This window comes from Aliiroseovarius sp. CAU 1755 (genome assembly GCF_054482655.1).
Genome location: NZ_JBTLRH010000001.1, coordinates 109389 through 567347 on the forward strand (window position 1 = coordinate 109389; position 457959 = coordinate 567347).

At 57.9% G+C, this 457959-nt stretch carries 422 protein-coding genes, 7 tRNA genes, 2 pseudogenes and 1 riboswitch (2 of these 432 running past the window's edge); of the genes and pseudogenes, 231 read left to right on the forward strand and 200 right to left on the reverse strand.

Going from position 1 to position 457959, the window contains the following annotated elements:
- Positions 1-1043: the 5' portion of a sugar transporter gene (locus tag ACXYMP_RS00600; protein ID WP_458903679.1), read on the reverse strand. Its footprint begins 286 nt before the window's first position; the window shows 1043 of its 1329 coding nt (coding positions 1-1043); it begins with the start codon at positions 1041-1043; the stop codon falls past the left edge of the window.
- A 155-nt stretch (positions 1044-1198) separates the two neighbouring features.
- Here ACXYMP_RS00600 and ACXYMP_RS00605 point away from each other — a divergent pair, with 155 nt between their 5' ends.
- The gene (locus ACXYMP_RS00605; RefSeq protein WP_298570855.1) at positions 1199-1927 is read left to right on the forward strand and encodes an ABC transporter permease; all 729 of its coding nucleotides are present in this window, start codon (positions 1199-1201) and stop codon (positions 1925-1927) included.
- Between the two features lies 1 nt (position 1928).
- Positions 1929-2864, forward strand: coding sequence for a glycosyltransferase family 2 protein (locus ACXYMP_RS00610; RefSeq protein ID WP_458903681.1), 936 nt, complete (start codon positions 1929-1931; stop codon positions 2862-2864).
- A 33-nt stretch (positions 2865-2897) separates the two neighbouring features.
- Here the strand turns inward: ACXYMP_RS00610 and ACXYMP_RS00615 are convergent, their stop codons facing one another.
- A complete protein-coding gene (locus ACXYMP_RS00615; RefSeq protein ID WP_298570638.1) occupies positions 2898-4541 on the reverse strand; it encodes a M10 family metallopeptidase in 1644 nt (547 codons plus the stop codon).
- A 219-nt stretch (positions 4542-4760) separates the two neighbouring features.
- Here ACXYMP_RS00615 and ACXYMP_RS00620 point away from each other — a divergent pair, with 219 nt between their 5' ends.
- Both ACXYMP_RS00620 and ACXYMP_RS00625 read left to right on the forward strand, forming a co-directional pair.
- The gene (locus ACXYMP_RS00620; RefSeq protein WP_458903683.1) at positions 4761-8384 is read left to right on the forward strand and encodes a calcium-binding protein; all 3624 of its coding nucleotides are present in this window, start codon (positions 4761-4763) and stop codon (positions 8382-8384) included.
- A 100-nt stretch (positions 8385-8484) separates the two neighbouring features.
- Positions 8485-9309 (forward strand): DUF2793 domain-containing protein, encoded by an 825-nt coding sequence (locus tag ACXYMP_RS00625; protein WP_298570634.1) that lies wholly within the window; start codon positions 8485-8487, stop codon positions 9307-9309.
- Between the two features lie 7 nt (positions 9310-9316).
- Here the strand turns inward: ACXYMP_RS00625 and ACXYMP_RS00630 are convergent, their stop codons facing one another.
- The 7 genes from ACXYMP_RS00630 to ACXYMP_RS00660 form a co-directional block, all read right to left on the reverse strand.
- A complete protein-coding gene (locus ACXYMP_RS00630) occupies positions 9317-11746 on the reverse strand; it encodes a glycosyltransferase (RefSeq protein WP_458903685.1) in 2430 nt (809 codons plus the stop codon).
- A 10-nt stretch (positions 11747-11756) separates the two neighbouring features.
- Complete coding sequence (gene rfbA, locus ACXYMP_RS00635) at positions 11757-12659, reverse strand: glucose-1-phosphate thymidylyltransferase RfbA (RefSeq protein WP_458903687.1); 903 nt, start codon at positions 12657-12659, stop codon at positions 11757-11759.
- Positions 12643-13509 (reverse strand): dTDP-4-dehydrorhamnose reductase, encoded by an 867-nt coding sequence (gene rfbD / locus ACXYMP_RS00640; RefSeq protein WP_458903689.1) that lies wholly within the window; start codon positions 13507-13509, stop codon positions 12643-12645. The genes rfbA and rfbD overlap by 17 nt, the downstream gene beginning before the upstream one ends.
- A complete protein-coding gene (gene rfbB, locus ACXYMP_RS00645) occupies positions 13506-14546 on the reverse strand; it encodes a dTDP-glucose 4,6-dehydratase (RefSeq protein ID WP_458903691.1) in 1041 nt (346 codons plus the stop codon). Before rfbB ends, rfbD begins: the two co-directional genes overlap by 4 nt.
- Entirely contained in the window at positions 14543-15118 is a 576-nt protein-coding gene (rfbC, locus tag ACXYMP_RS00650; RefSeq protein ID WP_458903693.1) for a dTDP-4-dehydrorhamnose 3,5-epimerase, read from the reverse strand. Before rfbC ends, rfbB begins: the two co-directional genes overlap by 4 nt.
- A gap of 87 nt (positions 15119-15205) precedes the next feature.
- Entirely contained in the window at positions 15206-15841 is a 636-nt protein-coding gene (locus ACXYMP_RS00655; protein ID WP_298570622.1) for a sugar transferase, read from the reverse strand.
- 42 nt (positions 15842-15883) lie between these two features.
- The gene (locus tag ACXYMP_RS00660; RefSeq protein WP_458903695.1) at positions 15884-17218 is read right to left on the reverse strand and encodes a UDP-glucose dehydrogenase family protein; all 1335 of its coding nucleotides are present in this window, start codon (positions 17216-17218) and stop codon (positions 15884-15886) included.
- Between the two features lie 170 nt (positions 17219-17388).
- On the opposite strand from ACXYMP_RS00660, the gene ACXYMP_RS00665 reads away from it, so the two are divergent.
- From ACXYMP_RS00665 to ACXYMP_RS00675, 3 genes are all read left to right on the forward strand, one after another.
- Entirely contained in the window at positions 17389-18027 is a 639-nt protein-coding gene (locus ACXYMP_RS00665) for a CAP domain-containing protein (protein ID WP_298570618.1), read from the forward strand.
- Between the two features lie 158 nt (positions 18028-18185).
- The gene (locus ACXYMP_RS00670) at positions 18186-18404 is read left to right on the forward strand and encodes a hypothetical protein (protein WP_298570616.1); all 219 of its coding nucleotides are present in this window, start codon (positions 18186-18188) and stop codon (positions 18402-18404) included.
- Positions 18405-18533: 129 nt separating this feature from the next.
- A complete protein-coding gene (locus ACXYMP_RS00675) occupies positions 18534-19964 on the forward strand; it encodes a mannose-1-phosphate guanylyltransferase/mannose-6-phosphate isomerase (protein ID WP_298570614.1) in 1431 nt (476 codons plus the stop codon).
- Between the two features lie 18 nt (positions 19965-19982).
- On the opposite strand, the gene ACXYMP_RS00680 is transcribed toward ACXYMP_RS00675, so the two are convergent.
- Together ACXYMP_RS00680 and ACXYMP_RS00685 are read right to left on the reverse strand one after the other, a co-directional pair.
- Positions 19983-20720 (reverse strand): YjbF family lipoprotein, encoded by a 738-nt coding sequence (locus ACXYMP_RS00680; protein ID WP_298570611.1) that lies wholly within the window; start codon positions 20718-20720, stop codon positions 19983-19985.
- Positions 20721-20722: 2 nt separating this feature from the next.
- On the reverse strand, positions 20723-22834 hold the full coding sequence (locus ACXYMP_RS00685) for a YjbH domain-containing protein (RefSeq protein WP_298570609.1): 2112 nt from the start codon (positions 22832-22834) through the stop codon (positions 20723-20725).
- Between the two features lie 212 nt (positions 22835-23046).
- Here ACXYMP_RS00685 and ACXYMP_RS00690 point away from each other — a divergent pair, with 212 nt between their 5' ends.
- The 3 genes from ACXYMP_RS00690 to ACXYMP_RS00700 all read left to right on the forward strand — a co-directional run bounded on the left by ACXYMP_RS00690 (position 23047) and on the right by ACXYMP_RS00700 (position 25507).
- Positions 23047-24204 (forward strand): acyl-CoA dehydrogenase family protein, encoded by a 1158-nt coding sequence (locus tag ACXYMP_RS00690; protein WP_298570607.1) that lies wholly within the window; start codon positions 23047-23049, stop codon positions 24202-24204.
- Positions 24197-25294, forward strand: coding sequence for a CaiB/BaiF CoA transferase family protein (locus tag ACXYMP_RS00695; RefSeq protein ID WP_298570605.1), 1098 nt, complete (start codon positions 24197-24199; stop codon positions 25292-25294). The genes ACXYMP_RS00690 and ACXYMP_RS00695 overlap by 8 nt, the downstream gene beginning before the upstream one ends.
- A gap of 136 nt (positions 25295-25430) precedes the next feature.
- A tRNA-Arg gene (locus tag ACXYMP_RS00700) sits at positions 25431-25507 on the forward strand.
- Between the two features lie 679 nt (positions 25508-26186).
- Here the strand turns inward: ACXYMP_RS00700 and ACXYMP_RS00705 are convergent.
- Entirely contained in the window at positions 26187-26906 is a 720-nt protein-coding gene (locus ACXYMP_RS00705; protein ID WP_298570603.1) for a helix-turn-helix transcriptional regulator, read from the reverse strand.
- A gap of 88 nt (positions 26907-26994) precedes the next feature.
- On the opposite strand from ACXYMP_RS00705, the gene ACXYMP_RS00710 reads away from it, so the two are divergent.
- Positions 26995-27390 carry a RidA family protein gene (locus ACXYMP_RS00710; protein WP_458903700.1) on the forward strand — a complete coding sequence of 132 codons (396 nt, stop codon included), beginning with the start codon at positions 26995-26997 and terminating at the stop codon, positions 27388-27390.
- Positions 27391-27527: 137 nt separating this feature from the next.
- Here ACXYMP_RS00710 and ACXYMP_RS00715 read toward each other — a convergent pair whose 3' ends face one another.
- From ACXYMP_RS00715 to ACXYMP_RS00725, 3 genes are all read right to left on the reverse strand, one after another.
- Positions 27528-28793, reverse strand: a complete 1266-nt coding sequence (locus ACXYMP_RS00715) for an ABC transporter permease (protein ID WP_298570852.1) — start codon at positions 28791-28793, stop codon at positions 27528-27530.
- A gap of 5 nt (positions 28794-28798) precedes the next feature.
- Positions 28799-29605: an ATP-binding cassette domain-containing protein gene (locus ACXYMP_RS00720; protein WP_298570599.1), complete on the reverse strand. Its 807-nt coding sequence runs from the start codon at positions 29603-29605 to the stop codon at positions 28799-28801.
- 74 nt (positions 29606-29679) lie between these two features.
- Positions 29680-30684, reverse strand: a complete 1005-nt coding sequence (locus ACXYMP_RS00725) for a taurine ABC transporter substrate-binding protein (protein WP_298570597.1) — start codon at positions 30682-30684, stop codon at positions 29680-29682.
- Positions 30685-31015: 331 nt separating this feature from the next.
- On the opposite strand from ACXYMP_RS00725, the gene ACXYMP_RS00730 reads away from it, so the two are divergent.
- From ACXYMP_RS00730 to ACXYMP_RS00765, 8 genes are all read left to right on the forward strand, one after another.
- Positions 31016-31990, forward strand: coding sequence for a LysR family transcriptional regulator (locus tag ACXYMP_RS00730; RefSeq protein ID WP_298570595.1), 975 nt, complete (start codon positions 31016-31018; stop codon positions 31988-31990).
- Positions 31991-32117: 127 nt separating this feature from the next.
- Entirely contained in the window at positions 32118-34553 is a 2436-nt protein-coding gene (locus ACXYMP_RS00735; RefSeq protein ID WP_458903703.1) for a GcvT family protein, read from the forward strand.
- Between the two features lie 7 nt (positions 34554-34560).
- Positions 34561-34956 (forward strand): hypothetical protein, encoded by a 396-nt coding sequence (locus ACXYMP_RS00740; RefSeq protein WP_298570591.1) that lies wholly within the window; start codon positions 34561-34563, stop codon positions 34954-34956.
- Positions 34957-34959: 3 nt separating this feature from the next.
- A complete protein-coding gene (gene hisD / locus ACXYMP_RS00745) occupies positions 34960-36228 on the forward strand; it encodes a histidinol dehydrogenase (RefSeq protein ID WP_298570589.1) in 1269 nt (422 codons plus the stop codon).
- Between the two features lie 481 nt (positions 36229-36709).
- Positions 36710-37453, forward strand: coding sequence for an amino acid ABC transporter ATP-binding protein (locus ACXYMP_RS00750; RefSeq protein WP_458905275.1), 744 nt, complete (start codon positions 36710-36712; stop codon positions 37451-37453).
- Between the two features lie 9 nt (positions 37454-37462).
- On the forward strand, positions 37463-38266 hold the full coding sequence (locus ACXYMP_RS00755; protein ID WP_458903706.1) for an amino acid ABC transporter permease: 804 nt from the start codon (positions 37463-37465) through the stop codon (positions 38264-38266).
- A gap of 21 nt (positions 38267-38287) precedes the next feature.
- A complete protein-coding gene (locus ACXYMP_RS00760) occupies positions 38288-39136 on the forward strand; it encodes a transporter substrate-binding domain-containing protein (protein WP_458903708.1) in 849 nt (282 codons plus the stop codon).
- 12 nt (positions 39137-39148) lie between these two features.
- Positions 39149-40018 carry an amino acid ABC transporter permease gene (locus ACXYMP_RS00765; RefSeq protein WP_458903710.1) on the forward strand — a complete coding sequence of 290 codons (870 nt, stop codon included), beginning with the start codon at positions 39149-39151 and terminating at the stop codon, positions 40016-40018.
- 85 nt (positions 40019-40103) lie between these two features.
- Here ACXYMP_RS00765 and arsB read toward each other — a convergent pair whose 3' ends face one another.
- Both arsB and ACXYMP_RS00775 read right to left on the reverse strand, forming a co-directional pair.
- Positions 40104-41171 carry an ACR3 family arsenite efflux transporter gene (gene arsB, locus ACXYMP_RS00770; RefSeq protein ID WP_458903712.1) on the reverse strand — a complete coding sequence of 356 codons (1068 nt, stop codon included), beginning with the start codon at positions 41169-41171 and terminating at the stop codon, positions 40104-40106.
- 9 nt (positions 41172-41180) lie between these two features.
- Complete coding sequence (locus ACXYMP_RS00775; protein WP_458903714.1) at positions 41181-41513, reverse strand: ArsR/SmtB family transcription factor; 333 nt, start codon at positions 41511-41513, stop codon at positions 41181-41183.
- A 318-nt stretch (positions 41514-41831) separates the two neighbouring features.
- Here ACXYMP_RS00775 and ACXYMP_RS00780 point away from each other — a divergent pair, with 318 nt between their 5' ends.
- The gene (locus tag ACXYMP_RS00780) at positions 41832-42008 is read left to right on the forward strand and encodes a class II D-tagatose-bisphosphate aldolase non-catalytic subunit (RefSeq protein WP_458905277.1); all 177 of its coding nucleotides are present in this window, start codon (positions 41832-41834) and stop codon (positions 42006-42008) included.
- 173 nt (positions 42009-42181) lie between these two features.
- On the opposite strand, the gene ACXYMP_RS00785 is transcribed toward ACXYMP_RS00780, so the two are convergent.
- Positions 42182-42892 carry a VIT1/CCC1 transporter family protein gene (locus ACXYMP_RS00785; protein ID WP_458903716.1) on the reverse strand — a complete coding sequence of 237 codons (711 nt, stop codon included), beginning with the start codon at positions 42890-42892 and terminating at the stop codon, positions 42182-42184.
- 233 nt (positions 42893-43125) lie between these two features.
- Between ACXYMP_RS00785 and ACXYMP_RS00790 the strand changes: the two genes are divergently transcribed.
- Positions 43126-44703 carry an oleate hydratase gene (locus ACXYMP_RS00790; RefSeq protein WP_458903718.1) on the forward strand — a complete coding sequence of 526 codons (1578 nt, stop codon included), beginning with the start codon at positions 43126-43128 and terminating at the stop codon, positions 44701-44703.
- Between the two features lie 55 nt (positions 44704-44758).
- Here the strand turns inward: ACXYMP_RS00790 and ACXYMP_RS00795 are convergent, their stop codons facing one another.
- Genes ACXYMP_RS00795 through acsA form a run of 4 tightly spaced genes read right to left on the reverse strand, consistent with a single transcriptional unit; the run spans position 44759 to position 49965 of the window.
- The gene (locus ACXYMP_RS00795) at positions 44759-45004 is read right to left on the reverse strand and encodes an acyl carrier protein (RefSeq protein WP_298570572.1); all 246 of its coding nucleotides are present in this window, start codon (positions 45002-45004) and stop codon (positions 44759-44761) included.
- The gene (locus ACXYMP_RS00800; protein WP_458903720.1) at positions 45001-46230 is read right to left on the reverse strand and encodes a dihydrolipoamide acetyltransferase family protein; all 1230 of its coding nucleotides are present in this window, start codon (positions 46228-46230) and stop codon (positions 45001-45003) included. Before ACXYMP_RS00800 ends, ACXYMP_RS00795 begins: the two co-directional genes overlap by 4 nt.
- Position 46231: 1 nt before the next feature.
- Positions 46232-48226, reverse strand: a complete 1995-nt coding sequence (pdhA, locus tag ACXYMP_RS00805) for a pyruvate dehydrogenase (acetyl-transferring) E1 component subunit alpha (protein ID WP_458903722.1) — start codon at positions 48224-48226, stop codon at positions 46232-46234.
- Positions 48223-49965, reverse strand: coding sequence for an acetate--CoA ligase (acsA, locus tag ACXYMP_RS00810; RefSeq protein ID WP_458903724.1), 1743 nt, complete (start codon positions 49963-49965; stop codon positions 48223-48225). Before acsA ends, pdhA begins: the two co-directional genes overlap by 4 nt.
- Before the next feature lie 336 nt (positions 49966-50301).
- On the opposite strand from acsA, the gene ACXYMP_RS00815 reads away from it, so the two are divergent.
- Entirely contained in the window at positions 50302-52935 is a 2634-nt protein-coding gene (locus tag ACXYMP_RS00815; protein WP_458903726.1) for a CARDB domain-containing protein, read from the forward strand.
- Positions 52932-53540, forward strand: a complete 609-nt coding sequence (locus tag ACXYMP_RS00820) for a hypothetical protein (protein ID WP_298570563.1) — start codon at positions 52932-52934, stop codon at positions 53538-53540. Before ACXYMP_RS00815 ends, ACXYMP_RS00820 begins: the two co-directional genes overlap by 4 nt.
- Positions 53541-53600: 60 nt before the next feature.
- Here ACXYMP_RS00820 and ACXYMP_RS00825 read toward each other — a convergent pair whose 3' ends face one another.
- Entirely contained in the window at positions 53601-55040 is a 1440-nt protein-coding gene (locus ACXYMP_RS00825) for an aldehyde dehydrogenase family protein (RefSeq protein ID WP_298570561.1), read from the reverse strand.
- 190 nt (positions 55041-55230) lie between these two features.
- On the opposite strand from ACXYMP_RS00825, the gene ACXYMP_RS00830 reads away from it, so the two are divergent.
- Positions 55231-55884: a peroxiredoxin gene (locus tag ACXYMP_RS00830; RefSeq protein ID WP_248366882.1), complete on the forward strand. Its 654-nt coding sequence runs from the start codon at positions 55231-55233 to the stop codon at positions 55882-55884.
- 78 nt (positions 55885-55962) lie between these two features.
- Here ACXYMP_RS00830 and ACXYMP_RS00835 read toward each other — a convergent pair whose 3' ends face one another.
- The 3 genes from ACXYMP_RS00835 to ACXYMP_RS00845 all read right to left on the reverse strand — a co-directional run bounded on the left by ACXYMP_RS00835 (position 55963) and on the right by ACXYMP_RS00845 (position 58835).
- A complete protein-coding gene (locus ACXYMP_RS00835; RefSeq protein WP_248366879.1) occupies positions 55963-56157 on the reverse strand; it encodes a DUF2783 domain-containing protein in 195 nt (64 codons plus the stop codon).
- A gap of 5 nt (positions 56158-56162) precedes the next feature.
- A complete protein-coding gene (locus ACXYMP_RS00840) occupies positions 56163-57773 on the reverse strand; it encodes an FAD-dependent oxidoreductase (protein WP_458903729.1) in 1611 nt (536 codons plus the stop codon).
- 111 nt (positions 57774-57884) lie between these two features.
- Complete coding sequence (locus tag ACXYMP_RS00845) at positions 57885-58835, reverse strand: MBL fold metallo-hydrolase (RefSeq protein ID WP_458903731.1); 951 nt, start codon at positions 58833-58835, stop codon at positions 57885-57887.
- Positions 58836-58887: 52 nt separating this feature from the next.
- Between ACXYMP_RS00845 and ACXYMP_RS00850 the strand changes: the two genes are divergently transcribed.
- Positions 58888-59454 carry a DUF2585 family protein gene (locus ACXYMP_RS00850; protein WP_298570550.1) on the forward strand — a complete coding sequence of 189 codons (567 nt, stop codon included), beginning with the start codon at positions 58888-58890 and terminating at the stop codon, positions 59452-59454.
- A gap of 15 nt (positions 59455-59469) precedes the next feature.
- Here ACXYMP_RS00850 and fahA read toward each other — a convergent pair whose 3' ends face one another.
- The 3 genes from fahA to hmgA are packed head-to-tail and all read right to left on the reverse strand — an operon-like array spanning position 59470 to position 62727.
- On the reverse strand, positions 59470-60729 hold the full coding sequence (gene fahA / locus ACXYMP_RS00855; RefSeq protein WP_458903733.1) for a fumarylacetoacetase: 1260 nt from the start codon (positions 60727-60729) through the stop codon (positions 59470-59472).
- Between the two features lie 7 nt (positions 60730-60736).
- Positions 60737-61375, reverse strand: coding sequence for a maleylacetoacetate isomerase (gene maiA / locus ACXYMP_RS00860; protein ID WP_458903735.1), 639 nt, complete (start codon positions 61373-61375; stop codon positions 60737-60739).
- Complete coding sequence (gene hmgA, locus ACXYMP_RS00865) at positions 61375-62727, reverse strand: homogentisate 1,2-dioxygenase (RefSeq protein WP_458903737.1); 1353 nt, start codon at positions 62725-62727, stop codon at positions 61375-61377. The genes maiA and hmgA overlap by 1 nt, the downstream gene beginning before the upstream one ends.
- A 190-nt stretch (positions 62728-62917) precedes the next feature.
- Here hmgA and ACXYMP_RS00870 point away from each other — a divergent pair, with 190 nt between their 5' ends.
- The 5 genes from ACXYMP_RS00870 (at position 62918) to ACXYMP_RS00890 (ending at position 68762) form a co-directional block, all read left to right on the forward strand.
- Positions 62918-63730: a flagellar motor protein MotB gene (locus ACXYMP_RS00870; RefSeq protein ID WP_458903739.1), complete on the forward strand. Its 813-nt coding sequence runs from the start codon at positions 62918-62920 to the stop codon at positions 63728-63730.
- Positions 63731-63850: 120 nt separating this feature from the next.
- On the forward strand, positions 63851-65158 hold the full coding sequence (locus tag ACXYMP_RS00875) for a flagellar hook protein FlgE (RefSeq protein WP_298570541.1): 1308 nt from the start codon (positions 63851-63853) through the stop codon (positions 65156-65158).
- 26 nt (positions 65159-65184) lie between these two features.
- Complete coding sequence (gene flgK / locus ACXYMP_RS00880; protein WP_458903741.1) at positions 65185-66642, forward strand: flagellar hook-associated protein FlgK; 1458 nt, start codon at positions 65185-65187, stop codon at positions 66640-66642.
- 9 nt (positions 66643-66651) lie between these two features.
- Positions 66652-67662 carry a flagellin gene (locus ACXYMP_RS00885; protein ID WP_458903743.1) on the forward strand — a complete coding sequence of 337 codons (1011 nt, stop codon included), beginning with the start codon at positions 66652-66654 and terminating at the stop codon, positions 67660-67662.
- Positions 67659-68762 (forward strand): flagellar basal body P-ring protein FlgI, encoded by a 1104-nt coding sequence (locus ACXYMP_RS00890; RefSeq protein ID WP_298570535.1) that lies wholly within the window; start codon positions 67659-67661, stop codon positions 68760-68762. The genes ACXYMP_RS00885 and ACXYMP_RS00890 overlap by 4 nt, the downstream gene beginning before the upstream one ends.
- A 169-nt stretch (positions 68763-68931) precedes the next feature.
- Here the strand turns inward: ACXYMP_RS00890 and gyrB are convergent, their stop codons facing one another.
- From gyrB to mutM, 9 genes are all read right to left on the reverse strand, one after another.
- Entirely contained in the window at positions 68932-71349 is a 2418-nt protein-coding gene (gene gyrB / locus ACXYMP_RS00895; protein WP_298570533.1) for a DNA topoisomerase (ATP-hydrolyzing) subunit B, read from the reverse strand.
- A 100-nt stretch (positions 71350-71449) separates the two neighbouring features.
- A complete protein-coding gene (locus tag ACXYMP_RS00900; protein WP_298570531.1) occupies positions 71450-72070 on the reverse strand; it encodes a LysE family translocator in 621 nt (206 codons plus the stop codon).
- Positions 72067-72549: a VOC family protein gene (locus ACXYMP_RS00905; protein ID WP_458903746.1), complete on the reverse strand. Its 483-nt coding sequence runs from the start codon at positions 72547-72549 to the stop codon at positions 72067-72069. The genes ACXYMP_RS00900 and ACXYMP_RS00905 overlap by 4 nt, the downstream gene beginning before the upstream one ends.
- A gap of 30 nt (positions 72550-72579) precedes the next feature.
- Positions 72580-73698, reverse strand: coding sequence for a DNA replication/repair protein RecF (gene recF, locus ACXYMP_RS00910; protein ID WP_458903748.1), 1119 nt, complete (start codon positions 73696-73698; stop codon positions 72580-72582).
- A gap of 40 nt (positions 73699-73738) precedes the next feature.
- Positions 73739-74857 (reverse strand): DNA polymerase III subunit beta, encoded by a 1119-nt coding sequence (gene dnaN, locus ACXYMP_RS00915; RefSeq protein WP_298570525.1) that lies wholly within the window; start codon positions 74855-74857, stop codon positions 73739-73741.
- Between the two features lie 137 nt (positions 74858-74994).
- The gene (gene dnaA / locus ACXYMP_RS00920) at positions 74995-76350 is read right to left on the reverse strand and encodes a chromosomal replication initiator protein DnaA (protein WP_458903751.1); all 1356 of its coding nucleotides are present in this window, start codon (positions 76348-76350) and stop codon (positions 74995-74997) included.
- A 608-nt stretch (positions 76351-76958) separates the two neighbouring features.
- Positions 76959-77222 (reverse strand): 30S ribosomal protein S20, encoded by a 264-nt coding sequence (rpsT, locus tag ACXYMP_RS00925; RefSeq protein ID WP_298570521.1) that lies wholly within the window; start codon positions 77220-77222, stop codon positions 76959-76961.
- Positions 77223-77383: 161 nt separating this feature from the next.
- Positions 77384-78160, reverse strand: a complete 777-nt coding sequence (locus tag ACXYMP_RS00930; RefSeq protein WP_298570520.1) for an enoyl-CoA hydratase — start codon at positions 78158-78160, stop codon at positions 77384-77386.
- Between the two features lie 67 nt (positions 78161-78227).
- Positions 78228-79079: a bifunctional DNA-formamidopyrimidine glycosylase/DNA-(apurinic or apyrimidinic site) lyase gene (gene mutM, locus ACXYMP_RS00935; RefSeq protein WP_298570519.1), complete on the reverse strand. Its 852-nt coding sequence runs from the start codon at positions 79077-79079 to the stop codon at positions 78228-78230.
- A gap of 74 nt (positions 79080-79153) precedes the next feature.
- On the opposite strand from mutM, the gene ubiE reads away from it, so the two are divergent.
- Both ubiE and ubiB read left to right on the forward strand, forming a co-directional pair.
- On the forward strand, positions 79154-79906 hold the full coding sequence (gene ubiE, locus ACXYMP_RS00940) for a bifunctional demethylmenaquinone methyltransferase/2-methoxy-6-polyprenyl-1,4-benzoquinol methylase UbiE (protein ID WP_458903754.1): 753 nt from the start codon (positions 79154-79156) through the stop codon (positions 79904-79906).
- A 1-nt stretch (position 79907) separates the two neighbouring features.
- Positions 79908-81437, forward strand: a complete 1530-nt coding sequence (gene ubiB, locus ACXYMP_RS00945; RefSeq protein ID WP_458903756.1) for a 2-polyprenylphenol 6-hydroxylase — start codon at positions 79908-79910, stop codon at positions 81435-81437.
- Here the strand turns inward: ubiB and ACXYMP_RS00950 are convergent.
- The 3 genes from ACXYMP_RS00950 to fliK all read right to left on the reverse strand — a co-directional run bounded on the left by ACXYMP_RS00950 (position 81423) and on the right by fliK (position 84589).
- A complete protein-coding gene (locus ACXYMP_RS00950) occupies positions 81423-82304 on the reverse strand; it encodes a phosphotransferase family protein (protein ID WP_458903758.1) in 882 nt (293 codons plus the stop codon). The two genes, ubiB and ACXYMP_RS00950, sit on opposite strands and share 15 nt — an antisense overlap.
- 63 nt (positions 82305-82367) lie before the next feature.
- Positions 82368-83039: a flagellar hook capping FlgD N-terminal domain-containing protein gene (locus ACXYMP_RS00955; protein WP_458903760.1), complete on the reverse strand. Its 672-nt coding sequence runs from the start codon at positions 83037-83039 to the stop codon at positions 82368-82370.
- 11 nt (positions 83040-83050) lie between these two features.
- Positions 83051-84589: a flagellar hook-length control protein FliK gene (fliK, locus tag ACXYMP_RS00960; RefSeq protein ID WP_458903762.1), complete on the reverse strand. Its 1539-nt coding sequence runs from the start codon at positions 84587-84589 to the stop codon at positions 83051-83053.
- 115 nt (positions 84590-84704) lie between these two features.
- On the opposite strand from fliK, the gene ACXYMP_RS00965 reads away from it, so the two are divergent.
- The 6 genes from ACXYMP_RS00965 to ACXYMP_RS00990 all read left to right on the forward strand — a co-directional run bounded on the left by ACXYMP_RS00965 (position 84705) and on the right by ACXYMP_RS00990 (position 88495).
- Complete coding sequence (locus ACXYMP_RS00965; protein WP_458903764.1) at positions 84705-85007, forward strand: rod-binding protein; 303 nt, start codon at positions 84705-84707, stop codon at positions 85005-85007.
- Positions 84994-85344 carry a flagellar biosynthesis protein FlgN gene (locus ACXYMP_RS00970; protein ID WP_298570511.1) on the forward strand — a complete coding sequence of 117 codons (351 nt, stop codon included), beginning with the start codon at positions 84994-84996 and terminating at the stop codon, positions 85342-85344. The genes ACXYMP_RS00965 and ACXYMP_RS00970 overlap by 14 nt, the downstream gene beginning before the upstream one ends.
- A 208-nt stretch (positions 85345-85552) precedes the next feature.
- Positions 85553-86845: a flagellin gene (locus ACXYMP_RS00975; RefSeq protein WP_298570510.1), complete on the forward strand. Its 1293-nt coding sequence runs from the start codon at positions 85553-85555 to the stop codon at positions 86843-86845.
- 77 nt (positions 86846-86922) lie between these two features.
- Positions 86923-87303, forward strand: coding sequence for a flagellar biosynthesis regulator FlaF (flaF, locus tag ACXYMP_RS00980; RefSeq protein WP_458903767.1), 381 nt, complete (start codon positions 86923-86925; stop codon positions 87301-87303).
- On the forward strand, positions 87300-87704 hold the full coding sequence (flbT, locus tag ACXYMP_RS00985; protein ID WP_298570508.1) for a flagellar biosynthesis repressor FlbT: 405 nt from the start codon (positions 87300-87302) through the stop codon (positions 87702-87704). Before flaF ends, flbT begins: the two co-directional genes overlap by 4 nt.
- Entirely contained in the window at positions 87701-88495 is a 795-nt protein-coding gene (locus ACXYMP_RS00990; RefSeq protein WP_458903769.1) for a DUF1217 domain-containing protein, read from the forward strand. The genes flbT and ACXYMP_RS00990 overlap by 4 nt, the downstream gene beginning before the upstream one ends.
- Before the next feature lie 21 nt (positions 88496-88516).
- Here the strand turns inward: ACXYMP_RS00990 and ACXYMP_RS00995 are convergent, their stop codons facing one another.
- Positions 88517-89833, reverse strand: a complete 1317-nt coding sequence (locus ACXYMP_RS00995; protein ID WP_458903771.1) for a FliI/YscN family ATPase — start codon at positions 89831-89833, stop codon at positions 88517-88519.
- Between the two features lie 84 nt (positions 89834-89917).
- On the opposite strand from ACXYMP_RS00995, the gene ACXYMP_RS01000 reads away from it, so the two are divergent.
- From ACXYMP_RS01000 to ACXYMP_RS01040, 9 genes are read left to right on the forward strand one after another with little or no spacing between them, the layout of a single operon-like run.
- On the forward strand, positions 89918-90310 hold the full coding sequence (locus ACXYMP_RS01000) for a FlgB family protein (RefSeq protein ID WP_298570504.1): 393 nt from the start codon (positions 89918-89920) through the stop codon (positions 90308-90310).
- An 11-nt stretch (positions 90311-90321) separates the two neighbouring features.
- Positions 90322-90714 carry a flagellar basal body rod protein FlgC gene (gene flgC / locus ACXYMP_RS01005; protein WP_298570503.1) on the forward strand — a complete coding sequence of 131 codons (393 nt, stop codon included), beginning with the start codon at positions 90322-90324 and terminating at the stop codon, positions 90712-90714.
- An 11-nt stretch (positions 90715-90725) separates the two neighbouring features.
- Positions 90726-91016: a flagellar hook-basal body complex protein FliE gene (gene fliE / locus ACXYMP_RS01010; RefSeq protein WP_458903774.1), complete on the forward strand. Its 291-nt coding sequence runs from the start codon at positions 90726-90728 to the stop codon at positions 91014-91016.
- The gene (locus ACXYMP_RS01015) at positions 91016-91285 is read left to right on the forward strand and encodes a flagellar biosynthetic protein FliQ (RefSeq protein WP_298570501.1); all 270 of its coding nucleotides are present in this window, start codon (positions 91016-91018) and stop codon (positions 91283-91285) included. Before fliE ends, ACXYMP_RS01015 begins: the two co-directional genes overlap by 1 nt.
- Positions 91286-91288: 3 nt before the next feature.
- Positions 91289-92008 (forward strand): flagellar hook-basal body complex protein, encoded by a 720-nt coding sequence (locus ACXYMP_RS01020; protein WP_298570500.1) that lies wholly within the window; start codon positions 91289-91291, stop codon positions 92006-92008.
- Between the two features lie 12 nt (positions 92009-92020).
- Positions 92021-92806: a flagellar basal-body rod protein FlgG gene (gene flgG / locus ACXYMP_RS01025; RefSeq protein ID WP_298570499.1), complete on the forward strand. Its 786-nt coding sequence runs from the start codon at positions 92021-92023 to the stop codon at positions 92804-92806.
- Positions 92806-93246: a flagellar basal body P-ring formation chaperone FlgA gene (flgA, locus tag ACXYMP_RS01030; RefSeq protein ID WP_298570497.1), complete on the forward strand. Its 441-nt coding sequence runs from the start codon at positions 92806-92808 to the stop codon at positions 93244-93246. Before flgG ends, flgA begins: the two co-directional genes overlap by 1 nt.
- A 9-nt stretch (positions 93247-93255) precedes the next feature.
- Entirely contained in the window at positions 93256-93984 is a 729-nt protein-coding gene (flgH, locus tag ACXYMP_RS01035) for a flagellar basal body L-ring protein FlgH (protein ID WP_298570496.1), read from the forward strand.
- Between the two features lie 11 nt (positions 93985-93995).
- Positions 93996-94493: a flagellar basal body-associated FliL family protein gene (locus ACXYMP_RS01040; protein WP_458903777.1), complete on the forward strand. Its 498-nt coding sequence runs from the start codon at positions 93996-93998 to the stop codon at positions 94491-94493.
- Between the two features lie 20 nt (positions 94494-94513).
- On the opposite strand, the gene ACXYMP_RS01045 is transcribed toward ACXYMP_RS01040, so the two are convergent.
- The 3 genes from ACXYMP_RS01045 to ACXYMP_RS01055 are packed head-to-tail and all read right to left on the reverse strand — an operon-like array spanning position 94514 to position 97692.
- Complete coding sequence (locus ACXYMP_RS01045) at positions 94514-95761, reverse strand: NAD(P)/FAD-dependent oxidoreductase (protein WP_458903779.1); 1248 nt, start codon at positions 95759-95761, stop codon at positions 94514-94516.
- 45 nt (positions 95762-95806) lie between these two features.
- Complete coding sequence (locus ACXYMP_RS01050) at positions 95807-96742, reverse strand: 4-hydroxyproline epimerase (protein WP_458903781.1); 936 nt, start codon at positions 96740-96742, stop codon at positions 95807-95809.
- Complete coding sequence (locus ACXYMP_RS01055) at positions 96733-97692, reverse strand: dihydrodipicolinate synthase family protein (RefSeq protein ID WP_458903783.1); 960 nt, start codon at positions 97690-97692, stop codon at positions 96733-96735. The genes ACXYMP_RS01050 and ACXYMP_RS01055 overlap by 10 nt, the downstream gene beginning before the upstream one ends.
- A 163-nt stretch (positions 97693-97855) precedes the next feature.
- On the opposite strand from ACXYMP_RS01055, the gene ACXYMP_RS01060 reads away from it, so the two are divergent.
- Entirely contained in the window at positions 97856-98521 is a 666-nt protein-coding gene (locus tag ACXYMP_RS01060; protein WP_298570491.1) for a GntR family transcriptional regulator, read from the forward strand.
- Here the strand turns inward: ACXYMP_RS01060 and ACXYMP_RS01065 are convergent.
- The 9 genes from ACXYMP_RS01065 to ACXYMP_RS01105 form a co-directional block, all read right to left on the reverse strand.
- Positions 98518-99216: a fumarylacetoacetate hydrolase family protein gene (locus ACXYMP_RS01065; RefSeq protein ID WP_458903785.1), complete on the reverse strand. Its 699-nt coding sequence runs from the start codon at positions 99214-99216 to the stop codon at positions 98518-98520. The genes ACXYMP_RS01060 and ACXYMP_RS01065 overlap by 4 nt on opposite strands.
- Positions 99213-100049, reverse strand: a complete 837-nt coding sequence (locus ACXYMP_RS01070; RefSeq protein ID WP_248364701.1) for an alkaline phosphatase family protein — start codon at positions 100047-100049, stop codon at positions 99213-99215. Before ACXYMP_RS01070 ends, ACXYMP_RS01065 begins: the two co-directional genes overlap by 4 nt.
- Positions 100050-100078: 29 nt before the next feature.
- Positions 100079-101716 carry an ABC transporter ATP-binding protein gene (locus ACXYMP_RS01075; protein WP_458903788.1) on the reverse strand — a complete coding sequence of 546 codons (1638 nt, stop codon included), beginning with the start codon at positions 101714-101716 and terminating at the stop codon, positions 100079-100081.
- Entirely contained in the window at positions 101713-102528 is an 816-nt protein-coding gene (locus tag ACXYMP_RS01080) for an ABC transporter permease (RefSeq protein ID WP_298570486.1), read from the reverse strand. The genes ACXYMP_RS01075 and ACXYMP_RS01080 overlap by 4 nt, the downstream gene beginning before the upstream one ends.
- Positions 102525-103481, reverse strand: a complete 957-nt coding sequence (locus tag ACXYMP_RS01085; protein WP_298570485.1) for an ABC transporter permease — start codon at positions 103479-103481, stop codon at positions 102525-102527. The genes ACXYMP_RS01080 and ACXYMP_RS01085 overlap by 4 nt, the downstream gene beginning before the upstream one ends.
- Position 103482: 1 nt before the next feature.
- Positions 103483-105066, reverse strand: coding sequence for an ABC transporter substrate-binding protein (locus ACXYMP_RS01090; protein ID WP_458903790.1), 1584 nt, complete (start codon positions 105064-105066; stop codon positions 103483-103485).
- A gap of 222 nt (positions 105067-105288) precedes the next feature.
- Positions 105289-107946 (reverse strand): TRAP transporter large permease, encoded by a 2658-nt coding sequence (locus ACXYMP_RS01095; RefSeq protein ID WP_458903792.1) that lies wholly within the window; start codon positions 107944-107946, stop codon positions 105289-105291.
- A 12-nt stretch (positions 107947-107958) separates the two neighbouring features.
- Positions 107959-108957, reverse strand: a complete 999-nt coding sequence (locus ACXYMP_RS01100) for a TRAP transporter small permease subunit (RefSeq protein ID WP_458903794.1) — start codon at positions 108955-108957, stop codon at positions 107959-107961.
- A gap of 110 nt (positions 108958-109067) precedes the next feature.
- Positions 109068-110150 carry a TRAP transporter substrate-binding protein gene (locus ACXYMP_RS01105; protein ID WP_298570481.1) on the reverse strand — a complete coding sequence of 361 codons (1083 nt, stop codon included), beginning with the start codon at positions 110148-110150 and terminating at the stop codon, positions 109068-109070.
- 396 nt (positions 110151-110546) lie between these two features.
- Here ACXYMP_RS01105 and ACXYMP_RS01110 point away from each other — a divergent pair, with 396 nt between their 5' ends.
- The 3 genes from ACXYMP_RS01110 to ACXYMP_RS01120 are packed head-to-tail and all read left to right on the forward strand — an operon-like array spanning position 110547 to position 115135.
- Complete coding sequence (locus ACXYMP_RS01110; RefSeq protein WP_298570480.1) at positions 110547-111014, forward strand: MarR family winged helix-turn-helix transcriptional regulator; 468 nt, start codon at positions 110547-110549, stop codon at positions 111012-111014.
- Positions 111015-111024: 10 nt separating this feature from the next.
- Positions 111025-112074: an efflux RND transporter periplasmic adaptor subunit gene (locus ACXYMP_RS01115; RefSeq protein ID WP_458903797.1), complete on the forward strand. Its 1050-nt coding sequence runs from the start codon at positions 111025-111027 to the stop codon at positions 112072-112074.
- Between the two features lie 13 nt (positions 112075-112087).
- Positions 112088-115135 (forward strand): efflux RND transporter permease subunit, encoded by a 3048-nt coding sequence (locus ACXYMP_RS01120; RefSeq protein ID WP_458905279.1) that lies wholly within the window; start codon positions 112088-112090, stop codon positions 115133-115135.
- 81 nt (positions 115136-115216) lie between these two features.
- On the opposite strand, the gene ACXYMP_RS01125 is transcribed toward ACXYMP_RS01120, so the two are convergent.
- The 15 genes from ACXYMP_RS01125 to ACXYMP_RS01195 all read right to left on the reverse strand — a co-directional run bounded on the left by ACXYMP_RS01125 (position 115217) and on the right by ACXYMP_RS01195 (position 135024).
- Positions 115217-115290 (reverse strand) — tRNA-Gly (locus ACXYMP_RS01125).
- Positions 115291-115445: 155 nt separating this feature from the next.
- A complete protein-coding gene (locus ACXYMP_RS01130) occupies positions 115446-116420 on the reverse strand; it encodes a sensor histidine kinase (RefSeq protein WP_458903799.1) in 975 nt (324 codons plus the stop codon).
- Entirely contained in the window at positions 116410-117093 is a 684-nt protein-coding gene (locus ACXYMP_RS01135) for a response regulator transcription factor (protein WP_298566806.1), read from the reverse strand. Before ACXYMP_RS01135 ends, ACXYMP_RS01130 begins: the two co-directional genes overlap by 11 nt.
- Positions 117071-118663 (reverse strand): DUF4153 domain-containing protein, encoded by a 1593-nt coding sequence (locus ACXYMP_RS01140; RefSeq protein WP_458903802.1) that lies wholly within the window; start codon positions 118661-118663, stop codon positions 117071-117073. Before ACXYMP_RS01140 ends, ACXYMP_RS01135 begins: the two co-directional genes overlap by 23 nt.
- Before the next feature lie 100 nt (positions 118664-118763).
- Positions 118764-119804, reverse strand: a complete 1041-nt coding sequence (locus ACXYMP_RS01145) for a lipocalin-like domain-containing protein (protein ID WP_458903804.1) — start codon at positions 119802-119804, stop codon at positions 118764-118766.
- On the reverse strand, positions 119794-122172 hold the full coding sequence (locus tag ACXYMP_RS01150) for an ABC transporter permease (RefSeq protein WP_458903806.1): 2379 nt from the start codon (positions 122170-122172) through the stop codon (positions 119794-119796). The genes ACXYMP_RS01145 and ACXYMP_RS01150 overlap by 11 nt, the downstream gene beginning before the upstream one ends.
- Entirely contained in the window at positions 122169-122825 is a 657-nt protein-coding gene (locus ACXYMP_RS01155) for an ABC transporter ATP-binding protein (RefSeq protein WP_298566810.1), read from the reverse strand. Before ACXYMP_RS01155 ends, ACXYMP_RS01150 begins: the two co-directional genes overlap by 4 nt.
- 235 nt (positions 122826-123060) lie before the next feature.
- On the reverse strand, positions 123061-124104 hold the full coding sequence (locus tag ACXYMP_RS01160; protein WP_458903808.1) for a hypothetical protein: 1044 nt from the start codon (positions 124102-124104) through the stop codon (positions 123061-123063).
- Between the two features lie 57 nt (positions 124105-124161).
- The gene (locus ACXYMP_RS01165) at positions 124162-127563 is read right to left on the reverse strand and encodes a D-Ala-D-Ala carboxypeptidase family metallohydrolase (protein ID WP_458903810.1); all 3402 of its coding nucleotides are present in this window, start codon (positions 127561-127563) and stop codon (positions 124162-124164) included.
- Positions 127564-127585: 22 nt separating this feature from the next.
- On the reverse strand, positions 127586-129802 hold the full coding sequence (locus ACXYMP_RS01170) for a hypothetical protein (protein ID WP_458903812.1): 2217 nt from the start codon (positions 129800-129802) through the stop codon (positions 127586-127588).
- A gap of 154 nt (positions 129803-129956) precedes the next feature.
- A complete protein-coding gene (locus ACXYMP_RS01175; protein WP_458903814.1) occupies positions 129957-131096 on the reverse strand; it encodes a PQQ-dependent sugar dehydrogenase in 1140 nt (379 codons plus the stop codon).
- Positions 131097-131216: 120 nt separating this feature from the next.
- Complete coding sequence (locus ACXYMP_RS01180) at positions 131217-131942, reverse strand: SDR family NAD(P)-dependent oxidoreductase (protein WP_458903816.1); 726 nt, start codon at positions 131940-131942, stop codon at positions 131217-131219.
- Positions 131943-131970: 28 nt separating this feature from the next.
- A complete protein-coding gene (locus ACXYMP_RS01185) occupies positions 131971-132807 on the reverse strand; it encodes an alpha/beta fold hydrolase (RefSeq protein ID WP_298566817.1) in 837 nt (278 codons plus the stop codon).
- Between the two features lie 3 nt (positions 132808-132810).
- Complete coding sequence (locus ACXYMP_RS01190; RefSeq protein ID WP_458903818.1) at positions 132811-134433, reverse strand: PHA/PHB synthase family protein; 1623 nt, start codon at positions 134431-134433, stop codon at positions 132811-132813.
- Between the two features lie 135 nt (positions 134434-134568).
- The gene (locus tag ACXYMP_RS01195) at positions 134569-135024 is read right to left on the reverse strand and encodes a MarR family winged helix-turn-helix transcriptional regulator (RefSeq protein ID WP_298566820.1); all 456 of its coding nucleotides are present in this window, start codon (positions 135022-135024) and stop codon (positions 134569-134571) included.
- 121 nt (positions 135025-135145) lie between these two features.
- Here ACXYMP_RS01195 and ACXYMP_RS01200 point away from each other — a divergent pair, with 121 nt between their 5' ends.
- Together ACXYMP_RS01200 and ACXYMP_RS01205 are read left to right on the forward strand one after the other, a co-directional pair.
- Positions 135146-135751 (forward strand): YceI family protein, encoded by a 606-nt coding sequence (locus ACXYMP_RS01200; RefSeq protein ID WP_298566821.1) that lies wholly within the window; start codon positions 135146-135148, stop codon positions 135749-135751.
- A 1-nt stretch (position 135752) separates the two neighbouring features.
- Positions 135753-136325: a cytochrome b gene (locus ACXYMP_RS01205; protein WP_458903821.1), complete on the forward strand. Its 573-nt coding sequence runs from the start codon at positions 135753-135755 to the stop codon at positions 136323-136325.
- 6 nt (positions 136326-136331) lie between these two features.
- Here ACXYMP_RS01205 and ACXYMP_RS01210 read toward each other — a convergent pair whose 3' ends face one another.
- The gene (locus ACXYMP_RS01210; protein ID WP_458903823.1) at positions 136332-137387 is read right to left on the reverse strand and encodes an NAD(P)H-dependent flavin oxidoreductase; all 1056 of its coding nucleotides are present in this window, start codon (positions 137385-137387) and stop codon (positions 136332-136334) included.
- Positions 137388-137570: 183 nt separating this feature from the next.
- Here ACXYMP_RS01210 and ACXYMP_RS01215 point away from each other — a divergent pair, with 183 nt between their 5' ends.
- The 3 genes from ACXYMP_RS01215 to ACXYMP_RS01225 all read left to right on the forward strand — a co-directional run bounded on the left by ACXYMP_RS01215 (position 137571) and on the right by ACXYMP_RS01225 (position 139541).
- Positions 137571-138206, forward strand: a complete 636-nt coding sequence (locus ACXYMP_RS01215) for a sigma-70 family RNA polymerase sigma factor (protein WP_298566824.1) — start codon at positions 137571-137573, stop codon at positions 138204-138206.
- Positions 138203-138838 carry a ChrR family anti-sigma-E factor gene (locus ACXYMP_RS01220; RefSeq protein WP_298566825.1) on the forward strand — a complete coding sequence of 212 codons (636 nt, stop codon included), beginning with the start codon at positions 138203-138205 and terminating at the stop codon, positions 138836-138838. Before ACXYMP_RS01215 ends, ACXYMP_RS01220 begins: the two co-directional genes overlap by 4 nt.
- Before the next feature lie 187 nt (positions 138839-139025).
- Positions 139026-139541 carry a fasciclin domain-containing protein gene (locus tag ACXYMP_RS01225; RefSeq protein WP_298566827.1) on the forward strand — a complete coding sequence of 172 codons (516 nt, stop codon included), beginning with the start codon at positions 139026-139028 and terminating at the stop codon, positions 139539-139541.
- 115 nt (positions 139542-139656) lie between these two features.
- Here the strand turns inward: ACXYMP_RS01225 and ACXYMP_RS01230 are convergent, their stop codons facing one another.
- Both ACXYMP_RS01230 and ACXYMP_RS01235 read right to left on the reverse strand, forming a co-directional pair.
- Positions 139657-140382 (reverse strand): SDR family NAD(P)-dependent oxidoreductase, encoded by a 726-nt coding sequence (locus ACXYMP_RS01230; protein WP_458903826.1) that lies wholly within the window; start codon positions 140380-140382, stop codon positions 139657-139659.
- Positions 140379-141170, reverse strand: coding sequence for a DUF1365 domain-containing protein (locus ACXYMP_RS01235; RefSeq protein ID WP_458903828.1), 792 nt, complete (start codon positions 141168-141170; stop codon positions 140379-140381). The genes ACXYMP_RS01230 and ACXYMP_RS01235 overlap by 4 nt, the downstream gene beginning before the upstream one ends.
- A 154-nt stretch (positions 141171-141324) precedes the next feature.
- On the opposite strand from ACXYMP_RS01235, the gene ACXYMP_RS01240 reads away from it, so the two are divergent.
- The 7 genes from ACXYMP_RS01240 (at position 141325) to ACXYMP_RS01270 (ending at position 147429) form a co-directional block, all read left to right on the forward strand.
- Entirely contained in the window at positions 141325-142656 is a 1332-nt protein-coding gene (locus ACXYMP_RS01240) for an NAD(P)/FAD-dependent oxidoreductase (RefSeq protein WP_298566829.1), read from the forward strand.
- A complete protein-coding gene (locus ACXYMP_RS01245; RefSeq protein ID WP_298566830.1) occupies positions 142607-143770 on the forward strand; it encodes an SAM-dependent methyltransferase in 1164 nt (387 codons plus the stop codon). The genes ACXYMP_RS01240 and ACXYMP_RS01245 overlap by 50 nt, the downstream gene beginning before the upstream one ends.
- Entirely contained in the window at positions 143757-144266 is a 510-nt protein-coding gene (locus ACXYMP_RS01250; protein WP_458903831.1) for a hypothetical protein, read from the forward strand. The genes ACXYMP_RS01245 and ACXYMP_RS01250 overlap by 14 nt, the downstream gene beginning before the upstream one ends.
- Positions 144266-145492 (forward strand): MFS transporter, encoded by a 1227-nt coding sequence (locus ACXYMP_RS01255; RefSeq protein ID WP_458903833.1) that lies wholly within the window; start codon positions 144266-144268, stop codon positions 145490-145492. Before ACXYMP_RS01250 ends, ACXYMP_RS01255 begins: the two co-directional genes overlap by 1 nt.
- A complete protein-coding gene (locus ACXYMP_RS01260) occupies positions 145489-146049 on the forward strand; it encodes a DUF3833 domain-containing protein (RefSeq protein WP_298566833.1) in 561 nt (186 codons plus the stop codon). Before ACXYMP_RS01255 ends, ACXYMP_RS01260 begins: the two co-directional genes overlap by 4 nt.
- 51 nt (positions 146050-146100) lie before the next feature.
- On the forward strand, positions 146101-146814 hold the full coding sequence (locus ACXYMP_RS01265) for a hypothetical protein (protein WP_298566835.1): 714 nt from the start codon (positions 146101-146103) through the stop codon (positions 146812-146814).
- A 90-nt stretch (positions 146815-146904) separates the two neighbouring features.
- Positions 146905-147429 (forward strand): DUF3833 domain-containing protein, encoded by a 525-nt coding sequence (locus ACXYMP_RS01270; RefSeq protein ID WP_298566836.1) that lies wholly within the window; start codon positions 146905-146907, stop codon positions 147427-147429.
- Between the two features lie 118 nt (positions 147430-147547).
- Here ACXYMP_RS01270 and ACXYMP_RS01275 read toward each other — a convergent pair.
- The 4 genes from ACXYMP_RS01275 to ACXYMP_RS01290 form a co-directional block, all read right to left on the reverse strand.
- Positions 147548-147623: transfer RNA gene (locus ACXYMP_RS01275), tRNA-Thr, on the reverse strand.
- A 169-nt stretch (positions 147624-147792) separates the two neighbouring features.
- Complete coding sequence (locus ACXYMP_RS01280; RefSeq protein ID WP_298566837.1) at positions 147793-149295, reverse strand: heme biosynthesis protein HemY; 1503 nt, start codon at positions 149293-149295, stop codon at positions 147793-147795.
- 10 nt (positions 149296-149305) lie between these two features.
- Entirely contained in the window at positions 149306-150568 is a 1263-nt protein-coding gene (locus ACXYMP_RS01285; protein ID WP_458903836.1) for a COG4223 family protein, read from the reverse strand.
- Positions 150569-150652: 84 nt separating this feature from the next.
- A complete protein-coding gene (locus ACXYMP_RS01290; RefSeq protein WP_298566839.1) occupies positions 150653-151345 on the reverse strand; it encodes a uroporphyrinogen-III synthase in 693 nt (230 codons plus the stop codon).
- Between the two features lie 92 nt (positions 151346-151437).
- Between ACXYMP_RS01290 and tsaD the strand changes: the two genes are divergently transcribed.
- The 5 genes from tsaD to ACXYMP_RS01315 are packed head-to-tail and all read left to right on the forward strand — an operon-like array spanning position 151438 to position 154619.
- The gene (gene tsaD, locus ACXYMP_RS01295; protein ID WP_458903838.1) at positions 151438-152535 is read left to right on the forward strand and encodes a tRNA (adenosine(37)-N6)-threonylcarbamoyltransferase complex transferase subunit TsaD; all 1098 of its coding nucleotides are present in this window, start codon (positions 151438-151440) and stop codon (positions 152533-152535) included.
- Positions 152532-153479, forward strand: coding sequence for an NAD(P)H-dependent glycerol-3-phosphate dehydrogenase (locus ACXYMP_RS01300; RefSeq protein ID WP_298566841.1), 948 nt, complete (start codon positions 152532-152534; stop codon positions 153477-153479). The genes tsaD and ACXYMP_RS01300 overlap by 4 nt, the downstream gene beginning before the upstream one ends.
- 1 nt (position 153480) lies before the next feature.
- Positions 153481-153753 carry a YciI family protein gene (locus ACXYMP_RS01305; protein WP_458903841.1) on the forward strand — a complete coding sequence of 91 codons (273 nt, stop codon included), beginning with the start codon at positions 153481-153483 and terminating at the stop codon, positions 153751-153753.
- Positions 153753-154184 carry an EVE domain-containing protein gene (locus tag ACXYMP_RS01310; protein WP_298566843.1) on the forward strand — a complete coding sequence of 144 codons (432 nt, stop codon included), beginning with the start codon at positions 153753-153755 and terminating at the stop codon, positions 154182-154184. Before ACXYMP_RS01305 ends, ACXYMP_RS01310 begins: the two co-directional genes overlap by 1 nt.
- Before the next feature lie 48 nt (positions 154185-154232).
- Complete coding sequence (locus ACXYMP_RS01315) at positions 154233-154619, forward strand: DUF1761 domain-containing protein (RefSeq protein WP_298566845.1); 387 nt, start codon at positions 154233-154235, stop codon at positions 154617-154619.
- A gap of 248 nt (positions 154620-154867) precedes the next feature.
- Here the strand turns inward: ACXYMP_RS01315 and ACXYMP_RS01320 are convergent, their stop codons facing one another.
- On the reverse strand, positions 154868-155209 hold the full coding sequence (locus ACXYMP_RS01320; RefSeq protein ID WP_458903843.1) for a DUF2853 family protein: 342 nt from the start codon (positions 155207-155209) through the stop codon (positions 154868-154870).
- A gap of 166 nt (positions 155210-155375) precedes the next feature.
- Here ACXYMP_RS01320 and lysM point away from each other — a divergent pair, with 166 nt between their 5' ends.
- Together lysM and trpB are read left to right on the forward strand one after the other, a co-directional pair.
- Positions 155376-155795, forward strand: a complete 420-nt coding sequence (lysM, locus tag ACXYMP_RS01325) for a peptidoglycan-binding protein LysM (protein WP_298566847.1) — start codon at positions 155376-155378, stop codon at positions 155793-155795.
- Positions 155796-155941: 146 nt separating this feature from the next.
- Positions 155942-157144 (forward strand): tryptophan synthase subunit beta, encoded by a 1203-nt coding sequence (gene trpB / locus ACXYMP_RS01330; protein WP_298566848.1) that lies wholly within the window; start codon positions 155942-155944, stop codon positions 157142-157144.
- Between the two features lie 39 nt (positions 157145-157183).
- Here the strand turns inward: trpB and ACXYMP_RS01335 are convergent, their stop codons facing one another.
- Together ACXYMP_RS01335 and ahcY are read right to left on the reverse strand one after the other, a co-directional pair.
- Positions 157184-157933, reverse strand: a complete 750-nt coding sequence (locus ACXYMP_RS01335; RefSeq protein WP_458903845.1) for an extensin-like domain-containing protein — start codon at positions 157931-157933, stop codon at positions 157184-157186.
- Positions 157934-157942: 9 nt separating this feature from the next.
- Positions 157943-159334, reverse strand: a complete 1392-nt coding sequence (gene ahcY / locus ACXYMP_RS01340) for an adenosylhomocysteinase (protein ID WP_458903847.1) — start codon at positions 159332-159334, stop codon at positions 157943-157945.
- 137 nt (positions 159335-159471) lie between these two features.
- Here ahcY and ACXYMP_RS01345 point away from each other — a divergent pair, with 137 nt between their 5' ends.
- Both ACXYMP_RS01345 and ACXYMP_RS01350 read left to right on the forward strand, forming a co-directional pair.
- A complete protein-coding gene (locus tag ACXYMP_RS01345; protein ID WP_458903849.1) occupies positions 159472-160068 on the forward strand; it encodes an HD domain-containing protein in 597 nt (198 codons plus the stop codon).
- Positions 160065-160571: a GNAT family N-acetyltransferase gene (locus ACXYMP_RS01350; RefSeq protein WP_458903851.1), complete on the forward strand. Its 507-nt coding sequence runs from the start codon at positions 160065-160067 to the stop codon at positions 160569-160571. Before ACXYMP_RS01345 ends, ACXYMP_RS01350 begins: the two co-directional genes overlap by 4 nt.
- Here the strand turns inward: ACXYMP_RS01350 and ACXYMP_RS01355 are convergent.
- The 3 genes from ACXYMP_RS01355 to ACXYMP_RS01365 form a co-directional block, all read right to left on the reverse strand.
- Positions 160568-160909, reverse strand: coding sequence for a hypothetical protein (locus ACXYMP_RS01355; RefSeq protein WP_298566853.1), 342 nt, complete (start codon positions 160907-160909; stop codon positions 160568-160570). The genes ACXYMP_RS01350 and ACXYMP_RS01355 overlap by 4 nt on opposite strands.
- Positions 160909-161463, reverse strand: coding sequence for an ActR/PrrA/RegA family redox response regulator transcription factor (locus ACXYMP_RS01360; protein WP_298566854.1), 555 nt, complete (start codon positions 161461-161463; stop codon positions 160909-160911). The genes ACXYMP_RS01355 and ACXYMP_RS01360 overlap by 1 nt, the downstream gene beginning before the upstream one ends.
- Positions 161464-161547: 84 nt before the next feature.
- On the reverse strand, positions 161548-162177 hold the full coding sequence (locus tag ACXYMP_RS01365; protein ID WP_458903854.1) for an SCO family protein: 630 nt from the start codon (positions 162175-162177) through the stop codon (positions 161548-161550).
- A gap of 102 nt (positions 162178-162279) precedes the next feature.
- On the opposite strand from ACXYMP_RS01365, the gene regB reads away from it, so the two are divergent.
- From regB to trxA (ACXYMP_RS01405), 8 genes are all read left to right on the forward strand, one after another.
- Positions 162280-163701, forward strand: coding sequence for a sensor histidine kinase RegB (gene regB, locus ACXYMP_RS01370; protein WP_458905281.1), 1422 nt, complete (start codon positions 162280-162282; stop codon positions 163699-163701).
- A gap of 119 nt (positions 163702-163820) precedes the next feature.
- Complete coding sequence (locus ACXYMP_RS01375; RefSeq protein ID WP_458903856.1) at positions 163821-165404, forward strand: PAS-domain containing protein; 1584 nt, start codon at positions 163821-163823, stop codon at positions 165402-165404.
- 41 nt (positions 165405-165445) lie between these two features.
- Complete coding sequence (tsaE, locus tag ACXYMP_RS01380; RefSeq protein ID WP_298566858.1) at positions 165446-165943, forward strand: tRNA (adenosine(37)-N6)-threonylcarbamoyltransferase complex ATPase subunit type 1 TsaE; 498 nt, start codon at positions 165446-165448, stop codon at positions 165941-165943.
- Between the two features lie 32 nt (positions 165944-165975).
- Positions 165976-166953 (forward strand): aminoglycoside phosphotransferase family protein, encoded by a 978-nt coding sequence (locus ACXYMP_RS01385; RefSeq protein ID WP_458903859.1) that lies wholly within the window; start codon positions 165976-165978, stop codon positions 166951-166953.
- Positions 166950-167618, forward strand: coding sequence for a nucleotidyltransferase family protein (locus ACXYMP_RS01390; RefSeq protein ID WP_458903861.1), 669 nt, complete (start codon positions 166950-166952; stop codon positions 167616-167618). Before ACXYMP_RS01385 ends, ACXYMP_RS01390 begins: the two co-directional genes overlap by 4 nt.
- Entirely contained in the window at positions 167611-170556 is a 2946-nt protein-coding gene (addB, locus tag ACXYMP_RS01395; RefSeq protein WP_458903863.1) for a double-strand break repair protein AddB, read from the forward strand. The genes ACXYMP_RS01390 and addB overlap by 8 nt, the downstream gene beginning before the upstream one ends.
- On the forward strand, positions 170553-173921 hold the full coding sequence (gene addA, locus ACXYMP_RS01400) for a double-strand break repair helicase AddA (protein ID WP_458903865.1): 3369 nt from the start codon (positions 170553-170555) through the stop codon (positions 173919-173921). Before addB ends, addA begins: the two co-directional genes overlap by 4 nt.
- Positions 173922-173957: 36 nt before the next feature.
- Entirely contained in the window at positions 173958-174278 is a 321-nt protein-coding gene (gene trxA, locus ACXYMP_RS01405) for a thioredoxin (RefSeq protein ID WP_298566863.1), read from the forward strand.
- Between the two features lie 67 nt (positions 174279-174345).
- Here the strand turns inward: trxA (ACXYMP_RS01405) and ACXYMP_RS01410 are convergent, their stop codons facing one another.
- Positions 174346-174948, reverse strand: coding sequence for a L,D-transpeptidase (locus ACXYMP_RS01410; RefSeq protein ID WP_458903867.1), 603 nt, complete (start codon positions 174946-174948; stop codon positions 174346-174348).
- A gap of 171 nt (positions 174949-175119) precedes the next feature.
- Here ACXYMP_RS01410 and dalA point away from each other — a divergent pair, with 171 nt between their 5' ends.
- Positions 175120-175614, forward strand: a complete 495-nt coding sequence (gene dalA, locus ACXYMP_RS01415; RefSeq protein WP_298566865.1) for a divisome-associated lipoprotein DalA — start codon at positions 175120-175122, stop codon at positions 175612-175614.
- A gap of 21 nt (positions 175615-175635) precedes the next feature.
- On the opposite strand, the gene ACXYMP_RS01420 is transcribed toward dalA, so the two are convergent.
- The 5 genes from ACXYMP_RS01420 to hslO form a co-directional block, all read right to left on the reverse strand.
- Positions 175636-176130 (reverse strand): L,D-transpeptidase family protein, encoded by a 495-nt coding sequence (locus ACXYMP_RS01420; RefSeq protein ID WP_298566866.1) that lies wholly within the window; start codon positions 176128-176130, stop codon positions 175636-175638.
- A 99-nt stretch (positions 176131-176229) separates the two neighbouring features.
- A complete protein-coding gene (locus ACXYMP_RS01425; RefSeq protein WP_458903870.1) occupies positions 176230-177465 on the reverse strand; it encodes a class I SAM-dependent RNA methyltransferase in 1236 nt (411 codons plus the stop codon).
- Positions 177462-178607, reverse strand: coding sequence for a CCA tRNA nucleotidyltransferase (locus tag ACXYMP_RS01430; protein WP_458903872.1), 1146 nt, complete (start codon positions 178605-178607; stop codon positions 177462-177464). The genes ACXYMP_RS01425 and ACXYMP_RS01430 overlap by 4 nt, the downstream gene beginning before the upstream one ends.
- On the reverse strand, positions 178607-179224 hold the full coding sequence (locus ACXYMP_RS01435; protein WP_458903874.1) for a CoA pyrophosphatase: 618 nt from the start codon (positions 179222-179224) through the stop codon (positions 178607-178609). The genes ACXYMP_RS01430 and ACXYMP_RS01435 overlap by 1 nt, the downstream gene beginning before the upstream one ends.
- Positions 179193-180194, reverse strand: a complete 1002-nt coding sequence (gene hslO, locus ACXYMP_RS01440) for an Hsp33 family molecular chaperone HslO (RefSeq protein ID WP_298566871.1) — start codon at positions 180192-180194, stop codon at positions 179193-179195. The genes ACXYMP_RS01435 and hslO overlap by 32 nt, the downstream gene beginning before the upstream one ends.
- Positions 180195-180263: 69 nt before the next feature.
- On the opposite strand from hslO, the gene ACXYMP_RS01445 reads away from it, so the two are divergent.
- Positions 180264-180710, forward strand: a complete 447-nt coding sequence (locus ACXYMP_RS01445; protein ID WP_458903876.1) for an NUDIX hydrolase — start codon at positions 180264-180266, stop codon at positions 180708-180710.
- Here ACXYMP_RS01445 and ACXYMP_RS01450 read toward each other — a convergent pair.
- Positions 180689-181987 (reverse strand): PP2C family protein-serine/threonine phosphatase, encoded by a 1299-nt coding sequence (locus tag ACXYMP_RS01450; protein ID WP_458903878.1) that lies wholly within the window; start codon positions 181985-181987, stop codon positions 180689-180691. The two genes, ACXYMP_RS01445 and ACXYMP_RS01450, sit on opposite strands and share 22 nt — an antisense overlap.
- Before the next feature lie 149 nt (positions 181988-182136).
- Here ACXYMP_RS01450 and ACXYMP_RS01455 point away from each other — a divergent pair, with 149 nt between their 5' ends.
- Positions 182137-182451: an Hpt domain-containing protein gene (locus ACXYMP_RS01455; protein ID WP_298566875.1), complete on the forward strand. Its 315-nt coding sequence runs from the start codon at positions 182137-182139 to the stop codon at positions 182449-182451.
- Here the strand turns inward: ACXYMP_RS01455 and ilvA are convergent.
- Positions 182448-183695: a threonine ammonia-lyase IlvA gene (gene ilvA, locus ACXYMP_RS01460; RefSeq protein WP_458903881.1), complete on the reverse strand. Its 1248-nt coding sequence runs from the start codon at positions 183693-183695 to the stop codon at positions 182448-182450. The two genes, ACXYMP_RS01455 and ilvA, sit on opposite strands and share 4 nt — an antisense overlap.
- 140 nt (positions 183696-183835) lie before the next feature.
- On the opposite strand from ilvA, the gene ACXYMP_RS01465 reads away from it, so the two are divergent.
- The 3 genes from ACXYMP_RS01465 to ACXYMP_RS01475 all read left to right on the forward strand — a co-directional run bounded on the left by ACXYMP_RS01465 (position 183836) and on the right by ACXYMP_RS01475 (position 185861).
- Entirely contained in the window at positions 183836-185062 is a 1227-nt protein-coding gene (locus tag ACXYMP_RS01465; RefSeq protein ID WP_298566877.1) for an argininosuccinate synthase, read from the forward strand.
- A gap of 32 nt (positions 185063-185094) precedes the next feature.
- Entirely contained in the window at positions 185095-185499 is a 405-nt protein-coding gene (locus ACXYMP_RS01470) for a DUF1810 domain-containing protein (RefSeq protein ID WP_298567560.1), read from the forward strand.
- Positions 185500-185573: 74 nt separating this feature from the next.
- Complete coding sequence (locus ACXYMP_RS01475) at positions 185574-185861, forward strand: SCP2 sterol-binding domain-containing protein (protein ID WP_458903883.1); 288 nt, start codon at positions 185574-185576, stop codon at positions 185859-185861.
- Here ACXYMP_RS01475 and ACXYMP_RS01480 read toward each other — a convergent pair.
- The gene (locus ACXYMP_RS01480; protein WP_458903885.1) at positions 185858-186745 is read right to left on the reverse strand and encodes a ribokinase; all 888 of its coding nucleotides are present in this window, start codon (positions 186743-186745) and stop codon (positions 185858-185860) included. The genes ACXYMP_RS01475 and ACXYMP_RS01480 overlap by 4 nt on opposite strands.
- Before the next feature lie 176 nt (positions 186746-186921).
- Here ACXYMP_RS01480 and ACXYMP_RS01485 point away from each other — a divergent pair, with 176 nt between their 5' ends.
- The 3 genes from ACXYMP_RS01485 (at position 186922) to ACXYMP_RS01495 (ending at position 191111) form a co-directional block, all read left to right on the forward strand.
- Positions 186922-187941, forward strand: a complete 1020-nt coding sequence (locus ACXYMP_RS01485; protein WP_458903887.1) for an isocitrate/isopropylmalate dehydrogenase family protein — start codon at positions 186922-186924, stop codon at positions 187939-187941.
- Positions 187942-188008: 67 nt separating this feature from the next.
- Positions 188009-188761, forward strand: coding sequence for a GNAT family N-acetyltransferase (locus ACXYMP_RS01490; protein ID WP_458903889.1), 753 nt, complete (start codon positions 188009-188011; stop codon positions 188759-188761).
- A gap of 136 nt (positions 188762-188897) precedes the next feature.
- Complete coding sequence (locus ACXYMP_RS01495; RefSeq protein WP_458903891.1) at positions 188898-191111, forward strand: NADP-dependent isocitrate dehydrogenase; 2214 nt, start codon at positions 188898-188900, stop codon at positions 191109-191111.
- A gap of 75 nt (positions 191112-191186) precedes the next feature.
- Here the strand turns inward: ACXYMP_RS01495 and ACXYMP_RS01500 are convergent, their stop codons facing one another.
- The gene (locus ACXYMP_RS01500; RefSeq protein WP_458903893.1) at positions 191187-192008 is read right to left on the reverse strand and encodes a COG3904 family protein; all 822 of its coding nucleotides are present in this window, start codon (positions 192006-192008) and stop codon (positions 191187-191189) included.
- Between the two features lie 92 nt (positions 192009-192100).
- Entirely contained in the window at positions 192101-194362 is a 2262-nt protein-coding gene (locus ACXYMP_RS01505) for an NADP-dependent malic enzyme (protein WP_298566885.1), read from the reverse strand.
- A gap of 252 nt (positions 194363-194614) precedes the next feature.
- Here ACXYMP_RS01505 and galE point away from each other — a divergent pair, with 252 nt between their 5' ends.
- The gene (galE, locus tag ACXYMP_RS01510; RefSeq protein WP_298566886.1) at positions 194615-195625 is read left to right on the forward strand and encodes a UDP-glucose 4-epimerase GalE; all 1011 of its coding nucleotides are present in this window, start codon (positions 194615-194617) and stop codon (positions 195623-195625) included.
- A gap of 93 nt (positions 195626-195718) precedes the next feature.
- The gene (gene mutS / locus ACXYMP_RS01515; RefSeq protein ID WP_458905284.1) at positions 195719-198340 is read left to right on the forward strand and encodes a DNA mismatch repair protein MutS; all 2622 of its coding nucleotides are present in this window, start codon (positions 195719-195721) and stop codon (positions 198338-198340) included.
- A 45-nt stretch (positions 198341-198385) separates the two neighbouring features.
- On the opposite strand, the gene ACXYMP_RS01520 is transcribed toward mutS, so the two are convergent.
- Complete coding sequence (locus ACXYMP_RS01520; protein ID WP_298566887.1) at positions 198386-198949, reverse strand: nucleotide exchange factor GrpE; 564 nt, start codon at positions 198947-198949, stop codon at positions 198386-198388.
- A 10-nt stretch (positions 198950-198959) separates the two neighbouring features.
- On the reverse strand, positions 198960-200024 hold the full coding sequence (hrcA, locus tag ACXYMP_RS01525; RefSeq protein ID WP_298566888.1) for a heat-inducible transcriptional repressor HrcA: 1065 nt from the start codon (positions 200022-200024) through the stop codon (positions 198960-198962).
- Between the two features lie 72 nt (positions 200025-200096).
- Between hrcA and rph the strand changes: the two genes are divergently transcribed.
- The 3 genes from rph to hemW are packed head-to-tail and all read left to right on the forward strand — an operon-like array spanning position 200097 to position 202565.
- On the forward strand, positions 200097-200807 hold the full coding sequence (gene rph / locus ACXYMP_RS01530; RefSeq protein ID WP_298566889.1) for a ribonuclease PH: 711 nt from the start codon (positions 200097-200099) through the stop codon (positions 200805-200807).
- Positions 200807-201415 (forward strand): RdgB/HAM1 family non-canonical purine NTP pyrophosphatase, encoded by a 609-nt coding sequence (rdgB, locus tag ACXYMP_RS01535; protein ID WP_458903897.1) that lies wholly within the window; start codon positions 200807-200809, stop codon positions 201413-201415. The genes rph and rdgB overlap by 1 nt, the downstream gene beginning before the upstream one ends.
- Positions 201408-202565 carry a radical SAM family heme chaperone HemW gene (gene hemW, locus ACXYMP_RS01540; protein ID WP_458905286.1) on the forward strand — a complete coding sequence of 386 codons (1158 nt, stop codon included), beginning with the start codon at positions 201408-201410 and terminating at the stop codon, positions 202563-202565. The genes rdgB and hemW overlap by 8 nt, the downstream gene beginning before the upstream one ends.
- Here hemW and ACXYMP_RS01545 read toward each other — a convergent pair.
- From ACXYMP_RS01545 to ACXYMP_RS01575, 7 genes are all read right to left on the reverse strand, one after another.
- Positions 202562-203449 (reverse strand): ParB/RepB/Spo0J family partition protein, encoded by an 888-nt coding sequence (locus ACXYMP_RS01545; RefSeq protein WP_458903899.1) that lies wholly within the window; start codon positions 203447-203449, stop codon positions 202562-202564. The two genes, hemW and ACXYMP_RS01545, sit on opposite strands and share 4 nt — an antisense overlap.
- 1 nt (position 203450) lies before the next feature.
- A complete protein-coding gene (locus ACXYMP_RS01550; RefSeq protein WP_298566893.1) occupies positions 203451-204254 on the reverse strand; it encodes a ParA family protein in 804 nt (267 codons plus the stop codon).
- A complete protein-coding gene (rsmG, locus tag ACXYMP_RS01555; RefSeq protein WP_458903901.1) occupies positions 204247-204864 on the reverse strand; it encodes a 16S rRNA (guanine(527)-N(7))-methyltransferase RsmG in 618 nt (205 codons plus the stop codon). Before rsmG ends, ACXYMP_RS01550 begins: the two co-directional genes overlap by 8 nt.
- Positions 204864-206732, reverse strand: coding sequence for a tRNA uridine-5-carboxymethylaminomethyl(34) synthesis enzyme MnmG (gene mnmG / locus ACXYMP_RS01560; protein WP_458903903.1), 1869 nt, complete (start codon positions 206730-206732; stop codon positions 204864-204866). The genes rsmG and mnmG overlap by 1 nt, the downstream gene beginning before the upstream one ends.
- Before the next feature lie 31 nt (positions 206733-206763).
- The gene (gene mnmE, locus ACXYMP_RS01565; protein ID WP_458903905.1) at positions 206764-208053 is read right to left on the reverse strand and encodes a tRNA uridine-5-carboxymethylaminomethyl(34) synthesis GTPase MnmE; all 1290 of its coding nucleotides are present in this window, start codon (positions 208051-208053) and stop codon (positions 206764-206766) included.
- Positions 208054-208083: 30 nt separating this feature from the next.
- Entirely contained in the window at positions 208084-209355 is a 1272-nt protein-coding gene (rho, locus tag ACXYMP_RS01570) for a transcription termination factor Rho (RefSeq protein WP_298566898.1), read from the reverse strand.
- A gap of 132 nt (positions 209356-209487) precedes the next feature.
- Positions 209488-209937, reverse strand: a complete 450-nt coding sequence (locus tag ACXYMP_RS01575; protein ID WP_298566899.1) for a CopD family protein — start codon at positions 209935-209937, stop codon at positions 209488-209490.
- A 396-nt stretch (positions 209938-210333) separates the two neighbouring features.
- On the opposite strand from ACXYMP_RS01575, the gene ACXYMP_RS01580 reads away from it, so the two are divergent.
- The 4 genes from ACXYMP_RS01580 to dnaQ are packed head-to-tail and all read left to right on the forward strand — an operon-like array spanning position 210334 to position 213086.
- The gene (locus tag ACXYMP_RS01580; protein WP_458903908.1) at positions 210334-210933 is read left to right on the forward strand and encodes a Maf family protein; all 600 of its coding nucleotides are present in this window, start codon (positions 210334-210336) and stop codon (positions 210931-210933) included.
- Positions 210930-211766, forward strand: a complete 837-nt coding sequence (locus ACXYMP_RS01585) for a shikimate dehydrogenase (protein ID WP_298566901.1) — start codon at positions 210930-210932, stop codon at positions 211764-211766. The genes ACXYMP_RS01580 and ACXYMP_RS01585 overlap by 4 nt, the downstream gene beginning before the upstream one ends.
- Positions 211763-212362 carry a dephospho-CoA kinase gene (gene coaE / locus ACXYMP_RS01590; protein WP_298566902.1) on the forward strand — a complete coding sequence of 200 codons (600 nt, stop codon included), beginning with the start codon at positions 211763-211765 and terminating at the stop codon, positions 212360-212362. Before ACXYMP_RS01585 ends, coaE begins: the two co-directional genes overlap by 4 nt.
- Positions 212355-213086 (forward strand): DNA polymerase III subunit epsilon, encoded by a 732-nt coding sequence (gene dnaQ / locus ACXYMP_RS01595; RefSeq protein ID WP_298566903.1) that lies wholly within the window; start codon positions 212355-212357, stop codon positions 213084-213086. The genes coaE and dnaQ overlap by 8 nt, the downstream gene beginning before the upstream one ends.
- A 15-nt stretch (positions 213087-213101) precedes the next feature.
- Here the strand turns inward: dnaQ and secB are convergent, their stop codons facing one another.
- Positions 213102-213593, reverse strand: a complete 492-nt coding sequence (gene secB / locus ACXYMP_RS01600) for a protein-export chaperone SecB (protein ID WP_298566905.1) — start codon at positions 213591-213593, stop codon at positions 213102-213104.
- Positions 213594-213697: 104 nt separating this feature from the next.
- Between secB and idi the strand changes: the two genes are divergently transcribed.
- Positions 213698-214219, forward strand: coding sequence for an isopentenyl-diphosphate delta-isomerase (idi, locus tag ACXYMP_RS01605; RefSeq protein ID WP_298566906.1), 522 nt, complete (start codon positions 213698-213700; stop codon positions 214217-214219).
- Here the strand turns inward: idi and ACXYMP_RS01610 are convergent.
- A complete protein-coding gene (locus ACXYMP_RS01610; RefSeq protein ID WP_298566907.1) occupies positions 214199-214693 on the reverse strand; it encodes an FxsA family protein in 495 nt (164 codons plus the stop codon). The genes idi and ACXYMP_RS01610 overlap by 21 nt on opposite strands.
- A gap of 105 nt (positions 214694-214798) precedes the next feature.
- On the opposite strand from ACXYMP_RS01610, the gene ACXYMP_RS01615 reads away from it, so the two are divergent.
- Genes ACXYMP_RS01615 through ACXYMP_RS01625 form a run of 3 tightly spaced genes read left to right on the forward strand, consistent with a single transcriptional unit; the run spans position 214799 to position 217081 of the window.
- Positions 214799-215458: a Tim44/TimA family putative adaptor protein gene (locus tag ACXYMP_RS01615; protein ID WP_298566908.1), complete on the forward strand. Its 660-nt coding sequence runs from the start codon at positions 214799-214801 to the stop codon at positions 215456-215458.
- Positions 215458-216486: a murein transglycosylase A gene (mltA, locus tag ACXYMP_RS01620; protein WP_298566909.1), complete on the forward strand. Its 1029-nt coding sequence runs from the start codon at positions 215458-215460 to the stop codon at positions 216484-216486. The genes ACXYMP_RS01615 and mltA overlap by 1 nt, the downstream gene beginning before the upstream one ends.
- A 4-nt stretch (positions 216487-216490) precedes the next feature.
- Entirely contained in the window at positions 216491-217081 is a 591-nt protein-coding gene (locus ACXYMP_RS01625) for a Smr/MutS family protein (RefSeq protein WP_298566910.1), read from the forward strand.
- 3 nt (positions 217082-217084) lie between these two features.
- On the opposite strand, the gene ACXYMP_RS01630 is transcribed toward ACXYMP_RS01625, so the two are convergent.
- From ACXYMP_RS01630 to hslV, 3 genes are read right to left on the reverse strand one after another with little or no spacing between them, the layout of a single operon-like run.
- A complete protein-coding gene (locus ACXYMP_RS01630; RefSeq protein ID WP_298566911.1) occupies positions 217085-218179 on the reverse strand; it encodes an alpha/beta hydrolase in 1095 nt (364 codons plus the stop codon).
- Between the two features lie 57 nt (positions 218180-218236).
- Complete coding sequence (hslU, locus tag ACXYMP_RS01635; protein ID WP_458903914.1) at positions 218237-219544, reverse strand: ATP-dependent protease ATPase subunit HslU; 1308 nt, start codon at positions 219542-219544, stop codon at positions 218237-218239.
- Entirely contained in the window at positions 219541-220098 is a 558-nt protein-coding gene (hslV, locus tag ACXYMP_RS01640; protein ID WP_298566914.1) for an ATP-dependent protease subunit HslV, read from the reverse strand. Before hslV ends, hslU begins: the two co-directional genes overlap by 4 nt.
- A 97-nt stretch (positions 220099-220195) precedes the next feature.
- Here hslV and ACXYMP_RS01645 point away from each other — a divergent pair, with 97 nt between their 5' ends.
- A complete protein-coding gene (locus tag ACXYMP_RS01645; protein ID WP_298566915.1) occupies positions 220196-221116 on the forward strand; it encodes a hypothetical protein in 921 nt (306 codons plus the stop codon).
- 3 nt (positions 221117-221119) lie between these two features.
- On the opposite strand, the gene hemH is transcribed toward ACXYMP_RS01645, so the two are convergent.
- On the reverse strand, positions 221120-222154 hold the full coding sequence (gene hemH, locus ACXYMP_RS01650; RefSeq protein ID WP_458903916.1) for a ferrochelatase: 1035 nt from the start codon (positions 222152-222154) through the stop codon (positions 221120-221122).
- Between the two features lie 51 nt (positions 222155-222205).
- A complete protein-coding gene (locus ACXYMP_RS01655) occupies positions 222206-223039 on the reverse strand; it encodes a methyltransferase domain-containing protein (protein ID WP_458903918.1) in 834 nt (277 codons plus the stop codon).
- 30 nt (positions 223040-223069) lie between these two features.
- On the opposite strand from ACXYMP_RS01655, the gene ACXYMP_RS01660 reads away from it, so the two are divergent.
- Genes ACXYMP_RS01660 through ACXYMP_RS01680 form a run of 5 tightly spaced genes read left to right on the forward strand, consistent with a single transcriptional unit; the run spans position 223070 to position 226145 of the window.
- Positions 223070-223786 (forward strand): double zinc ribbon domain-containing protein, encoded by a 717-nt coding sequence (locus ACXYMP_RS01660; RefSeq protein ID WP_458903920.1) that lies wholly within the window; start codon positions 223070-223072, stop codon positions 223784-223786.
- 48 nt (positions 223787-223834) lie between these two features.
- A complete protein-coding gene (grxC, locus tag ACXYMP_RS01665; protein WP_298566919.1) occupies positions 223835-224092 on the forward strand; it encodes a glutaredoxin 3 in 258 nt (85 codons plus the stop codon).
- 3 nt (positions 224093-224095) lie between these two features.
- Positions 224096-224914: a carbon-nitrogen hydrolase family protein gene (locus ACXYMP_RS01670; protein WP_298566920.1), complete on the forward strand. Its 819-nt coding sequence runs from the start codon at positions 224096-224098 to the stop codon at positions 224912-224914.
- Positions 224914-225360: a MarR family winged helix-turn-helix transcriptional regulator gene (locus tag ACXYMP_RS01675; RefSeq protein ID WP_458903923.1), complete on the forward strand. Its 447-nt coding sequence runs from the start codon at positions 224914-224916 to the stop codon at positions 225358-225360. Before ACXYMP_RS01670 ends, ACXYMP_RS01675 begins: the two co-directional genes overlap by 1 nt.
- Entirely contained in the window at positions 225357-226145 is a 789-nt protein-coding gene (locus ACXYMP_RS01680; protein ID WP_458903925.1) for a GNAT family N-acetyltransferase, read from the forward strand. The genes ACXYMP_RS01675 and ACXYMP_RS01680 overlap by 4 nt, the downstream gene beginning before the upstream one ends.
- A 15-nt stretch (positions 226146-226160) precedes the next feature.
- Here the strand turns inward: ACXYMP_RS01680 and ubiG are convergent, their stop codons facing one another.
- Positions 226161-226913 (reverse strand): bifunctional 2-polyprenyl-6-hydroxyphenol methylase/3-demethylubiquinol 3-O-methyltransferase UbiG, encoded by a 753-nt coding sequence (gene ubiG, locus ACXYMP_RS01685; RefSeq protein ID WP_298566924.1) that lies wholly within the window; start codon positions 226911-226913, stop codon positions 226161-226163.
- Positions 226914-226967: 54 nt separating this feature from the next.
- Between ubiG and pip the strand changes: the two genes are divergently transcribed.
- From pip to infB, 5 genes are all read left to right on the forward strand, one after another.
- Positions 226968-227957 carry a prolyl aminopeptidase gene (gene pip, locus ACXYMP_RS01690; RefSeq protein WP_298566925.1) on the forward strand — a complete coding sequence of 330 codons (990 nt, stop codon included), beginning with the start codon at positions 226968-226970 and terminating at the stop codon, positions 227955-227957.
- Between the two features lie 132 nt (positions 227958-228089).
- Entirely contained in the window at positions 228090-228674 is a 585-nt protein-coding gene (rimP, locus tag ACXYMP_RS01695; RefSeq protein WP_298566926.1) for a ribosome maturation factor RimP, read from the forward strand.
- A gap of 4 nt (positions 228675-228678) precedes the next feature.
- Positions 228679-230298, forward strand: a complete 1620-nt coding sequence (gene nusA / locus ACXYMP_RS01700) for a transcription termination factor NusA (RefSeq protein ID WP_458903928.1) — start codon at positions 228679-228681, stop codon at positions 230296-230298.
- A 23-nt stretch (positions 230299-230321) separates the two neighbouring features.
- The gene (locus ACXYMP_RS01705) at positions 230322-230960 is read left to right on the forward strand and encodes an RNA-binding protein (RefSeq protein WP_458903930.1); all 639 of its coding nucleotides are present in this window, start codon (positions 230322-230324) and stop codon (positions 230958-230960) included.
- A complete protein-coding gene (gene infB, locus ACXYMP_RS01710; protein ID WP_298566929.1) occupies positions 230957-233461 on the forward strand; it encodes a translation initiation factor IF-2 in 2505 nt (834 codons plus the stop codon). Before ACXYMP_RS01705 ends, infB begins: the two co-directional genes overlap by 4 nt.
- Before the next feature lie 100 nt (positions 233462-233561).
- Here the strand turns inward: infB and ACXYMP_RS01715 are convergent, their stop codons facing one another.
- From ACXYMP_RS01715 to ACXYMP_RS01730, 4 genes are all read right to left on the reverse strand, one after another.
- Complete coding sequence (locus ACXYMP_RS01715) at positions 233562-233702, reverse strand: hypothetical protein (RefSeq protein ID WP_298566931.1); 141 nt, start codon at positions 233700-233702, stop codon at positions 233562-233564.
- Positions 233703-233790: 88 nt separating this feature from the next.
- Entirely contained in the window at positions 233791-234189 is a 399-nt protein-coding gene (gene mutT / locus ACXYMP_RS01720) for an 8-oxo-dGTP diphosphatase MutT (protein WP_298566932.1), read from the reverse strand.
- A gap of 21 nt (positions 234190-234210) precedes the next feature.
- Entirely contained in the window at positions 234211-235512 is a 1302-nt protein-coding gene (argJ, locus tag ACXYMP_RS01725; RefSeq protein ID WP_458903933.1) for a bifunctional glutamate N-acetyltransferase/amino-acid acetyltransferase ArgJ, read from the reverse strand.
- A gap of 18 nt (positions 235513-235530) precedes the next feature.
- The gene (locus tag ACXYMP_RS01730) at positions 235531-236415 is read right to left on the reverse strand and encodes a peptidylprolyl isomerase (RefSeq protein ID WP_298566934.1); all 885 of its coding nucleotides are present in this window, start codon (positions 236413-236415) and stop codon (positions 235531-235533) included.
- A 181-nt stretch (positions 236416-236596) separates the two neighbouring features.
- Here ACXYMP_RS01730 and secA point away from each other — a divergent pair, with 181 nt between their 5' ends.
- Entirely contained in the window at positions 236597-239269 is a 2673-nt protein-coding gene (gene secA / locus ACXYMP_RS01735; RefSeq protein ID WP_458903938.1) for a preprotein translocase subunit SecA, read from the forward strand.
- 87 nt (positions 239270-239356) lie between these two features.
- Positions 239357-240916, forward strand: a complete 1560-nt coding sequence (locus ACXYMP_RS01740; RefSeq protein ID WP_458903940.1) for a phosphate ABC transporter substrate-binding/OmpA family protein — start codon at positions 239357-239359, stop codon at positions 240914-240916.
- A 3-nt stretch (positions 240917-240919) separates the two neighbouring features.
- On the opposite strand, the gene radC is transcribed toward ACXYMP_RS01740, so the two are convergent.
- The 3 genes from radC to dnaK all read right to left on the reverse strand — a co-directional run bounded on the left by radC (position 240920) and on the right by dnaK (position 244867).
- The gene (gene radC, locus ACXYMP_RS01745) at positions 240920-241693 is read right to left on the reverse strand and encodes a RadC family protein (protein WP_458903942.1); all 774 of its coding nucleotides are present in this window, start codon (positions 241691-241693) and stop codon (positions 240920-240922) included.
- Positions 241694-241745: 52 nt separating this feature from the next.
- Positions 241746-242888, reverse strand: coding sequence for a molecular chaperone DnaJ (gene dnaJ, locus ACXYMP_RS01750; protein ID WP_458903945.1), 1143 nt, complete (start codon positions 242886-242888; stop codon positions 241746-241748).
- Positions 242889-242953: 65 nt separating this feature from the next.
- Positions 242954-244867, reverse strand: coding sequence for a molecular chaperone DnaK (gene dnaK, locus ACXYMP_RS01755; RefSeq protein WP_298566938.1), 1914 nt, complete (start codon positions 244865-244867; stop codon positions 242954-242956).
- A gap of 194 nt (positions 244868-245061) precedes the next feature.
- Between dnaK and ACXYMP_RS01760 the strand changes: the two genes are divergently transcribed.
- Entirely contained in the window at positions 245062-245682 is a 621-nt protein-coding gene (locus ACXYMP_RS01760) for an alpha-ketoglutarate-dependent dioxygenase AlkB family protein (RefSeq protein ID WP_298566940.1), read from the forward strand.
- A gap of 19 nt (positions 245683-245701) precedes the next feature.
- Here ACXYMP_RS01760 and ACXYMP_RS01765 read toward each other — a convergent pair whose 3' ends face one another.
- On the reverse strand, positions 245702-246523 hold the full coding sequence (locus ACXYMP_RS01765; protein ID WP_298566941.1) for an ABC transporter permease: 822 nt from the start codon (positions 246521-246523) through the stop codon (positions 245702-245704).
- Positions 246524-246683: 160 nt separating this feature from the next.
- Between ACXYMP_RS01765 and cysQ the strand changes: the two genes are divergently transcribed.
- From cysQ to ACXYMP_RS01805, 8 genes are all read left to right on the forward strand, one after another.
- Positions 246684-247454 (forward strand): 3'(2'),5'-bisphosphate nucleotidase CysQ, encoded by a 771-nt coding sequence (cysQ, locus tag ACXYMP_RS01770; RefSeq protein ID WP_458905288.1) that lies wholly within the window; start codon positions 246684-246686, stop codon positions 247452-247454.
- Positions 247455-247458: 4 nt separating this feature from the next.
- A complete protein-coding gene (locus ACXYMP_RS01775) occupies positions 247459-248262 on the forward strand; it encodes a 3-deoxy-manno-octulosonate cytidylyltransferase (RefSeq protein ID WP_458903948.1) in 804 nt (267 codons plus the stop codon).
- Complete coding sequence (locus ACXYMP_RS01780; RefSeq protein ID WP_458903950.1) at positions 248259-249497, forward strand: glycosyltransferase family 2 protein; 1239 nt, start codon at positions 248259-248261, stop codon at positions 249495-249497. Before ACXYMP_RS01775 ends, ACXYMP_RS01780 begins: the two co-directional genes overlap by 4 nt.
- 113 nt (positions 249498-249610) lie before the next feature.
- The gene (galU, locus tag ACXYMP_RS01785; protein WP_298566945.1) at positions 249611-250504 is read left to right on the forward strand and encodes a UTP--glucose-1-phosphate uridylyltransferase GalU; all 894 of its coding nucleotides are present in this window, start codon (positions 249611-249613) and stop codon (positions 250502-250504) included.
- A gap of 51 nt (positions 250505-250555) precedes the next feature.
- Positions 250556-251779, forward strand: a complete 1224-nt coding sequence (locus tag ACXYMP_RS01790) for a glycosyltransferase family 4 protein (protein WP_458903953.1) — start codon at positions 250556-250558, stop codon at positions 251777-251779.
- 69 nt (positions 251780-251848) lie between these two features.
- A complete protein-coding gene (locus tag ACXYMP_RS01795; protein ID WP_458905290.1) occupies positions 251849-252835 on the forward strand; it encodes a glycosyltransferase family 2 protein in 987 nt (328 codons plus the stop codon).
- A complete protein-coding gene (locus tag ACXYMP_RS01800; RefSeq protein ID WP_458903955.1) occupies positions 252832-254529 on the forward strand; it encodes a DUF5927 domain-containing protein in 1698 nt (565 codons plus the stop codon). The genes ACXYMP_RS01795 and ACXYMP_RS01800 overlap by 4 nt, the downstream gene beginning before the upstream one ends.
- Before the next feature lie 3 nt (positions 254530-254532).
- The gene (locus ACXYMP_RS01805; RefSeq protein ID WP_458903957.1) at positions 254533-255954 is read left to right on the forward strand and encodes a sulfotransferase family 2 domain-containing protein; all 1422 of its coding nucleotides are present in this window, start codon (positions 254533-254535) and stop codon (positions 255952-255954) included.
- Between the two features lie 7 nt (positions 255955-255961).
- Here the strand turns inward: ACXYMP_RS01805 and ACXYMP_RS01810 are convergent, their stop codons facing one another.
- The 9 genes from ACXYMP_RS01810 to ACXYMP_RS01850 all read right to left on the reverse strand — a co-directional run bounded on the left by ACXYMP_RS01810 (position 255962) and on the right by ACXYMP_RS01850 (position 264374).
- Positions 255962-256426 carry a PTS sugar transporter subunit IIA gene (locus ACXYMP_RS01810; RefSeq protein ID WP_298567568.1) on the reverse strand — a complete coding sequence of 155 codons (465 nt, stop codon included), beginning with the start codon at positions 256424-256426 and terminating at the stop codon, positions 255962-255964.
- Positions 256427-256463: 37 nt separating this feature from the next.
- Entirely contained in the window at positions 256464-257039 is a 576-nt protein-coding gene (hpf, locus tag ACXYMP_RS01815) for a ribosome hibernation-promoting factor, HPF/YfiA family (RefSeq protein ID WP_298566951.1), read from the reverse strand.
- A gap of 244 nt (positions 257040-257283) precedes the next feature.
- Entirely contained in the window at positions 257284-258045 is a 762-nt protein-coding gene (gene lptB / locus ACXYMP_RS01820) for an LPS export ABC transporter ATP-binding protein (protein WP_298566952.1), read from the reverse strand.
- Positions 258045-258488 carry an LptA/OstA family protein gene (locus tag ACXYMP_RS01825; protein ID WP_458905292.1) on the reverse strand — a complete coding sequence of 148 codons (444 nt, stop codon included), beginning with the start codon at positions 258486-258488 and terminating at the stop codon, positions 258045-258047. Before ACXYMP_RS01825 ends, lptB begins: the two co-directional genes overlap by 1 nt.
- A gap of 50 nt (positions 258489-258538) precedes the next feature.
- On the reverse strand, positions 258539-259162 hold the full coding sequence (locus ACXYMP_RS01830) for a hypothetical protein (protein WP_458903960.1): 624 nt from the start codon (positions 259160-259162) through the stop codon (positions 258539-258541).
- 96 nt (positions 259163-259258) lie between these two features.
- A complete protein-coding gene (locus ACXYMP_RS01835; RefSeq protein WP_248364431.1) occupies positions 259259-259870 on the reverse strand; it encodes a ribonuclease D in 612 nt (203 codons plus the stop codon).
- 65 nt (positions 259871-259935) lie between these two features.
- On the reverse strand, positions 259936-260805 hold the full coding sequence (locus tag ACXYMP_RS01840; protein ID WP_458903963.1) for a dimethyl sulfoxide reductase anchor subunit family protein: 870 nt from the start codon (positions 260803-260805) through the stop codon (positions 259936-259938).
- 12 nt (positions 260806-260817) lie between these two features.
- The gene (locus ACXYMP_RS01845; protein WP_458903965.1) at positions 260818-261549 is read right to left on the reverse strand and encodes a 4Fe-4S dicluster domain-containing protein; all 732 of its coding nucleotides are present in this window, start codon (positions 261547-261549) and stop codon (positions 260818-260820) included.
- On the reverse strand, positions 261549-264374 hold the full coding sequence (locus ACXYMP_RS01850) for a molybdopterin oxidoreductase family protein (protein WP_458903967.1): 2826 nt from the start codon (positions 264372-264374) through the stop codon (positions 261549-261551). The genes ACXYMP_RS01845 and ACXYMP_RS01850 overlap by 1 nt, the downstream gene beginning before the upstream one ends.
- Before the next feature lie 225 nt (positions 264375-264599).
- On the opposite strand from ACXYMP_RS01850, the gene ACXYMP_RS01855 reads away from it, so the two are divergent.
- The 3 genes from ACXYMP_RS01855 (at position 264600) to lpxK (ending at position 267889) form a co-directional block, all read left to right on the forward strand.
- Positions 264600-265517, forward strand: coding sequence for an alpha/beta hydrolase (locus ACXYMP_RS01855; RefSeq protein WP_458903969.1), 918 nt, complete (start codon positions 264600-264602; stop codon positions 265515-265517).
- Positions 265518-265607: 90 nt separating this feature from the next.
- On the forward strand, positions 265608-266882 hold the full coding sequence (locus tag ACXYMP_RS01860) for a 3-deoxy-D-manno-octulosonic acid transferase (RefSeq protein ID WP_458903971.1): 1275 nt from the start codon (positions 265608-265610) through the stop codon (positions 266880-266882).
- Positions 266883-266893: 11 nt separating this feature from the next.
- Complete coding sequence (gene lpxK / locus ACXYMP_RS01865; protein ID WP_458903973.1) at positions 266894-267889, forward strand: tetraacyldisaccharide 4'-kinase; 996 nt, start codon at positions 266894-266896, stop codon at positions 267887-267889.
- Positions 267890-267918: 29 nt separating this feature from the next.
- Here the strand turns inward: lpxK and ACXYMP_RS01870 are convergent, their stop codons facing one another.
- Positions 267919-268578 (reverse strand): DsbA family protein, encoded by a 660-nt coding sequence (locus tag ACXYMP_RS01870; RefSeq protein ID WP_298566962.1) that lies wholly within the window; start codon positions 268576-268578, stop codon positions 267919-267921.
- A gap of 15 nt (positions 268579-268593) precedes the next feature.
- Entirely contained in the window at positions 268594-269109 is a 516-nt protein-coding gene (locus ACXYMP_RS01875; RefSeq protein ID WP_298566963.1) for a DUF721 domain-containing protein, read from the reverse strand.
- 80 nt (positions 269110-269189) lie between these two features.
- Here ACXYMP_RS01875 and ACXYMP_RS01880 point away from each other — a divergent pair, with 80 nt between their 5' ends.
- Together ACXYMP_RS01880 and ACXYMP_RS01885 are read left to right on the forward strand one after the other, a co-directional pair.
- Entirely contained in the window at positions 269190-270230 is a 1041-nt protein-coding gene (locus tag ACXYMP_RS01880) for an A/G-specific adenine glycosylase (RefSeq protein WP_458903976.1), read from the forward strand.
- Positions 270231-270283: 53 nt separating this feature from the next.
- A complete protein-coding gene (locus tag ACXYMP_RS01885) occupies positions 270284-271423 on the forward strand; it encodes an alkane 1-monooxygenase (RefSeq protein ID WP_458903978.1) in 1140 nt (379 codons plus the stop codon).
- On the opposite strand, the gene ACXYMP_RS01890 is transcribed toward ACXYMP_RS01885, so the two are convergent.
- From ACXYMP_RS01890 to ACXYMP_RS01905, 4 genes are all read right to left on the reverse strand, one after another.
- Positions 271420-272043: a glutathione S-transferase gene (locus ACXYMP_RS01890; protein ID WP_298566967.1), complete on the reverse strand. Its 624-nt coding sequence runs from the start codon at positions 272041-272043 to the stop codon at positions 271420-271422. The genes ACXYMP_RS01885 and ACXYMP_RS01890 overlap by 4 nt on opposite strands.
- 181 nt (positions 272044-272224) lie before the next feature.
- The gene (locus ACXYMP_RS01895) at positions 272225-273325 is read right to left on the reverse strand and encodes a site-specific DNA-methyltransferase (protein ID WP_298566968.1); all 1101 of its coding nucleotides are present in this window, start codon (positions 273323-273325) and stop codon (positions 272225-272227) included.
- A gap of 112 nt (positions 273326-273437) precedes the next feature.
- A complete protein-coding gene (locus ACXYMP_RS01900) occupies positions 273438-274076 on the reverse strand; it encodes a ribonuclease HII (RefSeq protein ID WP_298566969.1) in 639 nt (212 codons plus the stop codon).
- A gap of 119 nt (positions 274077-274195) precedes the next feature.
- Positions 274196-274759 carry a hypothetical protein gene (locus ACXYMP_RS01905; RefSeq protein WP_458903981.1) on the reverse strand — a complete coding sequence of 188 codons (564 nt, stop codon included), beginning with the start codon at positions 274757-274759 and terminating at the stop codon, positions 274196-274198.
- A gap of 156 nt (positions 274760-274915) precedes the next feature.
- Here ACXYMP_RS01905 and ACXYMP_RS01910 point away from each other — a divergent pair, with 156 nt between their 5' ends.
- Together ACXYMP_RS01910 and ACXYMP_RS01915 are read left to right on the forward strand one after the other, a co-directional pair.
- Complete coding sequence (locus tag ACXYMP_RS01910; RefSeq protein ID WP_298566971.1) at positions 274916-275200, forward strand: hypothetical protein; 285 nt, start codon at positions 274916-274918, stop codon at positions 275198-275200.
- 10 nt (positions 275201-275210) lie between these two features.
- Positions 275211-275876, forward strand: coding sequence for a winged helix-turn-helix domain-containing protein (locus ACXYMP_RS01915; RefSeq protein WP_298566972.1), 666 nt, complete (start codon positions 275211-275213; stop codon positions 275874-275876).
- Between the two features lie 10 nt (positions 275877-275886).
- Here ACXYMP_RS01915 and ACXYMP_RS01920 read toward each other — a convergent pair.
- The 4 genes from ACXYMP_RS01920 to ACXYMP_RS01935 form a co-directional block, all read right to left on the reverse strand.
- Positions 275887-275963, reverse strand: a tRNA-Arg gene (locus ACXYMP_RS01920).
- A gap of 45 nt (positions 275964-276008) precedes the next feature.
- A complete protein-coding gene (locus ACXYMP_RS01925) occupies positions 276009-277049 on the reverse strand; it encodes a LacI family DNA-binding transcriptional regulator (protein WP_458903984.1) in 1041 nt (346 codons plus the stop codon).
- A gap of 95 nt (positions 277050-277144) precedes the next feature.
- Complete coding sequence (locus ACXYMP_RS01930; protein WP_458903986.1) at positions 277145-277918, reverse strand: inositol monophosphatase family protein; 774 nt, start codon at positions 277916-277918, stop codon at positions 277145-277147.
- Positions 277911-279257 (reverse strand): TldD/PmbA family protein, encoded by a 1347-nt coding sequence (locus ACXYMP_RS01935; RefSeq protein WP_458903988.1) that lies wholly within the window; start codon positions 279255-279257, stop codon positions 277911-277913. Before ACXYMP_RS01935 ends, ACXYMP_RS01930 begins: the two co-directional genes overlap by 8 nt.
- A 112-nt stretch (positions 279258-279369) precedes the next feature.
- Here ACXYMP_RS01935 and ACXYMP_RS01940 point away from each other — a divergent pair, with 112 nt between their 5' ends.
- The 4 genes from ACXYMP_RS01940 to ACXYMP_RS01955 all read left to right on the forward strand — a co-directional run bounded on the left by ACXYMP_RS01940 (position 279370) and on the right by ACXYMP_RS01955 (position 283433).
- The gene (locus tag ACXYMP_RS01940; RefSeq protein WP_298566977.1) at positions 279370-280125 is read left to right on the forward strand and encodes an SDR family oxidoreductase; all 756 of its coding nucleotides are present in this window, start codon (positions 279370-279372) and stop codon (positions 280123-280125) included.
- A complete protein-coding gene (locus tag ACXYMP_RS01945) occupies positions 280122-280733 on the forward strand; it encodes an enoyl-CoA hydratase/isomerase family protein (RefSeq protein WP_458903991.1) in 612 nt (203 codons plus the stop codon). Before ACXYMP_RS01940 ends, ACXYMP_RS01945 begins: the two co-directional genes overlap by 4 nt.
- A 196-nt stretch (positions 280734-280929) precedes the next feature.
- Positions 280930-282255: a mechanosensitive ion channel family protein gene (locus ACXYMP_RS01950; protein ID WP_298566979.1), complete on the forward strand. Its 1326-nt coding sequence runs from the start codon at positions 280930-280932 to the stop codon at positions 282253-282255.
- Positions 282252-283433 carry a TIGR03862 family flavoprotein gene (locus tag ACXYMP_RS01955; protein ID WP_458903993.1) on the forward strand — a complete coding sequence of 394 codons (1182 nt, stop codon included), beginning with the start codon at positions 282252-282254 and terminating at the stop codon, positions 283431-283433. Before ACXYMP_RS01950 ends, ACXYMP_RS01955 begins: the two co-directional genes overlap by 4 nt.
- Here ACXYMP_RS01955 and ACXYMP_RS01960 read toward each other — a convergent pair.
- The 5 genes from ACXYMP_RS01960 to ACXYMP_RS01980 all read right to left on the reverse strand — a co-directional run bounded on the left by ACXYMP_RS01960 (position 283424) and on the right by ACXYMP_RS01980 (position 288650).
- The gene (locus ACXYMP_RS01960) at positions 283424-284014 is read right to left on the reverse strand and encodes a glutathione S-transferase family protein (RefSeq protein WP_458903995.1); all 591 of its coding nucleotides are present in this window, start codon (positions 284012-284014) and stop codon (positions 283424-283426) included. The two genes, ACXYMP_RS01955 and ACXYMP_RS01960, sit on opposite strands and share 10 nt — an antisense overlap.
- Positions 284011-285036 carry a DNA polymerase III subunit delta gene (gene holA, locus ACXYMP_RS01965; RefSeq protein ID WP_458903997.1) on the reverse strand — a complete coding sequence of 342 codons (1026 nt, stop codon included), beginning with the start codon at positions 285034-285036 and terminating at the stop codon, positions 284011-284013. Before holA ends, ACXYMP_RS01960 begins: the two co-directional genes overlap by 4 nt.
- On the reverse strand, positions 285033-285530 hold the full coding sequence (locus ACXYMP_RS01970; RefSeq protein ID WP_298566984.1) for an LPS assembly lipoprotein LptE: 498 nt from the start codon (positions 285528-285530) through the stop codon (positions 285033-285035). Before ACXYMP_RS01970 ends, holA begins: the two co-directional genes overlap by 4 nt.
- Positions 285517-288060, reverse strand: a complete 2544-nt coding sequence (leuS, locus tag ACXYMP_RS01975) for a leucine--tRNA ligase (protein ID WP_458903999.1) — start codon at positions 288058-288060, stop codon at positions 285517-285519. The genes ACXYMP_RS01970 and leuS overlap by 14 nt, the downstream gene beginning before the upstream one ends.
- A 74-nt stretch (positions 288061-288134) precedes the next feature.
- Positions 288135-288650: a DUF3576 domain-containing protein gene (locus ACXYMP_RS01980; protein WP_298566986.1), complete on the reverse strand. Its 516-nt coding sequence runs from the start codon at positions 288648-288650 to the stop codon at positions 288135-288137.
- Positions 288651-288946: 296 nt separating this feature from the next.
- On the opposite strand from ACXYMP_RS01980, the gene ACXYMP_RS01985 reads away from it, so the two are divergent.
- Positions 288947-289783 carry a porin gene (locus tag ACXYMP_RS01985; RefSeq protein WP_458904002.1) on the forward strand — a complete coding sequence of 279 codons (837 nt, stop codon included), beginning with the start codon at positions 288947-288949 and terminating at the stop codon, positions 289781-289783.
- 96 nt (positions 289784-289879) lie between these two features.
- The gene (locus ACXYMP_RS01990; protein WP_458904004.1) at positions 289880-290533 is read left to right on the forward strand and encodes a YggS family pyridoxal phosphate-dependent enzyme; all 654 of its coding nucleotides are present in this window, start codon (positions 289880-289882) and stop codon (positions 290531-290533) included.
- On the opposite strand, the gene ACXYMP_RS01995 is transcribed toward ACXYMP_RS01990, so the two are convergent.
- Positions 290530-291021: a L,D-transpeptidase family protein gene (locus tag ACXYMP_RS01995; protein WP_458905296.1), complete on the reverse strand. Its 492-nt coding sequence runs from the start codon at positions 291019-291021 to the stop codon at positions 290530-290532. The two genes, ACXYMP_RS01990 and ACXYMP_RS01995, sit on opposite strands and share 4 nt — an antisense overlap.
- Before the next feature lie 17 nt (positions 291022-291038).
- Entirely contained in the window at positions 291039-292118 is a 1080-nt protein-coding gene (gene ribA, locus ACXYMP_RS02000; RefSeq protein WP_458904006.1) for a GTP cyclohydrolase II, read from the reverse strand.
- A gap of 153 nt (positions 292119-292271) precedes the next feature.
- On the opposite strand from ribA, the gene ACXYMP_RS02005 reads away from it, so the two are divergent.
- Positions 292272-292958, forward strand: coding sequence for a response regulator transcription factor (locus tag ACXYMP_RS02005; RefSeq protein WP_458904008.1), 687 nt, complete (start codon positions 292272-292274; stop codon positions 292956-292958).
- Between the two features lie 201 nt (positions 292959-293159).
- On the opposite strand, the gene ACXYMP_RS02010 is transcribed toward ACXYMP_RS02005, so the two are convergent.
- Complete coding sequence (locus ACXYMP_RS02010) at positions 293160-293972, reverse strand: endonuclease NucS domain-containing protein (RefSeq protein WP_298566992.1); 813 nt, start codon at positions 293970-293972, stop codon at positions 293160-293162.
- Positions 293973-294190: 218 nt separating this feature from the next.
- Positions 294191-294655: a redox-sensitive transcriptional activator SoxR gene (gene soxR / locus ACXYMP_RS02015; RefSeq protein ID WP_458904011.1), complete on the reverse strand. Its 465-nt coding sequence runs from the start codon at positions 294653-294655 to the stop codon at positions 294191-294193.
- A gap of 81 nt (positions 294656-294736) precedes the next feature.
- Between soxR and ACXYMP_RS02020 the strand changes: the two are divergent.
- From ACXYMP_RS02020 to ACXYMP_RS02040, 5 genes and pseudogenes are all read left to right on the forward strand, one after another.
- Positions 294737-295114 (forward strand): annotated as a pseudogene (locus tag ACXYMP_RS02020) (VOC family protein).
- 87 nt (positions 295115-295201) lie between these two features.
- Positions 295202-295990: an exodeoxyribonuclease III gene (locus ACXYMP_RS02025; protein WP_458904013.1), complete on the forward strand. Its 789-nt coding sequence runs from the start codon at positions 295202-295204 to the stop codon at positions 295988-295990.
- 54 nt (positions 295991-296044) lie between these two features.
- Positions 296045-296953 carry a thioredoxin gene (trxA, locus tag ACXYMP_RS02030; protein ID WP_458904015.1) on the forward strand — a complete coding sequence of 303 codons (909 nt, stop codon included), beginning with the start codon at positions 296045-296047 and terminating at the stop codon, positions 296951-296953.
- A gap of 27 nt (positions 296954-296980) precedes the next feature.
- Entirely contained in the window at positions 296981-297625 is a 645-nt protein-coding gene (locus ACXYMP_RS02035) for an LON peptidase substrate-binding domain-containing protein (RefSeq protein ID WP_298566999.1), read from the forward strand.
- The gene (locus ACXYMP_RS02040) at positions 297622-297813 is read left to right on the forward strand and encodes a Trm112 family protein (protein ID WP_298567001.1); all 192 of its coding nucleotides are present in this window, start codon (positions 297622-297624) and stop codon (positions 297811-297813) included. Before ACXYMP_RS02035 ends, ACXYMP_RS02040 begins: the two co-directional genes overlap by 4 nt.
- A 4-nt stretch (positions 297814-297817) precedes the next feature.
- Here ACXYMP_RS02040 and ACXYMP_RS02045 read toward each other — a convergent pair whose 3' ends face one another.
- The gene (locus ACXYMP_RS02045; protein WP_298567002.1) at positions 297818-299044 is read right to left on the reverse strand and encodes an FAD-dependent monooxygenase; all 1227 of its coding nucleotides are present in this window, start codon (positions 299042-299044) and stop codon (positions 297818-297820) included.
- 84 nt (positions 299045-299128) lie between these two features.
- Between ACXYMP_RS02045 and ACXYMP_RS02050 the strand changes: the two genes are divergently transcribed.
- From ACXYMP_RS02050 to ACXYMP_RS02070, 5 genes are all read left to right on the forward strand, one after another.
- Complete coding sequence (locus ACXYMP_RS02050) at positions 299129-300457, forward strand: amidase (RefSeq protein ID WP_458904018.1); 1329 nt, start codon at positions 299129-299131, stop codon at positions 300455-300457.
- 128 nt (positions 300458-300585) lie between these two features.
- Complete coding sequence (locus ACXYMP_RS02055; protein ID WP_458904020.1) at positions 300586-301770, forward strand: aminotransferase class I/II-fold pyridoxal phosphate-dependent enzyme; 1185 nt, start codon at positions 300586-300588, stop codon at positions 301768-301770.
- A 12-nt stretch (positions 301771-301782) separates the two neighbouring features.
- Entirely contained in the window at positions 301783-304695 is a 2913-nt protein-coding gene (locus ACXYMP_RS02060; protein ID WP_458904022.1) for a DNA translocase FtsK, read from the forward strand.
- A gap of 102 nt (positions 304696-304797) precedes the next feature.
- Positions 304798-305145 (forward strand): RidA family protein, encoded by a 348-nt coding sequence (locus tag ACXYMP_RS02065; RefSeq protein ID WP_298567010.1) that lies wholly within the window; start codon positions 304798-304800, stop codon positions 305143-305145.
- A 103-nt stretch (positions 305146-305248) separates the two neighbouring features.
- A complete protein-coding gene (locus ACXYMP_RS02070; RefSeq protein WP_298567012.1) occupies positions 305249-305851 on the forward strand; it encodes a LolA family protein in 603 nt (200 codons plus the stop codon).
- A gap of 27 nt (positions 305852-305878) precedes the next feature.
- Here the strand turns inward: ACXYMP_RS02070 and ACXYMP_RS02075 are convergent, their stop codons facing one another.
- A complete protein-coding gene (locus tag ACXYMP_RS02075; RefSeq protein WP_298567014.1) occupies positions 305879-306457 on the reverse strand; it encodes a transglycosylase SLT domain-containing protein in 579 nt (192 codons plus the stop codon).
- A gap of 222 nt (positions 306458-306679) precedes the next feature.
- Between ACXYMP_RS02075 and hspQ the strand changes: the two genes are divergently transcribed.
- On the forward strand, positions 306680-307006 hold the full coding sequence (gene hspQ, locus ACXYMP_RS02080; protein WP_298567016.1) for a heat shock protein HspQ: 327 nt from the start codon (positions 306680-306682) through the stop codon (positions 307004-307006).
- Positions 307007-307013: 7 nt separating this feature from the next.
- Here the strand turns inward: hspQ and ACXYMP_RS02085 are convergent, their stop codons facing one another.
- The 3 genes from ACXYMP_RS02085 to ACXYMP_RS02095 form a co-directional block, all read right to left on the reverse strand.
- Entirely contained in the window at positions 307014-308600 is a 1587-nt protein-coding gene (locus ACXYMP_RS02085) for a gamma-glutamyltransferase family protein (protein WP_458904026.1), read from the reverse strand.
- 117 nt (positions 308601-308717) lie between these two features.
- Positions 308718-309146 (reverse strand): ATP-binding protein, encoded by a 429-nt coding sequence (locus ACXYMP_RS02090; RefSeq protein WP_458904028.1) that lies wholly within the window; start codon positions 309144-309146, stop codon positions 308718-308720.
- Positions 309147-309213: 67 nt separating this feature from the next.
- Positions 309214-309561 (reverse strand): STAS domain-containing protein, encoded by a 348-nt coding sequence (locus tag ACXYMP_RS02095; protein ID WP_298567021.1) that lies wholly within the window; start codon positions 309559-309561, stop codon positions 309214-309216.
- A gap of 100 nt (positions 309562-309661) precedes the next feature.
- On the opposite strand from ACXYMP_RS02095, the gene ACXYMP_RS02100 reads away from it, so the two are divergent.
- The 11 genes and pseudogenes from ACXYMP_RS02100 (at position 309662) to ACXYMP_RS02150 (ending at position 321814) form a co-directional block, all read left to right on the forward strand.
- A complete protein-coding gene (locus ACXYMP_RS02100; protein ID WP_298567023.1) occupies positions 309662-310840 on the forward strand; it encodes a thiolase family protein in 1179 nt (392 codons plus the stop codon).
- Between the two features lie 59 nt (positions 310841-310899).
- Positions 310900-311355 (forward strand): GAF domain-containing protein, encoded by a 456-nt coding sequence (locus ACXYMP_RS02105; RefSeq protein WP_458904031.1) that lies wholly within the window; start codon positions 310900-310902, stop codon positions 311353-311355.
- Positions 311356-311459: 104 nt separating this feature from the next.
- Entirely contained in the window at positions 311460-312032 is a 573-nt protein-coding gene (locus tag ACXYMP_RS02110) for a helix-turn-helix domain-containing protein (RefSeq protein WP_298567027.1), read from the forward strand.
- Positions 312033-312042: 10 nt separating this feature from the next.
- Complete coding sequence (locus tag ACXYMP_RS02115; protein ID WP_298567029.1) at positions 312043-312417, forward strand: GFA family protein; 375 nt, start codon at positions 312043-312045, stop codon at positions 312415-312417.
- A gap of 24 nt (positions 312418-312441) precedes the next feature.
- Positions 312442-314892 (forward strand): GcvT family protein, encoded by a 2451-nt coding sequence (locus ACXYMP_RS02120; RefSeq protein WP_458904034.1) that lies wholly within the window; start codon positions 312442-312444, stop codon positions 314890-314892.
- 8 nt (positions 314893-314900) lie between these two features.
- Positions 314901-315851 (forward strand): GlxA family transcriptional regulator, encoded by a 951-nt coding sequence (locus ACXYMP_RS02125; RefSeq protein WP_458904036.1) that lies wholly within the window; start codon positions 314901-314903, stop codon positions 315849-315851.
- A 39-nt stretch (positions 315852-315890) separates the two neighbouring features.
- Positions 315891-318386: pseudogene (locus ACXYMP_RS02130) on the forward strand (GcvT family protein); the annotation flags it as partial.
- Entirely contained in the window at positions 318383-318934 is a 552-nt protein-coding gene (locus tag ACXYMP_RS02135) for a GNAT family N-acetyltransferase (RefSeq protein WP_298567035.1), read from the forward strand. The pseudogene ACXYMP_RS02130 and the gene ACXYMP_RS02135, both read left to right, overlap by 4 nt.
- A gap of 90 nt (positions 318935-319024) precedes the next feature.
- Positions 319025-319921: an EamA family transporter RarD gene (rarD, locus tag ACXYMP_RS02140; protein WP_458904039.1), complete on the forward strand. Its 897-nt coding sequence runs from the start codon at positions 319025-319027 to the stop codon at positions 319919-319921.
- Between the two features lie 38 nt (positions 319922-319959).
- Complete coding sequence (locus ACXYMP_RS02145; protein ID WP_458904041.1) at positions 319960-320607, forward strand: RluA family pseudouridine synthase; 648 nt, start codon at positions 319960-319962, stop codon at positions 320605-320607.
- 79 nt (positions 320608-320686) lie between these two features.
- Positions 320687-321814, forward strand: a complete 1128-nt coding sequence (locus ACXYMP_RS02150) for a beta-ketoacyl-ACP synthase III (protein WP_458904043.1) — start codon at positions 320687-320689, stop codon at positions 321812-321814.
- A gap of 48 nt (positions 321815-321862) precedes the next feature.
- Here ACXYMP_RS02150 and ACXYMP_RS02155 read toward each other — a convergent pair.
- Positions 321863-321949: transfer RNA gene (locus ACXYMP_RS02155), tRNA-Leu, on the reverse strand.
- 140 nt (positions 321950-322089) lie between these two features.
- On the opposite strand from ACXYMP_RS02155, the gene ACXYMP_RS02160 reads away from it, so the two are divergent.
- On the forward strand, positions 322090-323076 hold the full coding sequence (locus tag ACXYMP_RS02160) for a complex I NDUFA9 subunit family protein (RefSeq protein ID WP_298567043.1): 987 nt from the start codon (positions 322090-322092) through the stop codon (positions 323074-323076).
- A 60-nt stretch (positions 323077-323136) separates the two neighbouring features.
- On the opposite strand, the gene ACXYMP_RS02165 is transcribed toward ACXYMP_RS02160, so the two are convergent.
- The gene (locus ACXYMP_RS02165; protein WP_298567045.1) at positions 323137-323940 is read right to left on the reverse strand and encodes an undecaprenyl-diphosphate phosphatase; all 804 of its coding nucleotides are present in this window, start codon (positions 323938-323940) and stop codon (positions 323137-323139) included.
- A 219-nt stretch (positions 323941-324159) separates the two neighbouring features.
- Here ACXYMP_RS02165 and ACXYMP_RS02170 point away from each other — a divergent pair, with 219 nt between their 5' ends.
- The gene (locus tag ACXYMP_RS02170; protein WP_298567048.1) at positions 324160-325593 is read left to right on the forward strand and encodes an NAD(P)-dependent oxidoreductase; all 1434 of its coding nucleotides are present in this window, start codon (positions 324160-324162) and stop codon (positions 325591-325593) included.
- A gap of 60 nt (positions 325594-325653) precedes the next feature.
- Positions 325654-330192 carry a glutamate synthase large subunit gene (gene gltB, locus ACXYMP_RS02175; RefSeq protein ID WP_458904046.1) on the forward strand — a complete coding sequence of 1513 codons (4539 nt, stop codon included), beginning with the start codon at positions 325654-325656 and terminating at the stop codon, positions 330190-330192.
- A 48-nt stretch (positions 330193-330240) separates the two neighbouring features.
- Here gltB and ACXYMP_RS02180 read toward each other — a convergent pair whose 3' ends face one another.
- Positions 330241-330747, reverse strand: coding sequence for a hydrolase (locus ACXYMP_RS02180; RefSeq protein WP_298567053.1), 507 nt, complete (start codon positions 330745-330747; stop codon positions 330241-330243).
- A gap of 98 nt (positions 330748-330845) precedes the next feature.
- Here ACXYMP_RS02180 and mtgA point away from each other — a divergent pair, with 98 nt between their 5' ends.
- The 3 genes from mtgA to queG are packed head-to-tail and all read left to right on the forward strand — an operon-like array spanning position 330846 to position 333337.
- Positions 330846-331586: a monofunctional biosynthetic peptidoglycan transglycosylase gene (gene mtgA, locus ACXYMP_RS02185; RefSeq protein WP_298567055.1), complete on the forward strand. Its 741-nt coding sequence runs from the start codon at positions 330846-330848 to the stop codon at positions 331584-331586.
- Positions 331587-331640: 54 nt separating this feature from the next.
- Positions 331641-332306, forward strand: coding sequence for an FtsZ-binding protein FzlA (gene fzlA, locus ACXYMP_RS02190; protein ID WP_458904049.1), 666 nt, complete (start codon positions 331641-331643; stop codon positions 332304-332306).
- Positions 332303-333337, forward strand: coding sequence for a tRNA epoxyqueuosine(34) reductase QueG (gene queG, locus ACXYMP_RS02195; RefSeq protein ID WP_298567059.1), 1035 nt, complete (start codon positions 332303-332305; stop codon positions 333335-333337). The genes fzlA and queG overlap by 4 nt, the downstream gene beginning before the upstream one ends.
- Positions 333338-333361: 24 nt before the next feature.
- Here the strand turns inward: queG and ACXYMP_RS02200 are convergent, their stop codons facing one another.
- Together ACXYMP_RS02200 and ACXYMP_RS02205 are read right to left on the reverse strand one after the other, a co-directional pair.
- Positions 333362-333793, reverse strand: coding sequence for a hypothetical protein (locus ACXYMP_RS02200; RefSeq protein WP_458904051.1), 432 nt, complete (start codon positions 333791-333793; stop codon positions 333362-333364).
- A 63-nt stretch (positions 333794-333856) separates the two neighbouring features.
- Entirely contained in the window at positions 333857-334723 is an 867-nt protein-coding gene (locus ACXYMP_RS02205; protein WP_458904053.1) for a branched-chain amino acid aminotransferase, read from the reverse strand.
- Between the two features lie 175 nt (positions 334724-334898).
- On the opposite strand from ACXYMP_RS02205, the gene ACXYMP_RS02210 reads away from it, so the two are divergent.
- From ACXYMP_RS02210 to dxs, 6 genes are all read left to right on the forward strand, one after another.
- On the forward strand, positions 334899-335405 hold the full coding sequence (locus tag ACXYMP_RS02210) for a MarR family winged helix-turn-helix transcriptional regulator (RefSeq protein WP_298567062.1): 507 nt from the start codon (positions 334899-334901) through the stop codon (positions 335403-335405).
- On the forward strand, positions 335398-336099 hold the full coding sequence (locus ACXYMP_RS02215) for a response regulator (protein ID WP_298567064.1): 702 nt from the start codon (positions 335398-335400) through the stop codon (positions 336097-336099). Before ACXYMP_RS02210 ends, ACXYMP_RS02215 begins: the two co-directional genes overlap by 8 nt.
- A gap of 101 nt (positions 336100-336200) precedes the next feature.
- Complete coding sequence (locus ACXYMP_RS02220) at positions 336201-337136, forward strand: histone deacetylase family protein (protein ID WP_298567066.1); 936 nt, start codon at positions 336201-336203, stop codon at positions 337134-337136.
- Complete coding sequence (locus ACXYMP_RS02225) at positions 337133-337375, forward strand: exodeoxyribonuclease VII small subunit (RefSeq protein ID WP_298567068.1); 243 nt, start codon at positions 337133-337135, stop codon at positions 337373-337375. Before ACXYMP_RS02220 ends, ACXYMP_RS02225 begins: the two co-directional genes overlap by 4 nt.
- On the forward strand, positions 337376-338230 hold the full coding sequence (locus ACXYMP_RS02230; RefSeq protein WP_458904057.1) for a polyprenyl synthetase family protein: 855 nt from the start codon (positions 337376-337378) through the stop codon (positions 338228-338230).
- A gap of 14 nt (positions 338231-338244) precedes the next feature.
- A complete protein-coding gene (gene dxs, locus ACXYMP_RS02235; protein WP_298567072.1) occupies positions 338245-340173 on the forward strand; it encodes a 1-deoxy-D-xylulose-5-phosphate synthase in 1929 nt (642 codons plus the stop codon).
- Here dxs and ACXYMP_RS02240 read toward each other — a convergent pair.
- Positions 340170-341003 (reverse strand): SDR family oxidoreductase, encoded by an 834-nt coding sequence (locus ACXYMP_RS02240; protein WP_458904060.1) that lies wholly within the window; start codon positions 341001-341003, stop codon positions 340170-340172. The two genes, dxs and ACXYMP_RS02240, sit on opposite strands and share 4 nt — an antisense overlap.
- Positions 341004-341098: 95 nt before the next feature.
- On the opposite strand from ACXYMP_RS02240, the gene ade reads away from it, so the two are divergent.
- From ade to ACXYMP_RS02270, 6 genes are all read left to right on the forward strand, one after another.
- Entirely contained in the window at positions 341099-342904 is a 1806-nt protein-coding gene (ade, locus tag ACXYMP_RS02245; RefSeq protein WP_458904062.1) for an adenine deaminase, read from the forward strand.
- Complete coding sequence (locus tag ACXYMP_RS02250; protein WP_298567078.1) at positions 342904-344388, forward strand: AMP nucleosidase; 1485 nt, start codon at positions 342904-342906, stop codon at positions 344386-344388. Before ade ends, ACXYMP_RS02250 begins: the two co-directional genes overlap by 1 nt.
- Before the next feature lie 139 nt (positions 344389-344527).
- Entirely contained in the window at positions 344528-344815 is a 288-nt protein-coding gene (locus tag ACXYMP_RS02255) for an HU family DNA-binding protein (RefSeq protein WP_091427903.1), read from the forward strand.
- Positions 344816-344900: 85 nt separating this feature from the next.
- Positions 344901-345776, forward strand: coding sequence for a DMT family transporter (locus ACXYMP_RS02260; protein ID WP_248364776.1), 876 nt, complete (start codon positions 344901-344903; stop codon positions 345774-345776).
- A gap of 57 nt (positions 345777-345833) precedes the next feature.
- Positions 345834-346547: a cytochrome c biogenesis CcdA family protein gene (locus ACXYMP_RS02265; RefSeq protein WP_248364778.1), complete on the forward strand. Its 714-nt coding sequence runs from the start codon at positions 345834-345836 to the stop codon at positions 346545-346547.
- 11 nt (positions 346548-346558) lie between these two features.
- Complete coding sequence (locus ACXYMP_RS02270; RefSeq protein WP_458904066.1) at positions 346559-346969, forward strand: thioredoxin family protein; 411 nt, start codon at positions 346559-346561, stop codon at positions 346967-346969.
- Between the two features lie 3 nt (positions 346970-346972).
- Here ACXYMP_RS02270 and aroC read toward each other — a convergent pair whose 3' ends face one another.
- Entirely contained in the window at positions 346973-348079 is a 1107-nt protein-coding gene (gene aroC / locus ACXYMP_RS02275) for a chorismate synthase (protein ID WP_458904068.1), read from the reverse strand.
- 63 nt (positions 348080-348142) lie between these two features.
- On the reverse strand, positions 348143-349099 hold the full coding sequence (locus ACXYMP_RS02280) for a DMT family transporter (RefSeq protein ID WP_298567093.1): 957 nt from the start codon (positions 349097-349099) through the stop codon (positions 348143-348145).
- A gap of 97 nt (positions 349100-349196) precedes the next feature.
- Positions 349197-349300: riboswitch (TPP riboswitch) on the forward strand.
- A gap of 35 nt (positions 349301-349335) precedes the next feature.
- Here ACXYMP_RS02280 and thiB point away from each other — a divergent pair.
- From thiB to ACXYMP_RS02295, 3 genes are read left to right on the forward strand one after another with little or no spacing between them, the layout of a single operon-like run.
- The gene (gene thiB / locus ACXYMP_RS02285; protein ID WP_458904070.1) at positions 349336-350322 is read left to right on the forward strand and encodes a thiamine ABC transporter substrate binding subunit; all 987 of its coding nucleotides are present in this window, start codon (positions 349336-349338) and stop codon (positions 350320-350322) included.
- Complete coding sequence (locus ACXYMP_RS02290; protein ID WP_458904072.1) at positions 350319-351857, forward strand: thiamine/thiamine pyrophosphate ABC transporter permease ThiP; 1539 nt, start codon at positions 350319-350321, stop codon at positions 351855-351857. Before thiB ends, ACXYMP_RS02290 begins: the two co-directional genes overlap by 4 nt.
- Positions 351844-352536: a thiamine ABC transporter ATP-binding protein gene (locus ACXYMP_RS02295; RefSeq protein ID WP_458904074.1), complete on the forward strand. Its 693-nt coding sequence runs from the start codon at positions 351844-351846 to the stop codon at positions 352534-352536. The genes ACXYMP_RS02290 and ACXYMP_RS02295 overlap by 14 nt, the downstream gene beginning before the upstream one ends.
- A gap of 62 nt (positions 352537-352598) precedes the next feature.
- On the opposite strand, the gene ACXYMP_RS02300 is transcribed toward ACXYMP_RS02295, so the two are convergent.
- The 7 genes from ACXYMP_RS02300 to dapF all read right to left on the reverse strand — a co-directional run bounded on the left by ACXYMP_RS02300 (position 352599) and on the right by dapF (position 358603).
- Entirely contained in the window at positions 352599-353396 is a 798-nt protein-coding gene (locus tag ACXYMP_RS02300; RefSeq protein ID WP_298567104.1) for a cytochrome c1, read from the reverse strand.
- A gap of 17 nt (positions 353397-353413) precedes the next feature.
- Positions 353414-354739, reverse strand: coding sequence for a cytochrome b (gene petB, locus ACXYMP_RS02305; protein ID WP_298567107.1), 1326 nt, complete (start codon positions 354737-354739; stop codon positions 353414-353416).
- An 11-nt stretch (positions 354740-354750) separates the two neighbouring features.
- A complete protein-coding gene (petA, locus tag ACXYMP_RS02310) occupies positions 354751-355314 on the reverse strand; it encodes a ubiquinol-cytochrome c reductase iron-sulfur subunit (protein WP_298567110.1) in 564 nt (187 codons plus the stop codon).
- 219 nt (positions 355315-355533) lie between these two features.
- Positions 355534-356136, reverse strand: a complete 603-nt coding sequence (locus ACXYMP_RS02315) for a glutathione S-transferase (protein ID WP_458904078.1) — start codon at positions 356134-356136, stop codon at positions 355534-355536.
- 3 nt (positions 356137-356139) lie between these two features.
- Complete coding sequence (locus ACXYMP_RS02320; protein WP_298567115.1) at positions 356140-356418, reverse strand: hypothetical protein; 279 nt, start codon at positions 356416-356418, stop codon at positions 356140-356142.
- Positions 356419-356502: 84 nt separating this feature from the next.
- Complete coding sequence (gene mtaB, locus ACXYMP_RS02325) at positions 356503-357765, reverse strand: tRNA (N(6)-L-threonylcarbamoyladenosine(37)-C(2))-methylthiotransferase MtaB (RefSeq protein WP_458904080.1); 1263 nt, start codon at positions 357763-357765, stop codon at positions 356503-356505.
- Between the two features lies 1 nt (position 357766).
- On the reverse strand, positions 357767-358603 hold the full coding sequence (dapF, locus tag ACXYMP_RS02330) for a diaminopimelate epimerase (protein ID WP_458904082.1): 837 nt from the start codon (positions 358601-358603) through the stop codon (positions 357767-357769).
- Positions 358604-358713: 110 nt separating this feature from the next.
- Between dapF and ACXYMP_RS02335 the strand changes: the two genes are divergently transcribed.
- Together ACXYMP_RS02335 and ACXYMP_RS02340 are read left to right on the forward strand one after the other, a co-directional pair.
- A tRNA-Lys gene (locus ACXYMP_RS02335) sits at positions 358714-358789 on the forward strand.
- Between the two features lie 282 nt (positions 358790-359071).
- Complete coding sequence (locus ACXYMP_RS02340; protein ID WP_458904084.1) at positions 359072-359539, forward strand: metallophosphoesterase; 468 nt, start codon at positions 359072-359074, stop codon at positions 359537-359539.
- Between the two features lie 265 nt (positions 359540-359804).
- On the opposite strand, the gene drmB is transcribed toward ACXYMP_RS02340, so the two are convergent.
- The 4 genes from drmB to ACXYMP_RS02360 are packed head-to-tail and all read right to left on the reverse strand — an operon-like array spanning position 359805 to position 369961.
- Positions 359805-361664, reverse strand: a complete 1860-nt coding sequence (gene drmB / locus ACXYMP_RS02345) for a DUF1998 domain-containing protein (RefSeq protein ID WP_260517522.1) — start codon at positions 361662-361664, stop codon at positions 359805-359807.
- Between the two features lies 1 nt (position 361665).
- The gene (locus ACXYMP_RS02350) at positions 361666-364941 is read right to left on the reverse strand and encodes a helicase-related protein (RefSeq protein WP_458904087.1); all 3276 of its coding nucleotides are present in this window, start codon (positions 364939-364941) and stop codon (positions 361666-361668) included.
- A gap of 2 nt (positions 364942-364943) precedes the next feature.
- Complete coding sequence (locus tag ACXYMP_RS02355) at positions 364944-366689, reverse strand: nuclease-related domain-containing DEAD/DEAH box helicase (RefSeq protein WP_458904089.1); 1746 nt, start codon at positions 366687-366689, stop codon at positions 364944-364946.
- Positions 366686-369961: a hypothetical protein gene (locus ACXYMP_RS02360; protein WP_458904091.1), complete on the reverse strand. Its 3276-nt coding sequence runs from the start codon at positions 369959-369961 to the stop codon at positions 366686-366688. The genes ACXYMP_RS02355 and ACXYMP_RS02360 overlap by 4 nt, the downstream gene beginning before the upstream one ends.
- Positions 369962-370364: 403 nt before the next feature.
- Here ACXYMP_RS02360 and ACXYMP_RS02365 point away from each other — a divergent pair, with 403 nt between their 5' ends.
- From ACXYMP_RS02365 to ACXYMP_RS02455, 19 genes are all read left to right on the forward strand, one after another.
- Entirely contained in the window at positions 370365-371516 is a 1152-nt protein-coding gene (locus ACXYMP_RS02365; protein WP_458904093.1) for a DNA cytosine methyltransferase, read from the forward strand.
- Positions 371517-371601: 85 nt separating this feature from the next.
- Entirely contained in the window at positions 371602-371979 is a 378-nt protein-coding gene (locus ACXYMP_RS02370; RefSeq protein ID WP_458905299.1) for a very short patch repair endonuclease, read from the forward strand.
- 142 nt (positions 371980-372121) lie between these two features.
- Positions 372122-372952, forward strand: a complete 831-nt coding sequence (locus ACXYMP_RS02375) for a protein NO VEIN domain-containing protein (RefSeq protein WP_458904095.1) — start codon at positions 372122-372124, stop codon at positions 372950-372952.
- A gap of 570 nt (positions 372953-373522) precedes the next feature.
- On the forward strand, positions 373523-373771 hold the full coding sequence (locus tag ACXYMP_RS02380) for a helix-turn-helix domain-containing protein (protein WP_458904097.1): 249 nt from the start codon (positions 373523-373525) through the stop codon (positions 373769-373771).
- A gap of 260 nt (positions 373772-374031) precedes the next feature.
- Positions 374032-374715 carry a hypothetical protein gene (locus tag ACXYMP_RS02385; RefSeq protein WP_458904099.1) on the forward strand — a complete coding sequence of 228 codons (684 nt, stop codon included), beginning with the start codon at positions 374032-374034 and terminating at the stop codon, positions 374713-374715.
- Positions 374712-376835, forward strand: coding sequence for a Mu transposase C-terminal domain-containing protein (locus tag ACXYMP_RS02390; protein ID WP_458904101.1), 2124 nt, complete (start codon positions 374712-374714; stop codon positions 376833-376835). Before ACXYMP_RS02385 ends, ACXYMP_RS02390 begins: the two co-directional genes overlap by 4 nt.
- A gap of 2 nt (positions 376836-376837) precedes the next feature.
- Complete coding sequence (locus ACXYMP_RS02395; RefSeq protein ID WP_458904103.1) at positions 376838-377842, forward strand: TniB family NTP-binding protein; 1005 nt, start codon at positions 376838-376840, stop codon at positions 377840-377842.
- Positions 377842-379665 (forward strand): TniQ family protein, encoded by a 1824-nt coding sequence (locus tag ACXYMP_RS02400; protein WP_458904105.1) that lies wholly within the window; start codon positions 377842-377844, stop codon positions 379663-379665. The genes ACXYMP_RS02395 and ACXYMP_RS02400 overlap by 1 nt, the downstream gene beginning before the upstream one ends.
- Positions 379666-380315: 650 nt before the next feature.
- The gene (locus ACXYMP_RS02405) at positions 380316-381872 is read left to right on the forward strand and encodes an ABC transporter substrate-binding protein (protein WP_298567123.1); all 1557 of its coding nucleotides are present in this window, start codon (positions 380316-380318) and stop codon (positions 381870-381872) included.
- Between the two features lie 139 nt (positions 381873-382011).
- The gene (locus tag ACXYMP_RS02410) at positions 382012-382992 is read left to right on the forward strand and encodes an ABC transporter permease (RefSeq protein ID WP_298567126.1); all 981 of its coding nucleotides are present in this window, start codon (positions 382012-382014) and stop codon (positions 382990-382992) included.
- Positions 382989-383939 carry an ABC transporter permease gene (locus tag ACXYMP_RS02415; RefSeq protein ID WP_298567128.1) on the forward strand — a complete coding sequence of 317 codons (951 nt, stop codon included), beginning with the start codon at positions 382989-382991 and terminating at the stop codon, positions 383937-383939. The genes ACXYMP_RS02410 and ACXYMP_RS02415 overlap by 4 nt, the downstream gene beginning before the upstream one ends.
- 4 nt (positions 383940-383943) lie before the next feature.
- Entirely contained in the window at positions 383944-384939 is a 996-nt protein-coding gene (locus ACXYMP_RS02420; RefSeq protein ID WP_298567132.1) for an ABC transporter ATP-binding protein, read from the forward strand.
- The gene (locus ACXYMP_RS02425; RefSeq protein ID WP_298567134.1) at positions 384936-385973 is read left to right on the forward strand and encodes an ABC transporter ATP-binding protein; all 1038 of its coding nucleotides are present in this window, start codon (positions 384936-384938) and stop codon (positions 385971-385973) included. Before ACXYMP_RS02420 ends, ACXYMP_RS02425 begins: the two co-directional genes overlap by 4 nt.
- Before the next feature lie 26 nt (positions 385974-385999).
- Entirely contained in the window at positions 386000-386923 is a 924-nt protein-coding gene (locus ACXYMP_RS02430) for a LysR family transcriptional regulator (RefSeq protein WP_458904109.1), read from the forward strand.
- Positions 386924-387096: 173 nt separating this feature from the next.
- Positions 387097-387363: a spike base protein, RCAP_Rcc01079 family gene (locus tag ACXYMP_RS02435; protein ID WP_298567139.1), complete on the forward strand. Its 267-nt coding sequence runs from the start codon at positions 387097-387099 to the stop codon at positions 387361-387363.
- On the forward strand, positions 387363-388175 hold the full coding sequence (locus ACXYMP_RS02440) for a hypothetical protein (protein WP_458904112.1): 813 nt from the start codon (positions 387363-387365) through the stop codon (positions 388173-388175). Before ACXYMP_RS02435 ends, ACXYMP_RS02440 begins: the two co-directional genes overlap by 1 nt.
- Complete coding sequence (locus ACXYMP_RS02445; RefSeq protein WP_298567145.1) at positions 388172-388564, forward strand: hypothetical protein; 393 nt, start codon at positions 388172-388174, stop codon at positions 388562-388564. The genes ACXYMP_RS02440 and ACXYMP_RS02445 overlap by 4 nt, the downstream gene beginning before the upstream one ends.
- Positions 388565-388729: 165 nt before the next feature.
- Positions 388730-389359 (forward strand): sugar transferase, encoded by a 630-nt coding sequence (locus tag ACXYMP_RS02450; RefSeq protein WP_298567576.1) that lies wholly within the window; start codon positions 388730-388732, stop codon positions 389357-389359.
- Between the two features lie 54 nt (positions 389360-389413).
- Entirely contained in the window at positions 389414-391561 is a 2148-nt protein-coding gene (locus ACXYMP_RS02455) for a GumC family protein (RefSeq protein ID WP_458904114.1), read from the forward strand.
- Here ACXYMP_RS02455 and ACXYMP_RS02460 read toward each other — a convergent pair.
- From ACXYMP_RS02460 to ACXYMP_RS02520, 13 genes are all read right to left on the reverse strand, one after another.
- The gene (locus ACXYMP_RS02460; protein WP_458904116.1) at positions 391558-392937 is read right to left on the reverse strand and encodes a polysaccharide biosynthesis/export family protein; all 1380 of its coding nucleotides are present in this window, start codon (positions 392935-392937) and stop codon (positions 391558-391560) included. The genes ACXYMP_RS02455 and ACXYMP_RS02460 overlap by 4 nt on opposite strands.
- Before the next feature lie 9 nt (positions 392938-392946).
- Entirely contained in the window at positions 392947-393477 is a 531-nt protein-coding gene (locus ACXYMP_RS02465) for a YjbF family lipoprotein (protein WP_458904118.1), read from the reverse strand.
- Between the two features lie 65 nt (positions 393478-393542).
- The gene (locus tag ACXYMP_RS02470; RefSeq protein ID WP_458904120.1) at positions 393543-395681 is read right to left on the reverse strand and encodes a YjbH domain-containing protein; all 2139 of its coding nucleotides are present in this window, start codon (positions 395679-395681) and stop codon (positions 393543-393545) included.
- 43 nt (positions 395682-395724) lie between these two features.
- Entirely contained in the window at positions 395725-396492 is a 768-nt protein-coding gene (locus tag ACXYMP_RS02475; protein WP_298567161.1) for a metallophosphoesterase, read from the reverse strand.
- Positions 396489-397631 (reverse strand): glycosyltransferase family 4 protein, encoded by a 1143-nt coding sequence (locus ACXYMP_RS02480; RefSeq protein ID WP_458904123.1) that lies wholly within the window; start codon positions 397629-397631, stop codon positions 396489-396491. The genes ACXYMP_RS02475 and ACXYMP_RS02480 overlap by 4 nt, the downstream gene beginning before the upstream one ends.
- 10 nt (positions 397632-397641) lie before the next feature.
- Positions 397642-398712 carry an EpsG family protein gene (locus ACXYMP_RS02485; RefSeq protein ID WP_458904125.1) on the reverse strand — a complete coding sequence of 357 codons (1071 nt, stop codon included), beginning with the start codon at positions 398710-398712 and terminating at the stop codon, positions 397642-397644.
- Positions 398709-399530, reverse strand: a complete 822-nt coding sequence (locus tag ACXYMP_RS02490) for a hypothetical protein (protein ID WP_458904127.1) — start codon at positions 399528-399530, stop codon at positions 398709-398711. Before ACXYMP_RS02490 ends, ACXYMP_RS02485 begins: the two co-directional genes overlap by 4 nt.
- Positions 399508-400176 (reverse strand): HAD family hydrolase, encoded by a 669-nt coding sequence (locus ACXYMP_RS02495; RefSeq protein ID WP_458904129.1) that lies wholly within the window; start codon positions 400174-400176, stop codon positions 399508-399510. The genes ACXYMP_RS02490 and ACXYMP_RS02495 overlap by 23 nt, the downstream gene beginning before the upstream one ends.
- Positions 400173-401414 carry a glycosyltransferase gene (locus ACXYMP_RS02500; RefSeq protein ID WP_458904131.1) on the reverse strand — a complete coding sequence of 414 codons (1242 nt, stop codon included), beginning with the start codon at positions 401412-401414 and terminating at the stop codon, positions 400173-400175. The genes ACXYMP_RS02495 and ACXYMP_RS02500 overlap by 4 nt, the downstream gene beginning before the upstream one ends.
- Positions 401411-402559: a glycosyltransferase gene (locus ACXYMP_RS02505; protein ID WP_458904133.1), complete on the reverse strand. Its 1149-nt coding sequence runs from the start codon at positions 402557-402559 to the stop codon at positions 401411-401413. The genes ACXYMP_RS02500 and ACXYMP_RS02505 overlap by 4 nt, the downstream gene beginning before the upstream one ends.
- Positions 402556-404352, reverse strand: a complete 1797-nt coding sequence (locus ACXYMP_RS02510) for an ABC transporter ATP-binding protein (protein WP_458904135.1) — start codon at positions 404350-404352, stop codon at positions 402556-402558. Before ACXYMP_RS02510 ends, ACXYMP_RS02505 begins: the two co-directional genes overlap by 4 nt.
- A 2-nt stretch (positions 404353-404354) precedes the next feature.
- On the reverse strand, positions 404355-405635 hold the full coding sequence (locus ACXYMP_RS02515; RefSeq protein WP_458904137.1) for a nucleotide sugar dehydrogenase: 1281 nt from the start codon (positions 405633-405635) through the stop codon (positions 404355-404357).
- A 142-nt stretch (positions 405636-405777) separates the two neighbouring features.
- Complete coding sequence (locus ACXYMP_RS02520) at positions 405778-406797, reverse strand: GDP-mannose 4,6-dehydratase (protein ID WP_458904139.1); 1020 nt, start codon at positions 406795-406797, stop codon at positions 405778-405780.
- A gap of 187 nt (positions 406798-406984) precedes the next feature.
- Between ACXYMP_RS02520 and ACXYMP_RS02525 the strand changes: the two genes are divergently transcribed.
- Positions 406985-407458 carry a hypothetical protein gene (locus ACXYMP_RS02525; RefSeq protein ID WP_298567189.1) on the forward strand — a complete coding sequence of 158 codons (474 nt, stop codon included), beginning with the start codon at positions 406985-406987 and terminating at the stop codon, positions 407456-407458.
- A gap of 10 nt (positions 407459-407468) precedes the next feature.
- Here the strand turns inward: ACXYMP_RS02525 and ACXYMP_RS02530 are convergent, their stop codons facing one another.
- Positions 407469-407810, reverse strand: a complete 342-nt coding sequence (locus ACXYMP_RS02530; protein WP_298567193.1) for a hypothetical protein — start codon at positions 407808-407810, stop codon at positions 407469-407471.
- Positions 407811-407985: 175 nt separating this feature from the next.
- Between ACXYMP_RS02530 and ilvD the strand changes: the two genes are divergently transcribed.
- On the forward strand, positions 407986-409821 hold the full coding sequence (ilvD, locus tag ACXYMP_RS02535) for a dihydroxy-acid dehydratase (RefSeq protein ID WP_458904142.1): 1836 nt from the start codon (positions 407986-407988) through the stop codon (positions 409819-409821).
- Between the two features lie 49 nt (positions 409822-409870).
- On the opposite strand, the gene ACXYMP_RS02540 is transcribed toward ilvD, so the two are convergent.
- From ACXYMP_RS02540 to ACXYMP_RS02550, 3 genes are read right to left on the reverse strand one after another with little or no spacing between them, the layout of a single operon-like run.
- Positions 409871-410920 (reverse strand): ABC transporter substrate-binding protein, encoded by a 1050-nt coding sequence (locus ACXYMP_RS02540; RefSeq protein WP_458904144.1) that lies wholly within the window; start codon positions 410918-410920, stop codon positions 409871-409873.
- Positions 410890-412263, reverse strand: coding sequence for a sensor histidine kinase (locus tag ACXYMP_RS02545; protein WP_298567200.1), 1374 nt, complete (start codon positions 412261-412263; stop codon positions 410890-410892). The genes ACXYMP_RS02540 and ACXYMP_RS02545 overlap by 31 nt, the downstream gene beginning before the upstream one ends.
- Positions 412260-412925 carry a response regulator transcription factor gene (locus ACXYMP_RS02550; protein ID WP_248364832.1) on the reverse strand — a complete coding sequence of 222 codons (666 nt, stop codon included), beginning with the start codon at positions 412923-412925 and terminating at the stop codon, positions 412260-412262. Before ACXYMP_RS02550 ends, ACXYMP_RS02545 begins: the two co-directional genes overlap by 4 nt.
- A gap of 102 nt (positions 412926-413027) precedes the next feature.
- Here ACXYMP_RS02550 and ACXYMP_RS02555 point away from each other — a divergent pair, with 102 nt between their 5' ends.
- From ACXYMP_RS02555 to ACXYMP_RS02580, 6 genes are all read left to right on the forward strand, one after another.
- A complete protein-coding gene (locus tag ACXYMP_RS02555; protein ID WP_248364833.1) occupies positions 413028-413996 on the forward strand; it encodes a Bug family tripartite tricarboxylate transporter substrate binding protein in 969 nt (322 codons plus the stop codon).
- Positions 413996-414436, forward strand: coding sequence for a tripartite tricarboxylate transporter TctB family protein (locus ACXYMP_RS02560; RefSeq protein ID WP_248364834.1), 441 nt, complete (start codon positions 413996-413998; stop codon positions 414434-414436). The genes ACXYMP_RS02555 and ACXYMP_RS02560 overlap by 1 nt, the downstream gene beginning before the upstream one ends.
- 10 nt (positions 414437-414446) lie before the next feature.
- The gene (locus tag ACXYMP_RS02565; protein WP_248364835.1) at positions 414447-415952 is read left to right on the forward strand and encodes a tripartite tricarboxylate transporter permease; all 1506 of its coding nucleotides are present in this window, start codon (positions 414447-414449) and stop codon (positions 415950-415952) included.
- Positions 415952-417301: an acyclic terpene utilization AtuA family protein gene (locus ACXYMP_RS02570; protein ID WP_458904148.1), complete on the forward strand. Its 1350-nt coding sequence runs from the start codon at positions 415952-415954 to the stop codon at positions 417299-417301. The genes ACXYMP_RS02565 and ACXYMP_RS02570 overlap by 1 nt, the downstream gene beginning before the upstream one ends.
- Positions 417298-417600 carry a DUF4387 family protein gene (locus ACXYMP_RS02575; RefSeq protein WP_458904150.1) on the forward strand — a complete coding sequence of 101 codons (303 nt, stop codon included), beginning with the start codon at positions 417298-417300 and terminating at the stop codon, positions 417598-417600. The genes ACXYMP_RS02570 and ACXYMP_RS02575 overlap by 4 nt, the downstream gene beginning before the upstream one ends.
- Positions 417601-417680: 80 nt before the next feature.
- Positions 417681-418352, forward strand: a complete 672-nt coding sequence (locus ACXYMP_RS02580) for a haloacid dehalogenase type II (RefSeq protein ID WP_298567210.1) — start codon at positions 417681-417683, stop codon at positions 418350-418352.
- Here the strand turns inward: ACXYMP_RS02580 and ACXYMP_RS02585 are convergent.
- Positions 418337-419866 carry an alkaline phosphatase family protein gene (locus tag ACXYMP_RS02585; RefSeq protein WP_458904153.1) on the reverse strand — a complete coding sequence of 510 codons (1530 nt, stop codon included), beginning with the start codon at positions 419864-419866 and terminating at the stop codon, positions 418337-418339. The genes ACXYMP_RS02580 and ACXYMP_RS02585 overlap by 16 nt on opposite strands.
- A gap of 179 nt (positions 419867-420045) precedes the next feature.
- Here ACXYMP_RS02585 and ACXYMP_RS02590 point away from each other — a divergent pair, with 179 nt between their 5' ends.
- From ACXYMP_RS02590 to ACXYMP_RS02635, 10 genes are all read left to right on the forward strand, one after another.
- Positions 420046-420828, forward strand: a complete 783-nt coding sequence (locus ACXYMP_RS02590) for a DeoR/GlpR family DNA-binding transcription regulator (RefSeq protein WP_458904155.1) — start codon at positions 420046-420048, stop codon at positions 420826-420828.
- Positions 420828-421616, forward strand: a complete 789-nt coding sequence (locus ACXYMP_RS02595) for an inositol monophosphatase family protein (protein ID WP_458904157.1) — start codon at positions 420828-420830, stop codon at positions 421614-421616. The genes ACXYMP_RS02590 and ACXYMP_RS02595 overlap by 1 nt, the downstream gene beginning before the upstream one ends.
- A gap of 3 nt (positions 421617-421619) precedes the next feature.
- Positions 421620-423299, forward strand: coding sequence for a Na/Pi cotransporter family protein (locus ACXYMP_RS02600; protein WP_298567219.1), 1680 nt, complete (start codon positions 421620-421622; stop codon positions 423297-423299).
- Positions 423300-423330: 31 nt separating this feature from the next.
- Positions 423331-424692 (forward strand): glutamine synthetase family protein, encoded by a 1362-nt coding sequence (locus ACXYMP_RS02605; protein ID WP_458904159.1) that lies wholly within the window; start codon positions 423331-423333, stop codon positions 424690-424692.
- A gap of 77 nt (positions 424693-424769) precedes the next feature.
- Positions 424770-426152 carry an aldehyde dehydrogenase family protein gene (locus tag ACXYMP_RS02610; RefSeq protein ID WP_458904161.1) on the forward strand — a complete coding sequence of 461 codons (1383 nt, stop codon included), beginning with the start codon at positions 424770-424772 and terminating at the stop codon, positions 426150-426152.
- On the forward strand, positions 426149-427294 hold the full coding sequence (locus ACXYMP_RS02615) for an iron-containing alcohol dehydrogenase (RefSeq protein ID WP_458904163.1): 1146 nt from the start codon (positions 426149-426151) through the stop codon (positions 427292-427294). Before ACXYMP_RS02610 ends, ACXYMP_RS02615 begins: the two co-directional genes overlap by 4 nt.
- 347 nt (positions 427295-427641) lie before the next feature.
- Positions 427642-428775, forward strand: coding sequence for an ABC transporter substrate-binding protein (locus ACXYMP_RS02620; RefSeq protein WP_298567232.1), 1134 nt, complete (start codon positions 427642-427644; stop codon positions 428773-428775).
- A gap of 124 nt (positions 428776-428899) precedes the next feature.
- Complete coding sequence (locus ACXYMP_RS02625) at positions 428900-430012, forward strand: ABC transporter ATP-binding protein (protein WP_298567234.1); 1113 nt, start codon at positions 428900-428902, stop codon at positions 430010-430012.
- Positions 430013-430024: 12 nt separating this feature from the next.
- Entirely contained in the window at positions 430025-430945 is a 921-nt protein-coding gene (locus tag ACXYMP_RS02630) for an ABC transporter permease (RefSeq protein ID WP_248364846.1), read from the forward strand.
- Positions 430942-432198, forward strand: coding sequence for an ABC transporter permease (locus ACXYMP_RS02635; RefSeq protein WP_298567240.1), 1257 nt, complete (start codon positions 430942-430944; stop codon positions 432196-432198). Before ACXYMP_RS02630 ends, ACXYMP_RS02635 begins: the two co-directional genes overlap by 4 nt.
- A 69-nt stretch (positions 432199-432267) precedes the next feature.
- On the opposite strand, the gene ACXYMP_RS02640 is transcribed toward ACXYMP_RS02635, so the two are convergent.
- Both ACXYMP_RS02640 and ACXYMP_RS02645 read right to left on the reverse strand, forming a co-directional pair.
- Positions 432268-433194: a carbohydrate kinase family protein gene (locus ACXYMP_RS02640; protein ID WP_458904167.1), complete on the reverse strand. Its 927-nt coding sequence runs from the start codon at positions 433192-433194 to the stop codon at positions 432268-432270.
- Between the two features lie 3 nt (positions 433195-433197).
- A complete protein-coding gene (locus tag ACXYMP_RS02645; RefSeq protein ID WP_458904169.1) occupies positions 433198-435420 on the reverse strand; it encodes a thiamine pyrophosphate-dependent enzyme in 2223 nt (740 codons plus the stop codon).
- A 508-nt stretch (positions 435421-435928) separates the two neighbouring features.
- Here ACXYMP_RS02645 and ACXYMP_RS02650 point away from each other — a divergent pair.
- The 3 genes from ACXYMP_RS02650 (at position 435929) to ACXYMP_RS02660 (ending at position 440217) form a co-directional block, all read left to right on the forward strand.
- Positions 435929-436951: a putative 2-aminoethylphosphonate ABC transporter substrate-binding protein gene (locus ACXYMP_RS02650; RefSeq protein ID WP_298567249.1), complete on the forward strand. Its 1023-nt coding sequence runs from the start codon at positions 435929-435931 to the stop codon at positions 436949-436951.
- Positions 436952-437086: 135 nt separating this feature from the next.
- Entirely contained in the window at positions 437087-438199 is a 1113-nt protein-coding gene (locus ACXYMP_RS02655) for a putative 2-aminoethylphosphonate ABC transporter ATP-binding protein (RefSeq protein ID WP_458904171.1), read from the forward strand.
- Positions 438199-440217, forward strand: coding sequence for a putative 2-aminoethylphosphonate ABC transporter permease subunit (locus ACXYMP_RS02660; RefSeq protein WP_458904173.1), 2019 nt, complete (start codon positions 438199-438201; stop codon positions 440215-440217). Before ACXYMP_RS02655 ends, ACXYMP_RS02660 begins: the two co-directional genes overlap by 1 nt.
- A 35-nt stretch (positions 440218-440252) precedes the next feature.
- Here ACXYMP_RS02660 and ACXYMP_RS02665 read toward each other — a convergent pair whose 3' ends face one another.
- A complete protein-coding gene (locus tag ACXYMP_RS02665) occupies positions 440253-441143 on the reverse strand; it encodes a LysR substrate-binding domain-containing protein (protein WP_298567258.1) in 891 nt (296 codons plus the stop codon).
- Positions 441144-441261: 118 nt separating this feature from the next.
- Between ACXYMP_RS02665 and ACXYMP_RS02670 the strand changes: the two genes are divergently transcribed.
- The 5 genes from ACXYMP_RS02670 (at position 441262) to ACXYMP_RS02690 (ending at position 447443) form a co-directional block, all read left to right on the forward strand.
- Entirely contained in the window at positions 441262-442449 is a 1188-nt protein-coding gene (locus ACXYMP_RS02670) for a 2-aminoethylphosphonate--pyruvate transaminase (RefSeq protein WP_458904175.1), read from the forward strand.
- Between the two features lie 18 nt (positions 442450-442467).
- On the forward strand, positions 442468-443712 hold the full coding sequence (gene phnA / locus ACXYMP_RS02675) for a phosphonoacetate hydrolase (protein WP_248366796.1): 1245 nt from the start codon (positions 442468-442470) through the stop codon (positions 443710-443712).
- Positions 443713-443728: 16 nt separating this feature from the next.
- Positions 443729-445177 (forward strand): phosphonoacetaldehyde dehydrogenase, encoded by a 1449-nt coding sequence (gene phnY, locus ACXYMP_RS02680; RefSeq protein WP_298567267.1) that lies wholly within the window; start codon positions 443729-443731, stop codon positions 445175-445177.
- 74 nt (positions 445178-445251) lie between these two features.
- Positions 445252-446607 (forward strand): (R)-1-hydroxy-2-aminoethylphosphonate ammonia-lyase, encoded by a 1356-nt coding sequence (gene pbfA, locus ACXYMP_RS02685; RefSeq protein WP_458904178.1) that lies wholly within the window; start codon positions 445252-445254, stop codon positions 446605-446607.
- Positions 446604-447443 carry an EamA family transporter gene (locus ACXYMP_RS02690; protein ID WP_458904180.1) on the forward strand — a complete coding sequence of 280 codons (840 nt, stop codon included), beginning with the start codon at positions 446604-446606 and terminating at the stop codon, positions 447441-447443. The genes pbfA and ACXYMP_RS02690 overlap by 4 nt, the downstream gene beginning before the upstream one ends.
- 8 nt (positions 447444-447451) lie before the next feature.
- On the opposite strand, the gene ACXYMP_RS02695 is transcribed toward ACXYMP_RS02690, so the two are convergent.
- Positions 447452-448465 carry a C-terminal binding protein gene (locus ACXYMP_RS02695; protein ID WP_458904182.1) on the reverse strand — a complete coding sequence of 338 codons (1014 nt, stop codon included), beginning with the start codon at positions 448463-448465 and terminating at the stop codon, positions 447452-447454.
- 232 nt (positions 448466-448697) lie between these two features.
- Positions 448698-449378 (reverse strand): hypothetical protein, encoded by a 681-nt coding sequence (locus tag ACXYMP_RS02700; protein WP_458904184.1) that lies wholly within the window; start codon positions 449376-449378, stop codon positions 448698-448700.
- Here ACXYMP_RS02700 and ACXYMP_RS02705 point away from each other — a divergent pair.
- Positions 449377-450240 (forward strand): helix-turn-helix domain-containing protein, encoded by an 864-nt coding sequence (locus tag ACXYMP_RS02705; RefSeq protein ID WP_298567280.1) that lies wholly within the window; start codon positions 449377-449379, stop codon positions 450238-450240. The genes ACXYMP_RS02700 and ACXYMP_RS02705 overlap by 2 nt on opposite strands.
- A 29-nt stretch (positions 450241-450269) precedes the next feature.
- On the opposite strand, the gene doeB is transcribed toward ACXYMP_RS02705, so the two are convergent.
- Together doeB and doeA are read right to left on the reverse strand one after the other, a co-directional pair.
- Positions 450270-451259, reverse strand: a complete 990-nt coding sequence (doeB, locus tag ACXYMP_RS02710) for a N(2)-acetyl-L-2,4-diaminobutanoate deacetylase DoeB (RefSeq protein ID WP_458904187.1) — start codon at positions 451257-451259, stop codon at positions 450270-450272.
- Positions 451256-452440 carry an ectoine hydrolase DoeA gene (gene doeA, locus ACXYMP_RS02715; RefSeq protein ID WP_458904189.1) on the reverse strand — a complete coding sequence of 395 codons (1185 nt, stop codon included), beginning with the start codon at positions 452438-452440 and terminating at the stop codon, positions 451256-451258. Before doeA ends, doeB begins: the two co-directional genes overlap by 4 nt.
- Positions 452441-452552: 112 nt before the next feature.
- On the opposite strand from doeA, the gene ACXYMP_RS02720 reads away from it, so the two are divergent.
- On the forward strand, positions 452553-453035 hold the full coding sequence (locus ACXYMP_RS02720) for an Lrp/AsnC family transcriptional regulator (RefSeq protein ID WP_458904191.1): 483 nt from the start codon (positions 452553-452555) through the stop codon (positions 453033-453035).
- A gap of 119 nt (positions 453036-453154) precedes the next feature.
- Complete coding sequence (locus ACXYMP_RS02725; RefSeq protein ID WP_458904193.1) at positions 453155-454534, forward strand: aminotransferase class III-fold pyridoxal phosphate-dependent enzyme; 1380 nt, start codon at positions 453155-453157, stop codon at positions 454532-454534.
- 68 nt (positions 454535-454602) lie between these two features.
- On the opposite strand, the gene ACXYMP_RS02730 is transcribed toward ACXYMP_RS02725, so the two are convergent.
- The 5 genes from ACXYMP_RS02730 to ACXYMP_RS02750 form a co-directional block, all read right to left on the reverse strand.
- Positions 454603-454679: transfer RNA gene (locus ACXYMP_RS02730), tRNA-Pro, on the reverse strand.
- Positions 454680-454737: 58 nt separating this feature from the next.
- A complete protein-coding gene (locus ACXYMP_RS02735; protein ID WP_458904195.1) occupies positions 454738-455322 on the reverse strand; it encodes a GNAT family N-acetyltransferase in 585 nt (194 codons plus the stop codon).
- An 82-nt stretch (positions 455323-455404) separates the two neighbouring features.
- Complete coding sequence (leuB, locus tag ACXYMP_RS02740; protein ID WP_458904197.1) at positions 455405-456508, reverse strand: 3-isopropylmalate dehydrogenase; 1104 nt, start codon at positions 456506-456508, stop codon at positions 455405-455407.
- A 74-nt stretch (positions 456509-456582) separates the two neighbouring features.
- Positions 456583-457671 (reverse strand): endonuclease/exonuclease/phosphatase family protein, encoded by a 1089-nt coding sequence (locus ACXYMP_RS02745; protein ID WP_458904200.1) that lies wholly within the window; start codon positions 457669-457671, stop codon positions 456583-456585.
- A 29-nt stretch (positions 457672-457700) separates the two neighbouring features.
- Positions 457701-457959, reverse strand: partial view of a hypothetical protein gene (locus tag ACXYMP_RS02750; protein ID WP_458904202.1) — the 3' end only. 629 nt of this gene lie beyond the right edge of the window; the window shows 259 of its 888 coding nt (coding positions 630-888); its start codon lies beyond the right edge, outside the window; it ends in the stop codon at positions 457701-457703.

The following is a 457959-nucleotide window of genomic DNA, read 5'->3' on the forward strand; positions in this document are numbered from 1 at the left end:
CCCTCTTCCGAGCTGAAGCGCTGCCGTTCTTCATGCAATCGTTCCGTAATGACATCGACGCGCCGCTGCGCCTGAGACAACCGCGGATCATCCGCACGAGAGCCTTGCATGAGCAAATCCAGATCAATCTGCGCACTGGCCAGCTGGGATTGTAGCGAATTCAACAGACCCATCCGGCCAACGATGTCGGCCTGAGGGTCAATAATCTGGGTTTTCAGCCTGAACTTCTGAATGGCCGTGCGGGTCTCGCGCAGTCGCTCCACCGCAAGGCTGAGCTCCTCACGCGCATAGCGCGTCGCATCAGCGCGCGCGATTGCCGTGAGATCGTTGATCATCTTGGAGCTCTCATCATAGATAGCGTCCGCGACGGCTTTCGCATCTTCGGGTCTGAACGCCGTCACACGCACTTCGATCAGCCCGGATCCGCTGTCGTAAAACACTTTGACAATCCGCGACCAGAACGATTGGAGCGTTTCGATCTTGGCGTCTTGGTCCACGCCGAAAATCGGGTCCGAAGGCATGTAGTACATGCTCTTAAGATCAAGGCGATCATCGATCAGCCGGACAATCCGCTGGCTTTGAATGAACTCAAACAAAACATCCGTATCTGTCCCGCTGGAGGCGCCAGACAGGTTGGTGATACCGCCAAGGATCTCGACCGGGGATGCCGTTTCCTCTGCACGCACCAAGAACCCAAGATGAGAGGCATACTGATCCTTGGCTACAAAATACAGATAGGCACCAGCAAGAATCATCGGAAGCAGAACAACGATGTAGAAGGACTTCAGAAGCATCCCATGCCTGCGGCGGAATTTTGCCTTACCTGCGGGTTTTGGAGTCGGCTGAACCACTGGCTGCGCAGGCGTCTCTGTTTTGGGCGTCTTCTTCTTTTTCTTCGGTTCTATTGGGCCTTCGTCCCATGAATCATCGGCAAGGTCGTCAATATCGTCCTTGGACAGCGCTTTGGCAGTCGAAGGGGATGCCTTGCTTTTGGGCTTATTAGAGCCTGCATCTTTCATTGCGCCGCCTTTTGCGTTAGTCATCCGGGAACACACGCCAGAAGCGTGATTTTGTCTATAATCTATGCGGGTTGTTATCGGACACCCGCCCCCATGATTCAACTCGATTTTACACAATGTCCCAGCCACTAACAGCCGATACCACTTCTTTTAAGTCAGGGCGCACGATTGTGGCCCTGATGTTGCGCGAGATGTCGTCAACATACGGCAAGTCCTCGCTTGGGTATCTCTGGGCATTGGCCGAGCCGGTTGGCGGGATTGCCTTTCTATCAATAGTTTTCGCCTTGGCGCTGCGTTCGCCATCGCTGGGCGACAGCTTTCCCCTGTATTACTCGACCGGTTTGCTGCCCCTGTCGCTGTTTCGCGAGGTTAGCTCGAAGACCGCCGTCGCGATCCGGTATTCCAAGCCGCTTTTGGGGTATCCGCGGGTAACCTATATCGATGCGATCATCGCGCGCGCGCTGTTGAACGGACTGACCGGAGCAATGATCGGTGCTGTCCTGATCGGTGGCATGGTAATCCTGAACCCCTCTTTTGTGTTTCTGAACATTCCCGAAATGGCGCTGGCCTATACGATGGCGTTGGGCCTTGCACTTGGCTTTGGCACCTTGAACTGTTTTCTATTCTGGAAATTCACCTTCTGGCAGCAGATTTGGGGCATTCTCATGCGGCCGCTGTTTTTGATTTCGGGTGTCTTGTTCAACTTCGAAGACCTTCCAAAGGTCGCGCAGGATATTCTTTGGTACAACCCGATTGTTCACGTCATCGGCCAGATGCGCATGGGGGTCTATGCGACTTACGAACCGACGTATATTTCCTACATTTATATCTTCGCGATCATTCTTGCGACCCTGTCAGCCGGGCTGATTTTGCTGACGCGCTACAATCAAGACATCATGTACAACTGACATGAGCTTCTCTGATCACGTTCACATTTTGATGTGCACCTATAACGGTGCAGACTTCATCGCAGATCAGTTGGAAAGCTTTGCACGTCAGGACCACCAAAACTGGTCTCTTTGGGTCCGCGACGACGGCTCGTCCGATGACACTCTGGCGATCGTTCAGGCGTTCCGTGACACGCACGCACAACACGAGGTGCACATCCGCCAAGGCGCTCAGGATGGTGTGGCGATGAACTTCCTGACCCTTCTGTGCGACGCAGAGCTGGCCCAACGACCCGGATTTGTCGCACTGTCCGATCAGGATGATGTCTGGTTGCCGCACCGGCTGTCGCGCGGGCTTGAGGCCTTAGGGCGTCTGCCCAGCGACGAACCGGCACTGTATGGCAGTCGCACGATCCTTGTGGATGAAGACCTGACGCATCGGCGCGAGTCGCGCCCGTTCCGGCGCCCACCTGGTTTTGCCAATGCGCTTGTGCAGAACATACTTGCCGGCAACACAATGCTGCTGAACGAACCCGCCTTGCGCCTGTTGCGCGAAGCCGGCCCGCAAAGCGACATCCCGTTTCACGATTGGTGGATTTATCAACTGCTTGCCGGCGCTGACGCCACCATCGTCGCCGATCCCGAACCCGCGTTGCTGTATCGCCAGCACGGATCGAATACCTTGGGGGCCAACTTGGGTCGTGGTGCCTTGCAACGGCGCCTCAGCTTGTTGCGAAACAGGCATTTCAAAAGCTGGGTGGACGGAAACAACGCCGCACTGACCCGCAATGCCAAACTGCTAACCAGCGAGAATGCGCAAAAGCTGGAAACGTTCATCCACCGTCACGACCGCAACAGGTTCAGTTCTGTCTTTACCCTTGGTCGCCACGGTATCCGGCGACAAAGCACGCGTCAGACTCTGGTGCTGTATACTGCCTTCCTGATGGGCCGGTTTTAAGGCACCAACATCGCTTGAGGGAGCCTTTGAAGCTCAGAAAAAAGCGATGTCGTCGACAAGGGAGCTTGGGTCTGCCACGCCGCGGACGATCAGGGTATCCCCGTTGTCGAAGGTAATTGTGGTGTCGGTTCCATCGGACTGGGCGCTATTTGCGATCAGATCGGCCGCATCCGTCACGACAACCAGATCAGCGTCGATGCTGATCGAATCCCCCCCGATGTCCGAGAAATCAGCGATGACATCATTGCCGCTTTCAAAGATAAACTCGTCTGCGCCAGAGCCGCCATGCAACAGGTCATCCCCCGCGCCGCCCGCCAACACATCATTCCCGGCACCGCCATAAAGCCTATCTGCCCCGCCCATACCTTGCAAAACATCATCGCCAGAACGGCCGGAAACCCAGTTGGCGGCTGCGTTGCCGATCAGGTTATCAGCGTGAACGGACCCTTCCACCCCTTCGATGGAGAGGAAGGTATCGCCTGACGCTCCGCGTCCAGACTGACCAGTTGTCAGATTGACATCCACGCCCGTAGCTTCGTAGCGATAAGACACACTGTCGAAGCCTGACCCGCCATTCAACACATCGGCGCCTTTGCCGCCCCGCAGTAAGTCATTGCCCAGGCCACCGATAAGCTTGTCTTTGCCATCGTTCCCATACAGGCGATCGTTCCCACCATTGCCGACAAGAATATCAGCCCCGGAATACCCGATCAGCTTGTTGACCAGCTTGTTGCCAATCAGCACGTCCGCTCCCTGCCCACCAATGGCGTTTTCAATCCAGGTTCCCTTTTCGATCTGCAGGTTTTTGGATTTCCCAAGGACATTCGAAAAGCTACCCGGATTCAGGTCAATCCGCTGGGATTTGCTGGTTTTGGACATGTTGATCGCGTCCGTGCCGCCTTGGTCAAAGATGGTGAAAGCGCCAACTGATTTCTGTTTGGTCAGATGCTTCACCGGCCCCTTCGCCTTTGAGCCAAACCCGTAGGTTGTCGAACCGGTGTTCACTTTTTTCGATCCGGACGGCCGACCATACAGATCGTGAATCGCCTCCAGGTCCGCGGGCATCGGGGTCAGGATGAACGCTTTCGACCCGCTGACCTTGGTGTTCTCGGTCTGCGAGAAATACGACATGACGCTCATTTGCCAGCTGTCGTTGGCAAACTTCGCGTCTTTAGGAAATCGGGCATTGCCGTTGTAATTTCCCGCGTGGCCAAGCCCCAGCGCGTGACCGGTTTCATGCAAGAAGGTCTGATAGCTATAGCTGGCAAGTTTGTAGGCCTCGCCTTTGTGCCACCACTTCGGAATATTCACCTTCGCCTTGGTGATATCGCCCTTCGAATTATAGTTCGTCACGGTGTAGGCGCCATCCTGATCACCTTGGACGTACTTGATGTCAGCCTTTGCAAACGGCACTTTCTTGAACTTGATACCCGTCGCCGCAGACCACGCCTGCAAGGACTTGTGCGCGAACCATTTCCCAGCCTTGGACAATTTATCGTGGTTGTAAGTAAGAACGCGACCAGGCCGCAGCTTGAACGACGCATCGACCGGCTCTCCGACATACCGCGAGAACCCGGTGGTCAATTGATGGGCAAACTGGTCAACGGACCCATAGGAACGGGCGTATTGGACCGATTGAGATCCAGAACCAAAAAAGTCTAGCGTATGTGCCGTCATTTGATTTTCCCTGCCCGGTTTGCGTTAGGCGCTATGAGTTCAAGCTCTCCGCTATAGAGCAACCAACTCTGGCTATATTAGGGAATATTGTTGTCAGCCGCGGTGTCACGGCTTTTTGACAATTGCGCTTAACAGACATTAACAACAAGTTGTCACCAAACTCCCAATTCAGGACGCATTTCCCAAAGTAGCCGTTAAGCCTTCTGAAGCACCTTAGTCATGCAAGTTTTTGCGTGGGTGAAAATCGGGGTGGTTGGGGTGACCAGTTTCGTGTTTTCCGGAACCCTTGTCGGGTCCGGGTTAGATTATGTATCAGGGGTGACCGATCTTGAAATCGTGTGGACGGGTGGCGCTGCCTACCTGTATTCCACCACCGGTTTCGGAGGCGGCGCCACTGCATTTTCCATCGCCTTGGATGGAACCACACAGGTCGTTCACCAGACCGCGTTCGACTATTCCCTTATGTCATCGTCCACGGCCCAGATTGAAATCGTGGAACATGACGGGCTGACCAAATTCGTGGCTTTTGGCCACCACGATTGGCTTCTGGATGGCTATACGGTCAACGCCAACGGCACGCTGACAACGCCCACGCAGTTTGATTGGGGCACCGGAGGGGAGGGCAACCTGTCAGGCTTCCACTCCCTTTCAATTGACGGCACAACGCATGTCTTTGGTGCAAGCGCGTGGGGTAGCGGTTTCAAACATTACGAGATCACGGGCGATTCCGTGTTCACGTTGCAAACCGACTTAACGACCAGCTCGGGCCAGAACAAAGCCGATATCGTTGCGTTCGAAAGCTTGGTGATCGACGGCGCTACGGTGTTGCTTGCGGCCTCAACGCATATCGACGGCTTGAAAAGCTACACGCTTGGCACCGATGGCAAACCTGTCGAGGCAAATGCGCTTAGCTCGGCCCAGGCGTTGCCAATTTCGTCACCGACAGCGATGGCAACCGGGTTTGTCGGCGACAAGGCCTTTGTTGTTGTTGCCGGCGCCGGCAGTTCATCGTTAACCGTGCTGGAGGTTGACGGGTTGGGCAACCTCGACCCCGTAGACCACGTGATCGACAACAAATGGACGCGCTTTTCAAAGGTGACCGAAGTCGAAACCTTGCAGGTTGGCGACCAGCTTTTTGTGATCGCAGGGGGGGCGGATGACGGGCTGTCGTTGTTCACCCTCATGCCGGACGGCTCTTTGGTTCATTTGGACACAATTGCCGATACGAACAACACCGCGTTGCAGAATATTGCATCACTTGAAGCGACCTATCTGAACGGCAAAATCCAGATTTATGCGACCAGTGAAACCGAAGCCGGGATCACTCAATTCGAGGTCGATCCGGGGTCGATCGGTCAGAACATAGTGGGCACCAATACCGCCGACACCCTGACCGGTGGGACGGCAAACGACCTGATCGAAGGCGGCATGGGCAACGACACCCTGATCGGTGGGGCCGGCGACGACATCTTGCGCGACGGAACCGGGCAAGACCAATTGACCGGTGGCGCGGGCGCTGATGTCTTTGCGCTGGTCGCCGACAACGCGGCGGACACGATCACCGACTTTCAAGCGGGCGTCGATACGTTGGATCTGTCGGGCTACTACATGCTCTATGACGCCCGTCAGATGACCGTTCAGACGCGGTCCTGGGGCGCAGAGGTCACCTATCGAAACGAGGTCATCTATGTCCACAGCGCTGGCGGTGGTCCACTGACCGCCTCTCATTTCTCGACCGAGGGCACATTGTCCTTGGACCGTCCGCCAAATGGTTTCCAATTCATTCCCGAGGTGGTGAATGGCACCAATGGCAATGATGTTCTGGTCGGTGACGAAGGCACGGATACGCTGAACGGGCTGGACGGCGACGACATCATGTCGTGGTCCGAGGGGGCAGATATCTTCAACGGTGGCGCTGGCACCGATTGCGTATCCTACGCAGGTGCCTCGCTGGGCGCCGTCGTCAATCTGGAAAGCGGTCACGCCGATGGTGCTGCAGTTGGCGATCAGTTTGACGATATCGAAAACCTGGTCGGGTCCGATCACAAAGACGTCCTGATCGGGGACGCTGGTGCAAACGTTATTGAGGGCGGTCTTGACAAGGACCGTCTAGAGGGCGGCGACGGAGACGATCACCTGCTGGGCGGCGACGGAAACGACACCTTGGTCGGCGGAGCTGGGGCGGACATACTGGATGGCGGCGAGAACCGCGACACCGTCGGCTATTTCGACGCCACGCAGGGTGTCGAGGTTTCGCTTCTCACCGGCATGACGGCCGGCGGGGCAGCAGGCGATACGCTGATTGGGATCGAAATGCTTGAGGGCAGCAATCACGACGACACTCTGGAAGGCGACAATTCGAACAACAAGCTGTCCGGCAACAGCGGAGACGACACTCTGCACGGGCTGAATGGCCACGACGACTTGTTTGGGGGCGACGGCGATGACCACCTTGATGGTGGCACCGGGAATGATACCTTGTTTGGCGGGGGCGGGAACGATGTCCTGATCGCTGGCGATGGAAGCGACTATCTAGACGGCGGCGACGGGTTTGACTGGGTCGATTATCGCGCAAGCACGGCACAGGTCACTGTAAACCTCTTAACCGGACAAGGCAGCGACGCCGCCGCGGGTGACACCTTTGTTTCGATCGAAAACATATACGGAAGCCAATATTCCGACACGCTCCAGGGTGACGCGTCAGACAACCGGATCATCGGCATGGAAGGGGATGATCTTCTGTTCGGGGGCGCGGGCAATGACACGCTGGAGGGCGGCGCGGGTGGCGATACGCTGGACGGCGGCGAGGGTTGGGACTGGGTGGACTATCGCAACAGCGGCGGCCCAATCATCCTTGACCTGCAGTCAGGACGGTCAGACGGCGCGGCGTTGGGCGACACGCTGATCTCGGTTGAAAACCTGGTAGGGAGTTTAGGCAGCGATTTCATCTTGGCGGATGAGGCCAACAACCGGATCCTTGGCCAAAGTGGCAATGACGTGATCGCTGGCAGGCATGGGCATGACCGTGTGGAAGGCGGCTCCGGGAATGATCGCCTGTATGGCAACGACGGCAATGATATTCTGATCGGTGGCAGCGGACGCGATAAGCTTAGCGGTGGGGCAGGATTTGATATCGCCAGCTATGAAGATATGTCGCGAAGCGTAGGGGTGAACCTTGCCAGAAACAAACACTGGGCCGGCGCTGCTGGTGACCGCCTTTATTCAATCGAAGGCGTCAAAGGCGGAAGCGGAAGTGATGCGCTTTTGGGCAACCGCAGGGCCAACTGGCTGTCCGGCGAGGCTGGCAATGACCGGCTGAAAGGGCAAAGCGGTCACGACAAGCTTTATGGTGGGTCAGGAAGCGACAGGCTTTATGGTGGCAATGGTAACGACCGACTTTATGGTGGGTCGGGGAGTGACCGGCTGGATGGCGGTAAAGGCAGCGACCGGCTGTATGGTGGCACAGCAAGCGACAGGCTGAACGGTGGCAACGGCAACGATCGGCTGTATGGTGGGTCAGGAAACGAAGTTATCCGTGGGGGCAGGGGCCGCGACGTGCTTAGCGGCGACGCCGGCAACGATCTTATGATTGGCGGTCAGGGTGCAGATACGTTCCTGTTCAGCGACGGTCGTGATCGCATCAAGGATTTCAACACCAGATCAGACACGCTTTTGTTTTCTTCCGACCTATGGGGCGGCGGTGCGATGTCAGTGCGCAAAATCATGTCCTACGCCAAAATTCAAAAGGGCAATGCTGTTTTCGACTTTGGACACGGAGACAAGATCATCGTCGAAAATGTCTCTAGCTTGTCCGACATACGTGACGATATCGGCTGGTATTGACCTGTTGCGTCGTGCGCTATGGGCGAACGCAGCCCCGACGGCAAATTAACCTATTCAACGGATCACTCAACCGGGAGTCCTAACACTGCGGAGACCCTTGATGACCGACACCTCTACTGTGCTGTCCCTGCCCCTGATCCAGCCCGCGCAGGCCCAGAAACACGTCACCCACAATGAAGCCATTCGCCTGCTGGATATACTCGTCCAGCTGGTCGTCAACAGCGCCGACGACACAACCCCGCCGCCCGGTGCCACCGATGGTGATCGCCATATCGTGCCTGTCGGGGCAACAGGGGACTGGTCAGGCAAAGATCATGACATTGCCTTTCTGGAAGCGGGCACTTGGCAGTTCGTTACCCCCCAGCCTGGTTGGCGGGCTGATGTGATCGCGACTGCGGGCCAAATGCGGTTCGATGGAAGCCAATGGTTGGCCGTCGTGCCACCCACCAACAACCTGAACATGGTGGGCATCAACACCTCGGCTGACCTGACAAACCGGCTGGCAGTTGCCGCGGATGCAAGTTTGCTGTCGCATGATGGTGCCTCGCATCAGCTAAAGATCAACAAGGCCAGCGCAGGCGACACCTCGACCTTGTTGTTTCAATCCAACTGGTCAGGACGGGCGGAAATGGGTTTGGCCGGTGGGGACGATTTTTCCATCAAGACCAGCGCGGATGGCAGCACATGGCAAGACACACTGGTCGCCACGGGTGATGGCGATGTTGGCATCGGCAAGTCACCTGCCGCGAAACTTGATATCGATGGTGTGATGCGACTGACACCCGTTGTCACCGCAAACCTTCCGGCAGCAGGCACCATCGGTGCGGGGGGGATCGCTTTTGTCTCAGACGCGACGGGTGGCGCTCAACTGGCCTATTGCGATGGCACCTCATGGCTGAAAGTCGCAGACGGCACCGCCATCTGACAAAAGCCTACTGGCGCGGGCCTTGGCGCAAAGCGTCAATCACGGCCTGCGCCAGATTACCTTCCATCTTGATGACATTCCCATTGTGCGCGGTTCGCACCGCATCGCCCTGCGCCCCAATGTCGAAAGCAAAGACGGGCAGACCCGTCGCCAGACATTCATGCGTTGAGTAGCTGAATGTCTCGGGCCAGATCGAAGGGATCAGCCAATCCGTGACCCCATAGCGACCGGCAAGTTCGGCGATTTCAGCGATCTGATAGGGACCATGGACGGTCAGACCGCGCGGCTTTGCAACCGCGGGGTCAAGCGTGCCGATAATGACAAACTTGATGTCGTCTCCAGAAGATGCAAGCCGTGCGGCTTTCGCCACTACCTCGGCCCCTTTGTGCAGGTTGATGCTGCCCAGAACCCCCACGACGCGGGTCTTCCCCTTCGGTCTGTCCAACGCGGGAAGCGGTTCCAGAATGCTGTGGGGTCGCACGTTGATGCGCGCGTCAGGAAAAGCCGCAGCCACCAATTTTGCACTGTTGTCTGAAAACACCGTGACCGCGTCTGCGCGCGCGATCAATGCGCCCCACGCCGCGCGCCATTCGGCCAGATTGACCCACGTCCCATCCGGACGGATGGCGATATGCGCTTTGTCCGTGTGGTCTGCTTCAAACGGGCCACGATAGATATTGTCGTGATCAAGCAGCGTTTGCGATGGGGAAAGGGGTAGGAAATCGTGGATCAACACCTCGACCCGATCCGACGACCCGGCCCAGTTTGACAAGATTGAGGGCAGCTCAACCGGATCAGAATCACCGACACCGCAAGAATAGACAACATGCCGGAGGGTCAGGGGGCGCAGAATGTCGTCAACAATCGCAAGATCATCAGTTTCACCCAGTGTGGTCCCAAAGGGGGTCACAAGTTCGATCTGCCACCGCTTTGCACCACCAACGCGCACGACGATCGCGCCTCCGGTGTCGTGCAGGTCGGTCGCGAGCTTGCTTTGCAGCCACATCTCGGCCCCGCCACCCAGCGAGTGCGCCAGATAGACCGGAACAGCTTTCTTCGCGACAGTCGCCAACCAGCCAATGCCAAGGGTCAGACGGGGGGTGATCAGGGGGTCATTGCGCAAAAACGCCTGAACCTCACGATCGTAGGTGGGATAACGGGTCGAAATGACCGCGCCATTGGCCTGAATCAATCGCTGTTTTTCTGCTGACCCGAAGCTCTCTCCGCCCCGGTGTTCGACGAACAGCCACGGGCAGGCGACGTGACGCCCGCCCAGCGCGCGGGCTCTCTGGCACCAATCAACCTCTTCGCCATACCCGCGCCCGAAAACGGTATCCAACGCGGGGATCTTGTCGATGAAGGACGCGTTCATAGCCATGCAAAAGCCAACGCCTGTCGGGGCCTCGACCAGATCCGCGTTTTGGTCAAACGTGCAGGCGATCCGGTCAAGCGCATCCCCATGGCCGGGCGCAATCGTATGGCGTTGGCAAATCACCGGCGCGGTGAAGATCTCGGCATCGTTGGACAGGGGCGTGACGGTCGCCACATCGGCGTGCCGTGTGATTGGCAGAAGAAGGCGTGACGCCCAGTTTGCGGGAACCAAGGCATCCGAGTTCAAAAGCACGACATGGTCGCCATAGATTTGCGCGCGCTCCAGCGCCCGGTTCACGCTGCCGATGAAACCGCGATTGGTTTCGTTCTCAAGCAGTTCTACTTCCGCCCCACCATCAACCACATTTGCCACCCAGTCGCGCAACCATGGGCGCACGCTTTGATCGGTCGAACAATCTTCGACAATGATCAGGCGCCAAGGCAGTTCGGTATGGGCTGCAACACGGGACAAACAGTCCTTCACCAGATCGAAAGCGTTGTAGACCGGAAGGATGATCGTGATGGGCGCTGTGGGCGCGTCTTGCGGTTTCCCAGCAGCCCCATAGGGCGAGCTGCGTAACAAGTGATGTTCAGAGCGTTGTCCGAACCCCAATGCAGGCCCGATCTGCGACCGCAATACCGGGTCTTTGGTTCTGGAATACCGCCAAAGCAGCGGGAAAGATTTCAACAAGGCCGCCGCAAAGCCCATAGCGATACGCGCTTTGGCGAAGTTCAACGACGGGCCTGACCAACTGGGAACAGCAAAACGCGATGTCGTGCCATCCGCAAAAGTTAGCTCGATCGTGGGGCTAGAACGACCAGCGGTCCGGGACAGGTGAAACTGCCGTGGCGCATCGGCCGAACCGGCAAGAACGGCGGGCACCGTGCGTGTTTCATCCACAAGGGCGATCTGCTCTGCCGTTGTCCAGCCTTCAAGGTCCAGCCGCCCCGATCTCAGCTGTGCCTGTTCAACACGCCCGTCCGCACCTAAATCGAACGCACCGAAATCATGTTCAAGATGTTCGTCGAGATACCGAAGGAAGACACCCCTTATTCTGCTCAGCACAGCCGCCCCCTTAATGGCCAGAGCCAGGCCGGTTCGTCGTATCAAGCAGGCTGGTCAGATAACGACCATAGTCGTTCTTGTGAAACAGCTTGGCACGGGCGCGCAACTCATCCCGCGTGATCCAGCCTTTGCTGAACGCGGCTTCTTCCGGGCAACCGGTTTGCATTCCCTGGCGTTTTTGCAGGGTGCGCACGAAGTTTCCTGCATCCAGCAGGTTTCCATGCGTCCCGGTGTCCAGCCACGCGAAACCGCGGCCCATATGTTCGACCGTCAGTTCGTCTGACTCAAGATACATCTGAAGCAGCGCGGTGATCTCAAGCTCGCCACGCTTGGAGGGCATGACGCGACGTGCACGCTCTGGCGCTTTACCGTCCAACAGATACAGCCCCGTCACCGCGTAGTGCGACGGCGGAACTTTGGGTTTCTCGATAATCGCGATGGCTTTGCCATGGTCGTCGAAATCCACAACGCCATAGTTTTCAGGGTCTGCCACGTGATACCCAAAGACGGTGCCACCGGTGTCTTTGGCCGAGGCCCGGATCAGCATTTCGGGCAGCCCATGCCCGAAGAAAATGTTATCCCCAAGCACCATCGCCGAGGCAGCGCCATCCAGAAATTCTTCTGTGATAATATAGGCTTGCGCTAAACCTTCAGGCTTGGGCTGCACAAGGAAGGTCAGCGAAATACCCCATTGGCGGCCATCACCCAGAAGACGCTGGAACTGTTCTTGGTCTTCCGGCGTGGTAATCACGGCGATTTCACGAATGCCCGCCAGCATCAGCACCGACAAGGGATAGAAGATCATCGGCTTGTCATAAATCGGCATCAACTGCTTCGACACGCCTTGTGTGATCGGATACAGCCGTGTGCCCGAACCACCCGCCAGAATGATGCCCTTACGGTGTTTTGTCATGACTTCCCTCTTCCATCGCAAGCAGCACCTCGTCAAGCCCAACCCGCCAATCTGGTCGTTCAATACCGAACGCTTCAGTCGTGGTCGCGCACGCCATTCGCGAATTCAAAGGCCGCTTTGCTGGCGTGGGATACGCACTGGACGGAATGCGCGTCACTTTGACATCAAGGCCCGCACGGTCAAAGATATGGGTCGCAAAATCTGCCCAACTGCAATCAGGCGCACCTGCATAGTGATAGGTCCCCGACAGGCTGGGATCGTCCAGCAACGCGCGCACCATACGCAATGCCGTCGCCGCAATATCCCGCGCCGGTGTCGGCCCGCCATGCTGATCATCAACAATGGACAAGGCCGCCCGCTCGGCCCCCAACTTTAGCATCGTTTTCACGAAATTCGTGCCGGTTTCCGAAAACACCCAGCTTGTTCGCAATACGACATGCGCGCTGCCCACCTCGCGCACCGCGCGCTCGCCAGCCTCTTTGCTGCGCCCATATGCACCAAGTGGCGCAACCGGGTCAGAGGGGTTGAACGGCGTGTCACCGTCGCCCGCAAACACATAATCGGTCGAGATGTGGACCAGCGGAATGCCCAGCGCAGCACAAGCCCGCGCCATTTCACCGGGCGCATCGCCGTTGATCGCAGTCGCCAAAGCCTCGTCGCTTTCAGCCTGATCAACCGCGGTATAGGCGGCTGCATTGATCACCGCGACCGGCTTGAATTCGTCGATTGCCTGCGCGCATTTCCCCGGGATCGACAGATCGGCCTCTGCCCGCGACAGCACCGTCACTCCCTCAAGCCTCGCAAGCGCGGTGCCGACCTGACCGTTGGCACCGAAGGCCAGGACCGTCATGCGCCTGTCCCCAAACGTTTGCCGCCACCCGCGCGCCTTTGCGCGTCTTCGACCCATTCAGGGTTGTCGAAATACCAGTCCAAGGTGGCTTTCAAGCCCTCTTCAAGCGTGACGGATGGTTCCCAACCCAGTTCGTCCTTGATACGGCTGGCATCAATCGCATACCGGAAATCATGGCCCGGTCGATCGGTGACAAAACGGATCAGATCCGCATGCGGCGCAGCCTTGGGCGCGCGAGCATCCATATAGGCGCAGATCAGGTGGACAATTTCGATATTCGATCGTTCCTCGTTGCCACCCACGTTATAGCTGCGGCCCAACGTCCCTTGGTCCAGAATACGCAAGAGCGCGGATGCATGGTCTTCCACGAAAAGCCAGTCGCGCACGTTTTCACCCGCGCCATAGACCGGCATTTCTTTACCAGCCATCGCTTTTAGCAGCATCAAGGGGATCAGCTTTTCAGTCAGTTGGTAGGGGCCATAATTGTTCGAGCAATTCGACAACACGACCGGCAGTCCATATGTCTCGCCCCACGCGCGCACCAGATGGTCAGACGCAGCCTTGGACGAAGAATAGGGCGAATTTGGCGCATAGGGGGTTGTCTCGTGAAACGCCCCGTCCTTGCCCAGCGTTCCGAACACTTCGTCGGTCGAGATATGGTGGAACCTGAACACGTCAGGTTGACCGCGGCGCTGCCAATAGGCCCGCGCAGCTTCAAGCAAATTATAGGTGCCGACAATGTTGGTCTGGATGAAGTCGCCAGGTCCATCAATGGACCGGTCGACATGGCTTTCGGCCGCCAGATGCATGATGGCATCGGGCGCATGATCCGCCAGCGCCGCATCTACGGCATGGCGGTCGCGGATGTCCGCCTTAACAAGCACGTGGCGCGGGTTGTTGGCCACGTCCATCAAATTCATCTCGCTGCCCGCATAGGTCAGCGCATCCAACGTCACCACCTCGTCGCCCCGAGCGATGGCTTGGCGCACCACGGCTGACCCGATAAACCCTGCCCCACCTGTGACCAGTATCTTCATGTCGCCAGCCCTTCGTTCATGTCAAAGGGGGTTTCGAACGCCGCAAGCGATCCAGCTTGCGCGTCCTTTTCGCTAAGCGTTACCGTTGCCGGATCTACGCCCCAATCGATGGCAAGATCGGGATCGTCAAAGCGCACCGACATCTCGGTGTCGGGCGCATAATGGTCCGAGCATTTATAGAAAACGTCCACATCATCTGTCAGCGTTGCAAAACCATGCAGAAATCCCTGAGGCACCAAAAGTGCCGCACCATTGTCGTCGGACAACTCGACCCCAACCCATTCACCATAGGTCTCTGAGCCCGCGCGCACATCGACCGCAACATCCATGATCGCCCCTTTCAGGCATCGCACAAGTTTGGCCTGTGCGTGCGGTGGCGCCTGACAATGCAACCCGCGCACCGTGCCTTTAACGGCCGAGCGCGACAGGTTGTCCTGAACGAAAAGCGAGGGCAGACCAGCGGCCTCCATCGCGCGGGTCGAGAAGGTTTCGCTGAAAAACCCGCGATTGTCACCGAACCGCTGAGGGGTCACGATGACCACGCCTTGAAGCTTGGTTTCTTCTACCTTCACGCCTTGCATCCGCCTGTCTGCTCGCCCGTTTCGGGCGCATTGTCCATTGGTTTACTGGTTAAAGCGGATGGGCTGTGAAGGAAAGGCTTATCCCCGGATGCGCGCGGCGCGGCGCCCCGGCAAGGGAACGATTTTCGCTGCCGTCAGGTAGAGAATATAGATGTCCAGACGGATCGATTTGTTGTCGTGATAAATCCGATCAAGCCGCGCCTTGCGTGGAATGCAGCGGCGAATATAGACCGCCTCGGCCTGCGCCTGCGTTTTGCATTTGGCCAGCATCCGCTCTTCGTGCTTGTGAAAGATGATCGAGGCAAGCCCGGTAATCCCCGGCCGATCCTCCAGCACCACGCGATAGACCTCTGGGCAAGCTTTCACATAGCGCGGTTCAGGTGGGCGAGGTCCGACAAAGCTGATCTCGCCTTTGAGGACGTTCCAGACCTGTGGCAGCTCATCCAGACGGCGCGCGCGAAGCCAGTGCCCCACAGGGGTGATTCGATTCTTCTTGTGACCGCCAGTGATGCCAATGTTTTCGTGGGCAGGCACCGTCCGCATCGTGCGGATCTTGATCAGATCAAATTCCTTGTCCATCGTCGAATTGCGACGGGACCGGAACATAAAGGGCCTGCCATCCTTGGTGATGACAACGACATACAAAACTCCCAACGCTGGCAGGACCAACACGCACAAGGCAAGCGCCAGGACAATGTCGAATAGACGTTTCATCGTCGGTCGTTTCCGCTCGTTGGTCCCGTCGTTGCGGGGGTCTTAGCTGTCCCAGCCGTCGGGCCCGAAACCACGCCGGCCAACGGCACAATAGGCCTCGAATCCCGCACGTTTCGCATCCTTGGGCGAATATATATTGCGCAGATCGGCCATCCTTGGGGTTTCCATCCGTTTGGCCAGACGTTTCAGGTCCAGCGCACGGAATTCATTCCATTCGGTCAAGAGAACAACCGCATCTGCGTTCTGAGCCGCCTTATACGCATCTTCAAGCCAATGTGCACCCGGCAAAAGCGCCTCACCTTCAGCAAGCCCTTGCGGGTCAACCACCCGCACCTTGGCGCCCTGGCCAATCAGCGCGGGCACAATGGTCAGGCTGGGGGCATCGCGCATGTCATCTGTGTTGGGCTTGAAGGTGACGCCTAGAACCGCAATGGTTTTGCCCGAAACAGAGCCACCACAAAGATCAAGGATCTTGTCCACCATGCGTCGCTTGGCTTCCTCATTAACGGTGATGACGGCTTCGGTGATTTGCATCGGCATACCGTGTTCCTGACCGATCCGCGCCAAAGCACGGGTGTCTTTCGGGAAGCAACTGCCGCCATAGCCGGGGCCTGCATGCAAGAACTTGTTGCCGATACGCCCGTCCAGCCCGATGCCTTTCGACACTTGTTTCACATCCGCGCCGACACGTTCGCAAAGGGCTGCGATTTCGTTCACGAAAGTGATCTTTGTCGCCAAAAACGCGTTGGCCGCGTACTTGATCATCTCGGCGCTTTCCAGATCGGTTGTGACGATGGGAAAATCGCGCAGAAACAGCGGGCGATAAATGTCAGCCATCACATCCGAGGCCCGGTCGGATTGCACCCCAACAATAACGCGGTCTGGGCGCATGAAATCGTCGATTGCCGCCCCTTCACGAAGAAATTCGGGGTTCGAGGCGACATCGAATTCCAGTTCCGGATGCGATTTCTGGATCAGTTGCTTGATCTTGCGGTTCGTGCCCACCGGCACCGTCGATTTGGTGACGACGACGGTATATTCCTCGACCGAATCACCAATCTCTTCGGCTGCTGCAAAGACGTAAGTCAGGTCAGCATGGCCATCGCCGCGCCGTGTCGGCGTGCCAACCGCAATAAAAACGGCGCCAGCGCCACGCACAGCCTCTTTTAGGTTCTGAGTGAAGGACAAACGACCGGCGGCGACGTTCTTGGCCATCAGATCTTCCAGGCCAGGCTCATAGATCGGCACCTGCCCAGCTTCAAGCATCGCAATCTTTGCGGGATCTTTGTCAACACACACCACTTCGTGGCCGAAATCCGAGAAACAGACACCGGACACCAAACCGACATACCCCGTTCCGATCATTGCAATCTTCATGTGCTCAAAACCTCACCTTAAAAAACTTTCCAAGGGGATGGGACATACCAGACAGCCTGTCAACGGAAAGCGAAAGCCCGCTTATCCAACGATGGCCCCATTTCCGCCATGCCTGCGTCATGGCATTACGGCACAAGGGTAGGGTTGATAAGTTCTGGAGAGTTATAACGATGCCCCTGAATGCGCTCAAATCCCTTTCGGTCTTTGTCCTTGTTGCCTTCGCAGGGCTAACTGGCACGGCTGAGGCTGGATGCACCATCAAAAAAGTCGCTGGTGCAGAAAAATCCATTCCTGTCAAAGGCTTGAACCAAAGCTTGCTGGACCGCGTTATCGTCGAACGCGTCAACGCGGAACGATGCCGCCGCGGCTTGCCCGCACTTACCCCGACAAGCGGATTGCGCAAGCAAGCCACCCGGCATTCAGCCTGGATGGCTCGTAGCCAAAAGCTGTCTCACAAAGCCAACGGAACGAACCGGCGCAGCTTGACCGACCGCTTGCGCGCTTCTGGTGTGCGGTTCCGCACGGGTGCCGAGAACATTGGGATGGTTCACCTCTATGGAATAGATGGGCGCAACTTCATGATTCGGTCGTCAGAGCAATGCAGCTTCACAACCCGTGATGGCCGTCAAATCGGGCGCCACAGCTATAACAGTCTGGCAAAGCTGGTTGTGCGAAAATGGATGGAATCACCCGGGCATAGAAAGAATATACTGGCGCGCAAGATGCGCTATAGTGGCGTTGGCGCAGGCGTGCAGCCGCGGTCGGGCTATTGTGGTGCGGTTTTCCTTACCCACATCTTTGCCGGGTGACGTAGGGTATTGCATCGGTGCCACAGAGTGGAAATCTTCCGCCGAACAAGGGGTTCCAAAACAAAAACACACTTCCCATAGCGTCCGGTGTGTGCAAAACAAACATGGACGGCTCGCTAAATCGGCGGTGCCCGCGAATTAATTATGGAGTATGAAACATGAAAAAAGTGATGACCCTTGCCGCTGCTGGCATGATCGCCCTGTCCGCACCCGCTTTCGCTGGCGCATATGGTGACGCAGTTGTAGAAGAAGAAATCGTTGTTGTTGAAGAAGCTGGTAGCTCGCTGGGCAACACCGGTCTGGCTCTGCTGGGTCTGGCTGTCGTTGCTGGCATCATCGCTGCAAGCGATGACGACACCACGTCGACCACCAACTAATTCTGATCGCCTCTTCAGAGGCTTTCAAACGGAAACGGCAAGCCCAAGGGCTTGCCGTTTTTGCTTTCAGGGGTCATGATTCCAGCTAAGGCAAATCTGTCTGGCTTGAAGCGTGAAGGAAGCTCTGCGTTGCAAAAGATCGTCCCGATCATTCTGGCAGGTGGCGTTGGCACGCGGCTCTGGCCCTTGTCGCGCAAAAGCTACCCCAAACAGTTTCGCAAAATCAGCGACGCACCCAGCCTGTTCCAACAAACCGCGCACCGCTTTCAGGGTCCGCTGTTCCAGCGCCCTGTAGTGGTCACGCATGACGACTATCGGTTTCATGTGGTCGAACAGATGGGGGAAATCGGGGGCCTACCCGAGCTGATATTGCTTGAGCCTTTTTCCCGAAATACAGCACCCGCCGTTCTGGCCGCCGTTCTGGCCTTGGCCAAAAAAGACCCTGACGCGATTTGTCTGGTCACCCCATCAGATCATTTCCTTCCCGACACCGACGCGTTTGCTAAGGCGGTAGAAAGAGGTCTTGAGGCCGTGCGTGCCGGTCGCATGATCACGTTTGGCATCACGCCTGACCGGGCCGAGACCGGATACGGATATCTTGAGCTTGAGGGCTCGCATTCTGGTGACAACGCCGTTCCACTGAGGTCGTTCAAGGAAAAACCCGGGTTGGAAGCCGCCGCCCAAATGCTGGCCTCGGGTCGCCATCTGTGGAACGCAGGGATTTTCCTGTTTCGGTGCGCCGACATACTTGCCGCTTTCCAGGCGCACGCGCCAGAGATGTTAGAGCCAGCCAGAACGGCGCTTGAACAGCATAAACGCGACCTTGGCTTTACGCGCCTGTCTGAACAGGCATGGGCCACGCTGCCGGATATCTCGATCGACTATGCTGTCATGGAACACGCGAATAACCTTTCGGTCGTGCCCTATGCTGGGCGCTGGTCTGATCTGGGCAGTTGGCAGGGGGTTTGGCGTGAAGAAAGCAAGACAAGCCCCACCGGGGATGGCGTCGTCACCATCGGCAATGCCCATGCCGTGGATTGCGCGGGCAGTTTGCTGTTTGCCGATGACACAGGCCAGGCGCTGGTCGGCCTTGGGCTTCAAAACCTCGTTGCCGTTGCCATGAAAGACGCCGTTCTGGTCGCGGACAGATCGCGCGCCGACCAAGTCGGTGCTTTGGTTGAACACCTGAAATCGAACGGCATTTCACAAGCCGCCACCCTGCCCCGCGACAATCGCCCTTGGGGGTGGTTTGAAAGCCTTGTGTCTGGAACAGGGTTTCAAGTGAAGCTGATCACCGTGCACCCCGGCGGCGTGCTGTCGCTGCAATCCCACGAACACCGGGCCGAACACTGGATCGTTGTTGAAGGCTCTGCCAGCGTCACGATCGGCAGTGACACATTCACCTTGGCCGCGAACCAGTCAGCCTATGTGCCGCAGGGCGAGGTTCACCGCCTTGAAAACACCGGACACACCGACGCGGTTCTGGTCGAGGTGCAGACCGGCCCATATCTGGGCGAAGATGACATCACGCGATATGAAGACGCCTACGCGCGCGGTTAAACAGGCGCACCCGGTCGGTCAGAGGCGCAGGTTCTGAATGGCAAGGCTGCCGATCCGCTGACTTACCCACTGGCTGGATTTCAGGACGCGGCCACGCCCGTCGACCCAATACAGGTTGTCAAAACTGATCGCGTCTTTCCGGCACTGTTCTTTCAACACAACGGCATCTGCATTGATGTCACCAATGGCGACCCGCTCGGATTTCAGCCGGGACAACGAGCATTCAAGCACCAACCGTGTGCTTTGCCCCAGGTCTCCGAGGTAGTAATGCTCACGCTGATAGCTTGCCGCGCGACGCGATGTGATCGCAGCCACAGCGGCATCGATACGCGATGCCATCAGGTCTTCGCCCAGTCCGCGCGAATTTGAAAGAACGCCGCGCTTGAAGGTCAAACCTTGCCCGGCAGCACTGCCCCAAGTGACGTAGCCCGCGTTGCGTCCAACGGGGTTCATCGCAAGCACGGCATTGGTGTCGATGCGCACAACAAGCGCGATCGGCCCAGACGTTGCGGCAAGCGCTTTCGCGACAATGGCATTGGGGTCCGGTGCTTTTGCGCCGCCACCGGGGGCCGGTTTCGCTGACCCTGCGCCGCTGGCTTTCGTCGAAATCTTTTTGCCGGCCTCTTTCAGGAACTTGGCTGCAGCGCCCGATAGCTCGGTTTCACTGTCGTCCGAACCGCACGCGGTCAGACCGATTGCGACGCAAAGGCCAAGCAGAACCGTCCGCAGCGACGGTTTGGAAAACTGGTCCACCACGATTACCTCCAGAACTTACCCCAACGGGATGACAAGGCATCGCCGTGACCGTCTTCAACCCATTCAAACAGTCGCCCATCGACATTCAGACGGGCGCCTCCGTCGCGGGCAAGTGAACGAATTGTTGCATCTGACGAATTGCGCGATGGCACGCCAAGCGCCCATTCCAACGGCAGCGAAATCCGAATGCCTTTGTCGAATGAGCCTTCACCAAAATCTTCGGCAGACACATTGGTCTTGGTCACATAACCACCGACTTTCCAGCCGTTGGCGAATGTTCGGTCCACGGCCAGCGTGGCGCCATAGTCGCCGGCCAGATAACGGCCCGCATCCACACGGGTCGAGAAACCGTTGCCAAAATCGTAATAGGCCGAAACATGTCCGGTCACGATGCTGTAGTCGCGGAAGCTGAACAACTGATCATAGTCGCGCTTCTTCACCCAGTTCAGCTCTGCGCCGATCGCCAGCGGGCTATCCACGGGTTTCCAAAGCACCTCGCCCGAGACACCACCATACATCTTTTCAAGATAACCAACGGTTACGCGGCTATAGAGGTTTTCGGCCGGGCGCCCATACCAAGCCGCTGTCAGATGATCGATCGCCGGGTCGCCCTGCGCTGCATACAGCGCGCTTTGCGTGCGCACCGGTGGCAGCTTCGAAGTGTTGGTATAGGTTGCGTCGTCCAGATTTCCCCAAATGCTTTTGGAAATGGCCCCGGACAAAACGATATTCGGGGCAAGTTCGTATTGCGCGCTCAGCTTCAGGCCGACTTCGCCACGGATGGGGCTTTGTGGATCAAAGAAGCTGACGGCCATATAGGGCGCAAGCGCCCAACGGAACCGGTTTTCGGTGTTGATCAGCTCGGAATTGCGCACCGCTCGCGGGGTCGCTTCGTCGATCGTCACGCGTTTGAACATGTCAGTCGAGGGCGCGTGCTCCAACCTTTCGATATCGCTGCGACGCATGGTTATGGTCGACAATGGAATCCCATTTTCAACCAGCGTGATGACGAAGGTTTCCACCGACGGCGGCATCGCATGGGTCAGGACACGCGCGGTGCGGCCAACGGCCTGCGCTTGGGAATTGTAGCGGTTGTTTTCGACCTTCAATTCGGCGCGTGTCGTGCCAAGCGCCATGCCTTCCAGCGCGATCCCTTCTTTGCTCAACGCATCGGAAACAGCTTTGCGGATACCCGTTTCATTAGAGGGGTCTGCGATCCAGTCCGTGCTCCACGCAGCCGCATTGCCACGCGCGGGGCGCGGTTTGACCGGCAGCGGGGCGCGTTCATTGCCCGACCGGGACTGCGGTTGGCGCGGGTTCAGGCGGATGGTGAGGCTTGCGCCAATCGTATCGCCCGCAAGGTAGAAGGCATTCAGGTGAAACGCTGGTGACACCTGATAATCGACGCCGAAGTTGAAAGGTGATTTGTGCGACATGACACCAGCCGCGACCTCTTGCACGAACGCATCTGAGGAATATTCTGCCTTGACCGTCAGCTTGTCGTTGATCTTGTAGGACACGCCAGCGAACGGGGCAAAATCCCCCTTGAACCACTGGCTTGCATTCAGTGTGCCGCCCTTGCCAAAGTCCCATGCCGGACGCGTGCCGCCGATCGAGCCAATTGGCTCGTAACTGCCCAAACGTCCCCAGCCCAGACCCCCGGTAACCCGCAAGCGATCACCGATGGATTTGGTGGCGACAATGTATTCGCCTGCGTAGATGCCTGTGCCAATAAAATCTCGAATGCCGACCGAAACAGCGGGCAGGTATTTCGTTTCATCCAGAACGCGATAGCGAAGATCAAAACTGCGGTCGAAATAGTCCCCGACCCGCGGATGAAAGTCTGCAATCTTCGTATAGCGAAAACTGCCCGAAAGCCGTGGCGTGATCTGGAAGGTCAGAGTCCCGCTGGCGTTGGGGCCATACTGCGAATAGGTGAAGGCAAGTTCGCTGTCCGCCGCCACTTCGGCCGTCGGCATCGAAATCAAACCGGGTGTTCCATAGAACGTATAGCTTGTGGATTGCGTTCCAACATCCGCCAACGCCGGCGTGGTCGCCGCGCAGGTCAAGCCCAACGCAGCAAGTTTACAGAAATCCACCCGTGAAATGCGCACCGCCATCTCCGTTCAACGTCTTTTTTGTTCCAATACGTGATCCAAGCCCACAAAGCACGTAAAACCGTCACTAGGCCGTTGTTTGTGGTGGATTGTCGCGCAATTGCACAACACGTGTAGCGACCCGTTTAGCGCCTGTAACGCCACGTTACCAGCCCAACTGCAGCGTGCTGGGATATAGTTGGGAAAAGTCCTTCAAATCGGAGCGCACAATGAGCCTTTTCACCCCCTCTGCCGCGTGGGTCAGCGACGAACACCGCATGTTTGCTGATATGACCAACCGCTTCTTCGCCGATGAGCTGACGCCCAATATCGAACGCTGGGTCGACCAGGGCATCGTGGACCGCGACTTCTGGCGCACTGCCGGGCAAGCCGGGATCATGGGCGGCGCCATTCCCGAAGAACATGGCGGCGCGGGCGGCGACATGGGGTTTGAAAGCGTCGTGATCTATGAACAAACGCGCACCGGCGATTGCGGTTGGGGCTATGGTATCCAGTCCATCGTGGTGCACTACATCACGGCCTATGGCACGGACGAGCAGAAGGCACGCTGGCTGCCCGGACTGGCCTCGGGCGAGATTGTCGGAGCCATTGCGATGACCGAACCAGGCACCGGGTCAGACCTTCAGGCGGTGCGCACGCGGGCGGAAAAGGACGGCAATCAATACAAGATCAACGGATCAAAGATCTTCATCACCAACGGGCAGGCGGCCGACCTGATCATCACCGTCTGCAAAACCGACCCAGAGGCAGGATCGAAAGGCGTGTCCCTGATCGTGGTGGAACCGGACCAGTGCGAGGGCTTCAAGCGCGGCCAGAACCTGAAAAAACTGGGCATGAAGGCCAATGATACGTCCGAGCTGTTCTATGAAGATGTGAAAGTCCCCCAGACCAACCTGTTGGGCACCGAAGAAGGGCAAGGCTTCTACCAACTAATGAAACAACTGCCGTGGGAGCGGCTGCTGATCGCCATTCAAGCCCTTGGTGCGATTGATTTCGCTCTGGAGCAGACCATCGCTTATACGCAAGACCGCAAGGCTTTCGGACAACGTGTGATGGATTTTCAGAACACGCGCTTCAAGCTGGCCGAATGTAAGACCAAAGCCGAGGTTCTGCGCAGTTTCGTCAATGACGGCATCGCCCGGCTGATCGACGGGACACTGGACGCGCCCACCGCCTCGATGGCGAAATACTGGGGCAGCGAGGTGCAGAACGAGGTGATGCACGAATGCCTGCAACTGTTCGGCGGCTATGGCTACATGATGGAATACCCCATTGCGCGGCTCTATGCAGATGCCCGGGTGCAGATGATCTATGGCGGCACGAACGAGATCATGAAAGAGCTGATCGCGCGGTCGATTGATGTCTGAGGTCGCTGCAAACGGCCCGCTTCGCGGCGTCAAGGTCGTTGAAATTCAAGGGCTTGGCCCAACGCCCTTTGCCGCGATGTGGCTGGCCGACATGGGCGCGGACGTGGTGCGCATTCAACGCCCGAACCTCAAACCTCTGATCCCTCAGAAGGTTGATGTTCTGAACCGGGGGCGTGGGTTTGTCGAGCTGGACCTGAAAAGCCCTGCCGACCGCGACCACGCCCGCACGCTTGTCGGTCGGGCTGACATGTTGATCGAAGGGATGCGCCCAGGCGTGATGGAACGACTGGGACTTGGGCCAGAGCACGTTGCCGCAATCAACCCGAAACTGGTCTATGGGCGCATGACAGGCTGGGGCCAGTCCGGACCTCTGGCACAGGCGGCGGGGCACGACATCAATTACATTGCGATCACCGGTGCGCTTCATGCCATTGGGGGTGAACATCCGGTCCCGCCCTTGAACCTGCTGGGCGACTTCGGCGGCGGCGGAATGTATCTGGTCGCCGGAATGCTGGCCGCCTTACACGCCGCGCGTGAAACAGGACAGGGTGCGGTCGTGGACGCAGCGATCACCGACGGCACGGCCCACCTGATGGCGATGATCTATTCAATGCATGGGTCTGGGCTGTGGGTGGACACCCGCGAGGCCAATCTGCTGGATGGCGGCGCACCATTCTATACGGTCTATGAATGTGCATGCGGTGGACATATGTCGGTGGGTGCGTTGGAGGCAAAGTTCTATGCCGAATTGCTGGACCGTATCGGTTTGGCTGACGCTGGCTTGCCCGCCCAGATGGATATCGAGGGGTGGCCAAAGCTCCGCACAGCATTCGCGGACCGCTTCATGACGAAGACCCGCGACGAATGGGCCGCACTGCTGGAGGGAACGGATGCTTGCTGTGCACCGGTCCTGTCGTTGAAGGAGGCGCCGCACCACCCGCACAATCGGGCGCGTGGCAGCTTCACGGACATTTCAGACGTCACCCAACCAGCCGTCGCCCCACAGCTTTCGCATTACCCTGGCCATGCGACTGCCGGAGAAGACAATGACGCCTGCGCCTTCGAAGATGTGCTAAAGCGCTGGTCATAACCAATGGACGCTGCCCTTGGGGCAATACCGAAAGTGCAGGTGTCAGACAAACGCTGGTGACGCAGGAAAGAGTCTGGATTTATCCAATTTCGCCCTTGCAAACCCAGCGCCGGGTCGGTAAATCCCCGCCTACCGCGCTCTGGTAGCTCAGCTGGATAGAGTACCTGACTACGAATCAGGGGGTCGGGGGTTCGAATCCTCCCCAGAGCGCCATTTCCTCTTTGTCAGACGTCACACGACTTTGACCTTTACGTCATTAACTGACCCAATCCCCACCTTTCATCCATCTGGTCGTTTCGTTTGATCCCGTTTCTCAATTGGAAAATCAGGGGCTATTTGAAGGTCAGACGGCGAAGCCGCCTGTTCCTGCAAATCTGCCACGTGGCGAACGCGGGTGGGGGCGAGGCAATGCAGTCTCATATCTGGGAACGCTTTCTTCTGAACAGCGTAGATCTTAAGTCAGCCTTAGACCCAGCCCTATCTCGGTTGCATAACAATCGTAGCGGTACACTCTGCGGGCGCGCCATTCAACGCTGCGCCATCGCCATAAGAGGGGGCAATGGACTCGTTCCGGACCTTCGCGGCAACCTTTGCGAATGGCCGCTTTTCAATTTTGGGTCAGAATTGCTCGACGTTTGGCTTAGAATTGAATGACGTGGGTCGCTGATTTGATTCAGAAAATCCGTCGCATTGAGTCAAAAGTTCGCGACGTTCCATACTCTTTGTAGAACGTCAGATGAATTTGACCTTTGCGTCAAAAATCTGGTCCAATCTCATCCTGTTGACCCTTAGGCAGTTTCATATGATCTGATCAGCCACGAAGCGGACGCGGACGGGAACGAGCCCAGACAGACTGATGCCGCAGCATGACTGGATGACTGTTTTGGCAATCTCAGTGTGCCAGCTGGCTATAGGGGCATACATCTTCGTCGAACGGAACATGGCGACGACGAAAACTTGTGCCTTCGGCGGCGGCTGGGTTGCTGATCCGATCCATCCGAAAGTGCCGAAAGGCCGCTCGCGTTGGATCCCAAGCAACCAGATACCAAAGCGGCGGTAGGATGAGCATTGCTTGCGGCTCGACCTCTCGCTTGGTCTTGCGATCTTTTGCGTCACGGTAGTCGAAGCGGATGAATTGGCGGTTCAGGAATGTGGTCTCGAACACAGGCAAAAGTTGGGGGTCCATACTGCCCATTTCTGACAGGTCCTGAAGCGGAGAGAGCTTTCCGATATGCAGACAGTCAAGAAAAGCGCGCAGGTCGCGGACTTTGTCGCCGGGGAGTGCTTTCTCGATCTTGGCGAGGCCAGCGTCGGCCAGATCCGAGAAAGGCAGATTGCCAGCAGCCCGCATCGCCGCGACACTGATCAGAAGGGCAAACACCTCGGGGACCGAAAGCCTGGCCGTGGTTTGCATGGACTGTGGATCAAGCTGCAGGCCACCACCCCGCCCGACATCAGAATGAATGACAAAGCCCGCGTCGCGCAACGCACTGATGTCACGAAGGACGGTGCGGCGTGACGCACGAACCTCATCGGCAAGGTCATCAACTGTCGTCGTTCCGTTGCGGCGAAGGCTACGCACGATGGCGTCATGTCTGAGTCGAATGTTCATGGCTGGATCATAGCATAAATGGTGACATATTTTGGCACCTTTTAGTTCTAGACCGACTTGAGAAACATCAAACAAGGAGAATCATGCGATGAAACGTACTGCTGTGAACCCCTGGGACTGGTCGTTGAAGCTGGGCTACAATCAGGCTGAAATAATCGAAGGTGCTACGCGACAGGTTGTCTGTGCTGGTCAGACCGCCGTGGACGACCAAGGCCATCCGCAGCATCCGGGCGATATGCGTGCCCAGATCAGTCTGGCACTGGACAATTTGGAGGCTGTTCTCGAACAGGCCGGCTTCGATTTGAGCGATGTGACAAAGCTTGGCGTCTATGCAACGGATGTGGATGAAGCGTTGAAGAATTTTGACGTGATGGGGATGCGCTTTGGACCGCATCAGGTCGCCCCGCCCATGACGCTTCTGGGTGTCACGCGCCTCGCAATCCCCGGACTGCTGTTCGAAATTGAGGCAACGGCAGCGGCCTGAGTGAAAACCGTGAAGCGGTCATTCGAGCGCTTCACGATCAACCGCGCGGCGGCTGCCAGGTTGCCACGGGAGCGAATACATGTGGTGACCGTCGGCTGAAGCAACGAAACCAGCCTTGGTCGCCCAACTGACTGCAGCTAGCTTCGACCCTTCCACGGCACCAGAAGATTTTCGGCTTTGCTCATCAAGATATCGATGGCAAAGCCGATGACGCCAATCAGGATGATCCCCATGAGCACGATATCGGTCAGCTGGAACTTCGACGCGACCATGATCATCATGCCCGCCCCCTCGGACGCGGCGACAAGTTCGGCGGCGACAACAGTGCCCCAACAGACACCCATTGCCACCCGCGCGCCCGTGAATATCTCGGGCAGAGAGTTGGGCATGATGACATAGCGCATGATCTGAAATTTGCTTGCGCCCAACGAATAGGCTGCATGAACCTTCGAGATATTCACGCCAGAGACGCCCGCCCGCGCCGCGATCGCCATGATCCAGAGCGAGGCAAGGAACAACAGGATGATCTTCCCGGTTTCACCGATGCCGAACCAGATGATCACCAAGGGGATCAGGGCCAGCGGTGGCACCGGGCGCATGAATTCGACGATCGGTTCGAACCAACCGCGGAACCAGTCGGACAAACCCATCGCATAGCCCAGCGGGATCCCCAAAAGTGCGCCAAAGAAGAAACCAAGGATCACGCGAAACAGGGAATAGCCCAAGTGCTTCCAAAGCGTGCTATCGCGGTAACCTTCATTGGAAATCTCGACTGCACGGCTCACCACTGCTTCAGGCGGTGGTAGCCAAATCGGTTCCATTTGCAATCCGCGCGGCGGCGCAAAGCTGATGGCGCCCTTGTCAGTCAGAGAGAAGCTGCCAGCCGGCGATTTAACCCTGCGACTTCCGTTGAATTCCACGCCATCAATTGCCACGACGCGTGCGCCGTCACTTCGTTTGACCTCGTCGTTCTTGTCAAACAAGATCGTCGTCGAGCGCGAGGCACTCATCGCAACAGCATCGTCCTTCGCGATACCATCGCCTTCATCAACGTCGAATTTCTGCGCTGTTTCACCAAAATCGAAGACACGGACATGGACTGTCGCATCGTCGCGTGTGCCGTCTTCGGTCTCAAGCGTGTAGGTGAAGGATGTCTCGCCTACAAAAGGCCCGGGCGCGTGAAGAAAACCTGGCACCCAATTGGAACCAGTGAAGGACCCCCAGATCAGGAAGATCGTCACCACGGAGACAATTGAGGCAACGCGGTTGGACGTCACAGCGCTTTCGTCACCAAACGTCACTGTTTTCAATGACGTGTAGTCTTGCGTCGTCCGTCGCACAAGGAACCTGACCACCAGAAACGAAACGAAAAAGATCGCGACATAAACGGCGAGGATGAGCAAACCAATCATTTTGTGTCCTCCGAACGTCCCATGATTTCTTCTTCCATGTCCCAGATCATTTCGAGGATTTCTTCGCGGGTTTCGGCATAGCCTTCGGCCTGCTTTACCTCGCGCAGATCCGCGCCAACACCCATGTCAGCGAATGGCAAATTGTATTCCTTGTGGATACGCCCCGGACGCGGTGCCATCACCAATAGACGCTCGCCCAAAAGGATCGCCTCCTCGACCGAGTGGGTGATCAGGATGATGGTCTTGCCGGTCTCTTTCCACAGCTTCAGAACAAGCCCCTGCATCTTTTCGCGCGTCAACGCGTCGAGCGCGCCAAGCGGCTCGTCCATCAAAATCACATCCGGGTCATTGGCAAGACAGCGGGCCAAAGCCACACGCTGTTGCATACCACCGGACAGTTCGTAGATCGCCTTGTCCTTGAAGTCGCCTAAACCAGTGACATCAAGCAAGTGGTCCACATGTGCGCCCCATTGCGCCTCGTTCTGGCCCTTCATACGGGGACCGAAGCTGACATTTTCGCGGACATCCATCCATTCGAACAACGCACCTTGCTGGAACACCATGCCACGCTCGGCGTCTGGGCCGGTAACAGTGTGCCCATTCAGGATAATCTGACCCTCGGTCGGCGCAAGAAAACCGGCGACGATGTTCAACAGCGTTGTCTTGCCACAACCGGATGGACCCAAAACACTCAGCAGTTCGCCGGTATTTAGTTCCAACGAAACGTCTTTAAGCGCCTGTACGTGGGTGCCGTTCGGAAGGTCAAACCGCATGGAAATATTTTCAATTGAAAGCGTGGACATGGGGTCTCCGGAGCTGCTCGCAGAAAAAGATGGCGCAAGAAAAAACAATCTTGCGCCATCGAGGGTAGGCTCGCTTACATGCCGCCGACAGCGGCCAGCGGCCCCGTATTCACCGCGTTCTCGTACGTATCAAGCGCACTATCAATCGACCCGGCTTCAACAAAAACGTCAGCGACGCCTTTCATGAACTCCTGCGCACTGCCACCAAGCCAAGTGGCGCTCAGTTGCTCTTCAACTGTCGGGAAGCTGAAGGTCGCCATGGTTTCCATGGTCGCTGCTTCGTCCATGCCAGCATCCTTGGCGATCAGCGGCAGCATTTCGGCATGGTTGGCTGGATCAGCCCACATCGCGTTCGCGTCAGCTGTCACCGCAAGGAACTTGGTAACCATGTCGCCGTTCTCGGCCACCCAATCAGCCGGACCCGAGGTCACATCAAACACAAGAATACCAAGTTCGGTCTTCTCTGCGCCGGTGATGAGCACGTTGCCATGTTCCAGCGCACGGCGCAGTGAGCCGCCCCAACCGCAGAACATATCGACAGCACCCTGCGCGATCGCGGCGGCACCATCGGGGGGATCCATGTCGACCACGTCCATGCTGGCAACATCAACGCCAAAATGGCTCATTTGCTTGAGGAACCCATAATGCGCTGCCGTGCCAAGCGGAACGGCGACCTTTTTGCCCGCAAGTTCCCCGGCGTTGGATTTGTCGATCTCAAGCTCGGACCGCACAACGCAGTTGTCGTTGTCGGCATAGGACACGGCCACATCAAGGATCTGCAGATCCTGACCGGCGGACGTTGCCACAACGAACGGCGGCACGCCTTGGCTGACTGATAGATGAACGTCGCCGGACGCCATCGCAGCCGACATTTTTACACCGCTTTCAAAGCTGACCCAATTGATGTCGACGCCCAGCGCTTCTTCATAGGTGCCCATTTGCTTTGCATATTCAAACGGCATCGGCCATTCGAGGAAATACGCGACCGTAATTTCTTCCGCCGAAGCTTGCGCTGCGCTTAGCACTGCAACACTGGCTGACAACGCCGCAACGATGTTGTTTCTGATCTTTGCTTTCATAGTTTTCTCCCTGTGGATTTGGTGACCGTTCCACCTTGCTGGCGGTTTGGTCGATTTATCAAAAGTTTCCAGCATCGTCAGTATGCTGGGTGCCCGAAAGAGCCACCACTCTTGTGCAACCTTCAGGCCATGTTTGAATTAATACCATATCTCGGCCTATCGTGGCGTCCTTTCATCACAGTGCGATCACGAACTAAATGCGCCACGGGCCGAAGGCTTCCACATATTCCCGTAACGATAGACGCAAATCTTTCAATTTCGAATTCTTGATACTAATATTCTCACGTAGCGCTATTAATACGGCTCTTCCAAAGACATTGGAACCACCGACATGCCACAAAAAAACGTTCGCAAAGAACTGAGTCTTAAGTGGCTGGAACTGTTCCAGATATGTGCGCAAAAGGGGTCTCTGCAGACTGCCGCCAAAGAGGCCGGTCTGACGGTCAGCACCGTTTCCCACCATCTCAGAAGTCTCGAAGACCATTTGGGGGTTGAGCTGTTCAATCATTCCCGAAGACCCATGGTGCTTACACAGAAAGGTCAGATTTTTCTGCGGAACATAGATGATGCCTTATACGCAATTCGCAAAGCCGCGGCGGAGGCATCGACCAGCAGCATATCCGGGGCAAGTTACCTGAGGTTGGGCACGGTAGAAGACTTCGATAGCGATATTATTCCCGAACTGGCCGCCTATTTACTCGAGAGCATGCCGCATTGCGATTTTCTCTACCACACGGCTTCCAGCCATACGCTCATTGAAATGATGCGCAATCGTCAACTGGACCTTGGTATCGCGAGCAACCCGACCGAGCAGTTTCGCGACCTGCAAGAACGCCAGCTGCTGCAAGATCCCTATGTCTTGGTCCTTCCGTTGGACATCGAGCAATCAATATCCGACATTTTCGAAGGCCAAACGAAGCTGCCCTTCTTACGGTTCTCCAGCGACCTGATCATCGCGCGCCAGATTGAATCACAGCTCAGGCGCTTGGGCGTTTCTTCACCGCCAAAGTTTGAATGCAGCAACAACCAGACACTGATGGCGATGGTGGCGGCTGGGGCTGGTTGGACCATTTCAACCCCGCTTCTGTTTTCACGTGCCAAGCGGTTTCACCCGAAACTGCGAATGCACCGCTTTCCAAGCAAAGGTTTTGGTCGGACTTTGGCGCTCATGAAAACACCTGACTGCTCTCAATCGTTGTTTGAGCTCGTTGACGACAAGGTGCGGACCCTGATGAGCACGCACGCGATCGCGCCCATTCATAAGAGCTATCCATGGCTTGCGGACAGCTTCAAGCTCATCTCATAACGCCGCCGCGCGCTATTATGAGATATTGATAAGTAATATTTTATTTTCTCTGATAACTGTCTGTAGCGTTGCGATCTAAGGCAAGGCGCGACCCTATCATTGGAGTTGCTTGTTGGAGGCACGCTCTATGAAATCGCGCACCAAGGTTGTGGTCATCGGAGGCGGCATCGCCGGTTGCTCGACGCTTTATCACCTGACCCAGGAAGGCTGGAGCGATGTTGTGCTCGTGGAACGCAACGAACTGACATCTGGCACCACCTGGCATTCTGCCGCGCAGGTTACGAACTTCGGGGCGAACCAGACGATGGTCGGGCTGAAGTCCCATTCGATCAACCTGTATAAAGAGCTCGCGGAAGATCCTGACTATCCCATAAATTACCACCACGGCGATGGCGGCATCCGGCTGGCCAACACCGAGGAACAGATGCAGGGCTATCGCCATTTTGCGTCAATGGCGCGCGGGATGGACGTGCATTTCGAGGTGATCGACGCCGCGGAATGCGCGCGTCGTCATCCGTTGATTTCCACGGACAATTTGATTGGGGGGCTGTGGGACCCACTGGACGGCGACATTGATCCGGCGCAATTGTGCCAATCGCTTGCGCGGCGGGCGCGCAAGGCCGGGGCTGAGGTTTATCGCAATACACCCGTCACCGGGTTGACGCAGCACAAGGACGACACTTGGACGGTGCACACCGAACACGGTGACATTGACTGCGACATCGTGGTGAATGCCGGTGGCTATCGGGTCAATGAGGTGGGCGCGATGATGGGGGTTCATCACCCCGTCGCATCGATGGAGCATCAGTATTTTCTAACCGAGGAGATCCCCGCGATCAAAGAGGCTGACCACCGAATGCCCCTTCTGCGCTGCCCGATCTCGGACTATTACTGTCGGCAGGAAAAGAACGGATTGCTGGTCGGGTTTTACGAACAAGACTGCAAGACATGGGGCATGGACGGGATTGATCCGAAATTCGTCAATGCGCTTTGCCCGGATGATCTGGACCGCGTAACGGACGTTCTGGAAGGCGCGTTTGAACGGATGCCCGCGTTGATGGAGGTGGGCATCCATACGGTTGTGAATGGTCCGATCACCTACACGATTGACGGCGCGCCATTGGTCGGGCCGATACCGGGCAAACGCAATGCGTTTTGCATCATCGGCCTGCGCGCAGGACTTGGCGAAGGCGGTGGACACGGGTGGCTTTTGGCCCAGCAAATTGTCCATGGCGAGGCGTGTTATGACACGTGGTGTAACGACCCGCGCCGCTTTACAGGGCACGCCAATGTCGAACTGACGGCGCTGAAAGCGATTGAAGATTACCAAAACGAGTTTCGGTTTCACTTTCCGCACGAGCATCGCCCGGCAGGCCGCCCGGCCAAGACCACCCCGCTGACACCCGTCTTTGCCGCCGAAGGCGCGGCGTTCACCGTCGTAAACGGATGGGAGCGCGTCGACTACATCAAACCCAATCCCGAGTTTCACCCGACACTCAGCTTCAACTTCGACGAGACCTTTGACGTGATCGCTGCCGAGGTCAAAAACGTACAGGAAAACGTTGGCTTGTGCGAGGTCAACGGCTTCAATCGCTTCGAAATCACCGGGGCGGACCGGCACAGGTTTCTTGACCGGATGTTCTGCGGCACCGTGACCAGACGCGAGGGCCGCGTCGGGCTGGGCTATCTGCTGAACCATCACGGAATGGTCAAGGCCGAGGCCACGGTGGCCAATCTGCCCGCCAGCGACCGGGGGGCAGAGCGCGTCTGGTATGGCTCGGCGGCGGCAAGTGAAGTCCACGATATGGATTGGCTGCAAATGCATCTGGAACACGGCGAAGACGTCACGATCCGCAGCCTGACAAATGATCAAACGATCCTCGTTCTGGCGGGCCCCAAGGCGCGTGACGTTCTGTCAGCCTGTTCACGCGGAGACTGGTCGCGTGAGGCTTTTCCATGGCTCAGCGTGCGCGAATGTTTCATCGGTTTCGCCCCGGCGACTGTGCTCGGCGTCAGCTTTTCAGGAGAATTGGCATACGAAATTCATGTGCCGAATGCCTCGCTCTATGCTGCCTATCTGGCACTGCGCAAGGCTGGCGAAGCGTATGGGCTGACGCTTTTCGGCGCACGCGCGGTCGACTCGATGCGGATGGAGAAAGGTTTCATGCACTGGAAGTCCGATCTAATCACCGAGTTCGACCCGTTTGAAACGTCACTCGACCGCTTCGTGAAGCCCAACAAGGGCGACTTCATTGGCAAACAGGCGCTGCTGAAGCGTCGCGAACAGGGTCCGCGCAGAAAGCTGGTGACGCTCAAGATCGACGCCACACATGCGCCCGCCCATAGCGGTGCTTCGTTGATGCAGGGAAATGCTGTGATTGGCACCGTGACGGCGGGCGATTGGGGTCACCGGGTCAATCTGAACCTCGCCTATGCCTTCGTCGATCCGGCGCTCGCAGGGCCAGGCAGCACCATGCTTCTGGACCTATGTGGTGATTTGGTCGGGGCCGAAGTGATAGAAGACTCGCCTTACGATCCGGATTTCGTCCGGATACGTGGATGAGCGCGCCATGACCCGCAAACTTGTCGAAAGACCGGAGGGCATTGGCCACGGGGCCGCCACCACCAATCCACCGCTGCATAGGATCGACCCCGCAGTGGCCCGCACACTGCAAAGCTTGGATAGCGTTTCGAGCCTTGGGGTATCGGCTTCGCCTGCGGTCCGTTCGGCTGGTGCCTTTGACACGGTCCGTGGCATCAAGGCAAACGGTCTCACGCCCAAGGCGCGCCGCATTCTGTCGCAAGCCGCATACGACCTGACGGGCCGAGACGCGGCGCTTCTTTGGATCGCTTGCTCTGAATTCTCGATGCGCGCGCCCAAACTGGGTTCGACCGCGCCAGTTTTCGACACCATCAACGTGTTGACGGACGCGATACAAACCCAATCTCTGACGAAACCGAGGTAACCAATGGCCATCACTTACCTGAAATCAGCCGATCCTCGTCCGGAAGTCGAAAACAACGACATCCGCGATATCGTCGCCATCATGCTGGCCAATATCGAACGTGGTGGCGAAGCGGCGGTGCGCGATTATGCCATGAAGCTCGATGGCTGGACCGGCGAAATCGTGCTGTCAGAGGATGAACGCAAGGCCGCCTGCACCCGCGTGCCCGAAGACCTCAAGGCAGACATCCGCTTTGCCCACGCCAATATCCGCCGCTTCGCAGAGGCGCAAAAAGCGACGATGGGCGAATGCGAAATCGAAGTGATGCCGGGCCTGATTGCCGGCCAGAAACAAATCCCGGTGTCGAGCGCCGGGTGCTATGTTCCCGGCGGCCGCTACAGCCATGTCGCCAGCGCGTTGATGACAATCACCACGGCCAAGGTCGCGGGTGTCCCCCATATCACTGCAGTGTCCCCGACGCGCCCTGAGGTTGGCATCCCCGATGCTATCGTCTTTGCGATGGACCTTTCCGGCGCGGACCTGATCCTGAACCTTGGTGGCGTGCAAGGTATCGCTGCCATGGCAAAGGGAATGTTCGGTGGAAAACCTGCGGATATCCTTGTTGGTCCGGGAAACAGCTATGTCGCCGAGGCCAAACGGATGCTTTTTGGCAGCGTCGGGATCGACATGTTCGCAGGCCCTACGGATTCGCTTGTCGTTGCCGACCATACTGCCTCTGTCGAAACGGTCGCCTGGGATTTGGTCAGCCAAGCCGAACACGGTAAGGACAGCCCGGTGTGGCTGGTGGCAACCGACAGGGCGCTGGCCGAGGGCGTCATCAACCGCGTCTCGGCACTAATCGACAGCCTGCCGGAAACCAACGCCGCCGCGGCCCGCATCGCATGGGACGAACGAGCCGAAGTGATCCTCTGCGACAGCCGTGAGGAAGCCGCCGAGGTCGCGGACCGATACGCCCCCGAACATTTGCAGGTGCAAGCGGCTGATCTGGATTGGTGGCTGGACCGGCTTACGGCCTATGGCTCGTTGTTTCTGGGGAAGGAAACGACCGTGGCCTTTGGGGACAAGACCTCGGGCCCGAACCATGTGCTGCCAACCAGTGGCGCGGCGCGCTATACCGGTGGTCTGTCGGTGCACAAATTCACCAAGACCGTGACCTGGCAGCGCTGCAATGACGTCGCCTCGCACGAGTTGGCCCTGCGCACCGCAAGGATCAGTCGGGTCGAAGGGATGGAGGGCCATGCCCGAGCGGCAGAGTTGCGCAAGCGGCCTTAACTTGCCAAAGACCGCAGCCGTCAATCGCACCCCGATCCGTCGCTCGAATACGGTAGACCGCGCCACCGTTGACCTCATCTGACGTGGTCCCGAAGGGTGTGTATGCTCGCGCATAAGAGCGGACATTGCCGTCAATGACGGATGCTTTGATGAGATTGACGATCTCACCCGTATGCCGTGGCAGCAATTGAAGTGTCTCACGAACGCCTTGCAGACCCGAAAGACCTGCAATCGGTGATCAGCATCGGGTTTGCTGCCTTTGGTCGCGACTATTCTGCGGATCTGTCCGTGGCATCCCCTTACAAAAACCGGCGCCCGCATCGGCGCTTTTTTGAAGAATTTCTTGAAAAACCTCACGCACACCGTCTCGTTGCTTGTGTTCCTGCTGCTCGTATGCGGAGGTGGGTCGGCAATCGGCGTGTCGACGTGGCCGGGGGTGTCGTTCTATAGTTCTTGGGACAGCGCGGAGTTACGAAGTTACATGGTGCAAACACCGATAATCATAGCAGTAGGCGTTGGAAAATCTTTTGGTGATTTCAAAGCACTGACAGATGTAGACCTAATCGTGAACCAAGGCGAACGCGTCGTGATCTGTGGCCCGTCGGGGTCAGGAAAATCAACTCTTATTCGGTGTTTCAACGGGCTCGAGAACCACGATACAGGGCGGCTTTGCGTGGACGGCATGGAATTGCGCGAAGATGCGCCGGGTATGCGGCAGCTGCGGCAGGATGTCGGCATGGTGTTTCAACAGTTCAACCTGTTCCCGCACCTGACCATTCTTGAAAACCTGATCATCGGGCCGATGAAAGTCCGCAAGCAATCCCGCGCTGCGGCAGAAGCAACGGCGCGCAAGTATCTTGAGCGGGTCCGCATTCCAGAACAGGCCGATAAACGCCCCGCGCAATTGTCTGGTGGACAGCAACAGCGGGTGGCCATCGCGCGCGCGCTGTGCATGCAGCCGCGGGTGATGCTGTTTGACGAGCCGACCTCCGCCCTGGACCCGGAGATGATCGGCGAAGTGCTGGATGTGATGGTAGAGTTGGCAGAGACGGGCATGACGATGGTTGTCGTGACCCATGAGATGGGATTTGCCCGCAAAGTCGCCGACACGATGGTGTTCATGGAGGCGGGGCGCATCGTCGAGGTTTCCCCGCCCGAAACATTCTTTACCGCGCCCAAAAGTCAACGCGCGCGCGTCTTTCTTGACCAGATACTGGAGCACTGAAGCGTGCGCATGGCGGCTCTGTTCACCCTCAAACGCGTCTTGAACGCCCCGGCGGTCGCCGTTTCACTCTATGCGGTCATCGTTGCCGCGATCGCGTGGGCGTCCTATACGGGCGCCCAGCAGATGGGTTATAATTGGCAGTGGTATCAGGTTCCCGGCTATATCTATACATTCACCGATGACGGGTTCCAGGCGGGTGAGATTCTGACCGGCCTTTGGGCAACAATTCTGTTGTCGCTGACCTGTTTTCTCCTCGCAACCTTGCTTGGCCTTGGCGTGGCATTGCTGCGCTTGTCGGGGTTGATTGTGGGGCGGGCGGTTGCGATCGGGTATCTGGAGTTTGTGCGCAACATCCCCCTGCTGGTGCTGCTTTATCTGTTCTACTACGTGCTTGGCCCTATATTCGGCTTTGACCGCTGGACGGCTGCGGTGCTCACGCTCAGCGTCTACCACTCGGCCCTGATTTCCGAGATTTTTCGCGCAGGCATCAACTCCGTCGCTGTCGGGCAATGGGAGGCCGCAGCCTCGATCGGGATGAGCAAAGGGCAGGCCTATCGCTATATCATCCTGCCCCAATCGGTCCGCTTCATGTTGCCACCGCTGACCGGTGAGATCGTCAATCTAATCAAGTCATCCGCAATCGTCAGCGTGATCGCGGTGGCGGAGTTGACCACCGTGGGCCGCAATATCATCTCGGACACATATATGAGTTTTGAGATCTGGTTCACCGTTGCCGCCGTATATTTAGCACTAACCCTCGTGTTGTCTTTTGGCGTCTCGGCGCTTGAGCGACGTTTTGCAACTGAAACCTGAACCCCACCCAAGGAGAGATCTATGTCATTTACACGAAGAAAAATCATGACAAACGCGCTGGGATTGGCATTCGCCGCCCTGACAAGCACAGTCCTGACGCTTCCCGCCCTTGCCCAGAGCGCGACACAGGACCTTAGTTCTGAATCCGTGATCGAGACCATCAAGAAAGACGGCGTCATCCGTATCGGCCTGTCGATCTTCACACCGTGGTCCATGCGCGATGTGAACGGTGAATTGATCGGCTTTGAATTGGACGTTGGCCGCGAGTTGGCCAAGGATATGGGCGTGGACGTAGAGTTCGTGCCCACTGCATGGGACGGCATCATCCCCCAGCTTGTGTCGGGCAACTTTGACGTGATCATCTCTGGCATGTCGATTACGCCTGCGCGCAACCTGACCGTCAATTTCACCGACCCTTACGCCTATTCCGGCCTGACCATATTGGCCAACACGGCGATGACCGAAGGCTTCACACTTGATGATTACAACAGCCCGGAGGTTACGTTTTCCGCGCGCCGGGGGGCCACGCCAGCGACCGTCATCGCACAGCTTTTCCCAGAAGCGACGCTGTTGCTTTTCGACGAAGACGGTGCCGCGACGCAAGAAGTGCTGAACGGCAACGCCCACGCCACCATGCACGCAGAGCCGACACCTTCGATCGAGGCGCGCCGCTATGCCGATACGCTGTCGGTGCCGTTTGACCAGACCTTCCTTGCGTCCGGTGAAGGGTTTGCGCTTCGCAAAGGGGACGCAGACGCGCTGAACTTCTTCAACAATTGGATCGCGGTGAAACATGCCAGCGGTTGGCTCAAGGAACGCAACGACTATTGGTTCAAGGGCAATGATTGGGAAGATCAGGTCACCCAGTAAGGACCTGGAAGCGTGCCCTCGTTCCTCAAACGCCTGATATGGGCCGACTGGCTGATCCTCATCGTTCTGGTGGGGGCCTTCGGTTATGTCGGCCTGCGTCTGGAGGGCACGCTTAACTACACCTGGCGGTGGGAGCTGATCCCCGATTACTTCATCCGCTACCGCGAAGACCGGCAGGAATGGTTCGCCAACCTATTGCTACAGGGGCTGTTCGCGACACTTCGCATTTGCATCTACGCGGGGATACTGGCCGCCATTTTTGGCACAATTCTCGGTGTGGCACGCTGCGCCGAGAACCTGACGATCCGTCTGCTGGCGCGCACCTATCTTGAATTGCTGCGCAACATCCCGCCAGTCGTCATCATCTTCATCTTTTTCTTCTTTCTATCGCAGCAACTCATCGACGTGCTCAACATGAACGCATGGGCACGCGGCATCGCCCGCAGCGACAGCGCAGCCGCATGGGAATTCTTCTTTGGCGACATGCGCCGTTTCCCGTCGCTTGTCTCGGGCGTGCTGGTCTTGGGGCTGTTTCAGGCGGCTTTTGTCGGGGAAATCGTGCGCGCGGGCATCCAATCAATTCCAAAAGGCCAATTCGAGGCCGCCCGTGCCATCGGGATGAGCCGCTCTCAGGAAATGCGCTATATCGTGATGCCGCAGGCGCTGCGCAAGGTCGTCCCCCCGATGGCAAACCAGTTTATCAGCCTTATCAAGGACAGCTCGATCATCTCGCTGATCTCTGTTCAAGAACTGACCTACAAAACCGTAGAGCTGGTCGCGTCGACGCGGCTGATTTTCGAGGCATGGCTGACGACGGCCGCGTGCTATTTCATCCTCTGCTTTGGACTGTCGCTTCTGTTTCGACGGCTGGAAAAGCATTAGAGCCGGTGCGTCCACCGGGTCTGCATTTTTGTATCATCGCATTCAAAGAACCGCTCGTTCTACTTTTCAAAAAATGGCGACGACGTCACGGCGCACCCGCCTCGTTTGGAAACCAATGTTTCGTCCGGTTGGCGAAGGCGACGAGGGACAGCATCACCGGCACTTCTACCAACACACCGACCACCGTCGCCAGGGCGGCGCCCGAACCAAGCCCGAACAGGCTGATAGCGACGGCCACGGCCAGTTCGAAGAAGTTGGACGTTCCGATCAGCGCGCAGGGGGCTGCAACGTTGAACGGGATGCCCCATGCGCGCGCCGCGCCGTAGGCCACAAAGAAGATGCCGTAGGACTGGAGCAACAGGGGGACCGCGATCAACGCGATGACAAGCGGGCGGTCAAGTATGACCTCGCCCTGAAAGCCGAACAGCAAAACCACGGTCACCAGAAGGCCGAAGATGGAAAAGGGTTGAACACGGGACTTGAAGTTATCCACCGCCGCTTCGCCGCCCTTTGCAATGAGGTTTCGGCGGGTGAGATATCCGGCAACCAGCGGCAACATGACGTATAAGCCCACCGACAGCAGCAACGTGTCCCAAGGCACAACGATATCCGTGACACCCAACAAGAAAGCCACGATAGGTGCGAAGGCGAAGACCATGATCACGTCATTCACGCTAACCTGCACCAGCGTGTAGGTGGGATCGCCTCGTGTCAGGTTTGACCAAACGAAGACCATCGCGGTGCACGGGGCGGCACCCAACAGAATGACGCCCGCCAAATAGGCCTGCGCTTCGTCCGGCGGGATCAATCCTGCGAAGACGTATTCAAAGAACAGCACGCCAAGGGCGGCCATCGTGAAGGGCTTGATCAGCCAGTTCACCACAAGCGTTACGACCAACCCTTTCGGCTTGTCCCCGACCTGTCGCAACGCGCCGAAATCGACACCAACCATCATTGGGTAGACCATCGCCCAGATCAGCACCGCCACGGGCAGGTTGACAGACGCGACCTCTAACGACGCCAAGACGGAAAAGAGGCCGGGAAGCAGATTGCCAAGCACCAGCCCCGTGCCGATGGCAAGCGCCACCCACACAGACAGCCAGCGTTCAAAGGTTCCCAAGCCTGCCGCAGCGGGAAGCGGTGTATCGGTCATATCAGTCTCCTAGCAGGCACAGGCAAGTTCGTTGATGACGGGTTGGCACAGGTCGGGATTGCCGCCGCAGCAGTCCTCCATCAGAAAGGCAAGCAGACCGCGCATCCCGTCCATGTCAGCGAAGTAGCGGATGCTACGGCCTTCCCGCTCGTTTCGGATCAGACCAGAACGCGCAAGGATCGAAAGATTGGCTGACATTGTATTCTGGCGAACATCCAACGTGTCGCTAATGTCCCCGGCCAACATCCCCGCGTCACCGGCCTTGATCAGCAGCCGGAACACTTCAAGCCGCGTGGACTGACTGAGTGCGGCGAACGCACCGAGAGCATGATTCTTATCCATATATCGTGAATTATTGATATTAACACGGGCGGTCAAGCCTGCTGAGTTCGCCCAATGGGTGTTGGGGTGATACAGTCGCCCTTAACCCGTCACCGCCTGGATTTTCATACTCCCTTCTGGTGGCCGGGATTTGAAAATCCGTGACGCGTCTTCCAGCAATATCTGATGCGAAACAAGACGGCCGATGTCGGGGCCATAAGCAATGATCGACGCCAGTTCGGTTGGACCGGTGGTTCGCACGCTGCAGTCGACCATAGAATTTGGGAACGCGACGTTCTGTTCGGTCCATCACGCAAGGGTCGGGTCTGACACGAGGCCATATGGGCTCTTGCCCAAATCGAAGCCGAAATGGCTGTCAGACATCCCTCGAAGTTGCGCGAAATCGTTGAACAGCGGATGAGCGATCAGCCCGCATATTGGAAAGACCACGACAATGGCTCAATAGCCGCGGTGTCGTGGCTGCGGGTCAATAGCTACAGCGACCGCATCCGTTAGTACTGGAGAGATCCCGACCAACGCCGCTAACCTGCTTGCCCACCACATCAACAGATGTGTCGCGAGGTATTTCAAAGCTGCGGGCATGCCCCAGCCGTGAAGCGACATTGGTGGCACCAATGCAAAATTCAGGCGGCGAGTCACATACTCGCATCGGTATGAAACCCATCGGCTCAGACGTGAAACAGATTGCCGACACCATAGGCCAACGCCGCCGCCGCGCCACCGATCAGCATCGTTTCCCCGGCCGACCGCCACCACGGCGTAAGCGACCAGTGGCTTTTCAGGGCGCCAATACCAAAGAAGGTCGCCATCGTCATTCCTGCGGACAGACCGAAGGCATCCTCCATGCCAAACAGGAACGGCAGCACCGGGATCATCCCGGCAATCAGGAATGACAGGAATGTCGTGATGGCAGATCGCAACGGGCGGGGATCAATGCCACCCAACCCATACTCGCCCTCCATCATGAGAGCGATCCAGCTTTCCCGATCCTGTGTTATCGCGTCGGTCGCCTGATCCAGGACACGACCTTGCAGACCCTTTCGCGACAGGATTTCGCGCACTTCCAGCCATTCACCGCGCGGATGTTCGTCAATGTGCTTCTCCTCAATCTTGCGGATGCGCAAAAAGTTGTCCTGCTCTGCTTTGATCCCCGAGTAGTTTGCCGCCGCCATTGAAAAGCCGTCTGCCAGCACATTGGCCAAGCCCAAAACGACGACAACAAACGGAGAAAGCCCAGCCCCCGCCACGCCTGCGACGATGGCGAAAGTCGTAACCGTGCCGTCGATGGCACCGTAGACCGCATCGCGAAGCACACCTCTGCCTTGCGGCGCGCCGATACGCTCTGAAATTCCCTGACGCGTGTGAGAATGCTCAGCCATTCTGTTGTTCCTTCCAGTTTCAGTAACGATCAGCGCAGCAGCCGACTTGGCCCGTGGGGTCGAATTGGCGGACAATAGCAATTGGTGGCGCTCTACCAGCTTCGCAGCTGAAAAAACGCCCCAAACGAAGCGTATTTTACGCCCTTTCTGGGACGTTTGCCATGATCCGGGGCAACGCGAACGTGTCCGCTCAGTGCTAGACTTAGGGGTCTTCAAAGCGAAGGGAGAAAGCCATGCCTACCAATGCTCCAGAAGTTCAGCATCACATCATTGGCGGTGGAATTGCCGGTCTGGCAACAGCCGTTTTTCTAGTGCGAGACGCGGGCGTTGAAGGGGGCGCCATCCAAATCTATGAACAGCTCGATGTGGCGGGTGGGTCGCTTGATGGGGCTGGCAATTCAGACGACGGTTATCTGATCCGTGGTGGTCGCATGTTTGAAGAGCACTTTGCCTGCACCTTCGACCTTCTGGACTCCATTCCGTCAGCGGACGACCCCAACATTTCTGTTTCCGAGGATATCATGGCGTTTAACCGCATGGTGCCTGGGTCTTCAAATTGCCGCCTTGTGCGTGACGGAAAACCCGCCGAAGATCGCTATGATCTGACGCTGAGCGCCCGTGACATCGTCGATATCAACCGGCTGATATTGCATTCGGAAAGCGGGCTTGGTCCGCAGCGGATAGACGAATGGTTCAAGCCATCATTCTTTGACAGCAATTTCTGGATGATGTGGTCCACAATGTTCTCGTTTCAGCCTTGGCATGCATTGGTCGAGATGCGTCGCTACCTAAGGCGTTTCATCCACCTGTTCCCCGGTTTTTCTCGGATCGCCGGGATCTTGCGCACGCGTTACAATCAGTATGATACGTTGATCGCCCCGATCATGATCTGGCTGCGCGACAGGGGCGTCAAGATCACCACTGGCGCGCAAGTCACTGATGTCACCATCGAGGGGTCGCGGCAGGACCGCTGTGTCACTGGCTTTGCGCTGGCCGACGGCCGCACAGTTGCGGTTTCCAAATCCGACCGCGTCTATCTGACGCTCGGCTCTATGACCGATGGATCTGTTTTGGGTTCGAATGACCGCGCGCCGACCCTAGAGGATCGCGAAGGCGGTGCTTGGGCACTGTGGCGTGGTCTCGCAGCCCAACATGAAGGTTTCGGTCGCCCCGAAACCTTCTGCGGCGACCCTGCCAAAACGGCTTGGCATTCCTTCACGGTCACGCTTGATACACCCGATTTCTTCGAATTCATGGAGGATTTCACCAACAACCGGACCGGAACCGGGGGGCTGGTCACCTTTGCTGACTCGGGCTGGACCCTTTCTATCGTCCTGTTCCACCAGCCCCATTTTCGCGGTCAAAAGCATGGCACCTATACGCTTTGGGGCTATGGGCTGCGCGGGGAGCGGACCGGAGATTTTGTGACCAAACCGATGTGGGAGGCGACGGGGGACGAAATCATTTCGGAGCTTTGCGGACACCTGAAACTGAGCGAAGCTCAAAAGGCATGGTTCAAAGGCGCGCGCGTCATACCCTGCCGAATGCCGTTCGTCACCAGCCAGTTCATGCCACGCCACCCCGCAGACCGCCCGGATGTGCGCCCAAGTGGCGCGCAAAACTTCGCTGTGATCGGGCAGTTTTGCGAACAACCGCGCGACTGTGTGTTTACGGTTGAATATTCGGTGCGGTCCGCACGCACGGCGGTTTCAAGCTTGACGGGCAGGACAGACCCGCCACCCCCAGTGGCGGCCACTGACCATGATCCAAGGGTTCTGGCCAAGGCTGCGCGTGTCTTGATCGGGATGTGATCATTCTGGGCGCCGTCGGACATCACGAACCGTCCTTCGGCGCCGCGCCTGCTGACTACTTCATCGCGTCCGTCAGATACGCAACGGCCAAAGCAACGGTCGCGATCTGCGGATAATCTTTTTCGGGAATATCCACACCCGTGCGCTTGTGCAATGCGGTCACAAGATTAAGGACATCCATCGAATCCAGCTCAAGGTCATCCTGAATATGATCATCATCGCTGACGGTATCGGTGTCGATGTCGGGCGCAATACTGGCAAGTTCTTCCAGATAGGCCGCGCGGATTTCTGCTTCTGTCATAGGCTCTCCGGTTCGTTCAAGAGGGTCTCAAATTCAGTAATGAAGCGGGCGACCTGACGGCCGTCACTTACGCGATGGTCTGCAGATATGGAAAGTGTCACAACGCTGCGCGGTATGACCTGATCGTTCAACACCCACGGCCTGACCTGCGGTGATCCAAGCCCGACAAGGGCGACTTGCGGCGGGAATATGACGCCGGTCATGACGTCGGCGCTCGTATCACCCAGACTAGAGATCGTAATGGTGCCTTGCGTCATTTCCGAGCCCTTCAACCGTCCAGCCCGGGCCCGTGAGACAAGATCCCGCATACCTGCCATCGTCTGATCAAGGTCAAGCGCCACGGCGTCCATCAGGGCAGGCGCGACCAAACCACCACCGCGAAGGGCAACGGCAACGCCGGGGTTCACGGCCTTTGCAGCGTGGAATGCGCCATCTGTGAAATGTCCGTTCATGGTCTTCACCCTGGCAGCAGCCAGCGCTGCGGCACGAACAAACAAGGCGCCCAGCAATATCCGTTCAGCGGGCGGACGACCGGCATTCAGCTTGGCAAGGAAATCGCTCGCGGGTTGAACGTCGATCGTCTGGGACAGATAGAAATGGGGAATTGTCTGCTTCGAGCGTGTCATCGCCGCAGCAATTGCCTTGCGCATCTCTTCAATTGGCGATCCCGGTTTTGCAGCGGCTTGTGGCGACTTACTTGGCGCGCCGTCGACATCACCCAGAACGATGACCCCGCCGGGTCCGCTGCCGCGGATCGTGCTGAGGTCAAGGCCAAGCTCGTGTGCCCTGACCCGTGCTGCGGGCGACGCTGCGTTCGGGCTTTGCGGTACAGAAGTCGGCGCGACTGTTGGCGGTGCTGGTGCCGTGGCAGGTGCTTTCACTGCTTCCCTTTCCGGAGCGTGTGGTTCGGCAGGCGGTCGCTCGGCCGCAGGCGCTGCTTTGGCAGGTGGGGGTTCAACCGATGGCTCCGCTTTCGCGGGCGGTGCCTCTCCTTCCGCCAGCAAAACAGCAAGCGGCGCACCGACCGGTAATTCGGTTCCGAGCTGCGCCACTAATTCGTGAACTGTGCCGTTTTCGAAGACTTCGATCTCGATGGCGCCTTTCTGGGTTTCGACCACAGCGACCACATCACCCCGAGCGACCGTGTCGCCGGGTTGAACCAGCCATTCGACCAAGGTGGCGGCCTCCATATCGGCGCCAAGCGAGGGCATGTTGAAAATACCCATCTCAGCGCCCCAACAGTGCGCGCGCCGCCGCGACGATACCGGGCGTTTGCGGGATGGAGGCATCCTCCAGATGTTTCGGATAAGGGATCGGCACTTCCTCGGCGCAGACACGCCCGACCGGTGCATCCAGCGACCAAAGCGCCTGCTCCATGATCCGCGCCGAGATTTCGGCCGAGATGGATCCGGTGCGCCAGCCTTCGTCGATGATGATCGCGCGGCGGGTCTTGTTAACCGACGCCATGATCGTCGCGTCATCAAGCGGGCGCAAAGTCCGAAGGTCGATGACCTCTGCGCTGATCCCGGCCTCTGCCAATTCTTCGGCGGCCGCAAGCACCTTGAAGAGCGACCCGCCATAGGTGATCAGACTGATGTCGGTGCCTTCGCGCCTGACCGCGGCCTTTGATATGTCGACCGGCCCGGCAGCTTCGTCGATTTGACCCGTGTTGTTGTAAAGCATGACATTCTCGAAGATCAGGACGGGGTCCGGGTCTTCCAGCGCGGTCCAGAGCATCCCGCGAGCGTCTTCCAGCGTTGCAGGCGTCAGCACTTTCAGCCCCGGAATATGTCCATACCAACCTTCAAGGCTGTGGGAATGCTGCGCGGCAAGTTGCTTGCCCGCGCCGGTGGCCATGCGGATAACGACCGGCACGCCGAATTGACCGCCCGACATATGCCGGATCGTGGCCGCAGTGTTCATGATCTGGTCAAGCGCCAACAGCGAAAAGTTGACTGTCATCAATTCGACGATCGGTCGCATCCCGACAGCAGCAGCCCCGATCCCTGCCCCGGTGAAGCCGCTTTCAGACAGCGGTGTGTCGCGGATACGGTCTTGGCCAAATTCGTCCATCAATCCCTTCGAAACGGCATAACACCCGCCGTAAGCTCCCACATCCTCGCCCATCAGGAATACGCGGTCATCGCGGATCATCGCGTCGCGGATCGCCTGTTTCACGGCTTCGCGGTAGGTTATTTCGACCGTCTTACCAGACAGAGCGGGGGTGGTCGGCGGGTCAGGCTGCGGGCCAAGGACGTGTTTGGTCAAGTCCTCGACAGGTTCCCAGGTCCCGGCCTCGGCAAAGGCGACGGCCTCAGCAATTTCTGCGTCCACCGCGCGTTCAATCTCGGACACGTCGCTGTCATGGATCAGGCCGTTTTCAAGCAGCCAGCCCTGAAAGCGGACAATCGGCCCTTTCTTGCGCCATTGCTCGATCTCAGCTTTCTCGCGATACAGTTGAGCGTCGAACATGGAATGGGCGCGAAACCGGTAGGTCCGGCATTCCAGAAACACTGGCCGTCCCGTTTCGCGGATCTGCGCAATCGCTTCGCGCGACGCGGCTTCCACTGCGACGACATCCATGCCGTCCACAACGCGTGACGTGATGCCATAGCTTTCGGCCTTTTGCTGGATATCTGTCTGCGCCTCGGTCCGGGCCAAGGCCGATCCCATCGCATACCCATTGTTTTCGCAGACGAAGAGCACCGGCAAATCCCAAAGCTCGGCCAGATTCATCGACTCGTGGAATTCGCCCTCGGCCACGGCACCTTCACCGAAGAAACAGGCGGTCACATTGGCCTCACCTCGCATCCGGTCGGCCAGCGCAAGCCCGGCAGCCAAGGGCAAACCGCCCCCAACGATGGCATTGCCACCGAAAAAGTTGGTGGCCGCATCAAACAGATGCATCGATCCGCCCCGCCCGCCGGAACACCCTTCGGCTTTGCCATACATCTCGGCCAGGACTGTTGTCATCGGCACGCCCCGCACAAGCGCGTGGCCGTGCTCGCGGTAAGTTGCGACGATACGGTCCTGCGGCCCCAGCACAGGGATCACACCAGCGGCGATCGCTTCCTCTCCGTCATAAAGGTGCAGGAAGCCGCGAATTTTTTGCTGCGTATAGAGCTCGGCACATTTTTCTTCGAACATCCGGACACGGATCATGTCGCGTAGCAGGGCCAGAACGTGCGCTCTATCAAGGTGGGGTTTGTCGATCAAACTCATGTCTCGTCTGTCTCCAAAGTGGAAATGTCGCCTTCAGGCAGGCCCAGTTCACGGGCCTTGAGAAGCCGTCGCATGATCTTGCCCGACCGGGTTTTGGGCAACGTTTTGCGAAAGATGATTTCGCGTGGGGCAACCGCTGCGCCCAACTTCTTGCGGGCATGGCCGCGAATGTCGCGCTCCAGATCGTCGGACGGGTCTATGCCGGGGTTCAGCGTGACATAGGCCTTGATGATCTCACCCGCTGTTTCATCGGGGACGCCGATCACACCGGCCTCGGCGATGGCCTCGTGTTCGATCAGCGCGCTTTCAACTTCGAACGGCCCAATCAAATGACCGGACGTCTTGATCAGATCGTCGGCGCGACCAACGAACCAGAAATACCCGTCCCCGTCGCGCATCGCGAGATCGCCAGAAAGATACCAGCCATCGACGAAGCACTTCTGAAACCGGGCCTCTTCATTCAGGTAGGCGCGCATCATTGACGGCCAGCCGGGGCGCAGTGCCAGCTCTCCTATCTCGTTATCCGCGACTTCGCGGACCGTCCCGTTTTCATGCTCTACGATCCCCGCTTCAATTCCCGGCATCGGCTTGCCCATCGAGCCGGGCTTCACCTTCATTCCGGGCTGATTGGCGATCATGATCCCGCCGGTTTCGGTCTGCCACCAATTGTCGTGGAAGGGCTGGCCAAAGACTTGTTCCGACCAGATCACGGCCTCTGGATTCAGCGGCTCGCCGACGCTTGCCAGAAACCGCAACGAAGAAAAATCAAAAGGTGCTGCGGTCTTGGCCCCCGCGCGCATCATCATACGAATTGCCGTCGGGGCCGAATACCAGACCTCAACCTTCTCTCGCTGAATGGTTTCATACCACCGTTCAAGGTCGAACTCAGCCTCATCCACTATCATCGTCGCGCGGTTCACCAGTGGCGAGATGATGCCGTAAGACGTGCCGGTGACCCAACCGGGGTCTGCGGTGCACCAATAGATCGTGCCGGGCTGCAAATCCAAGGCCCGGTTGCCCGAAAACGCGTGATAGACAACCGCGTTATGGACATGCACCGCCCCCTTGGGCTTGCCAGTCGTGCCCGAGGTGAAATGGATCAACGCGGGGTCTTCAGGTGCTGTTCGCACCGGCTCAAACTCAGACGACGCCGCTGCAAGCGCGGGGCCAAGTGCGACGCAGTCGTCAGGCGCGTCGTCGCCAACAATAAGCACCAGTTTCAGTGTATCTATCTGATCGCGCCAAGCGGCGATCTTGCGTTTGTAGATTGACGCGGTGGTCACCAGCACATTGGCGCTTCCGATTTCCATACGCGTGCGAATTGGTTCCGGGCCAAAAGCCGAAAAGAGTGGCGTGAAAACCATACCCGCCCTGAGTGTTCCCAGCGCGCAGGCATACAGTTCGGGAACGCGCCCCATCAAGACGAAGACACTGTCGCCTTGGTGAAGCCCATGGTCGTGCAACACCGACGCAAACCGGGATGAAAGGTCTTTCAGATCACTGTATGTCAGCTCTTGGCGGGACCCATCTTTGCCAAGCCACAACAGCGCGACCTGATCGGCATGCCCGCCGATCACATGTTGATCAACGGCTGCGTAGGCTATGTTTATGGACCTATCCCGCTTGCCAACTGATCCGCCCATTTCGAAACGAGAATTGGCTTCACCTGATTGACCGTCAACATACCCTTTCTTGGATACATCGCGTCCCGATAGCTCTGGCTTGCGACGCTGTGGCATTGTTTCTTCCTCCACAACAATTATGAACGATGCGTCAAATAGTTGTATGAGTTAGATCAATTCTCGTGCGGATTTGTGCCCTGCAAGCGTGACCGTTGCGTGAGGTTGGACCCAATTTCCCACGGCCCTTCAACGCAAACGCGCATTCTGCCTGCGGTCGCGGCAAGGATGGGCTTTGGCACAGCGCGACACATGGCATCCGCGAAAGACCGCCTACTCATATTGCGACTCGCGTAAATGGTGTATTCTGAGTGTGACGGCATTGCCCGTCCACCACTGGTGGTAGGTATCGCATCTTACCTGCAAACTGCAATTTGGCCGCAAGGCGCTCTCAAAATGCCTGTTCATCGACAGACGATCCGTCCGTTTCCAGCTTTCCTCCATGTCGTTCGCTCCACGATATGGGGCGGGTTGTTTTTGCTGTTTCTTCCCGTCTTCGGGCTGGCGCAGACGCTTACCCTAGAGATGTCGCGCGGCCCCTTGGAAGACGGGCGGTTGCGCGAAGCTATCGCGCTTTCGACTGACTGGATGCGGGCAGCGGAACGCACCGGCCTAAATATCCGTGGCGTCATCATTCGACACGCAGACGAGATGGAAACCAAGCGGAGAACGCCGCAGGATATCAGGAAGGCCAAAAGTCTTCTGGCTGAAATGGGGGGCGTATCGCGTAACACCCAGCTGATCGTTTTCTTTGATCCGCAACGAACGCAAAAGCTGGCCCAGTTGGCGGCGGCGAACATGCGGTCACTGGGGCTTGCGCCACGACTGGTGCCGTTGCCAAACGAAGCGCGCGCCGAGATGCAAAGGATGATGCGGACACGCTCTGACATTTCGGATTTGGAGCCTGGGTTCATCATGCTCACGTGGAGCTTCGCCGAGATGCTCACCCCTTTTCCACGTGTGCCAGAGATCGTGCCGCCGGACCGCGTGCGGCCTGACAATCTGACCCCGGTGACGCTGCCTGATCTTGTCGTTTCTGAGTTCCGCGTGGATTTCGATCCTCGCACCAAAATTCTATCCGCGAAGGCTTTGGTAAGAAATGCCGGGCAGAAAGAGGTGCCAGTTCGCTTTGCCGTGACTTTTCCCGACAGCGCTGGCGTGATCAGAGACCAGCTTGGCCGTTCCGTCGCGGGACCATTGGGTCCGGGTCAGGCGCAATGGGTGGAAGCCGCGGTTCGCGTCAACGATTCCGCGCTCGGGCAAACGGTGCGCCTGCACGCGGTTGCGGATGCCGCCCTGACGATCCACGAGACAAACGAGCGTAACAACAATAGCGTTGAACGAAGCGTATATTTGGTACGTCCGACTCCACCCCCGCTGGATTTGGCTGTTGCGAGGTTTGACCCGACCTATGACCCACTCTCGCGCCGCCTGACGCTTCAGGTCACCGTGCGGAACGTTGGCGGCTCACCCGCCGGACCGTCCTCGCTGCAGGTGTTCGAGACGCAAAGGCTTTTCCCTATTCCCGCGATCTCAATTTCCGCAATCGCGCCGGGCGATCATGCGATTGGCGTGGCCAAAATCATTGTCCCCGAAACCGCATTGGGCAAGGTGGCGCAGTTGGAAGCCGTCGCGAACGCGGACAAAAAGCTGCGAGAGGTCAATTTCAACAACAACAGCTTTGGACCCGTTCGTATCAGGCTGGAGCCACCACCTGAACCAGAGCGTGCCGATCTGGCGCTGGTGGCGTTCAAGGCCCGCTACGATCCGGCATCACAGGAGATCGCCGTGAGCCTCGCAGTCCGCAACGAGGGTCGTGGAAATTCTGGCCCGTTCGAGGTCGGCGTTTTTGACCACACCGGCTTTATCAACGCCACCACATTGCGCTCGGAAGGGTTGGCGTCAGGGCAAAGCACAAGCCGGTCCTTGCGCATCCCGGTGCAAGCCGTGACCACAGCGCGCACGATCGTGCTGCAGGCCGAAGCAGATCCGGGCGATCGGGTGCGCGAAAGCAATACTGACAACAATTTCTCGCCCCAAATCAGGCTGCTTTTGGAAGCTCCTCCCAAGCCGGAACAGCCGGACTTGCAGATCGCGCGGTTGTTTGCGGAATATGACCCGGTGCGGAACCATATCGTGTTGCGCGCCGGTGTGGTGAATTCCGGGCTGGCCCCATCAGAGGCAACGCGCGTCCGATTTTCCGAATTGGACGGTCAGGTGCCGGCGACAAACATAGCCCTGCAAGCGTTAGTTCCCGGGCGGTCCATCATTGTGCAGTCCGAGGCGCCGCTGGCGCCTTCGCCTGAAAGCCGTCTTATGAATTTCGTGGCATGGGTCGATGTCGATCGGCGCGTCGATGAAAGCCGCGAAGACAATAATGAAAGCCATGTAGCGACGCTGCGCATTCCGGCATCAGCTGCGCAATTGCCCGACCTGGTGGTAAGGTCGCTTGCCATTGCTCAGACGCAGGCGGGCGCTCCGGTGAGCGTGACGGCAGAGATCGTGAACACGGGCGGATCCGGCAGCGCTGCGACCGATTTGGAACTGATCGTTGCCGGTGCAGGTCCGATCATCAGGCCGCTGCCTGCCCTTGGTCCAAACGAAAGCTACACGCTCCGACTGGAGGTGCCGGTTCGGGTGACGCTGTTCGACGATACAGTAGAGGTGTCACTTGAAGCCGATCCGGCGGGGCGCAACACCGAGGTCACAAAAGCAAACAATCTGCGCCGCGCACAAGGGGCGCTTCACGCGGCGCGTTGGCCCTGGATTGCGCTTTTTGGCGGCGGCTTGGCAGGGCTGCTTATGATATCACGCCTGTTGTCGCGGCTCGGTCGCGGCCGACCTGACCCGAAATCGAAGATCCCCCCCCATCTCGTCCGGCTGCAACCAAGTGTTCATGCCGGTCAACAAGTCGTAACACCCGAACCCGGCAAACCCGGGATCGAGTTTGAGCTATCGCTGCGCCCTAAAATCGATTCCGGCAACGTGGCAGTGGAGCCCCTTGCAGACACGGGAGACCCAGATTCATGACCGAAACCATGACCACCGAACCGGCTGCGACGCTGACGCTCGCCAAGCTTTACGCTTCCGATAGCGCCGCGTTCTCCAAGCTCGAACCCGATCAATCATCAAAAGCGGCCATGCAGAAAGATGTGGAGCAAATGGGGTCTGGGTTGATCGAGGCGTTCACCTTCGCCGCGGCGCTCGCCGTGCTCTACGAAGCGCTTGATGTGGCCTTTTTGGATATCTTGAAGTCCGGCTGGAAAACCATGGCCGAACTACAGGCCTATCGTGATCTGGAAAAGCATCCGCCAGAAGAAAAGAGCTGGGTTAAGCTAGGGCGGCACAAGTTGACCTCGGCCCATGAACCCAAGGTAGAGGTTTTGTTCAACGGCAAACATCTGGGCCAGTTGGACTTTGACGCCAAGCTGACCCTGAACGTGACAGACGCCAAACTGAAGGTGCAAAATGGGCGCATTTGGGAGGTGACAGGACCCGTGTTCGAAGGCGAGGCGACCCTGTCTTACAAGGGCTTTCTGCTGCTGAAGAAGAACTTGGCGCGGTTTACCCTTCCCAGCGGCGTCACCTTCGAGAAGGGCGTTCCAATCATCCCGATGCCGGTTTCCATCGGTTGAACGCGTGCGTTGAAAAAGCCCACACTGGGCGGGCATTTTCAGCGATTTGTTAAGGTCGGATCAGTCGTTCGACCAACCGGACACGGCTTTGACCTCAAGGAAATCCTCGATCCCAAGGATACCACCTTCGCGTCCATTGCCAGATTGCTTGTAGCCGCCGAAGGGCGACCCTGCCGCGCGCGATGTGCCGTTCATCTCGACCATACCCGACCTCAGGTGGCGGGCCACGCGGTTGGCGCGGGTGCCGTCTTGGGTCTGCACATAGTTTGTCAGGCCATAGACGGTGTCATTGGCGATCTCGACCGCGTCATCCTCGGTGTCGAAGGGGATCATCGCCATCACCGGTCCAAAGATTTCTTCGCGCGCGATGGTCATTTGGTTGTTCACATCCGCAAAGATGGTCGGCTTGACGAAATAGCCTTTGTTCAGACCTTCGGGTCGCCCTGTGCCACCGGCAATCAGGCGCGCGCCTTCATCAATCCCGACTTGGATCAGATCCTGGATCTTGTTCCACTGAAGCTCGCTGACCACGGGGCCAATGTGGCGACCTTCCTTGCTGGCCGGTCCAACCTGCACTTTCTCGGCCGCTTCGCGCGCGGCTTCGACCGCTTGATCATAAACGCCGCGTTGCACCAGCATTCGCGACGGCGCGTTACAGCTTTGCCCGGTGTTCTGCATCATATGCATCACGCCACGCTTCACGGCCTTTTCGTCGGCGTCGTCAAAGATGATGTTGGCGCCTTTGCCGCCCAGCTCAAGGCTGACGCGTTTCAAGGTGTCGGCGGCGGCCTTCGAAATGGCGATGCCCGCACGGGTCGAGCCGGTGAAGCTGACCATGTCCACATCGGGATGGGTGGACAGTTGCGTGCCGACGCCCATACCGTCGCCGTTCACCATGTTGTAGACACCGTCCGGGAAGCCGACCTCGTCAACAATCTCGCTCCAGACGATCGATGATAACGGGGCGATTTCGGATGGTTTCAGTACCATTGTGCAGCCCGCAGCCATCGCGGCCACAACCTTCAGCGACACCTGATTCATCGGCCAGTTCCACGGCGTGATCAGCGCACAAACCCCGATGGGTTCATACAGCAGCCGGTCATTCGGCGCATGAGCACCCAACATCTTGTCGAATTCGAAATCCTTGAACGCCGTGATGAAGTTCTGGATGTGGAACGTGCCCGACCCCACCTGCGACGTGCGGGCCAGATCAATGGGCGCGCCCATCTCGATGCTCATCGCTTCGGCCAGATCGTCCGAGCGTTTCTGATAGACCGCCAGTAGCTTCTCGATCAGAGCCAGCCTGTCTTCCTTTTTCGAGAAACCCCAGTCGGCAAAGGCGGCCTTCGCAGCAGCGACGGCGGCGTCAGTGTCCGCCTGATCACCCAGCGAAATGACCGCGCAAACCTCTTCGGTCGACGGGTCGATGACGTTCAAGTCTTTGGCCGCCGCCGGGGCGACCCATTGACCATTAATATAGAAATCGCGCTTCTCGATCATTCCAGTCTCCTTGGTCGGATTTGCGTGCACTCTGGCATTGCGATTTGTCCGACGCAACCCACGGAAACAAAATTTGATCAAATTTTTAGGTGCGACGATTGGGTTGCGTTTGAACCCAGTCAGGGTCTTTAAATGCGCATAAGAGATCGTAACTTAAGATCAACCGAAATGCTTGGACAGGAGAGACCAAATGGGACTTCGCATTAACGACATCGTGCCAAATTTCACAGCCGAAACAGATCAGGGCAAAATCACCTTCCACGACTGGATCGGGGATAGCTGGGCGATTCTTTTCTCGCACCCCAAAGATTACACGCCTGTCTGCACGACAGAGTTCGGCGCGGTTGCGCAGCTTGCCGACGAATGGGCCAAGCGCGGCACCAAGGTGATCGGGCTGTCCGTCGATAGCGCGGAGGAACATGTCAGCTGGAAAAAAGACATCGAGGGCTATTCGGGCGCCAAAGCGGGCTTCCCGATTATTGCCGACGAAGATCTTGCCGTGTCGAAAGCCTTCGACATGCTGCCCGCCGAAGCTTACCTGCCCGACGGTCGCACGGCCGCTGATTCCGCCTCGGTGCGGTCGGTGTTCATCATCTCGCCGGATAAGAAGGTTCAGTTGATCATGACATACCCAATGTCCGTCGGCCGGAACTTCGCCGAGGTTCTGCGCGCCCTTGATGGCCTGCAGGCCACTTACGGCACACCGATTGCCACCCCTGCGAACTGGATCAAAGGCGAAGACGTGATTGTCGCCCTGACGCTTTCGGACGACGAAGCGAAAGCAAAATTTGGCGACGTGGATATCAAGCTGCCCTACCTGCGGACCACTGCAGACCCAAGCTAAATCCAAGCTGGTTTACCAATGGAAAAGCCCGCAACTTCGGTTGCGGGCTTTGTCTTTTCTGCGAACTGTCCACCACGGCTATCCGGCGTCTTGCGCAGCCTTTATCGCCTGAGACAACACGGCTCGATCACCGATATGGTTGGCCAGAATCAAGACTAGGCGCGCATTCAGAGCATCGCTTTCTTCTTTCGACAAGTTTTCATGCGCCGCCAGAAGCTCGGCATAGAAATCGTCGGCACGATTGATGTTCGGCGTCAGGATAAGGTCGGTCATCGGCGTTACTCCTTGCCAGTTGCACGGCGGATGGCCGCGCGGAACAAGTTTTCGTCAAAGCTGGGGCGGCGTGCGGCCACATGCTGATCTGGCCTGATCAGATAGACGGCACTTGGCGCATCGCCCAGATACCGCTCTTGCAGCGCTCCCGTCTTGTCATCTTTTACGGACAACGCCAACCGCGTGACCTCGACCCCTGCTTCTTCGATCACGTCCGGCGCCTCTGCGTCAATGGTCAGAAGAGTGAACTTGTTGCCCAGCTTGGGCAGCAGGAATTCGTCGCCTAACGGCGCATCGGGGCAAGACGATCCTGGGCGGGTCTTTATCGGCCCATCCAGAGCGTCGGCTGAGTTCAGCGGCGATCCGTCGTAGGTGCAGGGCACGGACAAGCGGCCCGAATTCACAAGCGGCCGGGCAAATTCATACTTTTCGGATAGGTCCAGAACCGCATCGCGCAAAAGGCGGCTGGTCGTGGATTTGGGTGTGATGAAATCAGTCGAGCGCGTCGAATTCAGGATGTTTTCATCGGCGCCGTGAATACGTTCCACGTCATAGCTGTCAAGCAGCGCTTCATCGGCCGTGCCATCAATGACCAACTTCAGCTTCCAGCCCAAGTTGTCAGTGTCTTGCAGGCCCGAGTTCGCACCGCGTGCGCCAAAAGGTGACACTTGGTGGGCTGCGTCGCCCGCAAACAAAACGCGACCGTGGCGGAATTTCTCCATCCGGCGGCATTGGAACGTGTAGATCGAGACCCATTCAAGCTCGAACTCCACATCGTCGCCAAGCATCGCCTTAAGGCGCGGGATCACATTCTCGGGCTTCTTCTCTTCTTCCTTGTCGATGTCCCAGCCAAGTTGCAGGTCAATGCGCCACACGCCATCGGGTTGCTTGTGCAACAGGGCAGATTGGCCGCGGTTGAAGGGCGGATCGAACCAGAACCAGCGTTCGGTTGGAAAATCAGCGTCCATGATCACATCGGCAATCAGGAAGTTGTCTTCGAACACACGCCCTACGAAATCCAGCCCCAGCATTTGACGCGTCGGTGATCCAGCGCCGTCACAAGCGATCAGCCAATCGGCCTCGATGTTATACGGTCCATCGGCCGTGTCGATTTCCAGCGTGGCGTGATCCGGGTGGGTGCCAATTGCTGTGACCTTGTTGCCGCCCCGAATTTCAATCGGCGCGCCCTGGGCTTCCAGCTCGCGCACGCGGTTCACCAGATACTCTTCGAAATAGTATTGCTGAAGATTGATGAAGGCCGGGCGTTGGTGGCCTTCTTCTGGCAGCAGGTTGAACGTATAGACCTCGCGTTCATCAAAGAAGACTTTACCAACGTCCCATTTTACGCCTTTGTCGACCATCGGCTGACCGCAGCCCAGACGGTCAAGAATCTCAAGCGGCCGTTTGGCAAAGCAGATCGCCCGAGATCCGCTGCTGACCTTGTCGTTGTCGTCAACAATGACGACCTTGACCCCCTGCTGTGCCAGATCAATCCCCATGGCCAGCCCGATAGGACCGGCCCCGATGATCACGACCGGGTGGCGCACGGGCGCCGATGCATCCTGATCGGAGCTGTGTTGATAGGGATACAGCGGGACTTCAAAAATCTTGTTCATAGGTTTTCCTCCGGCTGGCGGCGCGCTTGTGCCAATTGTAGCGCATTTCGTTGCGAAAACAACGAAGCTGGTCGGGATGCGCTGATATGCGCGTCAACGCACCCCTTGCGCTTAGCCCTGCAGGGCGTCCCACATCTCCAGATCGCGCTGGGCGGTCCAGATACGGGGCGTATCAATGCCGCGCGCCTCGTCATAGGCACGGGCGACGTTGAAAGGCAGGCAGTGCTCGTAAATCGCGTAGTCGGCAAATTTGGGGTCACATTCGGCGCGACACGCGTCCCATGCCTCTTTCAACGATCCACCCCGCGCGGCAACCTTGGCCACCGGGCGATAGGTGCTTTCCACGAAGTCGCGGGTGTTTTCGATAGCGGCGTTCACCATATCTTTGCCGACCAAAGCGTCACCACGCCCCGGCGCAATCGCGTCCACGTCGAAAGCAGCGATGCTGTCCAATGTATCGCCCCAGTCGCTGAAATGCCCGTCACCGCAATAGCAGGCCGAGTGGTATTCGACGATGTCGCCGGTGAACATCACGTTCTGGTCCGGCACATGGATCACGATATCACCCGCCGTGTGCGCACGCCCCAGATGCATCAGATCAACGCGGCGATTGCCCAGATAGACGGTCATGTCATCGGAAAAGGTGGTGGTTGGATAGGTCAGGCCGGGGATGCTTTCGTGCCCTTCAAACAAGCGCGGGAAGCGTTGGAATTCGCTGTCCCAGTCTTCCTGCCCGCGCTCAACGACCATCGCGCGGGCGGCGTCACCCATGATGATCTGATCCGCGCCATAAGCGGACGCGCCCAACACGCGCACCGCGTGATAATGGGTCAGGACAACATGGCTGATTGGTTTGTCGGTGACCGTGCGCACGCATTCGATGACCTTGTTGGCCAGCCGGGGCGTCGCCTGAGCTTCCACAATCATCACGCTGTCATCGCCAATGATGACGCCGGAATTCGGGTCACCCTCGGCGGTGAACGCATAAAGCCCCTCGCCGATCTCATCAAAGGTGATTTTCTTTTCCGTCATGTCGCCTTGCGACGCGAATGCCTTTGCCATGGTCCGGTTTTCCTTTCTGGACAGGGGTGGGGGATCGTGATTCCCTCACCTCATGTTTGATCGTCGATATCTGCCCTATTGGGGCGTTGCTTTTGTCACCATCGCCACGCTTATCACGCTGCTGGCGATGGGTCGGAATATCTCATGCCCCTGCGGTTACACATTGCTTTGGTATGCAGGTGATGACACCGGGCAAGGGTCGCAGCATTTGATGGACTGGTATACACCAAGCCATCTGATCCACGGTTTCCTGTTCTACGGCGCAACCTTCCTGCTGATGCGCCGTTTTGCCCTTGGTTGGCGGCTGCTGGTCGCCACCATCGTCGAAGGGGCGTGGGAGGTGGCCGAGAACACCGAGGCCGTTATCAACCGCTACCGCGAATTTACCGTATCCGGTGAATACTGGGGCGATAGCGTGGTAAATTCCGCTGTCGATCTTGGCGCCATGTTCTTGGGCTTCTGGCTGGCGTTGCGCCTGCCAATCTGGGCGAGCATCTTGATCGTCGTGGGCTTCGAGGTGCTGACAACCTTTCTGATCCGCGACGGGTTGGCGTTGAACATCATCATGCTGCTGGTGCCATCCGAGGCGATCCTCGAATGGCAGTCTGCAGGGGGATGATGCCCAAACACGCATTTACTTGGGCCACTTCACGGCGGGCAGGATTTTCCCAACACAATCGCCGAACCCTATCAGAAACCCGTCACCCTTGGCGGCCCCGCGCAGGGTCAGGGTGTCGCCATCTTCGATGAAGGTGCGCGTCTCGCCGGTGTCCAGCGTGAAGGGCTCGCGACCTGCCCAGCTCATCTCCATCAGTGAACCATATTCCGTCTTGGTCGGGCCAGAGATCGTGCCAGACCCCAAAAGGTCACCCACATTCATTCCGCAGCCGCCAATCGCGTGGTGGCACAGTTGCTCAGCGGCCGAATAATACATGCGGGTGTAGTTGGTTTCGCCAACAACGCTGGCTTTGTTTGCGCCTTCGGGCTGCATCAGCACTTGCAGCGAGATGTCGTAAAGCCCGTCCTTCGACCCATCGAGATAGGGCAGAAGTTCCTTTTCTCGCTTGGGTGTCGGCGCGCGAAACTCCTCCAGCGCGGCCGCGGTCACGATCCATGGGCTGATCGAGGTGCCAAACGCCTTGCCCTGGAACGGGCCGAGTGGCTGGTATTCCCAACCCTGAATGTCGCGGGCGGACCAGTCGTTCAGAAGGACATAGCCGAAGATCATTTCGTCGGCCTCGTCCACCGTTATGGGTTGACCAAACTCGCAAGACTTGCCGACGATGGCCCCCATCTCAAGTTCAATGTCCAGACGCATCGAGGGGCCGAAGCTTGGCATCTCGGCGTCGGGCGCTTTGCGTTGGCCGTTCGGGCGGTGGATCGGTGTGCCGGAGATCACAACCGAAGATGCGCGCCCATTATATCCAATCGGGATGTGCAGCCAGTTGGCGGGCAGATCGGGTGAGCCGCGCAGGATCGCGCCCATATTGGCCGCGTGCTGACGACCGGCATAGAAGTCGGTGTATTCCGAAACGAGGAACGGCATGTGCAGGTCCGCGTCGGCTTGTTTGACCAGCAGCGGTTCAACCGCCGCGCGCTCTGATGAGCCTTCGCGCAGCAATTGCTCCATACGGGTGCGGAGGGCAGACCATGCATCCGATCCCTGCTCCATCAACTCGTTCCAGAACGGGACGTCGAAGACGGGGTCGTCGCTAATTTCGATCAGGCCAGCCTCTTCTGCTGCGGCCACATCAAAGATCATATCCCCGATAGCGACGCCACAGCGCGGCTCATCATCCCCGACCGAGAAGACACCATAGGGCAGGTTGTTCAGCGGAAAGGGTGTGTCGGCGGAGTTCGCGCTTTCCACCCAGGATTTTTTCAGTTTGCTCATGTGATCCTCACTCGGCGTCCGGCTGTGCCTCGGGTCGCGCATCGGCGAAGGCGGGTAGGGCCAGACAGGTTTCTTCAATCTCGGTCAGACGCGGATAGGGGGTCAGGTCCACCCCCCAGCGCCGCGCATTGTAGTATTGCGCGACAAGGCAGATGTCCGCCAGTGTCGGCGTGTCGCCAAAGGAAAAGCGCGTATCTTTGCGCACCATCTGTTCCAGCGCCGCAAAGCCCCTGTCCATCCAATGGCACATCCACGCTTTCTTGTCTTTAGGTCCAGCGCCGAAAGTGTCGCCCAGATGGGCCACGACACGCAAGTTGTTCACCGGGTGAATATCCATCGCGACAACATGAGCGGCAGCAAGCACATGCGCGCGCTCAACCGGGTCAGGCGGAAGCAATGCGGGGTCGGGCTGTAGCGCCTCCAGATAATCGATGATCGCCAAGGACTGCGTTAGAACCGTTCCGTCATACAGCACCAGTGTCGGCACCAGATGGGCGGGGTTCATTTCAACATACGCTGGCGAATGTTGCTGCCCGCCATCCTTCACCAGATGAACCGATTCCAGTTCCGCGTTGATCCCTTTCAGGTTCAACGCAATGCGCACGCGGTAAGCCGCGGTGGACCGCCAATAGGTATAAAGCTTCATTATTTCTTACCGGGCGTGCCGTCGAACTTCTTCTCAAGGCTCTCCCAGCAGTCGATGTAGTCGTCCTGCAGAGGTGCCTCGTTCGCGGCGAAGGCAGTCAGGTGTTGGGGGAAGCGGGTTTCAAACATGAAGGACATGGTGTTTTCCAACTTATCAGGTCCAAGGTTCGAATTCGAGGCACCCTCGAACGCATCACGGTCTGGCCCGTGCGGAAGCATCATGTTGTGCAAGCTCACGCCGCCGGGGACAAAGCCCTGCGGCTTTGCGTCATACTGACCATAGATGTTGCCCATCAGCTCGGACATGATGTTCTTATGATACCATGGGGGGCGGAAGGTGTTTTCCGCCACCATCCAGCGGTCGCGGAACAGAACGAAGTCGATATTCGCCGTGCCGGGTTGACCCGAAGGCGCGGTGAGGACGGTGAAGATCGAGGGGTCCGGGTGATCGAACAAGATCGCGCCGACCGGGCAATAGGTGGTCAGGTCATATTTGTAAGGCGCATAGTTGCCGTGCCATGCGACCACGTCCAAAGGCGACTGGCCGATTTCGGTCTTATGGAACTGGCCGCACCATTTGATGGTGATGGTAGAGGGCACTTCGCGGTCTTCAAATGCTGCGACGGGAGCTTTGAAGTCACGCGGATTGGCCATGCAGTTCGCGCCGATCGGGCCACGCCCCGGCATCTCGAACTTCTGGCCGTAGTTTTCGCAAACGAAGCCGCGCGCGGGGCCTTCCAGCAGTTCGACGCGGTAAACAAGGCCACGCGGGATGATGCCGATTTCCTGCGGGGCAAGGTCGATGATTCCAAGCTCGGTATAGAAGCGCAGCTTGCCTTCCTGCGGCACGACCAGAAGCTCGCTGTCTGCCGAGAAGAAATAATCGTCCACCATCGATTCCGTCACCAGATAGATGTGCGATGCCATGCCGACCTGCGTGTTCACGTCGCCCGCCGTTGTCATGGTGCGCATTCCAGTGATCCAGTTCAGACCCTCGGTCGTAGGAACCGGATCCCAGCGATACTGACCCAGACTGATCACCTCCGGGTCCACACAGGGCGCGGACTTCCAGTAAGGCATATCAACCTTGGTATAGCGCGCGGAATGTTTCACCGATGGGCGAATGCGGTAACACCACGTCCGTTCAGGCGGGTTGGCCGTGAACGCCGTGCCGGACAGCTGTTCGCCATACAGCCCATATTCGCATTTCTGCGGGCTGTTCATGCCTTGCGGAAGCGCACCGGGCAGAGCCTCGGTTTCGAAATCATTTGCCCAACCGGGCATGTAATGGGTTTCGGTGCCGACCGACGACACCGCGCGCGTCATGTCGCGCCCAGAGCTTTGCTGGTTCATCTGAAGCCTCGTTTCAATGCCCGCGAAGGGCGATCCTGTTTGCAGGGCAATGGTATCGTTGCGCTTGCAATGAAGTCAAGGCGGACGGAGGCAGGGATCGACCAGCTGAAAATCCGAACAATTTGAAAGGTTAAACGCCCGTCAACACACCTTTGCTATCCATGTCCTTGGGTGAAAATGAGGTGGTGGGATGAGCGCGAAAACAAATGCGCCTATAATCATCAAGAAAGTGAAGAAAGTCAGTGGCGGTGGCCACCATGGCGGCGCTTGGAAAGTCGCTTATGCAGACTTCGTGACAGCCATGATGGCGTTCTTCCTTCTGATGTGGCTTTTGAATGCAACAACGGAAAAACAACGCAAAGGTATCGCGGATTATTTCAGCCCCACGATCCCGGTCAACCGTGTTTCCGGGGGCGGTGATGGGTCGTTTGGGGGTGACAGCATCTTCACGGATGAGACGCTGTCGCAGACCGGGACTGGCGGTGTGCCGCTGAACACACCGGGTGGCCAAAACGGCGAACCGGACGCCGAAGAATCAGCTAAGCTGGAGAAGCTAGAGGATATGTTGCTGGGGCGCAGCGGTGAAAGTATGGCAAGTGATGGGGTGGAGCGCCACATCGTCACCCGTGTCACCGACGAGGGCTTGTTGATCGAACTGTTCGATCTGGAAAACGAACGTTTGTTTGAACCACAAAGCAGCGTTCCAACTGCGGTGATGAAAGATCTGATCGCGATGGTGGCCCGCGTCTTCGACCTTGTCGAAAATGGGGTCGCGATCGAAGGTCATGTTGCGACGATGCCGATCGTGATTGCCAACAACACCGCCTGGGATCTTTCCTCGGACCGCGCTAGCGTCGTGCGCAAGCTGTTTGGCGCGCAGGGCTTTGAGCCAGAACGAATCCGACGCGTCACGGGCCATGCCGATCGTCAGCCAGTTGCAGGAAACACGATGGCAGTGCGCAACAATCGCATAGAACTGATCCTTCTCAGGTCTGACAAATAGTGACCCCGTGCGGGTCGAGCACTGACATTTCAGAAGATTTTCTTCCGTTAGCCGCCTGTTAAGGTCGCACCGGTAATGATGTGCCTCAAGACGAAGAATGATGCAGCAGAAAGGCGCACCATGACAATCTCCTCTTCCTTGAGCGCCGGCGTAGCCGGTTTGAACGCACATGCAACGAAATTGGCCACGATTTCGGACAACATCGCGAACTCCTCCACATTCGGATACAAACGGGCGACAGCAGATTTCCAAAGTCTCGTCATTGGCGGCTTGGCGGGATCCGGCACCTATTCAGCCGGCGGGGTCCGAACCACAACGCAACGCCTGATCGATGAACATGGGCCACTGATTTCGACTTCAAACCCGATGGACATCGCGGTCGGTGGGCGCGGTATGCTGCCAGTCACGCAGGAGGTCTTTGCCGACGCAAATCCTGGCGAACGACCGATGATGATGACCACGACCGGCTCGTTTCGAACGGATTCCGAAGGCGTGCTGAAAACCGAAACTGGTCTTGTCCTGTTGGGTTGGCCAGCGGACGCAGATGGAAACATTGCGACCTACCCGCGCGATACGGGAGTCGGGCTGGAGCCGGTTGTCATCAACGCCAACCAGACAGCAGGCGACCCGACAACTGAAATGAAGCTGGGCGTCAACCTTCCGGCAATTGAAACTCAGGCAGGGGCTGACGGAACTGCTCTACCGCTTTCGGTCGAGTATTTCGGAAACTTGGGCACCTCCGAGACTCTGGATTTCTCATTTACCCCGACCGTACCTGGCACCGGGTCGTCAAACGAATGGACAATGGTCATCACGGATAGCGCGTCAGGCGGTGCCTCGATCGGGGAATACACGCTGACGTTTGACAATAGCCGTACAGATGGCGGCACCCTTGCGTCGGTCTCGGTCGTTTCGGGCGGAACATACAATGCGGCGAATGGGACTTTGGACCTGACGGTCCTGGGTGGCCCCATGTCACTGACAATCGGTAAAATTGGCGATCCAAACGGGTTGACCCAACTGTCTGACAGTTTCGCTCCTGTTTCGATCACCAAGGACGGATCACCTGTCGGCAACCTAACGGCCGTCGAGGTTGACGAACACGGCTACATCAAGGCGACCTATGACACCGGCTTCATCCGGACGATCTATCAGGTGCCGCTTGTCGATGTGCCAAATCCGAATGGTCTGATTTCGATGTCGAATCAGGCCTACCAAGTCTCTCCCGAAAGCGGTTCTTTCTTCATGTGGGACGCCGGTGACGGCCCAACCGGAGAGGTTGTGGGTTTCGCCCGTGAAGGGTCGACAACCGACGTAGCCGGCGAACTGACAAACCTGATCCAGACGCAGCGCGCCTACAGCTCGAATGCGAAGGTGATCCAGACCGTGGACGAGATGCTTCAGGAAACAACCAACATCAAACGGTAATGACGCGCGCCACCGGGAGCTAATTCATGAGCATCGCAGGAGCCCTCTCCAACGCCCTTTCAGGCCTGAACGCAAACGCCAGAGCCGCAGAACTTGTGTCTTCAAACGTGGCCAATGCGATGACGGAGGGCTATGCACCCAGATCGTTGGAGCTGTCGACCAGATCGCTCGGTGGCGCGGGTTCGGGCGTGCGCGTCGAAGGTGTCATCCGGCATACGGACAACGTGCTGATTGGCGACCGTCGCCTTGCCGACGCAGCTATAGGGCACACCGGAACACATGCTCAATTCCTCTCGGATCTGGAGCGTGTGATCGGAAGCCCCGACAGCGCGGGGTCCCTTTCGGGACGCATCGCTCAATTCGAAGCGTCTCTGGTCGAAGCTGCAGCACGTCCCGACAGCGAAGCACGCCTGTCCGCAGTTCTGGACGCAGCCAAAGGTTTGACCTCCCATTTGAAGACGACCACCGACAACATTCAAAATGCGCGCCTTGAAGCTGACCGGGGCATCGCGCTTCAGGTCGACCAGCTGAACGCTGGCCTGAAAGATGTTCAGTTCCTCAACACCAAAATTCAAGAAGCCATGATGCGTGGCGTCGACCCGTCCGGCATGATGGACCTTCGCCAATTGAAGATTGATGAAATTTCGTCAATTGTCCCACTCAAGGAAATACCCCGCGACCACGGCCAAGTTGCGCTGATCACCACGGGTGGGGCTTTACTTCTGGATGGCAAAGCTGCCGAGCTGGAATTCTCCACCGTAAACATGATTGTTCCAGAAATGACACAAGCAGGCGGGGCACTATCCGGCTTGACGATCAATGGGCGGGCAATTGTCACCTCGGCTGAGCGAGGCCCGATTGCCGGCGGCTCACTGGCCGGTCTGTTCGATGTCCGCGACGATCTTGCGGTTTCTGCCCAAAGCCGCGTTGACGCTGTTGCCCGCGATCTGGTTGAACGGTTCCAGGACCCTTCACTTGACCCGACACGTGCACCCGGTGGTGCCGGTCTTTTCACGGATAACGGCGCGCCGTTTGACCCACTCGATGAAGTCGCGCTTTCAACGCGCCTTACGGTTAACGCTGCTGTCGATCCTGACCAAAGCGGCGCGATTTGGCGCTTGCGCGATGGGCTTGGCGCGGCCGTTCCGGGCGATGTTGGAAATGCCTCGTTGCTAGGAGACCTTGCCGATGCCTTGTCTGAAAACCGCGTGCCCGCATCGGGCGGGTTTCTTGGCGCGGCCCGGTCGTCCGCTGGCCTTGCGGCTGATCTTTTAACAGTCATTGGCGCAGAACGAAATCAGACCGAAACGCGCCTGACCTTCTCAACAGCACAACACAACAGTTTGCGGCAAATGGAGTATTCGAAGGGTGTCGATACTGATGCGGAAATGCAAAAGCTCATGATGATCGAACAGGCCTACGCGGCGAACGCACAAGTCATTTCGACCGTCGATGAGATGCTTCAAACGATCCTTGGGCTGTAGGAGGCGACCATGTCATTTGCCACATATGGTGATCTCGCAAGCACCTTTCAGACACGACATTTGAATGCCCGCATGAAGCAGGATCTTTCACGACTTGGGATGGAGCTTGCCACAGGTCGCAAATCCGACATGACCTCTGCGACGTCAGGGGATTACGGTCCGATTGCCGGAATTGAACATAGCCTGAAACTCCTGACCGCCCACAAACAGGCAACCAACGAGGCGGCGACATTGACCGCAACAGCGCAGCTTGTTCTTGGGAATATCCAAGAACAAGCGCAAGATGTATCCAGCGGATTGATTGGCGCCATCAGCTCGCACAACACGACGCTAATTGGCGTCACAGCTGTCGATGCACGCGAGAAGTTCGCTTCGATCATTTCCTCTCTGAACACCAACGTCGGCGGTCGATCTCTGTTCGCAGGGGCCGCGACAGATGGTCAAGCACTGGCCGACACAGACACAATCATCAGCGCCCTTCTAAGCGCCGCCTCAGGGCAAACCACAGCATCTGGTGTCGCGATGCAAATCGACGCTTGGTTTGATGACGTCGGCGGCGGATTTGAAACCACCGGTTACATTGGCGCCGACGCAGATATGGGACCTATCCAGCTGGGCAATGGTGAAACCGTGTCGTTGTCAACGAAAGCAGATAGCACCGAAATCCGTGATTTGCTTAGCGCCCTCGCAAAGTCGGTGGTGATTTCGGAAGGCGTCCTTTCTGGGGACGCCACCGCACAAAGAGAGCTAAGCGCGTTGGCCTCGTCCGAGCTGCTTGGCGCCATTGATGGGCTTACGATGACACGCGCCCGGGTCGGAGCGGTCGAAGCGCGGATCGAAAATGCCACTGTTCAAAACGCTGCTGAACGCGCCGCTCTTGAGCTTGCACGAAACGAACTGACGGCCGTTGACCCTTATGAAACCGCAACGGCACTTAAAGCGCTCTATGGACAAATGGAGTCGCTCTACACAGTCACCGCGCGGCTCTCGAAACTCTCATTTACGGACTACATGCGATGATCCGACTTTTCGTTCTTCTCGCTGCTTTTTGCTTGATCGCCAGTTCTTCGACCGCGAATTCCGTTCGCATCAAAGACCTTGTTGAATTCGATGGCGTGCGCGGCAATGACCTTGTTGGCTACGGCCTTGTCGTCGGCTTGAATGGTTCAGGGGATGGCATCCGGAACGCGCCATTCACTGAAGATATTATGTCAAACATACTAGAGCGGCTCGGTGTTAACATCACCGGTGAACAGTTCAGGCCAAAGAATGTCGCGGCCGTTTTCGTCACCGCAACCCTGCCGCCTTTTGCGCGTGCTGGTTCGCGAATTGATGTCACGGTTTCTGCAATCGGTGACGCCAAAAGCCTTCTGGGCGGAACGCTGATCATGACCCCCCTGAATGCAGCCGACGGAGAAATCTACGCGGTTGGTCAAGGTACCGTAATCGCAGGGGGGGCGACTGCAGAAGGCGATGCAGCAACAGTTACGCAAGGTGTTCCAACAAGCGGCGTGATCCCGAATGGTGCACGTGTAGAGCGAGAGATTGACTTTGACTTTACAAAGTTGAAATCAATTCGCCTTGCGCTCAGAACACCCGACTTCACCACAGCCGAACGTATTGAAACCGCAATTAATGGCAAATATGGGCGCATCGTTTCGCGCATGCTGGACAGCGGCACAGTTGTTGTCGACATCAGCGCAACACGGGCTATTTCACCGGCTCATGCAATTGGCACGATCGAAAACCTCGGTGTCCAACCAGAACGGAAAGCAAAAGTTGTCGTTGACCAAAGATCCGGCACGATTGTGATGGGTGCCGATGTCAGGATTAGTCGGGTGGCAGTTTCTCAAGGAAACCTGACACTACGCATCCAGGAGCAACCAGTCGTTGTTCAACCCAACCCATTCTCGGCCGGAGAGGCTATCGTCGTCCCCCGCACCAACGCTAGCATCGAAGAAGAGCCGGGGACAGGCCTTGCCGAGGTTGAAGGCGGCACATCGCTTTCAGAAGTGATCGCTGGGTTGAATGCTTTGGGGGTCGCGCCACGTGACATGATCGACATATTGAAAAGCATAAAGGCTGCCGGCGCGCTGCACGCTGACTTCATTGTCAGATGACCACTAAGATTTGGCGCTTTGCGCAACGCAAAGGGCGACCACCTTTCATTGAAAAAGGCCAACTCAGACCTCGGCGGGCTGGTCCGCTCAGCTAGGGGTCCGCATCTTCGATTGCTTATCAGCAAAAATCATGGAGGCGGCAGTGTTGGCTAGTCCCGTCCTTCGTTGATTAGAAATCCAGATTCTCAACTGACAACGCATTTTGTTGAATGAACTCTCGACGCGGCTCAACCACATCCCCCATCAGCTTTGTGAAGATGTCGTCAGCTTCGGCAAGATCATCTACTTTCACCTGCAAAAAGGTGCGCGCTTCTGGATCAAGTGTGGTTTCCCAAAGTTGGTCGGGGTTCATTTCACCCAAGCCCTTGTATCGCTGGAGGGTCAAACCCTTTTCGCCCTCGGTCAGAATGGCTTTCAACAGATCGATCGGCCCCTGCACCAGTATCTCGCGATCCTTGCGAACAAGTTTGGAGTTGTCGTGGTAAAGGTCACGGGTTTCCTTTGAAATCTCGGAAAGGCGTCGTGCCTCACCGGATCTCAACACCGCGCCATCAAGGGTCCGGATTTCTTCGACGCCGCGAAGCACTCGTGCCAGACGAATCCCATGGTCTTGCGTAATCCGGCCCTGCCAACCCTTTTCATACTCGACTGCGACCTTGTCCAACCGCGCCGCAACACTTTCTGCGACGGCCTGCAGGTCTGCGTCTGCGCGTCCGGCATCAAAGGCCCCTGAGAGCGCCGCTTGTTCAACAATATTGCGTGGATAGTGCGTCGGAAAAGCGTCCAGTATTCGCTTGAAATTGCGCGCGGCCTCCACCACGCGTGCCAGATCTGCGCCAGCGATTTCTTCGCCATTTGTCAGGCGCAAAACCGTGCCGTCAATGCCCTGCTCGATCAGATAGTCCTCTAGCGCGACTTGGTCCTTCACATAGACCTCGGACTTGCCGCGGCTCACTTTGTAAAGCGGCGGTTGCGCAATATAGAGATAGCCCCCCTCAATCAGCTCGGGCATCTGGCGGAAGAAAAACGTTAAAAGCAGTGTGCGGATGTGCGCACCATCGACATCTGCATCGGTCATAATGACGATCTTGTGGTAGCGCAGCTTCGATATGTCGAATTCGTCACGGCCAATCCCGGTGCCCAGCGCGGTGATGATCGTGCCGATTTCCTGGCTCGACAGCATTCGATCAAACCTTGCCCGTTCCACGTTCAGGATCTTACCTCGAAGGGGAAGAACGGCCTGATTATGGCGCGAACGGCCTTGCTTGGCAGAACCACCGGCCGAGTCCCCCTCGACCATGAACAGTTCACGCTTGGCTGGATCACGCTCTTGGCAATCAGCGAGTTTGCCGGGAAGGGACGCCACATCAAGAGAGGATTTTTTGCGCGTCATCTCACGGGCTTTGCGCGCCGCCTCGCGGGCGAGCGCGGCATCAATGATTTTTCCGACAATCATCTTGGCGACGGTCGGGTTTTCCTCGAACCATTCTTGCAGCTTTTCGTTCATCAAGCCCTCGACAGCGGGTCGCACTTCCGAGCTGACCAGTTTGTCTTTGGTCTGGGACGAGAATTTGGGGTCGGGAACTTTAACAGACAGCACGCAGGTCAGCCCCTCACGAGCATCATCGCCCGTGAAATTCACCTTTTCTTTCTTCGCTAGTCCTGTTGAATTTGCGTATAGGTTCAGCGTTCGCGTCAACGCGCCGCGAAAGCCCGCCAAGTGTGCGCCACCGTCACGCTGTGGAATGTTGTTGGTGAACGGCAACACGTTTTCATGGTAGCTATCATTCCACCACATCGCCACTTCGACGCCAATTCCGTCCTTTTCGCCGGTTACAAAAATCGGCTCTTCCATCAAGGCCGTTTTGGATCGATCAAGGTATCGCACGAATTCCTTGACGCCCCCGTCATAGTGCATTTCCGAACGCAGTTTTTCTGCAGGACGCTCGTCTTCGATGATGATCCGCACGCCCGAATTCAGGAAAGACAGTTCGCGAAGGCGGTTCTCTAGCGTCTTGAATTGATATTCCAGGTTCGAGAACGTGGTGGTTGAAGCAAGAAACCGCACTTCGGTTCCGGTGCGATCCCCGCAATCACCGACAACTTTCAGATGCTCGACGGTCTCGCCCCGCTCAAACTTGGCATAGTGTTCCTTGCCATTGCGCCAAATACGCAATTCAAGCCAGTCGGACAGTGCATTCACAACCGAAACCCCAACGCCGTGCAGGCCGCCTGAAACTTTGTAGGAGTTTGAGTCGAACTTACCGCCTGCATGCAGTTGGGTCATAATGACTTCGGCAGCCGAAACACCTTCTTCGGAGTGAATATCAACCGGAATTCCGCGCCCATTGTCTGAAACCGAAACCGAACTGTCGGCGTGAATTGTCACGTTCACTGCGTCGGCATGGCCAGCCAATGCTTCGTCGATCCCGTTATCGACAACCTCATAGACCATATGGTGCAGGCCTGACCCATCATCGGTGTCACCGATATACATGCCCGGACGCTTGCGGACAGCATCTAAACCTTTGAGAACTTTAATAGATTCGGCGCCGTATTCGGTGCCGTTCTGCGCGTCATCAGCCATGTGGGCATTCCTGTTTATTGTTCCGGAAAATATAGGGTTTTCCGGGGGTGTTGTCACCTATCTGACACAAGATTTAGTGTCAAACCGCCCAGATTTCCGCTTATGCGAAAGGAATGACCAGACCGACCAGAATTAGCAGGCTTCCGGCGGCCAAATTCATGCGCTTAAGCGACTGTGGTGAGGACAAAAGGCTGCGGGCGCGGTCGATGAAGAACGCTAGTCCCAAATTGCCGACAAGCGGGACCACAAACGAGGCGACGCCAATCGCTACGACATCCGGAAGCGTCAACCGCGTCAGGTCGAAAAATCCTGGCAATACACCCATGTAGAATAGGATCGCCTTGGGGTTGGACAGTATGACAATCAATCCTGCCACGAACCCCGCCCAGACGCCGGGGCGGGTCAGTCTGCGGTCTCCCGATATGCCCGCATCTGCTGACCGGATAATGGTGACCCCGAGCCAGATGAAGAAAAGGGCAGCGATGGCCCTTAACACCAGCATTGCACCGCCAATGCTGGAGGCGACCCAGCCCATTCCCAGCGCGGCCAGCACAGCCCAGAAGATATCCCCAATTGCGACACCCATCGCCAGCGGCCACGCCTGCGCAAAGCCGCCCGCCAAGACGCGCGCGACCAAGGCAACCCATACCGGACCAGGGGTGAGAAACAGGATAAACAAACCGAGGATGTAGAACCCCAGCTCGGCGACGGTAAGCGTCAAACCAAATGACCTTCTTCATCCAGCGGCCAGAACGGGTTGAATGCATATTCCCAGATATGCCCATCAGGATCGGCAATATAGCCCGAATACCCACCCCATTCCGTCTTCACTGGCGCAGTGACTTCGCGCGCACCAGCTTTCAGTGCGCGTTCATACGCCGCGTCCACTTCGGCTTCCGAAACAAAGCACTGCGAAAGCGTCATTGCACCGGTCGACAGGTCTTCCATGGGACGACCCTGTTCACGCGCAAGCCCTTCGAGCGTGAAGAAACCAAACTTCATCCCGTTCATGTTGTAGAAAACGACAAGGTCCAACACGGTATCAGGCACCCACCCGATCGCTTCGTAGAAGGCACGCGCGCGGTCTATGCTGGCCACACCAAGAGTGATCAGGCTGACACGGTTCATGTTCATTTGTTTCGCCTCGCTTTCATGACGCCCCACACGGAAGGTCGTGATCAGGCGCGTGAACTCTGGCAAATCAACTGCCTTTCGGCAATGGGCTAGTTGTCAAATCGCGCCGTCGTGCAGAACCTCTATGAACGATGTTCCATCAACTTCGCCCACGCTCATATGCTGGGCACGAGCCCCAAGCGTGCTGAACAACTCGGGCCCGGTTCCCGTCATGAACGCTTGCGCCCCCAAGGCGCAGATCTCGTCATACAGGGCGGCGCGTCGACCGGCGTCAAGATGGGCCGCCACTTCGTCAAGAAGCAGGATCGGAGGGGCGCCAAATGTCTGGGCCAGCGCGCGACCATTGGCCAAGATTAGTGAAACCAAAAGCGCCTTCTGCTCGCCTGTTGAACAATCGCGCGCGGCCATGCCTTTGGTTGCATAGCTCGCGGCCAGATCAACACGGTGCGGCCCGACAAGCGTGCGGCCTGCCAGCACATCGCGCGCGCGGCTTTCGGCAAACGCAACTGCAAGTCCTGCCTCATCTGTCGGCGCGTCAGATTCTTGCGCATGAACAAGTGACAGATCGGCGACGGGAAACGCGGTTTCTGCCTCGGCTTGCGCCGCCCTCAGTTGGATCAGCGTCGCCGCCCGGTTCGCCGAAATTGCCGCACCCGCCTTGGCCATCTGCGCCTCGAGCGCGCGATACCAATGGGCATCGCGCTGGCCGTCCTTCAAAAGGCGGTTCCTTTCGCGCATCGCTTTTTCATAGGTCAGAACCGCATCTGCATGTGAGGGCTCGAAACTCATGGTCATGCGGTCCAGAAACCGCCGGCGACCGTCTGCGCCTTCGACCCATAGCCGGTCCATCACCGGCACCAACCAGATCACGCGCGCAATGCGACTAAGCGCAATCTGTGGCGCGGTCTTTCCGTCAATTCGAACTTGCCGGGTTGCGCCGGCCTCAACCCAGGTTTCGACCTCGTGCATCTGGTGCAGGCTTTGCAAGATCGCAGCGACCTTCCAACCGACGCCCTCGGGTCGCCGGATCATTTCTTCAACCGTCGCACGGCGAAGCCCCCTGCCCGGCGACAGCATGGATACCGCTTCAAGAATGTTCGTCTTGCCCGCCCCGTTGACCCCGTGGATCGCCACGGGGCGTCCATCAAGATCCAGCTTGGCGGCTTTATGACTGCGAAAATGGCTCAATCGCAGTTCGCGAAGGGCAAGTGTCATGGCGCCCACCCCTCTGGTTCGTCAGGGCTGATGCACCGGTTCACACACGCATCGGCATCACGACATAAACAGCGCTGGTGTCGTTGCCTTCGCGCATAAGCGTCGGGTCGCCGGACGAATTGAACATGAACACGGCATTCTCGCGGTCCACTTGGCTGGCGATCTCAAGCAGGTATTTGGCGTTAAAGCCGATTTCGAGCCGCTCATCACCATAGGCCACGGCAAGTTCTTCTTCCGCGGCGCCTGCGTCGGGCGCATTGACTGACAGGATCAAGCGATCTTCGTCAAGTTGCAGCTTCACAGCGCGCGATCGTTCGCTGGACACGGTCGCCACGCGGTCGACTGCCTGCGCGAATTCGGCAGCGTCCACCTCTAACTTCCGTGTGTTTCCGCTTGGGATCACGCGGGTGTAGTCCGGGAAAGTGCCATCAATCACCTTCGACGTCAGTGTGATCGCAGGCGTCGCAAACCGGATCTTCGTTTCCGAGACAGACACCGCGATGGTCGCGTCGTCGTCATCCAGAAGTTTGCGCATTTCGCCAACCGTCTTGCGCGGCACGATCACACCCGGCATGTCTTCGGCACCTGCGGGCAAGTCAGCATCGATGCGGGCCAGACGGTGGCCGTCGGTGGCCACACAGCGCAAGACTTTGCCCCCTTCCGCCTCAGAGACATGCATGTAGACGCCATTCAGATAATACCGCGTTTCTTCGGTGGAGATGGCGAATTTCGACTTGTCAAACAGGCGCCGCAGAACCGGCGCAGGGGCCGAGAAGTTCGCCGAATACTCAGACGAGGCCATAACCGGGAAATCTTCCTTGGGCAGCGTCGCCAACGAGAAATTCGACCGCCCGGCTTCGACCGTCAAGCGCCCAGTTGCGCCATCGTCGGTCAGTTGAATCAATGCGCCATCGGGTAATTTGCGCACGATTTCATGCAGGGTTACAGCGGATACAGTCGTGGCACCTGCGCGTTCTACAACCGCATCCGCTTTGTCGACCACTTCGATATCCAGATCAGTGGCACGGAAGGTGACACTGTTTCCGTCCGCTTCGATCAACACGTTTGCCAAAATTGGGATCGTGTTGCGGCGTTCTACAACTGATTGCGCTTGGGCCACGGCCTTAAGAAGCGCGCCGCGTTCGATACTGATCTTCATGTCCCACTCCTGACAGATACCGGGGCGGGGAACATATCACGTTCACCGCCCGGCTCAATTGATTATTCGGAATGTCTGATTCTTTCGCGGGCGGGTCAAGGCTTTAGCACCCTAAAACCCGCCAAATCCAAGCCTGTTCAGGCTTCAAGCGCCCTTCGCAGAAGCTCCAGGTCTTCGGCGATCTGATCGTCGACGCCCTTCAGTTCGTCAATTCGCTTTACCCCATGCATCACCGTCGTGTGGTCGCGACCGCCGAAGCGGCGCCCAATTTCAGGCAGCGACCGCGACGTCATATGCTTGGCAAGATACATCGCCACCTGACGTGGCCGCGCGATGGTGCGCACCCGTTTGGGGCCGATCAGGTCAGACAGTCGGATATTGTAATGCTCGCTGACCTTGCGCTGAATCTCTTCGACCGTGACCTTGCGATCGGATGCGCGAAGGATGTCGCCAAGGCAATCTTGTGCCAGCTCAAGTGTGATTTCGCGGCCCACCAGCGACGCAAACGCGAAAAGACGCATCAAGGCGCCTTCCAGCACACGCACATTGGTCGAAATACGGTGCGCAAGGAAATCCAGAACACCATCTGCAATCACAAGACCATTATATTGCGCCCGGTAAGAATCGACCTTCTTTTGCAGGACACCAAGGCGCAGTTCAAAGTCGGTCGGGTGCAAATCCACCACAAGACCGCATTGCAGGCGGCTTTTGATGCGATCCTCAAGATCCTTGATTTCACCCGGCGCGCGGTCACCCGAGATGATGATTTGCTTGTTCTGGTCTACCAACGCATTGAACGTGTGGAAGAACTCCTCTTGCGTTGAATCCTTGCCAGCGATGAATTGAACGTCATCCACCATCAGCACATCCACGGACCGGAAAAGCTGTTTGAAATCCATCATCTGCTTTTCGCGAATGGCCTGCACAAAGCGATACATGAATTGTTCGGCCGACAGATAAACGACGCGCAGTTCTGGATTGCGGGTCTTCATTTCATGCGCAATGGCGTGCATCAGGTGGGTCTTGCCAAGCCCTACGCCGCCATAAAGGAAAAGAGGGTTAAAGGTGACAGGACCACCTTCGGCGACCCGGCGCGCGGCAGCGTGCGCCAGTTCATTCGGTTTACCGACTACGAAGCTGTCAAAGGTAAATCGGGCGTCAAGCGGAGCGCCCGGCAGCTCTTCCTGATCTGTTCTGGCGGGTATCGCGCTGACCGTGTCGACAGCAGGGGCCGCTTGGGTGGCAACCGTCCTGGCAGGGACGGAAAATTCCAAACGCGAGACTTTCAGGCCTTCGCCGATCATGTGACGCAGAATCTTGTCACCAAAGTTGCGATCGACCCAATTGCCCATGAAATTCGTCGGGACCAGAAACGTCGCGACCCCGTTTGCGAGGTCGGCAAACTCAAGCGGTTCGATCCAGTTTGTATAGTTGTTTTGTCCCACTGCTTTTTGCAGCTTGCTTCGGACCTGTCCCCATTCTTCGTTCGTCATGTCACCTCGACCCGAGTTTCTTGTAACAAGGCCGTTCGACGGCAGCCTTTTACCAATACTATCCAACGCTCAAATTGCGCTTGCGCACCGCAATTCACGTCGGTTTCGTCGCCTCTGCCCCAACAGAGGAAACCGAAACGCCGAGCCAAGACATGCACCTGACGCAAACAGAAAGTTCGCAACTCAGATGCCCTCACAGGCAAAGAGACATGACAATAGCTTGTCCGCCGGGCCAAAAACGGCCCCACAGACATCAGCACGATCAATACTGGAAACCCACCCCCAAGCAGGCACAGAATTCTCATGCAGCTGGGCCAGGTAAGAATCTGGTCCAACCAATAAGCTAAGGATAGAAACCCTTAAGTTTCGCGGGTTTAGCCCGCATTTTTATCATAGTCCCAAGTCGGCGATGTGAATCGCTGAGGGCAAGCTAGCAATCTGTCCGCAGCGCGCGCAATAGAACTTCGCGCTTGACTCTGACTTTCCGAAAGCGAATCCCAAGCCGCTTGCACATTTGCAATTTTTGCCGCCAAAAACGGAAACAGAGCGTGCCATTCCGGACACGCTCTGCTTGTTTTTCATCAGTGACCTTTGGGTCGAAGCGACGCTTAACCCAGGGCCTTCACGCGAGACGACAGGCGCGACATTTTGCGCGCCACGGTGTTCTTGTGATAGACGCCTTTGGTCACGCCGCGCATCAGTTCGGGCTGGGCTGCCTTGAGGGCGGCCGAAGCTGCGTCTTTGTCGCCGGACTCGATCGCTTCTTCAACTTTACGCAGGTAGGTGCGGATGCGCGAACGGCGGGCTTTGTTTACAGCAAAACGAGCTTCGTTCTGACGCGCGCGTTTTTTAGCTTGGGGCGAATTTGCCATGTGTCTGATCCCTTCATCGGGTGTGTATTACGTTTCAATAGCTGCGCGTCAGCACCCGACCGGGTTCAGAACCGGTGATTCTGGCCAGAGCGGGCCTCACGCGCATGTATGACGGCACCCTTTACGGAAAAACTTCCGCAAAGGGAACCCAAAAAACGGCGTTACTTGTCGCGGAACTGCGGTTCGCGCTTCTCGGTGAAGGCGGCCATGCCTTCCTTTTGATCTTCCGTCGCAAACAGCGAATGGAAAACGCGGCGTTCGAACAGGATGCCTTCGGTCAGCGGAAGCTGCTCTGCGCGGTTGACCGTTTCCTTGATCGCCATGACGGTGATCATCGACTTCTCGGCAATCTTCGCGGCTGCAGACATGGCTTCGTCCATCAGCTTTTTGGCCGGCACCACGCGGCTGACAAGCCCGGAGCGTTCAGCCTCTTCCGCGTCCATGAAACGACCGGTCAGATTCATATCCATTGACTTGGCGCGGCCAACCAGCTTGGTCAGACGTTGAGTGCCGCCCATACCGGCCATCACGCCCAGATTTACCTCGGGCTGGCCAAACTTAGCGGTGTCAGATGCGATAATGAAATCACACATCATGGCCAATTCGCACCCGCCGCCCAGCGCATAGCCAGACACGGCTGCGATGATCGGCTTGCGAATGCGCATGATGGCATCTTCTTCCGGGGTGAACAGATCGCCCGCAAAAACATCAACGAAGCTTTTTTCCGCCATCATCTTGATGTCGGCGCCAGCCGCGAAAGCTTTTTCAGATCCGGTGACGACGATGCAGCGCACCTTGTCGTTCTTCTGGGCGTCTGCCAGCGCATCGCCAAGTTCACCCAACAGCTGAAGGTTCAAAGCGTTTAGCGCGTCGGGTCGGTTGAGCTTGATCAGGCAGATATGATCTTCGGTCTCAACGATAATATTCTTATAGGCCATGGTTCCCCTTGCCTTTGTCCGTGGTGGTCGAAGCGGAGTCGTAAGCATGCCCGCCTCTGTGATCAAGCTATCTTTGGCATTGCGCGCAATAGAAAGTTGAGCGACCGGATTGCGTGATTCGCCTTATTTTTCCAGTGCAACCTTGCGTCACGCAGGGTTCACCCTCGCGGCCATAGACCCGAAAATTGTGTTGGAAATAGCCCAGATCGCCGTCTGTCTGGCGATAGTCTTTCAACGACGAACCGCCACTTTCGATCGCTTCAGACAGCACGTCACGGATGATCGGAACAAGCCCCGCGATCCGTGCCGGTGCAATGCGCGCGGCCTTGCGGGTTGGGTGAATGCCTGTGCGAAACAGCACTTCGCACACATATATATTGCCCAGCCCCGCGATGATTCCCTGATCCAGCAGGGCAGTTTTGATGGGTGAATTGCGGTGACTTAGGGCGGCTTGCAGATATGGCTCGTCAAAGGTGTTGCCCAGCGGCTCTGGCCCAAGCACGCGGATCAACTTGTGGTCGCCCAATGTCGCAGTCTCGCATAAATCCATTGCCCCGAACCGGCGAGGATCGTTGAACGTCACCCGCGCGCCGTTGTCCATGTCCAACACCACATGGTCATGTTTTTCGGGCGCCGGGTGGTCGTGCTGAAACTCCCCCAACTGATGACCCGAGATCAGCATCCGCCCTGACATGCCAAGATGGGTAATCAACGTCTCACCCGTATCAAGGTCAGCCAGCAGGTATTTCGACCGCCGCCCAAGCCGCAGCACGCGCGCACCCGTCAGGCGCTCTGCCATCCGGTCGGGAAACGGCCAACGCAGCCCGTCACGCCGGGTTTCGGCGCGCGCAATCCGCGCACCTTCCATCACGGGGGACAAGCCGCGGCGAACCGTCTCGACCTCAGGTAATTCGGGCATCTCGTCCGCCTCTCCATTGTGTGCCACCATTCGTCACGATATGAGGGATCAATCGCAAGGAATGGGCAAGCCTGATGAGCACCTCCGAGACAAAAACAACCCATTTTGGGTTCAAGACCGTGGCCGAGGACGAGAAGGCCGGGATGGTTCACGGCGTTTTCACCAACGTCGCGTCGAAATATGACATCATGAATGACGTCATGTCGGTCGGCATTCACCGTGTCTGGAAAGACGCGATGATGGATTGGTTGGCGCCGCGAAACAGTCAGCGGCTGTTGGACGTAGCAGGTGGCACCGGCGATATCTCGTTCCGGTTTCTTGACCGCGCGTCCGAGGCTTCCGCCGTCGTGCTGGACATGACAGAGTCGATGCTGGTCGAAGGGCGCAAGCGCGCGGACGCGGCCAACAAGGCCGACCACCTTGACTGGGTGGTGGGCGACGCAATGGCGCTGCCCTTCGAAGACAACAGCTTCGATCGCTACACGATCAGCTTCGGCATTCGTAACGTGACGCGCATTCCTGATGCTTTGGCCGAGGCCTATCGCGTTCTGAAACCCGGTGGCCGCCTGATGGTTCTGGAGTTCAGCCAGCTTCCCAATGACGGGATGCAGAAGCTCTATGATCTCTATTCATTCAACGTCATTCCCCGCATGGGCAAGTTGATCGCGAACGACGCGGACAGCTATCAGTATCTGGTCGAATCCATTCGCAAATTCCCCGATCAGGACAGTTTCGCTCAGATGATCCGCGAAGCAGGCTTCGAGAACGTCAAGTATCGCAACCTGTCCCTGGGCATCGCGGCGCTGCATTCCGGGTGGAAAATCTAACATGCGCGGACCCCACAACATCTGGCGGCTGATCCGCACCGGTGCGACCTTTCAACGGACGGGCGCAATGGGCGTTGTGCTGGACGCGATGAATGCGCCTCCGGTTATCCGACTTGCGGCCCGCGTCATTGGCTTTCCGTTCGCATGGCTGGGCAAGAAGGGCGACACGTCCCTGCCGCCCCTGACCCGCGCGATCACGGCGCTGGGCCCGGCGTATATTAAGTTCGGTCAAATCCTTTCAACCCGACCTGATGTTGTCGGCGCTGAACTGTCTGACCAATTGCAGTATCTGCAGGACAAGCTGCCGCCGTTCCCGTCCTCTGTTGCCCGGCGGATGATCGAGAAAGAACTTGGCGTGAAAGTGGACGACGTGTTTTCGGAGTTTTCCGAACCTGTCGCCGCCGCCTCCATTGCGCAGGTGCACCGTGCGCGGGTCGCCGCGACTGGCGAGGATGTCGCGGTCAAAGTGCTGCGCCCGCATATCGAACGCGCGTTTCGCACCGATATCGACGCGTTCCATTTTTCGGCCAGCTTCATCGAATGGCTGCTGCCCTCCACACGCCGCCTGCGCCCCACCGATGTGGTCGAACATTTCGAAGGCGTGGTGATGGGCGAGCTTGATTTGCGTCTGGAAAGCGCCTCGGCCAGCGAGTTTGCAGAGAATACGGCGCAGGACGCGGGCTTCGTGGTGCCCAAGGTGAACTGGGGCCTGTCTGGCCGAACCGTGATGACATTGGGCTGGGGCGAAGGCATTCCGGCAAACGATCTTCCCGCCATTCGCGCCTCGGGGTTGGACATGGACGCGCTGGGCGAACGGGTGTTGCAACTGTTCTTGTCGCATGCGCTGCGCGATGGGCTGTTTCATGGCGACATGCATCAGGGCAACCTGAAATTCGCCGCAAATGGCGATATCATCGCCATCGACTTCGGCATCATGGGGCGGATCGACGAATACACCCGTCGCGTCTATGCCGAGATCTTGTTTGGTTTCATCACCCGCGACTATCGACGCGTGGCCGAGGTGCATTTTGAAGCGGGCTATGTCCCGGCAGACCAAAATGTTGAGGAATTCGCCCGCGCCCTGCGCGCCGTCGGCGAGCCGATTTTCGGCATGGATGCCACGCAGATTTCGATGGGGCGTCTATTGTCATATCTGTTCGAAGTGACCGAGAAATTCGGAATGGAAACTCGCACCGAGTTGATTTTGCTCCAAAGAACCATGGTAGTTGTCGAAGGCGTTGCCAGATCCCTGAACCCACATATCAACATCTGGCAAGTCGCCAAGCCCGTGGTGGAAAGCTACATCTCTAACTCGATCGGTCCCAAAGCATTGATCCGCGATCTGGTGCGAACCTTGCGCGTTCTGGCACGCTTCGGTCCGCGCCTTCCCGAATTGGCCGAGGCAGCGTTGATCCAACAATCGACACCTGAACCTGCGCCAGATCGTGCCCGCCCCTTGCGCGCGATGAGCTATGTGACTTTAGGCGGCGGTCTTGCCCTTGCGGCGGTCTGGGTATCAAGGCTGCTCTAACCGGTCCAACGCCGCCAGTTCCAACCCGATCCCCTGCGCGTAAGCGTCGTCGCCATGCGCCACCTTCCATTGACAATACGCCGCCATGCGCCAGTGAAAAAGGGGCGCAAGGGCACGGTATCTATCGACTGTCAAACAGTCGTGACTGGCGTCGGCATATGTGGCCAGGAAAGTACTGACTTCCTCGGCGCTTAGTGCGCGGCGACCATAGGCCACCTGCATTGCGGGCGACAAAAACACCGCTAGGTCAAGGCTTGGATCACCGATCGCCGGGCATTGCCAATCGATCAACCGAACACCTTTTGGCGTGACAAGAATGTTTCCCGGGACGATGTCGCCGTGCAAAAAAGCTTGGCGTGGGGCAGGCAAATCCGGTGCGGACGGTGGGGCTGGCAAGCCTGACTCAGTCTCCTTCAACATGCGTTGTGCGGTGGCAATCAAGGACTTAGGCGCCGAGCTAAGCGACGGAAGCGCAGCGGGTGGCTGCAACTGATGCAGTTGCGCCATGAGCACTGCTATTTCTTTCAAATCGCCCTGCCAAGTGTTGCCCTCGATGTGTCGGTAGACAAGGCTTTCGCCAATCGCACTTGTCCGAAACGCCACGAATCGCGGCGCGATCGAAACGCCCTCCAGGGTTTGCAACGCTAAGGCCTCGCGGTTTCCATCATTGGCAAACAAGGGTGTCGCGCTGCTTGGGTCATAGAGCTTGCACACAAGGCTCGGCCCGTCAGCAAGGTCTACACGCCAAATGGGGTTCGATCGCCCCCCATCCATGGCGGTCCAGACAGCATCATCCGCAATGACCTTGGCGGCGGACCACATGCGTCTAAGATGTTCCTGTTCGCTCTGAACATTCCGAATTGCCATCTGGCGCACCTCTGAAACCAAACTGGTTCATATCAGAGGCACCTGCCGCGGCAAGCGTCTTCACTACGACTCGCGGATGGCCGAAATACTATCGGCCGAGATTTTTGCACCGCTTTCGGTGATCAGCCACAGCGTCCCACCTTCATTTTGCGTTTCGGTGATGCGGCTGTAGGCTTCGACCGGATCTGACGACAGCACCTGTTCATTCCCGAAGCTGATCAGCTCGAACGAGTAGGTGCCAGATGGCAGAGGATTCCCTGTGTCGTCGACACCTGCCCATTCGATCGGGTCCGATGACACCGGAATGATGGCGTTGTCGACGATATCCCCGACGACATTGCGAACCACAAGCCGCGTCTCATCCGCGCCGACCGCAGGGTTTGGCACAATCGTAACCGGGCTTTGGTCAAAATAGACAGGCGCTGCCACGCGCGCCTCCATTCCGACCCAGCCAGCGATATCAGACATACCCATAAGGCCAAGCTTTGCACCCAACCCCTCAAGAATATCATTGGTTCGCACCTGCTGCTCGACACCAGAAAAGGTCGCCAGTTGCACAGCATAATCCGTCGATTCAACCGGATTGAGCGGGTCTTGGTTTTCCATTTGTGCCGTAAGCATCTTCAAAAAGGTTTCAAAATCAGACGAGATGACGGCTGCTTCGCCATCCTGTGCTTGAGTGTATTGTGCAGGTGATGCCGTCAGTGCGGCTGGCATTGGCTGTCCGATCTCCATGACCGTTCCTTTCAAATTCTGATATCGATCCCAGCGCCGTCACTTAGGGTGACGCGAATTGGGTTCATAGCCGCCCTTTCGGCCGTTGAGTTGAATTGCGGCTGCTCAGGGGCAGCATGTTTTTGTTTCTTTTCCTCGCCTGTGTCGTTGCCGCCTTGATCGTGAAACGCGAAATTCACGCTTTCATATCCAAGGTCGCGCATTTCCTGTCCGAGCATGTCGATATGGCGCCGCATCAGGTCCAACGTTTCCGGTCGTTCGAACTGCAAAACAACGTTCATGGTAGTCGCCTCAGTGTGAAAGGTCACCCGAAGGCGCCCCAGCTCTTCCGGGTTAAGCACCAACTCCGTCGGCTTGTCAGGCGTCAAACGCGCAATATCTGCAACCTGAAGCGCGATCTGTCGGGGGTATTCGTTGGGTCGTAGCCCGGCAATCGGTGCTTTCAAATCCGCCCCACCTTGCACATTCTTCAGTTCCAGCGGTGAAACTTCGACTTCGCTAAGGGGCACCTCATCCGTGGTAATCGTATCTGTTACGAACAGATCTCCCTGAGGTCGATCTTGGTTTGGGATGGGGACAAGCGTCGATCCTGCGCTCGCTTTTGTAACCTCGGCATTGCTTGTCGTGCTGCGCCGCTCAGTTGGCGATTTACGCTCGTGGGTCGGCGCGTCGGCCTGGGTGATCTCTAATGGCGCGGCCGCGCCTGGCGACAACGGCGTTGGCTGTGGGGCGGAGGATACGAACTGTCCGCCGTCCACCAGCCCGGCGCCTGCTTGCGTTGCTGTGGCGTTGGTGGATGCCTTGTTGTTGTCTGCGGCCACCACTGAAGCTTTCGACGCTTGCCAGGTGTTTGGTGCAATCCCATCGGTCTCGATTGTTGGATCAGCGACCGGTGTCGGGTCTAAAACGCGACCCGTTTCTTTGACAGTTTCTGCTTCGACTGAAGGCTCTGCCAAAGCAACTGCCGCTGGCAGTTGAACCTTCCCGGCGGCCATGATTTGTGCAGCCATTGGCCCAACGACCTGGCGCCGCTCTGGCTCTATTCGACGAACCTCATTGCCTTGATGGGGCGGAACAATTTCGCCCGGTTCGAATTGCGCCTTCGGCAAAGCAGTCCGGTCCGTGGTTTCTGCGGAGGGCAGAATTGCCATTGCGTCCGGCAAAGTCTTCGTTTCGAGGGCACGATCAAGCGTAACTATAGCATCCACCGCTTCGCCACTTGCGGCACTTTCCAGTGGTGACTTCGCTTCAGATTTTGCAGCTACTTGCGCAGATGCAGGCTCCAGCTTGATGGCTGAGGTCAACACATTCGGCAAGAAAACCTTGGGACTGACAGATAGGTCGGGTTGCAGCGCGGCCTGCTGCACTGGAAAAGGCAGAGAATCACCCTCCATCTCCGCGCTCAAATCCGTGCCAGCAACTGTCACATCAATCAGCAACGCCTCGAAATCAGGCACTTCGCCCTGCGGTGCGGTGGCGTCTGCACCGGCGGTTCCCGCACCAGCTGGCTCACTAAAACCGCCACCAAGTAGCGCCTGTATTATCTGCATATCAACATCCGGGTCTTCTGCCTCCGATGCATGAACCATCGCAGACGCGAGTTACCAGTTCTTTACCGCTTGATGAGATAACAAAAAAAATTGTCATCAAATACGAGGGGCGATCATGGAGCCGATTTCTACAGGAATGACATTTGGCAAAGTGCCAGCAGCAACCCTAAATGCGTCGAAAGAGGACGCGCAGTTGATGGAGGTCGCGCGCGATCTGGAAGCCAGTTTCCTTTCAGAAATGCTCAAGACCGCAGGGCTTGGAAAACCGCGCGAAAGCTTTGGTGGAGGTGCGGGCGAAGATCAGTTTTCGTCGTTCCTGAGGCAAGCGCAGGCTCAGGAAATGGTCAAAGCGGGCGGGATTGGCCTGGCACAGACTCTGTTTGAAGCATTGAAGGAGCACAGCGTTGACGCTTTTTAACCAACCCGCAGCCAGAGCATTGGAGACTTTGCTGGACCGCGAGCGCGCTTTAATCATCAGCGGCGACATTCAAAAACTCGCCCGCCTGTTGCCTGAAAAGGAACGACTGCTCGAACGCGTTAAAACCATGGGTGATAGCGCAGGTAGGTTGGAGCATATCCAGGGAAAGGCCGATCGCAACCAGTCCCTGCTTGATGCCGTTGCCTGCGGAATCAAGTCGGTTCAGAGCCGGCTGGAAGCCATGCGCGAGGGGCAAAAAGTGCTGCGCACATACACTCAAAAAGGGGAAAGCCAGTCCATTTCTCGCAAGACGACAAAGTTTGAGCGTCGGGCCTGACGGTCTAGATTTACTTCAAATTGCGGGCATTGCGGATGGCGCGATTCAGTTTTCCTTCAGATTTTCGCGCCAAATTTCAAGGGCATCCAAAGCGGGTGGCGCGTGTCAACGATATGACGTCGCAGAAGACAGAATGGCTTTTAACCCTGCCCGGACAGGCAGATACGAAATCCAGGTGCAAAGCACCTAAGACCGAAGGAACTATTCCATGTCCAGCATTCTGACGAACAACAGCGCAATGGTAGCGCTTCAAACCCTGAAATCTATCAATTCCAATCTTGCCAGCACGCAGGCCGAAATCTCGACCGGTAAGGCTGTCGGATCGGCAAAAGACAACGCCGCTGTGTGGGCGATTTCCAAGGTGATGGAAGCTGATGTAAAGGGCTTCAAAGGTATCTCTGAAAGCCTCTCGCTTGGTGAAAGCACGGTCGCCGTCGCGCGGCAAGCCTCGGAAACAGTCACTGATCTTCTGACCGAGATCAAAGGCAAGATCGTTGCAGCGCAGGAAGACAATGTAGATCGGGCAAAAATCCAGACAGACATCGTTGCTCTGCGGGACCAGATCAGCTCTGTTGTCGGCGCTGCTCAGTTCAATGGCCTAAACCTTGTTGACGGCACTCAATCCGGCACAAACGCCAATGGCGCGGCTGGAATTGATGTCTTGTCGTCGCTTGATCGCAAGTCTGATGGCACAGTCGTCACCAGCTCAATCGGGGTCGATGCGCAGAACCTGTCTTTGACCGCCGGCACCACACTGGCCGCTGCGGCCGCATCGGTCGGCACTGACACCGGCACGGCTGGTGTGATCGACGCCAATGATGGCGGGACAAACGATTCGATTACTTTGGATACGTTTGCCTTCCTTGATGCTTCGGGTGGCGCCACGGCAACCGCCGCTGTCATGCCCGATGCGGCAGGTGTGGATACGGCGGTGAATACCGGTCTGGTCGTTGGCGACGCACTTGCGCTGACTATCGGTTCAGTTCAAGGCAACTATGTCGTGAAAGAAGGCGATACCGCTGAATCCGTCGTCGCAGGCATGAAGAACGCGATGATCTCCGCCGGTCTTGATGGCAACAGCTTCAGCATGGATATCGACACCAATGCCGGTCAGCTTGTTGTCACCAACGAAACCAACGGTGACGCAGCATTCTCGTTCAGCGCCTCACGTGGGTCGGGTGGCCTTGCGGGCCTTACGACCATGGATGTTTCGACTTCGTCAGGGGCCGATGCCGCATTGGGCGCAGTGGAAAACATGATCCAGACTTCGATTGATGCATCCGCCTCGTTCGGTTCGGTCGAAGGTCGTATCGAAATTCAGTCGAACTTCGTCGGCAAACTTTCGGACTCGTTGAAATCTGGTATTGGCGCTCTGGTTGACGCCGATATGGAAGCTGCTTCTGCAAAGCTGCAAGCACTTCAGGTTCAGCAACAGCTTGGAACACAAGCACTTTCGATTGCCAACCAGGCTCCGCAGAACATCCTTTCGTTGTTCCGCTAAGCCATTGACCGGGGCGCCAAAAGGCGCCCCGTCTAGCATCATACCTTGAGCGAATTCGTCACCGGAAGGAAAACCCCGTGAACGCAGTAACCCTGGCCAAAACGGCCTACGCTTCGTCGTCCAGAGCACCGCTACAAACATCTAGAGGCACCGAATACGAGGCTTTCGCGAAAATCACGCACCAACTCCAATCAGCATTGAAGAAAGGACGTTCAGGTTTCGCGCAACTCGCCAGCGCCCTGCATGAGAACAGGAGGTTGTGGACCTTGCTGGCGATTGACGTCGCAGAAGACGAAAACGGCCTTCCAGATGACCTACGTGCAAGGGTCTTTTATCTGTCCGAATTTACAGCTGACCACAGCCGCAAGGTTCTGTCCGACGGCGCAGATGCGTCGGTTCTTGTCGAAATCAACGCCGCAATCATGCGTGGTTTGCGCCAAAAGGGGGATGCAGCATGACAGGACTTGTTCTCAAGCTCAGCCCAAAAGAACGTGTTTTGATCAATGGCGCGGTCATTGAAAATGGGGATCGCAGGTCGCGGCTTTCAATTGTCACACCAAACGCCAATATTCTAAGGCTGCGCGACGCGATTCACCCAGAAGAGGCAAATACCCCAGTAAAAAGGGTATGCTACATCGCCCAACTTGTCCTGTCAGGCGATGTCGAGAAGGATGAAGCGCGTTTACAATTGCTCCGCGGTATCGAGCAGTTAAGCCAAGTTCTGACGGATGAAGACAGTCGAGATCTTCTCGGAAAGGCGACAGCAGCGGTCGCGGCAAGCGACTATTATTATGCGATGAAGCAGTTGCGCGCACTGATGCCACGCGAAAATCGCCTTCTTGCGGCTCAATACTCATGACGTTCCAGCCGGTCATACCATACGGCGGTGCGGCCGGTTGGGCATTCCTGCAGCGAACGCAAGAAAATCAAAAGCAGGCGTTTGAAAGCTCTGCAGAGATTCAACGCGATGTCCAATACTTCAAAGAGAAGATCGGAAAAGTCGAGACCAGCGATGATCTGGTCAGTGACCGCAGACTGCTTTCAGTGGCGCTTGGCGCCTATGGATTAGATGACGATATCAACAACAAATACTTCATCAAAAAAATTCTCGACGACGGAACGTTGGACACAGATGATTTGGCCAACAAGCTTTCGGATAAGCGCTATTTGCAGTTCGCAAAAGATTTTGGTTTTGGCGACTATTCGATCCCAAGGACGCAAATATCTGACTTTGGCGATAAAACCGTCGCAGCCTATAAAGAGCGGCAGTTTGAAATCGCTGTCGGCGCACAGAATCAAGATATGCGGTTGGCGATGAGCTTGGAGCGCGAGCTGTCTGAGATCACGCGAAAGAACGCCTCAGACGATACAAAATGGTTCACCATCATGGGCAATCCACCTTTGCGAAAGATATTTGAGACCGCATTTGGCCTGCCGAGCGCGTTTGGAACTCTCGATCTGGATCAGCAGCTTGAAACCTTTCGCGACAAATCCACACAGTATTTTGGCGCAGCAAACGTGAGCCAGTTTGCAGAGCCCGAGAAGCTGGACGAATTGAACAGGCTATTTCTTGTTCGGTCCCAAATTGCCGCTGGCAATGCCGCGATGTCCGGTGGCGCCATCGCTTTGACGCTTCTTCAAAACTTCTAGAGGCAGCTCACCCTAAGCTACTTACGCTGTGACACAATTCGCCAGGCGTCCGAAGCTTGCGACACTCGTATCGACTTCGGGCTCTGTCAAGAAAGCGTCCAGTTTCGGCCAAGCCGCAATTGCTTCATCAAGGGCTTGATCATTCCCGGCAGTGTAAAGACCCGCCTGGATCATCATCTCCGACCGATCGTAAAGCCCAAGCAACCTGCGCCCCTTCGAGATGAGCGCGTTTTCTTCATCCGTCGCCGCATCTGGCAACGCCCTGGACACGGACCGCAACAAATCGATGGCCGGAAAACGACCCCGCTCGGCGATCTTGCGATCCAGAACCACGTGCCCATCCAGCACACCACGCAGGATATCCGCGACAGGTTCCTCCATATCCGACCCAGCAACCAGAACAGAGAAAACTGCTGTAATATCGCCACCCGCTCCGGCACCCGGACCTGCTCGCTCACACAGGGTCGTAATCTGCTGCGCGGTTGAGGGTGGAAATCCACGCAAATTTCCACCTTCGCCCGAGGCCAGGGCGATTTCCCGGTGCGCCTCGGCGAATCTAGTAACGCTGTCAGCAAGAAACAAAACGTGGTTGCCCTGATCCCGAAAATGCTCGGCCACCGTCATCGCGGCCCACCCGCAGCGTCTGCGCACCATCGGGGATTGGTCCGAGGTCGCCGCTACGACCACAGCGCGTTTCATTCCTTCAGCGCCAAGCACACGCTCGACAAACTCGCGAACTTCGCGCCCCCGTTCACCGATCAACGCGATCACAACGACATCGGCATGAACACCGCGCGCCAGATTCGCAAGCAAGGTGGATTTTCCGACTCCAGAGCCTGCAAACAGTCCAATACGCTGACCTTTGACGATTGGCAGAAAGGTGTTGAACGCTGCAAGCCCTGTTTCCAACCGTCCACCAAGCGGTCGTCGATTGGTCGGGTTGCTGACCTTTCCCCTTAGAGATCGACCCTTTTGCCCGCGCATGATTGGTCGGCCGTCCAAGGCTTCCCCCATCGGGTCAATAACCCGTCCAATCCAACTGTCGTCCGGGGCAATTTCGGCATGCCCGTGCAAGACCACTTCGCCACCGATCTGAAGGCCTTCGATATCGCCGTCCGGCAGAACGGTTATCATATCCTGACTCAGGTTCAGGACTTCGCCCATGCGCAGGCGACCCGATTTGGACTTGAATTCGACCAGATCAGACTGCGCGGCCACCTTTGACAGACCGGAAACCTGCAATGTGCCGCTTCCAATCGCTGCCACCCGGCCAATATCGACGACCGCACGCACTGAGGAAATTTCGGCGCAGAGTTGTTCGAATCCTATTTGGGTCATGTCGGCCTCCGTTTGAGCGTTGAAACTGTTTATAAAGGAATCAGGGTTAAGCCTTGGTTGAAGCCAATCGAGGGAGAAGCCCCGATGATCGAAAAAATGGATATCTTTGCCAAGGCAAGCGGACTGGCCAAACATGCCGCCGCACGCCAATCGGTAATCGCGCAGAACGTTGCGAACGCAGACACGCCTGGATACAGAGCGCGTGACATCGCGTCGTTTGCGGACGCGTTTCAACCCAATGACAGCGCCGGAATGCGTGCGACGCGTGCGAGCCACAGATCGACAGCCGATGCCACCCAGACTTCAGCCACTCCACACGCGGTCTATCGCGAAGGGGCGCTTTCGCCCAATGGCAACTCGGTCGCGCTAGAGACCGAGATGATGGCCGCAGCAGAAGCGAAGCGCGACCATGATCTGGCGCTTGCGGTCTATCAAACCTCACTTGGCATCATGCGCAGCGCGCTGGGCCGCAGGTAGGGGGATAGACAATGAACGACCTTCGAAATTCAGTTGCCGCAGCGGCCTCGGGTATGAAAAGCCAGGCAGCTCGCTTGCGACATGTCTCTGAAAATATCGCGAACGCCGACACTCCGGGGTATCGCCGCAAGATCGCGACCTTCCAGGCTGCCTTGGAAAGCGGTCAGGCCACGGGCCGTGTTGAAGTTGGAAAAGTGACGCTGGACCGAACCGCATTGCCTTCGATCTATGATCCGTCGCACCCGATGGCCGACCAGACCGGGCACTATGAAGGCTCGAACGTCGATCTGGTCATTGAGATCGCGGACGCCCGGGAAGCCCAGCGCAGCTACGAAGCAAACCTGAAAATGTTCGACCAGTCGCGGCAAATGTCGCGCGGACTGCTTGAACTTCTGCGCCGATAGGAGCGTTCGACATGGATATCAAATCAGCCCTCGCCTCGCAGCAATACGCAGCATCGAAATTGGCGACCAAACCAACAGCGCAAAATGAACAAAGCACGAACGCATTTACCAAGGTCGCGCAGGATTTCTCGCAAACAATTCAGCAGGGGGAAAAGACGGCAATGGCAGCGATGTCAGGTGGCGCGGACCCTCACGCCTTGGTGCAAGCCCTGGCACAAACTGAACTTGCCGTCGAAACCGCTGTGACCGTGCGCGACAAAGTCGTGAAAGCCTATCAGGAAATTCTGAGGATGCCGGTCTGATGATGGATGACGTCATCTTCTATGACACATTGCGGGCAGGTCTTTGGAACGCTGTTCTGATCTCAACGCCGATATTGGCCGTTGCGCTTGTCTCGGGGTTGCTGGTCGGTCTTTTTCAGGCACTGACATCTATTCAGGAAATGACCCTGACCTTCGTTCCAAAACTGGTCGCAATTCTTGTCGTGTTCTGGGGCAGCATGGGGTTCATGACGGAAACCCTGGTCAGCTTTTTTCACACACGCGTCATTCCGTTGATTGCAGGAGGATAGGTCTTGGACAATATCGGTTACACCTCTTTGACCCGCCAATCTGGTTTGATGCGCGAAATGCAAAGCATCGCCAACAATATCGCCAACGCCTCGACCACTGGTTTTCGACGCGAAGGTGTCATCTTTTCGGAGTTTGTTCACGCGCTTGAAAAGGACGACCCTTCGCTTTCGATGGCCACAGCGAACACGCGCGCTTTGAACCTTCAACAAGGTGCGCTGACTCAAACCGGCGGTGCATTCGACTTCGCCATCGAAGGCGTGGGCTTTTTCATGGTCGAAGGTCCGAACGGTCAATTCCTGACCCGCGCAGGTTCCTTCACCCCCTCATCAGAAGGTGAGCTGGTTGCCCCTGATGGCTATCGCCTTCTGGACGGTGGCGGATCTCCAGTGTTCGTGCCACCCGACGCTCAGTCGGTGTCCTTGGCCGCAGATGGAACCCTTTCAGCCGACGGTCGCGCGCTTGCCTTGATTGGCCTCTTCAGCCCGACAGACCAAAACGATCTGCGTCACGTGGCCGGATCTCGGTTCGAAGCACCTAACGGGGTGGAACCTGCACTGGCCGATGCGGTCGTTCTGCAAGGTTTCATCGAAGGCTCGAATGTTGATCCCATCACCGAAGTTGCGCGGATGATCGAGGTGCAGCGCAGCTATGAACTGGGTCAGCAATTTCTTGAAAAAGAGGACGAGCGCATTCGCGCGGTTCTGAAAACGGTCATTGGATAAAGGAGGCCCGACATGCGTGCATTGAACATTGCAGCTACAGGTATGATGGCCCAGCAAATGCGGGTTGAGACGATTTCGAACAACCTCGCGAACATGTCGACGACAGGCTACAACGCCCGCCGCGCAGAGTTCGCCGACCTGCACTATCAGCAAATGGCACGTGCGGGCACGATCAATGCCTCGGACGGAACGGTGCTGCCAACCGGTATTCAGCTGGGTCTTGGCGTGCGTCCGACCTCGGTGTCCATGCTGGTTCAACAAGGGACCCTTTCACAGACAAACGGCAACTTGGATGTCGCCATTGAAGGCAAGGGCTATCTGGAAGTTACCCTTCCTTCAGGTGGCTCGGCTTATACGCGTGACGGCGGGTTAAAACTGTCTGGCGACGGACTTATCGTGACCTCTGACGGATATGCTGTCGCACCAGAAATCACAGTGCCCAACGATGCGCGTTCAATCTCGATCAATGCAGATGGAGAGATCTATGCCTATTTCGACAACGCAGTCGAACCAGAGCTTCTGGGGGCATTTACGTTGGCCGGATTCACCAACGACAAGGGCCTTGAAGCCATCGGGTCAAACCTGTTTCGCGAAACGCCAGCCTCCGGCCCAGCTTTTGTCGGTGCGCCAGGCGAGGATGGGCGCGGAACATTGCGACAGGGATACTTGGAAAACAGCTCGGTCGATGCCGTGCGAGAGATCACCGAACTGATCGAGGCACAAAGGGGTTACGAACTTAACTCCAAAGTGATCACCGCAGCCGACCAAATGCTCGCCGCAACCACGCAGGTGCGCTGATGAGGGTCTTATTGTCCATTTTCCTGCTGGCGTTTGGCTCCAGTTTTGCGGTGGCGGACACGGTCGTTGCAGCTCGAAATATACGCCACAATACCGTTATCGCACCGTCAGACCTCAAGCTGGTTGCCACCGATATGGCGGGTGGGTTCACATCCATCGAAGACGTGGTCGGACAGGAAGCGCGGGTCGTTTTGTATGCAGGTCGACCCGTTCTTGCAAATGACATTGGCCCCCCTGCGCTGGTCGAACGCAATCAGATCGTGTCGCTGATCTATGCCACAGGTCCGCTGATGATCTTGGCGGAAGGCCGAAGTCTGGCCCGTGCCGGAGTCGGGGATCGCATACGTGTCATGAACCTGATGTCCCGCACGACCGTCACTGGTTCCGTCGCAGCCGATGGATCAGTTCTTGTTTCTCAACCTCACTTTCAGAACCGTTAGGGAGTTCACATGCGCCCGGTCACTTTTGTTCTTATCTTTTTCGCCTTCGCAGCATCTTGTGCTCGCATGGAGAACGTCGGCAAAGCGCCGTCGCTCAATCCAATAGAAATGAGCGCCGAACACACTGCGATGAATGCTTCAGCCTTGCCGCGCACCGCGCCACCAAAAAGCTCGCCTGTGCGCGCTTCGCTTTGGAGTGGTGGCAGGCAATCGCTTCTGGGGGATCGTCGCGCGCAAGCTGCCGGAGACATTCTGACCGTAGTCATCGAGATCAATGACCGAGCTGAGTTTTCCAACAGTTCCGCCAGATCGCGCGGCGCGTCCGAGGATATGGGCGTTCCTGATTTCTTTGGGCTACCGCAGTCGATTAACGAAGGCTTGCCTGATGGCGCATCAATGGGAAATGCTGTGGCGCTTTCTTCAAACAGCTCATCAAAGGGCAACGGTTCGGTCAAGCGAAACGAAAAGCTGGAACTTCGCGTAGCTGCAACTGTCATCGGAACGCTGCCCAACGGGGTCTTGCAGATACAGGGCACTCAGGAAGTCCGGGTTAACTTCGAACTTCGCGAGCTGCTGGTGACCGGGTTTGTGCGCCCGGAGGATATCTCGCGTCAGAACGAAATATCTTACGACAAGATCGCGTCTGCGCGGATTTCCTATGGTGGCCGCGGACAGATTACCGACGTTCAGCAACCGCGATACGGACAACAAGTCGCAGATATCATTCTGCCCTTCTGAGGACCAAGAACATGGGTAAAATCCTTCCTATCCTTTTGGCGATCATCGGTCTTGGCGGTGGCGTCGGCGTGGGGATGATGTTGAAACCGCCTGCTGAGGTGGTCGAAGTCAATCCGTGCGGCGAGGCCGCTGATCCTGCGAAAGAGCACACTGAACCTTCTGAAAGTGGGGATGCCGCAAACGGAACGACCGAGTTCGTGAAGATCAACAACCAGTTTGTGATCCCTGTCGTCCAAGGCACAAAAATAGCCTCGCTTGTCGTTATGTCTCTGAATGTAGAGGTGAAAACGGGTGGTCGTGAAATTGTCTATCAACGCGAACCGAAACTGCGCGACGAGTTCCTACAGGTGATGTTCAACCACGCCAACAATGGAGGTTTTGACGGAATGTTCACTCAATCGGGTCGCCTCGCCAGTTTGCGCATGGCGTTGAAAGAAGTGGCCGTAAGCATTATTGGCGACACGGTTAGGGATGTGTTGGTAACCAACATCGTGCGACAAGACATCTGAAGCGACCCGACGACCGGCGGCTAAAACCTTTTGGCCGAAAACGGCGACAGGTTGATATCTGGCTCTGTGCCTGCAATCAGATCCGCCGCCAGCTCTGCCGTTCCTGCCGATTGGGTTAGCCCCAGATGCCCATGCCCGAATGCATAAAGAACGCGGTCATCACTTGGCGAGGCCCCGATCACCGGAAGGCTGTCGGGCAAAGATGGGCGATACCCCATCCAGTGTTCTCCGTTTGCCACTTGAAGCGTCGGGAAAAACGTCTTCGCTTTTGAAACGAGCGCCTCTGCACGCCGAAAATTGGGCGGTAGTTCCAATCCACCAAGCTCGACGGCACCTCCTATGCGCAAGCCCTCGCCAATCTTTGACATGACGAACCCATGCGCGGAGAACGAAACATGCGTTTTCAGGTCGACAGATGACGTTTCGAATGTCGTGTTGTAGCCCCTCTCCGTTTCCAGCGGGAATTTGTCGCCAATCATTCTTGCCAGCCTGTGCGACCACGCCCCAGCACAAATGACAACACGCTGCCCGGAAACCAGCCCCTGTTCCGTTTCAAGCTGAATGCAGGAAGGCTTGAGTTGGATATCGCTCACCGTAGAAATCCGAAGCGCACCGCCAAGCTCAAAGAACGCCTGTGCCAGTTTCTCGGTCCACTTCAACGGATCCGTGGTGTTGAACCAACCCGGCGCAAACCCTGCATGGGTAAACCGATCGCTCAAGCCGGGTTGTATCTCCCTGATTTCCTCGGCGCGCGTCAGCAGATCGAAAGGTATGCCAAGCTCTTCTCGCCGTTTCCAAAGGGAGAGCGCCGCCTTGAACGCGGCTGCGCCTTCGTAAAGCTGAAGCTGACCCTCGCGCCGTATCAATGCTGGGTCTCCGAAAGCGACCAACTGCCGTTCAAACGCTGCTGCGCAATGGTGCATCAATGAGGTCTGAGCTTCGACCGCATTTTCATATCGGTCTTTCCAGCTGGATCGCCAGAATCGGAGCATCCACGGCAAAATCCTGATTGCGTAAGAGGGCGGAACTGATAGTGGGCCAAGCGGGTCAATCAGCCATTTCGGGGCTTTTCGCATGATGCCCGGCGTGGCCAAAGGCTCGACCTCGCTGAAGGCAAACGCGCCGGCATTGCCACGCGAAGTTTCTTGCGCAACGCCTTTTCGGTCAACCAGCAGAACCTTTCGGCCCTGAGAGGCAAGCCTGAGCGCCGTGCTGACACCGATGATGCCCGCCCCGATCACGATGATGTCGTGTGTGTCCTGTGTCATAGGTTTTCCAAACGAGACGCGCCCTTTGCACCATCACTATCTTGATCACGTTGGTCGAATTCCATTCCGGAAAGGGTCGCCACCGGCAAAAAGCAATTCAGCTTGCGCGGTGACGTAAGCGCGACCTTCAATTGTTGCGATGACTCCGCCGGTCGGTCCGGGTTCATAACTGACCTTATAGGTGCTGCCGATGATGCTTTCCTGCACCCATACTTCTCCGGCGCGGAGCTTTGCATCAGCCGCCTTGCAAGCGATCGCGGCTGAACAGCCCGTTCCGCAGGGGGACCGATCATACGCGCCGCCGGGACAGAGGACAAAGTTCCGGCTATCTGAACCTGCCAGATGTGGCGGACCGAACAATTCGATATGGTCGATTTGCGCTCCATTTTCTCCAGCTATCCCTTCGCGCTCCAACGCCTCGCGAATCGCTGTCGCTCTGCTTGTCAACGCTGGTATGTTGTCGAAGTTAGCTGCGATGGTCTCGCTATTCGTCAGGAAAAACCAGTTCCCACCCCAAGCCACATCGCCAACAACGGGTCCGACTCCCTCAACATCGATCTGAACGTTCTGCCGATACCGATAGCTTTCGACATTTGTCATGCGCACCGTGTTTGGATCGAGCAGATCGACCGTGACGACCCCGACCGGCGTCTCGAACCGATGAGATCCCACGCCAATCTCGCCTAGATGCGCCAAGGTAACAGCCAGCCCGATCGAAGCGTGACCACACATTCCAAGATTACCGACAGTGTTGAAAAATATTGCGCCAGCCGCACAGGTTTTGTCAGCCGGAGGCACCAAAAGCGCACCGACCATGGCGTCGTGTCCGCGTGGTTCGGCAAGCGCGGCGGCATATATCCAGCTATGATCGGCTTCCAGCCGCTTTGCACGCTCGGTCACGCTGCCCAACCCAAGGTCAGGCCCGCCCGCCACGATAACCCGCGTCGGCTCTCCTTCGGTGTGACTGTCGATTACGCGCATTCGGTTACGACACCCCCTTGTCGTGCCCATACGGCATACCAGTCTCTAAACAGGCCAAACTGTGCTTCACAATAGTTTCGTTGGGCCGCCGTCAGGCTGTCGGTTTCGTTGAAATGCGTTCGGTAGGCTTCATCCCCTGACAGCGCCATTAGGTGTTTGTAATAGAGCACCAGATCCGGGCCTTCATCGAAGCTCGACAGGACGCTAAGAGCTTCTTCCAGTTCACGCGCCTTCAAGCGGGCATCCCCATCACCGGCTGCGGCACGTTCACACAACGCCACAAGGTGCAAAACCTCGCGCGGCAGCACGTTGCCAATCCCGGTGATCGCACCCTTTGCACCGCAGTTCACATAACCGTGGAACACCGTGGTATCGACCCCGATCATCAGCGTAACATCATCGTCCTGTGAAGTGATGTTTTCGGCGGCATAGCGCATGTCGGCAGCGCCTCCAAACTCCTTGAAGCCAATCAGGTTCGGGTGTTCTGCACGCAAAGCAAAGAATAGGTCAGCGCGGGTCGCGAAGCCATAATAGGGACTGTTATAGATCACCGCAGGCAGGTCTGGTGCAGCAGCCAGGACTGCCGAAAAGTGGTGACGTTGGGCGGTCAGCGATGATCCGCGCGACAACACGCGTGGAATAACCATCAAGCCTTTCGCACCAACTTTGGCAGCGTGGGCAGCATGCGCGACAGCCATCTTTGTGTTCACGGCCCCAGTGCCGACGATGACGGGAATGCCAGCTTGGGTGAGGCGGGCGACCCCTTCCATTCGTTCATCATCTGTCAGAAGCGGCCAATCGCCCATTGAACCGCAATAGACGACCGCAGACATGCCGGCGGCAATCAGCTCCAGCCCCTTGGCGACGAGGGCGTCGTAATCTGGCGTGCGACCCTTGGTGCACGGTGTCATGAGGGCTGGAATGCAACCTTTGAAGATATCGGCGTTCATTTAAGTCTCCTGCACGGGTTCTGTGTTGCAGCTGGTCGTCAAACCCGCTGCGGGATCGCTTGACTCGGAGCTAAGCAAAATTGTATCCAATATTCAATCTTTATTCATCCGGCCTTTTTCACGACCGGCGCGCGTCGTGAGCTTGCCGGAAGGAGAATGCCCTATGCCATTAGAATCCGTGGATATTTCCCAAACAGCCTCGGCTGCGTCGATCATATTCGAAGCGCTTAAGAAAGCCATCATCGAAGGTGAGATCAAAGAAGCTGCGCCGCTTCGGCAAGACGAGATTGCGAAAATGTTCAACACATCACGCATACCGGTTCGCGAAGCGATTCTGCGGCTGGAAGAGCACGGCTTGGTCAAATCGCAACGCTATAAGGGCGCGGTCGTATCAACGTTGTCGTCTAAAGAGGCGTCCGAGATTTTCGACTTTCGTGCCGTGTTAGAGCCACATGTCATTCGCGCAGCCGTGCAAAAAATGACGCCCGCGACGCTGGCCAAAGCGCGCGCATATTGCGAGGCGTTTTACACCGAGGCCGACCCGATGAAATGGGGCGATCTGAACCGGCAGTTTCACGCGACGCTCTATAACGCCAGTGGCTTGGCCTATCATCTGGAGGCGATCGACGGCGCGCTAAACAGGATCGACCGCTATCTACGCGCCCAGTTGGTGCTGAGCGATGGCATGGCACGCGCCAATGACGAGCACATGCAAATTCAGGCGGCGTGCGAACGCAGAGATGCCGATCGAGCGGCCGAGTTGACAGAACGCCATATTCTTGGCGCACGCGACAGTTTACTCACGCATCTGTCGTCGATTGGGGGCTAGGCGGTTGCCGACCCAATATGGGTTGTTAGTTGACCCAACCCTTCAATCTCGACCACGCAGACATCGCCCTGCACAAGGGGGCCGACGCCTTCTGGCGTGCCTGTGAATATCAGGTCACCGGGCGCGAGCACGACCATAAATGATAGGTAGGCGATCACATCTGCGACCGGCCAGATCAGGTCTGACAGGTCCGAAGACTGGCGTAGATCACCATTCACGGACAAGCTGATCGCGCCAGCAGTCAGGTGGCCCGAAGTTGAGACCGGATGAAGCTGCCCGCACGGGGCAGAGTGATCAAATCCCTTTGCCATGTCCCATGGCCGCCCAACTTTCTTGGCGGCGGCCTGAAGGTCACGGCGGGTCAGATCATTGCCGATGGCGTAACCCCAGACGTGATCCAGCGCCGTTTCAACCGGAATGTTCGCCCCACCGATGCCGATGGCGACGACCAGCTCGGCCTCGTGATGCAGGTTGTCCGTGCCGGGCGGGTAAGGCACCGTTGCCCCATCCGCGACCAGCGCATCGGCGGGTTTTGAGAAAAAGAACGGTGGGTCCTGATCCGGGTTCGACCCCATTTCACGCGCATGGGCCGCGTAGTTCTGGCCGACACAATAGATGCGGCGCACGGGAAAGCGGTCGTCCGACCCAACGATGGGCAGCGACGGCTGCGGGGGGCAGGGAATGGCCCAAGTCATGTCAAAAATACCTCGGCTTTCATGGTGTCGGGGATCGGTGCGCCCAGTCGCGACAGGATCGTGGGGGCGAGTTGTAGCTGGCACAGGCGGTCATCGAAATCGGGGCCAGCGGCGGGTCCGAAATAGTAAAGCGCCGCGTCCTGCTGCAAATCTTCGCGCCCGCCATGGTGGCCGCGGTCGGTTTGGCCGTGATCGGCGGTCACGATGATCTCATACCCATCTGCGCGCCACCGGTTGATGAACAGCGCCAACTGTTCGTCCGCTTGAAAGCAGGCGTGGTCCATTTCCTGACAGTCGTGCCCGAACCGATGGCCCATGCTGTCCAGCGTGCAAGTGTGCAGGATGCCATAGTTCAGGTTGAACCGTTCACACAGCATGGTCAGCGTCGCGAACAAGTCGATGTCAGCAGGAGTTGTCTGGTTGATCAACCCATATCCGGTCATCGTGTGAAATCGACCGTGGTTGATCGAGGTGCTGTCGGGCTCGTCGTATTCGATATCGCGCACCAGATCGAAGGGCGCGCGGTTGAAGAACTCGGACCAGAAACTGTGGGTGACAGCGCCCGTGACACCACCGGCCTTGCGCACCTGACTGAAGATATCGGGCTGAGCCAGGCGGAACACGTTGTTGTTGCCGGTGCAGCCATGGTCTTGCGGCGCAACGCCCGTGTGGATCGAGGCATAGCAACTGGCCGATGTCGACGGCAGCACCGAGCGCATTTTCCAGCGCTGTGCATCGCCACTGTCCACCCAGCCTTCCAGATTGCCAAACAACCTGCGCCAGTTTCGCCAAGGCACGCCATCGAGAATGATCAGAAGAAGTTTTCGGTCCATGATGCCCACATCTCAGCAATGGCCAACTATCAGTTCCCTGCGCTTTCCATCTTGCGATGTTCGACGACTTCTTCAAGCCACCCCAACCGCATTTCAGGCACCGAGCTGAGCAGAAGATCGGTATAGTCGTCAAACGGCGGCGACAGCACCTCGGCCTTTGTGCCATAGCGCACGACGCGCCCCTGATACATCACCGCGATGCTGTCCGCGATGGCGCGCACCGTGGCAAGATCGTGGGTGATGAACAGATAGGCGACCTGTTCGCGCTTCTGAAGGTTATGCAGAAGCTTCAGAATGTCCTCGGCGACCAGTGGGTCCAGCGCCGATGTCACCTCGTCGCAGATGATGACCTTGGGCTTCGCAGCCAAGGCGCGCGCAATGCAGACACGCTGCTTTTGCCCGCCCGAAAGCTCGGCGGGATAGCGGTCTTTGAACTCGGCTCCCATCTCGATGTCGTCAAGAAGCTCGTCGATGCGCTTGTGCTTCTCAGCGCCGCGCATCCCGAAATAGAATTCGAGTGGTCGGCCAATGATCGTGCCAACCGTCTGGCGCGGGTTCATCGCCACGTCCGCCATTTGATAGATCATTTGAATTTCGCGCAGATCGTCGCGTGCGCGGCCTTTCAAATCGGCGGACAATGTGCGGTCTTCGAAAACGATCTGCCCTTCGCGCGCGGGCAACAGCCCTGTCATCACGCGGGCCGTGGTTGACTTACCTGACCCGCTTTCGCCGACAACGGCCAGCGTTTGGCCCGCGTGCAGCTCCATCGACACGTCATGCAGCACATCAAAGTTTGTGCCTTTATAGCGCGCAGTGACGTGCTCAATGGTCAAAACCGGGTTGTCTGAAGGCGGCTTGCCTTCGTGCTTACGCGACCGCACCGACACCAGATCGCTGGTATACTCTTCTTTTGGCGCGTTGATGATCTGGTCGGTGGTGCCATGTTCGACCATGTCGCCCATGCGCAGCACCATGATCTCATCCGAGACTTGGGCGACAACGGCAAGGTCGTGGGTGATATACAGCGCTGCAACACCCGTGTCGCGGATCGCTTTTTTGATCGCCATCAACACGTCGATCTGCGTGGTGACATCCAGCGCCGTGGTGGGTTCATCAAAGACCACCAGATCGGGTTCCGGGCACAGGGCCAATGCAGTCATGCAGCGCTGCAACTGCCCGCCAGAGACTTGGTGCGGATAGCGGTCGCCAATGGTTTCAGGGTCGGGCAGGCCTAACCTGGTGAACAGATCAATCGCGCGGGCCTCGGCATCTTTCTTCGAGAACTTGCTAGCGTGGATCGATGCCTCGATCACTTGCTCCATGATCTTCTTGGCGGGGTTAAAACTGGCCGCTGCCGATTGAGAGACATATGTGACCTCGGTCCCGCGCAGTTTGCGCAGGTCCTTAAGGCTGGTGCCAAGGATTTCGCGCCCATTGACCCAAACCTCGCCGCCAGTGATTTCGACGCCGCCGCGCCCATAGGCCATCGTCGCAAGCCCGATGGTCGATTTACCGGCCCCGCTTTCACCGATCAGGCCAAGAACTTTGCCCTTTTCAAGGTCGAACGACACGCCATGCACGATATCGATATCACGCGGCTTTTCGCCCGGCGGATAGACACGCGCACCGATCTTCAGGTCGCGGACTTTCAAAAGCGCGTCGCTCATCCGCGGCCTCCTTTCAGGCTGGTGGTTCGGTTCAACACCCAGTCGGCCACAAGGTTCACGGAAATGGCGAGCGTCGCGATTGCGACCGCAGGAACAAGCGCCGCCGCGATGCCATAGATGATGCCGTCCTTGTTTTCTTTCACGATGCCGCCCCAGTCTGCATTGGGTGGTTGGACTCCAAGTCCAAGGAAGGACAGGGTCGAGACGAACAGAACCGCAAAGATAAACCGAAGCCCCATTTCAGCCACAAGCGGCGATAGCGCGTTGGGCAGGATTTCACGGAAGATGATCCAAACCCGGCCTTCGCCGCGCAGCTTGGCGGCTTCGACGAAATCCATCACGTTGATATCCACGGCAACGGCGCGTGCCAGTCGATAGACGCGGGTGGCATCCAGAAGGCCCATGACAAGGATCAGGATCGTCAGTGTGACCGGCATGACCGACAAAACGACAAGCGCGAAGATCAAGGTCGGGATCGACATGATCAGATCGACAAAGCGGCTCATAACCTGATCAACCCATCCACCGATGACGGCAGCTGTAAAGCCAAGGATCGATCCGGTGGTGAAACTGATCATCGTGGCAGCAGTCGCGATAAAGATCGTCGTGCGCCCGCCATAGATCATACGGCTTAGAAGGTCGCGGCCAATATTGTCGGTGCCGATCCAGTGGTCGGCCGACCACGGTTCCCAGACATCGCCAACGATTTCTGTCATCGAATAGGGTGCGATCCATGGAGCGAGGATTGCCATCAGGAAATATAGGCTGGTGAAGAACAGGCCGAACAAAGCGGCTGGGGGAATTCTTGTCATTTCGGATGCCTCAGCCTTGGGTTGGCAAGGATCGACACGATATCCGCCACCATGTTGAGCCCGATATAGACCGCCGCGAAGATCAATCCGCAGGCCTGCACCACCGGCACGTCACGTTTGGATACGTGATCCACCAGATATTGCCCCATGCCGGGATAGGTGAACACGACTTCGACCACCACGACCCCGACGACGAGATAGGCAAGGTTCAACATCACCACATTCACGATTGGCGCGATCGAGTTGGGAAGGGCGTGGCGGGCGATGACTTGAAAGCTGGTCAGTCCCTTCAATTCGGCCGTTTCGATATAGGCCGATTGCATCACATTCAAAATGGCGGCCCGCGTCATACGCATCATATGGGCCAACACGACCATGGTCAGCACGGCGACCGGCAGGGCGATGGAGCTTAGCTTCTGCCCCAGGCTCATTCCGTCATGGATCATTGACACGGTGGGTGCCCATCCCAGCTTCACGCCGACGAAATACATCAGGATATAGCCGATCAGAAACTCCGGCACGGAGATCGAGGCCAGTGTGACGGCTGAAATCAGCTTGTCCGGCCAGCGTTCACGGTACCGGACGGCCAGCAGGCCCAGAAAGATTGCCAGCGGCACGGCGACCACCGCGGCCCAGAAGGCTAGGAACAATGTGTTTTTCAGGCGCGAGCCAAGGCTGGCAGCGATATCCTGTCCAGAGGTGAGCGCAGTGCCCAGATCGCCCTGAACAAGCCCGCCCAGCCAGTCGAAATAACGGCTTAGCGCAGGTTCGTTCAGACCCAGTTCTTCGCGAATATTGGCCAGTGCCTCGGGTGTGGCGGACTGACCTAGGATGGATTGGGCTACATCGCCCGGCAGAATATTCGTGCCCCAGAAGATCAGGACCGAAACCATCAGCAGAAGAAGCAGGCCCAGCGCTATGCGCTGGACCAGCAGTTTTAACAATAATGGCATATCAGCCAGCGACCCACATTTTCATCGGGGCGTAGAAGTTCATCAGGTCAAAGCCCTTGTGGCCTTCGATCCAGCCGGCGACCCGGTTGGTCGTGCCATCAATGAAGTCGTTAAACATCGGGCAGACCAAGCCGCCTTCGTTGTGAAGCAGCATGCCCATATCGGCATACATTTGGGTCCGCTTCGCCTCGTCCAACTCGCCACGTGCTGAAAGCAGCATCTGGTCGAACTGGTCGTTGAAGAACCGCGTGTCGTTCCAATCCGCCGACGACAGGTAAGCGGTGGAATACATCTGGTCCTGCGTCGGGCGCCCACTCCAGTAACTTGTGCAGAAGGGCTGTGCGTTCCAGACCTCGGACCAGTAACCGTCGTTGGGTTCGCGCTTGATCTCAAGGTCGATCCCAGCGGTTGCCAGCGACTGCTGAAACAGCGCCGACGCATCCGGCGCGCCGGGGAAGCTGTTGTCAGATGTGCGCAGCAGGATCGGGCCTTCGTGCCCCGACTTGTCGAAGTGGAACTTGGCCTTGTCGGGATCGTAGGTGCGCTGCTCCATCTCGGTAAACAGGGGATAGGAGCTGTTGATCGGCGTGTCGTTCCCAACCGAGCCATAGCCAAAGAGGATCTTTTCGACCATCTCTTGACGGTTGATGCCGTGTTTCAGCGCCAGTCGCAGGTCGTTGTTGTCAAACGGCGCGGTGTTGCAATGGGCGATGAACACGTAGTGGCCCGGCCCAGGGGTCGAATAGACGTTGATGTTGGGTGCACGCGCCACAAGGTCGGCGGTCCGGGGTGGGACACGTCCGACCATATCGACCTGACCAGACTGAATGGCTGCCATGCGCGCGGTGTCGTCATTGATCACCACAACCTCAATCGTGTCGGCATGGCCCAGATCGCCCCAATAGTTGGGGTTCTTCTCGGCCACGAAGCGCACGCCCATATCCACTTCTTTCAGGATATAGGGGCCGGTGCCGATTGCCGCCGCCGGATCATCCTTGCCGCCATTGGGCTGGATCATAAGGTGGTAGTCGGTCATCAGATACGGAAGGTCAGCGTTCGGCGTTTCAAGTTCGACGATAAATTTGTCGCCATCAACACTCATCGCCGAGATGCCGCGCATGATGCCCAGCGCGCCGGATTTCGTGTCTTCGCCTGCGTGACGCTCCATCGTCGCCAGCACGTCGTCTGCGGTCAGAGCTTTACCATTCGAAAACTCGACGCCCGAGCGGATCTTGAACGTCCACACCTTGGCATCCGCCGAGGCCGAAACTTCTTCTGCCAGCTTATTTTCAAGCCCACCTTGCGGCGCAAGTTCGACCAGTGGTTCACCCCAGAAGCGGCTGACCATGGTGCCGGTTGAGTTTGTCGTGGTCGCTGGGTCAAGGCTGTCGGTGGTCGACCCACCCGGAAGGCCAACGCGGATGGTTCCACCCTTGACCGGCGTCTGGGCATAACCGGCCGACGACAGCAGCGTGTTGGCACCAGCAGCGGTCAGACCAAGCGCAGCGGCCCGTCCCATGAAGTGACGGCGCGACAGTTTGCGCGAGATGACCTGCTTGGACAGATATTCAAGTTCGTTGGACATTGAGTGCTCCCTGAGTGTGTTTACGGGCCTTTTGGCCGCTATTTTTTTCTGGGTCGACTGACAGAGTTGACCAGTTGGCGGGGTTTCGCAAGGTTTGATACCGACGAACTATCCCCGATTTCCGACACTTATCTTACGTCAGGGCGCAAAAATCCACCCTCGAGGGCAAATAAAAAGGCCGGGGTCACCCCCGGCCTTTCAAAAAGCGGTCTCTGAATTTTCCTAGAAACTCAACGAGATATCGCGGTGATTTGCAGAACAAGATGCCATGGCAAGCGCCTGTTCGCGGCTTAGACGGGACTGAACGCGAATACCAAGACTGTCGCGCAGCGTTTCAAGATAGCCCGTCAGGACCGGCCTTAGCGAAGCTTCAGCCTCGGCGCGCCATTTCAGCTGCGATTCGAATACAGCAATTGCCGCGTCATACTCCTCCAACGCCTTGTCGCGATCCGGGGTCTTGTCGCGCAGCGCCTTGCGAACCTTGCCCAACGCGCTTTTGACGTCGCCCGCGCCATCGACTTTGCCAAAGGCCTTGGACACGTCGTTCACAACCTCTTGCGCCTGATCTTCCGGTTGCGACTGGATCGTCGCCTTCAGATTGCGCAAATCAGTCTCTAGCGCAGCAAAATCAGCATTGGCATCAAGCGCTGCCAGAACCTCGGCCGGACCTTCATAGGCATCATCGGCGGCACGGCGATACTTCACACGCGCGGCGTCTTCAGCCTTGGTGAGCGTCGCGAACTGGTTGTGCACTTCTTCCCAACTGGCGGGAATTTGTGCGCGCAGATGCTCGATCTCGGCGTCCAAAACGGCGACGTCAGCTTCAAGTGCGGCACGCGCTTCAGCCTGGCTTTCGGCGCGCATCCGACCGATCCGTGTTCTAAGTTTGTCTGCCTCGTCGGCCGCGTTGCGGATCTGCTTTTCGATCCCGCGCACCAACCGAAGCTGGGGTCGGTAGTCATCGGCGGCGGCCTCGACCTGACCTGCGGCTTCAAAGGCGGCTTCCAGATTGGCAATCGCCGCATCTGCGGAATCAAGCCCATCGGTCATGTCACCTGCCAGACCTTTTGGCAAAATGGACAGATCCAACGCCCGCGCAGCGGCAATCGCGTCTTGCGTTGCGGTGCCTTGGAACAATTTCTGTCCGACATAGTCTTCAAGACACAACTGCAGTTTCGGATTGCGCGGCGGTGGGCTTTGTTCCGACAGGAAGCTTACCCGGTTTGGCAGATAGTTCACCAGCGGCGGATAGGCCCCAACGATTGCCAGCGCGACAAGTTGCAACAGGATAAATGCGATAACGCCCTTATACATCTGCACGGTTCTAACCACCGCAGGTGCAACCCCGCGCAGATAGAACAGCGCAAAACCGAAGGGTGGCGTCAGGAAACTGGTCTGAATGTTCAGACCAATCATCACACCCAGCCAAACCGCGGTGATATTTGCACCTGGATCAGCCAGAAGAATCGGCGCCACGATCGGAACCACGACTACCGCAATTTCGATGAAGTCGAGGAAGAACCCAAGGATGAAGATCACCAGCATGACGATGATGAACTGCGACCAGAAACCACCAGGCAGGGATATGAGGAAATCGCGCACAAGCTCTTCGCCCCCGAAGGCGCGGAACGCAGCCGTCAGCATTGCGGCACCCAGCAGGATGATGAACACCAAGGACGAGGTTTTGGCCGTTTCAAGCATAACCGCTTGCAATGTGTTGTCGTTGCGATGGGTGCGGATGCCGGACCAGATCAACGACACCAGCAACAGCAGCGTTCCGACGACACCCAAGGTGATCCCAAGCTTGTCTTCAGGTGTGTCCATTGCCTTGACGTTCATTTCGAAATTGGACAGGGCAAAGGTCAGAACCGCCATGCCCGCGATCCCGAACAGGGCAGGCAAGAAGATACCGCGGGATCCCTTTTCAGGCAACCGATAGCCCGCCATGATCAACGCCCCGGCGGCACCGATGGCACCAGCTTGGTTGACCGTCGCGATACCCGCAATAATCGACCCAAGCACCAGAAAGATCAGCGCCAAAGGCGGCACAAGGGTCAACAACGCGCCACGCCAGAACGCGGCGTTATAGCGCCCGTCATACTTCACCGCTGGCGCGGCATCGGGTTTGAAGATCGCAAACAGCAGGATGTAGAGCATATATAGCCCCACCAGCACGAGGCCCGGAATGAAGGCGCCCAGAAACATCTCGCCAGCGCTGGTGCCTGCCACGTCGAAAAGCGATGGCATGGACAATTCACCCGTCACCTCTTTGTGCAAGGTTTTGCGCAAAGTGGACGCCTGATCAGCAGCCGAGGCAAGCTGGTCGGCCAGGATGATCAAAACGATTGACGGTGGGATGATCTGCCCCAGCGTCCCTGACGCCGCGATGGTGCCTGTGGCAAGCGGCGTGGAGTAATTGTTGCGCAGCATCGCTGGCAGAGAGATCAGGCCCATCGCCACAACCGTCGCGCCGACAATCCCGGTTGTCGCCGCCAGCAAAGCGCCCACGAAGACAACCGAAATGCCCAACCCGCCCGGCACAGGCCCGAACAGTTGCGCCATGGTCACCAGAAGGTCTTCGGCGATCTTGGACCGCTGAAGCATGATCCCCATGAAGATGAACAGGGGAATGGCGATCAGCGTATCTCGTTCAACCTCCAGATAGACACCCCTGAGATTGGTGACCCCTGCGGAAAGCCATTGTTGCGGCCCGCCCGAGTGGAAATAGGCATCAGGATTGCCCGCGAAAACCCAGCCCGCACCGGCGGCAAGGCCCAGCGTGATGATCGCCGCACCCGGAAGCGCGAAGGCGACCGGATAGCCAGAGCCCAGCGCCGACGCCATGATAATGATGAGGAGTAAGAGAAAGAAAAGTTCCATAATATCCTCAGCCTAGTGTGCGGATGATTGGTTGGGTTCGCGGTGGCCGGGTTCGTCCCGCTTGTCCGCAACCGATTCAAAGAAATAGCTGACAAACTGGATCAGCATCGTGATGGCGAAAAGCCCGATAAAGGCCGCCATTTGGTATTTGATATACATGCCGAAGGGGCCGGCCTGACTGATTTCGAAGTTCCGGACCGGGGCATTCACAATCGACTGCTTTCCGTTGAAAGCAATGACAAGGATGACCCAAGCGGTCGTCATGCCCAGCAGGATCGTGCCTTGCGCGTTCAGATAACCGCGCGTCGTTCGACCAAGCCCGGCATACAGGATATCCACGCGCACGTGGCCATCGTCATAAAGCGTATAGGCCGAAGCGAACAGGAACAGAGCCGCATACCAATAGCGCACCAGATCACCCATCAGCGCCTGCTCATACGAAAAGACGAAGCGAGAAATCACAATCAACAGCTCGGCCGCGACGATCAGAAGGGCGAGCCATGTAAAACCTAGGGTTCGGGTGAACAGCGCGATCACGAAACTGGCCACAATCAGCGGCACGTGCACCCAAGGTCCAACCCAGCTTGCCCGCGTGAAGTTGTTTGCAATTGCGCCGCCGAACAGAACTTCGGACAAATTCTCGGAGCGCAGGAAAGCGATGCTGGCATCGGTCAGCCCGACAAGGAAGACTGACCAGAAAAGCGCGCGGATCAGATAGACGTTGAAGCTGTGCACCATATGTGCGTCCCAGCGCAAGGCGCGGTCGCGGGTGGTCATGACCATGGCGATGGCAGCTCCGATCGCGATGACATATAGCGCCAAGTTCACCATTGCACCGGCGCCGCCACCTGCCGTCAGGCCGCGCAGGCCGGGGAAACCGAACCAGACCACCAGAACGTTATTGATCAGAAATGCCGCCAAAGCAGCAAGAACGGACCAGCCGAAGGTGCGCGCGACAAGGGCGGGCGGGCCGTGCCGTGGAATGTCTGTGTTTGTGCTGAAGCTAGTCATCTGGCTCCCCTTCAGATGGCGCCCTGACCGACCAGATGACCGGCCGTCAGATCATTAAAGAACGGGGCCGAAGCCCCGCTCAGGTTTTTTTGGATCTGATATTCAGACCCTTATAGGCCCAGGATCCGGTTACGCTGACCAACGAATTGGCCTTCGAACAGCGAGATACCGCGACCGATTTCGCGCATTTTCGACTGAACCGCATCGTTAACTTCAGCAGCAAGCGCATCGTAACCAGCGGTTTCTTCGAAGACTTCTTCTGCGGCTTCGCCCATGGCATCCCACACGTCTTCACCGAACGAGCGGACTTCGACGCCATGCTCTTCTTCGAGCTTCTTGAGGTATTCACCGTTCAGAGCCATCGATTCGAAATAGGAGTTCGAGTTCTCTTCCAGTGCTGCCGCTGTGATGATCGCCTGTTCGGTTTCCGTCAGGCTGGACCACCACGACTTGTTCGACGTCAGCGAAAGCTGTGCGCCCGGTTCGTGCATGCCGCCGGTATAGTAGTATTTGGCAGCTTCATAGAACTTCATGAAGTAGTCGTTGTAAGGACCAACCCATTCGGTCGCGTCGATGGTGCCGGACACAAGGTTTTCATAGATCTGACCACCCGGAAGCGACACGGTCGAGGCGCCCAGTTTCGACAGAACCTGACCACCAAGGCCCGGAATACGCATTTTCAGACCTTTGAAGTCGTCCGCGCTTTCGATTTCCTTGTTGAACCAGCCGCCGGCCTGTGTGCCGGTGTTGCCTGCGGGCAGACCCTTCAGACCGAACTGGTCCTGAACCTTGTCCCACAGCGCCATGCCGCCACCATACAGAACCCACGCGTTGATTTCGGCGAAGGACATGCCAAACGGAACAGCCGTGAAATAGGCCAGCGCCGGGTGTTTGCCGGTCCAGTAATAGTCTGCGCCAATATAGGCTTGGCTGTTGCCCGATGCGACTTCGTCAAATACGTCCAGCGCGCCAACACGTTCGCCGGCCGCAAAGTATTCGGTCTGAATGGCACCTTCCGAAAGCTGGGTGATGCGGGCTGCAAGACGCTGAGCCGAAACACCAAGACCAGGGAAGTCCCGCGGCCAGGTCGACACGATGGTCATTGTTTTCCCACCCTGCGCAAGTGCAGGTGTTGCCAATGCGGTTGCGCCTGCACCAAGTGCGGCACCTTTCAGAAACTTACGGCGTTCCATGTATGTGATTCCTCCTCCGAGATTTCAGTTTTATTCGTTGTTCGGGCACAGGACGCACCAAAGCCCCCCACGCTGCCAGCGCAATTACTACGTAGATGTAAGCAGATTTCAAATGATATTTCCCAAACTGGTAATATTTTTTTACCAGTTTGGGCGATTGCCGTCAGTCCAGTGGCTGCGGATCAACACCTCAGACTGGACCTAACACCTTGATGATTGCCTAGGAAACGCTGCTTCGCAATGGAAAGCGCCGGGTTACGTATGGGCAGATCGCCGCTTTTCCACTCGTCGCGCCCGAAGCATACTCAAAAGGCGGTATTTTTGCTTCTCACTCTGGATGTTTCAAATAATGAAGTATATAGAGCGCGCAAATTCACTCCACCTAAAGTGTCTGTCATGAGATCCCAGCCCAACGACTCAGCCCAAACGGCGGCACCTGCCGAACCGGAACTGCGCGCCCTGATGGGTGTCTTTGCGCTATACCATTTCATCGAAGCGAACCTGGGCAAGGCCGCCTTGTGCGAACACCTTCCTCATACCGAGCGCAGAATTGTCGTCTGGCTCGACCACCCCAAACGATTGGGCACACTTGCCCGCGAATTGAACGTGTTGCCGTCGACCATGACCTCAGCTGCGGACCAGCTGGAAGCGCTTGGCCTTGTCGAACGCACCCGCGACCCTGCCGACCGCAGGGCTTGGCTGTTGGGTCTGACCGAACGCGGCTTGCAGACGCGAAAGGAAATGGTGTCGCTGGCGCAAGAGCTGCTGCGCGACATGCTACACCTGACGGAAGACGAACTGGCTCGCTTTGCCGATATCTCTACAAAGATCCACTCCAACGTCCAAAAACTGACGTCTTGCTAAGGAGCAAACCATGACTTTCTTTCAACGCGCCCTTGCCACGGCGGCTTTGCTTTTGACCGCGGTCACGCCTGCAGCCTTTGCCGATGACGCCCTGAAACCCGTGAAGCTGATGACCGTGTCCGCTGATGATCAAACCTTTAGTCGCGTTTTCTTTGGCAAGGTCGTCGCGCGCCAGACTGTGGATCTGGCCTTTCAGGTTGGCGGTCAGATCGTGGAGTTTCCAGCGGTCGCGGGTGAATTCGTTCCCCAGGGCGATATGGTCGCCCAGTTGGAGCAGGAACAGTTTTCCCTCGCGCTGGAGCAAGCTATTTTGCAACGCGATCAAGCCGAGCGCACGCTGGAGCGCCTGACCAAATTGCGCGGCAACACGGTTAGCCAAGTGGCGCTGGACGATGCAACGACACAAGCCAGCCTCGCAGACATTGCGGTGCGGCAAGCTGAACGGAACCTGAACAACGCGACGCTCTGGGCTCCCTTTGATGCCTTGGTGGCTTCACGAAACGTGGGCAATTTCATCACTATTGCACCGGGAAACCCGGTTGTGCGCTTGCATGACATGAGCGAAATTCGAATAGAAATCGACGTGCCCGAGATCTTGTTTCAAACGGCAGGTAAAGAAGAAAACGTGCAGTTCTTTGCCAAGTTTGCATCGCATGACACGGAATATCCGGTCGATATCCGCGAATTCAACGCCGAGGCCGCGACAGCCGGGCAAACCTATCGCCTGACCCTTGGAATGGCCCCGCAAGCTGACCTGCGGGTGCTGCCCGGATCATCAGTAGATATTCGCGTGTCCGCAACGCACAGCACACCGGGCATTCAGATCCCGGCAACCGCCATCGCGACGGAGCCCGATGGATCGCTGATGGTCATGCGATTTACCCAAACGGACGGTGAGACCGGGACACTCAGCGCGACGCCGGTTCAGGTGGACCCTGCTTCAAACGGCAATTTCATTCTGCGCTCTGGCTTGTCTGAAGGCGACGAGATCGTCGCGGCTGGCGCGTCGGCGGTTCGTGACGGCGAGACCGTGCGCCGTTTCACCGGCTTTGCGAACTGAGGAACGGACCATGATGAACATCGCCCGCGCCTCTATCGAAAAGCCACTTTATACGTGGCTGATCATCCTGACGATGCTTCTTGGCGGCATTTGGGGGTTTTTCAACCTCGGCCGTCTGGAAGATCCTGCATTCACAATCAAACAAGCGGTTGTCGTGACACAATACCCGGGTGCCAACGCCCAACAGGTCGCGACCGAGGTTTCCGAACCGCTTGAGAGTGCGATCCAGAAGATGGAAGAGGTCGAAAAAATCACCTCGACCAACCGGCCTGGCGAAAGCAGGATCGACGTCGAAATCAAGTCGACTTACCCTGCCGAAGCTCTGCCCGATATCTGGACGCGCCTGCGCGCCCGCGTTCGGGATTCGTCTCGAAAGTTGCCGGAAAGCGTTCTGCCGCCCTTCGTCAATGACAGCTTCGGTGACGTTTTCGGACTGTATTATGCTGTGACCGCTCCGGGGTTCACCGACGCCGAACAATATGAACTTGGCACGTTTCTGCGGCGCGAGCTTCTGGCCGTGGACGGTGTGGCCGATGTGGATCTGTCCGGGCTGCCGGAAGAAGCAATCTATGTCGAACCCAACATGACGCTTGCCGTCAATCAGGGCATCCCGCCACAAGCCATCGTAAGCGCCGTTTCATCTGCGAATTCAGTTTCGTCCGCCGGTGCGTTGGGGATGGGCGACACGCGCACCATGTTCCGCGCACCTGATGGCACTGAAACAGTGTCTGATATTGCCTCGCTCAGTATCGGTGTGAACGGTCAACTGATCAATGTCGCAGATGTCGCCAATGTCAGCCGCGGTCGCGTCGTCACGCCCGACCAGATCATCCGATTCAACGGGCAAGAGGCATTCACCATCGCGATTGCCGGACTGGAAACCGAAGATATCGTCGAGGTGGGTCACCGCGTCGATGACCGACTGTCTGTGCTCAGCGCTGATATTCCGCATGGGATCGCATTGCAGCCGATCTATCAGCAACACATGGTCGTCGAACAAAGCTCGAATGATTTCCTGAAGAACCTCGCAATGTCAGTCGCAATCGTGATTGTCGTGTTGGGCGCTTTCATGGGGTGGCGTGCTGCAATTGTGATCGGGGCGACGCTTCTGTTGACCGTTGTTGGCACGCTTCTGTTCATGGCGATTTTCTCGATCGAGATGGAGCGAATTTCACTGGGCGCCCTGATCATCGCAATGGGGATGCTGGTGGACAACGCCATCGTGGTGGCAGAGGGCATGCAGATTTCGCGATTGCGCGGGCGCAGTTCCCTTGAAGCCGCAGACGATGCCGCACGCAAGACCCAAATCCCGCTGCTAGGGGCTACGGTGATCGGCATTATGGCCTTTGCCGGGATCGGCCTGTCCCCGGACGCAACGGGCGAGTTTCTGTTCTCGCTTTTCGCTGTGATCGGTATTTCGCTTCTTTTGTCATGGGTCTTGGCCCTGACCGTTACGCCGCTTCTGGGGCACTACCTGTTCAAAGAAGGCTCTGCGGATGCCGCAGATGCGTATTCAGGCAAGTTCTTTCAGCTCTACAAGCGCATCCTCGATAAGGCTCTAACCCTGCGCTGGCCGGTGATTGCGGGGCTGATCGCCATCACCGTGGCCTGCTTTGCCGGCTTCGGGTCGGTCAAGCAGCAGTTCTTTCCCAATTCGAACACGCCGCTGTTCTTCGTCAACTACAAGCTTCCTCAGGGCAGTTCGATCCAGAAAGTGTCCGATGACCTGAAGGTCATGGAGGCCTGGCTGCTGAAAGAAGACGCGGTTGAATCGGTGGCGTCCTATGCGGGTCGCGGGGCTGTGCGCTTCATGCTGACCTACGATGGTGGCAAGGATAATCAGAGCTACGGCCACCTGATCATTCGCACCAGCAAGCTTGAGGACATCCCAGACCTGCACGCGCGCCTTGAAGCGTTCGGCAAAGCATCCTTCCCCGAAGCCGAATTCCGTGTGCAAAGGCTGATTTTTGGCCCCGGCGGCGGCGACCCCATTCAGGCGCGGTTTTCGGGCAGTGACCCGGCAGTGCTGCGCGCTTTGGCCGAAGAGGCGATGACGGTGATGCGCGACAGGTCTGACAGCCTTCTGAACCTGCGCACCGACTGGCGCGAACAAGAGCTGGTGATCGAACCCACCTACGCGACGCAACGCGCCCAGACGGCTGGGATCAACCGTGAAGATGTCGCAAGTTCGCTTCTGTTTGCGACCGACGGGCTGCGCGCCGGGGTTTACCGAGAACGCGAACGATTGATCCCGATTATCATGCGACGTCCACAGCCCGACGAATTCAGCCTGTTTGACCAACTGGTCTATTCCTCGGTCGCGGGCACCTATCTGCCGATCGAACAGGTAACTGATGGGTTCGATTATCGTGTCGAAGACACTTTGGTTCATCGGCGCAATCGCGTGCCGACCATATCGGTCGGTGCGGATGTCATCGAAGGCGTCACAGCCGCAGAGGCACACGCCGAAATTCGCGCCGCGATCGAGGCGATTGATCTGCCCACGGGGTATGACCTGGAATGGGGGGGTGAGTTTGAAAACTCGTCCAAAGCACAGGCAAGCCTGGGTGCCCAACTGCCCCTCAGCGCGCTGATCATGGTGATGATCTCGGTTCTGCTGTTCAACGCCATACGCCAGCCGATCATCATCTGGCTGCTTGTGCCGATGTCTGTGAACGGTGTGGTGATCGGGCTTTTGGGCACTGGCCTGCCGTTCAGCTTTACCGCACTTCTGGGGCTGCTCAGCCTGTCTGGAATGCTGATCAAGAACGGCATTGTGCTGGTTGAAGAAATTGACCTTGTGCGGGCAGAAGGCGTGCCATTGCGCCAAGCGATCATTGACGCGTCCGCCTCAAGGGTTCGGCCTGTGGTCTTGGCCGCCGTCACGACCATTTTGGGCATGGCGCCACTTTTGACCGATGCCTTCTTTGTGTCCATGTCGGTAACGATCATGGGCGGGTTGGCCTTTGCGTCAGTTCTGACGTTGGTTGCTGCTCCGGTCTTCTATTACGTCTTCTTCAAACGAGACGAGAAGACCGTGCCGCAAGCTCTCCCGGCCTAGGTTGAGCGACCGAAAACACACAAAACAGCCGATCCGAAAGGGTCGGCTTTTTCAGTGTCGGCTATTTGTGAAATGAAAGCTTGGAGCGGGCGGCGGGAATCGAACCCGCGTCATTAGCTTGGAAGGCTAAGGTCTTACCACTACACAACGCCCGCGCAGTACCAACGGGACATATTTCAATGGCATCTGAGCGTCAAGAGCAGACCCGGCAGGATCTTGGTCCTACGCAATCAAAATAGCCGGAAAAGTCGCGCGCGCCGCACTGGTTTTCGCCTTGCTTGCCGCGTTGCCGAATGCACCCAATGATGGGTCACTCAACCTCGAAGCTGATCAGGAATGCCGCACCCTGACTGCGGGGCAAGTTCGAAATGTCCGCGCCATGTGCACGCAAGGTGTTGCGAACGATGGAAAGACCCATGCCTGTTCCACCTTGTTCGCGCTTTGTGGTGAAGAAGGGGTCGAAAATTCGTGTTGCGTTGCCGGGGGAAACCCCGCGGCCGTTATCTTCCAACACCACGTCGACCCGCGCGTCCTTCTTCTGGGCTGACAGTTGCACTGTTGTGGCCTCGTGACCCAAAGCGTTGCCCAGCAAATGGCGCAACACTATTCCAAGGCCCTGTTGCGATATGGGGATCATGACATCACCGCCCTCGATCCGCAGGTCCAGAGAGGGGAAGTCGCCTGACAACGCGCTGCGCAGTTGCTCTAGGGTGCTGTCTCCGTCGTGACGCATTTCACGGGCGCGGGCCGCTTGGCGCATCGCTTCGATCTGTTGCTCCATCTGGGCGCCCGCTCCTGCGATCTGGTCGACAAGTGCCAGATCCTCGACCGCCAAGGTGCCACCATCGCGAAGCAATTCAGTCGCCGCCTGAAGCGCCGCAACAGGTGTCTTCAATTCATGCGTTACGTGGTCCGAGTAGCTGCGGATGGTGGTTTCGCGATTGCGCAAGGTGTCCGCCATGTCGATGACGCTTTGTGCCGTGACCTGAAGCTCGCGGGTGCCAAAATGGGCCGGTGGGGTCAACGGGTCGGCAGGGGTCGCCCGCACTTGCGTCGCGAAGCGCTCCAACTCTGCGATGGGTCGCAACAGCAAGCGGATCAGCATCCAACCCAGCACCGAGGTCGCCCCGGTGATCAGGATCGACAGCAGTATCGCCGCTTTCTCATACCCGATTGCGGGGCCGAGATAGCGAAACGCCACCAGCCCGGTCAAAGACAATGCCAACGTGCCGCACAGGGCACCGCCCAAAACGAATGAAAGGCTGGGGCGCCATTTATCTTTCATGCGGAAGGTCCTGCATACGCACGCCCACACCGTGGACAGTTTCAATCGCATCCGCCCATCCCGCATGGGTCAATTTGGATCGCAAATTGCGCAGATGACTGTCCAACGTCCGGTCAGAAACCTGAGAACGCGCGCCCCAGATCGACCGCACCAGCTGGGCCCGGCTGTGCACTTGGGTTGGGCGGTCCACAAGTGCCGCCAGCAACGAGAACTCGGTCGCGGTCAACGGGATGTCGTTGTTCCCGAACCGACAGCGCTGGGCCGTGGTGTCCAGACTGATCCCGCCATGGGTCAAGATACTGGCAGCGCGCGGTCCCGTCGTGCGTTTCAGAATGGCCCGCACACGCGCCACCAATTCGCGTGGGCTGAAGGGTTTGGTGACATAATCGTCAGCGCCCAGTTCTAACCCCAGCACCCGGTCAATCTCATCGTCGCGCGCGGTCAGAAACAGGATCGGCACATCAGATTGGGCGCGTATCCGACGACAAACGTCGAACCCGTCCAGTTCGGGCAGGCCAATGTCCAGCACGATCAGGTCCGGGGTCTCGCGCTTGGCGTGAACCAAGGCGATCTGCCCATCGCTTGCCGTGACAACCTGGTATCCAGCGCGCTCTAACGCCAGCCCTACCAGATCGCGCAGCCGGGGATCGTCATCCACCAACAGAATTTTCATGGCGCGTGGCCTCTAATTCAAGATCTCCTGCAAAATAGCCATTGATCCGGCCTGTGCGAAAGCCCCATTCGCGCCAGTTTGGGTAAGTGATGTCAGGCTGCAGGCAGGCGCGATAGTGTTGTGGGACCCAAAGGTCAGGATTGCGGTCCATCCCCTGCGCAATCGCTTTCGACGCCATCGGTCCCAAATTGCACAGATAGTGCCAGTCTGGCGCTGCTGAGCGCCCCAGATTGGCCCCTCGGTCAAGCATATCCGTGGCAATCACAGCGGCGAAATTGACAAATGCACAGGCATACAGCGTTCCAAAGCCCAGCGCGCAAGCCCGCAGCATCAACCACAGCGACGACCGACCGCGAAGCACCTGCCACCCCACCAGCAACAATCCAATGGCAACCAACGCCATCCAGATCAACGCATACAGGCGCAGATAGGTCAGACCGAACGCGTCGATATACAGATCCAGGCGAAGGGCGGCTGACAGGGTCAGGAATACGTTTTGAAGCAGCCACAAAAGCAACAGCGGTTTTAACGCTTTGTGTTCGCTCAGAAACGGGCGGGCCGCCACCGCGAAGGCGCCGGCCAACATCGCTGTTACCAGCAACGGGTATGCGCCACGATGGGCGTAGGTCGCATAGCTCATTCCTTCGGGAAGGGCCGCCCCGCCGAACAGGATCGAGAAATCCATGACGCTTTGCAGAGCCAATAGCAGGTTGAATAGGACCAAAGCCCGCAGAACCGATCCGGTGTTCAGGCCTTGCGGTGTCCGCCATTCCTGTGTGGTCAGGTTCAGGGGGGCAGTGGGGGTGGGCGCGGTGAGCAACGGCCAGATCAACACGCCAAGCCCGCTCCAGAACACCGCGCGCCGGGCCAGCGAAAGCGCATCCAGATCGATCAAAAGAACCTGCGATAGGGTCTGTTCCAGAACCGGGTTCGCACCGATCAACAAGGCGCCCAGCACCAATGTGCCGCCAATTGGAAAGGCCCAGTTTCGCAGCAGCGATTTCGACGATACGCCGAAAATCAACCCACCTGACGCTACGCCGACGCGCAGATTTCGCAGCTGTGAAGCACATGCCAGAACGCCCGAGGTCGGCAAGGTCTTAACCAAACGCATAAAGGCCGTCATGAACCAGTCCCGCCCGGCGCTTATACTTTCAGCGGCGGGGACCCGCAGCCAGGCCACAGCAGCCAGCAAGCCCGCACCAAGAAGACACACCGACAACAACTGCACGTGCTCAATTGTGGGCAGCGTCGCCAGAACGAGCAAGATCACCGGGCCCAGAACCCTGCGTTTTGCCGGCCTACCCATGGCGACGACGGCAAATAAGCCCCATGCGAAGATGGCCAATGAAAGACCCGGCGCGTATCCCCAAAACAGGAAATCCCCGAGCAAAATGAGCAAGACCATCCCAGCAAATTTCGGCAACCGCCCTTCCACAGACTGACCCCCGAAAAGGGGCGCTGCGCCAGCGGTTACACTTTCGCCCGATCTGTCCACCTCGGTGTTCAGCCACCAGCCATCTTGGGCAATCGACCTCGGCAGGCCGCGCACAATGAATTCTCTTGGCATCGTCTTCTCCATCTTGTGTTTGGACAAGACTGACCACCTGCTTTGCAGACGGCCCGCAGAAGACGTGCAGATTTTGTGCAGAAGCGCTGGATTGTTCGGGTCACTCGTAACCCGTCATCTCCAGATATCCCTGTCCGGTGTGGCTGCCGGCTATTTTGACCGGCCCTTCCCAATAAGGAATTGAAAGCCCCATCCACGCGTTTAGGTTCAGGGCTGTGACGACCACGTCGACCTCGCGATCCGGTAGCGTCACGCGCCACTGTGTTGGCAGGTCGCGATCAGCGACGGTTGTGTTGGCCAGCGGCGTAGCGGAAAACGCACCGTCGCCATAGGCGGTCGTCGCGCCATCCGGTTCGATCCAGGTTGAAGAACTGTATTGCGATCCGTCGGTCTGGCGCAGCTGAAACCCCATCAGCTTTGACCCTTGCGCAAAGGAGAGCGAGAACCAGTCCCAGCCGGACTGCCGCTCTGACAAAGGCTGCGATGACCATTCGCGATCAAGCCAGGCACTGCCTGTGACCGCGACGTTGCCAGTGGGCAGTTTGAGCGTGCCGTCAATCTGAAAGAACGGCTGGGAATAGTAGTAACTCGCCTGTCCATCAGCGGACTTGACCGAATACCCTTTGTCCCCATGAAAAACCAAAGGTCCATTGGCTTTGAGCGACATCTCATAGCCAAAATCAGGACCGCTTGCGGAAAGGTTCATGGTGTCAAAATCCGCGCCCTCAAGTTCCCATTCGTCGATCCACGCACGAAAGGGGCTGGCTGATACGCCGGCCTGACCGATTCCACCACGCGCAAAGCGTTCCGTCGCAAAATGTTGATCCGGCGTTGTGATGGCTGCATGGGCAAACCAGACTTGCGGAGACTGCCAGCCCTCAGCCTCGCCGGGTGCGAGCGCCGTTCTGAAAAGCGTCCATTGCAAACCGTAAGGCGTACCGTCCTGCCCGGTCAGGTTCGCGGTCAAATACCACCATTCAATTCGATAGTCCGGGTGCGCGCCGTGATCAGCGGGAAAGCTGAAAGTTGGATTGGGGCGGGGTGCTACAAATCCCTCGGCATCACTGCCAAGTCCGGAAAACCCCTGCGCCAGAACACTTGTCGGCCACAGCAGCAAGAAAAGGAGCAGTCTAACGTTCACTTGCAAACACCTTGAGCAAAGTCGAGGGCGGCGTGCGCATCAGGCGCAGTGCAGGCCAGGTTGCGGCCAGAAACGCGGCGACCAGCGCGTAGCCACCCAGTTGCAGATAGTCGAGCGGAAACAGATACATCGGCAACTTCCACCCAAACGCTTCGACGTTGATAACCGTCAGCAAAGTCCACGCCAGCGCAAGCCCCACCGGGATCGCGCAAAGAAAGACCAAGCCAGCCAGCAAGACGGCGCGCGACAGCTCTAACCATCCTAAACTGCGACGGGTCAAACCCAAGGCCCAGACCGAGGCAAGTTGCGGCACACGCAGGTCTGCCAGTGTCAAAAGGCTCATCAAAATTGCAAAGCTGGCAACGCCGAGCGTCAGGATATTCAACGCAGATGTGACGACAAAGGTCCTCTCGAACACCTGCATAGAAAGTGCCTTGATGGCGGCCTGATCAATTATCGCGCTGTCTTCAATGCCAAGCTTTTGCACAATCTGCCGACGCAATGCGGCCTCCGCTTCAGTGCGTATGCCAAACTGGGCGGGATAGATGCCGGGATGAAGGTCCTGAAAGATATTCTCAGACACGATGACTTGACCTTGCGGGTTTCCGTAATCCCCCACGACAGCCGCAACTGGCTTCGTCAGACCCTGTGCCAGAGACACCTGATCCCCAACCCAAAGACCAGCCCGGCGCGCAAGCTGTTCATTGAGGATGACTGCGTCGCCGTTGTCCACAGCATCCCATGCGCCGGGGGCTTCGTCCAAGAAGTTCCAATTGTTGCGATAGGTTGGGCCGACACGCACGCCGTAAAGATCCACAGGAAGGCCCGCGACGTTGGCTTGGGCCGTCAGAAGCGGCAAAATCTCGACCCCATTGTCTTGCAAGAAGGATTCCAACGCGGCGCTTTGGCTGGCTGTTTCGACACGCACGAATAACTCCGGCGCGAGCCGTTGATCAAGGAATGCGACGAAGGTCAGCCGAAAGCTCGACACCATGGTCGAGACACCGATATTGGCCGTGACCGCAAGCAACAGGGCCATCAGTGCAAGGCTGAGGCCCGGCAGTTGTTGTCGCGTGTCGGCCCAGAACCAACGCCACACAGGGGCGATTGTGTGTTTTTCCAGCGAGGTTAAAATCCTTGCAGCGATTGCAGGCAGAGCCAATGCAGCGCCGATCAAAAGGCACCCCAGCAATGCAAAACCAGCCAATAGCCCATCCCAGATCAACGCCAGCGCAGCGGCACTGGCCAGCAGGAAAACCGCGCCCATTGATTGCAGCCGAAATCGCGATGCAGTGGCTGTGACCCATGCGCGTGGTCGGACGCTTGCCAAAAGCGGCATGCGCGCAATTTGCCAGATCCGGGTTGAAAGGGCGACCGCCGTGCCCGCAACGGCCAGCACGAGTCCGGACACCAACCACGCCGCGCGCAGCTCTAGCGTGCCCGAGATCTGAGCCCCATAAAGACCGCGCAAGGTCGCCGCGACATCCGGTAACAACAGGGCTGCGATCAGATACCCCAATATGATGCCCAAGCCTGCCCCGATCAGGGCAAGCGTCATCATCTCGACGGTGATCAGGGTGATCAGGGTGCGCAGCGGAACACCCAGCGACCGCAACGTGCGGATCATGCCCCGCCGTTGTTCAAAGGCCAGCCCAATGGTGCTGTGCACGATAAACAGACCCACGGCAAAGCTGAGCAGCCCGAATGCGGTCAGGTTCAGGTGAAAACTGTCGGTCAACTGCGCGACATCTGCTACTTGCGGCGCGGTCTGAATACGCAGGTCTGGCGCAACGGAACTGAGGTCTGGTTGATCAAGCGGTTGATCGGGAAGCAAAATGAGGCGGCTCAGATCGTCGCGCTGTAATATCTGCTGGACGAAACCAATGTCCCCGATCGCCATGCCGGGTGCGACGCTTTCATCTGCTGTGACCCGTGTCACCGGTTCAAGAATTCGCGCTGTTTCCTGATTTGCAAACAGGGATTGCCGGCTTTCGAACATCAGCGCAGAGGACGGCGATGCAGGCGCGTCTGCCACCAGCTCAAATGGCGAGGTTGCAGGATCGACGCCAACCAATCGCACGCCTTCCAGCCGGCCTTCAACGACAGGCGAGACGAGCCAACCGGATCGCCTGAGTGAAACGTATTGCTGTTGCGAAATGCGATCACCCTCTTTCGGGATCAACTGATCGAACTGCCCCCGCCCCAGCGTCGCCGAGGCCGCGTCATAGCTTGCCCGCGCTTCTGCATTGATCGCCTGCACGCCCGACCAAAGCGCTGTCGCCAAGGCAAGGCCTGCGAGAAAGGCGAACAGCTGGACGGGGTTGCGGCGCCAATGGGACAGTAGCGCACGCAGGCAATGTCCAGTCATGTCAAACACCCGCCATGCAGATGCAATTGGCGGTCCATGCGTGCGGCAATGATTGGGGAATGTGTGACAACCATCAGCGTGGCACCGGTTTGCGACACCAAGTTCAGCATCTGTGTCAAAACATCTTCGGCTGTTGCCTCATCCAGATTTCCCGTGGGCTCATCGGCCAGCAACAGCTTTGGTTTCGCGGCAATCGCCCGCGCGATTGCCACGCGTTGCTGCTGTCCCCCGGACAGGGCCTCGGGGTATTTTTTCAACTGATCTGACAATCCCAGCGCGGCTACGATCCGGTCGATATGCACCGGGTCGACGCGCCCGGACAGCGCGGCCTGAAACTCGATATTTGCCGCAACTGTCAGCGATGGGATCAGGTTGAACTGCTGAAAGACAAGTGCGATGTCGGTTCTGCGCAGGACAGCACGCGCGCGGTCGTCAAGCGTGGTCAAATCCTTGCCAGACACCCACACGTGACCTGCGTCCGCGTCCTCTAGCGCACCGGCGATGTGAAGAAGCGTGCTTTTCCCGCTGCCAGATTCTCCTTGAAGCGCGAGTGTCTGCCCCGCCTCAAGATCAAAACTGACATCCCGCAGAACAGGGACGGACCCCTCGCTGTCGCGGAAGGATTTTTGAACCGCTTCAAACCTAAGAACCATTGCGCGCCTCCAACGTCAGCTTAGGTCCGCCGGGCGCCGCGAAAAACCTGGCACTACGGCACCCTGAACCGATGACGGCTTGTGGATGGTTTTCAAAGCAACTCTGGATGAGGAAAAAAGCCTTGGTCATGCTGCCTTTAAGCTGACCAGCCCCACCCAAGTTGTCCAGTATGAATGTGCGCGCATGTCTGGGCAGGCAATCCGCCCCGTCATCTTTGTCTTTCCGCACTGCGCACTAGCCAAAAAAGGACAGATCGGCAAAGGACCCGATGGCGCTGGCCAGTATCGGTGACACGATCGCCAGAGTGGACTTCAACGCATCCAGACTGGCGATCTGGTTGATGTTGAACCCTTCGATATCGGCGGCAAGCTCTGGCGACCCAGCCTGTTCTACGGCGGATTTGAAACGCTCGATCCGAAGCCTCAGGATCAGGCTGACCGGCATATAGTAAGACAGGATCAGCACCGAATACGTCACGCCGCGAAACAGCGATACTGAATTGACCAGACCTTCATGCGCAGACCGCACGGTGTCGTCTGCAATCAGCGCGCTGGGCCAGGTCATCCAAGCAAGAACCAGCACCATACCCGTCGTCAGCAGAATGCCAGAGCAATACAGGTAACGCTGCGCGGTATCTTGAGCCAACTGAAGCGCACGCCCTTCGGCAACCAACCCGTCAGGTGTCGCAAGGTCGGTTGAAGCGGGAGCCGCAAGCGCCAGAACCATTCCCGTGATGACCGCGCCTGCCGCCAAGGATGTCAGGATGTTCACCCGGTCGAGCAGATACTTCATCGCAAAGAAGGCACCTTCACCGTTGCAGGCCTGTGCCAATGCAGCCCCCGGCGCGCATCCCGGCAATTCACCAGCCCCCAGCGCGGTGCGGAACAGATTGTCGCCCAGAAGATAGTGGGATTCGAAACTGTTTGGCATCCACTCCGGTTCAAACGTCGAGAACATGAGCGAGGCGGCAATCACCCCCACAACCCCGCACATCGTGTAGCAAATCGACCGCATTGTATGGCGCGCATACAATTCAAAGGTGAAGATCGCCGTCAACGTGATCGTGACCGCGCCAAAGAACAAGAGCGCGGCCAGAAACTTGTATCTGGCATCCAGTTCGGCCAGCCTTGATGTTTCATCCAGCTGCACACCTGTTACCGACACCGAGGTATCGCCAAACGTGCCCAGCAAGAACTCCGACACCGTCAGAACCAGAACCGGCAACACCAGGATCAACAAGTGCTTCGGGGCGATCTGAAGCTTGCTAAAGTCAGACAAGGTTGCCATTGGACCTCTGCCTCCTCATGCCGAGATCAAGGGGGTGAACAGGACCATTCATCCGATATCGATATCAGCAATCAGGCTTTTTCGCGTGTCTGCCAGCTTGTCGCGAATGATATCGCGCACATCGGCATAGATCGTCGGGCTAAGCGCGACCTTCTGTGCCGACAGCCAGTAGTCCAGCTCGTTCTTGCCCCAAGACACGAACAGGATGTTCTGTTTCTTGTCCTTGTAGCTGAAATTGAATGCACCAAGCGCCATGCTGATCACATCGCCGGAAGCCTCGGCGCTACCGATCTGAAAATTCCCACCGGTCGAGGTCGAGGTTTCGAAATCGAAAAGTTTGATCTTGCCGTCATCCGACGCCAGCCCGCGCAAAGCCTCGATCGCGCTTTCGACGATCTTGAACTGATTGCCTGTCGCTACTTGCGCAAGGGTCGCCAAAATCACCTTGTCGAAGCTGCCGCTGCCTTTCATCTTCTGGCTGGATTCAAATGGCGCTGCTTCGCGCGTCCACCCCATCAGGCTGAGCATCTCCATATAGGTTGCGTGCCACGCGGCTCGCTCGGTGACCGGATCGGCTTTGGCGTCCGCGGCGCGTTGGGCAAACAGCGTCGACAGCAACACATCCTCTTTCTGGCTTGGCGTCAGATTCTCAACGAACGAGATTACGCTGGACGCATTGACCGCGGCTTGCATGGTTTGCTGATGCGCGGCGGATTCAGAGGTCGGGTCAAAGTCTTCACCGGACCGAGCCACCGGATCGGCAAAGGCCGACCTCCGCGATTTGCTGCCAGGCGCTGCGCGTGGCTTTGCCAATTTCGTCGCAATCAGGATTGCCAAACGTTCGGCCAAACTGCTTGGCCGGCGCGTCAGCAAGGGTGTCGTGGCAGGCAGGGCTGCGCTGCGAAACGCGGGTGGCCAAGTGTTGTTGGTGCCGCGCGTATCGACATGGGTGAAGCTGTTGTATCGCCCGATCCCGCCGGTAAAGAAGCCCTCTTTGTCGCGCAACCAACGCAACGCTTGCGCCACGTCCGGTGCCGCCATGCCGGACACTTTGAAATCCAATGCGCAAAACCGCACGTGCTGGCTTCTGGTCGCCCCATTGATGCACGCGTTATAGGCCGGTGCCCGGTAGGCGTTGGTGATCGCGATGGGTTTATCCAGCCTGTCACGCAAGTGATCCAACACCTGAGCGGTCTTGGCGATATTGGTCCAAAGGCTGCGCGGCGGATAGCTGTTCTTACCCTGACAGGCACCGCCCGGCGTGTTGTGACTGCCGCCAAGGATCAAAAACTCGTCGGTGCTGAAATTCTTCAACCCCAGTGATTTGATGAACCCGTCAAAGTCGGAATAGTCCGGCCATTGCAAGGCGGCCGTTGCGCTGCGGAACCCGGCGCCGCGCGCCTTTGCCGACAGGATCGCATCAACTTCGGCGTCGGGCAGTTGATCATTCTCATCGCCTTCACCTTCGCCTTCATCATCGACCGCCTTTGTGACAGCCGTCGCGCTGGGCACGGTGATGGAACCACCCCCGCACGGGGCGGAACTCTGCGCCACGGGTTGCAACGTGAACGGCCGGTCGGAGACAAAATTCGGCTCTTTGATCAGGCGTTCAAACAATTGCGGCGTCTGGCTGTCACTGCCTATTTCAACGTCGATCGCGTCCCGAAAGGCGCGATAGCCTTCGTTAAATCGCCCGTTGTCCCAGACCCTCAGCAGCGCGCCGGTGAAGGCGCCGTTTGCAGGCCCGTCCATCGCAAATTGTTCGTCCTTACACGCCCCAAGGTTCAACACAGACGCTTGAATGGGACTGCTGAGCGGCGCGGTCATGACGCTTTCCTTCATCGCGCTGTAGGATTTGGAGGCCTCCCGATACGCGGCTTCATTCGCGCGCCAAACGCGGTCTTCGACATGCAGAGGCATTGCACGCACCCGCGCATCGGGCGTGATCGTGCGGCCAAACAAGGCTGACGGTGCCGTCGGCCCAAACTTCGCCATCGAACCGGAGTGGCAGGTGTCAGGCACGATTAACACCCGCACCCCGTCCCTGAATTTGGTCCAGAGCATGTAAAGCTCGTCATCGGCGATCTGGAAATCGTAAAGACACAAGGTCTCGTCCATCTTCTGGTCGCCATCATGGTCTTCATCCTGATTGAAATCAGGCACGCGCCCACCGTGCCCCGAAACCGACAGCAGAAACATGTCACCGGGCTGCAAGTCCTTGGCGGCGCGTTCGATCTGGTCGACAACATTCTGTCGGGTGGCATCGTGGGTCAGCAGCAATTCCGGTTTGAACCCTTCCGCAAGCGCGATGTCCTGCATGGCAAGCGCATCCGCCTCGCACGCGGCCAACTGACCATCCCAGCCATCATAATGCGCCGGGTCCACAGTGTTCAGACCAACATGAAGCGACATGCCATTCGCGGTTCCACCCGCGATAACAGGCGCGCTTTGCAGGGACCGGGAAATCTGACTGGCAGACCCAAAAGGACCACCTATGATCATCGGCGGACCACTGCGTGCATTGGCGATGCGGTTGATTTCGCGCGCGAATTTTCGCGACACATCGCGGTAGCCATCATTGACCGGGTGCAGACCGTCGAACCAACGGTGATCCCCCACAACACCGCGGCAGTCGATATAGGTCACATGCGGCATGGAACGGGCCAACCTGCGCAAACGGCGGTTGAACTGATCCATCATTTCGGCCGCAATGGCTTTTTGAAGGGTCTTGTCGCGGATCCCGCGCTGTTCCATCGGCTTACCCAGCCAGCGGTCCTTGTTCGGCACCGGATAGTCATATCCGTGGCACAGGATAGAGACATGCGGGAAATGCTGATGCACCTGCCGGAACATCCGCCCATAGTGCTTCAGCGCGTCATCCAACAGCGCCTGAAACGAAGGCAGCAGATAGTCTGCTGGCATCAAGTCAGGGTCGAACTCCTCTAGGTGCGACGCCAAGGCTCCGCTGGCCACCAGATCGTTGCCTCCGCCCGACAGCAGCAGGATCTCGGCGCCCGTATCTTTCAGCGCGCCCAGATATTCCTGCTTGTCCGCCATCCGTTTCAAAAGGTCGCCAGCCGCGCCAAGCGAATAGATCGCGTATCGTTTCATCAGGTGATCAATCGTGTCGATCAGGCGAAGCGGATACTGAAACCAACTGTCGCCTTCGGACACGATGATCGGGCCGTCATAGCCGTCAGAAAGCTTTTTCTGGAACTTGCCCTTGCGGCTCATTCTGGAAAACCAATTGGCTGAGTTCATCACCGCAGCACTCCGCTGCGCGGCATTCGGCCCGCGCGGGATCTGCACCGTTGCCGGGTTCAACTTAAATTGCGGCGCGAAGGGGCCGGATTGCTCTTCATCGAGGATGAAGTATTCGGAAAGCTCGGCGTCATCTGTATTCAGATCCGCCATCTTGGACATCAATTGTTCCACTGTGATCTTGGCCATCGTCTTTCTCCTTCGCGTTGTCTTAATCTCCGGGTTGCTCATATCCCTTGATGAAATCGAAAATGCTGTTGGTGATCGTCGTGTCCTTGTTCAGGGCCGATTGTTCGATCCGATCAAGGTCATGTTTCTGCGCCGCAATTCTGTTCAGCCGAAAGACAGCACCAGGTGCGCCAAAGGACGCATCTGCGGCGACCTCTGCCATGCCCATAAAGGGTCTGGGACGCAGCAGGTAAGGTGCGTTCGTGTCGTCGGCGGCTTTGGGCAAGGGATAGCGATCTTCGAACGCGCGCGAGACCAGATGCAGGATGGATTTACCATAGCTGCCAAAACAGATGCGATCCTCAAGCTCTGGTGTCGGCACATAGATCCGCGCCCGCGGTTGGGCCTTTGTTTTCAATAAGGGCTGGACGACAGGCCTGCGGGCTGCGCTTTTGCGTTTCTTCTTGCCAGAGATCTGTCCGTTCATCACATCGACAAGCGGCATCAACCGCTTGTTGGCACGCGGCATTCCGATCGCCGGGTGGATCAGGTGCAGTGAATCAAAACGGTCCATCCCGCCGGGGGTAAGCGATGACGGATCGAACCAGCGCGTGTTTTGTTCCAGCAATGACAGCATCTCGTGGACCACCAGCGCGCCCGCGCCTTCCGCCACCACATGCAGTTCACAGCCGGTGTCCTTCTTCAGCTTCAGAAGGTCCAGAAGGAAGCTGCCGACAAAGCCCGTCTTGATGTGGTCAAGATTCTCGGCTTCGTAGTCTTCATAGGGCAATTCTTCTGTGCCGCGCAGTGCCCGACGCGCGCCAAGCTCGATATCGCGCCAGAAGGCCCGCCCGACCCCGCGCACGCGGTTTTCGATCAGCTCGTCCAAGTGGGCGGCATTCTCGCCCGCCTGTTCTTCGCAACTGTCGAACAGGCTTTGCAGCACCTCCAGAGACTTCTCGACGAAGCTGTTGCACCAGAAAACCGTGTAAGGATACAGCCCAAGATCCTTGATCAGTGTCTTGCGCCCGACCGCGGCGGCAAAGGCAGGTTTGATCCCTTCCAGACTGCCCGGTATCCACACCAACACGCCACGATACCTGGGCTTTTCTGCAGCCGGCTCGGCGTTCGGATCCAGCCGGTCTTGCAGATAGCTTTTGGTGCGCGACCATCCATCCTTGAAGGACGGATATGATCCCGTTGTCACGTGATACCCATCATCCAGATGCATGTAGTGACCCACCAGTTCGAAACACGGGGTCGAGCCCGTCTGGATGCGCCCAACGACACCTTTTGTGCCCTTCTCACCAACTGACGCGCCAAACGCAGAAGGCGCGAAGACGCCCAGCCGCAGCACCCAGCTGTCCACGACGTTCTGCGCCCAATCCGCATAAGACCACAACCCGATCCCCGCCTGACCCTTGTAACCGCCCCAAGCAGGCCCCCAAGAGTTCATCACGTGAAACCCGTTTTCGTCATAGCCGGTCAGCACAAAGGCATGCGTGCCGGTTTTGCCCAGCGCTGGCGGCCACGTGATCACGCCACCTGTCTCTGGCGTCGCGTTCAGCCAGCCATCATGGACATTGGCAGTCGTCAGCACGGCCTCGGCATCGTTCAGTGCGGCATGAAAGTGGTTCAGGATCGACGCCAGACGGAAATACGCCCCCAGCCCGATTTCCCGCGCTTTCTTTGCCTGCGCAACCGTGGTGAACTTGCGCGCATGGTCAGGTCCGTTTGCAACATAGCAGTCGCTTTGCCACCGATCTTGGTCCGTCGCAGGCGTGTCGAACGGCCAGTCTCGGCAAACGCCATGGTGATAAAACCCCTTGATGGCCGACCGCAGCGTCAGAATACCCTCTTCGGCCAGCACGTCGCCGTTTTCAAGCTCGGGGTAGCGATCGTGGAATGAGGCAATCCGATAGAGCATATCGGCGCTGACAATATCCTTCTGCCGTTCTGACAGATCGCCCGGATATCCGTTGCCCAATGTGGATGAGCGCCGAAGTTGCTGCAAGTTGCGTTGGATATCGATCAGGTTGGCCAGCGCGAAGCCAACGCACCGCCCACTTGACCCCTGATTTCGGACACCGAAGATCGGACTGTTCAGCCCTGAATTCGGGTCCGTCTGCATGAGCTTGCGGTCGATCGTAACCGTGTCACGCAGCACTGAAAGATTGGGAACATAGTCCTGATCGCGCAGGTCCACCCAGTCGGCGCGCACACCAACGTCGTTGATTAGCCCTGAAGCGAATTCGGTCATCGGGTAACCGCCAATAAATTTGCAAAATCTGGAACTATCTACTCAACGGGGAAAAAATACGTTCGAATTCTACCACAATTTCCCTCAGACTCCAAAAAGAGGCCTGACTTGAGCCTCAAAAGGGGTGCAAAAGATGTAGATTTTCGATTGCAGCTTAGGGGCGCGTCAGCCGCAACAACCGTCCGCCGTTTTTGTCTTCCAGCACCCACAAGGCACCCTGCGGCCCTTGTTCCACCTCGCGAATTCGCTTGCCCCAGGAAAACCGCTCGACCTCGGTCGCGGTGCTGCCCTCCAGCGTGACGCGGATCAGCGCGCGGCTGACAAGGCCACCGATAAAGGCGTTTCCTGTCCAACCCGGGAACTGATCACCCGAATAGATCACCAGACCGGAGGGCGCGATGCTTGGCACCCAAAAAGCGCTGGGTGCGGCAAATTCCGGGCGCGTGTCGTGGTCGGGAATTTTTTTTCCACTGTAATTGTCGCCGTTGGACACAATCGGCCATCCATAATTCCGGCCGGGCTCGATCAGGTTCAACTCGTCCCCGTGGCGTGGTCCCATTTCATGCGCCCAAAGCCGCCCCTTGGCGTCAAAGGCAATGCCCAACGCGTTGCGATGGCCCAGCGACCAGAAGCTTTTCGCCAGATCGCCTTTGTCCTGAAAGGGGTTGTCTGCAGGCAGCGTGCCGTCATCGTTCAAGCGAATGATCTTGCCAAGCGCCATGTCCCAGCGCTGCGCCGGGGTTTGTTCCTGACGGTCGCCCGAGGTGATGAACAGCTTGCCGTCTTGCGCCGTGCCACGTGGGCCAAACGCCAAACGGTGCGAAAAGTGACCGCCACCGGGCCGATGTGGCGATTGCGACCAGATGCGTTGCAGGTTGCGCAGCGCTGGCTTGTCCGACAAATCCAGCACTCCGCGCACCACGACCGCACCGCGCGTCGCGCCGTTGTCCTTGGTCTCAACAAAGGACAGATAGACAAGCGAATTGTTGGCAAAATCCGGGTGCAGTACCACATCGCCCAAGCCACCCTGACCACCAACCTTCACCCGCGGCACACCCTTAACCGCGCGCTTGGTGCCATCCGTGGACACCACCCAAAGCTTGCCCGGCTTGGTGGTGACAAGCAGGCGATCCTCATCAATGAATGTCATCGCCCACGGGCTATCAAATGCCGCGATCGAAGTCGCCTCCAGCCGGTTGCCGGCCGTGCCTTCAACCGAGAAGGCCATGGCCTGTGTCACCGACATGAACAAGGTGACGAACAGAAAACAGATGGCTTGGATGACGGGTTTCATGGGGCACCTTTGGTCAACGATCATGAATTCGCATGGCTTTCACGATACTAGATCATCAAGGCCGCTGTTGGGCAATTCACACAACCGCCCTGTCCCATGCGCGACGAGATGCCGATGCCCCTACCATGGCACCGGATCGCCGCGCCAATCGAAGAACTGTCCCGTGTCGCCTTTGGTCAGATTGCCAACAACGCCCAGCAAATGCCCGGCCGCCTGAGCAGGCGTGTGAACCTTCAACCCCGTTTTGGCAAAAGGTGCCGACAGATCTGTCGCGACGGTGCCGGGGTGAAGCGCCACGCAAAGCGCGTCGGGTGCGCGCCGGGTTAGCTCGATTGATGCCGTGCGCACAAACTGGTTCAAGGCCGCTTTCGACGCGCGATACCCATACCAGCCGCCCAGCCGGTTATCGCCGACCGAGCCGACCCGCGCCGAGAGCGTCGCAAACACCGATTTGCCAGTGCGCGGCAGGTGGGGCAGTAAATGCTTCATCAGCAGCGCCGGACCGATTGCGTTGACGGCGAAGGCGTGCTCAAGGCTGCGCCGGTCAAGCTCTGACCAACTTTTTTCCGGGCGATCATCCCCAATGTGCAGAAAGCCGGTCGCATCAATCGCCAGCCGGATTTCCCCGGAGGCCGCGGCGAAATCGACCGCCTGTTTCATCTGCGCATCCTCCAGCAAATCAAACCGAGGGTCACTTTTGCGGCCCAAGCCGATCACTGCATCGAAATGGTCGACGTCGTTCAAAGCCGCAACCAAAGCGGACCCGATCCCACCAGACGCGCCGAAAACGACCGCGACCCCGCTGGGATCGAAGGATTGTAGATCGAACACAGGTGTCTCATCCATTTCTACGCACCTCGGTTTTCCGGAGCCTTCAGGTCTGAACGGTCAGAAATGCCGATATCATCGCGCCCACTTCTTCGCGCTGGGTGAACATCAAAAGATGCCCCGCCGGAAAGACCTCTAGCCGCGCGTCCGGGATCATGTTCGCCAGAAGGATCTGGTTGGTGACGGGGATCAACCCATCATATTTTCCCGCGATAACCAAGACCGGCTGCGAAAGCTGACGCAACCATGTCAGGCTGGTCCAGCTGCACATCGCGCGCACCTGTGAAAAATAGCCTTCGGGGCTGGGCGCGATGGCGTGCTTGGAGTATTCGCGGAACGCGGCGGGTGCAAAGATGGCCTCGCCGCCATACATCAGCGGCCCGATGAAGTTGCCGTAGCTCTTGCTCATATAGCGCATGGGGAACATGATTTCAGACAAGGCAATCGGTGTCCCCCACCAGCTGCCGATCCCACCGGCTGACGTGATCGCAAGCACAAGTTTGCGCACCCGGTCCGGCGCGTCATAGGCCATCTGCTGCGCCAGTGATCCGCCCCACGAGATGCCCAGAATATCGAAACGGTCTATCTTGAGCTGGTCCATGATCTTCATCGCGAAAGCGGCATAATCCGGGATTGTTGAAATACCCTCGATCATAGGAGTGCGCCCAATGCCCGGCATATCGAACGCAATGATTGTGCGGTCGGCAATCTCGTCGATCAGCGGCAACAGCACCTCAAGCGACTGGCCAAGCCCGTTGCAGACCAGCAAAGGCAGCGCGTCACTTGTGCCTTCGCGTCGCAAATACCGCACGCGGTCATCGCCGACCTTGAGGGATTGGAAGGTGATATCGGGATGCGTGTTCTTGGCGTTCAAATCTTTCATGAGTTACACGCCCTCCAGCACATAAGTGCCAGGTGCGGGGTCCAACGGTGCATAGGTCTTGTTGCCGAGTGTCTTAGGCTTCGGTCCGCGTTCGGCAGCGTTGTTGGTGTCGAGCCAGTCCAGCCAATGCGGCCACCAACTGCCATCGGTCAGCGTGGCTGTCTCGTGCCAGTTGTCCGCATCCCCGCCTGTCTTGCCGCCCGTCCAGAACTTGCGGCGACTTTTGGCGGGGTGGTTGATCACCGTGCCGGACACGTGCCCGCCGGTGGTCAGCACGAACTCGGTCGGGCCGGACACCAGCTTGGTCGCTGTAAAGGACGTTTTCCACGGCACGATATGGTCGCCATCTGCGGCAAGGAAATAGCACGGCAGGTCGATGTTATGCGTATCAACCGGGACGCCGCACAAGGTAAGCGCGCCGGGCTCTTTCAGCTTGTTCGCCATATACATTTCCTCAACGAAATAGCTGTACCATTTCGCCGGCAGGTTCGAGGTATCGGCGTTCCAATACAGCACGTCGAACGGCGCAGGCGATTTGCCCATCAGGTAGTTCGAGACCACGAAGTTCCAGATCGACTCGTTCACATGCAGCATCGCCATCGCATTGGCGATATCGCGGCCCGGCGCAACTTTTTCCGCTTTCAGGCGTTGGTTATAGGCTTCGACCTGCGGTTGGTCGATGAACACCTTGATCTGACCCGGATCAGAAAAGTCGATCAGCGACGACAGGAAAGTCGCGGTGCCCAGCTTGGATTTCAGCGCCTTGGGCATCACCGCAAGGGCCGCCGTCAGCATCGTGCCGCCATTGCACCAGCCCAGAATGTCGATCGCGTTGGATTTGCTGACCGCGGATGTAACCTTCACTGCCTCGAATATCCCGTCTGCGATGTAATCATCCCAGCTGTGATCACCCATCTCCGGCCCCGGATTTCGCCATGCGATGGTGTAAACGCTCTGCCCTTGTTCCAGCAGATAGCGGATCATCGACTTCTTTTCGTTCAGGTCGAAGATGTAGAACTTGTTGACGCAGGGCGGCACGATCAGGATCGGCGCTTTGCGGGTCTTGGCTGTCATCGGCTCGTACTGGATCAGCTCGATCAATTCGTTGCGGAAGATCACCGAACCGGGCGTCGTGGCAAGGTTCTTGCCCACCTCGAACGCCTCTTCGTCGGTGGTCGAGATATAGCCCTTCTCAAGGTCCGCCAGAAGGTTCTGATAGCCATCAAGCAGGCTCTGCCCACCGGTTTCGCGCGCCAACTTCTGCGCTTCGGGATTGGTCAGCAGGAAATTCGTCGGCGCCATATTGTCAGCGGCGATGCGAGCATAGAAGCTCAGCTTTTCCTGCTCCTGCTCGGGCAGCCCGGCCTTGTCGGCCATGTCGACCATCGCCTTGGTGGTCAGTTCATAGGAGTGGCGCAGGATCGGAAAAATTCCTTCGTTCCATGCCTCATCCCCAAAACGACGATCACGGGTCGGCTCTACGCCATCCGTGGCGTGAAGCGCCGTGCCCAACCACAGCTTCGCCATATCGCTTTGATACCTGAGCATTGTGTTCGCCCAGTCCTCAAAGGCCGCTGTATCGCTTTTCTGCATGGCCTCAAAAAGTTTGAAAAAATCCTTGGACATGTGCCGCGCCTTTTCCGTTCTGCTGGTGTTTGCATCGTGTTTTGCACCAAAATGCTTCACGAGTTTTGCAAGCAGTGCCAAGTAAACAGTTTTTTGGCCGCTTTCCAACCAACGCCTTGGGCGCGTGTTCGGTCGTCAGTGGTCGTTTCTTTCGAACTCCGGCGCAAGAGCGCTTAGCCCTTGGATAAGCCCATCGGTCAAATCCGCCGGAACTTTGCTTTCGATCTCGGACTTCATCAGGCCGCCATACACGTCCCACATCTTCAGCCGCAACGCCTTGCCCTGCTCTGTGATGGTCAGGACCCGACCGCGCCGATCTTGTGGGGCAGGTGATTGGCGCACCAAACCTTCTTCGGCCATGCGTTTAAGGGTGCGAGACAGGTTGGGCTGATCAAACAGGCTTTTGCGTTCCAATTCGAACTGACGCAACCCGTCCGGGGACCGCTCGAGCCCCCACAGGATATCATACCAACCCGCCGGCGGCAGACCTGCGCGCTTCAGCTCGGTCTCGAACTTTTGGGTCACGCGCTTGTGGGCCACGTTCAGCAAGATCCAGATATCGGTGGTCGTGGCGTTCGGCTTCTTGTCCATCTCACATTTCCGTTACGTCAATTTTCCGGTCTTTCCCGAGATTTCAATATTAGATACATGTGTATGTATCTAATATGCCCACCCGACACTATGGGCGCAACATGTCAAAGGAGACTTTACAATGAAACACTTCCTTTTCGGAACCGCCGCAACGCTTGGCCTGATGGCAACAGTTACCACGACTGCGCTGGCAGAAACCTACAAGTTCGATCCGGGTCACACCGAAATCCGTTTCTATTATAATCATGCCGGTCTGTCCGAACAGTCTGGTCAATGGAAGGTCATCAGCGGCGAAGTCAACTTCGACCCGTCAGACATCGCGGCAACATCCGTGACCGTGACCGTTGACCCGGCAAGCATCGACACCGGCGTATCGGCTCTGGACGATCACCTGAAAAGCGGTGACTTTTTTGATGTGGAAAACTTCCCCGAGATCACCTTCGCTTCGACCGAAGTCACCCAAACTTCGGATACCACAATCACTCTGGTCGGCGACCTGTCCATCAAGGACAACACCAAGCCGTTTACGATGACCGTGACGCTGAACCATAACGGCCCGCACCCGCTGGGCGAGTTTGCCGACTATTACAAAGGCGAATGGATTGGTGTCGAGGCCACAGGCGATTTGCTGCGGTCTGACTACGGTGTGGGCATGTTCGCACCCGTCACCTCGGACGAGGTGCGGCTTGAGATCTCGGCCGAGATGCGCGCAGGCGGCTGGGAATAACATGCGTCTGACAAACACGTCACAAAGTTGGGGGGCGCTTGCGCGCCTCCTGCATTGGGCGGTTGCCGCAGTCATCTTGTTCCTGTTGGGGCTTGGTGTCTGGATGACCTATTTCGTGGATGACACGTTGGAACAGTTCCGGCTGGTCCAGACACATAAAAGCTGGGGCTTCATACTGTTCGTCTTGGCGCTGGTGCGGATAGCGTGGCGCGTTGCCAACCGTCGCAGCCCAGCGTTGCCCAAACAGATGCCCGCAGTTGAACGCATGGCCGCGAAACTTGGCCACCTTGGGCTCTATGTCTTGATGATCGCCATGCCGGTCTCCGGTTGGCTGATGGCAAGCGCATCACCTTTGCAAGATCGGTTTGGCGTCAAGAACAAGGCCTTTGACTGGTTCGAGATGTATGACCCCTTCGTCCCGGGAAGCGAAGCGCTGACCGATACCTTCGCGCAAATCCATTTCCTGTCTGCCATCGCGCTTGGGCTATTGCTGGTTGGTCATGTCGGCGCTGCGCTGTGGCATCACTTTCACCACCGCGATGATGTGCTTAAACGCATGACGTTCGGTAAGTGACGGGTGTCATAGCTCGGCTTGCAAAACCGCCATCAGCGCCGATGTTGACATCCGCCGCGACAGTGGTGCGCCCTGCCCGGCCCAATGCGCACCATAGCCGGTTTCTCCGCCGGCCACAGCCGCAGCATTCAGCGCTTTGCCAGCATCATATGTCACCGGATAACTTGGCACATGTTCGCGCATGACGGTTTCGCCCAGCGCTGTGAACTTGTTTGACAGGCAGCGCGCAGGCCGCCCCGAAATGATGCGTGTCATCACGGTCTCATGCGCCGCGTCACTGGCAAGCGCATCTTGATAGGCTTGATTGGCGCTGCTTTCGTCGCAAGCGATAAAAGCGGTGCCCATCTGCACAGCAACCGCCCCAAGGTCCAACGCCGCCCGAATACCCGCCCCATCCATCACACCCCCGGCCGCGATAACGGGACAGAACAACGACTGAACCAGAAGGCGTGTCAGGGCAAAGGTGCCCATCTGGCTGTCTGGCGCGTTCTCATCAAAGGTGCCGCGATGTCCGCCGGCCTCCCACCCTTGTGCGACAACGGCATCAATGCCCAGCGCCTCGATCTGGCGGGCCTCATCAAGGTTGGTTGCTGTCGCTAGGGTCACGATCCCACGATCCGCAAACGCAGCGATCTGGTCTTTTCGCGGTAACCCAAAATGGAAACTGACCACCTTCGGCGCTTCGTCAAGAAGCATGTCGAACATGGCCTCAGAGCCGCGAAACGAGTCATAGATTTCCCGAAGCCGCGCAGGCGGTGCCGCGCCAAAGCGCGCGAAATGGGGGCTGAGCTTGGCAAGCCATTGCGCCTCTTTACCCTCATCACGCAGGGCAGGCGCGTGGCAAAAGACGTTTGCGTTCAAGGCGCGGTTCGTCAAGCTCGCCGCGTCTTGCAAAGCCTGACGCGCGTCTTCAATCGTCGAAGCCCCCAGCCCCAAGGACCCCAACCCGCCAGCGTTCGACACGGCCGCCGCCATTTGTGGCGTGGACACGCCAGCCATCGGCGCTTGTATGATCGGCACATCCATCCCCAGACGGGACAGGAATGCAGATTGAGTGGTCATTGAGGTGCCTCTGCTTTCTGCGCCCTAAGTTGGGTTAAGGCGCGTGCGGTCACTTTGCCAACATCCCAGCCGAAAGGCCAGCCAAGGCATCGGCCCTGCGGCGCGGCGTTGGTGACGTCGGTGGTGTGCAGAAAATATTCTCGCAAAACTGATCCATCTTACAAATGCGTTCGTAATGGAGTTATGTTGACACTGACCCTTGATCCCCCACCCACCCGGCGCCCAGCGCCCAAGGTGCGCCGTTTTGAAGGAAAACCAGTGTCGCAGAAAGACCCTGAGATTTCGCAGGAAACCAGATGGATGCTTGCGGTGCGCGATACCCGTGACCGCGATGCGTTCGGAGCCCTGTTTGATCACTTTGCGCCCCGGCTTAAGGGGTTCATCATGCGCACCGGAAGCTCGGCTCACAATGCCGAAGAGATTGTGCAGGATGTGATGCTGACGGTGTGGCGCAAGGCTCACATGTTCGACCCGCACCGGGCGCAAGTCTCGGCATGGGTTTATCAAATCGCGCGCAATCGACAGATCGACATTGCGCGTAAATACAACCGGCCCATTCCTGACGAATTGGCCGAAGATCCGGGCTCTGAACCTGATGCCAGCCAGATATTGGCGGTGGAACAAGAGACCGGGAAACTGAAACAAGCCCTCTCGACGCTCAAACCTGAGCAGCGCGAGATCATCGAAAAGGCCTATCTTGGCGAGCTGACCCATCAAGAGATCAGCGACCAGACTGGTCTTCCACTTGGCACAATAAAGTCCCGCATCCGCCTCGGGTTGGATCGGTTAAGGCACGAGTTGAAGGCAATGCGACAATGAACGCGATCACCCACCATACACCCGACGCGATGCTGGCCGCTTATGCTGCTGGTACACTTCCCCATGCCTTTGCTGTCGTCGTGGCGACCCATGTGTCGCTTTGCGTCCATTGCCGGGCGGCGCTCGAGGCTCATCAGGCGATTGGCGGGGCGGTGCTGGATGCAACAGACAGCGTGACGGTTTCAGACCACCTGAAATCTGACATTCTTGCCCAACTGGACGCCCCTGCCCCGCGCGAAGTGACCTATACGCGCAGCGGGATTTACCCTGGGCCCGTCATGCAGGCGCTTGAGGGCAAGGAACCGAACTGGAAGACCCTTGGCATGGGTGTGCGGCAGTCGATCCTGTCGTCTAACCAAGAAGGGTCTGTGCGGCTGCTTTACATCCCGCCGGGACAAGCCGTGCCTGACCACGGACATAATGGGCTTGAGCTGACCTTGGTTCTTCAGGGCAGTTTCAGCGACGAAACCGGCCGGTTTGGAGTTGGAGATCTGGAGATTGCCGACGAGGACCTGGAGCACACGCCAACAGCGAACCAAGGTGACCCCTGCATTTGTCTTGCAGCCACCGATGCGCCATTGCGGTTTCATGCCCTGTTGCCCCGCCTGCTGCAACCGTTCTTCAAAATCTAAGCAGCCATCCCCGTCGACACTCAAAGAACCAGCAACATTCTTGCTGGTTCTTTTTTGTTTTCAGCATCTTGCACACCTTTGCCTCACATTCCCGTGAGTCGGTGAACCGGATTATGCTGCCCTGCGTAACCCTTATACGAACACAAATTCACAAGGGCCTTGTGCCTGCCAACTCGGAGATCAAACCATGAAAACCACGCTCAAATCTGCCGCCATTGCACTGGCCCTGACAGTTTCGGCCACCGCCGCAAAAGCCGACAACATAGTTGAGATTGCCGCCGCCGACGACCGCTTCTCGACCTTGGTGGCTGCCGTTACCGCAGCGGGTCTTGCGGATACGCTTTCCGGCCCCGGTCCCTTCACAGTCTATGCCCCGGTCAATGACGCTTTTGCAGCCCTGCCAGACGGCACGGTCGAAACACTTTTGAAGCCCGAAAACAAGGGGAAGCTGACCGATGTGCTTCTGTATCACGTTGACGATCGCAAACTGACCGCGGGCATGATCCCGCAGGGCTCCAACTACTTCAAACCCGCCCTGACCAGTGCACGCCTTTGCATCTCGGCGGGCGCAGATGGTGTGAAGATCGCGGACGGAACCGGCGAGATGGCAAATGTCGTGATTGCAGACATCATGGCAGATAACGGTGTGATCCACGTGATTGACAAGGTTCTTCTGCCCGGCAAGCGCCCCGCCTGTCACTAATGAAGGGGCTTTGCGCCCACCACGCTTCCAAAAGAGTTATGCCGACCCCTGTTGGGTCGGCATTTTTTGTTTGGCATTCACGATGAAAAAGCTTCGTGGCTGGACGCATCCAACCTTAACGGCCGCGATAGACCAGCAGGTCTGGCAAGAAAGCCAGGCTGCAAATAAACCACGAAAACGGCGCGGGGAAATCGGTTCTGAACCGGCTGCGACGCATCGCTTTCAGCACGTGTTTCGCGGCAACCTCGGGGGTCATAAGCTGCGGCATCTTGAATTCGTTTTTCTGCGTCAGCCGGGTCTTGATGAAGCCCGGATTGACCAACCGCACCAGAACGCCCGTATCCCTCAGGTCGTGGCGCATGGTTTCTGCCAGGCTGACCATCGCCGCCTTGCTGGCACCATATCCGATCGACGCTGGCAACCCGCTATAGCCCGCCAAGGACCCAACAAGCGTGATGTCGCCTTGGCCCTTGCGGACAAGGTTTGGCACCACTTCGCCCAATACGCGCATGGCACCCATGAAGTTGACTTCGCACATGGTCAGGGCGGATTGGCTCTCCCACTCGGTCGCGCGCATCGGGTCATAAGCGCCAGCGTTGTAGATGATGCCATCGACATCCCCTGCCGCGTGAACGGCCTGTTGCACAGCGGCCGGGTCTGTCACGTCAAAGGCGACGACACGCGCGTCTCCGACCTCGTCGCGCAAACTTTGCAAGCGGTCTTCGCTACGCGCCGAGATGACAAGATTTGCGCCCTCTGCGCTCAGGTCTTTGGCCAGGGCACGGCCCAACCCCTCGCTGGCACCGATCAACCAATAGGTTTTTCCTGCGAAGTCAGTCATTTCTGATCTCCACGATAGGTCTGACTATCAGACACCAAAGGGGTGGGTGGCGCAGGCTTTCGCAGAAACGGCGCGCGCTTCAGATAAAGAATAAGCGCCTGCCAATAGATCAACGCGACCACCCGTGCCGCGCCAAGTGGGCGCCGCACCGCCGCCCAGCCAAGCGATCGGTTGGTCGCCGGTTTGCGCGCGCCTTCCAACGTCGCCAACACGCCCTGGTCTCCATTTTCATACAGGATACGGATATCGAACGCGGCATCCGTCATGCCAAAGTTAAAGCGATACTGACCTTCGACCTTCTGAAACGGCGAGACATGCATCAGCTTTTCAGCAATGATCGAGTCGCGCTTTTCGATAGGCCGCAGATCGTCATGGGCACAGAAATAACAGTGGCGATGGCCGAAGGTGTTGTTCACCTCGGCGATGAAGGCACGCGGCGTGCCGTCCTTGGTCGCGATCCAAAAGCTGACTGGGTTAAAGTGAAACCAAAGGAAGCTCGGCTGCGTCAACAACACGAGCGAATAGTCGTCAGGTGCAAGCCCGCGCTGGGCCAACTCATCCCTGAACCAGTCAAGACCACGCCCTTCGCCACGTGGCCCTCCGTGATGTTTGTCCCACAAGGACCAAAGGTTGAAGCGATTGCGGGACAGAAGGGCGGGTGGCGTATCCGTCGCGGGATCGCACAGCACGAAATCAACGCCATAGGTGAAAGCGTTTTTCAGGCTGCCACGCCGGGCGTGCAAGGTTTTGGCTTGGATATGGTCCATCATGATAGAGTGTATACGCATCGTGGCGGGCTTTGGATCATGCAAAGTCTGGTCGTTGGGCAATTTTCCGACCGACCATCAGACGCAGCCAAGCCTATTTCTTGATTGGCTTTTTTTGATCCAGAGAGGGCGCCGCATCGTAATGCCTCTATAGAACTTGAAATAAGAGGCTTGAATGCTCGACCAACAGCGAGGCCCCCGCAAGAAAATTGCCATTGTCGGAGGCGGTATCTCTGGCCTTTCCGCGGCCTATTATCTTTCCCCCAACCATGACGTGACCCTGTATGAAGCCGCCCCGCGCCTTGGTGGTCACGCACGCACCGTCATTGCCGGCAAGAACGGTGACCAGCCTGTGGATACGGGTTTCATAGTGTTCAACTATGTCACTTACCCCTATCTGACGCGCCTGTTTCGGGACCTGGACGTGCCAGTCACCAAAAGCGTGATGAGCTTTGGCGCAAGCATCGACAACGGGCGCATTGAATACGGGCTGAGCAGCCTGAAATGCATCACCGCACAGCGGCGAAACCTACTGCGGCCACAGTTCTACAAGATGGTTGCCGACATCCTGCGGTTCGGCAAACACGCCGAAGCGACCGCCAAGAATGATGACACGACGATCGGCGAGCTGGTCGACGAGCTGCGCTTGGGGGCATGGTTTCGCAACAACTACCTGATGCCGATGTGTGGCGCGATCTGGTCCACACCTGTGGCCGAGGTCGACCAGTTCCCGGCGAAATCCCTTGTGCAGTTTTTCCGCAATCACGCCCTGCTTGCAGGCGCGGGCGAGCATCAATGGTGGACCGTCAAAGGTGGCAGCATCGAATACGTCAAACGGCTTGAGGCTGCCCTGCAGGGCCGTGCAGTGGACATCCGCAAAAATGCTCCGGTCACCGGTGTGCAGCGCATGCCCTATGGCGTGACCGTTCAGACAGCAACCGCCTGTGACAAGGGCTATGATGACATCATTCTGGCATGCCATTCAGATCAGGCACTTGCCATGCTGGGCGACGACGCGACAGACCTTGAAGCCTCGGCGCTTGGCAGCATTCGTTACCAGCCGAACAAGGCCGTGCTCCATTGCGATCCGGGACAGATGCCCAAGCGCAAAGCCTGTTGGTCAAGCTGGGCGTATCGGTCGCAAGATGGCGCGATTGGGGTGACCTATTGGATGAACAAGCTTCAGAACATCCCCGAAGATGACCCGCTTTTCGTGACGCTGAACCCATCCTCGGAAATCCCAGCCGACAAGATCTACGACGAGGTCGAATTTGCCCACCCCGTGTTCGACAAACCCGCTTTGCAGGCGCAGGCACGCATTCGCGCGATGCAGGGCATGAACCGCACATGGTTTGCCGGGGCCTACAATCGCCACGGCTTTCATGAGGACGGCATCGCAAGCGCCATGCGCATCGTCCGGCTGATCAACAAAGACCATCCTTTGAAAGGAACAGAAATTGCGTTTGACCAACAAAGCCCTGAAGTCGGAATTTCTGTCCACCTGTGAACGGCTGCGCGAGGGTCAACTGACCCTGCGCACGCCCGAAGGTGACAGCTATCATTTCGGCACGTCCGGCCCCGAGGCCGAGATGGTGATCCGTGATTGGGCGGCAGTATCTGCCATGGCCGCGCATGGGCAGGTCGGTCTGGGCGAAACCTACGTGCAAGGCATGTGGGACACGCCGTCGATTGAAACGCTGATGTCGGTCGCCATGCGCAACCGTGATCACCTTGGCAGCTACGATCAGGCGAGCGTACTGAACCGGGCGAAATTCCGGCTGGTCGACACCATGCTGCGGGCAAATTCCCGCCGTGGGTCGCGCAAGAATATCCGGTCGCATTATGACGTTGGCAACGAATTTTATCATTTGTGGCTGGATGAGGGCATGACCTATTCATCTGGCATATTCGCCGATGGCAGCGATGACCTGACCGACGCCCAAACCCGCAAGAACGCGCGCGCGCTGTCCCGGCTTGGGGCGGGCGAACGTGTGCTGGAAATCGGCTGCGGCTGGGGTGGGTTCGCTGAACACGCGACCCATGTTGGCCGTGATGTGACGGGCGTGACAATCTCGCGCAACCAACACTCCTACGCGGAATGCCGTCTGGACGGGCGCGCCGATATTCAGCTTCGCGACTATCGCGACATCAACGGAAAATACGACAACATCGTCTCGATCGAGATGATTGAGGCTGTGGGCGCGCGCTATTGGCCCAGCTATTTCTCGGTTCTGAAGGACAATCTTGCAGACGGCGGCCGGGTTCTTTTGCAGGCGATCACCGTCAAAGACAGCTTTTTTGAAACCTACAAAACCTCGTCCGACTACATCCGTCAGTATGTTTTTCCCGGCGGGATGCTTCTGTCTGACAGCGTGATTGACGACCAGGCGCGCAAGGCAGGGTTGCAGGTGCAGGACAATTTTGCCTTCGGTCAGGACTATGCCAAAACCTGCCGCATCTGGGCCGAACGCTTCACGGCCCAAAAACGCAAGATCGCCGAGATGGGCTATGGCGAAGCGTTCCAGCGCAATTGGCAATACTACCTTGAGATTTGCGCGGCATCCTTTGCCGTCGGCCACACAAACGTTGTTCAGGTGGAGCTGGCTCATGCGCGTGCTTAGAACTCTGCTGACCTTGGTCTTGCTGGCCACAGCGCCGGCGCCTGCACTGGCGCAAAGCAACGTGGCCGCCGCAGCACTTCCGGGGGCCGAGGTGCGCGGCACCGCCACACTGCGCTTTCTGGGATTGCCGCTGTATCAGGCGCGGTTGTTCACGGTTGGCGGCGCTGCATTGGATTGGAACCAAGATTTCGGAATCGAGCTGACCTATCTGCGCAATCTGACACAATACGATCTGGTCGAGGCAACGCTGCGCGAATTCAAACGCACCGGCAGCGCACTTCCGCTAGAGGCGCAATTGAACACTTGCTTCGATGCGGTCAACAAAGGCGACCGCTATCTGGCCGTGTCAAACGGCGCGGATAAGGTCGGGTTCTGGCGCAACGGCATACGCACCTGCACCCTGACACACCCCCAGATAAAAACCCGATTCATGGGCATTTTTGTGGGTGACAACACGCGATCAAGATCCTTCACGCGAAAACTGACGGGGTCGTGATGCTTTATCCACGGGTCAGCTTGTATGCCTTAATGCTGGCTGCGGCGGGAATCCCTCTCTACATCCACCTTCCGCGCTTTGCGTCGGTCAATCTTGGGATCAGCTTGGGCATGATCGGCACCATCCTTGTGGTGATCCGGCTGATCGATCTTGTTCAGGACCCAATGTTTGGGTGGGCTATCGACCGCTGGCCACGGGCGCAAGCGACTTTTGCCGTTTCAGCAGCGGTCGGGCTTGCCATCGGGTTTCCGCTTCTTTTCGCGCTGGAGCCCGGACAGGCCGCGACACCTAAACTGGTGGCGGTGCTTGTGCTTCTGTTTTCCGCCTACAGCCTCGGGATGATCCTGCTTTATGGGCGCAGCGCGACCCTGGCCAAGCAGCCCGACGCCGACGAATTGATGACCCTTGCCGCCTTTCGCGAGGTCGGCATGCTGGCCGGTGTCGTCATCGCCGCCATTGCGCCCGGCGTATTCTTCGCGATGGGTGCCTCGGGTCGGGGCTACCCGGCGTTTGGGCTTTTTCTGGGCGTGCTTTCGATCGGGGTTGCGATTGCGACACGGCCCATCTGGCGGCGTCCCCCCGTTCTTGGTGACACGCTTTCGCTGTCGGGACTAACCAACTCTGGCGCGACACGACTTTTGATCCTTGCCTTGGTCAACAGCCTGCCCGTGGCGATCACCTCGACCTTGTTTCTGTTTTTCGTCGAAGACCGCCTTCTTCTGCCCGGCAAAGCCGGTCCGCTGCTGATCCTTTTCTTTCTGTGTGCTGGTTTGAGCGTGCCGCTTTGGACACGGCTCAGCCATCGTGTCGGGCCAAAACAGACCCTGCTGATCGCAATGCCGTTGTCGATCCTTGGCTTCGTCGGGGCAGGTTTTCTGGCGCCGGGAAACTTGGCAGGTTTCGCGGCAATCTGCGTGGCATCTGGCGCAGCCCTAGGGGCGGATATGGTGGTTCTGCCCGCGATGTTTTCAGTCGTCCTGACCAAAGCAGGGCTTAGCGCCTCGACAGCATTTGGCATCTGGTCATTTGCCGGCAAACTGGGTCTTGCCCTTGCAGCCTTTGCGACCCTTCCCATGCTTGAACAAAGCGGCTTCACCCCCGGAGATGTAAACAGCGCCGAGGCTTTGACCACGCTCAACATCGCCTATGCCATAGTGCCTTGCATTCTGAAAATATGCGCCCTTGCCCTTGTGCTGGCGCTTCCGACAGAGGAACGAACAAGATGAAAACTCTCTCAGTCTTCCTGCTGCTTATTCTCGCAGCCATCGCCGCCAAAAACATGTTCCTCAGCTTTCGGGGCCAAACACCCGAGGACTATGCCGCAAGCACACCAACCTTTTCGCTCAAGCAGCATCTGTCAGGGCGGCTTCTGTCCGAGGGCCTGATCTATGGGCCGAACGGCAAGATGACCAACAGCTTTGTCGCCGAGATGGTGGGCGAGTGGGACGGAGACACTGGCACACTTAGTGAAAGCTTCACCTATTCCAACGGAAAGCAGCAAAACCGCAAATGGTTCCTGAAACTTGGCCCCGACAACACGTTCACCGCGACCGCCGACGATATCGTTGGCGAAGCGAAGGGCACGATTTCTGGTTCGACGGTGATGATGCGCTACAAGATCGTGCTGCCAGAAGAGGCTGGCGGTCACACGCTGACCGCGACCGACTGGCTTTACCTCACGGAAAACGGTGTGATCATGAACAAATCAGAAATGCGCAAATTCGGCCTAAAGGTCGCTGAGTTGATCGCAACCATGCGACCCGATCCGGCAGAGCAACCTTGAACCAACGCATCGGCCTTCACCCCGATCCGCAGTTAAAGAAAGGCAATCGCGATGACACGTGACACCCCGACACTTGCTATTCTTACATTCATTCTGACCATCGCATTTGCCTTGTCCCCCGCCCTGACACCGGGGTTCGCGGGCTATAGCCCGGACCAGTTTCCCGTGGTGCAGGATTTCTGGCCAATCCAGCCTGCAGGCTGGGCGTTCAGTATTTGGGGTGTGATCTACATTTGGCTGATCGCCGGCGCGGGATGGGGCCTGTGGAAGGCCCCGTTCGATCCAGACTGGCGCGCGATGCGGATGCCGCTTGCGGTCAGCCTTGGCATTGGCGTTTTTTGGGTGGCGGTTGCCAACGCCGCGCCGGTCCTTGCGACGGTGATGATCTTCGTGATGGCGGTCACGGCAATCATCGCGATGTTGCGCGCCGGGTCAGCCAACCGCGTCTGGCAGATGCGCCCCGTTGCGCTTTATGCCGGATGGCTAACGGCTGCGACTGGCGTCGGCACCGGCGTTGTGTTGGGGGGCTATGGGCTTCTGTCTCCACAAACGGCTGCCCTGACGATGCTGGTGGCTGTGTTGGCGGTGGCGCTTTGGGTGCAGTCGCTTCGGCAGGATGAATGGGGCTATCCACTTGCGATCATCTGGGCGCTGGCAGGTGTCATTGCCGCGAACGCAAGCAAAGGAAACTGGCTGATTATCGCACTTGCCACGGTTGGAATTGTTGCATTGGGGGCCCGCGTTCTTCAAGCCCAGCGCCGCTGAACGGAACGACTTGCAACCGTCATTTTGATCCACCCGCTGCTTTCGACCGTATCCATTCTAGCCCCGACACAGACGAAAGCGAGATCCGCCATGAAAAAGCTCATTGCCGCCCTGTCACTTGTCACGCTAGGCGCTTGCGCTGGTGCACCCAGCCTTGACGACGAAACGCTGTCCACACGCGAGTTGAACCTTGAAGAGTTCTTTGAAGGCACAACCGTTGCCCATGGCCAGTTCCAGGACCTGTTCGGAACCGTCGCGCGCCGCTTTGACGTGCAGATCAATGGAACTTGGGACGGACAGACCCTGACGCTTGTCGAAGATTTCACCTATGACGATGGCGCGACCGAACAGCGGGTTTGGACCCTTCGCAAAACCGGCGAAGACACGTGGACGGGGTCCGCCCCCGGCGTGCTGGGCGAGGCGAAAGGCGTCGAAAAAGGTGACACCTTCAATTGGGCCTACCGGATCGACCTGCCGATCAAAGACGGCACGATGCGGGTCGATTTCGACGATTGGATGTGGCTCATGACGGACGACCGCGTTCTCAACCGAGCTTACGTCTCGCGTTATGGCGTCAGGATCGGTGAAGCGATCATCGTTTTCGAAAAGACGTAGGCTCGATTGCGCTGCACCTGCGGCTCTGCCTGCATCTGAAGAAACCGTTCAGCCAGTTGAGCGTTTCTTAGTTGAGACACCCGACCAATCTGATCGCGTTCGATTTGACTTGAAGAAGTGGTGCCGCTGAGAGGACTCGAACCTCCGACCCCATCATTACGAATGACGTGCTCTACCAGCTGAGCTACAGCGGCCCACATGTTGCCGCATCGCTTGGCGATCTGGCAGCGTGCGGGTTTTTAGACGCGTGCAACCGCCAGCGCAAGTGGAATTCTTGCACATAGCTACCGTGGTTCGCGTGGTGTCGCGGCACGGGTCAACCTGTGCCCCAAGATGTCCGGGCAGGCGCAGAACGCCGCAGAGCTATCCGTTTGTCGCGCCCTTGGGCGTGGCTGAATCCGGCTCGATGATTTCAGCCTCGACCACATCTACGCCGTCCTGATCATCGGCCGCATCTTCGTCCGGTTCAAAGATATCAGGAACGTCGGTGGTTTCCCCAACGATCAGAGGCAGCATCTCTGCGCCACCTTGCATCGCCCCTTCGGTTTCGGGGGCTGGCTTCCAGGCCAATGTGTCAAACCCATCGCAGCCATCGCAGACCGGGGACCACGCAGCATGCACATGGTTGCAGTTCTCGCACACCCATTGCGGACCACGTGGGGCCGTGACAGCACGCGCCAGAAGCGCGCGAACCTTTTGATCCTCTGCGCCTTCGCCTCGTTCGATCGCAGCCAAAAGCGTCAGCGCGCGTTGACTGGGGATCGTGTCAGGCAGGTCGCCCAGCGCAGCGCGTGCCGTGGTGAAATCCTTGGCGGAAATATTCAGCTCGGTGACCAGCATTCGGGTTTCGGGGTCACCCTCGCGATGTTTGGTCAACGCGCGGAACCGGTTCAGCCGTTCAACCGGCGTTTCATCCGGTGCGATTTCAGCGAATGCGGCGGCAATATCGGGATGCGGTTGTGCCGTCCATGCCTTGACCAGAACGCGCGAGGCATATCGTGGCTTTCCCTTTTCAAGATAGGACCGCGCGGCCATCACGGCGGCGGGCACCAGATCGGGCGACAACTTGTTCGCTTCAATGGCTGCCTCGCGGGCTTCGACATCATTGCCTTCGTTCAGCACGCCTTTTGCCTCGGACAGGGCCAGAACAGCATCGCGCCGCTTGTGCACGTCTCGCGGCAGAGCGCCGTATTTCAGCTTTGCGCCCAACGTCTTGCGCGCCCCCGCCCAATCATTGTGACGGGCCTGCAAACCCAGCAGCACATCCTGAGTCTCAGTGTGGCGCGGTTTCAGAGCAAACGCTTTTTGCGCAAGCTTCATCGCCGTTTCGGTATCACCCTCTGCAAGCTTTTGTTTCATGATCCCGCGCACACCAACGAACTGGGTGCGTTCATCTTTCAAAAGTCGCTTGTAGACCTCTGCCGCTTTGCGCTTGTCACCCGCCATTTCAGCGGCCTGCGCTGTTAGCAGGTTCGTCAGTTCGGGGCGGCGCAGATATTTTTCGGCCCGCGCAGCCTTGGACACCGCAGCATTCCCTTCGCCAGAAGCCAGCGCCATCAGCCCTTCGGCCAACGCCTCGTAGCCTTTGCGTTCGCGCGAGCGGTCGAAATAGCGTGAGATCGCGGTTTCATCACCATTCACGAACCGAACGAAGGCAACCAGCAATCCCAACACCACGATGGCAAGCCAAATGGCCAGCACCAACAAGACCCCGGCAATCACGGCTTGAAGCGGCTCCAGATTGAACTCGGTCGCGCCAATGGCGACCCGAATACCACCGTCGGTTTCCATCAGAACCCCGGCGCCCAGCGTCAAAAGCGCGATTGCGGCAACGAAAAGAATAATCTTGAAAAGAGACCAAAGCATCGGCGCGTCCTTAATTGCTGTTCACGTGCTGGGCGAGCGCTTCGCCAGCCGCAAGTGCGTCCTTGCGGGCTGTCGCCTGCGCGATCCATGGCGCCAATTCAGGTTTTCCTGCATCGGGCATGGCCTCCAATTCGGTCAGGGCAACGTCAAGACGCCCCTCTTTCAACGCGGCCTCAGCCCGCGAGAGGATCGCGTCGGGATCATCGCCCTCTTTCGGCTCTAATGAACGCGCGCCCAATTGGGTGCGCAAAAAGGCCGTAACACGATCCATCGACCCATCCTCCACGGCCGCACGGACCGATGCGTCAAGCGCCGCACGCGCCGCTTCGGGGAAGGTCGCCTGCAGCGCTGATTGCGTGGGAACACCCTCATCCGCGTGGGCCAGCAAGGCAGGTGGCGCTTCGACGCTGGCATTTTGCGTCACGTCGAACAAAGCATCCCCATACGGGCGCCCGGTGGCCAGGGCTGCCATCACACGCGCCATCGCGGCACGGGCTGCGGCGGCTTTTGCCGCTTCTGCCGCGCTAACCTCAAGCGTTTGAGCGTTTTCCTGTGCGTCAGAAATGCGGGCCAGTTCGTCATCCAGCATCTGGCGCATTTGCTGCAATTCACGCTCATATGCAGCCGCCGCCGCAGCCGCCGCTTCCATACCCGACCCTTGGGGGAGTTTTTCGACCGTGTGAATGCGGTTCTCAAGCTCGACCAGCTTGGTGGACAGGCTATCGAACTGGGTGCGCATCTGAGCCAGCTCACCGCTCAATTCACCACGCATCTGATCCAAAGCGTCATCTGCTTGCAGGGCCGCCAAAGTCTCTGACTGTGCCGCGGTTGTGCCTTCCAGCGCGCTGACACTGTCGCCAAGTGACGACAACGCGGCTTGGACAGGATCGACATCGGGTTGCGCGGCAAAGGGCCATTGGTCCGGATAGCGCGCCGCGGCAAATCCCAACGCGGCGGCCACGGCACCGCCCAACAGCATCGGAAACACCACCGGGCGCGGCTTGGCGGACTGCACAGGGGGGGTGGTGACAGGCGCGGTGGGGCTTGGCTCTGGGTCAGGCTGGACATCCTCGGCAACCTCTTCACTCGGTTCGGCTGCTGGATCGTCACCCGCTGCTGGCGCCTGCTTGGCATGACCTTTGTCAGTGTCTTTTTGATCGTCGGTGGGCGCAGAGCCTTTTTCAGGCTCATCGACTTGCTGCGCGTCATCTGTGACAACGGCCTCTTCGACCTTGTCGGTTTTGTCCTTGGCTGTCTTGCGGGATTTGGCCAATTTCGGAACCCTTTCGAATCTCACCTAAAAATAACGCACTTGCACAGGTAGCTTAGCTTGCGACCTTGCTACGCTCAAGCAAGGTCAGGCTGTCAAGGCTGCGACAATCCTGCTCACCATTGCGGCCCCGGTCGGGGCTGGGGCGATCTCTGACCCTGCGCCTGTTTCAGATCGCCACGCATTCGCAGCCGCAGCGCTTATGGATATGACATGAAGCCCCGCACCTGCATGTGAAATGCTTTCCCCAACCAATCGTGCAGAACGGGGTGAATATAGGGGAAGGATGGCAGGCTTATCCCCTTCAAGCAACCGTCGCGCGTCATCCGTCAAAGGAATCGCTCTCTGGCGATACACCTGAAACCCTGTGCAAGGAACAGACAGATCGGCCAATTCCCCGGCGATGTCGCTGGCCACATGCGCGCCACGGAGATAGGCCACAGGAGCGTCTGGCACGGCGGTTTTCATCAACGGCAAAAGCGTCGCCGCGTCTGGTGCGCAAAGACGGAGATCGCCACCCGCCTCGATCACGGCTTGCGCGGTGCGTTCCCCCACGCAATAGACTGGTTTGCCCAACAGCGGACCCCGCACAGCGTGGGCCGATGTCACGACAAGCGTCGCGAACGGGGACAGATCCGGCCATGACCCGAGCGGCTCGATCGCCATCACGGGCGACATCACGCACGACAATGGTCCACCATATAGCGCCTTGATCTGTGAAACGACGCAACGCGCGCTTTCATCTGGACGTGTCAGGACAAGTGTCTTTTGGGTGGACATGGAAAGCCTGCCGGGATTGTCTCGTGTTCCGTGTGGTGTTACCCCGACCAGACCCCTTGCCGCAACCGACCCTGCACAGGCAGACCCAGACCATGACCGAAACCTTGACCATCCTTGGCTTGGAAAGCTCTTGCGACGATACGGCTGCGGCGGTGGTGCGTCAGGTCGATGCGCAAGTGCCCCAGATCCTGTCATCTGTCGTCGCGTCCCAAACCGATCTGCACGCGGATTTCGGCGGCGTTGTGCCTGAGATTGCGGCTCGGGCGCACACCGAAAAGCTGGATCTTTGCGTAGAACAGGCTCTAACGAAGGCAAATCTGAACCTTTCGGACATGGATGCCATCGCCGTAACCGCTGGCCCCGGCCTGATCGGAGGCGTTCTGGCTGGCGTCATGTGCGCCAAAGGTCTGGCGGCCGGGTCGGGCCTGCCCCTGATCGGAGTGAACCATCTCGCGGGTCACGCGCTGACCCCGCGCCTGACCGACCAGATCGCGTTTCCCTATCTGATGCTGCTCATTTCGGGCGGGCATTGCCAGTTTCTGATCGCCAAAGGCGCACAGGACTTCACCCGGCTTGGCGGCACAATTGACGACGCACCCGGCGAAGCCTTCGACAAGACGGCCAAGCTTTTGGCTCTTCCGCAACCCGGTGGCCCCTCGGTCGAGGCCGCGGCCCAGTCGGGCGACCCTTCCCGCTTTCGGTTCCCGCGCCCACTTTTGGACAGACCCGGTTGCGACATGAGCTTTTCCGGTTTGAAAACCGCACTTCTGCGAGAGCGGGACCGTCTGGTCGCTGAACACGGGGGCCTGCGCCGCGCAGATCGTGCCGACCTTTGCGCGGGCTTCCAAGCCGCGATCCGCGATGTTCTGGCCGAAAAATCTCGTCGCGCGTTGACCGAATACTTGGCGCTTGATCCGGCCAACGCGACCTTCGCCGTGGCAGGTGGCGTTGCAGCAAACCTAGCCATTCGGGCTGAATTAGAGACTGTTTGCGCAGAATTTGAGACCCGCTTTCTCGCCCCCCCATTGGCGCTTTGCACAGACAACGCCGCAATGATCGCCTGGGCCGGAATGGAACGCTTTCGTGCTGGCGACTGCGATGGCATGACCCTGCAAGCCAGACCACGATGGCCACTGGACCAACAGGCACCTGCCATGCTTGGATCGGGAAAGAAGGGGGCAAAGGCATGAGCATCTCGGTCATGGGCGCAGGCGCATTCGGCACAGCACTGGGCATTTCCTTGGCGCGCGACGGCCGCCCGATCACGCTTTGGGCGCGCGATCCATCCGATATGCAAGCGACCCGCCAGAACGAGCGCCGCTTGCCTGGGTTCGCCTTCCCGCAAAGCCTCTCTTTGACCGGGGATTTCTTGGCAGCCGCCGCAGCCGATGTGATCTTGCTGGCGGTTCCCATGCAACGCCTGTCCGAGTTTCTCGTCGCTCATCAGCATGCGTTGGAGGGCAAGACGCTCGTTGCCTGCTGTAAAGGAGTTGATCTTGAGACCGGACTTGGCCCGGCCGAGATCATCCGTCGCACCTGCCCAAGCGCGACCCCTGCCATCCTGTCCGGCCCCAGCTTTGCCGTCGATATCGCGGCCGGGTTGCCCACCGCGCTGACCTTGGCCGTAGCGAAGGACCAATCCCTGCAATCGACACTATCAACCGAGAACCTGCGGCTTTATCGCAGCGCTGACCTGATCGGAGTCGAGCTTGGCGGTGCGCTAAAGAATGTAGTGGCCATTGCGTGCGGTATCGCGATCGGAGCAGGGTTGGGCGAAAGCGCACGGGCTGCGTTGGTGACGCGCGGCTATGCCGAAATGCAGCGGTTTGCACTGGCCCGCGGCGCACGCGCTGAAACGCTTGCCGGATTGTCCGGCTTCGGAGATCTGGTGCTAACCTGCACTTCTGAGAAGTCGCGAAACTTCGCCTTTGGGCTTGCACTCGGGCAAGCACGCGACCTTCCCAAAGGCACCACGGTCGAAGGCAGAGCCACTGCAAAAGCAGTCTCTAATCAAGCCAAAAAGGATGGTCTGGACATGCCGATTGCCGACATGGTCGTGGCTGTTCTGGACAATCACCTGACAATCAAAGAGGCGGCAGAGTTGCTTCTGGCCCGCCCGCTCAAGGAGGAATGACATGCTTTTCGCACTGATCTGCACGGACAAACCCGGCGCCATCGAAACGCGCAAAGCCAATCGCGATGCGCATCTTACCTATCTCAAGGACACCGGCGTCGTCATGCAAGCTGGTCCCTTTCTGGATGCAGAGGGCATCATGTGCGGATCGCTTTTGATTTTGGACGTTCCCGATCGACAAGCTGCCAAGGCTTGGGCTGACAACGACCCCTATGCCAAGGCCGGGCTGTTTGACGATGTGCGGATCGAAGCTTGGAACAAGGTTGTGGGCTGATGGCATATTGGCTTTTCAAATCCGAAGTCTCGACCTGGAGCTGGGACCAGCAGGTTGCCAAAGGTGACGCGGGCGAAGAATGGGACGGCGTGCGCAACTATCAAGCCCGCAACAATATGCGTGCGATGAAAAAAGGTGATCTTGGGTTCTTCTATCACTCCCAGAAGGAAAAAGAGATCGTGGGCATCGTCGAAGTGATCGCCGAAAGCCACCCGGACAGCACGACCGATGATGATCGCTGGGATTGCGTGGACATCAAAGCCATTCGGCCGCTTGACCAACCGGTGACGCTTGCAATGTGCAAAGAAGACCCAAGACTTGCGGAAATGGCGCTGGTCAAGAACACGCGCCTGTCGGTTCAACCTGTCACGCAAGACGAATGGGACATCGTTCTATCCCTGTCCGAGGCGCCGACCGGCGACAAATCATAGGGTCCGTGCCATACTATTTGCTGAACGCGCAAATAGGAGGATAGGTTCATGCTTCAGGTCTTGGTGGCAGCCATTGGCGGCTATGCTTTCGGAGCGATTTGGTACATGGTGCTTGCTCAACGCTGGGTCAAAGCAACTGGCATTCAGGTCGACGAAGATGGAAAACCGGTCGACACTTCGCCCCTGCCTTTCATCGTGGCTTTTATCAGCGCGATTGTCGTCGCAGGCATGATGCGGCACATCTTTTTCATGGCCGGGATCGACGGAGTCGGCAAAGGCGCGATTACTGGTTTGGGACTGGGGCTGTTCATCGCTGCGCCGTGGATCGTGAACAACGTAATGTTCAGCGACCGAGACAAAAGCCTGATCTGGATAGATGGCGGCTATGCGGCGGGTGGCTGCACAGCGATCGGCCTTGTTCTGGGGCTGTTCTGATCTGAAAACAAAAAAGGAGGGGCCGACGTCTCAGACCCCTCCTTTCCACCCCACGTGCTCCCCAGCACCACACGTGTCTCTGTAAAAAAGGGTCCGGCCGTCCTAGCCTTCTCAAGCAACCTAGCGGCCAGTGCGTCTGGTTGCAACGATGCTTTGTAAGCAAACTTATTCAAAATCAACGTGTTAACGCTTTTTCAACAAAAAAGGCGCCGCCAAATTGGCCGCGCCCTTTGGAACCGTTTCAAAACTTAGCTGTAAACGGACTCTTTCCCGAAATGCTTGACCAGCATGTAATATACGACAGCGCGATACTTGTTACGTTCGCTGCGGCCATAGGTGTTGATCACGGCGTTGATGGCATCCATCAATTGCGGTCCGTCAGCCAAGCCAAGCTTCTTGACCAGAAAATTATCTTTGACGGTCTCAAGTTCGCTATCTTGACCCGCTGCGACGGTCGACGCATCGGCGTTGTAAATCGCAGGGCCGCAGCCGATGGTAACCTTTGTCAAAAGGTCCATATCCGGTGTCATGCCACACTTCGTTTTCAGATCGTCAGCATATTTGGCGATCAGTTCGTCACGTTTACCCATTTCGGTCTCCCATAGTTACTAACGGGCCAAGCCCAATCCATGCCAAAGACTAGGCTCAAAACGGGCTCTATCAAAGGAAAAGTTTACCTTTGTATTCCCCCTATGTTTCCCCGCGGTTTTCGCGCAGGATGGTTGCGACACCAATTTTTTAGTCATGGAGGTAACAATGGGTCTATGGAGTTTTGTGAAAGGCGCGGGAAAATCGCTTTTCGGAGGCGGTGATGAAGGCGCATCCGCTGACACGCTGAACAAGGAAGTGGCCGATCTTGGCATCGACACATCCAGCTTGGACATCAAGGTGGACGGCGAGAAAGTCACCGTAAAAGGCGGCGAAAACCTAAGTGCGGAAGATCGCGAGAAGGTCATTCTGGCGGTCGGCAACGTCGAAGGCGTCGCCGAGGTCGAAGCCGATCTTGAGGGCGAGCCGACATTCCACACTGTCGAAAAAGGTGACACACTTTGGGCGATCGCTGAAAAAACCATGGGCAATGGCGCGCACTACAAAAAAATCTTCGAGGCCAACAAGCCAATGTTGAAAGATCCTGACCTGATTTATCCGGGCCAGAAGCTGCGCATCCCCAGCTGATCTGCACTGTTCGTATTCAAAGCGGTCCGTCTTGGCGCGGGCCGCTTTTTTTGTTGCCATATCCCCCTGCGGCAATTTTTGACTTGTGACAAAAGGGAAGTCGCTGTCTGATCCCACGAAACTTGCAAGCGAGGACATAAGACAAGATGGCATCATATCTAAAATCCACTCCGACCCGTGACGGCATGTTCGGCAATTACGGTGGCGCGATGCTGCCCCCGCCGTTGGAGCCTCATTTCAAGGAAATTCGCGAGGCGTATGACCGCATCTCAAAATCAGCCGATTTCATCGCCGAGCTGCGCCATATCCGCAAACATTTCCAGGGGCGGCCCACGCCGATCTCTTACCTCAAGAACCTGTCGAACCTGTCAAATGGTGCACAGATTTACGCCAAGCGCGAAGATCTGAACCACACGGGCGCGCACAAGCTGAACCACTGTATGGGCGAGGGTTTGCTGGCCAAGTTCATGGGCAAGAAAAAGCTGATGGCCGAAACTGGTGCGGGGCAACACGGGGTCGCCTTGGCGACCGCTGCCGCCTATTTCGGGCTGGAATGCGAAATTCACATGGGCGAAATCGACATTGCCAAAGAAGCCCCGAACGTTACCCGGATGAAGCTGTTGGGCGCTGAAGTTGTGCCTGTGGGGTTCGGCGGACGTTCGCTGAAAGAGGCTGTGGACAGCGCCTTTGAAAGCTATATGGGTCAGGCGGACACCGCCCTTTTCGCCATCGGGTCGGTCGTCGGCCCCCATCCCTTCCCGCTGATCGTGCGTGATTTTCAGCATATCGTGGGCGTCGAATCCCGTGAACAATTCCTTGAGATGACCGGCGGTCTGCCGGATATGGTCGCGGCTTGTGTCGGCGGCGGCTCGAACGCGATGGGCCTGTTTTCAGGCTTTATCGACGATGAAGACGTATCGCTGCATGGGGTGGAGCCGATGGGCACCTCGTCCAAGCTGGGCGATCACGCCGCGACCATCTCGTTCGGTGAAGATGGCGATATCCACGGCTTCCGCACCATGGTTCTGAAGGACGAAAAGGGTGATCCCGCGCCTGTGCACACGGTCGCCTCGGGTCTGGATTACCCCGGTGTCGGGCCAGAGCACGCGCATCTCTATCGCACTGGTAAGGCCAACTATACCTCTGCCAATGACAAAGAGGCGCTGGATGCTTTCTATGCGCTCAGCCGCCACGAAGGGATCATTCCAGCCTTGGAAAGCGCCCATGCGGTGGCCTTCGCGATGCGCGAAGCGCCGAAAAACCCCGGCAAGTCGATCCTGATCAACCTGTCGGGCCGTGGCGATAAAGACATCGACTATGTGACCGAGACGTTCGGATTTGGTGACTAATCCAGCTTGGCCCTGCACCCGCAATGGTGTGGGGCCATTCTATCGGCAAAAGCCCCAGCCGGTGTTCTCCAGATGAAAATGGTCGGCGTGCAGTTGATTATAGTCTGGCCCAAGCACCAGCCGAAACCAGTCGCATGACCCACGCCAAATGCGTCGCAGAAACGCTGCTTCGGGGCCGTCGCTATCCCAATCTTCTAGCAATGTCAGACGCCGACCATCGGTCAGCCGCACACCTGTGATGTCGATGGCATTGGCCTTGGCATGGCTGCTCCACCGTCCGTCTGATCCGCGACTGGTGCGCATCTTACGGCAGTTATAGCTGCCGATCTGTGTGATCGCGGCGACTTCGCTGCCCAGCACTTCGCGTGCAGCGGGTTGAACCACGTGCTCCTCCCACATCGCCAGACGCAAAGCCGTGGCGCAGCGCGTTTCGACCCTATTCAACCGCGAATTGGCCAAACCCGACAACTGCCCACGCCCCGCGATGCCACAGTTTTCGTCCACTTCAAGGTCGCTCATCGACGCAAACGCGACACCCGCTTGATCCAGAACGGCGCGGCATTCCGCAATATCACCCAGCGCGCGCATCATCTGAACGCGAGTGACAAACGTGACCGGGGCGGCGACTGTCAGCCGTTTCGTTGGGTTCCAATGATCTGGCAATGGCCCATCGGGTCGTAGCAACACCCACAGCGCCACAAGACCGAACAGCGCGGCTGAGAAAACCACCGACAAAACAGACAGCGCCGCCCAACGTAGACCGGGGCGGCGCTGTTTTTCTTCGCTCATCGCGCAGAATCAGTAACGATAATGCTCGGGCTTATACGGCCCTTCGGGCGTAACGCCGATATAGGAGGCCTGCTCGCTGCTCAGCTTGGACAGCTTCACGCCGATCCGGTCCAGATGCAGACGGGCGACTTTTTCGTCCAGATGCTTGGGCAGGATGTAGACATCGTTCTTGTATTCGTCGCCTTTGGTCCAGAGCTCGATCTGCGCCAGCACTTGGTTGGTGAACGAGGCCGACATCACGAAGGACGGGTGGCCGGTGGCATTGCCAAGGTTCAGAAGACGGCCTTCGGACAGAAGGATCAGACGGTTGCCCGAAGGCATCTCGATCATGTCCACCTGTTCTTTGATATTGGTCCATTTGTGGTTCTTCAGGCTGGCAACTTGGATTTCGTTGTCGAAGTGACCGATATTGCCAACGATCGCCATGTCCTTCATCGCGCGCATATGCTCGATTCGGATCACGTCCTTGTTGCCGGTGGTGGTGATGAAGATGTCAGCGTCCGCCACGGCGTCTTCCAGCGTCACGACCTCGAACCCGTCCATCGCGGCTTGCAGCGCACAAATAGGGTCGATTTCGGTGACTTTCACACGAGCGCCGGCACCGGCGAGCGATGCGGCAGAACCCTTGCCAACGTCACCGTAACCACAAACAACGGCGACCTTGCCAGCCATCATCGTGTCGGTGGCGCGGCGGATGCCGTCGACCAGCGATTCCTTACAGCCGTATTTGTTGTCGAATTTCGACTTGGTGACGGAGTCGTTCACGTTGATCGCGGGGAACGGCAGTTGGCCTTGCTTCACCAGATCATACAGGCGGTGAACGCCGGTGGTGGTTTCCTCGGACACACCTTTGATCTGGTCGCGCATCTTGGTGAACCAACCCGGGCTGGCCTTCATACGCTTCTTGATCTGCGCGAAAACCGCCACTTCCTCTTCCGAGGTGGGCGTTTCGATCAGGTCCGTTTCACCGTTTTCAACACGTGCGCCCAGCAGGATGTAAAGCGTCGCGTCCCCGCCATCGTCCAGGATCAGGTTCGGCCCGTCAGGGAACATGAACGAGCGGTCCAGGTAATCCCAATGCTCTTCCAGTGACTGACCCTTGATCGCATAGACCGGCGTGCCACCCGCAGCAATCGCCGCAGCGGCGTGGTCTTGGGTCGAGAAGATGTTGCACGACGCCCAGCGCACATCAGCGCCGAGCGCCACCAGCGTTTCGATCAACACGGCTGTTTGAATGGTCATATGCAGCGACCCAACGATGCGCGATCCCTTCAATGGTTTGCTCTCGCCATATTCGTCGCGCAAAGCCATCAGGCCCGGCATTTCAGTTTCGGCAATATCCAGCTCCTTGCGGCCAAATTCAGCAAGGTTGATGTCTTTTACAATATAGTCTTTGGTCACGGTGTTTCTCCGATACAGAACCCAATGCGGTTGGCAGGTGCCGTATCATTCTATTGACGTGCTGGCAATCAAGCCTGATTGACTCGGGGTTCAAAAACACCAGAGTGCGGCCCTGAACACGCGAGGAGAACACCAAAATGCCCAAACAGCCCCGCGCATGGCAACGAATGCTGTCTGGTCGCCGTCTGGACCTGCTGGACCCGACCCCGATGGATATCGAGATCGAGGACATCGCCCACGGGCTGGCCTTTGTTGCGCGTTGGAACGGGCAGACCCATGGCGATTTTCCCTATTCGGTCGCCGAACATTCGCTGCTGGTCGAGGCGCTTTTTTCCCGCATGAACCCCAAAGCGCCCGTCAAATGGCGTCTGGCCGCGCTTCTACATGACGCGCCGGAATATGTGATTGGCGACATGATCTCTCCGGTCAAATCGGCCGTCGGCCCGGCGTATGGAGAGCTGGATGACCGGCTGATGGCAGCCATACACATCAAGTTCGGCCTACCCGCCAAGCTGCCAGAAGCGATCAAGAAGGCGATCAAGAAAGCCGACCGGATATCTGCGTGGCTTGAGGCCACCCAGATCGCGGGCTTCACGGTTGAGGAATCCAACAGGTTTTTCGGCACGCCGGACCCCAACCAGATTGCGGGCATGTCCATTACGCTCCGCCCGCCCGCAGAGGTTCGGCGCGACTTTACCTCGCGCCACAACGATCTTCTGGGGCAGATGGCATGATCACCACGCGACAGGCGCGCCCCGCAGACGCGCAAGCCATGTGCGACCTGTTGAACCCGATCATCCGCGAAGGGTCCACGACCGCGCACCGATCAGTATTCGACGCAGAGCGGATGCGCGTCACGCATATAGATGAACCACGACTGATCCGCACGACGCTGGCGTTTGACGGTGATGATCTGCTGGGATTTCAACTGCTGGAATGGTCAGATCCAGCCTATGACGGTCCCGAGGCCTTGCCCGATGACTGGGCCGTCATTGCAAGCTTTGTGCGCACGGGACTGCAGGGGCGAGGCGTTGGGCAAGTGTTGTGGCGGGACACGCTGCTGGCCGCCAAGCGGGCGAAGGTGAAGGCCATAGATGCCAGCATCCGCACAGATAACCTGTCGGGTTTGGCCTACTACTCGAAGCTCGGATTTAGAGACTATTCCAGCATAAATGGCATGGTTTTGTCGGATGGATCCGTGGTCGATAAGACGCGCAAGCGGTTTGATATCGCCTAGGCGCAGGTTTGCCCCTGCCGCCCGGTCGCATTGCGCCACCCCACGAACCGTTCGCGGTTGAAGGTCAGCACCAGATCATCCCATTGCAACTGTTGGGTTACACTGCTCGGGCAGCCTGCCAGCGACAGTGCAACGTGGCGGCCAAGCTCGCGATCCAGGGCGGGCAAGACCCCCTTGGGGGAACGCCCGAAGTCGATGCGCTTGCCGATCGGGTCAACCTGAAGCCCTGCAACATCCGGGCGAAAGACTACGTCGCTGCGCTTTTGTACCGGCGTCCCACCCGGCGACACACACGCCGTCAGGCCGAGTGTCATTGCCAGCACAACACGCAGCCGCATCACTTCGGGCTTCGCTTGGCCAGAATCCGCTGCAAGGTGCGGCGATGCATGTTCAGCCGCCGCGCCGTTTCAGACACATTGCGGTCGCACAGCTCATAGACGCGCTGAATATGTTCCCACCGCACGCGATCTGCCGACATCGGGTTTTCAGGCGGCGGCGGAAGCTCGTCTGATCTGGCCAGAAGAGCATTGGTGATGTCGTTTGCATCGGCGGGCTTCGAAAGATAATCCGTCGCACCAAGCTTTACCGCGGACACGGCCGTCGCGATCGCACCATAGCCGGTTAGAATCACAATCCGCGCGTCTGGGCGTTTTTCTCGAATGGTCTCAACAACATCCAACCCGTTGCCATCGTCCAGCCGGAGGTCCACCACGGCATAAGCAGGGGGGCGGGCTGTGGCAATCGCCTTGCCTGCCGCGACTGAGCCAGCTGTTTCGGGTGCAAATCCGCGTTTTTCCATGGCGCGCGCGAGGCGTCGCAGAAACGGCTCATCGTCGTCTACAAGAAGCAGAGTGGCGTCTTCACCGATTGCTTCCAGGTCCTGTGCCGTCATCAGACTACCCTCCGGTTCGCGTCCATATTCAACTTTACCTATGCATTGCGTGCCTTAAGGTCAAATCAAACGCGACGTCGTCGGCTATTCTTTAGACGCATCAATGAAACATCCGACACGATCCGCCATGCCTTCCGGCGTTTCGTCACGCTTGAAGAATTCCAAAAAGCCTGTCTGGGGCAGAACCAGATAGGTGAAGGTCGAATGGTCCATCAGGTAGTATTCTTCCTGGCCTTCTTCCGGTTCTTGTTTGCGATAATAGGTCTTGTAGGCCTGACTGGCGGCTTTGACCTGCTCGGGCGTGCCTGTCAGGCCGATCATGTCATCGTGCATGTAGCTTGTAAAATCGGCCAGTTGCTCGGGCGTGTCGCGTTCCGGGTCGACCGAGATGAACACAGCCTGCGCGTCATAGCCGCGCTCTTGCAACAGACGCAGCGCGGCGGCGTTGCGGGCATTGTCCAGCGGGCAAACGTCAGGACAGAAGGTATAGCCGAAATACAGCAGTGTGGGCTTGGTGATCACATCCGTGTCGGTAACCTGCTTGCCAGTTTCGTCGATCAGTTCAAACGGCCCACCGATCGAGGCGACACCTGTCCCCACTGCGCTTGCACGGCATTGCGCGAATTTGTCTCCATCACCTGATGTGACATACCACGTCGCCCCCAGAAGTGCGGCGATGGCGATGGCCCCGGTTGCAGCATAAACGCGCAGCATTGGCTTTCTCCTTGATTTCCTGACAGCATTGATCCGTCTTTTACTCAGGACTAACAAGGGTCCAGAATGACGCAAGCCGAAACAGCAGGTCGTGGATCACAAATGAATGAAGATCGCCTTGGCGCCCCGCTCAATCTACAGGTTGACGGGGCCAATAGTCCGGCAACGGGCCGGTGGGTGCGGTTGCGCACGCTTATCGTGCTGCGCTGGGCGGCAATCATTGGTCAGATCTCGGCTATCATCGTTTCGATCTATGTGTTTTCGCTGGATATCCAGATCGGGCTTGCCGCGATTGTCATCGGCATGGCGGTGATTGCCAACCTTGTTTCGCTGTCTGTCTATCCAAAGAACGCGCGCATGAACGAACGGCAAGCCACGCTGATGTTGATCTTTGACACGCTTCAGCTTGCGTCGATGGTGTTTCTTGCCGGCGGGTTGCACAACCCCTTCATGGTGTTGATCGTGGCGCCTGTCACCGTGGCCGCCACGGCTTTGTCCACGCGGGCCACCGTTATCGTTGGCAGCGTCGCGATTGCGGCCACGACGATTGTTGCCGACTTCAACATTCCCTTGCAGACCCAGATGGGCACCACCGTGCGGATGCCGGAACTGTTCGTGTTTGGCTTGTGGGTCGCTGTTGTGACCTCGATCGTGTTTGTCGGGCTTTACACGCGCCGCATTGCCTCCGAAGTGCAGTCAATGTCCGCAGCGCTTTTGGCCACTCAGATGGCTTTATCGCGGGAACAGAGCCTAACGGACCTTGGCGGTGTCGTCGCGGCAGCGGCCCACGAGCTTGGCACGCCGCTTGCGACGATCAAACTTGTGGCCTCTGAGCTGTCAGAGGAACTTGATGGCCAGAAAGATCAGCAAGACGATGCCATTTTGATCGGCGAACAGGCTGACCGGTGCCGCGACATTCTGCAATCCATGGGCCGCGCGGGCAAAGATGACATGCTGGTCAAAAGCATGCCCTTGGTCGCCTTGATCGAAGAGGCGGCCGAACCCCACCGGGACCGTGGCAAGCTGCTTGAGGTTTCTGTCGTTGCCGAATGCACAGACCCGGCAGACCAACCCGTCATCGCCCGTCAGCCCGAAATCATTCACGGACTGCGCAATCTTATCCAGAACGCCGTCGATTTTGCCGCAACGACGGTGTGGATCGAGCTTGGCTGGACTGATGATGAAATCAAGTTGCGCATCATCGATGATGGTCGCGGGTATTCGCCGCAAGTCATCGGCTGGATCGGAGACCCCTTCATACGCGGCCGCAAAGCAGTGCAGGACCGTGGCCAGCGGCGGGAATACAAGGGAATGGGACTTGGTTTGTTTATTGCAAAAACCCTGCTGGAACGCACAGGTGCCAGCCTGAGCTTCGCAAATGGCACCGAGCCCTATACAGGCCGGCCCCACCCGCGTGAAAAATCCGGGGCGATCGCTCAGGTTGTTTGGCCGCGCGATGATGATGGGATCGACTACAAGCCGTTTGGCGGCGGCTTGGGGGAAAATATGCCGTTCAACATCTAAAGGCGCGCGTTACCACGTCCGTTCGACTTTGGTTAAAGCTTAATTAACCATCCCGTTGCTAGGCTGAGACCTGTTCCAGAAACGGGCCATCTGTGCCCGGCATTTCAAACGGGGTTAAAATGTTCAACACGGTCCTTTCCATCGGTCTTGTCCTGGCTGCATTCTGTGTCGCGTTTACTGCGCTTTTTGCCCTGTCGATCGTCGAAACGCGCCGCAAGAAGACGTTGCGCCGCGAAGCGACCCTTACCGACGGCGCGATGGTCTTCATGTTTGACGATGACCGAATGGTCGATGCCACACCTGCCGCCTCGCAGCTTATGGCGTCAGGTCCACGCTATGAAAAAACATCGGACTGGGGACATCTTGCCAACATGCTCGGCGCGCGGTTTCCAAATCTGACCGAACAAATGGGCGATCTGGCCGAACTGGGAAAACTGACGCTGACCGCGTCAGATGGTGGAAACAGAATCAAGGCAGAATGGCGCGACGGGCTGGCCCGCATCGAACTTGTCGATCTGGAAGGTGGCAGCAGCGCTATGCCTATGGACCGCCTTGGTTTCGAGGCGATGCAGCACGAATTGAACTGCCTGCGCGCCACCGCCCAGCATGTGCCCCTGATGGTCTGGCGCGAAAACCAGCAGGGGGTCATCACTTGGGCAAACCGTGCCTATCTGGATATGGCAACGTCGGCGATGGACCCGGACGACATAGCCGCTTGGCCGCCGAAGCAAATTTTTGAACACGCGCACCTGACGGATGCGAGCGAGCTGGACCAGCCGCGCCGCGTGGCGGTGCAGCTTCACGACGATGACACACGCCACTGGTTTGATTTGCATGCCGTCCAAGCTGGTGATGAAACGCTTTTTACCGCTGTTCCGGCAGACAAGGTCGTGCATGCCGAAAGCACCTTGTCCGAATTCGTCACCACCCTGACAAAAACCTTTGCACACTTGCCCATCGGGCTGGCGATCTTCGACCGCAAGCGGCAGTTGACACTGTTTAACCCAGCATTGACCGATCTTGTGACTTTGCCGATTGATTTTCTCGTTGGCAAACCCCGGCTGTTTACATTTCTGGACCGCTTGCGGGAAAAGCGCATGATGCCGGAGCCAAAGGACTATATGTCATGGCGGCAGCAGATGTCCGACCTCGAAGCCGCGGCGGTAAATGGAACCTATGAAGAAACCTGGGCTCTTCCAACAGGGCAAACCTATCGGGTCACGGGGCGGCCGCACCCAGACGGTGCCGTTGCGTTTCTGTTCGAAGACATCACCGCCGAAATCTCGCTGACGCGCCGTTTCCGTGCAGAGCTTGAGATGGGTCAATCGGCATTGGACAGCTTCGGCGATGCAGTCGCCATCTTTTCGGCGGGTGGCGTTCTGTCCATGTCTAACAAGGCCTACGATCAGCTTTGGGGCAACGATCCTTCGATTTCGCTGGCAGATGTCAATCTGGGCGATGCGATCAGCACTTGGCGCCAGACCAGCATGGAAACACCCGTTTGGAACCAGCTCAAGGAATTTGTCGCAACAAACGGAAAGCGCACGGAATGGTCCGCCCGCGTAAACCTGCGCGATGGTCGAGTGTTGGAGGCCCAGTTTGTCCCGATGGTGCGTGGTGCAACGATGGCGCGGTTCCACCTTCTGGACGCATTGCCTCAATTCGGCGCGCTCGATATCGACAGGCTGCCCGCCGAGGCCTGAACGGGCTTGCGTCACCGTGACAGAGGGCTAAAACTCCTGTTATGTCTCAGGCCTTCCATCAGCAGGTTCAATTCCGCTCCCCCGAAGAAACAGCAGGTTTTGCAGCCCGGTTTTCGCAATGCTTGAAGCAGGGCGATGTGATCTTGCTTGAAGGCAGTATCGGCGCTGGAAAAACACATTTCGCGCGCGCCCTGATACAAACGCGACTGGCCGCAGCCAGTGCGATGGAAGATGTGCCTTCCCCGACCTTCACCTTGGTGCAGACCTACGACGACGGATGCTGCGAGATTTGGCATGCTGACCTGTATCGCCTTACCCATCCCGACGAAGTCGAGGAATTGGGCCTGCTGGCTGCCTTTGAAACTGCAATTTGCCTTGTGGAATGGCCCGATCGACTGGGCAACCTTGCCCCGCCAAGCGCACTGAAACTGACATTTGAAATGGTGCCGGACCCGGTCGAACACGAGCACCGCCTTGTCACGATCAGCAGCGCCAATCTTCAATGGCAATCCCGCGTCGAAGCGGCCCTGCGCTCATGACCTCTCGCGCCACACAACAAGCTCGGTTTCTAATGTGCGTCGGATGGTCAGATGCGGTGAAAGAGCCGATCACAGGCGATGCCTCGGCGCGGCAGTATCATAGACTAACACAGCCAGAAAGCGGACAGACGGCGATCTTAATGGACGCCCCTTTGGACCTGTGTGGCACGATGCAGCCCTTTGTCGAGATCGCCTCTTATTTGTCAAATGTCGGGCTTTCCGCACCCAAAATAATGCATCAGGATATCGAGCAGGGTTTTTTGCTTCTTGAAGACCTTGGCCGCGCGGTTTTTGCAGCCGAAATTGCATCGGACCCCCGCCGCGAAGCCCCCCTTTACACGGCAGCCGTGCATCTTATTGCCAAGCTTCATGATCACCCAAACGAACGCTTGCCTTTGTATGACGCCGACAAGATGGCTGAGGCCGTCAATCTTGCCTTTCTGCACTATCGCGCCACCACGACAGACAAACTTGATGCCCCCGCGAAAGACGCAAGTGCGCTTTTGTGGGAACACCTGACCCAACTCAGCAATTTCAGCACCGTATCGCTCAGGGATTACCATGCAGAGAACCTCCTTTGGCTGCCAGATCGCGACGAGGACAAGCGCGTCGGTTTGCTTGATTTTCAGGATGCTGTGCAAACCCACCCGGCCTACGATCTGGTTTCCCTGTTGCGCGATGCGCGCCGTGATGTGTCGCCTGAATTGGCCGACCACTTGATCGGTGTTTTCTGCCACCTTCGGGGGTATGACGAAGACCGCTTCCGCGCCGAGGCGGCTTTGATCTCGGTTCAGCGAAATCTACGCATCCTCGGCATCTTTGCACGCCTGTCGCGCCAGATGGGAAAACCGCATTATGTTGACCTGATTCCGCGGGTTTGGGACCACCTTCAACGCGACCTGGACCACCCGTCGCTTGATCGCCTCAGACCAACGCTGCGCACCATATTGCCAGCCCCTGAACCAGACTTTCTGACAATACTGAGGTCCCCATGCCAAACTCTGCGATGATATTTGCCGCCGGTCGCGGGACACGTATGGGGTCGTTGACCAAGGACTGCCCGAAGCCTCTGATCAAGGTCTCGGGACGACCGCTAATCGACTATGCGCTGGACTTAGTCCAAAGCAGCCCAATCGAAAAAACCGTGGTGAATGTCCATTATCTTGCAGATCAGATTGCAGACCACCTTCGAGACCAAGATGTCTTGCTGTCCTACGAAGCCGGCACAGTTCTAGAGACCGGGGGCGGGCTAAAAAAGGCTCTAACCTTGCTAAATTCTGACACTGTTGTCACATTGAACTCTGACGCGGTCTGGACTGGTGCGAACCCGATCAATGCCCTTCTAAGCGCGTGGGACCCCGCGAATATGGACGCGCTTTTAATGCTGGTGGACCACCCTGACGCCATAGGCCACAATGGGGCCGGTGACTTTCTTATGTCCACGGATGGGACGCTTCAACGTGGGCAGGGGCTGACCTATACCGGGTGCCAAATCATCAAGACCCAATTTGTGGAAGCGATTCCGCAGGACGTATTTTCCCTTAACCTCGCTTGGGATTCCATTTTGCAGACGGATCGCGCATTCGGGCTGCGTCATCACGGACAATGGTGCGATGTTGGTCATCCCGAGGGGATCACGCTTGCTGAAGCGATGCTAAGGAATGCCGATGTTTGATCCTATTGAAAGTGCCCGCGTTTTTGGGGCGCCACTCGGCGTCGACTTTCCGAAGGCTCTGGTCGATGGCGTGCTGGCCCGCACCAAGGACCAGCCGCCCGAAGCGCTTGCCCGGATCGAACTGTTCGTGAACACAAGCCGCATGCAGTCGCGTGTGCGAAGCCTTTTTTCGGGCCAAACCCGGTTTTTGCCACGCATCCGCCTGATCACCGACTTGGCCCAAGATCCAGCTTTGTCCAACGTGCCACAACCCGTTGCACCCCTGCGCCGAAGGCTAGAGCTTCGTCAATTGATCGCGGCCTTGATTGAACGCGAACCCGACCTGGCCCCAAAAGCAGCTGTTTTCGACCTTGCCGACAGTCTGGCCAACCTGATGGACGAAATGCACAGCGAAGGGGTGCATCCAAAAGACCTTCAGCAGCTTGATGTTGGCGAAATGTCCGAGCACTGGGCACGCAGCTTGAAATTCATCTCTTTGGTGGAGCGCTATTTCGGCGATGCGTCGAAAGAGGCGCCCGATGTCGAGACGCGACAGCGCATGGTGATCGAAGCGACGATCCAAAAGTGGCACGCCGACCCGCCTGCACACCCCATCCTGATTGCGGGCTCAACCGGTTCACGCGGTGCGACTGCGATGTTGATGGAAGCGGTTGCCAAATTGCCTCAGGGCGCGGTGATCCTTCCGGGATTTGACTATGACATGCCGCCCGAGATTTGGGCGCAACTTCGCGACGCTCTCTCATCTGAGGATCACCCACAGTTTCGTTTTGCCAAGCTGATGGACAGGCTTGGCATGTTGCCAACTGCGGTCATGAACTGGACCGAAACAGTCCCTAATTCGCCCCAAAGGAACGCTCTGGTTTCTTTGGCGCTGCGACCTGCGCCCGTCACGGATCAATGGCAAGTTGAGGGAAAGACCTTCAAAGGCATCGAACCGGCCACCCGGGATCTGACGCTGATCGAAGCCCGAACACCTCGCGCCGAAGCGATGTCCATTGCCGTCATTCTGCGCCGATCTGTCGAAGACGGCGTGCCTGTTGCATTGATCACACCTGACCGAAACCTGACACGACAGGTCACCGCAGCACTGGACCGTTGGGGCATTGAGCCAGATGACAGCGCTGGGCGGCCACTTGCCCAGTCGGCACCCGGCCGTTTCTTGCAACATGTCGCACGTCTGATGTGTGAAGACACCCGCGCCGAAACGCTACTGACGCTGTTGAAGCATCCGCTTACGCATAGCGCGCCGGGAATGCGCGGCGACCATCTGCGCTGGACCCGCGATTTTGAGCTTCAGGTCCTGCGGGGGGGGATTGCACTGCCATCACAGGACACTCTTGCGCAATGGGCCACGCGCCATGCCGACGACACCGCAAGATTGAAATGGATCAAATGGTTTGACGACACTTTTTTGAACAAAGCCGTGCCGGGTGAAACGGACCTAGAGGCCCTCGTGGACGGTCACATCGCGCTTGCCGAACGCATTGCGCGCGGAACCAGTGATGGCGGCACCGGCGAACTGTGGGAACGCACAGCCGGAAAACGCGCTTTGGAAATCGTCTCTAATCTTGCAGAAAATGGCCAATACGGGGGCACGCTTAGCGCCGCGGCCTATCGCGATCTTTTCCGGTCTGTGCTGAATACCGGCGAGGTGCGCGACCCCGTCACACCACACCCGCATGTGATGTTCTGGGGCACGCTTGAGGCCCGCGTTCAGGGTGCGGACCGTGTCATTCTGGCGGGTCTGAATGACGGAATTTGGCCTGAGCTTCCAGCACCGGACTCATGGCTCAATCGCAAAATGCGACTTGATGCGGGCTTGCTTCTGCCTGAACGGCGCATCGGCTTGTCAGCACACGACTTTCAACAGGCGATCGCCGCAAAAGAGGTGTATCTGACCCGCGCAACCCGAGATGAAGACAGCGAAACGATCCCGTCGCGTTGGCTTAACCGGCTCTGCAACCTGATGGGTGGCATGTCGGATCAAGGTGCCGCACAGCTTGACGCAATGCGCAGGCGAGGCGACGTTTGGATCGCACTTGCCCAACAGCTTGACGACGTTCAAACACGCCTCCCACCCGAGCCGCGCCCATCGCCCGCGCCGCCCGTGTCAGCGCGCCCAACGCGGTTGTCGGCAACGGGTGTGACGAAGCTGATCCGTGACCCATACGCTATCTATGCCGACAAAGTGCTTCATCTCCGCACGCTGCCTCCGATCCAGCAAGAATCTGATGCGTTGGTGCGCGGCACTGTTCTTCACCGTGTTTTTGAACGGTTTGCCCAGGAAACCGCCCTGCCGCAAGATCAGCCAAAGGAACAAGAACGCCTTATGCAGATCGCCCACGAGGTGATGCAGGATTTGGTGCCTTGGCCCGCAACTCGATTCCTGTGGCTGGCCCGAATTGGGCGCATCGCTGAGTGGTTCGTGGCGCAAGAAACGCAGCGCCGCATGCGCTCTGAAAACCTGGCCAACGAAGTGTGGGGCGAAGTGACGTTTGAACACCTCGGGTTCACGCTTGGCGCCAAGGCCGACCGGATCGATCGTCGCAACGACGGGCAGCTTGAAATCTACGATTACAAAACAGGCACACCGCCCAATGCAAAGATGCAGAAACACTTTGACAAACAGCTATTGCTAGAAGCCGTTATTGCCAATCTGGGCGGGTTTAGAGACTTATCTGAACACCAAACGGCGTCGATCTGCTACATTGGGCTTACCCCCAAGAAGGAAGAGCGCACAGACCTTTCGCAAGCCGACGTTACGATCGCTCAGGCGGAGTTCGAGGCGCTTGTTCAAGCCTACCAAGACCCGGCCCAAGGATTCACATCGCGCCGGTCAGTTCACATGCAGCGATTTGAGGGGGACTATGACCATCTCGCGCGGTTTGGGGAATGGGACGACAGTTTCGACCCGACGGTATTGGAGGTTGGTCGATGAATACCAACGAAGCTACGCTCCGGCAGATCGACGCCGCGGATCCCGGCAACTCTACGTGGCTGTCAGCCAATGCTGGGTCTGGCAAGACCCGTGTGCTGACCGATCGCGTTGCGCGTCTTTTGCTGGATGGGGTGTCGCCCCAGAATATCCTGTGCCTGACTTACACAAAAGCCGCCGCCAGCGAGATGCAGAACCGGTTGTTCAAGCGGCTGGGTGAATGGGCGATGAAAGACGATGTCGCGCTGTCCACCGCCTTGCAGGAACTCGGCTTGGACAGCACACGCGACCTTTCGCTGGCACGACAGCTGTTTGCCCGCGCCATCGAAACTCCCGGCGGGTTGAAAATTCAAACCATTCACGCCTATTGCGCCTCGCTGCTGCGCCGCTTTCCGATGGAGGCAGGCGTGTCGCCGCAATTCGCCGAGATGGACGAACGCGCCGCAAAGCACCTGCGCGCGGATGTCGTGGATCAGATGAGCGACGGCCCGTTGGCATGCCATGTCCAAGCGCTTGCGCAACATTTCACGGGCGAGGATCTTGCAAAGTTCACCCAAGACATCGCGAAACATCGCACCTTGTTCACCCAAATGCCAAGCTCTGAGGACGTTGCCCGTTGGTTTTCGCTGCCTCCAAACTGTGATGAAGCACAGATTCTGGAAGCAACCTTTCAGCCCGGCGACCTGGATATGCTCAAGGGGTTTGCAACCCAGCTGAGAACCGGCAGCACCCAGGATCAGAAACATGCCGACCGCCTTGATGGTGCTGATTTCAACCAACCAACCATGGACCTGCTTCAGCGGTTAGAAAGCTTCCTGTTGCTACAAGGATCACCGTTTTCAGCAAAGATAGACAAGATTCCTACCAAACCGCTCCGGACTGGTATCTGCGCCCCAATCATGCCCGCGCTAAACGACTTGATGCTCAGGGTCGAGGACGCCCGGCGCGATCGCCTTGCGCTTTTGAACACCCGCAGAACCTATGCCCTGCATAGATTTGCGCACCACTTCATCGCACTTTACGAAGCCGCCAAGCTGGATCGCGGGTGGCTTGATTTTGACGACCTGATTCTGAAAGCCGGCGCGCTTTTGACCGATCCATCCGTCGCCGCTTGGGTGTTGTATCGCCTTGATGGCGGGATCGATCATATTTTGGTGGACGAAGCGCAGGACACCAGCCCGGCCCAGTGGCGCATCGTCGACAATCTTGCGCGCGAATTCACAAGCGGGTCAGGCGCGCGCGATGACGTCGAGCGGACGATTTTTGTCGTCGGGGATCCCAAACAGTCGATCTATTCGTTTCAAGGTGCTGAACCTGCTGCCTTTGATCGCATGAATGCCGCGTTCACAGCCAGGTTGTCACAGATCGGTCGGACGCTTGTTCAACTGCCGCTGGAGTTCTCGTTCCGCTCGTCCCCTGCTGTTCTGGGGTTCGTCGATATGGCGTTGGAGGGCCGAAGCGGTCTGGGCAATTCGTTCCAGCACCGCGCCTTCTTTTCTGACATGCCCGGTCGGGTTGACCTGTGGCCAGTCATCGAGCCCGTAAAACAAGACGAGGACCGCGTCTGGAACGACCCCGTTGACCGACCCTCGCCGCGTGACAATCGAATTCAGCTGGCAGACCAGATCGCGGCCGAGATTGATCGCTTGGTGAAAACAGAAACTATTCAAGGTAAAAACGGGGACCGCAGACCCGTCAATGCCGGGGATATTCTGGTTCTTGTCAGGTCGCGCAAGGTGCTGTTTCACGAAATCATTCGCGCTTGCAAAGCCCGTGACATCCCCATTGCAGGGGCTGATCAGTTGAAGATTGGCGCAGAGCTTGCGGTAAAAGACATGACGGCACTTCTGTCCTTCCTGGCCACCCCCGAAGACGATCTTTCGCTTGCCGCACTGTTGCGGTCGCCATTGCTCGGGTGGTCAGAGGACGCGCTGTTCCGACTGGCGCACTATCGGAGCAAAGGCGTGTTTTTGTGGCGCGCTCTGTCCGACCAGGCGGCCCAGTACCCAAAGACACTGGAAATTCTTCATGACCTTCGGAACGCCGCTGACTTTCTTCGGCCCTATGAACTGTTGGAGCGCGCACTGACCCGTCACGATGGGCGTCGCAAATTTCTCGCACGCCTCGGACAAGAAGCCGAGGATGGGATTGATGCACTTCTGGCTCAGTCGATGGCCTATGAGCATCTGGAGGTCCCTAGCCTGACCGGCTTTCTGACATGGCTGCAATCGGACGAGGTTACGATCAAGCGGCAAATGGATTCGGTGGGCCGGCAGGTGCGCGTGATGACAATTCATGGCTCCAAGGGGCTAGAATCGCCGATCGTCATCTTGCCCGATCTGCTCGCAATACCCTCGAACGAAACGCCGAATGTCGCAACACTGCCGGATGGCGCCGCCTACTGGCCCCCTGTTACAAAGGACCGAACCGAAGTCATCGAGGCCTCAGCAGAGCAGATCCGCGACGCAGAAACCGAAGAACGCACGCGTCTTCTATACGTGGCCATGACGCGGGCCGAACAGTGGTTGGTTCTGGCCGGGGCGGGAAAACCCGGCAACAGCGACGACAACTGGTTTCGGATCTGCGAGGCAGCGATGCAGAAAGCTGGCGGAATAGACACAGATTTCCCAACAGGAACGGGCAAACGTTTCGAACTCGGGAATTGGCCAAAGGCGACTGTCAACGCGTCGCCGGACGAAGACCAGACGCCCGCGGAATTGCCATCTTGGCTTCAGCTCCCGGTCGCATCTGTGCCCACACGTCTCAAGCCGATCACGCCTTCGGAGCTCGGCGGTGCCAAGGCGCTTGCCGCCGAAACGGCATATGGGGGCGGGGATGCCGCCCTGAAGCGCGGTCGCCAGATCCATCTGTTGCTGGAGCATTTGCCACCCCTGCCCGAAGACGCGTGGTCACAAACCGCGCAAGCCCTGCTTGGTCAGGGTGAGGATAAGGCAGACGGGGCCGAGCAGGACGAGTTGCTGCAAGAAGCGACGCGTGTGTTGAAGACACCAGCGCTTGCGCCGCTGTTTGCCAACGATGATTTGGCCGAAGTTCCTGTCACCGCGACCTTCGATCACTTGCCCGGCCGCGTTCTTCACGGGGTGTTAGACCGCTTGCTGATCACCGACGACGCGGTTTTAGCGGTCGATTTCAAGACCAACCGTGCAGTTCCAGCCACGCAAGCCGAAACGCCCGAGGGTCTGTTGCGCCAACTTGGCGCTTATCGTGCGGTTTTGCAGCAGATCTACCCTGACCGTCCCGTGCACACCGCGATCCTTTGGACACAAAGCTGTGAGCTCATGACATTTGAGGATGCTTTGGTCGATGCGGCGTTCGTTCACCTTGACGCAACCACGCTGCCTACCTAGTTTCACCACAACATCTAGTTTTCAGGAGAATGAAACATGGCAACTGTTGCTGTCACCGACGCCACTTTCGAAGAAGAGGTCCGCAACGCTGACCTTCCCGTTATCGTGGATTTCTGGGCTGAGTGGTGCGGTCCCTGCAAACAGATCGGCCCCGCCTTGGAAGAGCTGTCCGCGGAATATGAAGGCAAGGTCAAGATCGTGAAGGTGAACGTGGACGAAAACCCAAACTCGCCCGCCCAAATGGGAGTTCGCGGTATTCCGGCGCTGTTCATGTTCAAAGACGGCCAAGTCATCTCGAACAAAGTCGGCGCCGCACCAAAGGCCGCGCTGCAATCCTGGATCGACGAAAGCGTCTGATCCAGACTGCCGAAAAGCAAAAAGCCCCGCTGTGTGGCGGGGCTTTTTTGTTGGGCCTTGGCTGCCCTTAGATCAAAAGCACCTGAGTGCCCGATTTGGCATACTGGAACAGCTCGGCAATGTGCTGATTGTAAAGCCCAATGCAGCCATTCGAAGACTGGCGGCCAATTTTGCGCGTGTCGTGGGTGCCGTGAATGCGGTAATACTTCCACCCCAGATACAGCGCATGGGTGCCCAACGGGTTGTCAGGGCCGGGGCCGACAAACGCGGGCCATTCCGGGTTGCGAATACGCATGGCTGGTGTCGGCGCCCAAGACGGGCCCTCCACTTTGCGGATCACACTTGTGCGTCCGCGCCGCGTCAGGTCTTCGGTCAATGGCACCGACGTCGGGAACAGCCGATAGATGGATTGATCTTCAGACCAATAGTGCAAACAGCGCGAGCTGACATCGACCAGAATCGCCCCATTGCGCGTGTTGCTGAAATAGGGTTGCCATTGAAGCGACCGGAAGCTGGAAATGTTTCGCTTCACCACCTCGGTCAGGTCACGCTCAACCTCGGTCGTGTTCTCAAACTGCGCAAGGGCCGGCGAGGCCAGCCCTGCTGCCGCTGCAACAGTTCCACTCAGGAAAGCACGCCGCCCCATCAGGGCGTCAGGTTGTTTCCGCATCGCGTTTCTCCAAAAAAATTCACTCGTTTCGGACGATGTATATTGCGCAACAGCATCAGTCGCAATTCAAACGGCCGTTATCGGCCTATTATCGCATAGCCGTTATTTGATCCTCGGCTATTCTCTCTATAGAGAGATCCGGAAACAATGCTTTTTTGCAGGGAAACTAAGATGCGCGCGTTTTTGATTGCTATTGCTGCTGTTACGGCCCTTTCAGCCTGCGAGGCGACAAGCCCGGGGACGGGTGGCGGCGTCAAGATCTACAAGATCTCGGCCGCAAAGACATCGAAAATCCAATATCGGATGCTCGATTCGGTCAACTCCCTGCGTCAGGCTGCAGGCGCCGCCCCGGTTCAGTTGGATTCGCGCCTGAACGCTGCCGCGGCCACGCATGCGCGCGATATGTCGGTTCAGAACCGCCCGTGGCATTTCGGATCTGATGGCTCGTCCCCCATCGATCGCGCCAGACGCGCGGGCTATAGCGGCGTTTATCTTGGCGAAACGATTTCCGAAACGTTCGAGACTGAGCTGCAAACTCTTTCGGCTTGGATGAACAAGCCCGATACACGCCGGATCATCCTTGACCCGCGCGCCCGAAACATGGGCTTTTCGTGGTTGCAGGAACGCAATGGCAAAATCTGGTGGGTGCTTGAGATGGGCGGCTGACGCCACCCGATCAACGACACATTAGGGATTGATGTCAATCACGGTGCCCAAGCGGACCATCGTGAAAATCTCGCGCATTTCATGGTTCTTGACCGAGATACAGCCAGCTGTCCAATCCGCGCCCTTGGGATCTTTCGGCCGTCTGGCGCCGTGGATATAGATCTCGCCCCCGGGCTTGCGGCCGTTGGTGCGCGCGTGATCTGCATCCTGCCGGTTCGGATAGGAAACACCGATTGACAGATAGAACGCGCTTTTCGGATTGCGCCGATCAATGACGTAGCGGCCTTCGGGCGTTTTGCCGTCACCTTCGAACCGTTTGCCGCCATTCGGCTCAAACCCCAGATCAATGCGATAGGTTTTCAGAACTTCTTTGCCGTGCATCAGAAACAAGCGGCGGTCACTTTTGTTGACGATGATCTGCGTGACCTCGGGTCCATCATACTGATATCGCTTCGGGCCGCATGACGCGATGACCAATAGGGACAGGACTGCTACGATCTTCAGGACGGCTCTCATGGACGTTCCCAACTGCTTCTTTTGCATCATGGTAGAACAGTCTGGCAGCAAGACAAGCGCATTCTCACGCTCTCGTCGCCTTCGGCGGAACTGCACAGGTCACGGGATCTTTGTGAAGCTTGCGACTTGCTCGATATGGGGGGACCAGCGGAACTGGTCGATCACCTGAACCCAATTCAGGCGATATCCGGCGTCAATCAGGGTGCGTGCATCGCGGGCAAAGCTGACGGCATTGCAAGACACCATCGCCACCTTGGCCACCGATGATTGCGCCAACTGGGCAATCTGCGCTTCGGCCCCAGCGCGCGGCGGGTCGATGACAGCTGCGTCGAACGCTAAAAGGTCCTCTGGAAACAGAGGGTTGCGAAACAAGTCCCTGGTTTCGGTCGTGACCTTTCGCAACCCTTGCGTTTTGCGCCAAGCTACCTCTAGCGCAGCCAACATCGAACCGTCGCCTTCGACGGCAAGCAGGTCTGCGTGTTCAGCCAAGGGCAAAGTGAATGTGCCGCAGCCAGCAAAAAGGTCTACAACATGCGCCGCGCCATCGACGATCTCGCGCACAGCCTGCAGCAAAGCGGCTTCGCCTTCACGAGTCGCTTGCAGAAACGACCCTGGCGGTGGCACCACAGCGGCGCGTCCGAACGACTGAGCGGGCGGTGCTTGGGTCGCTACGGTTTCGCCATTCCACGACAGACGTGCAAATCCGAACCGGTGCAACGCCTCTGCCAGTTGTGTTTCAAGCGCGCGTTCCAGCGGCTTGCCGCCGGTAACCGAAACGTCAAGCCCAACGCCTGACTGCACGATGGTGATCGAAAGCTCGCCCTTGCGGGATGCGCCCAGAACCGAAAGCTCAGCAATCGCGGGAAGCCCAGCCAAGATATCCGGGTGCAAAAGCAGGCATTTGTCGATTGCCGTTATCGTGTCCGAGCGCCGCGTATGAAATCCGACAATCGCGCCCTTCTTGCCGCGTCGCGCAGACAAAACCGCACGGCGTCGCGATTGAGGCGGCGAGGTTTGGATGTCGCGAAACTCCGGCGTCAAACCATGGGCTGCCAACGCTGTTTTCACGACGCTTGCCTTCCATTGCGCCACGAAACCATCCGAAGCATGCATCAGCGCACACCCACCGCAGGTGTTGTAGTGAGGGCAGGGCGCCTTAACCCGGTCGGGAGACGGCGTCACGATGCGCGGCGCGTCGATCCGATCGTCGACAACGTCGCCCTGAATGACCTCGCCGGGTAAACAGCGGGGTGCGAACACGGGGCCGGGGGCAATTCCATCACCCAAGTGGCCCAACCGTTCAATCCGAAAGGTTTCGCCTTGTTTGTCACTCATTTCAACAAGTCCTCGCGACTTAGGGCAAAGCCGGATGCGATCCATTTGGCTTCTAGCTGGCCAAGCCGTTCGCCCAGCGCAGGGCCAGTGAGCTTTGGCATAAGATCAGCAGGCTTTACCGGAAACGTCGCCTGTGCACCCGTTGTGATCTGTGCCCAAACCGAGGGGTCGATCGGGTGTTCGAACAAAGCGGCCCGCAAGATAGCCACATCTTGCGCCACCCGTGTTCCGTGGCGATAGGCCAATTCTTGCGGCAAGGTGGTGGTGCCCACCTCACTGCGCAACAGTTGCAGGCGTTTCTGGTCGCGTTTCGACAGGCGCAACCTTTCCGCAACGCTCTCCCCTCCAAGCAGGGCCAGGCGGCGCATCGGGTCGGGGGGGAAATCGCCTTCCAGGTGGATCAGAACGGGCAGCATCTTCGGATCTGCGCCGGGCAAGACCGACGCCAGCACACCGGATCGCGCCATCGCGGCGACAGCCAGGGATGGGTCTGGTGCGGCCATCAATTTGGTGACTTCGGCCCCGACCCTTTCACGCGAAAGTGTCTCTAACCCAGCCAAATTTTGCGCACAGGCCGCCAGTCCTTCGGGATCTATGCCCATTGACGGGTCGCCATACCACGCCTGAAACCGGAAAAAGCGCAGCGTCCGAAGGTAGTCTTCGCGGATGCGTGCTTCGGCATCATCAATGAACCGGACACGGCGCGCTTTCAGATCGGCAAGCCCGCCCAACGGGTCGATGACAGACCCGTCCGACGCGGCATAAAGCGCGTTCATCGTAAAATCGCGGCGGCGAGCGTCGTCTTCGATATGGTCAGAAAACGCGACGACGGCGCGGCGCCCATCTGTTTCGACGTCTTTGCGGAAGGTCGTGACCTCGAAAGGCTCTCCGGCAACGATTACAGTAACGGTCCCGTGGTCAATTCCGGTTGGAACCGGGCGCATTCCCGCATCATTGGCGATCTGGATAATCCGATCAGGGCGGGCATCTGTGCTTAGATCAAGATCTGAAATCGGCGCGCCCAGCAGGTCGTTTCGCACACAACCGCCAACGAAAAAGGCTTTGTGCCCAGCGCGCTCCAAGACCTTGCAGAGCCGTTGCGCCGGCGGGGACTTGATCCAATCGCCAGAGACACGGGTCATCATTGCATCCTTTCCGCCAGCGCACGCAACATCCGCGCTGTTGCGCCCCAGATGTAGTATGGCCCGAACGGCACCGTTTCATACATCCGCATCCGGCCCTGCCAAATACGCCCCTGTTGGCTGAATTGCGCAAGGTTAGTGACATGTTCGAACGGCACATCGAAGACTTCGTCGACTTCGCCCGCTTCGGCTACGATCCTGAATTCACGCCTTATCACCCCAAGGAGTGGCGTCACGGTAAAGCCAGTGACCGTCTCATGGGGTGGCATCTGGCCTATCAGCTCGACATGATCGCGCGGCAGGCCAATTTCCTCTTGCGCCTCGCGCAGCGCGGCGTCTGCTGCATCGCGATCCCCTGCGTCGATCTTGCCACCGGGAAAGGCGATTTGCCCTGGGTGGTGTTTCAACGCTGACGACCGCTTGGTCAGGATAAGGCGAAGCCCATCAGGCGCACAGACCAATGGCAGCAAGACCGCTGCGGGTCGCAACGTGCGACCTACGGGAAGCTTAATATCCGGATGAAGATCAAAATCAGAGCTCCCCTCGCCGGGTTTGGCAAGGGCGTGCTTGATTTTGTTGATCACATCAGGCGCCGTCACCGTCCGAGCCCTCTGCATCCTTGCCCAAGGTTGTGGGGTCAAGATTGTAATGCGCGCCGCAGAATTGGCAGTCGGCTGTGACGCGACCATCTTCGGTGGTCATGTGCCCCAAATCGCGCGCCGAATAGATCGAGAGGCTTTCACGCACCCGTTCCTCCGAGCAGGGGCAGCCAAACCTGACCTGCTGAGGGTCGAAGACGCGCGGACCTTCTTCGTGGAATAGACGCACAAGCAGGCTGGTGGGCTGCACTGTCGGCCCTACCATTTCCAGCTCTTCCACCGAATCAAGCAATATGTTTGCACGGTTCCAGTTCTCGGCATCGTCATCGGCCAACAGATCTTTCGCCGAAAGCACGCCGCCCTCGCCGCTGCCACCTTCGCCCGTCACATGGGGGGACGCTTTGGGCATATGTTGCAACATGATACCGCCTGCGCGCCAGCTTTCCTGCTGCCCGGCCCAGGTCGATTTGCCAAAGGTCAACTGAAAACGGGTCGGCAACTGTTCAGACTGCGCAAAATATGCCTGCGCGCAATCTGACAACGATTTACCAACCAAAGGCGTCATACCCGTATAAGGCTTGTTGGCGCTGCCTTGGTGGATCAGCACTGCGAAATAGCCCTTGCCGACCTGCTCGAACCCCGGCCCATTGGGGATCAGCCGCTCCTTGTCATAGCTTGCATAGGCGCGAATGGTGGCTGGGTCGCCCTCTTTTTCAGGTGCGTAGAAGTCCGTCGCGATCAAGCGGGCCGGACCATCCCCGCGAACTTGCAAAGACAGCTTCCATTTCAACTTGATCGTTTGGCCAATCATGGCTGTCAGCATCGCTGCCTCGGCCACCAGTGCTTCGATCGCCGGGGGATAATCATGCTGGGACAAGATCGTGTCCAACGTGCCGTCAAGGCGAAGCAAGCGGCCGCGGACATCGCTGTTGTCCAACTGGAAGGGCAGGATGGTATCATCCCAGGCAATTTGAGGTCCAAGGGTCATGGGGTTTCCTATCGGCGTTCTGCTTGGCATACCGTGTCTATGTAGTGGCGGCAACCGAAGGGAAAAGAGATGATCCGCAGATTTGGAGCACCAAGAGTAAATGGCCGCGATTATGTGTTGCGACCGGGTGCCTATGCGATTCTCGCACGCGGGTCAGAGCTTTTGCTAACGTTTCAGTCAGACCCGTTCAACGAGTTCCAGCTTCCCGGTGGCGGTATCGACCCCGGTGAGACGCCCCTTGCAGCACTCCATCGCGAAGTGATGGAAGAAACCGGTTGGAAAATCGCCCAACCGCGTCGTTTGGGGGCGTTTCGAAAATTCACTTACATGCCGGAATATGACAAATGGGCCGAGAAGATTTGCCATATCTATCACGCTCTGCCCGTGCGCCAGATCAGCGACCCGACCGAGCCGGATCATCAAGCCGTTTGGACAAGCTCCATCACGGCCAGCCGAATCCTTCACAATGACGGCGATCAACATTTCGTCGCGCGTTACGCACAGTCGGGCTTATAGGTTACCATCACGCAAGACAGGTCATCGCCCAGATCTTGTCCGCCGGAATAAGCATCTAAGTCCCAGACAAGCAGATCGAACAGGTTTTCATTTGTTGCGTCACGATTTTTCACCAAGAGCTTGGAAAACCCGTCTTCGTCCAGAAGCCGGCCCTGACTGTCTGCGCATTCTGTGAAGCCGTCTGAATAGAACAGCAGACGGTCGCCGGGTCCAAGTTGAAGCCGTTGCGATTGGAATGTCGCACCGTCGATCAAACCAATGGGCATACCTCCATCGCCAACGAACCGCGTGTTGCCATCTTGGGTCAGCACGACAGCATTCGGGTGACCGCACTGAGACAGGTCGACCGCGCCTGTCTTCAAATCGATGTAGCCCAACAGCATCGTGAAATAGTGCTCGGATTGAATGTCGTTCAACAGCAAGGCGTTCAGCTCTTTCGCAACCAATTCGGGCGGGCGGCTGGTATAGCTGCCATCCAAACTTGCCTCCAAAGCGATATTGTGTGCCGGCGAGCCATCGGACAGATAAGACGCCAATCGCGCCGTCAGCAGCGCCGACGCGATGCCGTGGCCAGAGACATCTATGGAATAAAACGCCAGCTTGTCTGGCCCGGCTTCGAAAAAGCCAACAAGATCACCACCCACATGACCGCAGGGTTTCAAAAGCAACGATACCTCGGCGGTGCCCATGTCCCTGTATTTCTCGCGCACCAAGGATTGTTGCATTTTGCGCGCTTCGATCAGGTCCCGGTCAAGCGAGTTATAAAGGCTTTGAATTTCCGCAAGCGTCGAGCTGACAAGCCGGTTGGTTTGATGAAGCTCACGCTCCATCGACAGAATTCGACCGCCAGCGTTGATTCGTGCGCGCAATTCGTCGGGGTTTACGGGTTTGGCCAGAAAATCATCGGCCCCGACATCCAAACCCTGTGCAACCGCACCCTTGTCCGTTTTCGAGGTCAGCAGAATGAAATAAACATACCCTTCTCGCGGAAGTGCACGAAACGCTTCGCACAGTTCAAGCCCATCCATCCCCGGCATCATCCAATCGCTAAGGATAAGATCAAGATCCTGTTCGCGGCAGATCGCCAAGGCTTCATCGCCGGTGGCCGCTTCGATCACCTCATAGCCTTGGCGGCTAAGCGATGATGACAGAATGCGGCGCTGCGCGCGGCTGTCATCGACAACCAGAATCCGGCGGACGGGGTTGGGCAAAGTTACACCAACAGGCTCTGCGCCTGTTACTTCGGTGTCGGTCACATATGATGCTGCAGCGCTCAAGACTGCTCCTGAATATCCGTATCAATGCATCCGTGATTAGCGGGCCGGTTTTAACAGGTCTTTAAAGCTAAAATTCTTATCTTTCGGCCGCGCCTTACGGCTTGTTAACTGTCGCGCGCCATACTGAAGGGGTCACTGCGGAGGTGCTGATGATTGATTGGAACCGCGTTACCGAACTAAAAGATGAGATTGGCGAAGATGACTTCGCCATCGTGGCCGAGATGTTTTTGGAAGAAGTGGAAGAAGTGATCGACCGCCTAAAAGCCAATCCGAAACCAGCGCTGTTTGAACAAGACATGCATTTTCTGAAAAGCTCGGCTCTGAATTTGGGCTTCAAGGCTTTGACGGCCCTATGTGCGGTGGGTGAACGTGAAGCCGCCGCTGGCAATTTCGAAGCCGTGCCGCTTGCCCCATTGTTCAAAACCTATGATGCGTCGAAGGCGGAGTTCGTAGCGCGCGCCTAAACGATAAACTCGGCTATGGTTTCGTTGCCGGTGATGTCGGAATACACGAACCCACCCTCATCAAGCCGTCGAAAAAGCGAGTCAAAGTTGTCAGGCTGTGTCGTTTCGATTCCAATCAGAACCGAACCGAAATTTCGCGCGCTTTTCTTGAGATACTCGAACCGAGCGATATTGTCGTCCGGTCCAAGCACCTGAAGGAAATCTTTCAGCGCACCGGGCCGTTGTGGCAGGCGCAACAGAAAATACTTCTTCAGCCCTGAATGTCGCTGGCTACGCTCTTTCACTTCGGGAAGGCGTTCGAAATCGAAATTGCCGCCAGAAGTCACACAAACAACGGTCTTGCCCCGTATCACCTTGCGAAGATCTTGCAGCGCATCAACAGACATTGCGCCGGCCGGCTCAAGCACGACACCTTCGACGTTCAGCATCTCTAGAATGGTCGTGCAAATGCGATCTTCCGGGACCGCAATTACATGGTCCGTTGGCACCGACTTTAGCGTGCTGAATGTCAGATCACCAATTCGGGCCACCGCCGCGCCATCAACAAAGTTGTCGACCTTGTCCAGCTTGACGGGGTGACCCGCATCAAGCGCCGCCGCAAGGCTGGCACCGCCCGCGGGTTCAATATATCGCAGATCGGTCTTGGGCCCGACAGCGGCAAAATACCGCGTGGTCCCTGCGGCCAAACCACCGCCGCCCACGGGCAAAACAACCACGTCCGGCGTGCGACCAAGCTGTTCCATGATTTCGGCGGCGACACTCGCCTGACCTTCAATGACATCAAGGTCGTCAAAGGGCGACAGAAAATGGCCGCCTGCCTCTTTGCAAAAGGCCTGCGCCTCGATCAGCGTGTCGTCAAAATAGTCCCCAACAAGACGGATTTCGATGGTTTCCCCGCCGAAGGTGCGCGTCTTCGCGATCTTTTGCTGCGGCGTTGTCACCGGCATGAAAATCACGCCCTTAACCCCAAGATGGCGGCAGACGAAAGCCACGCCTTGCGCGTGATTTCCAGCCGACGCGCATACGAACACCTTCAGCTTCGGATCACGTGCCAAAGCCTTGGTCATGGCATTCAGGGCACCCCGTATCTTGTAGCTGCGCACCGGGCTCAGGTCTTCCCGTTTCAGCCAGACGTCAGCACCATATCTGGCGGACAGATGATCATTGCGCTGCAACGGCGTCGCGGGAAACACCGCGCGCATATGATGTTCGGCACTGTGGGCCTTGTCGACGAAATCGCTCATCCCCTAGCATTTGCGCGAAACCGGATGCAGTTCAAGCCCTGCCAACCCGGCCCGCAAAGAACGCGGGTTTGGCGTCAAGTGACCTTGCTCTTCCCAAGAAAAACAGGTAACTGCGCGCGGACCCCACGTAGGAGAAAACGATGTCTGCGCCCAAGAAAGTTGTTCTGGCCTATTCCGGCGGCCTTGATACCTCGATCATCCTGAAATGGCTGCAAACCGAGTATGGTTGCGAAGTGATTACCTTTACCGCTGACCTGGGTCAGGGTGAAGAACTGGAACCCGCCCGCAAGAAGGCCGAGATGCTGGGCATCAAGCCCGAAAACATCCACATCGAAGACCTGCGCGAGGAATTCGTGCGCGACTATGTGTTCCCGATGTTCCGCGCCAATGCACAATACGAAGGGCTCTATCTGCTGGGCACTTCAATCGCGCGGCCGCTGATCTCGAAGCGATTGGTTGAGATTGCCGAAGAACACGGCGCGGATGCGGTCAGCCACGGCGCGACCGGCAAAGGCAACGATCAGGTTCGGTTTGAACTGGCCTGCTATGCGCTGAACCCGGAAATTCAGGTGATCGCGCCTTGGCGAAAGTGGGATCTGGGCTCGCGGACACGCTTGATTGAGTTCGCCGAGCAACACCAGATACCGGTCGCAAAAGACAAGCGTGGCGAGGCGCCGTTCTCGGTCGATGCGAACCTTCTACACACCTCGTCCGAGGGCAAATCCCTGGAAGATCCGGCCGAAGACGCGCCCGATTACGTGTACCAACGCACGGTTAATCCCGAAGACGCGCCTGATACGCCCGAGTTTATCGAGGTCGGTTTTGAAAAAGGCGACGCGGTGTCGGTCAACGGTGTCGACATGTCCCCCGCGACGATCCTGACTGTGCTGAACGAATACGGCCACAAGCACGGCATTGGTCGTCTTGATCTGGTCGAAGGTCGCTATGTCGGGATGAAATCGCGCGGCATCTACGAAACGCCCGGCGGCACCATTCTGCTGGACGCGCATCGCGGGATCGAGTCGATCACCATGGATCGTGGCGCGATGCACCTGAAAGACGAGCTGATGCCGAAATACGCCGAGCTGATTTACAACGGCTACTGGTTCAGCCCCGAACGCGAGATGTTGCAAGCCGCCATCGACGCCAGCCAGGACCACGTGACCGGTACGGTTCGCATGAAGCTTTACAAAGGGCTTGCCCGCGTTGTGGGGCGTTGGTCCGATCATTCGCTGTATTCAGAAGAACACGTGACGTTCGAAGAAGACATGGGCGCTTATGATCAGACCGACGCGGCTGGCTTCATCCAGCTGAATGCCCTGCGTCTGAAGCTGATCGCGATGCGCAACAAGCGCGTTGCAAAGTGACTTTCGACGACGATACCGATGATGAACTGGACATGTTCATCGAAGCTCAGGATACCGTATGGCACGATGTCCTGAACGAACTTCAGGCTGGAAAGAAGACAAGCCATTGGATGTGGTTTGTCTTCCCGCAGCTTGCTGAATTGGGCCGATCTGATCTGGCGCAGCTTTACGGGCTTGAGGATTTGAACGAAGCAACGGCCTATCTGCATCATGAAGAGCTGAAGCGCCGCCTGCTTGTGGTCTCATCGCTGCTGCTTGAGCACGCTGGCACCGACCCGGCGGACATTCTGGGCGAAGTTGACGCCAAGAAGCTGCGCTCCAGCATGACGATTTTTGCTGCCGTGCATGACGCCCCACCGATCTTTCAGCAGGTCCTAGAGGTGTTTTATGGCGGCACCCCGTGTGCCCACACGGTCGCCGCCCTGTCCCGGACCTGACGTCACCGGCCCTTTGGTCAATCTTGCCGCTTTACCCTGTTTGTCTTATCGCAATGCGATGCGGAGGGATTGACATGCCACTTACCAATATCGTTCAGGGAATGCAGGCCGGGCTTGCTGGCAATGGCTTTGACGGGTCGCTCAAGTTTGATTGCGGAAAGGACGGCGTTATCGTGCTGGCCGACAACGAAGTCAGCACCCAGGATCGCGAGACGGATTGCGTGCTTCACCTGTCCACCGAGAACCTGAAAAAGCTTTTGACCGGAAAGCTAAACCCGATGACCGCCGTTATGATGGGCAAGATAAAGATCACAGGTGATGTGTCGGTCGCAATGCGACTGGGGCAGCTATTGAAGGGCTAGTCAGAGCCTGTTTCAGTCAGAAACGCATCAACCTCAGCCCGATTTGGCATGGCGTCTGCGGTGCCGTGGCGGGTGACCTGAATGGCGGACGCAGCAGCGCCCAACCGCATCGCGTCGCGGATGTCCAACCCCTGATCCAGCCCGGCCGCGACATAGCCGATAAAGCAATCACCAGCGCCGGTCGTATCAACCGGATCGACCTTGAAAGCAGGGACGTCTGTTTTCTGGCCCTTTGCACCAACCCGCCACACGGCACCTTGCGCACCTTTGGTGATCAACAGGTTCGGCACATCAATTTGGTCCGTCGCCACGCCCAGCGCATTGGAAAGCTGTTTGGCTTCGACCTCATTCACCACAAGAAGGTCGGTCACGGGCAACATGTGCGCCGCGCGCGATGCGTCGAAGGGCGCGGCGGAGTAGACGACAAACAGGCCCTTCTTTCGTGCCAGCGTGGCGGCTTCCAACGTCAAAACCGTTTCATTCTGCATGATTAGAGTATCATTCGCATCGGCATCCTTGAGAGCGTCTGCGACTTGCGCGTCGGTTATCTGCGCATTTGCCCCCGCGAACAAGACAATCATATTCTCACCTGCTGCGTCGACGCAGATATTGGCGTGTCCTGTGGGCGTGTTGACCACTGCCACGTTGTCGGTTTTGACCCCAGCTTTGGCCAACCGGTCCACGCACCATGCTCCCTCCGCTCCGACGGCGCCGATATGATGAACTGTTGCCCCAGCCAGCGCAGCCGCGATGGATTGGTTTGCGCCCTTCCCGCCCAAACCGACACGATGATCATTCGACGCCAGCGTTTCACCCGGCCTCGGCAGGTGATCGACGTCATAGAAATTGTCGATGTTGATCGACCCCAGATTATAGATCGCCACGGCGGCCTCCTGCTTTTGGACAGCCTATTGCGCTGGACAGCGATCTCAAGGGAAAGCTAGGTTATTGCATCGAAGACCTATGATTTATTCGGGTTTCTGAATTTGAGATTCCTCTTGTATTCCATGGTATACCGTATAGATGAGCGGTAACGCGCACCAAAAGCCTGGAGACAACCATGACCACCAAGATCCAAGCAACCCTGATTCCCGGCGACGGTATCGGCCCCGAAATCACCGAAGCCGTGACCGCCATCCTTGACCATATGGGCAGCCCGTTTGAATGGGATGTTCAGCAGGCAGGTATGGCTGGCATTGACGCAACCGGCGACCCGCTTCCACAAGCCACCATTGACAGCATCCGTCGCACCAAACTGGCGCTGAAAGGCCCGCTGACCACGCCGGTCGGCGGTGGCTTCAAGTCGATCAACCTGCAACTGCGGCAGGAGTTTGAGCTTTTTGCCAACGTGCGCCCCACCAAGACGATCAAGACTGATGGGCGCTATGACAACATTGACATGGTGATTTTCCGTGAAAACCTCGAAGGCTATTACATCGCCGACGAAGGCTACATGGAGCATAACGGCGACCCGAAGGGCAAAGTTTACTCGACCGGCTACAACACCAAGGATGAAGCGCGCCGGATCACCCGCGCGGCGTTCGATTACGCAGTGGCAAATGGGCGCAAGAAGGTGTCGATCGTGCACAAGGCCAACATCCTGAAGCTGCTGTCCGGCATGTTTCTGGAAGAAGCCCGCGAGGTGGCGAAGGAATACGAGGGGCGCGTCGAGGTTGATGAACGCATCGTTGATGCCTGCGCCATGCAGATGGTCATGTATCCCGAAGCGTTTGATGTGATCGTCACCACCAACCTGTTTGGCGACATCCTGTCCGACCTTGCTGCCGGTCTGGTCGGCGGTCTGGGGCTGGCCCCCGGCGCGAACATCGGCAAAGACGCCGCAATCTTCGAGGCCGTCCATGGATCGGCCCCCGACATTGCCGGCCAGAAGAAAGCCAACCCCTGCGCCTTTCTGATGGCCGCTGGTCTGATGTTGGAACATGTTGGCCTGAATGCCGATGCCGATCGCCTGAAAAAGGCTGTGATAGACACTGTTCAAGCCAAAGATCGCGTCACCCCTGATCTGGGCGGCACCGGCAATACAATGTCGATCGCCGAAGCGATCATGGACCGTCTGTAAGCGCGATTGACGCGCCTCAAAGACAGCCAAGATCAATCATGCGAGCTTGCTTCTCAAGGAGGCTCGCATGACAGAACTGATCACCGTCACAAACGACACCGTCGAACAACACGGCTTTTTCTGCAAGATGAGCGCGCGCAAGACCAGTGCGTGGAAGCGGAAGCGCGCATGGCTCGCCGATCGCTTTGACGAAGGCTTGCAGCTGCGGCTGCTGGGCGACGGCGAACGCGGATTTGTCGAATTTATCCCGGCCGAATTCGCTTGGCGCGGGATTGAAAACGCGAAGGGTCTGGTCGCCATCCACTGTATCTGGGTCGTCGGTAAAAGCCGGGGTCAAGGTCACGCACAATTGCTGCTGGACGAAGTCGAAAACTGGGCCCGTGACAACGGCTTTCTCGGCGTGACCGCGCTGACTCGATCCGGCAACTGGTTGGTCGACAAGAAACTTCTGACGCCGCGGGGTTACCTGTCGGTCGATCAAGCCGACCCGAATTTCGACCTTGTCTTGAAGTCGTTCAAGAAAGGCCCCACCCCATCTATTGTTGGCAGGGCGGCAGAAAAGGCCAAGGCCTGCGGTCCCGGCCTAACGGTGTTCCACAGCGCGCAGTGCCCGTATCTGGAAGACGCGGTCAGCAACGCAAAAGACGCGGCAGACGAGGCGGGCATTCCCTTCCACGCGATCGAAGTCACATCCGCAAAGCAGCTTCGGCAGTCCGTTCCCAACCCCTATGGTGTCTTTTCAATCGTCCATGATGGGCGCGAGATTGCCAGCCACTACCTTTTGAAGAAGCAGATATTGCCACTGCTTGCGTTATCATAGCTGAAATCGGCCCCTGCGTCCGCAAGTCCCTTTTTTTTCGCGGCAATCTTGTGTATGTGGGTGTGGAATTCTCACCTTTCACCGTCCGGGCATTGACCCCGAGGTGAAGCTCTCCGCAAAAAAGAGGTGTCCTGACATGACTGATACATCACAACCCGACATTCTGTATACCATTGTAGACGAAGCGCCCGAGCTGGCCAGCGCCTCGTTCCTGCCGATCATCAAGCGCTTCGCTTCTGCCGCTGGTGTGACCGTCGGCACCAAAGATATCTCGCTTGCGGCGCGCATCATCTCGACTTTCCCGGAGAACCTGACGGCAGAGCAACGCCAATCCGACGATTTGGCCGAACTTGGCAACCTGGTGAAAACGCCCGACGCGAATGTTATCAAGCTGCCCAACATCTCGGCCTCGGTGCCGCAACTTGTGGCCGCGGTGGAAGAACTTCAGGCGCAGGGCTACAAGCTGCCCGACTATCCTGAAGAACCCAAGACAGACGAAGAAAGGGCCATCCGCGCGCGCTATGACGCCATCAAAGGGTCGGCGGTGAACCCGGTTCTACGTGAGGGCAACTCGGACCGTCGCGCGGCCAAGGCCGTGAAGAACTTCGCCCAAAAGAACCCGCATTCAATGGGTGAATGGTCGTCGGACAGCAAGACCAAGGTTTCGTCGATGCCCGACAATGACTTCTACGCGAATGAGAAGTCGGCAACGATCACCGCCGCGCAAGCGGGCGATGCGAAGATCGAATTTGTTGCCAAAGACGGTAGCGTCACCGTTCTGAAAGACGGCTGGACGCTGGACGAAGGCACCATCGCGGATGCGACCTTTATGTCGGCTCGCGCGCTGGGTGCTTTCCTGGCAGACGCCATTGAAGACACCAAGAAAGACGGCACCATGTTCTCGCTTCACATGAAAGCGACGATGATGAAGGTGTCGGATCCAATCATCTTTGGTCACGCCGTGAAAGCATGGCTCGCGCCCGTGTTCGACAAGTTTGGCGACAAGCTGGAAGCGTTGGGCGTGAACCCGAACTCCGGCATGGGCGACCTGCTGGAACGTGTCGAAGGCGACGCCGAGATTATGTCCGCCATTGAAGCTCTGACCGCTGACCGTCCCGCCATGTATATGGTCGACTCGGACAAGGGCATCACCAACCTGCATGTGCCGTCGGACGTGATCATCGACGCCTCGATGCCCGCCGTGATCCGCGCGGGCGGCAAGGGTTGGGACGCCGCTGGCAAGAAAGGCGACACCAATTGCGTGATCCCCGACCGTTGCTACGCGACCGTCTATGACGAGACGATCAACTTCTTCAAACAGAACGGCAAGCTGGACGTAACCACTGCAGGGGCCGTGGCAAATGTGGGTCTAATGGCGCAGAAAGCCGAAGAATATGGCTCGCACCCCACCACGTTCGAGGCGCCTGCCGATGGCACCATCCGCATCGTATTGGCAAACGGCGATACGCTGCATTCGCACGATGTCGAAGCCGGTGACATCTGGCGCGCTTGCACCGTGAAGAAGGCTCCGATTGAAAACTGGATCGAGCTTGCGATGGATCGTCAGCGCCTGACCGGGTCCGAAGCGATCTTCTGGCTGGACGCGAACCGCGCCCATGACGCCGAGCTGATCAAATATGTGAAGCCAGCGCTTGAAAAAGCCGGTGTGGCGGACAAGTTCCAGATCATGGCGCCGCGCGAAGCGACCCGCCAGTCGCTGGAAACCATCACCGCGGGCAAGGATTCGATTGCCATCACCGGCAACGTGCTGCGCGACTATCTGACCGACCTGTTCCCAATCCTTGAGCTTGGCACCTCGGCCAAGATGCTGTCGATCGTGAAGCTGATGCAGGGCGGCGGGCTGTTTGAAACCGGTGCCGGTGGCTCTGCCCCCAAGCACGTTCAGCAGTTGGTTGAAGAAAACCACCTGCGCTGGGATTCGATGGGTGAGTTCTGTGCGCTGGGTGAAAGCCTGAACTTCCTGGCCGACGCGAAGGGCAACGCCAAAGCGGGCGTTCTGGGTCGGGCGGCCGAAGATGCCACGCAGGGTATTCTGGACAACAACCGCTCGCCCTCGCGCAAAGTGGGCGAGCCGGACAACCGCGACAGCCACTATTGGTTCGCCCGTTACTGGGCCGAAGCATTAGCCGCGCAAACCGACGACGCCGAGATTGCGGCAGAGTTTGCACCCGTGGCGAAAGCTCTGGCCGATGGTGAAAGTGCCATCTTGGCTGAAATCGCAGCCGTCCAAGGGCCAGCAGCTGACATCGGGGGTTATTACCATCCGAGCGTCGAGAAGAAGGCGAAAGTGATGCGGCCCAGCGCGACGCTGAACGCCATCATCGGCTAAAGACTATCCGATCCAAACCTGAACGCCCTACCGTGAATTCGGTGGGGCGTTTTTCTTTCTCTGTCTGCGCAGAAACTAGTCCCGCAAGACGCCAGAATTTCGCAATGTGGCGTGATCGGGAAACCAGATGGACGGGCTGGCAGTCTGGAACATACGCGTCAGGAAAGGCTCTGACGCGCCTTGGTTTCTGAAAAACTCTCGGTCGCGGTCCTGTTCAGCTTCGATGTCAAACCGAGGCAGTTGCGCCGCATCGTGCAGCGCGTAGCCGTGAAACCCAAGCCTTGCGCCCGCATCCGCCGACCGCCGATCCCCGGCCATAAACACCGTCGTGCATGCGGAAGCGCAGATTTGCGCCACATGTGTGGAAAGCCCTTTTTGCCTGATTAGGCCTGCCAGCCCACGTGCCTCGAATATATTCCCGCCTTCGCTTTCCAAATGAACCGTGATTACGTCAGGCGTCACCTCCAGAAGCTCGCGAAGCTTCTTGGTCACGCCGTGCGTGATGGTTCCGCTAATCAGGATGGTGTTGCCATCATCCGAGACATTCAGCGCGTATTGTGCGGCACGGTATCGCTCCAGCTTGGCAAAATGGTGCTCTTCTTCTGGCGCGGGATTTGCTGCCAAAACAAGACCCCACCACTGCGCAAACATGATAAAAACAGCAATGATCAAGGCGATCATCCCGCCCCAAAGCGGCAACAGTGACCCAGTGCCAGAAAGGTTGTGTTCGGCCGCCCTGAAATACCCCGTGGCTTGCCAGATGAAAATCAGCGCATCCAGAACAACGGCAACCAGAAAGATTGGCGCCGGCAACGGTTGGGCCTGCGTCAGAATAACCAACGCAAAATAGACCAACAGCCGCAGCGCAACCCCATTCAGCCAAAACGACCGAGCCAAGGGATGTTCCCCGCGCCAATGAGATCTGATGTACGTCATGCGCCACGTTACGAGCGACGCATGACGTTGGTCAAATAAGAGCCTACGTCGCTTTAGTGTTCGCCCAGCCGCGCCGCTGCCAGAACGGCCATGTTCAGAATGTCATTCGCGGTCGAATTCGTCGAACAGATCTGGATTGGCTGGTTGATCCCGGACAGGATCGGCCCGATCACCGTCGCTCCTGCCAGTTCCTGCATCAACTTCACCGAGATCGACGCAGAATGCCGCGCCGGAACCACCAACACATTGGCCGGAGCGGACAAGCGGCAGAATGGATACTGCGCCATAACGTCGGCGTTCAGGGCAACATCGGCCGTCATTTCACCGTCAAATTCGAAATCGACGCCCCGTGCTTCCAGGATCTCAGGCGCCTCGTGCATTTTCTCGGCGCGCTCTGACACCGGATAGCCAAAGGTCGAAAAGCTGACGAAGGCGACCCGGGGTTCAAGCCCCAACCCGCGTGCGACCGTCGCCGCGCGCTCGGCGATGTTTGCCAGATCCTCGCTGTCGGGCCATTCATGCACCAAGGTATCGGCGATCAGAACAATCCGGCCACGATGCAGCACCGCCGTGACGCCAACCGCCCCATCGCAGGCCCGCGCGTCGAAAACGTGATTGATCCGATCAAGCACATAGGCCGATTTGCGTGTCGCACCGGTGATCAGCCCGTCGCCATGCCCATGCGCCAGCATAAGGGAGGAAAACACATGCCGATCACGGGCCGCCAGCCGGTGAATATCGTGACGGTCGAACCCTTTTCGCTGCAACCGCTCATACAGGAAGTCTTTATAGACGGGCATGAATTCGGTGTTGCCCGCATTGACCACGCGCAGTTCACGAACGGCATCCTCTAGCCCTTCGGCAACAAGCTTGGCTTTGACATCCTCTTCACGGCCAACGACCAAGGCCCGCCCGTAGCCGTCACGCTGATATTGCACAGCCGCACGCAGAACCTGCGGCGTATCGCCTTCGGCAAAGACCATCGTCGCCTGGTTTTTCCGCGCCCGCGCCGTGATCCCCCGCAGGATTGAGGCCGTCGGGTCCATCCGCGCTTTCAACGACATCTCGTAGCCATCCATGTCGATGATGGGTCGGCGGGCTACCCCAGTGTCCATGCCAGCCCGCGCCACGGCGGGCGGAATGCGGTAAATCAGCCGCGGATCGAATGGCGTGGGAATGATATAGTCCCGACCGAATGTCAGCTTTTTGCCGTAGGCAACCGCCACTTCGTCTGGCACATCTTCGCGCGCCAGCTCTGCCAAGGCACGGGCGCAGGCCAGCTTCATCTCGTCATTGATGGCGCGCGCGTTGATGTCCAGCGCGCCGCGAAACAGGTAGGGAAAGCCCAGCACATTATTGACCTGGTTTGGATAGTCCGACCGGCCCGTGGCGACGATCGCGTCATTGCGCACTTCGTGGGCTTCTTCGGGGGTGATCTCGGGGTCGGGGTTCGCCATGGCGAAAATGACAGGATTATCTGCCATCGAAGCCACCATGTCTTGCGTCACGGCCCCCTTCACGGACACGCCAAGGAAAACATCCGCGCCCTGCATCGCCTCTTCCAAGGTGCGCAACTCGGTGTTGGCGGCGTGGGCAGATTTCCACTGGTTCATGCCGTCTTTGCGGCCCTGATAGATGACGCCTTTGGTGTCACAAACGATGCAATTGTCGTGCTTTGCACCCATCGTCTTGATCAGCTCGATACACGCAATCCCCGCTGCGCCCGCGCCGTTCAGGACGATGCGGCAGTCTTCAATTTTCTTGCCAGACAGGTGCAGCGCATTCATCAAGCCCGCCGCGCAGATCACCGCCGTTCCATGCTGGTCGTCATGGAAAACCGGGATGTCCATTTCTTCCTTGAGCCGCTGCTCGATGATAAAGCATTCCGGCGCCTTGATATCTTCAAGATTGATGCCGCCAAAGGTCGGTCCCATCAGCTTTACGGCGTTGATGAATGCGTCTGGATCTTCGGTGTCCAGTTCGATATCGATCGAGTTCACGTCCGCAAAGCGCTTGAACAGAACGGCCTTGCCTTCCATGACAGGTTTCGACGCAAGCGCACCAAGATTGCCCAGCCCCAAAACCGCCGTGCCGTTCGAAATCACGGCCACAAGATTGCCCTTGGTGGTGTAGTCATAAGCGGTCTGAGGATCAGCCGCGATAGCCTCGCAGGGCACCGCAACACCGGGGCTATAGGCCAGCGACAAATCACGCTGTGTTGTCATCGCAACCGATGCCGTAATTTCAAACTTTCCCGGCGACGGGTTCAAGTGATAGGCAAGTGCCTCTTCTGAGGTAATCTTGGCTTTGGGCATCGTCTTGGCCTTCTTCTACGCTTCTGTGCAGGCCAACCCATACAGGGGCAGAAACTGGGCCTCAACCGCTATTGACGCAGCTTTGTGTCTTTTTTCGATGGCTTTTTGTAATTCTGTGACCTTTATGCGCTAGTTTCTTGCAATTTTCGGAATGGTCGGCCTTTAGGCGGCACCCTTTTTGCGCGATATCATTCTGGCGTGCCTTTTCGGTCAAGACGCCCTATATCTCGACCCGTAAGCAGGAGGTCACACGTGGCGCAGAAAATCCTTTTGACCGGAGGCGCGGGCTTTATTGGCTCTCACACTTATGTCGAGCTTTGCAATGCGGGTTACGAGGTGGTCATTCTTGACAACTTCTCAAACGCCCAGCGCGATGTGACCGACCGACTGGAGGTTATCAGCGGCGCAGCAGTAACCTGTATCGAAGGCGATGTGCTGGACGCGGATTGCCTTGATCGCATCTTTTCAGACCATCAGATCAACGCCGTGATTCACTTCGCTGCGCTGAAGGCTGTGGGCGAAAGCACCGAGAAGCCGCTCGACTATCTGACCACCAACATCTCGGGTCTTTATACGCTTTTGGGGGCCATGCAGCGCGCTGGCGTATTCACTCTGGTCTTTTCTTCTTCGGCCACCGTTTACGGTCAGCCCGACCAGCTTCCGGTGCCTGAAACCGCGCCGCGCAGCTTCAACAGCCCCTATGGCTATACCAAGCTGGTGTGTGAGCAGTCGCTGGAACAAATCGCTGACTCAGATGATCGCTGGACCTTCGGCATCCTGCGCTATTTCAACCCGGCGGGCGCCCATCCCACAGGGCTGATCGGGGAAGATCCCAACGATATTCCAAACAATCTGATGCCCTATATCGCGAAGGTCGCTACTGGCGAGCTTGAGACGTTGTCAATCTTTGGTGCAGACTATGACACGCCCGACGGAACCGGTGTGCGCGACTATATCCATGTGATGGACCTTGCGCGTGGGCATGTGCAGTCTGTCGAAACGCTTCTGAATACCGGTGAAAGCCATACGGTGAACCTTGGCACTGGCACCGGCTATTCGGTTCTGGACATGCTGAAAGCCTATGAGCGTGCAGCCGGCCATACTTTGGCCTATGAAATTGCGCCGCGCCGCGCAGGAGATATCGCCTGTGTTTACGGTGACCCGAAGTTGGCGCGGGATTTGTTGGGTTTCAAGGCCAAGCTTGGCCTTGACGATATGTGTGCGTCTAGCTGGAATTGGGTCTCGCGGCGCAAAAACACCTGACCCCCCTTTCGCCCAAATGGCAGAGGTCATAGTCTTGCGCAAACCGCAAGACCGGGGGCCAGGGTGAGCGAAAAGACAGCCAAGATCACGCCGATGATGGCGCAGTTCCTTGACCTCAAGGAAAACTACCCTGACTCGCTGTTGTTTTATCGCATGGGCGATTTTTACGAGCTGTTCTTTGATGATGCTGTCGCCGCAGCAGCCGCGCTTGATATCGCGCTAACCAAGCGCGGCAAGCATCTGGGCGAAGACATCCCGATGTGCGGCGTGCCGGTTCACGCGGCCGAAGGTTACCTGCTGGCGCTGATCCGCAAGGGGTTCCGCGTTGCCGTCTGCGAGCAGATGGAGGATCCCGCCGAAGCCAAGAAGCGTGGGTCGAAATCAGTGGTGAAGCGCGACGTTGTGCGGCTTGTCACACCCGGCACGCTGACCGAAGAAAGCCTTCTGGATGCGCGGCGCCACAACTTTCTGGCCGCCTACAATGAAATACGCGACGACGCTGCTTTGGCATGGGTTGATATCTCGACCGGCGCGATCCGCGTTATGCCCTGTGCGCGCCACCGCCTGTCACCCGAACTGGCCCGACTTGCCCCTCGCGAATTGATCATTTGTGACACGATCGAAGCCGAATTGGCCGATTTAGTGACTGAATCAAGTGCATCTGCGACCCCTCTTTCGCGGGCTGCGTTTGACAGCACAAGTGCGGAAAAGCGGTTGCTTGACCTCTATAACATCGGCTCGCTTGAGGCGTTCGGCGCGTTTTCGCGGGCCGAGGTTGGTGCCTTGGGGGCGATCGTCGAATACCTCGACATCACACAAAAGGGCAAACTGCCTCTGCTGCAATCGCCACAACGCGAAACCGCGCAAGGCACGATGCAGATCGACGCAGCGACTCGCCGCAACCTTGAACTGACGCACAGCTTGTCAGGCGGTCGCGAAGGATCACTTTTGGCCGCAATAGATCACACCATCACCGCGGGTGGCGGTCGTTTGTTGGAGCGTCGGCTGTCCAGCCCATCGCGCAATCTGACCGAGATCCATGCACGCCTGTCTGCTGTGACGTTCCTGAAAGACGAGCGTCGGCTGGCCGAAGACTTGCGCACCGCCCTGCGCAACGCGCCAGACATGGACCGCGCACTGTCCCGACTGGGATTGGATCGCGGTGGGCCGCGCGATTTGGCCGCCATCCGCAGCGCGATCGCCGCCGCATCAGACATTCACGCCACGCTGTCCGGTCTTGATTTGCCCGAAACGCTTGCAAAAGCGACAGAGGCTTTGGTCGGGCATGACGATCTGTCTCGTCTGCTCGAAGACGCCCTGATTGCTGAACCCCCGCTTCTGGCGCGCGACGGCGGCTTTATCGCGCCCGGCTATGATCAAGACCTGGACGAAGCACGCCAATTGCGGGACGAAGGTCGCAGTGTCATCGCAAAGATGCAATCGCAATACGCGGAACACACCGGTATCGGGTCGCTGAAGATCAAGCACAACAACGTGCTTGGTTACTTCATCGAAACAACATCGACCCATGCCCAGAAAATGCTGGGGCCGCCTCTGTCTGAGCAATATATTCATCGCCAAACAACCGCCAACGCCGTGCGCTTCACGACCGTCGCACTTGGCGATATGGAAACCAAAATCCTGAATGCGCGCAACCGGTCGCTTGAGATCGAAAAAGGTCTCTATTCCGCCTTGGTTGAAGCAATTCTTGACCGCGCTGCCGCCCTTGCCCAAACCGCGCGCGCCCTGGCCGAGATCGACGTGGCCGCAGGGTTTTCAGACCTGGCCCGCGCTGAAAACTGGTGCAAACCTCTTGTTGATGACAGCCGCGTTCTTGACATCAAAGGCGGCAGGCACCCCGTTGTCGAAGCCGCCTTGCGAAAGACCGGCGAGCCGTTCATCGCCAATGATTGCGACCTTGCCGATGGCACCAAAGGGGCTGATGTCTGGCTTTTGACCGGGCCAAACATGGCGGGTAAGTCAACGTTTCTGCGCCAGAACGCCCTGATCGCTCTGCTGGCGCAAGCGGGAAGCTATGTCCCCGCAACATCCGCCCATATTGGCCTTGTCTCACAGCTTTTCAGTCGCGTTGGGGCGTCGGATGATCTGGCGCGTGGCCGCTCCACCTTCATGGTGGAAATGGTCGAAACGGCAGCCATTCTGAATCAGGCTGACGACCGGGCACTTGTCATTCTGGATGAAATCGGGCGTGGCACGGCGACCTATGACGGCCTGTCCATCGCGTGGGCGACACTTGAACATCTGCACGACGTCAACCGAAGCCGCGCGTTGTTCGCGACCCACTATCACGAAATGACGCAACTGGCGGACAAGCTGGACGGGGTTGAAAACGCGACCATCGCGGTCAAGGAGTGGGAAGGCGATGTCATCTTCCTGCACGAAGTGCGCAAAGGCGCGGCAGATCGGTCCTATGGGGTGCAAGTCGCCAAGCTTGCCGGGCTACCCGGAAGCGTGATCCAACGTGCAAACCTTGTTCTGGCGGCGCTTGAAAAAGGCGAGCGCGAAGGCAGCGGGCAAAAGGCCGTGATCGACGACTTGCCGCTTTTCTCGGCTGTTCCCGCGACCGCGCCGGTTAGCCAAAGCGGCCCTTCGGATCTGGAGCTTGCCCTGCGTGATATCCACCCCGACGATTTGCGACCCATCGAGGCGTTAAACCTTCTTTACGAGCTGAAAGAGCTGATGGGCGAAGGCTAGAACGCCCCCGCAAATGCAAGGGCGTTCAAAGGTGCGATTGCCCGTTTAGGCGGGCGTGGACGACACGCCAACCTGCGCGGGGCGCAAAAGGCGGTCATGTAGCATGAACCCTTCTGCCATGACCTGAATGATGTCGCCCGCTTTGCTACCGGGAACCGGGGCTTCGAACATCGCCTCGTGGATTTCAGGGTCGAATTTATCACCCTCTTTCGGGGACACGAGCCGCATTCCATGCTTCTCAAAGATGTTCAGAAGCGACCGCATCGTCAGCTCGACACCCTCAACCAAGGCTTTTGCGCCGTCGCCAGCATCGCCGGCAGCTTCCAGCGCGCGCTTCATGTTGTCATAAACCGGCAGCATATCGCGCGCCAGTTTCGACCCGCCATATTGCTCAGCTTCGCGGCGATCACGCTCACCACGCTTGCGGGTATTCTCCGCATCAGCCAGTGCACGCATGAAGCGGTCCTTGAATTCGTCCCGTTCGGCGCGCAGGGCGTCCATCTCTTCGGCTGGATCGACTTCGGTCAGGTCAATCTCGACCTCCTCGGTCATCAGCTCTTCGATTGCCGTTTCCATGTTTTCAACTGCGTTGTCTTTCGCGTCAGCCATCTCTTCGCCTCTATTTCCGATCCGAGATCATCTTGCCGATCAATTGCGCGGTGTAGTCCACGATGGGGACAATCCGTCCATAGTTTAACCGTGTGGGCCCGATGACCCCTACCGCACCAATAATCTTTCGATCAGCGTTCATATAAGGTGAAACCACCAAAGAGGAACCCGAAAGTGAGAAAAGTTTGTTCTCTGACCCAATAAAAATGCGCACACCCTCGCCTTGATCGGCAAGTTCAAGGAATTCTGCGATGTCACGCTTGCGTTCGAGGTCGTCAAACAGCGTTTTTATCTTTTCAAGGTCGGCGGCTTCCGCATCTTCGGCCAACAGATTTGACCGGCCCCGCACAATCAGACGCTCATAAGGCTGGCCTTCGTTTTCCCAAAGCGCGGCACCGCTTTCCACAAGATCCTGCGCCAGGACATCGAGCTCCTGTCGCCGCCTCTTGATTTCACGTGTCACAATGGTCTGCAATTCCGAGATCGTGCGCCCTTCGGCCAACGCATTCAGAAAGTTCGCAGCCTCGCGCATTGACGATGGGGTCTGGCCAATCGGCGGCGTGAACACGCGGTTTTCCACATGCCCGTCGGCGAACACCAGCACCACCAGCGCCCGGTCAGCGCCAAGCGATACAAACTCGATATGTTTGATCGGGGCTTCGTGCTTTGGTGTCAGAACAAGACTGGCCCCAGCGGTAATGCCAGACAGCGCGGACCCGACCCGGTCCATCATCGTGTTGATATTGCTGTCGGACTTGCCAACCGTCTCATCGATTTTCTGACGGTCCCCCTGATCCAGATTGGACACTTCCAAAAGCCCGTCGACAAACATCCGCAGACCAAGCTCGGTCGGGATGCGCCCGGCCGAGATATGCGGGCTGCCCAACAGCCCCATAAACTCCAAGTCCTGCATGACGTTGCGAATGGTCGCCGCGCTTACCTTTTCGGTCAGGGCGCGGGTCAGCGTGCGTGACCCCACCGGTGCACCCGTGCTCAGGTAGCTTTCAACCACGCTTCGAAACACCTCGCGCGAACGGGCGTTCATATCGTTCATCAGATCTGGACGGTCTTCCATGCGCAATCGCCTTGCCTTTTCGCCAGAGCCATGGGTATCACGCCTTTGAACATGAAACAAAGGGGGAAGCTCATGCGCCCATCAGGTCGGAATCTAGATCAAATGCGCCCGGTTTCAATCGAGACCGGAGTCACAAAGCATGCCGAAGGTTCGTGCATGATTAAAATGGGTGACACGCATGTGCTGTGCACTGCCTCGCTTGAGGAACGCGTGCCGCCGTTTCTGCGCAATTCCGGCAAGGGCTGGGTGACCGCAGAATACGGTATGCTGCCCCGGTCCACCGGGTCGCGGATGCGTCGCGAAGCCGCAGCTGGTAAGCAGGGCGGGCGGACGGTCGAAATCCAACGCCTGATCGGTCGTTCACTGCGCGCCGGTGTTGATCTGGTTGGTCTTGGCGAACGCCAAATCACCGTCGATTGCGATGTTATTCAGGCCGATGGCGGCACGCGCTGTGCGGCGATCACCGGTGGCTGGGTTGCGTTGCGTCTGGCCGTGAACAAGCTGCTGAAGGCGGGCGACATCACCACCAACCCGCTGGTTGATCCGGTGGCTGCTGTGTCATGCGGCATATATGCAGGCCAGCCGGTGCTTGATCTGGATTATCCCGAGGACAGCGAAGCGGGCGTAGATGGCAATTTCGTGCTTTGCGGCCCGAAACTGATCGAGGTGCAAATGTCCGCTGAAGGGTCGACCTTCACCCGCGACCAAATGAACGAGCTGATGAACCTTGCCGACAAAGGCGTGTCCGAGCTGGTCGCCGCTCAGTTAGAGGCAACGAGCTAATGCGCAAGTTCACGGGCAAGGAGCTTGTCATCGCGACCCATAATGACGGCAAGCTGCGCGAAATTTCCGCGTTGCTAGAGCCTTTTGGCGTCAAAGTGACATCGGCGGGGGCTCTTGGTTTGGATGAGCCTGAGGAAACCGAAGACACCTTCGTCGGCAATGCCCGGATCAAGGCGCACTTTGCCGCAAAGGCCTCTGGCCTGCCCGCGCTGTCCGACGACAGCGGCATCATGGTCGATGCGCTGGACGGCGCTCCAGGCGTTTACACCGCAGATTGGGCCGAAACGCCCAATGGTCGTGATTTTCCCATGGCGATGGAAAAAACATGGGCGCTTCTGGAAGAAAAGAACGCGCCACACCCGCGCTTGGCCAAGTTTTGTGCCACGCTGTGCCTGGCTTGGCCCGATGGGCATGACGAGGTATTCGAAGGCAGCGTTGATGGGCACCTGACATGGCCCATGCGCGGCGATCTTGGGTTCGGATATGACCCCATTTTCGTGCCAAACGGGCACGACATCACCTTTGGTGAAATGGACCCGACCAAAAAACATCAGATGAGCCACCGCGCCGACGCGTTCGCCAAACTTGTGCGTGGCGCATTTGCTTGAAAATTGGCAAATCGGCGGGTTCGGACTGTATGTCCACTGGCCGTTCTGCCAATCCAAATGCCCCTATTGCGATTTCAACAGCCATGTCGTCGCGTCGATCGACCATGACGCTTGGCTAAACGCCTACATCGCGGAGATTGACCGATACGCGGCTGAAACGCCTGATCGCATCCTGAACTCAATCTATTTCGGCGGCGGCACACCAAGCCTGATGGCGCCAGCGACCGTTGGGGCGATCATCGAACGCGCCGCGCATCACTGGACCTTCGCCAATGACATTGAAATCACGCTGGAGGCCAACCCCGGATCAATCGAGGCGCAGAACTTCGTGGGCTACAAAGCGGGGGGCGTCAACCGGATCTCGGTCGGCATTCAGGCATTGAATGACACGGACCTGAAGCGGTTGGGGCGCCTGCATACCGTGAGCGAAGCGAAGCAGGCTCTAACCTTGGCGAAATCACTGTTTGACCGGGTAAGTTTTGACCTGATCTATGCGCGGCAAGATCAATCAATGGACGCGTGGAAAGATGAGCTGCAATGCGCGCTTTCATTCGGGGCCGATCATCTGTCGCTCTATCAACTCACCATCGAACCCGGAACAGCATTCGGCGCACGGTTTGACGCGGGAAAGCTTCAAGGCTTACCCCCGGACGAGCTTGCGACGGACATGTATTTCCTGACGCAACAGTTGACAACAGATGCAGGTCTTCCGGCCTATGAAGTATCCAACCACGCGGCCCCCACACAGGAAAGCCGACACAACATGATTTATTGGCGGTCCGGCGATTGGGTGGGAATCGGACCCGGCGCGCATGGTCGCCTGACCATTGACGGGACCAGATTTGCCAGCGAAGCGCCGCTTTCACCCGCGCTCTGGCTTAGTGCGGCGGCGAATGGAGCCGCTGAAAACATCCGCTCGGTGATTGAGCTTGATGAGCAGACGACTGAATACCTTCTTATGGGCCTTAGAACGACCGAGGGCATCGATCTTGACCGCCTTGACGATCAGTTCAAATCAAAGTTAAGTGTAAATAAAATCAAAGGCTTAATTGAGCTTTCGTTGGTCGAAGTCACCGATCAGACACTAAAAGCGACCCGCGCGGGCCGCCCCGTGTTGAATGCAATCATCCGCGAGCTGCTCCCGGACTAAGTCGAAAGCTTGCCGCAAAGCTCGTCAAGCTCGTCCAGAGACTTATAGCGAACCGTCACGACCCCCGCATCGCCCCCGGCTGCGTGATCGATCTGAACCTTCATACCCAGCGCGGCAGAGAGGTCGGATTCAAGCGCTCGTGTGTCTGCGTCTTTCTCTGCCCTCTGCGCTGCCGGTTTCGCAACCTTTGCAGCGGGTGCTTTGGCAAGCTTTTCAGCGGCGCGAACGGAAAGCCCTTTGGAAATGATCTGACGCGCAAGCTCTAAGGGGTGTTCGGCATTGACCAAGGTGCGCGCGTGGCCGGCTGTCAGCTTCCCATCACGAACGAAATCCTGCACCTCTTCGGGCAGGTTCAAAAGGCGCAGCAGATTCGCGATGTGGCTTCGGCTTTTTCCAAGCGCCTCGGATACTTTTTCCTGCGTATGACCAAAACGCTTCATCAAGTCGCGATACCCTGCGGCCTCTTCTATCGCATTGAGGTCGGCGCGCTGGATATTCTCGATGATTGCGACTTCCAACGCCTCTGTATCGCTATATTCTCTAATGATAACAGGTAGTTCGTGAAGCTGCGCCATCTGAGAGGCGCGCCAGCGCCGCTCCCCTGCGACAATCTCGAACTCACCTTCCTTGGTTGGGCTAGGGCGAACGATAAGCGGTTGAATTACGCCCTTTTCGCGGATCGAGGACGCGAGATCCTCCAGCTGTTCCTGTGTGAACAGGCGGCGCGGCTGTTCTGGGTTGGGAACGATCTTTTCGACGGGCACCAACATGTCGGCACGCCGCGTTGCCTGCGCCTCTGACCTGGTGTCGTCTTCGGGCGTCACGTCCGCCATAAGGGCGGACAGCCCCCGGCCAAGGCCTCTTTGCTTTTGGTTCTTGCTCACTCTAGCCTCCTTGTTTGCGGCCCAACAATTCTGCCGCCAAGTCGCGGTAGGCGATGCTGCCTTTCGATGTCGGATCATACATCAATACCGGAAGCGCAAAAGACGGTGCCTCGCTGACACGCACGTTGCGCGGTATGATTGTCTTGAAGACAAGATCACCAAGGTTGTCACGAGCATCGCTTTCAACCTGCCGTGACAGATTGTTGCGGGTGTCATACATCGTCAGAACGATCCCTTCGATGCGCAACTTCGGATTCGCGGTCTGTCGGACCTCGCGCACGCTGAGCATAAGCTGAGACAGGCCCTCCAGCGCGAAAAATTCGCTTTGCAGGGGGATCAGGACACTGTCGGCCGCGACCAGAGCATTTACCGTCAGCAAGTTCAGTGACGGCGGACAATCAATCAGGACATAGTCGATCTTTAGCGCATCAAGCCCCGGCGCGCGCAGGGCATCATGCAGCAAATGACTGCGTTTTTCATTGGAAACCAGCTCGATATCCGCCGAAGACAGGTCTGTCGTTGCGGGCGCGATCAGCAGGTTTTCGACATCCGTTTCCTGAAGAATGTCGATCAGCGGAGCTTCTTCCAGCAGAAGATCATAGGTTGTCAGCTCGCGGTCGCTCATGTCCACACCAAGCCCGGTTGATGCGTTGCCCTGAGGATCAAGATCAACAAGCAGCACCGTTTTTCCGACCTCGGCAAGCGCCGCGCCCAAATTGATGGTCGTCGTCGTTTTCCCGACCCCGCCCTTCTGGTTTGTGACCGCGATAATCTTGGTCCGATGCTCGCGAAGAGTGTCAGGCACGGGTGAGGTCTCCGATTTTCAGAATGGTGGCGCTTGGGTTGGTTTTGCTGGGATATGTATCAAGCTCGAACCGCCAATGATCAAGAGCTTCATCCAGTTCCTTGTTGAAATTCTCGCCTTTCAAAAAAAGGCACACCCCATTTTCGGTCAGGTGACGCGATGCGTAGCCCAGAAGGTCGCTCAGCGGCGCCAACGCACGGGCGGACACGACATCGGCGCCCAACGGCGCGACACTTTCGATTCGGTGCGCCTCAACTGACGCGCGGATGCCGGTTTCCCGGATTACGGTTCGTAGAAACGTGGCTTTGCGCAAATCGCTTTCTACGCAAACTGTTGTTCGGTCGGGATCAGCCTCGGCCGCCAGAATCGCTGTAACCAGGCCGGGGAACCCGCCGCCTGCCCCCATATCACACCACATATTGATGTTTTTTGGAGCCAGGTCATAAATCTGGGCCGAATCAACAAAATGTCTGGACCAAAGATCTGGCAGCGTTGAGTGCGCGACCAGATTGATCGCGGGGTTCCACTTGGTCAACAGCGCGGCATAGACCTCTAGTCGCTGCATTGTTTCACGTGAAACATCAAGCTGATCCGACGACTTCGCGCTCATCAGGCTGATTTCTTCTTCTGATTTTGCCGCAGTCTGGCCAGAATAAGCGTCAGCGCTGCTGGCGTCACTCCTTCGACCCGCCCGGCTTGAGCAAGGGTTCTTGGGCGTGCGCGCGAAAGCTTGTCGACAAGCTCGTTCGACAGGCCCTCCATCGCTTCATACTGGAAATCGCTTGGTATCTGCCATGCTTCGTCACGGCGAAGCGCCTCAACATCGCGGGCTTGCCGGTCAATGTAGTTCGCATATAGGGCGTCGCGTGAGGCTTGGACCTGAATTTCGTGTGGTATAGCATCAAACGTCTGATCCAGCTGGATAATCTTCTCGAAGTCCATGTCCGGAAAGGCGAGCAGGTCAAACGCTGTCCGCTTGGTTCCGTCTTTGCGAACGGTCAGCCCCAGTTTCTCCAAGTCCTGCGGGGTGAATGTTCGCGCGGTTAGTTGCTCCTTAGCCTTTGCCAAGACCGCCGATTTATCCAGAAACACTTGGCGACGAGCCTGACTTACGCAACCAAGCTCAATGCCCAGCGGCGTAAGGCGCTGGTCTGCGTTATCGGCACGCAGCGACAGCCGGAATTCAGCGCGAGATGTGAACATTCGATAAGGCTCGGTGACGCCTCGAGTGATCAGATCGTCGATCATAACGCCCAGATAGGACGATGAACGCGAAAACACCACCGGGTCACGGGCCTTGGCAGCGAGCGCTGCGTTCAGGCCGGCAACGAGCCCCTGCGCGGCGGCTTCCTCATATCCTGTGGTGCCATTGATCTGGCCTGCCAGATATAGGCCCGACACCTCGCGCAGCTCCAAAGTTTCGGTCAATGACCTTGGATCAACGTAGTCATATTCAATCGCGTATCCGGGCTGAAGAATCTCGGCAGACTCCAGGCCATGGATCGAGCGAACATAGGCTTCTTGCACATCGATCGGGAGCGATGTGCTGATCCCGTTTGGATAAACGGTGTGATCGTCGATGCCTTCTGGCTCAAGGAACACCTGGTGCGAGCTCTTGTCGGCAAAGCGCACGATCTTGTCCTCAATCGAGGGACAATAGCGCGGCCCAACACCATCGATCTGGCCACCATACATCGCAGAGCGATCAAGGTTTTCTCGAATGATATCATGAGTTTGCGAGTTTGTATGAGTGATCCCGCACGATACTTGCGCGGCTGAAGGCTTGGTGTTCAGGAACGAGAACATCACCGGGGCATCATCGCCGGGCTGCATATCCAGAACATCCCAGTTGATGGTCCGCCCATCCAGCCTTGGTGGCGTCCCTGTCTTCAACCGCCCAAGCGAAAGCCCAAACCCGTCGATGCGTTCGGCAAGCTTGACCGAAGGACGATCCCCCATTCTTCCGCCTGACGAGGTCTTGTCACCCACATGAATGATTCCCCGCAGAAACGTGCCGGTCGTCAAAATCACCGCAGCGGCATGAAGCTCTGACCCATCCAGAAGACGCACACCGGCAACGCGCGCGCCCTTCATTAGAAAATCTACGGCCTCGCCCTCAACCACAGTCAGATTTGGTGTTGCGGCGATCTCTGCCTGCATCGTTTGACGATAGATCTTGCGGTCAGCCTGCGCGCGTGGACCTTGCACCGCTGGTCCTTTGCGTCGGTTCAAAAGCCGGAATTGAATGCCCGCTTTGTCAGCGACGCGCCCCATCAACCCGTCCAGCGCATCAATCTCTCGCACCAGATGGCCTTTTCCAAGCCCTCCGATGGCTGGATTACACGACATAACACCAAGATCTTCCTTGCGCAGCGTGATAAGGGCCGTTTTCGCACCAAGTCGAGCCGACGCATGGGCAGCATCGGCGCCAGCGTGGCCCCCACCAACCACAATCACATCAAAGTCGCGATGTTTCACGTGAAACACTCCAATCCGTCAACTCAGGTCGTTACTTTCCAAGGCAAAAGCTTGCAAAGATTTCATCCAACAGGTGCTCTACATCGACACGACCAACCAAACTATCAAGGGCTCTGATCGCTGTTCTGATCTCTTCTGCGGCAAATTCTGCACGCTCAGGACCGTGTTGTATCTCGATTCGAGCATCTTCCAAAGCGGCAAGCGCACCGGTCATGGCAACCCTGTGCCGTTCACGGGTTGCGATGCCGGCGCCTTGAACCCGTCGCTCTAGAACCGAGGCGATGCGGTTGATAAGCTCATCCACCCCCTGCCCGGTGCGCCCAGACACAGAAAACCCGGCCGATGCGCTCAGATCGGCTTTCCCATAGACAACAATATCGTCGTCACGGGGTTGCATCAGAAGCTCGTCCTGCGCTGAATCCAAAAGAAAAACCCGCAGATCAGCGGCTTGAGCACGCGTCAATGCGCGCTCGACACCAATCGCTTCGATTTCATCCGTTGCTTTGCGAAGGCCAGCAGTATCAAGAACCGTAACCGCAAGCCCGGCAAGCTCCATCTGAACCTCGATCACATCTCGCGTTGTGCCCGCAATCTCAGAGGTTATCGCGGCATCGCGACCCGCTAGAGCGTTCAGCAATGTCGATTTACCAGCATTCGGCCGCCCGACAATCGCCACTTCAAAACCGTCGCGTATGCGTTCTGCAATCCGCGTTCCCAACGTTTCCTTGCGCAGCTTTGTCAGCACATCATCCAAAAGAGCGTTCACTTCGGGCGAGACATCGACCGGAACATCTTCGTCTGCGAAATCAATGGTCGCCTCAAGCAACGCCGCCGCTCGGATCAGATCGCGCCGCCAGCCTTCTGCCGTATCACCAAGCGCGCCAGACAGAACAGCGAAGGCCTGACGCCGCTGCGCTTCGGTTTCCGCATCAAGCAAGTCGGCCAAGCCTTCAACCTGTGCCAGATCGAGACATTCGTTTTCCAAGGCGCGGCGCGTAAACTCCCCAGGCTCTGCAAGGCGAAGGTTTGGAATACGAGAGAGCGCGGACAGCACACCTCGCTCGACAGCACTTGAACCATGCAGCTGAAGCTCGACGACATCTTCCCCGGTAAAACTGGCACCCGAGTCAAAACAGATCACCAGCGCTTCATCCAAGATGGTGCCGTCAGTCGTTCTTAGCTTTCTCAGCCCTGCATTGCGGACGGGTGGAAGGCTGCCTGCCATCTGTCGCGCAGCCGAAAACGCATGTGGCCCGGAAATCCGGACCACTGCAACACCCGCTTTCCCGCGGGCACTGGCAAGAGCAAAAATCGTATCCATATATCTAACCCATTGTTTTATAACAATAAGTTACGTGTTCATTGAATCAAAGAACTCTGCATTCGACTTCGTTTGTTTGAGCTTCGAGATCAAGAATTCAATCGCGTCTGTGGTGCCCATCGGATTCAAGATACGACGAAGCACAAAGGTTTTATGCAGATCTTTTGCATCAACAAGCAGTTCTTCCTTCCGCGTGCCGGACTTGAGGATGTCGATGGCTGGGAATACCCGCTTGTCAGCGACCTTGCGGTCCAGCACAATCTCGCTGTTGCCGGTGCCTTTGAATTCCTCAAAGATCACCTCATCCATCCGCGAACCGGTATCGATCAAAGCGGTCGACACGATGGTCAGCGACCCGCCCTCTTCAATATTCCGTGCAGCACCGAAGAACCGCTTTGGGCGTTGCAGCGCATTGGCATCCACACCGCCGGTCAAGACCTTGCCAGAGGACGGCACAGTCGTGTTGAAGGCACGTCCCAGACGTGTGATCGAGTCCAGCAAGATCACGACATCACGTTTGTGTTCGACCAAGCGCTTGGCTTTCTCGATCACCATCTCGGCGACGGCCACGTGGCGGGTGGCGGGTTCGTCGAAGGTCGATGATACAACTTCGCCCTTCACTGACCGCTGCATGTCGGTCACTTCTTCCGGGCGCTCGTCGATCAGCAAAACGATCAGATAGCATTCCGGGTGATTGGTTTCGATCGAATGGGCGATGTTTTGCAACAGCACGGTTTTACCCGTCCGCGGCGGCGCCACGATCAATGCCCGTTGGCCTTTCCCGATCGGTGACACCAGGTCAATGATCCGGGCCGAGCGGTCTTTGATGGTGGGGTCTTCAATTTCCATCTTCAGGCGTTCATCGGGATACAACGGGGTCAGGTTGTCAAACGCCACTTTGTGTTTGGCCAGCTCCGGATCGCCGAAGTTGATCTTTTCAACCTTCGTGATGGCAAAGTAGTTTTCGTTTTCCCGTGGGGCCTGAATGATCCCTTCGATCGTATCACCAGTGCGCAGCGAATACTGGCGGATCACGTCGGGGGAAACGTAAATATCATCAGGACCTGACAGATAGTTCGCTTCGGGTGAGCGCAGAAAGCCAAAGCCGTCTTGCACGACTTCCAACACGCCGTCGCCACCGATGATCCATTCATCATCCGCCAGCTCTTTCAGGATCGAGAACATCATCTCGCCCTTGCGCATGGTGGATGCGTTTTCGATTTCAAGCTCTTCCGCCATGTTCACAAGCTCTTTCGGGCTTTTGGCTTTGAGTTCAGCTAGATTCAGACGGTTTTCGGACATGGGGATGCTCTGATTGGCCTCAAGACAGCAAAAATTTGGACAGATGCGGTCTGATTAGAAATGGGAAATGCGGACAGCCGGACGGCTCGCTTGACGCCGACATATGCGCGATTGCCGCACGAGTCAACGATTTCAGAATTTAACAATCACTGAAAACACGATCACAAGCATCAGCAATGTCGGGAATTCATTCATCATCCGATAGCGACGGCCGGTCAGCGTGTTGGTCCCCGCGATGAAATCTTTGCGCCGCCCTGCAAGCCACATATGAAACCAGGTCATCAAAATCACGGAAAGCCCCTTGGTCCATGGCCAAACCATCGACCAATCGACAATCCCCGGCGTGAACACCAGACACAGCCCGAAGATCCAAGTGCTGATCATGGAGGGATTCATGATCGCTTTCAAAAGGCGACGTTCCATCGTCTGAAACAGATCATCGGTTTCATTGCCCGATCCGACGACTTCTACGTGATAGACAAACAGACGAGGCAGATAGAACAGCCCTGCCATCCAAGCGATCACCGAGATGACATGAAGCGATTTTGTCCATGGATAAACATCAGCAAGAAAATCACCCATTCTAAGCACTCCTTGTCTGACCACCGGGTTCAGGCCTTCTTAAAATAATAAAGAAGAGAAAGAAAAGATGATGTTTTTGTAGGGCCTGTGGATAATGGGGATTAATGGATTATCCCGCCCCTTTCGCACAGAGGCAAAAGCAGAGGATACTTTTCTGGATAAATCACGGATGACGTGAAAAACAAGGAAGAAGCGGGCAGTTCCAATGGGGATAACTCAAGGGACAGTTTCGAACCGTTTCCTGATATCCACACCAACAGAAGAATTTTCCCAACAGTGGAAGAATTCAGGATTTTATCTTAGTGGTGGGATGAGTTATCCCGGATCGAAGTCAGGGCACGGTTTTCCATGTTTTTCGACACCGGAACAAACAGAGTTTTTCCACAGGGTTATCAGATGAGCGCCACGTTGATTCTTGCCTCTCGTTCGGAAATCCGGGCGCAACTGTTGCGAAACGCTGGTGTTGATATCGAAATTCAACCCGCCCGTATAGACGAAGAAACGATCCGCGCCTCGCTGGAGGCCGAGGGCACCTCTCCGCGCGATCTGGCCGATGCGTTGGCTGAGTTCAAAGCCCGCAAGATAGCAGACAAGAACCCCGATCGGCTGGTTCTGGGCTGTGATCAGATCGCAGAGATTGGCGGAAAGGTTCTGTCAAAGCCCCGCGACCCGGACGACGCAAAGGCTCAATTGATGGAGATGTCAGGCCAGACGCATCGCCTCTTGTCGGCCGCGGTCTTGTATGAAGATCGCAAGCCCATCTGGCGTCAGGTGGGGATGGTTCGTCTGCGGATGCGAGACTTGTCTGCGGCCTATGTCGACGACTACGTCACCCGCAATTGGGACAGTATCCGCCATTCTGTCGGTGCCTATAAGCTCGAGGAAGAAGGCGTTCGGCTGTTCGCAAAAGTTGACGGCGATTATTTCAATGTTTTGGGTTTGCCGCTGACCGACCTGCTGTCATACCTGATCTTGCGAGGAGATCTTAGAATATGAGCGAAACACGCATCCCTTTGGCTGGTGTAATCGGGGATCCGATTGAACACTCTTTGTCCCCGCGACTGCACGGCCATTGGCTCAAAACATTGGGCATCAACGGGCACTATATCCCGATGCGAGTCGTTAACGAAGACTTGGAGCGGGTCGTGCGCACTTTGCCCAAGGCCGGGTTTGTTGGCGTGAACGTTACGATACCGCACAAGGAAACCGTGTTGTCGCTGGCAGATATCGTCACCGACCGCGCTGCGCTGATCGGGGCGGCGAACACGCTGATTTTCCGCGCCGATGGGAAAATCCATGCCGACAACACAGACGGCTACGGGTTCACGGAAAACCTGCGTCAGGGCGCGCCGGGATGGACGCCGACGGCTGGGCCAGCCGTTGTTTTCGGGGCGGGGGGTGCTGCGCGGGCTGTCATCGCCTCTTTGATCGAGGTGGGCGCGCCGGAAATCCGGTTGGCCAATCGCACCCGCGCGCGCGCCGATGCGTTGCGGGCGGAGTTCGGTACCCGCATCAAGGTCTTTGACTGGCTTCAGGCCGGCAACATGCTGGAAGGCGCGGCAACGGTCGTGAACACCACCTCGCTTGGGATGGTGGGCAAGCAGGAATTCCGGGTGCCGCTTGATGGCTTGAAGCCCGGTGCGGTGGTGACGGATCTGGTCTATACACCGCTCCGCACGCACTTCCTTAGCGAAGCTGAAAAGGCCGGCTGCACAGTGGTGGACGGTTTGGGCATGTTATTGCATCAGGCCGTGCCAGGCTTTGAACGCTGGTTCGGATTGCGACCGAAGGTGGATGATGGCTTGCGCGCGGCCGTAATTGGTCGATGAGCGGCCCGTTTATCATTGGACTGACCGGCTCGATCGGGATGGGCAAATCTACCACCGCTCAGATGTTTGCCGACGAGGGCGTTCCGGTCTGGGACGCAGACGCCGCTGTGCACCGGATCTATGCGCCCGAAGGGGCAGCGGTCGCGCCGGTGCGCGCGCTTTGCCCCGAGGCGATTATCGACGGTGGCGTTGATCGTGATGCGCTGAAGACGTGGATCGCAAGCGACGACAAGGCATTGAAAAAGCTGGAAGAAGTCGTTCATCCACTGGTCGCATCAGACAGAAAAAGGTTTCTAGCCGACACCCGGTCCCCGATCGTTGTCCTGGATATTCCGCTGCTGTTTGAAACCGGCGCCAACCGCCATGTCGATCTGGTTGTCGTTGTATCTGCCCCATCAGACGTGCAACGCGACCGCGTGCTATCACGCGGGTCGATGACAGACGCCCAGTTCAAGACCATCCTTGCAAAACAGCTTCCAGATGCCGAAAAAAGAAGCCGGGCGGATGTCGTGATCCCGACGGAAACGATGGACGGGGCGCGGCATGCCGTGAAACAGGTGCTTGCCGACGTGAAGGAGCGGTTGGACCATGCGTGAAATCGTGCTTGATACTGAAACCACAGGGTTCGACCCCGAAAGCGGGGACCGGATCGTTGAAATCGGCTGTCTTGAGCTGTTCAACCACATGCCGACCGGAAAGACCTACCATCAGTATATCAATCCCGAACGCGACATGCCGGACGAGGCGTTCGGCGTGCACGGCATTGGCCCAGACCTTTTGATCCAACCACGACCCGCCGCGAAAGGCGAGGTGACGTTGAAGGACAAGCCAGTTTTCAAATCTGTGGGTCAGGCGTTTGTCGATTTCATCGGTGACGCGAAGCTTGTGATCCACAACGCCAGCTTTGACATGAAGTTTCTGAATGCCGAGCTGAAATGGATGGGTCTGCCAGCGATCCCTTGGGAACAAGCCACTGACACACTGGCCATTGCGCGCAAGAAGTTTCCCGGCTCGCCTGCATCGTTGGACGCCTTGTGCAGACGGTTCGGCATCGACAACACCTCTCGGACGTTACACGGCGCGCTGTTGGACAGTGAAATTCTGGCCGAGGTCTATTTGGAGCTGATCGGTGGACGCCAGCCCGATCTGGTGCTTGCCGCAGGGTCCGGGTCCGACACAACAGGCGCCAGGACCGAGGCTTGGCGGCCGCAACCCCGGCCCCAACCGCTGCCCCCGCGGATCAGTCAAAAAGAAGCCGCCGCCCATGACGCTTTTGTTGAAAAGCTGGGCGACGGCGCGCTTTGGAAAAAGTTCAGCTAAGGCGTTCTGACTACCTTAGCTTACCGGCGTGTCACCGCGTTCGGCAGCAGCCCGGCGCTCGATTTCGTGACGATACAGCGCAAGGAAGTCGACCGTATCCAGATTAAGCGACGGGAAGCCCCCGTCACGGGTCACGTCTGCCACGATACGACGCACAAACGGGAACAACATGCGCGGGCATTCGATCATCAGAAACGGGTGCATCTGATCTTCGGGCACGTTTTCGACCTGAAAGATGCCTGAATACTCAAGCTCCATCAAAAACAGCTGCTCGCCACCGTTCTTGTTCTTCGACCCGACCGTGTATTTGGAGATAACCTCGAACTGGTTGTCACCGGTGCGCTTCTTGGCGTCCAGGGCGACCTCGACGCTGATGTCGGGTTGAACCTCTCCTTGTGCGCCCTTTTGCGCCAGGATGTTTTCAAACGACATGTCGCGAATGAATTGGCCAAGAATTTGCATCTTGGGGGGAACGGGGGCTTTCTGTTCAGCGGCTTGTTCGGCCATTGTCTTCTCCTTCGGGAAAAACCTTTGGATCGTCCTTATCACCTTGGTCGCGGGCCCTCAACCAAGGGGTTTCACCGCGCGAAAATTGCGGGTATTTGATCACTATGACAGAGATGATCCCCGCTTGGTGCGACGACACGCTGACCCCGGTTGAAAAGCTTGAGGCCCACAAACAGGGTCTGAAGCACAAAGCCGTGTCGGTTTTTCTGTTTCACGGTGACAAAGTGCTGATCCAGCAGCGCGCGGCAGAAAAATACCATACGCCAAACCTGTGGGCGAACACCTGTTGCACCCATCCGCATTGGGGCGAAGACCCCGCATTGTGCGCCCAGCGTCGGTTGGAAGAGGAATTGGGCATCACCGGCTGTATGCCGAAATGGGTCGAAAATCTGGAATACCGCGCTGATGTTGGCGGGGGCCTGGTCGAACACGAGGTCGTCGACCTGTTTGTCATTCACTGTGACGCGATGCCCAGCCTGACCCTGAACCCAGCAGAGGTTCAGGCGGTGCAATGGCTGACCCGCGAATCGCTAGAGCAGCAGATCGCGCACACGCCCGAGGTCTTCACCCCGTGGCTCAAGATCTACATGTCAGAACACGCACGCTCAGTTTTTGGTCCAGCCTGACGGACCATCCACGCGAGGATGCTTTGATTGGTTTTCCGGCGTGACGTCCGTAAAATCCGCGTCAATCACATCTTCGTCCTGCGGCGGACGGGCGTGCGGGTTCTGCGACCCCATGCTGAAAGACTGCACCTGCACACGTGCACGCACCCAATTATACACCGCGCGGCGAACCGCCGGGATCAACAGCGAAAAACCAACGAAATCGGTGAAAAACCCCGGTGTGAGCAGCAGAGCGCCGGAAAACAAGATCATCGCGCCGTGGGCCAAAGGCTCGGTCGGATCGTTCAGTTGACCGAAGCTTTCACGCAGTTGTGACATCGCCAAGGCACCTTGCGCCCGCATGAGTTGGGTGCCGACGATCGCCGTCAAAACGACGATCGCGAGCGTTGGCCACAAGCCGATTGCGCCCCCGACTTGAATGAACAAGGCGATCTCGATCAGCGGAACGGCGATGAATAGCGCAAAAAGCCACATGAGGCTGCACTCCTTTTCGTTTCGAGCAGTGGACTTGACCCCGCACAGCACCTACATATGTCACCGGTTAGCGCGTTTCCATATGGCGCTTGAAAAGAGGTATAAATGAGCTCACCCCTGATCCAGCTTCTGGTTCTTGCCGGAATTGCCCTGTTTCTGATTTTGCGACTGCGCGACGTGCTTGGCACGCGTGAAGGTTTTGAAAAGCCTGTAGTGACCCGCAATGATGATCGCGCCATCGCGCGCGACCAGTTTGAAGTCATTGAAGGTGGCCCGGACAGCGACATCACGGACCACGTTCCCGACGGAAGCCCGGCCGCCAAGGCGCTTGCCGCCATGAAGGGCGCCGAACCAAGCTTTAATGTCAGCGAATTTCTGGGGGGCGCGCGGGGCGCCTATGAAATGATCCTGATGGGGTTTGAAGCTGGCGACATGGCGAAGATCAAACCGTTTCTGTCCGACGAGGTTTACGATACCTTCGCTTCGGTCGTCGAGCAGCGCGAAAAGAAGGGCCTGTCAGTCGAGGCAAACTTTGTCGGGCTGCGTGAGCTGAAGCTTGTGGATGCCGAATTTGACCCCGACAGCCGCGAAGGCGAAGTCACGGTGCGCTTTATCGGAGAGCTGACGTCGGTCTTGCGGGACAAGGGCGGCGACATCATCGAGGGCAACCCGAACGAAGTTAAGCGCCAGAAAGACATCTGGACCTTCGCGCGCGTCATGGGATCGAACAACCCGAACTGGCAGCTTGTTGCCACAGGTGGATGATGTTTCGGGGGCTGGCATGCGCGCTGGCCCTTTTGGGCGCCCCGGCTTTCGCTGGGTTGCAGGATGCCGACGTTTCGATCCTTGCTTTTGACGAGCTTGAGGGCTGGGAACAGGACGACCACCAAGCCGCATTGTCGGTCTTTCTGGACACCTGTCGCGATCTTGATGATCCCCGGTGGCGGCCGATTTGTGCGCTTGGCGCAACGCAAGAAGACGGCAAAACATTTTTTGAACTGTTTTTTCGTCCTGTCCTGATCAAGGACGGCAACGACCCGCTTTTCACCGCCTATTACGAACCTGAGATTCGAGGGTCTCGGACCGAGACGCTTCGGTTCCGACATCCGGTCTATCGCAAACCACCAGAGCTGGGTGCAAACGACCTTTGGTTGTCGCGGCGCGATATAGAAGAAGGTGGTGTGCTGCGCGAACGTGGTCTTGAAATCGCGTGGGTCGAAGACCCGGTCGAACTTCAGTTTCTGCAAATTCAGGGGTCGGGTCGCATCCGGCTGCCTGACGGAAGCACCATCAGGCTGGGGTATGGCGGATCAAACGGCCACAGCTTCAAATCTCTTGGGAAAGAGCTGGTTCGCCAGGGTGTCTATAACCGGCATCAGGTCTCGCAGCGCGTTATCCAGAATTGGGTGAAGCGAAACCCCGAAGCAGGGCATGAGCTTTTGATGTCCAACCCGTCCTATGTCTTCTTTCGCAAAATCGGCAAAGTGGCGGCTGAAAAGGGACCACTTGGGGCGATGAACCGATCCATTACGGCGCACAGATCGCTGGCGGTGGACCCGAAATACACGCCGCTTGGCGCACCGGTTTGGCTTGAAAAAGACGGCGAAGAACCCTTTCGCAGACTCATGGTCGCGCAAGATACCGGGTCGCGGGTGAAGGGTGCGCAGCGTGCCGATATTTTCTGGGGAACCGGGGATAAGGCGGGGCTTCTGGCAGGCAGGATTCGCGACACCGGCCGGATGATCGTGTTGCTGCCGATCCAGCGCGCCTTCGCCATCCTGCCAGAGGAATAGGCCCGTGCGACGCCCCAGACATCTAAGCGCTGAAGAAAAGGCGCTTTGGAAGAAGGTGACAGACAGCACGGACCGGCTGCACCCGCTTCAGCGCAAGCCAGACCAACCTTTGCCTGACCGCCCGCGAAAACCGGTGCCACCTGTGCAGACCGACCTATCCCGGTTTCGGGTGGGCGAAAGAACATCCTCAAGCACCCGACCGCATGAACTGGCGCCGGTTCTGGCTGATGCGATCGCCCAAAAGCCCGTCGCGATGGATCGCAAGACCTTTGGCAAGATGAAAAAGGGGCGGCTTTCCCCTGAAGCCCGACTTGATCTGCACGGTATGACGATCGCCCAAGCTCACCCAGTGCTGACCCGCTTTATACTCGAGGCTGCCGCATCCGACCGGCGGTTGGTGCTGATCATCACCGGTAAGGGCAAGCACCGCGACGACGGCGGCCCGATCCCGGTGCGCCATGGCGTTCTGCGCCACCAGGTGCCCCATTGGTTGCATACGATGCCGCTGCGCCAGCACGTGCTTCAGATCACCGAGGCCCATTTGAAACATGGTGGTCAGGGCGCCTATTACGTCTACCTGCGGCGGCGACGCTAGCGCCTATTGAGCAAGGTTCGGAACGATCAGGCGTGTAGCGTTCTGCACAACAAGCACCGTGCCCGGTATCAGGCCGATCCGTGCCGAAGGGTCGGCGCCATAAGCCGCCCCTAGGTCAGGCACTTTCCGCAGCAGGCGCAAAAAGGACGGTGAGGCAAGCGCCGTTGCGTGATCAATCTTGCCATCGCTGAAGGCAGAGATATCAACCATCGTCACGTTAAGCTCGGCAAGCTGTTCGACATCCGTTGTGTTGCCCAACCGCGCAGTTTGACCGGTTAGCCCAGCTGACAGCCGTAATGCGATGTCGCGCGTGGACGAGAAGATATAGAACGGCTCGGGCAGCTTGCCGATCCGGTTTGCCTGTTGGCGAAACACGTCGATGTCGATGTCGGGTGAAATCAGCACGACGCCACCGATCTTGCGCAGCCCCTTCTGACCATCGGCGATCGCCATCTGGCGCATCGTCTCCATCGCCAACAAGGCACCCATCGAGTGACCAACCAGAAGGATTTCGTCCACCCCGGCCTCGGACACGGACCTTAGCGTCGTTTCCAACCCGTCACGTGCAATCAACATCGAATCCCGGTCATAACCATATCCCAGCGGGTGCCCCGCGCTGGGCCATGAATAATGGACCGGCAAGAAGGGCAGGCCCAGATCCTCGGTCAGCTGCGCAAACCGATAAAGGCCTTCTGAAAAGTTGTTGTTGAAACCGTGGACAAACACAATCGCCGTGCGGGATTCCGACCGGCGCGAGCGAAGCTCTTGACGCAAGGCGCTGTTGAAGGCCTCGGATGTTGCGATGGGCGAGAAGTTGTCGAGCAGGAAGTGCTGGGCAGGATCCGGTTTGGCTGAATATGGCCAATTGATGCTTCCCGGCTCCCGCTCTGGCGGCACAGAGACATCGAAGCGACCGAAAATCAGGTTACGACTGCGGTTTCCGCTGGGAAACCCCATCTCGTCGATCTCACGCGTGGTGCCGACATAAATGCGTTGCAGGTCGCCCGTCTGACCGGCGCCGGCAAACAGGGTAAGCTCCCCACGCGGAGCGCAGGAAACGAGCAGCAGGAACAAAGTCAGGTGATGGAATAGGCGCAAACGGGGTCTCCTCGGATCATCCATTGGATAACCGAGCTTTCCCCGCCTGCATAGCCATCAAAGCATGTAGCGGCTCACATCGGTCGAGGTCATCAGCGCCCCAAGGTTTTTCTGAACGAACCCTTTATCAACGGTCACTGTTTCGCCCGGTTTGTCAGGCGCGGTGAAGCTAAGCTCTTCGAACACGCGTTCCAGCACGGTGTAAAGACGTCGTGCGCCGATGTTTTCAACGCTCTGGTTCACCTCAGCCGCGATGCTGGCCAAGGCCGCAATTCCGTCTTCGGTAAAGTCGACGGTTACCTGCTCGGTGCCCATCAAGGCTGTGTATTGGCGGGTCAGCGCGTTGTCGGTTTCGGTCAGGATGCGCACGAAATCTTCTTCCGTCAGGGCGCGAAGCTCGACCCGAATGGGAAGGCGGCCTTGCAGCTCGGGCAGAAGGTCAGACGGCTTGGCGACATGGAATGCACCTGATGCGATGAACAAGATGTGGTCGGTCTTGACCGGCCCATGCTTGGTCGACACGGTCGTGCCTTCAATCAGCGGCAGCAGATCGCGCTGCACACCTTCACGGCTGACATCGGCCCCGCGCGCATCGGCGCGGGCGCAGACCTTGTCAATTTCGTCTAGGAACACGATGCCGTTCTGCTCAACCGCTTCCAACGCCGCACGGTTGACGGTTTCGTCATCCAAAAGCTTGTCGGCTTCGTCCGAGATCAGCAGGTCATAGCTATCGCGCACGGTGATCTTGCGTTTCACGGTGCGTTGCCCAAACGCTTTGCCGAACATATCGCCAAGGTTCATCATGCCCATGCCCTGCCCCGGCTGACCCGGCACGTCGAACATCTGCATCGGGTTCGAGCTGTCAGCGATATCAATTTCGACCTCGTGATCGTCCAGCTCGCCAGACCGCAACTTCTTTCGAAACATTTCGCGCGTGGCGTCGCGCGCATCGGTGCCGGCAATCGCTTCGATCACACGATCTTCGGCGGCGGCTTCGGCGCGGGCTTTCACGTCTTCGCGCATTTGCTCACGGGTTTGCATGATCGCCGCATCCACCAGATCGCGCACGATCTGTTCGACGTCGCGACCGACATAGCCAACCTCAGTGAACTTTGTCGCCTCAACTTTAATGAATGGCGCGCGCGCCAGTTTGGCCAGCCGGCGGCTGATCTCGGTCTTACCAACGCCAGTGGGGCCGATCATCAGGATGTTCTTGGGGTACACCTCGTCGCGCAGATCATCGGCCAATTGCTTGCGCCGCCAGCGGTTGCGCAGCGCCACGGCCACGGCGCGTTTGGCGTCTTTTTGCCCGATGATATAGCGGTCCAGCTCGCTGACGATTTCGCGGGGGGTCAGGTCGGTCATTTGCTGATCTCCTCAACAGTCAGGTTGCCGTTTGTGTAAACGCAGATGTCAGCGGCAATCGCCATGGCTTTGCGCGCCACGCCTTCGGCGTCCAGATCGCTTTCCATCAACCCGCGCGCGGCGGCCAGCGCAAAATTGCCGCCCGATCCAATGGCGGCCACGTCATGTTCCGGTTCCAGCACATCGCCCGCGCCGGTGATGACCAGAAGCTCCTTCCCGTCGGTGACGATCAGCATGGCTTCGAGCTTTTGCAGGTATTTGTCTGTCCGCCAGTCCTTGGCCAGCTCGACCGAAGCGCGCGCCAACTGCCCTGGTGTCGCCTCCAGCTTCTTTTCCAGACGCTCAAGCAGGGTGAACGCATCCGCGGTGGATCCCGCAAACCCCGCCACAACATCAAACCCGCCGGGTGAAAGCCTGCGCACCTTGCGCGCGGTGCCTTTGATTACGGTTTGACCAAGGCTGACCTGCCCGTCGCCCGCAATTACCACTTTGTCGCCCTTGCGCACGCCGATGATTGTCGTGCCGTGCCAGCCGGGGAAATCTGTCTCTGCCATGTCGCCTCCGTTCGATTTCATCCTATATGGACGTGGGTGCCGGGTCAGACAAGCACCTCGGCTTGTTCTTGTTGCTGCGCAGGGCTAGCGTGCAGCCATGGCCGAAAAGAAAATCCTTCGCGTTTATCTTAATCCCGACATGTTGGATCATGCGCGGAATGGAGGATTCAACTTCGTTAACCGGATCGCAAATGCGTTGGAGCCACGCGGGTTTCGCATCGAGTTTCGCAAGAATAGTGACGTAGAGCGGCTGAAATCGGCCGGTCGTAAGGGCTACTCTCTGTTCTTGATGGACGATCCGATTCACGCCAAGGCGCTGACCATGAGGCGCAGTTACTTCTACCCCTTCTGGCGGATCGAGGCGTCGGCAAAGCGTTGGGAGTTCGAAGTTGCCCAGACGCCATTTGATGCGGCAACCATTGATGGCGCGGCTGCAACCGATTGGGCAGACAAGTGGCGGAAGTGGTTGTTCAAAGGGGAGGCGAAAGCGGTGTCTCGCGACGGCCCGATTTATGTGCCGCTTCAGGGAAAGCTGCTGCGTCAACGAAGCTTTCAATCCACAAGTCCGGTCGAGATGTTGGACCTAACCGCGACCCGGTTCCCGGCGCATGTCATTCTGGCAGGGCTTCACCCCGGCGAGGTGTATTCCGAAAAGGAACGTCTTGCCCTGGATGGCCTGCGCCAGAAACACCCGAATTTGACGATCACGACAGGCGACATGACGCAGGCGCTGAAAACCTGTCGGCTTGTGGTCACGCAAAACTCATCCGCCGCGTTCTTCGGCTATTTTTTCCACAAGCCCGCAGTGCTGTTTGGCAAGATAGATTTTCACCATATTGCATCGAACACGCACGACTTGGGCATCGACGATGCCTTTACCGCGGCGTTGGGGTCGCAGCCCGAATTTGATCGGTATCTCTACTGGTTCACCATGATGAATGCCATTCGCGCGGATGCCGAAGATTGTGAAGACCAGATCCTGAAAACCCTTGCCCGTCGCGGTTGGCAGGTGGATTAGAGCCTATTCCAGCCAACCTGACAGATTGCGAGCGGCGACACCAATCAGGGCCTCGATATGGGCGTCGTCGTCATTCAGACAGGGAATATAGGTGAAACTTTCACCGCCCGCCTCGACGAAAGCCTCCTGAATTTCTTCCTGAATTTCCTCAAGCGTTTCGATGCAATCCGCCGAGAAGGCAGGCGCGATTACAGCGATGTTCTTTTTGCCGGTTTCAGCAAGCCGCGCGACCTCTTTCACGGTGTAGGGCTTGAGCCATTCTTCGGGTCCGAAAACGGATTGGAAGGTGGTTGTGATGTCTGCCTCGTCCCAGCCCAAGCGCTCTTGCAGCAAGCGGGTGCTTTTCTGGCACTGGCAGTGATAGGGATCACCTTGCTTCAAATAGCGTTCGGGCATGCCGTGATAGGACACAACCAATAGATCAGGTCGCTTGGGCATTGCGGCATAGCCGCGTTCGACCGACTGCGCCAGCGCGTCGATATAGGCGGGGTCGTCGAAATAGGGCGTGATGGTCCGGCTCGCCGGTTGCCAGGCTTCCTCCATCAGGGCGCGGAAGAACTGGTCGTTTGCTGTGCCCATCGTCGCGCCCGCGTATTGTGGATACAGCGGAAAAAACAGAATGCGGTCGCAGCCTGCGGCCACCATTTCCTGCACCTTCGATTTGGTAGAAGGGTTGCCATAGCGCATGCAATAATCAGTCACGACTTCTGCCCCAAACCGCTTTTCCAACCCGGCGCGCAGCTTGTCGACCTGTTGCTTTGTGATGGTCATCAGCGGGCTTTCGTCCAGATCTTCGTTCCAGATCGACTTGTATGCCTCGCCTGACGAAAAGGGGCGTTTGGTCAGGATGATGCCCTGCAGGATCGGCTGCCATTTCCACGCGGGGTAGTCGATCACCCGCTTGTCCGACAGAAACTCGTTCAGATAGCGGCGCATGGACCAATAATCATAGCCGTCGGGCGTGCCCAGATTGGCGAACAGAACGCCGACCTTGCGGGCGGGCATTGTGGGGTGATCAGCAGGTCTTTTCATAATCATGGTTACGCTCCGTTTCGCACCTTGGATCAATCGCGGGACACGGGTCTGGTGTCAATCGGGCAATTTGCTTTCGTCCGTGCCAAGCGCGTCTGCAAGCCGTGCGGCAGCTGATCCAGGCCGAAGTGGCTTTGGCTGACTGTCATCCGGGGCCCAGCCGGTCAGAAACACCAAATCGAAGCTTGCTGAAATGCGGTTCTGGTCGGCTGGAAAATGCGCTGCATAGCGCGACTCTATCTCGCGTAAGAATGCGCGCGTGAGTGGCGACTTCAGTCTCTGTTCCAGCGCATTTCGCTCTCCCATCAGTCTCAGATCGCGAAAAAGGGCAGTGGCAGAACCATAGGTGACCTCTCTCAAATCGCTGTCCGCTACCGGAAGCGCAAAGCCTGCCCGTTGCAGCAGCGCGCCAAGGTCGCGGATCTCTCCCATCGGGAGCACGCGAGGGGACAGACCTCCGGTCTGGGCGATTTCGACTTCGGACAAAATGGCGCGCAGTTCAGCCAAGGTTTGTCCGCCAAACAGGACGGCCATGAAAAGTCCGTCGGGTTTCAGCGCGCGTTTGGCTTGTATCAGCTGCCCGACCGGGTCGTTGGACCAGTGCAGCGATAAGCCGTGAACGACCAGATCGTGAGCGCCTTGATCCAAATCGAGCACATCCTGATCAGCTACAATCTTGGCATCGGGGAAGGCGTTGGACCAGATTTCTGGAAAACCTGTCACAATCGCCGGCTTGGTAAACGTTCTGTTAACCTCTGTTAGGCGATCCTTGACCTCATCCGCGGCAAGCTCGTGCAGGAACATCCCGCTTGTGCGGGCGCGTTTGCGGTTCTGTGCAAGCTGGCCAAGGTCGGTAAGGTTTGGCGGTGTATCCGGATCTGGCCGTGTCATGGGCGCGGACCATAGATGGAAGGATAAAAAATGCAATCGGTGCTGAGCGTCCTTTACCCGCCGAAATGTATTAGCTGCGATGCACCAACGGAAACGGATTTTGCCCTTTGCGGGGCTTGTTGGCGGGAAACTCCGTTCATCGAAGGACATGTCTGCGATCTGTGCGGTGATCCTTTGCCCGGCGAAGCGGATGGGCACGAAGATTATTGCGACGCCTGCCTTGCGACCCAGCGACCCTGGTCGCGGGGTCGGGCGGCGTTGCTATACAAGGGGAACGCACGGCGTTTGGTCTTGGCGCTCAAGCACGGAGATCGACCAGAGCTGGCGCGCGCGGCTGCGCCTTGGCTGGCGCGTGCTGCTACACCATTGCTTCTTGCCGACACGTTGATCGTGCCGGTTCCGATCCATTGGTCAAGGCGGCTGAAGCGTCGCTATAACCAATCTGCAGAGCTTGGACGGGCCTTGGCGCGCACCCTGTGCCTTGACCACCAGCCGGACGCCTTATGCAGGCACAAGCGCACCCGCCCGCACGAAGGCATGGACGCCGAAACCCGGTTCGCAAATATGCAAAACGCTGTTCTTGCGCACCCAAAGCATGGCAAGGTTCTGGCCGGGCGGAACGTTCTTGTCCTTGACGATGTCATGACCTCGGGCGCCACCTTCGACGCGGCAACCCACGCGTGTCTGGACGCGGGCGCGAAATCGGTTCAGGTGCTTGCCCTTGCCCGCGTTGCGCGTGATGCCTAGATCCTTATAGTTCAGACACCACCGATTGGGCAGTAAGCGGAGCGGCAGATGAAGCCAGTTACGATCTACACGACGCAATTATGCGGCTTTTGCCATGCGGCAAAGCGGCTTTTGACCAGCAAAGACATCGCGTTCGACGAAATCGACGTGGCGATGAACCCCGACAAGCGACAGGAAATGATGTCGCGCGCGCATGGGCGCCACACCGTGCCGCAGATCTTTATCGGTGACACCCATGTCGGGGGCTGCGACGAGCTGTATGCGCTAGAGCGCGAAGGCAAACTTGACCCACTTTTGGCTGCGTAGGGCATGAAGGTTGCGCTGATCCAGTTCACGGCAGGCGACGATCCCCAAACCAATCTGGCCGTTGTTCGCACCATGATCCGTGACGCAGCGCAGGCAGGTGCGCGTTTTATCCTGACGCCCGAAGTCTCGAACATCATTTCGACCAGTCGCCGCCATCAAAACAAGGTGCTTCATGCGGAGCAGGACGATCCCTTTCTGGCTCGCCTGCGCGAAGAGGCCCGCGCGCTGGGCGTCTGGCTTCTGATCGGCTCGCTTGCGATCAAGGCAGGCGATGAAGATGGGCGCTTTGCCAACCGCTCTTTTCTGATTTCGCCTGATGGGTCGGTGGTTGCGCGCTATGACAAGATCCACATGTTCGACGTGCAGATCGACGAAACAGAGACCTACCGCGAAAGCGCAGCCTATCGTCCGGGCACCAAGGCGGTTGTCGCCGACACGGAGTTTGCGAAAATCGGCATGACGATCTGTTACGATATGCGGTTTCCACATTTGTATCGCCGCCTTGCGAAGGCGGGCGCGACAATCATTACTGTGCCAGCCGCATTCTCTCCCGTCACCGGCAAAGCGCACTGGGAAAGCCTGCTGCGCGCACGCGCGATCGAAAACGGTGTGTTCATTCTTGCCCCGGCGCAATGCGGACAGAACGGGCCAGCCCGCGCGACGCATGGGCATTCGCTTGTGGTTTCCCCATGGGGAGAGGTTTTGGCGGATGGTGGCGAGGTGCCGGGCATCACAATGGTTGATCTTGATCTAGCGGACGTGGAACAGTCGCGCCGACGCGTGCCGTCATTGAACCATGATCGCGAAATAGAGGGCCCCTGATGTCAGAAAGTTCGGTTGAAACCCTTTCGGTCGCCCTATTCAGCGAAATGTTCATGGCAGACCAGCTGGCGCGCAACCGCCTTTCGAAAGCCTTGCCAAAAGGGATGGAGCTGAGCCATTTTTCAGTGCTCAACCATCTGGCCCGGGTGAACGAGGAAAAAAGCCCTGCCCAATTGGCGAAGGCGTTTCATGTCACGCGTGGCGCCATGACCAATACCTTGAGCAAGCTGGAATGGGCCGGACACGTTCATATCCGCCCCGACTGGGACGACGCGCGCCGTAAATTTGTGTCGATCTCGCCGTCCGGTCGGTCGGCGCGTGATGTCGCCCTTCAGGCCATCACACCGATCATCGCCAACATGGTCACCAAAATCGGACCCGAGAAGGTGCGAAACGTGCTTCCCGTGCTGCGCGAAATGCGCCAGCTGTTCAGCGATTTGGAATGAGGGCGCTTGAATTTGACACCGACTTGATGGTTCAGGCGGGCCAATGCGACGTTGTGGACCTGCCAGACCGCATCATACAGACCACGCCGGCCGAGCCGAATTTCTGGTTCGGGAACCGGGTGCTGTTTCGTGATCCGCCACGCGACGCAGCGCAAGTGATCGACGGCTTCCACGGGGATCTTCCGCATACCCGGCACATCTGCCTTGGCTGGGATATTCCAAATTTGCCGCTTGACCATGTCAGGACGGTTTTTGCTCAAACCGATCTGGTCGTCGAGCAATCCGAAACGCTGGCCCTGCGCGGAGAGCTAAACCGTGCCAGCGCCCCAAAGGGCCTCACCATTCGACCGCTTGTGAGCGCTGCGGACTGGGCGCAGAGCGAGGCGATCTCCAAGCGTGATCTGCTGGCCGACAAGATGCCGGTTCGCGGCATGGACAGCTTCCTGTCCAAACGCTCGAAAGGGCGGCGGGCCCAGATCGAAAAGCGGATGGGCCAGTGGTTCGGGGCTTTTCGTGGGGCCGATCTGGTCGGTGATATGGGCATCTTTCATAACGATCGGCTGATCCGCTATCAGTCAGTGCAGACGCATTTCGACCATCGACGCCAAGGGATCTGTTCGGCCCTTCTTTGTGCGAGCCTTGATTGGGCGCGAGCGCGGGCGCCTGATGCATTGGCTGTGATTGTGGCGAACGCAGAAAGCGACGCCGGGCGACTATACCGTCGGGCGGGTTTTGCAGCCTTGGAAACCACGATCAGCGCGTTTCGCCCACCTGATGACGGCTAGGCGCGCTGTGCGGCTTTAGCCTTTGGGTTTCACACAGGCGACGGCATAGTTCACTGACAGATCCGTGTCCGAGATTGACCAGCTCCAACCAAGCGGGCTGAACACCATGCCTTTGCGGTCAACGACGCGCAGACCCGCGCTATCGATCAGCGCAACCAGTTCGTCCGGGGTGATGAATTTGGACCATTCATGCGTTCCCTTGGGCAGCCAGCGCATTACATGCTCGGCCCCGACGATCGCGACCATGAAGCTCTTCGGATTGCGATTGATTGTCGACGCCACCATCAGCCCGCCGGGTTTCAGCAGTTGCTGGCACGCCGTCAGATAGGCCAGGGGATCGGCGACATGTTCGACCACTTCCATGTTCAGAACGACATCAAACTGCTCGCCCGCATCGGCCATCGCTTCGGCTGTGGTGTGGCGATAGTCGATCTTGAGCCCCATTTGTTCGGCATGTAGCTGCGCCACCGGAATATTGCGCGGTGCGGCATCCGCGCCAATCACCGTGGCGCCAAGGCGCGCCATGGGCTCTGACAAAAGCCCGCCGCCACACCCGATATCCAGAAGGCGCAACCCCTTGAACGGCATGATATCATTCAGATCACGACCGAATTCAGCAGCGATCTGGTTTGTGATATAATCCAGACGCACCGGGTTCATCATGTGCAGCGGTTTGAACTTGCCGGTCGGGTCCCACCATTCGGCGGCCATGGCTTCGAACTTGGCGACTTCGGCGGGATCGACAGTTGTTTTGGCTTCTGCGCTCATGACGGGGCTTTCTTTCTGATGGCAGGCACGTTCGCACCATTATATAGAGGACATATGGACAAGGCCGCTGGAAAAAACAACGCCACGCAAAGGCTCTTTCGCTCGATCGACCCCTTTGATCGGCGGATGTTGGATGTGGGCGATGGGCATAGGCTGTATGTCGAGCAAAGCGGCAATCCGCACGGAATACCGGTTGTTGTTCTGCATGGTGGACCGGGGGGTGGGTCGTCACCCGCGATGCGGCGGTTCTTTGATCCAGAGCAGTATCGCATCATCCTGTTTGACCAGCGTGGCTGCGGCCGGTCGCGTCCGCATGCCAGTATCGAAGCCAACACCACATGGCATCTGATCCGAGATATCGAGCATATTCGCCTGACATTGGGCATTGACCGCTGGATCGTGTTTGGTGGCAGCTGGGGTGCGACGCTTGCTCTGATTTATGCTCAGGAACACCCCGCCCAAGTGGCATGGCTTGTCCTGCGTGGTGTGTTTCTGGCCACGAAAGCTGAACTTGACTGGTTCTATGGCGGCGGTGCCGGGCGCTTCTGGCCCGAACTTTGGAGCCGCTTTGAAGAGATGATTCCCGAAGCTGAGCGCTACAACATGATTGCGGCATATAATCGCCGCCTGTTTTCAGGCGACTACCGGGAGGAGGCTCGCTTTGCCAAGGCGTGGACGGGGTGGGAAAATGCGCTGGCGTCGATCCACAATACGGGTGCGATGATCGAAAGCCCTGCCGACTATGCCCGTGCTTTTGCCCGGCTGGAAAACCACTATTTCACCAACGGTGCCTTTTTGAACGAAGATGGCCACATCCTGCGCGGAATGCCGCGTATCGCCCATATTCCGGGCACGATCGTGCAGGGGCGTCATGACATGATCTGTCCGCCCACAACAGCGTGGACGCTGCACCAACGCTGGCCGTCGTCCGAACTGCGCATGATCCACATGGCTGGTCATGCCTTGTCAGAACGCGGTATCGCTGACGAACTGGTGCGCACGATGGAGAAGCTGGCCCGACAGCGCGACACGTTGGGGGTTTAGAGACTCAGCTTGCATCCGGATGCCTTCTGACCTATATCCCTTTTCAACAGCGGTGCTTCGGCCTCCACCCCCGAAGCTCCACCGGAAATTCCGACGGGCCCGCTGGCCCGTTTTTTTGTTTTGGAGAGATGTGTGAGCAACCTTGTTGCCAAAGCAGCGATCGACCGACGTCTGGCCGATATCGTCCAACCCGTGATCGAAGGGATGGGGTTCGAGCTTGTGCGCCTGCGCCTGATGGGTGGCAACACGCCCACATTGCAGATCATGGCCGAACGCCCCGAAGGCGGTATCGAAGTCGATGAATGCGCCGAGATTTCGACCGCGGTCAGCGCGATCATGGATGTCGAAGACCCGATCGAAGACAACTATACGCTCGAAGTTGGGTCGCCCGGCGTTGATCGCCCCCTGACGCGCCTGAAAGATTTCGAAGCCTGGAGCGGCAATGTCGCCAAGATCGAAACATCAGAGCTGATCGACGGACGCAAGCGGTTCAAGGGAACGCTCGCCGGTGTCGAAGGCAACGAAGTGCTGATCGAAATCGAAAACCACGGCGAACCCGTTACGATCGGTCTGGACTTCGATTGGCTGTCAGAAGCCAAGCTGGTTCTGACGGATGACCTTATTCGCGAGGCCCTGCGCCAACGCAAGGATGCTGGGCAAATCGACGAAGCCCAGTTTGATGAAATTCAAGAAATCACCGGTTCTGAGGAGGACTGAGACCATGGCAATTACGTCTGCAAACCAGTTGGAGCTGCTCCAGACCGCGGAAGCTGTCGCCCGCGAAAAAATGATCGACCCGGTTTTGGTCATCGAAGCCATGGAAGAAAGCCTCGCCCGGGCAGCCAAATCGCGTTACGGCGCGGAAATGGACATTCGTGTCTCGATTGATCGCAAGACGGGCCGCGCGACCTTCACCCGTGTGCGCACCGTGGTCGAAGATGAGGAACTGGAAAACTATCAGGCCGAGTTCACAGTCGAACAGGCCAAACAATATATGGATGACCCCAAAGTGGGTGACCAGCTGGTCGAAGAAGTGCCGCCGGTTGAAATGGGTCGGATCGCCGCCCAATCCGCCAAACAGGTGATCTTGCAGAAAGTTCGCGAAGCCGAGCGTGACCGCCAGTTCGAAGAATTCAAAGACCGCGTGGGCACGATCATCAACGGTCAGGTCAAGCGCGAAGAATACGGCAACGTCATCGTCGATGTTGGCTCGGGCGAAGCGATCCTGCGCCGCAACGAAAAGATCGGCCGCGAAAGCTATCGCCCGAACGACCGCATCCGTTGCTACATCAAGGATGTGCGCCGTGAAGCACGCGGCCCGCAGATTTTCCTGTCGCGCACCGCACCCGAGTTCATGGCCGAGCTGTTCAAGATGGAAGTGCCGGAAATCTATGACGGCATCATCGAAATCAAGGCCGTCGCCCGTGATCCCGGTTCGCGCGCAAAGATTGCCGTGATCTCGTGTGACAACTCGATCGACCCCGTCGGTGCCTGTGTCGGTATGCGTGGTTCGCGTGTGCAAGCCGTGGTGAACGAGCTTCAGGGCGAAAAGATCGACATCATCCCGTGGAACGAAGACCAGCCGACCTTCCTTGTGAACGCGCTTCAGCCTGCTGAGGTGTCGAAGGTGGTTCTGGACGAAGAAGCCGGCAAGATCGAAGTCGTGGTGCCTGATGAGCAGCTGTCTCTGGCCATTGGTCGTCGCGGTCAAAACGTGCGTCTTGCCTCGCAGCTGACGCATCTTGATATCGACATCATGACGGAAGCCGAAGAAAGCGAACGTCGTCAGGCAGAGTTTACCGAACGCACCAAACTGTTCATGGAAACGCTGGATCTGGACGAGTTCTTTGCCCAGCTTCTGGTGTCCGAAGGCTTTGCAAACCTCGAAGAGGTTGCCTATGTGGAACTAGACGAGCTGTTGGTGATCGACGGTGTTGATGATGCCACGGCCGAAGAGCTTCAGGCCCGTGCGCGCGACTATATCGAAGCGCAGAACAAGAAAGCGCTGGAAAACGCCCGCGCGCTTGGTGTCGAAGACAGCCTGATCGCCTTCGAGGGTCTGACCCCTCAGATGGTCGAGGCGCTGGCCGAAGATGGCGTGAAGTCGCTGGAAGATTTCGCCACCTGCGCGGACTGGGAGCTGGCCGGCGGCTGGACGACCGTGGACGGCGAACGCTCGAAAGATGATGGCTCGCTTGAGAAGTTCGGCATAACGCTGGAACAGGCGCAGGACATGGTCATGACCGCACGTATTATGCTGGGCTGGGTTGACCCAACCGAGCTTGAGGCAGATGAAGCTGACGCTGACGCCGAAGAAGCAGCTGTGGAGGCCGAGGCCTGATCGCAGGCCTCGGAGATCGGCGCATGACGCGCGGTGGCCACAAAAATCGGCCGGAAGAGCCGGAACGGCGCTGTATAGCGACCGGAGAAACCCAGCCAAAGGCCGGGATGATCCGTTTTGTCGTAGGGCCGGATGGAAGTGTGGTTCCCGACCTGTTGGGAAAACTGCCCGGGCGCGGGATCTGGGTGTCAGCCGACCGCGCAGCGCTGGAGAAGGCCACCAAAAAGGGGCTTTTTTCCCGCGCGGCGAAACAGCAGGTGATCGTGCCTGAAGATTTGCTGCCCATGCTGGAAAAAGCGTTGGCGGCACGGGTGGTCCACCTGATCAGCCTTGCCCGCAAAGCAGGGGGCGCGGTCGCTGGGTTCGAAAAGGTGAAAGACTGGCTTGTTAAAGAACAGGCTGCCGTCTTGATCCAGGCGTCTGACGGGTCCGAACGGGGCAAGTCAAAACTGCGCCCGCCGCAGGGTCAGGACCGGTTCTTTACCTGCCTGACGGCGAATGAGCTGGGTATGGCCTTTGGCCGTGAAAATGTGATACATGGCGCGCTTGCGTCTGGTGGTTTGGCATCCCGTGTTGTAGAGGAAGCCAAGAAACTACAGGCGCTGCGCGAGCAAGACAACGACGGTGGCAACGGTCACCGGAAAGGTACGAAGACCAGATGAGCGATAATGACGGTAAAAAGACCCTGGGACTGCGCGGCGGAGCTCGCCCCGGTCAGGTGAAGCAGAGCTTCAGCCATGGGCGGACGAAGAATGTCGTGGTCGAAACGAAACGCAAACGCGTTGTCGTGCCCAAGCCGGGTGCGGCTTCAGGCGCTGGCGCCGCGTCGCCCTCTGCTGGTGATCCCAAGAAACGGCCCGCCGGTATCTCGGATGCCGAGCTTGAACGCCGCATGAAAGCTTTGCAGGCTGCCAAAGCCCGCGAGACCGAGGAAGCCGAAGCCCGCGTCGCCGAAGAAAAGGCGCGCGAGGAAGATCGCAACCGCCGCCGCGAAGAAGCAGAAACCAAAGAGCGCGAAGAGCGTGAGCGCGAAGAAGCGTTGAAGGCGAAAGCTGCCGACGAAGAGCGCAAGAAAGCGGAGGCCGAAGAGGCCAAGACCCGCGCCAAGCAGCCGACTCCGACCGCTGACCCCGCAGCCGCGCAGGCCGCCGAGCAACGCGGCCCCGGCAAGGCACCTTCGGGCCCGCGCAAGAAAGATGACCGCAACGGCCCAACGGCTGACCGTCAAAACCGCAACACCAAGGGTGCTGGGCGTGATGATGGCCGTCGGTCCGGCAAGCTGACGCTGAATCAAGCACTGCGTGGCGGTGGTGATCGTCACCGTTCCGTCGCCTCGATGCGCCGCAAGCAGGAGCGCGCGCGGCAGAAAGCCATGGGTGAACAGGTTGATCGTGAAAAGGTCATCCGTGACGTTCAGTTGCCGGAAGCCATCGTGGTCTCCGAGCTTGCCAACCGTATGGCCGAACGCGTCGCTGACGTTGTGAAGTCGCTCATGAATATGGGCATGATGGTGACGCAGAACCAAACCATTGATGCCGACACCGCCGAGCTGATCATCGAAGAGTTCGGCCACAAGGTCGTGCGCGTGTCCGATTCTGACGTTGAAGACGTCATCCACATGGTCGAAGACAAAAGCGAAGATCTTGTTGATCGTCCGCCGGTCATCACCGTCATGGGTCACGTTGACCACGGTAAAACCTCGCTTCTGGACGCGATCCGGAACGCGAAAGTGACAGCCGGCGAAGCGGGTGGCATCACCCAGCACATCGGTGCCTATCAGGTGAAAACCGATGACGGGAAGCTTTTGAGCTTCCTTGACACGCCCGGCCACGCTGCCTTCACGTCGATGCGGGCGCGCGGTGCTCAAGTGACGGATATCGTCATTCTGGTCGTGGCGGCAGACGACTCGGTCATGCCGCAGACCATCGAGGCCATCAACCACGCGAAAGCGGCGGGTGTCCCGATGATCGTCGCGATCAACAAATGCGACAAACCTGCCGCTAACCCGGATCAGGTTCGCACCGAGTTGCTGCAACACGAAGTGATCGTCGAAAAGATGTCCGGCGACGTGCAGGATGTAGAAGTGTCCGCAGTGACGGGCGCGGGTCTGGACGAATTGCTGGAAGCGATTACGCTTCAGGCCGAGATCCTTGAACTGAAAGCCAACCCGAACCGTGCTGCCGCTGGCGCCGTGATCGAGGCACAGCTTGATGTGGGTCGCGGTCCGGTGGCAACCGTGCTGGTCCAGAATGGCACGCTGAAGCTGGGCGACATCTTCGTCGTTGGCGAACAGTGGGGTAAAGTCCGCGCACTGGTCAACGATCACGGGGACCGCGTCGAAGAGGCTGGTCCTTCGGTTCCGGTCGAGGTGCTTGGCCTGAACGGCACACCCGAAGCCGGCGATGTTCTGAACGTCGTCGAAACCGAAGCGCAGGCTCGTGAGATTGCTGAATATCGCCACCAGGCTGCGAAAGACAAACGTGCTGCTGCGGGCGCTGCAACCACGCTTGAACAGATGATGGCGAAAGCAAAGGCCGACGAAGATGTGGCCGAGCTGCCCATTCTGGTCAAAGCCGACGTGCAGGGTTCGGCCGAAGCCATCGTTCAGGCGATGGAGAAGATCGGCAACGACGAAGTGCGCGTGCGCGTTCTGCACTATGGTGTCGGCGCGATCACGGAATCCGACATCGGTTTGGCCGAAGCCTCGGGTGCGCCAGTGATCGGGTTCAACGTTCGGGCCAATTCGCAAGCGCGCAACTCCGCCAACCAAAAAGGGGTCGAGATCCGCTATTACTCGATCATCTACGACCTTGTTGACGATGTGAAAGCTGCAGCGTCGGGCCTTCTGTCCGCAGAGGTGCGCGAGAACTTCATTGGCTACGCAGCGATCAAAGAGGTCTTCAAGGTGTCGGGCGTCGGCAAGGTCGCCGGTTGTCTTGTCACCGAAGGGGTTGCCCGCCGGTCGGCTGGTGTTCGCCTTCTGCGCGACAACGTGGTGATCCACGAAGGCACGCTGAAGACGCTCAAGCGCTTCAAAGACGAGGTGAAGGAAGTTCAGTCTGGTCAGGAATGCGGTATGGCATTTGAGAACTATGATGACATTCGCCCGGATGATGTGATCGAAATCTTCGAACGCGAAGAGGTCGAACGCTCGCTTGAGTGATCACGCTAGATCGACCCAATGGTCAGCATCAAAGAACGCAAAAGGGGACGGAATACCGTCCCCTTTTTTATGAGTGGTGCGCAGGTTCTGCGACCTTGCGTCAGGCGGCTTTGCGTTGCGCGACCGGGTGCCCGGTAAACTGGTGCCCTTCGACCAAGACGACGATTTTTCCGTCCGGCAGGCTTCGCAGATACTGACCCTGAACCATGACGCAGCTTCCAAGCAAAATTGTACGTAGCATCTGATATCTCCCCCTATCAGGTGTAATAGCGAAACAACCTTAGCACGAAACGGTTAACAAGTCCTAACACCCGACCGTGTTGAGCGGATTACAGCCAATCGCGCAAAATGGGGATCAAGGGAAGATCTGCGGGGGGCATTGGATAGTCACGCAGCTGGTTGACGCGCGCCCAGCTAAGCTTTTGGCCTTCTTGCGGCTGCGGTTGGCCGTCCCATTTTCGACAGGCAAAAACCGGCATCAGCAAGTGGAAATCATCATAGCTGTGGCTGGCAAAGGTCAGCGGTGCAAGGCACGACGCCCAGGTGTCGATGCCAAGCTCCTCTTTCAGTTCGCGGATCAGCGCGTGTTCGGGTGTTTCACCGGCTTCGACCTTGCCGCCCGGAAACTCCCACAGGCCAGCCATGGATTTCCCTTCTGGGCGCTGCGCCAGAAGCACGCGTCCATCGCGGTCAATCAACGCCACGGCCGAGACTAGAACGACTTTCATGGCAGCCCCTTTCCGTGCCGATCAGGACCGATAGTCGGCGTTGATCTGAATGTATCCGTGGGTCAGGTCGCAGGTCCAAACCGTTGCATTGGCGTCGCCAACGCCCAGATCGACAGCGATCACAAGATCGTCTTGCAGCATATAAGACGCCCCAGCCTCTTCGCGATAGGTCGGAGAAACCCAGCCGTTTTCGGCAACCAGAATATCGCCAAAACGGATCGATAGCTTGTCACGATCTGCATAAGCTCCTGACTTCCCGATGGCCATCACAACACGGCCCCAGTTGGGGTCTTCGCCCGCAATCGCGGTTTTCACCAGTGGCGAGTTTGCAATTGCCAGCGCATGCGTGCGTGCATCGGTGTAGGATCTGGCCCCAGCCACGCGAATCTCGACGAATTTCGTCGCCCCTTCGCCGTCGCGCACGACTTGATGGGCAAGATCCAGCATGACGCTGTGAAGGGCCGCGCGGAACGGCTGGTTGTCCTGTGTGACCTGGACGTCCGAAGCGCCGGTGGCCGCAAGAAGAAGCGTGTCCGAGGTCGAGGTGTCGCTATCGACGGTAATGCTGTTGAAGCTGGTTTCGTTTAAATCAGACAGCATGGCTTGCAGGTCATTCTGGTCAATCTTCGCATCCGTAAAGATGAACACCAACATCGTTGCCATATCAGGCGCAATCATGCCCGAGCCTTTTGCGATGCCTGCAATGTGAACGATGCGGTCACCGATCTTCACCTCGGCTTTGGCACCCTTCGCGAACGTGTCCGTGGTTCGGATCGCTTGCGCTGCTTGGGAAAGCCCATCGGGCACGAGCGTGCCGGCAAGTTCGTCGATGCAAGCCACGATCCGGTCATGCGGCAGGGGCTCTCCTATCACGCCAGTTGAGGCGGAATAGACCCTGTTTTCGGGCACTGACAAGGCGCTGGACACGCTTTGGGTCAGCGCTTCGACAGACTCATCACCAGCCGCACCTGTAAAGGCGTTCGAATTCCCTGCATTGACCAAGATCGCCGCGCCCGACGCGGGATCGCTGCCAAGTTTGGCCTGACAATCGCGAACCGGGGCAGACCGGGTTGCCGAGGTGGTGAAGGCCCCCGCAATCGTGGTGCCGGGTTGCAGTTCGGCCAACATGACATCCAGCCGATCGGCGTATTTCACGCCAGCCTTGGCGGCTGAAAACCGCGCACCGGCAATGACCGGCAGGTCTGGAAAGCGCGGCGGCGCCAAAGGCGACACCGCTGCAGTGTGGGTTTGAGCGGCAACAAGGCGCGCCTTAAGCTTTCGCAGCTTTTTCTTGAGCTTCTTGATCTTCGCCGACTTACCCATTTCCGGTTCCTTCGCGACTTAGTTGTCCAGAAGCGTCATATCACGCAACGCGGCCGCGTCGATCCCTTCAAGCTCGATCCGATCAATTGTCGCCGCATCCAGCAGCTTTTGCAGGGCAATATCGACAGCGTCACTTTGAATTTTCGAAGCGAGCTCCTCACGCACCTCGTCCAGCTCGGGGGCACCCTTCATCCGGGTTTCGTTCAACTTGACCACGTGCCAGCCAAACTGGGTCTGCACCGGGGGCGCAATCTGACCGTCCTCAAGCTCCATCACCGCGTCTTCGAACGGCTTGACCATCATGCCCGGACCGAACCACCCCAATTCACCGCCATTTGGGCCCGACGGACCGGTCGAATGCTCTTTGGCAAGTTCAGCGAAATCAGCACCACCTTCGATCTCGGCGATCAACTCCTTGGCCTTGTCTTCTTCTTCGACAAGGATGTGCGAGGCGTTGAATTCCTTGCTGGGTTCGGCACCCGCATATTCAGCGTCATAGGCGGCTTGCAGCGCCTCGTCGGACACGGCGTCGGCCATGACATCATCAATCACTTCGGCGGCGACGATCTCGCGGCGTTGGTTTTCAAGCTGAATCTCTGCGCGCCGGCTTAGCTCGCCCAGGGCTTGGCTCAGAACGGTCTGCTGGATCAGCTGTTCGACGATGCCGGGCAATAGAACGTCGTCCGGCAGCGATTGAAACTGCTCGGGCAACGTCAGGCGTGCGGCGACGACATGCGCCATGGTGATCTTGTCGCCATTGACCGTGGCAACCACCGTATCGCCCTGAACTTCGATCTTTTCGACGGCGGTTTCGGTTTGCGTACTGTTTTCCTGTGCAGCCAAGGGGAGGGCGATGGCGGCCGATATGGCGGCGCCGACAAAAAATGCGTTGCGTTTCAACATGAATAGTATCCTCGAAAGACGCCAGAGACCCCGGCAACATTGACAGTTTTCCACCCGACGCTTACATCGCTGGAAGGCTTGAGAGCGTAGGTTCTTGAGCAACTAGATAGGCGGCTGGACAGGGACGGGCAAGTTCCCTCTGGTCACACCAGCGTCAGAACCGCATTGAGGCACAAAAAACATGCTTGGAAAAATCGCGCGCAAGGTCTTCGGGACCCAGAACGACCGATTGATCAAATCGACACGGCCAATCATTGAAAAGATCAATGCGCTGGAAGAAGAATTCGCCGCACTGACCGATGACGCGATCATCGCCAAGACCGAAGAGTTCAAGAAACGCGTCTGCGACGGCGAAAAACTGGACGCGATCCTGCCTGAAGCATTTGCCAACTGCCGCGAAGGGGCCAAGCGCGCGCTGGGCCTGCGGGCTTTTGACACCCAGTTGATGGGGGGCATATTCCTGCACCGAGGCAACATCGCCGAGATGAAGACCGGTGAAGGTAAGACCCTTGTCGCCACATTCCCGGCCTATCTGAACGCGCTGTCGGGCAAAGGCGTTCATATCGTGACCGTGAACGACTATCTGGCCAAACGTGATGCCGAATGGATGGGCAAGGTCTATGGCGCGCTGGGTCTGACCACCGGTGTCGTTTACCCCCATCAGGCCGATGACGAAAAGCGTGCGGCCTATGCGTCCGACATCACCTATGCCACCAACAACGAACTTGGCTTCGACTATCTGCGCGACAATATGAAATCCGACCTGAAGGACATGTATCAGCGTGGGCATAATTTCGCCGTCGTGGACGAGGTCGACTCGATCCTGATCGACGAAGCGCGGACGCCGCTGATCATTTCCGGCCCGTCCGAGGATCGGTCAGATCTTTACGTCACCATCGACGCGCTGATCCCCGAACTGACGGACGAACACTATACGATCGACGAAAAGAACCGCGGCGCGACCTTCACCGAGGAAGGCAACGAGTTTCTCGAAGAGATCCTGCACGCGCGTGGTCTGCTGCCCGCGGAGCAGTCCCTATATGACCCGGAAAGCACCACTATCGTCCACCACATCAACCAAGGTCTGCGCGCCCACAAGCTGTTTCAGCGCGACAAGGATTATATCGTGCGCGATGGCGAGGTCGTTCTGATCGACGAATTCACCGGCCGCATGATGGCGGGTCGGCGTCTGGCCGAAGGTCTTCACCAAGCGATCGAGGCCAAGGAGGGCTGCAAGACTCAGCCCGAGAATGTGACATTGGCCTCAGTCACATTTCAGAACTACTTCCGTCTTTACAGCACCTTGTCAGGCATGACCGGCACCGCGTTGACCGAAGCGGACGAGTTTGACGAAATTTACGGACTGGGTGTTGTCGAAGTGCCAACCAACCGCCCGATTGCCCGGATTGACGACCATGACGCGGTCTATCGCACCACGCGCGAAAAATACGCCGCGGTTGTTGAAGAAATCCGTAAGTCAAATGAGAAAGGTCAGCCTATGCTGGTCGGGACCACTTCGATCGAGAAATCCGAGGAGTTGTCCAAAATGCTGACCGAAGCGGGCATCAAACATGACGTTTTGAACGCCCGCCAGCACGAACGCGAAGCCCAGATCGTGGCCGACGCAGGCAAGCTGGGTGCCGTGACCATCGCCACCAACATGGCGGGCCGCGGGACCGACATCAAACTGGGCGGCAACGTCGAGTTCAAAGTGATGGAAGCCATCGCCGCAGATCCGGACGGCAACCCCGACGAGATCCGCTCGCGCATTGAAGAGGCGCACGCTGCGGATGAACAAGCGGTGAAAGACGCCGGCGGTCTGTTTGTTCTGGCCACCGAACGCCACGAAAGCCGTCGTATCGACAACCAGCTTCGCGGCCGGTCAGGCCGTCAAGGTGACCCGGGCCGGTCGTCGTTCCTCCTGTCGCTCGAAGATGACCTGATGCGGATTTTCGGATCCGAGCGGCTTGAAAAAGTTCTGGCGACCTTGGGCATGAAAGAGGGCGAGGCGATCATTCACCCGTGGGTGAACAAGTCGCTGGAGCGCGCGCAGGCAAAAGTCGAAGGCCGCAACTTCGATATTCGTAAGCAGCTTCTGAAGTTTGACGACGTTATGAACGACCAGCGTAAGGCGATCTTTGGCCAGCGGCTGGAAATCATGCAAGCCGAAGACCTGTCCGAGATTATCGGAGATATGCGCCATCAGGTTATCGACGACCTTGTTGACACTTACATGCCGCCAAAATCTTATGCAGATCAATGGGATACGCAGGGTCTGCAAGCCGCTCTGATTGAAAGCATTGGATTTGAAGCCCCGGTTATCGACTGGGCCGCAGAAGAAGGCGTCGATGACGATACCATTCGTGAACGCCTCTACGATGCGTCCGACGACTTCATGGCGCGCAAAGCCGCAGAGTTCGGCCCCGAAACGATGCGCTCGATCGAAAAGCAGCTTTTGCTGCAAACCATCGACGGGAAGTGGCGCGAGCATCTCTTGACGCTTGACCATCTTCGTTCGGTTGTCGGGTTTCGTGGCTATGCCCAACGTGATCCGTTGAATGAATACAAGACCGAGGCCTTCCAGCTGTTCGAAGGCCTTTTGGACGGGTTGCGCGCAGACGTGACGCAGAAGTTGGCGCAAATTCGCCCGATGTCCGAAGAAGAACAGCAAGCAATGATGCAGCAAATGGTCCAGCAGCAGCAAGCTTTGGCGAAAGCGGCTGATGATGCTCAGGATGCTGCGGAGGGCTTCAATGAAAATGACCCTTCGACATGGGGCAACCCGTCGCGCAACGAAGAATGCCCCTGTGGGTCAGGTAAGAAGTTCAAGCATTGTCACGGGCGACTGGCCTGATCCTGTGGCGTCGCGAGTATCTTCGGTTGAAATTTGGCGCATGGGTTTGGATGATCGTGCCAACCAGTTTCCGGGGCGGGGCGCATCATGAACGCATTACGCGCGATATTCGCGGTTGCATGTGTGACGTTGCTGGCGGGGTTTCCCGCCCGCGCTGAAGATGTGACGCTGACCGCGCGTGACGGTTCAATTGAGCTCACCGGCACTTTGTTGACTTTCGACGGCGAGTTTTACCGCATTGATACCGAGTTCGGCATCCTTACGGTCGATGGCTCCGGAGTAACCTGCGAAGGGCCGGGGTGTCCCAGCCTGGGCCCTTACGTGGCTGATCTGACCATTTCCGGCGCGCACAGCATGGGGGCGGTCCTGTTTCCAGCACTTGTCGAGGGGTTCGCGCTTCGGCAGGGTTACGCTCTGAAACGGGAAGAACTGATCGGCATTGGCACGCTTTATACCCTCTACGAGGGCAGTTCTGGCCAAGAAGCGGCGCGGATCACCATCAAGCTGACCACCAGCGCTGAAGGCTTCGCCGATCTTCTTGGGCAACAGGCGGATATGGTGCTGTCCATGCGACAGGCCTCGACCCGTGAACGCAGCATGGCGCGCGAGGCCGGTTTGGGTGATCTGCGCATTGCACGCCAAAGCCGCGTGATTGCGCTGGATGCCCTGGTGCCGATCGTTTCGCCCGGCAATCCGGTGACGAAACTGTCCATCAATCAACTGGCGGCGATATATGCCGGCAAGATCCGAAACTGGAAGGAACTTGGAGGCGAAGACGCGCCGATCACGCCCTATCTCATGGATATCGAAGAAGGTTTCGGCCCGGTGTTCATGAAAGATGTGATTTCGGCGAATGGGGTCAGCCTGTCCGACCGCGTGCGGTTTCATCCGTCGAACAAGGCGCTGGCGGATGCGGTTGCTCGTGATCCTTTCGGTATTGCAATCACCTCGTTCATGCAGCCGGGCAACGGCGAGGTGGTGCAACTGACCGGCGCGTGTGGTTTCGAGGTCGAAGCATCATCGCAAACGATCAAGGCAGAGGACTATCCCCTGACCATGCCGATGTATCTTTACCTGCCCGAACGCCGGATGCCGCTTTTGGCGCGCGAGCTTCTGTCCTATCTGCGCACCGACAGTGCGCAATTCGTAACCCGACGCGCCGGATTTGTTGATCAGGCACTGATGCGCATTCCGATCCGCGACCAAGGCGATCGGATGGCAAACGCGATTACAGCGGCTGGGACCGAGGTCTCTTTGACCGAACTTAAGCGCATGGTCGATAGTTTTGACGGGAAAGACCGTTTGTCGATCACGTTCCGGTTCGAGGGCGGGTCCACGCTGTTGAACGCCCCATCCCGGTCGAACGTCGCCTTGTTGGCCAAAGCGCTTGAAAGTGGGCGGTTTGATGGAGGCGAACTGGTGTTTGTCGGGTTCTCGGACGGTCAGGGGACGGCCGAACAAAACCTATCCCTGGCGCGAAAGCGGGCCGTGGCGGTCAAAGCGCTTGTGCTGGAGCAGCTAGAGGCCTTTGACTTGTCGCGCGTCACCCTGAAAGCCGAAGCTTTCGGCGAGGCAATGCCCATGGCCTGTGATGACAGCGCTTGGGGTAGGGGTGTCAACCGTAGGGTCGAAATCTGGGTCAATTGACCGCTACAGATATCCTGACCCGCGAAAGCTCAGCTCTGTTGATTTTCCGATGATCAGGTGATCATGCAGCGTTATGCCCAGCGCCGTTGCCGCATCATTGACCTGCGTGGTCATCTGAATGTCACTGTCTGACGGGGTCGGGTCACCAGAGGGGTGGTTGTGCACCAGAATGATTGCCGAGGCATTCAGCTCCAGCGCCCGTTTCACCACTTCGCGCGGGTAAACCGGCACGTGGTCTATGGTGCCCTGCCCCTGTTCTTCGTCTGCGATCAGGACGTTCTTGCGATCCAGAAATAGCACGCGAAATTGTTCGGTATCCCGGTGCGCCATCGTGGTGTGACAGTAGTCCAGCACCGCATCCCATGATGAAATGACGTGTCGCTGGATCACCCGGCTACGCGCCATGCGGTGGGCTGCAGCTTCGACGACTTTCAGTTCGGTGATGACAGCATCGCCAATGCCAGGAATGGCACGCAGGCGCTGCAGAGGGGCCGTTATCACCCGGTTGAAGTCGCCGAACGTGTCCAGCAATACACGCGCCAGCGGCTTCACATCGCGACGGGGAATGGCGCGGAACAGCACAAGCTCCAGCAACTCATAATCCGGCATCGCTTGCGCGCCACCTTCCATGAACCGTTCACGCAACCGTTTGCGATGGTCCTTGATATACGAGGGCAATTTGCCGCCCACGTTTTGCACCGGAAGGGCGGGTGCTTCGTCCGTGTCGAACAGCGCTTGTGGCATCTCTTGGAACTGGAATTGTCTGCTCTCTGTCATGAGAGCAGACTGCACCAGAAATGGTGAATGAATAGTTAACAACCCTAGGGTGTTAGCCCTTCATTCCATCCCAGAAGCTTTTAACCTTCGAAAAAAAGTTTGTGCTTTCGGGGTTATTCTCTTCCGACAGTTTTTCAAACTCGCGCAGTAGCTCTTTTTGGCGAGTGGTCAGGTTGACCGGCGTTTCTACCGCAAGCTCGATATACATGTCGCCGCGTGCCCCGCCGCGCAGCCCGGGCATCCCCTTTGACCGCAGGCGCATCTGGCGACCCGATTGGCTGCCCGCCGGGATTTTCACCCGCGACCGTCCGCCATCAATGGTCGGCACTTCGATATCACCGCCAAGTGCTGCGGCGCTCATCGAAACTGGAACCCGGCAATGGAGATGCGTGCCTTCGCGATCGAAAATCGGGTGCTCGGCGACATCGATGAAGATGTAAAGATCACCCGTCGGACCGCCCCGCATTCCAGCTTCGCCTTCGCCCGCCAGACGAATGCGTGTGCCGGTTTCAACACCAGCCGGGATGTTGACGGACAGCGACCGTTCCTTTTCTTTCCGGCCGGCACCACCACAACTTTTGCAGGGGTTCTGGATCATCTGACCGGTGCCCTGACAGGTGGGGCATGTGCGTTCGACGGTGAAAAAGCCCTGTTGTGCGCGGACTTTACCCATACCTGAACAGGTCGGACACATGGTCGGTTCGGCGCCAGCTTCGGCCCCGGTTCCTTCGCATTCCTCGCAGGCAACCGACGTGGGAACGACGATCGTTTTTTGCAGCCCCGCAAAGGCGTCTTCAAGCGAGACGCGCAGGTTGTATCTAAGATCCGACCCACGTTGCGCGCGCGCGCGTCCGCCACCACGGCCGCCCATGAAATCGCCAAACAGATCGTCGAACACGTCCGAGAAGGCGCTGGCGAAATCGCCATTGCCACCGGGGTGTCCGCCACCGGGCCGACCGCCCATACCACCATCGAAGGCAGCGTGGCCAAACCGGTCATAGGCCGCTTTCTTGTCGGCGTCTTTCAGGACTTCGTAGGCTTCGTTTACCTCTTTGAACTGTGCTTCGGCATCTGGATTGTCCGAATTGCGGTCCGGGTGAAGCTCTTTCGCCTTCTTGCGATAAGCTTTCTTCAGCTCGTCCGCAGATGCGCCCTTGGACGCACCCAGAACCTCGTAATAGTCACGTTTTGACATTAGGGAAGTCTCCAATAAGGAGGGGGTAGGGCCGCCATGCAGCCCCACCCGTTACCTGAACCGACTTAGCGTTTTTTGTCGTCGTCGAGGTCTTCGAAGTCGGCGTCGACAATGTCGTCATCCACCGCCGAAGGGCCACCGGCGTCTTCGGGTTCTTCGCCAGCCGCTTCTTCCTGCTGCGACTTATAGATCGCCTCGCCCAACTTCATGGCGGCTTCGGTGACGTTCTGGATGCCGGACTTGATCTTGTCGGCATTGTCTTCTTCCATCACATCCTTCAGCGCGGCAATTGCCAGCTCGATCGCTTCGATCGTGGTCGGGTCGACCTTGTCGTTATGCTCTTCCATCGACTTCTCGGTCGAATGGATGAGGCTCTCAGCCTGGTTCTTGGCTTCGACAAGCTCTTTGCGCTCTTTGTCGGCGTCGGCGTTGGCTTCGGCGTCTTTCACCATGGCTTCGATGTCGTCATCCGACAGACCACCGGACGCTTGGATGGTGATCTTGTGCTCTTTGCCGGTGCCTTTGTCCTTGGCGCCCACTTCTACGATGCCGTTGGCGTCAATGTCGAAGGTCACCTCGATCTGAGGCAGGCCGCGCGGGGCGGGCGGGATGTCTTCAAGGTTGAACTGACCAAGGATCTTGTTGTCCGCAGCCATTTCACGTTCACCTTGGAACACCCGCAGGGTCACGGCGTTCTGGTTGTCTTCCGCGGTCGAGAAGATCTGCGACTTCTTGGTCGGGATCGTCGTGTTGCGGTCGATCAGGCGTGTGAACACACCACCCAGAGTTTCGATACCCAGCGACAAAGGTGTCACGTCCAGCAGAACAACGTCTTTGACGTCGCCTTGCAGAACGCCAGCCTGAATGGCAGCGCCCATGGCAACCACTTCGTCCGGGTTCACACCCTTGTGGGGTTCCTTGCCGAAGAATTTGGTGACCTCTTCAATCACTTTCGGCATACGGGTCATCCCGCCGACCAGAACCACTTCGTCGATGTCATCCTTGGACAGGCCAGCGTCTTTCAACGCGGCTTGGCAAGGCTTCATCGAGCGCTTGATCAGGTCTGACACAAGGCTTTCCAGCTTGGCGCGGGTCAGCTTCATGACCATGTGCAAGGGCGAGCCATCCGAGCCCATCGAGATGAAGGGCTGGTTGATTTCGGTCTGCGACGAGCTGGACAGTTCGATCTTGGCTTTCTCAGCGGCTTCTTTCAGGCGCTGCAGAGCCATCTTGTCTTTCGACAGATCAACCTGGTTTTCCTTTTTGAACTCATCGACCAGATACTGAACGATGCGCATGTCGAAGTCTTCACCACCAAGGAACGTGTCGCCGTTGGTCGATTTCACTTCGAACAGGCCGTCGTCGATTTCCAGAATGGTCACGTCGAACGTACCGCCACCAAGGTCATAGACCGCGATGGTTTGCGTTTCTTTCTTGTCCAGACCATAAGCCAGCGCAGCAGCGGTCGGCTCGTTGATGATCCGCAGCACTTCAAGGCCAGCGATTTTGCCGGCGTCTTTCGTGGCCTGACGTTGGGCGTCGTTGAAATAGGCAGGAACGGTGATGACGGCTTGCGTCACTTCTTCACCAAGATAGCTTTCCGCCGTTTCTTTCATCTTGCCCAGAATGAACGCCGAGATCTGCGAGGGCGAATATTTCTGCCCAGCCGCTTCGACCCACGCGTCACCATTGCCGCCATCGACGATGGCGTAGGGGACAAGCTTCTTATCTTTCTCGACAGCCGGGTCTTGCATGTTGCGGCCAATCAGGCGCTTCACGGCGAAGACGGTGTTGTCGGGGTTGGTGACCGCCTGGCGTTTTGCCGGCTGGCCCACAAGGCGTTCGTCGTTTTTGAACGCGACGATCGAAGGGGTTGTGCGCGTCCCTTCCGAGTTTTCAATGACTCGCGGTTGCGAGCCGTCCATGATGGCAACACAGGAGTTCGTGGTGCCGAGGTCGATACCAATGACTTTGGCCATGCTCAAAATCCTCTCTTAGGCGATGTTGTGGGAGCCGACCTTGAAAAGCACCGGCCCCTTGATCCCAGATTTCTGACCGATCAGGCGTGTCCTGATCCGGCGTCTCGGGGTATATAAGTAGGGGGAAACGGGCCTGCAAGCTTTCCGAGGAGGATATAAGTCTAAAAAAGTGAGTCATTTTCGGAGTTTTGACCATGTTTGCGCATGAACAGCCCGCGCTTGATCTGGGAGGCGCGAAGATTTTCAAGGAAATGCTTGATCGCGACGAACAAGAAGCGCTGGTGTCAGATATCCGCGGCATCGTTAAAAAAGCGCCGCTTTTCCATCCGGTGACCGCATCAGGCAAGGAAATGTCAGTGCGCATGACCTCGGCGGGTCGCTTGGGGTGGGTGTCCGACCGCAAGGGGTATCGCTATGAGCCGACGCATCCAACGGGGGCGGCCTGGCCTGACATTCCTGCAGGCGTGCTTGCGGTTTGGAGCGCGGTCAGCGGGCAAACGCGGATGCCCGATTGCTGTTTGATAAACTTCTACAGCGAAGGCGCGCGGATGGGGATGCATCAAGATCGCGACGAAGGCGACTTTTCACACCCGGTCGTTTCGATCAGCCTGGGCGACGACGCCCTGTTTCGCATCGGCGGCACCCAACGTGGCGGGCCGACCAAGTCCGCGTGGCTTGGTTCGGGTGATGTTTTGGTCATCGGGGGCGATGCGCGCTTGGCTTATCACGGGATCGACAGGCTACGGTTTGGATCGTCGGACCTCCTGAAGGGCCATGGTCGGCTCAACCTGACGCTTAGGGTAGTGGACCAATAAGCGGTGGCGCAGGCAATGATTATCCGCGCGCGTTCCAACTGATCGAGGCATGTCTGCGGCCGTGGCTTTCCCCCATCAACCCCAAAAACAGCAATACGAATGACAAAACCAGCGGATAGAGCCAGTTGGAATAGTGCGGATTGTAGTTGATGAACGCAAATCCACGCGCTTGGTCGATGATGTGGAACAGCGGGTTCCACGTGAACATCACCAGCACATAGCCGGGCATCGCATTCGCAACGAACATCTTGCCCGAGGCAAACATGTTGGCCCGTGTATACAGCCGTGTTGCAATCGACGAGAACTTTGGGAACCAAGGTTTCAGCGCCAGAAAGACAACACCGATCGCGGCGCCGTTGAACCAAGCCAGCAGCAACATCAGAAACGTGCCGCTCATATCGTAGATCTCGACGGGTTTGAAAGCCAACGAGTAGACCGTCAGAACTACCGTCACCGACAAGATCTGTGTGTACAGCGCGCCAAGCGCAGCCGAAACGATGGAAACCAACGTGTTCATCGGACCGTGCTGCATCATCGCAGCTGTCGGGCCATCCGTCTTGTATACGGCCTGAAGCGTCTTCGTGTTTGCCATGAACATGAAGATGCCGGACAGGATATAGAGCAGAAAATCACCCCGGATCGCGCTGCTTCGCAGACCAAGGACGACAAACATCAAATAGAAAACAGCGACAAGCATCATGGTTTGAACGATATTCAGAAGCAGTCCGATAACCGCATTGGTATGCGTCCGGCGCAGGCTGAATACCGTGGCATGATAGATCACTTCCAGCACGGAAAAAAAGACCGTGAAGCGTGACCGGTTGGTCTGTGTTTCAAACATCTTGCTGCCTTGTGCCTAGGACACGCTCTTTTTTAGCAGGGAATTCTTGCCGTTCCTTTACCCAAAGATCATAAGAGAGCAGACATTTGTTAGCAACTCTACCGTGCGCACCACTTTATCAAGGAGCTTACCTTTGAATTTCGACCTATTGGAAACCGAGATGCGCAAGCTGGCATTGGAAGCTGGGGATGTGATCATGGAGATCTACAACTCGGATGATTTCGATGTGCGCGCCAAATCCGATGACAGCCCGGTGACCGCCGCTGACGAAGCGGCAGATGCGCTGATTTCGGCAGGTTTGCGCGCGGCCTTTCCCGACGTGTTGCTGGTGACCGAAGAACAAGCCGACAGCCACAGCGAACAGGCCAGCGCGTTTTTGATCGTTGATCCATTGGATGGCACGAAGGAGTTTATTCACCGTCGTGGCGATTTCACCGTCAACATTGCCTATGTTCGGGACGGGATGCCCATTCGCGGGGTCGTCTATGCCCCTGCCAAAGGACGAATGTTTTTCACCCGTGCCGATGGAGCCAGCGTTGAAGAACAAGGGCCATTCGACAAAACCGCGATTGGCACCTTGTCTCCGATTGCCGTTTCGACCCCGGACAACGCGAACCTTGTTGTTGTCGCGTCGAAATCGCACCGCGATCAGGCCACGGATGACTACATCAACAAATATGCGGTCAAGGACATGACCTCGGCCGGAAGTTCGCTAAAATTTTGCCTTGTCGCCACCGGCGAGGCGGACATCTATCCCCGCGTCGGGCGCACGATGGAATGGGATACGGCCGCGGGTCATGCTGTCTTGAAAGGCGCAGGCGGAGAGGTGGTGCGGTTTGATGATCACAGCCCCCTGACCTACGGCAAGCCGATTTATGAGAACCCCTTTTTCATCGCCCATGCGCGCGGCGTCGAGTTGAAGAAGGCGTGACGCAATGGCCACGCTGATCGTTATTCCTGCACGCTTCGCGTCGGTCCGGTATCCGGGAAAGGCGCTTGTGCCGCTGCGCGGGGCGACGGGCGTGGCCAAGTCGCTGGTGCGCCGCAGTTGGGACGCAGCGCAGGCGGTGCAGGGTGTTGACCGTATCGTCGTGGCTACAGATGACGATCGCATCAAAGACGAGGCCAATGGCTTCGGCGCCGAGGTCGTCATGACCTCGCCACACTGTGCAAACGGCACCGAGCGATGCGCCGAGGCTTTGGACGCGCTGGGTGGTGGGTTCGATACCGTGGTAAACCTTCAGGGGGATGCACCCCTGACACCGCATTGGTTCGTCGAAGATCTGGTCGCCGGGCTGGACGCCCATCCCACTGCAGAAGTCGCCACACCGGTCCTGCGCTGTGATGGTCGCGCTCTGACGGGCTTCCTTGAGGATCGCCGGGCCGGGCGGGTTGGTGGCACAACGGCGGTCTTCGGTGCGGAAGGCAAGGCGCTCTACTTCTCGAAAGAGGTCATTCCGCATACCGAGGGTAACGGCTGGACCGATACGCAGCCCACCCCGGTCTTTCACCACGTTGGTGTCTATGCCTATCGCCCCTCTGCGCTGGCGGCGTATCCGCACTGGGCACCCGGCCCGCTGGAGCAGCTGGAAGGGCTGGAGCAGCTCAGGTTTCTAGAACGCGAACACCCCGTCCAGTGTGTCGAGGTCAAGTCGCGGGGTCGCCAGTTCTGGGAGCTGAACAACCCCGAAGACGTGCCGCGGATCGAAGCGATCTTGACCGAGCTGGGCATGGAATGACAACGCCATCGGTCAGTGTCATCGTGGTCAGTCGGCATCGTCCGCGCGACCTGAAGCGCTGCCTTGCGGGCATTGGTCAACTTTTTCACCCGGCCTACGAAGTCATTGTTGTCGCCGACCCGGCCAGCGCCGAACTGGTGCGTGCAGGTGACTGGCCGGTCAAGGTTGTAGACTGCGATCAGCAAAATATCTCGGTCGCGCGCAATCTGGGGCTTTCGCAAGCTGCGGGCGATATTGTGGCCTTCATTGACGATGATGCGGTGCCAGAGCCGACTTGGCTGACCCACCTCTGCGCGCCCTTCAGCGATCCCGATGTCACGGCGGCGGGTGGCTATGTGCGGGCGCGCAACGGTGTCTCGTTCCAGTGGCAGGGCCGCCGCCTTGATGACATCGGAACCGAGGGGGAGGTGCCAATCGACGGCGACACCCCGCAGCTGTTCAAGACCCACCACGGCTTTGCCATCAAGACCGAAGGCACAAACTTCGCCATTCGGCGTGATGCGCTGAACGCGCTGGGCGGTTTTGACCCTGCCTTTCGATATTTCCTGGATGAAACTGATCTGAACATGCGGCTGGCGCAGATCAAGGCTACTGTTGCAGTTGTGCCGTTGGCGCAGGTGCATCATGGGTTTGCAGCCAACTCAGGCAGGACGCAGGCCCGCACCCCGCGTGACCTGACGCAAATCGGTGCCAGTTGCGCGGTCTTTTCACGCAAATACCCCGGCGCCAAGGGACTGGACAGTGATTACACGCGCCATGAACGCACCCAGCGACAAAGGCTGCTGACCCATATGGTTGAAGGGCGGTTGGAGCCGGGCCAGATTGCACCGCTTTTGGCGACCTTCCGCACCGGCTGGTCCGAGGGTCTTGCGCGCGATCTGGTGCCCCTGCCCGCGCGCGCCTGCTCGGGCGCTGCTTTCGCGCCGTTCCAGTCCGCGCCACCGACCGCACAATCTGTGAAGTTGGCCGGGCGAAGCTGGCAGGCGTTTCGGTTGCGACGACAAGCCCGCAAAATGGTGAAGGAGGGGTCCGTGGTGACTCTGATCTTGCTGTCGCCCAGCGCGCGCCCGTTGCGCGTGATGTTCACAGATGGCGGCTGGTGGGAGGTTTCGGGCGGCCTGTTTGGGCGAACCAAGCGATCCGACCCGCTTCTTCAAAGAACAAGCTTTCGGGCGCGTGTGAAAAAGGAATGGGCATCACTTGTTATGCTCAAAACCAGCAACCAAACGCCATGATATGGCCAAAGTTTAACAATAGACGTTCAGGGAATTTAATTTATACCGACCCGTGATATTGTTAGGGTGTGTCAGGTTATTGTCGCCGACAAAGTTAAACAGAGGTGGAACAGATGAAGCGTAAAGTCACGAAAGCCATTTTCCCGGTTGCGGGACTGGGAACGCGCTTCCTGCCTGCGACAAAGTCCATTCCCAAAGAGATCATGACTTTGGTTGACCGCCCCTTGATCCAATACGCGATCGACGAGGCGCGCGCAGCCGGCATCAAGGAATTCATCTTTGTGACATCACGCGGCAAGGGCGCACTTGAAGATTATTTCGACAACGCCCCCGTGCTTGAGCAAGAGCTTCGCAAGAAGGGTAAAACAGACCTATTGGAAGTGCTCAAAGACACCAATATGGAATCGGGCGCGATCGCCTATATGCGCCAGCACAAGGCGCTTGGTTTGGGCCATGCGGTCTGGTGCGCGCGCCGCCTGATTGCGAACGAACCCTTCGCTGTGATCCTGCCCGATGACGTTATCGCGGCCGAAAAGCCCTGCCTTCAGCAGATGGTCGAAGCCTATGAGGAAACTGGCGGCTGCATGGTGGCCGCGATGGAAGTTCCAGCCGAAAAAGCCAGCGCCTACGGGGTGTTGGACGTGAAGAAAGACATGGGCTCGATGGTGTCGGTCAAGGGGATGGTCGAAAAGCCATCCATCGAAGATGCGCCGTCGAATTTGGCCGTTATCGGGCGATACATCCTGACGCCGGATGTGCTGCGCAGCCTGAACCGCATGAAAAGCGGGGCTGGCGGAGAAATTCAGCTGACCGATGCCATTGCCGATGAAATCGCCCAGGACCGTGATGTATTTGGCTATCGGTTCCGCGGGCAGCGGTTCGATTGCGGCTCGAAAGCGGGGTTCCTTCAGGCCACGGTCGCCTTCGGCATGGCACGTGAAGAGCTTCGTGAAGAGCTTGGCGCCTATCTGCACGATCTTGTCGCACAGCAGAAGGCTGCGGAATAAAAGCCGCATGCGTCGTTTGCCCATGCTGACCCTGGGCGCGGGATGACCACCTTGGCAGACAGCAAAGAACCGACCGCACGATGTCTTGATCTGACACGTCTGGTGTCGCGTGTCGGGCGCGGCGCATGGACAGGTGTCGACCGGGTCGAGGCCGCTTACCTTAATCACCTCCTGTTGCTTGAAACGCCCTTGTTCGCGCTGGTTCGAACGCGGCGAAACTTTACGCTGCTCGACCACAGTGGCACCAAGCAGCTTGCTGAGCGGCTGCATGGGTGCCGCCCTTGGGGATCGCCGGATTGGCGCGCGCGGTCCAGGCTCAGGGCGACCAAGACCCGGATGGCAGCGGAAAGCGACCTGAGGCGGCTTGGACTTGACCATACGGGCCGTCGCAGCTTGGCCAGCCTGCTGACCCGCCATCTGCCGGACGGTTGCGCCTATCTGAACGTTGGCCACTCTAACCTAAGCGACCATGTGTTTCTTGCCCTGCGTCAGGTCAGGGACATGCATCTTAGCGTGCTGGTCCACGATATGATTCCACTCGACTTCCCTGATTTTCAGCGGGATGGGACGGTCACCTCGTTCGCCGCGAAAATGCGTGCTGTGTCGCGCCATGCCGATCTGGTGATTTATAACTCGCGCCAAAGTCAGATTTCTGGCGCTGCGCATTTTGGCCGTATGGGACGCGTGCCAGACAGCGTGGTGGCACATCTGGGCCTTGATGTCCCGACAGTAGCGGAGGCCGTGCCGTCTCATTTGGCGCAAAACAGACCCTATTTCGTGACAGTTGGCACCATTGAGCCGCGCAAGAACCACGCCTTGCTGTTGGATGTGTGGGCGCAGATGGCCAAAACCCGCGCCGCGTCCGATATGCCCACATTGCTGATCATCGGCAAGCGGGGCTGGAAGAACGAAAAGCTGTTTGCCCGGCTTGACGCCCAGCCCGCACATGTCAGGGAGTTGCCTGATCTGTCAGACGCCGAAATGGCGGCTCTTGTCGCCGGTGCGCAGGGGCTTTTGTTTCCAAGTTTTGCCGAAGGGTTTGGCCTGCCGCCGTGCGAAGCCGCCGCGCTGGGCACGCCGGTTGTGGTCCATGACCTGCCCGTTTACAGGGAAATTCTTGGCAAATATCCCATTTACGCAAATGTTGCCGATATATATCTTTGGGAACAAATCGTAACCGAACTGGCTGCCCGACCCGCGACACCCGTGCGCGGATGTGATCTGATTTTGCCAAGCTGGGACGCACATTTCAACTTGGTCTTAAAGATGACGTGATACCCGGATACGACGCGCATTCGGTCTAGGCAAAAAGGGGCACGCTTGAGTGCAATTGGATCATATCGGTTGAGGCTTCAGCGCAAGCGCTGGCGCATTCGTGCTTTTCGCAAAAGGCGCGAACTGACACCCATTCGCAACCGAACTAAGCAAATCGGGTCCTCAGACATCCTGCTTTTTTCGACTTTGCGCAACGAATGCATCCGCCTGCCCTATTTTTTGGACTACTATCGTGAATTGGGAGTGAATCACTTTCTCATTGTTGACAACGGCTCTGATGATGGGTCGCTGGAATACCTTCAAAAGCAGGAAGATGTCTCGGTTTGGCGAACGGAAAGCAGCTATAAGCGCGCGCGATTTGGCGTTGACTGGCTGAACTGGCTACAGCGGAAATACGGTCATGGGCATTGGTGCCTTGTCGTCGATCCCGACGAATTTCTGGTCTATCCTTTTTGCGATTCACGCCCCCTTAGGGCGTTGACCGACTGGCTGGATGCCAGCTCAATCAAAAGCTTCGGCGCGATGCTGTTGGACATGTATCCAAAGGGCTCGCTGGATGCCCAACCTTACAAAGCCGGCCAAGATCCGATCGAGATTACCCATTGGTTCGACAGTGGGAACTACATGATCCAGAAGAACAAGGAGTTTGGGAACCTTTGGATCCAAGGTGGCCCACGTGCGCGCACCTTCTTTTCCGAAAACCCCGAACGCGCACCCGCGTTGAACAAGATACCGCTGGTCAAATGGGATCGCGGCTACACCTATGTCAGCTCGACCCATATGCTGCTGCCGCGCGGTTTGAACCTGGTCTATGATGAATGGGGCGGTGAAAAAGCGTCTGGCTGCCTGTTACATGCAAAGTTTCTGGACACGTTCAGCACGAAATCGGCTGAGGAGCTTGAGCGTCGGCAGCACTATGCCAATAGCCACGAATATCGTGCCTATCACACGAAACTGAAAGACGACGCCGACCTTTGGTGCAAGTGGAGCGAGAAATACATCAACTGGCGCCAGCTCGAAATGCTTGGCCTCATGTCCAAGGGGAACTGGGCATGAGCTTGGGTGTCGTCATGTTGGTGCACGACGCGCTGCACCGCGCTGAACAGCTGGCCCGGCACTGGTCGATAAACGGCTGCCCGGTCGTGCTGCATGTCGATACGCGGGTGGCGCAGTCAGACTATGATCAGTTTGAACAGTCGCTGAGCGATCTGGAAAATGTTCGTTTTTGCAAACGTCACCGGTGTGAATGGGGCACCTGGTCGCTTGTCGCGGCCAGTCAATCCGCGTCGGAACTGATGCTGGAATCTTTCCCCGATGTGCGCCATGTCATGCTGGTATCGGGAAGCTGCCTGCCGCTGCGCCCGGTTGCCGAAATGGTGTCTTATCTGGATGCGCGCCCGCAGACGAACTTTATCGAAAGCGCCGCGACCGAGGATGTGCCATGGACCGTTGGTGGGTTGGACAAGGAACGCTTCACCCTGCGCTTTCCTTTCTCATGGCGCCGTCATCGACGGTTGTTCGACCGGTATGTGCGCTTGCAACGACGCCTTGGCTTCAAGCGAAAAATCCCTTCGGGGATCGTGCCACATCTGGGCAGTCAGTGGTGGTGCCTGACCCGGCAAACGCTGTCCGCCATTCTGCAAGACCCGGATCGCGCGGTCTATGATCGCTATTTCCGGCGTGTCTGGATTCCAGACGAAAGCTATTATCAGACCCTTGTGCGTCGATACTCAACGAATATCGAAAGCCGTTCGCTGACCCTGTCGAAGTTCGATTTTCAGGGCAAGCCACACATCTTTTATGACGACCACCTACAGCTGTTACGGCGATCTGATTGCTTCGTGGCGCGTAAGGTCTGGACCCATGCCAGCAAACTTTACGCCAGCTTCCTGTCGGACGAGTTGAACGTCGCGACCGAGGCAGAACCCAACCCCGGAAAGATCGACCGCATCTTCGCGAAGGCGGTCGAGCAGCGCACCAAAGGCCGCCCCGGGTTGGTCATGCAAAGCCGATTTCCGAACGAAGGTTGGGAGAACGGAACAACAACGTCGCCCTATACGATTTTTGAGGGATTCGCGGACCTGTTCGAGGATTTCGAGGCATGGTTGCAACGCACCGTTGGTGGGCGCGTTCACGGCCACCTTTATGCCAAGGACCAAGCCCATTTCGCAGGCAATGAACCGGTGTGTTTTGGTGCGCTTAGCAACGCAGCCAAGCTTCGGGACTATAACCCCCAAGCCTTTTTGACCAACCTCATTTGGAACACCAAAGGGGAACACCAATGCTTTCAGTTTGGGCCGCGTGACAATCAGGCGATTTCTTGGACGGTTGCCAAGGATCCTAAGGCGCAGATCAATGTGATCTCTGGTGCTTGGGCGGTGCCACTGTTTCACTCCAATCAGAACTTCTTGGATATCCGGCGCAAAGCAGCACGGCTGCAAAGGATCGAGAACGAGCATATTGGCGCTTTGCGGTCAGATTTCGCCCGTGCACGCGTCCGCATTTGGACCTTGGCTGAATTTGTCCTGTACCCAATGGAGCCGCTGCAGGAGGTCATCGACGAAATTGCGCCAAGGCATTCAACGCGCCTGACAGAAGCGCCGAAAATGGTTGCGCTGGGCGGTTTCGGTCAGTTCCTGCAAAACCTGAAGAACCAAGGCATGCACCCTTATCTTATGGGCGACTTTCCCGCCGGACATGACCCGGTGGCCGCCCCGCATCCCCATTCCAAACCGTATCTGGTGAAGTAACTCATGGCGCGTAAATTTGATTGCTTCATTATCTTTGCCGAAATGCGAACCGGATCGAACTTCTTGGAAAGCAACCTCGATCAGTTTCCCGGCCTGAAATGCTATGGAGAGGCGTTCAATCCCTATTTCATGGTCACGCCGAAAATGAAGGAACTGTTCGGCGTCACCGTTGCGATGCGGGACGCTGACCCCATGACCCTGATTGCGCGGATGAAGGAACACGCCCCCGGCCTGCCCGGCTTTCGGTTCTTTCACGACCATGACCCAAGGGTCTTCGATGCGCTGATGGATGATCCGCGCTGTGCGAAAGTGGTTTTGACCCGCAACCTTGTGGATGCCTATATCTCGCGCAAAATCGCGTGGGAAACGGATCAATGGCAGCTGAATGATGTGAAGCATGCCATCAAGAAGAAGGCCAGATTCGTCCCGGAAGAGTTCGAGAAACTCTTTTATCGGATGAAGGATTTTCAGCTGAAGATCAAAGCCAGGCTTCAGCAATCAGGCCAGACGGCCTTCTATCTTGACTATGAGGACGCCCAGCGGATCGAGGTCATCAACGGGTTGGCGCGATATTTGGGCGAGACCACCGAGATTTCGGAGTTTGCGGGCACGTTCAAGAAACAAAACCCCGAACCCGCATCGGACAAGGTGCAGAATTTTGAGGCTCTGCAACAGACCATTGATCGGATTGACCCATTCGACCTCCACAAACTGCCAAACTTTGAACCGGGGCGCCCGCCAGCCATCACTACCTATCTGGCGTCCGAGGCGCTTGAGATGGTGTTTATGCCGATCAAGGGCGGGCCAGATGATCGTATCGTCAACTGGATGAAAGCGCTGGGACCGATCAAGGACGATTTCACGCAGAAAGCCCTACGCCAGTGGAAGCGGCAGCACAAAGCGCACCGGACCTTTACCGTCCTTCGCCACCCTGTCGCACGCCTGCATGCGGCCTTTTGCAGGTATCTGGTCGCCCACGGACCCGATACCTATTGGGACATCAAGCACGCGCTGCGTGAAAGCTATGATGTTTCATTGCCTGTTGCGGAACCGGACGATGGTTGGAACCGACAGGCCCACCGTGACGCCTTCATGCAGTTCATCGGCTTTGTCGGTAAGAACCTTAAGGGGCAAACCGGCATCCGCGTAGATGCTGCATGGGCGTCGCAGACCGCTCTTGTTCAGGGGTTCGCGGGATTTGCCCTGCCCGATCACGTTCTGCGCGAAGATCGGCTTTCCGAAGGATTGGCGGCGATTCTGGCTGAGCTTGATATCGACATCCCGGTGCAATTGCCCGAGGCGGCCCCGGACGCCCCGTTTGCATTGGCCGACATCTATGATGCCGAGATAGAGGCCGCAGTGCGCAAGCTCTATCAGCGGGACTACATGATGTTCGGATTCCGCCCGTGGGATTCGCAGACCTAAGCCTGGCTCAGGCTGCTTTGTTGGACAGGCTGTCGGTCAGAAGGGCGTGCAAGGTCGCGGCGTCGCCATTGGCGCGCAGTTTTGCGCAGATCGACGAATCACGCAACGTGCGCGACACCAACGCAAGCGCCTTAAGGTGATCGACGCCAGAACCTTCCGGCGCGAACAGGGCAAAGACAAGATCGACCGCCTGCTTGTCGACGGCGTCAAAGTCGAAGGGTTTTTCGACCCGCAGAAAACAGCCCACGACTCTGTCAAGACCAGCCAGACGCGCGTGCGGCAACGCCACCCCGCGACCTACACCCGTAGGCCCCAGGGATTCGCGTTGCTGCAAAGCGCTGAACGCTGCGCTCCCGTCAATGCCGTAACATTCCATCGCCATATCCCCAAGGTCCTGAAACAGGCGCTTTTTGGAAGATACTGTGGCGACGACTTTTACGGCCGCAGGATTGAGGATGCTCGAAAGGTCCATCATCAACAACTTTCCCCGCCCGCCATGGGCGGGAGGTTTACGCTTCGTTTTTGGGGTCAATCCAGCCTACATTGCCGTCATCACGGCGATAGACCACATTCATGCCCTCGGTTTTTTCATTGCGGAAAACCAGAACCGGTGCGTGTGCAAGCTCCATCTGCATGACCGCTTCGCCAACCGAGAGTGACGGAATCCGTGTCTCCATTTCGGCGATGATCATGGGCTGGAGTGTCGCGTCATCCGCTTCGTCCTGACCTTCCTCTGAGGCGAGGATATACGAGGCTCCACCGAAAACTTCAACCGGGTCTACGCGATCCTTGTGATGGTCTTTCAAGCGGCGCTTGTAGCGGCGCAACTGCTTCTCCATTTTCTCGGCGCACTGGTCAAAAGCTGCATAGATTTCAGTCGCACTTGCCTTGGCCTGAGCGGTCAGACCGGTGGACAGATGCACAATCGCTTCGCAGACAAATTCATGGGCGCTCTTGGAGAAAACCACCTGAGCGTCGGTCGGGCGTTCGGCGTATTTTTGAACCACGCCTCCAAGCTCCTCCTTCACGTGAATCTGAAGGGCTTCACCAATGTCGATCTGCTTGCCAGTGATTTGATATTGCATGCTAACTCCTATGGTATTTGCAGGCCTCAATACATCATTCCCCTAAGGGAATGATGAAAAAACTATTTTATTACATGACGTTGATAGAGAGTTGCAGAACCCTGTCCGCCCAAATCCTTCTGGGTGTTCCTTGGTGTATGCCCCATGTTCGGGACGACACAAACGAAGGTTAAAGTGTTCATGCATCACCTTCATTTGGCGACGAGTCGAGGGGGGTTGTCAACCACAAGCGCGTGCAATTCCATCATTTGATCGAGAAATTCTGCCCAAGATAGACGCGTCGGACATTCTCGTCGCGGATGACTTCGTCGGTCGTCCCGCTCATCAAAACATGGCCATCGTGAAGGATATAGGCGCGGTCCACAATCTCAAGCGTTTCGCGCACATTGTGGTCGGTAATCAGCACGCCGATGCCCCTGTCTTTCAACTCGTGAACCAGAGTGCGAATCTCTCCGACGGCGATCGGGTCGACGCCCGCGAAAGGCTCATCGAGCAAAAGGTATTTCGGGTCCGAGGCCAGCAGCCGCGCAATTTCCACGCGCCTGCGTTCGCCGCCGGACAGGGCAAGGGCGGGTGCGCGGCGCAGGTGGCTGATCGAAAACTCGCTCAGCAACTCTTCCAGCCGCTCGCGTCGCTTGTGGCGGTCAGGGGTCGAGATTTCGAGGATCGCAAGGATGTTGTCTTCGACGGACAGGCCACGAAAAATGGACATTTCTTGCGGAAGATACCCGATGCCAAACCTCGCGCGACGATACATGGGCAACAGCGTCACATCACGCCCGTCAATCAACACCTGCCCAGCTTCAGGCGTGATCAGGCCAGCGATGGCATAAAAGGTTGTCGTCTTGCCGCAACCGTTGGGGCCCAGCAACGCCACGACCTCGCCGCGATGCAAGTCAAGTGTGACGTCCTGAATAACGGGCTTCTTGCGATAGCTCTTCCGCAGGCCAATGATGCGTAGCCCGGCCTCACCATCTTCGACTGTCAGCTCTGGCGCGTCGCTCATCAGTTCCCACCTGTTTGAATGATCGACTTTACGCGGCCATCCATCGTCCCCGTGCCGGCCCGCAGGTCCACGCTTAGCTTGTCGGACGACAGGGCGTTTTGGCCCTGCGTTAGGATCACATCGCCGGTCATCAGGATCGTTCCGGTGGAAATGGTATAGATCGCTTCGCTAGACTGCGCCGCTTCGGCACCGTTCACGAGCGTTACGCCCTCTGTCGCCAGCAGGCGCGAGATCTCTCCCGTGGTGTCGCTGCCGGTTTCGTATTCGACACGAACCTTGCCCGCAGACAAGCGCATGCTGCCTTGGCTGATCTGAACGTTGCCAACAAACGTGGCCGATCCGTCTGCCTGATCGACATTCAGTTGGTCGGCCGCAATCTCGACCGGAAGGGAGCTGTCATGCTTCAGCCCGCCGAACGCGATTTGCGCTTGGGCGTGTGCCATAATCGGAAAGCTCAACACCAACAAAAGGGCAGCCAGATGTGCGCGCTTGATCACTTTTCTTCCCCCTCTGTCTTGGGTTGGTATATCAGTTTTACCCCACCTTTGAAAACAAGAAGATAGGCACCTTCTTCGGCGTCACTTCGTGTGATTTCGGCATGTCCAGCCGTCAAGTGCCCCATTGGGCCATCAGCTTTGACAGAGCCTGTGGTTTCGACATGGGTGGCATCCAGCGCCGTTGTTAACCCGTCCGACTGGATGCGGTAGTCGGTCGAGGTGACCAATGTCACACCTCCGGACAGATCGACCGTTTTGGTGCCGCCATCAATCACCGCCATCGCCGCGTCGATATCCACTGCCGCGCCGTCTGGCGTTTCGATCCGCGCCGCCAAGGTCTTGGCCGTGAACCGGTTGCTGGTTCCCATTTCGGGCACGGCACTTTCCGCGGAGAAAGTGATGGCTGCCCCGTCTTCGGTGACGCTGGAAAAGCGGGGCCCGGAAATGCGCTGTTCGCCAGTCAGTTCTTCAAGGTTGATGCGTGCATAGGTCAAAGACCTGGTTGGGTCGATGGATTTTGAGATCAGAAACATCGTGGACAACAACGCAAGCGCGGTCACCGGCAGAAGAACTTTCAGCCAGGAAACCAAGCGGGAATAGCGATTGTTGGGTCTGGCCATGTGTCCTCGGTTTGTGTGTCGTTCTGCTTACATATCTAGGCACCCGTCAGAACAATCCAAGGACAGGTCCGCGCCTTGCGCGATGCGTCGCGTAAGCTAGTGAGAGAAGATGTCGATCTCAGGCCAGCCCGCCAAATCCAATTGCGCGCGCATCGGCAGGAAATCGAAACAGGCTTGCGCCATCTCGGTGCGGCCTTCGCGGTCGAGCCGCTGGTTCAGTTCGTCGCGCAACCGGTGCAGATAGAGGACATCCGACGCGGCATAGTCCAACTGGGCGGCGGTCAGCTCTTCCGCGCCCCAATCGCTCATCTGTTGTTGCTTTGAAATGTCGATCTTCAGCAGTTGTTCAAGCAGGTTTTTCAGCCCGTGCCGGTCGGTATAGGTGCGGATCAGTTTCGACGCGATCTTGGTGCAATAGACAGGGGCCGTGACCACGCCAAACGCGTTCAGAAGCGCCGCGATATCGAACCGACCAAAGTGGAACAGCTTCAGCACATCCGGGTCCGCCAGCATCCGTTCAAGGTTTGGCGCGCTGGTCTGGCCTTTTTCGACCTGCACCAGATGCGCATCCCCATCGCCCGACGACATTTGCACCACACACAGCCTGTCGCGATGCGGGTTCAGGCCCATCGTTTCGCAGTCAATGGCGACGACCGGACCAAGGTCCAGCCCATCGGGAAGGTCGCGCTTGTAAAGATGGTTGGCCATGTGTGCCCTCATAATCCGTTTCCCCCCTGATAGGCGCAGAGGGGGCCGGGTTCAATAAGAAGGGATCATTTGCCGTGATACAGGCCCACGACATGTTCGGCTTCAGCGAAAAACAGCCAGCGGCCAGTGACGACGCCTGTCAGATGCAGGGCAAGCGCTAGAAATGCGGTGATGTGACCGGGCGGCGTTAGAAGCAATATGGCTGCGGGCAATGCGCCCGCCAGACCCAGCGCAATCATACGCAGTTTCGCGGCGTGTTTGCGGCCGACGCGAAAGACCATCTCGTCCACCACATAGTTGCGTGCGGTGTGGCCGCTCTCCAGCATCCGCACCTCACCTAGATGGGCAAGCCCGGTGGCGTCCCCTGTTGTTCCCCGCGCGGCGGCGCGTTGGTCGCCGATCCGCCACATGGCGAGCAGGACAAGGGTCAGCGCCAGCAGTAACCAACCGGCGATCTTCGCCTCACCCGCCAATAGCGCACCGCCGCCTAAGGCGTGCAGCAGAAACATGACGGGCGTAAGCGGCTGGTGCCAGCGCCGAATGGTTTTCAGTTGCGCGTATATCATCGAGGTTGTGAAAACGGTCAGAAGCGCAAAAATAGATCCTAATACACCAGAAATCGCCATTTCTGCCCCAAGAAAGATGCGCGGCACAGCAACCAGCGCGAATAGGAACAAGGTCAGGATCGCCGCAATCCCTTCACGGCTCAGCCAGCTTGTGCGCCATTGGCTGAGCGCATAGATCGCGTTCTTCTTATTGCCCAGATGAAAGGTCGAGGCCAGCAGCCCGGCACAAGACAGCGCATAGGCAATCGCGAAAAACGCGAACGCGGTCCCACCGCTGACATCCGGCACGCCCAGCCCCAGCCAAAAGAACAGGCCAAACCCAAGCCCTGACAGCGTGGTGAAAATGATAACACTGGGTGCGGGATGCATCCGTTTCCTCCGTCAGAGCTTTTCGAGCGCTTTATCTAGCCAGCCAAGGAACCCCTGCGGCTCGTCCGCGATCACCTCAAGCGGTTGGGTGTTCAGCGTATCCTTGGCGCGCGGTGGCAGGTATTTGTTCACGGGCTTGGTGCCAAGGTCTGGCATCAGGTCGTATCCACCACGATCCGCCACCAGTTTTGAAACATCGCTGTCCGGGTCGCCAAGATCCCCGAAATGCCGCGCGCCAGAGGGACAGGTGCGCACGCAGGCGGGCACGCGATCCTCTTCCGGCAGGTTCTCGTTGTAGATGCGATCGACGCACAGCGTGCATTTCTTCATGATACCGGCATCGCGATCCATCTCGCGCGCGCCAAAGGGGCAGGCCCAGGCGCATAGTCCGCAACCGATGCAGCGATCTTCGTTGACCAAAACGATTCCGTCTTCGGAACGTTTATAACTGGCGCCAGTCGGGCAAACGGTTACGCAGGGCGCGTCGTCACAATGCAGGCAGGACCGCGGCATGTGGACGGTCTGCGCGGGGCGGCCCTCGGTCTGTGCTTCATAGGAAAACACCCGGTTCAAAAAAGTGCCGCCCGGGTCCGCGCCGTATGGGTCGGTGTCGGACAGCGGCGCGCCATAGTTCTGCGTGTTCCAACCCTTGCACGCAGTCACGCAACCTTGGCACCCCACGCAGGTATCCAGATCAATGACCAGCCCTAGCTTTTTGTCGGTCTTTTCAGGAAGTGAGGTCATCAGATCTTCCTTTTCACGACGTGCGGGGCTTTGTCGACTGGTGACTTGATCGGTGGGTGTGAAGGCTGACTTTCGGCCGGTTTAGGGTCTGCTTTGACAATCTTTACGCGCAAATCGAACCACGCGGCCTGTCCGGTTACGGGGTCCGAATTCGCCCATCTTAGCCCGTCGCCTTTCGGTGGCTGAAGCTCATGAATCAGGTGGTTCAGAAGAAACCCTTCCGTCGCTTCCGGCGCGTCGTTATCCAACGCCCAAGTGCCTTTACGCTTGCCGATGGCATTCCATGTCCAGACCGTCATTGGGTTCAGCGCCGCGTGATGGGCGACGGGCACTGTGATTGATCCATGGGCTGAGGTGACGTGCGCATAGTCGCCATCGGCAAAGCCATGTTCGACCCAAAGATCGGTGGGCAGATACAGATAATTTTTGCCGGTGATCTGGCGCAGCCACGCGTTTTGCGACCCCCATGAATGATACATATGCATCGGGCGCTGGGTCAGGGCGTGGATCGGATATTCATCGGGGTCGACATTCGTATCCTCGAACGGCGGATACCAGATGGGCAGCGGGTCCATCGTCTTTTGGATGCGCGCGCGCAGATGGTCGGGGGGTTGAGTGTCTCCGTGACCTTCGGCGGCCAATTGAAACTTGCGCATCGGCTCGACATAAAGATTGAACACATAGGGCGCTTCAGCGTCGAAGATACCGCGCGCGACGGCCCATTCCTGATAGGCCTTGTTCCAAGGTTTATAAAAGCTCGCCTCGGTCGGAATATGATCGACCCAGAATCCGCCGTTTTCGATATATCGGTCAATTTGGGCTGGATTAGGCTCTCCTCGCCCTTTCCCTGTGCCATCCTTCCCGCGCCACCCTGCCAGCGGTCCAACACCAGGCCTGCGTTCGTGGTTAACTAGGTAGTCGGCGTAGTCCTCAAACTTCGCGGACCCGTCATCCGTGACGAAGCCGGGCAAGCCCAGCTTTGCCCCTAGCTGGATCAGAACCGTCTGAAACCCGCGCACATCGCGGTCGGGCTCAATCACCGGCCAGCGGATCGCATCGGCGGCCCCGTCGGCCTCGCAAATCGGGCGGTCCAGCAGGCTGATGCAATCGTGACGCTCCAGATAGGTCGTGTCGGGCAAGATCAGGTCGGCATAGGCCACCATTTCGGAGCTGTAGGCGTCGGAATAGATGATGTGCGGGATCACGTATTCGCCGTTATCATCCGTGTCGGTCAGCATCCCCATGACCTCGGTCGAGTTCATCGACGAATTCCACGCCATGTTCGCCATATACATGAACAGCGTATCGATCTTGTAAGGATCGCCAGCATGGGCGTTCGATATCACCATATGCATCAGCCCATGCGCCGACATCGGGTTTTCCCATGTGAACGCCTTGTCGATGCGTTTGGCGTTGCCGTTGTCGTCCAAAAGCAGATGCTCCGGCCCCATCGGATATCCCAGATGCGGGCCATCCAGTGGTTGGCCGGGCGTGACGCCAGCATGCGGCCTTGGGTGCGCCTCGGGTGGTTTCGGATAGGGCGGTTTGAACCGGAATCCCCCCGGAACTTCGACAGAGCCGAGAAGGATCTGCAACATATGCAGCGCGCGGCAGGTCTGGAACCCGTTTGAATGCGCCGAGATGCCGCGCATAGCGTGGAAGCTGACCGGCCGTCCGATCATCTTGTCGTGCTTTTGCCCTTTCCAGTCTGTCCACGGCTGGTCGAGCACAATTTCTTCCTCGAACGCGACTCGCGCCAGTTCCGCAGCGATTGAACGGATACGGTCGGCCGTGATGCCCGTTTGTTCAGCGACGGCCTCGGGCGCGTAATCGCCTGACAGATAGCGTTCGGCGAGCAGCTGGAACACCGGGCGATGCGAGATGCCTGCGTGGCGATAGCTTCCCGCCAGATCAGGCATAACACCGGGCGCGTCGTAATCGGCAAGCTTCCCAGTGTCGCGGCACAGCACTTGCGGCCTACCAGTCTCACCACGCAAGAAAAGACCATTTTCAGGCGTGTTAGGCTCTTCATTCACGATAAAGCCCGCGTTGGTGTAACGTGATAGATACCCCAGATCGATCTTACCAGCGCGCAGCAACTCGTGGACCAGCGCAAGGATGAACAGCCCATCCGTCCCCGGCGTAATGCCCACCCAGTCATCCGCAATCGCGTTATATCCCGACCGGATCGGGTTCACGCCGATGATACGCGCGCCACGTTCTTTCAGCTTGCCAAGACCGATCTTGATGGGGTTGCTGTCATGATCTTCGGCCACGCCAAAAAGCATGAACAGTTTGGTGCGATCCCAGTCGGGTTGTCCAAACTCCCAAAATGCGCCGCCCATCGTATAGATACCCGCCGCTGCCATATTGACCGAGCAAAAGCCCCCGTGCGCTGCATAGTTTGGCGTTCCGTAGGCTTGCGCGAACCATGATGTGAAGCTTTGGCTTTGATCGCGTCCAGTGAAAAACGCCATCCGTTTGGGGTCGTTTTCCCGCAATGGGGCCAGCCAACCTGCGGCCATGTCCAAGGCCTCGTCCCAACTGATCTCTTCAAACCCTCCCGACCCGCGCGGGCCGACCCGCTTCAAAGGCGCGCGCAGCCGCGACGGGGCGTAGTGCTGCATGATCCCGGCGGATCCCTTGCCACACAACACCCCTTTGTTCACAGGATGATCGCGGTTGCCTTCGATATAGGCAACCTGCCCGTCCTTCATATGCACGTTGATCCCGCAACGGCACGCACACATATAGCAGGTCGTCTTGCGCACCTCGTCTGACACGCTGGGCGAGGTGTCGATTTGAATGGTCTCGGGGTTGCTCATCTGTTTCGGCCCTGTGGCAAGGTCGGTTCGGTGAGGACAAATCTGCATGATGAAGCGCTGGTTTGAAACTCCTTTGTCCGTCTGCCGAGCCAAACAGCCACTACGCCCTCTCGGTAGGTCCAGTTGCGGAGTGATCTAATGCCAGTGAGGCGGCTTGTTTGGTCGTCGCCATCACAAGCGTCCCTTGCATTGTCAAAACAACCGCAAAGGCCTAGCTTTTCCACCATGAACTACGAGACGATGATCGACGCAGAGACATGGGACTTCATTCGCCGGACCGAGGCCTTCTACCCTCCCGGGGCTGCCGCCTTGGGCATCGATCAGCAGCGCGCGATTTATGACCGGATGTGCCGCGAATTCTTCACCGGATACCCCGAAGGCGTCACAGCGCGCGACGATCTGGCAGGTGAAGTTCCCATCCGCATCTACGAGCGCGGCGCGCACAACGCCACCCTGATCTATTTTCATGGCGGTGGGTTTGTCGTCGGTGGTTTGGATAGCCACGACGATGTTTGCGCCGAGATATGTGACCGCGCTGACATACGTGTCGTAAGCGTCGACTATCGCTTGAGCCCTGAGCACAGCCACCCTGTAGCGTTTGAAGATTCGCTGGAAGCCGCTGAATATGTGACCCTAACATGGCCTGGAATGCATATTCTGGCTGGGGATAGCGCAGGCGGAAACCTTGCCGCAGCGGTTGCGCATGCGACGCGAGGCCTGCATGATTTTTCGGGTCAGATCCTGATCTATCCAGGCTTGGGGGGCGACATGACCAAAGGATCGTATCTGGCACACAAAGACGCGCCGATGCTGACGTTGGAAGATCTGAAGCTTTACACTTTGCTGCGCCATGGTGGAGCTTCGCCCGCGCATGATCCGACTGCTACACCCCTGGCAGATAAAGACTTTTCTGACTTACCGCCCACCGTTTTGATCACCGCGGAATGCGACCCATTGGCGGATGACGGTCGAACTTATCGCAACGCGATCGAGCAGGCAGGAGGCAAAGCGCGCTGGACGAATGAACCCGGTCTTGTGCATGGCTTTTTGCGCGCGCGCCATAGCGTCACCCGCGCCAGGCACAGCTTTGACCGCATCGTCGCGGCCGCAATCGAACTGGCTGCGGGCGACTGGCACGACTGACGCTTTCCCCGGCAGACGAGTTGCCCTAGACTTGGCCCATAACAATATGAGCGGCTGAACCGTTCGCACCTAGAGGAAGAGCCATTCGTCATGTCGCCATTCGGGATATCTCTGTTCCGTGGCCTGCATACCTTGCAGGGTGCAGCGGGACTGGAACGCCGCCTGAAGCGAAGGATCGCAGACGGTCGAGAGCACCCTGATCGCGGGACCGAACGGCTTGGCATCGCTTCGGCAGAGCGGCCGGATGGACCCTTGGTATGGCTGCACCTTACAGGGGGGGATGAGATCGAAAAGGTTTCGGCCCTGATCCAGCATCTGAAGGCAAGTCGCGAGGACCTGAATGTCTTGATAACCACAACGCTCTATGACGCGGAGTTCCCGGATGACACCGGCGCGATTCACCAGTTTTCGCCCTATTCCGGCGTTGGTCCGATCAATGCGTTTCTGAACCATTGGGCGCCTGATGTGGCGTTGTGGGTCGACAGTCAATTGGATGTGCCGTTACTCAGCGAATTGTTCAAACGGAAAGTTCCCGCAATCTGGATCAACGCTCACCTGCCCCGCGAAACGCATGGGCAATGGCGTTGGCTGCCCGGTCTGATGAAATCGGTTCTGACCGGTTTTGACACTATTCTGGCGGAAAACCTCAAAGCTGAACGGGAAATCAGACGACTTGGCGCCGCTTCGTCGCATGTCACCATGTCTGGGCCGTTGCAGATGCAAGTTGTGCCGCCCGGGTGCAACATGGCCGAACGGGATCGGTTTGCAGCCAAGCTTGCCGCCCGACCGGTTTGGCTGGCGGCTGCCACGCACGAAAAGGAAGTGGCGCAAATCCTCGCGGCGCATCGGCAATTGATCCGAAAGTCCCATCGTCTATTGCTGATCATCGAACCCGGCGTGCCCGAAGATGGTCCACGCTTGGCTGAAGACCTTGAGGCTGATGGGTGGAGCGTCGCCTGCCGGTCGCGAGACGAAGACCCGTCACCGGATGTGCAGGTCTTCGTAGCAGATCAGGCCGGAGAGACCGGCCTGTGGATGCATCTGGCACCAATCACGTTCATCGGAGGAAGCTTGGCCGATGAGGCCTGTTTGAACCCCCTCGAACCCGCCGCGTTGGGATCCGTCGTTCTGTTCGGGCCCCTCAAGAACGGTCACAACGAGGCGTTTCGTCGATTGGAAACGGCTGGCGCGGCAAGTATGGTCAAGGATCAAAAGACCCTAACACAGGCTGTTGAGCGCCTTTTGTCGCCTGATTGCGCGGCAAAGATGGCGATGGCGGCGTGGGACATCACAACCAGCGGTGCCGAAGTCAGCGACCTTGTTCGTGACCGCGTCGTCGCGCTGCTGGACCAGGCGGGCGTTTAAATGGTGTGCGAATGAGAGCGCCTGGTTTCTGGTTTACCCCCCCTGACCGTCCGAACTGGCGCGCACGCGCGCTGGCGCCTTTGGGGTGGGTGTATGGGGCCGCAACCGCGCGTCGGTTGGCAAAGGGCACGGGGTATCAGGCAACTGTTCCGGTTGTTTGTATCGGCAACATCAACGCAGGCGGCACAGGCAAGACGCCTACGACCATTGCACTGGCACAGCGGTTGTCAGACCGCGGTCATCAAGTGCATGTGGTGTCGCGGGGTCACAAGGGCGCTCTTGAAGGCCCGCTGCAAGTTGATGAACGGCACCATACCGCAGCCGAGGTTGGCGACGAACCGCTTTTGATGGCTGCTTTCACGACAGTCTGGATCGCCCGTGATCGCGCGGAAGGCGTGAAGTCGGCCGAACAAGCGGGCGCGGACATCATCCTGATGGATGACGGGTTTCAGAACCCAGCCGTTGCCAAAAGTGTCTCTATCGTGGTGGTCGATGCGGTAAAGGGCTTTGGAAATGCGCGCTGCATACCGGCCGGACCCCTGCGCGAACCCATTGACGAAGGGTTGAAGCGCGCGGACATTCTTTTGTCAATTGGCCCTGAAAACGCTCAAACGCGGTTTGTGTCGGAATGGCAGCGGCATATCACTTGCCCACATGCCACGGGTCTCCTGACACCGTTGCAAACAGGCATGGATTGGCAGGGATTGAATGTTCTGGCATTTGCCGGCATTGGCCACCCGGAAAAATTTTTCGCCACCATTCGTGATCTTGGAGCCAATCTGCTTCGTGCAGAGGCGCTGACGGACCACCAGCCATTGACCGAACCGCTTATGAAACGGTTGGAATTCGAAGCGTCGTCACTTGGCGCGCAGCTCGTGACGACCGAAAAAGACGCCGTTCGCCTGCCGGATAGCTTCCGGCGCCGGGTGTTGACAGTTCCGGTGCGACTTTCCGTAGACGACTGGGCTGAGATTGACAGCGCCTTGGCCCGCTTTGGGATAGGCTAGAGCCTGAAATCAAGCTCTAACCCTTGCTTCTAGCTGCCCAGCTTTTCATCAATCAGGGCCGCGAAATCTTCGTATGACATGTTAGAATACTTGGTCCCGTCAATGACGAAGGACGGTGTGGCGTTGATCTCGTCGGCCGCGGCATTGGTCTGGTAGGCGGCCACCAGGCTTTGCGCCATCGCTTCGTCCTGAAGGCAGGCGTTCATCTGGTCATCTGTCATGCCAGCTGTGCGACCCAGTTTGCGCAGGTTGTCCAGAATAAGGCTGGGGTCCCCATCGGCGATCCATTCCTTCTGGCCGGCATAGATCATGCTGGTAAGCCCGAAATAGCGATCATCCCCGCCGCAGCGGGCAATCATGCCTGCCCACAAACCAAAGCGATCGAAATACACTTCGCGGTGGATGAACTTGACCTTGCCTGTATCCACATAGTTTTCTTTCAGCTTCTTGAAGATGTCCTCGTGAAAATTGGCGCAGTGCGGACAGGTGAAAGAGGCGTATTCGATCATTGTGATCGGGGCGTTTTCGTCGCCAAGAACCATATCCTTTGCGGGTTCGACCGCTGCATCGGTGTCTTGGGCTTCGGCCACGTTAACGCCGGGCACAGACCCGTTGTTCTGGCTCATGTAAAACGCGCCGCCACCGATCAGAAGTGCGGCGGCAAGCAAAATAGGAAGAATTCGGGTCATGATATGGTTCAGCCTCTATGATGTCTTTTTCTTCATCAGCACATTTTGTGCCAGTGTCTGAAGCGCGTCGCGCAGGCCTGCATCAGCGACGTCTGCTGTTGCCTCTGCTGCGCGGGCGCGGGTTGCGTCATCGGCTACTGATTCGCGCTTCGGTGCCGGATTAAATTGGGCTTGCCCCTCGGCAAAGCCGGTCGGAGCGGTCTGCGTGATCCTTACGCGGGCGATGGCGTTATATCCATAGACGGCGTTCACCTTTTCGCGCAGCTTGTCTTTTTGCATTTCCAACATGGGAGCTTGGGCGCCAGTCGTCAAAACAGTCAACGTGGCCCCCATGCCACCGCGTCCATAAGAGATATCAACAGGTTTTGCGATTGCTGCGGTGTCCGCGCCGACAATCTCGGCCCAATGGGTCAGGACGCGCGTAACAGCGAAACCGCGCGTTTCGCTTGTTTTTCGGATGCGCGTCGACAGAAGGCTCGATGTCCTTTCAAAGCCCTTCTTGCGGCGCTGATATCCTGTCGATTGTTTCAAGCTGGCACATCCTAGATTTGCCCCTATTTTAAGCTGTTGCAGTTGCTATGCCAGTGCAAAGCTTGGAAAGGGGATAACACTTGTGTGACGCGCCGAATTCTGCCGAGTTGCTGGCGTGGTATGACGTCCACGCCCGAACGCTTCCGTGGCGGGTTGCGCCAAGTGATCGGGCCGCTGGAAGGGCGCCCGATCCCTATGCGGTTTGGCTGTCCGAGATCATGCTGCAACAAACAACTGTCGCCGCCGTTAGGGACTATTTCACCCGATTCATGACACTTTGGCCGACCGTCGACGCTTTGGCCGCTGCCGAAGATGCGCGCGTCATGGGGGAATGGGCGGGGCTTGGATACTACGCGCGGGCGCGCAATCTGCTGAAATGCGCGCGGCTTGTGGCAGGAATGGGTGGATTTCCGACCACCCGCACCGAGCTGGAGGCGCTGCCCGGCATCGGGCCATATACCTCGGCTGCCATTGCTGCCATCGCCTATGATTTGCCCGAAACGGTGGTCGATGGGAATGTTGAACGGGTGATCTCGCGGGTGTTTCAGGTCGAAACGCCATTGCCTGATTCCAAACCTGAGTTGAAGCAGCTTGCCACCACCCTGACACCCCCAATGCGGGCCGGCGACTATGCGCAGGCGGTGATGGATCTGGGGGCCACGATCTGCACCCCGAAATCCCCAGCCTGTGGTATTTGCCCGTGGAATAGAGCCTGTTTGGCGCGTCAAAATGGTCTGCAAGCCACCCTTCCCGCCCGCAAACCGAAAGCGCCAAAGCCCGTTCGTCATGGCATAGCCTATCTGGCGCGTCGCGCAGATGGTCTGTGGCTGGTTGAACGCCGCCCTGACACAGGGCTGTTGGGGGGCATGTTGGGCTGGCCTGGCGCGGCATGGGGCGATGTCGCCAGCGAAGCCCCTCCGATCACTGCGGTATGGCAGGACCCCGGCGTAGAGGTGCGGCACACCTTCACCCATTTCCACCTGATCCTTAATCTGCGCGTCGCCCAAGTGCCAACGCACGCCGAACCCCGTGTCGGTTCGTTTCACAAGATCCGCCCGTCGGACCTTCCGACCGTGATGCGCAAGGCGTTTGACGTGGCGACAGCTTTACTCGCGGATTGAGAGCCGCTTGCTTCGTCGCTATAGATCGGTGAGGGGCAGAAAAGGACAACACCATGGTTCCGGCATCCACGGTTTCCCGATTTCGTAACGCAGCGCCATTCGGTATTTCGATATTGCTGCCAGTTCTGGTCTATATCGCGGCGACGAAAGGCGGCTGGTTCTTGTTGTTGCCACCCCTTGGCACGTGGTGGCTGTATGCAGCGCTGGATGCCCTGATCGGGCGCTACACCAAGAATGCCGACCCAGAGATTTCGGACAAAGACCTATTGTGGTATCGGCTGATCACCGTGGTCTGGTTCCCCATTCAATTCGTTATGATTTATGGCATGATTTGGTATGTCACCGGCGCCGCCCACCTGTCCGTCGCCGAGAAGTTCGGTGTTTTCTTTGGCGTAGGTGTCCTGTCAGGCACCGTCGGCATCGTCTACAGCCATGAACTGATGCACCAATCCAACAGGTTCGAACGCTGGCTGGGCGATCTGCTTCTGGCAACTGTGCTCTACAGCCACTTCCGCACGGAACATCTGCTGGTGCACCACCCCCACGTTGGCACCAGCCGCGATGCGGTGACCGCGCGTTATAACGAGGGGTTCCACCGGTTCTTCCTGCGCGTGGTGCGCGAAGCGCCGATATCTGCCTGGAAGGCCGAAAAAGCAATGCTGGCGCGGCGCAAGTTGTCGCCCTTGGATGGCAGCAACCCGTTCTGGCGCTATGGTGCGCTTCAATTGGTTGCTCTGATCCTTGCGGTTCTGATTGGTGGCTGGCTGGGCCTTGCCCTGTTCGTTTTTCAGGCCTTGGTCGCGATCTGGGAGTTAGAGCTGACTAACTATATCGAGCACTATGGCTTGACCCGCAAACACCTTGGGGATGGCAAGTATGAGCGCGTCATGCCCCATCACAGCTGGAATGCTGATCATCGGGCGTCAAACTGGCTGCTGATCAACCTGCAAAGGCACTCGGACCACCATTACAAGCCGGCGCGGCGGTTTCCACTGTTGCAGACCTATCCCGATGCCGAAGCGCCGCAGTTGCCGCAGGGCTATCCGGTGATGACCGTTGCAGCTTTGATCCCACCCCTGTGGCGGCGCGTGATGAACCCGCGCGTTCGCGCCTGGCGAAAGCTGCATTACCCCGAGATCGAGGATTGGAGCGCCTATAAAGCGGGTAGTTTGCCGCCTCCGCCGATCCGCTAGGGGAAAGGCATCACCGCATCACCCGGTTGCCATGGCTGATATTTGTGCATGACGCGAGCAAGCCGGTCGCTGGTCAAAAAAGTCTCTAACCAAGCGGAAACGCGTGGTGTCGCGTCACGGTCAAAGCGCGGTTTGTCGATCATCGCAAACTGGCGCACGAAGGGCAGGATCGCCAGATCAGCAAGCCGCGGGGACGGGCCGAACAGCCAACCTTTGGTCAGCTGGTTTTCCAACGCCGCCAGCAATGTCATCGCGTCTTGCCGCGTTGCCTCGGGGTCGCTTTGCGGATGGCGCACGGCATATTTGGTCAGGTCCAGCGCCGTCTTGAAGGGACCGTCGAAGGTCTGGATCAAGGCGTCACCGGCATCTGGCATCAGCAGCAGGTTTTCGGGGTCATGCTGGCGCAGCGCCCAAAGCATGATGTCATGGCTTTCATCCACAACGCCCTGATCCGTCAGCAAGCAAGGCACCGTCGCTGAAGGGGAAGTGTCCAGAAAGGCCTGCGGTTTGTCGCGCAACAGGATCTCGCGCAGATCGACCTGAACGCCACTGCTGGCAATCGCCAACCGGGCGCGGATTGCATAGGGACAGCGGCGAAAGGAATAGAGGATCGGGATCATGGGCGACCTTTTGCGGTTTGGCACGATGATTTCGCACTGAACCTGCGATTGCAACCGACCAAAAAAAGACCCCACCCAATGCAGGGCGGGGTCAGTTGAGAAGTGCCGTGGCGGCGGGCCACAGGCACAGGCGGTACCTCGTATTGCGCGCGCAGGGATCTGCGTCGCACAGATTTCAGGATCAGTTCATTTCGGCTCGGATCTGTTGGCGCAGCAGGTCGATCGGAACTTTCTTTCCGTCCTGCCTGAAGTGCCAATAGGTCCAGCCGTTACAGCTGGGCGCGCTTTCAAGTGCGGCCCCCACCTGATGGATCGAGCCGCGCGCTTCGCCCGAGATCAACGTTCCGTCAGCGCGCACTTTGGCAGTTTTGCCACGCGGGCTGGTCAAAACCTCGCCCGGGCGCAGCATGCCGCGTTCGACAAGCTGGCCAAACGGAACTCGCGGTTCGGCGCGTTTCGACGGCGTGGTGGTCAGCGCTTCTTTGTCGAACTTGCGGATCTTCGAGATGCGTTTTTCCGCGACCTTGCGATACGCCTCTTCCCGTTCGATCCCGATGAAATCGCGACCCAGCATCTTGGCAACGGCACCCGTCGTGCCGGTGCCGAAGAAAGGGTCGAGGATCACGTCGCCGGGGTTGGTCGAGCCGATAAGGACGCGGTGCAACAGCGACTCCGGTTTCTGCGTCGGATGCGCCTTGTCCCCATTTTCATCTTTCAAACGCTCATGGCCCGTGCAGATCGGAAGCACCCAGTCAGAGCGCATCTGAATACCCTCATTCAGCGCCTTCAGGGCTTCGTAATTGAACGTATATTTCGAGCCTTCGCCTTTCGACGCCCAGATCATTGTTTCATGCGCGTTGGTAAAGCGTTTGCCGCGGAAATTCGGCATCGGGTTGGACTTGCGCCACACCACGTCATTCAAAATCCAATACCCTTGGTTCTGAAGCTCGGCACCCATGCGAAAGACATTGTGGTAAGATCCGATAACCCAGATCGCCCCGTTGGGCTTCAGGATACGACGGGCGGCGCTCAGCCATGCGCGGGTGAATTGGTCATAGGCTTTGAAACTGTCAAACTGGTCCCAGTGGTCGTCGACGGCATCGACCTTTGAATTGTCAGGACGGTGCAGATCACCCTTCAACTGCAAATTATAAGGCGGATCAGCGAAAATCAGGTCGACCGAGTTTTCCGGCAGACTGTTCATCACTTCGATGCAATCACCATCAATAATCTGATTCAGCGGCAGGTCTACAGCCGCTTTTGCTTTGGTTTTCGTCGTCATTTCTGCCTCTTGTACCCGGCGCATTTTGCGCTCTTTGGTGGCGCATTGAAGCGCTCGTTCTGATGAGATCAGAATGAGTCAAAGGTGATTCGCCGTCAAATTCTTTTTTGAATCAGTCACTTACATATTTATCTTGATACAAGATATTGTGTACCGGCTTGAACGAACGTCTATGGTGTGGGGTCACACCAAGATTTTGAAGCGCCAACCTGTGGCTTTTTGACGGGTATCCTGCGTTCGTTTCCCAACCATAGCCCGGATGCTGTTGCGCCAAATCCACCATGATCCGATCCCGACAGGTTTTGGCGACGATCGAAGCGGCGGAAATCGACAGTGACCGTGCGTCTCCTTTGATGATGGTCTCAGAGGAAATGGTCAGTCCACGGGGGGTCATATTTCCATCGATCAGCAGATGATCCGGGGCTTGGATCAGCCCGGCAACAGCGCGTTCCATGGCCAGATGGCTGGCGCGCAGGATGTTGATCTCGTCGATCTCTTCAACCGAAGCATGCGCGATGGAAACATCCGCGGTCGCGGCAATCAGGTCGTAAAGCGCGACGCGCCTTTTCGCAGACAGCGCCTTGGAATCGTTTAGTCCCTCGGGGATATTGTTCGGGTCAAGCACGACCGCAGCGGCGGTTACCGGGCCAGCCAGCGGGCCGCGCCCCACCTCGTCCACGCCCGCGACACGGCAATATCCGCGCGACAGAGCGGCGGTTTCAAAGCTGAAGTCAGGCAAAGGCTTGGTCATGCCCTTTGGGTGGCCCATCCTGCCAAGGCCCGCAAGCAAAAAAAAAGGGCGGGAGGAAACCTCCCGCCAGTTTGGCGGCGCACCGGGTTAAGGGGATGGTGCCCCGCGGCTCGATGGGCCTAGCGGGACCGCACGATGCGAAACCCTTTGTTCTGCAAGCACACCGGCTCATAAACATCGCGCGGCACGTATTTACCGTATCTGTCGCGCACAACGATGGTGTCCAAGCAAGCGCGGGGCAGCTTCACACGCCGATCGACGCGCTTTTGCAGGCAAGACCTGCCCATGTATTTCGACCGACCGAACTGCGTGTCGAACCGTTTCAGGCAAGAGGCAGGAAGCGCGTTATAGCGATCGACCTTATGGGGGGTCTTTGCGACCGGTTTGTGCGGGCGCTTTGAGGGGTGCCCATGTGGGTGGTGACCATGCGGCCGGTGCACATGCGGGCGGTGTCCACCGTGGCGATGGGTTGCGACGGGCTTGCGCGCGTCGTCTTTTTTGTCAGACAACAGGACACCAATCGTCGCAATGCCCAGAATGGCGGCAAGGAATGGTGCAATATCGGAATCGTCTTTACGTAGTTGGCGCGTGTCTTGTGCAGTCGCCGGCGAGGTCGCCAGCGCCAGCGCCAATGCCGCACTGAGCAGCATTTTCAAGGGGGAAGCGGTGAAGCAGCGGGTCATCATGTTTCCTTTCAAAAAAGGCATCCAAGGGACGCGGGGAAGGTGTAGAAACCGTCGCCCATTGCTGCTTTGACAGGCAATAACAGCCACAGGTCATGCCCTGGCCATGGCTTTGATATTGAATAACCACCGGTCCCACCGCATGGTTGGCGCATGATGAAACAGATACTCTTTTCCCTTGCGCTTGCTGCCGTTGCCCTGCCCGCTCAGGCTGGGTGTTATGCGGACTACAAGGCCAAGCAGGATGATCCCCTGAAATTGCACTATGGTGTAATGGAATTGCCTGAAACGGCATGTGAAAACCGGAAGGCCGCGGCGACCCAGATCCGGGCGCGGCTTGCCGATCAGGGCTGGCTTCTTCTGAAGGTGCAGTCCATTTTTGACGAAGCAGGTCTTGCAGAAAGGAAAGAGAGTGCCGGAGCCTACTTCCTTCGCTACTGACGCACGACGCATGTCAAACCGCATCGTGACACTAGGAATTGTGACAATCGTCGGCGTGCTTTTGGTTGCCGCCGTTCTGTTGTTCATGACTTTGCCAGATGCCAACGCGTTCAATGCGCGCGTCGAACAGATCTTCGTCGAAAACGACGGGCTGACGTCTGGTGCGGAAATCAAACTGTTGGAGATTCTTGCACAGTCAGGGACGGCATTTGCAGATACGTTGACCAGCTACCGCATGGTCATTTTCGTGCTGCTGGTGTTTTCGACCGCGCTGTTGATTGCCGCCTTGGTCTTTCTCATCACTATCATCGGCCTCAACCGCCGCATGAGCGAGATTGAGCGCGCCGGTATTCAGGTCAATTCGCTTTTGATCAGCCGCGAAGAAAGGACTGTCTATCTGAACAACATGGAGTTTTCCCTGACCGAAGCCGCCATCGAAACCCTGTCTGCCCTTGCGGAGGCGCGTATGGATGAAGAGGTGCTGTCTGGGTCCGAGCTTGAGGGGCTGATTTCTGGCCGTGATCCGTCTGATTGCGACGAAGCCGCTGGAGCCACCCGCATCAAACGCCTGCGCGATGCGCTGGGCAACCAGTTGATGAGCGAGCTTTTGGTGAAAACGATCGCGCGGCGCGGCTACATGCTGTCGATCGACAAAGATGTGATCCGAATGCTCTGACGCTGGGCGATGGCGACCCCGGCAGGATTCGAACCTGCAACCTGCCCCTTAGGAGGGGGCTGCTCTATCCAGTTGAGCCACGGGGCCGTTTGGGTTGGGATAGTGATCAGAAAACGGCTTGTCCAGCGTGGTTTAGCGCCGTTTCAGCGTGTCTCCGGCGGCGATCTTGGGCGACAGCTCAATCCGTTCTCCGCCGCCAGCCTCACCATCTTCGGCGCTGCGGTCGGCGATGATCCGGGCCGCCGCGCGGCCGATCTCGGCGCGACAGGCATCCATTGTGGCAAGCTGGCGCGGCAGGCCATCCAGCAGTTCGACCCCATTGAAACCGGCAAGCCCGATTTGGCTTGGCACGTCGATGCCTTGGTCAAGGCAATACAAAAGACCGCCCGCACCGATCATATCGTTGGAGTAATACAAGAAGTCGATTTCTGGTGTGCGTTTCAGCATGGCCTCGGTCATCTCGCGACCTTTGGCCAAGGCGGATCCGCCTTCATAGAACTCACGATCCGCGATTTCGACGCCTTCTTTGGCGAGCGCCTCGGTGAAGCCTTCGAACCGCTTCCGCGCGCGGTGATCAAGCGGCATCTTTGTGCCAAGAAATCCAATGTTGCGATACCCGGCCTTCAGGATTGCTTGCGCCATCTTGCGCCCGGCACGTCGGTGCGAAATACCCACGCAGGCGTCGATCGCCTCGCCATCGGTGTCCATGATCTCGACCACAGGAATGCCGGCTGCTTTCAGCATTGCCTTGGATGCATCCGAATGCTCCAGCCCAGCGATGATCACGCCGGAGGGCCGCCATGACAGCATTTCGTAAAGGACTTTTTCTTCGCGTTCGGGTTTGTAATTGGTGACGCCAACAACGGGTTGCAAAGGCGTTTCGTCCAGCACTTCGTTGATGCCTGTCATCACCTCGGGGAACACCATGTTGCTGAGGGATGGGATGATCACAGCCACAAGGTTGACCCGCTGCGAGGCAAGCGCACCGGCGATTTTGTTGGGCACATAGCCAAGCTCTTTCGAGGCTTCCAGAACCCGTTCGCGGGTCGCCTGGCTGACATCTCCACGATTTCGCAACACCCGACTGACCGTCATTTCGCTGACGCCAGAGGCTTCGGAAACGTCCCTGAGGGTCAGCGGGCGGCGGTTCGGGGGGGTGGGTCGATCAGTCACGAAACTGTCCTAGCATGTCTGTTATTGCACACATGTTAGCGATAAAGTGAAGCTTGGCAATGCCCTCTTTTCACTGCGATGTTAGACTAACAGGCCTAGACCAAACGCCTGACCAAAGCATCATGAAGTTGCGGCGCGCCAGCCACCATGCCCGACAGCTGCGGCGTGGGGTTGTTGAAGCGCGCAGCCAGCCGTGATTTGTCAGAGACTTTGCCGCCGGCCTCTTCGACGATCAGGCTTCCGGCCGCAACATCCCATTCCCAGGTCGGGCGCAGGGTCAGCATGGCGTCAAACCGCCCCTCGCCCACCAACGCCAACCGATAAGCCAGCGAACTGCGAAACTGCCGGTTCACGGGCGGTGCCTTTGCGTCAGTCCAAAACCAAGGCTCGAAATTGGCCTTCGTCGCAAGCACGGTCGCGTCAGTCACGTCAGATTGGGCGCTGACGGAAAGCGCCGTGTTGTTCAGGGTCGCCCCCTGTCCGCGCGCCGCGGCGTAAAGCTTGTCCAGCATGGGAAGATAGACAACGGCTGCCTCGACGATGCCATTGCGGGCGATGGCCAGAGAATGGGACCAGGTTCGTGACCCTTCGATGAAAGACCGGGTGCCGTCGATCGGGTCGACAATGAAGACTTGGTCTGCATCCAGCCGCGCCGCGGTGTCTTCGGTTTCCTCTGACAGCCAGCCATATCCGGGGCGCGCGCTGGTCAGACCTTCGCGCAGCATTCGGTCCACTGCCAGATCGGCTTCGGTCACGGGGCCTTGCCCCCCGGGCTTGTCCCAGCGCTGGGCGTCGCCGTGAAAATAGCCGGTTGCCAGCTTGCCAGCTTCGCGCGCGGCGTCGATCAGAAGGGAAAGGTCATCAGTCACCGGCCAACGTCATCCCGTCGATCAGCAGGCTTGGAACCATCCGGCTAAGATGGGTTTCGGCGTCATTGGCAGGAATGATGCGCCCCAGCATATCGCGAAGATTGCCCGCGATGGTGCATTCATTCACTGGATAGGCGATTTGCCCGTTTTCAACCCAGAACCCCGACGCACCGCGCGAATAGTCCCCGGTCGTGGGGTTGATTGTGGACCCAATCATCGACGTGACCAAAAGCCCCGTGCCCATCTGGGCAATCAGATCATCGCGGGTCATATTGCCCTGCGTTAGGGTCACATTTGAGATCGAAGGCGAGGGTGGAGACGATGTGCCCCGCGAGGCGCTTGCCGTGCTTTTCAAGCCCAGCTTATGTGCGGTGGCAAGATCCATCGTCCACCCAGTCAGCATGCCGTTGTCGATGATTTTGCGACGATAGGTTGCCAGCCCCTCGCCATCAAAAGGGCGTGTACCGGATATCCGGGGGCGATGCGGGTCCTCGATCAGGTCTATCCCGTCAGGCAAAACCTGTTCCCCCAAGGCGTCGCGCAGCCACGACGACCCTCGCGCAATCGACGCCCCGTTTACGGCGGCCAGAAGGTGTCCGACCAGCGACGAGGAAATGCGTTCATCAAACAAAACCGGATAAGCGCCAGTCGGGGGCTTGCGCGCGCCCGCTCGTTCGACTGTGCGATTGCCGGCCTTGGTGCCGATCTCATGCGCGCTGGGCAGATCTGCCTGAAACGTCCGCATTTCACCTGCATAGTCGCGTTCCATCGCAGCGCCCTCGCCGGTAATTGCTACGACCGAAATGGCGCGGTTTGTGCGCCCATATCCCCCCGAAAAGCCATTGCTGGTGGTCAAATGAAACTGATGCCGCCCATAGCCTGCAGAACTGGTGGACACTTGTGTGACTCCCTTGACCGCCAAAGCTGCGGCTTCAGCTTCGGCTGCGTCGCGTTCCAGCATGGCGGGGTCGGGTTCATCTGCCGGGTCAATAAGCTCCAGCGCATCAAGATCCCAGCTGCGCGCCAGATCAGGCGCCTCTGCCAAACGAATATGGGGATCGTCTGGTGCCTCTTTCGCCATCGCCACCGCACGTTCAGCCATCGTTTCGATGGTCAGGGCCGAGGTGTCAGAGGCCGAAACGCAGGCTTGCCGCTGCCCCACCAAAACCCGCAACCCGATATCAATGCCCTCGGACCGTTCAGCATGTTCAAGCTTGCCATTCAACACGTCGATGGACAGCGATGTTCCATCGACGGCCAGCGCATCGGCCTGGTCGGCGCCAGCGTTGCGGGCGGCATCCAGCAGGTGTTGGGTCAGCCGTTCAAGCGTGTCGGTCATGATGGTCCTTTCTTGGTCTGTCCTTCAGGTAACGATCGACGGGCGTGGTCGCAAGGTGTCTCTGGCCTAACGACGCGCGCTGCGCTAGCACAGAAACAAGGGAGGAATGATGATGACTGACATGACCGGAAAAACAGTTCTGATCACCGGCGCAAGCCGCGGGATAGGAGAGGCTGCCGCGCATATCTTCGCCCAAGCTGGCGCGAATGTGGTGTTGACCGCGCGCGGAACTTCGCAAATCAACGCCATTGCACAAGCGATCGGGGACCGGGCGCTTGCGGTGCCCTGTGATGTCTCGCGCTGGGAAGATGTGAAAGCCGCTGTCGACGCTGCGGTGAAACGCTTCGGAACCGTTGATGTGTTGATCAATAACGCCGGAATTATCGACCCAATTGGGCCGATAATAGACTCTAATCCGGCCGAATGGGGTCACGTGATCGACGTGAACCTGAAAGGCGTTTACTACGGCATTCGTGCCGTGATGCCGATTATGGCCGCCCAGAAAAGCGGCTCGGTCCTGACCATCAGCTCAGGCGCGGCACATACCGCGCTGGAGGGTTGGGCGCACTACTGTGTTTCAAAGGCTGGCGTTCACATGATGACCAAGGCGCTGCACAAAGAAGGTGCGGGCAAAGGCATTCGCGCCATGGGCCTGTCGCCCGGAACAGTGGCCACGCAGATGCAGCGCGAGATCAAGTCATCCGGCATCAACGCCGTCGCGCAACTGAAATGGTCCGACCATATCCCTCCGGAATGGCCCGCGCGCGCACTTTTGTGGATGTGCAGTGATGATGCAGACGAATTTCTGGGCGAAGAGATTTCGCTGCGGGAAGAAGACATTCGTGACCGCGCAAAGGTTCGCGGATGATCGACGTCACAAAAGAGGGCGGCGTCTGGACGGTTACAATCAACCGCCCTGACAAAGCAAATTCGTTGACCAAAACGATGCTTGAAGAGCTTGGCCAGATTGCTCAAGACGCAGCAGGTGATGCGCGCGTTCTGTTGTTAACGGGCGCAGGCAAGGTGTTTTCAGCTGGCGCAGATCTGGACGAGGCGCGCGCAGGTTTGGCCACTGACAACGTATGGGAACGGCTGTCCGGCGCGATTGCCGCAGCGCCTTGCCTGACCATTGCCGCCCTGAACGGAACGCTGGCTGGGGGCGCTTTCGGCATGGCCTTGGCGTGCGATTTGCGTATCGCCGTGCCAGAAGCGAAATTTTTCTATCCGGTGATGAAGCTGGGGTTCTTGCCGCAACCATCTGATCCGGCGCGAATGGAGGCTTTGATCGGTCCGGCGCGCACCAAGATGATCCTTATGGCAGGACAAAAAGTATCGGCTGACGAAGCGGTGCAGTGGGGCCTGATTGATCGCGTCGTGCCGGCAGATGACCTAATGCGAGCGGCCTTGGAGCTGGCTGAACATGCGCGCGGGCAAACCGCCCAGCATGTCGCCCGGATGAAAGCGATGATGGGGTGATTGTGGCTCTATCCAACCCCAATTGCGCCATTTGTTGCGTGACTCTCTTAGATGAACCTCGTCGGCTATGACACCATTCCATAGCGCCGCTTTTCACCCAAAGTCGCGCCAAAAGCACAGAATCCTTGCCCTTTGAGGTCAAACCGCTATCCATGCGGAACAGTTTCACAAGGACTCTTTCTGTAAGGGGATGGACATGGAAAGCCGCCCGGAAATTCTGGATCAGGCGTTGGCCTATCTGACTCAGGCGTGGGAGATCGCGGAAGGGTGGCTGCTGTCTCCGGCGGCGTGGTCGCAATTCGCGGTGCTGGTGGTGGCCTATCTTGCTGCGCGGGTGGTGAACAGCAAGCTCGCGCCCTTTCTGACCAAGGTTCTGACGCCCGCGGAGGAGCGCACGAACCTGATTGCCAAGGCTCGACTTTTCACCCTGATTTTCTTGCCGCTGACGATGCCGTTGTTGGCGTGGGCCTTCACCGCGCTGGGCGAACAGGTGACCCGATCGGTCTTTGGCTCCGGAGCGGTGATTGCGTTTGGGAAACGGGTCTTTCTGTTCCTTGCGGTGCGCGCTTTCGCGCGTCAAATCCTCAAGGATCCGTTCCTGAAGCTGATTGGCAAGTATGTTCTGGTGCCGGTGGCCGCACTTTATGCTGTCGGATTTTTGGGCCCGGTGGCGACTAAGCTGGACGAAACGATCGTGCCGCTGGGCAATATGAGCTTCTCGCTGCTGTTCGCGATCCGCTTTGCAGTAATCAGCGGCCTTATCTATTGGTTTGGCAGATGGTCGAACGATCAAACCGTGCAGGCGATCAAGCAGCAGAAAGAAATGCGCCCCGCCACGCGCGAATTGGCGGCCAAAGCGGCCGAGATCGGAATTTTTGGCGCCGCTTTTCTGATCTTGATGAACATCATGGGCATCAACCTGACCTCGTTGGCGGTTCTGGGTGGTGCGATCGGTGTCGGTCTTGGCTTCGGTTTGCAGCAGATCGCCTCGAACTTCATTTCGGGCGTCATCTTGCTTTTGGAAGGGCAAGCGACGGTTGGCGACTATGTTGAACTTGATGGCGGAGAAGCAGGCACCATCGTCAAAATGACCGCTCGCGCCGCCATATTAGAGACGTTTGACGGCCGTTGGATCGTGGTTCCCAATGAACATTTTATCACCACCCGGGTGGTGAACTATTCGGACGCAGGCAGCGCAAACCGGTATGAGGCACCCTTTTCCGTTAGCTATGATACCGACATTGAAGCTCTTTCCGAGATCATCGAAACCGAAGTTGCGAAGCTTGATTTCGTGCTGACTGACAGCGACGAACATATGCCCGACTGCGAGCTGCGCGCCTTTGGCGACAGCGGCATCGATTTCGCCTTGGAGTTCTGGGTCAACGGTATTGACGATGGTCGCAACAAATTCACACCACGTGTGATGATGCAGATCTGGAAGACGCTGAAGGCCAACAACATCGAAATCCCATATCCGCATCGTGTGGTCGAAATGAAGACCCCGGACAAAGCGCTTTCGTGAAACGTGCGCTCGTCATCGGTGCGGGCCCTGCTGGGCTGATGGCGGCATCCCAATTGTCCGAAGCAGGCCTGTTGGTCACAATCGCCGACGCCAAGCCATCGCCAGCGCGCAAGTTTCTGATGGCGGGTAAATCCGGCCTGAACCTGACCAAGGACGAACCGCTTGAGGATTTTCTGGGCCATATCCATGGACCGGAAAGCTTGCGTCGGATCGTCGCTGCATTTGGCCCCGAGCATGTTCAGCGATGGGCGCAGAGCTTGGGACAGTCGGTGTTCACTGGCAGTTCGGGCCGGGTGTTCCCGAAAGCGATGAAGGCGTCACCGCTGTTGCGCGCGTGGCTGGCGCAATTGCAAGCGCGCGGCGTCACCCTGAACCGAGGCTGGCGCTGGGTTGGACTGGACGGTGGTTCGGTTGAGTTTCAGACCCCATCTGGCAGGCAGATCCTGACCCCCGACGTGACGGTGCTGGCATTGGGCGGGGCAAGCTGGTCGCGATTGGGGTCAGATGGAAAATGGGTCTCTATCCTTGCGCAAAAGGGTGTCTATTGCACGCCGTTTGCGCCCTCGAATGCGGGTCTGCGCGTTGCTTGGTCGCCGCATATGGAGCGGCACTTCGGCGCGCCCATAAAGCCCGCGCGTTTGACCGCCGGTGATCGCACAGTGCTTGGTGAGTTCGTGATCTCGTCGCGTGGGCTGGAAGGCAGTGCGATCTATGCAATCAGCCGTGCGGTGCGTCAGGGAGCGGCGTTGACGGTTGATCTGGTTCCTGGGCGTGAGTTGGCGGATGTTGCCGCGCGGTTGGCTAAACCCCAAGGCAAGACAAGCTTGTCGAACCATCTGCGAAAGACGCTCAAGCTTGATCCCGCGCGCATTGCGCTGCTTCAGGAGTTTTCGCGCCCCCTCCCAAGCGATCCGCAGGCACTTGCGCGCTTGGTCAAAACGCTGCCGATCCGCCACAAAGGCCTGCGCCCAATAGATGAAGCGATTTCGACTGCGGGCGGGCTGTCCTTTGATGCGCTGGATGATGGGTTGATGATCCGTGCCCTTCCCGGCGTCTTCGCTTGCGGCGAGATGCTGGATTGGGACGCCCCAACGGGCGGCTATCTGTTGACCACCTGCTTTGCAACCGGTCACCACGCCGGGCGCGCGGCGGCAAATTGGGTGCGCAATCAGGCCTGAGAGGCGCGTTGATACGCCCCACGGCTTCGCAGAGGTTTGGCGTAAGCGCGGAAATCGGTGTTCTCCAGTGGGAAACCCGCCGCAATCGCCCATGTTCCGCAATGCACCGCTAGAATGTCCGGCACGGTCATTTTTTCACCCATCAGGAAGGGCGCATCCCCTTTGCGTCGCATCAGCTCGTCAATCGACTGGGAAAACTCCCATTTCAGGCTCTGTTTCACCTCGGGAACACGTTTTTCCTTGGGCAGGACAAAGGTGTGCCGTGCGGCCGTCCACAACGTTGCGTCCAGCTCATCAAGGATGAACTGGGTAAATCCATCCTGCCGTGCTCGTTCGATCGTCCCTGCAGGGTGTGTCATGTCGCCATGTTTGTCAGCCAGATACTGGATGATCGCGGTGCTGTCCGTCAGAACCGCCGTGCCATCCAAAAGCACCGGCACCTTGCCAGCCGGGTTGAACGCCATGAGTGCGTCAGAGCGTGGAGGGTGCGTCATCCGCGCATAGCTTTGGCCAAGCTCCTCTAGCATCCAGAGGACCCGGAAGGTGCGGGACACGGTTGGTCCGATAACGGTATAGTTCATGCTCGGCTACCTAACATTGCCAGCCGGATCAACATGCGTTCCGTCAACGCCATCACCGGGGCCTTTTGCGCAGAGCGCAAGGTAAGGTCTGTTTCGACCAGAATTTCCAACGCTTGTTCAAGCCGCCTTAGGCCCCATTGCTGGGCCTGTCGCACCATGCGGTCGCGATTCTTGAAGTGAACCGGCGGGCGCAGACGGTTGATACCTTGGCCGGGGCCGCCCGGATCGGCGCAGGCTGCATGTAAAAGCCGGAAATGTCGGGTCGCATTGATGCAAATCCAGACCGGGTCGCTGCCTTGGCCCTGCAATCGGGTCAAAAGAGGGCCGATTTCGCCCGATCGGCCTTCGGCAACCGTGTGCAGAAGGTCGTCCATTTCGGCTTCGACGGAAGCCGGCGCGACGGCCAACACGTCATCCGGGGTCACCGGGCTTGCGTCGGAAAGCTTGTAGAGCCCCAGCTTTTCTACGGTTTGCCGGAAATCACCTGGGTCCAACACACGTGACAGGCCGACCAGCTCATTCATCGCTTCGGGGCCAACCTGGCCGACGCCGGCGCGCTTTAGATCTGCCTCGATTTCGTCGCGCGACGGGGGGTCATCATAGATGCCAACTGCAAACGCGTTGGGATGACCTTCAAAGAGCTTGCGCAACTTGCCGCGCGGCTTCAGGTTGCCCGCCGTTACCACGACCTGCGCGTCCCCGTCTTTCCAGCCGTCCAGCGCGGACAGGATCACATCGGCGATGGTTTCAGTGGCATCCTCGACAAAGGCAACGCGCGGGCCGGGGAAAAACCCCTGCGCCTTGATCGCATCGGTCAGAAGCGCCGGATCTTTCCGCAATTCACCGGCGGAAATGCGGGTCAGACGCATTTCTTCGTCGCCCTGAGGACCAATTAGGTTTTTGATCAGCTCTTGCCGTTTCAGCGCAACGCGCATCGCGTCGCCGCCAAAGATCAAAACGCCAGTGCGCCCGGTGTCAGGCTTGGCGAAATACCGAGAGGCATCGCGTGGCGCGAGCTTCATTCGTCCCAGCCCGAGTAGGTCGCCGCGAACCGCGTAACCATCAGGTCGGCCAGCGAGACCATCAGGCGCCGATAGGCGTCGCGTTCCACCGAAGCGGTCGAAACCGTCGAGCCCTCGGTCGAATAGGACGCGAAGTTTGACACGCTGCCTTGCTGCACGACTTCACCGGTCGCAATCGCAGTCACGGCGAATTCGATTGCGCCAAGCACCTGCGTGCGCGTGATCTCCTGACGCGGCGTGACGCCCACACCTTCGGCGCGTGTGGTGATCGTATAGTCCAGCTTGTAGGGCGCAGCGAGGTTGCGGCCCAACCGCTCTTCCAGCCGTTTTACCAGTTCATAGCTGTTGGCGTCGGACGGCGCGGCGATGGTTACGGCCCCGCGCAACCCGTCAGCCGACCCACCCGGCGCATAGACCGGGGTAAATCCGCAAGCGGATAGCGCCGCCGTGGCGACCAATGAGGTCAGGAAAAACCGGCGATCAGACAACGACATTCACAATGCGCCCCGGAACCACGATGACTTTCTTGGGCGACTTGCCATCAAGCGCCCTGATCACAGCATCCTCGGCCAGCGCCAGTTTTTCAACCTCGGCCTTGTCCATATCCTTCGGCACGCTGATTTCTGCGCGCCGTTTGCCGTTGATCTGGATGGGCAGGGTGACTGTGTCGTCGACCAGCATCGCCTCGTCCGCTTTGGGCCATGGGGCTTGGGCCGCCAGCCCTTCTCCACCCAGCATTTGCCAGATTTCTTCCGACAGGTGCGGGGTCATCGGGCTCATCAACTGGGCCAGTGCTTGCATCGCTTGTTTCTGGGCCTTGCCGCCAGCTTTCGACTTCGCGATGGCGTTCTGAAAGGCGTAAAGCTTGGCGATGGCGGCGTTAAAGCCGAAGCTTTCAATGCCCATCGTCACATCATGGATCGCCTTGTGCATGGCGCGCAGAAGGTCGGTGTCATCGCCGTCTGCATCGTCCATTTCCGCGATCTTGGTGGCGGTGGCGTGGACGCGGGCCAAGTGCTTGGCTGCGGCTTCCGCACCCGACGCGGTCCATTCCACGTCGCGTTCGGGGGGCGAATCGCTCAGCACGAACCAGCGGGCGGTGTCTGCCCCGAAGGATGAGATGATGTTCGCCGGATCGACCACATTCTTCTTGGATTTCGACATTTTGGCGGATGGGATGACCTCGACCTCGGTCCCGCAGGCCCCAAGGCGCGCACCGCTTTCGGTCCACTCGATGTCTTCGGGCAAGTGATACACGGGCCGGTCGTTTTCATCGCGTGTGACATAGATTTCATGCGTCACCATGCCCTGCGTGAACAGCGCATTGAACGGCTCGATCGCTTTGTCGGGTAGATGGCCGCAGATGTTCATCGCACGGGCAAAGAAGCGGGAATAGAGCAGGTGCAGGATCGCGTGTTCGATGCCGCCGATATACTGGTCGACATTCATCCAATAAGACGCGTCGTCCATATCAGTGGGCGTGGCCGCGTTGGGGGACGTGAAACGCGCGAAATACCAGGACGAATCGACAAACGTGTCCATCGTGTCGGTTTCGCGCTGGGCGGGCTTGCCGCAGGACGGACATTTGCAGTCGCGCCATGTGGGGTGACGGTCCAGCGGGTTGCCGGGCACGTCGAAGGTGACGTCCTCGGGCAGTTTGACCGGCAAATTCTCTTTCTTTTCAGGCACAACGCCGCAGTCGGGGCAATGAACGACGGGAATCGGGCAGCCCCAATAGCGCTGGCGGGATAGGCCCCAGTCGCGCAGGCGGAACTTCTCGACGCCTTTGCCCCAGCCTGCCTTTTCGGCAAACGCAATGGTGGCCTCTATCGCCTCGTCGCCCGTGGCCTCGTCCAAATCAGCGAAGTGGTTGATCCATTTCACTTTTTCGGTTTTTGGCGGCACGAAGGCGTCATTCTTGACGGGTTGCGGATCGTCCAGCGACAGGAATGTGTCGATCACCGGCAGATCATACTTGCGGCAGAAATCGAGGTCGCGCTGGTCATGGGCCGGGCAGGCGAAGATCGCGCCGGTGCCGTAATCCATCAGGATGAAGTTGGCGATCCAGACCGGCAGTTCCCAATTCGGGTGCAGCGGATGTTTCACGCGGAGGCCGGTGTCGTAGCCCAGCTTCTCGGCGGTTTCGATGGCTTCTTCCGTGGTGCCACCCTTGCGCATATCGGCAAGTTTGGCGGCAATCTCGGGGTTTTCGGCTTCCAGTGCCTTGGAAATTGGGTGGTCGGGCGAGATACCGATGAAGGACGCGCCCATCAGCGTGTCGGGGCGGGTCGTATAGACCTCAATCTCGCCGCCATCGGTGCGTTCAAAGCTGAATTGCAGACCCTGCGATTTGCCAATCCAGTTGGCCTGCATGGTGCGCACCTTCTCGGGCCAGTTGTCCAGACCGTCCAATGCGTCCAATAGCTCGCCGGAGTAGTCAGATATCTTAAAGAACCATTGCGTCAGGTCGCGACGCTCCACCGGGGCACCGGATCGCCAACCGCAGCCGTCGATCACCTGTTCATTGGCCAAAACGGTCATATCGACCGGATCCCAGTTCACCGTGGCGTTCTTGCGGTAAACCAGCCCGCGCTCCATGAAATCAATGAACATGGATTGCTGCTGGCCGTAATATTCCGGGTCGCAGGTGGCGAATTCGCGCGACCAGTCGATGGACAGGCCCAAAGGCTTCATCTGACCCTTCATGGTCTTGATGTTGTCATAGGTCCACGTGCCGGGGTGGCCACCCTGCGCCATTGCCGCGTTTTCAGCCGGCATCCCGAACGCATCCCATCCCATCGGGTGCAACACACTGTAACCACAGGAAGATTTGTAGCGCGCGATCACGTCGCCCATGGTGTAGTTGCGCACGTGCCCCATATGGATGCGGCCCGATGGGTAGGGAAACATCTCAAGCACATAATACTTGGGGCGGGTTTCATCTCGCTTGGCGGTGAAAATCCCGGCCGTGTCCCAGGCTTCTTGCCATTTCGGTTCGATATCGGCGGCGGTGTATCGCGACATGGGGTCGTGTCCTTGATGTAGAAACGCCGGGCGTGTGGCCCGGCGCTTGTCTTATTCCTATGGTCGATCCGGGTCTAGAGGTTGCCGTCACGAATCCGCAGCTGGCGCGCGCGGGTCAGGATCGCATCTTCGACCTTGCGCACCGCTTCGGCACTGGCCGGACCGGAGCTTGTATAAAGCGCAACTGACAGCGACCGGGCGTCCAACGCGGGGTCGCGCACATAAACGGTGGCTTTATGGGCGGTGCCGCCACCGGGCGGACGACCAAAGCCAAAGACGATGATACCCGAGAAAGGATCAGCCGCCTGAACCGGCATGAAGCTCAATACATCCAACGAAGCGTTCCAGATATAGCGGTTCACCTCGACCGTGGTATTGGGGTCGTCCACGTTCTTGAACAGATCCCAGATGGTTTCACGCGGCTCTTCTGCTTGAGGGGTATGGCGAATCGCCTGACCCTGCTGCTGGTTGTTTCCAGAACCACCAAAGATATTGCCGGACCCGGCAGATCCGCTACCGCCACCGCAGGCAGACAGCCCGAGAATGCCAACCAATGAAATCCCGAATGCGACAGACTTGACGATGCGCATAAAACAGCCCCGTTTCCTCAATTTCCTCTTGTTAGTATATAAGGGCCATGAGGCGAGCAAGCGTTTTCCCAAAAGCGGCCCGTGCACGCCAAACCGCTGGAAAAGACGGGTATTCCTGTGATCGGGATGATGAGCTTGGCGAAACTGTGGCATAGAAGCACCAATTCCGGCCGCAATCCGAATTCTGGTTTAGCATTTCTTGCAAACCTCGGCGGAAAGGTAGATTGAACCATCATACTCAATTCGGATTTCCCTGAATTGAGGTGCACTCTTGAAAACACATGAGGGAAAACGAAATGAAAAAGATTCTCTTCGCTTCGACCGCCCTGGTTGCTTCGGCTGGCTTTGCTGCCGCTGAAATCAGCTTCTCGGGCGAAGCCGGTATGGGCTTCATCTACGACGACGTTTCTGGCGACTGGTCGCCCGACTACTACACCACTCTGTCGGTTTCGATGACTGGTGAAACTGATGGCGGCCTGGGCTTCGGCGCAGACTTCGACATCACGACCGCAAATGGCGCTAGCCTGGTCGACCAAACCACTGTTTATATCGAAGGCGGCTTCGGCAAGTTCTCGGTTGGTAACGTTGGTTCGGCTGTTGACGCAAAACTGGGTCTGTCGGACATCGGTTACTCGGGCCTCGGCACCGACAACGTTGCAGAAGCTCTGGTTGACGCTGCCGACATGGGCAACGTGATGTATGATGGCACCTTCGGTGACTTCGGTGTTGCAATGTCGTACGACATGCAGGGCATGGAGAACTTCTCGATCGCCGCCACCTACAACATGGGCGACTACAACTTCGGCATCGGTTATGATGACTGGGGCAACATCGCTGCTGGCAGCGCATTCCACGTGAAAGCTGGCGCTAATATCGCTGACTTCTCGCTGAACGCTCTGTATTCGCGCGCCGACGATGCTGACATCACTTCCTACGGTATCACTGCTGGCTACACCATGGGTGCAGTTGGTGTGACCGCCGCTTACTCGGAAGTCGACGTTGCTGGTGTTTCGGCTGACGCATACGGCATTGGTGTTAAATACGACCTGGGTGGCGGTGCTTCCGTCAACGCTGGCGTCGGTGAAGTTGGCGGCGTGACCGTTGCTGACCTCGGCATCATCATGGTATTCTAATCCTAACGGATTAGTTACTTAGGGAAGAGCGGGCCTTGTGCCCGCTCTTTTCTTTTGGGACACCTGTATCTGAACCATCAGACAACCGGGGTGCCCATGCCGCTTTCAGATATCCAGGATCGTATCGCCAAGGAAGAAACCCGCACAGGTCGTGCGCCGGGATCGACCAAGCTGATTGCAGTTTCCAAAGTTCAGCCGCTGGAACGGATCGTTTCAGTGCTTGAAGAAGGCCACCGCGTTTTCGGAGAGAACAAGGTGCAAGAAGCCGCTGGCAAATGGCCGGACCTGAAAGCGCGTTTCGACGGGGTCGAGCTGCATTTGATCGGCCCGCTGCAATCCAACAAGACCCGTCAGGCGATGGGCTTGTTCGACGTGATCCATTCGGTTGACCGCCCCAAACTGGCCCGCGCCATCGCCCGCATCGCCGAAGAAGAAGGGCATTGCCCGAAACTGTTCATTCAGGTGAACACCGGCGAGGAGCCTCAGAAGGCCGGGATCATGCCCGACGATCTGGACGCTTTTGTCGCCGAATGCCGCGACTTGGGTCTGCCCGTCGTCGGTCTGATGTGTATCCCGCCCGTTGATGAAGAACCCAGCCTGCATTTCGCACTGCTGGCCAAGATGGCCAAGCGCAACGGGCTCACGCAGCTTTCCATGGGGATGAGCAGCGATTTCGAAAGCGCGATTGCGCAAGGTGCGACGCATGTCCGGGTAGGGTCTGCGATTTTTGGCGAGCGGGACTACGGCTAGCGCACGATTATCCGGCTGCGTGGTGTCCAGCGCGCGACGATCCAGCGCAGATCGTCGGGTGCAAAGGCAAGACACCCGGCGGTTGGGTGGCGCGGTTTGCGCCATTGGTGAATGAAGATGGCAGACCCCTTGCCGGGCTCCGCGACGGGCCAGTTCCAGTCACTTATCAGCACAAGATCATAAAGACGCGGGGACATGCGCAGGGCTTCGTGGCTGAACGGGTAATCCTTTGCCGTGACCCAATGATTATAGGCCGGGTCGTTAGGATCATCCGACCAGATGTCGCGCAGCCCAATGGGGCGCACCGGAATTGAGCCGGTCTGTGGGGGTGTCGTCCGGTCCCCCCGAAAGCCACCACCAACCATCCGCCAGACCCCGCGTGGCGTGGCCAAATCGCCTTCGCGCTTGTCATTGGTCATGCCACCGCGCCCGATTGCGACGGGAAAGCGTCGCCCCATGAACCGCGCGCCCCAACGTGTGACAACCATGTCGCCGCGACGGGGGATCACAGAAGATGCCCCGATTTGGCCGCCTTGGTCGCCAGATAATCCGCGTTGTGTGTGCCTTTGCCCACTTTCAGCGGCACGCGTTCGGCGACGTGGATGCCAGCACCCTCCATCATCGCGACCTTGCGCGGGTTATTTGTCATCAGGCGCACGGATGAGAACCCCAGAGACTTGAGGATTTCGGACCCAATGCGGAAGTCGCGCTCATCATCCTCAAAGCCCAAGCGGTGGTTCGCCTCGACCGTGTCAAACCCTTGGTCTTGCAGCGAATAAGCGCGCATCTTGTTGGCAAGCCCGATGCCGCGCCCCTCTTGGTTGAGGTAGAGCAGGATGCCGCGCCCTTCCTCTCCCATCCGGGCTAGCGCGGTGTGCAGTTGCGGGCCGCAGTCGCATTTCAGGCTGCCCAGCACGTCGCCGGTGAAACACGCCGAGTGCAGGCGCGCCAGAACCGGTTCGTCGCGGGACGGGCGCCCGATTTCAACCGCGTAATGTTCTTCGCTGCCATCGTTTGGGCGGAAGATGTGCAGGCGACCGGCGTCGCTGACGGACAGGGGCAGGCGGGCGTGGATGACGGAAGACAGGGACAGATCGTCCACGATGGCGTCGTCCAGCGATATGGTCGTCAGGTTGTCCTGAGACGCGATTTCCCGCGCGTTAGAGACGTCTATCACCAAGGTCGCGGGCAAAAGTCGGGCGGTTTTGCACAGCGCGATGGACAGCGCCTCCAGCGTATCATTCCCGCCGCGAACCGTGCGAAACGGCCCTTTCATTGGGTGGGTCAGGTCATCGGCTGGGTCTGCAACGGACGCGACCCAGTCGCAGCCGGCGTCCCGAGGTAGCTCGATCCGGGCAACCTGATCGGAATAGGCGCGCGCCTTCAGGGTGTCTGCCCGGCGCGGGGTGATGGCAAGCACAGGGGCGCCGAGGGTGCGCATATCCGCGAGCCTTCCCGATGACAGCGTTTCGGCCGCCGCAACCAATACCGTACGCGCTCCACGGGTCAGCATCACCGGCACCCCCATGCGCAGATCGGCGCGGGCGCGGGCCAAAAGCTCTGTCTGGTTGGGGGCAAGCGTCATGGTGGTCCTTTCAGCCCCATAGTTAGTGGGAACTGTCACGATATGAAACATTTACCGGCGAATTGACACGAGGCCGTGAGGCACTTGTTGCAAATCTTGCCAATCGAGTGAGTGGGCAACATGTCTATACAAGCACGACAGAGGAGCCCGGATATGTCCACGCTGAAAAAGATACTGTTGGTTGATGATGACGAGGACCTGCGCGACGCGCTGGCCGAACAGCTTTTGATGACCGAGGACTTCGATGTCTTCGAAGCCGTTAACGGTGCCGAGGCGATCACCAAATCGAAAGAGGCGATCTATGACCTTGTGATCCTTGATGTGGGCCTGCCTGACACGGATGGGCGCGAGCTGTGCCGCGTGATGCGCAAACAGGGCGTGAAATGCCCCATTGTGATGCTGACCGGCCATGACACCGACTCCGACACCATTTTGGGTCTGGATGCGGGGGCGAATGACTATGTCTCCAAACCCTTCAAATTCCCGGTGCTTCTGGCCCGCATTCGCGCCCAGCTGCGCCAACATGAGCAGAGCGAAGACGCCATCTTCCAGCTTGGGCCGTATACGTTCAAACCGTCGATGAAGATGCTGATCACCGAGGATGACCGCAAGGTTCGCCTGACCGAGAAAGAGACCAATATCCTCAAGTTCCTATACCGCTCAAACGACGGCGTGGTGGCGCGCGATGTGCTGCTGCACGAGGTCTGGGGCTATAACGCAGGCGTCACAACCCACACGTTAGAGACACATATCTATCGCCTGCGCCAAAAGATCGAGCCCGATCCGTCAAACGCGCGGCTGTTGGTGACGGAGAGCGGCGGGTATCGCCTGAACGCTTAGAATTCCCTCGTGCCCGGGGTTATGGGCACATTCCTCCCTGACGGACTGGCCGGGCCTTTGTGCCCGGTCATTTTTTTGTGAATGTCGGCTGTGCTGACAACGCCGACCTCTGAAGCCCTCACTTTAGCGCTCGCGGACTGCACCAAGTGGTCGCTCCGCAGGGCGGGCTACGACGTGGTGGTGGCCAAGTCATTGCAAGCGCTACTTGGAGAATAGACGTCTATCTATCGAAGCCGAAAAATGCGCTAGAACATTGTCCAGTGCTTCAACGTCATCGATCTTGTTTTTCCAATATACATGCACGTGAGCGCTACTAGCTTGGGTCTTTGTAACCCTCACGAAGCCATTGTTGACTAAAACAGCTTCGTCTGCCCCATCAAGGATGATGTTTGACGATATAAAATTGTGTTTGTGACCACGGTTTATACCTCCGATTTTCACGCCCTTATAAATGACGGCAATTTGCATTTTCCCACTTTGAAATTCGAAAGTGCCAACACTATGCTGGTGCACTACATAGGCCCGCAAATCGGCGCTCAAATTGGTAATGGCATCTTCAAGAGGTACCGCATTTTTGGGAAATGACTGGACCCCGCCGCCAATGAGTATGCCAGCTTGCACACGTTTTCCGAGTAGATCTTCTTCTGACACGCCCGATGCGGTCATGATCGCCGCATAGTCCCTTTCAGGAATTGCAAGTGTTCGAATGTCCTTCTCCGCGGCATAAAGGTCTGTTTGTTCCGGGATTTCGTTTGCGACAACCCAGCCGTGCACGATCCCGGCACCTTGTAACTTAAAGTCTTCAACATAACGCCCGACTTGATCAACGGCATCAGACTTAGCCCTATCTTTCTTGACTTCGATCACGTGCTTTGCGCCGTCGCAATGTTGCAGCAACAAATCGATGCGCCCGCTTGGCAGCGTCAGTTGTTGTGCGACAAGTGAATATCCTTCGCCAAAAACACATGAGACGGATCGAGAGAGAAGGATTTCAAAGTACCGCTCGCTTGCCATGCACGCTCCATTCTTTCGGCGTCGGTTTGATCTGGATGCAGGTTACACCGCATTAAGATAGCTCAGATTCCATAATACGATGATTGCAGCACAACAAGACAGAGCACCTCGCCAATCACTCCATAGTGAAACTTCATCGAGATTTCTTTGTTGCTTTCTATGTTTGCTCCAATCTCCGGAACGGACTCGAACCAGACATTTGTCAAACACGACCCCCCTCACCCCTCCGGCCGAACCGCCTCGTCCCCCATCAAATACCTTGGCCCAGCCCCTTTATCCGCCGCCACATCGTCAGGGTTGTAAAGCGCGCAGCGGTCTAGCGATAAACACCCGCACCCAATGCAGCCGTCCAGCTTGTTGCGCAGGCGGGTTAGGGCCTCGATCTGTTCATCAAGCTCGGCGCGGAAGTCTTGGGAAATCTCGGTCCAGTCTTTCGCGGTGGGGGTTCGACCCTGCGGCAGGCGGGACAGCACCTCTCGGATGCGGTCCAAGGTGAATCCGAACTTCTGCGCGATCATCACGAAGCTCAGCCGCCTTATGTCCGAACGCAAAAACCGCCTTTGTCCGCCCGCGTTGCGTTCGGGTGCGACCAGCCCTTGGGTTTCGTAATAGCGGATCGCGGACACGGCCAGCCCTGTGCGGTTTGCCAAAGTGCCGATCGAAATCTCGTTTCTGCGGTCCATGGGAATCCCTAAAGAAAAAGCTTGAGCTAAAGTGAGCTTTAGGAATTACCAAGGGAATCATAACAGATCAAGGAGGCCAAAATGGCAATTCTGGAACATGTGAATGTGACCGTATCAGACCCCAAGGCGACCGCCGCGTGGTTGGGCGCGGTGTTTGACTGGAAAATCCGTTGGGAAGGCGATGCGATGTCGGGTGGGTACACCGCCCATGTGGGGGATGAGGGCAGCTATGTGGCTCTATAAAAGCCTAATAGCGCCATGGATGACCCGCAACATTCCTATACCACGCGCGCCGGGTTGAACCATGTGGGCGTCACCGTGGATGACATCGACGCAGTTGAAACGCGGGTGAAAGCCGCCGGATTCACGCCGCATAACCATGGAGATTATGAACCGGGGCGGCGGTTTTATTTCGATGACCATGATGGCATGGAATGGGAAGTGGTGTCTTATGCCTGACGGGCGGGGGCGGGCGAAACTCGCCCCTGTTCACTTTTTGCCCCGTCCTCTATGGTCGCCCCAAACGCGCGTTCACCGGAGGATATCATGAGCTTCACCCTTGCCACATGGAACATTAACTCGGTGCGTCTGCGCGAGCCGATTGTGCAGAAGCTTCTGGCCGAGGAAGGCCCTGACGTTCTGTGCCTTCAGGAATGCAAAAGCCCGGTCGAGAAGATCCCGACCGAAGGTTTCGCCGCGCTGGGCTACACCCACATGGTGGCGCGCGGGCAGAAGGGCTATAACGGCGTCGCGATCCTGTCGCGCCTGCCGATGAAAGAGGTGGTGAGCTTCGGTTTCGCTGGTCTTGATCATGCCCGCCACATCGCGGGGCAGCTGGAAAACGGCGTCACGATCCACAATTTCTATGTGCCCGCAGGCGGCGACGTGCCGGACCGTGAGGTGAACGAGAAGTTCGGGCAGAAACTTGATTACCTGACAGACATGCGCGACCAGTTTGCCCGCGAAAAGCCGGGCAAGTCGATCCTTGTGGGCGATCTGAACATCGCTCCGCGCGAAGACGATGTTTGGTCTCACAAGCAGCTTCTGAAAGTGGTCAGCCACACGCCGGTCGAGGTTGAAGCACTGGCCGAGGTTCAGGACGCCGCCAAATGGGTCGATATCACCCGGCAGGATATCCCCGAGGGGCAGCTTTACAGCTGGTGGAGCTATCGTGCGAAGGATTGGAACGCGGCGGATAAGGGGCGGCGGCTGGATCACATCTGGGCCACGCCTGACATCTCGAACGCGGGTCACGCTTCGCGGGTCTTGCGCGATGCGCGCGGGTGGGAAAAACCATCTGACCACGCCCCGGTCTTTGCCACTTTCGACCTTTAAAACCGGCAGGGTAGGGGTCATATAGACCCTAGCGAATTTGAAGGAGCTTACGCGATGGAACTCGAACTTGGTGGTGCACCGGCCGCAGTTGATCTGATCAAGGATGTCGGCGAAGCAACCTTCATGCAGGACGTGGTCGAAGCCTCGCAAGAGGTTCCGATCATCGTTGATTTCTGGGCGCCGTGGTGTGGACCGTGCAAAACGCTTGGCCCCGCACTGGAAGCTGCCGTCACCGAGGCGGGTGGCAAGGTCCGCATGGTTAAGGTCAATGTGGACGAAAACCAGATGATCGCAGGTCAGTTGCGTGTGCAGTCTATCCCAACGGTTTACGCCTTCTGGCAGGGTCAGCCCGCCGATGGGTTTCAAGGCGCCGTGCCGCCGTCTGAGATCAAGGAGTTTGTGAACCGAGTGGCTGCGCTGGGCGGTGATGCGGATAACGGGCTGGCGGATGCGATTGCTGCCGCAGACGAGATGCTTGAGGCTGGCGCAATTGACGACGCCGCGCAAACCTATGCCGCGATCCTGGAAGAAGACCCCAACAGTGCCGCCGCCTTTGGTGGGCTGGCACGCGCGCATATTGCGGCTGGCAAACCCGATGAGGCCGAAGCCGTTCTTAACGGCGCTCCTGCTGAGATTTCTGACGCCGCTGAACTTGAGGCCGCGCGCGCGCAGATCGAACTGGCGCGGCAGGCGGAAAACGCAGGTCCGGTGACCGAACTGCGCGCTGCGGTGGACGCGAACGCTGATGATCACCAGTCGCGCTTTGATCTGGCGGTTGCCCTGAATGCGTCAGGCGACGTGCAAGGCGCCGTTGACGAATTGCTAGAGCTTTTCCGCAGGGATAGAGACTGGAATGACGGGGCCGCCAAGGCGCAACTGTTCACGATTTTCGACGCGCTGGATGCGAAGGACCCGATTGCTTTGACCGGTCGGCGCAAGCTGTCGTCGATGATCTTTGTGTGATCGCGCAAGCCGCGCTACAGTGGGCCCATGATCTCAGCTGCTGACCTGCCCGACTTCCTGCCGTTGTTCCCCTTGCCGGGGGCGCTGCTCTTGCCGCGCGGGCGGCTGCCTTTGCATGTATTCGAACCGCGCTATCTGGCGATGTTCGATGACGCGCTAAAGACACCTGAACGGATGATCGGGATGATCCAGCCCATGGGCGAAGAATGCGGCGAAGATACGCGACTGCATTCCATCGGCTGTGCAGGGCGTATCACCTCGTTCACCGAAACCGAGGATGGGCGCTATATGATCACCTTGACCGGTGTGTCACGGTTTCGTCTGGGATCTGTGCAACAGGGCTTCACGCCATATCTTCGGGCCGAACTGGACTGGCGCAGCTTCGACCGTGATCTTGGGCAGCCCGAACACGACCCAAGCATGGACCGTGACGCATTTTTGGACCTATTGACCCGCTTTTTCGAACTGGAAGAACTGCAAACAGACTGGGAAAGCCTGCGAACTGCCGAAGACGAGTTGATGATCAACGCGCTGTCGATGTTGTGCCCGTTCGACCCGGAAGACAAGCAGGCGTTGCTGGAGGCGCCTTCGCTCAGCACCCGCCGCGAGACTCTGGTAACGCTGATGGAATATGCCCTTCGTAAAGGCGTGGGCGAGGAGAAAGTGCAATGACCGACCCGCAAGCAACTCAATTTGACCGTCGCATGATCGAAGCGCTCGTCTGCCCGGTCACTCAAACCGTGCTGAGCTATGACGCCGACAAGCAGGAGCTTGTGTCGAAAGCGGCCCGGTTGGCTTTTCCGATCCGGGGTGGCATTCCGGTGATGTTGGTGGACGAAGCGCGCAAGATCGAAGACTAGGCCCTCAGATCTGTCGGCCCTGAAGCAAGCGCGGCAGATCGCCGGTCAGCCCAGCGGCTTCGCGGATGAAGCCCCGACGCAGACCCGGCATCGCATTCACCACCCCAAGCCCAAGATCGCGAACGGTGCGTAGGATGGGATTATCATTTGAAAACAATCGGTTGGTAGCTTCGGTCGCGGCGACCATCTGCGCCACGTCGAACCGGCGCCATTGCTGGTAACGCTCTAGCACATCCAGCCGTCCGATATCCTCGCCGCGCCGACGGGCGAGGGTCAGCACCTCGGCCAGGGCGGCCACATCTTTCAATCCGGCGTTCAACCCTTGCCCCGCAATCGGGTGCAATCCATGTGCTGCGTCACCCACCAACGCCAGTCGGTCGGCCACAAAAGCGTCGGCAACCGTCAGGTTAAGCGGATAGGTGAAGCGCGCGCCCGCCAGAGTGATGTCGCCCAGAAACGACCCAAACCTTGGGCGCAGTTCCTGAAGATAGCCTTCGTCATCAAGCGCATGGATGCGGGCGGCTTCTTCATGAGTTTCGGTCCACACGATCGAGCTTTGGTTGCCCGGCAACGGCAAGATGGCCAAGGGACCAGACGGCATGAAAAACTGGTGCGCCGCGCCGTTATGCGGCAGCGCGTGGCTAATCGCGCAGACCAGCGATGTCTGCCCGTAATCATGGCCGTGCCGTTTAATGCCAGCGCGTTCACATGTGCCGGACCGGCGCCCATCACAGCCCACGACCAATCGGCCTTTCAGGTGCTTGCCTGACGCAAGTTCAAGTGTAGCCGAGGCGGGGCCGACCGTCTGCGCAACCACGGTTTCCTGGTCAATTAGGGTCACTTTCGGGTGCGACTCGACCGCGTCCAGAAGGGCGCGGGACAGGAACCGATCTTCGACCATATAGCCCATTGGGCCTTCGTCGATTTCGGCGTGGTCGAACTCAAGCACGAACGGGCTGGGGCCTTCGCCGGGCCTACCGTCGGAAATGCGGATATCCAGAAGCGGTTGGGCACTGGGCGCGACCTTAGGCCAGACACCAAGAGCTGACAGCAGCCGTTGCGAGGCCAGCGCAAGCGCATAACCACGACCATCGAAATCCTCGCCCCCACGCGCTCCTTTGGGCAACGCGTCAATAATCGTGACGGTAAAGCCGGTATCGGCCAGAGCAAGCGCCAGAGCAGGGCCGTTCAACCCACCGCCAACGATCAGAATATCGGCATCAAATTCCATATTGCCTTTTTGAACCCGTTGTCGGGGATTGTCCATGCGCGCCAGCGCCGCTACCGTCACGATTATACAGAACAGGAGGGCCCGATGAACAACGCATGGCTGACCATGAGCATGGGCGACCTCGGCCGCGGGATTTGCTCTGGTGAAATCAACCCGATCGCCCTGACCCAGACCTTTCTTGAGGCGATCAAGGCGCACAAGTTTGCAGATCGCATCTATGCGCGGCTCACCGAAGATCGGGCGCTTTCAGAGGCCAGCGCAGCCGCTGCTCGCGCCGCATCCGGTAATCGGCTGGGGATGCTGGACGGTGTGCCGATCAGCTGGAAAGACCTGTTTGACACGGCAGGGGTCGCGACCGAGGCCGGATCGGCGTTGTTGAAGGACCGCCTGCCAACATGCGACGCGCAAGTGCTGCGCAATGCCACCGCGCAGGGTCTGGTCTGCCTCGGCAAAACCCACATGAGTGAGCTGGCCTTTTCAGGCCTTGGCCTGAACCCGGTGACGGCGACCAGCCCATGTGTGAATGATCACGACGCGGTGTCGGGCGGGTCCAGCTCGGGTGCGGCAACATCGGTAGCGTTTGGGCTCGCTGCAGGCGGAATAGGGTCTGATACGGGCGGATCTGTGCGCATCCCTTCGGCCTGGAATGACCTTGTGGGTCTGAAAACCACCTCCGGTCGCTTATCGCTTGACGGTGTCGTGCCGTTGGCCGCCAGTTTTGATACGGTCGGACCGCTGTGCCGAACGGTTGAAGATGCAGCGCTTATGCTTGCGGTTCTTGAAGGTGCTGCGCCCGCTGATCTGCGCGGTGCCAGTTTGAAAGGTGCACGGCTATTGGTGCTCGAAAATGGTTTGGAAGGTGCGCGGGGGGCTCCGAAGGCTGGTTTCGACAGTGCGCTGGATCGCCTGATGGACGGGGGCGCCGTGGTTCGGCGCGCCAAATTGCCGATTGTAGATGAGGCCCTCTCCATGTCGGGCGTGCTGTTCACCACCGAAGCCTATGCCACATGGCAAGACGAGATCGAGGCCCAACCCGACTTGATGTTCGCCGAAGTGCGCGACCGTTTCCGCGCAGGTGCGCAGTTTTCTGGCACGGCCTTCGTGCGCGCATGGCAGCGGCTCAAGGCGATCCGAGAAGAATACCACGCTCTGGTTGCCGGTTTCGATGCCGTGGTTCTGCCCACGTCGCCTATCATGCCGCCAAACATCGACCGTCTGATGAACGACCATGACTACTATGTCGAAGAAAACCTCTGGGCGCTGCGAAATACCCGGATTGGAAATCTGATGGGGTCATGCGGACTGACGGTGCCGACGGGCCTTCCTTCCACTGGCTTTATGATGCTGGGTGCGCCTATGGCTGAACAACGCCTGTTGCGCCTGGGCGCTGCTGCCGAAGCGGTGTTGGCGTAAAGACACATCTTGAACCTGCAAGCACCGAATTTATCGGCGTTTTTCTGGACCCGCCGCGGAATGCGGGCTATCGTTGGTTCAAACGGGGCGCAATGATCCCGATATTTGAGGCAGTATAAGACGTTCACATGACGTTTCCCGAGCGGTATTCCAGCTTGCCAGAATATGCATTTCCGCGGTTGCGGAGCCTCCTTGATGCCCATCAGCCGGGCGGTGAGGTGATGCATATGACCATCGGTGAGCCAAAGCACCCATTCCCGGAATGGGTCACGCAGGTTATTGCCGATCACACCGAAGAATTCGGACTGTATCCGCCAAATGATGGGTCGCCAGAGCTTCTTGCGGTGATCGCGGGTTGGCTTGAACGTCGCTATGGTGTCCGCCTTGATCCGACGCGACAGATCATGGCGTTGAACGGCACACGCGAAGGGTTGTTCAATACGCTGATCGCACTGTGCCCCGAAATGACCGCACGCGGGGAACGGCCCGTCGTTCTGATTCCCAACCCGTTTTATCAGGTCTATGCGGTGGCCGCAGTGACGGTTGGCGCTGAACCTGTCTTCTTGCCTGCTACGGCTGAAAACGGGTTCCTGCCCGACTATTCGCAACTTTCACCAGACGTTCTGAACCGCACCGAGGTCGCCTATATCTGCTCGCCAAGCAACCCACAGGGTGCCGTTGCAGATCGCGACTATTGGGCGAGCCTGATTGCGTTGGCCGAAAAGCACGATTTCAAGATATTCGCCGACGAATGCTATTCCGAGATCTACCGCGACACCCCGCCCCCCGGCGCACTTGAAGTCGCATCAGAGGGCGGCGCAGACCCTGAACGGGTCGTGGCGTTTCATTCGCTGTCAAAACGATCAAACCTTCCGGGCCTGCGGTCTGGATTTGTCGCTGGCGGGCCGGAGTCTATCCGCCGCGTGCGCCAATTGCGGGCCTATGCCGGTGCGCCGTTGCCGCTGCCCTTGCAGCGCGTCGCGGAACGCGCTTGGGCGGATGAGGTGCATGTGGCCGCATCCCGCAAGCTCTATCAGGAAAAATACGCGCTGGCGGACAAAGTGTTCGAAGGCGTCGAAGGCTACAACGCACCAAATGCGGGCTTCTTTCTTTGGCTGCCGGTCAAAGACGGTGAAAAGGCGGCAATGAAGCTTTGGACCGAAACAGGCGTGCGGGTGCTTCCCGGTGCGTATCTGTCGCGGGATGTGAACGGTAAAAACCCCGGAAAGGGGTATATTCGGGTCGCCCTGGTGGCCCCAAAACAAGAAATGCAGCACGGGTTGGAAAAGATCCGTGACTGCCTCTTTAAGTGAGGACGTGGTGGTATGGCGTATCAGGCGAAACAACGGGATCCCATCTTTGACAGCAACACGCAGGCTGTGATCGAGCGGCGAGGCAAAGAGCTTTTGGGGCTGGGCCTTATTGCGCTTGGCATCATCTTAGCCCTGATCCTTGGCAGCTATTCACCGGAAGATCCGGGCTGGATGTCGGCAACTGACACGCCGGCGCAAAATGCGTTGGGGCGTTTGGGGGCATTCATCGCCTCGCCGCTTGCGGTTATCGCTGGGCTTGGTGCGTGGTCGCTTTCGTTGATCCTTGGCGTCTGGGGCGTTCGTATGACCTTTCATATTGGCGAAGACCGCGCCATGGGGCGCCTGATCTTTGCGCCGATCGCCGTCGCGCTGTGTTCCATCTATGCCTCGACATTGGTGCCGGGCGCGGGTTGGACCCATTCGTTCGGGTTGGGCGGATTGTTTGGCGATACCGTTCTGGGCGCACTTCTGGCAGGCCTGCCCTTCAGCGCCGGTCTGGGGTTGAAGATCATGTCTGCGATCGCAGCTGTGGCGGCGCTTTTCGCGGTCCTGTTTGTCATCGGCGTTGACCGTTTCGAACTTCAGCGCCTTGGCCATTTCCTGCTTGTTGGCGTTGTGATGACCTATGCAGGTGTCGTTTCGCTTTTGGGCAAAGGTGCCAAGGGTGCGGCACTTGGTGCAACGGCCACGGCCCGCCGCATGCAGGCAAGAAACGCTGCCCGTAAGGACCATCGCATCACCAGCGCCGAGGATGATGAGGTCTTTGACAACGAATTCACCGCCCCACCGCCGTTGCGCGCGGCACGCGTGCGTCGTCCTGAACCGCCGCTGCATGGCGCTGTCGCCCCGTCCCATGACGAGATGTTCGATGACCCCGCGCCCGCGCCCGCACCTACGAAACCGGGTTTGTTAGAGACACTTTTCCGTCGCACGCCCGAACCAGAATTGGTTGAGATGCCTACATTTGACGGTGACATCCCCGAAGGTTTGGGGGGCGAAGATCGTATTCGTGCCAAGATTGCGTCAGCCTTGAAAAACCGCGCGCACCATACGCCCTTGGCCGACCCGTCCCGGCTGGAACCGCCGCTGGAACGAGCCGTTGCGCGCCACCGTCGCAGCCCCGACCCGATCATCCTGAACACGGCCCCGCAGCCAGAGCCGACCGCCGTCGCACCCAGCCCAGATCAAGTGGATGCGTCGGAAATGTCGCAGGACGATGACCTGATCGTCGAGGATTTGATGGATCCAAACGCTGCTGCAGCCGAACCGCGCGTCTACACGCCGGCCCATGCAGGCCTGACCCAGCCCGCCAAGAAGGTTGTGCAGCACACGACCCGCAAGCCCGTTCAACCTTCGACACGGGCCAAGGCCGAAGCCCAGCCATCGCTGAAGTTTGAAGAAAGCCATCCTGACTATGAATTGCCGCCGCTAAACCTGCTGGCCAATCCGGTGACAATCGAACGCCATCACCTGTCGGATGAGGCGCTAGAGGAAAACGCCCGGATGCTGGAAGCCGTGCTGGACGACTATGGCGTGAAAGGTGAGATCGTTTCAGTCCGCCCCGGCCCCGTTGTCACGATGTATGAACTGGAACCCGCGCCGGGCTTGAAGGCCAGCCGGGTCATTGGACTGGCCGATGATATTGCCCGGTCGATGTCTGCCTTGTCCGCGCGTGTATCCACCGTGCCCGGCCGATCGGTGATCGGTATCGAATTGCCGAACGAAAAGCGTGAAATGGTGTCGTTCCGCGAAATCCTGTCCACACGTGATTTTGGCGACGGCAATATGCGTCTGCCACTGGCGCTGGGCAAGGATATCGGGGGCGACCCGATCGTCGCCAACCTTGCCAAGATGCCTCACTTGCTGATTGCAGGGACGACCGGATCGGGCAAATCGGTGGCGATCAACACGATGATCCTGTCACTGTTGTATCGCCTGACGCCGGAAGAATGTCGGATGATCATGATCGACCCGAAGATGCTGGAACTTAGTGTCTATGATGGCATTCCGCACCTGTTGTCGCCGGTCGTGACCGACCCGAAAAAGGCCGTCGTGGCTCTGAAATGGGTCGTGGGCGAGATGGAAGACCGTTATCGCAAGATGTCCAAAATGGGCGTGCGCAACATCGAAGGCTATAACGGCCGCGTCGCCGACACGTTGGCCAAAGGCGAGATGTTCGAACGCACCGTGCAAACCGGGTTCGACGACGACACCGGCGAGCCGATTTTCGAAACCGAGGAATTTGCACCGCAGAAGCTGCCCTATATCGTGGTGGTCGTGGACGAAATGGCCGACCTGATGATGGTCGCTGGCAAGGAAATTGAGGCCTGCATCCAGCGTCTGGCGCAGATGGCGCGGGCCTCGGGTATTCACCTGATCATGGCCACGCAGCGCCCGTCGGTGGATGTGATCACTGGCACGATCAAGGCGAACTTCCCGACCCGGATCTCGTTCCAGGTGACATCGAAAATCGACAGCCGCACCATTCTGGGCGAACAAGGGGCCGAGCAGCTTCTGGGCATGGGGGACATGCTTTACATGGCCGGTGGGTCGCGGATCATCCGCGTGCATGGACCGTTCGTGTCCGATGAAGAAGTCGAAGAGATCGTGACCTATCTGAAGGGCTTCGGCGCACCCGAATATGTCGGGGGCGTGGTCGAAGGACCTGCCGACGACAAGGCGGACAATATCGACGCGGTTCTTGGCTTGAACACCGGTGGCAACACCACGGGCGAAGATGCGCAGTATGATCAGGCAGTGGCAATTGTGATCAAGGACCGCAAGTGCTCGACCTCTTACATCCAGCGCAAACTTGGGATCGGCTATAACAAGGCCGCTCGATTGGTTGAGCAAATGGAAGACGAAGGGCTCGTTTCTGCTTCGAACCATGTTGGCAAACGCGAAATCCTGATCCCAGAGCAGTAGGGACAGCCAAGATCACGCAGTGTGCCTGCACCCGGCAGGCCGCTGCGATTGCACAATCAAAGCCGCGTAAATAGGCAATAATAGACACTAATGAGGCCGAAAATGATCCAACGACGCCATACTACAGACCGCATGAGCCAAAGCGTCACGCACAAAGGAGTTGTCTACCTTGCCGGGCAAGTCGGCAATCCTGGTGACAGCGTGGCCGCACAGACGCGCGAATGCCTGGCTCGTTGTGAAACCCTGCTGAACGAGGCGGGGTCTTCGACCAAGCATATGCTGCAGGCTGTCATCTGGATGTCAGACATGGCAGATTTTGCCGAGATGAATGCGGTTTGGGATGCTTGGGTGCCCAAAGGCCACGCGCCCGCCCGCGCCACCGGATCGGCCGACCTTGCGACACCAGAGCTTAAGGTCGAAGTCATCATCACAGCAGCGGTTGCAGAGTAGCAGGCAAAGACGCTGGCGTGTTATCGCTTATCACGCACTGTTCAGGCTTAATTTCCCCAGCTTAAACGGGATAAGATGCGCCCGAGCAGTATAGGTAGGATAGATGACCCCCTTTCGTATAATGATCGCCGCAGCCGCGGTGACTATGACCGCGCTTCCGGCTTTTGCCGAGAAGCTGTCGCTGAATGCCATCTCGCAATATCTGAACAAGCTGGACACGGCCAAGGCGCAGTTCACTCAGATCAACGATGATGGAACGATCTCGACGGGAACGATTTTTTTGAAACGACCGGGTCGGGCGCGTTTCGAATACAATCCGCCAACAGATGCGCTGGTCGTCGCCGGTGGCTCTCAGGTCGCGATTTTTGATGGAAAATCCAACGCAGGCCCTCAGCAATACCCGCTGAAACGCACGCCTCTGAGCCTGATTCTGGCCAAAGACGTGAACCTTTCGCAGGCAAAGATGGTGGTGGGCCACACCTATGATGGAACCGCGACAACGGTCGTCGCACAAGACCCGGAAAACCCCGAGATCGGAACGATCGCGCTGAAATTTACCGACAGCCCGACCGAACTGCGTCAGTGGATCATCACCGACAACGCCGGGTCACAAACCACCGTCATCTTGGGTGAGCTAACCACGGGTGGCGCTTTGAAAAGCTCTCTTTTCTCGATCACGGCGGCGATCAAGGAACGCGCGCGCTAGAGGTCCTTGGCTGAGCCCACAAAGGGCTCAACGTCGGCACGCGGCCAGCTGACGCTGATAAAGAATGGCGCGCGCGTTGACCTCGTCCGCGATACGAACCAACCAGCTTTTTGACTTATAACTGCCACGCAGATAGCCCGTCCGACCCTCGTGATATGCCAGATACTGGTTGCGCGCGTCAGTCAGGGGGATCCCGGTCTTGGCGCGTGTCTCGTTCATATACCAACCCATGAAATCGGTCGCATCCTTGATGTCGGTGCGTCGTGCGCCCCGGCCACCTTCGTCGCGCTGGTATTCTTTCCAGGTGCCATCAAGAACCTGTGCATACCCATAGGCCGAGCTTTGGCGACCCATCGGCAACACGCCCAGAACGTATTTCACCGGGGTGCGGGCATCCCTGATGAACTTTGATTCCTGATAGACCATCGCCATTTGCACAGCGACGGGCACATTCCATTTTCGTTCGGTGCGCTTCATTGCCCGGTAGATATTGGGCCGTTGCGCGATAATGCTGCACGCATTGTCCAGATTCCGTGGCGCCTTGGAGTCCCCTCCACAGGATGCCACGAACAACAGAACCAATGCCGTGCGAAGAAGTCTGCTCATCTGCCTCTCGCAATCATTTGTTTTTTTTCGATCATAACGGAAATTGTTGGGGCTGTGAATCGAAAGAAGTCGGTTTTTTCGTTGCCGGCGAGGGCCTGCCAAAATGCGGGATTTCCGCTCATTTCGACTATGTTTACACAATTTGTTTCCCAGAAATCCGGCCGCGTTGCATGGACAACGCGCTGGATAAAACGCTATTCAGGGACTTAGGGGTTGTTAAGAATGCTGAAAACGCGTGCGAAATATCGTCTTGGGCAGGTTGTCCGCCATCGGAAGCACCCCTTCCGGGGCGTGGTTTTTGATGTCGATGCGATGTTTTCCAACACCGATGAATGGTATGACGCCATTCCCGAAGAAAGCCGTCCGCAGAAGGATCAGCCTTTCTACCATCTGCTCGCTGAGAATGACCAAAGCTATTATGTCGCTTATGTGTCCGAACAGAACCTGATTGCCGACTATTCGGGTGAACCGGTTGGGCATCCCGATCTGCCTGAGTTTTTCGGTGATTTTGAGGATGGTCAGTATCCTTTGCAGGTGCAAATGAACTGATCTTGGGTCAAAACCCGATCGCACATCCATCCTTGCGCGCATCTGATGCGCCCTCAAGAACTCCTCGATCATGATCAATGCGAATGGCTTGTGCGCCGCCGATTGGTTGTTCGGGGATCGCCGTCTTGTGCCCTATGTGCTCAAGCTGTGAACGCACAGCCGTTGCGTAGCCGCGTTCGAGGTTTAACATGCCTTTATCAAAGAACGAGCGGGGCGCGTCGATCGCGCTTTGGGCGTTTAGCCCAAAATCGACCATGTTGGACAGAAGGCGCACATGGCCATTCGGCTGGTAAGCACCACCCATGACACCAAAAGGCATCACCACCTTGCCGCCGTCACAAAGCATCCCCGGGATGATGGTGTGCATAGGCCGCTTGCCACCGGCCGCTTCGTTCGGGTGACCCGCGGCGAGGCTGAAACCGGCGCCCCTGTTTTGGAACAGGATGCCGAACCGATCCGAGGCAAGGCCCGAACCGAAGGCATGGAATATCGAATAGATCAGCGATACCGACATCCGGTCGCTGTCCACAACCGTCAGATAGACTGTGTCTTTGTGGACGGCTTCGCTTACCACGGCAGGCGACGGCAGCGCGCGGGTCGGGTTAATCAGGCCTGCCAACTGCGCTGCTGTCGTTTTGGACATCATATGGTCCAGCCGGCTTGCGGCGTCAGGGTCGGCAATGAAGCGTTCGCGCGTGTCGTAGGCGAGTTTAGCGGCTTCCGCTTCGATATGGGCGCGCTCTGCGCCAAAAGGATCAAATGAGCTCATGTCGAAATGCGACAGGATATTGGCCATCAAAATCGCTGTTGCGCCTTGCCCATTCGGCGGGTGTTCTACCAGTTCGATCCCGTTGTAGCTTCCCGATATCGGTGTCGTATAGAAAGCATGGGGTCCCACGAAATCATCAAGTTGGTGGGTGCCGCCCAGTGCCTGCAGGGAGGTGACAAGATCATCAGCCACTTCGCCTTCATAGAAGCCTGCGCGACCATGCGCGGCTATTTGCTTGAGCACACTGGCCTGACTGGGCGCACGAAAAACATCGCCGGGACGTGGCGGGTTGCCGTGGTGCAGATAGAAGTCTTTGGCACAGCCGGTCAGAACGCCCTCTTGGTGTGCAATGGCCCAGTCCCAGGCGGTGCGCGGGGCCACGGGCACTCCTTCCTCGGCATAGTGAATTGCAGGCGCCAACACTTGGGATAGCGGTAGCCGACCCCAATCTTGCGACAGCAGACAGAAGGCATCAACCGCGCCGGGGACTGTTACGGCATCGACCGACCGCAAGGGGATTGTCTGATGCCCGGCGGCGCGAAGTCGCGCAGCACTCAGGCCTTTGGGCGCACGGCCGGATCCGTTCAACGCGATGATCCCATCCTGACCCGGCGCATCAACAAGCGCGAAGCAATCGCCACCAATCCCTGTCATTTGCGGTTCGCATAACCCAAGCAAAACAGCGGCAGCGATTGCGGCATCGACGGCGTTGCCACCAGCTTTCAGGATATCGATCGCCGTTTGCGTAGCCAGAGGGTGCGACGTGGCGCACATGGTATTTGTCGCAAATACAGCCGACCGGCCAGGAAGATGAAAGTCGCGCATGACATCCCGTTGGTTAGAGTTAGGTAAAACCTACGGGGTCGGGTTGCGATTGCCAATACAGCGGCAATTTTCAAAGCTCACTGTTTGATCGAGCGTGGTGTTGGCTGTGCGCCTGCCTCAGAAGCTCTGCGTGTCTTTCAAGGCAATTGAGAACGAGAGCCAGTTGCGATTGCCACTGCGTTGATACGACAGGTTGCGGGTCAGTTGCTTGATCAGGAACCACCCGAAACCACCTTCCGGCAAGTCGCTGGTCGGCGTGTTCAGATTATGAGCAGCGCCCGCAGGGACTTTTGCCTCAGGCAGGGGCAGACCATCATCCAACACCAGAAAAAACAGATCGTCGTCCTGTCGCGAAACGGTAAGCTCGATCACCCCAGTGTGTGTGTCGTCATAGGCATGTTCGACGATGTTGTTCAGCACCTCAGCCAGGACAATTTCGACCACCCCTTTTTCGTCTTGGGAAAGGTCGAGATGGCGCAGGCCCACCATTGACGCTTTCAGGGCGCGCCTGACGGCCAGCGCATTTCCCGGAAAAACCAAGTTCATTTCGGCTTTCTGTGCCGGCAGAGCCTTGTCGTGCAGGTCATTCGCGCACCCCGTGAAGCACAATTTCTTAGCCAGCATTGGCTATGCCGCCACCGATCGCGGCGTCAATGCTGGGATGAATAGCAAACACCGTATCCATACGGGTCAGTCGGAAGACTTTCTTGACCGTGCTCGAAAGGTTGGCCAGTTCCAACGATTTGCTGTCGGCAACCTGCTTCATCGCCGCGACAATGGCGCCCAATCCGCTGGAATCGATAAAGTCCACGCAGGTCATGTCGACAAGAATTCGGTTTGGGCCGGTTTCAGTCAGTTCGCGCATGCGATCCTTGAAGCTGATGGCAATTGCGGCATCGATCCTGTTGTCGCCAACGACGATTACGCGCGTGTCGGCTATGTCTTGAAAGGTCAGTTGCACCGGGTCTCTCCTTCAGGGCTAAGTTGAGAAACAGACTAGACGGCGATCCTTACCATTCGGTAAGCGTGTCACAGATTTTGAAACCGGGATGGAGAAGAAGATGAAAAACGTAGTTATTGCGGGGGCTGCACGCACGCCCATGGCAGGTTTTCAGGGCGCTTTCTCCGGTGTCAGTGCGTCAGAGCTTGGTGGCACGGCTATCAAAGCCGCGCTGGTCGATGCTGGTGCCAAGGCTGGCGACATCGAAGAACTTCTGATGGGCTGCGTTTTGCCGGCCGGGCAAGGCCAGGCCCCCGCACGTCAGGCGGGATTCGCTGCAGGCTTGGGGAAAGAGGTGCCGGCCACGACGCTGAATAAGATGTGCGGGTCAGGCATGAAAGCTGCCATGATCGCCTATGATCAAGTCGCCCTGGGCAGCACCGAAATGATGGTTGCCGGCGGCATGGAAAGCATGACCGAAGCGCCCTATTTGCTGCCAAAGATGCGCAGCGGTGCCCGGATCGGGCATGGTGCAGTGGTTGACCACATGTTCCTTGATGGGCTTGAGGATGCCTATGACAAAGGGCGCCTGATGGGCACCTTCGCCGAGGATTGCGCCGAAAGCTTCCAGTTCACCCGCGAGGCGCAGGATGAATATGCACTGAAATCACTTTCAAACGCGCTTGAGGCGCAAAATTCCGGTGCGTTTGAGGGTGAGATTGCGCCCGTAACCATCCAGACCCGCAAGGGTGATGTCGTGGTGTCCGAGGATGAACAGCCCGGCAATGCACGGCCTGAAAAGATCCCGACGCTGAAACCGGCCTTCCGCAAGGATGGCACCGTGACGCCGGCCAACAGCTCGTCGATTTCAGATGGCGCTGCGGCTCTGGTTGTCGCGTCTGAGGAGGCTGCCAAGGCGCAAGGCCTGAAAATTCGCGCGCGCATTCTGGGTCACGCCAGCCACGCGCAGGAACCCAACCTGTTCCCCACCGCGCCGGTTCCTGCCGCCAAAAAGCTTTTGGCGAAGCTTGGCTGGTCGACGGACGACGTAGATCTGTGGGAGGTGAACGAGGCCTTCGCCGTCGTGCCGATGGCCTTCATGCACGAAATGGGTCTGACCCGTGACAAAGTGAACGTAAACGGTGGCGCCTGTGCGCTGGGCCACCCAATCGGCGCCTCGGGCGCGCGGATCATCGTGACGCTTTTGAACGCGCTGGAAAAACGTGGGCTGAAACGCGGCGTTGCGGCGATCTGCATTGGCGGCGGAGAAGGCACAGCCATCGCGATTGAACGCGTATAAGCTCGACCGTATACAAAAGGGGCGCGGATCATCCGCGCTCCTAGGTTTTCGGAGCCCCCATGCCGCGCGTCGAGTACAAAGAACTTGCACAGACCATCGCATCTCTGACCGAAGGGGAGCGTGACGAGGTTGCCTTGATGGCGACTGTGACATGCGAAGTGCATCACGCAGATGATCGGTTCGACTGGACGGGGTTTTACCGCGTAACAGAGCCTGATTTGTTGAAAATCGGTCCCTATCAGGGTGGGCACGGATGCCTGCAAATCCCGTTCTCACGCGGGGTCTGCGGCGTGGCGGCGCGCACGGGGCAGGCGCAATTGGTGCCGGATGTGAACGCGTTTCCCGGCCATATCGCCTGTGCGTCCTCGACCCGGTCCGAGTTGGTATTGCCGGTTTGGAATGGGGCGGGCGACCTGATTGCGGTCTTTGATATCGACAGCAATCAACCCAATGCGTTTACGCAAGACGATGCAAATCAATTGGCCGCTATCCTGAGCGACACCTTCACGCGCTAAGTGGCATTGAGAATTTCCACTTGCCTCGAATCATCTCTTCGCCCCATCGTGAAAAAAGACGTGAAAATTTCACGTAGGGTTTCAAGCCGTGAGGAATGTTAAGGATGCTGCACAGTGATCCCGCCTCAAACAGAAGCCTCGGCGCGGATATTCGCGCGCTGCGCAAGTCGCGCGGGCTGACGCTGACCGAGTTGGCCGCTGCGCTTGGCCGCTCGGTCGGGTGGCTTAGTCAGGTTGAGCGTGACAAATCCGACCCATCGATTTCGGACTTGCGGGTTATTGCCAAGGCGCTGGGCGTGCCGATGTCGCTGTTATTTGCGCATACTTCTGCCTTGGCTGATGAGCAGGGATATGTCGTGCGTGCGGGAGCGCGCCGCCCGATGGGGTCTGGCGACGAGGGGCTGATTGAAGAACTGCTTTCGCCGGACCTGACGGATGATTTTGAAGTGATTCATTCCACGTTCAAGCCGCGTTCGAAAATGCAGACACCGGCGCTGCGCCCAACGCAAGAGCTTGGCTATATGGTGGCCGGAAAACTCGATCTGACAATCGGTGGCCGCCGTTTCACCGTCGGGCCGGGTGACAGTTTTCGCATCCGTAACGAACTGCACGAATGGGCCAACCCCTATGACGAACCCGCCGTCGCCGTGTGGGTCATCGCCCCGCCGGTGTATTAAGGAGATCGCCATGCTGAAAGGAAGCTGCCTCTGCGGCAATATCCAATTCGAAACGTCCGCGAGGCCGAAGGGCAATTCGATGTGCCACTGCGGTCAGTGCCGCAAACAATCCGGCGGGATTTGGTCGTCTGCCTATGTGCCGGAACGCGACCTGACAATCACGGGTGACGTGTCCTGGTATGCGGCCAGCCCCACGGCCAAGCGCGGTTTCTGCGCGTCCTGCGGGTCGTTTCTGTTCTGGAAAGCCCATGACGATGACACGATCAGTTTCTCGTTGGGTGCCATCGACGGCCCAACCGGTCTGACACTGGAAAAGCACATCTTTGTTGCCGACAAAGGCGACTATTACGACATCACAGACGGCCTGCCGCAAAGCGCGCAGTGACACCCAAAATGGACGGAGCCCAAAATGTCTGATTTCCCCACCAAAGCCCGCGTCGTCATCATCGGCGGCGGTGTCGTCGGCGCCTCGTCGCTGTATCACCTTGCCAAGAAGGGTTGGACTGACTGCGTTCTGCTGGAAAAGAACGAGCTGACGGCGGGGTCTACATGGCACGCGGCGGGCAATGTTCCGACCTTCTCAACCTCATGGGCGATTATGAACATGCAGCGCTATTCGACCGAGCTTTATGCGCGGTTGGGCGACGAGGTGGATTATCCGATGAACTACCACGTCACCGGGTCGATCCGTTTGGCGCATACGAAGGAACGGATGCAGGAGTTTCAGCGTGCAGCTTCGATGGGTCGTTATCAAGGAATGGATATCGAGATCCTGACCCCGGATGAAACCAAGGCGCGGTATCCGTTTCTCGAAACGCATGATCTTGTGGGTGCGCTGTATGATCCGCATGACGGTGACATAGACCCGGCGCAGTTGACGCAGGCTCTGGCAAAAGGCGCGCGCGATATGGGCGCCAAGATTGTGCGGTTCTGTCCGGCAAATGGCGTCACCCAGCACGATGACGGCACGTGGACCGTCCACACCGAAAAGGGCGACATTGCTTGCGATTATGTGGTGAACGCGGCCGGGTATTATGCCCAGCGCGTCGGTGAGTGGTTCAAACCGTATGGAGGGCGCACCGTGCCGATGATGGTGATGAGCCACCAATATCTATTGTCCGAAGAAATCCCTGAAATAGAGACTTATACTAAAGAAACCGGGAAGAAGCTGCCTCTGCTGCGGGATGTGGATGTGTCGTACTATCTGAGGCAGGAAAAGCACGGCTTCAACCTTGGCCCTTATGAGCCTAACTGCCGCGCTCATTGGGCAACTGACGACGACCCGATGCCCGACGATTTCAGCTTCCAGCTTTGGAACGATGATCTGGACCGGATCGAGGATATTGTCACGGATGCGATGGAACGTGTCCCTGCGCTGGGCACAGCAGGCGTGTCGCGCGTGATCAACGGCCCGATCCCCTATGCGCCCGATGGGTTGCCCCTGATCGGCCCGATGCCCGGTGTGAAAAACGCGTTTGAGGCGTGCGTATTTACTTTCGGCATTGCCCAAGGCGGTGGAGCAGGCAAGGTGCTGGCGGAATGGATCGTCGACGGGGCGACCGAATGGGATATGTGGGCGTGTGATCCGCGCCGTTACACTGACTACACCGATCACGACTATTGCGTGCAGAAAGGGATGGAGGTTTATGGCAACGAATATGCCATGCATTTCCCCCACCACGAATGGCCCGCCGCACGTGACAAAAAGCTGTCACCCATCCATGACAAAGTGATCGCCGCTGGTGGCGTAATGGGTGTCTATAACGGCTGGGAACGCGCGAATTGGTACGCCAAGCCCGGTGACGATACCTCGCTTGAGGCAACGCATACATGGGGTCGCTCGGGCCCGTGGGAGCAACGTATCCGCGAAGAATGCGAGGCCGTACGTGACGGTGTGGGCGTGCTGGACCTGCCGGGGTTTTCGCGCTTCAACCTGTCGGGCGTTGGCGCGGCGGAATGGCTGCGCGGCATGTGCATCGGGGGCTTGCCCAAAGTGGGGCGGATGAACCTGCTGTATTTCGCCGATACCCGTGGCCGCATCCTGACCGAGATGTCGTGTATGCGCCACGCCGACGACTTCTTTACCCTGATCACCGCCGCCACGGCGCAATGGCATGACTTCGAAGTGCTGGCCCGCGCGTTGCCAGCGGGACTTAGCCTGACGGACCATACAAGAGACTATTCCACCCTGATTGTCACTGGACCCAAGGCCCGTGATCTGTTCGAAGGTCTGGGAACCCAGGCCGATCTGACCGCGCCTTGGCTGTCGCATCAGCCCGCGAGCGTGGCTGGGGTCGACTGCGCCCTCGCGCGGGTCAGCTTTGCCGGGGAACTGGGTTGGGAAATCCACGCCGAGAACGCCAATATCCCCGCACTTTACGATGCAGTGATCGGGGCGGGTGCCAAGCCCTTCGGCATGTATGCGCTGGACAGTCTGCGGCTTGAGAAAGGGTATCGCGCGTGGAAAGGCGACCTGTCCACCGACTACACCATGTTCGAGGGCGGGCTGGATCGTTTCGTGCGTCTGGACAAGCCGCAAGACTTCCCGGGCAAAGCGGCGCTGCGGGCCGAAGCCAAAACCGGCCCGAAGAAGCGCTTTGTCACGATGATCGTCGACGCGGGGGATACCGACGCGCCCTATATGTCGTGCATTTGGCATGACGGTCAGATTGTCGGCGAAACCACGTCTGGCGGCTGGGGCTATCGCGTGGGTGCCTCGATCGCGCTGGGTATGGTGCGCGCTGATCTGGCAACCCCCGGCACCGAGCTTCAGGTCGAGATCTACGGCGAACGACGTCCCGCAATCGTGCAGCCCGACCAACCGCTTTGGGATCCGAACAACGAACGGCTGCGTGCGTGATGAACGCGATGCCGCCCCCACCGATCCTTGTCGATATTCTGGTCGCGGACGGCTTCGTACTGACCGAATTCACTGCCGTTGTCGAACTGCTGCGCACCGCCAATCGGGTGTCCGCTCGGGAAGCGTTTCGATGGCACTGGCTGTCGCGTCGCGGCGGCCCAGTCACCTGTCGCGCCGCGATCACCATCGACACGGAACCGACAGACGCCAAGCCATCTGCGAACTACGTGTTCGTGCTTGGCAACTCGAACCCTGACGCGCCCGACCTGTCCCTGCGCAAAGAGATCAGAGCCTATCAATGGTCCGGCACACGGGTATTTTTGCTGTCAGAAGCCGCCAGCCGCTATATCGCCGAAACGGGTGAGCAATTGATGAGCCATACGACCCACTGGGAAAATCGTGCGCTTCTGAACGAACGCGGCACGCCGGGCACCGGGTCATATGCGCTGGCTGCTGATGACGGAAAGATTACCACCAGCGCCGGAATGGGCGCGACCTATGACCTTGTGCTGGGAACGCTAAGCGGTCACATCAGTGCGGCCTCGGTCGCAACGGTCGCGGATATCTTCCTGCACGAAACGATCCGCACATCCTCGACCCTTCAGCCATTCGGAGGGAAAGAGCTCACGCGCACCGGCAATCGGTCGCTCGACCAATGCGTCGAACTGATGCAGGCAAATTTGGAAGACCCGCTGCGGATTTCCGAGCTTGTGGGACACCTCAACATCTCAGAGCGATCGCTGGAACGCCAGTTCCGCGCACATTTTGGCACGACGCCGAATACCTATTATCGCGAGTTGCGGTTGAACCACGCCAATACCCTGCTTCTGAAAACCTCGATGAGTGTTCGCGATGTCGGGCTGGCTTGTGGATTTCCCAATGGGTTTTCGACTCTATTCCGGCGGCATTTTGGTGTGACACCGATGGCGCTTAGGCGAACGCGGGTCCGATGTGGATGAGATAATTCCGACAAAAATGGCGGAAAAAGAAGATTTCGATCCTCACAATCGTGCAACCGTCAAGCTAAACCCAACAGGAGTGTTGCTATGAGTCTTCCCACCCATGCCCGTGTTGTCATCATCGGAGGCGGCGTGATCGGATGTTCTGTCGCCTATCACCTTGCCAAACTCGGCTGGAAAGATGTCATTTTGCTAGAACGCAAGCAACTGACCTCTGGCACCACGTGGCATGCGGCCGGATTGATCGGACAACTTCGGACGTCATCGAATATGACGAAGCTCGCCAAATACTCGGCGGATTTGTATCTGGGGTTGGAGGCAGAAACAGGCGTTGCAACCGGGATGCGGCAGTGCGGGTCGGTGTCGGTGGCCCTGACCGACGAGCGGCGCGAGGAACTATACCGCAGCGCCGCCATGGCGCGTGCCTTTGGTGTCGCGTGCGAGGAACTATCGCCTGCCGAGGTGAAAGAGCGTTACGAGCACATCAATCTTGAGGGCGTGACAGGTGGCATCTGGCTGCCCACCGATGGGCAAGCGGACCCGGCCAATATTGCGTTGGCGATGGCCAAGGGCGCGCGGCAAAACGGTGCGGTTATCAAGGAACGCGCGAACGTTACCCACATCGCGCGTGACGGGCGCAAGGTCACCGGCGTTGACTGGGTGTCGGATGATGGGGCGGAACAGGGTCACATTGCGTGCGATATGATCGTCAATTGCGCGGGCATGTGGGGCCGTGAGGTTGGCAAGATGGCGGGCGTGAACGTGCCGCTGCACGCCTGCGAGCATTTCTATATTGTCACCGAAGGCATCAAAGGACTGACCCAAATGCCGGTGCTGCGGGTGCCGGATGAATGTGCCTATTACAAGGAAGATGCGGGCAAAATCCTACTGGGCGCGTTTGAACCTAACGCCAAGCCATGGGCGATGGAGGGCATTCCCGACACGTTCGAATTTGACCAGCTGCCCGAAGACTTCGACCATTTCGAGCCGATCCTGGAAGCCGCCTGCAACCGGATGCCGATGTTGGCCGAGGCCGGTATTCACACCTTCTTCAACGGCCCGGAAAGCTTCACGCCGGATGATGCCTATCACCTTGGCCTTGCGCCCGAGATGGACAATGTCTGGGTCGCGGCGGGCTTTAACTCGATCGGTATTCAGTCGGCGGGCGGTGCCGGGATGGCGCTGGCGCAGTGGATGGAAGACGGGCAAAAACCCTTCGATCTGGGCGATGTGGATATCAGCCGAATGCACCCGTTTCAGGTAAATAGACACTATCTTTATGAGCGGTCGAAAGAGACGCTGGGCCTGCTCTATGCCGACCACTTCCCGTTTCGCCAGAAAGCCACAGCGCGCGGTGTGCGACGCACGCCATTCCACCAGCACCTGCTGGATCAGGGCGCGGTCATGGGCGAAACCGCAGGCTGGGAACGGGCCAACTGGTTTGCCCGCGAAGGGCAAGCGCGTGAATACGAATACACTTGGGGTCGCGCTAACTGGTTTGACAATGCCGCCGAAGAACACCGGGCAGTTCGCGAGAATGTCGGTATGTATGACATGTCGTCCTTCGGCAAAATCCGCGTCGAAGGCCCGGATGCTGAGGCGTTTCTGAACAAGGTTTGCGGTGCCGACATGTCGGTGCCCGTCGGCAAGATCGTCTACACCCAGTTCCTGAACGCTCGCGCCGGGATCGAGGCTGATGTGACCGTCACCCGCCTGTCGGAAACCGCCTATCTGGTCGTCACGCCTTCGGGCACGCGACTGGCAGACGAGACCTGGATGCGCCGCCATGTCGGTGACGCCCGCGTCGTGATCACCGATGTGACCGCAGGCGAAGGTGTGCTGGCCGTTATGGGGCCGAACGCCCGCACTTTATTGCAACGTGTCAGCACTGGCGATTTCAGCAACGCCGTTAATCCCTTCGGCACCGCGCAAGAGATCGAACTGGGGATGGGTCTGGCCCGCGCCCACCGCGTGTCTTACGTGGGTGAGCTAGGGTGGGAGCTTTACGTCTCGTCCGAGATGGCGTGCCATGCGTTTGAGACCCTGTTTGAAGCCGGACAAGACATGGGGTTGAAGCTGTGCGGGATGCACATGATGGACAATTGCCGGATCGAAAAGGGCTTCCGCCACTTCGGCCATGACATCACCTGTGAAGACCACGTGTTAGAGGCCGGTCTGGGATTTGCCGTGAAGGTCGAAAAGCCCGACTTCATCGGCCGCGACGCCGTTCTGGCAAAGAAGGAAAGCGGGCTTGAGATGCGAATGGTGCAGTTCAAGCTGACCGATCCCGAGCCGCTTCTCTATCACAAGGAACCTGTCATCCGTGATGGCGAGATCGTGGGATACCTGAGTTCTGGCGCTTATGGCCACCACTTGGGCGGCGCGATCGGTATGGGATATGTGCCGTGTCAGGGTGAAACAGTGTCTGATATTCTGGCCTCCACCTACGAGATCGACGTGGCCGGCACGCGGGTGAAAGCCGAAGCGTCGTTGAAGCCGATGTATGACCCGAAATCGGAACGGGTGCGTGAATGAGCTTTGACGACCAACCTTGTTTGGAAGGAAGGACAATCGCGCTGCGCGGCTTGCATGCATCGGACCGCACCGGGCTGTTTCGCGCAGCATGTGACCCGGAAACCTGGGCTGGCCACCCCGCGCGGGATCGGTTCAATTCTGACGTGTTCGACCCTTATTTCGACTTCCTTCTGAACGCAGGCGGTACGTGTGTTGTCATGGATTTGACAAGCAACGATCTGATCGGATGTTCGCGCTACTATGTTGGCCCAGATGCGCCCGACGATATCGCGATCGGGTTCACGTTCCTGAACCACAGTTTCTGGGGCGGAGCGGTGAATTTTGAGCTTAAAACCCTGATGCTGGATCACGCCTTTTCGACCTTTGACCGGGTCTGGTTTCACATCGACCCGACAAATATTCGCTCGCAAAAAGCCACCGCAAAGCTTGGGGCAGTTTTGATGGCGAAAAGGGAGCTCGAACTAACCGGAGCCGGGAAAAAGGCGACATGGCTTTGTTACGCTCTTGACCGGGACGCCTGGACGCGCGTGAAAGCTGCCAAGCGATGAACCATCACGTTTCGTTATGAAACAGCGCACGGAAATCCCGCTATCGCTTCCCGCCCCAACTGCCCTACAAACAGGGGAAAGGAGCGCGCGATGACGACGAAGCCAGAAAATGTGGATACCCCGCAGGGGTTGGGGCTGGCCATTTCGGCCTATTTCCTGTGGGGGTTCTTGCCGCTCTATATGAAAGCCGTGGCACATATGCCTGCAATCGAGGTGGTCGCGCACCGGGTTATCTGGTCTGTTCCGGTCGCGGGGGTCATCCTGATCGCCACGGGTCGCACCCGCGCCTTACGCGAGGCGATCGCAAATCCGCGGATGCTCATGTTGGCGGTTTTGACTGCGGGGCTGATCTCGGTGAACTGGGGTATCTACGTCTGGGCAATTGCGCATGAACAGGCCCTAGAGGCCGCGTTAGGCTATTATATCAACCCGCTGTTCTCGATCTTACTTGGCACGGTTTTGCTGGGCGAACGGATGAACCGCGCGCAGATGGTTGCCGTGGCACTGGCCTTTATCGCTGTCGTGATCCTGACCCTTGATGCGGGCAGGCTGCCGGTGGTGGCGATTGGCCTCACGCTGACATGGGGGTTTTATGCGCTGTGCAAGAAATCCCTGCCCATCGGCCCCAATCAGGGCTTCTTGCTCGAGGTGCTAATCCTGCTGATCCCCGCGCTTGGGTGCATGGTGTGGCTGACCGCGCAGGGGCAAAGCCATTTTCTGCTGACCGGTCTGGACACGGCATTGTTGCTGGGCTGCGGCGTGGTGACGGCGGTTCCCCTGATGCTCTATGCCAATGGCGCGAAGCTGTTGCGGCTGTCGACCATCGCGATCCTGCAATACATCGCGCCGACAATGATCTTTCTGGTCGCGGTGTTCGTGTTTGGTGAACCCTTTGAGGGCGCAAAGCAGATCGCCTTTCCGCTGATCTGGCTGGCGCTGGTGATCTATACCACGTCGATGCTGCGCGGAATGCGTCGTCGCCGCTGAGCCTTGCCCGCACGCGGTTCACAGGCTATCTGGCGCGCATGTCAGATGAATACGCCCCGCCCAATGACCCCTTGGTGATCATCCACCAAGACCACGAGCTGTTGCTGGTCGACAAACCTGCGGGGCTGTTGTCGGTGCCGGGCAAGGGTGAACATCTGGCCGATTGCCTGATCGCCCGCATTCAGGCGGTGTTTGCTGACGCATTGCTGGTGCACCGACTGGACCGTGACACGTCAGGCATCATGGTGTTTGCCATGACCCCTCATGCCCAGCGTCATCTAGGCCTTCAGTTCGAGAAGCGGCAGATCAAGAAAGCCTATGTGGCCCGCGTCTGGGGCCGTGTGGCCGAACGCGAAGGCACCGTGGACCTACCGTTGATCGTTGATTGGCCCAACCGCCCCAAGCAACACGTGGATTTCGAGAATGGCAAGCAAGCCATCACTGACTGGAAAGTTCTGAAATACGAAGACACCGCGACCCGCGTTCGCTTGTTTCCCCAAACCGGGCGTAGCCACCAATTGCGGGTGCATATGAAGGAACTCGGCCATCCTATATTGGGCGATCCGTTCTATGCCGACGGCCCTGCCCGTGACGCGCCGCGACTGATGCTGCACGCCGAAAGCCTTCGCCTGCGCCACCCGGATGGCGGTAAAGGGCTAACCTTCAAGGCCAAGTGCCCGTTCTAGGGGGTAGGAGCATGCTTCAGTTCCCCTTGCCGCCCCCATCGCTTCCTGCTTGACTGCAAAGACCTTCAAGGAGACCCACATGTTCCAGCCCGTCATCTCTGGCAGCGGTGTATTCACCCCGGATCAGACCATCACCAACGCCGAACTAGTCGCGGCATTCAATGCCTACGCCGACAAGGTCAACGCCCAGAACGCCCGTGCAATTGAAGCAGGCGAGGTGGCGCCAATCGGGCACTCCAGTGAAGAATTCATCGTGTCCGCTTCGGGCATTTATCAACGCTATGTGATGGACAAGACAGGCGTTCTTGATCCAGATGTCATGCACCCGACCTTGCGCGAACGCACGGATGATGAACCCGGCATCATGACCGAGATGGGCGCCGATGCCTGCAAGAAAGCTTTGGCCAAGGCTGGTCGCACCGCAGACGAGGTCGACCTGATCATTTGCGCAGCCTCGAACCATGAACGCGCCTATCCCGCCATCGCGATTGAAATCCAAGAGGCGCTGGGCGCGGGCGGGTTTGCGTTTGATATGAACGTCGCCTGTTCTTCGGCCACGTTCGGCATTCAGGCGGCTGCGGATATGATCCGGTCGGGGTCTGTGAAGCGTGCACTGGTGGTGAACCCGGAGATCTGTTCGGCGCATCTTGAGTGGCGTGACCGCGATTGCCATTTCATTTTCGGCGACGTCGCCACCGCGACGCTGATCGAACGCAAAGAAGATGCAAAGGGCGACCATTTTGAGATTCTGTCGACCCGCTGCCTGACGCAGTTTTCCAACAACATCCGCAACAATAACGGTTTTTTGCGCCGCACGCGTGAGGAAACGGACAATTTGCCAGACCGGCGCGACATGCAGTTCATGCAAAACGGGCGGAAGGTGTTCAAAGAGGTGTTGCCCATCGTCTCAAAGCACATCTTGGGGCATATCGACGATATCGGTGTGGCACCTGATAATCTGAAGCGGCTGTGGCTGCATCAGGCGAACAAGACGATGAACGACTTCATTGGCAAAAAGGTTCTGGGGCGTGTGCCGGAAGAGGCCGAGCAGCCCAACATCCTGCAAGACTATGCCAACACATCGTCGGCCGGGTCCATCATTGCGTTTTCGAAGTATTCCGACGACCTGAAATCAGGCGATACAGGTGTGATCTGTTCGTTTGGCGCAGGGTATTCGGTCGGATCGGTGATTGTGCGCAAAGCGTGATACGCGCCTTGCAGGCAAGGCGAAGCGGTTCAGAAGTTTTCGGGATTTTGGTGCCCAGAAGAGGACTCGAACCTCCACGTCCATACGGACACTAGCACCTGAAGCTAGCGCGTCTACCAATTCCGCCATCTGGGCACGGTTGGTGAAGCCGCGATGTAAAGTGCGCCGCCAATACTGTCAACCGGATTCGCGGGGTTTTCGCGAATTCGGTTTGCTCCTTGCTCTGGGCGGCTCAGAAAGCTATGCAATCGTCAAGGTTTTCAAGGAGAGCAACCATGTCCAAGCTTGTCACCATCTATGGCGGTTCGGGCTTTGTCGGGCGCTATATCGCGCGCCGCATGGCCAAGCAGGGGTGGCGCGTTCGCGTTGCCGTGCGCCGTCCGAACGAGGCACTGTTCGTCAAGCCCTATGGCGCGGTCGGTCAAGTCGAACCGATCCTGTGCAACATTCGTGATGATGCTTCAGTGCGCGACGCAATGCGTGGCGCGGATGCCGTGGTCAATTGCGTGGGTGTGTTGAATTCGATTGGCAAAAACAACTTCGATGCCGTTCACCACGAAGGCGCAGAGCGAGTCGCCCGCATTGCCGCCGAACAAGGCGTCGGACGGTTGGTGCAGCTGTCGGCCATCGGTGCCGATACCGAAAGCGACAGCGAATATTCCCAAACCAAGGCTCAGGGTGAAGCTGGCGTTCTGGCGGCCTTCCCCGATGCAGTGATCCTGCGGCCTTCGGTGATTTTTGGGCAAGAGGATGAGTTCTTCAACAGGTTCGCGGGCATGACGCGTTTCGGGCCAATCTTGCCGATCACCGGCGGAAGCACTCGGTTCCAGCCAGTTTTCGTGGATGATGTGGCCGCTGCCGCCGAAAAGGCCGTTCTCGGTCAGGCTGCGCCGGGGATTTACGAACTTGGCGGGCCCGAAGTTCTGACCCTGCGCGCGTTGATTGACGTCATGTTGGACGAAGTGCAGCGCCGCCGTTGGGTGATCAACTTGCCGTCTGGAATTGCGCGCCTTCAGGCTGGTGTCTTCGATTTTATTCAGTGGATTTCCGGCGGGCTAATCAAGGCACCGCTGACCCGTGATCAGGTCAGGTCACTGGCGCATGACAATGTGGTCGCGGATGATGCGAAAGGGTTCGCTGAGTTGGGGATTAGCCCAACTGCGATGGAGGCGATCTTGCCCGATTATCTGTGGCGCTACCGTCACGGCGGCCAATACGCCTCGATCCAGCAATCTGCCAAGAACCTGCGCGCGCACGGGTAGTCCGCAGAGGTCAGAAAACACTGAAAGGGCGCGGTCTGGAGCCGCGCCTTTTTCTTTGGGCTACAGGTATGCGATGCCCAACAGCACCACGCCAAGGGCGATGCGATAGATGACATAGGGGGTGAAGCTGACTGACCGCAAAAGCCGCATCATCAGGCTAAGCGCCAGCAGGGCCGACACGAAGGCAAATCCCGCGGCGATCGCGCCATCCTTTGCAACCTGCAGATTGGCAGTGGCGATCACCTCCCCGCCCAGAAGAACACCTGAGGCGAAGATCGTCGGAATAGACATCAGCATAGCCAACTTGGCCCCGTCGGGCCGTTCATATCCCAATGCCCGCGCCCCCGAGATTGTCGCCCCGGACCTGGATGTGCCCGGAATAAGCGCAAGGGCTTGCCACAAGCCCATAATGATCGCATCCCGCAGCGACCAGTCTCCGGCCCTTTTGTGGGTAGGGCCTTTCTGGTCTACCCAATACAGAACCACGCCGAACAGGATCATGGTCCACGCGATAACCTTGACCGACCGCATCGCGTCGTCCAGCCCCGTGATCTTCAGAGCGACGCCTAAGATCACGGCGGGGATGGTTGCGATTGCGAGCAAAAAGGCCAGCTTTGCGCCGGGCGTATCAAGACGGCCTGTCAGCATACGCGGAATGCCGGCCAGCCCCATGCGCACGTCCTTCCAGAAATACAGTATGACAGCGCCAAGCGTGCCGATATGGACCGCAACGTCGATCGCCTGCCCCTGATCTGGCAAGCCGGTCAGGTGGGGCAAAAGCACCAGATGCCCTGACGACGAGACAGGCAGAAACTCGGTGATTCCCTGAATCACAGCGACGAGGAACAGATGGGCAAGCGACATGCAGGGCTTTCCGAATTGCGTTGTTTTGCAAGCTAAACATGCCACTCAGAAAGGGAAAGGCGATTAAAGGTCAATAATAATGACTTAAATTTCCGGAATTTTTTGGCAAAACTACAATTTCTACGAAAAATGCTCAATAAAGGTCAGCTATACTGCCTTTTCATTTATGCGGAGCTTGTTTAAAAGCGCGAGTCCGAGGTCCAGTGACGGAGAGCCAGTATGGCAAAGCAGCCAATGTTGAAATTCGTGAGTGTCGAACGGGATATGCCCGAAAAACGCGCCGCCGATGCGCGCCGCGAAGACTTTCACGAAATCTATGCCGAATTCGCAGCGCAAAAAGCCGCGGAGCAAGCCAGTCGTTGCAGTCAGTGCGGCGTGCCATACTGCCAATCGCATTGCCCGCTTCACAACAACATTCCCGACTGGCTGCGCATGACCGCCTCGGGTCGTCTGAAAGAAGCGTATGACCTGAGCCAGTCCACCAACACCTTCCCCGAGATTTGCGGTCGTATCTGCCCTCAGGACCGCCTGTGCGAAGGCAATTGCGTGATTGAACAATCTGGTCACGGCACGGTTACCATCGGTGCCGTCGAAAAATACATTACCGACACGGCATGGGACAACGGATGGGTTGAACCGATCACACCGACGGCCAAGCGGGATGAAAGCGTTGCGATTATCGGCGCTGGGCCGGGCGGGCTGGCTGCCGCCGACGTGCTGGTGCGTGCAGGTGTCAAGGTGACGGTCTATGACCGCCACGACCGCGCAGGTGGGCTGATGACCTACGGCATTCCCGGCTTCAAACTGGAAAAAGACATCGTGATGCGGCGCGTCAAGCTGCTGGAAGATGCAGGCGTTGCGTTCGTGCTGAACTGTAATGTCGGTGACGATATCTCGTTTCAGGATATTCGCGCCAAGCATGACGCGGTTTTGTTGGCCACGGGCGTTTACAAAAGCCGCGATCTTTCGGGACCGGGGGCTGGCGCAGAAGGTATCGTGCGCGCGATCGACTTCCTGACCTGCTCGAACCGGCTGAACTTTGGTGACACTGTCGCGGAGTATGAAAGCGGCGAGCTGAACGCAGAGGGCAAAAACGTCGTTGTCATCGGGGGTGGTGATACCGCGATGGACTGCGTGCGCACGGCGATCCGTCAGGGCGCGACATCGGTCAAATGCTTGTATCGCCGTGACCGCGAGAACATGCCCGGATCACAACGTGAAACCCAGAACGCTGAAGAAGAGGGCGTTGAATTTGTCTGGCAGGCAGCGCCGAAAGGTTTTGTCGGCAACCCCGTGACAGGCGTGATCGTTCAGAAAATGCGCCTTGGGGCGCCGGATGCAACCGGTCGCCGCAGCCCAGAAGTGATCGAGGGGTCAGACTATACCGAAGACAGCAACCTTGTGATCAAGGCGCTGGGCTTCGAACCCGAAGATCTGCCAACGCTCTGGGGCGAGAAAGACCTTGCAGTGACGCGCTGGGGCACCGTGAAGGCTGCGTTTGGGACCCACCAGACCGACTTGCCGGGGGTTTGGGCCGTGGGCGACATCGTGCGTGGCGCCTCGCTGGTGGTTTGGGCCATCCGTGACGGGCGCGAAGCCGGAGACAATATTCTTGAGACGCTGAATGCCAAGGCGGCAATCGCAGCGCAGTGACCACATTTTTCCGGGTCTGCAAGGCGATCTCGCCAGCGACCTTCCGTGAGGAGAAACGAAATGACGAACTATGATGCCAACTGGGTGCGCCGCGAAGAAGCCAAGCGCAAGTTCATGTCGGAACACAGCCTGTACCGCGAAGAAGACGAGCACAGCTCTTGCGGTGTGGGTCTTGTTGTGTCCGTCGACGGAACGCCATCGCGCAAAGTGGTCGAGGCCGGCATTAACGCCCTGAAGGCGATCTGGCACCGGGGGGCCGTCGATGCAGATGGAAAAACCGGGGATGGCGCTGGCATCCACGTGCAGATCCCAGTGCCGTTCTTCCACGACCAAATCCGCCGCACCGGCCACGAACCGCATGAGGATCAACTGATTGCTGTCGGTCAGGTGTTTCTGCCGCGCACGGATTTCGGCGCGCAGGAAGCCTGCCGGACAATTGTCGAAACCGAAGTCCTGCGGATGGGCTATTCGATCTACGGCTGGCGCCACGTGCCTGTTGACATCGACTGCCTTGGCGAAAAGGCCAACGCGACCCGCCCCGAGATAGAACAGATCCTGATTTCCAACGCAAAAGGCGTTGACGAAGATCAGTTCGAGCGCGAGCTCTATGTGATCCGTCGCCGGATTGAAAAAGCGGCCGCAACTGCGCAGATCAACGGTCTATACATTGCGTCGCTGTCGTGCCGTTCAATCATCTACAAGGGCATGATGCTGGCCGAACAGGTTGCCGTGTTTTATCCGGATTTGATGGATGAACGGTTCGCGTCGACCTTTGCCATCTACCACCAACGCTATTCGACCAACACCTTCCCGCAATGGTGGTTGGCGCAGCCCTTCCGGATGCTGGCCCATAACGGCGAGATCAACACACTGAAGGGCAACCTGAACTGGATGAAAAGCCACGAGATTCGCATGGCCTCCAGCTTCTTCGGTGATCTGGCTGAGGACATCAAACCGATCGTGCCCGGCGGAAGCTCGGATTCGGCCGCGCTGGACGCGGTGTTCGAGGTTCTGGTGCGCGCCGGCCGGTCCGCGCCGATGGCAAAGACCATGCTGGTGCCTGAAAGCTGGTCGAAACAGGCGGTGGATTTGCCTCAGGCCTGGAAGGACATGTATAGCTATTGCAACAGCGTGATGGAGCCATGGGATGGCCCCGCTGCCTTGGCAATGACGGACGGCCGGTGGGTGTGCGCCGGGCTTGACCGCAATGGCCTGCGTCCGATGCGCTATGTCGTGACGGGCGACGGCTTGGTGATTGCCGGGTCCGAAGCGGGCATGGTCCCGATCGACGAAGCCAGCGTCATCGAGAAAGGCGCGCTTGGTCCGGGGCAACTGTTGGCTGTGGATACAGCAGAGGGCAAACTGTATCGCGACACCGAGATCAAGGACCGTCTGGCTGCTTCGCTCCCATTCGGGGAATGGGTCGGAAAAATCAGCGATCTGGAAACCAACTTGTCAACGATCGACGAGAAACCGATTTATACCGGTGACGAACTGCGCCGCCGTCAGGTTGCCGCCGGGTATACACTGGAAGAGCTGGAACAAATTCTTGCTCCAATGGCCGAGGACGGAAAAGAGGCGCTGGCCTCGATGGGTGACGACACGCCATCGGCGGTGTTGTCGACGAAATACCGTCCACTCAGCCACTTTTTCCGGCAGAATTTTAGCCAGGTAACCAACCCGCCGATCGACAGCTTGCGTGAATTCCGCGTGATGTCGTTGAAGACGCGGTTTGGCAACCTCAAGAACGTTCTCGACGAGAATGGTGGGCAGACCGAAATTATCGTTCTGGACAGCCCATTTCTTGGCAACGAGCAGTTTGTGAAAATGACCGAGGCGTTTAATGCGCCGATGGTTGAAATTGCCTGCACCTTCCCGGCAAATGGCGAAGATGGTGCCTTGCGCATCGCGCTGAAAGACATCCGCGCCAAAGCGGAAGAGGCCGTGCGGTCTGGTGCTGGTCACTTGATCCTGACCGATCAAGGGCAGGACGAAAGCAACATCGCGATGCCGATGATTTTGGCGACATCAGCCATTCACAGTTGGCTTGTAAAGAAGGGTCTGCGGACCTTCACGTCGATCAATGTGCGGTCGGCGGAATGCCTTGACCCGCACTACTTTGCGGTTCTGGTTGGCTGTGGTGCGACCACAGTAAACGCCTATCTGGCAGAAGACAGTCTTGCGGACCGGATTGATCGCAACCTGCTTGATTGCTCGCTGACCGAAGCAGTGCGTCGCTATCGTGAAGCGATCAACCAAGGCCTTCTGAAGATCATGGCGAAGATGGGGATCTCGGTGATCTCGTCCTATCGCGGTGGCCTGAACTTCGAAGCTGTCGGGCTAAGCCGTGCGATGGTTGCCGAATATTTCCCCGGCATGACCTCGCGTATTTCGGGGATCGGTGTGAACGGCATCCAGAAGAAGCTGGAAGACATCCATGCGGCAGGCTACGGCGGCGGCAATCAGGTGCTGCCCGTGGGCGGGTTCTACAAAGCCCGCCGCTCAGGCGAGACGCATGCCTGGGAGGCGCAGTCGATGCATCTGCTGCAATCGGCCTGTGACCGCGCCTCGTTCGAGATGTGGAAGCAGTATTCGGCGCGCATGCGGGCCAATCCGCCGATCCACCTGCGTGACCTTCTGGACATTAAGCCGCTGGGCAAGCCCATTCCGATTGAGGAAGTGGAAAGCATCAACGCGATTCGCAAGCGGTTCGTGACGCCGGGCATGTCGCTGGGTGCGCTCAGCCCCGAAGCACACAAGACGCTGAACGTCGCGATGAACCGCATCGGCGCCAAGTCGGACAGTGGCGAGGGCGGTGAAGATCCCGCGCATTTCCACCCTGAACCGAATGGCGACAATCCGTCGGCGAAGATCAAGCAGGTGGCGTCGGGCCGGTTCGGTGTGACCGCCGAATACCTGAACCAATGCGAAGAGCTTGAAATCAAGGTTGCCCAGGGTGCGAAACCCGGCGAAGGCGGCCAGTTGCCGGGCATGAAGGTCACCGACCTGATTGCCCGTCTGCGTCATTCCACCAAAGGCGTGACGCTGATCTCACCGCCGCCACACCACGACATCTACTCGATCGAGGATCTGGCCCAGCTGATCTATGACCTCAAGCAGATCAACCCGCGCTGTAAGGTGACGGTGAAGCTGGTGGCCGCGTCAGGTGTTGGCACGATTGCAGCAGGCGTGGCGAAGGCCAAGGCCGATGTGATCCTGATTTCGGGCCACAATGGCGGCACGGGTGCGTCGCCCGCGACCTCGATCAAGTTTGCGGGTCTGCCGTGGGAAATGGGTTTGACCGAAGCGCATCAGGTGCTTGCGATGAACAACCTGCGTGGCCGCGTGACATTGCGCACCGATGGCGGCTTGCGCACCGGGCGTGATATCGTCATGGCCGCGATGATGGGGGCCGAGGAATACGGCATCGGCACCGCCGCCCTGATTGCCATGGGCTGTATCATGGTGCGTCAGTGCCAGTCGAACACCTGCCCCGTGGGCGTTTGCACGCAGGACGAAGACCTGCGCGCCAAGTTCACCGGCAGCGCGGACAAGGTGGTCAACCTGATCACGTTCTATGCGCAGGAAGTGCGTGAAATCCTTGCCTCGATCGGGGTGCGGTCACTGGACGAGGTGATCGGACGTGCCGATCTGCTCAGCCAGGTGAGCCGCGGCTCGGCACATTTGGATGACCTTGACCTGAACCCGCTTCTGCTGGTGGTCGATGGCGCGGAAAAGATCGTCTACAACCGCAACCGCGACCGCAATCCTGTGCCTGATACGCTGGATGCCGAAATCGTGCGCGACGCACACCGGTTTCTGGAGGATGGTGAAAAGATGCAGCTGTCCTATACCGTGCAAAACACCCACAGGTCGGTGGGCACACGGATTTCCAGCCATATCGTCAAGCGGTTCGGGATGCGCAACAATTTGCAGCCTGACCACCTGACGGTAAAGCTGCAAGGCTCTGCCGGGCAGTCGCTGGGTGCCTTTGCCGCTCCGGGTCTGAAGGTCGAGGTGTCAGGCGATGCGAACGACTATGTCGGCAAAGGTTTGTCGGGCGGCACAATTGTGGTTCGCCCCCCGCTTGCCAGCCCCCTCGTCGCATCTGAAAACACCATCATCGGCAACACTGTCCTGTATGGTGCAACCGATGGCTACCTGTTCGCCGCAGGGCGCGCCGGCGAGCGGTTCGCTGTGCGCAATTCAGGCGCCAAAGTGGTGATCGAAGGTTGCGGCTCTAATGGGTGCGAATACATGACCGGTGGCGTCGCGGTGATCCTTGGGTCCATCGGATCGAATTTCGGGGCCGGGATGACGGGCGGCATGGCCTATCTTTACGACCCCGACGGTGAAGCGCAGGACCATATGAACATGGAAAGCCTTGTCGTTTGCCCCGTCTCGGTCGACCATTGGGAAGCCGAGCTGAAAGAGCTGGTCGAACGCCACGCCGAAGAAACGCGCAGCCAGAAGGCGATCGAGATCCTGCGCCATTGGGATATGGAAAAGGTGAACTTCCTTCAGATCTGCCCGAAAGAGATGTTGGACAAGCTGACCGCACCGTTAGGTGTCGAAGATACGGCCATCCCTGCCGAATAAGCAGCGAGTGCCGAAACCGATCGGGCGGCCCTTTCGGGCCGCCCTTTTTCATAGCTGAGCAAGCCCAACAACGTAGTTCTTGCCATAGGTCTTGGCGCAGCGCGGACACGTCGTGTAAAAGAACCACACCACAGCGTCTTTGGTGCCCTGTTTTTCAGCAAGATCCTGCATTTGAGCGTGCCAATCCTTGGCCTCGCGAAAACTACCCTCAAAGACCTTGGTGATGAAGTCACCGGACAGTGTCGTCATCTCTTCGTGTTTGACAGGTGTATCGGCTGCGAACAGATGTTCGGCCGTCCATGGCGACAAATCCCGGCTCATCACGACGAAATTTGCCTCGTCATAGGCGCCGGCGTCCTTCATGTGTTCAAACACGCGGGTGAACGTGCTGCCCATATTCATTGGGATATGCAGCACCGATTTCGTTGCAGCCCGCACAAAGGGCTTGTCGCGTAAGTGAAGCGTCAAACCGTCCCATGTTTCGGGCTTGAAACGCGGGCAGCAACCCGTGGGGTTGTCGCTGGTGTCGTAAAAGGGAAGTGCATTGGTTTCCATTGTCCTATCCTTTCCGCCCCCCATTTTATCACGACCAATAGCTGCGCGCCTTGATCCAGACCTTGACCCGCGCCCGCCGCCCATGGTCTGAAAGATATGTGGCAAGAGCAGCGAAAAAGAAGCCAAGTGGCAAACGTAAAACGCGCAAGCAGAAGCGTTTCAAGCTTCACCCGATCCAATGGGTGCGGCGCTGGATCAGGCGTGGTTTGCTTGCAGTTGTTAGCTTTTTCGTTCTGGGGATCGTGGGCTATGCATTCATCAACCCGCCAACGACACCACATATCATCGCTGAGAAAATGCGCCTTGGCTGGGCCGATCATCAATGGGTCGATCTGGAAGAAATCGCCCCGGTCATGGCGCGGTCGGTCGTCGCCGCAGAAGATGCGAATTTCTGTCAACACTGGGGTTTCGATATGCGCGCCATTCGGGCGGCAATTGACGAAGGCGGCGCGCGCGGTGCCTCGACCCTGTCCCAGCAGGTCGTAAAGAACGCCTATCTTTGGCACGGGCGGTCATGGCCACGCAAAGCGCTTGAGGCGGTGATCACCCCCGCCGTCGAACTGGTCTGGACAAAGCGGCGCATTCTGGAGGTCTATCTGAACGTGGCCGAATTCGACGAGGGCATTTTTGGCGTCGAAGCCGCTGCGCGCCACTATTTCGGCGTTGGTCCGGCTGAACTGTCGGCTGTTCAGGCCGCCCGACTTGCCGCGCTTTTGCCCAACCCGAAAGAGCGTTCGGCCTCGCGCCCGTCCCCCTTTGTGCGAAAACGGGCGCAATCCATTGCCGATGGGGCGGCTACGATCCGCGCGGATGGGCGCGCTTCTTGTTTCGAGGATTGATCCCCCGGCGCAAAAACGGCAATACGGTTGAAAGAGAGATTTCTGATACACACCATGAACCGCTTGTTTCACGTCCCACTGTCACCGTTCTGCCGCAAGGTGCGCCTGTCGCTTGCGGAAAAGAAGATCGAGGTCGAGCTGGTTGAAGAGAAATACTGGGAACGAAGCTCAGATTTCCTGCGCCGTAACCCTGCGGGCAAGGTGCCCATCCTGAAAATCGACGGAAAGCTGCTAACGGAAAGCGGGCCGATTTGCGAATACATCGAAGAACGCTATCCGACCCCCGCGCTGTTGCCGGATGATCCTGACGATCGGTATGAAGTGCGCCGCCTTGTCAGCTGGTTCGACGACAAGTTTCACAACGAAGTCACCGCGAATCTGCTGTACGAGCGGGTGAACAAGAAGGTGATGGGCGCGGGCTATCCCGAAAGCCGCAACATCAAGGCCGGCGCGAAGGCGATCAAGTATCACATCGATTACATGGGATGGCTTCTGGACCAGCGGCGCTGGCTGGCGGGCAATTCGATGACGTTGGCAGATTTCGCCGCGGCGGCACATCTGTCATCGCTCGACTATATCAGTGATGTGGATTGGAACCGGAACGAGAACGTGCGCGAATGGTATGCCAAGATCAAATCCAGACCTGCATTTCGGTCGATTCTGGCGGACCAGATTTCTGGTTTTCCGCAGCCTTCGCACTATGCGGATCTTGATTTTTGAACGCCAACGCCCGGCAATCCATCATCGACAAGGCCTTGGAGGAAGGGTTCGGCAAGGTCGGAATATGCCGCCCCGATGCCGTACCTGACATCGCCGAACGGCTGGAGCAGTTCGTGTCAGACGGTCGGCACGGTGATATGGCCTGGATGGGGGAACGGATGCATTGGCGCGGTAATCCCGCCGCCCTCTGGCCCGAAGCCCGGTCGGTTATCATGTTGGCCGAGCCGTATACACCAGCGCATGACCCGATGGCAGTGATAGGCCAGCCAGATCGCGCCGCGATCAGCGTCTACGCTCAGAACCGCGACTATCATGACATCGTCAAGAAACGGCTGAAGCGAGTCGGGCGTTGGATGATCGACAGTTTTGGCGGCGAGATCAAAGTATTCGTCGATACCGCGCCCGTGATGGAAAAACCTTTGGGTGCCGCAGCCGGCCTTGGTTGGCAGGGCAAGCACACCAACCTGCTGTCACGCGATCTGGGCAACTGGTTCTTTCTGGGGGCCGTTTTCACAACGCTCGACTTGCCCACAGATGCGCCGGGGCAGGAAAACTGCGGCAACTGCACCGCCTGTCTGGATGCCTGCCCGACCGATGCCTTTCCTGCGCCCTTCCAGTTAGACGCCCGCCGATGCATTTCCTATCTGACCATCGAACACAAAGGTCCTGTCGACGAGGCGCTGCGCCCAATGCTCGGCAATCGCATATATGGGTGCGATGATTGTCTGGCGGCTTGCCCGTGGAACAAATTCGCAGCCGATGCGCAAGAGATGCGCTATGCCGCTCGCGATGACCTTGTCGCGCCCAAACTGGCCGACCTTGCGCAGCTCGACGACGCGGCTTTTCGCGCTCATTTTTCGGGAAGCCCGGTCAAACGGGTCGGGTTGGCGCGGTTTCTGCGCAATGTGATGTATGCGATTGGCAATTCTGGCGACAGTTCGCTGCTCTGCCATGCACAGGCACATGCGGAGGCATCAGACCCGGTTCTGCGCGATGCCGCCCGCTGGGCTGTTTCCCGGCTGACCACCTAACGCACGCTTCCCGGTGCTGTCCGTTTACGGGGTATCGGTCCCAAATGGCACGTTCATTCGATACGCTTCGACAGCGGCGACAACGCCGTTCACGGCCTGAAATTTGGGATAGGGGCCAAGATGCGACACGCCGATGTCATAGACCACAGTGGTTGCTTGTCCGGGCGTGGCCAGAAGCTCAACCCGCACAGGCACGCCTTTGGCCTCAAACGCCCCGCGCAGTGCGTTGGTGAAGGGCTCGATCAACTGGGCGTCTGTCAGGGGATCCCATGAGACATGCGCCACGATCTCAAGCGGTGGACCGGATTCGTATTGCTGCAGGGCGGCTTTGCTGATGCCCAAGGGTCGCATCGTCGGGTCTTGGGTAATGTAATACCAAACCAAAGCGACCGCGGTTGGCATTGCGACAATGCCGATGATGGCAGCCAACATCCGGTAGCCACGCTGCGAGAACATAAAAAGCTCCTACCCTCTGTCGAGAAGGATAGGAGCCTTTCGTTCACAAGCCGTTAACGCCCGTCAGGCGCGCACCAACGCTTCGTAGGCTTCCGAGATTTCGCGCGTCAAAGCGCCGACTTCGAACGTATAGTCACCGATCTGCCCCACCGGAGTCACCTCGGCGGCGGATCCGGTCAGCCAGCACTGCTCGAACCCTTCCAGTTCTTCGGGCATGATGTGGCGTTCGTGGACCGTAATTCCGCGATCGTTCAGCATACCAATGACAGTCTGGCGGGTCAGCCCGTTCAGGATCGCGTCAGGCAGCGGGGTGTGCACCTCTCCGTCCTTGACGAAAAAGACGTTGGCGCCGGTCGCTTCGGCCACATAGCCGCGATAATCCATGAACAACGCGTCCGAGCAGCCTTTGGCTTCGGCGGCGTGCTTGGACATTGTGCAGATCATGTAAAGACCGGCGGCTTTCGCGGCGGTCGGGATGGTTTCGGGTGATGGGCGTTTCCACTTCGCGATATCCAGCTTGGCGCCCTTCATCTTGGCGTCGCCGTAGTAATCGCCCCAAGCCCAGGCCGCGACGGCCATCCGCACCGGGTTGCGCGCAGACGAGACACCCATGTCCTCGCCCGCCCCACGCCACGCCACCACGCGCACATAGGCGTTGGTCAGCCCGTTTGCTTCGACCACTGCTTGTTTGGCGGCTTCGATCTGGTCAACGGTATAAGGGATCGGCATGTCCATCATCTCGCCCGACTTCAGCAGCCGTTCAGAGTGTTTGCGCGACAGGAAGATCTTACCGTCATACAGGCGCTCGCCCTCGAACACTGACGAGGCATAGTGCAGCGCATGGGTCAGAATATGGACATTCGCATCACGCCAGTCGACCAACTGGCCGTCCATCCAGATTTTGCCGTCACGGTCATCATATCCGCTCATGTTCTTGTCCTTTCCTATTGCCACTCGATGGGTCTTTGCGAAAGTTGCGTAAATTTGGACCGTATCGGACATAAAATTACGCTAAATCCGCATTTCGGTATCAATTGATTCTTGGAAAGTCAACAACACTGACATAAAACTGGTTTCTGTAACGTGAAAAGTGAAGAGGCCGCCAATGACAGAAACTCAGACGCCGGGCGGGCAGACGCTTCTGTTTCTAACGGATGAGCAATTGCGCAAGGGCATCGAGGCGATGTTTTTTGCCTATCGCGGGTTCACGGCTGACCCGGATCGCATTCTTGACCACCACGGCTATGGACGGGCCCACCACCGCGCGCTTCACTTCATCAGCCGCACACCCGGAACGACAGTGAACAACCTTTTGTCGATTTTGGGTGTCACCAAGCAATCCTTGAACCGCGTTTTGCGCACCTTGATCGAAGACGAACTGGTGGAAAGCCGGATTGGCACGCATGATAAGCGGGAACGACACCTGTTTTTAACCGACACCGGCAGTGCCCTTGAAACCGAGTTGTCCACGGCGCAACGTGAACGCATGCGTCTGGCGTATCGTGAAGCGGGTCCTGAGGCGGTTCAGGGGTTCCGTGCTGTGCTGGAAGCCATGATGGACCCGGAATTACGCCACCATTTCAACCAGATGAAGGATGTGCGTCATGACTGACCTGACCGAAGCGCATCTTTTGATCGTCGATGATGACGAACGAATCCGCAGCCTGCTGCAAAAATTCCTTGTGCGTCAGGGCTTCTGGGTCAGCGCCGCACGGGACGCCGCTCATGCCCGGCGCCTTCTTGAGGGGCTCGATTTCGACATGATCGTTATGGACGTGATGATGCCAGGCGAAGATGGGATCAGCCTGACACAAGCCTTGCGCGAAACACTGTCCACGCCAATTTTGCTGCTGACCGCCAAAGGCGATACCGAGGATCGCATCCGGGGTTTGGAGGCAGGGGCCGACGACTATCTGGCCAAGCCCTTTGAGCCGAAAGAACTGTTGCTGCGGATTAATGCCATCCTGCGGCGCATGCCAAGCGTTGTCGAGGAGCTGGCGCCAAAGGTTCTGAAGCTTGGCGACAAACACTACGACACCGAGCGTGGCGAGCTTTGGCAAGGCGACACACTGGTGCGCCTGACGGCCACCGAGGCGCATTTAATGAAGATCTTTGCGGCCTCCGCAGGTGACGCGGTCAGTCGTGCCGCGCTGGTGGAAAAACTGGGCCGCGATCAAGGACAGTCGCAGGAACGCGCCGTCGATGTGCAAATCACGCGCTTGCGCCGCAAGCTAGAAACAGACCCTAAACAACCCCGATACCTGCAAACTGTTCGTGGGGCGGGGTATATGCTGGCGCCTGAATAACCTCTGACATTTATACCGAATTGCGCTGGCTGGGATCGAAATTGTGTGGACCAGAGGCACACCTGCTTGTTGCCATTGCGGTATTGGCCTAGCGTCTCGATATGACAACTTTGCTTTATACCCACCCGGTCTGCCACCAGCATGTGACGCCTCCGGGTCACCCCGAACAGGTCGCGCGCCTGGAAGCGATTGAAACCGCTCTGGCTGCGCCTCAGTTCGCCGCTTTGGACAGGCGCATCGCCCCCAAAGGCACCGTTGATCACGTGCGTCTTGGCCACTCACTGAGGTATTTTGAAAAACTCGACGACGCAGCACCGGTCGAAGGGTGGGCGCAGTTGGATGGTGATACCTTTATGGCGCCGGGGTCACTTGAGGCAGCTTTTCGCGCGATTGGCGCAAATGTCGCTGCAATAGACACTGTTTTAGCCGGAGAAGCACAGAACGCCTTTATCGCATGCCGGCCACCGGGCCACCACGCCGAAAAGGCGACCCCGATGGGGTTTTGCCTGTTTTCAACCGTCGCAATCGCCGCGCGCTATGCCGCTGAAACGCACGGGCTGGACCGGATCGCAGTGCTTGATTTCGATGTGCATCACGGCAACGGCACGCAGGATGTGCTGTGGCACGAAAGCCGTGTGCGGTTCGTGTCGACCCATCAGATGCCGTTGTATCCGGGGTCGGGTGGCATTCATCAGAAAGGTGCCTTCAAGCAGATCTTCAACACCCCCCTTGAAGAGGCGACCGGTGGAGAGGTCATGCAAGCGGCTTGGGAAGACATGATTTCCGGTGTGTTAGAGCCTTATAAGCCGCAATTGGTGCTTGTTTCGGCCGGGTTTGATGCCCATCGGCGTGATCCCTTGGCAGGCCTCCAATGGGAGACCGAGGACTTTGCCTGGCTGGCCCATCGCATCTGCGATTTGGCAGATAAATGCTGCGACGGCCGGGTGGTATCCTCGCTTGAGGGCGGCTATGATCTTCAAGCCCTTGGCGACAGCGTCGGGGCCTATGTCAACGTGATGATGGAGCGAGGCGCATGAGCGATAAACCCGTAGGCGAGATGAGTTTTGAAGAGGCCATGCGCGCGCTGGAAGCGGTCGTGGGACAGTTGGAACGCGGTGACGTGGCGCTTGAGGATTCGATCAAGCTGTATGAACGTGGGGCCGAGCTGAAGGCGCGCTGCGAAACGAAGCTTAAGGAAGCAGAAGAGAAGGTCGCGGCCATCACGCTTGACCCAAACGGAAATCCTGCGGGAACGACGCCGGTCGAAGGGCTCTGAATGTTCAGGGACCGGTTGGCGCAAACGCGTGCGCTGGCGCATGCCTGTCTGCACAGCGCAATTCGCTCTGAAGGTATTTTGGCGCAGCCGATGCAATATGCGACAGGCGGCGGTAAGGGCCTGCGCGCATTCCTGGTCATGGAAAGCGCGCGCTTGCATGGTGTGGACGACGCCCGATCCGTTTGGCCAGCTGCCGCGATCGAGGCAGTGCATGCCTATTCACTGGTGCATGATGACCTTCCCTGCATGGATGACGACGACCTGCGTCGCGGCCAGCCGACTGTTCACCGCAAGTGGGACGAAGCAACGGCGGTTCTGGTTGGTGACGCCCTTCAAACTCTGGCATTTGAACTGGTGACCAACGACGCCGTTGGCGATGCGCGTGTGCCATTGGTCGCGTCGCTTGCTAAGGCGGCCGGACAGGTCGGCATGGTGCATGGGCAGGCGCTTGATATCGCTGCGGAAACCGCGCGCACTCCGTTGGATTTGAACCAGATTACCGAACTTCAGGCCGGCAAAACGGGTGCCTTGATCCGCTGGTCTGCTCAGGCTGGGGCAGTGCTGGCTGGATCAGACCCGTCTGACATGGGACGCTATGCCAACGCATTGGGCCTCGCTTTCCAGATCGCTGATGACATTCTGGATGTCGAAGGGGATGCCAAGGCCTTGGGCAAGGCGGTTGGAAAAGACGCGGATGCGGGCAAGGCGACGTTTGTTTCGCTTTTGGGTCTTGAGGCAGCAAAGACCCGCGCACAAGAGCTTGCCGATCAAGCCTGTGATGCGCTGACGCAGTATGGTCAGGATGCCGATACCTTGCGGGAAGCCGCCCATTTCGTTATCCAGCGCGACAGATAGGCAGCGGGACGCAAATGACCGATACACCCGATACACCCATTCTTGACCGCATAACGGTCCCTGCAGACATGAAGGCGCTGAACGACCGGGAACTTCACGTGCTGGCCGACGAATTGCGCGCCGAGACGATCTCGGCGGTGTCCGAAACCGGCGGTCATCTTGGCGCTGGGCTTGGTGTGGTTGAACTGACCGTCGCACTGCATGCTGTTTTCGATGCGCCGCGTGACCGGATCATCTGGGATGTTGGCCATCAATGCTATCCGCACAAGATCCTGACAGGACGGCGCGACCGGATCCGCACCCTGCGCATGGAAACCGGGCTATCTGGCTTTACCAAACGCGCGGAAAGCCCGTTTGACCCGTTCGGAGCCGGGCACAGCTCGACCTCGATCTCGGCGGCGCTGGGCTTTGCGGTGGCGCGCGACCTGGGCGGCGCACCGGAGCATGGCATCGGGGATGCAGTGGCCGTGATCGGCGATGGGTCCATGTCTGCCGGCATGGCGTTCGAGGCGATGAACAACGCGGGCCACCTCGGCCGCCGCCTGTTCGTCATTTTGAATGACAACGAAATGTCGATTGCGCCGCCTGTTGGCGCGATGTCAAACTATCTGAGTCGCCTTTATGCGGGCGAGCCGTTCCAAGAGCTGAAAGCCGCTGCCAAGGGCGCGGTCAGCCTGCTGCCCGAGCCGTTCCAGGAAGGCGCGCGACGGGCGAAAGAGATGGTCAAATCCATGACCGTAGGCGGCACCTTGTTCGAGGAATTGGGGTTCTCCTACGTCGGGCCGATTGATGGCCATGACATGGAAAGCCTGCTGTCGATCCTGCGCACGGTGCATGACCGCGCGACGGGCCCGATGCTGATCCATGTGATCACCAAGAAGGGCAAAGGCTATGCGCCGGCTGAGGCTGCGCGCGATCGCGGCCACGCCACTGCCAAGTTCGATGTGGCAAGCGGCAAGCAGCACAAGGCACCGTCGAATGCGCCCAGCTATACCTCGGTGTTTGGCAAGACGCTGGTCGAACTGGCGGGCAAAGATGACAAGGTCTGCGCCGTGACCGCGGCGATGCCGGATGGCACAGGGCTGAATCTGATGGCCGAACGCTATCCGTCGCGGTGCTTTGACGTTGGCATTGCCGAACAGCATGGCGTGACCTTCTCGGCGGCGCTGGCCGCTGGCGGGATGAAGCCCTTCTGCGCGATGTATTCAACCTTTCTGCAACGTGGTTATGATCAGGTTGTGCACGATGTGGCGGTCCAGCGCCTGCCCGTGCGGTTTGCAATTGACCGCGCTGGGCTGGTTGGCGCCGACGGTGCGACCCATGCCGGGGCGTTCGATATTGGCTTCATGGCGAACCTACCGGACATGGTGGTGATGGCCGCTGCCGACGAGGCAGAACTGATGCACATGGTCGCCACTGCACATTCGATCGACGACGGGCCTTGCGCCTTCCGCTACCCACGCGGCGAAGGGGTGGGCGTCGACCTGCCGGAACAGGGCGAGGTGTTGGAGATCGGCAAAGGCCGCATCATCCGCGAAGGGTCGCGGGTTGCGATCCTGTCTTTCGGCACGCGCTTGTCCGAGGTCGAGAAAGCCGCGGAAAAGCTATCGGTGCGCGGGATCGCCCCGACAATTGCCGATGCGCGATTTGCCAAACCGTTGGATCGCGATCTGATTTTGATGCTCGCCGCCGACCACGAGGCGCTGATCACCATCGAAGAGGGTGCAATTGGCGGCTTCGGCAGCCATGTCGCGCAGCTTTTGGCGGAAGAGGGCGTGTTCGACACCGGCCTTAAATACCGATCTATGGTGCTGCCCGACACGTTCATCGACCACGCCAGCCCGGCCCGGATGTATGAAGAGGCGAAGCTGTCCGCCAAAGACATCGAAGCGAAAGTGCTGGATGTTTTGGGCGTGGCGCAGATCGGCGAAAAGCGGGCCTAACCCTCGGCTTTTAGCAAAGCCGCCAGCCCTTCACGGTAAGTTGGATACAGCAGCTTAACGCCAAGTTCGTCCTTGATCCGATCATTACGCACCCGTTTGCTTTCCGCGTAGAAGCTGCGCGCCATCGGCGTCATCTCGGCGGTCTCATAGTCTTCTGCGGGCGGGTGTGGCAGGCCCAGAAGGTCTGCGGCGTGGGCCAGCACATCCTCGGGTGGGGCGGCAAGGTCGTCACAGACGTTGTAGATGCGACCCGGATTGGGGGCAGCGATTGAGGCAGCCAATATCTGCGCAATATCGTCCACATGGATGCGCGAAAAGACCTGATTTTCTTTGATGATCCGCCGTGCCGTGCCGCGCCGCACCTTGGCAAATGGTCCACGGCCCGGACCATAGATGCCCGCCAGTCGAAAGATATGCAGCGGCAGATCGGTTTCAGCGGCAAAGGCTTGCCAAGCGGCCTCGGCATCGACCCTTTGCTGCCCACGTTTCGTCGACGGAGAAAGCGGTGTTTCTTCGTCTATCCAGCCGCCCTGATGGTCGCCATAAACCCCTGTGGTGGACAGATAACCAACCCAGCGAAGTTGGGGTGCGAGGCGAACAATATCGTCTCTAACACGCCGCAAAACCGGGTCTCCGTCCATGTCTGGACCAGTCGAAATCAGCAGATGTGTCGCCTGCGACAGCGGCGCCGAGATGTCGGTGCCGGGCCATTGCAGGACATCTGGGCCAGCCTCGCGCGAGGTGCCGAATACAGTGAATTTCCCGACCAAACCCCGCGTCAAAGCGCGGGCCGAATAGCCATACCCAAAAATGAAAAGCGTCTTATCCATGCGCGCAGTATCGCCGTGCAGAAGCGATATGGAAGGGCAAACTGAGTATGACGTTTGGGGGTTGCGCTAACATCTGAAATTTGAACAATTGGTCCATGGAACAGTCTTCTTTCAAATCTTGGCCCGAAAGTGCAGCCCGGCTTGTTGCCGTGGCTGCAGGTCGTGCACCTGCGGATCTGGTGATAAATGCAGGCCGCGTCGTCAACGTCCACACCCGCGAAGTCCTGGAGGGTTGGCAGGTTGCAATTGCCGATGGTCGGTTCGCTTATCTCGGTCCGGATGCCAGCCACTGCATCGATGACACTACCGAAGTGGTGGATGCGCAGGGTCAATACCTGATCCCCGGCTTGTGCGACGCGCATATGCATATCGAAAGCGGCATGCTGACGCCGGCCGAATTTGCGCGTGCCGTAATCCCGCATGGCACCACAACCATGTTCACCGACCCGCACGAAATCGCGAATGTGTTAGGGCTCGAGGGTGTGCGCTTGATGCACGATGAGGCTCTATTACAGCCCGTTAGCATCTTTACGCAGATGCCGTCCTGCGCGCCATCCGCGCCCGGATTGGAAACCACCGGTTATGAAATCACCGCAGACGATGTGGCCGAGGCGATGAATTGGCCCGGCATCATCGGTTTGGGCGAGATGATGAACTTCCCCGGTGTGATCAATGCTGACCCAAAAATGCTGGCCGAGATCGCGGCGACGCAAAACGCAGGCAAGACGGTCGGGGGGCACTATGCCAGCCCCGACCTTGGCCCCGCGTTTCATGCCTATGCTGCGGGTGGCCCTGCGGATGATCACGAAGGCACTTGCGAGGCCGACGCCATTGCCCGCGTGCGTCAGGGGATGCGGTCGATGATGCGGCTGGGATCAGCGTGGTATGACGTTGAAACGCAGATTACGGCGGTCACGGAAAAGGGTCTGGACCCGCGTAACTTCATCCTTTGCACCGATGACTGCCATTCCGGCACGCTGGTGCATGACGGCCATATGAACCGCGTTGTACGCCATGCGATTTCATGTGGGTGTGATCCTTTGATCGCGCTGCAAATGGCGACGATCAACACCGCCACTCATTTCGGTTTGGAGCGTGAATTAGGCTCTATTACACCGGGACGGCGGGCTGATCTGATCATGACGGATGATCTGAGCGCGCTACCGATCAACCGTGTCTTTGCGCGCGGCCAGATGATCGCCAAAGATGGTAAGGTGATGGTCGACTGCCCTCATCTGAATTGGCCCGCGCATGTTCGTGAAACGGTTCGTCTGGGTAAGTCCCTCAATGCGCCGGACTTCGAAATTCCCGCACCGGATGGGGCGAACTCGGTCCGGGCCAAGGTCATTGGTGTGGTGGAAAATCAGGCGCCAACCAAAGCACTGGTCCGCGATCTTGGCGTCGCGGATGGGTTGGTGCAAATGGATGAAGCGCAGGATGTTTGTCAGATCGCCCTTGTTGAACGCCACCGTGCAACGGGTGACGTGGTCAATGGGCTGGTATCGGGCTTTGGATACACGGGCCGGATGGCCATCGCCTCGACCGTGGCGCATGACAGTCACCACATGATCGTTGTGGGCACCAGCCGCGAAGATATGGCGCTGGCCGCGAACCGTCTAGGCGAGGTCGGCGGCGGCATCACCGTTTTCAAGGACGGGGAAGAGCTGGCCTTGGTCGAACTTCCCGTGGCGGGCTTGATGTCGGATGCGCCTGCCGATGAAGTTGCCGCGAAGGCACAGGCGATGGTGGAAGCAATGGCCGACTGTGGTTGCACGCTGAACAACGCTTATATGCAGCATTCGCTTCTGGCGCTTGTTGTCATCCCCGAGTTACGTATTTCTGATCTGGGTCTGGTTGACGTGACCCGATTTGAGCTGACCAATTTGATTGAGGAAAATTGATGTCCACCACCAACAACTCGATCCGTGTGATCACCCCGGAAGGTGGCGCGCACGAACCATTTACCGATGCAAAAGCCGCCGTTCAGCGGCTGAAAGAGCTGTATGACGACGCTTGCGCCTTTCTGTGCGATAGCTTCGAGGGCACGGTGTCCGGGGACAAGCCCAACACACGTTTTCGCGCTTTCTATCCGGAAATTGTGCTGACGACGACCAGCCACGACCAAGTCGACACGCGGCTGAGTTTCGGCCACGTTGCCGCGCCCGGTGTCTATCAAACCACCATCACGCGCCCCGATCTGTTCCGGCACTATCTTCGGCAGCAGATCGCGCTGTTGATCGAAAACCACGATGTGCCCGTCCATATCGGATATTCCGACACACCGATCCCGGTCCATTTTGCCGTCGCAAACAATCCCGGCATTACGGTGCCGCAAGAAGGCGCCATGAGCTTTCCCTTGCGCGATGTGTTCGACGTGCCGGATCTTTCATCGACCAATGATGATATCGTCAATGGCGTGGCCCAACGCAGTGAAAGCGGCGCCGCACCTTTGGCTCCATTCACCGCGCAGAGGGTCGATTACTCTTTGGCGCGGCTGTCGCACTATACTGCGACCAAGCCCGAAGATTTCCAGAACCATGTGTTGTTCACCAACTACCAGTTTTATGTCGAAGAGTTCGAGGCCTATGCCCGCCAGATGCTGGCAGACCCGGATAGCGGATATGACAGCTTTGTCGGACCCGGTTATCACCGGATTACCGCGGCAGATCAGGACTTGCCCCAACCTATGAAGCTTCCGCAAATGCCGTCTTACCACCTGACGCGCAAAGACGGGACAGGGATTACGCTGGTCAATATCGGGGTTGGACCTTCGAACGCGAAAACGGCAACGGATCACATTGCGGTTTTGCGCCCCCATGCGTGGTTGATGGTTGGCCATTGCGCCGGTCTGCGCAACAGCCAGCGTCTGGGTGATTTCGTTCTGGCCCATGCCTATCTGCGCGAAGACAAGGTGCTGGACGATGACCTGCCCCTTTGGGTGCCGATCCCGCCGCTTGCCGAAATCCAGATTGCGCTGGAACAGGCCGTTGCCGAAGTGACAGAGCTAAAGGGGTACGAGCTGAAACGCATCATGCGGACCGGCACGGTGGCGTCTTTGGACAACCGCAACTGGGAGCTGCGCGATCAATCTGGTCCCGTGCAGCGACTGAGCCAATCGCGCGCCATCGCTCTGGATATGGAAAGTGCGACGATCGCCGCCAACGGTTTCCGCTTCCGCGTGCCCTATGGAACGCTGCTGTGCGTGTCGGACAAGCCCCTGCACGGAGAGCTGAAATTGCCCGGCATGGCGTCTGACTTTTATACCTCTCAGGTGTCTCGTCACCTGCTGATAGGCATCCAGGCGATGGAGACCCTGCGCGAGATGCCGATCGAGCGAATCCACAGTCGGAAGCTCAGAAGTTTCGAAGAGACGGCATTCCTTTAGGGAAAGAAGCGCGATTTCGGGCAAAAAACCGCTATTTATTGGGGAAATCTGCACAACAAATCGTTGTGTCCCCCCTCTACATACAGTTAAATGCGCCCAATGAAGCCCAATAAATGGGTAAATGTGAGGAGTGTATTATATGTCGAAACCTATGACGAAGACCCAACTGGTCGCTGCCTTGGCCGAAGAAATGGGCTCGGACAAGAAATCGGCGTCGAGCGCGCTGGACGGTATCATCAACATCATCACCAAAGAAGTTTCTGGTGGTGGCGCTGTGACCCTTCCGGGTGTCGGCAAGATTTACTGCCGCGAGCGTCCCGCACGCATGGTGCGCAACCCCGCCACCGGCGAGCAGATCCACAAAGATGCCGACAAGGTCGTGAAGATGACCATTGCGAAGGCTCTGAAAGACAGCGTGAACGGCTGATCTTGGTGCCTTCGGGGCTTGTCCCCGGACACGAATTCGGAAAGGGTCGCCCAAGTGGCGGCCCTTTTCTTTTGCCGGAGGTGACATGGATCTGCGCGCGATTCTGATGGGGCTGGGTTTTGCCCTGATGTGGAGTTCGGCCTTCACGTCCGCGCGCATCATCGTGGCGGACGCGCCCCCGCTCTCTTCTCTGGCTCTGCGTTTTCTGATTTCTGGCCTGCTTGCCGTGATCATTGCACGCGCCCTTGGGCAAAGCTGGAAATTGACCCGCAACCAGTGGCGGGCGGTGATCATCTTCGGCGTCTGCCAGAACGCGCTATATCTGGGTCTGAATTTCGTCGCCATGCAATGGATCGAAGCTGGTCTGGCGTCGATCATCGCCTCGACCATGCCCCTGATGGTGGCTTTGGCGGGCTGGATCCTGATGGGCGACAGGATGCGCCCGCTGGCGATGGTCGGGCTGTTGGCCGGGATGATTGGTGTCGCCCTGATCATGGGCTCGCGGTTGTCTGGCGGCGTTGATGTGACCGGCGTGGTGCTTTGCTTTATCGCCGCCGCCGCCCTGACTGCCGCCACTTTGGCCGTGCGCACAGCCTCGTCCGGCGGCAATCTGATGATGATCGTCGGCTTGCAAATGTTTGTGGGGTCCGCCGTGCTGGCCGTCGTCGCCCTGTTTCTGGAAAGCCCGGCGTTCGAACCCAGCCTGCGCTTGGGTCTTGCGTTCACCTATACCGTCCTTGTGCCCGGCGTGCTGGCCACTTGGGTCTGGTTCGCGCTGGTGGGTCGCATAGGCGCGGTGAAGGCAGCAACCTTCCATTTCCTCAACCCGTTCTTTGGCGTCGCAATTGCCTGGCTCTTGCTGGGGGAAGCGCTGACCACCACCGATTTTATCGGTGTTGCCATCATCACGTTTGGCATCCTTGCGGTGCAGCTTTCGAAACAAAACCCCACACAGACGTGAAGGCGCGCGTTGCCATCGTGAGATGACATTTGCTGCCATTTCCATAGGTTTGATGCCATGGAGCTTTTGTTCGGATATCTTGCGGGCCTGCTGACCCTGATTAACCCGTGCGTCTTGCCGGTGTTGCCGATTGTGCTGGCGACAGCGCTGCAAGCCAGCCGTTACGGACCCCTCGCGGTTGCAGCAGGGATGAGCGTGTCTTTCGTCACGCTGGGCCTTGTCGTCACCGTGGCGGGCTATTCGATTGGCCTGACCGAAGACATGGTCGCGCGTGGCGGCGCGATCTTGATGGTCGCTTTCGGACTTATCCTTATGACGCCCGTCTTGTCAGAGCGATTTGCAACAGCAACCACAGGCGTGTCTGCCCACGCCGATACAAGTTTTGACGATGTCGACCGCTCAAGCCTTGGCGGGCAATTCCTTGGTGGCATGTTGCTGGGTGCGGTTTGGAGCCCCTGTATCGGCCCGACGCTTGGCGGCGCAATCTCGCTGGCGTCACAAGGCAAAAGCATCCCTTGGGCGGCCGCAATCATGGTCGCGTTTGCACTGGGCGTGTCGACCATCATCATTGCGCTGGGCTATGGCGCGCGGTCTGCGATCATGCGCAGACAGGCTCTAATGCGCCGGATTGCACAGAAATCCCGCCCTATCATGGGGGCGATCTTCCTGGCCGTCGGTCTGGCGATCCTGTTCCGTTTTCACCATGTCGTTGAAGCTTGGGCGGTGAACGCACTGCCGGCTTGGCTAAACGATCTTTCCGTATCCCTTTGAAGGAGACCCCAATGAAACGTCGTGACTTTTTAACCCTGACCGCCGCTGCGGCCTTTGCACCACTGACCCTGCGCGCCGCGATTGCCGACTATGCGCCGGGTCTTGTGACCAAGGCTCTTGAGAATGGTGAAACCGTCTTTCTGGACTTCAAAGCCAGTTGGTGCAGCACCTGTGCGGCACAGGAGCGTGTGATCAATGCGCTTTTGGAAGAAAACCCGGCTTACGACCAATCCATCACCTTCATCTATGTTGACTGGGACGAACACGGGAAGTCCGAGCTGGCGAAATCCCTGCGTATTCCGCGGCGTTCGACACTTGTTGTGCTGAAAGGCGATCAGGAACTTGGGCGGATCGTGGCGGGCACCTCGGTGTCTGATATCAAGGCGCTGATGGATACGGCGCTTTCAGCGGCGACGGCTTAGGCCTTAGCCGATCTTGCCGCGCACGCCTTCGCCCATCTGGGCGCGGTGCAGCATGACGTGATCAAGGATGACACAAGCCGCCATCGCCTCGCCCACGGGCACGGCACGGATGCCGACGCAGGGGTCGTGACGGCCCTTGGTGACAACCTCGATGGGTTCACCCGTCTTGGTGATCGACTGGCGTGGAGTCAGGATCGAACTGGTTGGCTTCACGGCAAAGCGCACGACAATGTCCTGACCGCTTGAGATACCGCCCAGAATGCCGCCTGCGTGGTTCGAGTTGAAGAGAGGGCCGTCCGGTCCCATCGAAATCTCGTCCGCGTTCTCGGTCCCTCGCAGCCCCGCAGCCGCCATGCCTTCGCCGATCTCAACACCCTTCACGGCGTTGATCGACATCATCGCAGCAGCCAGATCAGTGTCTAACTTGGCGTAAATCGGGGCACCAAGGCCAGCAGGGGCGCCGCGCACGACGACCTCGACCGCCGCGCCGACGCTGTCGTTTTCTTTGGTGCGCAGGTGCTGCAGGTAATCTTCCCATTCCTTGACCGCCGTATTATCGGGCAGCCAGAATGGGTTTTGGTCAATCGCGTCCCAGTCGAACTTCTCCCGATCCAGATGCAAAGCGCCCATCTGGGTCATGTAGCCCTTGATCTGAAGCCCCGGCAGCAGCGTCTTCAGCGCCTCACGCGCCACGCCACCAGCGGCCACACGCGCCGCCGTTTCGCGGGCGGACGAGCGTCCGCCGCCGCGCGGGTCGCGGATACCATATTTCTGCCAATAGGTGATGTCGGCATGACCGGGGCGGAAGGTCTTTTCGATCTCGCCATAGTCTTTCGAGCGCTGATCGGTGTTTTCGATCATCAGCTGAATGGGCGTGCCAGTGGTCTGACCCTCATACACGCCCGACAGGATACGCACCTGATCGGGTTCGTTGCGCTGCGTCATGTTCTTGTTCTGACCGGGCCGACGTTTGTCGAGCCAGACCTGTATCATCTCAGCTTCCAGCGGCACGCCCGGAGGGCAGCCATCGACCGTCGCCCCCAAGGCAGGTCCGTGGCTTTCACCCCATGTGGTGACGCGGAAGATATGACCGAAACTGTTCATCGACATGCGCAGGCTCCTTCGTTGCAAGCGTGATAGCGAAGGCCCGCGCGAAAGGGAAGCGCATCGGCGTCAGGTCTGTTCGCGGCGGTGCTTGGGTTTCGGGCTGGGACCAGCGTCATAGCGCGGGTTGGGGTCTCGCAAAATCGGATTGCGATTCGACACGGACGGCCGGCTTTCGCGCCAAACGATAAAGATACCGGACCCGATGATAATCGTTGCTCCGACGCCGACCCAGATGTCCGGCAGCTCTTCGAAAAACAGCAGCCCGAACAGAGTTGCCCACAGAATCTGACTGTATTGGGTCGGCGCGATCACAGCAGCGGGCGCCGCGCGATAGGCCGCGATGATCAGGATCTGCGCAAAGACGGACAACGCACCGACTCCGGCGACAAGCCCCAGATCTCCCAGCTCCATCGGGCGATAGACAAACGGCAGGATCAGCCCCATGAACAGGATGGACGACAGCATCGGAAACAGGATCATGACAGCGGTCCGTTCCTCGTTGCCGATCTTGCGCATAATCACCGATCCAAGGCTTGAGCAGAAAGCAGCGATCAAGGCGCAGATATGACCAAAAGTGATTTCCGTAACACCTGGTCTAAGCACAACCAGCACCCCGACAAGACCCACAAAAACGGCAGCCCAACGTTGTGCACGCACGGTTTCGCCAAGAAAAATTGCGGACATCGCGGTGATCAAGAGCGGTGTGGCAAAAAGCAGAGCATAGACCTCGGCCAAAGTCAGAACGGTGAACGCGTAGAAGGCCGACGACATCGCGATGACAGATGTCGCCGCGCGCAACAAGATCAGCCACGGGTGACGCGGGCGGAAATTATCGACCTGCCGGTCAGCCAACATCAGGATAGACATCGGCACAAAGGCAAACAGCATCGCGAAAAAGATAATCTGGAAGACGGCATAGTTGACGCCCAGCGCCTTAATGATCGCGTCATGGGTCGCAAAAACCCCGAATGCCGCAAAAGCAAAGCCCAGCCCCCTGACGGGTGTGTGTGTGATTTCCGACATGGCCGGCTCCGATACTTTGGGTGTTAGCGGTCACATCGCGCATTGCCGCCGTGACGTCAAGGGGGGGTTGTCAAGCCAACGCAAAGCGGTCACAGATAGCGATACCTCGGGGTGCCGGACTGACCGGCTGAGATGCAATGACGCAAACCCGTTGAACCTGAACCGGCTAGAACCGGCGGAGGGAAGGTCAGGCTCATCCTCACCCGAACACCGTCCGGCGCCATAGGAGGATGAAAATGAAAGCCATTTCCTTTGTCGCAGGCGCAGCACTTGCAACCGTCGCCAGCACGGCCTCGGCAGATACGCTGACCGTTTACACATATGACAGCTTCACGTCGGATTGGGGCCCCGGCCCGGCCGTCGAGAAGGCGTTTGAGGCCGAATGCGACTGTGACCTTGAGTTCGTCGCAATGGGGGACGGTGCCGAGCTTCTGGCGCGTCTGAAGCTGGAGGGCGCGCGCACGGACGCGGATATCGTGCTAGGCCTCGACACCAACTTGACGGCGGCAGCCAAGGACACCGGTCTGTTCGCGCCACATTCGGTGACGGCCGATTGGTCGCTGCCGATCGAATGGACCGATACGACTTTTATCCCCTATGACTGGGGCTATTTTGCCTTTGTCTATGACAAGGAAAAGGTCTCTAACCCGCCGGAATCCTTCGATGCGCTCGCAGCGTCTGACCTTTCGATCCTCATCCAGGACCCGCGCAGTTCGACCCCAGGCTTGGGGCTGCTGCTGTGGGTCAAGTCGGTCTATGGCGACAAAGCCGCCGAAGCCTGGGCTGGTTTGAACGATCAGGTTGTGACGGTCACGAAGGGTTGGTCAGAAGCCTACGGCATGTTTTTGGAGGGAGAGGCCGATCTGGTTCTGAGCTACACTACATCACCTGCCTATCATCTGATCGCCGAAGGTGATGACAGCAAAGCCGCGATCGCCTTCGAGGAAGGCAACTACATGCAGATCGAGGTTGCTGGAAAAGTCGCCTCGTCCGATCAGCCGGAATTGGCTGACAAATTCATGGCCTTTGTTGCGTCAGAAGCGTTTCAGTCGATCATCCCGACGACCAACTGGATGTATCCAGCGGTAACGCCGAAAGCAGGCCTTCCCGCTGGGTTCGAGACCTTGGCGCAACCCGGCAAGGCGCTGGTCTTCTCGTCAGAAGAGGCAGGCGCGTTGCGCAAACCGGCAGTGGAAGAATGGCTCGCAACGTCGGCCAAATGAACCGTGCAACCACCCTTGGCGTGATCGCGCTGGGGGTGGTCGTTTGCCTGACCTTTGGAACACTGGCGGCCGTCGCCTTGCGTGCGGACGCCGTCGCGCGGCTTGGCCCGGCGGACTGGGCGGCGGTGCGGTTCACCTTATGGCAGGCAGCCCTGTCTGCCGCGTTAAGCATTCTGCTTGCCATCCCAGTCGCACGCGCCTTGGCACGGCGCCGTTTTCCGGGGCGCACTGTTCTTGTGACACTGTTGGGGGCCCCCTTCATTCTACCTGTCATCGTTGCGGTGCTGGGGCTGATCGCGGTTTTCGGCCGCTCTGGCGTCGTCAGCACCGTTCTGGGGGCTTTTGGCGCCGAACCCGTGTCTATTTACGGCTATCACGGGGTCATCTTGGCCCACGTCTTTTTCAATTTCCCGCTCGCGACGCGGTTGATCTTGCAAGGCTGGCTTTCAATACCGGCCGAGCGTTTCCGTCTGGCCGCATCGCTTGGGCTACGCCCGCATGACATTGCGCGCATGCTAGAGCGCCCGATGTTGCGCGAGGTGGTGCCGGGCGCAGCTCTGGTCATCTTCCTGATCTGCCTGACCTCTTTCGCCGTCGCGTTGACTTTGGGTGGTGGCCCCCGCGCAACGACCGTCGAACTGGCGATATACGAGGCGTTCCGATTTGATTTTGACCTTGGCCGCGCAGCCCTGCTGGCCTTAATCCAGTTTGCCTTGGGGGCTGGCGCGGCGCTGATTGCTTTTTGGGTCGCGATCCCCGGTGATATGGGCGCTGGGCTGGACCGCGCCATTCGGCGCTGGGACGACAGCGTGCTGCACCGCACACGTGACGTTCTGGTTGTCGGGCTTGCGATGCTGTTTCTCGCCTTGCCGCTTGCGATGGTTGTGGTGAACGGATTACCGGGGGTGTTGTCGCTGCCGGTTCAGGTTTACGCCGCTGCGCTGCGGTCCATTCTTGTGGCGCTTGGATCGGCGGGCTTGACGTTGATACTTGCGCTGCCGATCGCGGTTTACGCTGTTCAAAGGCGGTCTCGTCTTATCGAGGGGTTAGGCTATATAACGATCGCGGCATCGCCGTTGGTGATCGGCACGGGGCTGTTCATCATCACCTTTCCGTTCATCAAGCCCTCTAATCTGGCCTTGCCAATTACCGCCCTTGTCAACGCCGCGATGAGCCTGCCTTTCACCCTGCGCGCCTTGGTGCCAGCGCTTGCTGCGACCGAAGCGAACTTTGGCGCCCTCGCAGATGGATTGGGGATGCATGGCTTGGCACGCCTGCGCTATCTTTGGCTGCCCCGGCTACGCCGACCAATCGGATTTGCGCTTGGCCTTGCTGGGGCATTGTCTATGGGTGACCTTGGTGTAATCGCGATGTTTGCAGATACGCACAATGCCACGCTGCCTTTGCAATTGTTCCGACTGATGGGCGCCTACCGGATGGAGGACGCGGCCGCCGCCGGACTTTTGCTACTGCTATTGTCGCTTTCGATATTCTGGATTTTCGACCGAGGAGGCCGCGTCAATGCTGTCCGTTGAAGCCGCACAGGTCGTGCTGGATGATTTTTCCCTTTCGGCCGACTTCACAATCACCAAGGGCGCGCGCGTCGCCGTTCTGGGCCCCTCCGGGGCAGGTAAGTCAACTCTGCTCGCGGCGATCGCGGGGTTTCAGGATTTGGCGACAGGACGCATCTTGTGGAACGGTGAGCGCTTGCCTGACGACCCGGCCAAGCGACCGATCAGCATGGTCTTTCAAGACAACAACCTGTTCCCGCATCTGAGCGTTGCGCAAAATGTCGGGCTTGGTCTTAGGCCGGATCTGAAGCTGACGTCACAGGACCGGGAACGGGTTGAAACCGCCTTGTCCCGTGTCGGTTTGATGGGCATGGGCGCGCGCAAACCCGCGCAGCTGTCAGGCGGCCAGATTGCCCGCGTCGCGTTGGCGCGGGTTCTTCTGCGCAACAAGCCCATACTGCTGCTGGACGAGCCGTTCAGCGCGCTTGGGCCCGCGCTGAAAGCCGAGATGCTTGATCTGGTGCGCGAGCTTGTGACCGAAACCGATGCGACTTTGCTGATGGTGTCCCATGACCCGCAGGATGCGCGTGCGTTGGCGGATCAGGTGGTTCTGGTCGCGGAGGGTTGGGCACATGCCCCGCAGCCAACCGCAGAGCTGTTTGACAGTCCGCCAGACGCCCTGCGCGACTATCTGGGCGGGTAGACCCAGCCCAACGAAAAAGGGCGCCCAGAGGCGCCCTTTCTTTTGTCGTTTTCAACATCGCATCAGATGTCGACTTTTTTGCCCTTATGCGGCGCCCAGAGCTTCTTGTTGGTTAGGTAAAGAAGCGAGGTCAGCAGGACCAGCATCAGAACCGAGACAAAGCCAGCTTGCTTGCGGGCCATCATCTTGGGCTCAGCCGTCCACATCAGGAAGGCTGATACGTCCTCGGCAATATGATGGGCCGAGTTGTTGTGGCCATCATCATAGTCGACAGTGCCGTCTTCAATCTGCGGCGCCATGGACACCCAGCCGCCCGGGAAGGCGGTGTTGCCGTAAAGAATGCTGCCAGCAACTTCTTGTTCTTCGCCGGTGAACCCGGTCAAGAAGCTGGCGATGTATTCCGCACCGCCGATGCCGCGGACCAGCTGGTTGATACCGGTGCCAGCGGGGCCATGGAAGCCCGCGCGGGCTTTGGCCATCAGTGACAGGTCCGGGCCCATGCCTTCGCCCGAAACGGTCGGGAAGAAATCTGACGGCTTGGCCGGGCGATCTTCGTCCAGTTCGGCGTCATAGACAAAGAAGTTTTCGGCCGCATAAGCACGCACTTCGTCTTCGGTGAAGTTCGGGCCACCGGGATCAGCCAATGTGCGCAAAGGCACGTAGCGCAGACCGTGACAGGCCGAACAGACCTCGGTGTAGACCTTCAAACCGCGGCGCAGTTGTTCTTGGTCGTATTTACCGAACGGGCCTTCGAACGAAAACGCGATGTCTTCGATGTGACCTTGATCGCCGGCGGCCAGCGCGCCACCAGTGGTGAGCGCCAGCGCCATGATTGCGGAGGTGGTGAGTGTCTTGATCATTGTTCCTTGATCCTTTCTCACTCGGCCGCTTTTTCAGCAGCGCCGGGATAATGGGCGTTGAAGTCGTCCTCGATCGAGGCCGGCGGCGTCGTGGGTTTCTCAAACAAACCCAGAAGCGGCAGGATGACCAAGAAGTAGGCGAACCAGTAGGTTGCACCGATCAGCGAAATCCAGTCATGCGGGAAGTTCGTGTCACGAGCACCGACCCACATCAAAACGATGAAGTCGATAACCAGCAGACGGAACCACCACTTGAAGGCTGGACGATACTGACCCGAGCGGACCGACGATGTGTCGAGCCACGGCACCAGCGCCATCACGAAGATCGCGCCGAACATGGCAAGCACGCCGAAGAACTTTGCGTCCACGATGCCACCTGTCAGGAAGCTGACAATCTGCACAGCCCAAACGTCAGCCGTGAAAGCGCGCAGGATTGCGTAGAAGGGCAGATAATACCATTCCGGCACAATGTGTGCGGGCGTCGCCAGCGGGTTGGCCTCGATGTAGTTGTCGGGGTGGCCCAGATAGTTGGGCATGAAGCCGACAATCGCAAAGAAGACGATCAACACGACACCAAGACCGAACAGATCCTTGATCACGAAGTAGGGCCAGAAGGGCAGAGTGTCTTTCTCGGCTTCTTCCTTCGAGCCACGGCGCACTTCGACACCGGTCGGGTTGTTGTTGCCCGTGGTGTGGAAGGCCCAGATGTGAACGGCCACAAGAGCGGCGATCACGAAGGGCAGCAGATAGTGCAGCGAGAAGAAGCGGTTCAGCGTGGCGTTGTCCACGGCTGGGCCACCCAGAAGCCAGGTTTGCAAACCTTCGCCGATGAACGGGATGGCGCCAAACAGGCCGGTGATAACGGTCGCACCCCAGAAGGACATTTGTCCCCAAGGCAGAACGTATCCCAGGAAGCCGGTGGCCATCATCATCAGGTAGATCAACATGCCGATGATCCACGTCACTTCACGCGGTGCCTTGTAAGAACCGTAGAACAGGCCGCGGAAGATGTGGATATAGACCGCCACAAAGAACAGCGACGCGCCGTTTGCGTGGATATAGCGCAGCATATGCCCGCCATTCACGTCACGCATGATGTGTTCGACCGATGCGAAGGCCATATCAACATGCGGCGTGTAGTGCATCACCAAGATGATGCCAGTAACGATTTGAAGCACCAGGCAGAACGCCAGGACGATGCCCCAGATCCACCACCAGTTCAGGTTCTTCGGCGTGGGGATCATCAGGGTATCATAGGCAAGACCAACGACGGGAAGCCGTTCGTGCAACCATTTCTCGAAACCCGTTTTGGGCTCGTAGTGATCGTGAGGAATTCCGGACATGTAAGCCTCCCTTAGCCCAGCTTGATCGTTGTTTCGTCGACAAACTCGGCGACGGGAACGGGCAGGTTTTCGGGTGCAGGACCCTTGCGGATACGACCAGATGCGTCGTAGTGCGACCCGTGACACGGGCAATACCAGCCCTGATAGTCACCGGCGCCATCACCCAAAGGCACACAGCCCAGGTGGGTGCAGACACCCATCATGACCAGCCATTCGCCATTTTCGTCCATGGTGCGGTTTGCGTCGTCCGCAGAAAGCGTCGCGTCGACGTTGTCATTGCGCGCGAACTTGTCGGGCAGATCAGCGGCGTCTTGTTCGCGGGCCAATCCGATTTCTTCTTCCGTGCGGTGACGAATGAAAACCGGCTTGCCCAACCATTTGACGGTCAGCTGTGTCCCCGGCTCGATCCCCGAGATATCGACGCGGATCGAGCTGAGCGCTTTCACGTCAGCCGAAGGGTTCATTTGGTTGACAAGAGGCCAAACCGCAGCACCGGCCGTAACGGCTGCGGCACCACCAGTTGCATAGTAAAGGAAATCCCGGCGGGTTCCTTCATGGTCGTCGGCGTGTGACAAGAGCGCATCTCCCTAGCTAGGTCGCAGAATTGCAACCGACACGACAGTAGACCGCCCAAGAAAGCAGTCCGTTTCGCGGCTGTTTATCCAAGGAATAGCCGCCAGTCCAGAAGTCATTAGGGCGCAGGGGTAGCTTTTCAAGGCACTGAGATCGCATGTTAGCGCGCGCAGCATGGAAAACTTCGGTCCATCGAGGGCCAATACGCGCTTTGTGGCGACTCAATAGGGTGCGGTGTCCTTGAAACTGTCCCGCGCGGCAAAGACGGCGAACCAGTCATCCAGCGCATCACGACCCTTGCGCCATTCGCGGTCAGCATGGCGGAAATCAAGATAGCCCAAGGCGCAACCAACCGATATTTGCCCCATGTCCAGCGGGCCAGACAGCTGGCTTATCCAACGGGCGTTCAGGGCATCCAGCGCGCCTTCGATCTTGCCCCATTGGGCATCCATCCAGCCGCCGAACTGCATGTCAGCGGGGCGGCAGCGGTTCTCGTAGACCATCAAGACACCGGCATCCATGATCGCATCACCGGTCGCTTCGACGGTCAGCACGTCCCAAATACGGCTTTCGGGGTAAAGGTCACTGCCGGCGCGGGCGTCCAGAAATCGCGTAACGACTCGACTGTCATAAAGAGCAGGGCCATCTGGTCTGACCAGCGCGGGTATTTTTGATAAGGGGTTGGCAGCGGTCAATTGCGGGGCTGGCGCTGTCGGTGAGGACATGACCTCGACCAATTCGATGTCGTCTTGCTGACCCGTTTCCAAAATCACCATCCGCGCCTTTCGGGCGAAAGGAGAGGCTGGCGAAAAGATAAGTTGCATCAGTCAGACCTTTCGGAATCGGATACGGGTCAGGCTGACGGCATCAATTTCGATGCCGGGTCCACTGTCACCAAATCGAATCACGCGCCGCATACGTGCGGTCGCATTCACTTGTTCAGCGTCACGTCGCGCGGTCATCCCTTCGGGGGCATCATCCAAAGCGTCTTCGGCACGCTGATCGCGGCGACCGCGTTCGACAGAGCGGGCAAGGGCATAGGTCGCAACCGCGACGGTGCCATAGCGCAAAGCAATAGCGGCAATTGGGGCTAGGGGCAGGGGCATGTGATCCTCCTTCGCATTAAATGTAGGGAGGCAGAGCGGGTCTGTCCACTTTTGGTGCTTGCTTGGCGATCATTTGCCGACGAGTCAGACCACCAGCCGATGGCCATCACAGCTGGTCGGCGTGGCGGTCACGATCGCGCCCTCAACCTGTGGTTTGCCAAATACTACTTCGGCAAAATGCTCGGTGCGGCCCATGGTGGGGTTTTCCAACAGGATTTGATGCTTACGTCCAACATGGGCGGCAAGGTGGCGATCAACCTGCGCGTCACCTGCGGCGCGCAGGCGGGCGGCGCGCTCTCTTATAATGGTCCCGTTAACCTGCGTGGGAATTTTGGCCGCCGGGGTGCCTTCGCGTTTGGAATACGGGAACACGTGCAGCCAGGTCAGGTCGCAATCCGCGACCAGTTTCAGGCTGTTTTCAAAATGCGCGTCCGTTTCGGTCGGAAAGCCTGCAATGATATCGGCGCCGAAGGTGATGTCGGGGCGCAATCGGCGGGATTCTTCGCAAAAGGCAATGGCGTCATCGCGCAGGTGACGGCGTTTCATCCGTTTCAGGATCAGGTCGTCGCCATGTTGCAGGCTCAGGTGCAGATGCGGCATCAGACGCTGCTCGGACGCGATGGCCAGCATCAGATTATCATCCGCTTCAATGGAATCGATCGAGCTGATCCGCAAGCGCGGCAAGTCTGGCACGAGGCGCAGGATACGCATGACAAGGTCACCGAGCCGAGGCCCGCCCGGCAGGTCAGCGCCCCAACTGGTCAGGTCCACGCCGGTCAACACAACCTCATTGAAGCCTTTATCCACAAGGCGCTTGATCTGGTCGACCACCACGCCTGCGGGCACGCTGCGCGAATTGCCCCTGCCATAGGGGATGATGCAAAAGGTGCAGCGGTGGTCGCAGCCGTTTTGCACCTGTACATAAGCGCGGCTTCGCGTGCCGAACCCGTCAATCAGATGGCTGGCGGTCTCGGTCACGGACATGATGTCATTGACCTGCACACGCTCGGTTTCGCCGATCAGGTCTGGGGCAAGGCCCGCCCATGTCGCGGGTTCCATCTTTTCATGGTTGCCGATCACGGCGTCCACCTCGTCCATGGCCGCAAAGGTTTCGGGCTCGGTCTGGGCCGCGCATCCGGTGACAATCACCTTGGCGTCGGGGTGTTCACGGCGCAGCTTGCGAATTTCCTGACGGGCTTTGCGCACAGCCTCGGCGGTGACGGCACATGTGTTCACCACAACAGCGCCTTCAACGCCCGCCTCGTCAGCAAGCCGCTTCATTGCCTCGGTCTCATAGGCGTTCAGGCGACAGCCCAGCGTCGCGAAAACGGGGGGTTTGGCCGTCATGCTACAGCCCCTTCAGGAAGGCGGGCGTAAGCTGGCCCCTGTAAACAAATGCGGTCGGTCCGGTCATCCAGACCCCGTCGTCGCGCCAGTCAAGCGTCAGCCAGCCGCCGTCCAGCTCCATCCGCACGCGCTTGTCGGTCAGGCCGCGCTGATGGGCGGCAACGGCGGTTGCGCAGGCACCTGATCCGCAGGCCAGCGTGATGCCGGTGCCGCGCTCCCAGACTCGCATGCGGATTTCATCACGCGCACGGATTTCGGCGAATTCGACATTGGTGGCTTCAGGGAACAGCGGGTTGTGTTCGATGCGCGGGCCGATGTCGGCGACATCCACCGCATCAACGTCGTCCACGAAGAAAACACAGTGCGGATTGCCCATACCGACTGCGACGGGGTCACCGTCTAGCGGCAGATGGGCCGTATCGGTCTTGTGCGACAGAGGCACAGCTTTCCAGTCAAGCTGAGGCACCCCCATATTTACCGAGACCTGATCGCCGTCCGTGCGGGCCTCAAGAATGCCACGTGCGGTGCGAATGGTCAGGGTGCTTTTTCCGGTCGCGTCCAGAATAAAGCGCGCCACACAGCGCGTGGCATTGCCGCACGCTCCCGCCCGGCTGCCGTCTGCGTTCCAGAAATCAAGGTCGATATCGGCGGCGTCCGAGCTTCGGATCTCGGCCAGCTGGTCGAACCCGACACCGCGATTCCGGTCACCCAACCGGGCAGCCAAATCGCGTGTCACAACAGCGTCATGACCCCGTGAATCGATCATCACGAAGTCATTGCCCGCCCCATGCCATTTCATGAAGTCGATCGTCTGCGTATGTGTGCCATCAGAAGCCATGCGCCGCGATATAAGCGTTTGTGTGAACTTTTGCCAGAGATCGCACACATTCCTTGGAAATTGGGGTTGACCTGTCCTGCCTGCGGTTATAGTCACCGCGCTCACAGAGTGGGCCGTTAGCTCAGTTGGTAGAGCAACTGACTTTTAATCAGTGGGTCGAAGGTTCGAATCCTTCACGGCTCACCACTTTCATCTTTATAAGATGACACGTAGTTTGTCTTTTTTGACAGGGGTTTGTCGTTTTTCAGGCAAATCTTCCAGTTGTGGGTTGCGGCGGCAAGGTTTACGCTGTGCCGAATGAGAAGCATGCCCAATGGTTTCTTGTCAGACCCATTGTCGGCGCCTTCTTCATGTCAGAAAGATTCTTAGCGAGTAGTTTTCATGGCGCATTGGTATACGGCGGATACCCACTTTGGGCATGAGAATATTATCACGTTCTGCAATAGGCCTTTCGCAAATACCGACGACATGGATGCCACCATGCTCAAAAACCTTGCGGACCGTGTGGGGTCAGATGACGATCTGTGGATCATCGGCGACTTCGCCTTTGGTCGAAAGGCAAAGGATGTCCCGTTCCTGACCGAGGTCTTCAACCGACTACCCGGTGCGCGCAAGCACCTGATCACGGGCAACCACGATTTCCAGCCCACGCTAGGACTGGGCTGGGATACTGTATCACCATTCATTGAATTGCGTGACGGGCCACAGAACCAACTGAATACCCTGTGCCACTACCCGATGATTACATGGAACCATGCAAGACGCGGGGCATTGCAGTTCTTCGGTCATGTCCATGACAACTGGAAAGGGTCATCAAACTCGGTAAATGTCGGGGTCGATGTTTGGGATTTCATGCCTGTCAGATACGACGACATTGCGACCAGAGCAGCGAGCTTGCCAATGAATGCGCATTGGAATGACGTTGAGCCTACCTAAGCGGCAGGAAGCTACGCTCTGTCCAAAATTCTGCTCCGCGGGACAAAGCGGTGGTTGCATTCTGCAATCGTGCCGAGGGAATCTAATATGCTACTCCCTAAAGAACGACGCGAACCGATCTTCTGAGATCGCGGCTTAGCATTTTCACAAGCGCGCTTAGGTCGCCTTTAACACGAAACATTCCGCAGAAGACCGCATCGGTTTGTCCTGCAGCGGCACTACAAGCCAAATGAGGAAATGAATCCGGCCTCAAAACGCACTGATCCTATCCTTTGAAGTAGGCCAATTTGGAGATGCTTGGATGACCAACGACAATCGCCCGATCGAGCAACATGTTCGACATTTCACAGCTAGTTTCTGGCAAAAGTGAGCAAGCATGGCAAGCGGCTAAGTTCAGCGAATTCAGGCCTTGACCAGCACTCTCGATGCAAAGCGGGTCGGATGAGCAATAACGCCCATTCTCTAGTGCGGCATGAACTGTTGAAGGCAAGTATTCTGGCCGCCCCTGTCGAACAAGTCCTCCAAGTGTGCCTTCCGAGTCTCCACTTGCAGTATAGAGCAGCACTCCCGCCATTCCATCGGGGCCATCCGAAGCATAGATACGCTCGCATATGCTGGAACTGTCATAACCGGAGTCGAAGGCAAGTTGCCTAATGAGGAGGTGAGCAAAACTGTGCAGCAAAACCTTGGTCACTCCCCCTTCCAAATCAACCCTCGCCATTTCTGCGTCAATCGTGTTGTGGGCAATGCGGAGCTGCTCAAATCGTTCCTGCACCGTTTCGCTCGCTGCCCATTCCGCAAGCCGGCTTTTCCGAAACCGGAGAAAAATGCCTTCACCGCGAACGGAAACACCCGGCAGCCAATCTGGTTTGCCAAGGGACAATGGGGCGAGGTCATTCTCATTTGCGCCTGGCGGAAGCAATCGGGTGAAACCTTGCAGGACTCGTGTTTCTCTGAGGCGTGTTACAAGTGCGACCTCATCAAAGTGATCTTCAAACCAAGTGCCATAATCCTTTAGCTGAATCGGACGGAGGTCGAAGTCTTCCCTGTCCTTGGGCAAAGGTCTTGGGCCAGTGAATGCGTCATACTCGGCTCGGCGAAAGGCGTTTTCCGTTACTAAGGTTGTACCCGATATCCCGTCCTTCAGTGCCAGCGCCCCTTTCAGGAGTTCATCAGCTTCAACGCCGTATTCCTTAGCCAAGTACTCCAAGGTTGGTTGTGGCGGATCCGGTAGAAGCGCTTCGAGGATATTGTATACTCCCTTTTCGGACAATACCTTCATCACACGCTGAGAATGGGGAGGGATTAGGATAGATTTCGCCAACTTGGCGAAATACGCGTTTGAGGCACCGCGTTGAATAGTTTGCATTGCGCTATGCTGGCAGGGTTCTGCACTTTCGGGTCCAAGCCATGGTCGTTCACCTGGGCAGCCTTCACTCAATGTGTCAGCCAATACCCCACGATTGAAGGCTCCAACCATAGACCTCCGCTCCCCACAAGTCCGACAAACAATACGGATACCAGCGGTGCCAGGTTGGGTCGTGGAGGTAAAGTAGAGCTCAGCTACTCCGTCGGAACAGTTGTGGCCTCGGTGAACCCATCGTTCCCAGGGAAAATCAAAAATGTGACCACTTTCACAGGCGACAACGAAGCGGACCGGTATCAACCGTGGACGTACGTTTTTGTGCAACTCCCCACAGGTCTTGCCCCGTCCTCCTGCAAGTCGTTCTGCGTTGTTGCACCGCATGTTTTCGTCTCTTGATTGCGTATTCCAATCGAGCTTCTTCATGCGCCTACAACGCGGGCAATAGTGCCAGCGAGGGAATCGAACGAATGGCATCGGTGCGCGGTCTTCCTGTGGCACCATACCACGAACGTTAGTTTCACGAGCAAGCGATGGCGTGTAGAAGTGAGAAATCTTGCGCCCCATTTCAGCGCTCAAGCGTTGCGCCAACCGACTGTCGACCACTCTCGTTGATTTCTCCAGATCGAGAGCAGCACCGGGCTGCGCCACGGGCCAAGCATCGAGGCCCGCCATCATTAGTGTGTCATCAATAAAATCAACGATTGCACCGACACCGAACGGGACAATCCCTTGGGATGTTCTGAATTCATTCTTGGCCATTTTACATATCCGGCTCTGGGTAAATCGAAAGAACGCTGGCCGAACTGCTACCGTCCACATTTCGCATTGAGGTCATCACCGGCCAAGCGGCTTGCAAGAGTTGGTCATCCGCAGGAGCGCCAAAGGGTAGCATGAGGGATGCTTCATCAACACCTCCGGCCATTTTTCCCCAAGCAGGTGGCGCATACTGCCGCCAATCTCGGACCCAATCATCCAGCTCATGCCTGGCATCTTCGCATTCGTCTCCGTTGATGTCTTCAATCCGGTCAAGGATCCAACTTAATTCATTGTCCAACTTCAAAGCCTTGGTGGAGTTTTGAATGTCTTTTGGACTTTCGAATCCGCACAAGTGCCTTGCAACAGCGACTAAGAGACCCCGCATTCCGCGGCTACGAGCCTGCGGTGAGAAAGGCGTGACGCTGGTAGGTTCGACGTGTCGATATAGGCTTTGGTGATACCCAACGAAGCGTTCGTAGTGGGAGCGATCTCGGTTCTTTGTCTGTGTATACGCGACGACGACCAAACCAGGATATTTGCGCCCAACCCGCGAGGTGGCCTGGATGTATTCCGACGTTCCTTTTGGCTGACCGTTCACAAGCATGAGACCGAGCCGGTCGATATCAACACCAACAGCAATCATGTTGGTTGCGAGTAGAATATCCACCGGGGCAGGGTTGCGTTGTCCACGACGCCAATCGATTGCAAGCTGATCAAGAATCTCGGGAATCTCTTCAGCTTTGCGGCGGCTGGTGAGTTCCGCGGGTTCATCGAGCATTCGTCGGTGCTCTGGAGGAATGTTCTCGAGACCGCACAACTGTTTTAGGTATTCCGGTATGTCCCCAGCACACAGAGTTGCGGCATGTCCGAGCTCGCGCAGCGTATTAAAATACCAAACCAGGGTTCCGTAGGGATTGAGATGTTCGGCTGCCTTTTCGTCGCTTTGATCAAACCGGTTGGGGAACTGCAGTAGAGGTCCTGTAACACGCACCAAAGCTGTTTGATGCGAGGAAAGAGCGCTGCCGAGAAAGCCAATGTATAAACGCCCTGGCGCATCGTCATTTTGCTGCGCAAAGTAACTATCGTTCGCTTGGTTGCCTTGCGGGGGGTACTCGAAGGCTTCACGATTATAGAGCGCACTGCATTGGTCCGCTGCTCGTCTGATAGTAGCGGTTGACGCGACAATTTTCGGAGGGACGCCACCACGGGAGCATAATTTGTCGATTAGCGTTTCGTATAGGCCCACCATTGTACCAAGTGGCCCGGAAATGAGATGAAGCTCATCCTGGATAATTAGTGAAGGTGCGACTCCATCATAGCCACCAAAGATGTTGTGGGTACGATCCTCCCAAGCGAGTTGCGCGAACTTGTCTACGGTGCCAATGACCAAAGTGGGCGGGTTATCGTAGATGTCATCGTCGATTACAAGAATGGGCAAGTGTTCGGAGTGAAATTTACAACCCGGCTCTGGGCAGCGAAAGCGAACTGTCTTTTCCCCGTCGTGATTATTCTCTTGCCGGTAACCTTGGAAATTGTTCTCCGTGAGATCAGTCCTACACCACGGACAGTGCAGTATTTGGAACGGGTTTGATTGATAAGGCTTTGTTTTCAGGCTTCTTAGCTTCGTGCATGCATCGCGCCTGCGGTTGGGTGTCAGGCTCGTCCCTACCCACATTCCGATGGTGATTGGTTCATTGCCCAAGTCTATCCCCATCGCACTTTCCCGCCGTAGCTGCTCTAGTGCGAAAATCAGAGCGGAAGCTCGATCAAATTGCTGACGCGTTAGAAGGCGAAGGGTGTACCGCATCAAGACGGCCGTACCGCCGCCCTCATTTCTTAGACGCCGCAGTAGGATACTGAACGCAGCCAGACCTAAATATGCCTCGGTCTTGCCGCCGCCAGTTGGAAACCAAATTAGTTCGACCAGTTTCCGATCGCAGTGACCAGGGTCGGTGGTTGAGGCTAAGTTCATCAAGATGAAGCCGAGCTGGAATGCACGCCACTTATTCTCCATGCCGGAGTCAACCTGACTGACCTCCTCATCGCCAAGCTTCCGGGGTTTGAGACGGGATCGCTGCTGCTGCGTGAACATGGCGCGGTTCATCAAGCGAAACGCAACCATTGCATCTTTGTCCTTGCGCAGCAGCTCTATGCCTTCGCGCATACGACCAAGGCAAGTTTCACATTTCGAAATGTTGTCTTGTGACGCCGAACGCAAATGACTTGGAATGGCTTCGCGTGTCAGGTCGTCAATCCAAGCGGCATAGTCGTCCACAAGTCCCGAAAGAACCTTCAAGATGGCTACTTCTGGATCCGCCGACTCGTCGCCAGCGTAAAGAAACCCCATGGAAAGGTTGAAGGCGGAACCGTCTCGATAGTGCTTCGATCTCGGTTCGACAGGTTGCACCTCAAACTGAGGAAGTGCAGCCGTACGTATCAAATTGCACCGCCCGTCCTCAGCGACAACTGCATTCCGATCCCAGTCCGCAGCTACCCCGTGCCCCAATGCAAAGGAACGGCGATGCCGGTACAATAGCTTGAGCTGATCCAACTCGTCTTCGCGCACCCCTCCATCCTGACGATCAATCGGTTCAAATACTGGTTCGCCATCTGCTGAATTCACTTCGAGACCGACCTGGAAGAAGCAGGCATCATGCCGCGCGGACCGTTCACTGCAGGTTCTTTTGTTGACCAACATTGCCGAGACAACCGAACTTCCGTCGTTTTCTCGTACGATGAGTTCGAACGAGAGTTCTCCGCGCAATGTGGGCACCCTTACGGGATCAAGCACACCGAACTGGTTTGTTTGGATCGTCACCAGTTCGTCTATTGGCTCTCTTACATAGCTCTGACGGTGGGCCCTTTCAGGATCTGGTTCTGATCTATACGTAGCTGCACGAATTCTGCAGACTAACTCAGTCCCCGACTTAACTCTAAAGGTCAGGCCCATGGCAGCCGGGCTGAACTCATTTGCGAGGTTCAAGGGTTCTGTGGCATCTGAAGGGAGACCTGTTCTATCAGTTGCAGAACCGCCTGATGCTGATGGGCTGGAATCGGATATGTCCCCGTCAACAAGAGGAGCGTTATCATCGCTTTCGTTTATATCCATCTCGGCCATGAGGATACGTTGAGGAAACAAGATTCCTGTTGCATAGAGTTGCAAGGGGTTTAGACGAATTGAATTGGTATCCATAGGGTCCAACGGGCCAAATAGTTTGGTCTGCAGATCCTCGACCATTGCAGCACGCATTTCCCTGAAATCGTTCGGTAAGATGCTCATTTTTAGTCCTCAACATTCTTCTGAGATTTCAGCATCTCAATTGCTCGCCACTGAATGAAGGCGTTAGAAACAATAGCGTAGCACTTCGTACGTGTACGCGTGAGTGCCACGAGTAACAGGCTGGTCTGCCAATCGATTTCAAGGCTATCTGGAGCATCGGTGACGATCACAATCTCAGATTCCAATCCCTTGAATGCAGCAACCCCAGTTGAAAGTATTTGTTGTCTATCGGGTTGGGCCTCTCGTGGGGACACCAATGGCTTGCCAACGTTTGGCGGAAAACGATCTACAAGCCGCTGCCCAGCCTTTCGCCATGACAGGATTGCAATATCTCCAGGACGAACGCCATCACGGATCAACTCGACAAGAAGAGCACGCAGTTTGGCGGCAGCTTCCTTCTCGGTTGCAACCCCGATGTACTTCACGGGCGAATTGAGCTGACGCCGGCATTCCGGTGCAGCCGCCTTCGAAAAAAAGTATGCTTCGGCAGAAGTTTTCGGAGGGTTTCTGAAGTTTTCCCTCAATTCAACTGATACCGCTCCGGTTTCTACGAGGGTTTCGAAAGCCTGCTTTTCAAAGCGTGAATAAATGTCTGCCTGATCGCCCTGGTCCAAGAAGATCGCCCAGCGCCCCTTCAAGCCGCCGCTCAGGATCAGCGTCAGACAAGCAAGATTTCTTTCGTTTAGAATATCTTGGGCTTCATCCACAATCAGCGCATCATACTGCGGAAGCTCATCGGTCTCCAATAAGATCTCACAAGCGTCTTCGAAAAGTGCTGGGTAACCCTTCAAGAAGTGCTCTTCTTCTGAGATTCCGATAGGAACCGCCGGTGACAACCCGGCACGACGGATGATGTCATGCATGAACTTGTGGAGCGTCGTGATCTTAAATTTTGAGTCTCCACGCTCCACGGAGAGATGGGCGGCCAGTTCCGTGTTGAAGCAAAGGTAGAGTACGTTCTGTCGCTCTTCTGAAATTCGACGTGCAGCTTCCAACGCCAGTACGGTTTTGCCTGTTCCTGGCCCTCCGGAACAAATCAGTCTCGGGTTTTGTGGACTCAAGACAAGGTCGAGTACTCGAAACTGCTCCCTGCTGAGAATAGGTGCTTCACGTTGACTTTCGATCACGAGCCCTAAAACGGTCAATCCGGTTTCAAAGTCGGGTCGCATAGCGTCAGCACAAATTCGCAGCTTCTCCGAATTGAGAGGAGGGGTGGATCTTCCACCCTTCTCTTTTCGTTTGAGCTCGAAGTATGTTTCTAACCGTTTCAGGTATACCGAAAACGGGCTTTTCTGGTCGCGAAGATCATAAACTACATCTTGGCTCCATTCCGCGTCTTGATAATCGAAAACGACCGAAGGCAGGATCACTCCCCAGCCAAAAATAGCATCCTTTCGAGAGAGCACACGCTGTTCTTGAAGGTGTTTCAGGACTGCCCAACGACAACCCTCTGCTTGTTTGAACGGACCCTCGGTGGTTGTATACGAACGCTCACCTGACCCAATTTTCCAAATCCCATTTTTTCGCTGAATTGCCCCCCCTTTGACCTCAAGGCAAAAAACTCCGCGTGGGGTCATCAACACGAAATCGCATTCGGCATGTTCCTTGGTACCATGTCTTTCCAAGCCGATTGATTGGAAGCAGTATATCTCTTCCTTGGTCTTCATATTTTTGATTTCGTTGAAAATTTGCTGCTCAGTAAAAGTGGCATTCGGGCTGCAAATAGGAGGTATCATGTGAACGGTCATGACAACCTCGCTGCCGTACTGTGATCAAGTCCTTGCCGTTGCCACAGAAGCGAGCCTGCACAAGTTGCCACCTGACCAACATATTCCACGCGATGGACATTGAGGTCGATGCAAGTGCTCCCCACTTCGATCCGCAATTTTCCTGTGGTTTGATCAGCAGTTCCTTTTACAAGTTGCTCAAAGATGTGATCCGCGGCTTCATGACGAGCTCTATACAGCGCTGAAACGGCCTGCGCCGAAGCCTCGCCAGACTTTTGAATTTCCGGATCGTCGGACAGGGTACAAATCTTCGGAATGACTGCCCGATAGTTCATTGGCGCGACGGTTTGCCCGCTGATCCAGTTCCGATACGCCATATCCGATCGATGCAAGCCAACAGAAGCCAACCGTTTGCGAAAATTGCTCCAAGGAACAGATCCTGCGGCATAGGCCTGTTTAAGAGGTTGCCGCCAAAGGTCAGCCATTTTTAGTGTAGTGTTTGGATCCCTCAGATAGTTGGGAGCAAGTTCTTGGAAAAGCTCTCTGTGAGAGCCATCCTTCAGTACAAAAACATCACCTTCTCGCAATTGGCTAACGGGTATACAGGCATCTTCTGGTCGTGAAGCGTCTCTGTTCAAGAGAACCAGATCAGCATGAGGTGGCAAGAACATGTAAGCCGAGTAGTCATCGAGAATGACAGGAATTCCGCTGACTTTTGCTTCGCTCCCGTAATTAGCGGTCCGATGAATACCTTTGAACAATCCATCAAGGTCGGGGCGTTTCTCTGTCGGTGGGATGAACTCTGATAGATCCTCACTTGGTGCAGATTTATTTCTCTTCGGGCTGGGCCACACCAACTGCTCTCCTGCCCCGCTGGCCTCACGCCCTTCATTTGAGTGTTCGATAGGAGTGCTGAAAGAACGGACGCGCCTACGCACCCCCTCCGTCACTCTTTCGAGCCATTCTTCTTGAAAGTCGAACATCAGGTAGTCCAGCTTTATTGCTGGATTGATTGTATCAAGCCGGCGCATTGTTTCCGCACCATGCCAGCCAGGAACAACCAAATGCTCTACGGGAGCATCGCGAAAAAGTTCCGGTGCAGTAAGGCCCGCACCATAGAAACCATTCTCCTTCAGCAAGGAAGTGGTTTCTTGGGCTTCTTGATGGGACCGGCAGAGGATCGTGACAGGCCTGCCCTCCTTAGCGATCGTCTCACCAAAGACATCAGGGGAGAATTTACAATTCTCGGAAAGCTCACCGAGTGCGTGTGCAATACCAACCAAGGACTGGTCATAAAGTGCCTCCGCCCTTGCTGCCCTCGACAGAATTAAAGCTCGTTCCCGAAGTTTGGCCGACACGGAGCTACCCGGACGCGGCATCTTTCCCATATCGGAAAGGAAGCTCCTAAGTTGCTGCACAATCGGAGAGAAGTCATCTTCCGGATCATCATGTCGATCTTGCAGGAATTTGTTGATTGTAGACAATGCCGGGTTGGGGAAAACCTGAACACGTCGATCAACGATCCAATGATTGTATTGCCGCTTTAGCCCACGGGCCAAAGGGTCAGTTTGCCTGAAACCTCGTGGTCTCAAGGACCACGGTAAAACTACGTCATCCTCCATGACCAGTGCATCCCGGGGTGGACCAGGTACTTCCGAAATATCCGCCAAACAAAGCATCCGGAGGTTTGGAATTTCTCGACCGACGAATTCGGCATTTATCTCGCGGTAGGCCTGCGAACCGAAAGCTATCAAATCGAACCCGACCACTCCCGCAGGGGGATTTTCGATCAGATTTCTCGCGACCATCGCGGACCCGCATGCATAGATCATCGCTCGATCAATAACGCTTTGTGACATGGGTTCTTCGCGTTCGGTTCCGCTTACCCAGGTGGCTCCGACCACTTTCGAAATTGCCTCGCCGCGACAATGCAGGGAAGGTAGGTAGTATTCCAACAAGTTGCGGGGAGCCACCACAAGTACGGCACGCCGCGCATCGCTTCTGGGTCGTCCTTTCAAAAGAAAATGTAGTGGGTCGACAGAGTGGTGTTGCTGCCAAGTCGAAACGGCAGACCCGTTCGACAAGGTTTTGTAATCTTGTCGAGGCGATGTCTCCATGCAGGTCGCCAAGTTGACAGGCAAGTATAGCCGGCCAGATGAATTCACCTCCACAACGATTTTCTCGTCACCTGCTATGACTTTATGCCCTAAGTATCGCACACGCTCTGGGCGCTGACCGAAATTCAGCAGATTGAGGATTGTGCCCTCTTCCCATCTTACATTTGCGCCAGTCTGGGCGTTTTCATGCATTGCAGAAAGTGTGAGTGCCCCGACTACAGGTGCAAGAAAGACATCTGCATCTCGCAAAGCAATATGGTCATTTTCCGTGCTTTCAAGGACAGCTTGGGCAGTTCCGACGACGTACTGGCCGAAGCGATCTAACATCATACCGCCCGCCGTCAGATAGGAGCTTTCCAAGTGGGGAATTCGTTGTTGCAAACTGCTCAAATGTGGAAGGCCGTATGCTTGCTCTTCGACAGTGGCATAAGCCCATTCAATGACATAGAGGTCATCAAGAAGCCCTAATATCCCCAGGTCGTCCGGTATGACGTCATCAGTTTCCGCAAGATATACGATCGCAGCCCGAGCTAAGCCGGATTCAACGCCATCCCCCCCCGCCGCTTCGATCAATGCTTCCAACTTCTGATCAAAATCGGTGATGTCCGCGATGATCTTTAGACCTCGAATCGTCTTGACTTGAGTGGAAATCTTGCTGGCAATTTCTCCGACACATCGCCTGTCAATCTCGGCAGTTCTGAGTACGGTCTGCTGGATGGAGTGCATTTCTTCTTTTGTGATCGCGTTGTATATCCAACCGCCTTCGAAATTCATCCCCAGTTGATCAAGAGCCCGGTCCTGGACCCAGTTCAATTCGCTCAGCTTCTCTTCTTTATGCCAGGATTTCCTTGATTGGTTGAGGAAATACAGAGCAGCAAATGCGTCACAAGCGGTGCCATCGCCCTCTATCGCTTTACGTCTGAAAACCGCAGCGAGGCGTATCCATCCAAGAACTTGATAGCCATTGCTGGCTCGCAATTCCGCAAATGCCACCAAACACGCAGAAATACCGGGCAGGACGCTCTCCCACCCATCTATCTTCTTTCCGATTGACTTGGAAATGTAGTCAATCTCAGTGTTTATTGCCTCAATACGATTTCTTGACGGATAGTCGCATTCAAATTGGCCATAGGGGCCGGGATTCACTTTCTTCACCTCTCTGAAAAGACTTCCCACTTGCCTGATCCTACCGGTGCCAGCATGCAAAGCCCATCAACCTTTCAGCAACCCTAAGCGCTAACGGGGAAATGTCGATCAATTTTTGATTGCGAGCACTCTTCCTGCGACCCATCGTCGCGAACGCCCTCGGTTGATGTTTTTTGATGCTTCTCTGAGAGTTACCTTCCATCAAACCGACAAATTAAATCAGACAATTCATCCAACCAGTCGCGGGTTGCTCCCAAGCCAGTCCTGTCACCGAGGGGGCCAATAGTCTCTCCCTGTGCATATGCTCGGAAGTGTTGGCTAAAACACCATCCCGCCCGTCATTTTCTTGAACATCATGTTAAGCGCCTTAAGGTAGTGCGAAACTGTTTTCGATGAGCTATTGACAATCAAGTCATCAAAGGGAGGACCTCGGTTGGACGGAGGAAACAACCTAAATCGGGTACCTGCGGACAACCCTATCAATCAACTGCAGGCAGTGGACTTGTTCTGCGGCGCTGGAGGGTTTTCCCTTGCGGCCTTCAAGGCCGGTTTTCATGTGGAATTTGCGGTTGAGAACGACAAGTATGCTGTCGATACCTACCGGGAAAACTTCATCAGGAAGCGACAGCTAAGAACGACTCTTTACGATGGCAGCATCAATGATCTGAAGCCTGAAGGGCTTGTAAAGAAGCACTTCTCCGAGTTCGGATGCGATATCGTTCTTGGTGGTCCGCCTTGCCAAGGATTTTCCACTCATCGCATCAACGATTCCGGGGTTGACGATCCAAGAAACAGACTTATCCTCAGCTACTTCAATTTCGTCGAAGCCCTGCAGCCCCGTGCGTTTCTTATGGAGAACGTTCCCGGGATATTGTGGCCGCGCCACGTAAAGTTCCTGGATGAGTTCAGCTCGCGAGCCACCGAGGCTGGTTACAGAGTTTTTTCTCCTTCTGTTTTGGATGCAAGAGACTTTGGCGTTCCACAAAGACGAAAACGGGTGTTCATATTGGGAACACGAAATGACCTTCCAACATCCGCTCTCTCATGGCCACCCTCACCGAGTCACTCCAATTGTGACGACGATCTACCCCTTTGGGTAAACTGCAAGGAGGTTTTCCGAGAAACACGCGACCAAGATCCCAATGACATACACATGAAACATGGACCTGAATTGGTCGAAGCCTTTCGAAACACACCTCTCAACGGCGGGTCGCGCAAGGACTCGGGTAGGATTTTGCCGTGCCACGAGAAACACGACGGTCATAAGGACGTGTATGGAAGAATTGATCCGGGCCAGCCAGGACCGACGATGACAACTGCCTGCATCAATCCATCGAAAGGGCGGTTTGTTCATCCGACAGAGCATCACGGGATCACGGTTCGACAGGCCGCTCGAATGCAGACATTTCCAGACGATTTTGCCTTTTCGGGTGGTCTCACTGCCGCAGGCCGTCAGATAGGCAACGCTGTCCCCGTCGACCTCGGAGTGGCGCTATTGAAACCCATCGCAGAATGGCTATCCGGTTTGGACGAGGCCGTCGATTTTTCCTTTGAACCGCAGCCTATTAATAAATCTGAGGTATAAGTGAGAAACGCCCCTCTCCAGACGCGAATAAATGGCCAAAGCGAAACCCGAATTTCAGGAACCTGTTGACCCTCAGCGATCCAAGATGATGGCATCAATTGGACAACGCGGGACGAAACCCGAAATGATAGTTCGCCGCATATGCCACTCGCTTGGGTATCGTTACCGGCTTCATGTCAAAACCCTTCCTGGATCTCCCGATCTTGTGTTCCCGCGGCTCAAGAAGATCGTATTTGTACATGGGTGCTTCTGGCACAGGCATGCAAACTGTTCTCGAACAACTACCCCCAAAACACGAACCGCATTTTGGGAGAAGAAATTTGCCGACAATGTTAGTCGTGATGAACGGCAAGTTTCGGAGCTATGTGCTCTTGGGTGGCAAGTTCTGATAGTCTGGGAGTGCGAGACAAAAGAGCAAATATCGCTAAAGGAAAAGTTGTTTAGATTTCTTGACGGGAAATGACATGTCTACCCGGGTGTCCAGAGGGCAGTTTAATCGAGAAAACAACGCATTTGCTCCATTTCTCCCTTCCTTTGTCCGCTCTCTACCGAGCTCGGAGGTTCCAATGCGTGACATCGGAAATTCCTTCGCATAGCCTGGCGCCATGAGTGGAGAGGAATGGTCAGATTGGGAGAATGACGCCATTGTGGCGGACTACTTTTCCATGCTCACGGATGAGTTGTCGGGCACGAGGTACAACAAATCGGCTCACAACCGCTCCCTGCAAGAGCTCATTGGCCGCTCCAAAGGTTCGATCGAATTCAAACACCAAAATATCTCGGCGATTCTTAAGGGGCTGAGTGAAACCTGGATCAACGGATACAAGCCCGCCTTCAATTTTCAGAAATCCCTGGAGGATGCTGTTGTTCGGTGTCTGGAGCAGCACGGTGGCTGGCTTACACTAAGAACAACACCCCAAATAGAAGCATCAGAGCCTCCAGGGGCTATTTGGATTAGCACTCCACCCACCATGCAGAACACGCCACCGCCGGACGAACTGGCCCAAATGCTGGCTGTGGCGAGGAAGTTTGATGTGGCGGGTCGAGATGAAAGGAATAGAACTCTTGGTAAGGCTGGGGAGGAGCGTGTCCTTCATCATGAACGTGCCATTCTCGCCAGTGCGGGTCGACATGACCTTGCCAAGAAAGTGCGGTGGGTTAGCCAGGTAGACGGCGATGGTGCCGGGTATGATATTTCGAGTTTCACACCCGAAGGGCAAAGCCGCCTGATCGAGGTAAAAACAACCAACGGCTGGGAGCGTACACCGTTTCACATCTCCAGAAATGAATTAGCAATAGCGGAGGATAACCGTGACCGTTGGACACTTCTCAGGCTCTGGAACTTCTCACGGAACGTGAAAGCGTTCGAATTGCGACCTCCCTTAGAGGCCCACGTCACACTGACCGCAACGAGCTACCAGGCCAGCCTTCACTGAAACTCGCATTGGGTTGGAGTTTGACTGGTTGGCGCAGCTCCCACAATGCTGCATGAAGCATCGAGACTACGAGCCGATTACTTGGCTGCCTATCTCTTTTCTACTGACGTAGCTTTTGCCTGTCTGCCTCGTCAACGCAGTTCGTCCATAGCGCACTAGAGCACCTTAATGTCCCACGATGCCCACATGACTGCTTTTGGGTGGCTGCACTGCAGCATTTTGTCACTCGGAGGATGGCGGTTTTAGTCGTTTTGAGACCGTCCGTTCGCCCGAACCAGCAAATGCGAAGTTTCTTTCGCCGGTTGTTGCAGCTTCTTTTGTTCGAACGATCAAAAACATTTCTGACCAATAGCACCACATTTAGCGCACGCTTTGTTTTTCAACGGTTTCTGGCGCGATTTGCTAACACTTTTTCTCACACTTTGATGTTAGCATTCGTGTGAGGGATAATGTTAGCATAACTCACTGTTTTAGCTGAAATATTTTCCTTCTCAAAACAAATCCGCGAGCCTAATAATTAGCCAAGAGTGATTCGCCACTCCGGACCAAACAAACCTAGTGGTTGTCCAGATGATACTAGATTTAGATTTGCACGACGACGTCCGCTACAGGCTTAAAAAGCGCGGCGTGACCCTATCGCAAATATCCAGAGAGCTTGGCAAGTCACCCAGTACCGTCACAGCGGTGAGCCAAGGGCGTGTCAAATCGCACGCCATACAAGAGGCTATCTGTCGGCACTTGGGTCTAAATCACCCCTCAGAAATCTGGCCGGATCGGTATCCAGATCTTGCGGCCAAGAAGGAGGATTCAGAGATGTAGCGGACAACAGAAAAGAGCTGAGAGTTGCACCCCTCAGCCCTTCCTTATCTTGGGCATCAAAGACACCCTTTTGCTGAGCCTTTGATCCCCTTTTTCGAGAAAAAAGTCAACCGTCTGGCGTGAGAGATCTCTCGCCAGACCAAGAAATCTGACAAACCGAAAGGGGTCACCATGACCTTAGTGACACGCGCGCAATGCGCTATCCGTCATGCTTGCAGCATGTACGGCAAGCAATCCCATACCTATGGGGGCGCCGAAACATGACAAAATTTGAGTCCCAAGGCTTCGTAGAGCCGGATCCGTCCAGAAGTTCACGAAAAATCAGCTGGCGCTCCCGCGCCAGTTGCCGAGGAACGCTGGTCCTCAGACTGAACGGCCGCCAACAGATTGTCGTCTACGAAAGCTTGCTGGAATTGATGTGCATTTTACTGATCAGCTCACGCGGTGATGTAGTCGATGTTTGGGATCAGCCAGCGCCGGTTCCGTTCTTTCTCCCGGATGGCAGTCGACACGAGCACACTTTCGACTTCCGGGTGACGCTGGCTGACGAGCGTTGCTACGCTGTCGCGGTCAAGCCGATTGATCATGTCGAGAAATACAATTTTGATGTCAGGCTTGCTTACGTGCGCGCTGCATTGCCAGGCTATTTCGCCGATGACGTCATCCTGATGAGCGAGGCAGATTTCACGAGGGCACAAGCTCTTAATGCTCAGCGATATCATGAATTTTCAAAGAAGACGGATGACGAAGCAGACGAAGATATTATTCGTGCCGCCAAGCATCAGGCAGCTCCGACGACACTGGCAAATCTAATCGCAGCAAGTGGCCTTGGCCGCCGAGGATTCCGAGCAGCCTTCCGTGCGGTCGTCGAGGGTCGATTGAAGGCGCTAACAATTGGCAAGATTGGCTTGCAGACGGTGGTTTCTGTTGAGGTGCCGGCATGATCTTCAACTACGATCCAGCGGACACATTCATCATATTCGGTGTGGCTCATTGGTGCTCCTTTCAGAATGACAAACTCTGTATTTTCGAACCCAAGGAGAAGGGTTCTGGACCTCCAAAGACGCTTACGCGCAAAGAAATCAATTTCTTGAGGGGCAGCAACAACTGGCGCTACCTACCCGGTCCAAGAGCCCGAGAGCGTTTGAATAGGGCGGTCACGACAGGAACCAAAGCACTGCGAGATGCGCATCCAAACGATCGCGATGCGGCAATCTTTACCTATATGGAATGCATGAACCTCGAGTTCTTTCGAAACGCCGGTGCCATCGTCCTTACGCCCACCAGCCTCAAGGAAAACTGGAAAGACATTCTTGGCGTCTTTCTTGCAAAAGAGGCGGTTAGAAACATCGATGGCGGCCCCCGTCGCGGTGGTAGCAAATTGCCGCAACAGAGGAAACCGCATGCACCGGAGACCCTACTTAAGCTCTATAAGAAGCTGCGGAAAAACAAATATGATCCCGGTGTTTTGGTTCCAAAGTACCGAACAGGCAAAGAAAAGAGCTTCGGCTTTTGCGCCGATACTGAACAGTTCATTAGGAACTTTGTCAGAGCGTCGATCAATCTAGAAGACCCCAAAGACAACGCTATCGCAAAGGATACACGCGACGCGTTGATTGAGGAAAACAAGCTACGCGCCAGAAATGGCGAGAAGCTTTTGGGCGTTCCAAGTGAGCGCACAATTATCCGGCGTATAGGTCTACTTGATCCATTCGAAGTGTCTGTTCTGCGTGATGGCATCGATCATGCACGGAACAAACATTCAGTCTCATCGGGCGGCCTTGACCTGCTTTACGCCTTAGAACGGGTCGAAATCGATGAATGGGAGGGCGATGTTCGCGTAAAATTCCAACAACTGGGGATTTGGAACGAGCTTCCTGAAGACATTCGTAAAGACATGCCTGTCAATGGGCGGCGCTGGATCTATGTCGCCATCGACTGTGCATCGCGGTGCATTTTGGGTTTGTCAGTTTGTTCGCAACCAAACAGTGATGCGGCAAGGCGCATTCTGGCGCAAATTCTAACTGACAAAACTGAGCTTGCGCGCGCTGCCGGGGCGGAAGGCTCTTGGGGTTTCTTCGGCAGCCCTCATCTGATCTGTACCGATACTGGCTCAGCTTTCAGTTCAAATATGTTCATCCTAGCGGTGAATACACTTGGCGCGATAATGCTGTTCCCACCGGTGAAGATCCCTGAGCTGCGGAGCAGGATCGAACGTGCGTTCGGAACAATGGCGCGAAAGATAATGCCACTTCTCCCAGGGCGAACATTCAATAATCCAATCGCGAGAGGTGACTATCCGTCAGAGGAGCGCACGGTTCTTACCGATGATGATTTAACGCGAATCCTGACTGTCTGGGTTGTTGACCATTATCACCACCAACCGCATCGCGGTCTACCTGGCGGCCAGTCTCCCGCCAGCCGATGGAAAGAGTTGGCCGAGGCGTACGACATCAGCGAGCCGCCTGATCTACATACGCGCCGGGTCGCGCTCGGTTACGAATACGTTCGCACGCCGTCAAAGCAAGGCGTTGTCCTGTTCTCCAATCATTATGATTGCAAAGAACTGATGAAATTTCGGCGAAGCAATAAAGGAAAGCCAGTCCGCATTCGCATTGATCCGGACAACATTGGTGCCGTTTCCGTCGAAATTGATCGCGTATGGTATGATGCACCAGCTTTGAACGGTGAGGAGCTCGAGGGCCTTTCAATGGCTCATTGGAGCCGTGTGATGCGTCAGTTGCGGCAAAAGTACGCAGCCGATGCAGAACTCACGTTGCCGCAAAGAAATCGTGCGATCCAGAAGATTCGCAAACTCGTAGATGAGGCCCGCGAACTTGGTGGCTTGATTGACCCTGAATACACGGCTGCGCGGCTTGAATACCTCGAAGACAACCTGTGTGCCGGTATGCTTTTTAATCATCCTGAGACACCGCCTGTCGGCGATGGTGACTTGCCCTTCGGTAAAAAAATCGAGCCGCTGCACCCCAAAGGGCCGGAAAACGCGACCCAACAACCCAATCGCACTGACGGCGATGGGTCAGAGTGGACATTGGAGGACTGATCATGACCAATCATACAAGATTGTCACCGGAAACTCATGTAAAACTGGCCACGCTTCGCGGGCGTTTCATGCCACGAAAGTGCTTTGTCGAGATGTCTGACGCAATCCACAATCTCGAAGACCGGAGGCGGGCAGAGATCTCTCAAGGCCTTCACCCAGAGGCCCGAGGTCTTGCCGTGATTGGTAACTCAGGCAGTGGGAAATCGACTGGTGTGGCGCATTTCTTCAAAAAGAGTGATACTCTGTCCCTCCTGGCAGATGGTCACGAAACCGCAGATGTTGCAAGTTTTCTTGTTCCATCCCCGGCGACTTTGAAAGGTGTTGGAATCTCGTGTCTGAGCGGTCTCGGTTATCCCCTAATGCGGGATCGAACGGCGGGGATTATCTGGGAACTTGTGCAAAGCCATCTAAGCGAGTTGCAAGTGATGTTTCTCCACCTTGATGAAGCGCAGGATTTGATGGGCTCTCAAAGCGAACGAGAGATGCTGGCTGTTGTGAACACGCTCAAGTCGGTGATGCAAAATCGGCATTGGCCCGTCAGTATCATTTTGAGCGGACTTCCAGATCTCCTGACACTATTGAACTTGGACCCGCAGCTTGGGCGGCGGTTCACCCCTATCCAGTTTGACCAACTGGATGAGATTGACGACGGTCGCCAAATACGTTCTTTGCTTGAACAGTATTGTTCCGCAATCAGCGTCGACCTCGAGCCTGAGCTGAGATCTGACGATTTCATCGCGCGCTTGATACATTCTGCGGCAAGTGAATTTGGGATATTGATCGAAATCGTCATCGGAGCGATCGAAATCTGTCTCCGTCGAGACGAGACCATCCTTGGCAAGCATCATTTCGTCGCTGAGTTCTTACGACGGACCGGTTGCGCCAACGACCTGAACCCATTCGTCCGCACGAACTACTCTGCTATCAACCCAAGGCGGCTCCTACCGAGCAGCAAGGACGTGTCACTCGACGTCGTTCCACCTCGTAAGCCGCGGAAAAAGAAATGATGCGGTTGCGATTATCGGTTGCCCCCTTTCCTGGCGAACCTGCCAATTCAGTCGTTAGCAGAATTGCCGCGCGCAACGGGGCCAGTTTTGTGCAAGATTTTTGCGCGGATATGAACGCTTCTTGGCGCGAGATTGCAAATGGGGAGCGAGTAGCGCTCTCCGATATGGCGGCCTTGGCCGGCATATCGTTTACGGAACTCAGCCGTTTTGCTGTGCAAGATCGAGGGCATCATATCTACGATCTGAACGACCAATACCTGACGGCGAAGACGTTGGACCGACGTGCTTTGAAGGTGTGTCCGTCATGTTTGATTGACGATGTGAAAATAGGCGGAGATCTAGATCGGCATTGCCGTGTGGAATGGCTGCTCAATTCTTATCAGGTCTGCCACATCCACGGCAGACCCATGCTTACGTTAGCTGACGCCGATTTTCCTCGATGTGCGCATGACTTCTATCAGCGGATAAGAGACCACTGGAGATACATTGTAAAAACGGAAGAATTGGATGACTTGGCCGTTGGCGATGTCGCTTGGGAAGCCTACGTGGCGAACCGCATCAGAGGGGAACCAACGCACGTATGGTGTGACCGTTTCGATCTCGATTTCACATGCCACTTGGCAGTGAATCTCGGAACTGTCATGCTGTTCGGTTCTTCGAAAAACCCTTCGGAACTAAAACCGAAAGAGAAATCCAGCGCTACTGCCCAGGCTTTTGCGGCGCTCGAAAAGGGGCCTGAAGCATTGTGCGATGCCCTCCATGCCGTTCGGAAAGCGTCTGCTAGTCCAACACCAGGCTTTAAGGCCGACTTTGGAGCGTTGGCGCGATGGCTATGTCGTGCAGATTACGATAATCCCAGATTAGCTGAGCTCTTGGATTGCGTTGTCCAATTCGCTTTCGAGAATTATCCGTTTGGAGAAGGTGACGAGCTCTTTGGCAGGAAATGTCAGCAACGCCGAATCCACAATCTCACAACCGCGGCCAAACAACACCATCTGAATTACTCCAGAATGGCAAGTTTGGCGGTTGGGTTGGGTATCGGTACCGAAGATCGTCAGAAGCGCATCGAGTTCTCGGCGCAAAAGTATGACCCAATACTTGAGCAATTTGCACAATGTATTCGTCCTAAGCCCGCCGCAAAATCGCTGGGTATTAGGGTAGAGGCGCTCCAGCGTCTTGCGAAGGCGACGTTACTGCAGCCGAGGTTCGACTTGCCAGCAATGGCACCAGTTTATCACCCGGATGACCTTGATCGATTTAAGCAGTCCATCTTCGAGAACGCTGAAGTGGTTCCAGAGATTTCGCCCAACTGCATTCCGCTCTTTCGGCTGTGCCAACATGCAAAATGCCATTTTGAGGAGGTGATCCGTATTGCACAGTCGGGTAAGTTGAGGTCTCTTTGTCGGTCGGCCAGCGCACGGAGTATTCATGATTGCTTTGCTGATCTGGAAGATCTCCGAGATCAGCTCGAAGGTCCGACACACAAAGGTCATACCAAGCAGGAAGCAAAACGGATGCTTCGCATCAACGACCCCACAGTGACATTACTTGTCCGAAAGTCTTTGCTGCCGGTCCGTATGGTTCGGCATCCACGGTCACGTCGCCCGATGGGGTTGATCAGTTCAACGGCGTTGTCCGCGTTTTTGAACGAATATGCAACGCTGGGTATGATGGCTTATGCGGCCAACACGCAGGCAAAGCACGTCGCCACCAGGCTAGAAAAGGCCGGAATTGAGCCTCTGCCGTTGGGAGATCGGTTCAGCAAGATTTATCGTCGCAGCGCTGAGCTCGAAAATCTTTTTCCACCGGGGCGAATAACCTAACTCGAAGAACTCTCGAGCGTAGATAAAGAACATACGCTAGTTTCAATTTGGACTTTCCGAATCTTTCGCCCGCAGGTTCCCCTGCGGGCTTTTTCTATGACGTGCAAGATTAGGAGCCGTCTATAGCCAGTCTACTTCAGAATATTCTGATCAAAGCGTCAAACGAACTGTCAAAAAGCGCAGATTTGATGTCAAAGTTTCCTATGGTAAATGTTTGAAATCAGGTGCTTGGTCGACTTTTAGGAGGCAAACCTCGTGTCATCTTACAATCTTAATTATCAAGATGTTACGAGCCGCGCCATCGTGCGCGGCTTTCGTTTGTTTGCTTGCCGGAAGCTATACGAGAACTCGCCTCCCAAGAATCGCGCTTGTCGGCAAGCCGCTGCCTTGCAGAGCACCCACGCAAGGTGGGCCAAGGTAGATATGAAGGGCAAATGAGCGCGGCCGGACAAGGCGGAAATGGGTGTCGGCGGGCAGGCTCTTGAGTGCTCCGGTCTGTAGAGCGCGACCGGAGCATGCTGTTTGCGCCATACTGGCAAGGCTGCAGCCCAACCCCATGCGTCCCCTGCATACCCTATTCGATTTGAGCATTTGCGCTTGTGACCGTCCGGGCGCTAGCGTCGCTTCCACAAACACAGGGGAGTATCTCAATGACGAAATTTGTCAGAAGCCTGACGGCTGCGGCCGTCGTGGCGACAATGGCGTCGGCAGCATTTGCCGAAAATACCGTGCGTGTCGCCTATGACGCCGACCCGGTATCGCTGGATCCGCACGAACAGCTTTCGGGCGGCACGTTGCAGCTGTCGCACATGGTCTTTGACCCGCTGGTGCGCTGGACGCAAGACCTGCAGTTCGAAGCTCGCCTTGCTGAAAGCTGGGAGCAGATCGACGACACCACAATGCGCTTCAAGCTGAAAAGCGGTGTGAAGTTCCATTCGGGCAACATGTTGACCGCGAATGACGTGGATTGGACGTTTGACCGTCTGAAGCAAAGTGATGACTTCAAGGGGATCTTCGCTCAGTTCACAGATGTTGAAGTCATCGACGACATGACCTTCGATCTGAAAACCTCGGCGCCGTATCCGCTGGTGCTGCATACCGCGACCTACATCTTCCCGATGGACAGCGCGTTCTACACTGGCGAAACCGATGATGGCAAAGACAAGTCGGAAATCGTCAAGCACGGCGACAGCTTCGCATCGCGTAACGTGTCGGGCACCGGTCCTTATGTTGTGTCCGAGCGTGAGCAGGGCGTGAAAGTGGTGTTCGACCGTTTTGCCGACTATTGGGATACCGAAAGCAAAGGCAACGTGGACAAAATCGTCCTGACGCCGATTAAAGAAGACCCGACCCGCGTGGCCGCGCTTCTGTCTGGCGACGTTGACTTTATCGCGCCGGTTCCGCCGACCGACCTGCAACGTGTGGCAGATGCCGATGGCGTCGACCTGATCACCATGCCCGGCACCCGGATCATCACATTCCAGATGAACCAGGAACGTGTTGAGGCGTTCAAGGATGCACGCGTACGCAAGGCGATCGACTATGCCGTGAACAACGCTGGTATCGTTGACCGTATCATGCGGGGCTTCGGCACCGTGGGCGGTCAAGCAAGCCCTGCAGGCTACCTGGGGTATGACGAGGCATTGGCCCCGCGTTTCGACGTGGAAATGGCGAAGTCATTGATGGCTGATGCTGGATATGCCGACGGTTTCTCGATCACCATGATGGCGCCGAACAACCGCTATGTGAACGATGACAAGATCGCACAGGCCGTTGCCTCGATGCTGGCGCAGATCAACATCAAAGTTGACCTGCAAACCATGCCGAAAGCGCAATACTGGCCCGCGTTTGATGAACGTGCGGCTGATATGATGATGATCGGCTGGCATGCGGACACCGAAGATTCTGCCAACTTCCACCAGTTCCTGACGGCGTGCCCGGACGAAGCAACCGGTAACGGTCAGTATAACTCGGGCAACTACTGCAACGAGGAAGCAGACGCTTTGATGATCGCCACGAATACGGAAACCGACCAAGCCAAGCGCGGCGAAATGCTGAAAAAGCTGGAAGGTATCCTGTATGAAGAGGCAGCCTTTATTCCGCTGCACTGGCAGAACCTTGCTTGGGGTTCCAAGTCGGGCATGAACTCGGGTGAGATCGTGAACGCACTGAACTTCCCGTATTTCGGTGACCTGGTCGTCGAATAAGCATCCCTACAACCGGGCCGGGCGACTTTGCGCCGGCCCGGTTTCCCATATCGTTGCACAAAGGCCGTCGCCGGGGTGAGTGACCTCGGTTCTGTTGCCTGACGGTGCAACTTGACCACTGCCAAAAAAGGTAAAAACAATGTTTGCCTATCTCGTGAAGCGAGTTTTTCAGGCGATAGCCGTGATGTTCGTCATCTCGCTGATTGCATTTGCCATTCAAGGCAATCTTGGCGACCCGCTGCGCGAGCTGGTTGGCCAGTCTGTCTCCGAAGAAGTCCGCCAGCAGCTACGCGACGAACTTGGCCTGAATGACAGCTTCATGGTTCAGTATCTGCGGTTTGCGGGCAATGCGCTGCAGGGTGATCTGGGGACCTCTTATTTCTTCAAGGAACCGGCGCTGGACGTGATCTTGAAGAAGTTGCCCGCAACGCTAGAGCTTGTTCTGGGTGCCACGGTCATCATCATCGGCCTGTCGGTGCCGCTTGGCGTTTTTACCGCGATCAAACCCGATGCGTTTCTGAGCCGCATCATCATGGGTCTGTCGATCATCGGTATTTCGGTTCCGGTGTTCCTGACTGCCATTTTGATGATCTTCGTCTTCTCGGTCGAATATGGCTGGTTCCCATCCTTTGGGCGCGGCGATGTTGTGCAGGTCTGGGGCTATTGGGAAACCAACTTCGCAACCTTTGATGGTTGGATGCATATCATCCTGCCCTCCATTGCGCTTGCTTCGATCATGTTGCCCTTGTTTGTGCGCCTGATCCGAGCCGAAATGATGGAAGTATTGCAGTCCGAGTATGTGAAATACGCGGTCGCCAAGGGCATCAAGCCCCGCCGCATCTATTTCGTGCATGCGCTGAAAAATACACTTCTGCCGGTCATTACCGTTGGCGGTGTGCAGATCGGCACGATGGTGGCATACACCATCCTGACCGAGACCGTCTTTCAGTGGCCGGGCATGGGTTTCATGTTCCTAGAGGCCGTGAACCGGGTCGATACACCCCTGATCGTCGCCTACCTGATCGTTGTCGGCTTCATCTTCGTCGTGACCAACACAATCGTTGACCTGATCTACGGGTTGGTGAACCCGACTGTGAACCTTGCAAGGATGGGCGCATGAGCACCGAGACCCTTTCCCCCAGCACAGAACCGTCGCGCTGGTCAAAGATCCTGAATTCCAACTTGGGCTACAGTTTTCGGCGTAACCCGGTGGCGATGGTCAGCATGATCATTTTTCTGTTGATTGCCGGTGCTGCAATTCTGTCACCGCTAATCGCGCCATATGATCCTTACGACCCGGCGCAGATCGACATCATGAACTCGGAATATCCGCCGGTCTGGATAGACGGGGCGCTGCCTCAGTTTGTGTTCGGCACAGATGATCAGGGCCGCGACCTGTGGTCCACGATCTTGTATGGCACCCGCCTGTCGTTGCTTATCGGGGTTTGCGCCGTCGCGTTGCAGGCATTTCTGGGCATCTCGATCGGCTTGATCGCGGGCTATATCGGCGGGCGTCTCGACAATCTGTTGATGCGGATGGCTGATATCCAATTGTCATTTTCGACCCTGATGGTTGCCATAATCTTCTTGGCGGTCACACAGGCGATGTTCGGGTCCGAGATGTTCAACCGCTATGCGGTGTTCTTTCTTATCGCTGTGATTGGCGTGGCTGAGTGGCCGCAATATGCCCGCACGGTCCGTGCGACCGTTCTGGCCGAGAAAAAGAAGGAATACGTTGATAGCGCGCGCGTGCTGGGCTTTGGCCCCGGCCGGATCATGGTGCGGCATATCCTGCCCAATTCCTTGTCGCCGATCTTCGTCATCTCGACCGTTCAAGTGGCCAACGCAATCATCTCGGAAGCCTCGCTGAGCTTCCTTGGTCTGGGTATGCCACCCAGCCAGCCGTCGCTTGGGTCGCTGATCTCGTCCGGGTTCGACTATATCTTTTCGGGCAGCTGGTGGATCACGGTGATCCCAGGTGTCGTTCTGGTCGTTCTGGTGCTGGTCATCAACTTGCTGGGCGACTGGATGCGCGATGTCCTGAACCCGAAACTCTATAAGGGGTAACGCGATGTCTTTGCTTTCCGTCCGAGACCTGACCGTGAAATTTGCTATGCGCGACGAAACCGTGACCGCTTTGAACGGTATTTCGTTCGATGTGGCGAAAGGTGAGCGTCTGGGCATTGTCGGCGAAAGTGGTGCAGGCAAATCCATCACCGGATTTTCGCTGATGAACCTGATCAGCCGCCCCGGTTACGTCGACCGCGGCGAGATTTTGCTGGACGGCGAAGACGTCGTGAAGATGAGCGACAAACGCCTGCGCGAACTGCGCGGTGATAAGATGTCGATGATCTTTCAGGATCCCATGGTGACGCTGAACCCGGTTTTGACAATCGGCCAACAGATGGTCGAAACCCTGTTGGCCCACCGCAAACTTAGCCGCGAAGAGGCGCGCCAGATTTCTATCGTCAAGCTGCGCGAGGTCTATATCCCATCGCCGGAAGAGCGGCTGGACCAATACCCTCATGAGCTTTCCGGCGGTATGCGCCAGCGGATCATCATCGCGATTGCGCTTCTGCTGGACCCGCAGTTGATCATCGCGGACGAACCAACAACCGCGCTGGACGTGACCATTCAGGCCGACATCATGGAGCTGCTCTTGGAGCTGTGTCAGTCCAACAAGGTCGGGCTAATTCTGATCACCCACGACCTTGGTGTCGTCAGCCAGATGACCGAGCGCACCTTGGTCATGTATGCTGGTCGCATCATCGAGGCGGGTCGCACACGTGAGATCATCAACGATCCGCAACACCCTTATACCCAAGGGCTGATCAATGCCCTGCCGCAACAAACCCTGCCGGGACACAAGTTGCGTCAAATTCCGGGCAACATGCCGTCACTCACCAATATTCCACCGGGATGCCCCTTCAATCCGCGTTGCGAGTTTGCAACCGATTTGTGTCGCACGCATATTCCCGAAATCGCCCGCTATGGCGATGTCGAAGTTGCCTGCCACGAAGTGGCACGCCTTCAGGCCGGTGGTGACCGACAGGAGCAAAGCGCATGAAAGATATGAATGTGCCGCCGTCGCCTTTGGTCGAAATCAACGCGCTGGAAAAGCAGTTTGATCTGGACCAGGGCTGGCTTGAAACGATCAAGTTTCGCAATGGGCGACTTGTGCGCGAGACCCGCGCGGTTCACGCGGTCAACAATGTCACTTTGGATGTCAACAAGGGCGAGGCGCTATGCGTCGTGGGTGAAAGCGGCTGCGGAAAATCGACCGTCGCACGTTTGGTTGCGGGTCTGTTGACCCCAACAAGCGGCGAAATCCATTATGATGGTCGTCGTATCGACGACTTGTCGCGTGCCGAAATGCAACCGTTGCGCAACAAGATCCAGATGATCTTTCAGAACCCCTATGCCTCTCTCAACCCGCGCATGACGATCTTGCAGGCGCTGGAAGAACCGGTGCGCCACCATAACCCCGCGTATTCCGCGGCTGAGGTGCGCGACAAAGTCACCGAGGTGATGATGTCTGTGGGCGTCGACCCCAGTTGGGCCAAGAGATACCCACATGAGTTTTCCGGTGGCCAGCGACAAAGGATCGCCGTCGCGCGTGCCCTGACAGTCGATCCCGAGTTTGTCATCGCGGACGAACCCATCAGTGCGCTTGACGTTTCGATCCAGGCGCAGGTTCTGAACCTGATGTTGGAAGCCAAGGAAAGCCGTGGCCTGACCTATCTGTTCATCACCCATGATCTGAGCGTGGTGGAGCATTTCGGAACCCGTGTGGCGGTTCTGTATCTGGGGTCGGTCTGTGAAGTCGCAGAGACTGCGACATTGTTTTCCAACCCGAAACACCCCTATACTCGGGCGTTGTTGTCCGCGGTGCCGCAGCTAAAGGATGACCGGCCGAACCATATCCGCCTGAAAGGCGAGATCCCGACGCCGATCAACTTGCCGCCAGGTTGCCCCTTTCAAAGCCGCTGTGCGTTTGCGAACAACAGGTGTAGTGCTGAAAAGCCGAAAACCGTTCAGCAGCCCGACGGAAGCGTCGTGGCGTGTCATGCCGTTGAAGAAGGGCGGCTTGAGGACGGGTAGTCGGCACCTGATATGGACCCGCGTCGTTGGACATCGTTTGGCTAAGAGATTTTGAAGCATTGGTCGCGTGCAAGAATTTTTCGCGCGCGGCAGAAGACCGCAATGTCAGCCAGCCTGCGTTTTCGCGGCGCATTCGCGCGCTGGAAAACGAAATCGGCGTTCGGCTGATCAACCGCGAAACGCTGCCTTTGACGATGACCCCGGCAGGCGAGGTCTTCGCCTCGCAAGCGCGCATTATGCTGCGCACTTACGAGGAAACGATCGAGCGTTGCCAGACCATTGATGCAGCCAGCGAAAATGTCATTCGTTTCGCGGCCTCGCAGTCGCTTTACATGACGCATTACAAGACCCTGATCGCGCCCCTGGCCAGTGAAAGCGGGATCGATACGGATCTGAATTCGACATCGTGGGCCGCTGACCAATTCGTGAGCGCCCTTCAGCAGTGCTATTGTGATGTGATCCTGACCTATTGGCATCCCTCGATGGAGTTCCTTGGGCCGTTGGAGGTTGCGAATTTCGAACACTTGACCCTGTCCGCGGATCGGTTCGTGCCAGTCTCGCGCACCCGCGCTGATGGTAGCCCCGAGTTCGTTTTCAAGCGTGGTGGCAAGGAGGCGATGCCGCTGTTGTCTTATGGCGCAGTTTCCGCGCTGCGCGCCGTGCAAGGGTTTGTGCTGGAGCAACTGATCAAACCCCAGAAAGTTCTGGTGGTGAACCAGAACGCGCTTGCCAACAGCGTGAAGGCCATGATTCTGGAGGGATTTGGCATCGGTTGGTTGCCGCTTAGCCTATGCCGGCAAGAGCTTGAAGAGGGACGGTTGGCCATAGTTGATGAACGTTTGGCCACTGACCTTGAGGTCAGAATCTACCGCGATCCCAAGAACACCAAACCGACACTTGATGGTCTGTGGCGGCGGCTGCTTTTGCAACGGGCCACGCAGGTTAGTTAAAGCAGATATGAGCGCGCCTTCGCGTTCTGCGCAAGAGTGTTAACAAACGCTAGTGTGGCGTGCGCGCGCATCAGCACCCGTCAATACCCCTTCCTTAAAACCCTGACCAACCATGACCGCAGGCAAATCAGCGCTGCGCGGTTTGCAACATGTGAAAACGTCAGGAGCAAATGATGTCCAACCCCTTTGAAAACCGCTCTCTTTCCCTGCGCGGACCTGCGACCGACATGGCACCGGTCACACCATCAGATGCCGCCGATCTAAGCGATGTCGCTGTTGCACTTTATGTGGAAACCGGCGGGGCTGTCGCGTTCGTGACCGTGGCCGGAAACAGCCGCGTCGTGAATGTCGGCGACAACGCGATCCTGCCCGTCGGGGCCAGTCGTGTCCTTGCGACCGGCACGACAGCTACCGGCATCCACGCCTTTGTGCTCGTCTGATGATGGGGTTGGGATACGATATACCAGCGCTTGCCCTGCGCCGCACCCGGCGCGCGGGGCCGGCGCCATTTTCGCCGCTGTCCACCGCGCCGTCTGCGCTGTTTGATCCTGCGAATGCAGGAACGCTCTTTCAAGACTCAACCGGAGCGACCCCGGTCACGGCGGACGGCCAGCCATTGGGTTTGTGGCGTGATCTGTCCGCCAATGAAAATGACCTTTCACAATCCGTCAGCGCGGCGCGCCCGACCTATCGGACCGACGGAACATTTCATTGGTTGGAAACGGACGGAATCGACGACGGGTTGGCAACGCTGCCGGTCTTCAAGGTTGGCAATCCAGTGACGATGGTTGTCGGATATCAAATGCTGTCCACAGTCGGCACCGCGCGGGTGAACCTTGCCGAGATTAGCAAGACGAGCACGAACGGTATGTCCATCGGCGTGCGCCCAAACATTGATCGCCTGCAATACTACAGCCGCATGGCGCAGCATGGGGTTTCGGCAAGCAATGTGGTCTCGCCTTCGGTTTGGGGGGGGCACGACAAGCATGTCATTTCGGTGCAAGCCACGGCCGGGCACGTCGCAGCACGGTTGGACGGAGCACCGATCATTGACAAGGCGCAAAACCTGACAAGCCAAGAGATAGCGAACCAACCGTTGCGCGTTGGTTTGGGCGTGGTGACCGGCAGCATTCCGGGCGCGTTTCGGTTGTTTGGATTGCAGGTCTGGGCGTCTGAAAGCATCCAACCCGACGCCCAGACAATTGTGGCGCTGGAACAGTGGATGGCCAGCCGTATGGGAGTAAGCCTATGACCGTCAGGATCACGATTGCATGCCCGGAACGCTTTATCGCGGATGCCAACCAATTCGCGCTTTGCGTTGGCAACACGCGCGCGGATGCAAACACATTTTCCGCAGCGTTGTGGGAGGATGGAACGGGTGGTCGCTTTGCGCTTGCGTCGCTTCTGGCGGCCGAACATTTTGCCGTTGTCGCAACCTCTCCATTGACGCCACCCGCCCACGCACAGGATGCGGATATGCAGGCCGCAGGCAGAGCTCAGAAAATTCTCGAGGTATGGAGCCCCTTGTCACCCGGCGCCTTTCCCTCTCTGAGCGCTGACCGGATTTTGGCCATTGTGGGGCTTGAAGCTGGCCTGACAATTCCATTGCTCAAAGTCAGTCCGATCCCGATCGAAGAGTAAACGCTGCCCCTGTCCCGTTAATCGGGGCGGGGCGATCAGCAATTGCGGTATCGAAAAGCTTTGATTTACCTAAAACTCGTGATAACAACTTTAAGAAGAGGTGGGGCCCAAGATTTGCAACCATGAGGAAAGCTCATGTTCGATTTCGGCACGACCTCACCGCAAATGTCGCATCGTCCAGATGCGGCCCTGCGCGCTTCCCCAAGCGTTTCGGCGACATTTCTAGTCTGCAAGCGCTTGTTCGACATCTGCTTCTCTTTGCTGCTGCTTCCGATACTCGTTGCATTGGTCGTCATTTTGCTGTTGGCGAACCCTGCAATGAACACTGGCCCCTTGTTCTTTGTTCAGCGAAGGATGGGAAAGAATTGTGCGCCTTTCCAAGCGCTTAAGTTTCGCACCATGCGCCCCGGAGCCGTCCACCGGTCTGCGGATGATCCGCTTGAAGAAGAGCGGATTACGCCGCTGGGTGCGTTTCTGCGCCAATGCCGTCTTGATGAACTTCCCCAGATTCTGAACGTTCTGCGTGGTGAAATGAGTTTGATCGGTCCGCGACCAGACTGTTTCGATCACGCGGTGGTCTTTGTGCAGGATGTTCCCGGCTATCGGGACCGTCACAAGGTGTTGCCGGGTATCAGCGGATATGCCCAAACCGAAGTTGGCTATGCCGAGGGCATCGAGGCGACAATGCGCAAGGTGCAGGCGGATCTTTTCTATATCTCCAACCGATCCATTTTTTTCGAGGCATGGATTTTCTGGCGCACCGTGATCACAGTGGTCGGTCGTGCAGGACAATAGACCTATTTGCGCCCCGTGCTTCCCTCATAACAAAAAAGAAAAAGGCTCTATTGCATGAATACTCCTCGCGGTCTGTCCGGCTTGCACACACCTGTCAGCATGGAGCCTCGTGACGGCAAGTCCGACCTTGATCTGATCCAAGTCATTCAGGCTTTGTGGCGTGGTCGATTGGCGATCATTGCGTTTGGTGTCCTGTTTGCATTGGTCGGTGGCGTATATGGTTTTCGTGTGGCGCAACCGGAATATGCGGCGACCACGACATTGGTTTTGCAGGAACGAAACCAACCTGTCGTCGATCTGAACGCTGTAATGTCAAACTTGTCGACCGAGCTTTCAAGCCTGAACACAGAGCTGCACGTCATCCGGTCGCGCGGATTGGTCGAGCAGCTGGTCGATACGCTTGGGCTGGTGAACGACCCTGAATTCAACCCAGAGATCAGCGCCTCGTCTGCCGTATCCACATCGAGCGCGAAGACCTGGCTGCGAAATACGTTGTCACTGGGAGCAGACGCGCCGGACAGTGGAGCATCTTCCGCAGTCCGCGATCAGGTCGTTCGGAATGTTCAGGAGGCAATTACGGCCCAAATTCAACGCAATACCTATTTGTTTGCGATTACCGTGACATCGCAGGATCGCGCCAAGGCCGCCGAAATGGCAAACACACTTGCGCGTCTCTATATCGACGAACAGGTGCATACAAAATTCGCCGCCGTCGAGGATGCCGTGCTTTGGCTGTCAGAACGCGTGAGCGCGCTTGAAGTAGAGTTGCGGGAGCGTGAGAACGCGGTTTCTGCCTTGCGCGCGCGCACTGATCTTGCCTCCGTGGTCGCCTTGGAGGCCAAAAGCGTCCAGTTGAAAGACTCGCGAAACCGTCTGCTTTCTCTTGTGCAAAGAACCCAAGCGGCACAGACCCAGTTGGAGGCTTTGTCGACGCATCAAAAGACAGGTGACTTTGCTGCAATCGCCGATCTGTTCGGCGATTCCGCTCTGACCGCGCTGCTGGTCGAAGGCGCTGCTGAGGCAAACGAAGCGCGGTTGACGGCGCAGGTCGCCCTTATCGAAACCCGTGCACGCGCCACCTTGGAGCGGCTTGAACTTCAGAAATCAGCACTCGGCCGTTCGGTCGCAGAGCTTGAAGACGCCGTGGGGCGGCAGGCGGCGGATCTGGCAGAGCTTCAACAGCTGGAACGCGAGGCGCAGGCGACGAAGGTCTTGTATGAAACCTTCCTGACGCGTCTGAAAGAGGCAAGCGTGCAACGTGGCCTGCAGCAAGCAGACAGCCGCATCCTGTCGCAAGCGGTTCTGGGAACCCACGTCGCGCCGAAAAAGACCCTGATCCTGGTCTTGTCGTTGCTTGCGGGTCTTACGGTGGGCGGTGGTATGGTTTTGTCGCGGCAATTCCTTCATGCGGGCTACCGTACTGCTGATGAGCTTGAGGCCGCGACGGGAACGCCGGTGCTAGGGCAAATTCCCCTCATCCCGATTTCGGCACGTGGGGATCTGCTGTCATTTCTGTCCAGCCAGCCCACGGCGGCTGCGACCGAGGCGATCCGCAACCTGCGCACATCGCTTCTGATGTCGAATGTTGACGCGCCGCCGCAGGTGATCCTGTCGGCGTCATCGGTGCCGGGTGAAGGCAAGACCACGCAATCCATCGCGCTTGTGCACAATCTGGCGGGGCTTAACAAACGGGTGCTGCTGATCGAAGGGGATATTCGGCGCCGGACACTGATGCACTATATTCATGCCGATCGGTCGCGGGGGATCATTTCAGCGCTTTCAGGCAATTGCACCCTTGCCGAGGCGGTCATTCATGACCCCTCGCTTTATGCGGATGTTTTGCTGGGCGAGGTGTCGCGGTTGAACGCAGCGGACGTGTTTGCGTCGCAGCGGTTTGCTGAGCTGATGGCGCAGGCGCGCGCCTCTTATGATGTCATCGTGATCGACAGCCCACCTGTCTTGGTGGTGCCAGACGCGCGGGTGATCGCACGCCACGCAGATGCGGTGGTCTATACGGTCGCGTGGGACAAAACCAAACGGAGCCAAGTCGCCGAAGGGCTTCGCCAATTCGAGACCGTGAATATCCCGATCACGGGGCTGGTGTTGTCGCGGATCGATCCGCGTGGCATGGCGCGCTATGGCTATGCTGGGCGGCACGGTGCCTATTCGACCTTTGGGGACAGCTACTACGGGGCTCGTTAAACGCCCCCGCCGCTGTATCCATTCACCCCTTTGTTCACCAAAATCGGGAAGGCTTGCTGGAAGGCACGCGACCACTTTGTGATCGGTTGTTCTTCGATGAAGATGATGTCGTTGGGCCGCATTTCCAGCCGGGTGGCCAGCGTGATGTTGATCACGTTCTCTGCGTTCAGGTGCCAGGCGGTCACCTGTCCCAGATCGCCATCTTTGCCCGCCCCGGCGCGCAGCACGTAGATCTGTGCCGGGTTGCCCGTGGTCGTATCAAATCCGCCGGCATCATACAGAACATCGGCCAGGCTGGCTTGCCGCCCATAGGGCAGGGCTACCCTGCCTTGGCGTGTCACCTCGCCCGTCAAATAGACGTGGTCGCGGGGTTCAGCATCCAGATCGCGACGGGCACTGAAGGTCTCGCGGCGTTCTTCAAGCGCGGCGCGCTGGATGCTGATTTCGGTGTCCAGTTCCGTCAGCGCCTGCAAGCGGGCGCCCCGCTTCAGCCCGATCGCCTCGATTTGCTGGCGATAGAAGGCCATGGCGCGATCCAGATCAAAGCTCTTGTCCACGAAAATAGCGTCGCCGGGCATCAGCTTCAGGTGACGCATTTCCGGGTTTGTGCGAAACGCGGACACCGGCATCTGATACAGCGTGCCGTCGCGGTAAAGGCGGATCGCCGTCAGGTCTGCGTCTTGCGCCGCAATCCCGCCTGCTTGTGCCAGTGCATCACCCAGCTCAAGCGGGTTCAGCTTGACAGGCACAAGCCCCGCGCGGCCAACCGCCCCACCGACGGCGACGTGCTGCGAGTTGAACTCGGCTATCTCAAGGCTGAAGGCGGGGTCAACATTGGTCGCAACAAGTGCTTGAAACAGCGCGGCCTCGGCGTCTGCCAGTGTCAGGCCTGCGATTTCGACCTGTCCGATGTCCGGGATCGAGATCGCGCCGTCATCGCGCACGGTGTAGCCCTGTCGTTGGTTCTGCGCCGACAAAAGCCCGCTCAGGCCTTCGATGGTTTTGGCGGTTCCTTTGGTTGCCAGCAAAACGACATCGCCGACCCCGATCCGATAGCGGTGCGGCTGCGACGCAGCGGGTAGGTTGGTGGGAATTGCCGCGCGCGATTGTGTCGGGCCATCCGGCATGTCAGGCAGCGCCCCGGCCCCGCGCAAACCGGATCCGGCAGCGACAGAATGAAACGCCGCGGGTAACTCGCGCGGTGAATAGGGTGCTTGATTGGCCTGCTTTATGGTGTTGGCCGTCAAGCCAACCACCTGCACATCCAGACCCGCTGCTTCGGTCTGAACCGAGGGGCTAAGATAGGTTACACCGCAGCCCGACAGCGTCAGGCTTGTGCCCAGCAACAGCGCCTTGATCAATCCTCGATTGTGCATGGTCAACTCCTATGGTGCCACTGCCCCGGGGGGCGATGAGATGAGTTCAGTTGTCAGATACCCGCTTGGGTCGCTGACCCATTGGCGGGTGATCCATACGGTGCCGTCTGCAAGCCGCCAGAAGCTGTTCAGGATCGGGTCACTTGACGTGCCGCAGCGTTCATCTGTGCGCGTGGCCAATCGACCACGGATTTCGCGCAGCGCCTGCGTCGTGGCGCGGCAAGTCAGTGTGATGGTTTCAATCTGGTTCTCTGCGTTCAGAAAGCTTGCGCGTCGCTGATAGGGGTTGGTCTTCGCCTGCCACGGGGCCACGAAATCGGCCGCCATCAGATCACCGCCAAGGCCGCGTGTGGCGACCAGAACGCCACCATGATACGACAGCGACACCTGATCCGGGCTTAGCCAAGTGCGCACACCGCGGTTCAACCCAATCGGCCTAAGCGTCGCCACCTGCCCGCCCTTCGAGGTTGAGACAAGGATCAAACCAGCCTTTTGTTGTGCAGGCGACATAGTGCCGATATGCGCCCGCGCCGCAGCCATGCTGGATGGTTTGGACTGCCCTAGGCATCCGGGCAAAAGCAACAAGGACAAAGTCAGCCAGCGGATCATTTCCAGAACCTCCCCCAGCCGAATTCCAAGCCGGCCAAGTGGGTGCCACGCACGGTTTCATACAGGCGCTCTGGCACGTCCAACCGCGCGCCGCCGTCGCGCGTGACGGGGCGGATCACGGTTTGATAGCTGTCCTGCCGGGGTTTGCCCGACACCCAAGCCAAGGGGATCGTGAACCGCAGCCCCTTGTCGAACGACCCCTCGCCGAAGTCGGTTGCACTGACATTGGTGAAGGTGGCAAAGCCTCCGACTTTCCAGCCATTGTGGAATTCACGATCAAGGGTCAGGGTCGCCCCCCAATCCCCGGCAAGATAGCGGCCCGCGTCAAGCTGTGCATGAAAGCCGTTGCCCATGTCCCAATACGCCGAGGCATGACCCGTGGTCACGCCATAGTCGCGCAGGCCAAAGTCCTGATCAAAGTCACGCTGAAAGACGTGGTTCAGCTCGGCCCCAAGCGCGATGCGGCTGTCGATGGGTTTCCACAAAACCTCGGCCGAAATGCCGGCAAACATCGGTTCAAGATATCCCCCCGTGACCCGACCATAGACCGAGCGCGAGGGCTGGAAAAAATAAGCAAGTGTCAGTTCGGTCAGAGCCGGGTCGCCCTCGCGTTCATAGATGTTGAAGTCTGATCGAACATGCGGCAGCACCGACGTGGACGGACGCGTTGAGCTGTCAAGGTTGCCCAGAACCGGTTTGCGCAAGACCCCGGCCAGCACCAAACCGGGTGTAGGTTCGAAGCGCGCAAAAAGCTCGGCTCCGATATCGGCGCGCAAGGGGTCTTCGGGGTCAAACAGGCTGGTGGACAGATAGGGTTTCAGGCCCCAATGAAACTGCGGGTCTTGGTTTGCGTGGGTCGCAGTCAGGCGGGTGGCAGGTGCAATCTGCGCGCGCTGCCAGCTTTTGAGGCTGCCGTCCACATCATGCTCAAGCGCCTCGATATCGGCGCGCTTCAGGGTAACGGCGGCGCCCGTCAGACCCGATGTTATGGGCACCAAGGTCACCGTTTCGACCGCATGGGGCAATAGCCCGGTCAAGCGCCGCGCTGCGCGCCCGATTGCCTGTGCGTGATTTGGATATGTGGGGTTTTCAAACTCGACCCGGATGGTGCGTGCAGTAAGCGAAAGCGCATGCAAGCGCAGCCCTTCGTCCGCCAGCCCGGCGTGCACGCGGTGGCGCAACGTGTCGGCCCCGGTCTTTTCAATCGTCCAACCCAAGGCTTCGGCCGTCGCGGCTGAGCGGGGCGTGACCGGGGTTGGTGCGGGACCTGTGCCTGCCCCGGATTGAGGCCGTCGCGGATTTAGCGCCAGCGTCAGTCCGACCCCGAATTCAGACCCGTAAAGATGCCTTAGATCAAGGCTAAGGTTTTGGCTGACGCGATAGGTGGCGCCGAAATTGAAAGGGGAGCGGCGCGCAAACGCGGTGCCATCTTCATTGGGGTAGGCGTCGGATGAGTATTCGGCGGCAAAGCTAAGCTTGTCGCTGGCCTGCCATTCAACGCCCCCGAAAAAGGCTGCAGGGCCGCGAAACCAGGCGTTGGTGCTGACATTGCCGCCTTGGTCGCCACTTGCACGCCCGGGACGCGTATCGAATGTGTCAGACAGATGGGACAACGGGTTGCGAAAGCTGCCGACGCCGGCCAATCGGCCCCACCCTAACCCGCCCGTGACCCGCAACCGCGGGCTGACTGTCTTGGTCGCGACGACGTATTCCGAGGCATACATTCCCGTCCCCAGAAAGTCATTCAGACCAATCGCAAGAGCAGGCCAGACGCGGGCTTCATCACGGATCTGGTAGTGAAGTGAAAAGCTCCGATCAAATCGGTAGTCCACGACCTGAGAAGAAGGGTAAGGACGGATATTGTGCAGCGATGAATACCGAAAGCTTCCAGATAGGCGCGGCGAGATTTGGAAGGTCAATGTGTTGCGCGTCTGGTTGCGAAAATAGCTGCTGGTCAGGGCAAGTTCTGCATCGGGACGGTTCAGCGCTGACGGCATGTCGATCAGGCCCGGATAGCCGTAGCTGTTGTAGCCACCAAAGCCGGTTTGAACCTGCGCAAACACGCCCTCCGGCGCGGTGGTCAGCACCGCGCAGGCAAGTGCTATTTCGGGAAATCTTTTTCGGTCAGAGCGCATTGCAGATACATATCAAAATTGAAACAGTTTCCTAACAAAAAACCTAAGGTTGAGTGACATTTGTTGAAAAGAATTCGATATGGCCGGGCGCAATGAAGGCACCGCTGAGCAAGCCTGTGGCAAAGGCCCCCGTGTCAACGGCAATTCGCCCGGCGCGGTGATGGGCGGTTTCATGTGCGATATGACCGTGGGCGACCCAAATTCCATCCTTTCGTGGACTGCGCCTAAAGGATGGGTGCCCCCAGATCAGGTTGGCCTCTGATTGTGCCGCAAAGGGTCTGGACGGGTCAGCCCCTGCATGTGCGACGGCGACGTTTCCGGTTTGCCACAGGGCAGGGCGCGCGCGCAGCCAGTCGATCAGATCTGCCCCCATGCATCTTGCCAGCGTGTCACGCGTGAAACACAGGGCGTCGTCCGGGCTGGTCGGCGCGACCCAGCTGACGCCGAAGCTTGCAAGAGTTTGCAATCCACCGTGCTGTAGCCAGTGGCGACCGGACCCGACCGGATCGTCAAGAAAGGACAGCAGCATTTCTTCGTGATTGCCGCGCAGGCAGACCACTGGCTGAGAGCCGCTGTCCGACCCGGACGCCAGCAAATTCAACGTCCGCGCGCTGTCTTCGCCGCGATCTATGTAATCCCCGACGAAGACCGTGATCACGCCGGGGTAATGGCGGACGATATGATCCTCGATGCGTTCCAGCAGATCGGCACGCCCATGCACATCACCAACGACGCAGAACGGAACCTCCGGGGCAAGGGTCTGCACCGGAAACTGATCCGTGGACGCTATGGGGCGGCGCAGCAGCTTCATGCGCGTAATGCCTTTGCGGCAGGCCGCGATGGCCTGCCGGTTAGGTCCGAGATCGCGGACAGATAGGCCGCAACCACGAGCTTTTCATCATACTCCTGTTCCATCTTGCGCCGTCCTGCCACCCCCATTGCGGCGCGCTGCGGCTGCGGCAGGTCCAAATACTGCGCCATCGTTGCTGTGAGGGCGCTGGCGTCGCGCGGTGCACAAAGCAGGCCAGATCGCCCGTGATCCACCACGTGCCGACAACCCGGCACATCGGTTGCGATGACGGGCCGGGCCATTGCCGCGGCCTCTAACAGCGTGCGCGGTGCGCCTTCCCGATAGGACGGTAAAACCACGCAGTCGGCCTGCGCGATATAGGGGCGGACATCCTTTGCGCTGCCCAGATGTTCGATAATTCCTTCGCTCTGCCATCGCGCCACGTCATCCGCGCCCAATGCGGATCGGTTGGCGGCATCGACGGGGCCAAGGATTTGAAAGCGCACATCGGTGCGGCGGGCGCGCAGTCTGCGCGCAGCCTCGACATACTCCATGACGCCCTTGTCACGCAGCAACCGTGACACCATCAGGAACGTCGCTGTGTCATTCTGGGCAAATGGGGTGGCTTGAAACGCCCTCAGGTCAATGCCCGATCCCGGCAGAATTCGCGCCTGTGCGGAGGTGGTCAGGCCGCGTGCCTGAAACAAGGCGCAGTCGTCCTGGTTCTGAAAGAACACGATCGGCAACCGCCGAAAGGCCCATTTATAGAGTGTTTCGACGATCAATTGCAGCCCACCGCCCGACAGGAAAGCGGTGCCAAGACCGGAAACATTCGGCAAGAACGGGATGGCGAGCCGCCCTGCTGCGACCGCTCCGAAAATGTTGTTTTTGACGGTGTAGCCAAGCACCACATCCGGTTGGATACGGGCAAAATGGTCTTGAAACGATTTCACCAGTCGCGCGTCTTGCCACGGGGACAAGCCTTGAACATCCATTTGCAGGTCAATCACTTCGCACCCGACAGACCTGAGCGCCGAGACGCTGTCGTCAACCGGTGCAAGAACGGTGACGCGCGCCCCTTGGGCCAGCAAGGCTTCGATCACCGGGCGGCGGAAATTCAGGGCATTCCATGCGGCGTTGACGGTCAGAATGATCTTCATGGGCGATCTTTCAAAAGGGGCTTTGATAGAGGTCGGGCAGGCCAGTCAGCCAAGTGTCATAGGGCAGATAGCAATAGTGAAAATGGCCGGAATAGATGCTCCAGACCGCCAGGACCAGAAGCAGCGCCAGATAGGGCAGAGCAGCCAGGACTGCGGATGATCGCCCGAGTGCCAGATAGGGAATGCGGGCAAAGACAACCGCTTGCAACGGCACGAGGTAATAGCCAAGCCGGTCGGCAATCACGGTCGAGACGAAGACAAGCGGCACCGTTGCAAGCATCATTACGGCACCCAGCGTGACAAGGCGCAGATCAGCGGGATACCGTGCCTGCCAGGGACCACGAAGAAGCGTCAGGAAAAGCACGGCCGACAGAAAAAGCATGCCGGCGCGGTAAATCGCACCCTGCGCGTCCACGCCGGTGTTCACATATCTGGCGACAGCCAACTGAGCGCTTTCCCCCGACGCCAGAAGCAACAGCCCCGGTCCGGCAAGAAGAAGGGCCGCCAAGATGCGCGCTTTGGGTCGGCCGTGTCCGACCAGTGGCACCAACAGCAAAAACGCTGCGGCGCTGGAATGAAACCCGGCAGCCAGCAGCGTCAAGACCGCATAATGCGCTGTGCGCCCCTTTTGGAAAGCGACGAAGGCGAAGCATAGAACGCCGATGGCTGCAGCCTGCCTGATGCCAGACATAGGCATGTTGATGATCAGAACGGGGAACAGAAGGATCAAAACGCCAAGCCTGTCGGGCTGGCACCGCGCCAATGCATGAACGCCTGCAAAAAACAGCGCTGCCGAGGCGAGGTTCAGCCAAGGATAGCCTAGCCCGATCTTGCCAACCATCTGGACCAGCGCCCACCACAAAGGTTCGCGGCGCGCCAAGGCGTCACCAAGCTCCAGATCCAACTGGATCATGAAATGCCTGTGATAGCCGTTCCAGTCGCACCCAACATCCAGACGAAATGCGACAAAGATGAAAAGCGCGACCATGACGGCCGGATAGACCTGATCGCGCAATTTGGGTTGTTGCGCCAAGGCGAACCGAAGTGCCACGAGGGTCAGGAAGAGGGCGGTGTAGATCACGAAGCCGCTTCGCCCCCGGCCTGCCAGATGGCGGCCTTGCCGAAGGACAGATAGCCAAGCTGCACGAAAACAAGCCAGCCAAGGCACCAAAGCGGGGCAGGTTCGGCGCTGATGAACGCAAGCAAGAACACCATGGGTGCGACGGTAAGATGCGCTTTCAGATGATATTGCAGGGCTTTTCGTTCTGGCAGGTTCAACCGCCCTTTGGCGTCCAGATAGGTCAAAAACCGCGGCAGACTGAACAGCATCAGCCCGGTGCAAAGGACCAGCAGAACCGCGGCCTGTCTGCCCTCAACCACCAGCGCAGGAAAGACCGGCAACGAAAACCGCAACAGCGAAAGCTGCAGAAAGCTGTAGAATTTCAGCTCGATCGACCGCAGCGTGTTATGGGCGACAAGCGTCACAACAAGCGTGCCAAGTGCGGCCCAGAACAGCGCAGATCCGACAACGCCCAGTAGGCTTGCGGCCACACCTATTGTGGCAAGCCGGACGCCAACGAACCCAACCAGAAACATCGGGCGAAGCGTCAGATCCACGCGCTGCCTGGGGGTCGGATCGTGGTGCAGCCCATAGCTGTCGTTGGCCAGATATCCCAGTTCATAGATGCTGATGAAGACCAGATACCCCAAAGCATAAGCACCCAGAGCCTGAGCCGCACCAAGCCCGCCAAGCAGGCTGGTCAGAAAAACGCCTGGCACCCAGGCGGTTAGAGCATTCACCACAAAATCCCGCGGCCAGTGATAGCGCGAGGTGAACGCATAGGCGAAAGGCAACCACAGCAGCAGGCGCGTGCGGTTAGTGGAAAATGATTTCGGCATCCCACTCCCTCATCCAGTTTTTGGGGTGGCCGGTGGCAACCAAAAGGGCTGGTTTAGCGATCGCGACCAGATCACCGTCGGATTTGTTGTCGGTGATGACAGCGAAGTGTTCGCGGTCCAGACGCACCTTCAGAAACCGCTCTAGCGCGGCACGCTTTCGTCCGGTCAGGTCGTCTTGCAGGCGCCCGGTCAAACGCCCTTTGTCATGGGCAAGGCGGGATGCAATGAAAGGCACATCAAGCGACTGCGCAATCGCAGCCACGACGGGCGAGATTGCGTTGGACACAAGCACAGGGGTCCAGCCGGCCTTGCGCATGGCCTGCATCCGCTCATGCGGTGGTTGAATGGCAAGCCCCGACAAGTGGTCTTCGACATAGCGCGTGGCCGATGCCTCCAGCGCGGTCAGCCGTTCACCACGCAGGCTGGCAAGGATAATGGCGCGATGCAGGTCCCAACCGGTCAGTTTGGCGAAGGCGACCAACCCGAAACGCAGCGCACTTTGCGGCGCCGAGACTGCCTCGAGCACAGATGAACGCCAGCGATTGGCGCAGCGCGCATGGTGAAAGATTACCAGCCCCGCAGTGGTGTTGGCGTCGTAAAGCGTGCCGCATACATCTACGGCCAGAACCTTTTCGTCGTCGGTCATGCGGCCTGCCTGCGTTGGGCGAAGCTTTGATAAACCCCATCATAGCGGTCACAAGCCGCATCCAGATCGAACCGCCCGGCAACGCGGTCGCGAATGGTGCTGCGGGAGGCAAAGCGGGCTGTCGCGATTTTCGTTGCCGCTGCTTGGAGGTCCGCATCCGACAAGCCGTCAAGCACCAGCCCAATCGCAGGGTCGGGCACGACCCGGTGAATGTCGCCAATGCCTGCATTGCTGATCACCGGCAATCCGCATGACAAATACTCGCCGACTTTGGTGGCAGAGGCCCCTAAGCTCGAAGGCTTGGTCACGCGAAAGGACAACCCCAGATCGGCCGCGTTCAGAAGCGAAGGCACGTCTTGGTGTGGCACTTGTCGACACAGGATTTCGTTGTCGCCCAAGGTGATGCCATGGCCGTTTGCGGCATCGATATGGTCCTTTGCGCGGTGATCGCCGATCAACAGCAGTTTGCTACGCACACCCTGCGCGCGCAGGGCGGCAGCCAGCCGATAGGTGGCGTCTATCCGGTAAAGCGGACCGGCCGACCCAAGATGGGCAAGCACCACGTCGTGAATGCCGAACCCGAGCTGCTTGCGCCAGCTTTGACGCAGCGCACGGTCGGGTGCGAAACGTGTCTGGTCAACGCTGCAGTGGATCACCTCGATCGGGCAGTTGTTGTAGGAGGCGCGCGCTGCCACCAGCTCACGGGCGTCTTCGGTCAAGGTGATGACCGCCGACGCCTTGGCAAGGGCTTGCGTTTCAAGCCTGCGGAAGTGGAGCGCATAGCTGCGCCCGACCGGGCCGCGCCAGATCCCACTTTCGCATCGTTCATCAACCCAGAAGCCACGCATATCAAAAACGAAGGGAACCGCACGGCGTTGGCTGACTTGCAACACGGCCCCCAACGGCATGTAGCTGCGACAGTGCAGGACATCGGGGCGGAATGCGGTGACAAGCCCATCCAGTCGCGACAACAGCAAGCTTGGCATCGCGAACCGCTCTAGCTTTCCCGCCAGCGAAGACCTGTGCCGCAGGATGGGGCTGTGAACAATCCCCGCACGCGCGAGTCTGGGTGCAATTTCGGTGCGATAAAGGTCCTGCTGATCAGGGCGTTCTACGGAAAGAACAGCGATCTTGTGGCCACGCGCGGACAGCGCTTCGAGATAGGGCAGCACTTGCGCCACGCCAATGTGGTCGGTCAGCCCGTTATTGGTGACGAAGATGGAACGCGTGTAGGTCATATGCGGGTCTCTCCGGTCAGCGGCTCTTTGGCAGGCGGCAGCAGCTTGCTGAACTGAGCGGCAGCCACTTCGGGGCGAAAATCGCGCGCGCGCCTGCGCGATTTCATCGGGTCGTGGGGTGCGTTCAGCACCGATGCGATTGCTTGGGCAAGCGCCTCTGGATCGGCCACGGGAACCAAGGTTCCGTAGCGACCGCGCGATAGAATTTCGGACGGGCCATTGGGGCAATCGGTGGACACCACTGGCAGGCCATGCGCCATCGCTTCGACCACTACGTTGGCGAAACCTTCCCATTGTGAGCTGAGCACAAACAGATCGGCCGAGCTGTAATAAGCACCGGGATCATCGCAGAATCCGTGCAATGACACGCGCCCGGTCAGGTCAAGGTCGGTCACAAGCGCTTCCAGTGCGGCGCGGTCCGCGCCTTCGCCCAGAATGACCAGCTCGCCGTCGATCCCACGATCCAGCATCACGCGAAAGCCGCGCAGGAGTGTCGGGAAATCCTTCTGCCAGCGCAAATTACCAACCGCGAGAACGCGGTGGCGCGCACCCGCCGGCCAAGTGGCCGTGCCGGCCTGGGCATAGGGCTGCTCGATCGGGTTGTGGATCACCTTGACCGACCCTTTCGGCAACAGGCCAAGATCTTCAAGGTCGCGCGCTGCACCCGCAGAAACCGAAACATTGGCCAATGCCTTTGGATACGTCGCGCGAATGCTGGCACGCATGGCCATCAGATGGGCAACGCCCTTGGTCGCATATTGCTGGGACAGGGTGTTGTGATCCGTGGTGATAACCGGAACCCCGGTGCCGCGCGCCGCCCAGACCGCAAGGCTGTTCAGCGGCCACATCGCAGAGATCAGCGCGGTTGGGCTTTCCTGTTTCAACCAGTCGCGCAACGGTCGGACCACATTGCGCAGGCGCTGTGCCTTCAGGTCGATCACCCGCGCGCCGATTCTTTGCGCCTCGTCCAGAAAGGCGCCGTCCGCGTTGGCCAACACAAACAGCGGCGCATAGCCGGTTTGGGAAAGTTGCGTGGCCAAGGTCAGCATGACCCGCTCGGCCCCGCCGCCGCGCAGGTCGGGCAGCAGATAGGCAAGGGTTTGTTGATGCGTCGCGCGCAAGGATTGCAGGTTTTCATGGATCATGGGCTCACCCCGGCAAGTGCCTGAAAGCTGGAATTTCGTTCGATCAGATCGCGATAAGGGCCGCTTGCTACGATGCGACCTTCGTTCAGCATGATGATGCGGTCGCATGTTTCGACCGTGGACAGCCGATGGGCGATGATCAGGATTGTTTTGGTGCCTTGCAGGCCCTTGATCGCCTTCATGACATCGCGTTCCGTGATCGCGTCAAGCGCGCTGGTGGCTTCATCAAACACCAAAATATCAGGGTCGTGATACAACGCGCGGGCAATCCCGATCCGCTGGCGTTGACCGCCGGACAGGCGCAACCCGCCTTCGCCAACTTCGGTGGCATACCCGTCCGTCAGCCGCGTTTCGATGAATTGGTCAAGTTGTGCGCGCTGGGCACAGTCGCGCACGCGGGCCATGTCGATCTGGTCTGCTGGCGTGCCCAACGCGATGTTCTCGGCGATGCTCATATCGCCAAGAAAGATGCTTTGCGGCACATAACCGATCGAGGATTGCCAGGCTTTGACATTCGCGTCGGTGATCGGCACGCCATCGACGCAAATCTGCCCCGCGCTGGGCGTCAACAGGCCAAGCACAAGGTCGATCAACGTGGTCTTCCCTGCGCCCGTGCCACCCACTACCCCGATGGCACTGCCCGCCGGGATCGAAAGCGACAGTCCGTCAATGCCTTGCGTGCTGCCGTCATAGCAAAATCGGAGGTCTTGCAGTTCAAGCGCCTGGTGCAATGCAAGCCGGTTTTGCGCGCGGGGGGGTGGGGCGATGTCAGGCAGCTCGGTCATATCGCGATAGAGAACGTCAACTGCCCCGGCGCCAAAGCGAAACTCGACCATTGCCCGATAGATTCCCTGCACCGAAGGGAGCATCCGATAGGCGGCGAAGGCAAAGACGCCAAGTTGCGGCAGAATGGCCGTCGCGCTGGAGCCTGCAGGAAGGGTCGACAGCAGCGCAACGCAGACCAGCAACATGCCACCAAAGCCGATCGCCTCGACCAGATATTTTGGCATCTGGCCAAGGACCAGATTTGCCGCTTGCATCCGCGACACTTCGATCGACGGCGCGCGAAAATGCCGGATATAGGCATCTTCCTTGCCAAGAATGCGAATATCCTTGATGCCGCCCAACGCCTCGCGCGCGATGGTATAGCGGGCCTGATCGGCGGCGATGCGACGCGAACTGTTGCGCGTCACCAGGCGGCGGATGGTCACAAAGATCGCGACATAGGCTGTTCCCAGAACCAAAACAGAGACGCCTGCAATAAACGGGTCCATCACCACAAGGAACGTCAGGATGGCAACCAGCGTCACAACCGAGGTCGCGAACCGCAACACCGGGGCGAGCGCAAACATTGTGGCCTGCTCGACCTCGGCCAGAATGTTCTTCGCCATTTCGCCAGTGTGGCGGCCAAGGAAGAACGCGTAGGGTTGACGCAGGTAGCGTTCGATCAAACGCGTGCCAAGGCTATGACGGCGCATCTGCACAAACCGTGTCATCGCGTATTCGCCTGCGCTGCGCACCAATGCACCAAGCATCAAGAAGGTGAAGGTCGCCAGTGCCAACGCCAGCAAAAAGCCGTGAGTTTCTGTGAAACCACCCCACTCATAAAGGGCTGAAAGGGTCGGGTTGGTTTGTATCAAGCTGGGGTCGGACAGGGTCAGGAAGAACGGAAAGACGGATGCGACGCCCACGACTTCGAACCCGGCCATCACCAGAACGAGGCCCAGAACCAACACGCCACGGCGTCGTTCACGCTGGGTCAGAAGTGCATGAAGTTTTCTGAGCGTTTCCATGCCTAGAGCCTCAGGTCCGCCATCTCGCGCCCCAGCGCGGATTTGATGTCGTAGGTGACGGACAGGTTCTTGGCATAGCGCGAAATCCATCCCGGTTCGCGGTCCAGAAACACGCGGTGGGCAACCGCTAGCATAACGCCGTCATAGCGATGCGCGGCGGGTTTTTCGACCAGATCAATCCCGTATTCGCTGCGTGCAGTGTCGGGGTCGGCATGTGGGTCATGAACGTCGACCGTGGCGCCGTAGTCGCGCAGCTCTTCCAGAATATCCACCACGCGCGTGTTGCGCAGATCAGGGCAGTTTTCCTTGAAGGTCAGGCCAAGGATCAACACCCGAGCCCGCGCGACGTTGATCCCTTTCTTCATCATTGCCTTGATCATCTGCCCTGCGACATAGGCCCCCATCCCGTCATTGATACGGCGACCTGAAAGGATGACCTGCGGATGGTAGCCGATTTCTTCGGCCTTATGCGTCAGGTAGTAGGGGTCGACACCGATGCAGTGCCCGCCGACCAGTCCGGGGCGGAAGGGCAGGAAATTCCATTTGGTTCCCGCCGCCTCCAACACCGCGCCCGTGTCGATACCCAGCCGATTAAAGATGATCGCCAGTTCGTTCACCAGACTGATGTTCAGGTCGCGTTGCGTGTTTTCGATCACCTTTGCGGCTTCTGCGACGCGAATGCTTTCAGCCTTGAACGTGCCGGCGGTGATGATCTGTGCATATAGCGCGTCGATACGGTCGGCGGCCTCGGCGGTCGACCCAGAGGTCACCTTCACAATCGAAGGAAGTCGGTGGCCGTGATCGCCGGGGTTGATCCGCTCAGGGCTATAGCCGACGGAAAAGTCACGGTTGAGCTTCAGCCCCGATGCCTCTTCTAAAATGGGAACGCAAACCTCTTCTGTCGCGCCGGGATAGACGGTGCTTTCATAAATCACGGTATCCCCGTGGCTTAGCACCTGCCCCACCGTCTGGCTCGCGGCTTTTAGTGGCGCGAGATTGGGGCGTTTATGGGCGTCAATCGGCGTGGGAACCGTCACGACATAGATGTTCGCCCCGGCCAATTGGGCGGTGTCAGCCGTGTAGGTCAGCCGGTGCGCCAGTTGAAGCGCATCGTGTGGCACCTCTTGGGTGCGATCATGGCCGGCTTGCAATTCGGCCACGCGATTTGTGTCGACATCAAAGCCGATCACGGGCCGGTGCTTGCCGAATTCAACGGCCAAGGGCAATCCGACATAGCCAAGCCCAATCACCGCGACTGTTTCGCGGTCTGGAAAATCTTTCATGCGCGTGTGCCTTCATCGCTGTCAGCACCCCACAACCTCTGCGCGATTAAGATTGCCTAAATATTCGCTAAAGGAAAGTAAAACTTCACAGAAAATGCGAGAAACGCACCGTTTCTCGCATCATGCCACCGGGCCAAGGCCGTTAGCGGTGGTAATAGTCCAGATACCACGCGACGAAGCTGTTGACGCCGTCGCGGAAATCGGTGGCGGGCTGATACCCGGTCAAGCGCTTCAACAGGCTGGCGTCGGCCCAGGTGGCCGGCACATCGCCCATCTGCATTTCCATATAGTTGCGTTGAGCCGTTTTGCCGGTGGCCTCTTCGATGGCGTCCACGAAATCCAGCAGCCGCACCTTGTCGGAGTTTCCGACATTGACCACCCGGTAAGGTGCTGCGGGTGACAGGCTGTCACCCTCTTCGATATCGGCCGCACTGTCTGGCCGCACCGGCGGCACGTCGATCAACAGCCGGATACCGCGCACCAGATCCTCGACATAGGTGAAGTCGCGGAACATGTCGCCATTGTTGTAGATGTCAATCGGCGTGCCATCCAGAATGCCCTTGGTGAACTTGAAAAGGGCCATATCCGGGCGCCCCCACGGGCCATACACGGTAAAAAACCGGAACATCGTCGTGGGCAGGTTCCAAAGGTGCGCATAGCTGTGTGCCATGCTTTCATTGGCTTTCTTAGTGGCGGCATAAATGGTCAGCTGCGTGTCTGCCTTTTCGGTCTCGGTAAACGGCATATGGTCGTTTGCGCCATAGACCGAACTGGTCGAGGCCATCAGCAGATGATCCACCTTGTGGCGGCGTGCGGCCTCCATCACGTTGAACGTGCCGATCACGTTGCTGTCCAGATAGGCGCGCGGGTTTTCCAAGCTGTAGCGGACGCCAGCCTGCGCGGCCAGATGCACGATGATGTCCGGCTTGAAGTTGTCGGCGACCTCGTCAAACAGGTCCTGGTCTTCCAGCATACCTTCAGTCATCGAAAAGTTCGGGTCTTGCAACAGCATCGCATGCCGACGCTGCTTCAACGTGACATCGTAATAATCCGTCATCCCGTCATAGCCGTGAACGCGGAACCCTTCCGCAAGAAGAAGTTTGCCAAGGTGGTAGCCGATAAAACCGGCTGTCCCGGTGATCAATACGTTTCGCTGGGTCACCAAAAAATGCCTTTTTTGAAATGTTCTAATTTCAGTCTTAGCCCGTTGCGGCCCAGCGGCCAAGTGCGCGTGGCATGTTGCGTTCGAATTGAGACGAATTGTCCGTTCAACCCGTTCTTAAGACGCGGATGATGTGCTGGCTCTGGCCGCTTTACTTGGCTTGAGGAAACCGAAGGTGAACTGCGACATGGCTGCTTTCGACACGGCCCGCGCCGTGCGCAAAACCATTGGCTGCGTGATGATGCTGGTGCTTGTGGCCACAAGTGACGCGCGCATGGCAGGGGCTGCGCCATCCGATGTGTGGGTCGTGCGAAATGATCGCGGTGGGTCTATCAGCGACCGGCTTGATCAGATTGCCCGGATCCGCGCGCAAGGAATGCGGGTCGAGATTCGCGCAGGAGTCTGTCTGTCGTCATGCACCATGTTGCTGACGCTGAAAGACCTTTGCATCGGCGCAAAGGTGCAGTTTGGCTTTCATGGACCAAGCCATCATGGTCAGCCCCTGCGACCTGCTGAATTCGACTATTGGTCAGATATCATCGCCCGGCATTACGCGCCGGCCTTGCGGCGCTGGTTCATGCAAGACGCCCGCTTTACGATCGGTGGATACAAGCGCTTGTCGGGCGCAAAGCTGATCCAGCTGGGATATCCCAGTTGCTGACCCATCAACCCTATTGGGTGTCGGACGACGAAGAACTTCCGCCAGCGATGGCTAAAATACCCGCCCCGGCGGCACCAAACCCGGCCAGTGCCGGGCCAAGCGCACCGAACAAGGGCACGAAGTTCGTCGCTTCCGCGCCTTCGGGGGCAACGGTTTGCACGCTGCGCCTTTGAAACAGAGGCGACCGTTTGCAAGTGATCTGCAACGCCCCTGACGACAGGTAGGTCGCGCTTTTGATACCCGTTTGTTGGCAATGGCCTGATGCAACAGCTGCCACAATCGGGTCGGCAGGTTGCCCGATGGCCGCGGTGCCGATCAAGGTAGCCAGAAACGGTATGATGACGAACTTCATAGTGATACCTCCTAGGTGTGACGCCACTGGCACACACTTTCTGAGTAGCGGCTCTGCCTTAACAGACTGTTAAACCGCCTGTGGGACTGCCGGAGCCGCCAATCTGCGCTGGCCTCAGAGCGCGCGCAGTGGTAATCCGCTTTCTGAACCAGACTTCAGCAAAGGTGGGGACCGCATGCCTGCTTATCGTTCCAGAACTTCGACCCATGGCCGCAACATGGCCGGTGCCCGTGGCCTTTGGCGCGCGACCGGCATGACGGATGATGATTTCGGCAAGCCGATCATCGCCATTGTGAACAGCTTCACCCAGTTCGTGCCGGGCCACGTGCACCTGAAAGACCTTGGCCAGATGGTCGCGCGCGAGGTCGAGGCCGCAGGCGGTGTTGCCAAGGAATTCAACACCATTGCTGTCGATGACGGGATCGCGATGGGCCATGATGGGATGCTGTATTCGCTGCCGTCGCGCGAAGTGATCGCCGACAGCGTGGAATATATGGTTAACGCGCATTGTGCGGATGCGATGGTGTGCATTTCGAACTGCGACAAGATCACGCCGGGGATGTTGATGGCGGCAATGCGCCTGAACATCCCCGTGATTTTCGTATCCGGCGGTCCGATGGAGGCCGGCAAGATCGACATGGCCGACCTTGATATGGACAAGATCGACCTTGTCGACGCGATGGTCGCTGCCGCCAGCGAAGACCTGACGGATGAGCAGGTTCAACATATCGAAGAAAACGCCTGCCCGACCTGCGGGTCGTGTTCGGGCATGTTCACCGCGAACTCGATGAACTGTCTGGCCGAGGCGCTGGGCCTCGCGCTGCCCGGCAACGGCTCGACCCTTGCGACGCACGCGGACCGCAAGCATCTGTTTCTGGAAGCTGGGCGCAAGATCGTCGACATCACCAAGCGTCATTACGTGAACGAAGAAAAAGGCCTGCTGCCGCGCGAAATCGCGACGTTTGACGCGTTCGAAAACGCGATGTCGCTGGATATTGCGATGGGCGGGTCCACGAACACGGTTCTGCACCTGCTGGCCATCGCCCACGAAGGCGAGGTCGATTTCACCATGAAAGACATGGACCGGCTCAGCCGCCATGTGCCGTGTCTGTGCAAGGTCGCGCCCAACATCGCGAATGTGCATATGGAGGACGTTCACCGCGCCGGTGGCATCTTCTCGATCCTTGGTGAGCTAAGCCGCGCTGGGCTTTTGCACAATGACTGCTCAACGGTGCATTCCTCGACGATGGGCGAGGCGATTGCCAAATGGGACATCAAGGTCGCCAACAACCCCGACGCTGAAAGCCTGTTCAAAGCGGCCCCCGGCGGGGTGCGCACCACGCAGGCATTTTCGACCGAGAACCGGTATAAGGAACTCGACACCGACCGCGAAGGCGGCGTGATCCGGTCGAAAGAACATGCATTTAGTCAGGACGGCGGTCTGGCCGTTCTGTTCGGCAACATCGCGCTGGACGGTTGCATCGTGAAAACGGCGGGCGTGGATGCTAGCATCCTGAAATTCACCGGCACCGCGCATGTCTGCGAAAGCCAGGACGCGGCGGTCAGTGACATTCTAACTGGCAAGGTCAAGGAAGGCGATGTCGTCGTCATCCGCTACGAAGGGCCGCGCGGTGGGCCGGGTATGCAGGAAATGTTGTATCCGACCAGCTATCTGAAATCGAAGGGGTTAGGCAAAGCCTGTGCGCTTTTGACCGACGGGCGCTTTTCTGGCGGCACCTCGGGCCTGTCAATCGGCCACGTTTCGCCGGAAGCCGCCGAAGGCGGCGCGATCGGGCTGGTCCAGCAAGGCGACAAGATCGAGATCGACATCCCCAACCGCACGATCAATCTAGCCGTGTCGGACGACGAACTGGCCACGCGCCGCGCCGCGCAGGACGAAAAAGGCTGGCACCCCGCCCAGCCGCGCAAGCGCAAAGTGTCGAAGGCATTGAAAGCCTATGCGATGCTGGCGTCTTCTGCCGCCAAGGGCGCGGTGCGCATGATCGACTGATCCGCAACCAGAAAGAACTGAGAAGGGCAGGGGAAACCTCTGCCCTTTTTCAATTCTGGAGCAACGAATTCTCCCAGTTGCGCAGGAAACTCTGCCGTTTCAGGCTGTCCAGAAACACCAAAAGACCCGGTCCAAACCGGATGGGTCTAAGCGACGGGTTCGCCCGCAGCGCGGCCGCATCAATAGCAGGCAGGCCGGAGGCGTCGACCAGATCCTGCCGCGCATTCAACTCAAGAAGAAAATCCAGCATCGCGCGGGCTTCATCCGGATTTTCGGCGGACTGTGGGATCAGGACAGTGCGCGACATGACGTTCACATAATCGCTCATCTCGATAATCTGGAAGCCGCCGGTGCTTTTGAGTTGCGCCGCCGCATAGCTGCCCAGCACGTTATAGGCCAAGGCCAGCTTACCTGATGCCACGTCCCGGATCATGTCGCTTGAGCAGCAGTAGAGCTCCGCATCCAAGCGCCCCATCACCTCCATCAACCGCCAGAACGCGTCTGAGTTTCGGCTGTCCTGCGTCGCCATCAAATAGCCGAAACCGGATCGGCGCACGTCATAGGTGCCGATCTTGCCCTGAAACCTCTCGGGGTTGTCGCGCAGCAAGGCAATCAACTCGTCGCGGCTTTGCGGGGCGTCATCGTCGCCGAAGAAATTGTCCGACACGACAAGAACAGCAGGTTCCTGCGTGAACGCAAAAAGCTGGTCGCGCCAGCTGGCCCATATGGGCAGATCGCTGGCTGTTTGGGGCGTGTGATTTTGTGCGAACCCGTCATTGGCGAGTTTGGTCTGCAAGTCCATCGCGGAGGATATCGCAAGGTCGAACGCCGCCCCGTCCTCGTAAAGCGCTTCCATCAGGTCGGTGGTGCCGGTCACGGTGTAGTCAATCGTCACCCCCGGTCGGCTGGCCTGAAAGGCGCGGATGATTGGGTCGAATACATCAAGATCGGCGGTCGAGATAACGTTGATCCGCGCTAGTTCAGACGTGGCCTCATAAAGCCTGCGATCTTCGACCTCGAAGCTCATCGCGACGCTTGCCGACATGATCAGCGCCACCAGCGCCGCCATTAACCGCGCGGAAATACCAGCGAAACACATGCGCCTTCTCCCTTCTTATTGGTGGAGATTTCCAACCGCCCGCCATGGGCTTTTGCGACCTCGTCCGCGATGGTCAAGCCAAGGCCCGACCCCACGATGTCGCCCACATTCGCGCCGCGCGTATAACGGGTGGTCAGGCCGGAAAGATCCGTGTCACCAAACCCCCGCCCCTGATCGGTGAACGACAGGGTGATGTTGTCATCCAACGCCACGCGGGCGGTGATATCGCTGTCGTCCGGGGAGTATTTGATCGCGTTGTCGAGGATGTTTTGAAGTGCTGCTTGCAGCAAGATACCATCGCCCGTGAAGGCCACGGGGTCCGTGCCCGTGTCGCGCCGGATCGCGATGTCTTTCAGGTCAGCCGTGGGGCCAAGCCGGTCGCAGGTCTCCTCCATCAACCCCCGCAAATCCAGCGCGTCTTGCGCCAGGCTGTCGGCACGAAACGTCACCATTGCGTGGTCCAACATCTGGCCCGCGGACCGCGAACTTTCGTCGATGGCGCGGATCATTTCGCGGATGGCTTGCTTGTGTTCAGGCTTGTTCAGCTTGCGATGCGTGATCTCGGCCTGCGCGCGCACGGTGGCAAGCGGTGTGCGCACACGGTGGGCGGCTTCGGCGATGAAATCTTCGGTGCGTGACAGGGACGATCTGAGCCGCGCCATGAAAGAATTCAGCGCATTGATCAGCGGCACCAGCTCATCCGGGGCATTTGCTTTCACCGGGCGCAGGTCATTGGGGCCGCGTCGTGTGACCGACCCCGTCATGCGGGTGATCGGGGCCAGCGCCGACCCAGCGGCCCACAGGCTGAGCGCCGTTGCCAGCAGGAAAAACCCGACACCAATCCCGGTGGCCGTCGCGGTGATCTGGCGCGAAATAGCGGCAAGCCCCTGGCGCGTTTGCGCGACCGTTACCACGACCTGAGCGGCATTCGCGCCGGTGCCAACGGGCCGGATGACCGACGCCGCGCGGATCTCGTCCCCGCGATAATCGAGCGTCTCGAAACTGGGCGCGCTGAGGCGTGGTGGCACCTCTGGCTGCGGCAGGTCGCCATAGCCGGTCAGTGTTTTTCCCTCGGACACGACCCGGTAAAACACGCGATCCTCGTTGATCGACCCCAGCATCGACAGCGCCGAATAAGGCAGGTCCAGCGTCACGTGACCGCCTTCACTGCGCAAACTGTCGGCAATGGCTGTAGCGGACGCAGACAAGATGTCATCCTGCGTGCCTTCTGCGGCGCGCTCGGCCACCCCACGCACGACCAGAAAGAACGCCAGTGACAGCACAGCCGCGACAAGGGCTAGCTGGATGAAAAGCCGCCTGCGGATGGATCCGAGTATCCTCACCGCGCGACCATCCGATAGCCTAGCCCGCGGACGGTTTCGATTTTTGCGCCTGATCCTTCAAGGCGCTTGCGCAACCTACCCACATAGACCTCAATCGCGTTCTCTGATGCTTCATCAGACAGCGAAAACAGCCGGTCGATCAGGTGGGTTTTTGAGAAAACCTGACCGGGGGCTGCGAAGAACACCTCAAGCAGGCGGAGTTCGCGATTGCGCAGGGGCACGGTTTCGCCGTCAAACCGCAACTCTCCTTTGGTCGAATCAAGTGTGGTCTCTTCAAAGGTCACTGCGTTGTCCGCAGCCCCGCCCTGACGCCTGAGAACGGCGCGCACGCGGGCTTCCAACTCGGAAAAGTCGAAGGGTTTGACGATGTAATCATCTGCGCCAAGATCCAAGAGGCCCACGCGGTCGGATACGGCAGACCGGGCGGTAATGACGATCACTGGGGTGCGTTTTTCGGCTTGTCTTTGACGTTCCAGAAAATCGCGCCCGTCCCCATCGGGCAGCATTATATCCAGCAAAATCAGGTCGTAATCGGCAACAGCCGTCAGGTCGCCAGCGTCGGCAAGGGTGCCGGCATGGTCGACCGCATGGCCGTCCAGTTGCAGCCGCTCGACCACGACGCCCGCCAGCTTTGGATTGTCCTCGATCAGAAGGAACCGCATTCGTTGCCCTTTTTTTGTGGTGCGTGACAGGTTGGTGTCAGGTTCAGGCGATTGGGTCTGAGCATGGGCGGGTGTAACGCCCCTGTCAAATGGGAGGAACTAATGACAAAACGTCTTTTCAAGGCGCTGGCAACCAGTGCCGTATTGGGCCTTGGTGCCACGACCGCAGCAACCGCTGCTGAGTGTATTGCACCGGCCAACCCCGGCGGTGGCTGGGACTTCACCTGCCGTCAAATCGGCAAAATCATGTTTGATATTGGTGCTGTGGATAAACCTGTTCAGGTCACCAATATGGCAGGCGCCGGTGGCGGCCTTGCCTTCAACCACGTTGTGTCAGAGCGCAACGAAGATGCCGACCTGATTGTCGCGGCGTCGTCGGCGACCTCGACCCGTCTCGCGCAGAACGCTTATGCCGGAATGACGGCTGATCAGGTGCGCTTTGTTGGTGCCATCGGTGCTGACCCCGGCGTGATCGTTGTGGCCGCAGACAGCCCCTATCAGTCGCTGACCGATCTGGTCGACGCCGTGAAGGCCGAGCCGGGTTCGATCGCGTTTGCGGGTGGGTCTGCAGTTGGTGGCTTTGACCACCTGAAACCGCTGATGATCCTGCAACGTGCTGGCGTCACGGACGTGACGGCTGTGAAATACATCGGTGTTGACGGTGGCGCGGATGCGATCACCCAAACCGTTGGTGGTTTCACCCAAGCGATGTCGGGCGATATGTCCGAGGTTGTGGGCTTCCTGAAATCTGGCGACGTACGCGCGATTGCGGTTCTGACCGAAGAACGCGTGCCGGGCTTTGAGGATATCCCCACCGCGAAAGAGCAAGGTATCGACGTTGTAGCCGTGAACTGGCGTGGCCTTTATGTGCCCAAGGGCATCAGCGATGATGACTTCAACATGTGGGCCGAGCGTCTGCAGAAGGTTGCCGACAGCGCTGAATGGCAAGAAGCCATGGTCGCAAACGGTCTTGCCCCCTTCACAAAAGTTGGTGGTGACTTCCAGTCTTATGTCGATGGTGTCGTGGCTGAAATCCGCGCGCTCTCGAAAGAGATCGGGGTGATCCAGTAATGGCATCTGACCGTATCTTCGGAGCGGTCGTGACCCTGGTGGCACTGGCATATGTTGCCAGCGCCACACAGATCCAGTCCAGCTTCATGGCGGATCCGGTGGGGCCAAAGACCTTTCCAATCCTGATCGGCTGCGTTGCGGCGCTGTGCGGGATCATCGTGGCTCTGAAACCCGACCCTGATCCGGACTGGCCAGTGCTGGCCACCTTCGGATCGCTTGGCTTGGCCGTGGTTGTTCTGGTTGGATACGCCTATGCGCTAAAGCCGCTGGGCTTTCTGATCCCAACCGCGATCACCGCTAGCATCCTAAGCTATCAGATCGAGCCGCGCGCAGGTCGCGCCGTGCTTGCCGGGATTGGCCTGTCTGTCGGCTTGTTCCTGATCTTCAAATTCGCGCTGGGCCTTGGGCTTGTTCCCTTCCCCAAATCGCTGACCGGCTGAGGGCACCCATATGGAACTTCTATCAAATCTTGCGATCGGCTTCGAAATCGCGCTGTCGCCTTATACGCTGATGTTGGCCGTGATTGGCTGTTTCATCGGCACGATCATCGGCGCGCTGCCGGGCCTTGGCCCGTCGAACGGCGTGGCGATCCTGATCCCGCTGACCTTCACGATGGGGCTGGATGCTACATCGGCGCTGGTTCTTATGACGTCCGTTTATTACGGCGCCATGTATGGCGGGCGGATCAGTTCGATCCTGCTGAATATTCCGGGCGACGAGCCTGCTTTGATGACCACGCTCGATGGGTATCCCATGGCAAAAGCGGGCCGGGCTGGTGACGCGCTGGTTCTGTCCGGTGTTGCGTCCTTCGTTGGTGCGTTTCTGGCGACCATCGGCCTGATGCTGCTGGCGCCCATGCTGGCGCGCGTGGCGTTTCTGTTTGGCCCCGCCGAGTATTTCGCGCTCTACCTGCTGGCCTTTGCCACGCTTGGCGGAATGGCGTCCAACAACCAAGCCAAGGCGGCGATTGCGTCGTGCATCGGCTTGGGCATCGCGATGATCGGGGTGGACAACAACTCCGGCCTACCGCGCCTGACGGGTGGCAATATGCACCTGTTTGACGGCATCGACTTCCTTGTTGCCATCGTGGGCTTGTTCGCCATTGCCGAGGTGTTTTTCTTCATCGAAAGCCACGGCAAGAACACCTCCATCGGCGTGAAGCTTGAAAAGGTGACGATCCCGGTCAAGGATATCATGGAGTCCGGTTGGACCATGCTCCGGTCATCTGTCGTCGGTTTCATCGCAGGTGTTCTGCCCGGTGCAGGTGCATCGCTTGGCAGTTTCCTGGCCTATATGAGCGAGAAATCCATTGCCGGCGAAAAAGGCGGCTTCGGCACGGGTGTTCCCAAAGGTGTCGCCGCCCCCGAAGCGGGTAACAACGCCGCCGCTGGTGGCGCGCTGGTTCCCATGCTGACGCTCGGTGTGCCGGGGTCCGGCACCACGGCGGTCTTGCTGGCGCTTCTGATGACGCTGAACATCACACCCGGTCCGATGCTGTTTACCGAACGGCCCGAGGTCGTCTGGGGCCTGATCGCATCGCTTCTGATCGCCAACTTCGTGCTGCTTTTGATGAACGTGCCGATGGTGAAGATCTTTGTGAAAGTCTTGCAGGTTCCACCATGGGTGCTTCTGCCCGGTGTCACGATGATCAGCTTTGTCGGCATCTATTCCCTGTCGGGCAGCTATTTCGATCTGGTCTTGATGGTGGGCTTTGGGGCACTGGGATACGTCTTGCGCAAGCTTGACGTGCCGACCGTGCCGATCATCCTTGGCATCCTTCTGGGCGGCCATATGGAGGACGCGCTGCGCCGTGCCATGGTTCTGTCGGGCGGTGAATGGCAGTTCCTGTTCTCGTCCAAGATTTCCATTGGATTGTGGGTGGTCGCTGTCGTGGGCTTCGTCGCCCCGATGTTCCTGCGCAATGTCCTGAAGAAACCACAAAGGATCACCGACTGATGGTCAAAGTGCTTATCCCCTCGGGTGCATTGGGTCTGGGATATGACCGCGATGCGCTGGCCCGAGGGATCGCTGAGCGGCCAGATATCATTGCGATTGATGGGGGCTCGACAGATTCGGGCCCCCATTATCTTGGCACGGGCACCTCGAAATATTCGCGCGGCTCGACCAAGGCGGAATGGGCTGAACTGATGGCGGCACAGGCGGAGGCTGGTGTGCCGTTGGTCATCGGAACCGCTGGCACCTGCGGGGCAGATGATGCGGTTGATTGGCTGGTGGACATCACCCGCGAGATTGCCCGTGAGCGCGGCCAGACGTTAAAACTTGCGGTGCTGAAAAGCGGGCAGGATGGCGATGCGATGGCGGCGGCGCTAGAGGGTGGGCGGATCACGCCGCTGGCCCCCGCGCCCGAGATTTCGGCGGACCTGTTGCGCGACTGCACGAACATCGTGGCGCTGGCGGGAGCTGAACAGATACAGGCCGCGCTGGACACAGGTGCGGATATCGTGATTGCGGGGCGCACGACGGATACCGCCATCATCTCGGCCCTGCCCTTGGCACGAGGCTGTCATCCCGGCGGGGTGTGGCACGGCGCCAAGATCGGCGAATGCGGTGCGCTGGCGACGACAAGCCCCAACACCGGCACCATCCTGATTGATTTCGATGCCGAGGGCTTCACCATTACCCCGATGGGCAAGGATGCCCGCGCAACCCCGCGCACCGTGTCGGCGCATATGCTGTATGAAAACAGCGACCCGTATCGGTTGTATGAACCCGGTGGGTATCTGGACGTCACAGGCGCTGAGTATGAAGCACTGGATGATCGCCGCGTGCGAGTGACGGGCAGCGAATGGGTCGTGACCCAACCTTACACCGTGAAGCTGGAAGGCGCGCGGCGGGCGGGGTTTCAGACGGTATCATTGGTGTTTGTGCGTGACCCGCATTACGTCGAGAACATTCGCGCTTGGGTCGATGATATCCACGCCAAATGCATCGCCAAAGCCAAGGCGCGCGTCGGTGGGGACTTCCAGATCGAACTGCGGATTATCGGCGCCGACGCCACGCTTGGCCCACTAGACACCAATGCGAAGCCCGGAACCGAACTTGGCGTGATGGGCATTGTCACTGCCGAAACCGAGGCTTTGTCGCGCGAAGTCGCGAAGATGCTGAACCCCTATCTTCTGCACCACCCGCTGACCGAACAGGAAGAAATGCCGACCTTCGCCTTTCCCTTCTCGCCGCCCGAAATGCCGCGCGGCGCGGTTTATGAGTTCTGCCTGAACCATGTGCTTGCGCTGGACGATCCCATGGACGCCTTCCGCTTGAGCATTGAGGAGTTGGGCGCATGACGGCCCTGAAAGACATCGCCGACAAAGTGCGGTCGAAAAACGCTGGTCCCTTCTGGCTGACCCTCGATGTTTTCTGCGGCACGGCGGAAGCGTTCGCGCGCATCTCCTCCGGGCTGGATACGGGCTTGGTCGCGGACATGTTCAAGGCCGATCCCGCCACGCTGAAACGGTTCGATATGCCTGAGTTGAACGTGGTGAAATTCAGTATGCCGCGCCCCGCCGTGCAGGGCACGCACGCCGACCGCGACATGCACGGCGCCAGTTTCGCGGTGCTGCTGGGCGAGATTGAGATCAGATAGCGCCAGTTCTGACAAACTCCCTTTCTGATGGGTCGCGGTGCCGCTAGGCTGTGCGGGCTACACCAAGGAAAGGCCACCCCATGACCATCAAAGCCATCGTGTTCGATGCCTATGGCACGCTGCTGGATGTTTATTCCGTCGGTGCTTTGGCGGAAAAGTTGTTTCCCGGCAAGGGCGCGGCCATCGCCATCACGTGGCGTGACAAGCAGATCGAATACACCCGGCTGCGCACCATGTGTGACAGGTTCGTCGATTTCTGGCAGGTGACGGGTGATGCGCTGGACTATGCGTGCGACGCGCAAGGTGTTGACCTGACAGCCGACGCCAGAACCGCGCTGATGGCGGAATATGAAGAGCTGACGGCCTTCGCCGAAAACCATGCAGCTCTGACCCGGCTTCAGGACGCTGGCATGCCTATGGCGGTCTTGACCAATGGCAGCGCGGGGATGATTGCGGCTGCGCTGAAAGCCGCCAAACTGGCGGGGTTCTTTGATCATGTGTTGAGTGTGGACAGCGTGCAAAAGTTCAAGACTGCGCCCGAAGTCTATCAGATGGGACCGGATGCCTTTGGCTGTGCGGCCAGCGAGATCCTGTTCGTGTCCTCGAACTGTTGGGACATTTGCGGGGCGACATGGTTTGGGTATCACACGATCTGGCTGAACCGTTATGACCAGCCGATGGAACGTCTGGGGGTTGAGCCGAGTGCGCGTGGGAAAACGCTGACAGATGTGGCAGATTATCTGTTGGGCTGATGGCGGCTTTGCCGTTTGGGGCCATCATTGGTGATCGTGTCGAGTGACAGCGTGTGATCCATGTTCCGCATCCGGTGGCGCAGCATCTGGCGGGTGAGCCGCGCAAGGTCGGACGCAAAGGCGGGATCTTCTGCGACGTTCTCCATCTCGCCCTTACCGTGGTGGTCGAACAGCAGCGGAGGCAGATCAGCGGCGAAATTGACCAGCGTAAAGCGGTCATCCCGCAGGATGCCAAGGGACGAATTGCTGGTGTCGGTGCCTAGGCGTTTTTCCCAAAGTGTTGGCGCCTCCGGCTCGCTGAAATCCAGTTCCGAGAAGGAATAGTCGCGCCAGTCATCGGGCGTTTCGCCGTTTAGAAACGGTAAAAGGGATCGCCCATCCATCGAATTTGGCACCTCTTGTCCGACCCAGTCGAGGATCGTTGGCGTGAGGTCGATTGACTCGGTTGGGGCATCCACGTCTTGGCCAGCCTTGCCGCCCGGCGCGCGGATGATCAGCGGCGTGTGATAGGCCGCGTCATAGACCGAGTGTTTGCCCCAGGCGTGGTGGTCGCCCAGCATCTCTGCGTGGTCGGCGGTTACGATCAGCAAGGTATCGTCCCACTGGCCGCTTTCTTTCAGGAAAGACATCACGCGCCCGATATGGTGGTCCACTTCGGTGGCCAGCCCAAGATAGACGGATCGCAGAGTCTGGATGGTGTCGTCCGTCGGTGTGACCCCGGAACAGCCAATGACAAAGCTCGCAATCGGCGCGTTGTCCAGCGCGGGGCCAAAGAAGGGATGAACCGCGGCCTCGTCCTTGCGGGTGCCGATGCGTGTGGGCAAGGGCAGGGACGTGGGGTCATACATGTCGTTATAGGGCGCTGGCGCGACCAGCGGTGGGTGCGGGCGAATATAGGTCAGATGAGCAAACCAGTCTTCGTCCGCATAGGCGGGCATCGTGTCCAGAAACCGGTTTGTCAGGAAGGCAGTATCGCTGTCTTCGGCCTTATAGACAGCGGGCGCATTCAGGCGTGATCCATCACCGCCGGGGATGTAGAGCTGCCAGTAATTGTCCCACGTGTAGCCCTTACTCAGCAGATAGGAACGCCATGGGTAAGACATCTCCAACCGCATCTCGACTTGCTCGGCAAACCCGGCCATGGGGAATTCATAGGTCTGCATGGCGGGGTCGGTGGGCGCATGGACGCGCGGGTCGTGCGAGGTGTCGGTGTAGCCAAACAGCATTGGCAGATAGCCCGCCTTGCGCATTTCGCTGGCAATCGTCGGGGTGTCGTGGCGCAAGGGCGTCCCATTTCGCACCGACCGATGGTTCATTGCGTATTGGCCCGTTAGGATCGACGCGCGCGACGGCCCGCAGGGGTTGGTGACCGAAAAGTGACGGTTGAAGGTCACGGCCTCGGCCATCAGCGCGCGCATGTTGGGCAGATCAACGTGATCTGCCAGCGCCCCATGCAGGCAATCAGCCCGCAACTGGTCGATGATGATGAAAAGAACATTGCGTTGCGCTGTCATCGTTCGTTTCTTTCTGTTCTCCCACCCATGATGTAATCGTGAGCGATCCTGCATCAGTGTCCCAGCGTGACTGGTTTCAGCGGAATCTCGACAAAAAACGCGGTTTCAGCAACATTTTTCTTGTATGGATGTGGGTTTTTGTGTGTTGATGTGGGAAAGTTGCTGAATAGGGCGCATCAGTGAAGGAACAACACACCCATTCCCATCGCGAATTAGAGCTGCTGACGGCATTGCGACGCTTGGGGGGGTCTGCGCGTTCGGCGGATCTGGCGAAACTGCTGGATGTTTCGGAAGAAACTGTCCGCCGTGTCATCAAATCCCTGTCCAAATCCGGCTCGGTCGAACGTGTTCACGGCGGTGCCTATATTGCCGGAACACATAGCGACCCCAGCTTCTTTCGTCGCATTGCGCAGCATGCCGGTGAAAAGCGCGTTATCGCCGCCGGGATCGCATCAGAGATCGACGATGGAATGACCGTTTTCCTTGACGTCGGATCCACCACCGCCTTCGTTGCGGAGGAACTGCGCGCGCGCCGGCAACTGACGGTGGTGACAAACTCGATCGGCGTGGCGCAGACATTGGTCAGCCACAACAGCAATCGCGTTCATTTTCTGGGCGGAGAGATGCAAAGCGATGAGCGCGGCACTTTTGGGTATGTCACGCGACAGCAAGCGCGCCGCTTCGCCTGCGATGTCGGCATGCTGAGCGTCGATGCCGTGTCGGCTAAGCGCGGGTTCCTGTATGAAAACGCCGCCGAAGCTGCGTTGGCCGAGGTGGTTGCAGAATGCTCCGAGACGTTGGTTGTTGGGATGGACCACTTCAAGTTCAACGAAAAGGCGCCGCATTGCGGGATGACACCAGAACGCGTTGATCGGGTCTACACCGACATTGAACCGACGGGTGCGCTGGCCGCATCGCTTCGCGAATGGGGCATCAAGGTGGTGAGGTGTGGCGCGGCGTGATGACGAATAACCTGACAACGAAAACCGACCTGACGACCCATGCGCTTTGCGTCGCGAAAATCGCGGCAAAGACGGCGCGCGGCTATTTTCGCGGCAAGCTTGGTGTCGAGTTCAAGGCCGATGAAAGTCCGGTCACCCAAGCCGATAAGGCTGTCGAGGCAGACGTGCGCGCATATCTAAGAACGCACTTCCCTGATCACGGGATCTTCGGTGAAGAACAGGGCGTCGAGGGTGCGGACTGTGCCGAGCAGTGGATTGTCGATCCAATTGATGGCACTCGGTCGTTCCTGTCAGGCCATCCGCTGTTCGGTTTTCTACTGGCCCATATGCGCCAAGGTAAGGTCGATCTTGGTGTCATTGGGATGCCAGCGCTGGACGAGGTGTTCGTTGGAACCGCATGGGGCGGCGCGACCTTGAATGGCGCACCGATCCGTGTGTCGGGCACCACGCGGCTTCGCGATGCAGTGCTATATGTCAATGAGGGCGACAAGATACACGACCGTCACAGCGCCCTGTTTGCCCGCTTGATGCAGCAAGGTCAGACCCGCCGGTTTGCCTATGACTGCTATCCGCACGCGTTGCTGGCGGCAGGGCATGTCGATGCGGTTGTGGATTACGACTTGCAACCCTATGACTTCTTGCCGGTGCAGGCGGTGGTCGAAGCCGCGGGCGGCGTCATTACGGACTGGGCTGGCCAACTGCTGACCTTGCAATCAGACGGAAGCGTCATCGCGGCGGCGACACGGGCATTGCACGCGGAACTACTTGAAATTGTGCGGGCGGGTTGAACCATGGCAATACTGAGCTTTCTTGTTCAACTGACCGGGGCAACGATGTTGCTTCTGTTTGCGGTGCGCATGGTCCGAACAGGGATCGAGCGCAGCTACGGCGCGTCTTTCCAGCGCATGCTAACCGGGCAAAGCAGCATGATGGCAGCAAGTGCGACCGGTGTCATTCTTGCGGTGGTGCTGCAAAGTTCGGCTGCGGTTGCGTTGCTGGCAGCGGGGTTCGCGTCGGGTGGTTACCTTGCCTTCCCTGCCGGGCTTGCGATCGTGTTGGGGGGCGACCTTGGGTCCGCTTTGATCATTCAGGTCCTGTCCTTCCAGTTGGATTGGCTTGTGCCTGTCCTGCTGGCGGTTGGGGGATGGCTCTTCGTCAAGACAGAGGGCCGGGTGTGGCGGCAGGCGGGTCGTATCCTGATGGGGATCGCCTTCATCCTGATCGCGCTGCGGTTTCTGCGCGAGGCGATGGACCCGATCCGTGACAGCGCCTTCTTGCCCGCCATCGCCAACTATCTGGCGCGCGATTTTATCACGGCGTTTCTTGTGGGGGCGGCGCTGGCCTTTGTGATGCACAGTTCCGTCGCCGCAATCCTGATGTGCGTGACCCTTGTGCAGATCGACGCGGTGCCCTTTTCGGCCGGGCTTTCGTTGGTGCTGGGCGCAAATTTCGGCTCCGCCTTCATACCGGTTTGGCTGACCCGCAGTCTGGATGTGCGCACCCGGCGCATTCCGGTTGCCAATCTGGTGCTAAGGGGATGCTGGGCCGTGATCGTCCTGTTTGCTGCGAATTTCGCGTTGCGCGGCGGCTGGGTCAGTCTGCCAGAAACCGGGCAGGGGCTTGTGCTGGCCCATATTGCGTTCAACGCGTCGCTTCTGCTGATCGCTTTGCCCTTCGTGAAGGTGCTTGAAGCCCCTGTGCGCGCCATGATGCCCAACGTTTTGAAAGCCCCGACGGACCCCCGCCTAGCGCTGCACGAAATCAGCGCCTTGGACCCCGAGAATGTCGGGCCACCTGCGCAGGCGCTTTCGAGCCTCAAGAAAGAACTGCTGCGGATGACCGATCTGGTCGAGGTCATGTTTCGCCCTGCGCTAGAGCTGTATCGCAACAGAGATTTGGCCCGGATCAAAGCGGTGCAGGCGCTTGATGATGACGTGAACGCTTGTCTTGCCGGGATCAGAGACTTCGTCGCGGTGATCCCACAGAAGGAATTCGGCAAGGAGAATGCAAAGCTTGCCCGTGACCTGATGGAATATGCGATCCGGCTTGAGACCGCGGGCGACGTGGTCGCCAAGCGACTGGCCGTGCTGGCGCGCGAAATGTGCAAGGAGCGAACGCATTTTTCGCAAGAAGGATGGAATGAATTGGTGCGCATGCATGAAAGCATCCTTGCCAATATGAAGCTTGCCTCAAACGTGTTGATGTCTGACGATCTGGAAAGCGCGCGCCTGCTCAGCCTTGAAAAGACCGAGTTGAAACAGGCGGAACGGCGAAGCCGAAAGCGGCATTTGAAGCGCTTGCAAGACGGTAAAGTGAATAGTTTTGAGACCAGCGACATCCATCTGGAAACCCTGCGCGCCCTGCGTGAATTCAACAGCCATATTGCAGCGGTCGCCTATCCGGTGCTCTATCGAAACGGTCAACTGCTTGAAACACGGCTGATCGAGGATATGCCCGAAGCAGGGTCCTGATCCCTGTGGCCACGAAGAAGGAGAAGCCGCAATGGCTCAGACACTGAGTTTAGAAGACCTGAAAGCGCAAGTGACTGCGGGCGATGTCGATACCGTTCTGGTTTGCCTTGTGGACATGCAGGGCCGACTGATGGGCAAGCGGTTCCATGCGGGTCATTTCGTGGCAGGCGCTTGGCGCGAAACCCATTGCTGCAATTATCTGCTGGCGACCGATCTGGAAATGGCGACCCCAGATGGCTATGCCGCGACCAGCTGGGAAAGTGGTTATGGCGACTATGTCATGAAACCCGACCTAGACACATTGCGACCGGTGCCATGGTTGGAAGCGACTGTGATGGTATTGTGCGACGTGCTGGATCACCACACCCACGAAGAGGTGCCTCATTCGCCGCGCGCCATCCTGAAGCGGCAGGTCGCGCGGCTGTCAGCGATGGGGTTTGACGCCATGATCGCCACAGAGCTCGAGTTCTTCTTGTTCGAGAAAAGCTTTGACGAAATTCGCAAGGAAGGGTTCCGCGACCTTGCACCGATCTCTGGTTACAACGAGGATTATCACATCCTTCAGACCACGAAAGAGGAACACGTGATGCGGCCGATCCGCAACAACCTCTGGAATGCCGGTCTGCCGGTCGAAAACACCAAAGGCGAAGCCGAGGCCGGTCAGGAAGAGTTGAATATCAAATATGCGCCGGCCATGGACACGGCGGCGTATCACACGATTGCCAAACACGCGGTCAAAGAAATCGCGTGGCAGCATGGGCATGCAGCGACCTTCTTGCCAAAGTGGCACCATGACCGGGTGGGCAGTTCGTCCCATGTTCACATGTCGTTGTGGCGCGATGGCGCCCCCGCGTTCAAGGATGCGAACGACAAGCTTGGCATGTCAGTGCTGATGAAACACTACATGGCCGGTTTGCTGAAATACGCCCCCGACTACACGTTTTTCATGGCCCCCTATATCAACAGCTACAAGCGTTTCATGAAGGGCACCTTCGCCCCCACCCGGATCATCTGGTCCGTGGATAACCGCACCGCTGGTTTTCGACTGTGTGGTGAAGGCACCAACGCCGTGCGTGTCGAATGCCGCATTCCGGGGTCGGACATGAACCCCTATCTGGCGATTGCCGGCATGTTGGCGGCAGGACTTGCCGGGATCGAGGAAAAGCTGACCCTTCAGCCGCCCACCAAGGGAGATGTCTATCAAGGCGAGAGCGGTATGATCCCGGGCAACCTGCGCGACGCGCGCGAAGCTCTGCTTGGGTCGGACATGCTGCGCTCTGCGATGGGCGACGATGTGGTGGACCACTACGCCCGAACCGCAGAGGTCGAGATAGAAGAATTTGAACGCATCGTCACGGATTGGGAAGTCGCGCGCGGGTTTGAGCGGGCATAGGCGCATCACCCCTTCTGCGGCGTCTACAGACCCATTTTGGTCGCACTACGGGGCTCGCATTATTGAACGAGGATCATATGGCACAGACACTCACATGCGTCTCACCGATTGACGGGTCGGCTTTTGCAACGCGCGAGACATTGGCGATTGAGGATGCGTTGGCAGTTGCGCAGCGCGCGCGCGACGCGCAGGCGGCATGGGCTGCGCGCCCGTTGCAGGACCGGATTGACCTTGTGCTGGCAGGCGTCGCAGCCGTCGGCGCAATGAATGACGAGATCGTGCCAGAGCTTGCCCAGATGATGGGTCGCCCGGTGCGCTATGGTGGCGAGTTCGGTGGCTTCAACGAACGCGCGACGCATATGGCCGCAATCGCAGCCGAGGCATTGGCGGATATTGAGGTCGGCGAAGACGCGACCTTCAAGCGCTATATCAAACGCATCCCGCACGGCGTGGTTTTTGTCGTGGCCCCGTGGAATTATCCTTACATGACGGCAATCAACACGGTCGCGCCAGCATTGATTGCAGGCAACACCGTGCTGCTGAAACACGCAACACAGACCCTGTTGGTTGGTGAACGGATGGAAGCCGCCTTTCGCGCGGCAGGCCTTCCCGATGGTGTGTTTCAAAACATCTTCCTGTCGCACGATGTCACCAATGATCTGATCGCTGGCAATGCGTTCGACTTCGTGAACTTCACCGGTTCGGTCGGTGGCGGGCAGGCGATGGAGCGCGCCGCCGCAGGCACTTTCACCGGCGTGGGCACCGAGCTTGGCGGCAAAGACCCCGGCTATGTGATGGACGACGCCGATCTGGAGGCGGCTGCGGAAACCCTGATCGACGGGGCGATGTTCAACGCGGGCCAGTGCTGCTGTGGGATTGAACGGATCTATGTGCATGAGAGCCTGTTTGATGCGTTCGTCGCCAAGGCCGTTGAGATCGTGAAAGGCTACAAACTGGGCAATCCGCTGGACCCGAAAACCACGCTTGGCCCGATGGCAAATGTGCGCTTTGCTTCCGAGGTGCGCGCCCAGATTGCCGAAGCGTTGGCGGACGGCGCAAAGGCTCATATCGACCCGTTCACCGAAGATGACGGCGGCGCGTATCTGACGCCTCAGATTCTGACCAATGTCACCCACGACATGCGTGTGATGCGCGACGAAAGCTTTGGCCCGGTAGTCGGTATCATGCCCGTCAAAGACGACGCCGAGGCGATCCGCCTGATGAATGACAGCGAATTTGGTTTGACCGCGTCGCTCTGGACCCGTGACCTTGAGCGTGCGCAATCAGTTGGCGATCAGGTCGAAACCGGCACGGTCTTTATGAACCGCGCAGATTATCTTGATCCAGGCCTGTGCTGGACCGGTTGCAAAAACACGGGGCGTGGCGGCGGGTTGTCGGTGATCGGCTATCAGAACCTCACCCGTCCGAAATCCTATCATCTGAAAAAGGTAACGACATGAGCCTTGTTGGAAATTGGTCCTACCCGACCGCGATCAGGTTTGGCGCAGGCCGGATAAATGAATTGCCTGACGCTTGTGCGAAGGCCGGGATGAAACGCCCGCTTCTGGTAACGGATAAAGGCTTGGCGGACCTTCCGATCACCAAAGCCGCGCTGGACACCATCAAGGCCGCCGGGCTGGGGCGCGGGTTGTTCAGTGACGTCGATCCAAACCCGTCCGAGGTGAACCTTTATGCTGGCGTCGAGGCCTTCAAAGCCGGAGGCCATGACGGTGTGATCGCCTTCGGCGGCGGATCGGGGCTGGACCTGGGCAAGATGGTTGCCTTTATGTCCGGCCAGACACGCCCTCTTTGGGATTTCGAAGATATCGGCGATTGGTGGACCCGCGCCGACCCGGACGCAATAGCCCCGATCATCGCCGTGCCCACCACGGCGGGAACCGGGTCCGAGGTTGGGCGGGCAGCCATCATCACCAACTCGGTGACGCATGAGAAGAAGATCATCTTTCATCCAAAGGTGCTGCCCTCGGTGGTCATTTGCGACCCCGAATTGACCGTAGGTATGCCCAGGTTCATCACCGCCGGCACCGGTCTGGATGCCTTTGCCCACTGCGTCGAGGCCTACTCCAGCCCGCACTATCACCCAATGAGCCAGGGCATTGCCCTTGAAGGTATGCGGCTGGTCATCGACTATCTGCCGCGCGCTTATGCCGACGGCACCGATATCGAAGCGCGTGGTCAGTTGATGAGCGCCGCCGCGATGGGCGCCACGGCGTTTCAAAAAGGGCTTGGCGCCATTCATGCGCTCAGCCATCCGGTCGGGGCGATCTTCAACACCCACCACGGAACAACCAACGCCGTCTGCATGCCTGCCGTGCTGGCGTTCAATGCCCCAGCCATCAAAGATCGCTTTGACCGTGCCGCCGGATTTCTGGGCATCGCAGGTGGCTTCGAAGGGTTTCAGGCATTCGTCCAGCAGTTCAATGACAGCTTCAGCATCCCGCGCAAGCTGGGTGAGCTTGGCGTCACGCGAGACAAGATCGATGCGCTTGTCCAAGGGGCGATCAAGGACCCGTCCTGTGGCGGAAATCCAATCGAGTTGACCGAAGAAAACCTGCGAACGCTTTTTGAGCAGGTCATCTGATGCAGGCGTCGGACCGGCAAAAAGTTGACGGGCGAAGTGTTGACACGTGATGCAAACGGGCGTGACACTTGGTCCATTGTAACGTGGACACATGCTCACAGTGTCGATTCTTGGTGAATCCAACCGCCGATATGCGTTCGATGTGAAAAGCGTGTGGCACGGTTTGAACGATGGGGGGAACAACAATTTCGGTCCTGACAGCCGCACCATGCGGACACGCCCGGACAAGTGCCTGCTGATCTTGGTATGAACTGGACTGAACTAGCGGTCCAAGCTGGTGCTATTTTGGTCGGCACTATTGGCAAAGACTGCCAACATAAAAAAACAAAAACCAACGGGAGACTACTATGACAACCAAAACACAGTTCAGCAGACGTTCCGTGCTGAAAGGCGCGACCACGGTCGGCGCTGCAGCCTTGGCGACACCGATGTTTGTGAAAAATGCATTGGCATCGTCGGGTGAGGTTAACATCCTGATGTGGTCGGATTACCTGCCGCCCGAGTTTATCGCAGGCTTTGAAGCGGAAACCGGCATCAAGGTGAATTATACCGGGATCGGCTCGAACGAAGAAATCATCAACAAGATGAAGGCCACCAAAGGTCAGGGCTTCGACATCATCTCGCCGACCAACAACCGATCGCTTCAGTGGGGGCCGCTTGAGCTTCTGCAACCGTTCGATCTGTCGAAGGTCAACATTGATGCGGTGAACCCGGCAATGGCCAAAATCGGCACCGACGCATGGAACTTCGGGGATGCAGGCGCCCATTGGCTGCCGCATATCTGGGGCACTGAAGGCATTGCCTATCGCACCGACCTGTGGCTGCCTGCTGGTGACGCGCCAAGCTACGGTGACGTATGGTCGGAAGAAAACGCTGGCAAGACCATGGGCCGTGCGCATTCGATGATGCTGGGTGCTGGCCTGTATATGGAAGCGTCGGGCGAGATGGAGCCGGGCTCGATCTGGTCGGCTTATGAAGACGAAGAAACCATGCGCAAGGTTTGGGGGCAGGTCACCGATTGGTGCGTTGCCCGCAAGGACCGCATCAAACTGATCTGGAACGATGCTGACACCCAGAAGAACGGTCTTTTGAACGAAGGTGTCGTGGTCGGCCAGACTTGGGATGGTCCGCCGCTGGCGCTTAAGTCCGCTGGCGAACCTGTGCATTATCAAGCGCCGGTCGAAGGTGCGATGGCATGGGTTGACGGCATGTCGATGCCGGTCGGTGCCGAGAACATGGACCAGATCTATGCCTTCATCGAATATGCCTATCGTCAGGAGCCTGCGGGCGTTGCGATTGACAGCCATGGCTATAACTCGCCCGTTCTTGGGGCGGACACCTATTCGGGTGACACCTACAAGAAAAACTTCTCTGAAGCCTATCCGGGTGAAAGCCTGGCCAACCTGAACCCATGGCCTGCCGAAGCACCTTGGTATGCCGATGTGCGGACCGAGTTCGTCAACAAGTTCAAGAGCGCCTGATCGCCTTGAAACAGCGTTCCCCTGCCTGTGGGCGGGGGAGCGTCACACATCAGACTGAAACGTTGAACACGGAGCCGCGCCCCGCAAGAAGGGTGTGACCAATCCGTGCATGGGGAGAAGCCATATGAGTGCCGGAGTAGGCGTCGATCTCGAAAATCTGTGGATCCGCTTTGGGGATTTCGTCGCCGTGCGCGACGCGAATGTGCACATCAAGGGGGGCGATTTCTTTTCGTTCCTTGGGCCGTCGGGCTGTGGCAAGACCACCATCCTGCGCGCTGTGTCCGGGTTTCTTGAACCCAGCGAAGGCAATGTGCTGATTGGCGGCAACAACATGAAGGGCATCGGGCCGAACAAGCGCCCGACGGCTTTGATCTTCCAGAACCTTGCCCTGTTCCCGCTGATGAAGGTGTGGGAGAATATCTCGTTCTCGATGGAAATTGCGGGCGCGTCTGCCAAGGAACGTCGCAAGCGTGCCGATGAATTGCTGGACATGATTGCCCTGTCTGACCAAGGTGACAAACTGCCCAGCGAGCTTTCCGGCGGCCAACGCCAACGCGTGGCGATTGCCCGCGCACTGTGTGCTGAACCCGATGTGCTGCTGCTGGACGAACCCCTGTCCGCGCTTGATCTGAAGCTACGCCAACACATGCGCACCGAGCTGCGCGAAATCCAGAAACGCGTCGGCATCACATTCATCTACATCACTCACGATCAGGGCGAGGCGCTGACCATGTCAGACGACATCGCCGTGATGCGCGCGGGTGTCATTGACCAGATCGGTGATGGCAAGACGATCTATAACGATCCCGCCACCGCCTTCGCCGCCTCCTTCGTTGGCGAGAACAACGTGTTCCGGGGCAAGGTGCTTGAGGTCAATGGAAACGAGGCGCTGATCCGCACCAATCGGTCGGGCGACCTACGGTCGCGTATCTCGACGGCGAATTTGGGCAAGCTGGCGGTTGGCGACGACGCGATGATGTTCATCCGGCCCGAAGCGCTGGACCTTGCCCCGACAGGGACCAAGGGTGAAAACTTCGTGACCGCGCAAGTGACGCATGAGGAGTTTGAAGGCAACACCTTCAACATCTTCATGGAAGGTGACGGCGGCAAGGAAATCAAAGTCGCGATCCCCAATCACGGTCAATCCTTCGACGATCACACCGGGCAAGCCATGACGCTGGAATACGAGGTCGACAACGCTGTTGCCGTCCCCGCCGGCGAACTGGCCGCGGAATAGGGAGCGTCAGTCATGCCGAGTTTCCTGAAAGACTTCTTCAATCGGAACGGCACGTTGATGGGGTCGTTGATGCTGGGTCTGGTCCTGTTCTGGACCGTCGGTCTGATCATCCTGCCGCAACTGTCGATGCTCGATTTCTCGTTCCGTCCGAACCTGCCCCCGCCTGAAATTGGTGGGCCAAAGGATGTCTATACGCTTGAGAACTACAAGTATCTGGTCTTCGGACCGGAAGGGGGCAGTCAGGATTACAACGCGGTCGACCTGAAGGTCTTTTTCCGCACTCTGGTCGCGGCTGTCTGCGTGACCATCTTCAACCTGATCCTGTGTTATCCGATCGCGTATTATCTGGGCCAGACCAAGGGCAATCACATCCGTATCCTCGCCCTGATGCTGATTATCCCCTATTGGATCAACGAAATTTTACGCGCCTTTGCGCTGCGGATCATCTTTGGCGAAAGCGGGGTGCTGAACACTATTCTGGTCGGCTCCGGGATATTCGACACGCCGTTTGACTTCATCCGCAACGATATTGCGCTCTATGCCGGTCTTGGATACGCCTATATCCTGCTGATGATCTTCCCGATCTACAACGTGATCGAAAGCCTTGATCACAACCAGATCGAGGCCGCGCGCGACCTTGGCGCCCCTTGGTGGCGCATCCATAAACGCGTTGTGATTCCCTATGCCAAACCCGGCATCAGTTCGGGCTGCACGATGGTCTTCATGCTGTCTGCCGGGGCACTGGCCGCGCCGCAGATCCTTGGCGGGCCATCCAGTCTGTGGTTCACCCAGCTGATTTACCAGCAGTTCAATGACAATAGCGACTGGCCACAAGGCGCGGCCTATGCGGTAGTGCTTCTGGTGACCTGTATCCTTCTGGTCCTTGCGGTCATGCGGCTGTTCAAGGTGAACATGGGGGATATCGGCAAATGAACAATTCCATTATCCGTATCTCGATCTGGGTCTATCTGGCGATCTTCTTTATCTATCTGCTGGGCCCGCTTGTGATCATGTCGATCACTGCGTTCAACTCGCCCAGCTTTCCGCGCGCCACCCCTTGGGAATGCTTGACCTTCGAATGGTTCTCGGCCCTGTTTCAGGACGAGCGCATCCTGAACGGCATCAAGAACTCGATCCTTGTGGGGATCGGCACGATCATCCTGTCGGTGTCGATGGGACTGGCCGGCGCGCTGATGCTAACGCAAATCTGGCCCAAACTGCGCGCGACCTATTACACGATCATCATCGCGCCGATCCTGATCCCCGGCGTGGTGCTTGGCATCTCGACACTGGTCTTCTGGGACCGCATCAACCGGATGCTGGGTCTGGGGGCGGATAGCTTCCTGTCAAATGGCCTGTTTCTGACCATCATCGGTCAGTCCACCTTCATCGCCAGCTATTGCATGTTGGTTCTTGTGGCCCGTCTGCAACGCTATGACCTGGCCCTGACCGAAGCCGCATTGGATTTGGGCGCAACCCATGCCCAAGCATTTCGCAAGATACTTCTGCCCTTCATGCGCCCGGCGCTTGCATCGGCGGCGGTGCTGGCGTTTCTGGCCTCGTTCGAGAACTACAACACCACCACCTTTACCTTCGGCGAATACCCGACGCTGACGATCGAACTGGCGCAGAAAGTGCGTTACGGCATCACGCCTGCGATCTCGGCTTTGGCGTTCATGATCGTTGTGCTGACCGTCTTCGCGGCCCTGTTCAACGAGGCCAACATCAAGCGCAAAGAGGTCATCGCCAAAGCGCGAAAAGAAGGTGCGACGGTTGGCGATGTGACCAGCGGCGTCAAACTGCCCGGTTTCTTCACCGGTAATGCAGCCGCCATCACGTTGGTTGTCTTTGCTGTCGCGACCATCGCGGTGATCGGCACCGCAACGGTTTATAGCCCCAAGCAGTGCATTGCCAATGTGCAGGAACAGAAGCGGCTGGAAACCCAAAAGCGCATCCAGGAACTGCGCGATCAACGCAAGCGTGACGCCGAGGCCGCTGGTCAGGCGGGTGGCGCGACCGGGGCCGCAAAACCGTCAAACAACTCGGGTTTTGGCGGCGTCTTTGCACCGGGAACGCTTCAGGGTGGGGATCAGGGCACAGCCCCTGCTGATGATGCGGGGTCGTCAAACAACTCTGGCTTCGGAGGTGTCTTTGCCCCCAACAACATCAATGGCGCTGACAACTGATCCAAAGAGGTCGAAATGAAGCAAAGGCCCGGACTTGTGCCGGGCCTTTTCAGTTGCTGGGCCAATTGATTAAAGCTCGTGCGCCCAAGGCGGGTTTGCCCCCGCGCGCGCGACCGTAACGGCCGCAACCTGTGCCCCATGGACCAACGCCTCGCGCAGTGTGTCTTCTGGCAAGGCTTTCAACGCCTCTTTGGTCAGCGCACCCAGTTCAGACAGCCTGGCAACCACGCCTGCATTGAACGTGTCGCCCGCGCCAACCGTATCAACGATCGTTGCTTTTTGGGCGGGCACGTCGACCACCCCGCCGCCGCGTAGGAACCCGATCGCGCCTTCGCCGCCGCGCGTCACGATCAGCACCGAAGGGCCGGATGCCAAGATCCGCCCAGCTTTCTGCGCCAACGAGCCTTGGTCGGTGTCGATCCAGTCCAGATCTTCGTCCGACACTTTTATGATGTCAGCGCATTCGATCATGGACGCCAGGCGCGCGCGAAACCGGGCTTCGTCGCGGATAAACCCGGGGCGAATATTGGGGTCGATTATCACCGCGCGGTTGGCACCTTCTCGCGCCACAAGCGCGGCATAGGCATCTGCGCCAGGTTCGCATGCAAGGCTTATGCCACCAAAATAGAGCGCCGAAACCTGCGCGGAGAGGGCGGGCATATCATCTGGCGTCAACATACGCCCGGCGGTGTTTTCATCGAAAAAGGAATATGTCGCGTGCCCGTTGGTCAGCTGAACAAATGCCAGCGTCGTGGGGCGATCAGAGGTGATCACGTGCGAGGTGTCCACGTGACTGTCCGTGAGGGCCGCGCGCAGTTGCTGGCCAAACATGTCGGTTGAAAGCCCCGTCAGCATCCCCACTTCGGCACCAAGGCGTCCAAGTGCAATGGCGGTGTTGAAGACAGCGCCGCCCGCATGGGGCACGAAGCCGTCACGCCCGGTCGTCGTGGGGGCGGGGATCATGTCGATCAGGGCCTCTCCGCAACACAAGATCATACGCTACCTGTTCCTCGTCGGCCCGCCATTGGGGTCGGCTTCTCGCCCATTTTCCCACAACGCGCGCGCGGCCTGTCTGATGCTTTCGCGTGACGGCATGGTTGCCGCATAGGCGGGGCCCGTGGCGATGAAGCAATCCTGCGCAGCATGGCGCGCATGGGCAAGGTCGCAGTTTTCGTGAAGAAACGCCATCAGAGCCTCGGACAGACTTCCAGTCGCGCGGCATTCGTCCACGATAAGAACCTTTTCAGCGCCAGCCAGCGCCGACAGAATGCCGGCTTGCGGCAATGGGGCCACCCAACGAAGGTCAATGATCCGGGTTTCGATGCCCTCGGCGCTCAGGTCTTCGGCGGCCTGCCGGGACAGATACCGCCCATTGCCATAGGTCAGGATGGCAAGCGGTCCGTCACCTTCGACGCCGACCTCGCCCAAACCGATCCGCTGGTCAGGGGCGGGATACCGGGACATCCAGCCCCCATCCTTTTCAAGCAACAGATCACGCATCGGATAGAGCGCAATGGGTTCGATGAACACTACGACGCGTTGTTCTTCGCGCGCCAGTCGAACGCATTCGCGCAACATCATCGCGGCCTCGTCCCCGCGTGATGGGCACGCGACCACAAGGCCGGGAATATCGCGCAGAACCGCAAACGAGTTGTCGTTGTGAAAATGCCCACCGAAGCCCTTTTGATACCCCAACCCAGCAATGCGGACGACCATGGGGTTGGTGAACTGCCCGTTGGAAAAGAATGGCAGCGTGGCAGCCTCGCCCCGGATCTGGTCCTCGGCGTTATGCAGGTAGGCCAGAAACTGAATCTCGGGCATCGGGATAAATCCGTTATGCGCGGCGCCAATGGCCAGCCCGAGAATGGATTGTTCGTCCAGAAGGGTATCTATCACCCGGCTGGGACCGAACCGCTGGATCAGCTTTTGGGTGACGCCATAGACCCCACCTTTGCGCCCGATGTCTTCGCCCATCGTGATGATTTCGGGGTGGTCCAGCATCAGGTCAGTTAGCGCCCAGTTGATCAGCCTATTCATGGGCTGAGGGCTGTCTATCTGGCCGATATCTGCCCCAAAAGCTGCCGCTCGCGCATCTGGCGTCGGGCCATTGCCCGGCGTGCAATCGCGAGGGGATGGGATCAGCGACGCGCTGACCTGCTCTGCTGTCTCAAGACGTGGGCGTGTCACCACCTCTGCCGCAGTTTCTGCGCAGATGGTTTCGGCGTCGCGATACAGGCGTAACACCTCGTCTTGTGTCAGCACACGTTTGTCGATCAGCAGGCGGGCGGAGTGCAAAAGGGGGTCGTCTGCCTCCCAGCTCTCGAACACGTCTTTCGGAAGATAGGCGTGCTGAAGGTCGGACCCCGCATGCCCGTAAAGGCGCACGACCGACAGATGCAGAAATGCCGGCTTGCGCTGGGTGCGCACATAGTTCGCCGCGTCTTGGGCCACCCGGAAGGTCTGGTAGATATCCAGCCCATTTGCATCGAAATACTTCAAACCCGGTTGGTTGGAAAAGTTTGCAGCGATCCAACCCGTCGGGGTGCGGGTCGAGATGCCGATCCCGTTATCTTCGCACACGAACAGAAGGGGCAGGGGCACCGATTGGCAGGAGGTCCATCGCGCCGCATTGATCGCGCCTTGGGCGGTCGAGTGGTTGGCCGAGGCATCCCCAAACGAGCACAAGACAATGCCATCATCGGCCAGCACTTTGTGTTCGGGTGGATTTCGCTTGGCCAGACCAATGGAATACGCAGCACCCACCGCCTTGGGCAGGTGGCTTGCAATCGTCGAGGTCTGGGGTGGAATGGCCAGAGCTTTCGAGCCCAAGACCTTGTGACGCCCGCCGCTGATCGGGTCGTCGGCCGAGGTCGCAAAAGACAACAGCATATCCCGCGCAGCGTTCGTTCCCGGCACCTGGCTTGACCGCATCGCCTGAAAGGCACCATCGCGGTAATGAAGGAACGCCATGTCTTTCGGCCGGACCGCGGCGGCGACCGCGGCCATGCCTTCGTGGCCCGAAGACCCAATCGTATAGTAACCCTGACCCGCAGCCTGCATCTTGCGCGACTGCCGGTCCAGATTTCGGCTCAGGCATTGCGCGCGAAAGATTTCCACCGCCTCCGTGTCTTCAAGCGGTCCAGATGGCGCCTCGCCATGCGGGAAATCCCCGGCCAAAACCCGGTCACGAAAAGCCTGGTCGACGACATCCGCGCGATCCATGCGATTTCTCCTTTGATTTGGGCCTGACAGTCACAAGGGTGTCACATGGGTGCATGATGATTGGCACCAAAGCGAACGAGGTTTCGCCCGAATGCATCAACACGCGCGCAGAAATGCAAATGGAAAATACCAACCAGCCGCAAAGTGTAATCGAGCCAGCCGCCACACGTCACCGGCACGGCGTTACGGTCAGGCGTGGTGAGCCCGCATATGACTCAATCCGAAAAGGTCAGCTGAGGGGCGATTAAGTCACTGAAGTATTTATATTAAAACGAAGATCGCAGCCGTCTCAACCGGCGGGCCCTTTTCTTGATCGGTGAAGCAGCGGCAAAAAACTGGCGAACAAATGTGCTGCCTGGCTGCTATTGCTATAGGCTGGGCTAATCATGTGGTAGGTTTAATCGATTTTTCTTGTCGCCACAAACTGCCAAACTGGTCGCACCAAAAAACAGCGACGCGATTAATCAGCGATTGCTTGCAAAACAAAAGACCAACAGAGGAGAAACAGATGAAGTATCTAACGACAACATTTACGTCGTTGGTGGCGGGGGCTCTTCTTGCCACGGCTGCCGTCGCAGAGACGGAACTGACCGTTTACACCGCGGTCGAGGCCGAAGATCTTGCCCGTTACGCCGAAACGTTTAACCAAAGCCACCCGGACATCAAGATCAACTGGGTGCGCGATTCTACCGGGATCATCACCGCAAAGCTGCTTGCCGAACGCGACAACCCACAGGCAGATGTTGTCTGGGGGCTGGCGGCAACGTCGCTTTTGCTTCTGAAATCCGAAGGCATGTTGGAACCTTACGCGCCAGCAGGGGTCGAAAACCTTGATCCGAAATTTGTGGATGGCGACACCCCACCGGCATGGGTCGGGATGGACGCTTGGGTCGCGGCGGTCTGCTACAACACTGTCGAGGCTGAGAAAGCCGGGCTAACGCCGCCCACGTCGTGGAAGGACCTGACTGATCCGATGTATGCGGGTCACCTTATCATGCCGAACCCAAATTCGTCCGGCACTGGGTTCCTTGACGTTTCCAGCTGGCTGCAACTGTTCGGTGAAGAAGGCGGATGGGAATATATGGACGCGCTGCACGAAAACATAGCGCGCTATACGCATTCCGGCTCGAAACCCTGCAAGCTGGCTGCTTCAGGCGAAATTCCGATCGGTATCTCGTTTGCATTCCGTGGGGCCAAGTCAAAAGCTGCGGGCGCTCCGTTGGAAATCATCGTGCCGTCTGAAGGCGTCGGTTGGGATATGGAAGCCACGGCTATCGTCGCGGGCACGGCCAATCTGGAAGCGGCGCAAACTCTGGTCGACTTCACAGTCACCAAAGAAGCCAACGTGATGTATAACACCGGCTATGCTGTCGTCGCCTATCCGGGCGTTGCGCAACCGGTCGAACACTTCCCCGAAGGTCTTCTGGATGCAATGATCGACAATGACTTCGAATTTGCTGCAAACAACCGGGCTGCGATCCTTAAGGAATGGCAGAGCCGCTATGACGGCAAGTCTGAACCCAAGTCCTGATCGTTTTGAGCGGGGGACAGCATTTGCCCCCCGCTCACTCCAATGCGCTCCCTTCTTTGAAACAAACAGAACAGACCCGGCATACGCCGGTCGGCACACCTGTACGTGAAAACCGTTGAGGTAAGGATCCACTCCGTGACACAACACCACGCTTCTGATGAAACGTATCTGAGCATTGACAACCTGTGGAAAGCCTTTGGTGCCTTTCTGGCACTGAAAGACATCACACTGGCGGTCAAGAATGGCGAATTTGTTTGCTTCCTCGGGCCTTCCGGCTGCGGCAAGACCACATTGCTGCGTGCGATTGCCGGGTTGGATCTGCAAACCAAGGGCACTGTGATGCAGGGCGGAAAGGATGTGTCGAACCTGCCGCCGTCCGAGCGCGATTTCGGTATTGTCTTCCAGTCGTATGCGTTGTTTCCCAACCTGACGATCGAAAAGAACATCGCCTTTGGTCTGGAAAACACCGGTCGCGGCAAAGCCGAGATTACCGCCCGCGTCGCCGAGTTGCTTGATCTGGTCGGTCTGCCGGAACAAGGAAAGAAATACCCGGCACAGCTTTCTGGTGGTCAACAACAGCGCATTGCTTTGGCGCGCGCGATTGCAACCAACCCTGGCCTATTGCTGCTGGATGAGCCGCTGTCCGCACTGGATGCCAAGGTGCGCGTTCACCTGCGCCACGAGATCAAGGAGCTTCAACGCAAGCTGGGCGTGACCACCGTCATGGTGACGCACGATCAGGAAGAGGCGTTGGCGATGGCCGACCGGATCGTGGTCATGAACCATGGCGTGATCGAACAAGTCGGATCCCCTACCGAGATTTACCGGGAACCCGCCAACTTGTTCGTTGCCGACTTCATTGGCGAAATGAACCAAATCACCTCGATGGTGACCAAGGGCGGGCGGCTCAGCGTCGGGGAAAAGACCTTTGCCTGCCACGAGCACAGCTTCAGCGACGGCACCCCCGTCGTTGCCGCGATCCGCCCCGAAGACATCATACCGCATGAAGAAGGCTATGATGCTGATGATCCCAACCGCAATTGCATCGACGTGCTGTTGCATGAAATGGAATTCCTTGGGTCGTTCTGGCGGTGCCGTTTGCGCAACGAACGGTTCGGCGCCTCAGAACTGATTGCCGATTTTTCGATCAATGCCGTGCGACGCCTCGGGCTTGGTGAAGGCCGGCAGATGGTTATTGAACTTCCGACAGATCGCCTGATGGCGTTTGACCGCCCGGAGGCAAGCTGATGGCCGGCATTACAGACGCAACACAGATGCCCGCTGGGCCGGTCGTCAAAGGCAAGCTGAGCCGCGACGACATCCTAATGCGCGGCGGCATGATGGTGATCGCGCTTTACCTTATTATCACGCTGGCCTTGCCGCTTTACGCGATGCTGTCCAAGTCCTTTTCGACCTATCGCGTCGAGCTTTCGCAATACGAGTTTCAGATCAGCGATGATGCGGGTGTCTTTGATGGAACCATTCTGAACGCAGAGGTGCTGAACCAGCAAACCGGCGGGATTGACCCGGCTGACCTGAACACCGGGTCCGATGGTCGCTTGCCCGTCACCGGATTGTTCCCCGATTTCAGCTTTCGCAGCCCGGTCATGTATCAGGTCCGCAATACAAGCGACGAGGGTCGTTTTCTTGTCGGATCGACCCTGCAGGATGGAACCGATTGGGTAACGCTTGACAGCAACACCTTCCGCCGCGTGCAGTTGCGACCTGTCAAGGCGACCGGGTTCGACAACTTTATCAACTACTTCTCGACACCCGCGCTGTTCAATTCGATCAAGAACTCTCTGTGGATTGCGGTTATCAGCACGATCGTGACCGTGACCTTGGCGTTTTGGTTCGCCTATGCGCTGAACCGAAGCTGTATGCGTTACAAGGGGGTATTCCGGCTGATCGCCATGGCCCCGATCCTTGTGCCGTCGCTGTTGCCCGGCATCGCGCTGGTCTATCTGTTCGGCAATCAAGGTATCGCGAAAGAGCTTTTGTTCGGGGCCAGCATTTATGGCCCGATTGGGATCGTGATCGGATCCATATTCTTTACGTTCCCACATGCGTTCATGATCATCTCGACCGCGCTGGCGATCTCGGACGCGCGCCTTTACGAAGCTGCCGCCAGTCTGCGGGCCACGCGCTGGCGCACGTTTTGGACGGTGACCATTCCGGGCGCGCGCTATGGCCTGATCTCGGCGGCGTTTGTGGTGTTCAACCTTGTGATCACCGACTTCGGACTGCCAAAGGTGATCGGCGGTCAGTTCAACGTGCTGGCGGTGGACATCTACAAACAGGTGATCGGCCAACAGAATTTCGAGATGGGCGCAGTGGTGTCCGTGGTGCTCGTCATCCCGGCCATCTTTGCGTTCGCCATCGACCGATTGGTGCAGTCGAAGCAGGTGGCGTTGTTGTCGGCGCGGTCTGTCCCTTATCAGCCGCAACCCAACCAGCGCACAGATATGATATCGTTCATCTATTGCGCATTCGTCGGCCTGTTCATCGTCGGCATTCTGGCGATCTGCCAATACGCCGCCCTGATCAAATTCTGGCCCTATGATCTTAGCCTGAGCCTCAACAACTATCAGTTCGACAAGATGGATGGCGGCGGCTGGGCGTCTTACTACAATTCGATCAAACTGGGCCTGTTCACGGCCGTCTTCGGCACCGCGATCGTGTTTTTCGGAGCCTATCTGGTCGAGAAGACCAACGGGTTCAGAACTGGCCGCGCGCTCTTTCAGATGTTCGCCATGTTGCCGATGGCCATTCCGGGGATGGTGCTGGGCTTGGCTTACATCTTCTTCTTCAACAGTCCGTCCAACCCGCTGAATGCGATCTACGGCACGATGGCGATCCTTGTGATCTGTTCGGTGACGCACTTTTATACGGTGTCGCACCTGACGGCCGTCACGGCATTGAAGCAGATGGACCGCGAGTTTGAATCGGTCTCCGCGTCGCTGAAGCAGCCCACGATGAAGCTGTTCAGCCGGGTCACTGTGCCAGTCTGCTTGCCGTCGGTTTTGGACATCTCGATCTATCTGTTCGTCAATGCGATGACGACGGTGTCTGCGGTGGTGTTTTTGTATTCGCCCAAGACCTCGTTGGCCTCCATCGCGGTGCTGAACATGGATGATGCGGGCGACATTGCCCCGGCTGCCGCGATGGGGATGATGATCTTCTATACCAACGCGGTTGCGCGGATCATTCACCTGCTGGTTTCAAAAGGTGTGCTGGTCAGAACGCAAGCGTGGCGAACGCGTTGAGCGTGACCTGACAAGCCGCGAAAAAGCGCACCGGGTCACGATCCGGTGCGCTTTTCTTTTTCCAAAAGCGCATTACGCGCCAGATCCATGAAGGTGCGGATCACTTTGACATCGCGCCGTTGCACCAGATGCACAAGTGCTTCGCTCATCGTGATATCGACATCGCTGAGCGGGATCCGTTTCAACCGGTCGTCATGGCCATATTCTGCCTGAGACACAAATCCGATCCCTGCGCCCGAGGCCACGACCTCGCGCACGGCCTCGCGGCCCTCTGCTACGATGGCAGGCCGCAGAGTCAGGCCCTGCTTCCTGGCCGCGTCTTCCAGCTTCTGTCGCGTTTTTGACCCAACCTCTCTGAAGATCAACGGCATCTCCGTCAGGTCTTTCAGTGTCAGGGGTTTCTTATTCGATAGGGCCATTTTGCGTGCTGCAAAGGCGGTGATTTCAGTTTCACCAAGGGTCAAAGCTTCCATATCCTTGCCCGGAGACAGGCTGCCCACGATCCCAATCTCGGCGTTATACGCCCTGAGATCGTCAAGGATGTCTTCGGTGTTGCCGGTGCGCAGCGTCACCGTGACATTGGGGTAATGCGCTCGAAATTTGCCAAGAAAATCAGTGATGTGGTGGGCGCTGTCAGCGATGATACGCAGCTCGCCTTCAACAGCGGCACTGGTCGAGGACATGTATTCCTCGATCTGCTGTTCAATCTCGAAATATTGTTTGGTGAACCTGAACAGGTGCTCGCCTTCTTCGGTCAACCGGATGCGTTTGCGCTCGCGATGAAACAGCAGCGTATCGTGGTGTTGCTCTAGCTTTCTGACCTGTTCGGAAATGGCCGGTTGGGTCAAAAGCAAGGCTTCCGCAGCGCGCGAAAAACCACCCAGAAGGGCAACGTGGTGAAAAGCTTTCAGCTGACTGTGGCGCATGCTTCAGGTCCGTTTTTCAAGCATAAGCACAGCCTATGTTTTGATTGTTAATTGCAATTTCACATATGGATAAGCTTCCTGCAATGGTGTTCTTGAAAGACACTTTCGGAGATGAAGAATGAAGGCTCCTGATCTGCAAATCGAACCGCCACGTCTGGGCGAACCCTATCTTCTGACACCCGGTCCGCTGACCACGTCTTATGCCGTCAAAGAGGCGATGTTGCGCGACTGGGGCAGCTGGGATGATGACTTTCGCGCCATGACCAGCGATATGCGCACGCGCCTGTTGGCGCTGCTGGGCGAAGGCTCTGATGACTTCGATTGCGTGCCGATGCAGGGCAGCGGATCGTTCTCGGTCGAGGCCATGTTGGCGTCCTTCATTCCGCGTGACGGTAAGGCGCTGGTGCTGGCAAACGGTGCTTATGGGATGCGGTCTGCGCAGACGCTGGAGTATCTTGGGCGCGAGCATATCGTGCTGAACAAGGGTGACTATCTTCCGCCGCGCGGTGATGAGGTCGCGCAGATCCTGGCCGATGACCCCGCGATCACCCATGTCGTCGCCATTCACTGCGAAACCAGTTCTGGTATTCTGAATCCAGTCGAGGAAATCTCGGAAGCAACATACGCTGCCGGACGGAAGCTGCTGGTCGACTCGATGTCCGCCTTTGGGGCGATCGAATTGAAGGTCGCGGATATCCGATACGAGGCGATGGTGTCCTCTGCCAACAAATGCATCGAAGGTGTGCCGGGCTTTGGCTTCATCATTGCCCGTAAATCCGAGCTGGAAGCCGCCAAAGGTAATAGCCATTCGCTGAGCCTGGATGTCCACGCGCAATGGGCACATATGAACAAGACCGGACAATGGCGGTTCACTCCGCCCACCCATGTCGTTGCAGCTTTCCTTGAAGCTCTGCGCGGCCACGAGGCCGAGGGCGGTGTCGCCGGTCGTGGCGGGCGTTACACGCGCAACCGCGACGTGATGGTCGACGGCATGCGCGAACTTGGGTTCGAAACCCTGCTGAAAGATCGCTGGCTTTCGCCCATCATCGTGACCTTCTTCTGCCCGGCGGATGAAAACTTCGTCTTTGACCACTTCTATGAGCTTATGAAAGACAAGGGGTTCATCATCTATCCGGGCAAACTAACGGTTGTCGACAGTTTCCGCGTCGGCTGCATCGGTCAGATGGATGAAAACGTCATGCGGCAGGTTGTAACTGCCGCGAAGGAATCGTTGGACGAGATGGGCGTAGAAAGCGCGGCACCTCCTGCAATTGCACTTGAAGAACGCGCCAAGCTGGCTGCCTGAATACGAAGGAAAGACTTAATGACCATTCAATCCCCCGTCGTTGCAAACGGGCGTGCCTATCCTGCTCCGAAAACCTGTGCGATTGCGATTTGCCTTGATGGCTGCGAGCCGGAATATCTGGACAAGGCGATTGCCGATGGCTTGATGCCGACCCTGAAACGTATGCGCGAAACCGGCACCGACCGGCTGGCGCATTCGGTCATTCCGTCCTTCACCAATCCCAACAACTTGTCTATTGCCACCGGGCGTCCGCCGGTCGTGCACGGGATTTGCGGCAACTATCTTTACGAGCCGGAAACCGGCGAAGAGGTGATGATGAACGACGTGCGCTTCTTGCGCGCGCCGACGATCTTTTCGCAGTTCTACGAGGCGGGCGCACGGGTTGCAATTGTGACGGCGAAGGACAAACTACGCGCTTTGCTGGGAGCTGGTCTGAAGTTCGACGAGGATCGCGCGAAATGCTTCTCGGCCGAGAAGTCTGACACCTCCACCCAAGCCGAACATGGTCAGGACGCGGCCAGCACATGGCTGGGTATGGCCCAGCCAGAGGTCTATTCAGCCGAGCTTTCCGAGTTTGTGTTTGCCGCCGGCGTGAAGCTTCTGCGCGAATGGAAGCCGGACGTGATGTATCTGACCACCACGGATTATGTGCAACACAAATATGCCCCCGATCAGGCCGAGGCCAAGGCGTTTTACGAGATGTTCGACAAATACCTAACCGAACTTGACGCGATGGGTGCGGCCATCGTCGTGACCGCTGATCATGGCATGAAACCCAAGCACCACGCCGATGGTTCGCCCTCGGTCGTGTATGTGCAGGACCTGCTGGATGGTTGGCTGGGTGAAGCCGCCGCGCGTCTGATCCTGCCGATCACCGACCCCTATGTTGTGCACCACGGCGCGCTTGGCTCTTTTGCCACCGCCTATCTGCCTGATGGCGCGGACCATGATGACATCATGGCCAAGCTGCGCGCAACCAACGGGATCACCGATGTGCTGACCAAGGCCGAAGCGGTTGCGCGCTTTGAACTGCCCGGCGACCGGATTGGCGACGTGGTATTGGTGTCAGGTGAAAACATCTGCATTGGCACGTCTGAGCACCGCCACGATCTGGCGGCGTTGAACGAACCCTTGCGCAGCCACGGTGGTCTGACCGAGCAAGAGGTGCCGTTCATCTGCAACCGCGTTCTGCCCCTGCCGGAACGTCCCGTCTTGCGGAACTTTGACGCGTTCTTCTATGCCACCGAAGCTGCGGCGCTTTGATATGAAGGATGACGTGATGAGCAAAGACGATATTCGACACGAAGGGATGCGCATAGGGGGCGAGATCGTGTTCACCGACGATGTCGTCCCGGTGAAGTATCCATATACCGATGAGGTGATCGGAACGGTCCCCGCAGGCCAAGCCGAACACGCGCGTAAGGCATTCGAGATTGCCGCGAACTACAAATCGAAATTGTCACGCTATGAACGGTCGCAAATCCTGCAGCGGGCAGGCGAATTGATCGGCGAGCGGCGTGAATTTCTGGCCAAATGGCTGACGTTGGAGCTTGGCATCTGCCACCAGCACGCCATTTACGAGACCAAGCGCGCGCAGGATGTGTATCAATTTGCCGCCCAGCAGGCGATGAATGATGACGGCGAGATTTTCTCGTGCGACCTGACCCATAACGGCAAAGAACGCAAGATTTTCACCAAGCGCGAACCGGTGAAAGCGATCAGTGCGATCACACCGTTCAACCATCCGCTCAACATGGTCAGCCACAAGATTGCCCCGTCGATTGCGACCAACAACTGCATGGTGTGCAAGCCGACCGAACTGACGCCCCTGACCGCGATTGCGCTGGCCGATATCCTCTATGAGGCGGGACTGCCGCCCGAGATGTTTCAGGTCGTCACCGGCTGGCCGCAGGACATCGGGGAAGAGATGATCGTCAATGAAAATATCGACATCATTACCTTCACGGGTGGTGTGCCGGTGGGCAAGATGATCGCCGAAAAGGCGGCCTACAAACGGCAGGCGCTGGAGCTTGGCGGCAACGATCCGTTGATCGTCTGCAACGATCTGAACGACGCCGATCTGGACAAGGCTGCGACCATCGCGGTGGCGGGGGCCACAGGAAATTCCGGGCAACGCTGCACAGCCATCAAACGTATTCTTGTGCAGGAAAGCGTCGCCGACAGGTTTGTTCCGCTGGTGCTGGCTAAGGCCAAGGCAATCAAGTTCGGCGATCCACAAGACCCCAAAACGGAACTGGGCTGCGTGATCCATGCGCAGGCCGCAGAGCTTTTCGAAAAACGTGTGTTCATGGCCGAAAAAGACGGCGCGAAAATTCTGTATCACCCCGGACGCGACGGCGCGCTTCTGCCACCCATCGTGGTGGACCACGTGCCCCATGACAGCGAATTGGTGATGGAGGAAACCTTCGGCCCAATCATCCCGATCGTGCGTGTGCCGGATGATGATGACGAGGTTATGGCGATCTCGAACTCGACCCAATTCGGGCTGTCATCGGGTGTTTGCACCAACGATCTGCACCGCGCGATTGCCTATATCAACGGTTTGGATGTCGGCACTTGCAACATCTGGGAACAGCCCGGCTACCGTATCGAAATGTCGCCTTTTGGCGGGATCAAGGACAGCGGCAACGCCGTCAAGGAAGGCGTGATCGAGGCGATGAAGTTCTTTACCAACGTGAAAACCTATTCGCTGCCCTGGCCAAACTAGGGGACGCGGCTCATATTTCCTCCCTGACTGTGAGGTTCAGATATCTGAGCCTCACCTTTTTCAATTGAGGCACCATGACCAAGAAAATCGTTCACACCGAAGGCGAATCCAACACGTCAGACGCCCGGCAGTCTTGGTTGAAGAAATCCATCGGCCCGAACTCTGCTCCGCTTCTAAAACGCGACGCCAAGGCGTTCATGCACCAAAGCCTCTCCAGCCCGTGTGTCAGCACCATTGCCAAGGCGGACGGTATCTGGATCGAGGATGCAGATGGTCGCAAGTTCATGGATTTTCATGGAAATTCTGTGCATCACATCGGTTACGGTCACCCCAAGCTGATTGCTGCGATCAAGGCGCAACTGGATGATCTGCCCTTTGCCCCGCGCCGCTTCACCAATGACCCAGCGGTCGAGTTGGCCGAGAAGCTGGCCGCGATTGCGCCCGGCGATCTGGGCAAGGTTCTGTTCACCACCGGCGGTTCAGACGCCAATGAGGTGGCGTTGAAAATCGCCCGCGCAGCGACGGGGCGGTTCAAGACCATCTCGTTCTGGGATGCGTTTCATGGGGCAGGTATGGGGGCGGCCAGCGTGGGCGGCGAGGCGACGTTCCGCAGCCACATCGCGGGGCCGCTTCTGTCGGGCACTGAGCACGTCGCACCCTTCGCCTGCTACCGCTGCCCATACAATCACGAAAGCCCTGACACCTGCGGATTGGCCTGCGCCAAGATGGTCCAGTATGTGTTGGAACGCGAAGGCGATGTGGCGGCGGTGATCGCTGAACCCATGCGTGCGGTGCCGTATGTTCCGCCCCCCGGTTTCTGGAAATCTGTGCGCGAGGCGTGCAACCGCCACGGCGCGCTGCTGATCATGGATGAAATCCCGACCGGGCTGGGCAAGACGGGCAAAATGTTCGCGTTTGAACATGACGAGATCATCCCCGACATCGTCACCATGGGCAAAGCGCTGGGTGGTGGCATTCTTCCGATTGCCGCTTGCGTAGCTCGCAAAGAATTGGATGTTTGCGGAGACTTTGCCATCGGGCATTACACGCACGAGAAGAACCCGGTTACATCCCGCGCCGCCCTGACCACCATCGAGATCATTGAGGAAGAAGGATTGGTCGCCCGATCCGCCGAGCTTGGCACCCACGCGATGCAAGTGCTCCGGGATCGTTTGCAAGATGTCCCGATTGTCGGGGACATTCGCGGTCGCGGCCTGATGTTCGGCGTTGAAATCGTCGAGGATCGGACCTTGAAAACCCCCGGCAACGCGCGGGCTGAACGGATCTATTACGCCTGTCTGGACGCCGGTCTGAGCTTCAAGATCAGCCAAGGCTGCGTGTTGACCCTGTCGCCGCCCCTGACCATCGCGCGTGACGATTTGGACCGCGCGCTGGATATCGTGGTGACGGCCATCAAAGACGCGGCATGACCGCTCAGGTCGCCTTGATTGTCCTCTCGGCGGCCTTCCTGCATGCGCTGTGGAATGCGCTGGTGAAAGGGGCAGGGGACAGGGTGATCATGTTGGGCATGATTGCCTTGGGGCATGTGGCCTTTGCCCTGACCTTCATTGGGTTCGTGCCCTTCCCGGACCCGTCGGCATGGCCCTTTATGGTCGCGTCCATCGCGATCCACTGGCTGTATTTCTACTTCCTGAACGTCGCCTATCGTCTGGGCGATCTGAGCTTCATCTATCCCGTGGCGCGTGGCTTTGCCCCGGTTCTTGTCGCCTTGGGCGCGCAGTTCTGGGTCGGCGAAACGCTTCCGCTTCAAGCATGGATTGGCATCTTCAGCGTCTCGGCGGGGATCATGTTTCTGGCCCAAGGCGCGTTTGGTAGTGCCATGTCCAGAAATGCGCTTCTGGCCGCCTTGGCGATTGGCGGCACGGTTGTGGCCTACACACTGGTCGACGGGTTCGGAGTGCGAACCTCCGGCCACGCGTTGGGCTATATCGGCTGGCTGTTCCTGTCAAAAATCCTGATCGTCCTGTTCCTGTTTCCATCCCGTATGGACCGGCTGCGCGCACAACCGCCCAGAACTTTGCTGATCGGGTTCATGGGGGGCGTCGTGTCTGGCACAGCCTATGCGCTGGTGCTTTATGCCAAGACCATCGCGCCGCTGGGCATCGTGTCCGCGCTGCGCGAAACGTCGGTGATCTTTGCCGCCCTGATCGGGGTGCTCTGGTTCGGCGAAGGGCCAAGGGCACGACGTCTTTTGTCCGCGGCGGCGGTCGGGGCCGGGATCATCTGCATCGGGCTGGTGCGCTAGCCCGCGCCCTAATCGGCAAAAACCACGCCCTTGGTTTGAGCGCGCAGACGGGGGTCGTGGGATTTGATCAGCACATCGCGCCCTTCCAATACCTCAAGACAGCGGGCGAGTGTTTCTTCCTCCAACCGCTGCATCGCGTCCTCGGTATAGAAGGTCAGATGCGGTGACAGGATGACGTTGGGGTGGTCATAAAGCGCGCTCATTGGGTGGCCGGTGCGGGTCAGGGGTTCTTGGCTGAACACGTCCAGCCCCGCCCCTGCGATCCAGCGCTCGCGGATCGCTTGGACAAGGGCAGCCTCGTCCACAATCGCGCCACGCGACACGTTGATCAGGAAGGCCGAGGGCTTCATCGCGCGAAGTTCCTCTGCGCCGATCATACCGCGGGTATCGTCGTTCAAAACCGCATGGATGGTCACGAAATCGCTCTGCGCCAACAGGTCATGCAGGTTGTCGATCTTTGTCACACCCAGTTCGGCCATGTCCTCAGCCGAGGTATGTGGGCTGTAGGCAATAACATTCGCGCGGAACCCAAGCCCGGCCATGCGCGCCATGCTGCGCCCGATCTTGCCCAACCCGACAACGCCGACCGTCTTGCCCGCGATGTCAGAGCCTAACCAAATGGGTTCCGGCCACGCCCATCCCTTGGCGGTCATATGCGTGTTCAGCGCGCACAGTTTCTTAGCCAGCGCGATCAATAGGGCAAAGGCGCCTTCCGCCACAGTGTCTTCTGCGTATTCAGGAATATTGACGACAGGCACGCGGTGTTCAATTGCTGCAGGTATGTCGATCGCGTCGATCCCCACGCCATATTTGACGATCCCTTTCAGATGAACCGCGCCTTCGATGATCCGGCGCGTGATCGGGGTGTAGCACATCAACAAAAGATCGGCGTCGCGGGTAGCACTTGCCACGGCGGGTTCAGATGCTCCATCCGGCAAAAGCACCAGATCATGGCCCGCATCCCTTAGCTTCTGGTCCAGAAGTGGTGTTTGCAGATTGCTGTCTGTTCTGACGATCTTCATCGCGGGCCCCTTGTCCTATCGCCAAGATCATACCGCGCAGCGACCTCTGTTGTGCAAATTCAATTTGCTGATGAGGTAATAGGTTTAGGCCATCAGTTTGGTCGGTCAGGCTTTGTCTGGTCCGCAGAGCTTCCTCGCTTATCAAACCCACACCCGCCGCCCTTGAGGACAAAGACGGCGGGGATGGTTTGTGCATTCAGTGAACCGCGTGCCAACGCCGCACTTCATCCCGTCATTGAGCCGCATCCTCGACCAGCTCGATCCGCGTCAGCCGGTGACCGGGCTGGAGCGCGCAGACCAGCGTATAGGTGCTGCCCTGAGATAAGTCGGACGGGAAATCCACGCGATGCGCAGTGCCCCCACTTGGAAAGTTCTGCTGGGCACTATTGGGAACGGGCTGTGCCGGGTTCAAAAGAAAATGCCCTGATGCAACCGAGTCTCCTGACACATTAACGACGTGAAAACGACACCCTGATGGACTGGTGCAGGCCCCGTTCAGACACTGGTCGAACGTTCCCTGTGCCGTAACATACTTGAAGTTTGCGCCATGATGTTCACGTGCGAGCGGACAGATGACGCGCAATCGCTTCGTGCTGCTTTTGTTCACAATAAAGCCGAATTGGGAAATCCCCAACGCATTGTCGCCGGCAAAGTCTTCATTGGCGGCTTGTCCTGTCCACCGATTGCAAATGCTACCTGGATAGGATTTTCCGTCGGCGGCCTGGGCTGCACCGGCTGAAAGGCAGGCGAGCGACAAAACCAAGGCTTTCGCCAGACGCTTCTCGATGTGGTTTCCGAAAGAGTAGAAAAAAGTTCTGAAATCAACCATAATAAGAACTCCTGCTGTTTGCGCGATGTGTAAAATCTGGGTTCTAGCAACCCGGCAAACAAAGGGATTGTAAATTTCGGCCATGCAGCAGAACGACCAAGGCTCTGTCTATCGCCCTTTGCCGGTTTCCGCCGGGCTGCGGCCCTTCGTCAGGCGTTTCATGGTGGCAGATTGCGAGGACGAGCTGGATGTGAGGGTTCGCCCCGTGCCGACAGGTTATTGCTATCTTGGCTGGATTATGGATGGCCGGGTCAGTGCCGACATTGACGGTGTTCGGACCGAGTTTGGCGACAGAGTTGCGCATATCTCAGGACAGATTCATTGCCAGGACATCGAAGTGCGCTATCAGGGTCGCCTGATGCATGTCCTTGTCGAAATGACCGCGACCGGGCTGTTTGCGCTGCTGGGGCAGCCCGCAGGCAGCTATTCTGGCAAGACAGTCGATTTGGGCGAGGAGGCGCTGAATTGGGTGCTTGGCGGTGCGCAGGCCGATAGGTTCGTGCGACCTGACCTGCAATCTACTCTGAGGCGGATCGAAGACTATCTTTCAGCCCGGACTGAGGCGCCGTTTTTCGTGCCGACCTATATCACTCAGGCTACAGAAATGATTGAAGCGGACCCAGACGGGATGATGGCAGGCGAGGTTGCCGCGCAGCTTGGCGTTTCGGCAAGACATTTGTCGCGCGGGTTCAAGAAATATATCGGCGTTCCACCTAACTATTTCCGGCGGATCATGCAAATTCAGCGGGCGATTGCCTTGGTGACGACGGGTGATGAAAGCACACTGACCCAGATTTGTCTGGATTGCGGGTTCTATGATCAGGCGCATTTCATTCACGCGTTCAACCGCTTTTTCCTGACCAGTCCCAAAGCCTTTTTCGACAGCCCGGACCCGACATTGCTTTCGTTCTTGTCAAAACAGGACCTTGGCGGCGGGCGCCCGTGACGCACTTGGCGGTTTGCCCTTTGGGTCGGCTAAAGCTGAACCGCAACCAAGCCTACGAAGTCGCCTGTTTTAATCAGGCCCGGAACATGACGCGCCACAAGGATGCCGTCGCGGCTGGCCAGACATGCTGTGGGGTGGTCGCCGGTTCGATCGCTGGACCACACGCGGGCGATCGGCTGGTCCTGCGCAACCGTGTCGCCCAATTCGATGAGGTATTCGACCATGCCAGACACCTGGGAAAAAACGAAGCAGCGATCATCGGGCATGTCCAGCTGGATTGTGGCCTCGACCACGGGTGTGCCGGACAGAATGTCAGCATGGATCAACAGGTTGCGGATGCCTTTGCGCGCGATCGAGACGCTTTGCGCAGTAGCCGTGCCTGCGCCGCCCAATTCGGTGGTGACGAAGACTTTGCCCTGCCGCTCGACCTCGGTGTCGAACATGCCGACATTGTCGATCTCAAGCATCCGCACACTGTAGGGGGCGTTGAAGGCCTGCATCGCCGCCATGCATGCTGCCTCTTGCGTCTTGTCGTCAAGGATATGCGCCGCTGCGAAAGGTAGAAAATCCAACGTCCGTCCGCCCGAATGAAAGTCGAGCACAAGATCCGCCATAGGGACAAGTTCGGTTGCGATGAAATGACAGATCTTCTGGGTAACGGTGCCGTCCGGCGTGCCGGGAAAGCTGCGGTTCATGTTGCGGCCATCAACGGGCGAACAACGCAACCCTGCGGCAAAGGCAGGCATGTTCATCATCGGCAAGATGATCACGCGGCCCCGGATATCTTCTGGCCGCAAGGAAACGGCCAGATCTTGCAACGCGATCGGTCCCTCGTATTCGTCGCCATGATTGGCACCCGTCAACAAGGCGGTTGGCCCGTCACCATTCGCAATGACGGTGATCGGCACCATCACTGACCCCCAAGCGCTGTCATCGCGGCTGTGTGGCAACCGCAGGAATCCGTGGAGAACGCCTTGTGCATCAAGCGGGATTGTCGGCGTGATCGGAGATTTGCTCATGGCTTCACCCAAAGTTCGCGTGGCGTGGTGCACAGGCATTCATGGCCCGTTTCGGTGATCAAAATCGGCTCGGTGATTTCCAGCCCGCCATCGTCCAGCCAGAGGGCAGGCATGAAATGGAAGGTCATGCCAGGTTCCAGCACGGTCGTGTCCCCGCGCCGGAACGAGATTGTCCGCTCGCCCCAATCCGGTGGATAGCTGATGCCGATCGCGTATCCGCAACGGCTGTCTTTTTCGAAACCCGCCTTGTTTAATGTTGCGTTGAAAGCGTTCGCGATATCCTGCGCCTGATTGCCGGGCTTTGCCTGCGCCAGACCAGCGTCGATTGCGTCCAATACGGCGGCTTCAGCGTCGCGGTATTTTTGCGGCACCTCGCCCAGAAACAGCGTGCGCGACTGCGGGCATTGATAGCGCCGATGCGCGCCGGCGATTTCAAAGAAGGTCGCTTCGCCCAGTTCCAGCGGGCGGTCGTCCCATGTCAGATGCGGCGCCGTGGCATCAAGACCTGAAGGCGCCATCGGCACAATCGCCGGGTAATCGCCCCAAAAGCCATGCGCGCCGCGTATGCCGGTGGCATAGATCTCGGCGATCAGGTCGTTCTTTCGCATCCCCGGTTCGGCAAGCTCCAGAATACGGTCGTGCATCGCCTCGACGATATTGGCTGCACGGCGCATATATTCAATCTCGCGTTCAGATTTGACAGCGCGTTGCCAGTTCACAAGGCCAGTGGCGTCGCTGAAGGTGGCCTTCGGCAAGCCACTTACAAGCGCAGCATGTGCGGCGGCGGAATAGTAGTAGTTGTCCATCTCGACACCAATCTGCACGGCACCTAAGCCAAGGTCGCAAAGAAGCGTCGCGAGATCTGTCATCGGGTGCTTTTCGGGGTTCTGCACGAAGGTGTCGTCATAACCGCGGATTGTGTCGTCGCCTTCCATGAACACCGTCCTGCGTGCGCCTTGGGCGTCCATTTCCCGACCCCACCAGACCGGGTCGCCAGAGTGTGTCAGGATCACGCCCTGAAAGACGTAAAACGACCACCCGTCGTAGCCAGTCAACCAAGACATGTTCGATGGGTCGGACACAAAGATCGCGTCCAGCCCCTGCGCCGACATGGCGGCCCGCGTCTTGCTGATACGACGCTGGTATTCTTCTGTCGTGAAGTTCTTTTCAAATGTGGTCACGTCACAACCCCTGTGTTCCCAAGCACCGCCCGAGCGGATGAATTGCCGTCGTAACCGTCACTTGTTTCATAGCAATTGACAAGCCGCCACGCACGGCGGACATGATGGGAAGATGAAAACACACCGACTTGATAAGACCGACCTTTCGCTTCTGTCGATCCTTGCCCGTGACGGACGGCTCAGCAAAAGCGAGCTGGCCCGACGTGTTGGTCTGGGCGCGACATCGTGTTGGGAGCGGATGCAACGTCTGGAGCAAGCCGGTGTGATCGTAGGCTACCGGGCTGAGGTTTCGCTGCGCGCCCTCGGGCCGGCTGTGACCGTGTTTGTCACGATCGAACTTGGCGAACACCGGGCCGAAAACTTCGACCGGTTTGAGCGCGAGATTGCCCGTCATGATGAGATCACCGGCTGCTGGGCGCTGGGAGGAGGCTTCGACTATCTGATGCAAGTGGTCACGCGTGATATCGAAAGCTATCAGGCGCTGATGGATACAGTGCTGGAGCAGCGCGCTGGTGTGGCCCGTTACTTCAGCTATATCGTCACGAAATCGGTCAAGGACGCGCCACCACCATTCGATCTGCTTTCACAGTCCTGACTGATCTTTCCGAAAATTTTTCGCCCATTGCCTATGAATCTCTGAAAACCTTTCGCCATTCACGAATGTAGCCTGCGTGGGCAGGCACAAGACGGTGCAATCAGAAAAAGGTTCCGGCAATGAACTCTCCCCTCACCAATGATCAGCTGACACAGTGGGATCACGATCACTTTTTCCACCCCTCGACACATCTGGGTCAGTTTGCCCGCCGCGAGATGGGCAACCGGATCATCACAGGGGCCGATGGCGTTCATATCACGGATCGCGAGGGGCGCAGCTCGTTGGATGCGTTTGCCGGGCTGTATTGCGTGAATGTCGGCTATGGCCGCAGTGAAATTGCCGATGCCATCGCCGAACAGGCGCACGAGCTGGCCTATTATCACTCCTATGTCGGTCATGGAACCGAGGCCTCGATCACCCTGTCGCGTATGGTGGCAGAACGCGCGCCCGAGGGGTTGAACCACGTCTACTACGGGCTTAGCGGATCGGATGCGAATGAAACCAACGTCAAGCTGGTTTGGTATTACAACAACATCCTTGGACGGCCCGAGAAGAAGAAGATCATCTCGCGTTGGCGCGGCTATCACGGGTCGGGGCTGGTGACGGGGTCGTTGACGGGGCTTGAGCTGTTTCACAAGAAGTTCGATCTGCCTTTGTCACAGGTGATCCACACCGACGCGCCCTATTATTTCCGACGTGAAGATCGTTCGATGAGCGAACAGGCATTCTCGGCCCATTGCGCGCAGGAACTTGACGCGTTGATCGAACGCGAAGGGGCTGACACCATCGCCGCCTTTATCGGCGAACCGGTTCTGGGCACCGGTGGCATCGTGCCGCCGCCCGCAGGGTATTGGGAGGCGATCCAGAAGGTGCTGACCAAGCACGATATCTTGCTGATCGCAGACGAGGTTGTCACCGGGTTCGGGCGCCTAGGCTCGATGATGGGGTCGGACCACTACGGGCTGAAGCCGGATCTGATCACCATCGCAAAAGGGCTGACATCTGCCTATGCGCCCTTGTCGGGGTCAATCGTTTCGGACCAGATGTGGAAGGTTCTGGAACAAGGCACCGATGAAAACGGCCCGATCGGGCACGGCTGGACGTATTCCGCGCACCCGATTGGGGCGGCAGCGGGGGTGGCGAATTTGCGGCTTCTGGACAAGCTCGACCTTGTCAGCAACGCAGGCGAGGTTGGGCAGTATCTGAACGCAGCGATGGCTGAAGCGTTGGGCGACCACGCCCATGTCGGCGACATACGCGGCGAAGGCATGTTGTGCGCGGTCGAGCTGGTCAAAGATCGCGACGATCACGTGTTTTTTGACCCCGCCGACAAGGTCGCTCCTCGGATTGTGGCTGCAATGCTGGATCGTGGGGTGATCGCGCGGGCCATGCCGCAGGGCGATATCATCGGCTTTGCACCACCGTTTTCCCTGACCCGCGAACAGGCAGATGAAGTTGTCGCGGTGACCAGATCATCAGTCGCAGAGGTGTTGGGGTAAGACTGGTCCGGCGTGGCCCATGCGGTCACGAGCGCTGCGGATCAGCTACGTTTGGCAATGTGGTGATCTGGTCGGGCTGAGAGGATTCGAACCTCCGACCCCCTGCTCCCGAAGCAGGTGCGCTACCAGGCTGCGCTACAGCCCGACCGTGACGCGCGGGATAGCGGCAAGCGGGGCAAGAGGCAAGACCCTAAATGCCTTTCCTACAGGGTCAGAACCATTTTGGTGGCGCTGTCAAAACCTAAAAGCGGGCGCAGTGGCCCGGTCGTCTCGACCCCCGTCGCGACGAAGCCCAATCGTTCATAGAGCGCGCGGGCACGTGGGTTGGTGTCGATCACGTCAAGCGTCACTTTGGTCAGACCCTTGTCGCGGGCGTGGGTGAAAAGCGCATCGAACAGCGCACTGCCAACGCCCATCCCGCGCGCCGATTTTGCAACGCAGATGCCATCCATCTGAAGGGTGTCTTTCGGGGCGCTTCGTTCCAGCATCGCAAGCGGCAGTAGCCGCCAGATTGCACCCAGGCCGTAATGCCTGAACAACGCCGAAACACCTGCATCGCAGAACCCTTTACCAGATGCTTGATGGGCTGCGATGCCCAGCAGTTGCCCGTCCGGCCCTGTGGCGGCGATCACGGCCTTTGGATTGACCGTTGCGGCGAAAAACCGTTGCCCCCGTTCATCTGGGCCAAGCAGTTTTCCCAGCTTGCCACTGAAGGCTTCCCAATAAAGCGCGGCGGCTTGGTCTTCAAAGCCCGCGGGCAATTCGGAATGAAGGGTCAAATCTCGCATCGTCACTAAATAGGAACGATTGGCGCAAAAGAAAACCGGCCGACGCAGGTGCATCGACCGGTTCTGCCAATTTGAAGGTAAGTCAGAGGCTGGCGTTCAGCGCCGCGATAACCGCATCACCCATTTCCGAGGTCGTCACCGGCGTCACACCCGCGTCATTCAGCAAGTCGCCAGTGCGCACGCCGTCTGCCAGCACCTTTTCCACCGCCGCTTCCACGCGGTCGGCTTCTGCGCCCATATCGAAGCTATAGCGCAGCGCCATGGCGAAGCTGAGGATGCAGGCGCAGGGGTTGGCTTTGCCTTCGCCCGCAATGTCCGGGGCCGATCCGTGCACGGGTTCATACATCGCTTTCGGGCGGCCATTGGCCATCGGTGCGCCCAACGACGCGGACGGCAACATGCCCAGAGATCCGGTCAGCATCGCGGCACAATCCGACAGGATGTCGCCAAACAGGTTGTCGGTATAGATCACGTCGAACTGCTTGGGTGTGCGGACCAGCTGCATCGCGCCATTGTCGGCATACATGTGCGACAGTTCGACCTCGGGATATTCTTTGCCCACACGGGTCACGACTTCACGCCACAGAATGCCTGATTCCATCACGTTGGCTTTTTCCATCGAACACAGGCGCTTGTTGCGCTTCATCGCCAGTTCAAAGGCTGAGCGCGCGCCGCGTTCGATCTCGCTTTCGGTGTAGCGCTGGGTGTTGATGCCAACCCGCTCGCCACCTTCTTCGAAAATGCCGCGCGGCTCGCCGAAATAGACGCCGGAGGTCAGCTCGCGCACGATCATGATATCAAGACCCGCCACGATGTCTTTTTTCAGCGACGAGAAATCGGCCAGCGCGTCAAAGCACTGCGCGGGGCGCAAGTTTGAATACAGGTCCATCTCCTTGCGCAGACGCAGAAGGCCGCGTTCGGGTTTCACCGAGAAATCCAGTTCGTCATATTGCGGGCCACCCACGGCGCCCAGAAGGACCGCGTCGACCTCTTGCGCTTTCGCCATGGTCGCATCGGCCAGTGGGACGCCGTGCTTGTCATAGGCTGCCCCGCCCACAAGATCCTCGCTTACGTCAAAGCTCACGCCACGTTTGTCGCCGATCCAGTCGATGATCTTGCGCACCTCGGCCATCACTTCGGGGCCAATGCCGTCACCGGGCAGGATAAGGAGGGAGGGGTTGGTCATGGGTCTGTCCTTGCTCTGGAATGCGTCGCGGATCGGCCTAGCCTGTCAGGGGCGTAGCGTCAAGAAACGAGGGCTTAGAAGCGCAGATCGACCCAGACCAGCCGGTGACGCGATGCGGTTTGTGCAATTGCATGCATCGGGTCTTCGGGGGCGGGCCAAAAGACACCGCTGTCGGTAACGGCCAGCCCGCGCGAGGGCAGGACATAACTGACGCGCAAATTGCCGGGCTTTGGTTCGGGCCAATCGACCGTATCCAGTGCCGGGTCCCCTATCTGGTCACCCACGCTTTCGGCGCGGCCGCCGTCGCTTTTCGGAGCGGGATCTTGCAGGCGGGGGTCGGACAGAAGGGATATTATGGCTGTGCGCCGGCCGTCACCGTCTTGCGGGTCAAGATTGGCATCCCCGACAATGACAAACGGATCTGATGGCGGCTTTTCGGTCAGTGCGCCATCAAGATAGCGCTGCCAGAATGCAATCTCATCATGGTTACGCCGCCCGTTGCGGTCTTCATCCCCGTCAAAGACCGGCGTGTTGGCGTGAAACGTCAGAATGTGAAGCGGCGCGCGGTCGGGCACAATCACTGGCACGTCCCAATGCGCGACGCTGCTCAGCCGCTGGGCCGCGAACGCCTTTGGTGTGGGAAAGGGAGCGCCGTTCCGCATCGGGGGAATGGCACCGGGAAAGTCCTTCCACAGAAGGGCTGAAAAGTCGCGCGTGTTGCCCAAGGGATGGCGGGACAGGATTGCCATGCCACCTTGTCCGGTAAATCGGCCATATCCCTGCGCGTCACGTGCTTCGCTGGTTCTGCCGTTACCGTCCATGTCCAAACCCGTTGCCAGCCCTGCATTCGGGCGCGCAGAAAATGCGTAACCCATGGGATGGTTGCGATCAGCCAGTGCAGCCTGGAAGGCCTGCAGGGCGTGGCCTTCCAGGTCAAAGTCAAAGCCTTGCAGTGCCAACACATCCGGTTGCACATGCGCGATCACATCCAGTACGGCGGCGACCTGCTTGTCCTTGCCGGACATGATGTCGCGCAGCAGCACACCCGGCCCCTTGCGCGTCAAGTCGGTGTTGTAGCTGGCGACCCGCAGATCTTGTGCGGCAAGAGGACCGGACAGAGAAATCGCGACAAGCGCAAAGGTGCTTGCCGCGATCCACTTCAAAAGGGGGCTAAGGGATATTTCCGCGCCGCTCAGGCGGGCATCAGGCCGCTGCCTTGCGCCCGGCGCTTGTTGCGTTTGCGTTCGCTGCTGATCATGAGCGCGACACGAAGCATTGCGATACCGCGCATGAACAGGCTGGCGGGAAGAAAGGCCCATGCGGCTACCGTCCAGATCATAGTTTGATGATTAGCTACCGACATCGACCCGAACAGCGAAACTGCGGCCGAGATCAAAAGCGGCGTTGCGAAAGGCAGCAAGAACCCCAGGGCGATGTTGAATCGTGCGTCA

What these genes read in the sequence shown, in the direction of transcription:
- ACXYMP_RS00605 (WP_298570855.1), top strand. Translation starts at nt 1,199, where the DNA reads ATGTTGCGCGAGATGTCGTCAACATACGGCAAGTCCTCGCTTGGGTAT.
- ACXYMP_RS00610 (WP_458903681.1), top strand. Translation starts at nt 1,929, where the DNA reads ATGAGCTTCTCTGATCACGTTCACATTTTGATGTGCACCTATAACGGT.
- ACXYMP_RS00615 (WP_298570638.1), bottom strand. Translation starts at nt 4,541, where the DNA reads ATGACGGCACATACGCTAGACTTTTTTGGTTCTGGATCTCAATCGGTC.
- ACXYMP_RS00620 (WP_458903683.1), top strand. Translation starts at nt 4,761, where the DNA reads ATGCAAGTTTTTGCGTGGGTGAAAATCGGGGTGGTTGGGGTGACCAGT.
- ACXYMP_RS00625 (WP_298570634.1), top strand. Translation starts at nt 8,485, where the DNA reads ATGACCGACACCTCTACTGTGCTGTCCCTGCCCCTGATCCAGCCCGCG.
- rfbA (WP_458903687.1), bottom strand. Translation starts at nt 12,659, where the DNA reads ATGACAAAACACCGTAAGGGCATCATTCTGGCGGGTGGTTCGGGCACA.
- rfbD (WP_458903689.1), bottom strand. Translation starts at nt 13,509, where the DNA reads ATGACGGTCCTGGCCTTCGGTGCCAACGGTCAGGTCGGCACCGCGCTT.
- rfbB (WP_458903691.1), bottom strand. Translation starts at nt 14,546, where the DNA reads ATGAAGATACTGGTCACAGGTGGGGCAGGGTTTATCGGGTCAGCCGTG.
- ACXYMP_RS00655 (WP_298570622.1), bottom strand. Translation starts at nt 15,841, where the DNA reads ATGAAACGTCTATTCGACATTGTCCTGGCGCTTGCCTTGTGCGTGTTG.
- ACXYMP_RS00660 (WP_458903695.1), bottom strand. Translation starts at nt 17,218, where the DNA reads ATGAAGATTGCAATGATCGGAACGGGGTATGTCGGTTTGGTGTCCGGT.
- ACXYMP_RS00665 (WP_298570618.1), top strand. Translation starts at nt 17,389, where the DNA reads ATGCCCCTGAATGCGCTCAAATCCCTTTCGGTCTTTGTCCTTGTTGCC.
- ACXYMP_RS00670 (WP_298570616.1), top strand. Translation starts at nt 18,186, where the DNA reads ATGAAAAAAGTGATGACCCTTGCCGCTGCTGGCATGATCGCCCTGTCC.
- ACXYMP_RS00690 (WP_298570607.1), top strand. Translation starts at nt 23,047, where the DNA reads ATGAGCCTTTTCACCCCCTCTGCCGCGTGGGTCAGCGACGAACACCGC.
- ACXYMP_RS00695 (WP_298570605.1), top strand. Translation starts at nt 24,197, where the DNA reads ATGTCTGAGGTCGCTGCAAACGGCCCGCTTCGCGGCGTCAAGGTCGTT.
- ACXYMP_RS00705 (WP_298570603.1), bottom strand. Translation starts at nt 26,906, where the DNA reads ATGAACATTCGACTCAGACATGACGCCATCGTGCGTAGCCTTCGCCGC.
- ACXYMP_RS00710 (WP_458903700.1), top strand. Translation starts at nt 26,995, where the DNA reads ATGAAACGTACTGCTGTGAACCCCTGGGACTGGTCGTTGAAGCTGGGC.
- ACXYMP_RS00720 (WP_298570599.1), bottom strand. Translation starts at nt 29,605, where the DNA reads ATGTCCACGCTTTCAATTGAAAATATTTCCATGCGGTTTGACCTTCCG.
- ACXYMP_RS00725 (WP_298570597.1), bottom strand. Translation starts at nt 30,684, where the DNA reads ATGAAAGCAAAGATCAGAAACAACATCGTTGCGGCGTTGTCAGCCAGT.
- ACXYMP_RS00730 (WP_298570595.1), top strand. Translation starts at nt 31,016, where the DNA reads ATGCCACAAAAAAACGTTCGCAAAGAACTGAGTCTTAAGTGGCTGGAA.
- ACXYMP_RS00735 (WP_458903703.1), top strand. Translation starts at nt 32,118, where the DNA reads ATGAAATCGCGCACCAAGGTTGTGGTCATCGGAGGCGGCATCGCCGGT.
- ACXYMP_RS00740 (WP_298570591.1), top strand. Translation starts at nt 34,561, where the DNA reads ATGACCCGCAAACTTGTCGAAAGACCGGAGGGCATTGGCCACGGGGCC.
- hisD (WP_298570589.1), top strand. Translation starts at nt 34,960, where the DNA reads ATGGCCATCACTTACCTGAAATCAGCCGATCCTCGTCCGGAAGTCGAA.
- ACXYMP_RS00750 (WP_458905275.1), top strand. Translation starts at nt 36,710, where the DNA reads ATGGTGCAAACACCGATAATCATAGCAGTAGGCGTTGGAAAATCTTTT.
- ACXYMP_RS00755 (WP_458903706.1), top strand. Translation starts at nt 37,463, where the DNA reads ATGGCGGCTCTGTTCACCCTCAAACGCGTCTTGAACGCCCCGGCGGTC.
- ACXYMP_RS00760 (WP_458903708.1), top strand. Translation starts at nt 38,288, where the DNA reads ATGTCATTTACACGAAGAAAAATCATGACAAACGCGCTGGGATTGGCA.
- arsB (WP_458903712.1), bottom strand. Translation starts at nt 41,171, where the DNA reads ATGACCGATACACCGCTTCCCGCTGCGGCAGGCTTGGGAACCTTTGAA.
- ACXYMP_RS00775 (WP_458903714.1), bottom strand. Translation starts at nt 41,513, where the DNA reads ATGGATAAGAATCATGCTCTCGGTGCGTTCGCCGCACTCAGTCAGTCC.
- ACXYMP_RS00785 (WP_458903716.1), bottom strand. Translation starts at nt 42,892, where the DNA reads ATGGCTGAGCATTCTCACACGCGTCAGGGAATTTCAGAGCGTATCGGC.
- ACXYMP_RS00790 (WP_458903718.1), top strand. Translation starts at nt 43,126, where the DNA reads ATGCCTACCAATGCTCCAGAAGTTCAGCATCACATCATTGGCGGTGGA.
- ACXYMP_RS00795 (WP_298570572.1), bottom strand. Translation starts at nt 45,004, where the DNA reads ATGACAGAAGCAGAAATCCGCGCGGCCTATCTGGAAGAACTTGCCAGT.
- ACXYMP_RS00800 (WP_458903720.1), bottom strand. Translation starts at nt 46,230, where the DNA reads ATGGGTATTTTCAACATGCCCTCGCTTGGCGCCGATATGGAGGCCGCC.
- pdhA (WP_458903722.1), bottom strand. Translation starts at nt 48,226, where the DNA reads ATGAGTTTGATCGACAAACCCCACCTTGATAGAGCGCACGTTCTGGCC.
- acsA (WP_458903724.1), bottom strand. Translation starts at nt 49,965, where the DNA reads ATGCCACAGCGTCGCAAGCCAGAGCTATCGGGACGCGATGTATCCAAG.
- ACXYMP_RS00815 (WP_458903726.1), top strand. Translation starts at nt 50,302, where the DNA reads ATGCCTGTTCATCGACAGACGATCCGTCCGTTTCCAGCTTTCCTCCAT.
- ACXYMP_RS00820 (WP_298570563.1), top strand. Translation starts at nt 52,932, where the DNA reads ATGACCGAAACCATGACCACCGAACCGGCTGCGACGCTGACGCTCGCC.
- ACXYMP_RS00825 (WP_298570561.1), bottom strand. Translation starts at nt 55,040, where the DNA reads ATGATCGAGAAGCGCGATTTCTATATTAATGGTCAATGGGTCGCCCCG.
- ACXYMP_RS00830 (WP_248366882.1), top strand. Translation starts at nt 55,231, where the DNA reads ATGGGACTTCGCATTAACGACATCGTGCCAAATTTCACAGCCGAAACA.
- ACXYMP_RS00835 (WP_248366879.1), bottom strand. Translation starts at nt 56,157, where the DNA reads ATGACCGACCTTATCCTGACGCCGAACATCAATCGTGCCGACGATTTC.
- ACXYMP_RS00840 (WP_458903729.1), bottom strand. Translation starts at nt 57,773, where the DNA reads ATGAACAAGATTTTTGAAGTCCCGCTGTATCCCTATCAACACAGCTCC.
- ACXYMP_RS00845 (WP_458903731.1), bottom strand. Translation starts at nt 58,835, where the DNA reads ATGGCAAAGGCATTCGCGTCGCAAGGCGACATGACGGAAAAGAAAATC.
- ACXYMP_RS00850 (WP_298570550.1), top strand. Translation starts at nt 58,888, where the DNA reads ATGTTTGATCGTCGATATCTGCCCTATTGGGGCGTTGCTTTTGTCACC.
- fahA (WP_458903733.1), bottom strand. Translation starts at nt 60,729, where the DNA reads ATGAGCAAACTGAAAAAATCCTGGGTGGAAAGCGCGAACTCCGCCGAC.
- maiA (WP_458903735.1), bottom strand. Translation starts at nt 61,375, where the DNA reads ATGAAGCTTTATACCTATTGGCGGTCCACCGCGGCTTACCGCGTGCGC.
- hmgA (WP_458903737.1), bottom strand. Translation starts at nt 62,727, where the DNA reads ATGAACCAGCAAAGCTCTGGGCGCGACATGACGCGCGCGGTGTCGTCG.
- ACXYMP_RS00870 (WP_458903739.1), top strand. Translation starts at nt 62,918, where the DNA reads ATGAGCGCGAAAACAAATGCGCCTATAATCATCAAGAAAGTGAAGAAA.
- ACXYMP_RS00875 (WP_298570541.1), top strand. Translation starts at nt 63,851, where the DNA reads ATGACAATCTCCTCTTCCTTGAGCGCCGGCGTAGCCGGTTTGAACGCA.
- flgK (WP_458903741.1), top strand. Translation starts at nt 65,185, where the DNA reads ATGAGCATCGCAGGAGCCCTCTCCAACGCCCTTTCAGGCCTGAACGCA.
- ACXYMP_RS00885 (WP_458903743.1), top strand. Translation starts at nt 66,652, where the DNA reads ATGTCATTTGCCACATATGGTGATCTCGCAAGCACCTTTCAGACACGA.
- ACXYMP_RS00890 (WP_298570535.1), top strand. Translation starts at nt 67,659, where the DNA reads ATGATCCGACTTTTCGTTCTTCTCGCTGCTTTTTGCTTGATCGCCAGT.
- gyrB (WP_298570533.1), bottom strand. Translation starts at nt 71,349, where the DNA reads ATGGCTGATGACGCGCAGAACGGCACCGAATACGGCGCCGAATCTATT.
- recF (WP_458903748.1), bottom strand. Translation starts at nt 73,698, where the DNA reads ATGACACTTGCCCTTCGCGAACTGCGATTGAGCCATTTTCGCAGTCAT.
- dnaN (WP_298570525.1), bottom strand. Translation starts at nt 74,857, where the DNA reads ATGAAGATCAGTATCGAACGCGGCGCGCTTCTTAAGGCCGTGGCCCAA.
- dnaA (WP_458903751.1), bottom strand. Translation starts at nt 76,350, where the DNA reads ATGACGAACGAAGAATGGGGACAGGTCCGAAGCAAGCTGCAAAAAGCA.
- rpsT (WP_298570521.1), bottom strand. Translation starts at nt 77,222, where the DNA reads ATGGCAAATTCGCCCCAAGCTAAAAAACGCGCGCGTCAGAACGAAGCT.
- ACXYMP_RS00930 (WP_298570520.1), bottom strand. Translation starts at nt 78,160, where the DNA reads ATGGCCTATAAGAATATTATCGTTGAGACCGAAGATCATATCTGCCTG.
- mutM (WP_298570519.1), bottom strand. Translation starts at nt 79,079, where the DNA reads ATGCCCGAATTACCTGAGGTCGAGACGGTTCGCCGCGGCTTGTCCCCC.
- ubiE (WP_458903754.1), top strand. Translation starts at nt 79,154, where the DNA reads ATGAGCACCTCCGAGACAAAAACAACCCATTTTGGGTTCAAGACCGTG.
- ubiB (WP_458903756.1), top strand. Translation starts at nt 79,908, where the DNA reads ATGCGCGGACCCCACAACATCTGGCGGCTGATCCGCACCGGTGCGACC.
- ACXYMP_RS00950 (WP_458903758.1), bottom strand. Translation starts at nt 82,304, where the DNA reads ATGGCAATTCGGAATGTTCAGAGCGAACAGGAACATCTTAGACGCATG.
- ACXYMP_RS00955 (WP_458903760.1), bottom strand. Translation starts at nt 83,039, where the DNA reads ATGGAGATCGGACAGCCAATGCCAGCCGCACTGACGGCATCACCTGCA.
- fliK (WP_458903762.1), bottom strand. Translation starts at nt 84,589, where the DNA reads ATGCAGATAATACAGGCGCTACTTGGTGGCGGTTTTAGTGAGCCAGCT.
- ACXYMP_RS00965 (WP_458903764.1), top strand. Translation starts at nt 84,705, where the DNA reads ATGGAGCCGATTTCTACAGGAATGACATTTGGCAAAGTGCCAGCAGCA.
- ACXYMP_RS00975 (WP_298570510.1), top strand. Translation starts at nt 85,553, where the DNA reads ATGTCCAGCATTCTGACGAACAACAGCGCAATGGTAGCGCTTCAAACC.
- flbT (WP_298570508.1), top strand. Translation starts at nt 87,300, where the DNA reads ATGACAGGACTTGTTCTCAAGCTCAGCCCAAAAGAACGTGTTTTGATC.
- ACXYMP_RS00990 (WP_458903769.1), top strand. Translation starts at nt 87,701, where the DNA reads ATGACGTTCCAGCCGGTCATACCATACGGCGGTGCGGCCGGTTGGGCA.
- ACXYMP_RS00995 (WP_458903771.1), bottom strand. Translation starts at nt 89,833, where the DNA reads ATGACCCAAATAGGATTCGAACAACTCTGCGCCGAAATTTCCTCAGTG.
- ACXYMP_RS01000 (WP_298570504.1), top strand. Translation starts at nt 89,918, where the DNA reads ATGATCGAAAAAATGGATATCTTTGCCAAGGCAAGCGGACTGGCCAAA.
- flgC (WP_298570503.1), top strand. Translation starts at nt 90,322, where the DNA reads ATGAACGACCTTCGAAATTCAGTTGCCGCAGCGGCCTCGGGTATGAAA.
- fliE (WP_458903774.1), top strand. Translation starts at nt 90,726, where the DNA reads ATGGATATCAAATCAGCCCTCGCCTCGCAGCAATACGCAGCATCGAAA.
- ACXYMP_RS01015 (WP_298570501.1), top strand. Translation starts at nt 91,016, where the DNA reads ATGATGGATGACGTCATCTTCTATGACACATTGCGGGCAGGTCTTTGG.
- flgG (WP_298570499.1), top strand. Translation starts at nt 92,021, where the DNA reads ATGCGTGCATTGAACATTGCAGCTACAGGTATGATGGCCCAGCAAATG.
- flgA (WP_298570497.1), top strand. Translation starts at nt 92,806, where the DNA reads ATGAGGGTCTTATTGTCCATTTTCCTGCTGGCGTTTGGCTCCAGTTTT.
- flgH (WP_298570496.1), top strand. Translation starts at nt 93,256, where the DNA reads ATGCGCCCGGTCACTTTTGTTCTTATCTTTTTCGCCTTCGCAGCATCT.
- ACXYMP_RS01040 (WP_458903777.1), top strand. Translation starts at nt 93,996, where the DNA reads ATGGGTAAAATCCTTCCTATCCTTTTGGCGATCATCGGTCTTGGCGGT.
- ACXYMP_RS01045 (WP_458903779.1), bottom strand. Translation starts at nt 95,761, where the DNA reads ATGACACAGGACACACACGACATCATCGTGATCGGGGCGGGCATCATC.
- ACXYMP_RS01050 (WP_458903781.1), bottom strand. Translation starts at nt 96,742, where the DNA reads ATGCGCGTAATCGACAGTCACACCGAAGGAGAGCCGACGCGGGTTATC.
- ACXYMP_RS01055 (WP_458903783.1), bottom strand. Translation starts at nt 97,692, where the DNA reads ATGAACGCCGATATCTTCAAAGGTTGCATTCCAGCCCTCATGACACCG.
- ACXYMP_RS01060 (WP_298570491.1), top strand. Translation starts at nt 97,856, where the DNA reads ATGCCATTAGAATCCGTGGATATTTCCCAAACAGCCTCGGCTGCGTCG.
- ACXYMP_RS01065 (WP_458903785.1), bottom strand. Translation starts at nt 99,216, where the DNA reads ATGACTTGGGCCATTCCCTGCCCCCCGCAGCCGTCGCTGCCCATCGTT.
- ACXYMP_RS01070 (WP_248364701.1), bottom strand. Translation starts at nt 100,049, where the DNA reads ATGGACCGAAAACTTCTTCTGATCATTCTCGATGGCGTGCCTTGGCGA.
- ACXYMP_RS01075 (WP_458903788.1), bottom strand. Translation starts at nt 101,716, where the DNA reads ATGAGCGACGCGCTTTTGAAAGTCCGCGACCTGAAGATCGGTGCGCGT.
- ACXYMP_RS01080 (WP_298570486.1), bottom strand. Translation starts at nt 102,528, where the DNA reads ATGACAAGAATTCCCCCAGCCGCTTTGTTCGGCCTGTTCTTCACCAGC.
- ACXYMP_RS01085 (WP_298570485.1), bottom strand. Translation starts at nt 103,481, where the DNA reads ATGCCATTATTGTTAAAACTGCTGGTCCAGCGCATAGCGCTGGGCCTG.
- ACXYMP_RS01090 (WP_458903790.1), bottom strand. Translation starts at nt 105,066, where the DNA reads ATGTCCAACGAACTTGAATATCTGTCCAAGCAGGTCATCTCGCGCAAA.
- ACXYMP_RS01095 (WP_458903792.1), bottom strand. Translation starts at nt 107,946, where the DNA reads ATGGAACTTTTCTTTCTCTTACTCCTCATCATTATCATGGCGTCGGCG.
- ACXYMP_RS01100 (WP_458903794.1), bottom strand. Translation starts at nt 108,957, where the DNA reads ATGACTAGCTTCAGCACAAACACAGACATTCCACGGCACGGCCCGCCC.
- ACXYMP_RS01105 (WP_298570481.1), bottom strand. Translation starts at nt 110,150, where the DNA reads ATGGAACGCCGTAAGTTTCTGAAAGGTGCCGCACTTGGTGCAGGCGCA.
- ACXYMP_RS01110 (WP_298570480.1), top strand. Translation starts at nt 110,547, where the DNA reads ATGAGATCCCAGCCCAACGACTCAGCCCAAACGGCGGCACCTGCCGAA.
- ACXYMP_RS01115 (WP_458903797.1), top strand. Translation starts at nt 111,025, where the DNA reads ATGACTTTCTTTCAACGCGCCCTTGCCACGGCGGCTTTGCTTTTGACC.
- ACXYMP_RS01120 (WP_458905279.1), top strand. Translation starts at nt 112,088, where the DNA reads ATGAACATCGCCCGCGCCTCTATCGAAAAGCCACTTTATACGTGGCTG.
- ACXYMP_RS01130 (WP_458903799.1), bottom strand. Translation starts at nt 116,420, where the DNA reads ATGAAAGATAAATGGCGCCCCAGCCTTTCATTCGTTTTGGGCGGTGCC.
- ACXYMP_RS01135 (WP_298566806.1), bottom strand. Translation starts at nt 117,093, where the DNA reads ATGAAAATTCTGTTGGTGGATGACGATCCCCGGCTGCGCGATCTGGTA.
- ACXYMP_RS01140 (WP_458903802.1), bottom strand. Translation starts at nt 118,663, where the DNA reads ATGCCAAGAGAATTCATTGTGCGCGGCCTGCCGAGGTCGATTGCCCAA.
- ACXYMP_RS01150 (WP_458903806.1), bottom strand. Translation starts at nt 122,172, where the DNA reads ATGACTGGACATTGCCTGCGTGCGCTACTGTCCCATTGGCGCCGCAAC.
- ACXYMP_RS01155 (WP_298566810.1), bottom strand. Translation starts at nt 122,825, where the DNA reads ATGGTTCTTAGGTTTGAAGCGGTTCAAAAATCCTTCCGCGACAGCGAG.
- ACXYMP_RS01165 (WP_458903810.1), bottom strand. Translation starts at nt 127,563, where the DNA reads ATGGCCAAGATCACAGTGGAACAATTGATGTCCAAGATGGCGGATCTG.
- ACXYMP_RS01170 (WP_458903812.1), bottom strand. Translation starts at nt 129,802, where the DNA reads ATGACCGAATTCGCTTCAGGGCTAATCAACGACGTTGGTGTGCGCGCC.
- ACXYMP_RS01175 (WP_458903814.1), bottom strand. Translation starts at nt 131,096, where the DNA reads ATGAAACCCGTCATCCAAGCCATCTGTTTTCTGTTCGTCACCTTGTTC.
- ACXYMP_RS01180 (WP_458903816.1), bottom strand. Translation starts at nt 131,942, where the DNA reads ATGGATGAGACACCTGTGTTCGATCTACAATCCTTCGATCCCAGCGGG.
- ACXYMP_RS01185 (WP_298566817.1), bottom strand. Translation starts at nt 132,807, where the DNA reads ATGAAAGATTTGAACGCCAAGAACACGCATCCCGATATCACCTTCCAA.
- ACXYMP_RS01190 (WP_458903818.1), bottom strand. Translation starts at nt 134,433, where the DNA reads ATGTCCAAGGATTTTTTCAAACTTTTTGAGGCCATGCAGAAAAGCGAT.
- ACXYMP_RS01195 (WP_298566820.1), bottom strand. Translation starts at nt 135,024, where the DNA reads ATGGACAAGAAGCCGAACGCCACGACCACCGATATCTGGATCTTGCTG.
- ACXYMP_RS01200 (WP_298566821.1), top strand. Translation starts at nt 135,146, where the DNA reads ATGAAACACTTCCTTTTCGGAACCGCCGCAACGCTTGGCCTGATGGCA.
- ACXYMP_RS01205 (WP_458903821.1), top strand. Translation starts at nt 135,753, where the DNA reads ATGCGTCTGACAAACACGTCACAAAGTTGGGGGGCGCTTGCGCGCCTC.
- ACXYMP_RS01210 (WP_458903823.1), bottom strand. Translation starts at nt 137,387, where the DNA reads ATGACCACTCAATCTGCATTCCTGTCCCGTCTGGGGATGGATGTGCCG.
- ACXYMP_RS01215 (WP_298566824.1), top strand. Translation starts at nt 137,571, where the DNA reads ATGTTGACACTGACCCTTGATCCCCCACCCACCCGGCGCCCAGCGCCC.
- ACXYMP_RS01220 (WP_298566825.1), top strand. Translation starts at nt 138,203, where the DNA reads ATGAACGCGATCACCCACCATACACCCGACGCGATGCTGGCCGCTTAT.
- ACXYMP_RS01225 (WP_298566827.1), top strand. Translation starts at nt 139,026, where the DNA reads ATGAAAACCACGCTCAAATCTGCCGCCATTGCACTGGCCCTGACAGTT.
- ACXYMP_RS01230 (WP_458903826.1), bottom strand. Translation starts at nt 140,382, where the DNA reads ATGACTGACTTCGCAGGAAAAACCTATTGGTTGATCGGTGCCAGCGAG.
- ACXYMP_RS01235 (WP_458903828.1), bottom strand. Translation starts at nt 141,170, where the DNA reads ATGCGTATACACTCTATCATGATGGACCATATCCAAGCCAAAACCTTG.
- ACXYMP_RS01240 (WP_298566829.1), top strand. Translation starts at nt 141,325, where the DNA reads ATGCTCGACCAACAGCGAGGCCCCCGCAAGAAAATTGCCATTGTCGGA.
- ACXYMP_RS01250 (WP_458903831.1), top strand. Translation starts at nt 143,757, where the DNA reads ATGCGCGTGCTTAGAACTCTGCTGACCTTGGTCTTGCTGGCCACAGCG.
- ACXYMP_RS01255 (WP_458903833.1), top strand. Translation starts at nt 144,266, where the DNA reads ATGCTTTATCCACGGGTCAGCTTGTATGCCTTAATGCTGGCTGCGGCG.
- ACXYMP_RS01260 (WP_298566833.1), top strand. Translation starts at nt 145,489, where the DNA reads ATGAAAACTCTCTCAGTCTTCCTGCTGCTTATTCTCGCAGCCATCGCC.
- ACXYMP_RS01265 (WP_298566835.1), top strand. Translation starts at nt 146,101, where the DNA reads ATGACACGTGACACCCCGACACTTGCTATTCTTACATTCATTCTGACC.
- ACXYMP_RS01270 (WP_298566836.1), top strand. Translation starts at nt 146,905, where the DNA reads ATGAAAAAGCTCATTGCCGCCCTGTCACTTGTCACGCTAGGCGCTTGC.
- ACXYMP_RS01280 (WP_298566837.1), bottom strand. Translation starts at nt 149,295, where the DNA reads ATGCTTTGGTCTCTTTTCAAGATTATTCTTTTCGTTGCCGCAATCGCG.
- ACXYMP_RS01290 (WP_298566839.1), bottom strand. Translation starts at nt 151,345, where the DNA reads ATGTCCACCCAAAAGACACTTGTCCTGACACGTCCAGATGAAAGCGCG.
- tsaD (WP_458903838.1), top strand. Translation starts at nt 151,438, where the DNA reads ATGACCGAAACCTTGACCATCCTTGGCTTGGAAAGCTCTTGCGACGAT.
- ACXYMP_RS01300 (WP_298566841.1), top strand. Translation starts at nt 152,532, where the DNA reads ATGAGCATCTCGGTCATGGGCGCAGGCGCATTCGGCACAGCACTGGGC.
- ACXYMP_RS01305 (WP_458903841.1), top strand. Translation starts at nt 153,481, where the DNA reads ATGCTTTTCGCACTGATCTGCACGGACAAACCCGGCGCCATCGAAACG.
- ACXYMP_RS01310 (WP_298566843.1), top strand. Translation starts at nt 153,753, where the DNA reads ATGGCATATTGGCTTTTCAAATCCGAAGTCTCGACCTGGAGCTGGGAC.
- ACXYMP_RS01315 (WP_298566845.1), top strand. Translation starts at nt 154,233, where the DNA reads ATGCTTCAGGTCTTGGTGGCAGCCATTGGCGGCTATGCTTTCGGAGCG.
- ACXYMP_RS01320 (WP_458903843.1), bottom strand. Translation starts at nt 155,209, where the DNA reads ATGGGTAAACGTGACGAACTGATCGCCAAATATGCTGACGATCTGAAA.
- lysM (WP_298566847.1), top strand. Translation starts at nt 155,376, where the DNA reads ATGGGTCTATGGAGTTTTGTGAAAGGCGCGGGAAAATCGCTTTTCGGA.
- trpB (WP_298566848.1), top strand. Translation starts at nt 155,942, where the DNA reads ATGGCATCATATCTAAAATCCACTCCGACCCGTGACGGCATGTTCGGC.
- ACXYMP_RS01335 (WP_458903845.1), bottom strand. Translation starts at nt 157,933, where the DNA reads ATGAGCGAAGAAAAACAGCGCCGCCCCGGTCTACGTTGGGCGGCGCTG.
- ACXYMP_RS01345 (WP_458903849.1), top strand. Translation starts at nt 159,472, where the DNA reads ATGCCCAAACAGCCCCGCGCATGGCAACGAATGCTGTCTGGTCGCCGT.
- ACXYMP_RS01350 (WP_458903851.1), top strand. Translation starts at nt 160,065, where the DNA reads ATGATCACCACGCGACAGGCGCGCCCCGCAGACGCGCAAGCCATGTGC.
- ACXYMP_RS01355 (WP_298566853.1), bottom strand. Translation starts at nt 160,909, where the DNA reads ATGCGGCTGCGTGTTGTGCTGGCAATGACACTCGGCCTGACGGCGTGT.
- ACXYMP_RS01360 (WP_298566854.1), bottom strand. Translation starts at nt 161,463, where the DNA reads ATGACGGCACAGGACCTGGAAGCAATCGGTGAAGACGCCACTCTGCTT.
- ACXYMP_RS01365 (WP_458903854.1), bottom strand. Translation starts at nt 162,177, where the DNA reads ATGCTGCGCGTTTATGCTGCAACCGGGGCCATCGCCATCGCCGCACTT.
- regB (WP_458905281.1), top strand. Translation starts at nt 162,280, where the DNA reads ATGAATGAAGATCGCCTTGGCGCCCCGCTCAATCTACAGGTTGACGGG.
- ACXYMP_RS01375 (WP_458903856.1), top strand. Translation starts at nt 163,821, where the DNA reads ATGTTCAACACGGTCCTTTCCATCGGTCTTGTCCTGGCTGCATTCTGT.
- tsaE (WP_298566858.1), top strand. Translation starts at nt 165,446, where the DNA reads ATGTCTCAGGCCTTCCATCAGCAGGTTCAATTCCGCTCCCCCGAAGAA.
- ACXYMP_RS01385 (WP_458903859.1), top strand. Translation starts at nt 165,976, where the DNA reads ATGTGCGTCGGATGGTCAGATGCGGTGAAAGAGCCGATCACAGGCGAT.
- ACXYMP_RS01390 (WP_458903861.1), top strand. Translation starts at nt 166,950, where the DNA reads ATGATATTTGCCGCCGGTCGCGGGACACGTATGGGGTCGTTGACCAAG.
- addB (WP_458903863.1), top strand. Translation starts at nt 167,611, where the DNA reads ATGTTTGATCCTATTGAAAGTGCCCGCGTTTTTGGGGCGCCACTCGGC.
- addA (WP_458903865.1), top strand. Translation starts at nt 170,553, where the DNA reads ATGAATACCAACGAAGCTACGCTCCGGCAGATCGACGCCGCGGATCCC.
- trxA (WP_298566863.1), top strand. Translation starts at nt 173,958, where the DNA reads ATGGCAACTGTTGCTGTCACCGACGCCACTTTCGAAGAAGAGGTCCGC.
- ACXYMP_RS01410 (WP_458903867.1), bottom strand. Translation starts at nt 174,948, where the DNA reads ATGCGGAAACAACCTGACGCCCTGATGGGGCGGCGTGCTTTCCTGAGT.
- dalA (WP_298566865.1), top strand. Translation starts at nt 175,120, where the DNA reads ATGCGCGCGTTTTTGATTGCTATTGCTGCTGTTACGGCCCTTTCAGCC.
- ACXYMP_RS01420 (WP_298566866.1), bottom strand. Translation starts at nt 176,130, where the DNA reads ATGAGAGCCGTCCTGAAGATCGTAGCAGTCCTGTCCCTATTGGTCATC.
- ACXYMP_RS01425 (WP_458903870.1), bottom strand. Translation starts at nt 177,465, where the DNA reads ATGAGTGACAAACAAGGCGAAACCTTTCGGATTGAACGGTTGGGCCAC.
- ACXYMP_RS01430 (WP_458903872.1), bottom strand. Translation starts at nt 178,607, where the DNA reads ATGACCCGTGTCTCTGGCGATTGGATCAAGTCCCCGCCGGCGCAACGG.
- ACXYMP_RS01435 (WP_458903874.1), bottom strand. Translation starts at nt 179,224, where the DNA reads ATGCAGAGGGCTCGGACGGTGACGGCGCCTGATGTGATCAACAAAATC.
- hslO (WP_298566871.1), bottom strand. Translation starts at nt 180,194, where the DNA reads ATGACCCTTGGACCTCAAATTGCCTGGGATGATACCATCCTGCCCTTC.
- ACXYMP_RS01445 (WP_458903876.1), top strand. Translation starts at nt 180,264, where the DNA reads ATGATCCGCAGATTTGGAGCACCAAGAGTAAATGGCCGCGATTATGTG.
- ACXYMP_RS01455 (WP_298566875.1), top strand. Translation starts at nt 182,137, where the DNA reads ATGATTGATTGGAACCGCGTTACCGAACTAAAAGATGAGATTGGCGAA.
- ilvA (WP_458903881.1), bottom strand. Translation starts at nt 183,695, where the DNA reads ATGAGCGATTTCGTCGACAAGGCCCACAGTGCCGAACATCATATGCGC.
- ACXYMP_RS01465 (WP_298566877.1), top strand. Translation starts at nt 183,836, where the DNA reads ATGTCTGCGCCCAAGAAAGTTGTTCTGGCCTATTCCGGCGGCCTTGAT.
- ACXYMP_RS01470 (WP_298567560.1), top strand. Translation starts at nt 185,095, where the DNA reads ATGTTCATCGAAGCTCAGGATACCGTATGGCACGATGTCCTGAACGAA.
- ACXYMP_RS01475 (WP_458903883.1), top strand. Translation starts at nt 185,574, where the DNA reads ATGCCACTTACCAATATCGTTCAGGGAATGCAGGCCGGGCTTGCTGGC.
- ACXYMP_RS01485 (WP_458903887.1), top strand. Translation starts at nt 186,922, where the DNA reads ATGACCACCAAGATCCAAGCAACCCTGATTCCCGGCGACGGTATCGGC.
- ACXYMP_RS01490 (WP_458903889.1), top strand. Translation starts at nt 188,009, where the DNA reads ATGACAGAACTGATCACCGTCACAAACGACACCGTCGAACAACACGGC.
- ACXYMP_RS01495 (WP_458903891.1), top strand. Translation starts at nt 188,898, where the DNA reads ATGACTGATACATCACAACCCGACATTCTGTATACCATTGTAGACGAA.
- ACXYMP_RS01505 (WP_298566885.1), bottom strand. Translation starts at nt 194,362, where the DNA reads ATGCCCAAAGCCAAGATTACCTCAGAAGAGGCACTTGCCTATCACTTG.
- mutS (WP_458905284.1), top strand. Translation starts at nt 195,719, where the DNA reads ATGATGGCGCAGTTCCTTGACCTCAAGGAAAACTACCCTGACTCGCTG.
- ACXYMP_RS01520 (WP_298566887.1), bottom strand. Translation starts at nt 198,949, where the DNA reads ATGGCTGACGCGAAAGACAACGCAGTTGAAAACATGGAAACGGCAATC.
- hrcA (WP_298566888.1), bottom strand. Translation starts at nt 200,024, where the DNA reads ATGGAAGACCGTCCAGATCTGATGAACGATATGAACGCCCGTTCGCGC.
- rph (WP_298566889.1), top strand. Translation starts at nt 200,097, where the DNA reads ATGCGCCCATCAGGTCGGAATCTAGATCAAATGCGCCCGGTTTCAATC.
- rdgB (WP_458903897.1), top strand. Translation starts at nt 200,807, where the DNA reads ATGCGCAAGTTCACGGGCAAGGAGCTTGTCATCGCGACCCATAATGAC.
- rsmG (WP_458903901.1), bottom strand. Translation starts at nt 204,864, where the DNA reads ATGAGCGCGAAGTCGTCGGATCAGCTTGATGTTTCACGTGAAACAATG.
- mnmE (WP_458903905.1), bottom strand. Translation starts at nt 208,053, where the DNA reads ATGGATACGATTTTTGCTCTTGCCAGTGCCCGCGGGAAAGCGGGTGTT.
- rho (WP_298566898.1), bottom strand. Translation starts at nt 209,355, where the DNA reads ATGTCCGAAAACCGTCTGAATCTAGCTGAACTCAAAGCCAAAAGCCCG.
- ACXYMP_RS01575 (WP_298566899.1), bottom strand. Translation starts at nt 209,937, where the DNA reads ATGGGTGATTTTCTTGCTGATGTTTATCCATGGACAAAATCGCTTCAT.
- ACXYMP_RS01580 (WP_458903908.1), top strand. Translation starts at nt 210,334, where the DNA reads ATGAGCGCCACGTTGATTCTTGCCTCTCGTTCGGAAATCCGGGCGCAA.
- ACXYMP_RS01585 (WP_298566901.1), top strand. Translation starts at nt 210,930, where the DNA reads ATGAGCGAAACACGCATCCCTTTGGCTGGTGTAATCGGGGATCCGATT.
- coaE (WP_298566902.1), top strand. Translation starts at nt 211,763, where the DNA reads ATGAGCGGCCCGTTTATCATTGGACTGACCGGCTCGATCGGGATGGGC.
- dnaQ (WP_298566903.1), top strand. Translation starts at nt 212,355, where the DNA reads ATGCGTGAAATCGTGCTTGATACTGAAACCACAGGGTTCGACCCCGAA.
- secB (WP_298566905.1), bottom strand. Translation starts at nt 213,593, where the DNA reads ATGGCCGAACAAGCCGCTGAACAGAAAGCCCCCGTTCCCCCCAAGATG.
- idi (WP_298566906.1), top strand. Translation starts at nt 213,698, where the DNA reads ATGACAGAGATGATCCCCGCTTGGTGCGACGACACGCTGACCCCGGTT.
- ACXYMP_RS01610 (WP_298566907.1), bottom strand. Translation starts at nt 214,693, where the DNA reads ATGTGGCTTTTTGCGCTATTCATCGCCGTTCCGCTGATCGAGATCGCC.
- ACXYMP_RS01615 (WP_298566908.1), top strand. Translation starts at nt 214,799, where the DNA reads ATGAGCTCACCCCTGATCCAGCTTCTGGTTCTTGCCGGAATTGCCCTG.
- mltA (WP_298566909.1), top strand. Translation starts at nt 215,458, where the DNA reads ATGTTTCGGGGGCTGGCATGCGCGCTGGCCCTTTTGGGCGCCCCGGCT.
- hslU (WP_458903914.1), bottom strand. Translation starts at nt 219,544, where the DNA reads ATGACCGACCTGACCCCCCGCGAAATCGTCAGCGAGCTGGACCGCTAT.
- hslV (WP_298566914.1), bottom strand. Translation starts at nt 220,098, where the DNA reads ATGGCAGAGACAGATTTCCCCGGCTGGCACGGCACGACAATCATCGGC.
- ACXYMP_RS01645 (WP_298566915.1), top strand. Translation starts at nt 220,196, where the DNA reads ATGGCCGAAAAGAAAATCCTTCGCGTTTATCTTAATCCCGACATGTTG.
- hemH (WP_458903916.1), bottom strand. Translation starts at nt 222,154, where the DNA reads ATGATTATGAAAAGACCTGCTGATCACCCCACAATGCCCGCCCGCAAG.
- ACXYMP_RS01655 (WP_458903918.1), bottom strand. Translation starts at nt 223,039, where the DNA reads ATGACACGGCCAGATCCGGATACACCGCCAAACCTTACCGACCTTGGC.
- ACXYMP_RS01660 (WP_458903920.1), top strand. Translation starts at nt 223,070, where the DNA reads ATGCAATCGGTGCTGAGCGTCCTTTACCCGCCGAAATGTATTAGCTGC.
- grxC (WP_298566919.1), top strand. Translation starts at nt 223,835, where the DNA reads ATGAAGCCAGTTACGATCTACACGACGCAATTATGCGGCTTTTGCCAT.
- ACXYMP_RS01670 (WP_298566920.1), top strand. Translation starts at nt 224,096, where the DNA reads ATGAAGGTTGCGCTGATCCAGTTCACGGCAGGCGACGATCCCCAAACC.
- ACXYMP_RS01675 (WP_458903923.1), top strand. Translation starts at nt 224,914, where the DNA reads ATGTCAGAAAGTTCGGTTGAAACCCTTTCGGTCGCCCTATTCAGCGAA.
- ACXYMP_RS01680 (WP_458903925.1), top strand. Translation starts at nt 225,357, where the DNA reads ATGAGGGCGCTTGAATTTGACACCGACTTGATGGTTCAGGCGGGCCAA.
- ubiG (WP_298566924.1), bottom strand. Translation starts at nt 226,913, where the DNA reads ATGAGCGCAGAAGCCAAAACAACTGTCGATCCCGCCGAAGTCGCCAAG.
- pip (WP_298566925.1), top strand. Translation starts at nt 226,968, where the DNA reads ATGGACAAGGCCGCTGGAAAAAACAACGCCACGCAAAGGCTCTTTCGC.
- nusA (WP_458903928.1), top strand. Translation starts at nt 228,679, where the DNA reads ATGGCAATTACGTCTGCAAACCAGTTGGAGCTGCTCCAGACCGCGGAA.
- ACXYMP_RS01705 (WP_458903930.1), top strand. Translation starts at nt 230,322, where the DNA reads ATGACGCGCGGTGGCCACAAAAATCGGCCGGAAGAGCCGGAACGGCGC.
- infB (WP_298566929.1), top strand. Translation starts at nt 230,957, where the DNA reads ATGAGCGATAATGACGGTAAAAAGACCCTGGGACTGCGCGGCGGAGCT.
- ACXYMP_RS01715 (WP_298566931.1), bottom strand. Translation starts at nt 233,702, where the DNA reads ATGCTACGTACAATTTTGCTTGGAAGCTGCGTCATGGTTCAGGGTCAG.
- mutT (WP_298566932.1), bottom strand. Translation starts at nt 234,189, where the DNA reads ATGAAAGTCGTTCTAGTCTCGGCCGTGGCGTTGATTGACCGCGATGGA.
- argJ (WP_458903933.1), bottom strand. Translation starts at nt 235,512, where the DNA reads ATGGGTAAGTCGGCGAAGATCAAGAAGCTCAAGAAAAAGCTGCGAAAG.
- ACXYMP_RS01730 (WP_298566934.1), bottom strand. Translation starts at nt 236,415, where the DNA reads ATGTTGAAACGCAACGCATTTTTTGTCGGCGCCGCCATATCGGCCGCC.
- secA (WP_458903938.1), top strand. Translation starts at nt 236,597, where the DNA reads ATGCTTGGAAAAATCGCGCGCAAGGTCTTCGGGACCCAGAACGACCGA.
- ACXYMP_RS01740 (WP_458903940.1), top strand. Translation starts at nt 239,357, where the DNA reads ATGAACGCATTACGCGCGATATTCGCGGTTGCATGTGTGACGTTGCTG.
- radC (WP_458903942.1), bottom strand. Translation starts at nt 241,693, where the DNA reads ATGACAGAGAGCAGACAATTCCAGTTCCAAGAGATGCCACAAGCGCTG.
- dnaJ (WP_458903945.1), bottom strand. Translation starts at nt 242,888, where the DNA reads ATGTCAAAACGTGACTATTACGAGGTTCTGGGTGCGTCCAAGGGCGCA.
- dnaK (WP_298566938.1), bottom strand. Translation starts at nt 244,867, where the DNA reads ATGGCCAAAGTCATTGGTATCGACCTCGGCACCACGAACTCCTGTGTT.
- ACXYMP_RS01760 (WP_298566940.1), top strand. Translation starts at nt 245,062, where the DNA reads ATGTTTGCGCATGAACAGCCCGCGCTTGATCTGGGAGGCGCGAAGATT.
- ACXYMP_RS01765 (WP_298566941.1), bottom strand. Translation starts at nt 246,523, where the DNA reads ATGTTTGAAACACAGACCAACCGGTCACGCTTCACGGTCTTTTTTTCC.
- cysQ (WP_458905288.1), top strand. Translation starts at nt 246,684, where the DNA reads ATGCGCAAGCTGGCATTGGAAGCTGGGGATGTGATCATGGAGATCTAC.
- ACXYMP_RS01775 (WP_458903948.1), top strand. Translation starts at nt 247,459, where the DNA reads ATGGCCACGCTGATCGTTATTCCTGCACGCTTCGCGTCGGTCCGGTAT.
- ACXYMP_RS01780 (WP_458903950.1), top strand. Translation starts at nt 248,259, where the DNA reads ATGACAACGCCATCGGTCAGTGTCATCGTGGTCAGTCGGCATCGTCCG.
- galU (WP_298566945.1), top strand. Translation starts at nt 249,611, where the DNA reads ATGAAGCGTAAAGTCACGAAAGCCATTTTCCCGGTTGCGGGACTGGGA.
- ACXYMP_RS01800 (WP_458903955.1), top strand. Translation starts at nt 252,832, where the DNA reads ATGAGCTTGGGTGTCGTCATGTTGGTGCACGACGCGCTGCACCGCGCT.
- ACXYMP_RS01805 (WP_458903957.1), top strand. Translation starts at nt 254,533, where the DNA reads ATGGCGCGTAAATTTGATTGCTTCATTATCTTTGCCGAAATGCGAACC.
- ACXYMP_RS01810 (WP_298567568.1), bottom strand. Translation starts at nt 256,426, where the DNA reads ATGGACCTTTCGAGCATCCTCAATCCTGCGGCCGTAAAAGTCGTCGCC.
- hpf (WP_298566951.1), bottom strand. Translation starts at nt 257,039, where the DNA reads ATGCAATATCAAATCACTGGCAAGCAGATCGACATTGGTGAAGCCCTT.
- lptB (WP_298566952.1), bottom strand. Translation starts at nt 258,045, where the DNA reads ATGAGCGACGCGCCAGAGCTGACAGTCGAAGATGGTGAGGCCGGGCTA.
- ACXYMP_RS01825 (WP_458905292.1), bottom strand. Translation starts at nt 258,488, where the DNA reads ATGGCACACGCCCAAGCGCAAATCGCGTTCGGCGGGCTGAAGCATGAC.
- ACXYMP_RS01830 (WP_458903960.1), bottom strand. Translation starts at nt 259,162, where the DNA reads ATGGCCAGACCCAACAATCGCTATTCCCGCTTGGTTTCCTGGCTGAAA.
- ACXYMP_RS01835 (WP_248364431.1), bottom strand. Translation starts at nt 259,870, where the DNA reads ATGGCCAACCATCTTTACAAGCGCGACCTTCCCGATGGGCTGGACCTT.
- ACXYMP_RS01840 (WP_458903963.1), bottom strand. Translation starts at nt 260,805, where the DNA reads ATGCATCCCGCACCCAGTGTTATCATTTTCACCACGCTGTCAGGGCTT.
- ACXYMP_RS01845 (WP_458903965.1), bottom strand. Translation starts at nt 261,549, where the DNA reads ATGACCTCACTTCCTGAAAAGACCGACAAAAAGCTAGGGCTGGTCATT.
- ACXYMP_RS01850 (WP_458903967.1), bottom strand. Translation starts at nt 264,374, where the DNA reads ATGAGCAACCCCGAGACCATTCAAATCGACACCTCGCCCAGCGTGTCA.
- ACXYMP_RS01855 (WP_458903969.1), top strand. Translation starts at nt 264,600, where the DNA reads ATGAACTACGAGACGATGATCGACGCAGAGACATGGGACTTCATTCGC.
- ACXYMP_RS01860 (WP_458903971.1), top strand. Translation starts at nt 265,608, where the DNA reads ATGTCGCCATTCGGGATATCTCTGTTCCGTGGCCTGCATACCTTGCAG.
- lpxK (WP_458903973.1), top strand. Translation starts at nt 266,894, where the DNA reads ATGAGAGCGCCTGGTTTCTGGTTTACCCCCCCTGACCGTCCGAACTGG.
- ACXYMP_RS01870 (WP_298566962.1), bottom strand. Translation starts at nt 268,578, where the DNA reads ATGACCCGAATTCTTCCTATTTTGCTTGCCGCCGCACTTCTGATCGGT.
- ACXYMP_RS01885 (WP_458903978.1), top strand. Translation starts at nt 270,284, where the DNA reads ATGGTTCCGGCATCCACGGTTTCCCGATTTCGTAACGCAGCGCCATTC.
- ACXYMP_RS01890 (WP_298566967.1), bottom strand. Translation starts at nt 272,043, where the DNA reads ATGATCCCGATCCTCTATTCCTTTCGCCGCTGTCCCTATGCAATCCGC.
- ACXYMP_RS01895 (WP_298566968.1), bottom strand. Translation starts at nt 273,325, where the DNA reads ATGACGACGAAAACCAAAGCAAAAGCGGCTGTAGACCTGCCGCTGAAT.
- ACXYMP_RS01900 (WP_298566969.1), bottom strand. Translation starts at nt 274,076, where the DNA reads ATGACCAAGCCTTTGCCTGACTTCAGCTTTGAAACCGCCGCTCTGTCG.
- ACXYMP_RS01905 (WP_458903981.1), bottom strand. Translation starts at nt 274,759, where the DNA reads ATGACCCGCTGCTTCACCGCTTCCCCCTTGAAAATGCTGCTCAGTGCG.
- ACXYMP_RS01910 (WP_298566971.1), top strand. Translation starts at nt 274,916, where the DNA reads ATGAAACAGATACTCTTTTCCCTTGCGCTTGCTGCCGTTGCCCTGCCC.
- ACXYMP_RS01915 (WP_298566972.1), top strand. Translation starts at nt 275,211, where the DNA reads ATGTCAAACCGCATCGTGACACTAGGAATTGTGACAATCGTCGGCGTG.
- ACXYMP_RS01935 (WP_458903988.1), bottom strand. Translation starts at nt 279,257, where the DNA reads ATGACCGACACGCTTGAACGGCTGACCCAACACCTGCTGGATGCCGCC.
- ACXYMP_RS01940 (WP_298566977.1), top strand. Translation starts at nt 279,370, where the DNA reads ATGACTGACATGACCGGAAAAACAGTTCTGATCACCGGCGCAAGCCGC.
- ACXYMP_RS01945 (WP_458903991.1), top strand. Translation starts at nt 280,122, where the DNA reads ATGATCGACGTCACAAAAGAGGGCGGCGTCTGGACGGTTACAATCAAC.
- ACXYMP_RS01950 (WP_298566979.1), top strand. Translation starts at nt 280,930, where the DNA reads ATGGAAAGCCGCCCGGAAATTCTGGATCAGGCGTTGGCCTATCTGACT.
- ACXYMP_RS01960 (WP_458903995.1), bottom strand. Translation starts at nt 284,014, where the DNA reads ATGAACTATACCGTTATCGGACCAACCGTGTCCCGCACCTTCCGGGTC.
- holA (WP_458903997.1), bottom strand. Translation starts at nt 285,036, where the DNA reads ATGAAGCTCGCGCCACGCGATGCCTCTCGGTATTTCGCCAAGCCTGAC.
- ACXYMP_RS01970 (WP_298566984.1), bottom strand. Translation starts at nt 285,530, where the DNA reads ATGTCGTTGTCTGATCGCCGGTTTTTCCTGACCTCATTGGTCGCCACG.
- leuS (WP_458903999.1), bottom strand. Translation starts at nt 288,060, where the DNA reads ATGTCGCGATACACCGCCGCCGATATCGAACCGAAATGGCAAGAAGCC.
- ACXYMP_RS01980 (WP_298566986.1), bottom strand. Translation starts at nt 288,650, where the DNA reads ATGCGCATCGTCAAGTCTGTCGCATTCGGGATTTCATTGGTTGGCATT.
- ACXYMP_RS01985 (WP_458904002.1), top strand. Translation starts at nt 288,947, where the DNA reads ATGAAAAAGATTCTCTTCGCTTCGACCGCCCTGGTTGCTTCGGCTGGC.
- ACXYMP_RS01990 (WP_458904004.1), top strand. Translation starts at nt 289,880, where the DNA reads ATGCCGCTTTCAGATATCCAGGATCGTATCGCCAAGGAAGAAACCCGC.
- ACXYMP_RS01995 (WP_458905296.1), bottom strand. Translation starts at nt 291,021, where the DNA reads ATGGTTGTCACACGTTGGGGCGCGCGGTTCATGGGGCGACGCTTTCCC.
- ribA (WP_458904006.1), bottom strand. Translation starts at nt 292,118, where the DNA reads ATGACGCTTGCCCCCAACCAGACAGAGCTTTTGGCCCGCGCCCGCGCC.
- ACXYMP_RS02005 (WP_458904008.1), top strand. Translation starts at nt 292,272, where the DNA reads ATGTCCACGCTGAAAAAGATACTGTTGGTTGATGATGACGAGGACCTG.
- ACXYMP_RS02010 (WP_298566992.1), bottom strand. Translation starts at nt 293,972, where the DNA reads ATGGCAAGCGAGCGGTACTTTGAAATCCTTCTCTCTCGATCCGTCTCA.
- soxR (WP_458904011.1), bottom strand. Translation starts at nt 294,655, where the DNA reads ATGGACCGCAGAAACGAGATTTCGATCGGCACTTTGGCAAACCGCACA.
- ACXYMP_RS02025 (WP_458904013.1), top strand. Translation starts at nt 295,202, where the DNA reads ATGAGCTTCACCCTTGCCACATGGAACATTAACTCGGTGCGTCTGCGC.
- trxA (WP_458904015.1), top strand. Translation starts at nt 296,045, where the DNA reads ATGGAACTCGAACTTGGTGGTGCACCGGCCGCAGTTGATCTGATCAAG.
- ACXYMP_RS02035 (WP_298566999.1), top strand. Translation starts at nt 296,981, where the DNA reads ATGATCTCAGCTGCTGACCTGCCCGACTTCCTGCCGTTGTTCCCCTTG.
- ACXYMP_RS02040 (WP_298567001.1), top strand. Translation starts at nt 297,622, where the DNA reads ATGACCGACCCGCAAGCAACTCAATTTGACCGTCGCATGATCGAAGCG.
- ACXYMP_RS02045 (WP_298567002.1), bottom strand. Translation starts at nt 299,044, where the DNA reads ATGGAATTTGATGCCGATATTCTGATCGTTGGCGGTGGGTTGAACGGC.
- ACXYMP_RS02050 (WP_458904018.1), top strand. Translation starts at nt 299,129, where the DNA reads ATGAACAACGCATGGCTGACCATGAGCATGGGCGACCTCGGCCGCGGG.
- ACXYMP_RS02055 (WP_458904020.1), top strand. Translation starts at nt 300,586, where the DNA reads ATGACGTTTCCCGAGCGGTATTCCAGCTTGCCAGAATATGCATTTCCG.
- ACXYMP_RS02060 (WP_458904022.1), top strand. Translation starts at nt 301,783, where the DNA reads ATGGCGTATCAGGCGAAACAACGGGATCCCATCTTTGACAGCAACACG.
- ACXYMP_RS02065 (WP_298567010.1), top strand. Translation starts at nt 304,798, where the DNA reads ATGATCCAACGACGCCATACTACAGACCGCATGAGCCAAAGCGTCACG.
- ACXYMP_RS02070 (WP_298567012.1), top strand. Translation starts at nt 305,249, where the DNA reads ATGACCCCCTTTCGTATAATGATCGCCGCAGCCGCGGTGACTATGACC.
- ACXYMP_RS02075 (WP_298567014.1), bottom strand. Translation starts at nt 306,457, where the DNA reads ATGAGCAGACTTCTTCGCACGGCATTGGTTCTGTTGTTCGTGGCATCC.
- hspQ (WP_298567016.1), top strand. Translation starts at nt 306,680, where the DNA reads ATGCTGAAAACGCGTGCGAAATATCGTCTTGGGCAGGTTGTCCGCCAT.
- ACXYMP_RS02085 (WP_458904026.1), bottom strand. Translation starts at nt 308,600, where the DNA reads ATGCGCGACTTTCATCTTCCTGGCCGGTCGGCTGTATTTGCGACAAAT.
- ACXYMP_RS02090 (WP_458904028.1), bottom strand. Translation starts at nt 309,146, where the DNA reads ATGAACTTGGTTTTTCCGGGAAATGCGCTGGCCGTCAGGCGCGCCCTG.
- ACXYMP_RS02100 (WP_298567023.1), top strand. Translation starts at nt 309,662, where the DNA reads ATGAAAAACGTAGTTATTGCGGGGGCTGCACGCACGCCCATGGCAGGT.
- ACXYMP_RS02105 (WP_458904031.1), top strand. Translation starts at nt 310,900, where the DNA reads ATGCCGCGCGTCGAGTACAAAGAACTTGCACAGACCATCGCATCTCTG.
- ACXYMP_RS02110 (WP_298567027.1), top strand. Translation starts at nt 311,460, where the DNA reads ATGCTGCACAGTGATCCCGCCTCAAACAGAAGCCTCGGCGCGGATATT.
- ACXYMP_RS02115 (WP_298567029.1), top strand. Translation starts at nt 312,043, where the DNA reads ATGCTGAAAGGAAGCTGCCTCTGCGGCAATATCCAATTCGAAACGTCC.
- ACXYMP_RS02120 (WP_458904034.1), top strand. Translation starts at nt 312,442, where the DNA reads ATGTCTGATTTCCCCACCAAAGCCCGCGTCGTCATCATCGGCGGCGGT.
- ACXYMP_RS02125 (WP_458904036.1), top strand. Translation starts at nt 314,901, where the DNA reads ATGCCGCCCCCACCGATCCTTGTCGATATTCTGGTCGCGGACGGCTTC.
- ACXYMP_RS02135 (WP_298567035.1), top strand. Translation starts at nt 318,383, where the DNA reads ATGAGCTTTGACGACCAACCTTGTTTGGAAGGAAGGACAATCGCGCTG.
- rarD (WP_458904039.1), top strand. Translation starts at nt 319,025, where the DNA reads ATGACGACGAAGCCAGAAAATGTGGATACCCCGCAGGGGTTGGGGCTG.
- ACXYMP_RS02145 (WP_458904041.1), top strand. Translation starts at nt 319,960, where the DNA reads ATGTCAGATGAATACGCCCCGCCCAATGACCCCTTGGTGATCATCCAC.
- ACXYMP_RS02150 (WP_458904043.1), top strand. Translation starts at nt 320,687, where the DNA reads ATGTTCCAGCCCGTCATCTCTGGCAGCGGTGTATTCACCCCGGATCAG.
- ACXYMP_RS02160 (WP_298567043.1), top strand. Translation starts at nt 322,090, where the DNA reads ATGTCCAAGCTTGTCACCATCTATGGCGGTTCGGGCTTTGTCGGGCGC.
- ACXYMP_RS02165 (WP_298567045.1), bottom strand. Translation starts at nt 323,940, where the DNA reads ATGTCGCTTGCCCATCTGTTCCTCGTCGCTGTGATTCAGGGAATCACC.
- ACXYMP_RS02170 (WP_298567048.1), top strand. Translation starts at nt 324,160, where the DNA reads ATGGCAAAGCAGCCAATGTTGAAATTCGTGAGTGTCGAACGGGATATG.
- gltB (WP_458904046.1), top strand. Translation starts at nt 325,654, where the DNA reads ATGACGAACTATGATGCCAACTGGGTGCGCCGCGAAGAAGCCAAGCGC.
- ACXYMP_RS02180 (WP_298567053.1), bottom strand. Translation starts at nt 330,747, where the DNA reads ATGGAAACCAATGCACTTCCCTTTTACGACACCAGCGACAACCCCACG.
- fzlA (WP_458904049.1), top strand. Translation starts at nt 331,641, where the DNA reads ATGAACCGCTTGTTTCACGTCCCACTGTCACCGTTCTGCCGCAAGGTG.
- ACXYMP_RS02200 (WP_458904051.1), bottom strand. Translation starts at nt 333,793, where the DNA reads ATGTTCTCGCAGCGTGGCTACCGGATGTTGGCTGCCATCATCGGCATT.
- ACXYMP_RS02205 (WP_458904053.1), bottom strand. Translation starts at nt 334,723, where the DNA reads ATGAGCGGATATGATGACCGTGACGGCAAAATCTGGATGGACGGCCAG.
- ACXYMP_RS02210 (WP_298567062.1), top strand. Translation starts at nt 334,899, where the DNA reads ATGACAGAAACTCAGACGCCGGGCGGGCAGACGCTTCTGTTTCTAACG.
- ACXYMP_RS02215 (WP_298567064.1), top strand. Translation starts at nt 335,398, where the DNA reads ATGACTGACCTGACCGAAGCGCATCTTTTGATCGTCGATGATGACGAA.
- ACXYMP_RS02220 (WP_298567066.1), top strand. Translation starts at nt 336,201, where the DNA reads ATGACAACTTTGCTTTATACCCACCCGGTCTGCCACCAGCATGTGACG.
- ACXYMP_RS02225 (WP_298567068.1), top strand. Translation starts at nt 337,133, where the DNA reads ATGAGCGATAAACCCGTAGGCGAGATGAGTTTTGAAGAGGCCATGCGC.
- ACXYMP_RS02230 (WP_458904057.1), top strand. Translation starts at nt 337,376, where the DNA reads ATGTTCAGGGACCGGTTGGCGCAAACGCGTGCGCTGGCGCATGCCTGT.
- dxs (WP_298567072.1), top strand. Translation starts at nt 338,245, where the DNA reads ATGACCGATACACCCGATACACCCATTCTTGACCGCATAACGGTCCCT.
- ACXYMP_RS02240 (WP_458904060.1), bottom strand. Translation starts at nt 341,003, where the DNA reads ATGGATAAGACGCTTTTCATTTTTGGGTATGGCTATTCGGCCCGCGCT.
- ade (WP_458904062.1), top strand. Translation starts at nt 341,099, where the DNA reads ATGGAACAGTCTTCTTTCAAATCTTGGCCCGAAAGTGCAGCCCGGCTT.
- ACXYMP_RS02250 (WP_298567078.1), top strand. Translation starts at nt 342,904, where the DNA reads ATGTCCACCACCAACAACTCGATCCGTGTGATCACCCCGGAAGGTGGC.
- ACXYMP_RS02255 (WP_091427903.1), top strand. Translation starts at nt 344,528, where the DNA reads ATGTCGAAACCTATGACGAAGACCCAACTGGTCGCTGCCTTGGCCGAA.
- ACXYMP_RS02260 (WP_248364776.1), top strand. Translation starts at nt 344,901, where the DNA reads ATGGATCTGCGCGCGATTCTGATGGGGCTGGGTTTTGCCCTGATGTGG.
- ACXYMP_RS02265 (WP_248364778.1), top strand. Translation starts at nt 345,834, where the DNA reads ATGGAGCTTTTGTTCGGATATCTTGCGGGCCTGCTGACCCTGATTAAC.
- ACXYMP_RS02270 (WP_458904066.1), top strand. Translation starts at nt 346,559, where the DNA reads ATGAAACGTCGTGACTTTTTAACCCTGACCGCCGCTGCGGCCTTTGCA.
- aroC (WP_458904068.1), bottom strand. Translation starts at nt 348,079, where the DNA reads ATGTCGATGAACAGTTTCGGTCATATCTTCCGCGTCACCACATGGGGT.
- ACXYMP_RS02280 (WP_298567093.1), bottom strand. Translation starts at nt 349,099, where the DNA reads ATGTCGGAAATCACACACACACCCGTCAGGGGGCTGGGCTTTGCTTTT.
- thiB (WP_458904070.1), top strand. Translation starts at nt 349,336, where the DNA reads ATGAAAGCCATTTCCTTTGTCGCAGGCGCAGCACTTGCAACCGTCGCC.
- ACXYMP_RS02290 (WP_458904072.1), top strand. Translation starts at nt 350,319, where the DNA reads ATGAACCGTGCAACCACCCTTGGCGTGATCGCGCTGGGGGTGGTCGTT.
- ACXYMP_RS02295 (WP_458904074.1), top strand. Translation starts at nt 351,844, where the DNA reads ATGCTGTCCGTTGAAGCCGCACAGGTCGTGCTGGATGATTTTTCCCTT.
- ACXYMP_RS02300 (WP_298567104.1), bottom strand. Translation starts at nt 353,396, where the DNA reads ATGATCAAGACACTCACCACCTCCGCAATCATGGCGCTGGCGCTCACC.
- petB (WP_298567107.1), bottom strand. Translation starts at nt 354,739, where the DNA reads ATGTCCGGAATTCCTCACGATCACTACGAGCCCAAAACGGGTTTCGAG.
- ACXYMP_RS02315 (WP_458904078.1), bottom strand. Translation starts at nt 356,136, where the DNA reads ATGCAACTTATCTTTTCGCCAGCCTCTCCTTTCGCCCGAAAGGCGCGG.
- ACXYMP_RS02320 (WP_298567115.1), bottom strand. Translation starts at nt 356,418, where the DNA reads ATGCCCCTGCCCCTAGCCCCAATTGCCGCTATTGCTTTGCGCTATGGC.
- mtaB (WP_458904080.1), bottom strand. Translation starts at nt 357,765, where the DNA reads ATGACGGCCAAACCCCCCGTTTTCGCGACGCTGGGCTGTCGCCTGAAC.
- dapF (WP_458904082.1), bottom strand. Translation starts at nt 358,603, where the DNA reads ATGGCTTCTGATGGCACACATACGCAGACGATCGACTTCATGAAATGG.
- ACXYMP_RS02340 (WP_458904084.1), top strand. Translation starts at nt 359,072, where the DNA reads ATGGATGCCACCATGCTCAAAAACCTTGCGGACCGTGTGGGGTCAGAT.
- drmB (WP_260517522.1), bottom strand. Translation starts at nt 361,664, where the DNA reads ATGGCCAAGAATGAATTCAGAACATCCCAAGGGATTGTCCCGTTCGGT.
- ACXYMP_RS02350 (WP_458904087.1), bottom strand. Translation starts at nt 364,941, where the DNA reads ATGAGCATCTTACCGAACGATTTCAGGGAAATGCGTGCTGCAATGGTC.
- ACXYMP_RS02355 (WP_458904089.1), bottom strand. Translation starts at nt 366,689, where the DNA reads ATGACCGTTCACATGATACCTCCTATTTGCAGCCCGAATGCCACTTTT.
- ACXYMP_RS02370 (WP_458905299.1), top strand. Translation starts at nt 371,602, where the DNA reads ATGATGGCATCAATTGGACAACGCGGGACGAAACCCGAAATGATAGTT.
- ACXYMP_RS02375 (WP_458904095.1), top strand. Translation starts at nt 372,122, where the DNA reads ATGAGTGGAGAGGAATGGTCAGATTGGGAGAATGACGCCATTGTGGCG.
- ACXYMP_RS02380 (WP_458904097.1), top strand. Translation starts at nt 373,523, where the DNA reads ATGATACTAGATTTAGATTTGCACGACGACGTCCGCTACAGGCTTAAA.
- ACXYMP_RS02385 (WP_458904099.1), top strand. Translation starts at nt 374,032, where the DNA reads ATGACAAAATTTGAGTCCCAAGGCTTCGTAGAGCCGGATCCGTCCAGA.
- ACXYMP_RS02390 (WP_458904101.1), top strand. Translation starts at nt 374,712, where the DNA reads ATGATCTTCAACTACGATCCAGCGGACACATTCATCATATTCGGTGTG.
- ACXYMP_RS02395 (WP_458904103.1), top strand. Translation starts at nt 376,838, where the DNA reads ATGACCAATCATACAAGATTGTCACCGGAAACTCATGTAAAACTGGCC.
- ACXYMP_RS02400 (WP_458904105.1), top strand. Translation starts at nt 377,842, where the DNA reads ATGCGGTTGCGATTATCGGTTGCCCCCTTTCCTGGCGAACCTGCCAAT.
- ACXYMP_RS02405 (WP_298567123.1), top strand. Translation starts at nt 380,316, where the DNA reads ATGACGAAATTTGTCAGAAGCCTGACGGCTGCGGCCGTCGTGGCGACA.
- ACXYMP_RS02410 (WP_298567126.1), top strand. Translation starts at nt 382,012, where the DNA reads ATGTTTGCCTATCTCGTGAAGCGAGTTTTTCAGGCGATAGCCGTGATG.
- ACXYMP_RS02415 (WP_298567128.1), top strand. Translation starts at nt 382,989, where the DNA reads ATGAGCACCGAGACCCTTTCCCCCAGCACAGAACCGTCGCGCTGGTCA.
- ACXYMP_RS02420 (WP_298567132.1), top strand. Translation starts at nt 383,944, where the DNA reads ATGTCTTTGCTTTCCGTCCGAGACCTGACCGTGAAATTTGCTATGCGC.
- ACXYMP_RS02425 (WP_298567134.1), top strand. Translation starts at nt 384,936, where the DNA reads ATGAAAGATATGAATGTGCCGCCGTCGCCTTTGGTCGAAATCAACGCG.
- ACXYMP_RS02435 (WP_298567139.1), top strand. Translation starts at nt 387,097, where the DNA reads ATGTCCAACCCCTTTGAAAACCGCTCTCTTTCCCTGCGCGGACCTGCG.
- ACXYMP_RS02440 (WP_458904112.1), top strand. Translation starts at nt 387,363, where the DNA reads ATGATGGGGTTGGGATACGATATACCAGCGCTTGCCCTGCGCCGCACC.
- ACXYMP_RS02445 (WP_298567145.1), top strand. Translation starts at nt 388,172, where the DNA reads ATGACCGTCAGGATCACGATTGCATGCCCGGAACGCTTTATCGCGGAT.
- ACXYMP_RS02450 (WP_298567576.1), top strand. Translation starts at nt 388,730, where the DNA reads ATGTCGCATCGTCCAGATGCGGCCCTGCGCGCTTCCCCAAGCGTTTCG.
- ACXYMP_RS02455 (WP_458904114.1), top strand. Translation starts at nt 389,414, where the DNA reads ATGAATACTCCTCGCGGTCTGTCCGGCTTGCACACACCTGTCAGCATG.
- ACXYMP_RS02460 (WP_458904116.1), bottom strand. Translation starts at nt 392,937, where the DNA reads ATGCACAATCGAGGATTGATCAAGGCGCTGTTGCTGGGCACAAGCCTG.
- ACXYMP_RS02465 (WP_458904118.1), bottom strand. Translation starts at nt 393,477, where the DNA reads ATGGCTGCGGCGCGGGCGCATATCGGCACTATGTCGCCTGCACAACAA.
- ACXYMP_RS02470 (WP_458904120.1), bottom strand. Translation starts at nt 395,681, where the DNA reads ATGCGCTCTGACCGAAAAAGATTTCCCGAAATAGCACTTGCCTGCGCG.
- ACXYMP_RS02475 (WP_298567161.1), bottom strand. Translation starts at nt 396,492, where the DNA reads ATGAAGCTGCTGCGCCGCCCCATAGCGTCCACGGATCAGTTTCCGGTG.
- ACXYMP_RS02480 (WP_458904123.1), bottom strand. Translation starts at nt 397,631, where the DNA reads ATGAAGATCATTCTGACCGTCAACGCCGCATGGAATGCCCTGAATTTC.
- ACXYMP_RS02490 (WP_458904127.1), bottom strand. Translation starts at nt 399,530, where the DNA reads ATGCCGAAATCATTTTCCACTAACCGCACGCGCCTGCTGCTGTGGTTG.
- ACXYMP_RS02495 (WP_458904129.1), bottom strand. Translation starts at nt 400,176, where the DNA reads ATGACCGACGACGAAAAGGTTCTGGCCGTAGATGTATGCGGCACGCTT.
- ACXYMP_RS02500 (WP_458904131.1), bottom strand. Translation starts at nt 401,414, where the DNA reads ATGACCTACACGCGTTCCATCTTCGTCACCAATAACGGGCTGACCGAC.
- ACXYMP_RS02505 (WP_458904133.1), bottom strand. Translation starts at nt 402,559, where the DNA reads ATGATCCATGAAAACCTGCAATCCTTGCGCGCGACGCATCAACAAACC.
- ACXYMP_RS02510 (WP_458904135.1), bottom strand. Translation starts at nt 404,352, where the DNA reads ATGGAAACGCTCAGAAAACTTCATGCACTTCTGACCCAGCGTGAACGA.
- ACXYMP_RS02515 (WP_458904137.1), bottom strand. Translation starts at nt 405,635, where the DNA reads ATGAAAGATTTTCCAGACCGCGAAACAGTCGCGGTGATTGGGCTTGGC.
- ACXYMP_RS02525 (WP_298567189.1), top strand. Translation starts at nt 406,985, where the DNA reads ATGGCTGCTTTCGACACGGCCCGCGCCGTGCGCAAAACCATTGGCTGC.
- ACXYMP_RS02530 (WP_298567193.1), bottom strand. Translation starts at nt 407,810, where the DNA reads ATGAAGTTCGTCATCATACCGTTTCTGGCTACCTTGATCGGCACCGCG.
- ilvD (WP_458904142.1), top strand. Translation starts at nt 407,986, where the DNA reads ATGCCTGCTTATCGTTCCAGAACTTCGACCCATGGCCGCAACATGGCC.
- ACXYMP_RS02540 (WP_458904144.1), bottom strand. Translation starts at nt 410,920, where the DNA reads ATGTGTTTCGCTGGTATTTCCGCGCGGTTAATGGCGGCGCTGGTGGCG.
- ACXYMP_RS02550 (WP_248364832.1), bottom strand. Translation starts at nt 412,925, where the DNA reads ATGCGGTTCCTTCTGATCGAGGACAATCCAAAGCTGGCGGGCGTCGTG.
- ACXYMP_RS02555 (WP_248364833.1), top strand. Translation starts at nt 413,028, where the DNA reads ATGACAAAACGTCTTTTCAAGGCGCTGGCAACCAGTGCCGTATTGGGC.
- ACXYMP_RS02560 (WP_248364834.1), top strand. Translation starts at nt 413,996, where the DNA reads ATGGCATCTGACCGTATCTTCGGAGCGGTCGTGACCCTGGTGGCACTG.
- ACXYMP_RS02565 (WP_248364835.1), top strand. Translation starts at nt 414,447, where the DNA reads ATGGAACTTCTATCAAATCTTGCGATCGGCTTCGAAATCGCGCTGTCG.
- ACXYMP_RS02570 (WP_458904148.1), top strand. Translation starts at nt 415,952, where the DNA reads ATGGTCAAAGTGCTTATCCCCTCGGGTGCATTGGGTCTGGGATATGAC.
- ACXYMP_RS02575 (WP_458904150.1), top strand. Translation starts at nt 417,298, where the DNA reads ATGACGGCCCTGAAAGACATCGCCGACAAAGTGCGGTCGAAAAACGCT.
- ACXYMP_RS02580 (WP_298567210.1), top strand. Translation starts at nt 417,681, where the DNA reads ATGACCATCAAAGCCATCGTGTTCGATGCCTATGGCACGCTGCTGGAT.
- ACXYMP_RS02585 (WP_458904153.1), bottom strand. Translation starts at nt 419,866, where the DNA reads ATGACAGCGCAACGCAATGTTCTTTTCATCATCATCGACCAGTTGCGG.
- ACXYMP_RS02595 (WP_458904157.1), top strand. Translation starts at nt 420,828, where the DNA reads ATGACGAATAACCTGACAACGAAAACCGACCTGACGACCCATGCGCTT.
- ACXYMP_RS02600 (WP_298567219.1), top strand. Translation starts at nt 421,620, where the DNA reads ATGGCAATACTGAGCTTTCTTGTTCAACTGACCGGGGCAACGATGTTG.
- ACXYMP_RS02605 (WP_458904159.1), top strand. Translation starts at nt 423,331, where the DNA reads ATGGCTCAGACACTGAGTTTAGAAGACCTGAAAGCGCAAGTGACTGCG.
- ACXYMP_RS02610 (WP_458904161.1), top strand. Translation starts at nt 424,770, where the DNA reads ATGGCACAGACACTCACATGCGTCTCACCGATTGACGGGTCGGCTTTT.
- ACXYMP_RS02615 (WP_458904163.1), top strand. Translation starts at nt 426,149, where the DNA reads ATGAGCCTTGTTGGAAATTGGTCCTACCCGACCGCGATCAGGTTTGGC.
- ACXYMP_RS02620 (WP_298567232.1), top strand. Translation starts at nt 427,642, where the DNA reads ATGACAACCAAAACACAGTTCAGCAGACGTTCCGTGCTGAAAGGCGCG.
- ACXYMP_RS02625 (WP_298567234.1), top strand. Translation starts at nt 428,900, where the DNA reads ATGAGTGCCGGAGTAGGCGTCGATCTCGAAAATCTGTGGATCCGCTTT.
- ACXYMP_RS02630 (WP_248364846.1), top strand. Translation starts at nt 430,025, where the DNA reads ATGCCGAGTTTCCTGAAAGACTTCTTCAATCGGAACGGCACGTTGATG.
- ACXYMP_RS02635 (WP_298567240.1), top strand. Translation starts at nt 430,942, where the DNA reads ATGAACAATTCCATTATCCGTATCTCGATCTGGGTCTATCTGGCGATC.
- ACXYMP_RS02640 (WP_458904167.1), bottom strand. Translation starts at nt 433,194, where the DNA reads ATGATCTTGTGTTGCGGAGAGGCCCTGATCGACATGATCCCCGCCCCC.
- ACXYMP_RS02645 (WP_458904169.1), bottom strand. Translation starts at nt 435,420, where the DNA reads ATGGATCGCGCGGATGTCGTCGACCAGGCTTTTCGTGACCGGGTTTTG.
- ACXYMP_RS02650 (WP_298567249.1), top strand. Translation starts at nt 435,929, where the DNA reads ATGAAGTATCTAACGACAACATTTACGTCGTTGGTGGCGGGGGCTCTT.
- ACXYMP_RS02660 (WP_458904173.1), top strand. Translation starts at nt 438,199, where the DNA reads ATGGCCGGCATTACAGACGCAACACAGATGCCCGCTGGGCCGGTCGTC.
- ACXYMP_RS02665 (WP_298567258.1), bottom strand. Translation starts at nt 441,143, where the DNA reads ATGCGCCACAGTCAGCTGAAAGCTTTTCACCACGTTGCCCTTCTGGGT.
- ACXYMP_RS02670 (WP_458904175.1), top strand. Translation starts at nt 441,262, where the DNA reads ATGAAGGCTCCTGATCTGCAAATCGAACCGCCACGTCTGGGCGAACCC.
- phnA (WP_248366796.1), top strand. Translation starts at nt 442,468, where the DNA reads ATGACCATTCAATCCCCCGTCGTTGCAAACGGGCGTGCCTATCCTGCT.
- phnY (WP_298567267.1), top strand. Translation starts at nt 443,729, where the DNA reads ATGAGCAAAGACGATATTCGACACGAAGGGATGCGCATAGGGGGCGAG.
- pbfA (WP_458904178.1), top strand. Translation starts at nt 445,252, where the DNA reads ATGACCAAGAAAATCGTTCACACCGAAGGCGAATCCAACACGTCAGAC.
- ACXYMP_RS02690 (WP_458904180.1), top strand. Translation starts at nt 446,604, where the DNA reads ATGACCGCTCAGGTCGCCTTGATTGTCCTCTCGGCGGCCTTCCTGCAT.
- ACXYMP_RS02695 (WP_458904182.1), bottom strand. Translation starts at nt 448,465, where the DNA reads ATGAAGATCGTCAGAACAGACAGCAATCTGCAAACACCACTTCTGGAC.
- ACXYMP_RS02705 (WP_298567280.1), top strand. Translation starts at nt 449,377, where the DNA reads ATGCAGCAGAACGACCAAGGCTCTGTCTATCGCCCTTTGCCGGTTTCC.
- ACXYMP_RS02700 (WP_458904184.1), bottom strand. Translation starts at nt 449,378, where the DNA reads ATGGCCGAAATTTACAATCCCTTTGTTTGCCGGGTTGCTAGAACCCAG.
- doeB (WP_458904187.1), bottom strand. Translation starts at nt 451,259, where the DNA reads ATGAGCAAATCTCCGATCACGCCGACAATCCCGCTTGATGCACAAGGC.
- ACXYMP_RS02720 (WP_458904191.1), top strand. Translation starts at nt 452,553, where the DNA reads ATGAAAACACACCGACTTGATAAGACCGACCTTTCGCTTCTGTCGATC.
- ACXYMP_RS02725 (WP_458904193.1), top strand. Translation starts at nt 453,155, where the DNA reads ATGAACTCTCCCCTCACCAATGATCAGCTGACACAGTGGGATCACGAT.
- ACXYMP_RS02735 (WP_458904195.1), bottom strand. Translation starts at nt 455,322, where the DNA reads ATGCGAGATTTGACCCTTCATTCCGAATTGCCCGCGGGCTTTGAAGAC.
- leuB (WP_458904197.1), bottom strand. Translation starts at nt 456,508, where the DNA reads ATGACCAACCCCTCCCTCCTTATCCTGCCCGGTGACGGCATTGGCCCC.